The sequence below is a fragment of the Actinoplanes sp. CA-051413 genome, assembly GCF_050955795.1.
Classification (GTDB): Bacteria; Actinomycetota; Actinomycetes; order Mycobacteriales; family Micromonosporaceae; genus Actinoplanes.
Genome location: NZ_CP192100.1, coordinates 4,427,966 through 4,855,965 on the forward strand (window position 1 = coordinate 4,427,966; position 428,000 = coordinate 4,855,965).

Here is a 428,000-nt window from a genome sequence, read left to right on the forward strand (position 1 = left end):
AGATCGTCGGGGAGCGGCGGCTGCGCCTGCTGCGGGACCTGTCGCTGCCGGCCGGCACGGATCCCGTGGACGTCGCCGAGACCTGCGCCCGGCTGTCGGCGGTGATCGGCGAGCAGCCGCTGGATGTGCCGTTCGCCGCGATCTATCTGCGGGACGGACGGATGCTGCGGCTGGCGGCGTGCGTCGGTGCCGACGCGGACAACGGTCCGGTGCAGGCGGCGCTGCCCGGGTCACTGAGCCTGGCGGAGGCGACCGCTGATTCCGCGTACCCGGAAGGCGACGATCCCTGGGGCCTGCGGGCCGCCGCCGCGGGCCGCACCGCCCGGACCGACGACGTGGTGAAGCGGGTCGCCGTGACCGGTGGTCCCTGGGGCGACCCGGTCCGGGCCGCCGTCGCCCAGCCCTTGCCGTCGGCCGACCGTGAGCAGCCCGTCGGGGTCATCCTCACCGGGATCAGCCCCAGCCGCGGCCTCGACGAGACCTACCGCTCCTTCCTGCAGCTGCTCGCCCAGCAGGTCGCCGTCGCGGTCCGCAACGCCCAGGCGTACCAGCAGGAACGGGAGCGCGCGGAGGCGCTGGCCGAGCTCGACCGGGTCAAGACCGGCTTCTTCACCAACGTCAGCCACGAGTTCCGCACCCCGCTGACGCTGATGCTCGGCCCGCTCGCCGACGCCCTGGCCGACCGGCAGGAGCCGCTTCCGGCCGGGCAGCGCGAGCGGGTGGACACCGCCTGGCGCAACGCCAACCGGCTGCTGGGCCTGGTCAACGATCTGCTGACGTTCTCCAGCCTGGAGGCCGGCCGGGCCGGGCACGCGCCCCGCTCGCTCGACCTGGCCACCTGGACCGCGGAGCTCGCCGGGGTCTTCCGGTCCGCCGTGGAACGCGCCGGGCTGCGCCTGGTCGTGGACTGCCCGCCGCTGCCCCGGCCGGTCGCCGTCGACCCGGGCAACTGGGAGAAGATCGTCACCAACCTGATCTCCAACGCCCTCAAGTTCACCTTCGTCGGCGAGATCCGGGTGACGCTGGCGGCGGACGACGAGCGGATCCGGCTGCGGGTCACGGATACCGGCATCGGCATCGATGCCGCGGAGCTGCCGCGGCTGTTCGACCGGTTCCACCGGGTCCAGGGTGTGCGCTCGCGCAGCCACGAGGGCACCGGCATCGGCCTGGCGATGGTCCGCGAGCTGAGCCGGCTGCAGGGCGGCGACGTGCAGGCCGAGAGCACGCCGGGGGAGGGCACCACCTTCACGGTGGCCCTGCCGTGGACCGCGGTCGAGCCGGTCGCGGAGCGCGCGGCCACGCCGGCGTTCTCCACTGCCGAGGCGGCGGTCCGCGAGGTCACCGGCTGGCTCGACGACGACGCCGGCGCCGAGGCGCCGCCCGCCGCGCCCGCCGGCCCGGCGGAGGAGCTGTCCGCGGCCCGGATCCTGGTGGCCGACGACAACAGCGACATGCGGGCCTATCTCGTACGGCTGCTCGGCGCGCAGGGCTGGCAGGTCGACACGGTCGCGGACGGGCAGGCCGCGCTGGAGACGATCGCCCGCAACCCGCCCGACCTGCTGCTGACCGACGTGATGATGCCCAGGCTGGACGGCTTCGGCCTGGTCCGGGCGCTGCGCCGGGAGCCGGCCACCGAGGCGTTGCCGGTCGTGATGCTGTCCGCCCGCGCCGGTCAGGAGGCCGGCGTCGAGGGCCTGCAGGTCGGCGCGGACGACTATGTCGTGAAGCCGTTCACCGCCGCCGAGCTGATCGCCCGGGTCCGCACCACTCTGCGGCTCGCCCGGCTGCGCGGCACCCACACCCGGCAGCTGCGGGTCCTCGCCGACACCGCCGCGGTGATCGCCTCCGGCCGGGCGCTGGAGGAGGCGTTCCAGGCCGCCACCGAGCAGGCCCGCGCACTGCTGGGCGGCGTACGGGCGGTGACCGAGCTGGACGGCGACGAGCACCACCCCCCGTTGCGCTTCACCGCGCCGCCGGCGGGCATCGCGGACGCCGTCGCCGACACCCGCACGCTGACCGCGGTCCTCCAAGGGGCCGACGGGAGGCGGCTCGGCAGCATCGCCGTACGGGTCGGCGCCGCCGGCCCACCGGCCGATGACGGCCGGGCCCTGCTCGACTCGATGGCCACCATGCTGGCCTCGCTGGCGCAGAGCACCTGGCAGCTCGAACACGAACGGCAGCTCACCCTCACCCTGCAACAGAGCCTGCTGCCGGAGAGCCTGCCCGCGCCGGAGGGCTGGGACCTGCAGGCGCAGTACCGCCCGGCCACCGGCGAGGCCGGCGGCAACTGGTACGACGTCGTCGCGCTGCCCGGCGGCGACCTGGTGCTCAGCATCGGTGACGTGGCCGGGCACGGGCTGGGCGCGGCGGTGACCAGCGGGCAGGTCCGCAACGCGGTCCGCGCGTACGCGGTCGAGGACCCGGCCCCCGCACCCGTCCTGACCCGCGTCGCGCGGCTGCTGTCCCGCCTGGGCACGCCGTTCTCGGCCAGTCTGCTCGTGGCCCGGTTGAAGCCGGCCACCGGCGAGCTCTCCTGGTGCAGCGCGGGTCATCCCGCGCCGGTGCGCAGCGCCCCGGGCGAGGACACCCGGCTGCTGACCGGCACGGTGGGACCGCCGCTCGGCGCCGCCGCGGCGACCTACGAGCAGAACGAGGACTCCCTGCCGCCCGGTGCGCAGCTGGTGCTGTTCACCGACGGGCTGGTCGCCACGGAGGGCCCGGAGCGGCTGCTGCAACGCGCCGGCGTCTCGTACGCGAACGGCGCCCCGGCGGCCACGGTCGTCGAAGCGGTCCTGGCCGGTGTCGCCGAGCCGTTGCGGGACGACGTCGCGGTCGTCGCCGTGCGCCGGCGGGGACCGGTGGTGCCGGCCGCCGTCGCCGAGCTGCCGGAGGTCGACGCCACCTGGGTCTATCCGCTGGCGCCGCCGGCCGCCGCGGCGATGCGACGCGATCTGCGCGCGGCGCTGTCCGGCGACCGGATCGATCCCGACCTGCTCGACGACCTGCAGGTGGCGGCGACCGAGGCGGTCAACAACGCCGTCGAGCACGCCCAGCGGCCCAGCCGCCCCGAGGTCGAGGTGCGGCTCCAGGTCGCGGACGGGCTGGTCCGGGTGGTGGTGCAGGACTTCGGCGGCTGGCGGGAACGGCCACCGGCCCGCGACCGCGGCCGCGGGGCGCTGCTGATGAACGCGTACGGCGACGTGCGGGTCACCTCGACGGCGACCGGCACGACGGTGACCATCGAACGCCGCTGGGCCGAGCCTCCGCGCTAGTACGGACGGCACCGGTCACCATGGTGCGGTGATGATGCTGATTCCCGCTGATGTGCTGCGACCGCGCCGGCCCGACGAGCACTTCGCGCCCGAGGCCGCGGCCGCCCGCGAGGCCGGGTGGACGGTCGCGCTGGTCGATCACGACGGGCTGGCCGCGGGCGCGGCGGACGCCGCGGTGGCCCGCGTGCCCGCCGGTGACGGCGCCGTCTACCGGGGTTGGATGCTGGGGGCCGACCGGTACGCGGCGATGGCCGACGCCCTGGCCGGACGTGGTGTGACGCTGCGGACCGATCCCGAGCAGTACCGCCGCGCCCACGAGCTGCCGGGCTGGGCCGGTCAGCTGGCCGGCTTCACTCCGGACACCACGTGGACAACCGGTGCTGATCGCGCTGCCTTCGACGTGGCCCGGGCCGGGCTCGGCGCGGGGCCGGCGGTGCTGCGGGACTGGACCAAATCGATGAAGCACTACTGGGACGAGGCGGTCTACGTCCCGGAGCTCGCGGACGCCGCGGCGGCCTGGCGGGTGGCGAGCCGGTTGCGGGAGCTGCGTGGTGACGAGTTCACCGGGGGGTTCGTGCTGCGCCGGTTCGAGGAGTTCACCGGGGCGGAGGTTCGTACCTGGTGGGTGCGCGGGGAGTGCCGGCTGGTCAGCGCCCATCCGGACAGCCCGGACGAGCTGCCGCCGGACGGGCTCGACCTGGCCGCGGTCACCCCGGTGGTCGCGGGGCTGGGGCTGCCGTTCGTGACGGTGGACCTCGCGTTGCGCGCCGACGGGGTGTGGCGGGTCATCGAGGTGGGTGACGGTCAGGTGAGCGACCGTCCGGTGTCGACGACCGCCGATGCCTTCGTCGCCGCGGTCGGCTCTTGACCCGGTTGTTGTGACCGTTAACACTGGCCCGCATGACCGTCTCCGCGAGTCCCCCCGCCCGGCGCGGCCGGTGGCGCCCAGCCCTGATCGCCGTCGCCGCGATCCTCAGTCTCGTCGCGGCGACGTTGACGGGCGCCACTCCCGCGGCCGCCTCACCCGCGGTGCAGTACACCAATCCGCTGGTCAACCAGCGGGCCGACGCCCACATCGTCAAGCACACCGACGGCTACTACTACTTCACCGCGACGGTGCCCGAGTACGACCGCATCGTGCTGCGCCGGGCCACCACCATCCAGGGCCTGTCCACCGCGCCAGAGACGGTGATCTGGCGCCGGCACACCAGCGGCATCATGGGCGCGCACATCTGGGCCCCGGAGATCCACTTCATCGACGGCAAGTGGTACGTCTACTTCGCCGCCGGCGCGACCAACGACATCTGGGCCATCCGGATGTACGTGCTGGAAGGCACCGGCGCCAACCCCCTTACTGCCTCCTGGGCCGAGAAGGGTCAGATCCGTACGTCCTGGGAGACCTTCGCGCTGGACGCCTCGACCTTCGTCACCAACGGCGTGCGCTATCTGGTCTGGGCGCAAGCGGAGCCCGGCATCGACACCAATTCCAACCTCTACATCGCCCGGATGAGCAACCCGTGGACCATCACCGGCACCCCGACGCGGATCGCGGTGCCGACGCTGGCCTGGGAACGCCGGGGCGGGGTCGAGGTGAACGAGGGACCCGCGGTGATCCAGCGCAACGGCCGGGTGTTCCTGACGTACTCGGCCAGCGCGACCGACGCCAACTACTGCCTGGGGCTGCTGACCGCCTCCGCCACCAGCAACCTGCTCAGTGCGTCGTCCTGGACCAAGACCCCCGACCCGGTCTTCGTCAGCAACGCCGGCACCGGCCAGTACGGCCCGGGCCACAACTCCTTCACCATCTCGGAGGACGGCCAGAGCGACATCCTCGTCTACCACGACCGCAACTACCCGACGATCAACGGCGACCCGCTCAAGGACCCGAACCGCCGTACCCGGGTGCAGAAGCTCTACTGGAACGCCGACGGCACCCCGGACTTCGGCATCCCGGTGCCGGACGGCGCCACCCCGGTACGCCTGAAGTCGGCCAACTACCCGGACCGCTTCGTCCGCCACTGGGAGTACCGGGCGCGCACCGAGGCCGCGGTCAAGCCGCTCGCCGACTCCCAGTTCCGCCTGGTCCCGGGCCTGGCCGGCGGCGGGACGGTGTCCCTGGAGTCCACCAACTTCCCGGGCTACTACCTGCGGCACAGCAACTTCGAGGGCTGGGTACGCCGCGACGACGGCACGGCGGCCTTCCGCTCCGACGCCAGCTTCACCCGGCGACCGGGCCTGACCGGCAGCGGGACCGTGTCGTTCGAGTCGGTCAACTTCCCCGGCCGGTACCTGCGCCACTACGACAACCTGATCTACGTACAGGCCGTCCCGACCGCAACCGACCGCGCGGACGCCACCTTCATCCTCGATTGACGATCTCTCCGCCCTAAAGTTGAAGGACGGAGTATCCCTCCACGCTGCGTATGGAACACGCGGCGTCCGAGCGGATTACCGCTTCGCCGCGCGGTGCCACCATCGCTAGTGGTCTGATCCGCGCTCCACGGTCGTTTAGGCTCTCGGCGCGTCCCGCCGCGAGCACGTTCATGGCCGCGTTAACGTCCCGGTCGTGGGCCGACCCGCATGGGCAGGTCCACGACCGAACGTCCAGGGCCATCTTGTCGTTGATCCGCCCGCAGTCCGAGCACATCCGGGTGGACGGGAAGAAACGGTCCACCCGGGCGAACGTGCGCCCGTACCGGGCGGCCTTGTACTCCACCATGCTCGTGAACGACGCCCAGCTGGCGTCGTGCACGGACTTGGCGAGCCGGGTCCGGCCGAGACCGACAACGCACAGGTCCTCGACGTACACCGCTTGGTTGTCGCGGATGATCCGTGTCGAGAGCTTGTGCTGCCAGTCCCGCCGGGTGTCAGCCACCCGCGCGTGCGCGCGAGCGACCTTGACGACGGCCTTCTTGCGGCGGTTGCTGCCCCTTTGCTTGCGGGAGAGATCCTGTTGCAGGCGCTTGAGCTGGCGGTCGGCCCGGCGCAGGAATTTCGGCGCGGCCACCTTCGTGCCGTCGGACATGACCGCGAAGCGGGTCAAGCCCAGATCGATCCCGATCTCGGACTCGACCGGCGGTAACTTCTCGCCCTCGCCGGTTTGCACGACCAACGACGCGAAGTACCGTCCCGCCGCGTCCCGGATCACCGTGACCGAGCTGGCCTCGGACGGCAGCTCCCTCGACCAGCGGACCGGTACGTCGCCGATCTTCGGCAGCCTTAGCCGGCCGTTGTCCAGCACCTTGAATCGAGCGTTTCTGGTGAACCGGATCGCCTGCCGGTTGTCCTTTCGGGAGCGGCACCGCGGCGGGGCCACTTTGGGGCCCTTGCGCTTGCCCGTGACCGAGGCGAAGAAGTTGCGGTACGCGGTGTTGAGATCCGCCAGTGCCTGCTGCAACACCACGGCCGACACCTCGCCCAGCCACGCCCGCTCCGGGGTCGCCTTCGCCTCGGTGATGATCCGGCGCGACAGCTCGCCATCCGAGACGTACTTCCGGCCCGCCTCGCGTGCCTGCTGACGCAGACGCAGCCCGTCGTTGAACACCACCCGCGCACACCCGAACGCCTTCGCCAGCTCGATCTGCTGGCCGGGCGTCGGGTAGACGCGATAGTTGTATCGGAGCTGCACAAGCGGAAGAGTACACAAGGGTTACCATGTCGTCATGGCCGACACCCCGAATGAGATCAGCGTCCGCGAACTGAGGCTGGCGCTCGCAGGCACTCTCAACAGCGTCACCGTGCGCGGCCGGATCATCTACGTGACCAATCACGGCCGGCGCATCGCCGCCATCGTGCCGGTACCGGTGGCCGAGCAGATCGAACAGGCGCGAGGTTAGGCACCGCTCGGGCCCTGGCGGCCCTCCCAGCGTCGGCCTTCACCCCGGGCTTGAAGGCCGGAGCACTGGCCCGCATTCCGGTAGCCGGGGACGGGGCAGCGGACACGGCGATCACTCAGTAACCTGACGCGGCCCCGCCGTCGTCGGAGTTCCCGAGGAGAGCCGTGTCCCACCCCCAGCAGCAGTCCGCCGCCGCCCCGGCCCAGGCCGTCCCTGGCCAGGGCCAGTTTCTGGTCGTCGCCTGCCGGATGTGCGGCAGCGTGCCGGCCGCGCCGGTGACCTTCCGCGGTCACCAGGGCTTCGTCATCGTGATGCGGTTCCTGAGCCAGCCCGGCCCGTTCTGCCGCGACTGCGGACTGGCCACGTTCCGCGCGATGACCGCCCGCACCCTGGTCCAGGGCTGGTACGGCTGGGCGTCGCTGATCATCACGCCGATCACGGTGCTGATCAACCTGGTCAAGCGGGGCCAGGTGGCCCACCTCGGCGCGCCGCAGCCCAACCCGTACGGGCCGAGCCGGCCGCCGATGAACCCCGGCCCGCGGCTGCTGCAGCGGCCGATGGCCGTCATCGGGCTGGCGATCCCGCTCGTCCTGATCGCACTCATCGCCTTCGCGATCAGCCAGGACTCCTGACCGGCGCCGCGCGGTCGGTTGCTGATGGCCGGTGCCGCCTGGGTCGTAGGCTCGGGGTTCGCCGCCGCACGGGAGGTAGGGATGCCGGACATCGTCGTGGTGCCGATCGGGGTGGTGCGGTCCCCGCTCACCGACCCGCGCGAGGCGCCGCGCCAGCCCGACGAGGGCGCACCGCAAGCGCGGATCGAGTTGACTCCCGAGGCAGCCCCGGCTGCGGCCGACCTGCGTGCCGGCGATCGGATCGTCGTGCTGACCTGGTTGGACCGGGCCGACCGCGCGACGCTGCGGGTACGCCCCCGCGACGATCCCGAACGCGCCGAGACGGGCGTGTTCAGCACGCGGTCGCAGGACCGGCCGAATCCGATCGGCCTGCACGAGGTGACCGTTGCCGAGGTCACGGCGGGGGTGGTCACGGTCGCCGCCCTCGAAGCGCTCGACGGGACGCCGGTCCTCGACATCAAGCCTGTGCTGACGGAGGTCAAGCAGCGGTAGACAGGACAGCATGACCATCGCCGACAGGTACGCCGAGTTCGCCGCTCGCGAGGCCCACGGGATCTCGCCCACCTACGAACGCCTCTCGTACGCGGTCGCCGCCGACGCCGGGCTGCTGGCCCTCATCGGCACGCTGCCACCGGAGAAGCAGCAGCCGAACCTGCTGTTCGGGGTGGTGCGCTCGCTCGGCGGGCCGGTGCGGGAGCCGGACGAGTTCCGGGCCTGGGCGCGGGCGAACTGGCCGGCGATCGAGCCGCGGATGCGTACCCGGGCCACGCAGACCAACGAGCCCGGCCGGTGCGCCGTCCTGCTGCCGGTCCTGGCGGCGCTGCCGCAGCCCCTGGCGTTGATCGAGGTCGGTGCTTCGGCCGGGCTGTGTCTCTATCCGGACCGGTACGCCTACCGCTACGGCGACCACACCGTCGGCACCGGAACGCCGCTCCTCGAATGCGCCGCGACCGGGCTCGTCCGCCCGGACACGCTCCCGCAGGTGGTGTGGCGTGCGGGCCTCGACCTGAACCCGCTGGACGTCACCGACCCGGCGGACGTCGCCTGGCTCGACGCCCTGATCTGGCCCGAGCACGAGCACCGCCGTACCCGGCTGCGGGAAGCCGCCGCTGTCGCCGCCGCCGACCCGCCGCTGCTGATCCGCGGCGACCTGGTCGACGACCTGGCGGCCCTGGCCGCCCGGGCCCCGGCCGGCGCGACGCTCGTGGTGCTGCACACCTCGGTGCTCTACCAGGTGCCGGAGCCGCGCCGGAGGGCGTTCGCCGAGCTGGTGACGGCCCTGCCCGGACACTGGGTTTCCAACGAGGCCGAAGACATCCTGGCCCACGACTGGCTGCCGGCCCCGCCGGACGACGCGCTCTACAACGTGCTGTCCCTCGACGGCAAGCCGCTGGCCTGGACCCGCTCCCACGGCCAGGCCCTGACCTGGTTCGGCTGACCAGCGCCTACTTCACCGCTATCGGGTTGACCGGGGCGCCCACCGCGCCGGTCACCGGCAGGGGTGCGGCGGTCAGCCAGCAGTCGTAGACGCCGTCCGTGGCGCAGTCCGCCGCCAGTTCGTCCAGGTCCCACATCTCGCCCAGGAACAGGCCGATGTGCGGGATCGCCACCTGGTGCAGGGGCTGGAACGCGTCGTCGAACTCGTTCGGGCGTACCTCGAAACCCCACGTGTCGGTCGCGACCGCCGCGATCTCCGTGTCGTGCAGCCAGTCCGCGGTCGTGAACGACAGGCCCGGGGACGGGCCGCCGGCGTAGTCGCCCCAGCCCTCGCGGCGGGCCCGGGCGAGCCGGCCGGTCCGCACCAGCACGATGTCCCCGCGGCCGACCGCCGCCGACGGGCCCTGCCGGTCGATGGTCGTGGCCAGGTGTTCCTGCGTGATGGCGAAGCCGTCGGGCAATTCGCCGTCGGTGCCGATCGCGCGGCCCACGTCCAGCAGCACCGCGCGCCCGGCGATGACGTCGGCGACCGTCTCGATGCCGGTGACGGCGTCGCCCAGGCTGGTCACCACCTCGCCCGCGGGCCGGCCGTTCCAGGCCACCCCGTGGTCGAAGATGTGCCCGAGCCCGTCCCACTGGGTCGAGCACTGCAGCGGCATGGCGATGACGTCGTCGGCGCCGCCGAGCCCGTGCGGGAAGCCCTGGATGCCGGCGGCCGCGTCGGTGCCGGTGTCCAACATGGTGTGCACCGGGTTGGTCCGGCGCCGCCAGCCCTTCTGCGGGCCGTCCATCTCGAAGCGCTGCGACAGCGAGAACGAGCGGCCGCGCCGGATCAGCGCCGCCGCCGCGGCCCGCTTGGCGTCGGTCAGGAAGTTCATGGTGCCGCGCACATCGTCGGCCCCCCAGCGGCCCCAATTGGAGCAGCGCTTGGCCGCCGCGGCGATGGCCCCCTCGGGATCGGTCCGGTCGATCATGCGAACTCCCCGGCGATCCAGTCGGCGATGAACACGCTGACGTGCGGCAGGTGGTCCAGGCCGATGTGCTCGGCGCCGCCTTCGGCGGGGGTGAAGATGCGCAGCTCGCGGCGGGGGCTGTTGACCGCCTGCTCGTACGACCGGTGGGCGTAGGCCAGGGGGATCTGCCGGTCGTTCTCCCCGTGCGCGATCAGGAACGGCACGGTGATCTGCTCGACCACCCCGTCGAGGTGTACGGCCTCGGCCTTCTTGATGAACGTCCGCACGTCGGTCTCGCCCCAGACCCAGAGCACGTGGTCCCAGTAGTGCGGGACCGGGTTCTCACCCTCGCGGTCGAGCCGGCGCTTCTGCACCGCGCCCCAGTTGTGGTTGGCGCCCCAGGCCACGCACAGCGCCAGGCGCTTCTCGAAGGCGGCGGCCCGCGGGGCGAAGTAGCCGCCCAGCGACCAGCCGACCAGCCCGATCCGGGCCGGGTCCACCTCGCCGCCGGCCAGGAGGTGATCGACGCAGGCGGCGGCCCAGTCCTCGCTCTCGACCCGGGCGGTCAGGCCACCGAAGCGCAGGGCCTCGCCGCTGCCCGGGCAGTCGACCATCAGCGTGGAGATGCCCCGGGCGGCCAACTCCCGGGGAAAGCCGGAGACGTACATGTGCTCCTTGGTGGAGTCCAGGCCGTTCCACATGATCACGCAGGGCGCGCCGGGGCCCGCCGAGGTGAAGTACGCCGGCAGGTGAGTGCCCTCGAACGGTACGGCGACCCGCCTGGTCGCCGGGTCCAGCAGGTCGAAGGTCTTCTGCATGAGGTCGAGACAGCGCTGATAGACGGCTCGGCGCTGCGGCGAGCGGGCGCTCTGCATCCGCTCGGCCTGCACCAGATAGTTCGTCGCCCGGTGGTACTTCTGCCCGGCCGCGCGCTTGTGCCCGGCCTTCTCGTCGTCGATCGCCTGCGCCTGGAGGTCGTCGACGACGGCGGTCCAGGCCGCCATGAAGTCCTCGGTGCCCACGTCGGAGCCGCGGGTGGCGGCGTCCCGGATCGGCCGGCAGGCGCGGTCCACCTCGTCGATGAGCCCGCCGCTGTTCAGGGTGGCGACCACGCCGAGATTCCAGACGTAGTTGCCCGGGAAGTATTCGAACATCGCGGATCCTTCTAGGAGTCGGGGGACAGGTAGGCGGGACGCAACGCGTCCGAGACGGGTTTCGCGCCGCCATGCGAGCCGGCACCCCCGTCGACGGGGATCTCGGCGCCGGTCACGTACGACGCGGCGTCGCTGAGCAGGAAGGTGATGACGGCGGCCACCTCGGCGGCCTGCCCGGGGCGCCCGAGGGGTGTGCCGGCCACCGCCGCGTCCCGGAACGCCGGGACCGCCGACGCCGTCATCGGGGTCTCGATGAAGCCGGGGTGCACGATGTTCACCCGGATCCCGCGCGGCCCGAGCTCCAGACAGGCCGCGTGCGTCACGCCGCGCAACGACCATTTGCTGGCCGTGTACGCGACCGGATAGTGCCCCTGCACGGCGGCCAGCGAGCCGACGTTGACGATCGACGCACCTGCCGGCATCAGCGTGGCCAAGCTCTGGATGGCCAGCAGAGGTCCGAGGACGTTGACCGCCTGCACCCGCTCGAACGCGGCCACGCTCACGTCGCCGAGCCGGGCCCGCCAGGTGGTGCCGGCGCAGTTCACCAGCCCGCGTACGGGTTGCCCGGCGGCGCGCAGCCCGGTGGCCAGGGCGGCCCAGGCCTGCTCGTCGCGTACGTCGAAGGCCCGTACGCCGTCACCGGCCTGCTGGTCCAGCGCGACCACCTCGGCGCCGCCGTCGCGCAACGACGCTGTCACGGCGGCCCCGATGCCGGAGGCGGCGCCGGTGACCACGACGGTCACCGGCCGGCCTCGGACAGGCGCGCGCGGGCCGGGTCGCGGCGGCGTACGGCCGGCAGCGCGGCGGCCTTCCGCCCGGTGGCGACCCGGTTGACCAGGCTGCCGATGCCGTCCACGGTCAGCGTGACCACATCACCGTCGCGCAGCGGCGGCGGTGTCCGCTCCCCGCGGCGGCCCCACAGCTCGGCCAGGCAGCCGCCGTTGCCCACGGTGCCGGAGCCCAGCACGTCGCCGGCGACCACCCGGCTGTCGCGGGACGCGTAGGCGATCATCGTCTCGAACGTCCAGCCCATGTTGGCCAGCAGGTCGCGGCCCACCTGGACGCCGTTGACCGTCGCGGTGCACCAGAGCTCGAGGAAGCCCCAGCTGTCCCGGTACGGTTCCAGCTCGTCCGCGGTGACGATCCACGGGCCGAGGGTGCCGGCGAAGTCCTTGCCCTTGGCCGGTCCCAGGTTGACCCGCATCTCGCGGCTCTGGAGGTCGCGGGCCGACCAGTCGTTGAGGATGGTGTAGCCGAAGACGGTGTCCGCCGCCTGCTCGACGGTCAGGTCGGTGCCGCCGCTGCCCAGCACGACCGCCACTTCCAGCTCGAAGTCGCGGGCCGTCGAGGCGGCCGGGAACGGTACGTCGTCGTCGGGGCCGATGATCGTGTGCGGGTTGGTGAAGTAGAAGGTCGGGGCGTCGTACCAGGCCTCGGGGACGCCGCCGGTGCCGTCCACGCTGCGCCGTACGCCCTCGACGTGTTCCTCGAAGGCGACGAAGTCGCGCAGGCTGGCCGGGGTCAGGGGCGCCAGCAGCCGTACCTCGTCGAGCGGGACGCCGGCCGAGGCGCCGACCGCTTCGTGGCCGAGGGCGAGAGCCGCGTCCAGCCCCTGCCCGATGATGTCCCGCATGGACAGCGCCGGGGCGAACGGGTGGACCCGGTCTCCGGCCACGACGCCGGTGCGCTGCTCACCGGCGTACCGGAAGGTCGCGAGCCGCATCAGACCGGGGGAGCGACGAAGACGCCGCGGTCGGGGTCGTTGAACGACTGCCGGGCGACGAACTCGCTCATCGGGTTGGCCGTGCCCCACTGGTCGCTGACCATCGGGTCGGAGAAGTCGTAGAGGTGCGGGTGCCAGGTGTCCTCGTCGAGTTGTTCCAGCTCGGTGGTGTACTCGACGGTGTTGCCGTGCGGGTCGAGGAAGTAGCTGAAGGTGTTGTTGCCCGCCATGTGCCGGCCCGGCCCCCAGACCTTCTCCACGCCCGCGCGCAGCAGCCGGCCGGTGCCGCGCATGTACTCGTCGATGCCGCGCAGCTCGAACGACGCATGGTGCAGCGACGTGTGCGGGCCGCGCGCCACGGCCAGGCTGTGGTGGTAGCGGTTGGTGCGCAGGAACCACATGACCTCGCCCATGTGCGGCGAGTGCAGGGTGTCGGAGAGCGCGAAGCCCAGGTGCCGCTGGTAGAACGCGACGGTCGCCTCCGGATTAGGCGAGTTGATCACCACGTGCGAGAGCTTGACCGGGATGGACTCACCGGCCTCGACCCGGCGGTGCCGGCGGACCTCGACGTCGCAGGACACCTCGACCGTACGGCCGTCCACGTCGAAGAAGCGGAAGCCGTAGCCGCCGCCGGGTGTGCGCAGCTTGTCCGGCTCCTGCACGAGCGTGACCCCGGCGCGGCCCAGCCGTTCGGCGAGGGCGTCGACGTCGGCGTCCGAGGCGGCACCGAAGGCGATCAGGTCCAGGCGCTTCTCGGCCGCCCGGCGCAGCCGCACCGAGTACTGCTCGGGGGAGCCCTCGGCGGCCAGGAACGCGATGCCGTCGTCGGTGGTCTGCGGGCTCAGACCCCAGGTGCCGGTGTAGAAGTCGAGCTGGCGGTCGTAGTCGGGCACGGCCAGGTCGACGTGCCGCAGGTGGGTGATGAGTCGTTCGTCCATCGGAGGCTCCTTGGGGGTCACGCCGGTGCGCTGACGAGGTGGGAGATGCGGGCCATCAGGCCGGGGACGTCGCCGCGCTCCCGGTCGAGCAGCCACCGGCTCAGCTGCAGCGAGGCGTCGACGACGGCGGTGGCGCGCGGGATCCGCCGGTCGGTGAAGGCCTGCCACATCGCGTCGGTCGGTGCGTCGGCGGCCAGCAGCAGCTCGGCGAGGACCTCGGCGTCCTCGAGGGCCTGGGCGGCACCCTGGGCCAGGGTGGGCGGGCAGGCGTGGGCGGCGTCGCCGATGAGCACCACCCGGCCGCGGTGCCACGGCGCGCTCAGCACGTGGCTGGAGAACCACGTGTAGTTGACGGTGGCCGGGTCGGTGAGCTGCTCACGGATTTCGTCCCACGGCCCGTGGTACGCCTGCGACAGCTCCCGCATCACCGCCAGCGACTCCGGTGGGCTGAGCTCACTGCGATCGCGGGCGTCCTCGACCAGGTACGCGTACAGCGAAGCCGGCCCGGTGGGGCAGTAGCCGGCGATGTAGCACGGGCCGCCGTAGTAGAGATCGGTACGCGTCACGCTCGCCGGCCGCGGGGTGAACGCCCGCCAGATGCCCATGCCGGTGGGCGTGGTCGTCAGGTCGATGCCGAGCATCCGGCGCGTCTGGGAGCGGATCCCGTCGGCGCCCACCACCAGGTCGTAGCGGGCGGTGCCGCCGTCGGCGAAGGTCACGTCGACGCCGTCCGCGTCCTGGGTGAACGTCGTGCAGGTGGTCCCGAACCGGATCTTGGCACCCACCGCCGCCGCCCGGTCGAGCAGGATCCGGGCCAGCTCCGGCCGGTACATGCCGGTGGTGGCGGGCAGGTCGGGGCCACCGGTACGGATGTCGTCCAGCTCGGCGATGAGCGTGCCGTGCGGGTCCGGGGCGCGCAGCCCGAGAGTGTCGAACGAGTAGCCGTGGGCCGACACGTCCGCCCAGACACCGAGCCGGCGCAGCACCCGCAAGGCGTTGCCCTGCAACGTGATGCCGGAGCCCGCGGTGTCGGCGGCCGGCTTGGCGTCGATGAGGTCGACCGAGACTCCGCCCTCGGCGAGCAGGATGGCGATCGCCGTACCGGCGGCACCGCCGCCTACGACGAGCACGTTGCGGACTGCGGCCATGGCGGTTTCTCCCGGGTTTCGCGGCTTGTGACTCACACCACTGTCGCGGGCGGCCTGGATATCAGGAAGACCGATTCGTTGATGCCCGCCATCCACCGCGTTTATGGTGACCCGATGGCCGTCGACCGTGTGCTGGTCAATCTGGACCTGAATCTGCTGGTCACGCTGGACGTGCTGCTGCGCGAGCGGAACGTGACCCGGGCGGCCGAGCATCTGGGCTCGAGCCAGCCCGCGGTCAGTGCTGCCCTGGCCCGCCTGCGCCGGCACTTCGGTGACGACCTGCTGCACCGGGTCGGCAACCGGTACGAGCTCACCCCGCTGGCCACCCAGCTCGTCTCCCGTACCGCCCCGGCGCTGGCGGGCATCCGGCGGGTCTTCGACGTCAGCGCCGAGTTCGACCCCTCCGCCGTCGAGCGCGAGTTCACCATCGTCACGTCGGACTACGCCGCGGCGGTGCTGGGCCCGATCGTGACCCGGCTGCTGGCCGAGCGGGCGCCCGGCGTCCGCCTGCGGTTGCAGCAGACCTCCCCGTACGCGGTGGACCACGCGGTCGACACGCTGCGCGCGGTGGACGGCATCGTCCTGCCGCACGGCTTCCTGGCCGACACCCCGTTCACCGACCTGTACGAGGACCGCTGGGTCTGCATCGTGTCCCGGGACAACGACGCCGTCGGGGCCGGGCTGACCCTGGCCCAGCTCGGCGAGCTGCCCTGGGTGGTGCTCTACAACCTGCCGACCGCCTTCGCGCCGGCGGCCCAGCAGCTGCGCATGATCGGCGTCGAGCCGCGGGTGGCGGTCGTCGTCGACGGCTTCCTGCCGATGCCGTTCCTGGTCGCCGGCACCGACCGGGTCGCGCTGTTGCAGGAGCACCTGGCCCGGCGCATCGCCGGGCTTGCCGCCGTCCGCATCCTGCCCTGCCCGTTCGAGGTGGTGCCGCTCGCCGAGGCGTTCTGGTGGCACCCGATGTACCGCGCCGACCCGGCCCACGCCTGGCTGCGCGAGGTGCTCGCCGAGGCGGGCCGGCTGCTCGCGGCCGGCGCCCCGGACCATCCACGGGGCTGATGGCCGCTATCCACGGTTCGCTCTTCCCCCGGTGACGGCTGCCCACCCATAGTCAGCGCACTGGATGTGACCCGCGGCACATCCGCCGTCGTCGTCACAGGGAGAGGCACCCGCATGTCCGAGACCATCCTGCCCGCGCCGACGGGGGCGGGCACCCCGCAGACCGGCCCCCGCCGGGCCGGCCCGGCCCAGCTCGCCCTGCTGCTCGCGGGCAGCTGCCTGTCGGTGCTGGGCGCCGTGCTCATCGCGCCCGTGCTGCCGCAGATGACCGACCACTTCGCCGGGGTCGCGGGCTCCGAGGTGCTGGTGCCGATCGTGCTGACCGTACCGGCGCTGTTCATCGGTCTCGCCGCGCCCTTCGCCGGCTTCGTGGCCGACGCCGTCGACCGCAAGCGGCTGCTCATCGTCGCGATGGTCCTCTACTCGGTCTTCGGGACGGCCCCGCTCTACCTGGAGTCGCTGGGCGCCATCATCGGCAGCCGGGTCCTCGTCGGACTCTGCGAAGCGGCGATCATGACGTGCTGCACCACCCTGATCGCCGATTACTGGTCCGGCTCGCGGCGCAGCCGGTACCTCGGCCTGCAAACTCTGATGGCGTCGGTGTCCGCTGCGGTGTTCCTGGGCGTCGGCGGTGCGCTCGGGGCGGCGGGCTGGCGTACCCCGTTCTGGCTGTACTTGGTGGCTGTGCTGCTCGCGTACCCGATGGCCCGGATGCTGTGGCAGCCCGAGCGGGCACCGGCGGGCGCGGCTGCCGCGGGCCGGCGGCTGCCGAGCGTGCCGTGGCGCGACCTGCTGGTGCCGTGCCTGGTCACGCTGGTCGGCGGCATCATCTTCTACGCGCTGATCGTGCAACTGTCCTTCGTGCTCGACGACGCCGGCGTCGCCTCCACCGCCACCATCGGGGCGCTCAGCGCACTGATGTCCGTGGCGACCGCGGCCGGCTCGCTGGCCTTCGCCCGGCTGTCCGGGCAGAGCCCGCGGCGGCTGCTGCCGGTCGCTTTCGCGGTCTCCGCCGCCGGGCTGCTGGTCGTCGCGGCCACCGGTTCGGTCCCGCTGATCACCCTCGGTGCGGTGCTCACCGGGGCCGGCACCGGCCTGCTGCTGCCCACGCTGCTCACCTGGGCGATCAACCGGCTGAGCTTCGAGCAGCGCGGCCGGGGGACCGGACTGTGGACCGGCGCTCTGTTCATCGGCGAATTCTTCTGCCCGCTGCTGATCGCGGGCATCGGCGCGGCGGTGGGCGGGCTGCGACCCGCGCTCGCGGTGCTGGCCGCCCTGGCCGCGGTCCTGGCTGTCGTGACGCTGATCGTCGTGCCGCGCGACGCCGAACCGCTCGACGTCACCCACGGCTGACTTATTGGAGCGGCTGCTCTGATATAACTGCCGGGTGCCCCGCCGCCGCGTCCACGACCTGGACCACCTGCTCGACACCGCCGAACGCCTCGCCGCCGAGCTGGGCGCCGGCGGTGTCACGGTGCGCGGCCTGGCCGCCGCGGCGGACGTGCCCAACGGCACCATCTACCACGCGTTCGGCTCGCTCAACACGCTGCTCGCCCGGGCCTGGCTGCGGGCGGCGGAGGCCTTCCTGCGGTTGCAGACCGAGCTCATCGACGAGGCCCGGCCGGGTGGGGCCCGCGAGGCGGTGGTCGCCGCCGCGACTGCGCCGGCGATCTTCGCCGAGCAGCACCCGGCGGCGGCCCGCATGCTCTTCACCGTCCGGCGCGAGCAGCTGCTCGGCCCGGAGCTGCCGGAGGCCGACGCCGACGCCCTGCACGGGCTCGACGCCCGGCTGGTGCAGATCCTGATCCGCCTGGCCGAGCTGCTCTGGGACCGCCGCGACCGGTACGCGGTGGAGATCGTCACCACCTGCGTCGTCGACCTGCCCACGGCCCTGTTCCGCCGCGCCCTGACCGGCCCGTCCGCCGACGGCACCGTGCTCATCGACGCCGACCACCGCCGGCGCCTCGCAGCGGCCGTCCGCGCTGTGCTCGACCTCCCGCCGCCCGCACCACCGACCCGGAAGGGCTGACATGCCGACCCTGCACCAGGACCACCCCGTCCACGTCCTCGACCTCGGCGACGACGAGAACCGCTTCTCGCCGTCCTGGATCGCCGGCGTCAACGACCTGCTCGACGTCGTCGTGCAGGGTTCCGAGGCGGCGGCACTGGTCACCACCGGCCAGGGCAAGTTCTTCTCCAACGGCCTGGACCTGGACTGGCTCGGCGAGAACGGGGACCAGGCACCGCAGTACCTCGTCGACGTGCAGCGGTTGCTGGCCCGGCTGCTCACCCTGCCGGTGCCGACCATCGCCGCGATCAACGGGCACGCGTTCGGCGCCGGGGCGATGCTGGCCATGGCCCACGACTTCCGGATCATGCGGGCCGACCGCGGATACTTCTGCTTCCCGGAGGTCGACATCACCATCCCGTTCACGCCCGGGATGGCCGCCCTGATCCAGGCCAAGGTGACCCCGGCCGCGGCGATCGCCGCGATGACCACCGGCCGGCGCTTCGACGCGCCCACGGCGGTCGCGACCGGGCTGGTCGACCGGGCGGCCGACGAAGCCGGCCTGGTCGCCGCGGCCACCGAGGCGGTGCGGCCGCTCGCCGGCAAGGACCGCGGCACCCTGGGCAGCATCAAGTCCACGATGTTCGCCACCGCGGCCGCCGCACTGCTCGCCGCCGCCCCCGCCGTCCCCGCGAGTTGACCTGCGGCGCGGCGCTGAGATCACCGCCGAGTTCGGCACCGTCGCGGGACGCGACGAGCAGGCGGTCACCCCAGGATGCCGACCGGCTGCGGACGACGATCGAGCAGCGGACCACCGCCCTGGCGGCGGACGAGGTGATCACCAAGGGCTGAGCGGACGACCGGCCGGACCGGCCCCTCCGGGCGCCGGTCCGGCCCCCGCAAAACCGTTGTCCCAGGACAACGATGCTTTTGCCGATCTCGGCGCCCGGCGCGGCAGGGCTATGGTTCCTGGGTGGCCACCCCGGAGTCCCCGCTCACCCAGAACACCGGGGCGAGTGCGGGCGCCGGGCCGGTGGGCTCGACGACCGAGGTGTTCACGCGCGACTTCACCACCGACGACATCACGGACCTCCGGCACGACCTGCGGCGTCACGCCGCGGCCGCCGGGCTGCACGACGACGCCCTCGACGACTTCGTGGCAGCGGTGAACGAGCTGGTCACCAACGCCGTGCGGCACGGCGGCGGGCACGGCTCGCTGCGGCTGACTCTGGACGCCGACACCCTGATCGCGGACGTCAGCGACCGGGGCGAGGGCTTCGCGGGGGAGCTGCCGGTGACCGCGGGGCCGCCCGCGGCCGACGTCCCCGGCGGTCGCGGCATCCTGCTGGCCCGCCGGCTGACCGACACCCTGCTGATCAGCGACGGCCCGGACGGCGTCACGGTGACCGTGACCCGATGCCTGACCGCGCCGATGACCACACCACCCAGCGCCTGACCCAGGGCGGTCAGCGCAGGGAGGGCGTGCGGGACGCCGGGCGCCGGTTGCGCTGAGCCACCGGACGGTGCCGCGGACGCCGCCGCACCGGCCGGAGCGCCTTGCGGCAGGCCGGTCTCGGCGTAGGCCGGCCGGGGGTCGCCAGCAGCACCACGCCGACGGCCGAAACGACAGCAGCCAGGGCGGCTGCGAGCACCGCCGGCAGCGTCAACCCGGCACCCAGCCCGAGCAGCACGACCCCGATGCCCGCGGCGGCCACCGGGTTGACGATGGTCAGAGTCGCGAGCGGTCCGCCCAGCCCGTACCGGTAGGCCGCCTGCGACAGCAGCAGTCCCGCCGCGGAGAGCGTGACCAGCGTCAGCACCGTGCCGGCCACCGCCGGCTGTTCCAGCGCGGCGAGCCCGTCGGCGCCGATCCGCAGCAGGGCGGTCTGGGTCAGCGCCGACGCCGCGGCGAAGGCGATCCCGCCGGCCGCGGCCAGCCGCAGCCCCGGCAGCCGGGCCGGACCCGGAACCGCCCGGTACGCCCGCCCGGCGAGCCCCACGATCAGCGCCACCGCCAGGAGCACCAGCGCCAGCACCTGGGCGTCGGTGAGGGCCTGCGTCGGAGCGGCCGTGCCGACGGCGAGCAGCAGCGCCACCAGGCCGGCGACCGTCGCCAGCGCGCCGCGCCACTCGCGGCCGCGGACCCGTCGTCCGGCGACCGTCGCCCCGACCGGCAACGCCACCACGAGGGTCAGCGCACCCAGCGGCTGCACCACCGCGAGCGACCCGTAGGCCAGCGCGCCGACGTGCAGCAGCGCCCCACCGCCGTTCAGGCTGATGATCATCCACCAGCGTGGCGCCGCGGCGAGACGCTCCTGCACCACCGCCGCGAGCGCGTACGCCACGGCTGACAGCAGTGAGAGCAGCACGGTGGCGATCAGGGCCGCGCTCATGCCGGCTGCTCCACGGCGACGGCGGCCGGTTGCGGAACCACGCGGCCGAAGACGGCGTGCGGCTGACGGCCCGGCCACGGGCACACCACCAGCACGGCGACGAGCAGCGCCGCGGCGACGATCCCGTCCATCCAGTAGTGGTTGCCGGTCACCACCACGACCAGCAGCGTCAGCGCGGGATGGGCCAGCCAGGCCCAGCGCCACGGCCCGCGGGTCACCGCGATTAGGGTGACCGCGACCGCCAGGGCCCAGCCGACGTGCAGCGACGGCATCGCGGCGTACTGGTTGGTGAGCGTGTCGGTCGCCGGGTCGCCGTAGACCATCGGCCCGAACAGCCGGCCGGTGTCGAGCATCCCGGTGGCGGTGAGCATCCGGGGCGGCGCCAGCGGCAGCAGCACGTGCACGACCATCGCGGCGGCGGTCAGGCCGGCGAGACTGCGCCGGGCCCAGCGGTAGTACTCCGGCCGGCGCAGGAACATCCAGAGCAGGAACGCGGCGGTCGCCGGGAAGTGCACGTACGCGTAGAAGGTGTTCGCCGCCTCGAGCAGGGCCGGCTGCCCGACCACCGCGTGCTGCACGGCCACCTCGCCGGGCAGGTGCAGGAAGCGTTCCAGGTCCCAGATCCGCCACGCGTTGCCGACGGCGACGTCGTCGCGGCCCTGGATCAGCAGCCGGGCCAGCTTGTACGCGAGGAAGAGCCCCACCACCAGGGCCAGCTCCGGCAGGGCCCGGGGCCGCGCGGCCGGGTCGGCGACCGGCGTTCTCCTAACCTGGCTCATGCCGGTCCCTCCGATGGTTCACGCCGGTGATCGGCAGGTACTTACCGTCGGCGCGGTCGTCGGCGGGGCGTGCGGTGTCGTCCGCCGGCCAGGGCGGCCGGAGGGCGGGGGTGTGGAACGGGGGAGGCTCAGCCGAGCGGCGGGCCGGTATCCGCGGAGTGCGCCGGGGCGGGGATCGGCAGGCCCCGGCTGAGCAGGTCGAGGGCCTCGCCGAAGATGTCGGCGAGACTGCGCCCGGTGGTGCCGGTGGCCCACAGGCCCAGGCTGGTCTTGAGCGCGATGCCCGACGCGTCGGCCAGCAGCCGCGGGTAGACATCGCGCTGCACGTCCGTGCCGGTGCGCTCGGCGATGACCTCGGCCATCCGCCGGCTGAGGTCCTCGAAGCCGGTGAGATGCTCGGCCAGCAGCGCGTGGTGGCAGCGGATGAGCCCGAGCAGGTTCATCAGGTCGTGCCCGGGCATCCCGGTCTCGACCGACGGCAGCAGAACGGCCCGCAGCGAATCCCAGATGGACTCGTCGGCGGGCCGCCCGCGCAGATTGTCGGCGACCTCGTGGGCCCGGTCCCGCAGCCCCGCGACGATTGCCTCCTCCTTGCTGGAGAAGTAGTTGCGGAACGTCCGCGGGGAGACGTGCACTTCCTCAGCGATCCGCTCGGGAGTGAGGGTCGCGACCCCCTCGTCGAGGGCGAGCTTGAGCGCGGCGTCGCAGAGAGCCCGGCGGGTCGCCAGCTTCTTGCGCTCGCGCAACCCGGGCTCGTCCGTCATGACCTTGACGCTACGGCTTTTTTCCGAGCCAGCAAGTTTTCCAAACCGGAAACTTTAGTGCTGTGGATCACTGCCCGGGCTGACGCTCACTTCACCGCGCCGCTGGTGATGCCGGAGATGATCCGGCGCTGGGCGACGGCGAAGACCACCACGAGCGGCAGGCTCATCAGGATCACGTACGTGAAGATGAGGTGCCAGTTGTTCAGGTAGAGCCCCGCGCTCGCCACCCGGAACAGGTTCAGGGGCAGCGTGTCCAGGCGCCCGCCCACCACGAAGAAGGCGTAGAAGACGTCGTTCCAGACGTACAGGCAGACCAGGATCGTGGCGGTGGCCAGCACCGGGCGCAGCATCGGCAGCACGATGCGGCGGAAGACCAGCACCGGGCCGGCGCCGTCCAGTTGCGCCGCCTCCTCCAGTGCGGGCGGGATCGTGCGGACGAAGCCGGTGACGAAGAAGATCACCGTGGACAGGTAGATGCCGAGGTAGACGCCGATCATCCCGGTCGCGGTGCCGGCCAGGCCGAGCTGGCGCAACAGCAGCACCACCGTGACGACCGCGGGCGGCAGCACGATGCCGCTGATGCCGATCGCGTACAGCACGGCGTTGAGGCGGGTGGCGCGCCGGGCCAGCACCCACGCCGCCATCGAGCCGAACGTCAGCACCCCGGCGACCGTCGGCACGACGACGAGGAGGCTGCCCAGGAAGGCCGCGGGCACGTCGCCGTCCACCCAGACCTGCCGGACGTTGGCCAGCAGTTGCCAGTGGCCGGGCGGGGAGAGGTCCGGGTTCAGCGCCTCACCCTGGCTCTTGCCGGCGGTCATCACCACCAGCCAGAGCGGCACGCCGATCACGGCCACCACCAGCACGGTCGTCACCACCGGTTGCAGCCGGCGCCAGAGCGCCGCGTCGCTGAGGCCGGTCACAGGATCTCCTCCCGCTTGCGCAGCAGATAGATGACGGGGAACGCGAGCAGGGCCACCAGCAGGAACAGCATCAAGCTCATCGTGGTGGCCTGGGCGAACAGACCCTGGCCGAAGGTCCGGAAGATGAAGATGTTGAGGATCTCGGTGGTCCGCGCCGGTCCGCCGCCGGTGGTCGCCTGCACGATGTCGAAGCCGTTCATCGAGCCGAGCAGCGCGGTGGCCACGTTGAAGGTGACCGCCGGGGCCAGCAGCGGCGCCCGGACCCGCCAGAAGGCGTACCAGCGGGACGCGCCGTCGATCCGGGCGGCCTCGATGACGTCGTCCGGGATCGTCTTGAGCCCGGCCAGGTAGATGAGCATCGACAGGCCCATCCACTTCCAGCCGTGGATGACCGAGACGACCACGATCGTCCAGGTGGTGTCGCCGAGCCAGGCGTAGTCGAACGGATGGCCCAGCACGCCGCCGATGAGCTGGTTCAGGCTGCCCTCCGGTTTGAGCAGCGCCTGGAAGATGTAGCCGACCGCCAGCGCGGACATCAGCACGGGGATGAGCAGGAAGACCCGGGCGATCCGGTTCAGCAGGGTGTCGCGTTCCAGCAGGACGGCCAGCCCGAAGCCGAAGACGTTCTGGAAGATCGCGACCAGCACGGCGTACAGCAGGGTGATCCGCAGGGCGCGGAACAGGCTGCCGTTGGACGCCAGCTCGGTGAAGTTGTCCAGCCCGACCGGGTTGATCGCGGCCTTGAAACCGGACCAGTCGGTGAAGGCGTAGATGAAGTTGAACAGCGTCGGCAGGAAGAAGAAGACGAGCAGGATCGCGAACGCGGGCAGCAGGAACCACGCCGGGTACGTCCGCCGGTTGACGGTCCCGGCCCGGCGGCGGGTGCGCGCCGCCGGACCGGCGGGTGCCCTGGGCGCCCGCGTTCTTTCGATGGTGGACACGCGGGTCAGAAGCCGGGCGCGCCGGCGGCCTTGGCCAGTTGCGCGAACTGGTCCTGGGTGGTCTTCGCAACCTGTTCCGGGGTCATGGTGCCGCTGATCATGTCAGCCAGGTTGAGGTAGAGATCGGGATTGGCGACCGCCAGCGCCTGCATGGAACCGACCGAGGCGGGCAGCGCCGCGTGCACGTCGAGCAGGGCCTGGGGTACGCCGGGCGGGTTGGGCACCGACGGCTCCAGCGAGACGGTCTTGCGGTCGGCGACGAAGGAGGTGTAGCCGGGGCCCATCCAGTACGTCATCAGCTGCCGCGCCGCGGCCTCCCGCTTGGCGTCACCGGTCTTGAACGCCACCAGCGCGTTGGACTGGTCCGGGATGAAGGTGCCGATGTTGCCGGACGGCGCGATCGGGAAGAACCCGATCTTCGAGTCCAGTTCGGCGGTGCCGGCCTTGGCCTGCAACTGGCCGAAGAACGAGTTGACCTGTACGACCATCGCCGCCTTGCCGCCCAGCAGCGCCGTACCCTGGTCCTCGAACTTGGCGGTCTTGATGTCCGCGTTGAACAGACCCTCCTTGATCAGCGACTGGTATCGCTTGATCGCGTCGAGCACGACCGGGCTGCTGAAGGTCTCCTTGCCGGTGTTCACCTTGTCCCAGAGGCCGGCCTTGGCGGCGTCCGCGAGCTGCACCTGCACCCACCACTGGGTGGCCCAGCGGTCGCCGCCCATCTCATGGAACGGCGTGACGCCCTTGGCCTTGAGCTTGCGGGCCACCTCGACCATCTCGTCGAAGGTCTTCGGCGGGGCGGCGATCCCGTTGGCCGCGAAGACCTCCTTGTTGTAATAGACGCCCTCGACCGCGGGGCTGGTGACCAGCGCGGCGTAGCGGGTGCCGTCCTGGATACCGGTGATGTCCTTCAGATCGGGGGCGAGCTGGGTCAGCCAGGACGCGTCGGTCAGCGGCTGCAGGTTCGCCTTGGCGTTGAGCGCGGTCAGCATGGAGGCGGTCGGCTGCCAGAACGCCAGGTCGGGCTTGTCCCCGGTGGCGACCTTGGTCTGCACCCCCTGCTCGTACGGGTCCGGGATGGTGACCACCTGCACCTTGGCCCCGGTGGCCTGCTGGAATTCCTCGATGACCTTCTTGGGCACGGTGTTGCTGTTCTGCGCCGCCCAGATGGTCAGCTGCACACCGTCCAGCTTGGCCGTGGCCTCGGGCCAGGTGACGGCGGTGTCGGCGGGCGCCTCCGCGGAAGGGTCGCTGCAGGCCGCGAGCCCTAGGGTGAGCACCGCCGCGGCGGCGATGACCGGCAATCTTCGCATCTCATCCTTCTTTCTCAGGGTGGGTGACGCCCGCGCCGGCGACCAGCCGGAAGATGCGGGCGGCGGGCTCGGCCCCGCCGGCGGCGACGGTCAGCGTCGCGGTGCCGGGGGACCAGTCACAGCTCCAGGCCGGTAACCGGCGGGGATAGAGCACGTCGGCCCCCACGGACCGGCCGCGCAGGTGCGGGAGGTCGAGCCGGACACCGGGGTCCGCGCCCGGCCGCCGCCACACCGCGAGGTAGGTGACGTCGCCGGCGCGCAGGGCCAGGCTCAGCCAGGGATCGGCGAAGCCGGGCAGCCCGAGCGGCCACACCGGCACCGCCGTGGTCAGCACCGAGCGGATCTCGGCGTAGTGGCGGACGCCGTCGTGCACCAGCGCGCGCTGCTGGTCGGTCATCGCGTCCAGGCGCCCGGAGAGGTAGAGCCGGCCGAGCATGCCGGTGCACATGGTGAAGGCGATCTGCTCGTCGGTCATGTCCGGCTGCGGGTAGGCCCAGCTCGCCGCCTGTTCCGGCAGCACGGACAGCGGCGCCGCCACCGCGATCGGCGGATATCGCAGGTGGTCCTGCTGGTCGCTGGTCGACTGCAGTTGCATGCGGGCCAGCAGCGCGTAGTCCATCCGCATGGCCCCGGACGCGCAGTTCTCCAGGGTCAGGCCGGGATGGCGGTCCAGCACCCGGTCCAGCCAGGCCAGGTGCGCCCGGTTGTGGTCGAGCAGCCCGGCCCCGGCGCTGGCGGCGGCGAAATCCGTACCGGTGCCTGGGTCGATGTTGTAGTCGAGCTTGAGGTAACCCACGCCGAGCTCGCCGGTCAGCCGGTCGACCACCTCGTCCAGGTGGGCGACCGCGGCGGGATGCCGCAGATCCAGGTGGTACCGGTCGTGCTCGGCCAGCCGCACCCCGCCGCGCTGCAGGAACGCCGCGCCGGGCAGCCGGGCCGCCATCGGGCTGCGCACGCCGATCACCTCGGGCTCCAGCCACAGCCCGGGGACCATCCCGTGGCCGCGGATGCGGTCCAGCACCTCGCCGAGGCCGCGAGGGAAGCGGGTGTGCGACGGCCGCCATTCGCCGACGCTGTCCCACCAGTCAGTGCCGTTGTCGTACCAGCCGGCGTCGATGCAGAACACCTCGGCGCCGGCGGCCGCGGCGGCGTCGACCAGCGGCAGCAGCTTCGCCGTGGTCGGGTCGCCCATCAGCGTGTTCATGTAGTCGTTGAAGACCACCGGCAGGGCCGCGCGGTCCGGGTGCGGGCGCACCAGCGCCCGGCGGTGCTCGGTCAGCGCGGCCACCGCACCGTCCAGGCCGTTTTCGGAGACGGCGATCGACACCGGTACGGTCTCGAACGACTCGCCGGGCGCGAGCCGCTCCTGCCACTGGTGGTCGATGTCCGTCGGACCCAGCAACGCCACGTACGCGCCCTCGCGGCGTTCGCCGACCTCCCAGCGCCACGGCCCGTTGTGCTCGATCTGCCACAGCCAGGCCCGGCCGGTGACCCGGTCGACGAGGCCGGCGGTGGGCAGGTGCGCCCCCGTCGACCAGGTGCCGTCGCTGGTGACCGCGTACCGGCCGCGGCCGTCCTGACCGTGGTCCCGCAGGCCGACGTCGGGCAGGTGGTCGCGGAGGCGTTCGCGCACCCAGCGGCTCTCGCCCAGCCACTCGCTGTCGGCCCGGACCAGATCCAGCTCGTCCACCGGGGAACCGGCGAACCCGGCCGCGAACGACGTCACACCCAGCAGCAGCACCGGTGCCAAGCCCTCGTTGGTGACCCGGGTCGTCACCTGACAGGCCCCGACCCCGTCGGCCGAGCGGAACCGCACCTGGGCGGCCAGGCCGGTCCGCTCGTCCCGCAGGAGAACGAGCAGCTGGTGCCACCGGCCGTCCCGGCTCTCCGAGTTGCCCGTGCACCGCAGCCGTACGCCCACGGCCGTGTCCGAGAACCGGTGCGAGGCCCGCGCCCGGCCCTCCCCGGCGATCAGCAGCTCGACCAGGGGCTGGTTGGCCCGCGGCGCGGCCGGTCGGCCGGTGGTGAGCGTGCGCACCGCCACCGGGGCGTCCGGCTGGGCGTCCACGATGAGCCGCAGAGCGGGGTGGCCCCAGGCCACGCTGGTGCTGAGGTCCGACAAGACCACTGTCACTCCTGCCCGATCGGTGCGGCGATCCGGATCAGGTCGATGTTCGGGGCGTAGCCGGTGGACGCGTTGCCGAAGGTGATGGTGTTGGCCCCGGCGGCCAGGTCGACGTCCGTGACGGTGGTCCGGTAGATCGACCAGCCGAGCGTGTTGCGGAAGTACACGCGCCTGGCGGGGCCGCTGTTCACGCTGATCTCGGCGTACCGGTCGACGATGTTGCTGTTGTAGTTGGTCGCGCCGTCGCCCAGCTCACCGTTGGCGTAGCCGACGACCATCCGGTAGCGCCCGGCGGCCGGGACCGTGACCGTGGTCCGCAGGGTGTTGCCGGCGCCCGCACCGAGGTAGCCGACATACCTGCCCCCGGAGGCGGCGGTGTCCGTGGCGACCACGGCCGTGCCGGACAGGGTGTTGCCGGTGGCCTCGGCCTCGTAGGTGGTGACCGTGCCCGTGGTGGGGGAGACGTCGAGGTGGTCGATGTTGACCGCGTCCCGGTCGTCCGCGGCGTACGCGTTCACGTCGATCCGGTTGATGCCCGCGGTCAGGAACACCTTGCGGGTGACGGTGTTCCAGGTGTTCCAGTCCGTCGTGCCGGGCAACGCCAGGTCGGTCAGGTCGGCGCCGTTGAGCCGCAGCCGCACCGACCTGGTCGCCGGCGCCCCGGTGTACGGCCCGGCGGAGTAGCGCAGGCCCACGTTGTAGTAGCCGTCCGCCGGCGCTGTCACGACGAACTTGGTGCTGGCGGTGGTGCTGCCGCCGTACCCCTCGACGAAGTACGTGCCGGAGTAGCCGGTGTTGCTGCCGTAGGTGATCCGCGCGCTGCCGTCGATGCGGGCGTACTCCGCCTCGTAGCGCGACGCCGACGCCACTGTGGACCGGTCCGTGTTCGGGGTGACGACAACGTGGTAGGCCGATGTGCCCTTGAGGCCGGTCAGCGGCACGGTGATCTGACCACCACTGGCGGCGTAGTCGCCCTCGCGGACCAGGTACGGCCCGGCGGACGGGTTGAGCCCGGAGGTGTCCACCGCCCACACCGACGCGTGCACAGTCGTGCCGAGATACGCCGCCGCCCCGAGCCCGGTGACGACCACGTCGGTGTCGTACGTGCCGGACGCCGGGTTGTTGCCGCCGAAGATGACCCGCGCCTGCTTCTTGGCCGGGTCCAGCGCCGCGACCGCCTGCAGCGAGCCCGTGGCCGAGGGCGGTGTGACGGCGACCGTGCCGCCGGTCAGCTCGCCGTACCACTTGTAGAGCCACCAGGCGCCGGTCGCCTGGTTGTTGCGGGTGACCAGGTCGTTGAGCCCGCCCGCGGTGGTCCAGTACGCGAGGCAGCCGTCGACCTTGCTCTTCTCGAACCGGGCGACGAACTGCACCAGGTTGCCCGGCACGCCGAGGTCGCCGGAGAACCGCCCGTACTCGTTGATGGTGATCGGCCGGGGGCTGATGCCCAGCGTGACCTCCATCGCGCGGTAGTCGTTGTAGTGCGACTCCCACCCGGTGAAGAAGTCGTCGCCGAGCTCGTGCCAGGTCATCACGTCGGGCAGCACGCCGTTGGCCTTGGCGGCGGTCAGGAACGAGCGCAGGTCGGCCGAGCGGTAGGCGGCGAAGTTCGGCCCGGCGATGCGGGCGCCCGGATCGATCGAGCGGATCCGCTGGTACACGGTCTTCCAGTCGGCGTTCAGGCCGGCCATGTCGCCGGCGTACCAGATGCCGTCGGGCTCGTTGAACGGCACGTAGACGTACGAGGCGCGGTACGGGTCGGCGACCACCTTGCGGGCGATGGTGTCCACCTTGGCCAGGTAGTCGGCGAGGCCCAGGTCCTCGTACGGCCACTGCTTGTAGACGTCCTGGAGGTAGATCTGGATGTCGCGGCCGCCGGCGCGCTTGAACATCGGGGCGATCCTGAGCGCGTCGCCGTTGGGGTGCTGCAGGCCGTCCGGTGCCTTCTGAGCGGTCACCTGGGGGCGGAGCGCGGCCAGCATGGTCTCGTTCGGGATGCCCTCGTCGCCGAGGCCGTAGAGGAAGCCGGTCGCGCCGTAGCGCAGCGCCCCGGTGCCGGCGGCGAGGTCGACGACCAACCGCTGCGCGGCGGCGTGTGCGGGAGCAGCGGACTGGGCCGCCACCAGGACGGTCACCGCGGCCAGACAGCCGGCGGCTCGGATCGTCAGGGATCTCAACGCGGACCTCCACGGGGGGATGTGTGACCGGTCACATGCATGGCAGTGATTGTGACCGGTCACATGGCCCACGGGAAGTCCCGTTACCGTTCTGTTACCAGCAGATGTCTACCGGGCGCGCGGGACCGCGGTCGACTCGCGAACGACCAGATGAGGGGCGGGCAGAGCGGGCTCCGGCCCGGACTCACCGGCCACCAGTGCTGCCAGCGAGGCGTGGCCGAGCGCCACAAAATCCATTCGTACGGTGGTGAGCGCGGGCGTCCAGTACGCCGCCCCGGGCACGTCGTCGAAGCCCACGATGCTCACGTCGCCGGGCACGTCCCGGCCCGCCTCGTGCAGCGCCCGCCGGACCCCCAGGGCGGTGTCGTCGTTGCCGCACAGGATCGCTGTGACCCGGGGATCCTCGGCCAGCCGGCGCCCGGCCAGGTACGCCGAGCCGGGATCCCAGCCCCCGGCCACCACCTCCGGCACCGGGGCTCCGGCCGCGACCAGCGTGTCCCGCCAGCCGCTCTGCCGTGCGCTCGTCCCGGTCTCCGACGGGATGGTGACGTGCTGCACCGTCTCGTGGCCCAGCTCCAGCAGGTGCCGGGTGGCGGCCCCGGCGGCCTGCCGCTCGTCCAGGTAGATCATCGTGCGGGCGCTGCCGGAGACCCCGCCGGCCTCGGTCACGCCGACCGCCGGGACGTCGTCCGGCAGGGCGCGCAGCACGTCGGCCCCCACGGCGTCGAAGGCCACCACGATCACGCTGCCCGCGCTGGGATCGCTGACGTACTCGACGGCGTGCCGGACGTCCGCGACCCCGCCCGACTCCACCACCCGGATGCCCACCGCCAGCCCGCGCAGCCGGGCGGCCTCCTCGATGCCCTGCACCGTCGCCGCGTAGCCGTACAGCATGGTGTTGGTGGTGACCACGGTGACCGCGCCGGCCCGGCCCTTGCCCAGCGCCCGGGCCGCCCGGTTGGGCCGGTATCCGAGCCGCCCGATCACCTCGAGCACCGCGCGCCGGGTGTCCGGGCTGACGCTCGGCGACTCGTTGAGCACCCGCGAGACGGTCTGGTAGGACACGCCCGCGGCGGCCGCGACGTCACGGATGCTCAGCGACGGCTCGCGGCGTCGCGGGGCCGGTGGGTCCGAGGAAGCTCTCATCACAGCGTCATGGTGTGCGCCCGCCGGGCCCAGGTCAAAGACGCCGGCCCGGGTCAGCGGCGGGACGCGTCGTGCACGACCCGGTCGCGGCCCGCGTGCTTCGCGGCGTACAGGTTGCGGTCGGCCAGCGAGAGCAGGGTCGACGCGCTGGTCGTGCCGCCGGTGTAGGTCGTCACCCCGATGCTGGCGGTCACCGGCAGGCTGCCGGTCAGCTCCGCCCACGGATGCCCGCGCAGCTTCCGGCGCAGTTGCTCACAGAAGGCCGCCGCGGTGGCCGGATCTGTGCCCGGCAGCACCAGCACGAACTCCTCGCCGCCCAGCCGCGCCGCCAGCGCCGGCTCGGCGACGGCCGTGCCGAGCAGCGCGGCCACCTGCTGCAGCACCTGGTCACCGACCCCGTGCGAGAACGTGTCGTTGACCCGCTTGAAGAAATCCAGGTCGAGCAGCGCCACGGACAGCGTGGTCCCGTCCCGCATGGCCGTCTCCACCAGCCGTTCGAGCTGCTCGTCCACGTGCCGCCGGTTGTACAGGCCGGTCAGCGGGTCGCGCAGGGCCAGCTGGCGGAACTGCTCCGTGGCCCGGCGGGCCTCGGCGGTCTCGAAGACGGCCTGCGCCGCGTGCGCCCGCATCTCCCGCTGGGCGCTGTGCAGCTGCTCGGTCGCGGCATGGAACAGGCGGTACTCCGCGTACGCGGCCGGGAAGTCGCCGGTCGTCGCGAACAGTTCCGCCCGGGCCTCGTGGACCCGGGCCGCGACGCCGGCCAGCGCGCGTTCACCGGCCAGCCGGGCGGCCTCGTCCAGCGCGGCCCGGGCCTGCTCGGGCTGCCCGCCCGACCGGTACGCCTCGGCCGCCGTGAGCAGGCACTCGGGCAGCGCGTCACCCTCGGTCACCAGCGGGCCGGCCGGGTCCTCGAGCACCGGCCGCAGCACCTCCAGCGCCTCGGCGGGCCGGCCGTGCCCCAGGCTGATCCGGGCCATGGTGTCCAGGTACAGCCCGTCGAGCACCAGGGCGTGCCGGGCCGCGATGCTCCGGATCCGGGCCACCAGCGCGTCGGCCTCGGCCAGGTCGTCGTTCTCGTACGCGGTGAACGCCAGGTTGTTCAGGATGGTGATCTCCATGGGGGCCGCGTCGTGCGCGGTGGCGATCTCCAGTGCGGCGGCGAACTGCTCGTGGGCCTGCGCGTACGAGCCGTTGACGTCCAGCACGAGGGCCAGAGTGATCAGGTGGCTCGCGCGGATCAGCGGCGGTGCGGCGTCGGCGTACTCGGCGCCCGGGGCCGCGTGGGTCAGCGCTTCCGCGGCGTCGCCCAGGCACCGGTGGAAGATGGCCAGCAGGCGGTGGCTGCGGGCCAGCAGGTACCGGTCGGCGTGCTCCTCGGCCCACATGTTGACGGACTTGGCGATCCGGCCCTGCTCGGCGACCCGGCCCAGCCGGCCGAGCACGTCACCGGTGACCAGCTCGGCGCGTTTCTCCAGGTCGGTCCAGCCGTGCCGGCGGGCGGTCCGCTCGGCGCGACGGGCCGGCCCGGCCACCGACCGGAAGTCGTCGGCCGTGCGCAGTTCCAGGTCGAGCAGCAGCGCGGCCAGGGACTCCCGGCTCACCCCGGCCGGGCCCCGCGACGGCGCGGCGGTGTCCGGCCCGTGCACCGCGGAAAGCATCGCGCTCATGGCTGACACCTTCGGCCGCCGGCGGGCGTACCTGAGCGATCCGGCCGGCCCCCGCTAGAGCCGGCGCTTGCGCAGGTGCGGGACGGTCCACTCGGTCGGCGGCCAGCCCGGCACGGGCAGCTTGTGACTCAGCGCCGCGATCAGCCAGCCGCGGTCGGGGCTCAGCCGGGTGATGAACGCCTGGCTCGTGGCCGACGGTCCGCGGTCGGGCGCGCCGGAGTGGGCCAGCGTCGGCACCACGGTCAGCTCCATGTCGGCGCCGACGGGCTGCGAGCGGCTGGCCGTGGGCACGCCGGCGGCGAGGAACGCGTAGAACCGCCGCCAGTGGCGGGCGCACACCTGGAGCATGTCGGCGAACCAGGGGTCGGCGGAGTCGCGGGCCGCGAGGGCCGCGGCCCGGTCGTCGTCGGGGGGCTGGTTCATGCCGAGCAGGAAACTCTGGGCGATGGTCGTGCGCAGGTCGGTGTCGAGCGGCACCCACAGCTCCCGGATGTCCCGGGCGCCGTGGACCTTCTCCGCCCACATCGCGATGGCCTGCAGACTGCTCGACGGTTCGCCGTCGGTGGGTGGGGGCATTGCCTCATTCCTCTCCCGTTCGCCGTGCCACGCGAACGGGTGATCAGAGCGGGGGGCGGACGATGAACCGGGTCGCCGTGCCGGTCGTCGCGGGCGTCAGGCCGAGCAGCGAACCGTCCTCGGTGAGGAACCTGTCCGGGTAGTTGTGCGAACGCAGTGCGACGACGCCGGCGCGGCTGCTGGTCACAGGGCAGAACGTGGCGTCCCGGGCGAACAGCCGGGTCCGGTCCGCCCGGTCCAGCCGGATCCGGAAGTCGCGGTGCCGCAGGAACGAGCCGGGATAGTTGCTCGACTCGAACGACACGCAGGAACCGTCGGCCAGGCCGGGCCGGACGACGAACCGGGAGTCGGCCCGCTCCAGGGCGGAGCTGCCCGGCCCGATGCGGTCGGTCCGGCCCCGGAAGTCGCGGTGGCGGACCCGGTAGCCGGGCGCGTCGGCGAGCTCGAGGCTGACCGCGGACCCGGCCCGCAGCGCCGCGACCGGTGCCGTCGCAGGCCGGGATCGCGTGGGCTGCGTCCCCGTGGGTCGGGGCGCCGGCCGGCGGGTGGTTGTGGTGGTGTCCACCGCCGCGACCGGTGGGCGTTGCTGCCGCGCGGTCGCGGTCGGGGTGCTCGTGGTGGGTGGCCGCGAGGCCGACCGGGCCGGCGCGGGGTCGCTGGACGCGGTGCCGGCGGCGGGCACGGGCAGGCCCGCCGGTGGCGGGAAGGCTGGCGCGGCGGGCAGCGGCAGTCCCCGGTGCGCGGGCGCCGCGGGTTTTCCACCGAACTGGGTGAGCGCGACACCGATCAGCAGCAGGCCCGCCACGGCGGCGCAGAACATCGCCAGAGAACGGCGCCGCTCACCCTTTGTCGGGGCACTTAATTCATAAGATGTAGCGACATTGGCCCGAGGATGTGAACGGTAAACAACCGGTGGAGTAAGCGGGCCTGGGTCGGGCGGAAATGCCTGGTACGGGGGTAACCACCCGCCGACCCGCAACCGGGTCCGGGCGTCGTCCTCAGAGGTCATGCGTTTCCGTTCGCCGAGAATCAGGCCGGACCACGGGAAACCGCGACGGCCGACGCGGATATGCTCCGGCCTCTGCGCCAACTTCGCAACCCTTACATCGCCGGACATCCGGGAATGGTGCCCGCGCGCACCGTCCGCACCGCCTCCGACCGGCGGTCCGAGCCGTTGTCCAGCTGTCGCCGATATCGACGACCACCCATTCCGGTGAATGTCGCGACGATTCCGGGGAAGCCGGATCGGTCACGGGCCCGCCGCGGGGACCGTTCCGACGGCCAGCAATGCCGAGGTGGGCAGACACAGCAGGCCCGCGCTGTCGAGATGCGCGCCGGCCAGCCGGTCGTAGGCGGCCTTCATCCGCGCGACGGTGGCCGCGTCCTGCCGGGCGACCACGTGCCCGATGCTCGCCAGCCCCCCGGCCGCCCCCGACCACCACAGCTCCGGATCGACCCGGTGCTCCCAGGCGACGGTCCGCGAGTCCACCTGGGTCAGACCGGCCCGCCACAGCAGGTCCGCGAGACCGTCGCGGGTCCGGGGGAAGTCGTCGGCCGGTGCCGGTGCCGGCGTGGCCGGACGGGTCACACCGGCCGCCGCGATGACCTCGTCCCACAAGCGCTGCAGCGGCGGCGCGGGCTGCGGCCACACCGTGACGCCGACCCGCCCGCCCGGGCGGGCCACCCGGCGCAGCTCGGCGACGGCTGCCGCGGGCCGGGCGACGTGATTGACCACGAAGTTCGCCACCACGGCGTCGAAGCCCGCCGACCGCAGGGGCAGGTCCGGGAGCGCGCCGATCGCCGGCCGCACTCCCGGAAGGCGGGCCGCGGTCGCCCGGACCATGCCGGGCTCGGCGTCGACCGCCGTCACCGCCGCCCCGCGGGCCGCCGCGGCCTCGCTCACCGAACCCGTGCCGCAGCCCACGTCGGCGACACGGGTGCCGGCCGCGGCCCGGACCGCGTCGAGCAGCAGCGGTACGGGGTGGGCGCACAGGCTCGCGAAGCTGCGCCGGTAGGCCTCGGCCTTGTCCCGCCACAGGTCCCGCCGGTACCGGTCGTACGACTCGCTCATGGTTCCCCTTCCGGGCGGGCGCCCCGCCGGCAGACGTCGGATCATCGTGGCTTGTGGACATCGGGTTTCATCGATAGCTTCGGCGGGACACCCCAGACATCTGACGTTCACCGGGGATGAGATGACCAACCCACGCCGCTTCCGGCGCCGCCTGTCGCTCGCCGTCGCCGCCCTGCTCGCCGCCGGTGCCGGCCTGCTCCACGCCGCCGCGGCGCCGGCCGCCCCACCTCGGGCCGCCCCGCCGCAGGCTGCTGCCGCGCACACCATCGGCTACGACCGGTACTCGCTGATCCTCGACGGGCGGCGCACCTTCGTGTGGTCGGGGGAGTTCCACCCGTTCCGGCTGCCGAGCCCGGGCCTGTGGCGCGACGTGCTGCAGAAGATGAAGGCGACCGGCTACAACACGGTCTCCGTCTACTTCGACTGGGGTTACCACTCGCCCGCGCCCGGGGTCTACGACTTCACCGGCGTCCGCGACATGGACCGGCTGCTGGCCATCGCGGCCGAGGTCGGGCTCTACGTCATCGCGCGGCCGGGGCCGTACATCAACGCGGAGGTCGACGCGGGCGGCTATCCGGGCTGGCTGACCACCCAGGCCGGCAAGGCCCGCACCGACGCCCCCGACCATCTCGCCGCGGCCGACGAGTGGCTCACCGCCGTCGACGCCGTCATCAAGCGGCACCAGCTCACCGACGGCACCGGCACGGTGATCCTCTACCAGATCGAGAACGAGCTGGCCAACACCGCGACGACCCAGCGCGCCTACATGACCCACCTGCGGGACAAGGTCCGCGCCGACGGCATCACCGTGCCGATCTTCCACAACGACAAGGGCCGCGAGGGCCGCTGGGTGCCCGCCGGGTCGGGCGTCGCCGGCACTGTGGAGGGACCCGTCGACCTGTACGCCTTCGACGGGTATCCGGGTGGCACCTGCCGTACCGATGCCACCCCGGGCAGCCCCAACACCGCGCCGGACTGGGGCATCCACGGCCCGGGCGGCGCCCGGGGCGGCGCCTCCGCCTCGCCGGACACGCCCGGCTTCACCGCCGAGTTCGGCGGCGGCTGGTTCGACTACTGGGGCAGCAACGGGACCTACCCGTGTACGGCCGTGCGGCAGGGTCCCGGCTACGAGCGGGTGTTCTACGGCACCAACATCGCCAACCGGCTGAGCATCCAGAACTTCTACATGACCTTCGGCGGCACCAGCTGGGGCTGGCTGCCGGCGCCGGTGGTCTACAGCTCCTACGACTACGGCGCCGCGATCAGCGAGGCCCGGCAGCTGCGGCCCAAGGCGCTGGCCATGAAACAGCTCGGCTCCTTCGTGCAGAGCGTCGCGCCACTGACCAAAGTGGACGCCGGCCCACCGGTGACCGCGTCGTCGACCGCGGTGAAGCTCTACCACAACGTCAACCCCGACACCGGTACGCACTTCTACCACGCCGTGCACAACCCCTCGAACGGCACGACGAACGACACCTTCCAGTTCCCGATCGAGACCGGTGACGGCTCTTACACCGTGCCGCAGTCCGGGCAGCTGCGGCTCAACGGGCAGGACGCCAAGATCCTCGTCGCCGGGTACGACGTCGAGGGTCAGCACCTGGTCTACTCCACCTCCGAGATCACCACCCACGCTCCGCACGGCTCCCACGGGCTGCTGGCCCTGCACGGCCGCGACGGCGAGGACGGCGAGACCGTGCTGCGGTACGCGTCCGCACCGACCGTCACGGTAACGGGCGACACCACAGTCACCAGCACCTTCGACGCGACCACCGGCGACCTGCGGCTCAACTACCCCCACACCGGACTGGCCCAGGTACGCATCACCGGTGGTGGCCGCCCACCCCTGCTGCTCCTGCTCGCCGCGGACAGCGTCGCCGACACCATGTGGCGGCTCGACACTGCGGCCGGCCCGGTGCTCGTACGCGGACCGGCGCTGGCCCGTACCGCTGTGGTCCGGGGCCGCACCGTGCACCTGACCGGCGACACCGCCGCCGCGACCGACCTCGAGATCTGGGCGCCGGCCGGCGTGCGCGCCGCGACCTGGAACGGCACCGGCGTCCGCGTCCGGCAGACCGGCACCGGCAGCCTGCGCAGCCGCACCGCCGTGCCCGGGCCGAAGCCTGTCACGCTGCCCGACCTGTCCGCCCAGCCCTGGCACTATGCGAGCGAGTCCCCGGAGAAGGCCCCCGGCTTCGACGACTCGCGGTGGACGGTCGCCGACCGGACGACCACCAACAGCACCACCAAGCCGCCGGCCGGGCAGCCGGTGCTCACCGCCGACGACTACGGCTTCCACCACGGCGACGTCTGGTACCGGGGACGCTTCACCGGCACCGCGCCCGCGAGTGTGGCCCTGACCTACGGCGGTGGCGGCGCGGGCATGGTGCAGGCCTGGCTCGACGGCACCTACCTGGGCCAGCACGTGCTGCCCAGCGCGCTGGCCGCCCCGCCGACCACCGGCACCGCGACGTTCACCGTGCCCGAGGCGCAGCGCACCGACGGCGAGCACGTGCTGTCGGTGATGGTCCGCAACAACGGCCACAACCAGGACGGCGGCGTCAACGACGCGCACAAGGAGGGCCGCGGGCTGATCGCCGCGACCACGACCCTGCCGACGACCTGGCGGATCCAGGGCAACGCGGGCGGGGAGACCCCGGCCGATCCGGTACGCGGCCCGCTCAACGCCGGCGGCCTCTACGGCGAGCGCACCGGCTGGCACCTGCCCGGCTTCCCGGACCGCGGCTGGGCCGACCGGGCGGTGCCGGACACCACGGCGACGCCCGGCACGTCCTGGTACCGCACGTCGTTCCGCCTCGCCGTCCCGCACGGGCACGACGCCTCGCTGGGCCTGACCATCGGCGATCCGGCCGTCCCGCGCTCCGGCGGGCACTACCGCGCGCTGATCTTCCTCAACGGCTGGAACATCGGCCAGTACATCGCGGACGTCGGGCCGCAGCACACCTTCGTGCTACCCGAGGGCCTGCTGAACCCGCGCGGCCGCAACACCCTGGCCCTGGCCGTGACCAGCGACGGCGGCGCCGGGGACACGCTGGAGGCCGTCCGGCTCACCGACCTGGGCACGGTCCGCGGCGGTGTCCCGGTGGCCCCGGTCCGCGCCCCGGGCTACCGCTGAGCGTCGTGGACGGCGTCCCCGCGGTCGGGCAGCAGCGAGCGCAGCCACGACTCGGAGGTGTCGACGTGCACCAGCGCGGTCGCCTGGGCCAGCACCGCGTCGCCGGCCCGCAGAGCCTGGTAGATGCGCTCGTGCTCGGCGATCGTCTGCACCGAGACGTGGCTGTCGGTCATGCCGCGCCACAGCCGGGCCCGCAACGTCCGGCCGTTGAGCCCGTCGAGCAGCGACATCAGCGACTCGTTGCCGGTGGCCGCCGCGATGGCGTGGTGGAACGCGGCGTCGTAGCCGATGAGCAGCTCGGCGTCGGCGCTCGCCGCACGCATCCGGGTCAGCAGCCCGGCCAGCTCGTCGAGCTGCGCCGGCGTGATCCGGCCGGCCGCCAGCCCGGTCGCGGCCGGCTCCAGCAGCCGGCGGACCTCCATGATCTGCGGCAGGCTGTCGTCGCGCAGCAGGTCGACGGCCAGGCCGAAGCCCTCCAGCAGCAGCCGGGGCGCCAGGCTGGTCACGTAGGTGCCGTCGCCGCGGCGCACGTCCACGACGCGGGCCAGCTCCAGCGCCTTGATGGCCTCGCGCAGCCCGCTGCGGGACAGCCCGAGCTGCGCGCTGAGCTGCGGCTCCGGCGGCAGGCGGTCGCCCGGGGCGAGCTGCTCGGACTGGATCAGATCCCTGATCTTGGTGATCGCCTCGTCGGTGAGCGCCACGCGCGACCCCCTTCTGCCCGGACCGGCCGGTCGGCCGCTACCGGGAGGATAAGGCCCGGGCCGGGGGCGGTCGGCTGCCCACAGCGCGGGGAAGGGGGGCCGGTGCCATGGAGGACCGGCTGATCGAGGGTACGGACCTGCGCGTGTCGGCACTCGGCTACGGCGCAGCGCCGCTCGGTGACGTCTACGGCCGGGTGAATCTGCGCACCGGGACCCGGTCGGTGCGGGCCGCCCTGGAGCTGGGGGTCACGGTCTTCGACGTCTCGCCGTACTACGGCCGGACCCGGGCCGAGACCGTCCTGGGCCAGGCGCTGGCCGGGGTCGACCGGGACACGTACACGCTGGCCACCAAGGTGGGCCGCTACGGCACCGACGAGTTCGACTTCAGCGCCGCGCGGGTGCGCCGCAGCGTCGACGAGAGCCTGGCCCGGCTCGGCACCGGCCACCTCGACCTGGTCCAGGTGCACGATCTCGAGTTCGGCGACCTGGGCCAGGTCGTCGAGGAGACCCTGCCCGCGCTCACCGAGCTGCGCGACGCCGGCAAGGTGCGCCACGTCGGGATCACCGGCTACCCGCTGCCCGCGCTCGCCTCGGTGGCCGGCCGGGCGCGTGTCGACACCGTGCTGTCGTACTGCCACTACACCCTGCTGGACCGGTCCCTGGACGACTGGGTGCCGTACTTCGCCGAGCGCGGCATCGCGGTGCTGAACGCCTCACCCCTGGCCATGGGCGCTCTCACCGCCCGGGGTGCCCCGCCGTGGCATCCGGCCCCCGCCGAGGTGCTGCGCTGCTGCGCCGCCGCGGCCGAGCTCTGTGCCCGGCGGGGCGTCGCGCTGGAGCAACTGGCCGTGCGGTTCGCCGTGGCCTACCCCCGGGTGGCGACCACGTTCGTCGGCATGCCCGACGAGGAGCAGGTGCGCCGCAACGTCGGCTGGGCCTTCGGGCCCCTCGACGAGGAACTGCTCGCCGACGTCGACCGCGTCCTCGCGCCGGTCCGCAACCACACGTGGCCCAGCGGCCGCCCGGAGAACAGCGAGCCCCCATGACCGCTCTCATCGACGCCCACCTGCACCTGTGGGATCCACGCCGCTTCACCTATCCCTGGCTGGCGGACGAGCCGGCCCTGAACCGCCCGTTCGGGCCGGCGGCGCTCGACACCGGCGGCCACCGGCTCACCGGGGCGGTCTTCGTCGAGGCGGGCCGGGCCGCGGGCCAGGCCCGCGACGAGCTCCGCTGGGTCGAGGAGGTCGCCGCCGGCTGGCCCGTGCTGCTCGGCGCGGTCGCGCACGCCGATCTCGAACGCGGCCGGGAGATCTCGGCGCACCTGCGGCAGCTGGCCGCGATGCCACTGGTACGCGGCGTGCGGCGCAACTTGCAGGACGAGCCGCCCGGCTTCGCCACAAGTGCCGGTCACATCGACGGCGTGCGGGCGCTGGCCGGGTACGGCTTCACCGCGGACCTGTGCGTCCGGCACTCCCAGCTGCCCGAGATCACCGAACTGGTGGCGCTGGTGCCGCAGGTGACCTTCGTCCTGGACCACCTGGGCAAACCGCCGGTCCGTTCCGGTGAGCGCGACCCGTGGCGGGAACAGCTGCGCCGGCTCGCCGGGCTACCCAACGTGGTCTGCAAGCTGTCCGGCCTCACCACCGAGGCCGACCTGGCCCGCTGGCGGCCGGGTGACGTGCTGCCGTACCTGCGGGACGCGCTGGCCGAGTTCGGCCCCGACCGCTGCCTGTTCGGCGGTGATTGGCCGGTCGCCACCCTGGCCACCACCTACGCCCGCTGGGTGGACGTGGTGCTCGAGGCGCTCGCCGGGTGCTCGGCGGCCGACCGCGGGCAAGTGCTGGCGGGCACAGCCACCGCGGTCTACCGGCTGCCCGCCGGCTGACCCCGGGGCGCAGCACAGTGGACCCGGACCGGATCTGTCCCTCGTCAGCCGTCCCGCGTTCGGTGGGTTCCCTGACCCGCGCCGACCGTTAGGCTGCTGGGCATGGCGACTGACGGCGGCCGGCCCGGCCCAGGGACGAGGTCGCCGGGTCCGCCGGCCGACCTGGTGGCCCTGGTGCGGGAGGTGCTGGCGGTGATCCCGGCCGGCTGCACCTGGATGCTGCCGGTCGCCGACGACGCCGCCCACGTCACCGATTTCCGGATCGCGGCCGTCAGCGGTAACGACGGCGATGTCTACGGTCGCGGCGCCAGCCGGATCGGCGAGCTGCTCAGCGAGCTGTATCCGAGCATGGTCGGCGGACCGTTGTGGCAGCTGTACATGCGGGCGCTGGCCACCGGCCAGGCCGCCGAGCTGCCCGGCTTCCGCTATCAGGAGCAGCAGGCCGGCGTGGTCACCGAGGCGCTGTTCGACATCGGTGTGCACCCGATGCACGGCGGGCTGCTCGTCTGCTGGCAGCGGCTCGACGAGGACCAGCGCCGCCTGGAGCGGACCGAGCTGCTCGGCAACCTCGGCTGGGCCGAGTACGACCTGCGTACCGGGCGCAGCAAGTGGTCCCCGGGCATGTACCGGATCTTCGACCGGGACCCCGCCCTGGGCCCCCTGTCGCGCACAGAGCAGGCGGCGATCCTGGTGCCGGCGGACGCCGGGCAGGCCGAGGCGGCCTGGCAGACCCTGGACAGCGGGGCTACCTCCGACGTGACGGTCCGCTTCCAGCCGGGCGGGACGGAGAAGTATCTGCGGATCCTCTCCGACGTCGCCCGGGACGCGGACGGCACACCGCTGAAGATCTACGCCGTGGTGCAGGACGTCACGGCCCGGGTCGACTCGCGGACCGAGATCGAGCGGCTCGGGGACCGGCTGCGCACCCGGGAGATCACCGCGATCGCCGAGCACCGCCTGGCCGGGCAGCTGCAGCGGCTGATCCAGCCGGTGCCGCGCGATCCCGTCCCGCTGCCGGGCCTGGAAGCCGCGGTCAGCTACCTGCCGGCGGAGAAGGCCGTGCAGGTCGGCGGAGACTGGTACCACGCCCAGGCCCTGCCGGACGGGCACACGCTGCTGGCCATCGGTGACGTCGCCGGGCACGGCCTGGAGGCGGCCAGCGGCATGGCCCACCTGCGGTTCGCCCTGGTGGCCTGGCTGTCCATCGGCATCTGCGACCCGGGCGTGCTGCTGCGCCACCTCAACGGGCTCAGCCGGCAGCTCGGCATCACCGGCACTGCCGCGATCGCCGCCTACGACCCGGCGACCCGGGTGCTGTCCTGGGCCCGGGCCGGCCACATGGCCCCGCTGCTGGCGCGCGCCGCGGACGCCGAGGAGCTGCCCCTGCCGCGCGGCGTGCTGCTCGGCGCGGCCGACAACGCCCGGTATCCGGTGGTCACGGCCCAGCTCCGGCCGGACGACCTGGTGCTGTTCTACACCGACGGGCTGGTCGAGCGGCGCAATCCCGACGGTGGGGACCTGCTCGACCAGGTGATGCGCACGCTGGCCGAGGTGTCGGCCGAGCCGGGGGAGCTGACCCTCAAACGCCTGCGGGACCTGCTGCCGGCGGCCGGCCCGGACGACGACACCTGCACTCTGGCCGTCCGCGTCCTGCCCTGATCGGTCGCCGGACGGCCGCCGATCGACCGCGACAAATCGGCAGGGATGTTTCCACAAGATCCCCAGGGGCAATCAGGCAGCCCATGAGTCTGTTGCGGACGTCGCCGCCGCCCGCGCAGGCCGTGGAGCTGGAGCAGTGGTCACTCTCGCACGGCGACGAACTGCGGCCCCTGCGCCTCGGTCTGCGCGATGCCCTGTCCGCGCACCGGCTGGTCGATCCGGCCGCGACCGACGAGGTCGCCGACCGGGTCGTCCTGGTGGCCACCGAGCTCGCCAGCAACGCCCTGCGTCACGGGCGCCCGCCGGCCGTCGTCCACCTGCTGCGCTGCGACGGCCGGTTTCTCGTCGACGTCGCGGATCACGACGTGGCCGGAGTGCCCCAGCTCGCCGGCATCCACCTGGCCGGGGTGGGCGGGCGGGGGCTGCACATCGTGCGGACCCTGGCCCTGGATCTCTGCTGGTACGCCACCGCGACGACCAAGCACATCTGGGCGTCCTTCCCCGTGACCGACGCGGAGCTCTGAGTCAGCTCGGGTCGTCGACGCAGAGCACTTCGGCCAGGCCGGTGATCTGCAGGACCTGCCGGACCATGCCCTCGGCGTTCGTGACGCCGAACCGCCGCCCGGCCCGCTGCGCCGCCTCGTAGCCGGCCAGCAGCCCGGCGATCCCGTGCGAGTCCAGGAACTCGGTGCGCCGCAGGTCGACCATGACCTCCCGGACACCCGGGGCCCGGGCCGCGCGCACCAGCGCATCGGACAGCTCGGCGGCCACGCTCATGTCGAAGTCGCCGGTCAGGCACACGTGCAGGACGCCGCCGGGCGTGGTCCGGGTGCTGATCTCGTGGATGGGAGTAGTCACAACCAGCATGTCTAGCACGCAGGTATGACATCCCGGGCCGCCGTACACGGCACGATCCGGTCACGGGTAAGTGGCCCAGGAAACCGGGCACCGATTGGCCCCTGTGGCCGGGCCGGTTCCTCCCTGGCGTGGTCGCATGCGATACCGATCTCTGGGTGGGACCGGCCTGGCCGTCAGCGAGCTCTGCCTCGGCGCGATGGGCTTCGGCCGGGAGTCCGACGAGGCCCTGAGCGTACGGATGCTGGATCACTTCGCCGAGGTGGGCGGCACGTTCGTCGACACCTCCGACGCCTACAACGGGGGGCTGTCGGAGGAGATCGTCGGGCGCTGGCTCACGGGCCGGGACCGGCAGTCCGTCGTCGTCTCGACCAAGGTCCGCTGGGGCCCGGCGGCAACCGCGAGGGGCTGGGCCGCAACCTCGTGACCAGCGGCAAGGTCCGCTACCTGGCGGTCAGCAACTGGTCCGTACGGCACGTGCAGCAGGCGCTCGACCTGGCCGGCCGGCACGGGCGCGAGCCGTTCGTGGCGATCCAGGCGCTGTACAACCTGCTCGACCGGGAGGCCGAGTGGGAGTTGCTGCCGCTCGCGGGCGAGCAGCGGCTCGGCTCGGCGCGCGGACCATGGCGCAGTTGGAGGCCAACCTGGGCGCGACCGGGTGGGATCTGGACCCCGCACTGACCGCGTCGCTGACCGCGGCCGGCGAACGGCGGCTGCCGTACCCGTACGAGATCCTGGCCATCAGCGGACGATCGGCCGGTGCCAGAGGCATAGGTGCCGGTAGATGTGGGTAGCCTCCGGCCCGGACAGGGCGAGGAGGCCCCGGGTCGAGGAGGCACGCCGTGACGCAGCCACCGGAGGGACCGGCTACCGCCGGGCTCGAGAAGTACGGGTACCGCCAGGAGCTCAGCCGGTCGCTGACCTTCACCGACCTGCTGATCTACGGGCTCATCTTCATGGTGCCGATCGCGCCCTTCGGCATCTTCGGCAGCGTGTACAGCGGCTCCGGCGGCATGGTCGCGCTGGCCTACGTGGTCGGCATGGTGGCGATGATGTTCACCGCCCTGTCGTACTCCCAGATGGTGCGCGCCTTCCCGATGGCCGGTTCCGTCTACAGCTACGCCGGCCGGGGCATCGCCGCCCCGGTCGGCTTCCTGGCCGGCTGGGTCATCCTGCTCGACTACGTGCTGGTGCCCGGCCTGCTCTACCTGATCGCCGGCGTCGCGATGAACTCGCTGGTCCCGGCCGTGCCGGTGTGGCTCTGGCTGGTCGCGTTCGTGGTCGTCAACACGGTGGTCAACTACCTGGGCATCCAGATGACCGCCAAGGTCAACCGGGTGATGCTCGTCGCCGAGCTGATCGTCCTGGTGATCTTCCTGGTGGTGGGCGTGGCCGCGCTGCTGCGGGGCAAGGGTGCCGGCTTCTCGTTCAGCCCGTTCTTCAACGCCGACACGTTCTCCTGGTCGGTGGTCTTCGGCGCGGTGTCGATCGCGGTGCTGTCGTTCCTGGGCTTCGACGGCATCTCCATGCTCGCCGAGGAGAGCCGGGTCGAGGCGCGCCGGATCGGCCGGGCCATGGTGGGCGCGCTGGTGCTGGCCGGCGCCCTGTTCATCGTGCAGACCTGGGTGGCGTCGCTGCTCGTACCGGATGCGCCCGGTCTGCTGGCCGACGGAGACCCGGAGGGGACCGCCTTCTACGACGCGGCCCGGGCCGCCGGCGGCGGCTGGCTGGCCGGCCTCACCGCGCTGGCCACCGCCATCGCCTGGGGCTTCGCCAACTCGCTGGTCGCGCAGGCGGCGACCAGCCGCCTGCTGTACGCGATGGCCCGCGACCGGCAGATGCCGTCCTTCCTGGCCCGGATCAACCGACGCCACAAGGTGCCGGCCAACGCCACCCTGCTGGTCGCCGCGGTGTCGCTCGCCCTGGGCCTGGCCATGGCCGCCCGCGACGACGGCATCTCGCTGCTGTCCACGCTGGTCAACTTCGGCGCGATGACCGCGTTCCTGGCGCTGCACGTGGCCGTGGTGATCCACTATGTGGTGCGCCGCGGCAGCCGCGACTGGCTGCGCCACCTCGTGGTGCCGGTGATCGGCTTCCTGATCCTGCTGTACGTGGTGATCAACGCCAAGGTGGCGGCCCAGGTGCTCGGGTTCGTCTGGCTCGGCCTCGGCCTGGTGGTGCTGGCCGTCTTCTACGCCACCGGCCGCCGCCCGGTGCTGGCCGGCCTGGCCGAGCCGAGCGAGAAGGAGAATCCATGACCGAGGTGCTCAGCTACCGTCCCCGCCCCGAGGAGCTCGCCTACACCTTCGGCGGGCGCGAGCCCGTACGCCGGGTCCGGCCGGGCACGGTGCTCGAGCTCTATACCGAGGACTGCTTCGGCGGCCGGGTGCGCGAGGTCGGTGACCTGCCGTCGCAGGTGTGCGAGTTCCCCTTCCTCAACCCGGTCACCGGGCCGTTCTTCGTCGAGGGCGCGGAGCCCGGCGACACCCTGGCGGTGCACTTCGCCGAGATCGTGCCGGCCCGCGACTGGGCCGTGTCCACCACGTTCCCGCACTTCGGCGCACTGACCGCCACGCACACCACGGCCATGCTGCACCCGCCGCTGGAGGAACTGGTCTGGCGCTACGACGTCGACGTCGCCGCGGGCACGGTGCGCTACCGGGCCCGGCGCGGCGACTACAGCGTCGAGCTTCCCCTCGACCCCATGCACGGTACGGCCGGAGTCGCGCCCGCCGCCTTCGAGACCCGGATGACGATCGTGCCCGACGTGCACGGCGGCAACATGGACAGTCCGGAGCTGCGCGCGGGCGTGACGGCGTACTTCGGCGTGAACGTGAGCGGCGCGCTGTTCGCCCTCGGCGACGGGCACTGCCGGCAGGGCCACGGTGAGGTCTGCGGCACCGGGGTGGAGTCGGCGATGAACACCACGGTGATCGTCGACGTGATCAAGGGGGCGCAGACCCCGACACCGCGGCTGGAGAGCGACACCGCGCTGATGTCCACCGGCTCGGCGCGGCCGCTGGAGGACGCGTACCGGATCAGCCAGCACGACCTGGTGACCTGGACTGCCGGGCTGGTGGGACTGGACCTGCTGGACGCGTACCAGTTGCTCAGCCAGGCCGGCGAGGCCCCGGTGGGCAACGTCTGCGACCCGAACTACACGATGCTCGCCAAAGTCGACAAGCGGTACCTGGGCCCGGCAACGGCCTACGACGGTGTGCACGCCCGCCTGCGTTCGGCGGCCGAGGGGTATCTGGCCACCCGGTAAATCGGTGGGTGCCGGCGCCGGCGGTCGGCTAGCGTCCCGCCATGATCTATCAGCACCCGCTGGCGTACCTGCTCGGCCTCGAGGGTGTCGCCCTGCTGCGCGCCTTCGCCGGCGACCACGACCGGGCGTTCGCCGAGGCCCGCATCGCCGAGATCCGCAGCCTGCTGGACAACGCCGAGCTGCGCGGCGAGGGCGTCACGGCTCGCCGGGTCGACACCGTGGCGGGATACCGGGTCTGGTCGCGGACGTACGACGAGCCGGGCAACGGCCTGTTCCCCGCCGAGGAGGCCCTCGTGCACGAGATCCTCGACGGGCTCCCGGCGGGCGTCGCCCTGGACGCGGCCTGCGGCACCGGCCGGCACGCCGAGCACCTGGCCGGGCGCGGCCACCGGGTCATCGGCGTGGACAGCTCACCGGACATGCTCGAGCAGGCCCGCGCCCGGGTGCCGGCGGCCGAGTTCCGGCAGGGCGACCTGCACAGCCTGCCGCTGCCGGACGACCACGCCGACGTCATCGTGTGCGCGCTGGCGCTGGTCCACCTCGAGGAGCTGGGGCCGGCCTTCGGCGAGTTCGCCCGGGTGCTGCGCCCGGGCGGTCACCTGGTGATCACGGACGTGCACCAGGAACTGGTCGCGCTGGGCTCGGTGCCACGGGTGCGGTCGGCCGGCGGCGAACCGGGGTTCCTGCCGGCGTACCGGCACCGGGCCGCGGACTATCTCGCGGCCGCCCTGCCGCTGGGCCTGCAGGTGCGCCGGTGCGAAGAACCCGGCCGCGGGACCGGCGAGGCGACCGGGACCGTGCCGGAGACGATAGACCCCGGCCCGTGGGACGACTGGCCGTGGTCGCTGCTCGGCATCGTCCCGGCGGCCGCGGCGGCAGCCTGGCGGGACACACCCGCCCTGATGGTCTGGCACTTCCAGCTGGCCGGATAGCCCGGGGCACTACTGCGCCTGGTCCTCCATCATGGCGGCGCGGACGGCGCCGGGGGAGATGCCGTACTCGCGGGCCAGGTCGGCCACCGACCAGCCGGTCAGGCGGATCGCCTCGGCGCGTTCCCGGCGCAGGGTCGAGCGGGCCGAGCGGGCCAGGTCCGGGGCCAGCCGGCCGCGTTCCACGGCGTCGAGCCGGGTGAAGGCGACCAGGGCGAGCAGCAGCCGGGTCATCCCAGGGGCGTCCGCCAGGCGGTCGGTGTCCGCCGGTGGTGCCGTGCCGGCGCCGAGGCTGGCGTGCACGAGCTGCTCACTCGCGGAGAGCAGCATCTGCGCGGCGTGGTGCAGCCGCAGGGCTTCCTCCGGCGGCAGCGCACCGGTGTACGCCAGGTCCCAGACCGCCGTCTGCAGGTACTCCGTGATGTCCGGCGCGGTCCGCCGCTGCTGCTGGTGCTCGGTTTCCGGGGTGGCCGACACGTGTGACCTCGTCTCCTCGTCGGATTGCCGTTCGCAGGAACTTCGGCGGCCGGCGCCCGGATGGATGCACCCGCCGGCCGATGCATCAACGCGAACCCACCTCGCCCGGGCCCGCAGTCATCAAGGATGAGGTGATGCACCAGCAGGTGGAAGCGGCACAGGAGATCTGATGGCGGCTCTCGCGGTCACGGCCGTGTTCGTGCTGATCTTCGTGCGCGCCGCGGTGGGCTACACGCGCCGGCGGGATCCGCTGCTGCGCGACGTCATGCTGATCTTCGCGTCGGTGGCCATGCTGTTCGTCCTGGGCGTGCTCCGGCTGACCATGGGGGAGCCGCCGCGCGCCGCGGTCGGGCTGATCACCGCGGTCCTGCTGGGGCAGCCGCTCTGCACGTTACGGCTGGTGAGCCGGATGCGCCCGGTGCCGCTGTGGGTCATGTGGGCCGCGTTCGCCGCGTGGCTCGCCTCCGCCGTTCCCGTCCTGGTCGTCCCGCCGCCACTGCCCGAACGCGTGGTGTGGCCCGCGGTGCTGCTGTTCTTCGTGGTGGAGGCGGTCGCCGGGGCGCTGCTGGCGGCGGACGCCCGGCGCCGGGGCGGCGCGGCCCGGATCCGGCTGTGGTGCGCGGCGGTGGGAACCCTGCTGTTCGGGGTGGCACTCCTGTTCGCCGGGGCGGACATCACCGTGGTGGCCCGGTCCGTCGCGGTGGTGTCGGCGCTGATGTACCTGCTGGCCTTCATGCCGCCGCACTGGCTGCGGCGGATCTGGTCGTGGGGTGCGGCGTACGGCCTCATGCGCAGCCTGCTGGCGGCTCCGCCGGCCGAGCCCGCGCCCCGGGTCTGGCAGCGCTACTGCCACAGCGCCCGGCACGTGCTGGGCGCGGACGCCCTGGTGATCCTGCTGCCCGGGCCGGCGGACACGGTGCAGCTGATCAGCGATCCGGAGCTCGACCTGGACGCCCGGCGCTACCGGCCGATCGACGTGAGCGGCCTGTCCACCGGCCCGGTGACCATCGACGCTCTGGCCGGCTGGACCGATCCGCCGCCGGCCGCCGCCGACCTGGCCCGGATCAGCGGCACCCGGTTCGTCAACGCCACACCCCTGCCGGGCACCGGCGGCGCGCTGGTGCTGCTGCACCGCTGCCGGACGTTGTTCGCCGACGACGACGTCGAGCTGTTCGCGGAGCTGGCCGGCCAGGCCGCAGCGCTGGCCGAGCGGGCCGCGGTGCTGGACGACCGGCACCGGCTCGCGGTGATCGTGGAGTCCTCCGCCGACGCCATCATGAGCAAGGACCTCGACGGCGCCATCACCAGCTGGAACGCCGGGGCCGAACGGCTCTACGGCTACACCGTCGCCGAGGTGGTCGGCCGGAACGCTGCCCTGCTGTTCCCGCCCGGGGAGCAGCACCAGGAGACGGAGCTGATGGCCCGGGCGGTCCGCGGCCAGCCCGTCGACCAGGTCGAGGTGCAGAACCTCACCAAGGACGGCGTAGGTGTGACGGTGTCGCTCACCTCGTCGCTGATCACGGACGCGAGCGGGCAGCCGACCGGGGTGGCCTGCATCGCGCGCGACACCAGCGAGCGCCGGCGGGCCGAGGCGATGTTCCGCGGGCTGCTGGAGGCGGCGCCCGACGCGATCGTCGGGATCACCGCCGACGGGCGGATCGCGCTGCTCAACGCCCAGACCGAGCGGCTGTTCGGCTACCGGCGCGACGAGCTGCTCGGGCAGCCCGTGGAGATCCTGGTCCCGGAGCGGATCCGGGAAGCGCATCCGGAGCACCGCCTCAGCTACTTCACCGACCCGCAGCGCCGGCCGATGGGTGCCGGGACGGCGCTGGCCGCGGTGCGCAAGGACGGCACCGAGTTCCCGGCGGAGATCAGCCTGTCCGCCCTGGAGACCGACCAGGGCGTCATCGTCTCGGCCGCGATCCGCGACGTCACCGAGCGGCTGCAGGCGCAGGCCGAGCGGGAACGGCTGGCCGCCCAGGCCGAGCGGGACGCCGCCGAGCGCCGGCTGCAGCACACCCGCCGGCTGGAGAGCCTCGGCCAGCTCGCCGGCGGGGTGGCGCACGACTTCAACAACATCCTCGCGGTCATCGCCAGCTACACCGAGCTGCTCACCGAGACCCTGGCCGACCCCGTACCGGAGCCGGCGGAGCTGACCGCCGCCCGCGCCGACCTGGGCCAGATCAGCCGGGCCACCGAACGCGCCACCCGGCTGACCAAGCAGCTGCTCGCGTTCGGCCGGCGGGAGATCACCCAGACCCAGGTGCTCAGCCTCAACCACGTGGTCGGCGACGTCGAGCAGATGCTGCGCCGTACCCTCGGCGAGCACATCCACCTGATCACCCACCTGGACCGCGACCTGTGGCCGGTGTGCGTCGACCCCAGCCAGTTCGAGCAGATCCTGCTCAACCTGGCGGTGAACGCCCGGGACGCGATGCCCGGCGGCGGCACGCTGTCCATCGACACCGGCAACACCGAGCTGGACGAGGACGACGTCGCGGACTGCACCGAGCTCGCCCCGGGCCGGTACGTGCGGTTCCGGGTCAGCGACACCGGCAACGGGATGCCGGCCGAGGTGGCCGAGCGGGCCTTCGAGCCGTTCTTCACCACCAAGCCGCAGGGCGCCGGCACCGGGCTGGGCCTGGCCACGGTGTACGGCATCGCCACCGCGGCCGGCGGTCACGTCCGGCTCTACTCCGAGCCCGGCATCGGTACGACCGTCACCATCGTCCTGCCGGCGTCCGACGACGCGATGACCGTCCCAGAGGCATCGGAGCAGGACGGCGCACCGGCCGTCCGGTCCGCGCCCGAGGCGACGATCCTGCTGGTCGAGGACGAGGAGGCGCTGCGCGTCGCGACGAGCCGCATCCTGACCCGGGCCGGCTACGAGGTGCTGGTCGCCGACGGTGGCCCCGCCGGCCTGCGGATCGCCCAGCAGCACCCGGCACCGATCCACCTGCTGCTCACCGACGTGATCATGCCGAAGATGCTGGGCAACGAGGTGGCCGCCCGGGTGCAGGCGCTCCGGCCCGGCCTGCCGGTGCTCTACATGTCCGGCTACGCCCAGCCCGTCCTCACCGAGAACGGCACCCTCCCGCCGGGTGTGCTCATCATCGAGAAGCCTTTCACCCGGCGTGACCTGCTCGACTGCGTGCACGCCCGGCTCCGGCACGCCGCGGCCGAAAGCTCCGACCCCTCGCCGGCGTTGAGTCCCTGACCGGTCTCCCGGCGGCAGATCGGGCACGACCGCCCGGCCACGCGTGCCGCCCCGGGCCCAGCCCTCGACCGCGGTGGCCCGCATGCAGTACAACGGGGTTGATCCGGGCCGCCACCGACGCCGGCCCGGCCGGGGAGGCCGTCGTGGAGAAGTCACTGCTGGATCGGATCCGCACCGGTCTGATCGGCGCGGGCGAGGTGCTCGACGGGCCGTACGGCCCCCGGCGGCTCACCTACGCCGACTACACCGCGTCCGGCCAGGCGCTGGACTTCGTCGAGGACTTCATCCGGCGGCAGGTGCTGACCCGCTACGCCAACACCCACACCGAGGCCTCCGCGACCGGGCTGCAGACCGGCGCCCTGCGCGAGGAGGCCCGCCGGATCATCCACCGCGGCGTCGGAGCCGGCCCGGAGCACGTGGTGCTCTTCTGCGGTTCGGGGGCCACGGCGGCGGTCAACAAGCTGGTCGCGATCCTCGGCCTGCGCATGCCGGAAACCCTGGCCGACCGGTACGGCCTGACGACGGTGATCCCAAGCCACGAGCGGCCGGTGGTGTTCGTGGGACCGTACGAGCACCATTCCAACGAGCTGCCGTGGCGCGAGACGATCGCCGACGTGGTCACGATCGGCGCCACCCCCGACAGCCACGTCGATTTGGACGACCTGCGCCGGCACCTGGTCGCGTACGCGGACCGGCCGCTGCGGATCGGCAGCTTCTCCGCCGCCTCGAACGTCACCGGCCTGCTGACCGACACGACCGCGGTGACCCGGCTGCTGCACGAGCACGACGCGCTGTCGGTGTGGGACTACGCGGCGGCCGGCCCGTACGTGCCGATCCGGATGCGCGAGTCCGCACCCGGCAGCGGCGACCACCTGGACGCCGTGTTCCTCTCTCCGCACAAGTTCGTCGGCGGCCCGCAGACCCCCGGTGTCCTGGTCCTGCGCCACGACCTGCTGACCAACCGCGTGCCGACCGTGCCGGGCGGCGGGACGGTGGCCTTCGTCAACCCGGTCACCCACCGCTACCTGGAAGATCCGATCGCCCGGGAGGAGGGCGGCACCCCGGCGATCGTGGAGTCGGTCCGCGCGGGCCTGGTCTTCGCGGTGAAGGAAGCGGTCGGCACCGACACCATCGGCGCCCGCGAACACGTCCTGTGGCGGCGGACCCTGGACCGCTGGGCGGGGGAGAGCCGCATCGAGGTGCTCGGCGACCTGGAGGCGGAACGGCTGTCGATCGTCTCGTTCCAGATCCGCGCCGGCCAGCAACATCTGCACCACAACTTCGTGGTGGCGCTGCTCAACGACCTGTTCGGCATCCAGGCCCGCGGTGGCTGCTCGTGTGCGGGCCCGTACGGCCACCGCCTGCTCGGCATCGACGAGGCGCACTCCCGCGAGTTCCACGCCGAGATCGTCGACGGGTGGGAGGGCATCAAGCCGGGCTGGGCCCGGATCAACCTCAACTACTTCATCTCCGACGAGGTGGCCGACTACCTGGCGGAGGCGGTGGCGCTGATCGCCCGGTACGGCGGCCGGCTGCTGGAGGATTACCGCTTCGACCCGCGTACGGGCCGGTGGCGCCACGTGCGTGCGGCCGGGCAGCCGGTCCGCCTGGCTGACCTGCGGCTCGGCCCGGACGGCAGCGTCTCGATGCCCGGGGCGCGGCCGACGCTGGGGGAGGAGGTGCTCGCGGGCTACCTCGACGAGGCCCGCCGGATCATGCGGGAGCGCGCGGAGCCGATCGACGGGGTGGGACTGGACCTGCCGCCGGCGTTCGAGAAGCTGCGCTGGTTCCTGCTACCGACGGAGTGCCTGGTCAGCGGTCCAAGATGAGCTCCACGAGGGGGCTGCCGGCGAGCCAGCTCTCCAGGCTCTCGGCCCAGTCCAGGGTCGGCACGATCTCGCCGAAGACGCGGGCCCGTTCGTCCGGGTCGGTCACCGCGCGCCCGCGTACCGGAAGATCCAGACCATGCAGATGCAGCGTGAACTCGGGATGCGCCAGCATGTTGGCATACCAGTCGCGTGAGCCCGGGCTGCCGGTCAGCCAGAAACGGCCGTCGGCCCGGTACCGCCAGGTCTCGATCCGGCGGGGTTGCCCGCTGCGCCGCCCGATCGTCGTGATCTCCACGGTCTGCTGCCGTTCGAGCGCCTGCCGGGCCTGATCCGTCACCGTCATGAGCCGATCCTCCGACCTCAAGCCGGGTTCAGGTCAACACTGTGCGGCTTGCGAGCGAGCAGGATCCAGCACCGCGGACTGCCGTCCCGGTACTTGCCGAGGCTGGTCAAGGGGCTCGTCTCGACGGTGAAACCGGCCGCCGTCAGGTCGCTCTCCATGGCGGGTAGTGCGGTGGTGCGGTAGTACATGACGAACGGAGGCCGCAACACGGCGTTGCGGACCCGCATGACCAGGTCGAACCCGGTCAGCGTCCAATGCGACACCGAGGTGGGCGGCGGCAGCACGCCCATCGGAACAGCGAAAAGCCCGCCGGGCCGCAACGCCCGGTAGACGCCGTCAAAAAGCGCCGGTCGTTCCGCCGGAAGGAAATGCCCGAGCGCCCCGAAGGTCACCGCGAGGTCGAACTCACCGGCGAAGGGCAGGGCCCGAACATCGGCCCGTACGAACGTGGCATCGGGATAGGCGGCCCGCGCCTGCTCGAGCATGCCCGCGCTGAAGTCGACGCCGGTGATGCCGTCCTGACACAAGCGCTGGAGGGTCATCAGGCCGGCGCCCGTACCGCAACAGACGTCCAAGCCCCTACCGAACGGCCCACTGCCATCGAGCGCCTGCACGGTCGCCTCAAGAATGCTGTCCGGCGTCCGGAACGGCGTGTGGTCGAACTTCGGCGCCAGCAGGTCATAGCCGCGCTCGACGGAGGAAAGGGCTTGTACGCAAAGCTCGCGCAGGGATGGTCCTTGAGGCGAGAACACGCGCCGAGAGTACCTGCCGGTCGCGTCCGTCCGAATCCTGATCGGGTGGCCGCGGCTGCCTGGCGATGCCGGTACCGAACCTCGAGCCTCGGGAATCGTTTCGTTCTTGATGATCCGTCGGCCTGCCAGCCGCCTGGTTCCCGCAGGCGCCTGATCGGATCGAAGCAACTGCAGCCATCCGTCTCGAGGGCCGCGCCCAGGCCCACAGTGGGGTTATCCCCACCTCCGCTCGCGGGTCTACCGGATGGTTTCGCCGCCCCGGCAGGCGAAGCATGTCCTCATGGTGACGATCCGACCCCCGGCCGTGCCCCCACTCCTCACCGGGCTGTGGACCATCGTGTTCGGCCGCGACCGACCTCCGGCCGCACCCGGAAGGCTGCTCCGCAGTCCGCTACTCACCGCAGTGTTCGTCCTGGCCGGTCTCGGCGCGGCCGCGTTCGTCTACTACGACCTCACCGATCTCACCCTGGCAGGACCAACAACCGCGGTACGGCTGACGCTCGCCACCGCGGTAGCGGCCCCTCTGGCGCTGCTCCCACGCCGCCCACTGTTCGCCTGGCGGCTGGCGGTAATCGCGACCCTGCTCAACCTCCCGCTCACCGTCGCCCCCGAAGGCCTGTCATGGCCGTGGCACCCGGCGCAGACCCTGGTCCTGCCGGTCCTGGTGCTCTTCGTCGCACTCCGCCATCCCGTCACGACGGTGTTCTGGGCCGGCCTGGTGACCTCAGCCGCAGTGGCCGCGCACCTGCCGGCAGCGCAGGCACCGGTGGTCATCGCCTTCGTCGTCCTCTTCGCAGTGGTCGGCGACCAGATCCGCCGCCGAGTCGAAGCGCAGCACAACCTCACCGCCGAACGGAAGCTGACCGAGGCGGAGCAGGCGCGGCGCGTCGTCCTGGAGGAACGGGCCCGGATCGCCCGCGAGATGCACGACGTGGTGGCGCACCACATGTCGCTCATCGCGCTCCGGGCGGAGACCGCGCCGTACCGGCTGATCGACCAGCCCGAGGCGCGGGATGCCGAGTTCGTCGAGATCGCGGGTGCGTCCCGGGCCGCCCTCAACGACATGCGCCGCCTGCTCGGCGTCCTGCGCAGCGACCCGGACACGGCAACGTCCGTGCAGTCGCTCGGCCTGGCCGGAATCCCAGCCATGATCGAAGCCGCCGGCGCCGCGGGGCTCGACGTCTCACTAGAGCCGGCCGGCGCCGTGACGACAACGCCGGTCGTCGAGGCATGCGCCTACCGCATCGTCCAGGAAGGGATCTCCAACGCCACCCGGCACGCATCCGGCGCGGCCATCCGCGTCACCCTGACCACGGACGACCGGACGCTGCAGGTCCGCGTCCACAACACCGACCCCGACCCGACCGGTTCCGCTGCCGTCACCAACCCCGCTGTCGGCGGCCCGGACCCGGCCGGTTCCGCTGCCGTCATCAGCCTCGCCGCCGGCGGCCCCGACCCGGCCGGTTCCGCTGCCGGCAACCGCGCCGCCGTCGGCGGCCACGGCATCGACGGCATGCGGGAACGCGTCGGCGCGCTCGGCGGCACCCTCACGACAGGCCCAAAAGATCGGGGGTACGAGGTCAGCGCAGTCCTACCGCTACAAATCTGATGGCCGCCCAGCCTCCCGGGCTTCGCCGGGGCGCGAACAGGCCGGTCGGCTTCGCGATGTCCAAGCTCCTCGGCAACGTACGCCGCAAGATGCTCACCGAGGGCGTACCGCCGATCCTCGCCGCCCACCACGCGGCACGCTCGGCACGCCGTCCCGAAGCAGGGGGCCGTACGGGCTGAGAAATGTCACCGTCCGTCGCTACCATGTCGGCGTCCCGCATCCCGCGAACCCCGGAGTCGACCTTGCCCGTGCCGTGGCCGGACGGTGGCCCCTGGGTCCTCGCCACCACCTCGGCGTCCGTCGACTGGCAACCGGCCGCGGCTGCCCTGGCCGCGGCGTCGACGGTTCGCGTCGCTGCGCTGGTCTTCGGGGCCGAGTCCCCACCCGGGCAGCTGCTGCTCGGCGAGCTCGCCACCTTCCTGCAAGCCGGCGACGGTGCGGCCGACCCGCTGAGCGTGGACGAGGCTGTCGCCCTGGTACGCACGCTGGCCCGCACCCACGGACTGGTCCTGGTGGTGGGCGTGCCGGGCCTGCTCGTGCCGACCGGGCGAGCCGGCTGGACGCTGATGGACCTCGCCGTGGCTGTGTCCGCCCCGGTCGTGGTGATCACCGGAACAGGACCGGACGCGGCAAACCACACAACACTCGCCCTCGGCGCGGTGGCCGGCCACGGCCTCACCGCCGCAGTCATCACGGTCGACGACCCACTCTCCGACCCGAACCGAACAGACACGGCGGCCGCCGACGCCGCCGGACCAGGCCGCGATCCCGTGGTGGGCGATCGCGCGGAGACGGCCGTCAACGCGCAGCGTGATGACGCCGCGCAAGCCGAGGCGGCGGGACAGAATGGTCGGACTGAGCCGGACAGCGACGCCGAGCAGCCCGCGGCCGCACCGCAGGATGAAGAATCCGATTCAGCGAGCGCCCCCGCCGACCCTCCGCCCGTACCGGATCACGAGGCCGGCATGCCGGTCAGGCCGGCCGGCCGAATCCCCGCCGATTTAACCGACCACACCGACGATTTCCCCACCGCCGCCAAGCAATGGCTCCACCCCCTGCTCCACGCCTCAGCCGGCCGCCCGAAAGCCGAAACCCCACCCCCGCCACCCCAACCCCTCCCACCCCCAGCCACCGCCAGCGGCAAACGAGTCGTCCTCCTCCTCGCCGGCGTCTTCGTCTCCATGTCGCTCGTCGTCTGCGGCCTGGCCTTCTGCCAGCCGACCGCGCGCACCGTGGCCACCCTGGAGCAGGTGACCATCGAACCGGCGCCGCGCACCAAAGAGCCTGAGAGGCCAAGACCAAGACCGAGACCGAGACCGGTCAGTGACGTCTGCCCGCAGAACCAGGGCCGCGTAACCCCGACCACGCCGAACCGGGCCACCACCAAGCGCGTCAACGCCGCCTGGAAGCGCATCGAGATCTGGCTCGCCGCCCACGCCCCGGCCACCCGCCGTTCCCTGCAGCCGCCCGCCGACGCCAAGCGGATCGACGCCGCGCAGCGCCGCATGTCTGTCGCTTTTCCGGCCGATCTGGTCGCCTCGCTGAGACGGCACGACGGCGTGAGCCACAACCGGGGGACCGCTTTCACCCTGCCGTTCTTCTACGGTCCGATGGCCGTCAGCGACATTCCCGCCGAGTGGCTGACGCTCTGCGGTGTGGTGGTCGAGGTCTTCGGTCAGCAGGACAGCACCTGGTGGGACAAGGCTTTCGTGCCGTTCGCGTCCTCCGGTGACGGCGGCAACCTCTTCGTGGACCAGCGCCCCGGCAGTCACAGCCGGGTTGGTGAGTTCTACAACGAGGACGGAGTCTCTTTCGAGGAGTGGCCCGCCTCGGTCACCGAACTACTGGAGAAGACAGCCGATTCGCTGGAGACCGGACGTGCGTTCGGCGGCAGTTACCGGCCCAAGGTCACCAAGCAGGGCGTGCTGGAGTGGGATGTCCACTAGGGAGCGGAGCGGGCCGGCTCGGGCAGCGGCCGCCCCGGCCCGTACGTGGTGCCGGCCCGGTCCCGTTCCAGCCAGCCCGTGTCGACCAGCATCCGGCGCGTCCCGGCCACCTCGTCGGTGACCTCGGCCAGCCGCTTGTTGATCTCGTCCTCGGCGTACAGGCCGTCCAGCGCCAGGTGCCGGGCCAGCAGTTCGCCCATCAGCGCGTACCGGTCGCTGAGGGTCGGCGGCAGGCCGGTCATCCGGCCGTGCGAGAAGTTCGCGCGCAGCTGCGGATAGTCCCGCAGCAGCGCCGTGATCGGCTGCAGCCGGTCCACGGCGTCGGCCGCGTCGCGCAGCCCCTCCAGCTTCGCGCGGTAGAAGCCGTTGCCGGAACCGATCGCCACCCCCAGGCCGACCAGCCGCGCGCAGGCGTCCCCGACCTCCGGCAGCGGCCGGTCGAGGGCGTAGGACAGCTCCCCGAGGGAGGCGCCTTCCTTGCCGCGGCGGGCGAGCTCGGCCAGGGCGAGCAGCCGGATCGGCACGGACAGCTGGGCGAGGACCTCGGCGGCGCGGGCGGCTTCGACGGACATCCCGTCAACGTAGTCACCGCCGGTCGTGGCTCGCACCTGCATTTCCCGTACGGGTGGTCAGGCCCAGGACCGTCAGCACCATGGTCACGTGCGGTTGCAGACCGGTGAAGGTCACCTCCACGCCGGACAGGGAGCCGGCCATGAACGCGTCGCGCAGCACCGCCGCTCCGGCCGCGTCCACCAGCGGGACTCCGGTCAGGTCGACGACCAGTGGGCCGGGCGCGGCCAGTGAGACGGCGGCGTGCAGGCGGTGCCGCAGCCGGTCGGCGGTGTCCCGGTCGAGCTCACCGCGTACCCGGGCGATCAGCGCCGTGTCGCCCTGCCGGATGTCGATCCGCAGGCTGTCCGGGCCGTGGGTGTCGTCCTGGCCCGTCCAGGGCGGTGGGGCGTCGCTGAGCATGGCCGTCCGCAGCCAGGTCAGCGCCTGCTGCATGAGCCGGGAGACCTGCATCTGGGAGATGCCCAGCTGTTCGGCGATCCGGGCCTGGCTCTGGTTGCCGTAGAAGTGCCACGCGATGATTCGCTGGATGCGGTGCGGCAGCATGCGGACCAGCTCGGTGACTGCGAGCCGGTCCGGGAGCCCGTCCATCGTCTCGCCGGCGAGCATGGGCACCCTGGTGCCCGGAAGTACGGCGACCGCTGCCGTGGCCGGGACGCGGGTGCGATCGGGGAAGTGCCGTTTGAGCTCGGCGCAGACGGTGATCACGGCGAAGGCCGTGAACGAGCCGTGCGCCGGGTCGTACTGGTCGACGGCCTTGATCAGACCCAGCCGGGCGACCTGCTCGAGGTCGTCCAGCGGCTCGGGGCGGTCCTGGTGGCCGCGGGCCAGCCGGTCGGCCAGCGGCAGGCCGCGCCGGATCAGGTCGTCGCGCAGCGCTCGGCGCCCCGCCGGGCCGGACCGGGTCCGGTCCTCGGCGTAGGCCGTCGCGGCCGCGTCCAGGTCGCATCGATCGTCATGGTCGGAGCTGAGCATCCGGTACCGACGTTAGTGCTCACGTGGGCGGCTTTCCAAGGTCGCAGGGTTGAAACTCCGCGGAGTGGGGCATACGTGCGCCTGTGCTCCGTAGACGATCTTCGTCGACCGTGCTGTGGCCCGCTCTGCTGGGGCTGGCCGGGCTGGTCCTGAGCGGTTGCGGTGCGGTCGATGACCGCGGCCGCGCCGCCGATGATGTGGCCGTGCGGCTGCTGACCGCGGTTGCCGACCGCGACGGCACGACCGCGTGCGCGCTGCTCGCGCCGGACACCGCCGCTGAGCTGGCCGCCGACGCGGAGAAGCCGTGCGCCGAGGCCGTCCTTGACGAGGAGCTGTCCGAGCCGGGCGCGGTCACCGGCACCGACGTGTACGGCCAGTGGGCCCAGGTCCGGTTCACCGGCGACACGGTCTTCCTGGCGGTGTTCCCCGGTGGCTGGCGGGTCGTCGCGGCCGGCTGCACGCCGCGGCCCGAGCGCCCCTATGACTGTGCGCTGAAGGGGAGCTGAGCGATGCGATTCTTGTTCGTGCTGCTGCTCGTCGTGGTCGGCATCGGGCTGGCGTACTTCATCACGCTGGGGGTGCTGCACCGGTGAAGCGTTTCGTCCGGGAGAACTCCCTCGGTCTGGTCTTCGGGCTGTTGTTCCTCGTGGTGCTGGTCGGGCAGGCCTTCGCCGGGCACGCCGACTTCAATCAGATGCAGCTCAGCGAGGGACTGCCGGAGGTGTCGCTGGGGCGGTACCTGACCTCGGCGAGCTTCGCCACCGACGTGGCGGAGAACTGGCAGTCGGAGTATCTGCAGTTCTTCCTCTACACCTTCCTGACCGTCTGGTTGCTGCAGAAGGGCTCACCCGAGTCCAAGTCCCTGGACGAGGCCGGCCTGGAGTCCGACCGCGACCAGAAGGTGGGCCAGTACGCCACCGACGCCTCGCCGAAGTGGGCTCGGGCCGCGGGCTGGCGTCGCACGCTGCTCTCGAACTCGCTCGGCCTGGTGATGGGTCTGATCTTCCTCGGTTCCTGGCTGGCCCAGTCGGTCGCCGGGGTGGCCGCCTACAACGAGGAGCAGCTCGGCGATCTGCAGGATCCGGTCTCGTGGGGGCAGTATGTGCGGGAGCCTGACTTCTGGAACCGCACGCTGCAGAACTGGCAGTCCGAGCTGCTGGCCGTAGCGTCGATTGCGATCCTGGCCATCTATCTGCGCCAGCGCGGCTCCCCGCAGTCCAAGCCGGTGGGCGCGGCGCACACCGACACCGGCATCGAAGGCTGAGCGCCACCATCGGGTATTTCCGCCGCTGACCCGGTTTGGGACGCTTCGTCACCGGTAATGTCGCTTGCGGTACGGCAACTATTGCAGGGAGATCTCGTGATCACGAAGACCGCTCGGCGTGCGACTGAGGACAACCCGCTGACCAGTACGCGGACCGCGGGGAACGCCGACGATTTGCTGCGCGCGATGGCGGCGATGCCGGCGGCCCACCCGTCCCGGCCGGCGCTGCGTGAGCGGGCCATCGAGGCCTGGCTGCCGCTGGCCCGCCACCTGGCCAACCGTTACGCCGGCCGCGGTGAGCCCGCGGACGATCTGCTGCAGACCGCCACGGTCGGGCTGATCAAGGCCGTCGACAAGTTCGATCCCGGCCTCGGCACCGACTTCGCCGGGTACGCGATCCCCACCGTCATCGGGGAGATCAAGCGGCACTTCCGGGACCGCACCTGGGCGATCCGGGTGCCCCGGCGCCTGCAGGAGCTGCGCCTGGCCATCACGGCCGCCAACAACAGCCTCACCCACACGCTGGGCCGGTCGCCGACGGTGGCCGACATCGCCGAGCACCTGGAGATCACCGAGGAGGAGGTGCTGGAGGGCCTCGAGGGCGCGCGGGCGTACAACGCCACGTCGCTGTCGACCCCGGTGGGCACCGACGGGACGACCGAGCTGGGGGAGACCCTCGGCGGCGAGGACAACGAGTACGCGCTGACCGAGGCCCGGCTCGCGCTCGGCCCGGCCCTGGCGTCGCTCGACGAGCGGGAGCGCCGGATCCTGACGCTGCGCTTCTACGGCAACCTCACCCAGACCGAGATCGCCGAGCAGGTCGGCATCTCGCAGATGCACGTCTCCCGCCTGATCACCCGGGCACTGGCCAAGCTGCGCGGCAAGCTCGGCGACGACACCATCTGACGCGGCGGCGCGCGCCCGGGCGGCCGGGCGCGCTTCCCCGTTCACGACCGGCGGCGGTACGCCCGGCGCAGCAGCAGGTCCACCGCGGCGTAGCAGCCCAGTCCCAGCGCGACGACTGCGAGCTGGCCGTACCAGTGCGCCAGCGGGGTGCCCGCGATCAGGTCGGTCCCGCGCACTCCCCGCAGCACCACGAGCAGGGGGAACGGCACCAGCGCGGCGCCGATCCATCGGCGGCTGCCCGGCTGCTCGCTCATGACTCACGACCGAGGCTGACGAGCGGGCGCTCCAGGACCGGCACCGGGGCCGCGACCGGGCCGGCCGAAAGGGTGGCGAGGCGCCGGCGGCGGGCCAGCAGCACGATCACTGCGGCGTACGCGAAAAGCACCGGCACGTCGATCACCGCGAGCTGCCACGGCATGTCCGCCGCGGTCTCGTCGGCGTAGAGCGTGCCGGACGCCGCGCTCAGCATGCCGGCGATCAGGTTGTTCATCACGTGCAGGGCGATCGCGGCCTCCAGCCCGCCGGTGCGGACGGTCAGCCACCCGGTGACCACGCTGAACAGGATCAGGTCGGCGAACCCCCACGGGGTGCCCCAGCCGTGCAGCGCCGCGAACACCACCGCCTGCACCGCGATCGGCACCCACGGCCCACGGCAGATCGAGCCGAGCGCCTGCAGCAGCCAGCCCCGGGTCAGGTACTCCTCGGCGGCCGCCTGCAGCGGTACCACCGCCACCAGCACCAGGCTGCCCGCGATGAACGGCCCCCAGCCGGCCAGGCCGTCGCCGAGCCCGACGTCCTCGCCGGTCGCCGCGGCCAGCGCGATGCCCCCGCCGAGCAGCACCGCGACGGCGACGGCAGCGACCGGCAGGCAGGTCAGCAGCCAGCGCAGCCGCAGCCGCCCGGTCACCGACGAGAGCGTGCCGGCCGGGCGCCGCTGCACCCACCGGGCGGCCGCGAAGATCGGCGGCAGCAGCGCGGCGATCAGCAGGAACTCCAAGGCCAGGTCGGCCAGCGGGCCGAACGACGGCAGACCGTCGGCGTTCTCCGGCCGGCCGGCGAGCGCCGCGGCCACCGAGGTCAGCCCGAGGCCCAGCATGATCAGCAGGACAGTGCCGGCGAGCACGAGGGCGGTGCCGGCGACGGGACGCCACCAGCGGTGGGCGGTGGTCCGTCCGAGACGGTGGTACGGGCTCAGCGGCGCGATGGTCGACATGGGAAGAAGTCTCGCGAAACCAGGGGGTCCGGCGGATCTGGCCGCAGCCGGATTCCCGCCTCCACCGCTGGATATAGACAGGGCCGGACCCGTGGTGCGGATCCGGCCCTGAGGGTGGTGCGGAATTGCTATGACGCGGGGTAGTCCGTCACGTAGACCGGCACGCCGATCTTGGTGGTGTCCGCCGCAGCGCCCTCGCCGTTGACCACGTGGTCGATGATGCCGGCGCTGAGGTTGACCGTCATGATGTGGTGCAGCTTGACACCCGGGCGCTTGGGCACCTCGAAGCCGTTCTCGGTGTGGATCGCCGGGTTGTTCTGGTTGAAGACGTACACGCCGGCCCCGTACAGCTTGTGGTTGCGGACCTTGGCACCGACCTTGTAGCCGGCGTAGCCCAGCGTGCCGTCCCGCTGCGTCCAGTCCGCCTGCGTCGGCGGGTCGTACGGCAGCTCGTTCTGGTAGAGCACGGTCGTGCCGTTCTCGCCGTTCCAGATGGTGTTGTACTGCTGGAAGTGCTCGACGAACAGACCGGTGGCCGTCACGTTGTCGCCGTTGATGACGGCACCGTTGCGGCCGATGTTGGTACGCCAGCGCTGGGTGTCACCGTTGACGCCCTCGGTGAAGCCCTCGACGCCGTGGTCACCGCGCCACACCCAGGTGTGGTCGATGAGCACGTTGTCGCTGTTGACCTCGAGCGCCACGTCGACCTTGCCGATGTGCGGGCCGCCGACGCGGAAGTACACGTCGGACAGCGTGGTCGGGTTGCTCGCCGAGCTGAGGCCGATGCCGTTCTTGTTGCCGACCTTGAGCAGGTTCTTCGACTCCTTGGTGCCGGCGTCGATGGTCACACCCGCGACCACCACACCGGGTACGTCCGCGACCGTCAGCGGGGTCGCGCCGTTGACCGCGGTCAGGGTGGCGTGGCCGATGCCGAGCACCACCTGGTTGGGACGCCACACCTTGATGCTCTGCGCGACGTTGTAGACGCCCGGGGTGAGCAGCAGGTTCTTGCCCAGGGCCAGGTTGGCGTTGATCAGCCAGACCGGGTCGGAGGGCTTGGCCACGAAGAAGTCACGCAGCGCGATGGTCCGGCCGGGGGTGAGACCGGCCGACCACGACGTGCCACTGGTGTTGCGCTGGGCGGCGGGCACCCGGACGCTGTAGCGGCCGTCCGCGTCGGTGAACAGGTACGGCTTCTCCCGGCTCAGCGGGGTCTTCTCCAGCGTCGTGTACGGCGGGTTCGGGAACGCCGTCTCCGCCGGCGCACCCTGCACGCCGGAGAAGACCTGGTTCCAGACGCCGTTGGACCAGCTCGTCACCTTGCTGTTCCGGGTGAGCCACTGCTGCTGCGAGCCGTTCACCACGTCGGGGAAGTTCGAGTCGGCGATGAAGCCACCACTGGCGTACTGCGGGCCGGCGGTGCAGTAGTCCATCAGCGAGAACGTGCCGCCGCTGACGTTGAGCCGCCGCAGCGACACCGCCTGCGACACGGCCCAGAAGTTCGCCGTCGCGCGGCAACCGTCCTGGCCCTTGCCGTTGACGTTGATGGACAGGTTGGACAGCGTCCGCCAGAAGTTGACCAGCGCCAGGCAGTTGCTGGTGCCGCCGCCCTCGAGGCAGCGGTTGTACACCTCCACCTTGCCGTTGATCACCACGTCGGCCGGGGACGCGCCCAGGCCGGAGATCTCGGTGTAGTAGCCGACCTTGATCTGCAGCGGCTTGTCCGCCGTGCCGTACGTGCCGGGCTTGAAGAGGAAGGCGTACCGCTGGGTGCCCATCTCGTTGTCGACCTGCTGGGCGTAGGTGGCGTCCAGCGTGGCCTGGATCTGCTCGACCGGCGTCGCCGGGTCGAAAACGGTGACGTTGGTCCCCAGATTCGGCGCGGAGTTGCCCGGCCGGGCCGGTGCGGCCGAGGCGGCCGAACCGGTCAGCGTGCCGGTCGCCGTGACGGCGAGAACGAGGGCCAGGGCCCCGGCGAGGTGCCGGCGCCCGATGAGACGGCCACCGCCGGTGGGGCGTGTCGTCATGCGGAAAGGTCCTTTCGTAACAGGGTCGCAATGAAGCTGATCACAGCAAGCGATAGACGGGCCCAACTGTCAAGAGAGCGCTCTCGGTGGTGAGGCCGCAATCCCGTCGGCATCCGGACAACTCGCCGGAGTTCCGGAACCGGTGGCGGCCGAACGGGCCATCTGGGCGGACTGCGCGTACCGGTATCTCCGGGACGCCCTCGCGCCTCTGCTTGGCATGACGGGAATCGACTATGCGGCGGTACGGCGTACCTGTGTGTTCGCCGTCGCCTTGATCCTGCTGTTGTTCTTCGCGCGGTCGGGGGCGTCGTCGCTGACCATCCAGGTGTGGTTCACGCTGTTCGTGATCGCGGCGACGCTCTGGGTCCGCGGCCAGTACATGGACAGCCTCGACGACCGGCAGTGGCTGATCTCCCGGCGCGCCGGGGCGGTCCTGCTGGTGGTGGCGGTCGCGCTGGTCGCCTCGTACGAGTTCCGCCCGCGCGCCGGTGCCGCCCTCGCCGGGGTCCTGCTGGCGTACTTCGTGGCCGGCTCGGCCATTACCTGGCTGCGGCAGGGACTGCGCTCCGACCGGATCCGGCGCAACCTCGCGCTCACCCTGACCACCGCCGGGGCCGGGTGCGCCCTGCTGGGCATCGTGCTGCTCGGCCGCGGCTCCGGCACGGCCGCCGTGATCCTGGAGTACGTCCTGCTCGGCGCGGCCCTGCTGGTGCTGCTGCCGCTCGGCGTGGCCCTGCTCTCCGAGGTCGTCATCCGCTGGATGTGCGGCCTGTCCGGACCGCGGCCGCTGCGCCTGTGGCTCGGGCTCGCCGGTGCGGCGCTGTTCGTGCTCTCGACCGTCCTGCTCTACGCGCTGACCCGTTCGCCGTGGCTGCTCGGTGCCGTCATCGTGCTGGCGCTGCTGGTGATCGCGGTGGTGTCCAGCACGCAGGCCGACATCGCGTTCGTGATGAGCGTGATCGCACTGCTGGGTGTCACGCCGCTGCCCGCCGACGTACCGCTCGACCTGGTGCCGGACCGCACCGCCCGGTCCCTGCTGGTCGCGTTCGGCGACTCCTACATGTCCGGTGAGGGCGCGTCCACGTACTACCAGGGCACGGACGTCGGCGGCGGCAACCAGTGCCGCCGCTCGCCCACCGCCTGGGCCGCCATGGCGGGCCAGCAGCGCCCGTTCGACCAGGTCGAGTTCCTCGCCTGCTCCGGCGCGCGCACCTGGAACGTCGAATCCGCGGTGGCCCCGCCGACCCGGCCCGGCGTGCCGCCGCCCGAGCCGCAGGCCGGTGAGGAGCGCACCCAGCTCGACGCCTACCTGCACGACTACGGCGACGGGTTCACCCCGGCGATGGTGGTCGCCGGGGTCGGCGGCAACGACGCGGGCTTCTCCACGATCGGGCTGATGTGCCTGGCCCCCGGCACCTGCAGCAGCCAGGGCAAGCTCTGGACGGGCGCGCTCGAGCAGGTACGCCAGAACCTGCGCGACACCTACCAGCAGCTCGACAAGGTCTTCCCGGACACCCCGGTGGTCACCATCGGCTACCCGGACCCGATCGACCTCACCGGCCGCTGTGACGACCTGTCGCTGGCGCCCCGCGAACGCCGCTTCCTGCACGAGTTCGTGACCGGCGGCCTCAACCGGGTGGTCGCCGAGACGTCCGCGGAGTTCGGCTTCCACTACCTGGCGGCGATGGAGTCCTCGCTGCGGGTCGCCAACTTGCAGCTGTGCGACGAGCGGAACGAGGGCCGCCCCGGCCTCAACTTCATCGGCGTCCGGTCCGTCGGCGGGGTCGCGGAGCAGCGCTTCCACCCCAAGAACTTCTCGCACAGCAGCCTGCACCCGAACGAGCGCGGCCACGCGGCGATGCTGCGCACCTTCCAGACCTGGCTGCCCGATCTGTCGACCCTGCCTGCGCGGGGCCCGATCACGAAGGCGACGGCCGACGCCCGGGACGCGGGCCTGCGGACGGTCTCGACCGGTCAGGCCGAGCCGCAGTGTGACGTGCTCAGCGCCAGCACCGACGGCTGCCGGACCCAGGGGATGCAGTGGGCCAAGGGCCGGGTCCGGATGCTGCTGCTCACCCAGGGCTGGCTGGGCCTGCTGCCGCTGGCCGGCATCTGGCTGGCGGCGGTCGCCTTCTTCGGCTACCAGCGCCGCCGCCTCGCCGACCAGCGGGAATGACCGTTGCTGGACGCGCCACCGGCCGTCGGACACACTGTCGCGATGCCGACCGTCTACAAGAACCCTCGTGGTCAGGAGGCGGTCCGGCAGTGGTGTACCCAGGCGCTGGCGGGGGCCGGCTTCCCGCTCAGCACCACGACCGTGGACACCAGCGCCGGCGAGGTTGCGCTCACCTCGGCCGGCACCGGAACCACGCGGGTCGTGCTGGTGCCCGGGACCGGCTTCAACGCCGCGGTGGCGCTGCCGTGGCTGCGGGCACTGTCCGGGCGCTGGGCGACCACGGTGGTGGACCTGCCGGGCCAGCCCGGGCTCAGCGATCCGCGTCGGCCGCGCCGGGCCGGGCCGGCCTGGTACGGCCGGGCGATGGACGAGGTGCTGGCCGCCATGGACGCCGAGGACGTCGTGGTGGTGGGCAACTCGCTGGGCGCCGCCGTGGCCCTGGCCGCCGGCTCCGCCCGGATCGCCGCGCGGGCGCTGATCTCACCCGCCGGCTTCATCCGGCTCTCGGTGGACCCACGGCTGGCGCTGGCCTCCACCGTCTGGCTGCTGAGCCCTACCGTCGCGCACACCCGCGGCATGCTGCGGTTGTTCGTCGCTCCCGGTGCGGAGCCGCCCGCGACCGAGGTGGAGTGGATGGCGCTCATGGCCTCGTCGTGCCGGACGACGCTGGCGCCCGCCCCGCTGGCCGCCGAGCTGCTGGCCCGGCGCGCCGAGCAGCCGTGTGTCGTCTCGGTGGGCGCCCATGACCGGTTCCTGCCGCCCCGCCGGCTGGTCCCGGCAGTGCGCCGCACGATGGGCCTCGACGTGCGGGTGTTCCCCGGCGCCGGGCATCTGACGACCGCGGACCACCTCGACGAGATGGTGGCGGTGGTGGCCGAGGTCGCCGGCTGAGCCCGCCGGTGCGCGACGCCCTGATGGGGACGCCGCGCACCGGGGCCGAACGAGGTGCCGGTCAGGCCTTGACGACCTGGAACGAGATCTCGTAGTCGGCGTTCGGCAGGTGGAACTCGCCGCGCTGCGGGCCGTGGCCGGCCTGGCCACCGATGGCGGTGACCACGCCGAGCTGGTCGTCCGAGCCGGCGTCCACCTCCACCAGGGCGATGTGGGCGACCGAGGTGAAGACCGTGGAGCGCGGGCGCAGGTCCACGGTCTCGCCCTTGCCGATGTCACCGGGGCCGTAGATGGAGACGCCGTTGACGAACAGCTGCGGCTCGTCCCGTCCGGTGGTGTCCTGCTTGCGCTTGCAGGTCAGCGAGGTCAGCTGCAGCCGGTATCGCCCCGCCGTGCTGGTCAGGGTGGATGCCGTGCTCGCGGCGGTGCTGTTTCCCGCGTTGCCCTTCATGGGTCCTCCTGGTGGGTGGGGGCCGGCACCTGCTGCCTGCCCTCGCTCCCAAGGTGGGCCGGGTCCGTTGGGCGACTGTTGGATTTCCGTTGAACCGCAGGTCCGTTGGGCGACAGCGGTCACGCCGCGGACGGCGGAGACTGAGCGAGACGGAGGAGGAGCCGATCACAGTGCCAGCGGAATTCCGGTTGCTCGGCGAGATCGACGTGTCCGTCGGTGGCCGGCCGGTCGACATCGGCCACACCAAGCAAAGGTATGTGCTGGCCGCGCTCGCCGTCGAGGCCGGCCGGTGCGTCCCGGCCGACAGCCTGATCGAGCGGGTGTGGGGAGCCGACCCGCCCCGCCGGGCCAGGGACACCACCCGGGCCTACCTGTGCAAGCTCCGGCAGGCCCTCGAGCCCTGGGACGCGATGATCATCCGGCAGGCGGCGGGCTACCTGCTCGCGGTCGATCCGCTGTCGGTCGACGTGCACCGGTTCCGGCATCTTGTCGCGACGGCCCGCTGCGGTGCGGAGGCGACGGCCCAGGACGCGTACGCCGCGGCGCTGCGGTTGTGGCGCGGTCAGCCGCTCGGCCCGCTCGACACGCCCTGGGCGGCGCAGGTGCGCGCGGAGCTGGCCCGGGAACGGCAGGCCGCCGAGCGGGACCACATCGACCTGCTGCTGGCCGGTGGCGGGCACACGGAGCTGCTCGCCCCGCTCAGCGCGCAGGCGGCGGCCGACCCGTTCGACGAGCGGCTGGCCGGCCAGCTCATCCTGGCCCTGTACCGCAGCGACCGGCGGGCCGACGCCCTGGCCCACTACGAGCGGGTACGCCGCCAGCTCGCCGACGAGCTCGGCATCGACCCGGGCCCGTCACTGCAGCGGCTGCACGGGCGGATCCTGCGCACCGACACGTCGCTGGGGGCGCCCCGGGCCGGCGTGATCCGGCAACGATCGACGCCCCAGCAGCTGCCGTCGCTGCCCGCCGCCTTCACCGGTCGTTCCGCCATGCTGTCGCGTCTGGACACCGTGCTGCTGCCCGGGGAGACCGGCCGGGCGGGCCGCGTGGCGGTGATCCACGGACCGGGCGGCGTGGGCAAGACGTGGCTCGCGCTGCGCTGGGCCCACGACAACGCCCATCGCTTCCCGGACGGCCAGCTCTATGTGAACCTGCGCGGGTTCGATCCCGGCCGGGACCCGCTGACCTCCGAGGCCGCGGTACGGGGCCTGCTGTACGGGCTGGGCGTGACCGCGGCAGCCGTGCCCCCTGACCCGGACAGCCAGGTCGCCCTCTACCGCAGCCTGGTGGCCGGGCGCCGGATCCTGCTGGTGCTGGACAACGCCCGTACGTCGGCACAGGTCGAGCCGTTACTGCCCGGCGCGGCGAGCTGCGCGACCCTGATCACCGGCCGCACCGGGCTCGCCGACCTGGTGGCGGGGCACAGTGCTCGTCCCGTACCGCTGGGGGTGATCGACGACGCCGAGTCGGCGCAGGTCCTCGCCGGCCATCTCGGCGCTGCCCGGCTTGCCGGGGAGCCCGGCGCGGCCGCGGAGCTTATCCGCCACTGCGCCGGCCTGCCGCTGGCGCTCGGGATCGTCGCGGGCCGGGCGGCGCTCGCCCCCGAGCTGCCGCTGGCCGCGCTGGCCGACGACCTGCGGGAGTCGTCGGCCCGGCTGGACGGGCTCGACACCGGCGATCTGCGGGGCAACCTGCGGGCCGTGCTCGCCGCCTCGGTCGCGGCGGTCCGGCCGGAGGCGGCCGAGTTGTTCGGCCGGCTCGGCGCCGCCCCGGGCCCGGACATCGCGCTGGCCGCCGTGCGGAGCCTGATCGGGCTGACCCGCGCGGAGCTCATGCCGTCGCTGCGGGAGCTGATCGACGGGCACCTGGTGCAGGAGCACCAGCCGGGCCGGTACCGCATGCACGACCTGGTCCGTCTGTACGCCGTGGAGGCCGGCGGCGATCCGGCGCCGGTCCGCGACCGGATGCTCGACTACTACGCCCGCACCGCCCTGGCCGCGGACCGGGCGCTCGACCCGACCCGCGACCAGCCGGGCCACGTCGGAAGCACGGTCGCCGGGCCGGTCCCGGTGGTGACCGACCAGCTCGACGCGGTGGTCTGGTTCGAGCACGAGCACCAGGTGCTGCTGTCCTGCGTCGCGCAGGCGGCCGAGTGCGGGGCCGATCCGCAGGTCCTGGCGCTGGTCTGGGGTATGACCACCTATCTGGAGCGGCGCGGCCGGTGGCACGACCGGGCGGCGCTCCAGCAGGCGGCGGTCCTCGCGGCGGTCCGGCTGGGTGACCTGGGCGCCGAGGCGGACGCGCGCCGCGGGCTGGCCATGGCGCACATCTGGCTCAGCGCCTACGACCGGGCGGCCGCGGAGCTGGCCACCGCCCGCGAGCTGTTCCACGCGGCCGGCGATCCGATCGGCCTGGCGGCGGCGCACCGCACGACGGCCAGGATGCTGGGCCGGCAGGACAGGCACGCGGACGCTCTCGTGCACGACGAGCACGCCCTGACATTGTTCCGGGACGGGCACCACCTCGTCGGGCAGGCCACCGTCCTCAACGCCATCGGCTGGCACCACGCCCATCTCGGCCGTCCGGAGGCGGCGATCGAGAACTGCCGGCAGGCGCTGGCCATCCACGAGCAGCTCGGCAACAGCTTCGGCCGGGCGCTCACCTGGGACACCCTCGGGATGGCGTACCACGTGCGAGCCGATCACGGTGACGCGCTGACCTATTTCCGGCACGCGGTGGCGGCGTTCCGGTCCTGCGGCGACCGTTACCAGGAGGCCGACACCCTGCGCCGGATCGGCGCCGTCCTGCTGGAGACCGGAGCGGTTCAGGACGGCTGCGCGGCCTGGCGCCGGGCGGCGGTGATCCTCGGCGAGCTCGGGCACCCCGACGCCGACGTGGTCCGCCGGCAACTCGGCGAGATCACCGTCGCGCCCGAGCCGGCGGGTGCCCTCAGCGTCTCGTGAAGACCGGTCCCAGCTTGTCGACCTCCGCCCCGGCCCGCCCGTGGAAGCCGGTCAGCTGCCGGCCCGCGGGCGCGGTCCAGGTCACACAGTCCGCGGTGGTCGTGCCGCCGCTGACGGTCGCGCCGAGGTTGGTGGTCAAGCTGGCCGAGAAGATCCGGGTACGGCCGTCGCGCACGCCCCGGCACACGGTCGCCGAGGCCACGTACTCGCCGGCGGCCAGGGTCAGCGCCCGCGCGGTGCCACCCGTGCCGCCGTGCCGCAGCGTCGTGCCGTCGGCCAGGGTCAGGCTGAGCTGATCGAGGCGGTTGCCGGCGCGCAGCCCGATCGCGGTGACGTGGGCGTCCGGCGCCACGGCCGGCACATCGGTGAAGTGGTCGCCGTGCGGGCCGCCGAACTGGTCGCCCAGCTGATAGTCCGGGTTCGCCGTCCAGGCCAGCCGCACCGAGACGGGATCGTGGTCGGACAGCCGGATCCCGTCGGCGGTACGGAAGGCGGCGCTCTCGTTGTGGTAGGCGGTCGCCCGCAGCGTGACGGACCGGCTGCTCCGGTAGAGCACCTTGTCCACCACCTCGCACGCGTCGCTCACCACGGCCTCGTCGCAGACCAGCGCCGGGCTGCCGGCCGCCGGGGCGTCACCGCCGCGGACGAGCTGCACCCAGGCGTCGGTCAGCCCGTTGGCCGCGACGAACGTCCGGATTGTGTCCGCCGCCCGGGTCCAGCGGGTGTTGGTGTCGCCCATGACCACCACCGCGTTGCCCGCGGAGTGGGTGCCGATGAACGCGGTGAGCTGGCTCAGGTTGGCCGCCCGGGACTGCTGGTCGCCCGCGCTCGTACCCGCGTTGGTGTGCAGGTTGTAGACGTCGACGAAAACGCCGTCCGCCGGCCGGGTCCGCAGGAACGTGAAGCCCTTCGGCGTCAGGCAGTCACCGGAGTCGAGCTGGCAGGAGGTCCAGCGCCCCCGTTCGGCGTCGTCGTACGGGTACGCCGACAGCGTGTTCAGCCCGCTGCCGATGCCCGCCCCGCCACTGGTCGCCGTCCGGTACGGGTGGCTGTCCGCCGCGTACAGGGCCGCGTGGTAGTTGAAGTCCTCCTGGATGTTGACGATGCCGTACCCGGAGAGCCGTTGCCCGATCGCCGTCGTGCTCGGCCCCCGGGGTGCCGGGGCGCTGGACAGGCCCTCCGGCAGCCCGGCGATGTTGTAGGTGAGCACGTCGACGGTGCCGGCGGCAGCCGGGTCCGCGAGGGCGGGCCCGGCCGGGACGACGACCGCGGCGGCGGCGACGAGACAGCTCAGCAGCAGGCGCACCGGTCAGCGCACCACGGGGCTGGTCCAGCCGGTGACCACGTGGCCGATCCGGACCCGCTGCGGATGGTCGCCGACGGCCACCGTGGCCACCCGCTTTCCGGTGGCGAAGCTGATCGCCGAGACCTGGTCCGCGCCGGACTCCGAGATCACGCAGTCCCGGCCGTCACCGCTGACCGTGGCCCAGTACGGCTTGCTCGCCGGGACCAGGGTCGCCTCCTGCAGCGAGCCGCGGTCGACGACGGTCACGTAGTCGTCCATGGTCCCGGCGACGCAGAGCTTGCTGCCGTCCGGGCTCATGGCCAGGCCGTGGTGCCGGGAGTCGTTGACGAAGGTGGTGCGGTCGTCGCTGGTGGCCGGGTTCTTCGGCAGCGTCTTCACCCGGGTCACCTTGTCGGTGGCGACGTCGTACTCGACGAGCCCGTTGAAGTACGACACCTGGAAGTACAGCTTCGTGCCGTCCGGGCTGAACACGGCGGGCCGGATCGCGTTGGACAGGTCCTTGCGGCCGAAGGCGTCCAGCCGGGCGCGCATGTCGATCGTGCGTACCGTCCGGAAGGTCGTGGTGTCCACGACCGTGATCCGCCGGTTGCCCTTGGTCCAGTCCCAGCCGGGGTCGTCGAGGTCGGTGTTGACCTCGCCGATGGACATGTTCCACAGGTAGCGGCCGCCGTCGGTGTAGACGTTCTCGTGCGGCTTGTCGCCGGTGGCGAACGAGCCCAGCTGGCGGCCGGTGTTGATGTCCAGCACGTGCACCGTGTTCGAGGTGGACGCCGAGACCGCGACCTGGGTGCCGTCCGGCGAGACGGCCATGTGGTCGGCGCGGAAGCCGGAGACCGGGAACCGCCACTTCGGCAGCCCGGTGCGCAGGTCGATCGAGATCACGTCGGCCAGGCTGGGCCGGGAGGCGACCAGCGCGGTGCCGTCCGGGGTGGTGTACATGTCGTCGACGAGCTGGTCGTGACCCTCGCCGGGACCGGAGCGGATGCCGAGGAAGTAGGCCAGCTTGATCGGGTTGAGGTAGATGTCCCAGAGCCGGACGTCCAGATCGGGGATCACACTGAGCCCGCCGAGCTTGGTGTAGCCGCCGCCGGGGCGGATGACGTCGACCGTGCCGGCCCAGTTGTTGCCGACGAACATCACCTCCTGCAGACCAGCGGGCGGTGCGGCGGCGGCGGGCAGCGGTGCGGTGGCGAGCAGGGTGGCGGCTAGGGCGGTTAACGCGAACATTTTTCGGGCCACGGGACTCTCCTGGACGCGGGGAGTGATGTTACTTTGCGGTAACGAACAGGAAACAGCGGATCGCCGCCCGTCGATAGGTGCCGGGGACCAACGTCCGGACCCGTCGTTGTACGGCAGCCACAACCGCCCGGGAGCAGCCATGGCACCGACAGCGCGTGGCGACGTGTTCGTCAAGGTGCTGTGGGCCATGGCCGCCGACGAGGACATCGTGGACGACCTGGTCCGGGCGGCGCGGGCGGAGGCGCCGGAAGTCGCGCGGTTGCCGGCGACCGAGACGCGCCGGCACGTCGCCCTGCTGTTCTCCGCCGGGCTGGCGTCCTTCGAGCGGGCCGGCGATCCCAGCGCGAGTGACTTCGCCGAGGCGGCCCGGCTCGGTGCCGACCGGGCGGCGCAGGGCATCTCGATCGGTGGCCTGCTCTGCGCCGTGCAGGCGGGACGCAACCGGGCCCTGGAGATCGCCGTGCAGCGGGCCCGCGACGCCGCCATCCCCGACGGGGTCCTGCTCGAGGTCCTGCTCGAGCTGGACCGCTACCTCGGGATCATGGAACGGCACGTGATCGCCGGTCACCGGGCCGCGGAGCAGGCGCTGGCCAGCACCAGGGTGGAGGCCGGCGACCGGGTCCTGCGCGCGCTGCTGCTGGGCGACGAGCCGGCGCCGTCACCGGCCGAGCTGCTCCGGGCCGGGCTGCGCACCGACGGCCGCTACCACTGCCTGGTCGGCGAGGTGACCGATCCGGGCCGGCTGCGGGCGGTGGGCCGCCGGCTGGCGGCGGGCGGGGGCGTCGCCGGTACGGTGCGGGGCCGGCTCGCCGTGCTCACGCCGCGGATGCCGGCGGAGGACCTCCTCGATCCGGGCGTGCTGATGGTCGCGGCTCCCGCGTGGCCGTTGCCGGGCATCCGCGCGGTGTTCGACCTCTGCCTGGCCGCCCTGCCGATCGCCGCCCGCTCCGGGCGGCCCGGCCCGCATCTGCTCGTCGAGCACGCCGGCGATCTCGCCCTGAGCGCCCAGCCGGTGCTCGCCGGCCTGGTCACCTCGGCCGTGCTGGGCGAACTGCGGGCCGGGGACGACTTCCACCGCGAGCTGGTGTCGACCGCGATGGCCTATCTGGACCACGGTCAGCGGCTGGACCACACGGCCGCGGCGTTGCACGTGCACCCGAACACGGTCCGGTACCGGCTGCGCCGGCTGCACGAGCTCACCGGGGTGCCGCTGGTGCCGGGCGAGCCAGGGGAGGGGCTGACCGTGCTGGCGACCGTGGGCCTGTGGTGGGCGCTGCGGACCTGGCGCGAGTCGCCGGCCGGCGCCGGGCCGGCTCTCAGAGACTTCGATGCTTGACGATGCGTCACGGCCGGAGTCAGCGCGGCCCGCCGGCCGGCGGGCCGGAATGGTCGCGGCGCCGCTGAAGCCAGCCTGACGAATGCGCGACGGTGGTGGGCCGCCGCGACGCGATGGGCGATTCGGGCGGATATCCCCGATCGGAACGGATGCTCCGGATACCTTCTTGTCGGCTGTGGAATGAATGGTGAAGTCTTATGTGAAAGGTGCGTCATGTCTGTTCGCCGCCGTATTTTCTCCGCCGGTTCCCGGGCGCTGGCCGCCGCGACGCTGACTGCCGCGACCATGGCGGCCGCGGCGCTGTTGCCGGCGAGCCCGGCCCAGGCGGCACCCGCGATCCCGTTCCTCACCGGCTTCCAGCTGTTCAACGTGCACAGCGGGAAGTGCCTCGCGCCCGCCGCGAACGACGCCGTCGTGCAGAGCGCCTGCCGCGAGGAGAGCGCGCACCTGTGGCGGATGCGGCTCGTGTCGCTGACCGGCCTGTTCCAGGTGCAGAACGTCCGCAGTGGCCGGTGCTTGAGTGCCGCCGGCGGCGACGGACGCGCGGTGCAGCACCGGTGCGACGACGACCTGGCCCGCAGCTGGCGCCTGTGGGACGCGAAGGGGAAAGGCTTCTACATCCGCAGCGCCATCAGCGCTCGGTGCCTGACCGTCGCCGGCGGCGGCCGGGCCGAGAACGCCGCCGCGGTGCTGTCGACCTGTGGCCCCGCCCGCTCCCGGCGCTGGGACGCGCGCCTGCTGGGCAGCACGGAGCGGGCATGAGAAGGGGGCGCGGGCCACACCGGCCCGCGCCCCCTCGTCAGCCCTTCGTCAGCCTTCGTCAGCGCAGGACGCTGAGGTCAGGCAGCACGCGGTTGGAGCCGCCGCCGGAAGCGGACGCGCTCTTGGCCGCCGCGGCCGTCGGGTCCGGCTGCGGCAGCGGGTCACACTGCTTGTCGGAACGGTTGCCGCGCACCCGGGCCGGCAGCGTGCCGTCGGACAGGTACGCCGCGATCGCGTTGTCGGTGCAGGCGATGCCGTTGAGCGAGCCGGAGTGCGTGGTGCCCCCGACGCCCTCGATCAGTACCGACCTCGGGAAGCGCTTGCGGACCTCGAGGCTGCCCGCGTACGGCGTCGCCGCGTCGTACGTCTCGTTGATCAGCAGGATCGGCGGCGCCTTCTTGCCGTTGACGTTCACCGGCGTGCCGACGTCGCCCTTCCAGAACACGCAGGGCGCGTTGAACCAGGCGTTGCTCCACGTCAGGAACGGGTGCTGGGAGTAGGTCCGCCAGTTGTCGCGCTGCCACTTGCTCCAGTTCTTCGGCCACTGCACGTCGGTGCACTGGGTGGCCAGGTACATGGCGTAGCCGTTGTCGGTGCCCGGCCCCTGCGGGTAGCCACCGTCGTACAGCGCCTTGACCGGGGCGTAGTCGCCGTCGTTGACGTACGCCGCGAACGCCTCGGCGATGGTCGTCCAGTCGAAGATGTAGTACGCCGCCGAGGTGAAGATGTCGGTCCACTCGTCCGGGCCGATGACCCCGCCGGCCGGTGCCTTGCGCAGCTGCTGCAGCGTCGCGTAGTACTTCTTCCTCACCGCGCTGCCGGTCGTGCCCAGGTGGTAGACCGAGTCGTACTTGGCGACCCAGGCGAAGTACGTGTTGATGTTCTTGTCGAACGCCACGTCCTGCGCCAGGTTCGCCTTGTACCAGACGTCGCGGGGGTCGACGTTGCCGTCGAGGACCATCCGGCGGACCCGCTCCGGGTGCAGCGTGCTGTACACCTGGCCGAGGTACGTGCCGTACGAGAAGCCGTAGAAGTTGAGCTGCTTCGCGCCCAGCGCCTTACGGATGCTCTCCATGTCGGCGATCGTGTCCGTGGTCTTGACGTGGTCGAGCAACTCGCCGCCGGCCTTGGCGCAGGCCTGCGCGTACTGCTTCGAGCGGGCCAGCCACTGCTTCTCCAGCGAACGCGTGACCGGCACGTAGTACGGCCGGTTGTACTGGGTGGTCAGGTTGCCGTCGCAGGACAGGGACGGCTCGCTGGAGCCGACGCCGCGCGGGTCGAAACCGATCCAGTCGTACTCACTGCCCACGTTGTCCGGCACGTACTCGCCGAGCACCGACAGGGTCAGCCCGGATCCGCCGGGGCCGCCCGGGTTGGTCAGCATGATGCCCTGGTAGTCCGCCGCCGGTGACTTGTGCAGGATGCGGGAGACGGCCAGTTTGATCTTGGTGCCGCGCGGGCGCCGGTAGTCCAGCGGCACCGTGAGCATGCCGCACTGCGCGCCGCGGCGCTGCAGCCCGGGACTTTCGCACGTGCCCCACGCGATCGGCGCGGGTGTGTAACCGGATTCGCCGCGCGCGGGCGTCGCCTGCGCGGGCGCCGACGCCACCGCGCCACCGGCCGCCAGGCCGATGACGACAGCGGCCGTCAGAAGTCTTCTCATGTCGTGCCTCTCGTCCGACGTGCTCGGCGGGGCGTGGCGATCGGATCGCGATCGAAACGTATGAGCCGGGCGAACGAGAGCCTAGGCCCGATCCGGCCGGGCCGCGAGACCAGGAAGGCGGAAAGCGTACACCTCGGCCCGGCAGTTCGTGGCCTTTGCCCGAGCTGGACGGGAAGCGGACTGAATGGCGGCATGGGCCGCTTTTGAAGCTAGTTTTTTCTGCGGCAGCACTACCCATCCAGCAGTTCCGTCAGAACGGGGAGAACCATGCACATCAACCGGCGTCTATTGGCACTCGCAGCGGTCACCGCCGTCACGATGACCGCGCAGATCCCGGCCTTTCCGGCGGCCGCGGCACCGCCCGCCGGCGGCGGCTTCAGCGGCGTGGCCGGCGATTTCAACGGCGACGGCCGGGACGACATCGTCACCTTCACCCGCGGCCCGGCCGCCGACGTCTACGTGGCGTTGTCGACGGGGTCGTCCTTCTCCGGCACGGGCGTGAAATGGCATGACTTTTTCGCGGTGGGCACCGAGACGCCATTGGTCGGCGATTTCAACGGCGACGGCAAGGACGACATCGCGACGTTCACCCGGGGTGCGGCGGCGGATGTGTATGTCGCATTGTCGACGGGCTCGTCGTTCACGGGTACGGGCGTGAAATGGCATGACTTTTTCGCGGTGGGTTCGGAGACGCCGGCGGTCGGCGACTTCAATGGCGACGGCAAGGACGACATCGCGACGTTCACCCGGGGTGCGGCGGCGGATGTGTATGTCGCATTGTCGACGGGCTCGTCGTTCACGGGTACGGGCGTGAAATGGCATGACTTTTTCGCGGTGGGTTCGGAGACGCCGGCGGTCGGCGACTTCAACGGTGACGGCAAGGACGACATCGTCACGTTCACCCGGGGCGCGGCGGCCGACGTGTACGTGGCCTTGTCGACGGGCTCGTCGTTCTCCGGTACGGGCTGGAAGTGGCACGACTTCTTCGCCGTGGGCTCGGAGCTGCCCTCGGTCGGCGACTTCAACCGCGACGGCAAGGACGACATCGTGACCTTCACCCGAGGTGCGGCGGCCGACGTCTACGTCGCGCTCTCCCGCGGCTCGTCGTTCGTCGGCACCGGTGTGCGCTGGCACAACTTCTTCGCCGTCGGCACCGAGATCCCCGGCACGGGCGACTTCACCGGCGACGGCCGCGACGACATCGTGACCTTCACCCGCGGCCCGGCGGCCGACGTCTATGTCGCCCGGTCCACCGGCCGCACCTTCACCGGTACGGGCGTGAAGTGGCACGACTTCTTCGCCGTCGGTGCCGAGATCCCGCAGCCGGGCATCCTGTGGTGAACCGTCTCGCCCAGTAGCGGGTGGAGCCGGGCCAGGTGTCTCCTGGTCCGGCTCTCGCCCGTCCAGGCATTGACGGACGTGGCTGCGGCTTCTACGGTCGGCGGGAAAGCGCTTACCTGGAGCGCTCCTGCCGCAGGAGTCCGTATGGATCGCCGCACCCTGATCAGGCTCGCCGCCACCTCCGGCGCGGCGATCGCCGCCGGTTCCGTCGCCGGCGGGCACCCCGCGCAGGCCCGGCTCGCGCAGGTTGGGCCCGCGCAGGCCCGGCCCGCCCAGGCCCGCCCGGGCCTGCGGAGCACAGTGGCCGCGGATGGCAGCGGTGACTTCACCACGATCCAGGCGGCCGTGGATGCCGTGCCGGCGGGCAACGCCACCCGCTTCACCATCGACGTCGCCCCGGGCACCTACCACGGCCAGGTGATCATCCCCGCCGACCGGCCCAACATCCTGCTGCGCGGCCGCGGCCGGCGCCCGGAGCAGGTGGTGATCACCGACGACCGGGCCAACGGCACGCCGCGCCCCGAGGGCGGCACCTGGGGCACCTCGGGCAGCGCCTCCGTCACGGTGGACGGAGCCGGTTTCGCCGCCCGCAACCTGACCTTCTCGAACTCCTTCGACGAGGCCGCCCACCCGGAGATCACCGGACGCCAGGCGGTGGCCGTTCTGACCCGGGCCGACCGCCTCGAGTTCGACAACGTCCGCTTCCTCGGCAACCAGGACACGCTCTACCTGAACAGCCCGGCCGCCGACGTGCCCGCCCGGATCTACCTGCGGAGCTGCTACGTCGAGGGCGATGTGGACTTCATCTTCGGCCGCGGGACGGCCGCCTTCGACCGGTGCCGGATCCACTCGCTGGACCGCGGCTCGGCCACCAACAACGGCTACGTGACCGCGCCCAGCACGAGCGTGACCAACCCGTACGGCCTGCTCTTCGCGGGCTGCGCGTTCACCTCCGACGCCCCGCCGGCCAGCGTCTACCTGGGCCGGCCGTGGCACCCGAGCCAGGACCCGAACGCCATCGGCCAGACCGTCATCCGCGACTCCTGGCTGGGCGCGCACATCGGCGCGACCCCGTGGAGCGACTTCGGCACCTGGCCGTGGCGCGACGCCCGCTTCGCCGAGTACCACAACCGCGGGCCGGGCGCGCTGGTCACGCCGGACCGCCCGCAGCTGACCCGCGCCGAGGCGGCCGGCCTGACCATCGCGGCGTTCCTCGCCGGCACCGACGGCTGGTCCCCGAACTGCTGACCGGCACCGGCGAACCTGCGACGATCACGCCGGCGCCGGCGGCTGGTCTCCGCACTGCTGACCGGCACCGGCGGATCTGCGGCCATTACGCCGGCGCCGAAACGGGGGGATGGCGGCTGTGATAGCGGTCGAGGAGTTCATCGAGGCCTTGGTGACGCGATTTCCGGCGTTCCGCCCGTGGTACGAGGAGCACCTGCGGGATCTCGGTGAGCTGCTGCCGCACGTGGTCTTCGGCATCGGTGAGGGGCTCACCGATCAGATCGTGGACGCCTACCGGCGCGGCGAGGACGCCGCGCTGGACTGGCGCGGCGTGCTGGAGTTCCTCGACGCCCACTTCGGCCGCGGCGACCGGAGGATCGACGAGGTGCTGGTGACGGACTTCCTGCTGGGGCTGCCCGGGCCAGGCCGACCGGGCCACGAACTGATCGGGGAACTGCCCGAACGCCTGCGCGAGAGGTTCGACCTCATCCGTCCCTCAGGTTGAGCAACCTCAGGTCAGCCTCCTCAGCCCCAGGTCAGGATCCGCTCGTTCACGCCAGGGCAGCCCACCCATCCGTGCGGCCACCGCGGGGATTTCCCGCGGCGGCCGCGCTCACCTAGCGGCCGGACCGCTCACCCCACCGGACTGAACCGCACCCCGCTCAGCCGGGCCCCGGCGCTCGGGAAGACGAGATAGAGGTCGCGCCGCCCGGTCGCCCCGGCCAGCGGCGCGGCCACCTCGATCCAGTCGTGCCGGCCGGCCGTCGCGGGCACGTCCAGCACGGCGGCGACCGGCCCGGACAGCGGTTCGTCGAGCCGCACCTCGATCCGGGCGCCCGGGCCGGCCGCCGCCGTCGCCGCGGTGATCCGGTGTCCGCCCGCGCCGAAGTCGACGCGGTCGAAGGCCAGCCAGGCGCCGTCGCGCAGGGCCACCACCGCGTCGCCGCGCTGCGGGCCCTCGTCGGTCAGGGCCGTGCCGAACTCGCCGTCGCGGCTCGCCGCCCGCAGCGCGTCGCCGCCGGCCCGTCGTTCGGGCAGGACCTCGCCGTGCACGGTCAGGGTCGCGGTCGCCGTGATGTCGGTGCAGGAGCGGCCGGCGAGGATCGAGTGCCGGGCCGCCTCGACCACCGGCCGTTCCCCGACCACGTCGTAGAACGCCAGGTCGTCCACGCGCAGCGGCATCGTCACGGTGGCGCGCTCACCGGGCGCCAGCCGGACCCGCCGGAAGCCCCGCAACTGGCGCAGCGGCTGCTTGTCCCGGGACCGGCGTTGCCGGGTGTAGAACTGCACGACCTCGGTGCCGGGCCGCTCGCCCACGTTGACGACGTCGACGCTGACCTCCACCTGCTCACCCGGCGCCGCCTGCTCGGCACTCAGCCGCAGGTCGTGGTGCTCAAAACGGGTGTAGCCCAGCCCGTGCCCGAACGGGTACAGCGGCCGGCCCCGGAAGTACAGGTACGTCGCGTCGCTGCCGATGATGTCGTAGTCGAGCAGGTCCGGCAGTTCGTCGGCGCCGCGGTACCAGGTCTGCGGCAGCCGGCCGGTCGGCTCCACCGGCTCACCGTCCGGCGTCTCGCCGAGCAGCACGTCGGCCAGCGCGGCCCCGAACTCCTGACCGCCGTGCGCCGACCACACCAGCGCCGGCAGGTGCTCCTGCGCCCAGCCCACCGCGTACGGGTAACTGCTCGTCAGCACCAGCACGGTCCGCGGGTTGGCCGCCCGTACGGCCCGCAGCAACGCCTCCTGCCGCGGGGGCAGCGCCAGGTCGATCCGGTCCTCGGTCTCGCGCCCGGCCACCATCGGATGGTTGCCCAGCAGCACCAGCGCCACGTCCGCGTCCCGGGCCAGCGCCGCGGCGGCCGCCACCCCGTCCTCGGCGAGCTCCAGCGTGAAGGCGGTGGCGGTGTCCTCGGTGGCGGCGTCCGCGCGCAGCACGCCGTCGGGGCCGGCCGCGACGTACCGGTTGCTCGCCAGGTGCCGCAGCACCACCGCGTCCCGGTGCCGGATCGGCTCGAAGGTCTCCCGGACCACCCACTCGCCCGGTTCCGGCCGGTCGTTGACCAGCACGCCGTTCTCGTCGGCCCGCACGTACCGCCGGTTGGCGGCGGCGCGCAGCGTGATGGTGCCGCCGCCCCAGTCGAGAAGGTCGAATCCGGCCGCCAGGCCCGTGGTCGTCTCACCGACCCGCAGCGGGGCGCCGTCCGGACCGTCGCCCGCGAGCACCGTCCCGGTGGCGGTCCGCAGCCGTACCCGGTCGACGCCCTCCGCGGTGCGCACGTTCTGCTCGCCGAGGCGGTCGGCCAGGCCGGCGCGGGCCGTCACCGCGTACGGCAGGGTGCCGCTGTACCAGTCCGCCAGCACGGTGTCGGCCAGTGGCCCGAGCACCGCGATCGTCCCGTCCTGCGCCAGCGGCAGCACCGCGTCGCTGTTCTTGAGCAGCACGACACTGCTCCGGGCCGCCTCCCGGGCGAGCCGCTGGTGCTCGACACAGTTGACCACTTCGGCGGTCGTGGCCGCGTACGGGTTGGGCCCCTCCGGGTCGAACTCGCCCAGCCGGAACCGGACCGCCAGGATGTGCCCGGCCGCCGCGTCCACGTCGGACCCGGTGAGCAGGCCTCGCTCCAGCGCCTCGTGCAGCCGTTCCAGGGTCGCCGTGGCGTCCTCGGTGAAGCAGTCGACCCCGGCGCGCAACGCGGCGGCGAACGCGGCCGCGTGGTCGCTCAGGTAGCCCTGCTCACCGGCGAGATTGCTGCACGCGTACGCGTCACCCACGACCAGCACGTCGTCGGCCGTCCAGGTGCGCAGCTCGTCGGCCAGCAACGGGCTCAGATGCGTCGGCCGCCCGTTGACCAGGTTGTACGACGCCATGACAGCGACCGCCGCGCCGCTGGCGATGGGCTCGCGGAAGGCCGGCAGCTCGTACTCGTGCAGCACGCGCGGAGGCAGGTCGCTCGACGTGAGGTGCCGCTCGGTCTCGTTGTTGTAGCCCAGGAAGTGCTTGAGCGTCGGCGCGGTCCGCAGGTAGCGCGGGTCGTCGCCGCGCAGCCCCCGGGCGTACGCGCCGCCCAGTACGCCGGTGAGCCAGGGGTCCTCGGCGTACCCCTCCTCGTTGCGGCCCCAGCGCGGGTCCCGCAGCGGGTTGACCACCGGGGCCCAGACGTTGAGGCCCACGCCCGCCGGGTCCTTGTGGTGCAGTCCGCGCACCTCGTCGCCGACCGCCGCGCCGACCCGGCGCACCAGCTCCGGGTCCCAGCTGCTGCCCAGCCCGACGGACTGCGGGAAGACGGTGGCCTCGCCGAGCCAGGCGACCCCGTGCAGGGCCTCGGTCCCGGTGCGGAACGGGCCGACGCCGAGGCGGGGGACCGGGGCCTGGTGCTGGTGCAGCAGCGCCACCTTCTCCGGCAGGGTCAGCCGGCTGAGCAGGTCGGTGACCCGGTCGGCCAGCGGCCGCCCCGGGTCCTGAAACGTGCCGCGGACCGAGTCGGCCATAGCTGGGCCTCTTTTTGCCATGCCCTCGTGGCCCTCGCCTGCGAGGCCGCGGCGCGGTGCGGCTGGTTGCCGCTCGGTGCAGTCGGTCATGGCGGTAGTTCTCCTCGGCGTGGGATCGAGGCGTTGCCGGCCAGGCCGTGGCTGCGGCCTGGCCGTCGAAGCGCTTCGATGAGGATCCGGAAAAGGCTCCGCCGGGACCAGGGATTACATCCGTGTTACGGCGGAGCCTTCTGAGGTTGGCACCAGGCATCGACGCCGGTCAAGAGGTACGGCGAGATCTGTCGATGCCCGGCGGGCGCTCACGCCGCCGGGGCCGGCAGCTTCCCCGCCTCGAGCCGGTCCAGCGCGAGCATCGCGCCGCCCAGCGCCGCCCCGTCCGGGTGCAGTGTGGACGCGGTGACCCGGCAGCCGATCTCGCCCGGCGCGCGGGACGCCAGCTCGGTCTCCACCGCCGGCAGCAGCCACGGCGCGAGCGTGGCGAAGCTGCCGCCGAGCACCACGACCTGCGGATCGAGCAGCTCGGCCAGCATCGCCACGCCGCGGCCGAGCAGCGTGCCGATCTCGGTCAGGGCCTTGACGACGTGGGCGTCGCCGTTGCCGGCCAGCGCCGTGATCCGTTCCAGCTCCGGGGCGAAGTCGACGATCGGGCCGTCCTGCGCGGTGTCCGGCAGTGCGTGGCGGACCAGCGCCGGCAATCCCGCGACGGCCTCCAGGCACCCCTGCCGCCCGCACCGGCAGATCGGGCCGGTGCAGTCGACCTGGAGGTGACCGGCCTGCCCGGCGAAACCGCGCGAGCCCCGCAGCGCCCGGCCGTCGGCGACGATGCCGGCGCCGATCTCGACACCGCCGATCAGGGCCAGCAGATTCGGGGTGTCGGCGTCGGCACCGCCCCGATACTCCGCCAGCGCCGCCAGGTTGGCCGCGCTGTCGATGACCACCTCGAACTCGGGGTGGCGCAGGCCGCGCTCCAGGGCCGCGCCCAGGTCCAGCTCCGCGCGGCCGAGATGCGGCGCGAACCGGACCCCGCCGCCGGGCGCGACCATCCCGGGCGCGGCGACGGTCAGCCCCAGCACCCTGCGCTCCTGGGCTGCCATCTTCGCCACCACCCGGCCGGCCAGCGCCGCGACGGCGGCCTCGGCCCGCCCGGGTGTGCCGTCCAGCCCGGGGTACGCCCGCCGCCACGTCAGCAGCCGCTCGCCGGTGAGATCGACCGCGATCGCCACCAGATGGTCCGCGGCCACCTCGATGCCGATGGCCGCGTACGGCCGGCTCTGCAGGGTCAGCATCGACGCCGGCCGGCCGATCCTGTTCTCGGTCAGGCCGGTCTCGCGCAGCAGGCGCCGTTCCAGCAGGTCGGTGACCAGGCTGGAGACGGTCGCCTTGTTGAGGCCCGTGGACGCGGCGATGTCCGCCCGCGAACAGGGCGCATGGGTCCGGACGAACCGCAGCACGACGGCCAGGTTCGTCGTTCTCACGTCGGACAGGTCCGCCGGCCGCGTCATGCCGTGCGTACTGATCACGTCTGTCCTGCCTCTCGCCGCCGGCCTTCCCCGGCCGGCCCGTTCATCATGCCGCACCGCCCCGGCACCGGGCGCGGGCAGCTCTTGTGGGTCCATCGACGGTCGGCTAATTTGTTTGGCTACAAGCTAAACAAACTCTAGCGGGAGGCCGTCGCTCCCGTCGACCGTTTATCGAGGAGCACGTCGTGACACCACCCACGGGTCCCTCCGCCGACCGCCGGGGCTTCCTGAGCCTGCTCGGCCTCGGCGCCGTCGCCGTCGCGAGCGGGGGCACGCTGGCCGGCTGCGGCGACAAAGCCACCCGCGGTGGCGCCACGCAGAACCTGGACAAGCTGGCCGCCCTGATCCCGGAGCAGAAGGCGTTCCCCGGGATGCCCCAGCCCGACATCAAGGGCACCCGGCCGGTCCCGGACGGCTTCACCAAGTACCCGGCCGAGCTGGTCGACGCCATTGCCGAGAAGCCCGGCACCGGGGGACCGGCGATCCGGGCGATGGTCCCGGTCTGGGGGCCCGCGCCGCCGTCGGGCAAGAGCAACTCCTACCTGACCGCGATCAACGCCGAGCTCGGCGCGACCGTCGACTTCAGCGCGCAGGACGGCCTGGCCTACGCCGACAAGCTGGGCGCGATCCTGGGCGCCCGGGACGTGCCCGACCTGCTCTGCGTGCCGAACTGGGAGGTCGAGAAGCTTGCCCGGTTCAGTGACGCGGTCGGCGCGCTCTTCGAGGACCTCACGCCGTACCTGCAGGGCAGCGCGGTGCAGGCGTATCCCATGCTGGCCACGTTCCCGGCCGGGGCCTGGCGCGAGTCGTGCTGGAACGGGCGGCTGATGGCCGTGCCGAACCCGACCGACGGCCCGTTCCCGTGGGCCCTCTTCCAGCGCAAGGACCTGCTGGACAAGGCCGGGCTGACCGCGCCGAAGAGCATCGACGAGCTGTTCGCCGTCGGCAAGGAGGTGACCAACCCGGGCAAGGGCGTCTGGGCGTACTCCGACATCTTCGCCATGGTGCAGATGTTCCACAAAGCCCCGGGCACCGAGGAGGGCTGGCGGCTCAAGGCCGACGGCACGCCCGAGTTCAAGTACGAGACGCCCGAGTTCCGGCAGGCCGCCGAGGTCATGGCCCGGCTCTACAAGGCCGGCTACGTGCACCCTGACATCGTGGCCAGCAAGGGCGCCGACGCCAAGCAGCTGCTGCAGAGCGGCAAGATCCTGTTCCACCAGGACGGCCCGGGCATGTGGCAGCCGATGCAGGCCGAGCAGCAGAAGATCACGCCGGGCTTCAACATCCAGCCGGTCCCGCTCTTCTCCGCCACCGGCGGCGACCCGCTGGCGTGGGGCGACGACGAGCCGATCTCGTACCTGTTCATCAAGAAGGGCCTCGGCAAGGCGCGGGTCGAGGAGCTGCTGCGCATCATCAACTGGTGCTCCGCCCCGTTCGGCACCAAGGAGTTCGACCTGCGGGAGTTCGGCGTCGCCGGCAAGCACCACACCCGCGACGCGGCCGGCCCGGTGAAGACCGAGCTGGGCTTCAAGGAGATCCAGAACCAGTACTTCTTCATCAGCGGCCGCAGCCCGGTGCTGCCGCCGTACCCGCAGACCCCGCAGTTCGTGCCGCAGGTGCTGGAGTACTCCAACGAGACGGTCAAGTACCTGGAGAAGGACCCGTGGGACGGCCTCAAGTTCGAGTTCCCGGCCAAGTTCAAGGCGGCCAACGTGCCCACCCAGGACAAGATCACCGACATCGTCCGGGGCCGGCGCCCGCTGAGCGACCTCGACACGGTGGTCAAGGAGTGGCGCGCGGCCGGTGGTGACGAGGCCCGCCAGATGCTCGCCACGGCCCTGGCCGACGCCGGTAAATGAGCGCCGATCAGGCCAGCCGGCCGGCTCCCGCACTGCCACCGGAGCCGGCCGGGTCACCCCGGCCACCGCGCGACCGTCCGGCTGCCCGGCCGCGGCGCTCACCATTGCGCGCCCGGCTGCGCCGCGACTGGCCGCTGCTGGCCATGGTCGCGCCGGGCGCCGTGGTCCTGCTGCTCTTCCACTACCTGCCCGTGCTCGGCAACATCGTGGCGTTCCAGGACTACAACCCGTACCTGGGCGACGATGCGCTGCAGGCGCTGATCTCGAGCCCGTTCGTCGGCCTGGACAACTTCCGCGACCTGTTCGCCGAACCGGCGTTCTGGGACGCGCTGTGGAACACGCTGTCCATCACCGCGTTCCAGCTGGTCTTCTTCTTCCCGCTGCCGATCGCCCTGGCGATCCTGCTCAACAGCATCCTGTCGCGGCGGCTGCGCGGCTTCGTGCAGACCGTGGTCTACCTGCCGCACTTCTTCAGCTGGGTGCTGGTGGTGACCTTCTTCGTGCAGATGCTCGGCGGCGCCGGGCTGCTGTCGCAGGAGCTGCGCGACGCGGGCATCAATCCGCCGGAGATCATGTCGAACCCGGACACCTTCATCGTGCTGGTGACCGCCGAGGCGGTCTGGAAGGACCTGGGCTGGGGCACGATCGTCTTTCTGGCCGCGCTGGCCGCGGTCGACCCCAACCTGTACGAGGCGTCGGCCGTGGACGGCGCCGGCCGCTGGCGCCGGCTGTGGCACATCACCCTGCCCAGCCTGCGACCGGTGATCGTGCTGCTGCTCATCCTGCGGCTGGGTGACGCCCTGTCGGTCGGCTTCGAACAGTTCATGCTGCAGCGGGACGCGGTCGGCCGGCAGGCCGCCGAGGTGCTCGACACCTTCGTCTACCACCAGTCCATCGCCACCGGAGACTACGGCTTCGGCGCCGCCGCCGGCCTGTTCAAGGCGATGGTCGGGCTGGTGCTGATCCTGGCCGCCAACAAGGTCGCCCACATGCTCGGCGAACGGGGGGTGTACTCGCGATCATGACCGCGACCACGAATCTGCGCGCGTCCCGCCGCCGGCATCCCGAACGGCCGGCCTGGGAGGAGGATCCCGGGATCGCCGGCCAGACCGCCAAGGGGGTGGTGCTGACGGCTGTCGTGCTGGCCGTGCTGGTGCCGCTGTGGGTGGTGCTGGTGACCAGTCTGTCGTCGCGAGAGACCATCAACGCTGCCGGTGGCCTGGTGGTGGTGCCACGCGGGCTCGACTTCTCGGCGTACCGGATCATCTTCTCCGGTGGGCAGATCAGCAAGGCGCTGCTGATCAGCACCCTGGTCACCGTGGTCGGCACGGCGTTCAGCCTGGTCCTGACCGTGCTGGCCGCCTACGGCCTGTCCCGGCCCGGCTCGGTGCTGCACCGCGGCCTGCTCTTCTACTTCCTGCTGACCTTCCTGATCTATCCCGGGCTGGTGCCGAGCTATCTCGTGGTCACCGGACTCGGCCTCAAGGACAGCCTGTGGTCGCTGATCCTGCCGGGGGCGGTCAGCGTGTTCAATCTCGTGGTGGTCCGGGCGTTCTTCCAGAACATCCCGGGTGAGCTGCTCGACAGCGCCCGGATCGACGGAGCGGGGGAGTTCCGCATCCTGGTCCGGATCGTGCTGCCGCTGTCGCGGGCGGTGGTCGCGGTGGTGGGCCTGTTCTACGCGGTCGGCTACTGGAACATCTGGTTCAACGCGCTGCTCTATATCGACGACAACGAGAAGTTCCCGATCCAGCGGATCCTGCAGAGCTACATCCTGGCCGGGCAGGCCCCGCAGACCTCGGGTGCGGTGGGGGTCGCCCTGCCACCCACCCTGGCGATCAAGATGGCCGTGGTGGTGGTGACCGTGGCCCCGATCGCCCTGGTCTACCCGTTCGTGCAGCGGCACTTCACCCGGGGCGTGATCGTCGGAGCGGTCAAGGGCTGAGCAGGACCGTCACCGGCTGCCCGGGCGGCAGCGACAGCGTCACCTGCGGCGCCCCGCCGATCGTCATCCCCGGCGGGGCGCCCACGACGACCCGGGTGCGCTCGGCCGCCCACAGCACCGCCCGCGCCCGGCCCGGCGCCCAGCTCAGCTCCCGGACCCGGATCGCGTCGCGGGCGGCGAGCCCGGTGACCCGGCCCCGCGGCCAGGCCCCGGGCAGCGCCGGCAGCAGGTCCAGCCGGCCGTGCGCCGAACGGACGAGCATCGCGCCGACGACCGCGGGCAGGCCACCGGCGATGTCCACGTTGAACAGGGCGTCCCGGTTGTGGGTGGGCACCAGGTTTTCCCGCCAGTAGCGGCCGGCCATCGTCACCACCGTGTCGTAGGCCTCCTCGGCCAGCCCCAGCGCGGCCGCTGCCAGTCCGAGCTGCGCCAGCCCGTACCCCATCTCGTCGGACTCCGCGCCGGCCCACCAGGCCAGCCGGCTCCGCACGGTGGCCACCGCGGCCGCGCGCAACACCGGATCCTCGGTGATCAGCGGATCCGGCTCGTACCAGAGCGGCCACAGGTGCGACGCGTGCCGGTGCGCGGGCTGATCGTCGAGCCCGTCGTGGCACCACTCGGCCAGCAACCCGTCCGCGACGCGATAGCCGGGCAGCGCCGCGAGCAGCGATCGCCACGCCGGCGCGGCCGGGTCGTCGGCGGCGTAACGCAACAGGTTGCCCAGCAGGTCGCGGACCACCGCGACGTCCATGGTGGCGTTGACGCAGGCCTGCGAACCGGTCGAGGCGGGCGCGTTCTCCGGCGAGTACGACGGGCTGAACAGCGCGGTGCCGTCGCGCACCGGCACGAAGTCGAGGTAGAAGTCGGCGGCCTCGCGCAGGAACGGCAGCGCCCGATCCCGCAGGAACTCGCGGTCGCCGGTGTAACGCCAGTAGTCGACGTAGAGCCGGCTCATCCAGGCCGCGCCGGCGGTCCAGAACGTCTGGCACCACACCGGGCCGAAATGGTTCTGCCGCCCGTGGGTGGACAGGTGCACCGGGGTCAGCAGGCCGCGGGCGCCGTACAGCCGGCGGGCGTTGTGGCGCAGGTCGTCGCGGTGGGCCTCGAGCAGGTCGAAAACCGGAAGCAGCAGCTCGGGGGTCGCGGTGGGCAGCAATGCGGCGACCGCGGCGGGCAGGTTGCCGTCCAGCGTGTACCCGCTGGACCACGGTGGCGTCCAGCTGCCGCTCCACACGCCCTGCAGCGTCGGGGGCAGCTCGCCGGTGCTGCTGACAACGGCGTACCGGCCGGCCTCGAACAGTCGCTCCACCAGGGCCGGACCCACCGGCTGGGCCAGCAGCCGGGCCGCGGGGGCGGCCCGGTCGGCGGGATCCCCGGCCAGATCGAGGTGTACGCGGCCCATCAGCTCGCCGTGCACGGCCCGGTGCGCGTCGAGCAACGTGTCGAAGTCACCCCGCACGTCCGGGTCGGGCCTGCCCGGCAGCAGCGTCCGGATGACCAGGGTGGCGTCCGACCGCACCACCGAGCCGTCGACGTCGCCCGCCAGCGTCCGGCAGCGCACCCGGTAGCCGGTCAGGGCGCCGGGCCACGTCGCGTCGAACTCGGCCGTCAGCAGGATGCCGTCCGCGCCGGAGTCGGTGCGGGCCCGGACCGGGCGCGGTGGCGCGCCTTCGATCAGGCCCAGCGCCAGGCTGCCGGAGAAGCCGCCGGTCGCCGACAGCCGGACCACGATCGCGTCAGCCGGGCGCGAGGCGAAGACCTCCACCCGCGTCTCGCCGAGCTCGTCCCAGCAGCGCAGGACGACCAGGCCGGTGGCTGGATCGACGCTGCGCTCGAGGTTCGCGGCCGGGTGGTGGGGGCGCACGGTGAGCGTCGCGGCGCCGACCAGGGGATCGATCCAGACCGTGTCCGTGTACGCGGGTTCGCCGGCCGCCGCGCGCTCGCACACCTCCTGGGCTGCCCGCGCGTACTGACCCTGGTCGAGAAGGTCCCGCAGGTGCGGCAGGATCGTCGCGGTGTCCGGGGCCGGCAGGGGTGCCCGCAGCGGCAGGAACAGCCGTTCGTGCGAGACGGTCAGCCGGATCTCGGCCGGGGTGCCCCAGCAGAGCGCGCCCTGCCGCCCGTTGCCGGTCACCAGCGCGTGCTCCCAATTGACAGCCTCCCGCACCGGCCCTAGTTTGGCGTGAATCCCAACAAACGACAAGCGGGGAGCGGCATGCCGGGGCTGCTGTACGGCGGGGACTACAACCCCGAGCAATGGCCGGCCGGCGTGCAGGCGGAGGACGCCGAGCTGATGCGCCGGGCCCGGGTGACCACCGCGACCGTGGGCGTCTTCGCCTGGTCGAAACTGGAGCCGGCGCCGGGCCGCTACGACTTCGGCTGGCTCGACGAGGTGCTCGACCGCCTGGCCGCCCACGGCGTCGGCGTGGCCCTGGCCACTCCCACCGCGTCCCCACCACCGTGGTTCAGTCTCGCCCACCCCGAGGCGCTGCCGGTCAATGCCGACGCGGTACGGCTCAGCCACAGCAGCCGCGACACGTACTGCGCGAGCGCACCGGCGTACCGCACGGCCGCCCGCCGCATCGCCGCCGCGCTGGGCGAGCACTACCGCGGCCACCCCGCGCTGGCGATGTGGCACGTGCACAACGAGTACGGCACCACCTGCCACTGCGACCTGACAGCCGAAGCTTTCCGGGTCTGGCTGCGGGGGCGCTACGAAGGACTGGACCAGCTCAACGACGCCTGGACGACGGCGTTCTGGGGCCAGCACTACACCGACTGGGCGCAGATCCGGCCGCCCCGGCGCACCCAGTACCTGCCCAACCCGGCCCAGGTGCTGGACTTCCGCCGCTTCACCTCCGACGAGCTGCTGGCCGCGTACACCGAGCAGCGCGACTTGCTGCGCGCCGCGACGCCCGGCGTGCCGGTGACGACAAACTTCGTCCTCGGCGGATGGGTGCCGGTCAACCACGCCCGCTGGGCCCGCGAGGTGGACCTGGTCGCCATCGACCACTACCCGTCGGAGCCCGGGATGGCCGCGGAGGAACAGGCGGCGTTCGCGGCCGACCTGGCCCGCGGCTGGGCCCGGCAGAGCCCGGGCGGACCGCACTGGCTGCTGATGGAGACAGCGCCGAACCTCATCTACACCGCGGACCGGATGCATACCAAGGAACCGGGACGGATGGCCCGGCAGAGCCTGGCCGCCGTGGCCCGGGGATCGCGGGGCGCGCTGTTCTTCCAGTGGCGAGCGCCGCGCGGCGGGGCCGAGCTGTTCCATTCCGCGCTGGTGCCGCACGCGGGACCGGACAGCCGGGTGTACCGCGAGGCGGTCGCGCTGGGCGAGGCCCTGGACCGGATCGGCGAGACGGCCGAGGGAACGGTGGAAGCACGGGTGGCGATCGGGTACGACGAGCCGTCGGCGTGGGCGCTGCAGGGGGCGGGGTTGCCCTCCAACCGGCTGGACCACGCCGAGGAGGCGCAGCGCGCGCACCGGGCTTTGTGGCGGCGGCGGATCGTCTGTGACGTGATCGGTGTGTGGGAGGGGCTGTCGGCGTACCGGATGCTGGTCCTGCCCGGGCACTACCTGATGACCGACGGCCAGGCGGCGGAGCTGCGGGCCTGGGTCGAGGCGGGTGGGCATCTGGTGGTCACCTACCTGACCGGGATCGCCGATGAGCATGCGCGGGTGCGGACCGGCGGCTATCCGGGGGCGCTGCGGGAGCTGCTCGGGGTCCGGGTGGAGGAGTTCCATCCACTCGGCCCGGACGACCGCGTAGCGCTCACCCCGGCGACCTCCGGCGACCTCTGGCCGGCGGCGACCGGGGATCTGTGGAGTGAAACCGTGCACCTCGCCGGGGCGCACGCCCTTCTCCGGTACGCGGGTGGTGTCCTCGACGGCCTGCCCGCCGTCACGCGGCACGCGGCCGGGGACGGCATGGCCTACTACGTCTCCACCCGCCTCGATCCGGAGGCGTATGGGCACCTGCTGGCCACGGTGGCCGCGTCGGCCGGCGCCGGGCCCGAGCAGTCCGGCCTGCCGTCCGGGGTGGAGGCGGTGCGCCGGCAGGCCGGTGACCGATCGTGGTTGTTCCTGCTGAATCACACCGGCGACGAGCACGAGGTGCCCGCCACCGGCGTCGATCTGCTGACCGGCACGGCCGTGACCGACGCGATCCGGCTGCCGGCCGGCGGGGCCGCGCTCATCCGCCAGGCCCGACCCGATGTCGGGCCCCTGCCCGCTGGCTGATCGCGCCGGGCCGCGGCCGGATCCGCTATCCGGTGACCGAGAAGGAGTTGGTGACGAAGTCCTTGCCGCCGGCCGCCGAGGTGATCTCGTAGCCGAGCTGCACGTTGCCGATCGTCACGTCGCCGAACCAGCCGCGCGCCCGGATCCACTGGGCGATCGCCCGGATGTCCACGGTGCCCGCGCTGGTGTTGCTGGTCCGCACGAACGAGTACACCTGGTTCGCCCCGTTCGAGCCGCGGTAGATGGCCCACGTGTGGCCGCCGACCGACGTGGTCGTCTGCAGGCTGCCCAGCGGGCCGACCGCGCCGTACTTGTTCATCCACAGCATGATCTCGTGCGCGTTGTCCGACGACCAGATGTCGTACGCCGTGGTGAACGCGACGCCGCTGGTCGGCACGGTGACGTTGAAGCTGCTGGTGGTCGTGCCCAGCGCGCTGACCCGCTTGCCGAGGTAGCGGGTGGCGTTCGGGTACGACTTGATGCCGCCGGTGTTGGGGTGGTTGGCCCACACGCCCCAGTTCGAGGCGGAGTTGGCCCAGATGGTCTGCGGGCCGTAGCCGGATCCCCAGACGTTGTTGTAGAGCGTGTAGCCGTTGCTCGACCAGGTGCCCCACCGGTCCGTCGACGACCACACGGCCGCCTGGGCCGGCGCCGCGACCAGGGTGGCGGCCGCGGTCAGCAGCCCGGCGACGAGCACGCCGGTGAGCAGGCGCAGCGTACGTCTCATGATCACTCCGTCCTTAGTATGGAACGACAACTAACTAGAACGATACATGTCGATGGTTTTACGAGCGAGCGTTGTGAGCGCTCCCAAGCAGGCTGGCAACGTATTTACAACATGCTCGTAGCCGGATTACTGTGAGCGCTCCCAGTATTGAACGGCATCGATCGACAGGCGGTCGCGCATGTTTCTCCGTGAAGTCCGGAAGCGGATCGGCGTCCTCGGCGCCTTCCTCGCCGTCACCCTGCCCGCCGCGGCTCTCGGAGCGCCCGCCGAGGCGCAGGCCGCGACGCTGTCGATGCGCGGCGCCGACGTCTCCACCCTGCAACGCGCCGTGGACCTGGGCGCGAAGTACTACACGGCGGCCGGCGCGGAGGCCGATCCGCTCGACATCCTCAAGGGCGCGGGCGTCAACTACGTCCGGCTGCGGGTGTGGAACAACCCGGCCAGCGGCTACAACAACGCCGCCAAGGTGCTGGCGTACGCGCGGACGGTCAAGGCCAAGGGTTTCAAGCTGCTGGTCGACTTCCACTACTCCGACACGTGGGCCGATCCCGGCGTGCAGACCAAGCCGGCGGCCTGGTCGAGCCACGGCATCAGCACGCTGACCAAGGACGTCTACGACTACACGTACGGGCTGTGCACCAGTCTCAAGGCGCAGGGCACCACCCCGGACAGTGTGCAGATCGGCAACGAGATCAACGTCGGCATGCTGTGGAACGACGGCAAGGTGGTCAACAACGACTTCACCAACCTGAGCCTGCTGCTGAAGTCGGGCTACAACGCGACCAAGGCCTGCAACTCCTCGACCCAGGTGATCATCCACACCGCCAACTCGGACAGTGACGCGCACGCCCGCTGGTTCTACGACGGCATCAGGGCCAAGGGCGTCGCCTGGGACATCACCGCCCTGTCGTACTACTGCAACTGGCACGGCACGATGGCCAACATGACCAGCGTCGTCGCCGACATGATCTCCCGGTACGGCAAGCCGGCGATCCTGGCCGAGACCGCGGCCCCGTTCACGAACAACAACGCGGACAGCACGGGCAACAGCATCACCACCGCCTGCCCGGGCTACCCGGCGACCTGGGCCGGCCAGGCGGCGGCGTTCACGGCGGTGCAGAACGCGGCCAAGGCGGGCGGCGCGATCGGCGTCTTCTACTGGGAGCCGACCTGGACGGCGGTGCCCGGCAACGGCTGGAACCCGGCGAACATCGCGACCTCCGGCGACGGCTGGGACAACATGGCCGTGTTCAACTGGACCAACGTCTTCAACGGCTCCGTGAAGTGGATCAGCTGACCGGTCACGTCACCGGGCCAGGAAGTGCCAACCCAGCCAGAGCCAGGCCCCGAACACGACGACCCGTCCGCCGCGTGACCGCATCGCCGCGGTCAGCGCGGCGGACAACGGCCGTACGCCGGAATCCTGCCGCCGTGCCGCCAGCTCGACGGCGACGGCCACCGCCAGCAAGGCGGCGAAGCCGACGATGACGGCGGCGCGCGGCGTCACCGGCTCACCAGCCACACGCCGGAGCCGGCCCACAGGCCGTAGCCGAGCACCCGGCCGGGATACGTGCTCAGCACCGGATCGGCCAGCGTGCTCAGCGTGGGATGGGCGAGGTCGTCCGGCCCCAGCCACAGGCCGAGCTCGAAGGCCACGCCCAGCGCGAGCAGACCCAGCCACACGGCCGCCGACCACGCCCCGACCGGCGCCGCCCGCCGCGGCCGGTGACGCACGCCGAGCCAGCACAGCGGTGCGCCGACGGCCAGCACGGCGACCAGGGCGGGACCGGTCAGGGGCCGGCACGCCGCCGCGAGCAACGCGTACGCCACCACCAGGCCGACGACCGCCGCCCGCCGGCGCCGCGGGCTCAATGGGCGCGCTGCCCGGCGCGCAGGGCGGTCAGGTAGCGGCGTGACACCCGGTCGCCCAGGTCCGTGCGAATACGCTCGGCGATGGCGTCCAGCAACGGTTCCCGGACGTGTGGATCGAGCTTGCGGCACAGCGACTGCGACCGGAGGAGGTCGGCGAATCCCGCCCCGTCGAACCACTGCACGGTCGGATACCAGCGCACGATCGGTGCACCGAACAAGGCGCCGGGTCCCTCGACCGCACCCCACCCCGTGTCGGTGGCCCGCACCTCGTCCTCCAGCGGCGGGTGGCCCCAGTCCGGATTGCCGGGGGAGAACCGCTCGTGCAGATCGGCGGTCTCGGCGTACACCTCGGGCTCTCCCGGCCGGCGGACGACCACGTGGCCGAGCAGCGCCATCCACCCGCCGGGGCGCAACAGGTCGTACGCCCGCGGCCAGCCGATCGACGGGTCCACCCAGTGCCACGACGATGCGGCCACGAGGGCGTCGAAGCGCTCACCACGGGCGTCCCACTGCTCGAACGAGGACGTCTGCACCTCGACGTTGCCGAAGGGAGCAAGCCGTTGCCGGGCGATCGCGGCCAGCTCCGCGCCCGGCTCCACGGCGGTCACCGAGTAGCCGAGCGCGGCCAGCGAGCGGGTCGCCTGCCCGGTGCCGCAGCCGACCTCGAGCACCGCGGACCCGTCGTGGACGCCGGTGAGGCCGGCCAGGTCCGCGAACAGCTCGTCGGGATATCCCGGCCGCACCCGGTCGTAGAGGTCGGCCACGTCGTTGAACACCCGGCCGAGCTGCCGGCGATCCGCGTCAGTCATCCCACCATCCTGACGGGTGCCCGGTTGCCTGCTGTCAGTAGTCTCAGGGTCATGGCTGAGCCACGTTGGACGATGGGGGTCCCGGTTTGAATTCGGGTCTGGCCGTCAATCTTCTCGCCGTGTTGATCTCCGTATCCGCCATCGCCGCCTCGAGTCTGTTCGCCCTGCGCCAGCTGCGGTCGATGCGCCGGTCGGACGACATGGTGGTGACGATCGAGCTGCTCACCCGCGAGTGCCGGACCACCGAGTTCCTGCAGAGCGAGGACTACGTCCTCCACGAGCTGCCGAAGACGCCGCCCGACGGCGGGATCTCCGCGCTGCCCGCGGAGGCCCGGCAGCACGTCAGCCGGGTCGGCCTGTACTACAGCAGCCTGGGTTTCCTCGCCGTCTTCGGTGGACTCCAGGAGAAGATGGTCGTCAGCCTGATGCCGTGGCGGGTGCGCCGGGCGTGGTTCGCGCTGGAGCCGTACGTCATGGCCGAGCGGGCGGTCCGCTCGCCCACCCATTTCGCCTTCTTCGAACACCTGGTCTGTTTGGTCGCCGAGGCCGACCTGGCCGAGGTCCACCAGAGCCTGCGGCTCCGCAAGATCGGGGCCAGGTCGGCCGAGTTCAAACGGGCGATCCAGCCGCGGCCGGCCCTGGCGAGCGCGCCGGAGGTCAGCCGCCCTCGTACTTCTTGATGTCCTGGCGGAACGCGGTGCGCTGGCACTCCTGCTCGTCGTCGTAGGCCTTGTTGGCGCTGGTGTTGTCGCCGTACATCAGGGCCACCGGATCGCCGCCGACGGTGACCTCGTGGCCCTTCTTCTTCAGGCACTTCGCCGTGTCGCGCAGCCGGTCGGTGTACTCCGGGTTGGTCCGCGCCTCCCGTTCCATCCAGTTCTCCGGATACAGGTGCTCGCACTCGGCGGTCGCCGCCTCGTGCTCGGCGATCGCCGGCTTGCTGCCTTTCGGCACGCGGGGGACGCCGTGGCTGAAGAGGCACTCCTGCCAGACCGCCACGTACCGCTCGAACTCCTCCTTGCCCTCGTCGGGGCGGACCACCGGCCGTTCCCGGACGGCCGTCGACGGGGGAGCGGCCGACGCGGGATCGGCGGTCCGCAGCGTGGCGATGTCAGGGCGTTTCTCGTCGGTCGCGGGCCCGCTGCAGCCGGCCAGCGCGGCCACAGTCAGCACGGACCCGGCAACAGCGTGGAAGATCGTTGTACGCATGCGCCGACTCTCGACCACAACTGTGTGGATCCTGTCAGGTGGCGGCGAGCCCGCACCTACCGCGAGCGCCACCGGCAGGCCGGGTGACGCTCGCGGTCGGGGTGCGTCAGACGTACGGGGTCTGCGTCAGCAGGTGAGCCTTGAAGCCCTCACCGACCCCGGGCTCCGGGGTGCCGGCCCAGTCCTTGATGAGCACGGCGCCGCCGGTGCAGCCCCACGGGTTCCAGGTCCAGGCCAGGTAGCCCAGGCCGTGCGTGTCGGCCCAGTCCACCAGCCGCTGCATGTACTCGAACGTGCACGTGTCCTGGCCGAACTCGCCGAGGACCACCGGCACCTGCGCGGCCACCGGCGCGATCTGGCTGTCCCAGCAGGCCTCGGTCACGCAGGCGTTGAAGCTGTAGGCGTGCCACGACGCCGCGATGTTGTCCAGCGGGTCGTTCGGCTGGTACGCCAGCCACTCGCGCAGGTCGTTGGTCCATTCGAGCCCGCCGACCATCAGCATGTTGGTGGCGCCGGTGGCCCGTACCGCGTCGACCAGGTCCTGCATGCCCGCCACCTCGTACGCGATGCCGGTGCAGGTGCCGCCGTCCCGCAGGCACTGCCAGCCCGGCGTCTTGTTCCAGTCGCTGGCGATCTCCGGGTACGGCTCGTTGAACAGGTCGAAGACGACCGCGTCGTTGCCCTTGAACGTGTTGGCCACGCCGGTCCAGAACTGGGGGGCGAAGCGCGCGTCCGGCACCGGCTTCTGGCAGGTCGCGTGCTCGTCCTTGCAGTGCCAGTCCGGGCCCGTGGTGTACGCACCCCAGGTCCAGTGCAGGTCGAGGATCACGTTGATGCCGTTGGCGACCAGCAGGTCCACGTACTCCTTGACGCCCTGCTGGTAGGCGGGGCCGCTGGGCTCGCCGTTGACGCCGAGCCAGCACTCCTCGTTCAGCGGGATGCGGACGGCGTGGATGTTCCAGGTCTTCATCGCGTCGACGGACGCCTGGTCGACCGGTCCGGAGTCCCAGAGGCCCTTGCCCTGCACGCAGCCGAACTCGGCGCTGGAGCGGCTGACCCCCAGCAGCCGGTAGGTCCGGCCGTCCGTGGTGACGATCTTGTTGCCGGACACCTTGAGCTCGGGGGCGGGCCCGCTCGGCGGCGGCGTGACGGGCGGGGTGACCGGCGGGGTGGTGGCCGGCAGAGTGCTCGGCGGGACGGAGGTGGGGACGATGGAACCCGTGCACGTGACGCCGTTGAGCAAGAAGGACGCCGGTTTCGGGTTCGTGCCGCTCCACGCGCCGGTGAAGCCGATCGAGGTCGACGCACCGGTGCCGAGCGAGCCGTTCCAGCTCATGCTGGCCGCGGTGACCCGGGCACCCGATTGTGTCCAGGCGGCGCTCCAGCCCTGGTTGACCTTCTGGGCGGGGCTCGCGAAGTCGAACGCCAGTGTCCAGCTGGTGACGGCCGAGCCGAGATTGGTGATGGCCACGTCGGCGGCGAACCCACCGGACCATTGGCTCTGCACCGTATAGGTGACCGAGCATCCGGTGGCCGCCGCCGTGGCCGGCAGCGTGACCGTGGCCAGGGTGCCGGCGGTCAGCGCTGCAACAGCGCCGGCGGCCAGCACGGTACGACGAATTGTCATCTGATCTTCCGAATCCGTAGGCGGGTGAGTTTGGGAGCGCTCCCAGCAGCCTATTTACGCGATTGATCAGAGTCAATGAATGGCTCCCGGCCCCGCCGCTGGGCGGGGCCGGGATCAGGCGGTCACGCCGTGAGGCGCAGATAGTCCAGGTTGAACCCGCCGGTCTCGCAGTACAGCGTCACGAGCTGGTCGCCCGCGGCCAGATCGACCGGCACGTGCACCGACTGGTACGCCGCCCAGCCGCCCGTGTCCGGCACCGACGCCTTGGCCAGCACCGTCCCGGCCGCGTCACGCAGGGACACCGCGTCGGGCGCCACCGCACCGGTGCCGTTGGCCACCCGCAGCTCCAGGTCGTAGCGGCCGGCCTGCGCCACGTCCACCCGGTAGGTGAGCCAGTTGCCCGGCGCCGTCCAGCCGATGTTCTTCCCGCCGCTGGCCGCCGGGTTGTTCTCGACGAACGACGCGCCGCCCTCGGTCCAGCCGTGCTGCGAGGTGTACGACTCCGCCTCGACGCGGGCGCCGACCGGAGCGCCGTGCGGGCGTACGGTCACGTGCACGGTGACCCGGTCGGACGCCGCGCCGTCGGTGACAAAGAACGTCAGCTCCTGCTCACTGGCCACCGTCGGTTGCAGGGTCACCAGGCCGGTGCTCGCGTCCACGATGACGCCGTCGGGCAGGTCGGTCGCGTAGTAGCCGAGCCGGTCGCGGTCCCGGTCACTCGCCGAGAGCTGGATCCGCGTGGTGCCGTACTGGTCGGCGACCACGGCGGGGAGGTCGCGCAGCACCGGCGCGTGGTTGCGGTGCGCGGACGGGACGTGGCCGGTCCAGCGGTACGTCGCGTACGAGTTCGCCGGCACGGTCGCGGTGAACGACTCGCCGCCGAGCACGACGCGTACGGTGCGGTCGGCTGCCGTGCTGTTACCCAGGACAGCCACGAAGCCGTCACCGCGGTCGCGGAAGACCACGTTGCTGACGCCGCCGGCGGTGGCGCTCGACTCGACCCGGACGTGCTGCGGGCCGAGGTAGCGGGCGAACTGGCCGAGGGCGTAGAGCTCGTCGCGCACGGTGAACGTACGGGCCGTGGTGTCCACCTTGACCAGCCGGTTCGGCCACTTGGTGGTGCGGCCGATCTCGTCCCAGTCGACGTTGTTGTCGCGCGACGGCGTCCAGTGCAGCGTCCCGCCGTCCTGATCGGTCGTCTGCGCCCACAGCACGTACGACGAGGCGTCCAGCCGCAGGTAGCTCAGCACGGTGGCGGGCGACAGGTCGCTGGTCTCGGTCATGTGCACCGGCTTGCCGGTCTGCTCGTACGCGTCCCGCATCACTGCCGGATCACCCCAGTACGGGTGGAACGCGATGGCGTCACTGGCCGCCCGTACCCGGGGGTCGTCGAAGATCCGGTGATAGTTCTTGGTCCCGGTGCTGTTCGGGTCCTTCCAGTCCCAGAAGTTGAAGTCGTGGACGTACAGCTCGGTGCGCAGCCGGTGCGCGGCCAGCTCCCGCTTGATGGCCAGGGCGAGCCGCTGCTGCTGGGCGATGCTGATGTCCATCGCCGGGTAGACCACGTCGATGCCGGGCTCGTTGAGCAGCGTCAGCGCGTCGATGCGGATGCCGTGCCGCGCGTACGCCTGCAGGTACTTCACGTAGTAGCGGGCGAAGACGTCGATCGCGTCGTCGCGCAGCTTGCCCACCTGGTAGTACTCGGTGGTGCTGCCCGGCTTGAGGGCGACCTCGCCGGTGAAGCGGTTGTTGGTCTTCATCCACGCCGGCGCGCTCCACGCGGAGGCGAAGAAGGTGGCCTTCGGGTTGTAACGCTGGATCAGCTTGACGGTGTCGATGATGTGCGCGTCGACGTCGCGCCTGATCGAGAAGTGCTGGAGACCGAAGTCCTCGCTGACCCCGGCGGGCAGCTCGTCGTAGGACCAGAACGGCAGGTGCTCGATGAGGTCCGGGCTGCCGATGGTGAGCCGGAACCGGTCCAGGCCCGCGCCGGTCCGGGGATCGACCAGCAGGCGTACGGCCCGCTCGCGTTCGGCCGGGGTCAGCTTCCACAGGTTGGAGACGCTCGTCTCGTCCAGGGAGAAGCCGACCCCGGTGTAGCGCTGCCGCTCCCGGCTCGGGTCGATCACGACGGTCGCGTCGGTGATCCCGCCGCGGTCGGGTCCGGTGCGGACACTGGGTAACGCCTGCCAGGCGTGCGCCGCGCCGGCCGAGTAGGTGCCGGTCACGACGCTGCCGCGCACGGGCCGGCCGGCCGCGGCGGGCTGGCCCGCGGCAAGCACGGTGCCCGCTGTCGTCACGACGGCGAGCGCCGCGCTGATGGATCGCCTCACGAGGCCTCCTGGGGATTGGGGGGAGGGCTTTTATTACAAGGTGACTTTACTGTGCCGGGATCCAGCCGCGTCTATGCAGTCGCTCGATGCCCTCCAGCAGCAGGTCCAGCGCGAACTCGAACTCGAACTGGTCGTCGCAGCCCCCGCCGACGACCGAGTCCGCCGTGTGGGCGGCTGCCGTGGCGAGCTCGGCGACGTACGGGAATGCGCTCGCCAGCTGCGCCGCCATGGCCGCCGGGGGTGGCTCGGCGGCGGGCGCGGCGGTGAACAGCTCCTGGCTGAAGCCGATGATCCGGCTGCCCATCGCGTGCATGACGTGATGGGTGAGGTCCAGGGAGAGGCCGCCCTCGCGGAACAGGCCGATCATCGAGTTCAGGTAGGCCAGCACGGCCGGGGTCGGCGTGGTGCGGGACTCGATCACCTGCGCCGCCCAGGAGTGTCGCTGCAGGGCGCTGCGGGCCGAGAGGATCCGCTGCCGGACGGCGGCCTTCCAGTCGGTGCCGGCGACGGGCGGATCGATCTCGCCGACGACGACGTCGACCATGCCGTCGAGCAGCTCGTCCTTGTTGGCCACGTGCTTGTAGAGCGCCATCGGCACGACACCCAGTTCCAAAGCGAGTTTGCGCATGCTGAGCGATTCGAGGCCGGCGTCGTCGGCGAGTGCGACGGCTGCCCGCAGCACGCGCTCCCTGCTCAGCGGGGTGCGTCTCTCCGCGGGCGGGGTCATCGGCTACCTCCGGGGCTTGACAGGTGTACGGCGTACACCCTACCGTCCGGCCTGTGGTGTACGCCGTACACCTGAACTGAGGAGGCCTCATGAAGGCGATCGTCCACGACCGGTACGGCCCACCCGACGTGCTGCGGTTCCAGGAGGTCGACAAGCCGGTTCCGGCCGGGAACGAGGTGCTGGTCCGGGTCCGTGCCGCCGCCGTCAACGCCCGTGACTGGCACTTCATGCGCGGCGATCCGTACCTCGCCCGGGCCGCGTTCGGCCTGCGCGCTCCCAAGGTGCGGATTCGCGGCACGGACTTCGCGGGAGTGGTGGAGGCGGTGGGCGGCGACGTGACCCGGTTCCGCGCCGGCGACGAGGTGTACGGCGAGGCGGAGGCGGCGTTCGCCGAGTACGTGAGCGTCCCGGACGACCTGGTGGAGCGGAAACCGGCCAACCTGAGCTACGAGCAGGCCGCGGCCATCCCGCTGGCCGGCAACACCGCCCTGATGGGTCTGCGTGACGTGGCCCGCGTTCAGCCGGGGCAGCGGGTCCTCATCAACGGCGCCTCCGGCGGCGTCGGTACGTTCGCCGTGCAGCTCGCCAAGTCCTTCGGCGCGCAGGTGACCGCCGTCTGCAGCACCCGCAACGCCGAACTGGTCCGGTCGCTAGGGGCGGACCACGTTGTCGACTACACCCGGGAGGACTTCACCCGGGCCGGACAGCGCTACGACGTCGTGTTCGACCTGGTGGGCAACCGTTCCCTGGCCGACCTGCGCCGCGCCCTCACGCCCACCGGCACGCTCGTGCTGTCCGGCGGCGGCGTGTCCGAGGGCGGCAGCCTGGTCGGGCCGATCGGCCTCGTGGTCAGGGGCCGGCTGCTGGCCCGCTTCGTCCGCCACCGGGTGACCACACTGGAGGCGGTGCCCAGCGGGGCGAATCTCGCGACCCTGCGGGAAGTCGCCGAGGCCGGCACGCTCACCCCGGTCATCGACCGCTCCCACCCGCTGAGCGAGACGGCCGAGGCCATCCGGTACGTCGAGGAGGAGCACGCCCGCGCGAAGGTCGTCCTGACCGTGTGAAGACGCCGGAAGCTACCATGGGCCATGATCTTGGAACCGTCGGCGATCAGGTTGCTCGAGGTCCCCTACGACTCGGGCCACCATGGGCAGCGGATGGGCGCGGGACCGTCGGCCCTGGTGGAAGCCGGTGCCGCGCAACGGCTTCGCGATCGCGGCCACCCGGTGCAGCACCAGCGCCTGACGGTGTCCTCGTCGTGGCAGGCCGAGCTGACCACCGCGTTCGAACTGCACCGGATGATCGCCGCCGAGACGGCTGCGGCCCGCTCGGCCGGCCAGGTGCCCCTGCTGATGTCCGGCAACTGCAACGCGACCCTGGGCGTCCTGGCCGGGTCGGCGCCGGAGACCGGGCTGGTGTGGTTCGACGCGCACGGCGACTTCAACACCCCCGAGACGGACCCGGGCGGGTTCCTCGACGGGCAGGGCCTCGCCATGATCACCGGGCATTGCTGGACGGCGGCGACCGCGAGGGTGCCTGGCTTCCGCCCCCTGGCCGACGACCGGGTGCTGCTGGTCGGCGCCCGCAGCCTGGACGACCGGGAGGCCGGCGCGCTGCGCGACAGCGGGATCGCATGGCTGCCGCCGGCCCGGGCCAGAGAGGGCAGCGCCGTGACAGCGGCCGTGACGGCACTGGCCGGCCGGGTGCAGCGGGTGCACGTCCACATCGACCTCGACGTGCACGACCCGTCGACCGCGCCGGCCAACAGCTACGCGGCGCCGGACGGCCTGCTGCCCGGCGATGTCCACAGCATCCTGTTGCACCTCGCCGGGCGGATCCCGGTCGGCTCGGCGACGCTGGCGGCGTGGGATCCCGGCTACGACGTCGAAGATCGCATGCGGGACATCGCCCTCGACCTGGTCGAGCTGCTGGCCGGCCTGAGCTCGGCGCCGTAGCGGACCGCGGTCAGCTCTGCTGCTGCATGGACCACATCTGCCAGACCGTCGTGCGCACCGAGCGGGGCTGCTCCAGCACGACCCGGATGGCGTGGGCCACGTCCTCCGGGCGCAGGTAGTCGTCCAGCTCCGGCGAGCCCTCCGTGCGGCCCGCGCCGATGGCGAACTCCGTGGCGGTGCCGGCCGGGCAGATCAGCGTCACCCGGGTGCCCTCCGCGCGCAGCTCCCGGTCCAGCGAACCGGCCAGGCCCACCTGGGCGTGCTTGGTGCCCGCGTAGACGGCCTCGTCGGCGCCGCCGCGGAAGCCCGCCACCGAGCTGACGATCACCACGTCACCGCCGTCGCCCTGCTCCCGGAAGCGGCGCACCGCCGACCGTACGCTCCACACCGTGCCCAGGTAGTTGGTCTCCACCATCTCGGTGAGCTGGTCGTCGCCCAGGTCGAGGATGCCGCCGTACGCGCCGATCCCGGCGTTGGCCACCATCGTGTCCAGCCGGCCCCAGCGCTCGACCGCGGCCGCCACCAGCGCGTCGTTGTGCGCCGGGTCGCGCACGTCGCCGACCACCGGCACCACGTTGTCCTTGCCCAGCTCCTCGACGAGCTGCTCCAGCCGTTCCTCCCGGCGGGCACTCACCGCGACCCGGGCACCCGCGCCGACCAGCGCGTGGGCGGTGGCGGCACCGATGCCGGCGCTCGCGCCGGTGACGGCAACGACCGTGTCGGCGAGGGAACGGGTGGGGGAGTACGGCATGGCTTCCTCCGAGCGAGTCACGGGCACGACCCCTCACGCTACGCCGGGATCACGCACTCCACGCGGCGTCGGTGCCGAACAGCTCCGTGAGCGCGGGCCCGCCGGACGGAGTCACGCGTACGGCGCGGCCGCTACCGACCCGCGCGACCCAGCCCTGTCCCAGCAGGTACGCGCAGACCGTCGCTCCGGCGGCCCCGGCGACGTGCTCGCGCCGCTCGGTCCAGTCCAGGCACCCCCGGACCAGCGGGCGCCGCGAGGCCCGGACCGTCGGCAGCCCCTCCAGCCACCGCAGCCCGGCGGGAGTGAGGGCGAACCCGGCGGCGCGCGTGAGCCATCCCGTCCGTTCCAGAGCGTCGGTGACCGCCACACCGAGGGCGCCGGCCAGGTGGTCGTAGCAGGTGCGGCCCCGGGACAGGGCAGCCGAGGCGGTGGCCGCGCGCAGGGTCCGGGCCGGTACGGGTGCCGGTGGCAGGTGGGCGGCGAGGTCCTCGATGAGGTGGGCCACCTGCGGGTCGGCCAGGCGCACGTACCGGTGGCGGCCCTGTCGTTGCTCGCTCAGCAGGCCCGCCGCGACCAGCTTGTGCAGATGCCCGGTCGCGGTGGCCGGGGCCACCCCGGCGTGCGCGGCGAGCTCGCCGGCGGTCCAGGCCCGGCCGTCGAGCAGGGCCAGGCAGAACGCGGCGCGGGTGTCGTCGGCCAGCAGGGCGGCGAAGCGGGCCAGCGCGGGAGCGGTCATGCCGCCATTGTGCGGCGCTCGCGCTTCGGCACGAACCGAAGTGTCACGCCCGGGCCGCAGGCTAATGCTTTACGGTGTGCAGAGACAAGGTCGAGGGGGTCTGGTGACGGATACCGGCCGGCGCAGACCGGGCCCGCGACGGGCGCTCACCGAGGACACGATCCTCGAGGCGGGCCTGGCCCTGCTCGACATCGGTGGCACCGGCGCGGCATCGATCCGGCGCATCGCGGCAGCCGTCGGCGTGGCCCCGAACGCCGTCTACACGTACTTCCCGGACAAGAGCGCGGTCGTCGCCGCGCTGGTGGAACGGCTGCTCGGGGAGGTCGACCACAGTGTGCTCACCGATCAGCGCCGGCCCTGGCCCGACCGGATCGAGGCGCTGGCTCTCGACCTGCGGTCCCGGCTGCTGGCCCACCCCGGCGCCGTGCCGCTGCTGCTCAGCGGTCCGATGGACGGCCCGCACGCGCTGACGCTGGGCGAACGGCTGCTCGACGCCCTCGCCGACGGTGGCCTCGGCCCGGCCGCCGCCGCCCGCGGCTCGTACGCGATCATCACCTACGTCCTGGGCGCGATCGCCCTGGAGGTGGCCGACGTGCCGCAGCCCGGCCCGCTGGCCCCGGAGCAGGACCGGATCGCCGGTCGCCGGGCCGCCTTCGCCGCGGTCCCGGCCGAGGCGTTCCCCCGCACCGCGGCCGCCGCCGACGTCATGGCCGGCTACGTCGGCACCGGGCAGTACGTGTGGGGCCTGCGCCGCCTGCTCGCCGGTCTCGGCGCCGCCGACCTAGACTGAGAATCATGGCGAGCTGGTACGAGTCGCACATCGACCGCAAGATCCGCGAGGCCCAGGAGCAGGGCCAGTTCGACAACCTCCCGGGCGCCGGCAAGCCGCTCAGCGACCACGGCCGGGAGTACGACGAGGACTGGTGGGTCAAGGAGTTGTTGTAATGTGCGCGCCAGGTACGTTCCCCCAGCCAAACGGGGGTTTATAGCCTCGGTCCGAGACTCGACGATCGGAACCTTGGGGCAGCCTTGGGGAAAACAGGCCGGCGATATCGGCGAGTCCAAGACCCAGTGGGGACCCACGGAACCGCCCCGCGGTCAGCCCATCGGTGGCGGCACACGCGCCGATCCGGGGCCGCCAACACCACGAACGCGGATATACGCTGCGTCACGAACTTGGCCAGCGCAGCCGCCACCGGTGCGCCGGGTACACCTCAACCCCGCCATCCGGAGCAACAACAGCGATCACCGGAACACCCTCCGGGACCTCGAGCTCGGCCCGTTCGTCAGCGGTCGGCATGCGGGCCGTGATGGTGGACCCGGAGGTGGGGGTCAGGTCTTGGATGGTCGGTTGTTCTCTCACTACCACACCATGGCCTCTGACAACACCGACGATGCCTTCGGCCCGCAGGACAGCCACCGCGCGCCGGGCGGTTTCCCTGGCGATGCCGTACCGCTGGACGAGGGTCGTTTCGGAGGGGAGTTTCTGGCCGGGTTGTAGCCGGCCGGACAAGATCTCCTGCCGCAGCAGCTCAGCCAGTTGCCGGTAGACGGCGCCGCCGGGCTGCGGGGTGATCACCGCCGAACCTTATGGGTGGCGGTGTCCTTGTCCGGCGGGGTGGTTGTCTAGCCCACTTTGGGCATGCGCCGGGTCGGTCAGTCGTGGTCGGAGCCAAGGGCGTCGGTGCGGAGCTGCACACCGTGGATGACGCCTTCGGTGTAGCCGGGCACTTTCTCGATGGCTTTCTCGAGGGTGTCCATGCGGTCGGGGATGGCTCCGAGTGTGGCGATGAGTGTGTCGAGGCGTTGGTGGGCGCGGCGTGTTTCGGCGAGAACGAGGCGGGCCATGGTCCGCTGCGGGCGTTGAAGGCGCTCAACGCCGGAGACGACGACAAGGCTGGCGCCGGAGACGATCAGGGCGATGAGGGTGAACACGCCGAACATTTGCGCGGTGGGGTTGACGACGGTGGGGCCTTCGGTGCTGAGGGTGAGGAAGAGGGAGCCGACGACCGCGGCGATGTCGATGCCGGCGCCGGCGAAGAAGCAGCGGTGTCCGAATTTGCGGGTGCGGGTTTCGCGTTCGTCGTCGGTGAGTTGGTGTTCGGCGGGGTGTTGGTGGCCGAGGGCGAGGATATCTCGGGTGTTCGCGCCGAGGGTGTCTTTCACAGGTTGTCCTCCCCAGGTGGCCTGTCAGTTGCTCTTCGGCATGGGCAACCTGGGGTGTTGGTTGAAGGTTACGGCCGGGTTTCACACTGGGGGCTGATTTGTCCGGTGCTGCGACCGGGTGTCCGCTTCCGACCATCCCTTGGGTCGTTGGAATGCATTCTTCGGTCCTCGGTGGGGGGCTGTTCGGTCACCCCTGTGGGCGTGTTATCCCTGCTCACGAGGGCTAGTTGACGGTCTGACAATTACGACATCTGCGCGCGGGCCAAGCCCTCGATTGGCGCCGTGGGGCTGTCGTCGGCGACTGGTGTGTGCAGACCTGCGAGTACGCGTGCGGCCTGGGCGCCGGTCGCGACGGCGTCCTCAAGCTCACCCAGGGCGGCCTGCCACAGCTCGTCAAAGTCCGGCGCGTCCGGGTCGAGGGGGACGAACAGGGTGCGGCCGGCGAGTTCGGCGTGGCCGGGCCACAGCAGCCGCACGTACTGCCCGATGCGTTGCCCGGCCACGGTCCAGCCGGCCTTTGACGAGTTCGTCGACGAGGCGCTGAGGGTCTGTCATGTCCTGTCTCCGGTCGGCTCGGGCCGCTGGTCGGACGCGACCATCCACACGTCGTAGCGGGTGGTCACTTCCTGCTTCACCAGCTGCGGGTTCGCCTCGGGGTGCCGGTCCAGCCACCATGACAACCGCCGGCGGGCGTGTGTCTCGCCTTGTTCGCAGGGGATCAGGTGGGGTCCGGGCGCGCCGTTGGCGAGGCAGTCGACGACGATCGCCCAGTCGGTGTTGGTTTCCTCGCGGGGCCCGCACGGCTCGCCCATGATGCCAGTGTCGATCAAGGCGCCTCTCCGGTCAGGACGGCCCGAGCCTTGGCGTACTTGCGGGTGAACCACGCCTGCTCTTCCTCGGACAGCAGGGCGAGCCGCTCCGGGTCACTGTTCGTGGCGTTGTCCGCGAGCTTCACCCACTTGCCGATCGGGTCCGCAGCGGCCCGGCGGACCATGTCCATGTACGTCTCGCCGGGGCGCTTCGTCACCGAGTCAACGGCCCGGACGACTTCCTCGGGGTAGCCGAGGCGCCGCAGCTGGCCGAGGGTGACATCGGTGTCCTCAACGACGTCATGGAGAAGCCCGGCCATGATGGTGCGCTGGTCGTGGCCCTGTTCGGTGAGGATGCGGGCGACGGTCCGCGGATGGTCGATGTACGGCTTGCCGGCCTTGTCGACCTGGCCTTCGTGGGCACGCTCGGCGAGGGCGTCAGCGTCTGCAACGGTGGGATTCATCGTTGTTCACCTCCGTGGTGAAGGATCGCCTGCGCCAGCACCACCGCGGCGTCAACGTGCACGCCGCGGTCGCGGACGACGGTCAGCAGCCCGATCAGAGCGTTGGCGGTGATCGGGTTGAGGGTGGCGATGAACTCGGCGTCAGCCCGGCCGGCGTCGCTGTCGGCGGTCTCGATCGACAACAGGCCGTCGCGGAAGTTGGTGGTCTCGGTGTGGACGGTCCAGCCGAAGTCTCCGTAGCCGCCGCGGACCCACGGGCCGGGGGAACAGGTGTCGACGAGCCGGACCAGCTTGGCGATGGCCTGGTCGATCAGGTCCAGGTCGGTGGTCATGGTCGACCTCCTCAGCCGTAGAAGGGGAAGACGAGCCAACGCGGCCCAGCCTGGGTGGGGGTGATGCCCAGCGACGCCAGGGCGGCCGTGAGCTTGGCGTCCCAACCGGGCCGGGGCGCCATGAGCTCGTTCGGGTCGAGGGTCATCGTCTGGGCCCAGTCCACCGACTGCTTCGAACCGGTGGCGTACAGGACGAAGGCGGGGTAGTCGTGGCTGCCGGCGTAGTCGAAGTCGACGCCGATCTGCTGCTCGGCGGCCTTCTTACGGTCGTAGTAGCCGTTGTCCTTGCTGGCCGGTGTCCACTCCTCGGTGAAGCCGACGGATGCGAACAGGACCTTCTCGGCCTCGTCGGGGAAGCTGGCGTCTTCGTCGTCCGGGTCGAACCAGGGAAGGTCGGGGCTGTCGTACTCGCCGCGCTGGACAGCCCTGAAGTCCTCCATCGAGCCCAGGTCGTAGCCGTAGGCGAGAGTCGCTTCCACGTTCATGCCCATCAGGCGTTCTCCTTGCTGGGTTCGCATTTGCCAGGCCCGTGCCCGGTGAGCTGGTCTTCGGGGTCGGTGTCCTGGTGCTCGCAGCCCTCTTCCTCGCACCAGTAGCCGGCGATCGCGTGCTCTCCGCAGTGGGTGCAGCGCTTCATGACGGTCGAGGTCTGGTGGGTGCGTTCGGGGCCTTGCTCGTCTTCCATGGCGCACACGAACGCCAGGTTGCGGCTCATGCGGTCACCTCGCCGGCGGCGGTCAGCGCGTACTCGATGCCAGCGTCGATGGTGTCGAACCCCGTGCGTTCATCGCTCTCAGAGGTCGAGTTCGCCGGGATGACCTTGAATCCGCCTTGGCCGTCGACGCCGATGAAGAACGACTCGGTCGCGGAAACGTAGTCAACGTAGGCAACGGTTCCGTCGACGCCGAACCAGGTGATGCGCGGGTGGTTTGCGTAGCGGCTTCCCTCGCGGTGCATCAGGCGGTCACCTCGGTAGTGGTTGAGCGGTACCACGCGAGAAACCCGTCCGGGTTGTCCTTGATCGCGCGGGCCATCTTCACGCCGAGGTCCGAGGCGGTACGCCAGTCGTTCTCGTCAGCGAACACGCCGTCCTCGTCCATGTCGTCCTCGGCGACGCTCTCGGCGCCCTCACCGACGAGGTTGACGGCGTACTTCTCGATGTCGTTCATCGCTTCGCCCAGCCGATGCCGTGAACGACCCAGGCGATCTCGCCGTCGAGGTTGGCCCGGTCGGTGTCGTCCTCCTCGGCCGTCTGCGCGATGGCGAGTTTCGCGGAGCCCTGCGCGAGCGGGGTGATGCGCCAGTTGCCGGAGCCGTCCGGGTCGAACGCGATCCGGAGGACGGTGCCGTCGGAGAACGCGAGGATGCCGGACTCCTCGTCGCTTCGGTAGGGGAACTCTTCGCGGATGTCGCCGTCGACCTCGATCAGGTCGTCACTGGCGCCGTAGACGGTGATGCTCATGTGTGCTCCTAGCTGTGACATTGACGGGATGGTGGCCAGCCACCAGTCTACCGAAACACCGTCATGATCGGTGCGCGCTGTCATCCGTATGCGCTGTTCGATAGCCCGATGTGGCCAGCCACCGTGCCAGAATCAGCACATGCCACAGGACCGCTCCAAGGACCGTCACAACCCCCGCGTCTCGATCGTCAACGAGAACGGTCTGTGGGAGGAGTTGGGTCGGGTGGTCGGGGACAAGGAGCGCTCCGAGGTGACCCGGCGACTGTGGGCCGCGTTCCTCAAGCGGCCCGGGGCGAGAATCCCACGACGGTCGGACTACGAACCACCGAAGCAGCCCTAAGGCACTACTTGGGGCCCTACAGTCGATCTATGGATGCCCGGTTCGAGGACGCGTGGGATGCGCTCGACGACGACCAGCGCTGCCTGCTGCTCACCAACCGCGACACCGACCACCCCACGGCTGAGGTGACCGCGCTGCTGGTCAAGGCTGGGCTGCTCATGTTCGGTACCGGGTTAGGACCTACCGCAGCGCCCGCGCACTGGCCGGGCGGGCTGCGGGAGTTCCTCGACGCGAAAGCCGCCCTGGTCGAGGACCTCGAATGCGAGTGAGCTGTCAGCTGTACGCGGCGTGACGCACAAGGCGGTACTCGACCCGGTGCGGCGGTGCCGGAGCGCCGCCCGGAACAGCCTCGATCAGATGGTCGTCGGCGAGTTGCCGCAACGCCGAGTAGACGGTGGTCTCGGACAGGCCGGTCACCTCGACGATGCGGTAGCCCCATCCGTGACCTGCGCGGACAGCCTCAAGGACGGGCCCGGTTTGCAAGGTGGGTGTTCTGCCGCGTACCGGTCGGGCGGTGCAGGTGCATCCGCAGACGGTGTTGGTGTCGGTGGGGACGACGCAGCGGCCGGTCACGGTGAACGGTTCGTGGCGGCAGGTGGGGCAACGTCGGGCCATCTACCGATCGTGGCAGCGGAACGGCCCTGAGGCATCGGCGGTCCAGGCCGAGCGGCCGAGGGATCGGGCTAACCCGATCGGGTCAGCATCAGTTCCGCCCGCTCGCTTGACGCGTTGCCGCTCTCGCCTGCAGGTCTGCGCGGCCGGCCGCGTACGTGCGTGCTGCGTCCATCGCTTCGGTCAGCGTTCGTTCGTGGCGGTAAACGCCGTGGAGACGTCGACGTCGCGTCGGGCGATGAGCCAGGGGGTGGTGGCCCCGTGGAAGTAGAAACTGAGCGGTCCGTCGGCTGTCCCCACTTGCCATTGCAGGTCGAGGTGCTCGGCGTAGGCCTGCACGAGTGGGACGAGGGTTTCGTGGCTGGCGTAGGGCCAGCCGAGGATGACGCTGGGCTGACGGCCGCGTCCGAAGCCGTGCGTGTGGTCCCACCAGCGGGTGCCGGCCGACTGGTGGCAGTCGCTGCCGTGGTTGGGGCGTTTCCCGAGGAGGTGATGGCCGCACCATCGGCGTCCCTTTTCGCGTTCGACGAGGTTGTGGAGGGTTCCGAACGCTTCGAGGCCCTGCTCGAATGTGGCGACACGGTTGCGTTCGATGCGGCGGAGTTCGTTGTCGGACTTCATGGGATCACAGTGGCAGAGTCGCCGGCTCGGGCGACAACACCTTGTACGGCAGCCCAGCCTTCTTGATCTGCGTCAGGCAGTGGGCGGTGCCCTTGCTGGTGGGATCCCAGACGAGGAACTCCTGGGCTTGCTGGACCATCCAGTCGTTCCGCCAGAAGTTCGCGTGTTTCCCGTTCAGCTTCAGCTCGGTGGTGCCGTGGACCTCCTCCATCACGTGCGTGACCCGTCCGGCGCCGTTCATGATCTCGGCGAAGTCGCCACGGCGGTCCCGTCCGGTGACGCTCGCCCGGCCCCAGTAGTGGCCGACGTACGTCCGGTTCGGCAGAGCCAGCCACAGGAAGATTCCCAGCTTGAGGGCGCAGCGGGCGATGAGCTCGTCGAACCCTTCAGTGCCGCCACTCATCACGACCAGGAACGGACCCTTCTCGGCCTGGCGCTGCTCGAGGATGGCGGTGCAGCGTTCCATCGCGTCGATCTGCGCGGCTCGGTCGGCCATGCGCAGGCTGCGGGATCCTGTGCCGGCCACCACGTAGTCGGTCACGGGATGTCGCACCTCAGATCGACGTTGAGGACCGCGCCGTCCGTCTCCAGGCACCCGCAGCCCTCCACATGCCACCCCGGCCTCGACCGGGGGATCTCTTCCGGTACGAGCCCTGCCGCTTCCAGCGCCACCCCGTACGCCTCTCTGAGCTTCTCGTAGCCCGGGTCGGTGTGCGGGGTAGCCCTCACCAGGTTCGCGATCGCGCCGGCCACGTCAGCGGCACGACCGGTGGACTCGTGCGCGACTCGGGCGTCGATGTGCCGGCGGATCTTGTCCTGCTGCTCGGGTGGCATCGGGTACAGCTGCCACGGGTCAGGCAGGTCGTTCATCGGGATTTCTCCAGCATCGTGTAGATCCGTTCCCGCCAGGCGGTGTCGGCCCGAGACTGGGCGATCCGCTGATCAATGTTGGCGACGACGGGCGCGACGGACTGGACACCGCGGACCATCCGCAGCGCGGTCAGGATCTCCTCAGCGTCATCGTCGCGGAGATCCTCAGCCAGGACGACCAGGTAGCCGGCGTGTCGGTCAGTCACCGGGTCGGCTCCGGCATCCCGGCGCAGCAATCCGGGTTACCGGCCTGGTGGCGGTGCCAGATCGGCAGGACAGTCTGCGCCCACGTCTCGGCGTTCGCGCCGTAGTAGATGTTCGGCGCCCAGTCCTCGTTGGCCGGGTGCTCGCCGGCAGACCGGTCGTCGAGCTCGGACCGTAGCGAGTCCAGGCTGTCGGTGAGCCGCCCGGCGAGGGTCCCGGCCTTCGACGATTTCGCGTAGCCACTGCGGACCGTCTGGGCGGCTTCCATGAGTAGTTCGCGGGCTTGGAGGAGTTGCAGCCCCAGCAGGATGTGCTGGCAGACGGGTAGGCCGGTCTTGGGTGCGGGCATGCGGGTCTCCTCGGGAAGCGGGTCAGTCGGTTGTAGCAGAGCCGACGTGCAGGTAGGTGATCTGACGGACCGGGATGTACGCGACGCCGCCGTTGCGGGGCGTGAACGTGATGACCTTGTTCGGGTCGTTCAAGGCGTTGACGTACGACTCGACGGCGTACGGCTGAGCATCGAAAATGACAGGGTTTTCGGACTCGGTGGTAACGACGGTGATCGTGACCATGTCCATGACGGTCTCCTGGGTGTCAGGGCGGTAGGTGTTGGTCATTGTCTGACCTCCTGCACCGACCGCCGCAGCGAGAAAGTCTGCAACCGGCAGTTTGTTGGACGCCGGCTGGATCACGAACCAGTCGCAGGGGATGCACTGGTACCCGAGCGCAAGGTCATGGGCGAGGATCATCTCCGGCGACTTCGGGTCCTTACGGATACCGCCCGCCTGCATGGGGGCCACGTACACGGTGCCGCCGCAGCGTGGGCATTTCTCCGCGATCTCGGTGTTCAAGGTGCTTTTCCTTCGAGCTGTTGGCGGAGGGGAGGAGTCAGGCGGTGTCGTTGCGACATTGCGGGCAGTGATCAGTCATCGGCTCGCCAGGTTCATTGGTCCAAGACCAGCCCTGTACGGCCAGATGGCTGCGCAGCCCACCGACGTCCGGGTAGGTGCTGAACTCGACGGCGCCGACGAGGCAGGGGACACCTTGGAGGGGCCCGTCGCAGCGGATCACGGTGACGTTCTCGAACGCGGTCATCGGGCCACCTCGCCGACGTCAACACGCAACACGCCCTTGTCCATGTAGGCAGGCAAGCGGCGGGGTTCACTGAAGGCCAGCCCGTAATGCCGGAGGAACTCTTCGGCGTTGACACGTGCCCCGCCCTCGGGGAGGAAGTCGACATCGAAAGCGTCAGGGCTCTGGTCGGGGTGAACTGAGCGCAGGGCGATGGCGGGTACTTCCGGGTCAAACTGGAGTTCCACCGCGTGGGGTGTGCGCAGGGCTCTGATGCTGGCTTCGTTCAGGCGCAGGGTGTCGCCGTCCCCGACGGTGATTTCGGGGCGGTCGGATTCCGGTGCGGGGCGGCGGAACGTTTCGAAGCCGGTCATGTGGGTCTCCTGTCGTGAAGGTCGAAGGGCCGAGAAGGTCAGACGCGGTTGCGAATGAACGCGCGGAGTCCATCGGCGGTCGCGCCCAGATTGGGCTGGTCGTGCCGGGTGCTGATCTCGCAGGCGATTACGTGGAGCAGGCCCGGGTCGGTGATGTCGTCGAGGAACGCCGACGTGGTGTCGCGGCTGGCCGGGTCGCGGAGACCTGCAACAACGTGGTTGATCCCGGCGGAGGACAGACTGGTGTCGGCGGGCGGGGTCCAGGCGGTCATGAGGCCACCGCCTCAGCCGGGCTGTCGGCCATCACGAGGATGACGGTGCTGCCGTCTGCCTCAACGGTGACGGGATACGTCCCGGAGCCGAGGTGTCGCTCCTCGGCGAACTCCTCCGCTGCCGCCTCCCCGTGGTTCTGCGCGTAGCAGTCACCGGACCGGACCGCCCAGTAGCCGGTGGGTGTGTCCTCGTCGAAGTAGCGGTGCTGCTCGCCGTGGGCCGTCGCATCAGTCGAGTCGTCGTCGGTAGCGCGGGCCGAGCAGACGGTGCGCTTGCATTCGACCCACTCGGCGCAGGTCTCAGTAACGCCGGGGCAGGTGATGTCAGCTGCGGGGCCGTACTCGTCGTCAGCGTCGCGGGTCACGGTGAGGATGTGGTGATCGATGGTCATGGTGGATCTCCTTCAGTCACAGGTCGCCGGGGTAGGCGCTGATGTCGGGCGGGTTGCGGAACGGGACATGCTTGCCGGCCAACTCCTGTCGGCGGTACTTCTCGTAGAGGGGTTGAGCATCCTCAACGACCCGGTCAGCGGAGGAGCGGACCTGACCGGAGAACAGACGGGCTGGTCAGCGCAGTCGGCTGCGGTAGCCGATGCGTTCGCACTTGAGACAGCCGTCGGACATGGAGATCAGGTGCGGGCAGCACGGCGACAGGAGGCCGGCGGAAACCACGACGGCGGACTCCGGGTCGGACTCGAACGCAACCCACGCGGACAACCCTGACGGGTCCTCCTGGTCGGCGCCTCGGTAGCGGCCGTACTCACGGCGGGTGCGGTGGTAGACGACATCGTCCGACAGGAGATCGGAGCGGGGTTGGGTGAAGTCGGCCATCAGGCCACCCCCGGCTGCTGCTCGCGGGAGAACACGACCGAGCCGTGGATGCGGCGCAGGACTCCGACGAACTCGGGAGAACCGCCGGCCAGGATCCGAACGACAGACGCCGCGTCGCGGCGGTCCATGGAAGTCGCGTACACGCCGGGAGTGTCGAGGAGGCCAGCACCGCGCAGCGCTTCTGCGGTGCTGCTGGTCGTCACCCGGAACTCGGGGTCGCTGAGCGCACGAACAGGCGGCGGGATTCCAGGAGGGCGTGCGCGGATGCCTTGTTCCGATCGGCGGCGATGATGTCGACCTGGCGAATCCAGGAGGACAGGCCGAGGGCGGCGATGACCTCTCGGCGGGGCATCCCGTTGATGCCGAGGGTGTAGGCCTTGAGGGTTGCCATCAGGCCGTGTCTCCCAAGATCCGACGCGCATGCTGCACTCGGGAGTCGGCGGCGAAGTAGGTGTCGGGCATCGCCTGCTCGGCAATCTCCAGCAGGCCCTTGGCCAGCGCGGCGACGTCGGCGCGCAACTGACGAATCTCGGACTCGACCTCGGCGTACTGGACGGCAACGTCGACGGGCTGGTCGCCGTAGACGTAGATCTCGGTGCCGATGTCGTCGAGGGGCGTCCACTCACCGGCAGTGAGGGTCATCGTGTCGCCGAGCTGTGCCGGACTCGGCTCAAGGCTGTCGTCCATCAGGCCACCGCCGTCCGGGCGTACGTGCCGAACAGGGCCAGCATGTCCGCGAGGGCGTGGCTGGAGATGAACGCAGCGCGGTTCTTGGCGGCATTGCGGATGGTCTTGCTGCGGGCGACCTCGAACTCTCCACCGTCGCCCCGCAGCACGCGAGTGCCGTCGGTGAAGGTGATCAGCCGCTCGGCCCACGGGGTGGGCTTGGTGACCGTGGCGACCTCGCGGAAGGCGTGGAGCGGGGTGCCGGCGAGGGAGCCGGGGCCGCGGACGACCATGCCGGGCTTGAGCTGGGTGGTGGTGCGGGTCTTGGTACGCATCATGTCCTCCTAGAGCCGCCTGCTGTAGCTATCACTGTAGCTACAGCAAGAGATCAAATCCAGTGCAGGCGAGCAGGTGCACCCAGACGTGGCACGGACTTCTCTCGCAGTTCTCTCGCAAGTTCTTTCGCAGCGACGAGGAGCTGGGTCCGTGGTCCTGGCCTGCGGGTTCCCTTGCGGCGAGGGACTTCTTTCGCTTCTTTCGCTTCCCTCGCATGGTGAGCCGCGACGGTGCGACCCCGGTTGGCCCTGGAGTGGTCCTGGCCTGCGCATATATAAGTAGATAGATATTTACTAAATAGGGCTATTCGTGGAGAGAACCCCTGATCCACGGGCTGACCTGCGCGAAAGAAGCGAAAGAAGCGAAAGAAGTCGCCCCGGCCGAACGTTTCCGCAGGCCAGGGCGACTATTGGTATGTGGATCTCCGTGCGAGAGAACTGCGAGAGAACTGCGAGAGAAGTCCTCAGGCGGCCCGGCGCCGCACGATGACCGGCGGCCGGCCCTTCTCCGACTCACCCTTCGCCAGCTCCCACTTGCCCGTACCGACGAGCTCCTTCAGGTAGGCGGTGATCTGACTCTGGCCGGCGTGACCGTGGAACACGTTCGCCACCAGCTCCGAGCGGGCAGCGAACCGCAGCGGCTTGTTGTCGACGTACTCGGCGATCCGGTCGGCCCCCTCCGAAAGGCCGACGACATTCCCGGCGTGGAGGAAATGCTCGGTGTACCAGCGGGACAGGCAGATCGCGCTGTCCATCGTCTCCTCCGATGCCCGCTCGTCGGTGGTGAACCCGGCCCCGAGGTGCAGGGCAGCGGCGATCCGCAGGGTGCGGGCGGCTTCCTTCATCGCCCACGACTTCACGTCCCGCAGGTCGCCGCCGTGCCGCACCCGCCGTTCGAGTTCCTCGGCGTACTCGACGTGCAGCTTGAACGCCTCACGGGTCAGGTCGATCGTCGCCGCATCGTCCTCGTCTTCCAGGTCGGCGATGATGTCGTACTGGGCGATCGACTTCAGCAGGTCCGACCACCAGCGGCGGTAGGCACGCCCGTGGTCCACCTCCGGCACGTCATCCACGAAGGTCGCCGGCCGATTGGTCCGCTCGCCGATGAGGTCGCCGGGCACGCACACGATGAACCGGTTGATGAAGCCGAGCTCGTTCATCGTGTGGTTGTTCTTCATCGCCGCAATGATCGACGGTTGCGGGCTCAGAACCAGGGACAGCGCCGCCCGCTTGATCGGCTTCGTGGCTCGGTTGATGCGGCGAGGCTTGTAATAGCGGCAGTCGTAGGCGGTCAGGACCAAGCCGAGGTTGCCGGTCTGACCCGAGTACTGCCCGGACAGGTTCCGCAGGAAGGTGCCCTCGTCGTCGATGACAGGCCCGGAGCCGCCGTTGTCTGCCATGGCCGAGCCGAGCGCTTCCACGGTGAGGTCGCCGTCATAGACGAGTTCCGGGTTCGGCGGCGGATGCTTGGACATCTCCTCCGCTTCGGCTTCAATGCGTTTCGCCCGCTCGCGGAGGATCTCCTTCTCGTCGACGTGAGTGCCCGGCTGGTTCGCCAGCTTGCGCTTGTCCTCGACTTCCTGCCGCATCCGGGCGAGTTGGGCGGCGACCTTGTCCTGGTGCTTTTCGATGAGGTCGTACTCGGCGGCCTGCACACCCCGGCGTAACTCCTCGAACACAGGGGACTTGCCGGCGGACGAGTCCAGGGCGCAGGCGATGTACAGGTTGGTGGGCTGAATCCAGTCCCGGTCGCGGCGGATGAGTACCCGCGGTGCGGCGACCGAGCTGATGATGCCGAGCATCACGAGCGCGGGCAGGTCCACAGGGACCTGCTTGCGGACCGCGAGGTCGCAGGCGTACTCCCGCATCCGCTGGGGGAGCGCGTTGAACGGCAGGCGTCGTGCGTAGCCGTGCCCGGCCTTGAACGGGGTGGCTCCGGCGCCGAGGTGTGGGGTGGTCATGCGGCCACCCGGTCGACGCTGCGCTGGGTGCGGCGCAGCCACCCGCAGGCCGACCCCGCGGGCATCCCGGTCACCCAGTCGACAGGCCCACCGCGGTAGTCGTAACCGGCGGGCAGGCCGCGCTGCTGGTACTGCCGCCGCGCGCACGCTTTCATTCGAGCGGTGTCGGCGGCGATCCGCTGAGCACGCAACCTGGCGTGCAGCTCAGGGTCGTTCCACTGGTCGCGTCCAGCCTGCGACAGTGCCACCAGTAGGCCGTGCTCGTACGCCGCGAGGGCGACCTCAAGCAGCTGCGCGGGGGTGTAACTTTGCGTTTCGTCGGTCAGGCGGCCTGCGGGCACGCTGACGCTGACGGTAGCCTCCGTCATGGGTTCCTGATCCTTCTGTCGTCTTAGCCGGCGCGTGAAGTTCTGGAATCAAGGCCTCGGGCTCGGTGGTAGGACACCGGCCTGGGGCCGTCTTTTTGTTATGCGGATGCGGCTGGTGGCGTGTCGGGCCGCTTCGGCAGCTTTGCGCCAGGGTGGCGCGCCATCCAGCGCATGAACTCAAGGATCAGAGCGGTGCGGTTGCTGCCGAGCTGCTTCGCCACGTTGCCGAACTCAGCCCACAGGTCCAGTGGGACCCGGATCGGGCGAGTGGGCGTGTTGTTGCTCGTTTCAGCCGGTGTAGTGGTCATTTCACCTCCTTCCGCGTCGTCTGTCTGTAGCTACAGTACATGACCAAGCGCAGATACGGCGATAGCTACACGCGGCGCGTAATCAGTCAGGGTGAATGGCTTGCCTGTAGCTATTGCTGTAGCTACAGTTGGAGCTACGCAGGACAGCAAAACGGCCCGCCCGGTGCGTCAACACCGAACGGGCCTACGGCAACACGGAGCGCGTTAACGCTCCGGTACCTGAACCGACTGCCTGACTCGACCAGGAGCCGATCTACATGAAGCTTATGACTCAGCCCGGCGACACCCTCACCGAGGGCTTCGGCCCCGACCTCGCCACCCCGGCCCTGTTGGTGACCATGACCCGCGAGCACAACGGCATCGCCTTCCAGGTGTCGAACGGCGCCGGCCCGATCAACGAGCTGTGCAAGCCGTTCACGAACCGGGAGCACGCCATCGGCTACTACCGCCTTCTGCGCGATGCCGCGATGGCGGGCAAGCGCATCCACCAGATCGTTGCTGAGGCTGCCGCCCTGGTCGAGATGATGGACATCGACACCGCCCGGACCGAGCAGGAGATCGCTGAGGCAATCAACGCCGAGGTGGACGCGCACCACGCGCAGGTCGTCGCCACCCATAACCAGGTCGTGGAGACGGTGGCTGAGGTCATGGCCGGCACCGCACAGACCGGCGGCTGGTACGGGGCCCGCAAGGCCGCCCAGCAGACCGCAGCCCCCGCCAGCGACGCCATGGTGCGGATCCTCGCCCAGGCCGAACGCGACGACGGCCGCATCATCCGCTCCCGCGAAGCCACCTCCTCGCAGCTGGTCGCGCTTCACAGGCGCGGGCTGGTGGAGCTCACCTACCAGTGGCGCGGCAACCAGCGGGTCATCGCCGGCGCGACGCTGGTCCGGAACCTGAGCGAGGTAGCGGCGTGAGCAACGTCAAGGTCGAGACCGCCTGCCTCGTCGAGTCCGACGGCTACCACGCCCACGAGTACAGGATCTGCTTCGGCATCTGGTACCACGCCAGCATCACCGAGCACCTGCACTCCTGGAACGCTGAACACCAGGCGAACTGGCCCGATTCCAAGCTGGTCGACGCATGGCGAGGACAGCAGTTCCTCTCGGCCCACGACGCACTCGCCGATGCATGGGCCGAGTACGGCGACGGCGACATTCCGGCCGTGAACTGCAAACTTCCCTGACTTTCTTCCCGGGCCGCCGTCCTCCTGCCCTTGGGCGGCGGCCCACTCCCGCAGACTTCGAAAGCGAGACACCATGACCCAGCTCCCCGACACCATCCGGACCACCGTCAACGGTCAGGCGTGGCGGTTCAACCCCACCCGCGTCAACCCGGCCCTCACCAACGCCGCCATGCCGTTGACCTGCGGTCACAGGTTCGTCCCGGGCGACATCATCTGGATGGGCCGCCCGTCCGACGAAACCGCCCCCGCTGATACGAAGGCTGTGTGCAGCCGCTGCGTCGAGCAGGCGACGGCGTGAACCTGCTCATCGACCCGGAGCTGCTCAACGCCGACGCGAACACCCACGACCGGCCGAACGCCTACATCAACCGGCATGCCTTCATCCGGGCTGCGTTCGGCTACTACTCCGCCGACCCGCTGACGGGACCGCGGTGCGGTCGCTGCAACGACCTGCTCCACGTGCACCTGTGGCAGCTGGTCGACGACGGCGACGTCATCGACTGCGGGAGGCGCCAGTGATCCGCCGTGCCCGCCGGCAGTGGCAGCAGATCGACGCCAACACCCCGCCGCACACTGAGGTCCGCACCCCGTACTCGACGGAGCTCGCGACCTTCTTCGGCCTGGTCAACGGGCAGGCGCAGGTCCGCTACGAAACCGACCGGCCCGGCGTGTTCGACCTCATCGACCCGGCGATGGTGTTGGAGGAAAATCGATGACCGGCCTTCAGTCCATGCCCTACGACGAGCTGCACACCCGCTGGGCGGCCCTCGCGGCGTACGTGAGCGACATCCACCAGCCGCAGTACAACCTCGGCGCGGATTGCTGGAAACTCGCGGAACGAGCCTTCTGGCCGATGAACGACCGCGAGCAGTTGAGCACCGAGGACCGCATCCTGTTCAACGCCCTCGGCGCCATGCTGGAGCAGTTCGACTACCAGGACATGAGCGACGACGATTGGGCTGTCGCTGAGCGGATGCTCGCCGAGTACACGGCCGCGGTGGACGCGAGGGCTGGCGCGTGAGCTTCTCGGAGATCGCGTACCTGCTCGGAACCGCCCAAGACTCCCTCGCCGCAGCCAAGCTCGTGTCTGGTGGGACCGCGGCCCGGCTCCGCAAAGACGCACGGCTGCTCCTCGACCAAGCCGGCACCCTCGCTCAGGCCCAGCCCGAGCTGCTCCATCCGGTTCACGGCTTGGGCGTGATCGTCGGCGTCACCCGCGACTGCCAGCTGCTGGTCACGTTCGGCCGGGACCCGTTCACCGAGCAGTACAGCATCGACGAGGCCAAGCAGTGGGCGCTGTGAGACGCGTTGCTCGCCGGCTCGGGCTGCGACGCCGGCTCTGCTACGTCACCTGGCTTGGTGATAGCCCGAACCCGTTCTGTCCGTTCGACTGGGAACCCGACCCGCGAGGAGAGCTGCGTTGATGAAGACCTACGACGATTACTTCCCGTCCTGCGCACCCTGCGGGAACGACTACTACGACGACGAACCCGCCGAGCCTGATCCGACGCCCGCTCAGCTCGCCGCCGAGGGGCAGGCTGCCGTGCTCCGCATCCACGCCCTCGCCGCCGAGTCGCTGACCACCGAGGAGTCCTGATGGCCGACATCGACGCCATGACCCAGGCCTGGGGGTCAACCCGCCGCCGGACGACTGAGGTCGTGGACAAGAAGGTCAAGCTGACCGACGCTCCCGAGATCAGCATCGGCAGGAAGGCGGTCACTCCAGCCTCGATCACGTTCAGGTTCACCCGCATCGACGGCGGGACGTGGGACGCGGACGTCCTGGTCTATGCCGATCTGCCTGGAAGCCTGATCCGGACGTACTTCCGCCCCGCCGATTACGCGCTGCCGCAGTGGCTCACCGAGCTGATCGACAGCGCCACCCCCACTGACTAATTTGTCCGCCGGCCGGGTGGGGTCGCCACCCGGCCTGACCACTGAGGAGAACCGCAATGCCTGAAACCCGCACCGAATGGGCCGCTGCCCTCAACGGCTACGACGGCGGAGTGAAGTACCAGTCCGGGGACCGCGAGTACGCGGAACTGGTCGCGGATAGTGTCGCCACCCACCTGGCGTCCCTGAGCGAGGCGACTCGCGAGCTCGGCAAGGTCCGATCGGTGGACCTCGTGTCGCGGCTTGTGACCGTCGAGGACGACGGCACGCAGATCATCCGGCCCTGGCAGGTCGAGCGCGAAGGTCGGGTTGTCCAGTGACCACCCCCGTGAACCCACCCAGGCGTGCCGACGAGCTCGAACCCGGCTGGACCGTGGCGGTGTCAGGCACCAGCACCCTGACCGTCGCAGCGACCCGGCGAGAGGAGAACGGCGACATCGACATCCGCTGGGAAGGCTCCACGCTGTGGGCGACCGTGCCCGCAGGCCGGGAGTTCACCGTGATCGAGGAGGAAGTGCCGTGATCAACCCCATCACTTGGATAGCCGACCGGCTCGCCGCTCACATCACCGACTACCCCCGGGTCACCGCCACCCGCGACTGCGAAGGCTGCGGCGCCCAGAAAGGCAACCAGCATCGACTCGCAGGCTGCGAAGGCAACGAGCGGGACGTCAGGCGCGGGTACCTCGTCAACTACCCGGGCGAGAAGCTATCGGACGCCGAAGTCGACCGCCGGCAGGCCGAGGCTCTGGAACAGCACCGTCGGAACATGAAGGGGGAGGCGTGACGACACCCAGCCGCTGCTGCGACCAGGCCGGTATCGGCGGTCACGACAGCACCGAACACCCGCTGTGGCGGGTCACGTATGCCCTGCCGGCTGAGCCGAGGGTCATCGGCGTGGTTCGAGCCGAGACTGGCCTGGCCGCGATCGAGCGGATCAACGAGGACGAAGTCCGCCTCGGTCGGGGTCCGATCATCCGGGAAGCCACCGACGTTGAACGAGTCTGGGAGGCGGCGTGAAGTACCGGGGCTTCATGCTGTTCGCCGACGGCCGGATCGAAGAGGTCGACGCCGGCGGCGACACCTTCGACTACCCGCCCGAGCCAGGGCTCTACGGTGACCTTCTCCAGGCCGGCTACCCCCTGCACGGCGACCAGGAGATCGGCCGCTGGGACGGCATCATCGACCTACGCGTCGAGAACGACCGAGTCATCGTGCACACCAGCGGGGCGCCGCCCCGGGAGCACGACATGGGGGACGCCGGAGCCCAGTTCCTCTCCTGGTACCACCAGAACGCGGAAGGGCCGTTGTGACCGCCCCGCTGACTGCCGCCCAGGCGAACGCCGTCTACGACCTGCTCGTCCAGCACGCCGGCGCCAGCGAAGACGGCCGCGACGACTTCGTGTCAACGCAGACCAAGGGATATGTCCGCGAGTGCCCGCTTGGAGGTGCGCTATCGGCCTTCCAAGTCATTCTTCATCGGTTTGATGGCTGGCCATACGTAACGGCTGGGCGTGAACACACGAGGACGTCAAGCAAGCTGCGACAGCAACTTGAGGACGCCAATGAGGCGTTGCGATCGGTTCTGCAACGAAAGAATGAAGTGCGCCGTGATGCAGCGACTTCTAGCGATCTTGCGGTGGCGCGCTTCTTTTCGCAGGTTGATGCTGATGGACCTTGCTGGGAGTGGACAGGGCGAACCAAGCCCAGCGGGTACGGCGTGTTCAGGATCAACCCCATGGGTGGGGACCGGCTGGCGCACCGTACTTCGTACGAGATGCTCGTTGGCCCCATCCCGGATGGCCTGGAACTCGATCATCTCTGTCGAGTGCGACGCTGTGTGAACCCTGATCATCTAGAGCCGGTTACCCACCAAGAAAACGTCAGAAGAAGCGCCGCGCCGGCAGCGCTGAACGCCCGGAAGAGAAGGTGCCTGAAGGGCCACGAGTTCGACCGTGTGATCACGCTTGGTAGCGGCAAGCGTGTGCGGAAATGCAGCCAGTGCGTGCGGGAGATCCGCGACTACCCGACAAGGTCAACCCCTCTGACGGCTGAGGACAAAGCTGCGATCTGTGCGAAATATGCCGCAGGCGGGGTCACGCAGATCGAGCTCGGGCGCCAGTACCTGATTCACCAGTCTCAAATCAGCAGGATCTTGAGAATGGGGCTCGCTGAAGCGCCTTAGCGTGGGCTTCTCTGCCGGCATACAAGCTTTCGCAATTGGTCGCCGTCAGTCAGAATCAGGCCATGAGCAGCGAGATCGCCGAGGCGGTAGCGTCCATCATCACTGAGCGCGGTGTAGCTGACCGCGCGGAATGGCAGCGCCGCCGTGACGCGAAAGCCGCCGACCGTGCCGCCCGGAAACGAGCCCGTGACGCCGGGCTGCTCAGGCGCCACGCCACCAAGCTGGCCCGCCTACGAACCGCCCCGGACCCGATCCGATAGGCTCACCGGCGCAGAGTCCACGGGAATGGCTGTGCACGCGGGGAAACAATGATCGGGCTCGTGCCCTGGCAGAGGATGCCAGCACGAGCCCGATCTGTATGTTGGCTGCTGAACCACGGGGGCGCCCAGCAACCGGCACGCATCATCACCCGCTAATTGCTCCCTGGCAAGGACTTTCCGTCGGATGTGGCGGTCAGCGCAACACCGCGAAAAGGACGACACCCGACAGCATCCCGATCGTTACCGCCAGACCCGTCCAGAACGCCTCACCGGACTCGTCTTTGCGGCGTCGGCCAACCATTCCCTCATGGTCCGCTCTGATCGTTGCTGGACAGCAACTGACGCGCCGAGTGGGCCAGTCGTACCCTGCGCTGATGAGCACGCGCACACCGCGGCAGCGGGCCTGGGACGAAGCCCAGACGATGCGTGTCCGCGGGCAGCGCAACGACCACTGTGTCCTCGTCGGCGACCACCAACCGCACGTCCTACGGATCCGCCGCGGTGGGCCGGGACGGCTCTACCGGGACGCCCCGTGCGGCGGTCGTGGCACACCGGTGGACAAGGAAGACGACCGCAGCCGGTGGGACCAGCCCGGCACCTGACGTCTCAGCCCGCGCCGAGCTCACCCTCCTGGACCGGCTCGAGCGTGGCCATCGCATCACCGAGGATCCGCTGCACCGTCGCCAACGGCACCCGGTCGGCGACCTGGGTCGTGGCGTGGATGACCCGATACCAGCGCTGCCCTGGGCCGTACCTGACGACTTGGACACGCCAATATCCGTCCGGGGTGCGCAGCTCACTCTCGACGACCGGGTCCATGATCGGACCGTACCTGCAGGTCAACGCGGTATCCATGCCCGCAGCGAACTACACCAGTGGTATTCGGACCCGCAGGTCTGCCGGTCCAGTTGACATCTTGACGACTGGACCGGCAGACCTGCTAGGTTTTGTCTAGCTGGCTATAACATCACCAGCAGCCAGAGCACCCCGAACAGGGTGACGAGCATTGCGAGGCGAGCGGTCCGTTCATTGCTTCCGAGGGCGTAGCGGACCGTCTTGCCGGCTTCCTCAAACGCAGCATCCATGGGCTTCCTCCTTCCTTCCGTCAGGACTGTCGAGAGCCTAGAGCGCTGCGGACGTCGATGCACGCGCGTGCCGGTGCCCGAATCCTGATCTGTGACCTGCTTTACAGATCAGCGAAGTCTGTGCTCATGGCATGACGGTTCGCGCGCTCCATCAACGACACTTGGTCGGTGGACCAGCGCTCGTTGCTGTCAGTCACGATACTGATCGCCGGTATAGCACACCAAGCCCGCGGCGGAGAGTTGGCAGATCTTGGTCCTGAGCTGCGACAACGCCGGTTTCTTAGGAGAAACCAGCAGCCCGGCTAGATCGACAGCCGTGCTATAGCACGACACAGCGTTAAACGCCGCCTCTTCCGAAGCGATCAGTCTCGCTTGACACGCTAGGAAGGGTTGACGCCCGGTCCGGGAGCACCTCGATGTACAGGAAACGGTGCTAGGCGGTTCCGCTGGAGACGAGGAAAACCCCCGCAGCCTGCACAGGCAATACGGGGGCTGCTGACTCCATCAAGGTCAAGGCACGGCGGGCCTGCACGACATGCGGACGATCTCACCGCGGCCACGTTCGACGTCGGATCGGAAACCGTCCGGGGACTGAATGCGGAAGAAGCCCTCGTGAGACTGGACCATTACCGGCCTGGCAGCGTCAGCAGGCAGCCAACCCCAGTAGGCGCCGTCTGGGTCCTCGACCAGCACGACAGGGGTCGGCTCCTGCCCACGGAACCGGACGTACCGTTCGTCGCCGAAGCCGTGGAACTCCCGGCCGCCGATAGCACGGCTCGGGCGTCCGGCGAACATCCGCCACGAGCGGGTCACCGCTGAACCTCCTGCCCTGCGGAAGCCAACGCCTGCACGCCGGCGTCGGTCAGCCACAACAACCCCGGCTCCGCCACCTCCGACGGCCCGCACACCAACGCGTCAAGCCACAGGCCCGACATCGCCGTACGCAACACACCACCAAGGAACCGACCATCAACCATGAACCCCCGGGCACTGACCGTCGCCCGCCGTTCGGCGACGTAACGCAGACAGATCAGATGCGACGGACGCAGGAACGAACGCGGGCACATCAGGCCACCTCCCTGGTCAGCGCCTGCCGGCCCTTGTCGGTCAGCTCCAGCACTGCCGGCGCATCCCGGCCGCGGATGTCCGCGTCGATGTAGTCCTCCATCCACAGTTGGTCCAGCCGGTCCCGGGCTACGCCGTCAACCGGGAGATCGTCGAACTCGAACCCGGCCGACGACAGGAACAACTCGCCACGGCCGACAGCGCGGAGGTCCTTGAAGTGGAACGACGACAGCCTCATGCCGCGTCCCCGCCCGACAGCCGCCGGGCGGGCTCAACCATCTCTGGCTGTCCGCCCCAATGCACTGGGCATGCGTTGTAGTGCCAGTCCCGGCAAACGCCACAGGGGGGAATCATTGGCAGCGCCGGCCGTGATGGGATGAACATGATGTGGGCGCCCTCGTCGAGAAGGCGATTCATCGCGCCGTCGCTGATGTGCGCGCCGTCGCTCTTGCGGGTCCACGGTTCCTGATGACCGGGGCGATCCTTCAGCCACTCGGCGTGGACCCCAGAGACCTCTGAGCCAGCAGGCAGGTCCTTCGCTGTCTTTACGGTCACCACTGCACTCCGTTCTGTTCGTTGTAGGCCCGGCCGACCTCGGTGAACTGGCAGCCCACCTGCACCGCCGCACCCTTAACCGCCCCGTCAACGGTGAAGGCGGTACGCCCGCATTGGCCGCACTCGTAGTGGCGCTCCCGAGCCGGGTCTGATCCACAGTTGCAGGCCCGCATGCGATGCCCGAACACGTCATCAGCCAGCCGGCGCGGCTCGTCAGCCCACGCGTCGTCGTTCAGCAGCTCGAGCGGATGCTGGTCACCGACAGGCATCAGGCCACCTCGCCCGAGCCCAGCGAGATCGGCAACTGGCCGCCGCCCCGCAACTCCTCCGCAGCGGCCTGCGCGTCGTCCGCCCCGACCTCCGCGGCCAACGCAGCAACCGCGTCCGCGACATACCGTCCGACCAGACCCCGCAGCTCCGGATCCGGGATCGTCACCCAGCGGCCGTTTTCGACGACCCCGTGCATCGTCTCGACCAGGTCGGTGAGGTGTCGCTTGAGCGTCGCCAACTCGGCCTCGACGTCGAGGGGTCGCTGATCGCAGGCCATGGTCAGATCTCCTGGTCGAGGCGGAAGTGCTTCACCAGCGCGTCAGCGAGGTCCGCCGGGCTGTACATGTCCACGCCGGTCAGCCACTCGACGACGAACTTCTGCACCTCGCCGGCGTACAGGTCCTCGAACTGCGGTGCGAGCCGCTGCCCCAGCACCGCACCGAAGGTGTCGAGGTCGAGGGTGCCGTCGGGGTCGACCTCACGGATCAGGTCAACGACAGAGTCACGGATGTCAGTCATGTCAGTTCTCCTCAAGCTTGAAGCGGTCCACGATCGCGTCGGCCAGAGCGGCGGCGCCCATCGTCTTGTTGCGGTCAGCCTGGAAGACAAAGTCCTTGATCTCTTCGAGGCGGGCCACGATGCCTACAAGAGGGAGACGCGGTATCAGGAATTCGCCTACGTCCGACGCCAGGTCGGCAGGATGCGCACGGTTGTCGCCGTCGACGTGACGGATATGCGCGGCCAGGTCATCACGGACGCTCGCCACGATCACGCCGCCAGCACGGTCGTGGCGGTCAGGTCCCGCACCTCGGCACGGGCAGCCTTCGCCCGTTCCAACTCGTCGGTCAGCTCAGCGAGGTAGCCGGCGTACCGACCCGAACGGATCATCTCCTGCAACTCGGCCACACGAGCCGACTCAGGCGAGGCAGTCGGCTCAGCGGTCAGGTGGGGACGGATGTCAGTGACGGTCATGGTCAGGCTCCTTCAGGCTGAACGGTCGAGGTCTCGAAGTCGGTGAGCGCGTCCCGGTGGTACGGCACCGCATAGCCGCCGTCGAACGCGAGAGCCACCATCCAGCGCGGCCACCCGACCGGCGCCGGATCGGCGGACAGGCGCCGCCACTTCGCCAACGGCGCATGGGCAGGGGCGTGCGGCAGGCGAATCCACACGCCTTCCTTCAGATCGGACATGGCGGTTCCTTTCAGGAAGTGGGGGAGTGGGCGTCGTCGCAGGTGCAGACCATGTCGCCGGGCCGCAGATCAAGGGCGTCCCAACGCTTCAGGCCGCACCGCGAGCAGGGCGGAGGCTCGGGCTGGTCGGTGAACTCCACGCTGATGCAGGTCACGACGCACCGGCGAGTCGAGCGGTCACGGAGCCACGTCCGCGTCCTCGTTGGGCGGCAGCTCGGCGAGCTTGGTCAGCTTCGCCTCGACCTGCTCCGTGGTCAGGCCCGCAGCGATACGGCCCGCGCCGATGTCGTCCGGGTCTGTGGACTCGACCTCGAACCGGAACGGGTACTCCGGGCGCGGGTCGGGGATGACGGAAGCGTCATGACCGTTCGGGAAGCGGTACTCCCACCACAGGGACGGGTAGCGCTGTGAGTCATGCAAGTGCTGGGAGAAGTCCATGAGCACTCCTAGTGCTGATCATTAGTGGCTTGCCACTTAAGTATGGCGGAGTTTGTTGGGAAGTGGCAAGCCACCATGCGATGATTCACCCGTGACCAGCCAGCACCGGTATACCAACCGGAACTACCGACCCGCCGACGACGAGTACGACCCAGCGAAAGCGGCATTCGAGGCTGCCGGTCACAACATGAACGTCGCCGTTCGGGCATTCCTGCGCTGGATCAACGAAGATCCCCGGCGGGTGGCTGAGTTCTCGGACCTGATGCAGGCAATCGATGACGAGACGCCGCGCGGTCGGCCCAAGAAAAAGGCCCCGCCGGCCGAGTAATCCTCAGCAAGCGGGGCTCCGTCCTTGCACTGCCTCAACCGGCCCGCCTGATCACCGCGCCGACCCTGCCCTGCGGCGGGTACGCCTCGTTCGCGACCGCCGTCTTTATCCGTTCGATGTCCGCCGGGGTGAAGCCGCGGCGGTTCCTGTCATTCACCTGCGCTACATTCGTCACGCTGACTCTCCTGCCTTGGGGTTGAAGCGAAGGGGCGCCGTAGCCTGCACGCACACGGCGCCCCGGTTCCGTTCTCAGGCCAGCCGCACGGTCCAGCCCGTCGTGCCATCGGTGGACGCGCACACCAGCCCTTCCGGGTCCCGCTCGATCAGGTCCAGATCGGCCGGATTGAGCACCACCGAAGGCTGCAACGCCGGGACACGCGCCGACGGCCACACCCGCTGCGGGAACACGGCAACCCTGCGGCCCCCACTGTCAGCCAGCCGGATTGTGATGCGACCCTCGCGGAGCTTGTCGAACGCGGCGCGGGACAGGGTGATCGTTCGCTCGCTCACCGGGGGTCCCCGATCAGCGAGTAGATCGCCTCGTCGGCGGTGGCGAAGCCTGGAACATCCCGGGTCGAGGGCGACTCAATTCGCCAGCCGCCGCGCCAGTCAGGACAAACCGCGACAACCGTCTTTACCTCCCAGCCAGAGGGGACGTACGAGACTTGGAAGCCTTCAGGCACATCCGTCACCCGCGGGTCGTTGTCGTAGGCGCTCATCGCAGCACCGCCTCGATCGCCTCTTCAGCTGAGTACGCCGACGTACCGCCGATGGCGTCCGACAAAGGCGCCTCGCCCGGCTCGTACCACTCCACGAACCCAGCCCACATCCCTGTCGCCGTCCGCTGAACGCGGACGAGTCCCCATCTCGGGCTCATAACTGCATAGCCGGATGCCATCGGTCGCACTCGTTCGTCGTCCACGGCGGTCACTTCCACACCTCCGTCAGCGCGGCCTTGTCCTCAGCCGGCACATCCGCCGCAGCGAGGAGATCGGCCAGGTCGGCGCCCGTCTCGGCGGACTGGCGCAGCAGATCCCGGGCCAAGTCCTGCTGATGCTGCGGGAGGCCGTTCAGGTAGCTGGTGTCAGCCGGGTACGTGTACTGGTATCCGCTCACGACGACGCCTCTGCCTCGTTGCGGTACGCCGCCAGAACCTCAGCGACAGTCACGTCCGTAGACACCGCGAAAGCGTCGAGAACCGTGTCACCGCCGATCTCCCAAATGCCGCCAGTGGACAGCGTCACCGGGACCGGTGCGCTCGCATCCGGCCGTACCGCGAGCTCGCGGAGGTGTTCGATGAGGTAGCGGTCACCGTGGTCGGTGATGAGGACGCCGGGCTCGCCGTCTGTGCGGCGGTGAATGATGGCTACGTTCACGCCGGCACCTCCGCGATCGACGCGACCGCAGCCGCGTACACGACCCGGCGCGGAACCTGCACGTGGTCGTCGACGGCGAAGTCATCCGGGATCCCGCCGAGCTCGATCTGTCCGGCAGCGACAGCCTGTTCGGCCTGTGCGGTGGTGTACTGCGAGGTCTGGATGATCTCGCCGTCCAACAGTTTGATCTCAATCATGGGTGTCTCCAAGTCTCGGCCGTACTGAACGGCCGCCACAGGACCCAGATGTCAGGGAAGAACCCCTGGGCCCCGGAGCGGCCGGTCAGCGCTCAAGCCTTTCGCGGACCGCCGCAGGTAGGCGGTCGTACTGGTCCTGGTAGGCCTGGCGCTGCTCCGGCGACATGTTGCTCATCACCTGATCGAACTCGGGCGTACCGGGGGTGAACTCGGGCGACGAAACGAAGTCCGGGTCCGCGATGTCGTCGAACTGCATAGCTGTTCCTTCCTGGCTCGACGCGTCTGGTCGGCCGCCACGACCACCACCGCCGGGGAAGAACGCTGGTGGCCAGAGCGGCCAGTCAGCTCCGAGCACAAGCGTGCGAGTGCATGCCCTGGTGATTGCTGTTGGCGTGGTCGAAGACCACCCTGTCGGCGTCGGAGCTGGTCGCGAATGTGCCGACCGTTCCGTGGGCTTCACACCTGGCCAGATAGTTCGAGTAATCCGGGGCGGCCTTCTCGAGGTAGATGCGAGTGCCGTCGTTGCACAGTGCGTAGGTCATCGGATCTCCTTCTCGGCTCGACACCCCTGGTCGGCCACCACGGGCCCCAGGCGTGCTGGGAGCCATGGCGGCCGGTCAGGAACGGGCGAACGCTTCACGGACCGCCTGACGCGCCCAGCGCATCCGCTGCGCGGCACAGTCAGGATGATGGCCGAACTCCTCCGCCACGACGGCGGCGCAGCCAGCCTCGTGCAGACGGTCCAGGGTGGCGGTCACCGCCTCCCGCACCTTGTCAGCGGACGGCTCGTCGGAACGCTGCACATCCGAGGCGAAAAGCGCCTCACAGCAGACCGTGGTGTTCACGACGGCGGTCACGGCGACACCAGATCCGACAACTCGCCATGGGTACGCTGACACGTCCCACACGACAAACGCCCCGCGGCGGCCGGTTCCAGCAGCACCCCGTCGACCGGGCACACCGGCACCCAGCAGGCACCTGTCCATTCCAGGTCCAGCCGGCCCACCGATGTGTGCCGGTCGCCGACCTCATGGACGGCGTCGTCGCACAGGTCGTCGAAGTAGCGGTGCCCACCGGCGGTCTTGAACACGGTCATGACCCCAGCCCCCGCAGCAGTCGGTCCATGTCCCGCCGGCTGCCCTGGAAGTGGAAGCTGGTCACGTTCCCGTTTCGCATCTCGTTCAACGACACCGAACCCAGCAACTCCACCAGACGCTGCCGGTCGGCGGGCCGGACGTGCAGGTGGAACGACACCCGACCGGACTGCTCATCGCGGTGAGCGACCACGTGCACGCCCGGCCAGGCACGCCGCACTCTGGCCACGTCGGCAGTCATCGCCGCGAACACCGGATCCTCACGCAGCCTCCGCTGCACCGACGCGCTCACGACCGGATCCAATCCGCGTCCGCGAGCAGCGGATCCGTCAACTGGTCGGCGTCGACGCCCTGACGGGCCGCGCACGCCCGGTCGGCGTACAACACGGGGCCGCGGGATGTGATCACACCGACCGGCTTGGTGACGACGTGGTCCTGGTGGTTGTCGTGCTCGAGCTGACACAGCCGGCCGGCGTCCATCACTGGCCCCGCTCGCGTTGGTGGGAGAGGCGCCGAACCTCGTCCACGCGAGCCGAGGCATTCTGTGCGCTCTCGGCACGGGTCATGACCCGCTGCACCCACTCGGCGTAGCCGCCTTCCTCGGCACGCGGAATGATCCGGTCAGCAACCCAATCCCGGACCTCCTCGCCCGGAACATCATCCGGAATCGACAGGTAACGAGTAGTGGTCAGGCTGCCGTCAGCACGGATCAGCTCATACTCGGCGATAAGGCTGTCGTCGCTCACCGGGCTCACACCTCCCGCTCGCGGGTGCGGTGCCGGCGGCGACCCATCGAGACGCTGATCGCGTCCTGGACGGTCATGACCTCGGTGCGGGACTTCACGAACCGCGGTCGGCCCTCGTCGTAGCGGGCGGTGATCCGGTCGAACTCGTCGTCGAAGTCACCCGCAGCAGCCGGGATCGTCGCAGTGGACATCACGAATCTCCTTCCAGATAGATGGCGTACAAGGCCTCCGCGATCCGGGACGGCACGACCACGCCGAGACGGTGCGTCAACTCCAGCCGCAGGCGGCGAACGTCGAACTCACCCGTGCGGCACCGCTGGCCCATTTCGGCGGCAACATCCGCTGGCACGGTCACTTCGAAACCGGTGGGGTTGGCGGTCATCGGGCGCCGCCGGGCACGATCAGCGACAGGTCGGCGCTCGGGTCCACAACCAACAGGACACCGTCACGGAGCAGTGCGACCAGGAGGGGACGCACGTCCGGGCACTCCCGGCCGTTGAGGAGGTACACATCCCAGCGGGTTTCTCGCCGCACCTGAATGTCACCGCGCTTGGCGGCCTCAACGAGCAGGACCGTTTCGCGGTTGACGCTGCGACGGCCCGTCGTCGGACGAGACTGAATCGCCGCGGTCATCGGGTGCTCCCGACGAGGCGCTGCAGGTATGCGGCCGTGTCGCCGTCGACGTGCACGCCGGCCGCTGCGGCGACATCACCGTCATGCGCGGCGAGACCCGCCTCCACATCGGCGAGCTCCTGCGCGGTCAGGTCACGGGCCAGGTGGTGCTCGAAGTCCGGGCCCAGAACCACGACCAGGGCAGCGCGGGTGTCGACGTGCGTGTCGACGCTCATCGGGCCACCCCACAGCCATGAAACTCGCGGTGCAGATCCCAAGCAGTCGTCACGTTGTCGGCCTCGACCGCGGCTCCCTGATCAGCGAAGTCCGCCACCCACACCGAGTGACCCCGCCTGACCGGCCGGGTCAACGAGCCAACCTCATGACCCGGACGGCCGAGCATGACCTTCTGAGCGTCGGTGACGGCCTGGTCGTCGCTGTCAGCAACGATGGTGATCCGCTCAACGTCGTCGCAGACCTTGACGCCGTCACAGAACATCAGGTCGTAGGCGGTGCCCGGTCTCGCCGGGTAGAACGCTCGCGTTTCGGCAGGGGTCCTCATCGGTTCGCCTCCTCGGCGAGCAGCCGGTCGGCGCGGGCGTAGCAGTCAGCTACGTCCTCAGCCTTGGCCTGGCCGGTGTCCCACTCCTCGGCGCCGGCGTTCTGCTCGGCGAGCGTCAGCGGCACGTCCGGGCCGAGCGGCTCAACCGCGTACAGGTGCCGGGCGAGCTCGTCACGGGTCATCTGCTGGCCCATCAGTTCCGCCCCTCGAGGTGCGCGAGCAGCTCGTCCATTGACTCGCACAGCAGCCCGTCGTGGACGGGGTGACCTTCGGTCTTCCAACCTGCCGTGGTCTCGCGGATGACGAACGTGTCGTAGCCGTCCTGGTAGGCCTGGAAGCTGTGATTGGAGCGCCGGACCGTCTGGACCGGCGGGGCCGGAGTGCTCATCGGGCGGACACCGCCTCGACGCGGATGGTGCTGCCCGCGTACACGCCACCGACCGTCACCCGCCTGCCGGAACCGATCGGGGGCACACCCGCGGGGATGACCAGCCGTACCTGGGCTTCGGGGTGGGCGAGGGTGGCGGTGACACCACCGTCGGCGTGAGGGCGAAGGTTTGACAGGGTTCCGGTGATGACCACCTCGTGGTCGCCGGAACAGATCGCGGTGATGGACACGCGGAGTGCCTCCAAGGCTTGGCGTTCCGGCCGGGGCTGGGCTTGAGCTCTCCAACCCCGACCGGGAGACGAACGGCTGAATGCCTGCCTCCACACTCTCCCCACGCCTGACAATTGTCAAGCGTTTGTCGCTACCCGTACGATGGACGATGCCAGGTCCGCCACAGAAAGAGCCCCAGACCACGAGCGTGGCTGGGGCTACCTGTGTATGTAAGGATCTAGCACTGACCGAACAATTGTCGGCGACCTGGTGAGACCATCAACGGAGAGCCACCCCAGGCTCACCCCCACAGTCAGGAAGGTGGCACCCATGCTCGACATAACAACCATCCAGTTCCTCTGGAAGGACCGCGGCTCCGCCAACGGCGAATGCCCGTCACTGTTCAAGGTCAACGGCGGCTACATCGGTGTCGGCAAGGCACTTACCGCCGAAGAGGCCGCCCAAGTCCGCGCGCTGGGCGCGTCACACGGATCCGGGATCGCCGCCGACGAGGTCGCGGTGTTCTTCCCCGCCAACGTTCTCGACCGGCTCAACCCGAACGGCTGACCAATGAGGCTCGTGCTCGTAGGTGACCAGTTCAGCCAGATGCTAGCGACGTTCAGCCGCTCAGCGTTCCGGTTTGAACAGCAGCCCGTCTACACGGTTGCCTACGAGCGCGAGATCTTCGAACGATACAAAGCGGGTCACCGAGACCCGTCACCAGAGGTTCCTGTACTCGCAGGATGGTTGGACCAGATCAGGCGCCAAGTCGCTCAAGGCAAGACCATCGAACGCGTACGGATCTTCGACGAGCCGCCCACGCTCTACCAACAGTGGGAAGCCCACGCCAGCCAATGGAACGAAGAGGCCGGCGAAGTCATGCACTACCTCACCCGCAGCCAAGCCTACGAAGTAGGGCTCCTGCCAGCAGCGGGCGACAACGACTGGTGGCTGTTCGACGACACCCTCCTCATGGAGATGTCCTACGACGAGCAGGGCCGCCGCATCCATACCGAACTCACCGACGAGGAGGCATCAGTGCAGCAAGCGCGTTCGTGGCGTGACCTGGCAGTCCACACGGCGCGAAAGGTGACAGCCCAGTGACCAACGACTTCGTCAGCGATGGCTGGCTGACCGCCGAGGACGGCCTCGCCCGCAAGCTCCGTGAGGCGCGCGAAGCGGCCCGGCTCAGCGGTAATGAACTCGCCGCCGCAACCGGGATCCAGCCTGCGCGCGTATCCCGGCTCCAATCAGGTAAGCGTGTCCCGACCGTCGAGGAAATCCGGGCGTGGGCCGCCGCTACCGCACTGAGTGAAGCCGAGACCAACCATCTCCTCGGCATGCTCGACGAGTACCACTCGCAGCGCATCGACTACGAAACCCGCAACAAGTACGGGCTCACCGGCGCGCAGCTCGAGTACAACAAGCTCTTCGAGGACACCAAGCACTTCCGGACCTTCGCCACAGCTCAGGTGCCCGGTTACCTGCAGGTCGCTGACTACGCCCGGCAGATCCTTACGGAGATGCAGTCGCTGAACAAAGCACCCGACGACGTTGAGCGGGCTGTGTCAGTGCGGCTCAAGCGGGCCGAGCACCTGAACAACGTGAACAAGAAGTTCGAGATCATCCTGGCCGAGTCGTCGCTGCGGATCTTGCTGTGTGCGCCTGACGTGATGCGCGCACAGATCGGCAGTCTCTACACGCTGATCGGCCGGCCGAACGTTCGGTTCGGGATCATCCCTCAGGGTGTGCGGCTGACGACTACACCGCAGAACGCTTTCGGCGTGTACGACGAGGATCTGGTCGTGGTGGAGACCTTCGCCGTGGACGAGAAGTACCGCGGCAAGGTTCCTGAGAAGTACATCCAGGTCATGGACCTGCTGTGGGAGAACGCGATCGAGGGCGACGGCGCCCGGGACATCCTCTCGGATGCGATGGCTGACCTGCCTCGCCGATAGCGCCTCCATGACACCGCCCCCGGCCAGTAGGCACGGGGGCGGTTTTCCGTCTTGGCTTGCCTACTTCAGCGGGATCTTGATGCCGGCGGTGAACATGCTCTCGTGCAGCACCACCGACGTCAGTTTCGTACCCTCCGGCACGTCGAAGACGAGCTTGCCTCTGACCGTGTTCCCCGGGTTGATCTGCTCCAGGAACGTCGACGAGTCTTCATTCGCATACACGGCGGCACCCGAATCGACCGAGTACACGTTCCCAGCGGCGTCTGTGGCCTGCTGCGACGAGTCGTTGAACACCTCCGCTGTCGTACCCACGTTCTTGATGGACACGTCGACGAGGCAGAACGCGCCCTGTGCCTTCTCGCCGAAGTCAGCCGGCCCGACCGAGGCCACACCGCACTTCATCTTCGTCACCGTGAACTCGAACTTGCCGTCCTTGGCCGGCTTGCCCATCTGCCCGGCGACGGCGTTCTTGCCCTGCTGGTTCTGGTCGGCCTCGTCGAGGCTCTTCGCGACCTCGTTCGCGCCCGCACCGAGCAACGCGAACGCGCCGACACAGCCGACGATCATCAACAGGACGATCCCGCCGACGATGAACGGCCACTTCTTGCGCTTCTTCGCCGGCTGCTGCGGGGCATATCCGTAAGGCTGCTGACCGGGCGGGCCGCTTACAGGGGGCTGCTGACCGTATTGCGGTGGGGGAGGGGGCTGGTAAGACATGGGAGCTCCGTGAGGACCGGTGCGTGGACTGGTGACGGTCGGGCCCCAGTCCACGAAGCCCGACCGCATACCGACCAACGACCCACGAAGATCCTCGATGTGGGCTGCGCTCACGCAGGACCGAACGGCGGAGCTTGGTAGGCGTAGTAGCTGCACTTGGCGACTCTGGTTCGCTCGTCGGCCTGGAAGATGCAGGTGACCATGTCAACGCCGTTGTGGGTGCCGGGGATGACGGCGAACCGCCAGCCCGGGAAACCCGACATACGCTGCCCGACCAAGGCATTGTCGAGCAGATCCAGCAGCCACGAGTTGACAATGATCAGTAGGTCGGGTGGCGGCTGCTCCAACGCCTCCCATACGTCCAGGGCCGTGTCGAAGCCCAGCAACGTCCACTGCGACTCAGGGGGCACTGGTGCGCTCTCTCGCCGCGGCGATCCGCGCCTCGATAACGTCCCGCGTCAGCGGCTCACCGGACCTGAGAGGCTCCGTGAGGGCGCGCTCGGCCAGCTGGGTCATCTGCTGACGGGACAGCCGCGGCTCGTCCACCTCGAGGGCGGCGGCCTGACGCTCGAACCAGTCCTGCAACCACAGCCACTCGATGCGCGGATCCTCGGGCCTGGCTGCGGCCAACTTCCACGGGTCGGCAGCCCGGACCAGGGTGCGCAGGTCCCCGGCGGACAGGTTGCCGTAGCGGGCGATGACGTAGCCGATGGTGTTGAGATGTTCGTCGGCGAGTTCATCCGGGTTGCCGCCGGCGTAGTCCTCGACGACAGCACCTCCCGCGACGGCGAACAGCGGTTCGGCGAACAGGGGTTCGCCGAGGTCTCCGAGGTGATGTCCTTGGCACAGGTACAGGAGGCTGTTGAGCCTGCTCGCTCCGAGGCCGGTGCGGCGTTGGTGCAGGGCTGCAGTGACGGCGTGGGCGCTGGTGGTCATCGGGGCAAGGTAGCGCCGGAGGTCGGCGGCGTCAGGCCACCGTTCGGCGGATGGTGAACCGCCGATCATCGACGGGGCCGCTGTGGTCATTTCCACCTCCCCGTCTGAACTGTGGTCATCACGAAAGGTATCGATGGGGTTGCTCTGAGTGTGTCGGATCGAGGACTCATCGGGGCTGATCATCTTTGCTCCTTCTGGAAACGGACGGGTTGCGGACGAATCTTTGCCTCTGCCGGCCGACCTGTTCCCTGTTCCCTCCCTAGAGGGAGCGGGAGGGAACAGGTCGGCAGCGATGGTTGTGGGAACAGGAGCAGAACAGGCCCGGAACAGGTCCCACCAGCGCAAATGCAAGATCGCGGAACAGGTGGGAACAATCTTGGGAACAGATCTTGCGGGAACAGGTCCGGGAACAGGTTTTGATCTTCACGACTCACGCGCTTTCAGCTCCCGGACAACGTCCGCCATCAGCGACGCCCTGAACGTCGGCAGACCCTTCAAGGTCATCCAGCTCTTGAGCTTGTCGCGACCCAGACCAGGCGGAACGCTCGCCGCGAGCAAGTCGTCGACGATCCGGTCCACCTCACCCCGGATCACCTCCAAGACGCCCGAATCCGCGAGCTCGTGCCCCGTCCGGCCGTCCAGCCACATCCCGCCCCGAAGACGCTCACCGCGACGAACGATCGTGAACTCGTCCTCACCGAGACCCGACCGGGTGTGAGTGCGCCGCAGCGTGATCGTGGTCGCGATGCGTTCCATGTCGCCCAGCAGCTGCTTGCGCTCGTCGACCCGCCGCATCTCCCATACGTGGTCAACATCCTGGGTTTTCGCCGACGACCCTCGAGACCCGCGATCGGAGTCCTTGCCGAAGTGATCCAGTCGCACACCACCAATGCCCGCGGCCTTCATCGGGGCATGAACGAGCTGGTACAACTGCAGCCACGTGTCGGAGTCGTTCTCCTTGCCCGCGATGAAGCGTGATGCCGTGTCGAGCGTGGTCACGTCCGCCTTCGCGTCATCGACCATGTTCAGGACCTGCTGAGCGGCCTGCGCCGATTCATCTAGCGAACCCGACAGCCGCGGGAACTGCCGGTACGACAAGCGACCCCGCAGGTCCTCGGGGGTAGCTCCGAGAGCCTTCGCCCGGGTGATGATGTCCCGGAGGCTGTTCTCCCGATCCAGATACAAGACCTTGATCGGTTCGCGGCGGTCGTCGCCAATGAAGGACCTGCCGGTAACGGCCCGGATCACCCAGTCCAGCATGAACAGGGACTTGCCGACCTTGCCGTCTCCAACGACAGCTACCTGCTGGCCACGTTCCATGAACCGGCCGGCAAGCCAGTCCATTTCCGAGAAGTCTTTGCCGAAGGCCTCGTCCCAGTCGATTTGAGGGAACCGGTCGTCAGCGTCATCGGTCTCTGGTACGCCTTCGAGGTTGAGGATCCTGGCGTGTGCACCCCGGTAGGCGTCCAGGTCGTCGCGCTCGAGCGCGACTGTTGCCTCGGCGTGGATCTCGAAGCGTTGCCGACGCACGTACGACTCACGAACCCGGCCGACGTGGTACGCCAGCTGCCGCTCGCCGAGAAGATCGGCGTATTCCTTGCACTCGGCCAGGTAGCCGAGCAGCCCTGACGGGAGAGCTCGCACCGACCGGTGCGCCGTTTCGGCAGAGAGATCGGCGGCGACCAGGGCCAGGATGTTCGGGGCGCCCGCATGAAGCATGACGGCGCCGTAGATCTCCTGGTGTGCTGGCGTGAAGAAGTGCTTGACCTGGATGTCGCCGAGACGGTCGACGGTCTCGCTGTGGTTGGCGGCGCAGAGGAACCAGCCGAGAACGGTCTGCTCGTCGATGCGTAGACCGGCGGGGTTGTCCACTCCTGGGATTGCGCCGTGAGCTGCGGCCGGCGGGCTGTTACGTGGTTTGGCCCGTTGGTCTTGTCGCGGAACTGTCACCCGGCACCCGCCGTCTGGTTCAGGCCGTCAGCCTGGGTTACCGTCAAGGTGTCTTGCCTCTCGTATGTAGGTACGTGGGCATGACGAATCAGCCGGGGTGTCTTCAGCACCTCGGCTGTCGTCATTTCTGGGTTCGTGCGGGTGTGTGCTTGACCGCTTGCGCCCGGAGATGGTCAAGCAGGTCGAGGTATGCGGGGATGTACCTCGGCCGCGGCTCGTGAAGTCCGCGCTCCCAGCGGCTGAGGGTCATCGTGTCGACGCCGAGCCGCGAGGCGGCGTGGCTGAGGCTCATGTGAGCGGCTTGCCGAATCGCCCGACGCTGGGGCGGCGGGGGCAGGCGGCAAGCGCATAGATGGCTGTCCCAGTCATCAGGCTGGGAGTGCGTAGAGGCCAGGGTCATGGTCATGACAGTACGGGATCGCTCGACAATTGACTAGCAATAGTCGCTACGCCATGCAATACTCGACCCATGCCCAACACGATCACTGCGACGCCAGCGCGCCCCGACGGCGCCGGACTGTCCACAGTCCCGGCGACGGACGACGCTGCCCGGACGCACCACACGTGGGCATGGATCACCGACCACATCAACACCGGTGTCCTCACCATCGCCGGGCTCATCGCCACCGTCGCGATCCTCTGGTACCTCGCCCGCAAAGCGAAAACCCTCGCCACCGGCGAGCGGCCCGACGACAAACTCGCCACCCTCGGCATGGTCATCGGCCTCGGCTGGTCCGGCGAAGCCATGTGGGTCATCGGCACCAAACTCCTGAACGTCCCCTGGCCCGTCATGGTCGTCCTGCTGTTCGCCCTCGAGGTCAACCTGTCCGTCGCGATGATCCGCGCCGTCCGGCACTACCGGGAACACCAGCACCCCGGCCGGTACGGGCAGACCGCATGGCTCATCGCCCTGTCCATCGCCACGATCGCCTCGTTCGCGTCGCACTCCCTCGCCGAGGTCGCCCTCCGCGTCGCTGTCCCCCTGCTCGTCACCAAAACGTGGTGGGACGGCCTCACCGGCAACGAGACCGCCCGGCGACTTGCCGGCATCAGCTCCTGGCGGTGGACCCCGCGCCGGCTGCTGCTGTGGCTCGGCGCGATCGAACCCGGCGAGCGTGACGTCGAGACCATCAACCGGGAACGCGTGACGCAGCAGATGACCCGGCTGTACTACCTCAGCCTGTACGGCTGGAAGCGTCTCCAGACGCGTCGCCGGGCCCGCCTGGCGCGCCTCACCCTCACCGCCGACGACGCAATGATCCGCGAGGTGATGCGTCGCGTGACGCGCACATCGTGGACCACGGCGCAGCCCCTGCCGTACGACGTGACGCAGCCCGGCACGCGCGCCGACGACGGCAGTGACGCGCCGGTGGCGCAGCCCGCTGACGCGATCACCGGCGCGTCAGACCGGACCCTGCGCAGCCGCGTCACCGTCCCGCCGGCACGCCGCGCCAAGACTGCGTCAGCCACTGTGACCAGCGGTGACGCACGTGACGCAGACCCGGCGACGCACGCTGCGCAGCGCTACCTCGCGGGTGACTTCGACTCGATCCGCAAGGCCGCTGACGCAGTCCCTGGCGCGAAGGAAGCCACCGTGCGTCGGCGGCTGAAGGAGTGGGGCGACGCACCTGCTGACGCAGTTGACGCACCCCCGACCGTCCGCGTCACGGACGTCCCGGTGACGCACATCTCCGAGCCTGCGCCGCGCGTCACCGCAGGCGTCAACGGCCACCCCCACAGCCCTCTGGGAGACCCCTCATGACCGTCCTGCTGATCGTCGGTGTACTCGCCGCCGGCGCAGTCCTCACCGACTTCCTCATCATCCAGCCCATGCACAGGAAGAGCTGACATGACCACCGTCGACCACCGCACCCCGGCCGTTCTGGAGAACGTCGAGTTCGTCGAGACCACGACCGGGCCTGTTGGGCCGCCGCCGTTGCCCGCCCCGGGGAAGAACCCGCACACCATGTCGACGATCGCCGGTGGTGTGTGCACCGGGATCGGCCTGGCCGGGCTCGTCACGACCGTCCTGAACAGCCCGGACATGGTGGCGTGGCCGATCGGGGCGACCCTCGCCGCGGTCGCTGCCACCGCCGTGCAGGTGCTGCGGCACGAGCGGTGGCAGTCCGACAACGCCGGTGTGTGCGAGTTCGTCCGCGCCCATAACCCCGCCTGACCTGCACAAACACCCCTTGAAAGAGGTTGATCGTGAACGACATCGCCACCGCTGAGGCCCGCAGGCCGAGCCCGCGGCCCCGCCCGGCCGGCGCACCGTCGCGCCCGGTCGACCGCCCCGAACTTCGGATCGTGCCGCCGCCGCCGGACGACATGTTCGTCGACGACCCGGCAGCACCGGTGCAGGCTGAAGCCTGCACCCTGCAGCCTGAAGCCGACGAGACCACCACCCCCACCGCAGAGTTTCCGCAGGTCAACGTCAACACAGATGGTGCACACCCGGACCCGGCCCGCAGCAGGGTTCAGGCTCTCTGGGCCTCCACGAGGGCCGTAGCGGGCCGAACCGGCGCCTACTGGACGCCGCCGGCCCTGTTCACCGACCAGCCCGCCAGCCTCGCCGAGCTCGCCGACTACGCCCGTCACGCCCCGTGGACAGCCCAGAACCGCAGTGTGATCCGCAAGGCGGGCGTCGTGTACCACGGCGGCGCCTACGCCTACACCGTCGTGTCGCGCTACCGCGAATGGGTCGTCCAGCGGCCCGGCCGCCTCGCCGTCCACCTCGGCGCCATCAAAATCCTCGCCCTGACCACGCCCGGCATCTGGGTCGTGGACCACCTCGTCTACCCGGTCGCGCAGTTCGCCGGCCACCTCTTCCTCTGAAAGGAACCCACCGTCATGGCCGGTCGTAACCTCCTCGCCTCCAACCAGTCCGTGAAACGCCAGCAGGAAGCCGGCGTGTACATCCTCGGCTGGATCGCCCAGATCATGTCCATCACCGCCGGGTCGTACGCCGCCGGTGCCTGGCCCGGACGGACCATCCGCTGGGTGTTCGAACTGTTCCCCGCCTGGGTCATCCCGCTGGCCCTGTTCATCGGCGCCGCCGCCTGGGCCATCGACATCATCTCCGACCTCACCCCGAACCAGGTCGCGATCACCTACGGCTTCCTCGGGCCGGTCCTCGCCGCCTCGGACAACGCCAACGGCACCCTCGCCGCGCGGATCCGGGACTGGTCGCAGACGCTGCAGGACAGCTTCGGCGGGCAGATCGCCGGGTGGGTCGGCAACGTCGGTGCCGGCGCCCTCGGCGTCGCGTTGATGGGGGTCGCGGTGATCGTCGGTAAGCGGGTCCTGGCTAAGCAGGCCGCCGCCGCGGGTGGGGGTGGTCGCTGATGTGGGTCGTATCAGCGTTCGTGTTCCTGGCGAACCCCCTGCTCGGCGCTGTCCTGCTGATGTCTGCAGCCGTCACCACCGGCCTGAAGATCGCCAAGGTTGACACGGAGTACGCCAAGCACGGCAAGACCCCACCGTCGTACGCCCTGGTCGAGAAGTGGCTCGACCGGCGCAAGGCGGCAGGGAAAGCGCCGAAGTCGGCGAAGGTCGCCAAGCCCGGCATGTGGTCGTATGCGTGGCAGCGGTGGCAGGCCATGTGGGAAGACCTAACCGAGCAGCACAACGAGGTCCGCGACCAGTACAAGACTGCGGTCGCCGGCGCGAAAGCGAACGGGAAGCCGTTGCCACCGAAGCCGACTGTGAAGGAAACCCTGACGGGCTGGCAGTGGCAGATCGGCCAGCTAACCGCACCCTTGCCTGCGGCCGAGTCAGCGACGCCCCCGGCGGCCGGTGACGGCCTGGGCACCGACCAGCCCGACCCGGCAGCCCCTCGACCCTCGACGAGCTCGGACGATTCGCCGATGCCCGAAGTGCCGCGCTTCTACCCGGACGCCCCGGAAGACATCGGCAAGACCCTCGATGAGCGTCCGACACGCGACCCCCGCGAGCAGCACCCGGGCGGCCAGCCCGGCAGCACCGGCTGGCGATGCGGCGCGTGCGGAGCCGCGAGCACCGGAGGCTTCGCCGACCCGAGAACCGCCGCGGCCGACTACGGCCGCCACGTACCGATTTGCCCCGCAACAGCAGCAACACCGAACGAAGGAGACCCCATGACCCAGACGCAGTCCGGTGAGGTCACCGGTATTCCGTCCGCCGTGCACTACATGAACCAGGTTGCCGCCACCCACAGCCAGCACGGCGGCAACGAGCAGATCCTCACCGCCATGAACACCATGAAGATCGGCCCCGGCGACATCAGCCTCGTCCAGCAGGCCCAGGAAGCGTCCCGCAACGCCGCCGAACTGTGGACCACCGCCGGCGACACCATCGAGCGGCACAACGCCGGGGTCCGCGAAGGCTACGGCTCCGCGCCGGACGCCGCCGACAAGCAAGCCCAGATGGCCGAATGACCACCGCGACCGGAGAGAAGCCGACCATGAGTCAGACCACGACTGCCCCTGCTCCGACCGGACCCGCCAATGAGGTCACCGGCATCCCGACGCTGGTCAACTACCTGGACGGGGTCGCCGAACGGCACGCCCAGATCGGCAACGGTGAGGCGTTCCTCGGCTCCCTGAAACGGATGGAGGTCGGCGCCGACGACAGGCAGCTCGTCGCTGACGCGCAGGAAGCGTCGCAGCTGGCGGCCGCGCTGTGGGCCGCTGCCGCCCAGGCCGTCAAGCAGCACAACATGCCGCTGCGGGAGCAGTACTCCCTGAACCCGTCCGCCGGGAACAAGGCCGCCAACACCAACGAGTAACACCCGCCCTTGGCGGCCCGGCACCGACGACCGGGCCGCCCACCACGTACGGAAAACGGAAAGGGGACGGCGATGCCGACCACCACCAAGCAGCCGAGCGCGCCGGCCCCGGCGAAACCACTCACCACCCGCGAGAGGATCGAACTGCAGAAGCGGCGGGCCCGTCTCGCCCAACAGCACGCCCGCAACGCGCACTCCCACGTCAAAGGCGTCCAGAAGCAGGCCGCCCCGTTCGTCGGCATGGGCCTGCTCGTTCTCGCCTCCGCCGCCTTGAACGCGGCGAAGGACGCCACCGACGCCGACGCTGCGATCCTCGGCTCCACCGCCGCGACGTGCATCGTCGTAGCGGTGGTCGCCGCGAAGCAGATGCGGAAGCGCCTCGACGACAGGAAAGATCTCAGCCGCGGCATCGGGTTCGTCGCCGTCGCCGGCGGCTGGCTCACCACTACCGTCGCGACCGGGCTGAGCCTTGACGCCATCGGCATCCTCGTCGTTCTCGGCTCCGCGTTGTCGCTGCACTGGTGGGCCAAGCACCGCATCCCGAACCGGCAGCCACACGTGGCGCCCGTGTCGGTGCCGGTACCTGCCGGGCAGAACCCGTACGCGGCCCGCTGGGCCGAATACGTCGGCTGCCCCGGCGGGCAGCTCCCCGGATCCGCCCTCGAGTCACCGGAGGAAGTCAAAGCCGGCTGGCGGTTCGTGTTGCGACTCGTCCCCGGCAAGCAGTCCATTGCGACGCTGCTGTCGGCGATGGTCCTCGTCCGCGGCGGCCTCGGCCTGACGATCGACCAGGACGTCATCGCCGAGAAACATCCTGTTCTCGCCGAACCGGCGGTGCTGCTGACGGTGGTGACCAAGCCGCAGGTCCGCGACGACCAGGAGTGGCCCGGCCCGTTGACGTTCCGCGACGGCTACGTCGACATGGGCCCGTTCATCGACGGTGAGGGCCATGCCCGGTGGAAGGTGTACACCAAGGACCGCATGGTCGGCGGCTACATTCAGGGCGGCTCCGGTGCGGGTAAGTCCCGGCTGATCGAGTCGATCGTGATGCCGATCGCCGACTCCGAAACCCATCCGACGGTGGTGTGGTTCGGTGACGGGCAGGGCAACTCGAGCTCGCCGATGCTGATGAAGCACGCGGACTACTCGGCGCGTACTCATGAGCAGATCGTGCAGATGGTCACCTGCGCCATGCTGATCATGGAGTTGCGGCAGGACGAGAACGGCCTCGAGGAAGAAGTCGGCTTCACCCCGACCGCGGACCGCCCCGGCCTGCTGATCGTCATCGACGAATGCCACAAGCCGCTGTCGAAGTTCCTGAACCCCGAGCACGCCGAGAAGTTGCAGTTCATGGAAGCGACCATCGCCCGCGAAGGGCAGAAGGTCGGCGTGCAGCTGCTCCTCGCGTCGCAGGAGTCGACGCTGGGCGCGTTCGGCGGGGCCGGGAACGCTGCGGAGATGCTGCGGTCGAACCTGCTCATGGGTAACGGGGTGATGATGCGGTCGAAGGACGCCAACGCCCGCCAGGTTTTCAAGGTCGACGAGGACCCGTCGCAGTTTCCCGCCCTACCCGGCTATGCCCTGCTGATCGACCCGGAGGAGGGTGCCCGGTCGGCGCCTTTCCGCGCCTACTACCTGACTGACACCCTGCGCGATTTCTGGCCGGACCGGATCCGGTGGCGTTCCCTCGATGTGGGCTCAGCCAACGCTGCCGGCACCTGGTACCTCATGCGTCACCAGCTCGCCGAAATGGCGAAGGAGGAGATCCGCCGCCGGGTCGAGGCGCGCCGGAACGGGACCCACCTCGGCGGGGACACCGACCGGGTCGCTGAGACCGCGGCACGGGCTGTCGCGGTGCACGGCGGCGACGGCGCCTCGGCGCTGGCTGACCTGCCAGACATCGCCGCGTTCCCGGTGTGGAACCCGGTCACGGAGAAGGTGCAGGGCCGCAAGATGCACGACGGGCACCTGAAGGTGTTGGATGCGTTGAAGGTCGGCATTTGCAAGCCGACCCCGATCGCCGACGCGGTCGGCCTGTCCACCCGCCGGGTCCATGACCTGCTGGATGAGCTCATGGACGAGTTCGGGAAGGTCGAGCGAGTCCTGAACGCTGACGGCCGGCCGCGGCTGGGCGAGTACCAGCTGATCGAGGAGCGGCGGTGAGGTCAGTCGATGGGCCGGGCGAGGAGCACGATCCCGGACTCCTCCGGCGCCTCCTCGACGATCTCGTACTGCAGCACGCCCGTGATCAGGTAGCCGCGGTTCTTGGTGTCCTTGTACCGGCGCCGGACGTAGATCGGCCGGTTCTCTCGGGGCTCGAACGACAGGTGCAGGGTCTGCACAAGGACCTTGTCCGGGTTGCTGGCGTCGCGGATCTGCACGTTCGGCATGGGCTCATAGTGACTGATCAGTCGCCGTCAGCCAAGCCGCAGGTGATCCGGACATGATGGGGCGCTCGCATGCCCTGTCAGCCGCGGTTGGTTGGCTCGGCGGCTGTGCAGCCCTAACCGGCGCCGGCGCCGACATATCGCCGACGGTGATCGGTGCTGGCGTAATCGTTGCGACCGGGTTCGCACTCCTTCCCGATCTCGACCATCCCGGCTCCACCGTGTCCCGCACTCTCGGACCCCTTACCCGAGGTCTGTCCACGCTGACATCGTTCACCTCGCGCAGCGTCCGCGCCGGATCCTGCAGTCACTGCGCTGGCGATAACAGCGGGCACCGCGGCCTCACCCACACCGCTGCCGGGGCTATCACTGCCGGCATGCTCGCTACCGTCGCCGGACACCAATGGGGTCAGGCGACGGCCATGGCGCTGATCGGGTTCGCAGCGTGGCTGGCCTCGCACACCGCCCTCACGTCGACGACCAGAGCGAAGATCGGGGACTGGCTGCTGCCCGGGAAATTCCGCCGACACGGGAAACGCTCCTTCCGGTTCACCGCCGGCGTCGGCGCCGTCCTCGTCGGAGCGCTCGCAGCGATCGCCTTCACCGACCCTGCCATCACATCTTGGTGGTGGCTTGGGATCCCCGTCGCCTGGGGCTGCCTCGCCCACAGCCTCGGTGACGCGCTCACCTACTCGGCGGTACCGCTGTGGTGGCCGCTCGAGATCCGCGGCTGTCGCTGGGCGCCGGTTGGTACTCCGCGCTGGATGCGCTTCAGGACCGGGTCCCGCGTCGAAACGTGCGTTGTCGCCGTCATGGCTGTAGCCGGCGCGATATCGATGTATGTACTCAGTAACGCCCCCTGACGAAGGAGTCACATGAGCAGCACCGCCCCGGCCTGGTCCCGCACCGATGACCGCTGTTACCACGGGACCGACAACTCGCGGATCTCCGTGGAACTGTTCACGGCGAAACGCTCCGACCCGGAAGTGCTCGGCCAACTGGCACCGAACGGCCCCGCCGGCGAGTTCAGCTGGGGCTACATCGGGACCGGGACAAACACCTCCGCGAAAGCGATCCTGTCCGACGCTCTCGGCTACGAACCCACCCAGCAGCTGTGGCAGGACTTCGCCGATGACGTCTTGTCGCAGTGTCCCGCCGAGTTTCGGCTGCGCCGTGGGGCGGTGTTGCGGTGGGTACGCGGGTGGGCTGACGGCTACGGCATAGCTAACCTTCCGGAGCCGCTGCGGGCGCTGCCGCCGATTGACCACACCGCCTATCGCCGCTGACTGGCTGCGGGGTGGGATGCGTACCAATCGACGCCGGCATGGAAGGCTCTCAAACGATCAATACGCAGGAGAATTCGTGATCTTTTCTGACCTGTCGCCACTGCCGTCCCGGATCGCGACCAAGATCCAGGTTGCAGAGTCCGGTTGCTGGGTGTGGACCGGCTACGTCAAGAAGAGCGGCTATGGCGCGGCGTCTTACCCGAAACCGGGCGGTGGACACGAGGCAACTGGTGTCCACCGTATCGTCTGGACTGTCTTAGTTGGGACAATTCCCGACGGCATGACGCTGGATCACCTCTGCCACACGCGCGATTCAACATGCGAAGCTGCCAACGATTGCCGGCATCGGCGTTGCGTGAACCCTGCACATCTTGAGATTGTGACCCGCCGAGAGAATCTGGCCCGCGGTCGAGGGATGGCGTACTTCAACCGCCTGAAGACACACTGCCCGAAGGGTCACGAACTCGCGGGAGACAACCTTGCGGCTGTCTCGAATGGAACGGACCGAGTTTGCAGGACCTGCGCTCGCATTCGCCGCCGCGTCTCGGCACGTGCAAGAAGGCTTCGCGAGGCGGCTATGTCGGAGGTCGATCGTTCGACGGCCTGGAGCAAGCGGTAAAGCCGCCGCCGATCCAGTTGATCACCGCGGTACGTTGCTGCCTGACTGTTTGGCCAGGTTTGGACTACCCGTTAGTGGTCTGCGGGCTCTATCGACCCGTGCCTATTGTGGGTGATGGGCACTAACAGCGGTCGCCATCTGGGGGTTCCTCGACAAGTACGCCGTCATGCAGACGTGGAGTCAGCGGGCGCCGTCTGGGCTGGTCTGCGCGCCGGTCCTGATCTGCTGGCTGTGGGCGGGAGCGCCGGTCACGAGACGCCAGTGGCGGAAACTGTGGCGGCGGGTGAAGGCCAACCGGAAACGGTCGAGGACACGGAGATCACGCAGGCGATAGAGGCGTGGCAGGTGTGGGAGAACGCCATCAACCGGACGAGCCCGCCGAACACTCCGGCGTGGATGAAAGTCAACGGCCGCAGGTGGGCAACCGAGCCGGGGGAGTGACCGGGTTGCTGTGTTAGCGACATAGCAACATCGGGTTGTAGCCCTGGAGCGGTCGTGCGTTCGACCGACGCAACAGGAAGGCTTCGCGGTCTAGCCTTGGCGGCAGGTGGATGATTCGAGTACGGCCAGCACGGTGCACGCGGAGGCCGCTCCCCCTCACCCGGGGTGCGGCTTTCGCCGTTCCCGGGGTCAGGCGGCGCGGCGTCGCAGGATCACGCCCACCAGCAAAAGGCCCGCCCCCACCGCCAGAAGCAGTGGAGACGGGCCTGAAAGTGCCAGTGGGCGGGTCAGTTTCCCGCGGCGCTCTGTGTGCCCGTGATCTTGATCGCGATAGTGAAGCCGCAACCCTTCTCCGCCGACAGATCCAGCTTGACGGCCTTCGGGATCGTCACGACGGCGTCACCACCACCCGGAACCGTCTGCTGCGCCGCGACCGGGATCGAGTAGGCCGGGTTCGCGCCGACCGGGCCGGACACCTTCGACAGGTCGCAGCCGGCCGTGACGTTCGTCGGGTTGCCCGTCGGCTCGATTTGGGTGACCTTCACCGGGAACGGGTTGGGGTTGGTGACCTTCATGACCAGGTCGGCCTCGGCGCCGGGGAACAGCTTCTTCGACAGGTGCTCCTCGGAGACCGTCAGCCCCTGCGACTGGTACGCCTCGGCGGTCAGGGAGCCGTTCCCGAAGATGGTCATCGCGGCGTAGGCGCCGGTGGGGATGATGAGGACCGCGGCGAGGGTGCTGCCGATGGCGACCTTGCGGTTGCGGCGCTTGCGCTTGGTGGCCTGATCCTGGAAGACCGTCTCGCTCTGGTGCAGCATGAGGAAATCTCGTTTCGTCGGTGGGTTGTTCGAGGTGAACCGGGGTGCGTGAAAGACCATATGGGCCCCATGTCTATTTCAGCCATCAAGTCCTGCGCACGGGGTAGTCCAGACGGTTGTGCGATGAACCGATGATCGGCGTAAATGCAGAAAGCGCCCCCCGCTCACCAGCCGAAACTGGGAGCAGGGGGCGCTATCGCGCCGGCAGGGACCTGGGGAGGCCCGTCCTGCCGACAAATCTTCGGGATCGGGACGATCAGGCATCCGACCCGGCAGTCACGACCACATCCGGGCCGTTCGGGGCCTCCGTGACGGCTGGCGCCGCGTACACGCCAGCGGCGCCGACCGCGGTGATGAACATCAGCAGCAGTTCGTCGGCGCCGATCCCGCCCAGGATCGCGGTGGTCGCGATCTGCAGCACGGCGAGGATGACAGCGACGGCGGTCTTGGCCCATTTCGCGTACGGCGACATCGGTACGACGTACACCCCGACGGCGGTAACGAACGCGATAGAGATCGACACCCACTCGGCCGGTTCGATGTTCTGGTCGCCGGACAGCGCCTGGTAGGCGACGACGACAGCTGCGGTGAGGGCGGCGACGATCGACTTCCCGTATTTCATGACGGCTCCTAGCTGGGCTTTTGAAGTTTGTGCCGATGCGCATGAGAAGTGCGGCCAAGATTGCAAGTCCGGAAAGCGTCGTACCTGTGCCCTAAGGTCCCGGCATGGAGCGCATTGAGCTCGCCGACCACCCGCACCGGCGGCACCGAGCTTGGGAATCAGGGGAGCGCGGGCACTGGCGGCACGCCCGTGTCGAGTTCGGCGCCCTGGCCGACGGCCTTTGGTACGCGGCTCAGACGACTCGTCGCGGGACTTTCGCATGGTCAGCTCACACGGAACGACAGGTCTGCACGGCTGTTGAACGGTGGATGCGCCGCCTCGCGACGGGCTGGCGTGAAACGACCGGCCTGGACGCTTAGGCTGCGACCATGCGGCACCCGGCACTATCCGACAGCAGGCAGCGGCTGAAAGCCGCCGAAGTGTATGGCGAGGTCGAGCGGTTGGCGTTCGGGCCGGGCGGGCCACCGCCAGTCGAGTGGTGCGTCGCCCGACTGCGGGAGATCACCACGGATGCGGTGGTGCTGGGGCACATCCTCGGCTCATACCTGGCGTACGCAGACCGCTCGGACCGGTACCAGCCCGCGGTCGACATGCTGCGGGCGGCAGGCGCCGACGAAGGCCAGGCCGAGCGGAAGGCGGCATGGCTGCGGCAGGAATCCGTGAAGGTCGGCACCTGTTCTAGGCGTTCGCTGCATCCCTAGCTGCGTGTCGTGCTGCTTTTGCTCGCTTGGCGCGGGCGCTGCTGACTGCAGTCATGCATTTCCTGCACTGACCTCTGTTCCGCCCAGGCCGGGTGTACAGATTCTCCTCGGACAGCAAGTGGCCCTTGCCGCAATGTGTCCTCGGCGCGACCTTCTGGTACGGGTTCTTCTCCTGGTAGGCGTTGGTTCGACGACGGTCACATGCCTTGCACCGACGTTTTCCGCGGCCGGTGGTCGGGATTGCGGTGTTCTCGTCATCGAACGGATGGCCCCACCTGCAGGTCGGGCGGCGCCCGGTGTCGCCGAGGCTGGCGTTCTGCCCGATCGGCATCGGATCTAAGTGTGCGGGGTTCACGCATCGCCGGTGCAGGCAGGATGGCCCGCCGCGGCAGGTCGTGTCACGGGTGTGGCATCCATGATCGATGCTCATGCCTTGGGGGATGGGGCCGACCAGCAACTCGTATGCCGCTCGATGGGCGGGCGTCTTGCGTCCGCCGACTGAAGTGTGCCCGTAACCGTACGCGTCGATGTAGGCGAGCCAGGTCCAACACCCGCCAGGGCTGGCTTGGGAGACCTTGGTCCAGAACCGTTCAGCCAGCGGGATAGTCTTCCCCATTGCGGGCTCCTTCGAAGTGGGACAGTCCGTCAGGTCCCGGGGTGTTGACGCACCGCCGGGACCACCTAATTATCGCAGTTTGCGCAGGTCAAAGCCACTTCACAGCCGACCCGAATGGGCGGCTTACGAGTCTTCCCAGTGACTACCGTGAGAGATCAACAGCCGTAGGTTCTCGACCGTGGCATTCGGGTGCAGGATCGCCGCCCGCAGCTCCTTCAGCATCTCCGCCAACGCCCGGGCCTCCTTCGCCATCGCATCCATCTGAACCTGCAACTCCCGGGCCTGCCGCTGCGCCCGATCGGCCTGCTCCTGCGCCGCCTCAGCCTGCCGCTCGAACTTGTCGATCCACTCCATCGCCGTGTTCGTGATGACCGTCGACGCCTCAGCGTTGGCCTTTCCCACGTCGGCTTTGTTCTTGTCCCGGCCGAACACCGCCTGCAGTAGCGCACCAAGGCCGCTGAGCCCGCCGAGGGTGCCGACGATGATGACGCCCCACTCGGCGCCGGTCACGGGATCTCCTCCTCGACCAGAACCGGTAGGCGGGCCACGCCGGCGTGGGCGAGTTTCCGCACATCGCGGACTAGTTGGTAGGCGCGCCACCAGCAGCCGAAGGCAATCGCGGTGGTGTAGCCGCCCGCGATCAGCGCCGCCCATCCGGACACGGAGAACACGGCAACGGCGTACATGGAGGAGCCGCCGGCGAGCATCAGCACCCCGGCGGTTTCCAACCGGAGTGCGGTGCGGAACGCGCCGGACCAGAACACCCCGACAAGGGCGAGAGTTCCGGCTAGGAGAAGCATTCCAACCCATGCGTTCAGGACGGCAGGGTGCATGGTCTTCGCCGCGGAGTTGGGGACCCGGTCGGTGATGGTGAGGGCGAGGCCGAGGAACACGGACGCGACCATGATCGCCACTTGGAAGGGTTGGCGCCCGGAGGCGATCTGTAGCGGGCGCTGTTCCATTCTCAGCTCACCTTCGCGGTCCATGCGGCGGCGAACGACCGGGGGCCGAGTCGCCCGTCGACGGTCAGGCCCTTCTCCTTCTGGAACGCCCGGAGGATCTTCTCGTCAGCCGGGGACAGCCGGCCGTCGACTGTGATGTTCCAGCCGCGCTGCCGCATCCGCGCTTCCCACTTGCGGACGGTCGCGTACACGGGTGCGTTGTCACGGGCCCCGAAGTAGGTGGCTCCCTTCGGCCACGCCGGAGCGACAAGCTTGACCCCGGCAGCGGTCTTCGCGGGCGGCTTCGGCGGGACAGCGCGGGGCACCCACAAGGCTGGCTGGTCGACGGAGTCGGACCGCCACACGGAGATGTGCGACCAACGGTCATGTCCGACGCCACTGTATTTCTTGAGCTTGTCGCCTTTGAACCAGTACAGGACCGGCTTGTTCTCGAACGGCTGGCCGATGAACTCGCACACGTTCGCCAGGTCGTCGTCGCCGTCGAGGAGGCGGGTGAGGAGGGCGGCGTGGCGAGCGCGGAGGGTTCTGTTGCCGCCGTGGAAGTAGTCCCCGGCGCACGCGTAGCCCCAGCCCTTGTACGGCCCGTCAGCGCCTTTGGGGTCGCGACGGCGGGAGTAGTCGGAGGCGGGGACGAAGCTGGCGCCGCGGTGGAATCCCTTCGTGTGGGCTCGGTTGCCGACCACGCCGGAGTTGCCGCCGCCGAGGGCCTGCCACACCTTCATCTGCCCCACATGCGCGGGTGCTGCCGACTCGACTGCCATCAGACTGCCCCCTCATCGGTGCCGTGTTCCGGGTCGTACAGGGTCCCGGCGAGGGACGCGGTGACGAGGTTGTCGGGGTTGTCGAACATGCCGCACAGGTCGGCGAGTTCGGCGTCGGACAGTTCCTCGGTCCAGGCGTCGGGGTTGGCGTTGCCGGGGTCAGCCGTGGGTGTTTCGGGCATGAGGTCTCCTCCCCAGAAGGGCATGCGGAATTGATCAAGAATGAGCGCTGATCCGGGCTCGCATTCGCCGCCATGAAAGCGGGTCGCACTCGATCAAACGGTGCGTAAATGAGATACTTACCCGGACATAAAAAGCGGGCCCGGCAGGTGCTACCAACACCTGTGATCCGGGCCCTTGATCGCCGCTAGGAGGCGACCCACGATGCACCCTATTCTGCCATGCCTGGGGAACGTCTGTGCGACTCTCAGGCAGGTGTCTGCGTGAAGCGCATGTTCCGCCCCGACGACGAGGACAAGCCGTTCATCGCCCGCTGGAACATGCTGGCCCGGATCATCCTCGTCGAGACCTCAGTCAAGATGGTCGCCCGCGCCGCCATGGACTACGCCGACTTCGAGGACGGCTCGTCCTGCTACCCGAGCAACGAGCGGATCGCCCGCGAGACGGGCTACAACGAGCGGACCGTCCGCACAGCGTGGGCCGCGATGCGCGGCATGGGGATGGCCGTCCGCGTCAGCCACGGCAGTGCGTACGCCCGCATGGCTGACGAGTACCAGCTTCAGATCCCGAACCACTGGGAGTCGCTCCCCGTCCTCGGGCCTCACGGGCGCAAGTTCACCTGCATCGGCTGCGGGAAGGTCTTCAACCCCAAGGGCAACTGCGCTGTCTTGAAGGGCGACGACATCAGGTACAACGTCGCCGAGCTGAGCTTCTGCGCACCGCCGCGAGCTAAGAAGGGCCGCGATGAGGCCAACTGCCTGACGGAGTGGAACATCCGTGAGGTCAAGAAGGGAGAGAAGCGCTTCCACGACCGGGGGCAACGCGGTGTGGGCCTGCTTCCGGGAGGCTCGGTCCGACGACTGGTGACAGCCGGATCTGAGATCCGGTACCGGAAGTGAGATCCGTGTATACCGGAAGTCAGATCCGGGCTAGCGGAAGTGACTTCCGAGGATGCCGGATCTCAGATCCACCCACCTACTCATGTAACCAACTCATAAGAACTACTCATTCAAACCGTCTCCCGCGCTCACTTTGTTCGACGCGGGCGTCACGAGGATCGAAAGGGCAGCGATGACGATCAGCCGAGCAGACGGCATCCCGCTCGCGCCGTACCCAAGGCACGCTGAAATGCGCGCCTACCTCGCCGAGATCCGCAAGCGCCGAGGCTTAAGCCAGGCCGCCCTCGCGGAGCTACTGGACACTCAGCAGTCGGCCATCTCGGAGTTGGAGAACGGCACGAGCGGTGTCCCGAACCTCAACACCCTCGCCCGGTGGGCCGCTGCGCTCGATCTGGACCTCGCCGTGCAGTTCACTGAGCGGGTGCAGCACAGCTTCGGCGTTACCGCTGTCGGCGAGTAGTTGAACTTCAAGAGCGCTACGAAGGAGAGAGACATGGGTTGGTGTCCTGATGGACGTTGTGCCTGCACGCCGGATGATGAGCCATGTGCCGACCACTGCGCGTGCTGGGCGGAGATGGGCGACGAGCGACCTGCGCCGCCAGCGATGGCACCCGAGGAGAAGCCGTGAGTGAAGGCCCGACGATCACGAGTCACCCGTACATCGACAACAACGGCCCGACCTACATGTACGGGGTGTGCGCCCACGACGGGTGCGGGAAGCCGGTCTCCGACCACGAGCAGATGATCCGAGCCGATCGGCCGGGCGGTCGGCGCCGCACTGTTCGCGTATCGGGCGCGCCGCCGGAGCCGGAGCCTCGCACGACGTGGTGAGCCTGCCGGGGTGCGGTGTTCGGGTGTGCGGCCCGCCGGTCGAGCCCTGATGGGGGCACCAAGGCTCGGACCGCACCCGCACCCCGGCAGGAGTAAGGGGGTTAGGCGACTTCGATGACCAGCAGCTTGATCGCCGTGTACACGTTGACCGTCGTGTTCGCCGGGGTCGTCGCGATCATCTTGATCGTGTGTGCCCCCGCCGACGCGACCGTGAACTGCCAGAACTGCGCCGCAGTGACCCGGTCGTTGGCGCCGCCCGCGTTCTCCTGGTTGATCGTGAAAACGTCAGAACCGGTAGCACCGTCCAGCATCAGCCGCGACGACGCCAGGGTCGTGGACGCGCCGGTCAGGTCGTAGTCGGTCGACCACGAACACTGCACGACCGCGTTCGCCGCCTCGGTCGTGAAAGCGATGCTGCAGCCCGGCACGTCAGCGTTGGTGCTGCCGGCGGCGAGGCTGCCCGAGGCTTTGACGATGTACGGCTTCGGCTGAAGCCGATTAAGCCGGCCCGCCGTGATGTTTTCTCCTGCGAGGAACACCGTCAGCCACCCCTTGTCATAGCGCGGCCGTTTGGCGTTTGGTCAGGCGGAACGGTGTCGAGGCTGGGATCGCGGCTTGAATGCCATTCAGGGAGCGCACGCAGGTCGCGGTCTGCGGGTTCGACGTCCCCGAGATCGCCGTGATCTGAATGTCCTCACCGGTCGCCAAAGTGACGTAGATCGGCATCTGGGCCGGGTCCGTCGTCCACCGCGGCCCCGCCAGGACATCAATCAGCAGTGACGTGGCAGTGGAGGTGTTCACTCGGAACGTGCTCGAGTCCGTGTCGGCCTTGCCGAGCACCTGGTCGGTGACGGCGACGTCCCACACCTCAGCCGGCGCCCCCGTGATCTCCACATTCCAGGTCCGCGGCCCGAGCGTCTCGCTCACACCCTCGATGACCTGGTCGATCGTGGCGATCCCGGCGAGGGTCGGCTGGTTGATGCGTTGCACCCGGGAACCGATGTCACATTCCAGCCAGTCGTCGATCAGGTCCGGGTTCGCTGCCAGGTCCACCGGGGTCGACGGGTAGTAGGCGCCCGTGTAGTCCACATTCCGGTGGACGCGCCACGCCGCGTGCGAGTCCAGAACGTCATCAGAGAGGGCGTCGATGGTGACTTCCTCGTTGATGGTGCCCCGCCGTGCCCGGAACGCCGCGCTGGCCGCGTACGAGCCGGACGAGCCGTTCGCCCTGCTGACGGTCCAGTAGTTCGCCAACCGGGACTCGAGCTGCGGCACCAGCACATCCGCCTGGTCGGTGTCGCTCGAGCGGCGGTAGCTGTCCAGGTCGACGGTCAACGCCGGGGCCTGGTTGTAGCGGGCGGTGCGGGGCAGGACTTTGTACCCGAAGCCGCCCTCGTAGACGACCGCCCCGGACTCCGACTCCGCCGCCTGCGTGACCAGGGTGGTGAACGTGCCGTCCTGCTGCGCGTTGAGCTGCGTGTACCCCGTCGACGCCGGATCCCCGAGCACTTCACACGGGACGCGTTCCTCCGCGCACAAACGCTTGATGCGCTCGTGGGCGGTCTCCAAATACCAGGCGTTGCCCGCGTACACGGTGTTCCCGGTGATCGGGTCGGCGTAGAACGGCAGATCCGCCACCGACGTCTCATCGGTGACCCGGACATGCCCGATGATGAACTTCAGGCCGCGAGGGGTTACCGACGCGGTGGTGTTGGTCCGGTCAGGGTTGACCGTAATCTGTGAGATCGGCGCCAAAGTGCCGGCGATGGAGAACGCCCCGGCGAACGAGTTGTCGTTGTAGAACAACTGGGTGGAGATGTTCCCACCGACCTGCGACGCTTCGATCGTGTACGACAGTTGCGCCGCGTACGAGCCGAACGCATCCGAGTTGGCGACGGTGGTGGTGCCGGCGACGTCGTTGTACGCGCGGAGCTGATAGCCGGTGGCGGTCGCGACGAACGCCCACCGCGTGTACGTGCCACCAGGGGTTTCCCACTGCAGGATCCGGACCTCGGTCACCGCGGGAACGTCCGGGGCGTAGAACTGCCCGACGAACGACACTGCCCATTCGGTTTGCACCGTCGACATCGGCACCGACGCCGACAGTTTCGCTCCGGCGGCGACCGACACCATGGGTTTGGTGCCGTACCGGGACTGGTAGATGTCGTCGGGGACGCCCTGGCCGAACCCGAACACCGCCGGGCCGGTCACGACCATCTTCGGGCCGCCCGGGAACGCCGACGTGCCGGACACCGACCCTTCAGCATCCTCCAGCGGCCAATAGGCGATCGGGGGGATCGCCGCCAACTGCACCGACCGCCTGAGTGGCGAGAACGACGGGGCCTGCTGCTTCTCCAGCCGCGAACCGACCCCGCCCACATCCACCAACACCGTCGACCACGTCGTGCCGTCCGGTTGGGGCAGGAACTGGGGGCGGATGTCGGTGATGTAGCCCTCGAGCGGGTACGTCGGGATCTGGCTGATCGAGATGTTGTCGAGGGTGAACTGGGCGGGCAGGGTGTTGGTGTTGCCGGTGAACACACTCGTGGCCATGGCGATCTGTTCGCCGGTGTCCACCACGGGGGTGTCCGAGAACGTCACATGCCACGTCGATGGTTCTGCGCCGGCGGCGAGCCAGGCCCGCATCCGCACCGTCGTTCCCTCGACTTGGACCCGGCACCGGATGAGGGTGCCCGCGCTGTAGGTCAGGGCGGGGACGGTGAACGTGCCGACGGACGCGAACGACGAGTTCAGATACCGGTACAGGCGCAGCTGCACCACCCCGGACAGGCCGAACACGATGTGCGGCCACAGCATCGTCGTGCCAGCAGTGTTGCGCCGCAGCTGCGGCCCGGCAATGGACCCGATGCCAGTCTGGACGGCGCTCATCGCGGCGTCGAACACCACATCAACGTCGCGGATGGCCCGGTTGAGCGTGATGACCCGGGACGTGTTGATCGCGGTGTGGCCGATGCGGGCCTGGGTGCCGGTGGTGCTGTACGCCGACACAGTGCCCGTGGGAGTCCACTGGTCGCCGGAGTCGGAGGTGCCCCAGCCGTTGGTTTCGGCGGTGCGGGTGAACGTGTCGGTGATGGTGGTCTGGTTCCGGCGTTGCAGCCGGACAGGGGTGCCGGCGTCGACGTTCGGGTAGTACGGGCTGGTCGGCAGGAACGGCGTCAGCGCGCCGTCGTGGTTGAACATGTGCAGGGTGGCGGTAGTGCCGGCTTTTGAGGCGGCGCCAACGACGACACCACGCTTGATGGTGATGGGGGTGGGCAGGAGCCGGCTGATGGTCTGCGCCGGGATCGACGGATGCGCGCACGTCAGATCGCTCCACGTCCAGGTCGACGGCGCAGCGGTGACATCAGCACCCCACGCGGTCTGGACGGCGAGTTCCATGTCGGACTCTGGAAACGCCGGCATGACTCACCCCCGCCCCTGGCCGAAACGGATACGGTCACGGCATGCAGTCGCCCAGTGGTCAGCCCTGCGGGAAGCTCGTCTACTGGTGGGACGGCGAGTACGAAAGCAACTGCGAGCTAGCTGCTAGCCACGAAGGGCCGCACTTCGACGGCCTGTCCTGGTACGACGACGACATGAACGAGGTCGACGCCCCGGCAACGCCCGACAACGACGGCGGCCCACCGAAGTAGGCCGCCGTCTATCCGCTGCCGAGTGCTGCTTGGACGTCGCCGCGATGGCTGAACTTGATCGAACCGCGGAGTGCGTCGAGGATTTTGTCGCCGGTCATACCCGGAGCCCACGACGCCTGCAAGCTGTTCGCGCTTGCCACCTGCAACGACCGTGAGATCGCCGCATCAGCGGCCCCGGACACGTCGAAGCCGATCCCACCCACATCCGGCAGGGCGGCCGCGGCGATCGCCTGGGCGGCCTTCGCTACCCGGGCCTCCTCCGACTCGATACCGAGCGCCAAACCCTGGGAGACGAATTCACCCATCGCGAACGTCAACCGTGACGGCGACCCCAGGTTCAGGGCCCGGCTGAACGCGGCCTTCACGTTCGACGACACGAAGTTGGTGACCTTGTTGTACAGCCAGCCACCCAAACTGGCGATGCCGTTCCACAAGCCGATCACGGTGTTCCGGCCCGCGTTGACCAGCCAACTTCCGGCGTTCGACAGGGCGTTCGTGATCGTCGTCCGTAGCCCTGCCGCCCGGGTCCGCAGCGAGCCGTACATCGCCACGATCCCGTTCGCCAGGCCCGCAGCCGTGTTCCGGCCGGCGTTCGACAGGAACGCCCCCGCACCGGAGAACACGTTCACGATCGTCGACTTCAGCCCGTTCGCGCGGGTCTTGAGCGCCCCGTACTGGGCGACGATCCCGTTCGCCAAACCAGCCACGACGTTCCGGCCCGCAGTGGTCAGGATCTTCGCGGCGTCACCGACACCCTCACGGATCTTCCCCGGCAGTTCCTGCACCTTCGCCAGCAGCGCACCGAACTTGTCCCCGATGCCCTGGATCAGGCCATCGATGAGGAACCCGCCGAGCTCCGCCGTCACCGTCGACGGCGACTTGATTCCCAGGAGGGCCTTGATCGCACCGATCAGGGAGAACGGGCCCTGGGCGAAGAAGTTCGCCAGTGGGCCCATCGACGCAAACGACGCTTTCGCTGCCGCTCCGATACCGGAGATGATCCCCGCGACGAGGGCCTTACCGATCTCGGTGCCGAAGCCGTTAGCGCTGCTGCTGGATCCGTCGCCGGATGGGAACAAGCCATCCAGGACCCGTTTGGCGGTGGCCGCGGCGTCCTTGAGGTCGCGCAGGAACACCTTGACGTCGTCGACGAACTTGGCGATCTTCGCCTGGTTCGCCGGGTCCGCCAGATACGCGTTGATGGACTTGAGGCCGTCGTTGAAGCTGTCGATGGCGGACTTGTCCTGCTTGCCGTTACCGTTGGTCAGGATCCGGAAGATGTTCCCGATCAGCTTCCCGACCTCTTTGCCGGTCGTGAAAATGTCATGCAAGGCTTCAGACGCCGTCTCGAAGAACGACTTCAGGCCGCCGGTCTTCTCACCCTCCAAGACCCAGTTCGAGAACTCGGTGACGATGTCGGCGATCTCTTTGCCGAGGGTCTCGATGAACGGCCCGGCCGCCTTCGACAGGGCACCGAACGCCGGCACCAGACTCGTGGTGACCGACTGGCCGATGTCAGCCAGTGCCTGACGGGACGACTCCGCCCCGGCCTGCAGGTCGGTGATGAACTTCGGCTGCGAGATGCTGGTGCCGAGGTTCCGGAAGAACTGGTTGAACGTGTCCGCGTAGCTGCCGAGGGTGGTCCGCAGGGCGGGCAGCCAGGCGGCGCCGACCTGCCGGACCGTGTCGTCCAAGTTCTTGAACAGCCGGTTCTGCACATCCAGCCGCAGCGACTCGAACGCCGGCTTCAACGCCTTGATCGCGTTGACGAACTTCTGCGCCTCCGGGGCCAACTTGACGATGTCCTTCAACCCGCCGCCGCCACCCCCGGCCGCGGCGGCCTTCTTCTGCGCCTCCGCCAAAGCATCCTGCGCCGATGCCAACCCGTCATAGCTGGACTTCAGGGCGTCGTTGGCGCTCAAGACGCCGTTCTGCGCCTCGAGCACCGCGACTTGCGCGTCCGCGACCCCGCGGATTGCGTCCTTGACCGCCTGGTTCGCCTCGACCTGGTCCTGCAGGGCGTCCTGAACCTTGTCGGAGCCCTCAACGCCTTTCTTGTTGGCGTCGGCGGCGGCCTCACCGAGATCCTCGGTGGTGTCCTTCGCCTCTTCGAGGGCCTGCTGAGCCTGCCGGTACTCCAGGTCGGCGCGCTGGATGTCCGGCAGGACACCCTTCTCCTTCGCCTCGTTCAGCTCCCGCAGGGCTTCGGTGACGCGCAGGGCGGCGTCTTCCTCGTTCAGCGACGCACCCTTGAGGGACCGGTTCAGGTCCTCGATGTCTTCCTTGGCTTCCTTACGGGCCCGGTTGACGGCCTGCTGCGCCTGCAGAGCGCGGCGTTGGGCGTCCGCGACGCGGGCCTGCGCGTCCGCGACACCCTGCTCGGCCTTCTCCAGGTTCCGGTTCGCCGACTGCAACGCACGGGTCGCCCCGGCGATCCCACGTCGGGCCGCCTCGACGCCACGTTCGGCGCCGGCGATACGACGGGCCCGCGACGCCGGGTCCTCCCCGCCGCCACCTCCGCCCCCGCCGCCGGCCTTGGGCTTGAACGCATCTGAGATGCCCTTGAACCCCAGCGACAGGGCACCGAACCCGGCGCCGGCCCCGGCCAAAATCCCCGGCAGGGCGGCAACCGCCCCGGCTAGCGCCGAAATGGCAGGGATCGCCACCGCAGCAGCCGCCGCGACCGCGCCGATACCCCCGACGAGGATCCCGAACCCGGCCGCGACCGTCCCGATCGGACCCGCCGCAGTCGACAGGGCGCCGACGACGCTGCCGCCGAACTGCACCACCTGACTACCGGACTGGGCCATCGCCGACGACAGGGTGTCGAACGCCGACTTCAGCAGACCCACACCGGAGGTCGGCAGCGACCGCAGCGCCGAGTTGAGCCCGGCGACACCCTTCTTGTCGACGTCCGCGTCGACCTTGACGGTCTGCTTGACGCGGGCGGACACCTGCGCCAGCTGCGCTTTCAGCTTCGCCTCGTAGGTGGCCTTGTCACCCGGCTCCGTCGGAACCTGAATCTTCGTCTGCGCCTGAATCGCCGCGAGTTCGGCACCCAACGTCGTCCGCAGGCCCGTCGTGTCGCCATCGACCGGCACGTTCACGTTGACCTGGCGGGCCAGGGCGGCGGTCTGCCGGCGCACTTCCTGCTGGAACGCCTGCATCAGCGGGTCCAACGGCACCGACACCTTCGGCACCCGGGTCTGCTTGACCTTCTCCGGGATGTCGCCAGTGTCCGGATCCAACGGGACCTTGACCTTCGGCACCCGCGTCTTGCGGACCTTCTCCTGCAAACCGTCGGTGTCGGGCTCGACCGGAACCTTGACCGACGCGGACGCCTGCCGGATCTTCTCGGCGAGCCCGTCCAGGTCGATGTCGGCCTTCAGCTTGACGGTGGTGTCACCGACCGAGTCCTTGATCGCCCTACCGACGTCGAGACCCTTGAAAGCCTTCTCGACTTCGGCCTTCAGCGACTTCGCCAGCTTGGCCGCCTCGGCGACTACTTCAACGCTTACGGTGCCGACGCTCACAGGGGAGGTCATTGGACCTCCCCCGTCTTGCTTGTCAGGCCACGAATAGAAGGGGCTGCCGAAGCCGCTTCTCCACCAGTTCGGGATACGTGCTCACGACGAAGTCGACGAGATCTTCTACTCGCTGACCTTTGCCGTGTGCAGAAACCCAGAGTTCAAGGTTTTCAGGACGGTTGTCGAGCTTGTGTCCGTTGATGTGATGCACTGTTTCGCGGCGCAAGAGCGGCCTGCCGATCAACTTCTCCATTACTGCCCGATGCTCAGGTGTGTTCCGGTTGTTGACGGCAATGATCCGGTAACCGCTGGTTGAGATGTGCCCACCCGAGCTTCGCCCCGAGTGGATCGGCCTCAGCTCTTGGCCAGATCGCTTCTGATGCAGGTGCCCCGAGCACAGCGTGCCCCTAGGGCCGTTGCTTCGTGCTGTCTTCTCGCATCCTTCAAATGCGCACAGGGGCTTATCCAGCTTACGACGCCCACACCCCTTGATCGGGGTTAGCTCTTTGCCGTCACGTCGCTGGCGGTCATGCGACGAGCACAACCCTTGAGTGCGGACTTCCCTGCCACAGTCTGGATACTCGCATACGGGCGACGTGTGCTTTCGCCGTAGCGGACGCAGTACCTGCCCCTTCTTCTGCTGCTGCCTGTGCGGACCACAGTATCCCTTGGCCAACGCGACACGGTCGCACGAACTAAAGCCGCAGATCTTGTAATACACCGAGGTCGGCCGAAGGTGGATGTGCTTGCCGCAGTAGGTGTCACCCTTGCGTGAGAGAAGATCGCAGGAATCAACCACACACCTATCGCGGAGCGCATGGTGTTCGGCGCAATTCGAAGAGTTCCTGTAGCCGCGGGGCATGTCGCATCCGATTGCCGTACATTTCACATGTTAATTCTAGGCTTGACCTGCAGGTTTATCAAATGCAAAAACGGTTAGCGGCTGTCAGGAAGTACATTTGACAATCGCTAACGTTCACCCCCGGGCTCTACTCAGTCGCGCCGGCGGGGATCAGACCTAGGTTCTTCAGCCTTGCCGCGATGTCATCACCCGATGGCTTCGACGGAGCAGGCTTACTGCCGCGACCCTTGCCGTCCGGCAGGTCGATCGGTTTCGGCTTCTGGCCCTTGCCGCCGGCCCGCTGCCAGTTCGCACCCGCCAGCAGCAGATCGATCCGGCGTAGCAGCAGCGCCTGCAAATCCCAGTCCGCCATCGGGCCCCGCAGTTTGCGGAACAACCGCGAATCACGGGGCAGCTGATGGATCAGGTTGAGGATCTCGCGCGCGGGGAGGCGGCCTTCCGAGGTGCCCGCTTGGCCGAAGAGGGCTTCGGCGAGGCGGAGTCCGTTGTACTCGCCGCGGAAGTCGGCCTCGATTTCGCGCCAGTGCTCTTGGAGGAGCGCTTCGAGGCCCGAGATTCCCCCGGCTGGGCGCCGGAGTGCTTCATCAGCCGGTCGAACAACATGAACACGACCGGCAGGGGCACCTCGGTCTGTGCCCACGCCTCCCGCTGGTCTTCGCTGAACATTTCCGCGAACAGGGCGACGAGTTCCTGCACCCCGAGCTCGTCCCGCTGCTCGATCTTCAGCATGGTGCGGTAGTCCAGGTCCGACAGATGCGGCAGGGACCATTCACGGCCGGCCCAAGAGAATACGTATGGGTCCCGACGGATCTCCGCGTAGGCAGCGTCGAGGTCGTCGACGGCGGCCTTGCCAGCCTCGGTGGTGGTGGCAGCGTCGCTCATGCCTGGATCACCCGCAGGTCGATGTTGCCGGTCTTCGCCGCAGCGTCCTGGATGCCGAGCAGCACGGGATCGCAGCCGCACGTCCACCGCTTCAGTGTGTGGTCGTGCCCGTCAGCGGCGGCCTGAGCGGAGGCCGGCGGGCCGCCGAACGGAGCGGCGGTACCTGACGCCCATGCCGTTGGGGTCGGCTCCGGCTTCCAGCCCGGAATGCTCTCGCGCGGGTCCGGCTTGCCGGACGAACCCCACACGTGCACCGTCGGCTTCTCCTCCACGGCAGGACGAGCCTGCGGGGGAGTCGTACCGGTCGACGGGTCACCGACCTGGACACTGTCGGCGGGAATCAGCAGCGACACCAGCACCGGCAGACCCGCCTGCACCGGCTCAAGGCTGAACGTGACCGCGGGGACGTCGACGCCGTTGATCCGGGCCGTCCAGCCCGCGGTGACCGTGTCGCCGGGGCGGCCGTTGTTGGTGGAGTCGAGCAGCCCCAGGTTGACGAGCCGTTCGGCGGCGTCGGTGCGGTCCTCGCGGGTCTGGTCGTCGGCGTCGACCGTGCGGGGCACGAGTTCGATCCGGACAGGGTTGGACATGGTTCTCCTCAGCGGGTTAGCGGGTTGGCGGGTAAAAAGGGGACGACGCCGGCCACCCGCTTAGGGACCGGCGTCGTCGTCCAGGGATCAGAGCGTCAGCGTCACGTCGCCGTACCACCGGTACGCCACGTTGCCCGAGGCGTCGACGAAACACTTGACCGTGTACTCGTACGCGGTGGCGTCCTGCGACGACCAGACGACGTCACCACGCTCGACAAGCTGACCCAGCGGGACCACGATTCGCTGGATGCGGGTGCCGTCGAGGCCGTGCAGGATCCACGTACGGATGTCACGCGCCGGCGGCTTTTCCGCGATGGACACGCCGTACGCGGTCTGCGTCAGGGTCGAACCGGCGAACGTCAACCCCAGGGTCTGGGCGTTCGTCTCCAGAGCCGCGAACGTGAACTGCTTGGTGTACTCGCCGGGCAGGGACGCGGCCAGGGTGTTGCCCTGCCACATGAAAATGTCGTTGTAGTCCTGCGACGTCGACTCGGTCAGACCGTCGTCGGTGAGGGCCCCGAGCTCCTTGTAGATGGTGCTGTTGAGGGCCACCGAAGGGTCTCCGGTCGGCAGGGTCGGATTGACAACGCCGTAGCCGCTGACAGCGACCAGGCCCTGCTGATAGGCGCGGATCTTTGTGGTATCGACCGGCATTTTTGTCAGGCTCCTTCAGGCATAAAAAAGACCCGACCGCCGGCCGGGTTGGACGTCTGGGAATGAGGCCGGTTTAGCCCGGCATCTGGATGATCTGGAACTTCACGTCGGTGGCGTTGTCGCCGCTGATCTGCAGGCTGGTGCCGTAGTTGCCGATGTCCCACGGGCCGAGCAGGATGCTGGAGACCGCCGGGATGGGGCTGGTGCGCGCGGCGGCGGCGAGGCCATCAACGGTGGCGGTGGGTGTGACCGTCACGTTGCGAACGAGAGAGGCGTTCGCGTTCGAGGCGATCACGATCACGCGGCCGTCGTTGACGATCGAGTTTCCGTTGGCCACGTCGACGGCGGTTCCAGCCGGGAAGGCTGTACCTGCCTTTGACGGGGAAATGATGTTGGTCATGGCGGTACGGGGCATAACAACCTCCGGGCATGGCGATAAGCCCGGCAGGAAAAGGCCGGGTCGGACAAACGACAAACACGATCGGGGTAAGCGTTTCCGCGGGTCAAGCGGTAGAATTGGTGAATGACTTCACCCGCCGCTAGTCGCTATTCCTGCGGAGATTGTGGCCGCGAAATGAGCAGTCAGGAATGCGGCACTGAAACCGTCAACATCAAGGGCGTGGTTTACAAAAGGTTGGCCTATCCGCCGAACTACGACTGGATGCCTGCCGCCGAGTTCCCCGACAACTGTCGGGACTGCGGCACACCGAAGGGTGGCCTACACCATCAGTTCTGCTGCATGGAGGAATGCCCGGTCGGGGACGGACAGTGGCTGAGCTGCGCCCACGGCCCGCACGCCTAGCTTCCGACCAGCCCGTGCATCACGAGCCGGTAGGCGGCGGCGCGCCGGAACTTCGGGTCCGGCGCCCAGGCCGGCGCGGACTCGGTGGTGACCTGCTTGACGAACAGCCCGTCGGTGAACGTCGTCAGCGGTAGCTGCAGCACCATGGCGTCGCGGACCCGCTGCCCAAGCTCGCGGGCGTGGTCGGCTTCGGCGGAGTAGGCGTCGCAGTCGAGGAGGACGTCGTCGAGGGTGAGCGCGAGGCCGTTGGGTGTCTGCCCGCGTTGGACCCACAGCCAGGGGGCGTTGGCCCACCGGTCGGACGGTGGTTTCGGGTCGGCCCAAACCTTCACGTTCAGGGTGTCGCGGAGCCATTCAGCGACGGCGAGTTCGGGGTCGGCGTATCCGCTCACCGGCCGGCCGCCCGTAGCCCGTTGCGCATCAAATGCAAAGCAGGTGCGCCGGGGTGGTTGACCCGTTTGACGGGGTGTCGGCCGCCGGGCCAGGCGAGGGCTTGCTTGTCTTTGGGTTCGATGACGTGGGGCCGAGAGCCCAGTTCAAGGATCAGCGCGTGGCCGGAGTTGTTGACGAGCCGGACAGCGGCCTGTCCGCGAATCCGGACCCGTTCGGTGTGGAAGCCCCGCCCGTACTCGCCGGTTTTGCGGTGGGCCTCGTACAGGGCCAGGGTGAGCCGTTCGGCTTTCGCGGCCCGACGTTCAAGCTCCCGGTAGACGCCCTCGGACCGGCCGGCAGCGGCGACCGAGGCCCGGTTCGGTCGGAACGTAGCTTTGACCGTCATCAGCGTCTCCTCACCAGTAGGTGGGGTAGTCCAGGCGGGTGTCGGCGGGCGGGAAGGACCAGTACGGCATCACCGCGGACGGGATGGTGGTGCCGTCCTCGTCGTTAGCTGAACCGTTCGCGGCGATCAGATCCGCCATGAGCAGGTCGAGGCGTTTCTCCATGTCGTTGGCCCGTTGCAGCGACTGGTCATCGTTCGGCCAGCTGCGCTCAACAGCCGCAGCGCAGTACAGAGCGACGATCACAGAGGCCGCGTCCTGAACCCGTTCGTTGAGGGGGTACACCCGCGACGTGACCCAGGCGACGCCGTCTGCGATGAGCCGGTCGACCATCAGCCCGGAGGGTCTCGTGGTCTGGTCGAACGTCAACGCGTACTCGTCTTGGCTGTCGACGATGCTCGCCGTGGACCGGGCCAGCGTGCGATGCGGGACGTAGTTCGCGACTCTTGACCTGCCGGGAGTCCATGTCGGCCCACCCGCGACTGGCGACGGAACAACGAACACTTCGAGGTCTTCGGCGCCTTCACCAGTACCGGTGACCTCGTAGTGAAGCACCCAACGGCCAGCCTGGTCGTAGACGACCGGGGAGTCAGCGGTCCACACCTGGCTGTACTGCGTCGGCGTCGTGTCCGGGATGGCTACCAGCGCTGCGCCGGTCATGACCACGGGTGTGCTGGTGCCGTCCGGCTTGGACACGATCAGCGTCACAGCGGTGCCTGCGTCGGTGGGCTCAACCCTCAGGAAGGGGACTTCCGCGTCGCCGACCCCAACATCCGAGCTCATCAGCTAACCGCCCGTCGTGTAGGTGGGTCCGCGGGTGGTGCCCGCCGTCAGCCGTGACCTTGTGGTTCCGGCGGTGAACACGCCGGGGGTGCGCTGCTTCGGCACGTCGTTACCGTCCACACCCACCTCGGCGGTGCTGGCCATGGCCAGCACCGCGACGAGGGCGTTGAATGCCTGCATGTCGGCCTGGGCGGTCAGGGCGCCGGCGTCCGTGGACGCGGCGGTGGAGACTGTCGCACCGAACGCGTCCGCATCCACCGTGGCCGCGCCCGCAGGTGCGAGGACAACCGCGATGATCTGCGCGCCGTGCCCGGCCGCACCCACATCGGCGACACCAGCGGTGACGGTCGTGGATGCTTCGGTGCTGACCGTCGGGTTGTCCGCCGTGGTCGCAACTTGGGCTGTGCCTGCGGTGGCCCCAAGCGCAGGCGCCGCCGTGGCGGTGGGGGCGTCGACGGTGACATCAGCAGTGCCGGCTGCTGCGGTGCCTGCCGCAACAGTGACAGCAGTCGCCGCGTACCCGTCCGCTGTGACCGCGGCGTACCCGACGTTGACGGTGACAGCCTGCGACGGATTGTCGGCGGCGGCCCCGACGTTGGCGACGTCAGCTGGCGCGGACACCGACGAAGACGTGGAGACGATCGGGTTGTATGCATCCGAGACGACAAGGGCGACGTCCGCGGCAGCGTTCGACGCTGCGCCGACGGTCGCGTTGTGACCAGCTGCGGTGACGTCCGCCTGACCCACATTGGGCCCGAGGGCTGCTGCCGGGCTGAATCCGTCTGCGGCGACCGACGCCAATCCGGCGGCGGCGTTGACCGTGGGGACGGTGATCACGATCGGGCCGTAGGCGTCGCTGACTACGAGCGTCACACCTGCGGCTGCCGTGAACTCGGTCGCAGGGGTCGCGTTGTGCGCGCCAGCGTCGGCGTTGGCCGTGTCGGCGTTCGCGGTGGTTGCCGCAACCGTCGAAACGGTCGCGTTGTCCGCCGAGACGCTGACATCAGCGACGCCTGCTGCTGCGTTGCTTACGGCGCCAACCGTCGGATCCTGGCCGGCGGCCGAGACCGTAGCGAGAACCGCCGACGCGGTCGCGGTGAGGTCCGTGCCCGCGGTCTGCCCATCGGCAGACGCCGTCGCCAGACCGGCAGTAACGGTGACGGATGTGGCTGGGGTGGCGTTGAGCGCGTCTGCCGCGACGGCGCCGTGGCCGGCGTCGACCTGCGCTGACGACACCGCAACAACCGTCGCGTTGAACGCGGACACGTCCACGGCGGCGGCAACGGCTGGTGCGTCAGCTGTCGGCGCGCCACCACCGGCACCACCCTGTGACGAAAACAGAACCGGGTGGCCGTAGCTCGGGAACGGAGCACTGTTCGTTGAAACAGTCGTACCGGTAATCGCGGTCTGGTTCGCTCCGCCGCCGGTCCAGTCACGCACGGACTGGCTGGTGGTTTGCTGGTCGAGGACCCACATGGAAGTTGGAGCGAGTGACGTCCACACGTTAAGCGAGTAGGCCATGGACTCGATCTGGGCGTCCGACAACACGCGGTCTTTGAAAACCGCCACCGCCGCAATGTCACCGTCGAAGCCGTAAAACGAGCCAGCACTGAAAGAGCCGATGATGGTAGATGTTGCAGAACCTGTGGTGTCGTTGGCGAGAGTCACCGAAGCGTCGCCATGATTCCACGTGTCGGAGGAGTAGGTGTACTTGTGCAATCTGGGGGCGACGGTGCCTGTGGCTTTGCAGCCCGCTACCAGAACATACCCGTCAGTGGAGGAGCCGACGATACCTGCGTTACCCACGCCAAGCCCGTCAACGAGCATGGACAACATGCCGCTTGGTGTTTCGAAGTACATGCCGATGCCCCGGGTCGGCATGTTGAAAATCGTTCGGCCGCTCGAGAAGTCACCTGCTACCCGAACGATCGCAACGACCGTGCCGTAGGAGACATTCGTGAGTGCCCCAACAGCGGTAGTGATCCACGAGGCGCTGAAAGTGCGGGCCATCAACTACCTCCTGCATCACGGGCCGCGCTCACGGCGTCCCTCAGGAAGTGGTGTATGTGACGACGACGTTCACTACCTCGGCGTCGCCAGTCGCCGTGTCGGATCCGTCAGCGGCAACCCGGGCCAAGCGGACAACCACGAAGTCCCCAGCGGCGAGCGAGTCGGCATTCGTCAACGTCACCGACGTGTCGAGCATGTAGCCAGCGGTCGCTGGTGCCGTTCCGGTGGCGGTGTTCGCGGAGCCGAAACCCTTCGCGTCGACATCGACGCTGTCACCCGTCGTGACAGCGCTGACGCGCACGTCCCAGACAACACCGCCCGACGTAGCGCTCGCCGCCTTCCACTGCACCACAGCCACGGGCGCGGAAGCGTAGTCGGCGGGCATCCGGAACTGCCACGTGCACCACTCCTCCGACGTCGCATCGAACGCGAGTTGCAACGCGTAGATGCCTGGTGCGGTCGCGGAAGACTTCACCCGTTGCATCGCCGGGGCCAGGTTGCTCGTGGTGCCGTCCGGCAGGATCGCCGCCCCGGGCGTCAGATTGATCGTTCCGGTCGCTATCGCTCGGCCCTCCCGTGATTGGACCGGCCGGAACCGGCAGTGGAGCTATGTGCGGGAGCCGCCAAACCGACCCCCTACGAACATCAAGCGGCTTGCTGGTTCGCCCTGCCTAGATACTCGATCCCGAGACGAATGAGCAGCGGATCATCCTTGAAGTAGCCAATGGCGATGTTGCAGTGATGGCATAGCAGCCCCCGGACCACTCCGGTCTCGTGGCAGTGGTCAACATGCCAGCCACCTTTACCGCCGGGATCGCCCGTGCGGCAGATCGCGCAGCGATCACCTTGGGCGTCAACCAGTGCCTCGTACTGCTCGGCAGTCAAGCCGTAGCGGTACAGGCGCTGGTAGAGCGGGTTTCGTTCCCGGTACCTGTCGCTTGTTGCCCGCCGCTTGCACAAGACGGAACAGAACTTCGAACCCCGAGGGCGGTGAGCGGGAATTTCAGAGCCGCACTTGTTGCACGGCGGCTTGGTGGCTTCCCAGGCGGCTCGCTTGGCAAGCTGCCTGCGCTGGTTTTGATGGGTCACCCCGCAGGCGCGTGAGCACGTCTTGGTTCGCGCGCTCGCCGCTACCGGGATCGGACCATCGCACTGCACGCAAGTACGGCCGGTCTTCGCGGCGGCGATCTTCCGCGACTTCTCGGCCGAATGGAAGGACTCGTTGCACTCCCGCGAACAGAACTTGGTCTGCGGCCTGCCGCGAGTCTTGCCTGCAAGGGGCTTCTCGCAAACTTGGCAAGACCTGGTTGCATCGCTCACGCCGACACCGTTACCTGTGCGGCACGCTCAAGGTAGTTGATTGCGGCCCGCATGTTGGCCACGTTGTCCTTGAAGTTCCCGAGCGCCAGATTGCAGTCATGGCAGAGCAGTCCGCGAACGACCTGCGAAGCATGACAATGATCCACATGCCAACTGCCGCTGCCGCCGGGGGTGGCGGTCCGGCAGATCGCGCACATGCCGTCTTGTTCGGCGAGCAGTTCGGCGAACCGTACGGCAGTCACGCCGTACTTCCGTTTCCGCTCCGAGATCACCGCGCCCGGAAGGAGCGCCTTGCGACGGCATTCCTTCGAGCAGTACCGGGTCGCCGCGTGCGACCCGACGGGGATGACGCCCCCGCAGAACCGGCAAGGAGGGATTGCCGCCTGCCGTGCCGCCTTCTTGCGGGCTGCGGCCCGCTTGCCCTGCACCTTGAGCCGGCACGCCTCCGAGCACATGGTGGCGTTAACGGCGACCGTTTCGGGGATTGGCCCGCCGCAGAACTCGCAGGTCCGCCCGACGCGTTTGAGGCGTCGCGCCTCTGCGCGTGCCGCATTGCTAGCAGCCCAGTTGCATTTCTTGGAGCAGAACCGCGTCTTGGGCCGACTCGGGTTTTCCGACTGGACTAGCTCAGATCCACATTGCTCGCACTTACGCATGCGGTCAACACTATCGGACGCTGAAGGGCCCGTACATGCAGGTCGCCCGTTTGACGTCCTACGACGAGGACCACCTTGCGATCCCGCTAGCCGACCAAACGATCGTGAAAGTACCTGCCGTCACGGATGCTGCCCCGCCAAAACTGTTGAAGCACACGCCCTGGTCCGCGACCGTGCCCGCAGTGATCGTGTCGTCGTAGACGAGGCACCCGTAGGCGTTGGAGATGGTGACGTTGCCGCCGCCGGCGAGGTCCGCCGCGTCGAACATGCACACGCCAGTCGCCGGGGTGGTGAACGTCTTCGACGCGAGCGCCCGGCCGCCGGACACCCAGTTGGTGGCGTCGGTGACTTCGTTCGTGGTCGTCCACGTGCCGGTGTTGAACCCGGTCGACGCGACTGCGGCGTCCTTGTCGGGCGTGATCGAGTTGTTGTGCAGCGACACCTTCACGGTGTCGGAGTCCAGGCCGGTGTAGCCGGTGCCGGACACCTGAAGCATCTGGATGTTCCACTCGCGGAACACGGAGCTGCTCGCGCCGAACGCCATGGTCAGTTCCCCTCAGTCTGCGCGTCAGCGCGGGCCTGCTTCGCGGCTGCCTTCGCCGCCTTAAGCGACTCCTGCATCCCGGCGAGCTTCTCTTCGATGGTCGTCACGGCCTTCTCGGCGTCGTCAGCGACCGCGTCCAGGTAGGCCTGCTGCTCGCTGGTACGCGGCGTGGGCATGACCACGTCCTTGCCGTTGACCTGCACGCCCGCGTTGTACGCGGCGGCGCCAGCATCGCTGCTGCTCACGACGGTTCTCCTTGATGGGTTAGCTGATGCGGGCGTGCGCGGTCGGGGCGAACACGATGACGTCGTTGCTGCCGTCGGGCCGCTCGGTGACCACCTGGGCCACGGGCCGGCCGTTCGCGTCGTACCGGACGTCCTCGGCGCCGATGTAGTCCTCGCGTTCCCGGGCGGTGACCTTCAGCCGTTCGCCTTCGCGCACCATCGGTGCGGTCAGTCCGGCGAGCCCTTTGCAGGCGTGGAAACGGGTATGCAGTTGCGTCTCACGCGTCGTGTCGCGCAGGTCGCAGTTGGGGCATTCCCAGCGGGTCACCGCGGGTTCGAGCAGGGGGACGCGCATGGGGGCCTCCTCGGGCGAAGGGCCGCGAGGGGCGGCGGGTCAGGTGGTGCGGAAGCAGACGATCGACAGGGACGCTCCGGCGGCGACGGCGAGTTTGTCGGCCCGGACGAGGACGGTCACCGACGTGGGTGTCTTCGCGGTGATCCCGGCGATGCCGAGCCCACCGATCAGCGATGTGGTGCCGTACAGGCTGGGCACGGGCACGTACCCGCCGCTGATCGCCGGGGCGAACGGGACCACCACCGCCACGCTGCCACCCACAGACAACGCTGGGACCGTCACCGGGCCACCCACCGACGGGGTGACCTGCGTGATGGTGGTGCCGGCGGTGTTCGCCAGCCGCAACGCTTCCATCGCCAGCTGCCGGGCGTACGAGTCCATCGCATACGCCCGGTCCCCGCCGGTGTACGGGCTGGTCACGGCTAGAACACTTCGGTCAGCGACGCCCACTGCGCCTGCATCGTGTACGACACGGACGCGATCGCCGGTGTCGCGACGAACTCGACGACCCCGCCGGCGGTGAGGTCCACGGTTGAGCTGGACGTGCCGACCGCGCCGGCGGAGTACGCACCCCAGTTCTCGGTGCCGGACAGGGTGTACAGCCAGTCCGCGGCGGTCCGCTGCGACGCCGTGGTGATGATGTTGATGGTGGCCCGGAGGTGCCACTTGCGGGGGTCGGCGGCGGTGCCCATGGTGAACGCTGTGGAGGTCAGCACCGCCGTCCCAGCAAGTTTGACCTTGACAAGGGTGGACAGGTTCCCACCCGTATTGTTCAGCACGGTCCCGGCGGTCTCGAACACCAACTGCCGGCCCGCGACGACCGACGTTGCGGGCAGAGTGAGCCCGGCGACCTGCGTTTCGACAGCCACGTTCGACACCGCCGTGAACGGCGTCATCTGCATGGCGAGAACCCGGGACTGGGTGACGGAGACCGCGGGTTGGTAGCCCCAGTTCATGAGCCGTACACCTGCACAGTCGGGGTGCCCGTCGAGCGGATCCGGACCCGGGAATTCTGCCCGCCGGTCAAATCGGGGACGATCTTCGTCGGGAGGGTAGCGCCGAGGTAGTGGTTGCCGTCCTGGGCGCCCGCGACCGCACCGACGGCGGTGTTGGCGGTGTTGAACCAGGTGTTCGCGGCGTTCGCGGTCAGGGTCACTTCGATCTGGCCGTAGTTGGTGTCGAGGTCGACGATGGCCTCGGTGTCAGCTACGAGGGTGACGAACTTCGGGTTGGCCATGGTCGACTCCCATCGAGCAGAAGGTGGGGTGTGGCGCCGGCTCACTGCTGAACCGGCGCCACCCGCTCATGTCAGGCCTGCTGCTTGGCGAGCTTCTGCAGGTCAGCCTTCTCAGCCTTGGCGAGGTCGTCGTAGTTCCCGCCGCGCTTGACGAGGTATTCGACCCACACCGCCTGCGACGCCCGGCCGTCAGGCTCGGAACCGTCCTCGGGCAGCTTGGCCTGCGCAGCGGCACGCTTGTCGGCGAGCTCCGCGTCGGCCTTGGCCTTGTCCGCGGCGTCGGCGTCGGCGTCGGCCTGGCGCTGCTCCTCGGACTTCTCGACCGGGGTCGTCGTCAGGTTCTCCGGCACATCCGCGGCGTATGCGCCCGCGGGGCGGCCGTACGAGTCGAGACCGCCGGTGTCGTCGTCGCTGACCTCGGCGACGAACTTGTCGGCCAGCAGCCGCTTCAGCTCCGGGGCGTCCGCCGGTACGTGGGCGCCCTTCATGAGCAGCTGCACGGCCCGACCGGTCGGCCCGTCGACGGTGACGTGGGCGCACTCAGCGACCACTTGGTAGACGCTCATCAGCCGAGGCTCCCCGTGCCGGTGATCTTCACGCCCGCGGCCGGCTCCAGCACGACGGGGACGGTGATGCGGCGGCACTGGATGTCCCACGCGTCGCGGGACTCCTTGCGGATCACCTTGAACTGCAGGTTGTTGTCCATGGTGGCGTAGCCGGGGTCGACCTCGTTCTCGTCGGCCATGCCGCCGAGCTCGTTGTCGTCGAAGATCCACACGTCGTCGGAGGGCAGGTTCGCCAGGGCCGTCGCGACGATGGTGTACTTACCGAGCTTCTCGATCTCCCCGCCGTAGATCGGGTTGGTCGAGTCCTCCCGCTTACGCAGGGCGGCGATCGCCGGGTCGGTGACGAGCATCGCGTACTTCGTCGTCGACATCATGATCGTATTGGGGCGGTAGCCCTGGTTCGCGTCGACGATCTTCGCCGCGGCCTTCTCCACGTCACGGAACAGCAGCGCCGACGCGTTGTCCCACGTCTGCGCCGCCGCCGACGTCGCCGTGATCGCCGACGCGGCGGCGGTCGTGGTCAGCCGGTCGACCTTCGTGATGATCGTGTTCGCGGCCTTGCGGAGGGTCCGGTTGACCTCGTCACCCATGTACACCGACCGCTTGAGCTTCTCGTCGGTCAGCGGGACAGCCTCGCCCCACTTCGACACCTTCGCCAGGGCGGCGGTGCCATCGGCCGGGCTGTCACGCGGGTACTCCGCACCCGGCGACACGGCCCGGATCGCCCGCGAGTTCACGATCGGCTCGCCGATCTCGTACGCGACCGCACCGCCGGAGGTTCGCAGCCGCTGGGTCAGGACCTTGTCGGCGATGAACCGCAGATCCGGGATGCCCCGCAGGCGCCGCTGCAGGTAGGTGGGGTTCTGCAGGAGACGGTGAACGGAGAGCAGGTCACCCGACAGGGACGGGCCGCTCGGGGGGTAGGCACCGGGCACGGTGATAGTCCTTTCTGGCGCCCGGTATCCGGGCATGACGAAAAGACCCACACGCGGTGCGTGGGGCCTTCGAAGACGGTGTGGTTGAACAGGTGCGGCGCCCGCCGCTCAAGTGGGTGGGCGCCGCAGGGTGGTGCGGGTCAGATCTCCATCCACGTCACGAGCGCCGTGTCGGCGGCCGTGGTCAGGGCGATCCCGATGTTGTTCACCGACGCGGCACCCGACGCGACGGTGCCGGCGGCGCCGGAGTCGACCCGGGCGGCAGCCGTGATCGCGCCGGACGCGGTCGAGATGTGGACCTTCCCGCGGGGGAAATACGACACGTCCTCACCGTTCGCGGCGTCGTACGCGGCGACACCGATCACGGCCGGCGAGGTGGCGGTGGCCGGGCCGACGGTGCCGTTGCCGGACACGATCAGGATCTGACCGCCGACGATGGTCGCCGAGGCGGTACCGGTGATGACATCGCCGTACAGGAACTGCGGTTCGTACGCGCCCATGGTCAGACTCCCTTCGGGCTGTCGATGCGGGCCACGATCGCGTCCCAGTCGTCGTCGCTGGTCGCGGGCTCGGCCGGTCCGGTGGTGCCGGACGCCATGACCGGGACGGCCGTGCCGGGGGCGATCGACGCGAGGACGCGGGTGATCGCCCCCGGGGCCTCGTCGTAGTCCTTCTCCCACTGCTCACGGTCGGCCGGCTTGAGCTTGCCGTCCTTGACCGCCGCGTCGAACACGGACGCCTTGACGGTGGCGGCCTGGGCGGCCCTCGCCGCGGCGAGCTCGGTGCTGATCTCCGTCATCTGCTCCTCGAGCTTGCTGACGGTGGTCTGCAGCTCGGACTTCTCGGCCTCGGCGGCGACGGAAGCGGCGACCATCTCGGGGGTGGGGGCCGGGGTCTCAGCCTTGACCTTCAGCGCGTCCACAGCCGCCGTGATGGCGTCCAGGTCGGCGTCGTCGGACAGGCCGAGCCGCGAGCGCACAGCACTCAGTTCGGTGGACACAAGGTCCTCCTTCGGTTCGGGGTTATCTGGCTCCGGCTCGGCGGCCGGGAGTATGGGGGCCGACGGTTCGGCCGGCGGGGTGCCTTCGGTGGGCGCGGCGGGGTCGGCGGAAGGCGCAGAATCTGCTTCGCCTCCGGACGCCTTGACCTTCTGGTTGGGCATGTGACCGAAGTGCTCGCGGTACCAGTCCGAGGCGATCCGGCGGGCCTTATCGGCGTTACCGACGTGCTTCTTGATCAGCCGGTAGAGGGCGGTCCACGGATGCGCGGCGGTCGCCCAGCGTTTGAGGCCCGCACCGTGCAGCCAGTAGTCCTTCAGCTCGTCGTCGCCGGCCGCCGCAGCGACCGCCTCGGACGGTTCCTCGGCGAGCTCGGCGACCTCACCAATCAGAGGGATATCGACGTGCTGGCCGCCGAACGCCAGCCGTAGCCGGTCGAACCGGACAGGCCCCATCCGCCCGGCAAGGTCGGCAATCTTCCCCAGGTCGTCGGTGTAGACGGCGGTGAGGTGCGCCACCCACGGGCGGTGCTGCACCGGTATAGGAGCGCCCCACAGCGCCTCGTCGATGAGGTCGTGGACGGCGTCGAGCATGTCGCCGGACAGCCCGTAGACGAGGCAGGTATCGCGGTCGGGTTCGGCTTCACCGGGATTGAATGCGTTGACGCTGAACACGTCCGCGGGGATCACGGGCAGGCCGTTAGCTGCGCTCGAGACCTTGTCGATGATGTCCTGCTGGCCCGTTGACCCGAGGTCCGCGGCCTCGCCGAAATAGGCGAGGGTGACGTGCAGCTGATCGGCTGGTTCACCGCCGTCGACGGCGAGACGTTCGGCGTCCTCGACGGTGGGGATGAGCGCGACCATCGCGCCGGTGTGGATCTCAGCAGCTGCCAGGACGATCGCGTAGACGCTGTCGCCGGAGTGGTCCTCGGATGCCGCGATCTCAACGCCATACAGCTCAGCCACGTCATTCAAGGACCGCAGCGTGGGGATGGCAGGCGGCGTAGTGCCGAGCAGCGAAACCGCGTCGAGGGCGAAGTCGTGGGTGTGGGACAGCGCGCAGCGGTAGTTGTACTTGCCCTCGATGGAACGCTTCGGCCAAGCCGACGCCATGATCTGGTCGATCCAGGCCGGCACTCCGACGTAGTCGCCGATCAGCAGCTCGCCGTCTTCGCCGGCCCGGAGGTTGTCGACCCAGCCGATGCCGGGCTCACCATCGTGGCCGGAAGCCCGGGGGGTGAAACGCTTGTCGACGTGCCCGATGGTCAGGATCGGCTTGCCGACCGCAGGGCACTTCATGGCCTCGACGGCGGCGAGAATGTCCTTCTTGGTTGGCGTCCAGGAGCCGGTGGATGCGCCCCAGGTTCCGGTGCGGATCAGCTCTACGCCATCACGGCGGGCCAGTTCGACATCAGGCATCCACTGGCCTCCTTTCGGAAGGTCAGTGGCGGATCGGGCGGGTCAGGCCCAGACCGGGCGAAGGTGCCCGTGGCAACGGGCCCGGCCTTCGCAGGCGCGGAAGGTTCCGCCGGAGTTCGGATAGTCAGCCAAGCCCTCGGCGAGGGTGGCGTACGACGTGTGCTCGACGGTGCGGCAGGGCTCGCACTTGCTGGGCCCGTCGTTGGCCTCGACCGCCACGTAGGAGTCGGCCGGGTGTTCCTCGAGGACAGCGAGCCGTCCGGCGAACTGCGCGGCGGACAGCAGCGCGCCGATGTTCTCCCCGACGAGGCCGTTGACGGATTCGCCGAGCTCGGTGAGGTGCCGTTCGACTTCGGCCCGGACATCGGCAGGGCCGGCACCTGCGAGTTGCAGGGCGGTTTTGGCGGCGCCGGATGCGTAGCCGTTGGCGATGATCCGGGCGACGGCGTCGGCGTGCTGCACGACCCGGTCCCGGCCCGGTGTGTCCGGGGCGGTGATGTTCGTGCCCTGGGCTGCGGCTTCCTCCACGACACCCGCAGCAGCCTGCACGGCCAGGTCAGTGCCGGAGTTCCGCAGCGGAACCGCGACTGCGGCGATGACACCGGCGGACACTTGCAGGTCACCCAGCGAGGCGAGGTCACCAGCCTGGACGGCGGCTTCGGCCTGGTCTGCGAGTTCCTCGACCATCGGCCCGGCCAGCTTCGGCCAGCGTCGCAGCAGCCGCGCTTTCGCCTGATCCCACTGGTCTTGGATCCGCTGCGCATCCGGGTCGGCAGCGGCAGCATGCACCTCGCCGTCGGTGCGGGTAGGGATCGGCCCGCCCTGCGGCTCGACGAGGATCGGCGGCTCGTAGTCGCCGTCCATCCGAGCCGCAAGCCCTGAACGCTGGTCACTCATGCGGGCGTGACCTCCACATCGAGGTCACGGATACCGTCCGCGTCGAAGCCGCGGTCAGCGACAACCCGCAACGTCCGGCCCCGTTCGAGGAGGATTTCCGCCTCGTCGACGTGCCCGGCAGCATCAACGGTGTCGGACACCTGCACGGCGCCGACACCCGCCGGGACGAGTAGCCGCATGCGGACGCCGTCGGTGCCGCGGACGAATCCGTCGGTGACATCCTGGCTGGTGGAGGTGGACAGGTAGGCGTCTTCGCGCCATTGCATGCCGGTCAGGTCCGCGTCGAGGCGGTCGCCGAACATGCGGCGGGCGTTGCGTACACCCCGGTAGGCGACCACATCACGGGGTAGCGGGGAGGCGTTCATGGCTTTGTCGAGGTCAGCGATCCACTCGTCGACGAACGGATGGTTCTGTGCGGGCCCTGGTGTGCCCCGCAACGAGCCGTTGATGATCGAATAGGTGTGGCCCTGATAGTCCAGCAGGGCGTTACGGGCCTCGACCGACAGGCCGGTACGGGATCCGGCTCGGGCGTGGGTATCGGTCCGGGTCAGCGACAGCGGCACAGAGATGAGGGCGGCATCGCCAGTGACCGCGGCAGCCACTTGGTCCGCGTAAGGACGCTCCGGGCCGGGAGCCGCAACGTCCGTGCTGGGTGCAGGCTCCGTGCCGGTTTCGTCCCCGACGAGCGCATCAACGAGTTGGGACTTGCGTAGCCTGCCGGGCTTCAGGCCCCGTTCCCGCATCCGAGCCTGGAGCTCGGGAACCTTAAGCTTCATCAGGTCGGCGCGGACCGTGTCGCCACCCTCAGGGGTGTCGTCTGCGGCTTCGTCGGACTTCACACCAAACTTGGCGGACTTCGCACCATCCGGCTCCGGGGTGTCAAGCTTCGACACCTTCGGCAGGACCGTCAGGTACATGTCGACGCCGCCGGCCGGGTTGGCCTCGACCCGGGCGACGACCATTTCGGTGTCGCGGTCCAGGACGACCTCACCGGTGTCCGGATTGACCGCTGCTTTGGTGCCGCCGGGGGCGGCGATCCGCATCCGGACCTGACCCTCGGCGGGCCGAACGGTGCCGTACTGGGTGGGGGCGAAACCCGCGTCGCGGACTTTCATCCCGGCCAGCGACGCCGGGTCGGTGCTGCCGAATGCGGTCAGTGGGACCCGGCGGGACAGCAGCACGTCGTCGGGCAGGGCCACCATCGACTGCTCGAGGCCCTCGACGCCTGGGGCGTCCTTGTCGGCCCGGAGCGCCTTGTTCGTCGCGGTGACGTTGGTGAAGCTCTGCCCGGCGGTATCACGGCCTGCAATCTTCCGCAGGTACGCCTGCCGGTCACCGGCCTGCTTCGGTGCGAAACCCTCCGCTACCGCCTTCGCCGCAGCCTTGTCCTTCGGGGACGCTTTAACGGTGCGGGACTTCGTGAACCGGCCATTCTTGTCCCGCGGGTGCGCGGCCGGGTTGAACTTCCTGCCCGCCACATCAACCCCCGAGGGCTTATGGTGCGAACAGGCTCAGGTCCACGTCGTCGGAGTCGTCGAACAGGTCCAGTTGGCCCGGCTCGGGTGCTTGGGTGCCGCCGAACAGGCCCCAGTCCAGATCTGCCTGACGGGCCGCCACCTCAGCTGGAAGGTCCGCCGGATCGGCTGGACCGGATGGCGGCTTGGCCGGTCGGCCTTGCTCGTCCAGATCCACACCCGGGACCACGACAGGCTGGGCCGACTCCTCACGTTCCGGAAGCCGGTACTCGCGGCGCACCCACGCCTCAAGGCCAGGCTCCGCGGCGAGCGCACCCGAGGACAGGAGCAGGTTCAGCGACTCAGCCGTCACCTCGCGGCGGGAGCCGACACCCGAAACCACCACGCGGGGGACTGGTTCGTCCTCGCCGTGGTTCCAGTCGACGATCCGGGCGGCGATCTGCCGGGTCGCGACATCCGCCACGAGTTCGGCCTCGGACTCGAGGGCTAGCAACAGGGCGTCCATGAAGACGGTGCCGAGCGCCCGCGACCCGTTCGGTGTCTCTCCCAGGTCGAACGCGTTCATCAAGGCGCTCGATGCGCACTGCTGGTCCAGCCAACGCAGGAACTCCTGCGAGTTCGGCAGCGACCCCGTGATGCCGAGGATCTTCATGGTGAAGCCCGGCGGAGTCGAACCACCGGCGGTAACACCAGCGCGGGCGGCCTGCGCCATCTGCGCGGCCTCGGCCATCTGCGCCGAGGTCGGGTTCGTACCGGGCAGTGCCTCCATCACGGGCACGCCTGCCGACCAGCGGACGTTCGCCACGGCGTAGGCCCGGCGGACCTCCTCCTTGATCAGCCACGAGGCGTACGACGGGCGCAGAAGAGACGCGCCGGCCCAGTTGCTGCCTTCGCGCTCCCTGGCGTACCAGACCATGTTCTTGGCCAGCATTTGCGGAGCGCCGGCTTTGGCAGCCTGGTCCTGGGTGGCGCCGTTCAACAAACCGGTCTTGCCGTCCACGTGAATGTGGGAGATCGTCCACTGCGGGCGTTCCCACAAGCCGCTGAGCCGTGCCTGCCCGGAACTAGTGTCAGCTTCCATCTCGAACGCCGAGAAGCCGAACGCGACCATCCGCAGGGCGGCGCTGAGGTGATCACCCCAGGACACGCCCCGCAGCCGTGCGGCGCCCGGCTCGTCGTTGCCCTTGACGGCCAGGCCCATGCCGTCGGCGACCTGCTGCACAACCTCAGGCCGGCAACCGGCCGGGTCCAGCTGCCACTGCGCGCGGCGCAGGTTCAGGTTCCAGCCCTGAAGAATGCTGGACAGCTTCGGGTCTCGGCGCATCTTCGCGTAGATCGGCACCGACATCGGAAAGCTCAGGTCCGGGACGTGCTCGAGGATGTCGGTGTACAGCGACGCGAACGTGTCGTTGCCCAGCGTGTACGGGTCGACGTACCCCTGAGTGCGGGTCGGGGCGGTCATCGGAGGCCACCTCGCCGTCCGGCTACATCACAGCGGTCATCAGGTCCAGTTCGGTGGAGTGCTGAACTCGAGGCGCCTGCAAGCCGTTCGGCCGGCGCCACGTGCCCTCAGTAGTACGTACGAGATAGCGGAGAGCGTCAGCGGAATGATCAGCTTCCTTGATCGGGGCGTCCACGCCGCGTTTGGCGGCCTTGGGATCCCACGAGTACGACGGCAACTCATTGATCAAGCCCGTACAGGAACGGTGCACCTTCAGCCGGCCGGCAGCCATCACCGAGGAGACGGTGCGGATGCCGTCAAGGACCGCGTTGTCGGCCGGCGTGGGGGAGATCCCGTCGCGCTGCAGCTGCTGCATGAACGACGCGGCGGACGGGTCCACCACCACCGATTCCGGCTGGACTCCATAGTTGGCGAGCCAGGCGCGGACCTGCAGCGAATACTCGACGTCGGTCAACTGGCGGCGCGTGGTCTTTGAGTCGTGCCGGTATTCCGACACCACGTACAGCGTCTGCGACGCGTCCATGCCGACGAGCAGCGCCGAGAAGGCGTTCGTGGTGCCGTAGTCGATGCCGACGCCGAGCCACCGCCAGATCGGCGGGATCTCATCGACGACGCACTTGTCGGCGTCCCACATGTCGTAGATGGCGCCCTCGGCCATGCACCACTCGCCGAGCACGAACCGGCGGTAGAAGACGCCGACGTTTTCGGCCTTGATCGCGGCGACGTACTCGTCGGACAGTGTCGGGTTGTCGTCGAGGGTGAAGTGGAAGTGCGCCATGTCGAGGTCGGCGGCACGCAGGATGAAGTTCTTCCGCAGCCAATGCCCGGGCCCGTCGGGGTTCGTCGTGAGCAGCGCACGGGCGCCGGGAACCGACAGACGGGCGAGCATCTGCGAGAAGAAGCCCTCAGGCACCAGGGTTGCTTCATCCAGTAGAGCCAGGCAGGCAGTCAAGCCACGGAGCCGGCCCTCGGCGCGGGCGTCGGACGCCCCGATGAGGTGCACTGTTCGACCCAGGATGGTCGCCGTCGGAGCACCCCGCGTGTGGTGCACGAAGTCGGCGATCGGCCCGAATAGTGCCGGGTCCTGCATCGGCTCGAGGATGTTCCGCTCGATCGTCTGCAGGGTCCGCCCGCAGATCAACACCAGACCCGTCTGCGGTGCCCGGGACAGGTGGATGAGGAACGCCACTAACGAGCCGATGGTCTTTCCGCTGCGGACCGCACCGGACCAGCAGGTGATCCGGGCGTCGAACGACGCCGCGATCGACAGCACCTGCTTGCGGGACATCGGCAGGTGGTCGAGGTTCACTTGCCGGCTTCCCGTGCCGCCTGCCCGATCGCCTCGGCCAGGTCTCCGAGCATGGACCGGGCACCTTCGTCGCCGCGGTCCGCGTCGAGCTTCTCGAGCTCGGCATGACGCTGCAGCGAGATCCCGATGGCGACGTACGCCTCTTTGGCCTCCTTGAGGGGAGGCTGATCGAGGGTGACGAGTTCCGGGCCGTCGACGCCGCGCTCGTAATAGGTGTACGGCGACCAAGCGCGCTGACGGAACCGTTCGACGTCGTCGAGGAGCTCCGAGGCGATCCGGGCCCGGCGGGAGCGGTTGTCCTCCACTGCTGCGCGCGTAGCTTTTACCGTTCCTGACCGGTCAAAGGCGGTGGTCAAATCGGCGCTTTTGGCGAGGTTGGTTACTGAGCCGACGGAGACGTTGTGGTCTCGGGCGATCTGGTTGCGGCTTTTGGTGCCAGCGGTGATGTCGGCGAGGATCGCGTTGCGCTTGTCGTCTGGGATGCGGGGCGGCACACGCTCTCACCCCAACCGTCAGTGATAGTTACCGGCGCGTACTGCTGAACGGCGCTGCAGCGCAAGCAAAGTCTTCAATGTATTGGTAACGCTCTGTAGATCTAACGGTGCGGGCCGCGGCATATCGCAGCAGCACGGCCCGCACGCTCGTCAGCGCTTGCGGCTGGTCGGGGCCTCGTCGGTGACGGGCTGGCCCTCGACCGGTACGGTCGGGGTCTCGTCAGCGGGCACGCCACCCGGAACCGGCTCGGCCGGGACCTCCGGGTTGGCCGGCTCGGCACCGGGCTCGACCGCGACGGGCTCCTCGACCGGCTCGAAGCCGTCGTCGGCGGTGTCGGCGGCCTTGCGCATGTCCTCGACGTTGGAGGCGACCTGCGTGACGAGAGTCTGGAGTTCCTCGGACACCTCGCCGTCGCGGACGAGCTGCTCGAGGCGGGCGACGTTGGCCTGGAGCTTCCCGACGGCGTTGTGCAGGTTGAGGAAGCTGGCCTGCTGGGCGGCCGAGGCTTCGGTGGTCTTCGCGACGAGGCCGTTCAGAAGCTCGAGCATGGTGGTCATCTGTGACTCCAAGACGGGTAGAAGGTCCGTGCCGAGGTAGGCGCGGAGGCTGGTGCGGAGGTTCATGGGCGCGGCGCCTCCCGGTTCACGGCGTCGCAGTGCTCGACCATGCGGCAGTGCAGCGCACCCAGATCATCGGAGAAGCCGAGCGGTGACCAGCAGGTTCGTCCGGTGATGAGCAAATGACCGTTAGGGCACACGGACACGTCGGGCTTCTTCGCGCCGGCTGCCGCGAGCCATTCGAGCTTGAACGGCAGCTCATGCTGGAGCATTGGGCGCTCCGTCCGGACTAGAACGGGTCGTCAGGGTCGGCTTTGCGGGCGCCGAGCGCGGCGCCGTAAGCGGCCAAGGAGCCAGTCAGGGCGGTGTCCAGAGACACGTACATGAGGAACGGCACTGACTCGCGCCACAGCAGCAGGCCAGGCGGAAACAAGATGATCCATTTGATGGCCTGGACGGCATGGAAGACCTGCCAGAACGAGGGCTGGATGAGAAGCTTCCGCGCTTTGGTGATCAGACCACGAGTGCGGTTCAGCGGGGCCCGCCCTCGTACAAGACGGCGTGCCCAGCGTCGATGAGCCGGGCGCCGTAATCGCGGCCGTCGGCAAGCGTGATCTCGGCGAGGGGGCGCTGCCATTTGTCCATGCCGCGGCTGGTGAGCTCGACGGTCATGCCCGAAGGAAGTGCTTGTTCGGCCCAGACGGTCGCGGCTTGGCCTTCGGCGGTGCCGGTTTCGGGGGCGTTGACGTGAGCCACCCTGACGTTGACCTGCAGGTGGGTGGGGACGCCCATGTCGATGTCGCAGGTGATCGTGTCGGCGTCGCAGGCTCTGAGGACGGTGGCGGGCCAGCGCCACATCCATTTGCCGTTCCAGCGTCCGCCGTAGCGGGCCGCGGGCAGCTCGGGCTGCTTTTCGCGGATCAGGGACGCGACGTCGGCGCCGCCGGGCAGGATCACATGCGCGCGGAGCTCGGCGTCGTGGCCGATGGGCTGGGCCAGGGCGAGGAACTTCGCGCCCTCAGGCAGGAGTTCGGCGATACGCCGGGCGTGGGGGCTGCCGCGGTGCGGTGACAGACCCGCGATGCGAACCGCGGTGGGGTGCCGCCAGCGAAGGCCGAGGTCGAGCTCAGCGGAAAACGTGGCCCGGTCGCAGGGGCCGGTTACGGTGCCGGGGTAGGTCCACAGCAGCACCGTGCACCGCCCGCCGTGCAGGTCTCGGACGTGCAAAAAGCCCGCCGAACCGTGAGGTCCAGGCGGGCGTTGGATGCTCATCACCGGCGGTGAAGCCAGTGGTGCCACTGGCACCGAACGTAACTGTTACGCCTACCTGGGTCAACTCGCCGCGCGGGTTCTTTTCTCGGAGAGTTGCCGCAGGTCGCTGAACCGGTAGTGCCAAGTGCCGTCGATCGACACGCCGGTAAGCCGGCCGCGAGAACGGAGGACGCGGAGACTGTCGGTGCTCACGCACAGGTAGGCGGCGGCGTCCGCCGGTGGCAGCAGGTCGCTGTCCTGGTGGACTACCAGCTGCTCGATCACCCAGGTCTCACCGAAGGCGACCGCCGTGTCATCGAGCGCGTCGCCGGTCGCCGGATTCAGGGCTCTGAGTTGGGCGCGGTACATGTGGGCGATGCGGCGGGCGCGGACCAAGGGGCTGTCGCCCGGGTACGGCCATTGCCCACGGCGCGGCTGCTTGTCCTTGTCGACGTTCATGCGGCGACCGCGGGTTGCACCTGCTCGGGCCACTCCAGGTGGACCATGAAGTGTTCGTAGTCGGAGTAGGCCCGCGATGCCTTGCAGGTGTCACACCAGACGGGCGGGTCCTCTCCGAAGCTGCCCGGCTCGAGCCGATACAGGGCTTGGGCCGTGCACGCGTCGTTGGGGCAGGTGCCGTGCAGGGACAGGATCCGGCGGGTCCGGCCGAGGTTGGCGCGGGCACGTTGGTGAAGGGCCTGCAGTTGGTGGATGGCCTGCCAGCCGGTGACCTCGGTGTGTTCGTCCTCAACGCCAGTGGCGCAGACGGTGGTCGCGGGCAGGCGGGACAGCATCCGCACCCTGGGGGTGATGATCCCGACAGCGCGCTGCACCGCCGTCCCGGCCCGGACCTTCAGCTTCGGCGGCGGGTTGCTGATGGTGGTGTGCCAGTCCGGGATGACCGCTGGGGCTTCCAGGTCCGACAGGCGGGCCGCGACCCGCAGCTCGTACTCCCACGTCGTCAACACGTGCACCATCTCGGCCTGGAGCGCTTCAACGTGGGCGACGATCAGCATCTGTTTCTCTTTGCTGCCGGCGGTCTTCTCCGTGATCGCCTGTGACATCGACGCCTCGTGAAGCTGGGCCAGGTCGAGGTAGTCGTAGACGAGGGCTTGGATGTCGCGTTGGCCGGCGTCGAGGCAGGCGTCGCAGAGGGGCTGGTCGGTGGGCCAGGCGTGCCCGGCGGTCCGGTCGTACTGCTTGCAGGTGATGTCGCTGTTGCAGGTCCGCGTGTCGTTCATGACCGTGCCCCCTTGCCGCTCGCCGTGTTGTACCTTGCGGGCGGGAAACGGACCTTGGACCGGTCTTGCGGAGTGAGTGGTTGACGGCGTCGGGCTGCGAACCCGGCGCCGTTTCGACTAGAAGACGCTGATGAGCAGGCCCTTTGCCGTGTCTACCAGCGGGACGCGGTGCACCGGAATGATGACGGGGATGTATCCCGGCGTGGACGCATAAGCGTGTCCGGCAAACAAGGCCCCTTCGCGCTGCGCTCTCCACGTCGCGGTGATCTCGCGCTCAACCCGGCGGAATAGTTCGTCTTGTCGGCCCGTCATGCAGAGACCTCCCCAATCCCGATCAGTATATCCGCAGCTCAACGCCACTATGGAATGCCTCGCCGTCCGCTATCGGCGGTCGAATACGCCGACGCGGATCCCGGCAATGAACTGCCGCCAGCCGGCGGGTCCGAACGCTAGGACCGGCCCGGCGGTGTCCTTCGAATCCCGCACCATGATCACACCCGTGCTGTGGGCGACCTCGACGCAGTTACCCGACGACGAACGTGACGACTTCCGCCAGTCCAGGGTGTCCATGAGGCCTCGTCTCGGGTGATCGGTTCCGGTCAACTGTGCCATGTGGGTGACCGGCTGGTGTCTGTCGTCAACCGTGGGACGTACAGCACGCCCTCAGGGCGCTTGTGAGGCTTCGGGTACAGCGGTGCGCGCGAAGGGCCCCGTTCGGCGCACAGCGGCGCTCTCGGACCGCCCAGCGACGGGCCTGCGTCAACGGTCCCAGCCGTCACAGCAGTCCTCCGGCTCCTCGTCCAGTACGTCCAGTAGATCGGGGCCGACCTGCACGCTGGCCCGCAGCCGACTCGACAGAGCGATCAGGCCGAGCTTCGCGGCGCAGTCACTGCCGTAACCCTGGATCGCCCGATCTACGCGAGTGGCGACCCCGCAACGGGCACACGGCTGCCGCAGGACCGCCAAAGGCCGAGGGAACATCTCAGGCCGCCCAGGGATGTGAAATGGGGAGCCGCCGCCGGTGGGTGAGTTTGACCTTCAGTGACTCATTGCTTCCGCCGCGGGGCTCCCCGATGTGATCAACGCTGCCAGCGGAAAAGACGCCGGACAAGATCTCCGCACGAAGTACACCGCTGTAGTTTCCGCAGGTCACGGTGGTTGATGCCCGCATGTCGGCGGTGTCCGGACCTGGCCGCGTCAACGCCAGCCGCCCTCGTGAACGGTCAGAACTGGCCGGGCGGCATCTTCGACAGGCTCGAACTCGTCGTTGGTCACCACGGTCAGCGTCGGCTTACGCGTCGAGGCACCCTCGGCCGGCGGTTCCCACCGGGTGTCCAGCAGCTTGTAGAACTTCGCCCAGCCGATCCTGCGGATGTGCCGCTGCAATGCGCCTCCCGTGTTCGCTGGCGGCTTCGGTACCCGATCGCCGAGCTCAGCAAGCAGTGCCCGCTGCTCGCGGTCCTGCTCGCGCCACCACTGCTGGTGGTCCTTCCGCCCGCACACCGCGAACGGGACCATCCGGCCGGTGTCGGGGTCGGTGCGGAACCCGCTGATCGTGACGCTGCGGCGGCAGAACGGGGCGCGCGGCATCGGTGCACCGCACTGGGCTTCACCCGGGTTGTCGTTGAACGGGTCATAGCGGGGCAAGTCTTTGCGCAGAGCCTCCCGGATCAGGAACGTCCCGGACTGCCGCCGGCCGTAGACGGCTGCGGCGATCGCCTTGGTGGACCAGCGGCCCTCGCCGGGCTCAGGGTCGTTCAGAACGGTGGCTCGGGCCAGCCACAAGCCGATGAGAAGAAGGTCACCGGTGATGTCCGGGTCGGCGATGAGAGCGGCGCAGGTCTTGTCGTAGAGCCTCAGATCACTGAAGCTGCGCTCGGTCGTCATGCTGCCGACTCCCAGGTGCACTCGAACGCCTCGTGGCCGTACGCGCCACCACGGATGTCGCCGCAGTTCGAGCAGTGCGGGTTCGCGCGCCGGCCCATCGCGCCTGGCAACGCCTTCCGATGCGGCGGAAGGTCCTCCGGGCAGGTCCACTCCCCGTCCACGACCTGCCAGCCACGGTCCCGGAGTAGCAGCACCGTCGGGTCATCACCGTCCGATGTCCGACCGATTGTTGCCATCGTCGTGCCGCAGCCTGCCGCGCAGCGGACCGCGTCCGGCAGCGCCGAGTCGAGCACCCGGTCGATGTTGATCGTCATGTGGGTTCCTTGATCTCAAGTGGTGCAGGATGGGGCAGGGGAGCGGAGCGATAGCAGCGTTCCGCTCCCCGTCTACGTCAGGAACCGCCGCCTTGGACAAGCCACTTGCCCTTGGCCTGCTCTTTGGTTGCCTGAGGACTTCCCAGCGCGATCTTCCAGGGCCAGCGGCCGGGATCGCCGTAGGTCAGCCAGCGGGGCCAGTCCCGCTTGTCGCGCTGCCCTCGCCAATGCTTGACCTCGACCGTCGAGTTCACGCCGCCGGTCTCCGTGGTGCCGCACGGGGTGATACCGATGCCGAACTCCGGCCAGCGCATCAACAGCGACGATCCGATCGGGCGCACCGACCGCTTGGACGGATCCTCCCCGCCGTGGCCGGCGTGAGCCTCGATGAGCAGGCAGCAGTTGACCTCAGCCCGGATCTTGTCCAGCACTGAGATAACCCTGCGGGCGGCTTTCTCGTCGTTCATGTCGGCGTCGTGCAGCTTGTAGAACGGGCCGATGATCAGCATCGCGGGGTCGTGGGCCGTCACCCGTTCCATCAGCCACTCGGTGTCCGCAGCCTTCGTCAGGTCGAGACCGTCAACGCGGTGGATGATCCGCCACATGCCCTTGTCGACCTGGTTGCCCTCGGCGTTGGCGGCCGAGCGCATCTCCCGGTACTTGCGACGGTTCTGCCGTTCGGTGTTCTCGCAGTCGATGACCAGGACCCGCTGTGCGGGGATCTTGATGTGGTGCAGGAATGGATGGGCTCCGGCTGCGATGGCGATGCCGACCTGACGGCTGATCATTGTTTTGCCGAGGCCCTCGAACCCGGTGAACAGCACCCGGTCCCCCCGCTCCAGCAGGTCGGGGATCAGCCAGTCGTACGGCTCGTCCTCGATCGCCAGGAACTCGTCAAGGTCCGGCGCCAGGTCAACCTTCGCGGGCTTGCGGTAGGGCCAGGTGGTTTCCATCTCGTCGAGCCCGAGCCCCGCCGCGAGATGATCCGAGACGTCCTTGCCGACCTTCGCCTCGTGAATCTCGACGGTCGCACCGACCTCAAGCAACGCATCGCGGACCTGCCGTGCGTGTGCCTGCCCCGGTTCGTCCTTGTCGGCGCAGATGATGACCACGGCCTCACGGAGGAACTCGGTGTACTCCGGGCGCCACTTGCCCGCCCCGCCGGAGTTGCAGCTGGCAGCGAAGCCCTGCTTGCGAAGGTTCTCAACGTCCTTCTCGCCCTCGGCCAGGTAGACAACTTCGCCGTTCCGTACCGCCTCGATCAGTTCGGGCAGCCGATACAGAACGCGGCGGGTGTCTCCGAGGGACCAGACGTAGTTGCCGGGCTTAGCCAGGTCAGGCTTGCGCTGTCGGAACTTCTTGTCCGCGGTGCGGCACACCTCGAACAGCAACTCGCCCTGCTCATCGCGGTACTCGTAGCGGGCCACGAAACCACCAGCGCCGAACGGCTGACTGTTGCGACGCGGCTGAGAGAACCTGTCATCGACCTGATCGCGTGGCTTGGTCAGGTCGTCCCAGGACAGGTTCAGCGCGGACAGGATGTCGTCGGGACGGCAGCCGGCGTGGCAGTGGAACACCACGGGGTGCTCCTGGCCGACGCCGAGCGACAGGCTTGCGGAACCGTCGTCGTGGACGGGGCAGCGGGCCATGTATCCGGCGCCGGACTTTTTGATCCCGTCGAGCTTGGGCAGGACGACCTCAGTGAGCGCACTCATCAGTTGTTCCACCACTCGTCGGGGTCACGCTCGGGCTCGACCGTCTCGGACTTGTAGTTGTTCCAGGACTCGGCGTTCAGCCACGTTGCCGCGTTCTTGGTGTAGCCCTTGCTGCGGCGCGGGTCGTCCCGGTACAGCTGGGCCCCAATGACAAGTTCTTCGGCAGTGACCCCCTTTTCTCGAAGCGCCTTGATCCAGGCGCGCCGGGCGGGCGGCTTGTCGTCCGACTTGGGGTACGCGGCCCAGAACGCGACCCATGCCGGGTCAACATCGATCTGCTTGTCCGACCAAGTGAGCTTCGGGTGCGTGGAGGGAAGCTTGACTTCTTCCAGCTTGGCGTCCTCGGGCACAGTCACGGGCAAGAGTTCTTGAACTCCGGGTCGGGTCGGGTCGGGTCGGGTCGGGCGATTCGCCTCCGATTCGGACCTCTGATCGGTAGTGCGATCGGTACTCCGATCAGACCTCCGATCGGTATGCGATTCAGAGGAAGGGTCAACCCGGCAGTACGGGCACTTCGCATCGACCTTGCCGGCTTCGACATGCCAGCGCCGATGATTCCCGAGCCTGCCACCGGAGGACTTCTTCGCCTCGACCGCCTTCACCTCTTCGCGAGTCGGCTGCTGATCGACCCACTGGTGGAACTGCCACCCCTGTTCGCCGTCGTGCTCCGTCCGGACCCACAACCGTGCCGACTCAAGCCTCTTCGCCAGATTCTGTCCAACCCCAGGGGCCAGATAGTCCACGACGTCGTCGGGCACGAATCCGTCGGTGAGTTCGTCGCCCGCCCATGAGCCGGCTGCGGCCCAAAGTCCTTGGGCTGCCATTCCCTCCAGGTCAAGGCCGGAGCGGATGCGCTTGCGGTGCTTGTGCCATCCGTCGTCTACACGGAACCACACCATCGGACCCCTCCCCTACATCTCGTTGGTGCTAGCTGTTGACGTCGAGGTCGGGCCACTGCCCTGCATCGAACTGAGCCATGAAGATTGCCGCCGGGTCAGGCAGCGGTACCGATACGTCTTGTTCGTAAGCCCCGGACCGGGCCATGTACCCCCGTCCGTTCCAGGCGACCTCCAGATTGCGCACCCCGAACCGGCTCAGGAAGCTCGTGATCGGGTTGTCGCACGGATCGTTGGCGATGCCGCAGCAGCCGTACGTTCTCAGCACCTCGGCGACCGCCTCCGCGGTGTCGCCGACCGTCAGCAGTGCGCCGGCGATGGTGTGCGTAGCCCCTGTTGCGTCTTCGGGTTGCCTCAAGCCGCTTGCGTCTCCTCATTCAGGCAGCCCACTCCGTGTCCCACTGCGCTCGCCAGCGGCAGGACCACTGGTGCCCACAGCGCCGGTGCCGATAGAACGCGGTGAGGGTTTCGCCTTCGGTCGTGGTCGCGTACGGCACGACGACGCCGTCCCAGTCAGTGCAAGCTGGGCAGCCATCCACGAAGGGTGGCCAGTTCGTTTGGTGCTCTTTGCTGATCTCAAACGAGTACGTCACGGCCACTCCAATCCATCGTGCCGTCCGGTAGAGTATGGCACATGCAGGTGCCAATCTGGAGATCGCGACATGGACTTTCCATCAAGGTGAGAGGTGCTGATCGCGACACGCTGATCTGTGATACTTGGGATGTGACCGACCCCGTACAGCAGGCGCGAGCAGCGCTGAAGCGCGCCGAGAAGACGGTCGAGCGCCGACGCGAAGAACTCGCGAAGGCCGTTGCCGAGGCCGTTGCTCGGGGCGAAAAGCTGTCCCACGTCGGCGCGAAGGCGGGCTATACCCCTGAACACGTTCGCCGGATCGCCCGCGCTCACGGTGTCGAGGACACCACCGGCAGGAAGCCACCGCCGGCGCGGGTCCGCGAGTCCCAGGACTGACACCGTCACTGCGGGTCCGTGAAGTACGGGCACTGGCACGGCGGATGCGCCCCGGTCGGCGTCCACTCCTCAGCTGCCGCCTCCAGCCGAACCAGCGCCGCCTCGCAGGTTTCGCCCGGCTCCAGCACTGCCGTGAACGTCTTGGTGCGCCGCAGCTTCTTCCCGCGCCCGCAGCAACCACATGACACCTGCTTGACGGCCTTGTGCGTGACGGTCTCAGCGGTCATCAGCTGAACTCTCCGACGTCGAACCGGAAACCCTCGGCGTCACGCCACGACCGGGCGCCGGGGGAGTACCCGTCGACCCACCACGCGATCGACGTCATCCCCTCTTCCTTGCGGATCTGGGCATCGTCGGGAGCCTCGTGCTGGTCGAGCCACACCGCCGGTTCGTCGACGCGGCGCCCGTACTCGTCCCATAGCTCGCCCGGGGTGTCAGCGAACACCTTCCGCCAGTCGGCCCGGGACAGCACGGGAAAGCCGAACGGCGACTCGGTGTCGTAGCCCCACTCGGGATGCTCGACGTCGAACAAGGTGTGCGGGTAGCCGCGGAACCCGAACGACCAGCCAGCGGACCGCTTCCCGACGTGGACTTCCTGGTAGCGGTCGCAGTGACCGCAGACGTTCGTGCGGTAGAAGAAATTCGTTCCCACCAGGTTCTCCTGCTCTACGTGTTGGTCCGGGGGAGGGTGAAGCAGCTCAGGTCAAGGCAGCTCGGGCCCGTCGCAGTCGATATCGCAGTACGACTTGTCGGCCGCCTGCTCGCGGGTCGGGATGTGCCGGCCGACGGCAAGTTCGACGTCGTTGTCCGAGCCGTCTCGGAGCCCGTTGCGGGTGACGATCCAGTCCCATCCCACGGCTTCGACCTTTCGGCAGGCGTACGAGTCGCGGCCGAAGGAGCCGCCGCAGAAGCCGTGGATGATGTCGCCGGGCTTGAAGTCGTGGATCACCAGGACCTCCAGATGATTTCGGCGAGGACGAACGCGGCGAGGATCGACAGGCCGAGAATGGTCAGGGCGACGAGGGCCGGGTGCAGGTTGTCGCCCCACAGGATCAGTGCGGTCATCCCGGCGGCGTAGACGAGGACGCCGGTGACGATGGGCCATTTCGGGGGTCTGCCCGGGCCGCCGGAGCCGCGGCCGGTCTTGGCGCTGTGGAGCAGGACGATCGGCGGGACCATGCTCATGACGGCCACGCGCACAGATCGGCCGAGCAGCCCTTGAGGCAGAACCGGCAGTCGAGGCAGGTGTCACTGACCTCGCCCGGCACGCACCGTCCCGGCTCACAAGAGCAATCCGGGCAGCCGCCGACGATGTGCGCCAACGCCTCATGCCGACCAGGCAACCGGAGGGCCCTTTTGCCGGTGCGGCGGGCGTACCAGTCCCCGTCCGGTGCGCCTTTGACCCAGGGGGAGGCGCGGCCGACGAGGATGGTGCCGTCGAAGGCGTACAGGCTGCCCGGGTGCCGGTCGAGGGGGACGACGTCGAGGCCGTGGGTACGGGAACGGTCGGTCATGACAGGCCGCCGAGCAGCACATCACGGGCGGCACCGATGAGCCGGAACACGTCGGCGTTGCCACCGGCGTCGGGATGGGTCTTCCGCGCTGCCGCCTTGTATGCCCGGTTGATCGCGTCAGTGGTGCTCAGGTCGGCCGGCTGGAGTCCAGCGGCGTCGGCCAGAACCCGGCGGGCTTCGTCGACCGTCATGGAGGTCTCGGCGGCGGTAGCGGCGATCGCGGACCATCCGGTGTACTGCTCGCCGGAGTGGGTGACGCCGTACCGGTCGACGGCGCGGAGCGCTTCGAGGGCCAGCCCGATGGCGCGGACGTTGGCCTGCCAGGTGCGGTACTGGTCGGTGGCGTAGGTCAGCGGCCCGTGGCGGGAGTCAAAGGACACCTTCACGCCGGGGCTGTTCACCTTGGCCTTGGCGTAAAGCATCCCGTCACGGCGAATCGATCCCATGGGGGCGTCGACCTGAACGACAATCACCTTCCCGTCGAGGTATCCGACCTCACGGACGAGCAGCTCGACAGTGTCAGCCCATCCGGCCTTGAAGGGGCTGGAACGCTGGTCTCTGGCCGGCGTGGCAGGGCCGTCCCAGAGCAGCATCGGGCGGATCTCAAACCGCGGGGGAGTCATCGGTTCTCACCGCTCTGCTCAACTTCGACGATGGGCAGTCCGACGGACCAGCTGGTGCGGGTGCCGTCGTCATGCTCGACCGTCAGCGTGGGCGTGGAGCAGTAGGCGATCACCTTGCCCTCAGCCATGACCAGCTCCTCGCAGCCGATAGCGCCGGAGTGGACCCGGATGCGGGCGCCGCGCTGGACCAAGTCGTGCGCCTTCTCCGGTGGGACGTGCCTGCCGCGGCTCATCGGGCTTCCTCCACTCGGTCGGTCGGGGCGGGTGGGACAACAACCCCGTCGTGGTGGCACCAGTCGAGGTGTTCTTCGCCCTCGACGGCGCAGCAGGTGGCGCAGAACCAGTACGGGCTACGGCGGGTCTGGAGGAGGTGTCCGGACATCTTCACGAGGCCACCGCCGTCTGCAGGTTCGTGACGGTGAACTGGTCCCGGACTGTCCCGCCGGCGTGGACGGTGTCGTGGCAGTCGTCGACGGCGCGGCGCATCTGCCCGCGGTTGAACCGGTCGTGAAGGTCCGTCATGTCGAGTTCGATCCGGCAGGCCCAGTCGCACGGATACTCGGCGGAGTACGCCTCAGTGGAGCCGGTCATGAGGTGGCCACCTTCGTGGCGTCCTCGTCGCGCCACTCTGCAACGACGCTGACGCTGTCCTGCCCCCGGTGCGTACCCGAGTGACCCTCCGGCAGGCAGCAAAGCCAAGGCGTCTCACCGGGCTGGTCGGTGGGACCGACCCACTCCGACTTACAGCAGGTGCCGTCGTCGTGGGTCGACCCGGCCGGCAGGCCGTCGAGGTCCCCGCCGTTGGCGGTGTAGAGGTCCCAGGGAAGGTCATGGAAGCCGGTCGTGTCGCTCATCGTGTTGCCTCCTCGCGGGCGCGTTCGCGCCGGTCCATGCGGTTGACGTCTTCGACCAGCCGGCGCATCAACTCCGGGGCATACCGGAGTTCCTCGTCGGTCAGCGGCGGACGGCCACTCTCCGGCGCCATGACGGCGATCTCGGTGGAGGGTTTGCCGGGCTGCTGGGTGCGGATCTGGCAGGCGTGCTCGGCGTCCAGGAGGGTGTAGCGCTGCGCCTCCCACAGGTTCTGGGTGTAATAGCGCCCGCCGGGGCCCCACCAGGCGTTCTGCTTGTTCGACCAGACCAGATACATCGGCTCGGTCACCGGATGGGCTCCTTCGCGCATGTGCCGACGCGATGCTCGTGCGCCACAACCTGAGCCTCAGTGAGCTCGGTGACCCTCCCGAGCAGCTCCAGCGCCTTACTTGTCCGGTAACCGGCGTGCTGGTCGTGGAGGTGTTCGTACATCTCGGAAGAGCTGGCATCGGGATCTTCGGCGGACACCGTGACGTAATGGCAGCAGGACGGGCAGCCGAGGGCGTAGGGCAGGGTCATCGGCCTGCCGCCTCAGCAAGCGCCCGTCGGATTTCCCCGACCGGGATCTCCGCGTCACCGTCAACGTCGTTGCCGTCAGTGTCTTTCGTCAGCGACTCCACCTCGGCGACCACACGTCGCAGGTTCTCGATCTCGCCGATGAGCTGCGGCACCTGCGCGCCGACATTCGCCCAAGCGGCGGTGAGGCGCTGATTGGCGAGAGATCCGGTGGAGTACTCGGCTGCATCGGCGATGCTCACGATGTCGATGAGCTGCGCTTTGATCGAGTTCAGGTCAGTAGTAGTCATCGTGCGGTCGCCTCCTCGGCGATAGTCGTGTCGTAGTTGATGTCGTGAGCGTCGTGAACGGCCTGAGCCAGCACCCCGAGGGAGTTGTGGTTGTACCGGTACTCCCGGATGCCGATAGTCAGGGCTTCGAGCTGGAGGTCGTTGAACTCCTCGCGCAGGGCTGCGACGAGAGCCACATACGACGGGCGGTGATTGGCGCTCACCGGGTGGCTTCTTCGTTGGCAGCCCACACGACGTCGTTGCACCATGAGCACTGCCGGTGTGCGGCAATCTCCGCGTCACCCTCGTACGCCTTCCAGTGGTGCTCGCACGTCTCGCCCAGATAGAACTGCAGGTCGGACGCCATCTGCCGGTGGTGTTCGTTCGTGCCGTTGACGGCCAGGAACATCTCCAAACGCCAGAGCCAGCGTCGATCCGTGGTGGTCGGATCGGGGTCGCCGTTGGAGTCGAGGCCCTCGTCGCGGATCGACAGGGGCAGGCGGGAGCGGTAGTCCGCGCCAGGGTGGACGTACTCGGAAGTGGTCATCGCGTGGCCACCTCTGCTGCCGCATTCAGTCCTGAGGCCATTGCTTGCGCCTGCGCCCATCTGGCGACAGCGCCCTCTTCGATGTAGTCCTCGAAGATCTCGATCAAGTCATCGCCCCGGTAGGAACCGGGCAGGTGACCCTCGTCGTCCGGAAGGGCAGTGCCTCGCCGGATCGAGATCTCGACCTCGCCGGACTCGGCATCAGCGAGAGAGTCGATGACGTATCCGTCGGGTTCGGATAGGAACGCTGTCCACGGGCCGGTCAGGTAGTCGTTCATCGTGCAGTCTCCTTGGTCAGGCTGGTGGGGTAGGGGCGCAGATTGTGGGGGCCGGAGTCTGCGACCAGTTCTTGCCAGGTGATGTGGCTTGGTCGGTTCCAGGCGTACTTGTGCATGGCTTCCCAGCCGCTGACGGTCCTTCGCCAGCCTCGGTAGGCGTAGTCCAGGACTGATGCACCGATGGGAGGCTCGGGCGGCGTCTCGCTGGTGACGCCATGTCGGGCGAGGACCGTGCGGTAGAACGCGGCGGCGGTGTATGCAGACAAGAGGCGGGCCTTCTCCGGTCGCCCGATGGTGGTGTTACAGGGGCCGCAGAGCATCCCCCGTACAGCCCAAGCGCCTAAGCCGTGGTCGTGATCGATTTGCAGACGGCCAGCGATGTGGCCCTTGGTCCGCCATTTCGAGAGCAGGTGGCCGGGCTTGGAGCACGATTCACATGTGTCTTGAGAGCGGTCGAGCAGAGATTCGAACTGCGCGCACGTGAGCCGGTACTTGCGGTGTAGACCGCAAGTGGCATGGACCGGGAAGGTTCGGATGCCGGTGTCGCCGATGAGCCACCACGCGTACTGCCCGTTTGGTAAACGGGGCGGAAGGACCAGCATGCGGGCTCCTAGCGATTGACGATGCTACAGCTTGACCGTACCGTGAACCTTAAGGATAAGCAAAGGCCAAACTCTAGGGATGGACATGACGATCACTGCTGTAGCTCCGCCTACCGGTAGCCCGTACGCCGACCTGTACGATCCGGCTATGCCGAAGACCAAGCCCATGGGTGTAGAAGCGCTGCGCAAGGTGCTTGGTCCCGAGATCGAAAAGGCCGCGACTGACGGGACGCACATCATCGTCAGGAAGCGCGGCGACGCCCTCGTGGTCGTCGTTCCTCTGGACTGGTACCGCAAGGCGCGCGAGGCCACCGGCGAGCCAACGGACCTGTAGCCACCCCGCGTTCACCCGTCCACCTCGGGCAGCTCACCCTCACCCGAACACGGCGTCTTCGTCAGCACCAGCGTCCCGTCGGACCACGACCACTGCCGGTGCGCACCCACCAGCCCGGCCTCGTCCAGCGGGGCCCGGCCAACACACACCGGGCACGTCCCCTCAGCCTGCTCATCCTCAACCGGCCGCAACTCCGGGCCGCCCTTCAAAATCCGGGCGCAGTCCGGGCACAAGTTCGGCGGCGTGAACGGATGGGGTACCGGCGGCATCCACCCTTTGCGCCGGCCGCACAGCATGTGATTGCCGGTCGTCACCCGCTTCGCGCACCACACGGTGTGCTCACCGGCGGCATAACCGAACTCGACTTTGTCCCGACTGCTCACGTCAGCCCGCCCAGGTCGACACCGACCAGCTGCGCGTAGCGGCGGGCCAACCCGACCGTGAACGGCTGCCGGCCCGTCTCCCGATGCCGAAGCACCGCAGCGGTCACACCCAGCAGGCCGGCCATAGTGCCGCGTGTCCAGCCCTTGCCCAGGCGGGCCTCGACCAGCCGGTCGACGGGCACGTCAGCGGCGGGCAGCCAGTCCAGGTCCAGCGGCTTAAAGTCCAGGACCCCGGCCTGCATCGCCAACGCGACAAGGTGGGCCCGGTCCCGCGCACCGAACATGCCGATCATCGTGGTGCGGCGGGCCTTGACCGCCGCGACACTCAGATGCAGCATCTCGGCCTGCTCGATGCTGCTGTAGCCGGCGGCAGTGAGCCCCAGAACGTCCAGCAGAGGCCGGGACAGGGTCGGCTTCATGCGTTCCTCCCGTCGTCCGGGTTGAGCACGACCAGAGCGCGGGCAACGCCAGGCGCGCGGCGAATCCAGCCCATGCGTTCGAGCTCCCGGACCTGGTAGGCGACCGCGGACGGGGTGGACAGGCCGACGTGGGCGCCGATGTCCCGCAGGCTCGGCGCGTAGCCGTGCTGAGCGTGATGGGCGCGAATGTAGGCGAGGATGCGGGACTGCCGGCGGCTGAGCAGCGGAGCCACGGCGGCGGTCACGACATCACCCGCCGGTTCAGGTCGTAGCCAGCGGCGGTGAGCCCGTCGAGGACTTCGACCGCTTTGCGCTGGTCCCGCATCCGGTGCGCCTCCGACCAAGCTGTGGCTGGCGAGGCGCCGGGCAGGCAGTAAGCGCGGTGCAGCTGGGCGGTCAACGCCTGCACGGCGCCGGTATCGAGCTTGGTCATCGGGGGATCCGTTCAGGTGGAGGGTGGGGCGCAACCCCGAGGAAGAAGCCGCGCCCACAGCGGCAGCTACTTCTTGGGGGTCAAGTCCGGGACCGGCTTCGCCAGCGTCAGCGGCGCATCGGACTGCAGGAACTGGCCGGTGAACGTCACCATCACGTCCGTGGCGGTGAACCCGTACCAGAAGTCCCCGTTGTCGCCGTACGTGTTGTCATCGCCGGCGGCCTGGACCTGCATCGGGCAGTACTCGGTGCTGTTGCAACCGTCGATGATCGCGTCGGTCGGGTTCAGCTGGGCGTCGCCGTACGTCAGCTGCCCCTTGATGACCATGTAGTTGATCGGTTCGCCGGTGTACGACAGCTGGTAGACGTAGCTCAGGTGGTTCGGGTCGTTCATCCGGACCAGCCGCTTGGCGATGTTCTTGCGGGTCAGCGGGTAGGCCAGCTCCTTCGCCGGGTACGGGACCTGCTTCTCGGCTTGGACCTGGCTGTCTTCCATCTGGACGGCCTTCTTGCCCTGCGCCGAGTCCTCGTCGGGCCCGTCGCTGGTGCAGCCGGCCAGGACCAGACTGACGACGGCGAGCGCGGCGAGGGCGGTACGGCGGGCGTTCCTGTTCACGGTGGATCTCCTAAGCGGGTTAAGTGGGTAGGTCAGCGGGCCGGGACGGCAGACGGTGGGTTGTTCGGTGCGCAGTCGGTCAGTGGGTCGTCGCCGATCGACGCAGGCAGGTCCGCGGGCAGCCACCGGGCGGCCAGGGTTTCCTGGACCTTCGCGTTGTAGTCGGCGACCTGATCCAGGCAGATCATTTGCGTGCCGTCGAAGTCGGTCTGCGCCTTCGTGTCGGCGGGGTTCTTCGCGGCGGTGTTGGCGAGGGTCTGCAGCTTCTTGTCGTTGGCCTTGACGCCCTCGTACATGTTCACGAAGGCGCGTTGTTGCGCGATCCGGTTGTTCGAGTCCTGGTCTTTGAGGATCGTGTCGCCGGCGCCCTTGGTGGGTGCGGTGGCGACGCGGATGCCCCAGATGGCAGCGCTGATGGCAAGCCCGGCAAGGACGATCGCGATGATCCAGACCAGCAGCGATGGGACGGTTCTACGGCCGGCGTAGTTGGCGTCGCGGACGTCCTGGCGGAACTGGTCCCGGTCGAGGTTGTTGGGCACGTGCTCTCCTAGATCGATTTTGCAGGGTCGAATGCGTCCCTCAGGACGCGAGTTGTTCCTGGCGTCTGGCCAGCCGAGCACGGGCCCGAGTGACCGTCTGGTGATGCACACCCAGTAGGGCTCCGATAGCCGAGTCCGTCAGATGGCCCATCTCGGTCAGGGCCGCCTCAACGCGCTGCTGCTGAGCACGCCGCGGCGTCAAATCACCAGCGAGCAGCTTCCGGGCGCCGAAGTAGTTGATGCCCAAGTGCGCCGCCGCCCTCGACAACGGCTCACCCTTAGCGACCGCGAGACGCAAAGCAGCGGTCTGCTCTTCCGTCGACAGCTCCACTCCGGTCTCCTCAAGGGCGCGCTGCACGGCGACGTCGTCCACCACCGCAGGCTGCTTGCGGGGACTCCCGGCCGGATCGGGCTTGGCGTTCGGGTCGTCGATGTCGGCACCCCAGCGCATCGGTGACGGGAACCCTGCGGCGACCGCACGCCTTCGGGTCGTCGACGACGTTCCCGGCTTCCCGGACAGCCGGCGGTAGGCGTCGAAGATCGCGTCGCGTGTGCTGGCCACCACCGCCGACCGTTTCGTGATCAGGTGTATGTTGTCGGCGCTCAACCGTCCACCGGTCGCCGCCGAGATCGCCTGAGAGTTGTGGCCGATGGCCCACAGGGCTTGGATGCGCCGGCGGACGCCGGTGGCGTCGAAGCGGCGTGGCTCGGCCCTGCCCTCACGGTGGCGTTTCTGGTAGATACGCCACGCATCCCGGGCGTGGGGGCAGCGACAGCCGTCCCGGAAAGCGGTGTAGGTGCCGTGCCGACCTGCGGTACAGGCCGGGTTGAGGCGGCCGAGGTCCGTGCCGTACGGCAGGGGCTTGGTGTAGTCGACCTGACCGTTCACGCCGACACCGCCACATTCACCGGGACGACCTCGAGGGCCAACGAGCCACCCAGGCCGCGGGCGTACCGCTGCAACGTCTTCAGATAACAGGCGTGCGGCTTCTCCGCCCACCGCGCGATCGCCCGGTTCGACCCGCCAATCTTCTTCGCCAACGCCTGGTTCGACAGGCCCTGAGCCCAATGAATCCGCCGCAGATCATTCACGACGGCCCGCACATGCAGGTGGTCTGCATCAGCGCCACCGAACGGCGTCGCCAGGCGCAGCAGTTCCGCTTCGAAGTCGTCATCATCGGGCAGCGACAACCCGACGATCGTCATCGTGAAGCGACGATCGAGGGCCCGCGCCCACCGCTGAACCCGTGCGACGCTCCACTGCAGCGTCGACTCAGCCTCGTGGATCGCCCGATGGTTGAGCCCGGCGGCGAACGACACAGCCCGGCAGGACAGGCCAGCGCTGCGGCGCAGGTCCCGCAGGTCGTCACGAAGCCGCAGCCGGTTGATGAAGTCCTGCTCGTCCAGGTCAGGGCGGTCGATCATGCCGCCACCTCAAACGGGTCCAGCAGGCCGACTTGGATCGCACGCCACACCAGATGGGCGCGGTTGCGGGCGTCCAACGCCCACCGGATGTCCTCCACATGCCGCTTCACCGTCGCCGGCCCGATCCCGAGCTCGGCGGCGATCTCGTCGTTGGTGCGGCCTACTGCGACCAGTCGGGCCACCTCTTCCTGCCGCACCGTCAGGAACTTCGTCGTGGTCATGCCGCCGCCTCAAGCAGCCCGTGCTCGAAAGCAAGCACAGCGGCGTGGGTGCGGGTGTGGAACCCGAGCGTTTGGCCGGCCCGGTACAGGTGGTTTCGGGCGGTGCCTTCCGCGATACCGAGTCGTTCACCGACCTGACGATCGGTCAGGCCCTCCGCGACGAGGCGCAGCACCTGCTGCTGCCGGGCGGGCAGATCCGTCGCGGCGATCACAACGCCACCGCCCGCGACTTCCGAACGGCACGGATCTCCGCCTCGATACGACCTGACTGCAGGTCGACGGGACGCCACACGCCCATGTCGGCCCCGGCTTCCTCAAGGGCGGCAAGCCACACCTTCTGCTCCCGCGACAGCGAACCCCGTGCAGCTTTGAGCTCCCGGAACAGCACGCCGCCCTTACCGACGAGGGTCACGTCGGGGTAGCCCTTTCCGTCACCCTGCACGGCGGTCAGCCACCGACCGGTCTGCGACTGCGCTGGCCGGAAGTGCGCGGCCAGGACACCCATCCGCTTCGCCATCTCCAGGATGGTCCGCAGCAGCGCGTCCTCGGACACCGCGGGCGCTGTCACGGCTCGTCCGTCCGGTACTCGTCGTCCTCGGACCAACCCCATGCGGGCTGCTCGTCAGCCGGCACGGGCACGAGGATGTCGCCGTCGGGGTCGATGTGCTCGAACGGCGACGCCCATCCCCCGGTGGCAGCCAACGGCTGCAGGTCCAGGCTCATCGGACGGCCGCCAGCGGCTCAACGGTGCACACCGAGCGGTTGAGCCAGGCGGCGTGCTTAGCGCAGCGGCCACCCCAGTAACCGTCGACCATGCCCGGCGTCCGGTAGCGGTGAGTCGGCATCCCTGCGCACATCTCGCGGTAGGTGGCCGGCCGGTCAAAGTGTTCGATGTAGTCGCCGCCCACATCGCAGCGGGCGGGGAACGAGTCGTTGAGATTCACAGCGCCTCCTCGGCGGTCGGGGGAGTGGTCAGGACGAGCCCGTCGTCGGTCAGCCAGCGGGACTGGCCCCGATACAGGGCAGGCTCGGTGAGCGGGTTGTTGCCTTCTCGGAGCATCCAGCCGTGCGCGTACGACGCCGCTGGGTTGGAATGGCAGTAGGAGTGGCACCTGCGGCAGGCGTGGAGCAGGTTCGACAGGACGTCATGCGCGGTCTTCGCGTCGCCCTTACGGCCGCCCATGCCCTGCTTCAGGCGGTGCGCCGGATCCGTCGCCACCCGGTTGCAGCCGGGCAGCAGGATCTCGCACACCCCACCCGACCGGGCCACCAACGCGACCAGGATCCGCGCGGGTACGGCCGGCTTCACTCGGCCACGTGGCTTCGGGACACGCTGGTGGTGGCTGCCCTGGTTCGCGGCGAGGTTCGAACGAGGCAGGGGAGTCGACGAGGTCAGCAGTGTCCGGCGCTCGAGCGGGGATCGCTTCATCGGTTCACGCCCGCAACGGCGTGGATCTGCTGCGTCGTCTTCGCCAGCGCCGAGATCAGCACCGACTGGGCGCGTAGCGTGTCCATGTGGTCCTTCGCCGCCTGCGTCGCAGCCTTGGCGAGCTTCCACTTCGTCTCGACGTCCTCAACCTGCTGGTCCACCCAGGCGTCTCTTTCGGCGGTGGTCACGCCACCACGGACGACGACAGGGCAGTTCGGGTCGAAGAACGCCCGCCGGCGGGCCGATTGATAGACAGCCTCGGCGGTGACTTCCTCGTCGCGGACCGCGGCCAGCCGGTTCTTCGCGTCCCACATCGCCCGCAGCGCCCACCGCTGCTGACGTTGCGACTCCATCAGGCTCAACGCGTCGACGTACTGGGTGGGGTCGTCCCACTCCATGACGTCGGCTTGGTCGGTGACGGTCACTGCACTTCACCCGCAGGCTTGTCCTCGGCGACCGGCGCGATGTCGGCCCGGTTCGCAGCGTCGGCCCGCAGGGCGTCGATCACCTTTCCGGCCTCGTCCTGTGTCAGCTCCGTCGCGGAGTTGATCGGCCGCTTCACGACCTTGATCGCGTACTTCAGCTTGTCGGTCTTCTCGACCGTCCCGACACCCTGGAACAGGGTCTGCATGTCGCGCTGCTGCCCCGCGGTGATCCGCGGCTCCGACGGTGCCTGAGCAGCGGCGATCTTCTCCTCCACCCGCTCCACCCGCTGCTTACGCGCGGCGGTCTCGGCGAGCACGGCGTCCTCGTCGTCGTTGTCGGGCGCCAGCCCGGACACCGCGCACAGGCAGTACCGGCGGGCGTAGGTGATCGCCGAACCGACTTCCTGCGGGGTGCCCCGGCCCGGCAGCGGGTAGACGCCGTCGATCTGCTCGCCGGAAACGTGCCGCAGCTCGTACACCAGCACCAGCTGCTCGCCGAGCATCGTCGGCCGGGACGTGAACGACAGGCCGAGCTTGCCGAGCAGCGGCAGCAACTGCCGGGTGATCTCCGCCAGGTCGGCGTACTGGTAGGTGTATTTCCCGCCGGTCTTGGTGGGCACCTCCGCCTTGTTGTTCTTGGCGATGTGCGGCAACTGGGTCTGAAGGTCAGCGAGAGCCGCATTGATGTCGGAGGCAGTCTTCGGCGTGGTCATCGTGGTGTCGGTCATGCGAAGATCCCCTCGTGATGCCGGCGCCGCGCGTACGCGGGCAGCGAGATACGGACGATGTCGTTGGAGTAGGCGGGCCAGATGTTGGCCTCGGTGCAGTCCCGGTAGATCTCACGGGCCAGCCGGTTACGTTCCCGACCGATCTGCAGGTCCTCTTCGTGCAGGTCGACGACGGTCACTAGGTAGGGCGGGTTCTTGTCCTGGAAGACGAACAGGAACTCGGCGTCCTCAGCGATCAGGTCCAGGTGGATGGCGCCGTCGAGATACCAGGCGGCCTGCGAGTGGTAGAAGAACTTCTCCACGGTCCGGGAGATCGCCGGCGGCGACACGTCAGTGGTCGTCTTGTAGTCGACGACGTTGCGGGACAGCCAGTCGGTGCGTGCCCGGCACGGGACTCCCGTCGCCGGGTCGGTCCAGAACAGTGACTGCTCCGCCAACCCTTCGTCGGTGAACAGGTCCGCGGCACGGGGGTGCTCACGCAAAGCACTGGCCATGGCCTGCACCGTGTCGAACTCAGCCGGCAGGAGCGGCACAGCACCGCGGGCGTACGCCTCGTCACGTTCGGTCTTGGCGGCCTTGGTGAGGTAGTTGTCCGCACCGACGACGTGCAGTTCCGGGCCCGCACCAAGAACAACCATGTGGGCGGCGTGACCGAAGTCGAACGTCCGCTTGTGCGGTGCCTTGTTGTCCTGGTCGTGGCGGAACAGGCGGGGGCAGGACGGCGGGAGGAGCTTCTTCGCGGCGGTTACTGACAGGGCCGGGTGTGCGTGGTACTCCTCTTCGGCCATGTCGTAGATGCCCTCGAGCGTCGCCGGCGTGGTCACCGCAGTCACTGGTCTGCCGTCCGCTTGGCTTCGACCTCGGCGGCGATGACGCACGACAGGCACTCCGGGCCGCCCTCAGCGCCGCAGATCAGGCACGGCCTGGCACCCCACTGGCAGTGCCGGTCGAAGATGTCGGCCAAGGTGTGGTCACCGGGGTGGGTGTCGCCGTCGTCGAGGCGGGCCAAGGCGTCAGTTGCGGCGGTCATGAGGACGCCTCCCACAGGTCGCAGTGCACGATCGGGCCCGACTTGACCTCGGCACCGTCACCGCCGCACTCATGGCACTCGCTGACGCCGAGCGTGCCGCGGTCGAACGTCTCGCCTACGCCGTTGCAGGTGCCACACGCGGGACGGCCGGTCAGGTCCACACCGGCGCCGCAGAACTCCCCGCCGACCAGGCCAACCTCTGCGTCGCCCGGGTCTTGGTCGAAGTGCTTGCAGGTTTTGCAGCCACGGGCGGCCGGGTTGTACCAGCAGCGGTTCATGTGTTCGCGGACACGGACCGGGCGGGACGCGGTGCGGGGGCAGTGCGGGCACTTGTGGCGGCGGACCAGCACCGGGATCGGGGCGGTCACGGGCGCTCACCGGCCAGGATCAGCCGTAGCCGAACAGCGGTCGCGGTCATGATGGCGGCCCACGTGTGGCCTTCGGGGAACGCTTCGCAGTCCTTGGCAAGGTCTTCGAGGGTGTCGCGGTAGCGTTCCACCTCCCGTACGAGGGTGATCATCGTCGGCCGGTAGTCTCGCCCCGCGCAGGTGCAAATCACCGAGACGCCGGCGTCGCAGGAACCGCACTGGGTCAGGAACTCCGCGCTGATGGCGTCGAGGTCCAGTGGGGCGGTCATCGAACGCCTCCATCACTGGCAGAACGGCGCTCGCGGACGACCTTCACGATCAGGGCGGCGGCTTCCTTGTCGGTTGCACCACGACTGACGAGCCACTTGCGAGCTTCCGCGCCGGGCATCGAGATGGCCTCGTCGAGTCGGATGCCGACCTCTCGCAGCTCCTGGATTGCGCGCTGATGGTGGGCGATCTGCGCCTCGATGTCGGCGAGAGTGATGTAGTCGCTCATGCCGCACCCAACTCAAGGACCATTGGGGTGGCGTACTTCTCGGCGTAGTAGGTGTCCCAGACCATCTCGAACAGCGGCAGGTGCTCCCGCCGCCACGCCCGCGTCTCCCGGATCGACCCGTTCGTCTGCTCCGTCGGGCGCAACGCCGGCACGTCGAGGCCGTTCGCCTCGCCCATCTCGACGGCCCGCCGGCCGAACCACGACTGGACCGAGTTGATTTCCCGAGCGGTCAAGCCCTTCGACTTCAGGTAGTCGGGGATGTAGAGCGGGGTCAGCTCGGCGGGCAGTTCGGGTGCTTCACCCATGACGCGGGCAACCCGCAGCTGAGCCTTGCCGGCCGCCCAGGACCGGTCGAGCAGGCCAACCTCAACACCGGTGCCGAGCATGCGGATGATCGCGGCGGTCTCTTCGGCTTGGACCGCGACCGGGGAGGAGGTCAGCTCCAGCGGTGCCGGGTGAGCAGTGCGGGGGTTGGCGGCTTCGCCGTCGACGAAGTACGACTCGATGACGTCAGCGATCTCGTTCTGGTAGGCGATGAGGACGTCGCGGACGCCATCGGCGACCTGCTTCTCGTTGATCGTCGCCATGAGCATCAGGAAGGTGCGGACGTCGACTGCGGCGTGATCCCGGCTTTGGGTGTCGCCCGGGAGCTGCATAGTCAAATTGACTACGCAGGCCCACGACTTGGCCTTGAGCTTCCGGAGCTGACTGGAGTAGTCCAGGCCGAGCATCTCGATGGCGGGCCGCAAGACGACGTGGGTCTTGTCGTCAATCTGCGCAGCTAGGACATCCCCGCCGTGGAACGGAATTGAGGCCACCTCGACGGGTGTGCCGTTTGGGAGCGTCAAGGCTTAACCTTCCTCAAAGCGATCATGAGTTTCGCAAGTAAAAACGGCTTGCGCTTACGTAAGACCGTAGCGCACCAACTCTGTAAATCGCAATGGCGTTGCGCTAGGGTGGCGCCATGACCGAGAAGGACGACACGAAAGAGGCTCTTGAGCGCCTGACGGCAGCACGGGAGACATACAAAGCCACCGAAGCTGCCCACGAACGCGCCCGAGAAGAAGCCCTCATCGCTGTCGTTGTCGCCCTCAAGGCTGGTGCCACGCCCGGCGCCGTCACCGCTGCAGGCCCGTTCACCGACGCGTACGTCCGGAAGATTGCGCGGGACAACGACATCGGCCCCGCCAAGCGCGGCATCAAGAGCAAGGGCGGGTCGACGCTGCGGGTTGAGCTACCGGAGTAGCCGCTCATCGCCGCCTCCGCAGACACAACTTGCAGTCCGGCAGCGACGCCAACAGGTCCCGCTCCACCCGCGAACCCGTCCCGTGCCACAGCGAGTACTTCCACGGGGCGAGCCCGCACACCGCAGCATCGGCCAGGGCGTCGACCAGCAGATGCCGGACAACACCGCCGGCCAGATACCGGTACTCGTAAGCGGTCACGACTCCACGTCCTGCCGCTGCAGGGGAATCGCGACGGTCACGGCCGCCGCTTCCTCAACCGCGGACAGGACGTTCGCCCGGCGCTGCGCCTGCCGGCCGTGACCGCGCCCCATCAGGTAGACGGCCGCGTACGAGGCCAGCACGATCCCGCACGCGAACAGCCATCCCAGCCACTCCCACAGGAGCTTCTGCACTGCGGTCACGGTCGCGCCCTGTGCCGTGCGACGTTGCCCTGCAACCGCCGGCCGGCCGTGTTCAAGCCGACCTCGCGGACCTCGAGGGGCGCCGGTACGGCGTCGTTCACGCCCAGCCGCACACCCAGATCCCGCTCCAGCACCTCAAGACGGAACGCCACATGCAGCAACGCGTCCCGCACGTCACGCCGGTCGTCACCGCTGGCCGTGTGGACCATCTCGGTGACCTCGTCACGGGCCTGCCGGAACAGGCCCAGCACCAGCCCGGCATCAACGGGTCGGATCTGCTCACTCACCGGGGTCACCGCGCCTCACGCGGGTTCGCTGCTGCTCCTCGGCCAGGAACGCGTCCAGGTCGGCGATGAGCCGCAACGTGGCCTGCTCGTACCGGTCCAGACCGAACCGCATCTCCGCGGGCAGGTTGATGACCTTCCGCTGGCGGTAGTGGCCGAAGCCGTTGTTCACTGGGTCGTTGCGCCGCTGCGTCATGAACGCCTCCGCAACCCGCGGACACCGTCAGCGAGGATCCGCACCGACGCGAACAACAGGACGACACCACCGACAGCCAGCAACACAGCGCCGGCCCTCACGGCAGGCGCTCCTGGCTCGGGCTGAACACGGCGTCGATGCCGGCCATCGGGTCTTCGGGTCCCCGACCCAACGCCCGGTCACGCCAGTACCTCACCGCCAGCAGGCAGATCAGCACCGCCGCGACGAGGACAGCAGCCCAAATCAGCGACACCTTGAACACCAAGTCGAACTCGCGGCCGGTCAACACCGGCAACCCCGCGGTCACTCCACACCCGCCGGGGCCGACTCGTCCGCAGCCGCCTGCCGGGCGTGCGAGATCCGCGACCAGACGATCCCGACCGCCCCCACCACCAGCAGACACACGCCGAGGACGAACGCGAACGTCAGGCTCGCCAGCAGCCAATCCAGAACCCCGAACAACTGCAACGCCGCCGCGACGTCCTCCACAGAAACACCGTCGAAAGTCACGCCGCCTCCATCTCGTCGAAGAGGGAGGGCTGCACACCCAGCGGACGGTTCGACCACAACACCTCAGTGCGGTTACCCCACTGCTTGTCGCCCTGGCCCGTACCCGTGGCCATCGTGTGGCGATCCCAGCCCGCGTACAGCTCCCGGTCGTACAGATCCGACGGATAGCCGGACAACACCACCGCAGCTCGAGCAGAGTGAAGAGCCTCCGCGAGTGCTCGATGGTCGTCCTCGGCGAGCATCTCGTGCTTGTAGCCGTCTACAGACTCGGCCCGGGTGGTACCCAGGTACGGAGGATCGACGTAGAGCAGCACCTCCGGATCGGCGCCGTACTTCGCGATCAGATCGAGAGCCGGCATCGACTCAAGCGAGACGCCCGCCAGTCGTTCAACAGCTGGCGCCATGCGGTCTACGTAGCCCGCGAGGTAGGCAGGCATGCCCACCGACGACCCGCCGGGCTTGACGAAGTGACGCCATCCGGTCTTGCGGAGCTTCCCCGAACGGCCCTGGGTGAGTCGCACGAACACCCGTCGTGCAGTCTCGAGGTCGTCCTCGGTGGGCTCGTAGGCGGCCTGGTGCTCGGCGCGGGAGTGCGGGGTGAGTGCGCACACTCGGGCGAGGTCGTCGGGTCGTTCCCGCAGGACTCGCCAGAAGGTCATCAACTCGCCGTCGAGGTCGTTGACGGTTTCGTGGGCTGCCGGCGTCTTCGCGAACAGCACGGCGAGGCTTCCGCAGTACGGCTCGACGTAGTGCTTGTGCGCCGGGAGCAGGGATGCGATGACGGGACCCAGAGTGATCTTGCCGCCGAAGTACGGCATCGGGGGCTTCACGGCTTGCCCCGCAGGGAACGAAGGCCACGCAGGACCCGCTCCAGCATCCCAACCGTCACCGCAGCAGGCGGCTCGATCGCAGGCACCGACACCGCAGCGGCCGGCACCCCCGCCGGCGGGATAGCGGGCCGCTGCGGAAGCGGCACGACCGCCTGCAGCATCACCGCCGGGATCAGCTCAGTCTTCTCATGCGCAGGCAGGTAGTCCGACACCCGCGCCTTCGCCGCGCTCTCCGCAGCAGGGCCGGGCTTGTGCGCGTGCCGGGCCCGGTACGACGTCGACGCGTCGTTTCGGTTCTTCTCCAGGCGGGCCAGGACATCGTCGGTGGGGCGTTCGATTCGGGTATCTGTATGCATGTCGGACCTTCGTTCGGGCGCAGATGTGGCAAAGGAAAAAGGGCAGGTGGTGGTCAGCGGGACCGGGCGTGCGGGGCGGCTTCCTTGGTCGGCGTGATGTGCCGCTCGACCAGCCCGGGAGGCTCCGGAACCTTGCGGTTCACCAGCGACCAGCGCCGCCTGTGGATCCCCGGGACCAGCACCGGCACCCAGCCGTGCTCCATCTCCGTCAGCCGGCGGCCCTTGTTCATGCCGCGAACAAACGACGTGCGCCGACCGAGGAAGAACCCTGCAACCAGGCAGACCAGACCCACCCAGACGGCGGTCACGACTGGGTCTGCTTCAACAGCCGGCGGCCCTCACGCTTCTGCAAACGCCACCACCCACGCCGGTCACGCTTCGCCAACGCCCTCGCCGCGACACCAATCCGGGGCAGTTCGCCCTCAGCCCACGGCGGCTCATGCTTCGCCCGGGCAGCGGCCTTCGCGCGTTCGATGAGGCTCACGCCGCGACCGCCGTCTCGTACCGGCAGCCCGGGCAGTCGGCCATGACCGCGGGGTGGGCGATGTTGTGCGCCGGCCGGAACACCCGCGTGGACCAGTACCGCGACGTCGCCGTGTCCGCCTTGGCGACCTGCTGGAACTCTTCCCACGGCCCCCATGACAGACGGGCCGGGTCGATGACAGGGGTGACACCGGGTTCCGGTGATCGATGGGTGGCGATACAGTCAGTGCTCATAAAGCCGTCACTCCCTACTCGGGTGATGGTTGGGCAGTGCGGGCTCCTGGCTGGTTGCGTCAGTCAGGAGCCGCTTTCGTTCAGACCGCGGCAAGGACCACCACAGGCGGTCGGCTGTTCTCGGGCTCCAGCACCAGGTGCTCCATCCCGCAGGACTCCGCCTCCGCGACAGCGCGACGCCAATCCGCGAACCAGTGCGGCGTCACCCTCGGCAGCTCGAACACGGCGCCGCCGGAACGGAGCTTGCGGATCACGGCGACCGTCATGCGGCACCGACCGCGGCGGCCAAGGCACTGAAGTCGTCGTCGAGGACCGCCAGCGCAACATCACCGTCAAGGCCGGCGAAGCGCAGCGACGAAAGCGCGCCCTCGAGGTCTCCGGCGTCACGGCGACTGAACGCACCGCCGATCCGCTCACGCCGCTGACTCAGGACGAAGTAGGTGTTGAAGAAGACGACCGAGCCGGGGAACGACTTGAAACGGTCGCCGCCCCACAAGGCGTCGGTGGCCTGCTGCCACCACGAAGGGCATGACGAGTGGCCCTGCGCCTTCACCCAGGCCAGCGCAGCGGCGCGGGAATCCGGGAAGTCCGGCATGCCGCGGTGGCAGATGGCGCACAGCGGCACGATGTTCTCCGCCGTGTCGGGTCCACCGCCGACGTGGTCCTGCAGGTGGGCTTTCTCGAGCCAGCTATCCATCCGCCGCCACGGGTTGTCGTCGTCGTCCGGTGTTGGCGCGAGCCAGCCGCATCGGAAGCAGAATGGCTCGTTCCAGCCGATGGATCCAGCCGGCAGGTCGGGGAGGACGCTGGTGTAGTTCTCGGCCCAGTATTGGACGAGGGCGTTGAATCGGACGTAGCTGCGGCGCGGCTTCTCGCTCATGCGGCTCTCCGGCGAGCGTTCCCGGGTCGCACGCCGGAGTTGCGGCTGGCGAGCGCGGCGATCTGATCGGCGAGAGGAACGCCGACAGTGTGCTGGTGGATCGCGTCCGCGATCTGCGACGACGTCATGCCGCGCTTGCGGCCACGCTTGGTGTGCTGCAGGCGCCCGGCGCGGCAGTCCTCCTCGAGAGTGTCGAGGGCCCAGCCGGTGCGGGCGGCGACCTCTTCGAGGGTGAAGACGCGGTCCTCGACGCTGCCGGTTCGGATGCCGGACACGACGGTGTTCAAGAGCGCGCCGACCTCTTCGAGGGTGAAGGTCTCGGCCATCACGCGGCCTGTTCGGCGCGGCGCTGCGTGGGCACGGTGTAGGTGATCTGGGTGAGGTCGACGCCGAGCGCCTGAGCGATCTTCAGCCGGGTTGCCGGCGAGCCGTCCTGCAGGCCGTTCTCGATCTTGTTGAGGAACCTGCGGTCAATGCCCACTTTGTCGGCGAGTTGGGGGCATCCGACGCCCTGGGCTTCGCGCAGTCGACGGATCTCCGCCCCGTTGGACTTCGTTCGGGTCATGTGGATGAGCGTAGGCGACAAGTGGCGATGTCGCCAGTAAGCGCCTACGGCGAATGGCGAGATCACCTGTTGGGGTTAGAGTGATCGGCTAGAGGGATCGACGTCTATGAGATCCACTGTGCGCACTGGGGAGTGATCGGCGTGTCAAACCACTCGCAAACTTGGCTGTCGCCACTTGTCGCCACCACAATGAGCGGCATGGCCGACTGGACACGACTAGGCACCTACGTCACCGCACGACGCGACGAACTCGGCTACCGCACCCGCCAACAACTCGCCGACGCCAGCAACATCAGCACCCGCATCCTCGGCGACATCGAAACCGGCCGCCGCGACGGACGCTTCGACCGCACCACCATCGCCCGTCTCGAACGCACCCTCAAATGGGCCACCGGCAGCGCCCAGCAGATCGCCGACGGCGGCGAACCCACACTCCTGGCCGGCCCAGACCTGACCACGGACCGAACCAGCGCCAACCGCAGCGACACCCTCAGCGCCCTCGTCACCAAAATCATGCGCGATGACCGGATCACCGAAGCTCAGAAAACCCGCATCGTGCAGATCCTCATCAAGACCGCCGAAGACGAACGGCGACGCGCGGAGCAACGCCTCAACGAGCGCGCCGACGAACTCATTGAGCTCCTCAGCGAGGACTAACCCGCCAGCTTGAGCAACGGCGCTTCGGTCAGGAAACGCTCCAGTGCGTCGAGCTCCTCACGCCGGCCGTTGTCCAGCACATGCGCATAGATCCGCATGGTGATCTGGTAGCTGGAATGCCCGAGCCGCAGCTGCACCTTCTTCGGCGACATCCCCGACTCCAGCAACGCACTCGCATGCGTATGCCGAAGATCATGAATGCGTGGTCTGCGTCGCAGCACCCCCTCACAGCCGCAGAACGACACCTCGTCCGGCCGCAAGCCCCGCACGACACCGTGCGCCGGCTTCACCGGGGCTGGCGGCATATGGTCCGGGCAGCGCATCGCCGCGGCGACCGCCCGGTGCCAGTGCGACTCCCGCAATGAACCCACATGCCACGCCACGCCTCGCGCCGTACGGAACACCCGCTGACCCGGCCGGTGACCTCTCACCAGCCGCGCCAGAATCGCTGCGGCCTCCCCGGCCACCGTGATGTCACGGCTGCTGAGTTTCGTCTTCGGCGACCCGATCGTGCCGTCGTGCTTCACCGTCCGGCGCACCTGAACCACGGCGCCGCCCGTGCGGGGAAACAGCACGTCCTTGCACTCCAACGCCACGAGCTCACCCACACGCGCCCCCGTGCGCAACGCCACGAACACCACATCGCGCAGCTCGGGCGAACACTGCGCCAGGATCGCGTCGGCCTCCCACGGCTCCAGGAACATGCCGTCGAAGTCGCTCTCCGGCGGCAGACCCACATAGTTCTTGCGTTCCCCGGGCAGCGCCAACGCCGGGTTGACGGGCAACCACAACGGCACCGCCGTGGCCAGGCACGCCGACAGCGTCTCGTAGTAGTTCCGCACGGTGCTACCCGCCAGCGGTGGCGCCTCCCGCCGGTTCTTCTTGCCGTAGGTCGCTGGGCGTTTCTTCAGCCACGACACCCAGGCCCGTAGCTGGTCCCGGTCGATGTCGGTGAGCCGCAGGTGACCGAGGAACGGCAGGGCGTGCGCTACCAGGGTCCGCTCATTGCACAGCAACGTGTGCTCGAGTACGTCGCCGGCCTCGAGGCGCATCCGGCGCCACTCCGGCAGCCACTGCTTCAGCGTCGGGACTCGGCTGGGTGTTTCCTCGCCCTTGTTCTGCAGCGCGGCGTACACCTCATCACGGGTGATGCAGTGGTTCTTCGCCTCGGCGAGGGCCTTTGCTGCGAGGATGAGGTTCATGCGGGCCTTGGGGTCGCCGCCACTGAATGTGACTGACTGCTTGGGTCCGCTGCCGCCTAACAGCCAGGTCGTACGGACGGCGTTGCCACGTACTTCCGGGGTCGATGCCATGCCCCGGAACAGTAGTGGCCGACTCTTCCCCAAGGGGAAGTTCCACCCCATCGGGGAACCCCTGAACCCTCCTGAACCCGCCCGGCATAGATGCGTTGACCTGCGCGGCATCAAAAGCACACAGGTCAGGGCATAGAGACGGCGTTACGTGGGTCAAGGACTGGCTGCGCCGCGAGGGTGCGACCGCCGGGGCGCTGCCACCCACCCTGGCGCTGCGCCGCGAGGCCCAGGATCTGCGCGACAGCGTCGACCGGCGCACCTCGGAGGCCGACGTCCGCGCCTACGTCGCCGGGCTCAATGAGCAGCTGCGCAAGGCGCGGGCCGGCCTGCTCGACGGTCCGCCGGTGCTGCTGCCGCCGATCGACGCCGACAAGGCGGTCCAGGGCTGGCGCGAGCGCCGCGCCCGCAAGGCCTCCTGAACCTCAGGGGCGGCCCAGGCGGGGCATGACCGGCCGAACCGCCACCGGTGCGCCGGGTGCGCCGCCGGCCCGCGAGGCGTACTGCGGCACGCCGACGCAGGTGAAGATCAGGGTGGCCAGGTCGGTGCTCTCGCCGAGCAGGGCCGGGAGCTCCGAGTCGAGGAAGGTCATGCCGCTGGCGCCGGCCCCGAGCGCGTACGCCGCCAGGTGCAACCGCCCCTCGACCAGTCCGGCCTCCAGCTGCGCCTCGCGGTAGCCCCGATCGTCCAGGCCGGACAGTGCGGTGGCGGCGATCGCCACGTACGCCGCGTCGCCGGCCAGCCCCTGGTCCAGGGCGATGCGCAGCAGTTCGTCGCGCAGATCGCCTGCGTGCAGCGGCCGGGTGAGGTCCGGCCAGCGGTAGAGGCCCGGTGCCACGTCGTCGACGCCGTGCACGGCCACCCAGTGCGGCACCCGTACCCCGCGCAGCGCCGCCGCCATGGGCCATTCCAGCGCCGTCCGGGGCAAGGTGCGGGAGCGGTCCATCCGGCGCTGGGAGCCGCGCCGGCGGATCACCTCGTCGAGCGAATCCGACGGTGGCGGCCCGGGCAGCTCGGACCCGCGCGGCCAGGGCTTGCCGAGCTCGTCCCGGTCCCCGGCGCGCTGGGCCGCGGTGCACAACGGCAGCTCGACCTTGGGAAGCTCGCCCGGCACCGTCGGTCCGCCCGGCCCGATGGCCGGCTCGCCGTCGCCGAAGGTGAGCAGAGCCAGCGGATATTCATGCACGCCGTCCGCGCCGACCAGGGTGCTGACCGTGGTGTCCGGGAACAGCGAGCGCAGCCGGGGCGCCAGACCGGCGCTGTCGGCGGCGGCGGAGAGCTGGGCGAGCACGGTGCCGGCGTCCCAGTAGAGGTGGCGCCACCCGCGTTCGGCGTAGCGCCAGCCGGTGCGCCACGGGACGCCCGTGATGATCAGCGTGGTGGCGGTGCCGGTGGCGGCCGGGCCGACTGTGACGAGGGCGTGCTGCTCCGGGTCGTACCAGTGCACGCCGTCCGGGATGCCCGCGACGCCGCGCGTGCTCGCATAGAGCTCCAGCGGGAAGCGGGCGCCGGCCGAGCCGGCGGCGCGGAACAGGATCCGGCGCCCGGCCCGTTCAGCCGTGCGCACGACGCCGGCGCCGAGGAAGAGCACCCGGCCCAGCTGGCCGGCATCCAGCGGCCGGGCCGGAGCCGGTACGCCGGCCAGTACGGCCGTCGCGCTCACACCCGGATCGTCGAGCTCCCGCGGCAGCGCGATGCGGTCCGAGGTGCCCGGAAAGGCCTTGACCGGCGGCGGCAGCGTCGCCGGGTCGTTGGGAACGAGATCGTGGCGTACGCGGGGATCGTCGACGGGCACGTCCCATTCGCGGCCCGGCTCGTAGGAGGTCAGCCGGTGCAGCAGCCCGGCCCCGCTGTCGAGGTTCACGGGGCCATCCTGCCGGTTACCTCTTCTCGCTCACCTTCAGGGGCTCGCCCGTCAGAGTGTCGCACCGCACGAACGCCAGGTTGATCTGCACGTCGGTGAACCACAGCACCGGCAGCATCAGCGGTGGCGGCGACTCGGGGGTGAACGTCACCGGGATGATGCCGAACAGCTTGCCCTTGAACGACGGGGTGTAGAAGCGCACGTTGCCGTCGGTGGTGAGCTTGTTGCTCTCGATCAGCGTGGTGTGGTCGCCGACCTCCGGGATGGTCAGCTTGAACGGCTCGTTCACCGCCTTGCTCATGCTGAACTTCAGCGCGGCCAGCTTGCCCTTGGCCGTGTCCAGCTGCACCACGCCGTCGTAGGTGGAGTTGTACATGGTCAGCGAGGCGGTCTCCAGGGTGCCGCCCTTGGTGGAGACCATCGGGACGTCGTCCGGGCCGGCCACCTTGAAGACGCGCGGTCCCAGGCACGGGATGTCGCTGGAGCTCGGCGTCGGCGACGCCGAGCTCGGCGAGGTGCTCGGGGTCCCGGACCCGTCGGGCTGGCCGGACGGGCCGGGGTCGGGCGAGGACGGCTCGCCCGACGGGGTCGCGGTGCCGGTCGGATCCGGGGTGGCCGGCGGTTCGGTGGTCGTGCTCGGCTCCGGCTCGGGTTCGGCCTGCTCGTTGTCGCCGATGCCGAGCAGGTCCCCGACGCCGTCCACGAGCCCGTTCCAGCCGTCGACGATCGGGTTGCCGGTCCCGTCGCCGTCACCCTCCTCGCCGGCCTCGGCATCACCGGAGGCGGAAGGGCTGGCCGACGCGGAGGGCTTGGCCGTCGGCGTCTTCTTCGCGGCCGTACGGCTCGGCGAGGGCTTGGCCGACGACTGGCGCGCCGCCTCCTTCTTGGCCGCGGCGGCCGGGCGCGACGGCAGGCCCTCGGGGCACTCGGGCTCGGCGCGGGCCGGAGTGTTGCTGCCCGCGATCAGCAGAGCGGCAGTCATCGCCAGCGGGACCAGCGTGATCACGAAGGTCTTGCGGTGCACGCCGTTGGACGGCCGGGGCGGCTCGGCCTGCGAGGGCTCGCCACCGGGGTAGCCGGGCTCAGCGGGGAACTGCTGGGTGGGCTCCGCCGGGCGCAGGGGAGCGGGTGCGCTCCGGTGGTCGTCCGGACCGCCGGTGAACCCCGGCACGATCATGGTGGCCGCGGGGTCGTGCTGATGCTGGTCCTGCTCCTGCGGCGCCGGGTCCTCGTCGGTGTCGTGCGCCGCCGGGTCCTCGTCGGACGCGGCCGGGGCGGGTGCCTGCGGCTTGGGCCGGGTGGGCGCCCAGGCGAGCACGAGCGCGCCGCCGAAGATGCCGAGCAGCATGCCGAGCCCGAAGCCGCCGAGGTTCAGCCCGACCAGCGAGTACACCGCGGTGAGCAGGCCGAGCACGCCGTAGAACAGGCGCTGTCCCGGGGTCACCCAGCTCAGCACGCCGGCCAGCACGAGCAGCAGCGGGAGCAGGTAGGACAGGAAACCCTCCGGGCCCATGTGGACCTCGAGATCGCCGAGGGTCAGGTTGGCGCTGAGGAACAGCTCCAGCCCGGCGATCAGGAGCAGCAGGCCGCCCCAGAAAGGCCTGCTTCGCCGCCAGCGGCGGAAACCGCCGTCCGACGCGTTGGTTGTTGCCACGTACTCCTCCAGAAAATCGTGCTGGGCCCCCCGGCATGGTGGAGGCCCGCGGCCGGTGATCTCCGCGGGCCTCGGGAACTACCTCAGAAGCATTCCGGTGGGTTGCCGTCCTTACCCGGGAAGTTGATCTTCAGGTTGAGCCCGGTCAGCGTGAACGTGCCGGCCGTGGTGGAGACCGCGGTCTGCTTCAGGTCGGTGATCACGACGCGGGAGGCCTCCTGGCCGAAGGAGCCCAGCGGGCCCTTGGCCTCAGGGCCGCCCTGACCCAGCGTCGACGCGTCCTGGCCGATGTTGATGTCGGTGAACTCCGCGTTGCCGTTGAGCTCGGACATGCCGATCAGCAGGTTCGTCGCCTTCGCCGGGTTGTTGGCCTCACGACCGGCCCGGATGGTGAGGCTGATCGGCGAGCCCGGCGCCCGTACCGACTGGCACAGGTTGTAGAGCTTCGCCGAAGCGATGCCCGACATGGCCACCGGGACCGCCTGGCCCTTGGCAGTCTCCTGCTGGGCGCCGTACTGCGCGAAGCCGACGCCGTCGAGCTTGTCGGCCGAGATCTTGAACGGCTGGCCGGAGATGGCGAACGAGGCGGCGAACGCCCCGTTGGCCAGGCCGAAGACCAAGGCACCGGCGGCCGCGGTGGGGACCGCCACCGCTACGGCGAAACGGCGCCAGTTGGTGCGACCGTAGGCCGGATCGCCTTGCGCATCCTTCACGGATCCTCCTTGTGGGAACTACAACGGCTGCGACCGCACCGCCATGCGGCTCGCATCGCGGGCGACTCTAGGTCAACCATTGCTATGCAGGCCCGTCGATGCGGCCGTCTTAACGTGCGGGAAATGTTGCCTCTACCTGCGGATCAGGACAAGAGCCCTGGCTACCGGCCAGTAACAGGACTGCAACAAGATCGATTACTGTGGGTCACTGCAATCGGGGTACGCCTCCGTGAGATGCGTCGCTAATGGACACATCGGTCGGCCGACGGGCCTGTGATCGTCACCACACGTACGCAGGAGCCTCAAGTTACGGATCGGTAACAACTTTCAGGAAGCTCTCAGGTCTGTGCACTCAGCGTGCGCGCAACACCGGTTCAAGTCGCGGCAATACCTGCCGAACTAGGTCACGAGGGCTGATGCCACCGTGCGGAGAGGAACGGGCGTTGAGTCGAGACGAGCAGCAGCGCCTGGCCGCGTTGCACGAGTACCGCGTGCTCGACGCGCCCGCCGACGACGAACTGGAGGCGGTCGTCCGGGTTGCCGCGATGGTCGCCGGGGTGCCCACCGCGACCCTGAACCTGATCGACGAGCACCGCCAGTGCCAGCTCACCACCGCGGGTTTCACCGGCGGTGACTCCGCGCGCGCCGACTCGATGTGCGCCCTGCGGTTCCAGGCCGGGCAGTTCGTGCACGTCCGGGACGCCCGCACCGACCCCACCTACCGCGACAACCCGTGGGTCACCGGGGTCCTCGCCGACGTGCGGTTCTACGCCTCGGCGCCGCTGGTCACACCGCAGGGACACGCGCTGGGCACCCTGTGTGTCTTCGACTCGGTGCCCCGGGAGCTGACCGGCGAGCAGATCGAGCGCCTGGAGGACCTGGCCGGGGTGATCCTCGCGCTGTTCGAGCGGCGCCGGCAGGCCCGCGTCATGGCCGAGCTGGCCGCCGAGGCCGAGGCCCGCCAGCAGTTCACCGACACCGTGCTGGACACCATCGACGTCGCGGTGGTCGCCGCCGACCGGTCCGGGCACCTCACCGTCTTCAACCGGGCCGCGCGTGACTGGCACGGCCTCGACGCCGACCCCTCGATCGAGCCGGCCGACTTCGCCGAGCACTACCGGCTGTTCCGCGCCGACGGGGTCACTCCACTGCCCAGCGAGGAGATCCCCCTGCTGCAGGTCCTGCACGGCGGCGCGGTCAGCGACGCCGAGCTGGTCATCCGCCCCGACGACCGGCCGGCGCGGCACGTCGTCGTGGGCGGCCGCGCCCTCACCGCCGCCGACGGCACGCCGCTCGGGGCGGTCGTGGCGATGACCGACGTCACCGCGGACCGGGCCCAGCAGCAGGCCCTGCGGGACGCCCATGCCGAGCTGCTGCGCTCCAACACCGAACTCGAACAGTTCGCCGCGGTGGTGAGCCATGACCTCGCGGCGCCGCTGGCGGTCGTCAACGGCTACCTGGAACTGCTCGGCGACCATTACGCCACGGAGATCGACGCCCAGGGCCAGAAGTGGATCGGGGCCACCGTGCGGGCGGTCGGCCGGATGCAGGCGCTCATCGAGTCGCTGCTGATGTACGCCCGGGCCGGCAGCGGCCCCTGCCGGCGCGCGGACGCCGACCTCGGTGAGCTGGTCGACCAGGCCCTGACGGACCTGCGGGAGACCATCCGCGGCGGCGGTGCCACCGTCCGGGTCACGCCCCCGCGGATCACCCTGCCCTGCGACCCCACCCTGGTGCGCCAGCTGCTGCAGAACCTCCTCGGCAACGCGGTCAAGTACCGCGATCCGGCCCGGGACTGCCAGGTCGAGGTGTGCGCCCGGCGGGAGGAGGACGAGTACGTCGTCACGGTCCGCGACAACGGCATCGGCATCCCCGCCGACCAGCTCCGCCGGGTCTTCGAGATGTTCGCGCGCGCCGAGGCGGGCAGCACCGCCGGGCACGGTGTCGGGCTCTCCACCTGCGAGCGGATTGTCACCCGCCACGGCGGCCGGATCTGGGCCGACGCCGCACCCGGCGGCGGCACCGCGATCTCCTTCACGCTGCCGGTCTCCCGCACCCCCGCGGACGCCTGAGGTGGCCTCGGTGCGGGCCCGCGTCGACGCGGGCGTCCTCGCGGTCCTGGTGCTGTTCATCGGCGTCGTGGTGACCCAGTTCGTGGTCAGCGACAACCTGCAGAGCCGGCACGAACGGCGGGTGGCCCGGGTCGAGGCCGCCCGCGACGCCAACACCGCGGTGCTGCAGCACATGACGGACGCCGAGACCGGCGTACGGGGCTTCCAGCTCACCGGCGACAAGAGCTTCCTGCAGCCGTACGACCAGGGACGGATCGGCGCGTTCACCTCGTTCGACGAGATCGCCGGCCGGACCACCGACCCGACTGTGCTGCGGCTGCTCACCGCCGAGCGGGCCGCCGCGTCCCGCTGGCTGTACGCGTTCGCGTACCCGGTCGTCAACGCCGGGGTGGCCGATCCCGGCTACTCGCAGACCGGCCGGGGCAAGGAGCTGTTCGACGACGTCCGTACCGCCAACGCGGCCGTGGCCGAGGCGCTGCAGGCCGACATGCGCCGGGTCAACGCGGCGGACCGGCGCGCCGCGCGGCTGGCCCAGATGCTGTTCGCACTGCTGGCCATCGGCTTCCTGGCCGTCACCGTGGCCCTCGCCGCGGTCGCGCGCCGGCTGCTGCTGGCCCCGCTGGAGCACATGCGGATGACACTGCAGCGGCTGTCCGCCGGGGAGCTGTCCGCCCGGGCGGTGCCGGCCGGACCGGCGGAGATGCGCGCCGTCATCGGCACGCTGAACCGGCTCGCGGCCGAGACCCAGCGGCTGCTCGCCGAGGACGACGCCCGGGTCGCCAGCACCGAACTGCGCCAGGCGGTGGCGCTCGCCCTGCGGGAGACCTGTGAGCCCGCCGCGACCGCCTGCCGGGTCGCCGAGCTCGTCGGCCGCGCGCTCGGCGCCGACGCGGTCCACAGCCGGATCCCCGTCGGCGGCACCGACGAGGTCGACGTGCGCTGGCCCGACAACGCGCCGCCGCTGCCGGAGTGGACCGTGCGGGAGGTCCTGGCCGGGGAGGCCGGCACTGTGCGGGTGGTGCCGGACGTCGCGGGCGGCGTGGCCGTGCCCATCGGCGGCGACGCCGACTGCCCGCCCGGCTTCATCCACGTCGTACGCCCCGACCAGCCGGACTGGACCGCCGACGAGCGGCGCCTGCTCGCCGCGGTGGCGCGCGAGGTCGACCACACCGTGCGCCAGCAGCGCCTGCAACGCCGCCAGGCCCGGCTGATCACCGAGCTGCGGGTGCTCGACGAACGTAAGGACGCCTTCGTCGCCACCGTCACCCACGAGCTGCGTACCCCGCTGACCAGCATCCTGGGCTACACCGAGATGCTCGCCGACGGCGACGGCGGGGACCTGTCCCCGCTGCAGCAGCGTGGTGTCACCGCGATCCTGCGCAACGCCCACCGGCTGCAGGAGACGGTCGCCGACCTGCTGCTGCTGGACCGGGCCAACAACACGGTCGGCGCGACCACGGCCCGGGTGGACCTGGCCGAGGTGATGACGGCGCTGCGGACCGAGTTCGAGCCGTTGGCCCGCGGCCGCGATCTCAGCGTGACCGGGGAGGCGGAACAGGTCTTCGTCGACGGGGACGCCCGGCAGCTCGAGCGGGCGCTGCGCAACCTGCTGGACAACGCGGTGAAGTTCACCGGGCCCGGCGGTGCGGTCGCCTACCGGCTACGGGCCGTGGACGGCGCGGCGGTGCTGACCGTGACCGACACCGGGATCGGCATCCCCGAGGGCGACCTGGCCGGCCTGTTCACCCCGTTCCACCGGGCCGCCAACGCGATGGACCAGGCAGTGCAGGGCTCCGGCCTGGGCCTGGCCATCGTGCGCAACATCGTCGCCGAGCACGGCGGCTCGGTCACCGCCGAGTCCCGGCTGGGCCAGGGCAGCACCTTCACCGTCAAGCTCCCGGCCGCCGAAGCGCCGCACCCGGCCTGAGCCGTCATCGGGGCCGGCCGAACGCCGCCCAGAGCTGACCACCGACGATCAGCACCAGAGCCACCAGCCAGAACACCACGAAGACCGGGTCGCTGCCGCCGAACGTGACCACGCCGAAGACCGCCAGGCCCAGGCCCAGGCCCCAGCGTCATGGCTGCCCGTTACCCGACTCCCGGCTCGGACACGCCTGCCGCGGCAGCGCCCGCCGGGCACGGCAACCCGCCCGCAACCGGGCCGGGCACCCGTTCGCACCCCGGCGGGCCGACGCTGATCTCACCCCCGAAACAAGGAGATCTCCCGATGCGTCTGCGTCGTACTGCTGTCGCCGCCCTGCTGGCCGCCGGGATCGTCGTTCCCGCCGTCGGTACGGCCGCCACCGCCTTCGCCCAGCCGGGCGGTAAGCCGGTCTCCGCGCAGAAGGCGAACCCGAAGCCGAGCAAGACCAAGAAGCCCGTCCGGACGCCGTTCGCCGCGTCCGGCAAGGTCACCGCCGTCGACGCCGCCGCGGGCACTGTGACGCTGCTGGCCAGCGGCGGCACCAAGGACATCCGCAAGAAGACCGTGACCGTCACCGTCCCGGGCAGCCTGCGCGTGGTCGTCAACGGCAAGCGCACCGCCCTCAAGACGGTCGCGGTGGGGGCCAGGATCACCGTCAACGGCACCCGGGTCGGCGGCGCCTACACCGCCACCAAGGTCTCGGTGACGCAGAAGAGGAGTGCGGTGGTCAAGCCGACCCCCACGCCCACCGTGTCGCCCACGCCGCAGCCGACCCCGCCGGCCGAGGACAACCCGGCCGAGGACACCCCGACTGACGACACCCCCTCGGCGGAGCCCACGCCGACCACCAGCCCGGAGCCGGACGAGGACCCCACCGAGGACCCCGAGGACGAAATCTCCGACGACTTGTCCGCCTAACGCCGCGAAACGCCCCGTTCCGCACCCCGGAGCGGGGCGTTTCCGTCGAGCGTTGATACTCCCCGTGAGACCGTCGAGGGACGGATCACCGTCGGGAGGGACCAGCCGTGACCTACGTGACGTCGCCGCATTCCGGCGACACGCCCGGCGACTTCGGGCGCGACCTGCTCAGCAACCTGTACTACCAGCGCGGCACGACCCTGGAGTCGGCGAGTGCGCAGGACGCCTACCACTCGCTCGCCCTGACCGTGCGGAACCGGCTCGTCGACCGCTATATCCGCACGGCGGCCGCGCACTATCGGGCCAACCCCCGGTTCATCTACTACCTGTCGGCCGAGTACATGCTCGGCAAGCAGCTCGACCAGAACCTGCTCTACTCCGGCACCGAGGACAGCGCCCGCCGCGCGCTGGCGGGCCTCGGGCTGTCGAACTCGGATCTGGACGCCCTGGACGTTGAGCCCGGCCTGGGCAACGGCGGCCTGGGCCGGCTCGCCGCCTGCCTGCTGGACGCCATGGCGACCCAGGACATCCCCGCGGTCGGGTACGGCATCCGCTACGACTTCGGCATCTTCAAGCAGGCCTTCCATGACGGCGGCCAGGTCGAGCGGCCCGACGACTGGACCTTCTACGGCAACCCGTGGGAGTTCCACGCATCTGACGACCAGCAGACGGTCGGCTTCTACGGCCACGTCGAGCCCCTGGAGGGCCTGCGCAAGAGCTGGGTGCCGGGCGAGGTCGTGCTGGGCGAGCCCAGCCACATGCTGGTGCCCGGGTACGGGACGACCACGGTCAACATCATCCGGCTGTGGCGCGCCCGGGCCGCCCGGGAGTCCTTCGACCTGTCCCGTTTCGGCGCCGGCCAGTACGGCGAGGCGGTCGAGGAGATCGTCCGCTCGGAGAACATCAGCAAGGTCCTCTACCCCGACGACAGCACCGAGCTCGGCCGCGAGCTGCGCCTCAAGCAGCAGCACTTCCTGGTCACCTGCGCGCTGCGGGACATCGTGCGGCGGTTCCGGCTGCGCAACAACGACTGGGACGACTTCGCCGGCAAGGTGGTCATCCAGCTCAACGACACCCACCCGGTGATGGCCATCGCCGAGCTCATGCGGATGCTGGTCGACGAGGAGGGCCTGGAGTGGGACCGGGCCTGGTCGATCACCCGGCGGGTGTTCGCGTACACGTGTCACACGCTGCTGCCCGAGGCGCTGGAGACGTGGCCGGTGGCGCTGGTGCAGCGGCTGCTGCCCCGGCACATGGAGATCATCTTCCTGATCAACCACCTGTTCCTGCAGGAGGTGGCCGCCCGCTACCCGGGTGACGACGCCAAGCTGCGGGAGCTGTCGATCATCCAGGAGGGCGGCGAGCAGCGGGTCCGGATGGCGCACCTGGCCGTGGTGGGCAGCTCGGCGGTCAACGGCGTCGCGGAGCTGCATTCGCGCCTGCTGGCCGCCACCACCCTGCGCGGTTTCGCCGAGCTGTGGCCGGGACGCTTCCACAACGTCACCAACGGCATCTCGCCCCGCCGCTTCGTCCGGCTGGCCAACCCGCGGCTGTCCGACCTGATCAGCGGGCGGATCGGCGGCCGGGAGTGGCTGACCGACCTGGACCGGCTGGTCGAGCTGGAGCCGGCCGCCGACGATCCCGGCTTCCGCGAGCAGTGGCGCGAGGTCAAGCGGCGCAACCGCGAGGAACTGGCCCGGCACGCGCTGGCGGCGACCGGCGTGGCGATCGACCCGGACGCGCTCTGCGACGTGATGATCAAGCGGTTCCACGAGTACAAGCGGCAGCTGCTGCGGGTGCTGCACGTCGTCGCGCAGTACCACCGGATCCGCCGGGACCAGGTCCACGACGTGGTGCCCCGCACGATCGTGTTCGGCGGCAAGGCGGCGCCGGGCTACTACGCGGCCAAGCGGATCATGCGCCTGGCCAACACGGTGGCTGACCTGGTCAACGAGGACCCGGTCGTCTCGCCGTACCTGAAAATGATCTTCCTGCCGGACTACAACGTCTCCCGGGCCCAGCTGATCATCCCGGCCGCGGACCTGTCCGAGCAGATCTCGCTGGCCGGCAAGGAGGCCTCCGGCACCAGCAACATGAAACTGGCCCTCAACGGCGCCCTCACCATCGGCACCCTGGACGGCGCCAACGTGGAGATCCGCGACCGGGTCGGCGCGGACAACTTCTTCCTGTTCGGCCTGGACACCACCGAGGTGGACGCGGTCCGGGCCCGGGGTTACGAACCGCGCGCCTACTACGACCGGGACGCGGAACTGCGCGAGGTGCTCGACACGGTGGCCCACTACGACAAGGAGATCGTGGACGACCTGCTGAACCGCGACGAATACCTGACGCTGGCCGACTACCGCGCCTACGTGGACTGCCAGGACCGGGTGGCCCGCGCCTGGCGCGACCGGGAGGGCTGGACCCGTACGTCCATCCTGAACACGGCCCGCAGCGGCTTCTTCTCCTCGGACCGCACGGTCCGCGACTACTGCCGCGACATCTGGCACGTGACCCCGCTGCACATCGACGGCTGAGCCCTGACAGCTCACGCCGGCAGCACGAGGTCCAGACCGAGCCAGTCGGCCAGGTCTGAGATCTCGTGCTGCACGGCAGCGGTCATCGCGTGGGTGAAGGGGACGTCCTGGTGGATCGCGTGCACCCGGAACACTCCGGCCCGGCGGTCCGCGGCGGCGTCCAGCTTGCCCACCAGCCGGTCGCCGTCCAGGATCGGCATCGCCCAGTAGCCCCAGCGGCGCTTGGCGGCCGGTTTGAACATCTCCAGCTGGTAGTCGTACTCGAACAGCTCGGTCAGGCGCCGGCGGTCGTAGACCAGGCGGTCGAGCGGCGACAGCAGGGCGACCCGGCCGGTGAAGCTCTGATCCAGGTGCCGCGGGTCGACCCGCCACTGGCCCTTCACGCCCTCGACGGTCGCCGGCTCACCCGCGGCGCCCACGTCGTCGGGCTCGCTGGGACTCTTCGGCGCCTTCGCCCGGGCGATGCCGAGCGCGCTGAGGCGGCGTTCGTCGCGGCGGCGCAGCGCCTCCTCGTAGGGCACCACGTCGTCCGGGTAGACGCGCTCGGCCAGGTCCCACAGGCGGTCGGGGCCACGCCGGCCGGCCGCGGCCACCTCGCCGCGCTGGACCAGGAAGCCGAGCAGCTTCGTGACGTTGCGGTTGTCCGTCCAGCCCGAGGAACGCCACGGGATCTCGCAGGTGTCCGGCAGCTCGCGGGTGGTCAGCGGGCCGTCGGCGCGCAGCCGGTGCAGGATGTCGAGCCGGCAGCCGTTGTTGGCGTCGACCCACTCCCGCAGGTCCTCCTGCCACTCACGCAGCGGTGGCCGTCCGGGCCACTCGGCCATCTCGGCCCGGTACAGCGCGATGTCCTCCGGCGGGCGGACCATGCCGTGCAGCTCCAGCAGGGCCTGCTCGTCGAGGGCGTCGCGCAGCTGCCCGGGCCGGTACGCCGAGCCGAGCCGGCTCCACAGCACCAGGTCGGCGCTGGGCGCGACGGCGGTGGCCGGGTCGTTCTGCAGCAGCGTCAACCGCCGCACCACGTCGAGCATCCCGCCGGGCGCCCGGGCGTCGAGCAACTGCGCCCGCACGGCGACGCGGCGCGCATCGGCCCGCGACAGCTTGTGCACGGTCATCGCCCGACCCTAGGTGCCGGGTACGACAAAAGGGCCCGGAACCGCCGCAGCGGTCCCGGGCCCTTTGCGCGCCTCGGGTCAGCCCTTGACGCTGCCCGCGAGCAGCCCGCGGACGAAGTACCGCTGGAGCAGCAGGAAGATCGTCACCGGCACCAGGATCGACACGAAGGCGCCCGCCGACAGCAGGTGCCAGGCCGTGCCGCGGGTGCCGCTGAGGTTGGCCAGCGCCACGGTGATCGGGGCGACCGCGTCGCCGCCGCCCGCGAAGGTGAGGGCGACCAGCAGGTCGTTCCACACCCAGAGGAACTGGAAGATGCCGAACGCGGCCAGGGCCGGTCGCAGCAGCGGCAGCAGCACCCGGAAGAAGATCGACACGTGTCCGGCGCCGTCCACCCGGGCCGCTTCCAGCAGGGTGGCCGGGATCTCCCGCATGAAGTTGTGCAGCAGGTAGATCGCCAGCGGCAGGCCAAAGATGGCGTGCGAGATCCAGATCGTCCAGAAGGTGTTCGCCAGGCCCGCGTCCACGTACAGCGTGAGCAGCGGGATCAGCGTCACCTGCAGGGGCACGATCTGCAGGGCGAAGATCGCCAGGAACAGGATGTTGCGCCCGGGGAACTTGATCCAGGCGAACGCGTACGCGGCCAGGCAGGCCAGGCACAGCGGGATGATCACCGAGGGGATGGTGATCACCAGCGAGTTGACGAAGAACGAGCCGAGACCGGCGCCGCTCTCCGCGTCCAGCACGGCTTTGTAGTTGTCCATGGTGAACTTCGGGTCGGAGAAGAAGGTCCACCACCCGGTCGTCTTGATCGCCCGCTCGGGGCGGAACGACGACACCAGCAATCCGAACGTCGGCAGCGTCCAGAGCACCGCGATGACCAGGGCCGCGAGTGAGGCCCACGGCGAGGTCAGCTTCTTCTTGGCGACCGCCGCCGCGTTCGGCTTGTCCGGGGTCAGCGGTGGCGTCGTGGTGACCGGCGTGACGGTGGTCATAGCGCCTCCGAACTGCGGATCTGCCGGATGTTGTAGGCGACGATCGGGATGACCAGCAGGAACAGCAGCACCGCGAGGGCCGAGCCGAGACCCTGGTTGTCGCTGCGGAAGCTCTGGCTGTAGAACTCGTTGGCGATGACGCTGGTGTTGAACTGGCCGCCGGTCATCGTGCGCACGATGTCGAAAACCTTCAGCGTGCCGATGCCGATGGTGGTCAGCACGACCACCACCGCCGGGCGGATGGCCGGCAGGGTCACGAAGCGGAACATGCCCCACGGGCCGACGCCGTCGAGGCGGGCGGCCTCGATGATGTCGTCCGGGATGGCCTTGATGGCCGCGGACAGCACGGTCATCGCGAAGCCGGCCTGGATCCAGATCATGACCACGATCAGCAGGAACGTGTTCAGCGGCGAGTCCACCAGCCACTGCTGCGGGCTGCCGCCGAGCCAGACCAGGACCTGGTTGAGCAGCCCGATCTGCTTGACGTTGCCCTGGTCGGGGCGGAACTCGTAGACGAACTTCCAGATGATCGACGCGCCCACGAACGAGATCGCCATGGGCAGGAAGACCAGCGCCTTGGCGAAGGACTCCATCTTCGCCTTGTCGACCAGGATGGCGTAGAGCAGGCCGACCGCGGTGGCTACGAACGGCGTCACCACGACCCAGAACACGGTGTTGCGCAGCACCGTCAGCTGGTCGTTGTCGGTGAAGATCGTCTTGTAGTTGTCCATGCCGATGAAGGCGCTGCCGGCCGCGTCGAAGAACGACTGGTAGATGGTGCGGATGCCCGGATAGACGAGCCCGACGAGCAGCATGATCAGCGTCGGGGCGAGATAGGAATAGGCGACGATTTTGTCACCGCGGCGGCCGCCGAAGCGCCCCGCGATGAACAGGATGATGCCCACGACCGCGGCGAAGAGAAGGATCGCAGCGAACATCTGCGTGAACTTCTCGGCGGTGGTGTCGGCGGTGTCGAACACGCGACCCGTACCTCCTCTGGAGAGCGGCGGGGCCGGTCGCCTTGCGGCGACCGGCCCCGGGTGAAGATTCAGATCACTTGGGCCAGGCCTTCTCGATGTTGTCCACCGTCGTCTTGGTGTCCTGTCCGGTGATCCAGCTCGTCGTCTGCTTCCAGTAGGCGTTGGAGCCCACGGCGGCCGGCATCTGGTCCGAGCCGTCGAAGCGGAAGACCGTGTTCGGGTCGAGCAGGATCGTCGCGGCCAGCTTGTCGATCGGGTTGCTCAGGTTGTTCGGGTCGAGCTTCTTGTTGGCGCTGACCCAGCCCTGGGAGGCCTTGGCCTTGATGTTCGCCCAGGTGTCGGTCGACAGGTACGTCTGGAAGGCCTTGACCTCCGGACGGTCCGCGAACGCCACGTTGAACTCGCCACCACCGAGGACCGGCTTGTCCGTGGCGGTCTTGCCCGGCAGGTAGAACGCGAAGACGTCGCCGTCCTCGGCCACCTTGGTGCCCTTGGGGAAGTTCGCCGCGTAGAAGCTCGCCTGGCGGTGCAGCGAGCACTGGCCTTCCAGGATCGGCAGGCCGGCGTCCTGGAAGGTGGTCGTGGCGATGCTCTTGACGTCGCCCAGGCCACCGTTGACGTACGCCGGGTTCTTCAGGTACGCGCCGACCGCGTCCAGCGCCGCCGAGGACTCGGGGCCGTTGAACGGGATCTCGTGCTTGACCCACTTGTCGAAGGTCTCCGGGCCGCTGAGCCGCAGCATCATGTCCTCGTGCCAGTCGGTGAGCGGCCAGCCGGTCGCCTCACCGCTGCTGATGCCCGCGCACCACGGCTTCTTCTTGTCCGCGACCATCTTGTCGGTCAGCGTCTTGAGCTCGTCGAGCGTCGTCGGCACCGTGTAACCGGCGTCCTTGAACTCGCTCGGCGAGTACCAGACCAGCGACTTGACGCTGGCACCGGAAGGAGCGCCGTAGAACTTGCCGTTGACGGTCGCGTACTCCTTCCAGTTCTTGTCCCAGAACTTGTCGACGTTGGCGGCGACCTCGGCCGGCGCCTCGACGGCCTTGCCGGTGGCCACGAGCTGCTGGAGCAGGCCGGGCTGCGGCACGATCGCCAGGTCCGGCGGGTTGCCCGCCTTGGCGCGGACCAGGATCTGGGTCTCGAAGGACTTGTCGCCCTCGTACTTGATCGTCACGCCGGTGCACTGCTCGAAAGGCTTGTACGAGTCCTTGTACGCCTTGTCCTCGGGCGTCACGATGCCCGTGTAGACCGAGACCGTCTTGCCCTTGAGGTCTCCGAACGAGCTGAACTGCGCGCAGTCGATCGACTGCGCGGCCGTGTTGGAATCGTCGTCCGAGTCGTCACTGCCGCCGCAAGCGGCCAGGCCGAACACCAGGCCGATGCCCAGCGTGCCGGCGAGCGCGCTCCTGAAGCGCGGGCTATTGGATTGACCGAACATACCTCTCCCTATCTCACATCACGCCGGGGCGTGACATCACCGTCACCGTCTCCGGTTCCCCCGGTTGCCAGTCAAGAGGTGGAAACGGTGTTTCGCAATGTTTCCGCTTGATCAACCGAGTAACGATTCGGCACCGGGCCAGCGGAGACCTTAAACGGTTAAGAAAGCTAACCGTAAAAGAGCCGCACCGCTGTCACCCCGGGTGTGCACCCGCACCGCTACCCCGTACCGGTGTAGTAAGTGGGCGCGGCGTGGCCGTGCCGAGCCCGAACGCCCGCAGGAGGATCGCGATGCCACCCGAGCGATCGGGCTCGTTGCCCCGTACGGTCGCGACCGACCCGATGGTGCTCGCCCTGGCCGGGGTGTCCCTGGCGGCGATCGGCTGGCTGCTCTGGGGCCCCGGCGGCATCGCGTTCCACGTGCTGCTGCGCGCCTGGCTGGGTCCGGCGCTCAACCTGGTCCTGCTGGCCGGCGCGGTGCGGCTGGCCCGGCGGTCCGGGCGTGACGCCGCGGACCGGCGGTTCTGGCGGGCGATGACCGCCATGGGTGCCCTGCTGCTGACCGGCCACCTCGGCCGGCTCGCCGGCGCGTTGCGGAGCCCCGACGCCGGTGCGGTGCCGACCGGCCAGTTCCAGAGCATCTGCGTGCTGGCGGGTGTCACCGTGCTGGTGGTCGCCGCGCTCACCCATCCGCGCCCGGCGGCGCCCAGCCGGGTCCGGCTGCGCTACCTGCTCGACACCACCGCGGTCGGGACCGCCGCCGTCGTGGCCATCTGGTTCATGGCCGACCGCTCGGCCGCCCTGGGTGTCAGCTCGGGCGCGTCCATGGCCGCGGTCGCCATCGCCGTCGTGACCACCTTCGCTGTCATCCGGCTCGTCATGGGCGGGCACAGCCCGATCAGCTCGGCCACGGCTGCGCCGCTCGTCGCCGCCGCGGTGGTCCAGTGCGTCAACGGCGGCGTGCTGCCGGGCAGCGCCGGGTGGCGCGCGCAGCTGGCCCTGCAGATCACCGCTGTCGCCCTGGTCAGCGTGGCCCCCAGGGTGCAGGAACTCGCCGACCGGGCGGCCGCGGGCCGGCCCGCGCGGCGCCGCCGGACCTACAGCGTGCTGCCGTACGCGATGCTCGGGCTCGTCTTCGCCGTCCTGCCCGCCGTCCTGCCGTCCGGGCTGAGCGCCACCGCCCATGTCGCGCTCGGTGGCCTGCTGGTGATCACCGCCGTCGTGGTGGCCCGGCAGCTGCTCACCTTCGCCGAGAACGAGTCGCTGGTCCGGCGCTCCGACGCCGGCCTGGAGACGCTGCGCCGGCAGGAGGAGCGGGTCCGGATGCTGCTGGAGTACTCGACCGACATCACCTCGCTGATCGACCACACCGGCGCGATGGTCTACCTGACCCCGGCCACCCGGATGCTCGGCTACGAACCGGGCGAGATGCTCGGCGTCCGGGTGATCACGCTGATCCACCCTGACGACCTGCCCGCGTTGCTGGGCGACCTGCAGCAGCTGATGGCCACGCCCGGCGCGACCTTCACCTACCAGGCCCGGTACCGGCACAAGGAGGGCTCCTGGCGCTGGCTGGAGGTCACCAGCCGCAACCTGACGCACGAGCCCAGCGTGGCCGCCGTGGTGAGCAACGCCCGCGACGTCACCGACGCCCGCGAACTGCAGGACCGGCTGCGGCACGAGGCCACCCACGACGCGCTCACCGGGCTGGCCAACCGGGTGCTGTTCGGCCGCCGGCTGGCCGCGGCGGTCGGCGGCGGGGTCGCGCTGCTGCACATCGACCTGGACGGTTTCAAGCCCATCAACGACACGTACGGGCACCACGCCGGGGACGCCGTGCTGGTGCGGGTGGCCGAGTGCCTGCGCGCGGCTCTGCCGGACACCGCTGTTGCGGCCCGCCTGGGCGGCGACGAGTTCGCGGTGCTGCTGCCCGGTGCCGGCACGGACACTGCCGATCTGGTCGCCCAGCGGTTCCGGGCCGCACTGGCCGAGCCCGTCGAGGTGGACGGGCACCGGCTGACCATCGGCGCCAGCGTCGGCGCGGTGGCCGGCACCGGGGTCGACCCGGAGGCCCTGCTGCGCCGCGCCGACGAGGCCATGTACCGCATCAAGCACGCCACCCGGCGCTGACCGGCGCGCCGCCTCAGGGCAGCCGGGCCCGCAACGCGTACCCGAAGCCGCGGTGCGTCGCGATCAGCGGCGGGCCGGCCCGCTCCAGCTTGCGGCGCAGCGAGGCGACATGGGCCTTGACCAGCTCGTGCCCGCTGCCCGGGACGTCCGGCCAGACCCCGTCCCGGATCTCGTCGTGCGACAGCACCCGGCCCGGGTCGCGCAGCAGCAGGCGCAGCAGTTCGCGCTCGGACGGTGACAGCGCGATCGGCTCCCCGGCCCGGCGCACCTCGCCGGTGTCCTGGTCCAGCTCCACGTCGGCGTAGCGCAGGACCCGGTTGCCCGGCGCGTCGGCCAGGCGCCGCAGGGCGGCGTGCACCCGGGCCAGCAGCACCTCGACGTCGAAGGGTTTGGTGATCCAGTCCTCGTCGCCGTAGGCCAGCTCGGCCACCAGGTCGTCCCGGGTGTCCCGGGCGGACAGGAACACCACGCCGGTCTCCGCGCCCTCGGCCCGCAGCCGCCGGCGCACGTCGATGCCGTCGCCGTCGGGCAGCGACACGTCGAGCAGGACCAGGTCAGGCCGCTGCTCCACGGCCTTCTCGACGGCCTGCGCCGCCGTCCCCGCGGTGTCGACCGCGAAGCCGTGGCCGGTCAGCACCGTGGACAGCAGGTCCACGATGGTCGGCTGGTCGTCGACGACCAGGATCCGTGCGTTTCCCGTCATGTCGCCCCCATGAGACACAGCGTGAGCACCCGGCGGGTACACCCCCGACAGTCCTCCCGGTCGGGACATGGAGGAAAGACCCTGCCCACATGGCAGGAAGCCGGCAGCGGCGGATCACGCTCTTCCGGCCGTGCCGCGCCGGCGAATCCACCACACCGCGACGCCCAGCGCGAAGACCGCCAGCCCCGCGACGACCGACGGCAGGGGGAGCGTCGCCGCCAGCAGCAGGCAGCCCGCCAGCCCCAGGACGGGCAGCGGCCGCCACGGGGCACCCTCGTCGCGGCGCAGGGTCATCGCCGAGGCGTTGGCGATCGCGTAGTAGCCGAGCACGCCGAACGAGGAGAAGCCGATCGCGCCGCGCAGGTCCACCAGCAGCACCAGGACGGCCACGGCGACGCCGACGGCGGCCTCCGCGCGGTGCGGCACCCCGGTCCGCTCGCTGACGGCGTCCAGCACCCCGGGCAGGTTGCGGTCACGGGCCATCGCGAACGTCGTCCGGGAGACGCCCAGGATCAGCGCGAGCAGCGACCCGAGCGCCGCTACTGCGGCCCCGACCCGTACGACGGGGGCCAGCCAGCCCGGCCCGACCTCGGCCAGCGGTGCGGTCACGATGGCGAGCCGGGCCGGGCCCAGGCTGCCGAGCAGGGTGAGGGCGACCGCGGCGTACAGGACGAGGGTGATGGTGAGCGCGATCGGGATGGCCCGGGGGATGGTGCGGGCCGGGTCGCGGACCTCCTCGCCCAGGGTGGCGATGCGGGCGTACCCGGCGAAGGCGAAGAAGAGCAGGCCGGCGCCCTGCAGCACACCCCAGAACGAGACCCGCGGGCCGCTGCCGAGGTGGGCCAGGCCGTCCGTGGAGCCCGCGGCGACGACCGCCAGCAGCACGACGATCACAATCGCCACCAGGATCCGGGCGGCCAGCGCCGACTTCTGCACCCCGGCCAGGTTCAGCCCGGTCAGGGCCGCGACGGCGAGCACGGCCAGCAGGCGTTCGTGGCCGGGCGCCACATACGCGCCGAAGGTCAGCGCCATCGCCGCGCAGGAGGCGGTCTTGCCGATGACGAAGCCCCAGCCCGCGAGGAACCCCCACAGGTCGCCCAGCCGCTTGCGCCCGTAGACGTAGGTCCCGCCCGACGAGGGGTAGACCGCCGCCAGCCGCGCCGACGAGACCGCGTTGCAGTACGCAACGACAGCCGCCACGGCCAGCGCGAGCAGCAGCCAACCACCCGCCACCGCCGCGGCCGGGGCGAAGGCCGCGAAGACGCCCGCGCCGATCATCGCGCTGAGGCCGACCACCACCGCATCGGTGACACCCAGCCGCCGAGTCAATTCCACCCCATCACCCTTTCCCAGCGAGATGAACGCCCGGCGGCCGGGCAGTCACAGCTCGGTCCAGCCGGCGGTCGTCCGCAGGGCCTGTTCCCAGCGCTGGTAACCGGGGTCGGCGAGGCCCAGCGTGCGGCGCAGAGCCAGCATGTCCCGGCACTTGGCCAGCATGGCCGCCTGCCGCCGGGGCCAGGGCGGGCGGCTGCCGTACCCGGCGAACAGCTCGGTCAGCGCGCCGGCCTCACCCGGATGATGGGTGCGCACGATCCACTCGCACCAGGCCAGGTCCTCCACCGGGTCGGCGCCGGACCGGGCCCATTCCCAGTCCAGGATCCCGGTGATCTCGTGAGTGCCGGGGTCCAGCAGAACGTTGTTGGGACCGTAGTCACCGTGCGTCACGTCGGCCGCGACCAGCCGGCGCACCATCGCGCCGCACGAGCGCAGCACCGGCCCGGCGTGCCCGGCGTCGATCAGCTCCTGGCCGTGCACCCCGCCGAGGTGGGTCAGGTGCAGCTCCCCGGTCGGCGCGGACAGCAGCACCGGCACCGGCAGCCGGCCGGCCAGCAGCTGGAGCATGTCGCGTTCGGTGGCCCAACGGGTGCGGTCGTCCGGGCCGGTGAAGCGCTTGACCACGACGGCGCCGTCACCCCGGGTGTCGTTGGTGTACCCGTGTCGCAGAGGCTGCATCCGTCCCGCCGTCGCTGGAGCGTATGACGGGTGAGGATAACCGTCCACGCGCCGGAAACACACCGCGCGTACCGTAACGTTCCAGGTCAAGCAGGGTGCGTCGAAACAGGGGGACCGCACGTGGATCTGCACACGGTCGTCGAGGTCGTCAGTCCGGCCGCCGTCGGGCAGTGGCGGCCCGGGGACGCCTGGCTGGCCGGCGGGACGGCGTTGTTCGCCGAGCCGCAGACCGACGTGACCCGGCTGCTCGACCTGGTGGCCGCGGGCTGGACCCCGATCACCGTGCACGGGCACGGCCTGGAGATCGCCGCGACCTGCACGGTCGCCGACCTCGCCGGGTACGCGGGCGCCGAGCACTTCACCGCCTTCCACGAGCTGGCCACCGCCTGCTGCCGGGCCTTCCTCGCCTCCTTCAAGATCTGGAACGTGGCCACCGTCGGCGGCAACCTGTGCGCCGCCCTGCCCGCCGGGCCGATGATCGCGCTGACCGCGGCGCTGGACGGCGAATGCCTGATCTTCGGCCCGGACGGCGAGCGGCGGCTGAGCGTTACCCGATTCGTCACCGGTGACGGCGCGACCGCCCTGGCCGCCGGTGAGCTGCTGCGCTCGATCACCCTGCCGGCCGCCGCGCTGACCGGGCGGACGGCGTTCCGCCAGGGCTCACTGTTCGCCCACGGCCGGTCCGCCGTGCTGCTGATCGGCCGCCGCGACGGCGCCGGGCTGGTCCTGACCGTCACCGCCGCGACCGTGCGCCCGTTCCAGCTGAGCTTCGCCGAGGTCCCGGACGCCGGCGAGCTGGCCGCCGCCGTGCGGGCGACCATTCCGGACGACGCCTATGTGGACGACGTGCACGGCCTGCCCGCCTGGCGCCGCCACCTGACCGCCCGGTACGCCGAGGAGATCCGCGCGGAGCTGGCCGGATGAGCGTACGGATCAACGGCACCGACCACGAGCAGCCGCCGCGGCCCGGGCAGTGCCTGCGCACGTACCTGCGCCAGGAGGGCTGCTTCGGCGTCAAGAAGGGCTGCGACACCGGCGACTGCGGGGCTTGCACAGTGCATGTCGACGGCCGCCCCGTGCACAGCTGCGTCTACCCGGCGTTCCGGGCTCAAGGCCGGCAGGTCACCACCATCGAGGGCCTCGCGCCGCCGGACGGCCTGCACCCGGTGCAGCAGCGCTTCCTGGACGCGCAGGGCTTCCAGTGCGGCTTCTGCACCGCCGGCATGATCATGACGACGGCCGCGCTGGACGAGACCAAGCTCGCCGACCTGCCGCGCGCGCTCAAGGGCAATCTGTGCCGCTGCACCGGATACCGGGCCGTCGCCGACGCGATCAACGGTGTCCGGACGGTCGAGGAGCCCGGCGCCGGGCCGGCGATCGGGGCCAATCTCGGCGCGCCCGCCGGCCCGCAGATCGTCACCGGTACGGCCCGCTACACCTTCGACGTGGAGGTGCCCGGCCTGACGCACCTCAAAGTGCTGCGCTCACCGCACGCGCACGCCCGGATCACCGCCGTCGACACCGCCGAGGCCCTGGCCGTGCCGGGGGTGCTGGCCGTGCTGACCCACGAGGACGCTCCGCGGCGGTACTTCTCCACCGCCCGCCACGAGCACCCGACCGAGGACCCGGCCGACACCCGGGTGCTCGACGACGTCGTCCGGCACGTCGGCCAGCGGGTCGCCGCCGTGGTCGCGGAAACCGAGGCCGCCGCGGAGGAGGGGTGCCGGCGGTTGCGGGTCGCGTACGAGATCCGGCCGGCCGTCCTCGACCCGGAGGCCGCGATGCGGCCCGGCGCCCCCGCCGTGCACGGCGACAAGGTCACCGGGCACCGGATCGCCCGCGCGGCCGACAACGTGGTGGGGGAGCTGCACGCCGAGCTGGGCGATGTCGAGGAGGGGTTCGCCGGCGCGGACGTCGTCTACGAGATGACCTTCCGCACGCCCCGGGTGCAGCACGCCGCACTGGAGACACACGGCGCGATCGGCTGGCTCGACGACGCCGGGCGGCTCACGCTGCGCACCAGCTCGCAGACCCCGTTCCTGACCCGGCGGGCCCTGGCCGAGCTGTTCGAACTGCGGCTGGACCAGGTGCGGGTGCTGACCGGCCGGGTCGGCGGCGGCTTCGGCGGCAAGCAGGAGATGCTGGTCGAGGACCTGGTGGCGCTGGCCGTACGGCGCACCGGCCGGCCGGTGAAGCTGGAGTACACCCGCGCCGAGCAGTTCACCTCGGCGACCACCAGGCACCCCTTCACCGTACGGATGAAGGCCGGCGCCCGCCGCGACGGCACCCTGACCGCCCTGTCCCTGCGGGTCGTCTCCGACACCGGCGCGTACGGCAACCACGGCCCGGCGGTGATGTACCACGCCTGCCACGAGTCGATCGCCGTCTACCGCTGCGCGAACAAGAAGGTCGACGCGTACGCGGTCTACACCAACACTGTCCCCTCCGGAGCGTTCCGCGGCTACGGCCTGGGCCAGGTGTCGTTCGCCGTCGAGTCGGTGCTCGACGAGCTGGCCCGGCGGCTCGGGCTGGATCCGGTGCTGGTGCGGGAACGCAACATCGTGCGTCCCGGGGAGCCGCTGGCCGCGCCCGGTGACCACGCCGACGACCTGATCATCGCCAGCTACGGCCTGGACCAGTGCCTGGACGCCGTACGGTCGGCGGCCGCCGAGCCGATCACGCAGCCGGTGCCCGACGGCTGGCAGGTCGGGGAAGGCATGGCCCTGGCCATGATCGCCGCCGGGCCGCCCGGCGGGCACTTCGCCGACGCCGCGATAACCCTGCTGCCCGACGGCCGCTACGAGATCGCCGTCGGCACGACCGAGTTCGGCAACGGCAGCACCACCGTGCACACCCAGCTGGCCGCGGACACGCTCGGCACGACCCCGGACCGGATCCTGGTCCGCCAGTCCGACACCGACGTGGTCGCTCACGACACCGGCGCGTTCGCCTCGACGGGCGTGGTGGTGGCCGGTCAGGCCGTCCTGCACGCGGCCCGGGCCCTGCGCGAGCGGCTGCTGGTGCTGGCCGGGCCGGGCGCGGTCCGCCTGGGCGTCGACGCCGTGACCCTGCAGCACGGCCGGCTCAGCCTCAAGGACCTGGCCGCGTCGGCCCCCGCACCGGTACGGGCCGAGGGGCACTGGACCGGCACCCCGCGCTCGGTGGCGTTCAACGTGCAGTGGTTCCGCGTCGCCGTCGATCCGGGCACCGGTGAGCTGCGGATCCTGCGCAGCGTGCACAGCGCCGACGCGGGCACCGTGCTCAACCCGCTGCAGACCCGCGGCCAGATCGAGGGCGGCGTCGCCCAGGCGCTGGGCGCCACGCTGGCCGAGCACGTGGACATCGACGCCGAGGGCCGGGTCACCACGGCCGGGTTCCGGCAGTACCACCTGCCGACCCTGGCCGACGTGCCGCCGACCGAGGTGGTGTTCGCCCGGACCGAGGACGCGATCGGCCCGCTCGGCGCCAAGTCGATGAGCGAGAGCCCGTTCAACCCGGTGGCGCCGGCCCTGGCCAACGCCCTGCGCGACGCCACCGGGGTGCGCTTCACCGAGCTGCCGTTCACCCGCGACCGCATCTGGCAGCGCCTGCAAGCCGGCTGAGCAGGGCCGGCTGAGCTCGGGGTCAGCTGCGCAGGAAGAGCAGCACAGCCAGGACCCGGCGGCTCTCGCTGCCCGTGGCGGGCAGGCCGAGCTTGCCGAAGATGCTGGACACGTACTTCTCCACCGCGCGCAGGGTGATCACCAGGCGGTCGGCGATCCCCTGGTTGGACGTGCCGGCCGCCATCAGCTCCAGGACCTCCCGCTCGCGAGGGGTCAGCCGGGCCAGCGGGTCGTCGCGGCGCCGGCGGGACAGCAGCGTCGACACGATCGTCGGGTCGACCGCCGAGCCGCCGGCCGCCACCCGGCGGACCGCGCCGATGAAGTCCGGGACGTCGCTGATCCTGTCCTTGAGCAGGTACCCCACGCCGTCGGCCGAGTCGGCCAGCAGGCGCATGGCCAGGCCGATCTCGACGTACTGCGACAGCACGAGGACCGCGAGACCGGGGTGGGCCGCGCGGAGCTCGATCGCGGCCCGCAGACCCTCGTCGGTGTGCGTCGGCGGCAGCCGGATGTCCACGATCACCACGTCCGGGACCTCGACCCGTACCTGCGCGCGGAGCTCGTCGGCGTCACCGCACCGGGCCAGCACCTCGAAGCCCGCGTCGGCCAGCAGCCGGGCGATGCCCTCGCGGAGCAGGACGCTGTCCTCGGCGATCGCTACCCGCACGGCAGGTCCGCCCGTACCCGGGTGCCGCCGCCGCTGGGGGTCCACACCCGCAGCATCCCGTCGAGGGCCTCCACCCGGTCGGCGAGACCGCGCAGGCCGGTGCCGCGTTCGGTGTCGGCCCCGCCGACGCCGTCGTCGACGACCTCCACCACCAGGTCGTCGCCGGTCCGGGACACCTCGACCGTCGCCGCGGTCGCCTGCGCGTGCTTGCCGATGTTGGCCAGGCTCTCGCACACGACGTAGTACGCGGCCACCTCGATCGCCTCACCGACGCGGCCGGGCAGGTCGACGGTCAGCCGTACCGGCACCGGGGCCCGGGCCGCCAGCGACTCCACCGCCACGGCCAGGCCGTGGTCGCTGACCACCGCCGGGTGCAGGCCGCGGGCCAGGTCGCGCAGCTCGGCCAGGGACACCGCGATCTCCGTACGGGCCTCGGTCAGCAGCGCCGCCGCTTCGGGGTCGGCGCCGAGCCGGGTCTGCAGCACGCCCAGGCTCAGCGACAGCGCGACCAGACGCTGCTGGGCGCCGTCGTGCAGATCGCGTTCCAGCCGCTGCCGTTCCCGCTGCTCGGCCGCGACGACCCGGGCCCGGGAACCGCGCAGCTCCTCCAGGTTGGCCCGCAGCTGCGCCTGCAACCGGCCGGTGCGCAGGGCGATCGCCGCGGCGGCCGTGACCGCGGCCAGCAACGCCGGCTCGTCGCGCAGGGCCGGGTCGTGCACGAGCGCGGCCAGGGGCGAACCCTCGTCGTCGATGGGGGTGATCCGGGCCGGGTCCGCGGGCGGGGTGACCCGGCGTCCCTGCTGGTCGGCCCACGTGCCGAAGCGCGGCAGCCAGTAGAGCAGGTCGAGGGACGGGTCGCGCAGCGCCAGGGCGATCGGGGTGCGCAGATCGGCCGGGTCGCCGCGCAACGCGACGACCAGGTCGCCGACCGCGCTGCGGGCCAGCCGGGCCTGCAACAGGCCGGCCAGGAAGGCGATCGGGGCGACACCCAGCAGAGCCAGGCTGATCCGCTGCACCACCGGGAACGCCGGCCCACCGAGGACCCCGACCACGAGCAGCACGGCGATCATCACCAGGCCGACGGCGAACGAGTCGACCAGCAGCGACAACGAGCGGCGCAACGGCCGGCCCGAAGTCCGGCGCCGGACCACCAGCAGCACGACGCCGGCCAGAGCCACGGCGCTGACGACGGCCAGCTCGGCGTTGTAGACGGCCACGGCCAGCCCCGGCCGATCCAGCACGGTCATCCGGTGCGGTTGCAGCCCGCCGAGCAGCATCGCGGCGAGCTGACCGCCGAGAGCCGCGACCCAGCCGGTGACGACGATCAGCCGCTCCGGGCGGCCCCGCAGCCGGCCGCTGGGATAGGTCAGGAACACGTGCACGAACAGCACCAGCGGCAGCACGTCCACCGCCTGGCCGACGGTGTGCGCGACACCGTCGCCGCCGATCCAGCTCAGCGCGCCGACCAGAGCGCCGGCTCCGGCGAGGACCATCAGCGGGCCCAGCCGGCTCGCGGGCCGCAGGCGCCAGGCGATCAGGCCGCTGATCCCGTACGCCAGGATCAGCCAGCTGATGATCGCGATGTGCGCCGGGTGGACGCCGGCGGACACACCCAGCGCGACGATCCCGGCCAGGGCCACCACCAGGGTGGCGCCGATCGTCAGCAGCAGCACGGAGGAGGGACGGCTCGGCATCACGGTTCCTGTCCCGGACGGTCGTTCCTGGACGGCGGACGGCTCGCGCTCAGGCTACGCCGTCCACCGCCCGGAATCGGGGGCTCATCGCGCCGGCTGGTCCACCCGGACGGGAACGCGCCAGGCGGCCCGGTCCAGCACGATCAGCAGGGCGGCCACGACGGTCCACGCGGCGAACTCGATCAGCTGCTGGCGGGCCAGGTCCGTACCGGTGTAACCCAGGTCGCCCATGGTCACGAATCCCTGGGCGTTGTGGAACAGCAGCACGAGCAACACGCTGCCACCGGTCCGGTGGAACAGCCAGACGTAGACGATCGTGATGACGAAGGTGGTCACGATGCCGATCCAGCCGGTGTCACCGACGAGCGGCAGATGCCAGAGCGCCACCAGCACGCCGAGGATGACGGCCGACATGAGCGGCGAACGGCGTTCCTGCAACCGCGGCACCGCGAAGCCCCGCCAGGCCGGCTCCTCGGCCAGCGGCCCGTCCATCGGATTGACCAGCCGGACCAGGAACATCAACGCGAAACTGCTCCAGGCCAGATTGCTCCACTGTGGCGCCGATCCGCTGTTGACCAGCACCGCCGCGAGACGGACCACCAGCGGCAGGCCGAGCGCGAACGCGTAGAAATACCACGGCACGCGCCAGCGGATCATCCGCCGGCCCAGGTCCCGGAACCCCGGCCGGCCCTCGGCGACCGCGATGACGATGAGGGCGGCCAGCAGCGCGCCGATGGCGTTGAACGCCTGCCGCGGCCAGATGTCGAACTGGTACAGCGGCCACGACCACCAGGCGAGCACGAACGCCAGCACGAAGAAGGTGGTGAGCCGGTGGCCGCGGACCCACGCCGCGACCCCCGGCCGTTGCTCGGTGGTGACGGGCCGGAGCTCCGGCTCGTCCTGAATGACTCGGGATCTCATGGCGTTGACGCTGCCAGCGGACGCGACCGCCGGTAAGCCGGGCGACTGGCGAACCGGGGGGCCGGTTTTCTGGTGTCTTCGCGTTGTGCGGGCCGAGGGCCGGATGCCGCAGACACGGTCGGGTTACGACGTTCGGCTCCGGTGCGGATCCGGCCGGCTGGAAACGATCCGGCGCCCCCGATCGGGGCGACGGAACCGTGCGATCGTGGGTGGCCTTGCTCCGGCTTCCGGATTGTCCGGGACACGACAGCGCTTCGTTCGACCTGTCGGGTCCTGCCGGCCGTGACTTGGGAGGGATCGTTCAGGCCGCCGTTGGGAGTCGAGTCAGTGGATCAGGCAAGTGTCACGGGTGCGTCGGTCGAGGTCGTGGAGATGGCGCGGGCCGGTGTCGCCCGTATCGCGCCCGAGGAGCTACCGCTGTTCGACAGCGTGGCCCAGGCGTGGCTGGCCGGGAGGATCGGTCGCCGGGCCGACCGCCGACGGCCGCCCGGCGGCACAGCCCGCATCGGGATTCCGTCCGAGCTCGACATCCAACTGGTGTTCGACGTCGTTGCCGGCACCCTCGCCACCGTCCTGGGCGAGGCGACCTATGCGAGGGTGCGGGACCGGCGGTGGCCCCGGCGCCGATCGAAACCGCAGGCGCGGGTCTCGATCGATCCCGGACAGCAGACGGCGTTGCACGCGACGTGTGTGGCTCACGCGCAGGAACTCGGGCTCAGCAAGAAGAAGGCCGTGCTGCTCGCTGACTCGGTCTTCGGCCCGCGAGCCGGAGACGCTTCGTGACCGGTGGCGCCCGGGCGCCACGTGATGCCGGACAGGCATGGTGGCTCTATCTCGTCGCGGCATTCATCCTGACATCCGCCGGCCTGGCGGCCGGCTGGGCGGCCGGCGCCGGCTATCACCTCGTCGACGACTCCGTGGCCGTGGTGTGCGAGCTGAACCTGGGACTGAACGGGATCACGGACGGCATCATCCCGGCCGGCCGGCCGGCCGGACGCACTCGCCGAATTCGACGAGTGCGTCGCACCCTTCCGGCGTGCCACGGCGATCGTCGTCCTGGCCGGGGTGACCGCTGCCTGGCTGCTGACCGTCCTGTTGATGATCGGACAGCATCTCTGGGTGCGGTGGCGGCTGCGCCGCGCCGGCCGGGAGACCGGGGACAGTTTCGCGGCAGCGGCAGTACGGTTCGCCGAGCTCTGTGTCGCGCACGAGCTGTCCGGGCGCCGAAGGCCTGAGCTCCGGGTCGCCGGCGCCGTGTCGGGTCTTTCCGAGGCGTTCACGCTCAGCCTGCCGCTCACCAGACCGTTGGTCGTCGTGCCGGCCGCGCTCGCGTTGCCCGGGAAGGCCGACTTCGAGCCGATCGTGCACCATGAACTCGCCCACGTCCGGGCACGTGACCTCACGCTGGCGTCGTGGGTGTCGTGGTCCTCCTGGGCCGGGTCGGCGGTCCTGATCGCCGCGGTGTTCCCCCTGCTGTTCCGGGGCGGGTCCAGTGTCACCTTCTGGTACGGAACCGCGACCCTGGCCGTGCTGGGATGCACGCTCGCGGTGATCCGTGCCCGCGTTCTCCGGCTTCGTGAGCACGTCGCGGACCGCGTCGCCACGGTCCGCATGAACGACCCTGCACCGATGGCGAACCTCCTCGGCCGAGACACCGAGGCGGTTTCCCGCAGAGCGTTGACGACGGCGATCGGGCAGGTCTTTCGCGTTCACCCGGACCGGTCCCTGCGGCGAGAGGTGGCCGACGGCGCGCCGATTCCCGACGGCGGAGCGTTTCTGCTGGTGGCAGCCGTCACCTACGTGAGTGTGACTCTCATTTCGCCGCTCTACGTCCTGGTGAGCAACCTGTGGGGGTGGACCAGTTACACGGTCCCGCCACTGTGCGGCGCGGTCGGTGCGCTGCTGGGGATCGTGCTGACGGCATTGTGGCAAGGGCAGGCCGCTACCGGCCGCAATCGGCTCGCTTTCGTCGCGGCCGCTGTCGTAGGACTGACCTCCGGGACGCTGGCCAACGTTCCCGGCCTTTCCGTCAACATTGTTCGAAGCGCGTCGCAGGCGCGGTGGTGGCTCGTGATAATTCTGCTCGCGTTCGCCGGCGCGGTCTGGTTGCTCACGGTCCTCGCTCCGAGGGAGCCCGCAAGCCGCGGCCGGCGAACTCTCTTCGCCCTCATCGGCGCCTCGCTCATCGGATACGTTCTGGCCCGCGGCATCGAGGCGGCGATCCTGGCCTCCGCGCCGAGTGCCGTAGTGGAGGCGCAGCGCACTGCCCTACGGCACGGCGGCGTGACCGACACCGTCCATCCGAGCCTGCTGGTGCTCGCTCTCATCGGTGCCCTGGCGGTGTCCACCGGACGGCCGCCGCGATCGCTCGTCCGGGAGTTCGCCGTGCCGCTCGCGGCCGGGGCAGCGGTCGCTGTACCGATCTTCTACCTGCAGTACCGGCACCAGGTCGACGCTGATCTGGCGGAATCACTGCTCGGGCAGCGATGGTGGGCGTGCGCAGCAGCCGGCTGGCTGGTGATCGCCGTCATCGGTGTCCTGCGCGGACGGTCCGGGGATCGGCCCGGGCTGGCCTGGGCGGTGCCGGCAGGGTGGGCCACAGCCATGACACTGGGTGTGGTGCTGTTCGTGGCCGATGTCGTCATCACGGAGCTACCGGCCCACGCCTGGCTCGGGAACCTCGCCGACTATCTGGTCAATCCCACCCGCCTGCTCCTTGTCCTCACCCTCGTTCTCACCCCGGTACTGGTCGCAGGAAGAAGCGTGATCCGATACATCCTGGACGGCAGAACAGGCGTGCATCGGGCCCCCGGCACCGTCCGGTTCGGCGCGCGCGCAACAGCAGTGCTCGCCGCCACGGTGGCTGCGGTCATCCTCACCAGTTCGGCGAGAGCCGTCACCGGTCGGCCGGGCGACAACGACCGCGTCGAGATTGTTCTCGACAAGTGGCAACCCCCACCGTCCGCACCGCCGCGGGAAACGAGCGGTCCGCTCGACCCCGAGCGAGATCTTTCCCGGGCGGCGGCACACCGGGCTCTGAAGGTCGCCGGGGCCGCACTACCCGGCTGGTCCGCCGTCAAGCTCGAGCCGGGAAGCAACGTGAGAGTTTCCCCGGCGGTGTGTGAGCGGGCGTCGGTGAACTTCGACGCGAAATGGAAGGCGGTGCGGACATCCCCGGAACAGATCGCCTTCAGGACCACTGACAAGGCGGTCGCGCCGTTCACCGCGGACCTGACACTCACGCTGGTGGCGTACCCGCATGCTGCGGCCTTGGCGGAGAACTGGGCGGACGTCGCTGCGCTGGCCAACCGTTGTCCGGAACTGACCTTCCCGGATTCCCGGGACTCGGGCGGCATCGCCCATCGCAGCATGCGGATCGTGTCGGTCACGTACGGCGCCGCGATCGTCAGAGAGATCCGGACAGTCATCCGAGGGACCGACCGATCGGTGGTGGAGGTCTGGCATGAGAGGTGTATCGCTGCAGGCCGTAACGAGGTCTGCGGCGTGTGGGCCGCAGTAGCCATCGACTCCCTTCCCCGGCAGCGGATCGCCGGCCTCGACAGACTGCTCAGCGACGCACTGTCTGCGACTGTCGCCGATCTCAGGAAGAGATAGTCAGCCGAGGCGGCAATCCTGCGCCTGCCGGGTCAGCGGCGCGCCTCGTACACGTTGTTGAACGGGGTTTCGCTGGCCCGGCGGAAGCGGGTGAAGCCCGCGTCGGTCACCAGTTGCCGCACCGCCGCCTCGCCCGCCTGCGCCCCCAGCGCATACCCGCCCGGCTGGGACATCGCGTTCGGCACGCACAGGAACGTGGAGAACCCGTAGTAGACCCGCCCGACCGGGTTCATGTTGTCCGCGACCGTGTCACCCGCGGCCGGTTCGACGATCATCCAGGTGCCTTCCGGGGCCAGGGCGTCGCGGATGTGCCGGGCCGCGCCCAGCGGGTCGCCCATGTCGTGCAGGCAGTCGAACGTCGTGACCAGGTCGTAGTGGTCGCCGCCGAACTGCTGGGCGCCGGCCGCCTCGAAGCTGACCCGGTCCGCGACGCCGGCGTCCGCCGCGCGCTTGTGGGCCAGGTCGATCGAGCCCTGGTGGTAGTCGGAGGCGTGCACGGTCGAGCGCGGGTACGCGGTGGCCATCAGCACCGACGACGCGCCGAGGCCGCAGCCCACGTCGGCGATGCGGGCGCCGGAGCGCAGTTTGGCCTCGACGCCGTCCAGCGCCGGGATCCAGCTCGGTACCAGGTTGGCGATGTAGCCGGGGCGGAAGAACTGCTCGCAGCCGACGAACACGTCCGCGTCCTGTTCGTTCCAGCCCAGCCCGGCGCCGCTGCGGAAGGCCTCGGTGATTCGCGGCTCGGCGCGCAGGGCACCCAGGGCGAGCAGGAACGCTCCGGGTGCGTACAGCGGGCCGTCGGGGTTGGCCAGCGCGAACGCCTGCTCCTCGCTCAGGACGTACCGGTCGTCGCCGTCGCGGTCGACGTAGCCGCCCGCCGCCTGGCCGCGCAGCCATTCGGTGACGTACCGCGGGTCGGTCTCGGTACGCTCGGCCAGCTCCCCGGGCGTGAGCGGACCGTGGGTCAGCGCCTTGTAGAGGCCGAGGCGGTGCCCGATGACCACGTTCCCGGCCGCGACGGTGGCGCCCAGGTCGCCGACGAAACGGCCGATGAACTCGTTCAGCTTGTTCTCGTTGATAGCCATGCCGCCACGGTGCTGCCGGGCGTTGCGCCGCCGTTGCAACCGGGCTGCAATGGCGGGGGAGAGGGTGGCGCGATGAGGGCACGGGAACCCGACGCCGAGGGCTGGGTCGACCACGACGGCGTCAAGGTGGGCTACGCGGTGTACGGCAGCGGCGACCGCACGGTCCTGCTCGCGCCGAGCTGGCTGGTCGTCGACTCGCGGATCTGGAAGTTGCAGGTGGCGTACCTGTCCCGCTACTTCCGGGTCATCACGGTCGATCCGCGGGGCAACGGGCGTTCCGACCGGCCGGCCGATCCGGCGGCGTACACCGACCGGGCGTACGCGAGGGATCTCGTCGCGGTGCTGGACGCGGCCGGGGTGGACCGGGCGACGGTGGTCGGGCTCAGCCGGGGTGCGTGGCGGGCGGCGCTGGCCGTGTCGGAGCATCCGGAGCGGTTCACCGGCCTGGTCGCGATCGCGCCGCGGGTGGCCGGTCTCGCCCCGCCGCTGCCGGAACGCGCGGTGTTCGACTTCGAGGCCGACCGCGAGCACTACGAGGGCTGGCAGAAGTACAACCGGCACTCGTGGCGCCGCGACTACCGGGGCTTCGTCGAGTGGTTCTTCGCCACGCTGCTGCCCGAACCGCACTCCACCAAGCAGATCGAGGACTGCGTGTCGTGGGCGCTGGAGACCGGGCCGGAGGCGCTGATCGCCGGCGAGGACGCGCCCGAGTCGGTGCCCGGCCTGCCCGCTGTCGAGGCCCTTCTGCGCGGCCTGGACTGCCCGGTACTGGTCATCCACGGCGAGGACGACCGGTGCGTACCCGTCGGCGTGGGGGAGCGCTTCGCCGAGCTGACCGGTGGGCGGCTGATCCGGATGGCCGGGGCCGGCCACCTGCCGCCGGCGCGGCATCCGGTGCCGGTCAACCGCTGGCTGCGCGACTTCGTGACCGGCTCGAGCCCGGCGCCGCGGCGGTGGACCCGCGCCCTGGACCGACCGCGCCGGGTCCTTTACCTGTCCTCGCCGATCGGGCTCGGGCACGCCCGCCGCGACCTGGCCATCGTGGCCGAGCTGCGCCGGCTGCGGCCCGGCGTCCAGGTCGACTGGCTGGCCCAGCATCCGGTGACCGCGCTGCTGAGCGCCCGCGGCGAACACGTCCACCCGGCCTCGCGGTGGCTGGCGTCCGAGTCGCGGCACATGGAGGCCGAGGCCCACGGGCACGACCTGCCCGCCTTTGCGGCGATCCGGCGGATGGACGAGATCCTCGCGGCCAACTTCATGGTCTTCGCCGACCTGGCCGAGGAACGGCGCTACGACCTGTGGGTCGGCGACGAGGCCTGGGACGTCGACCACTTCCTGCACGAGAATCCCGAGCTGAAGACCGCGGCGTACGCCTGGCTGACCGATTTCGTCGGCTGGCTGCCGACCGCCGCCGGCGGGCCGGCCGAGGCCGCCCTGACCGCCGATCACAACGCGGAGATGATCGAGCACATCGAGCGCTTTCCCCGGGTACGCGACCGCGCGCTGTTCGTCGGCGACCCCGAGGACATCGTCGCGGGCGTGTTCGGCCCCGGCCTGCCCGCCATCGCCGGCTGGACCGAGCGGCACTACGACTTCACCGGCTACGTCACCGGGTTTCCACCGGCGGACATCGCCGACCGGCCGGCGGTACGGGCCGAGCTCGGCTGGGGGCCGCACGATCGAATCTGTGTCGTCGCCGTGGGCGGCACGGCCGTCGGCGTGCACCTGCTGCGGCGGGCGCTGGCGGCGTACCCGTCGGCGGCCCGGCAGGTCCCCGGCCTGCGCATGGTCGTGGTCACCGGCCCGCGGCTGGACCCGGCCGAGCTGGCCGCCCCGCCCGGCGTCGAGGTGCACGGCTACCTGCCCGACCTGCACCGCCACCTGGCCGCCGCCGACCTCGCGGTGGTGCAGGGCGGACTGAGCACCACCATGGAACTGACCGCCGCCGGCCGCCCGTTCCTCTACGTGCCGCTGGAGAACCACTTCGAGCAGCAGTCCCACGTCCCGCACCGGCTCGCCCGCTACGGCGCCGGACGCCGGATCGCGTTCGCCGACACCGGCCCCGAGCAGCTCGCCCGGGCCATCGCCGAGGAGATCGGCCGGACCGTGCACTACCGGCCGGTCGCCACCGACGGCGCCGCCCGTGCCGCCCGGCGGCTCGCCGAACTGTTCTAACCCAGCAGGTGCGCCAGGCCGTAGCGGTGGGCCAGCTCCTCGGCCCGGGCCAGCTGCGGCGCGGACTCCGCTCCGGCGGCGGCCGCCGCCTCGGCGTCGAGCAGCAGCGTGGAGACCTGCACGGACCGCCACGGCACGCGGTCGGCCGCGGCCAGCAGCGGAGCGATCACGGTACGGGCCCGAGCCGCCTCGCCCCGGGCCAGCCAGCCCCGCCCGACCGACAGGTACGCGTCCGCCCCGAACAGCCACGCGGTGCCCGGGGGCGTGTCGATGGCGGCGACCAGCGCGTCCGCCTCCTCGAGCAAACTGAGGGAACCGGTCGCCGCAGCCAGCGGACCGAGGCACCGCACCAGATAGGCCTCGCCGCCCTCGCCGCGCCCGCGCTCGCAGCCCTCTTCCAGCAGCGCCACCGCTTCCGCCCGAGCGCCCGTGGCGAGCAGCGTTCCGGCCAGCTGGGCGCAGGCGGCCACCCGCCACCACGGGTGGTCGGTGTCGCTGGTCAGCGCGTACGCCTGGCGCCCGTACCCGATCGCCCGCCGGTGGTCACCGCGCAGCTGGTGCACCCAGCCCAGGTTGCCGGCGAACCAGCCGGCGTACGCGCCGTAGCCGCTGCGCCGGTTGGTCTCCCGCGCCGCCTCGATCCGGTCCAGGGCCTCGCCCCACCGGCCCGCGGCGATCGCCGGGAAGGCGCCCTCGAACAGCGTCCACTGCAGGCGCCACAGGTCGTTCTGCTTGTGCAGCAACGGTTCCAGCTCGTCGAGCACCGGCACCAGCCGGCCGATCTCGCCCAGGTAGGCCCAGCTGGTCTTGAGCCCGTCCAGGGCCACCGCCAGGGCCCGCTCGTCATGGCCGGGCCGGGTGGTCCGCACGGCCCGCTCGGCGTAGGCCAGCGACTCGGCCAGCCGGAGCCGGTTGCTGGAGATCACCGCGAGCCGGCTCAGCAGGTCGGCCTCCATCGTGCGGTCGGCCAGCGACTCGGCGATGGCCAGGCCGTCGCGCAGGTGCCGCACGCACCGCACGATCGACTGCCCGAGCGCGATCGGCACGTCGCCGCCCAGCTCGCGCAGCCCGATCATCTCCAGCCGCCGGTCGCCGACGCGCCGGGCGGTGCGTACCGCCGCGTGGAAGTCGGCCATCGCCGCCGGGTACGCCGCCAGTACCTCCCGCACCCGCCCCCGGGCCTGGTACGCCCGCCCGCTTACCTCCAGCGCACCGGCCCGGTCCGCCGCGTCCAGGGCACTGGTCAGCAGGGCCTCGGCGTCCGCGGCGGCGAACCGGTGACTGGCCTGCTCCCCGGCCACCAGGTACGCCCGGGCGGCCCGGTCCCAGTCCCCGGCGGCGTGCGCGTGCGCGGCGACCTGCTCGGGATGGTCACTGAGCAGCTCGCCGGCCCGCCGGTGGTACGCGACCCGGGCCGGGGCGGGCGTCGTCGTGTAGAGCACCTCACGGATCAGGTCGTTGGCGAACTCGTACGCCCGGCCGGCGACCACCAGCAGCCGGGCGGCGAGCGCCTGTTCGCAGCGCCGTACGGCTTCAGCGGCCGGCACCGCGAGCAGGTCGGCCAGCAGATCGGGCTCCATCGTGGCGTCCAGGATCGCCGCCGCGCGCAGCAGCTCCTCGACCGCCGTACCCGTGCGCGCCACCCGGGCCAGCACCGCCGCCTGCAGCGATTCCGGGATCCCGTCGTGGCCGGCGGCCAGGGCCCGCAGCGTCTCGACGACGAACAGCGCGTGCCCGCCGGTGCGGTGCAGGATGCGCGGGGCGAGCTGGGCCTGGCCGGCACTGGTGGCCAGGCTGGTCACCGCGTCGGCCGGGAGCGGGCCCAGCTCCAGCGCAGTGGCGACCTCGGCCAGGGCGCGCAGGGCCGCGGCGCCCTCTTCCGCCCGGACCGTGGCCAGGATGAGCAGCCGTCCCCGGGCGTGCCGGGCGAGGTAGTGCAGCAGTTCCACGGTGGCCAGCCCGGCGTTGTGCAGGTCGTCGAGCAGCAGCAGGGCCGGTTGCCGGGTGGCGATCCCGCTCAGGTACCGGGCGACGGCCTGGTAGGCGCGGGCCCGGGCGAGATCGGGGGCGAGCACCGGCCCCGGTGCGTCGCCGAGCAACGCACCGACCTGCGGCACCAGCTCGGCCAGGGCGGGGGAGGCCAGCGACCGCACCAGCGCGGCGGACGAGCGGGCGGCGTGCGCACCCAGCGCGTCCACGAAGGGCTGCAGGAACAGCGAGCTCTCCGCGGCGTAGCAGCGCACCGACAGCACGACCCCACCGGTACGCCCGGCCAGCTTCACGATCTCACCGGCGAGGGTGGTCTTGCCGATCCCGGCCTCCCCGCTGATCAGCACCAGCGCGGGCCGGCCGCCCGCCGCCTCCCGCCAGGCCCGAGCCAGCCGGGTGATCTCGTCCGCGCGGCCGGTCAGCGTCGACTCTGCCGCGGCTGGCTCCGCGGTGGTGACGGCGGCCGGCCGTTCCTCCCGCAGGACGTTCAGGTGGATCGCGCGGGTCTCGGCGGCCGGATCGGTGCCGAAGTCCTCGGCCAGCGCCCGGCGCAGCCGTTCATAGGCCGACAGTGCCCGGGCCGGCTGGGCCAGCGCGGCCTCCGCGCGCATCAGCAGCCGGTACGCGGCCTCGTCGTACCCGTCCGCCGTGATCGCCGCCGTCGCCAGCTCGCGTGCCGCCGCCGCCTCGCCGGTGGCCAGCGCCGCCTCCGCGGCCAGCTCCCGGGCCCGGCGCAGCAGCTCACCCGCCTCCGTACGGGCGGGCCGGGCCCACTCCGCGTCCCGGTCCTCGGGCAGCGCCGGCCCGGCGCCGAGCAGGTCGAGCACCCGTCCCGCCACCGCCGCCGCCAGCCCGGGCTCGCCGGCCGCAGCGCGCCGGGCCGCGTCGGCGAGGTCGGCGGCGGCCAGGTCCAGGTCGACGAGCACGGCGGGTGGGCGGCCCAGCCGGTAGCCGTCGCGCGCGCCGGTGACGAGCTCCGGGCCGAACCGGGACCGCAGCCGGCTGACCAGCGTGGCGACGTTGTCGGCGGCCCGGCGGGGCGGCGTGTCGCCCCAGAGCACGTCGACGATGCGGTCCATCGGCACCGGACCGGCGCGCTCGACGGCGAGCAGCTTGAGCAGCGTGCGGGCCTTGCGGCTGCCGGTCACGGGCACGTCGGTGGCGTCACCGCTCCAGCGGATCGCGAACGCTCCGGCCAGGCGCAGGCACACCGCGCCGGCCGCCTCGGTGGCCACGCCGCCAGCGTACGAGCGTCGCCACCGGCCGGAACCCCCCGTGCGGGGCAAGATTCCCGACAGGTTGACGCAACCAGTCGATTGCTATACGTTGAGTGGCAACCAAGCGGTTGCTATATTGGAGCGGACATGACATTCCCTGACCGGATCGAACGCACCCTTCAGCTCGGCCAGCCACCCGAGCGCGTCTGGGCCGCCCTGACCACCGCCGAGGGGCTGGGCACCTGGTTCGGCAACCGCGCCGAGGTCGACCTGCGCGTCGGTGGCCGGGCCACGCTCACCTGGGACAGCGGCGACACCGCCGTGCTCACCATCGAGCGTCTCGAGCCCCCGCGCGTCTTCGGCTACACCTGGCCGGTCAGCGGGCTGCCCGCCGACGACCCGCGCCGCACCTACGTCGAGTTCACGCTGGAGCCGCACGGCGACGGCACCACCCTCACGATGGTCGAGAGCGGCTTCGCGCAGCTCCCGGACGACGGCGAGCACAAGACGGCCTACTCGGGCAACACCGAGGGCTGGACGCATGAGCTGGGCGAGCTGGTCGCGTACCTCGATGCCCGGTCCTGAGCCCGCCGATCTCGAGCTGGTGGCGCAGGAGGTCTTCACCGCGCTGGCCGACCCCAGCCGGCGGGTGATCCTGGCCGCGCTCGCCACCGGCGGGCCGGCCACCGCCACCGACCTGGCCGCCCAGCTGCCGATCACCCGCCAGGCCATCGCCAAGCACCTCGCCCTGCTGGCCGAGGCTGGACTGGTGGTGGCCGAGCCGGGCGAGCGGCGCCGGGTCCGCTACCGGGTGGACTCCGCGCCGATGAAGGTGGCCCAGCAGTTCCTGGGCGCCCTCGCCCGCGACTGGGACGGCCCGCTGGCCGCCCTCCGGGACCACATGAAATGACCTGACCAACTCTGACAGGAGCTCCCGATGTTGCTGCCCAATTGCCTCACCCCCTCCGGACGCGCGTCATGAGCGCGCCGGCCGGGAATCTGCCCGAGGTGGTCTCCCGCGAGCAGTGGCTCGCCGCCCGCCGCGAGCTGCTGGCGCAGGAGAAGGAGCTCACCCGGGCCCGGGACCGGGTCAACGCCGCCCGCCGCCGGCTGCCGATGGTCCGTGTCGACGAGCCGTACACCTTCGAGGGCCCGGACGGGACGGTGAGCCTGCTCGACCTCTTCGAGGGCCGGCCGCAGCTGGTGCTGCACCACTTCATGTTCGCCCCGGAGTGGGATCAGGCCTGCGCGAGCTGTTCGTCGGCCGCCGACGGGATCGGCCGGCTACGGCAGCTGCACGTGCGCAACACCACGCTCGTGGCGGTGTCCCGCGCCCCCTATCCCAAGCTCGCCGCCTTCCGCGAGCGGATGGGCTGGGAGTTCCCGTGGTACTCGTCGTACGGCACCAGTTTCAACTTCGACTTCCACGCCACGCTGGACGACCGGGTCGCGCCGGTGCTGCTGCACTTCCGCACCGAGGACGAGCTGGCCGAGGCCGGCACCCCGTGGACGAGCGGACCGTGGACGCCGGGCATGCGCGGCTCGGAGCTGCCCGGCATCAGCGCGTTCCTGCTGGTCGGTGACGAGGTCTTCCACACCTACTCCACGTACGGCCGGGGGATCGAGGACTTCCACAACGGCTACCACTACCTCGACCTCACCGCGCTCGGCCGGCAGGAGGTGTGGGAGGAGCCGAAAGGCCGGGCCACCCCGCTCGGCCTGCACGTCGGCGGCCCCGCGATGCGCGTGCCGGACGAGTACGAGACCTGACGCGCCGGGCGGAGGCCGGCAACCGAACGGCGACGCAGGGGCATCCGTCCTGCGATCAAAGCCCCCGGAGCAGGGCCGAAGGGAACGGTGAACCTGGCGATCGGCCAGGCGCCGTACTCCGAGAGGAACCTCCTTGCGCTCGCTCCTTCGCCGTTTCGCCCTGGCCGCCCTCATCGCCCCCGCCGCCGTCGGCGTCTCGATGTTCGCGTCGCCGGCCGAAGCCGCCCCGGCGAGCGCCGAGACCGTGCAGGCTGACGTCGTGCGCCTCACCAACGCTCAGCGCACCGCGTCCGGCTGTTCCGCCGTCACCGTCAACGCGCAGCTCACCGCCGCCGCCGTCGGCCACAGCACCTGGATGGCCCGTACCGGCACCTTCTCGCACACCGGCAGCGCCGGCTCCACCTTCGTCGTCCGGGCCAAGGCTGCCGGCTTCGCCCGCCCGTCCAGCGAGAACATCGCCTGGGGCTACCGGTCCGCCACCGACCTCGTCAACGCCTGGATGAAGAGCCCCGGCCACCGCGCCAACATCCTCAACTGCAAGTCGCGGACCGTCGGCGTGGGCGTCGCGTACACCGCCAACGGCACCCCGTACTACACCCAGGACTTCGGCTACTGAGCCCTCGCGTGGTTGCGTTCCGCGCGCCGGGGAATGACGTGCGGCACGGGTACCGGGTGATGGGCAGGGGAACATGGGTGGAGCTCGGCTGCGGGTGCTGGTGACCAACGATGACGGCGTACAGGCTCCCGGGATCCACCGGCTCGCGCGGGCTGCTCACGACGCCGGCCACGACGTCACCGTCGCGGCACCGCACGAAGAGGCCAGCGGGATGGGCGCGGCGCTGACCGCCGTCACCGACGAGGGCCGGGTGAAGTTCTCCCGGGTGTCGCTGACCGGGCTCGACGGCGTCCCGGCCTTCGCGGTCGCGGCCTCGCCCGCCTACATCGCCCTGCTGGCCGGCCTCGACGTGTTCGGACCGGCGCCGGACCTGGTGCTGTCCGGGATCAACCGGGGCGCCAACGCCGGACGGGCGATCCTGCACTCGGGCACCGTCGGCGCGGCCGTGACCGCGGCCGCCGGCGGGGCCCGGGCTTTGGCTGTCTCCCTGGACGTCCTGTCACCGGCGGACGGCAGCGGAGCCAGTGGCGGCGCCGCGATCGCCGCGCTGGACACGGCCCACGACGACCAACGGCACTGGGAAACCGCCGCCACGCTGGCCCGCCGCCTGCTGCCGTGGCTGGCCGACGCCCCGGCCGGTACGGTGCTCAACCTCAACGTCCCCGACCGTCCGGCCGAGAAGGTCGCCGGATTGCGCCGGGCGACGCTCGCCCCGTTCGGTCAGGTGCAGATGGCCGTCGCGGAGTCCGGTGCGGACTTCGTACGGATGACCATCGAGCAGGGCGCCGGCCGGGTGCCCGGCAGCGACATCGATCTGCTGACCGAGGGGTACGCGACGCTCACCGCCGTACGGCCCCTGGGTGAGGCGGGCGAACTCGTGCTGCCCGTGGACGCCGGGATCGTGCGGCCCCGTACCCCGGCCGAGGACACCGCCCGGCGGCCGTGAGCCGTCAGGCCTCGGCCGCCTTGCTCAGGTCGTTGCCGTAGTACGCCCCGGCGCCGTGCTTGCGGGTGAAGTGCCGGTCCAGCAGCCACTGCGGGGCCGCGGCGGCCGGGTTGAGGGCGAGGGTCTTGAGCGCCATCTCGGCCACGGCCTCGCAGACGATGGCGTGCTCGACCGACTTGCCGGCGTCCTTGCCCCAGGTGAACGGGCCGTGGTTGGCCGCCAGTGCCGCCGGGGTGGCCCGGGCCGCGTCGTCGTCACCGATCAGTTCGATGACCGCCCGCGCGGTGTTGAACTCGTACTCCTCGGCGCACTCCTGCGGGGTCAGGTCCCGGGTGACCCGGACCGGCCCGCTGAAGGTGTCGGCGTGCGTCGTGCCGAGCACCGGCACGTCCCGACCGGCCTGCGCGAACGCGACGGCGTGGGTGGAGTGGGTATGGGTGATCCCGCCGATCGACGGCCACTGGAGGTAGAACGCCCGGTGGGTCTCGCTGTCCACTGACGGCTTGAGCCGCCCGGAGACGACCCGGCCGGTCTCCAGGTCGACCGGCACCAGCAGGTCGGCGGTCAGGTCGTCGTAGGCGACACCGGAGGGCTTGATCAGGTAGATGCCCGCGGCGCGGTCCACGCCGCTGACGTTTCCCCAGGTCAGTGCGGCCAGGCCGACCTTCGGAATGAGCCGGTTGGCCTGCAGCACGGCCTCACGCAGATCCTGGTCCTTCGTCATGCGGGTCTTCCTCCACGTCCGGGGCGGTCAACCGCAGATGTTAACGTTCACAAGCCGTCCCCGTCGACCGGAACGGCCATTTCGGCCCCGCCGGACCCGGCCGGCGATCCTTCAGGTCCGCCCCGACGAGGTCGATAGGGGAGAGGGGACCGGCGAGGGGACGTTCGGATGAGGGCAGTGCGGCGCTGGACGGTCCGCAAGCGGCTCTTCGCCATCGCGGCCATCGGTGCCCTGCTCGCCGCCCTCGTCGGGATGGTCGGACTGTCCGGGTACGCCCGCCTCACCGCGGCCAGCCGCGCCGAGTCCCGCCTCGGCACGATCCAGGCCCTCACGCTGACCGCCCAGTCGCTGCAGCATCAGGTACGCGCGCAGGCCTGGTTCGCAGTCGCGGTCAGCAAGGGCGACACCGGACGGTCGACGGCCGAGGTACGCACCGAGTTCGACGCCGCCCGTACCGCGCTGAACGCCGGCAACACCACCCTGTCCGCCCTGGCCGACGGCACCCGCTACGAGGACGAGCTGCGCGACATCGGCACCGCCCACGACAGCCTGGTCAGCCGGGTCGACTCGATCATCTACCTCAGTGCCACCGACCGTGCCGCCGCCCTCGCCGGTATCAACACCCTCGAAAGCGACGCCGACGCCCTCGACGCGCACATCTCCGGCCTCATCGCGAGACTCTCCACCGACCGGGCCGCGCAGCTCGCCGCCGCGGACCGGATCAAGCAGGTGGACAGCGGGCGCCTGCTCGCGGCGGCGCTGCTGGCCGCGTTGCTGGTGCTCGGCCTGTCCGCCCGGCTCACCCGGTCGATCCTGCGTGACCTGCGGGCCGTCGACGACGTCGCCCACCGGGTCGGCGCCGGTGACCTGGAGGCCCGCGTCGAGCAGCCCCGCGACGACGAGATCGGTGCCCTGGCCCGGTCGTTCAACGACACCGCGGACCGGCTGCGCGAGACGGTACGGCAGCTCACCGCCGAGGCCCGGCGCGAGAAGCTCGGCAGTCAGCTGGCCGACGCCTTCGACATGGCCGAGACCGAGCACGACGCGTACGGGGTCATCACGAACAGCCTGACCGTCCTGGACCCGGACCGGCCCGCCGAGCTGTTGCTGGCCGACAACTCGGAGGCCCGGCTCACCAGCCGCGCCACCGGGGTGCCGGTGAGCCGCCGTGCTGCCCGGTCACGTCACCGTTCCACTGCGTCGCGGTCCGCCGCGGCCACCTGGTCTCCTTCGACGACAGCGAGGCGCTCGACGCCTGCCCCAAGCTCAGGAACCGCCCGCAGGGCCGGGTCTCGGCGGTCTGCGTGCCGGTCACCTTCATGGGCCGCTCGCTGGGCGTCCTGCACACCACGGGGGCCGCGGGCCGGCCGCCGCCGGCTGAGACTCTGTCCGGGCTGGCCCTGCTCGGCGCGCAGGCCGGCAACCGGATCGGCACGCTGCGCTCGTTCGAGCTGGCCCAGATGCAGGCCAGCACCGACGCGCTGACCGGGCTGCCGAACCGCCGCGCGTTCGAGGCCGCGGTCCGCGAGCGGCTGGGCGCCGGCGGCCGGTTCGCGTTCGTGATGGCCGATCTCGACAAGTTCAAGCTGCTCAACGACACCCACGGTCATGAGGCGGGGGACCGGGCGCTGCGCCTGTTCGGACAGGTCCTGCGGGCCGGGCTGGGCAAGGACGACCTGGTCGGCCGGCTCGGCGGGGAGGAGTTCGGCATCCTGCTCGACGGCGTGACGCTGGAGCGGGCGGTGCTGGTCCTGGACCGGCTGCGGGCCGCGCTGAGCGAGGCGATCGACGGCGCTACGCCCCGGTTCACCGCCAGCTTCGGCGTGTGCGTCAGCGTCGGGCACGCCGGCTTCGACGATCTGCTCCGGATCGCCGACAAGGCCCTCTACCGGGCCAAGCACGAGGGGCGGGACCGGGTGGTCGCCGCCGGCGCCCCGGACCGCAGCCGCCAGTCCCCGGCCGCGGCCATGTCACCTGCCGGCTGACCCGGGCCGCGCCGGCGTGCCCCTTTCGGCGGGCCGGCCGAGTCTGGGGCTGCCGTCTCGACGAGCCGGCCGAAGCCCGGCCGTCCTTCGCGCGCGGGCCGGTCCAAGCCCGGCCGTCCTTCCCGCGGCGTGCCGGCCGAAGCCCGGGCCGTCAGAACGGGCGTTGCCTGCGGGTGCGCAGCGTGGCCCAGACCATCTTGCCGTCGCTGGTGGCCATCGCTCCCCAGGCCGTGGACTTGCCGTCCACGGTGTGCAGCCCGTGGACGGGCTCGCCGGCCTGGCGGTGCAGCAGCCGCGGCAGCCGCGGATCGCGGTCGCGTACCGAGAGGTGCAGTCCGGCCCCGCGCCGCCACACCGCCGCGCCGATGTCCGTGCCCGCGTGCTCGACAGCGTTGCCCACGAGCGCGGACATGATCGCGCGGCTGGGCGCCACCAGCTCCGGCATGCGCCACGAGTCGCAGGCGATGTCGACGAGTTCGCTTGCCACCTCGACCGACGAGGCCTCCGGCGGCAGGTGGCTCAGGCACAGGCGTTCCGTCAGCGGCGCCGTACCGGCCAGTGCGGCCCGCGCCTGGTCGAGGCTGGGATAGACGGGGAAGAAGTGTGCGGCCCCGAGCCGCCGCAACCGGCCCGCGAGTGGTGCCACGGGCGACATGACCAGGGCCAGCTGCACCGGTGGGTACATGGTCGCGGCGGTCCGGTTGATCGACAGCCACATCGCCGCGCTGACGGCGTACGGGTCGTCGAACTCGGCCAGGTCGGCGATGATCGCCGTGGGATGCTCGGCCAGGCATTTCCGCAGCCCGCCGTAGAGCTCCATGCTCAGGCGCAGGCTGAACCGGCCGCGGACCGTAATCTCCAGCAGGCCGCTCTCCGCGTCGCAGGTGACCGAGAAGCACGCGCCGCGATCGTCGCCGCCGAACAGGTAAGGAGGGCCGGCCTCCGTCATGGAATCACTCCCGATAAAGGCCGCCCTCGTTGCACGGCCACCTGGGAGTCTGTCCCCGTCGTCACGGACGGTCAACGGCGGCCGGGGGTCACCACCCTAACGAGCGACGCAGCGCACGCCATCGATGCGGTAGGCATGATGCATTTCGAGGCTGGCAGCGGTCAGCCGCCCAGCGCCGCCAGCAGCCGGTCTACCTCGCCGAGGGTGTTGTAGTGGTAGATACTGGCCCGCACAGCGCCGCCGCTGTCGCGCAGTCCCGTCACGGTGAAGTACTCGTACGCGTAGTAGTCGCCGGAGAAGACGCAGATCCCTTGCTCGCCCAGCCGCCCGGCGGTCTCGGCGGGGGACTGCCCGTGGACCCGGAACGACACCGTCGGGCACCGCTGCGCCGGAGCCGGGAGAACCGTCACTGCCGGATTCGCCGCCAGCCCGGTCAACAGCCGGTCCAGCAACTCCGCCTCGTACGCGGCAGCCACGGTCAGCCCGGCCACCACGCGGTCCCGGCGCGTCGTTCCCGCGCCGGCCGGGCCGCCACCGGAGAGCTCGGGCAGGGCCGCCAGGTGCTCGACCGCGGCCGTGACCCCGGCGAGCAGCTCGAAGCTCGGCGTGCCGAACTCGAAACGCTCCGGCACCGCGTCCGACGACGGGATCAGCTTGGCCGGCCGCAGCCGTTCCCACCGCGCCGGGTCGGCGATCACCGCGGCGAGATGCGGACCGGACCACTTGTACGCGCTGGTCACGTAGAAGTCGGCGGCCAGCTCCCGGACATCGGTCGGCACGTGCGCGGTGGCGTGCACACCGTCGACGTAGACCAGCGCGCCGGCCGCGTGGGCCAGGTCGGCGATCTCCCGGACCCGGGGCATCGCGCCGGTCACGTTGCTGGCCGCGGTCACCGCCACCACCCGGGTACGCGGGCCGACCAGGTCGGCGTACTGCTTCGCGGGCAGGTCCCCGCTGTCGGCGTCGAACTCCGCCCAGCGCACGGTCGCCCCGGCAGCCTCGGCGGCCTGGACCCACGGCCGCACGTTCGCGTCATGGTCGAGCCGCGACACGACCACCTCGTCACCGGGCTGCCATGACGTCGCCAGGGTGCGCGCCACCACGTACGTCAATGCGGTCGCGCTGGGCCCGAAGACGACCCCGCCCGGGTCGCCACCGACCAGGTCGGCCACCGCCGCGCGGGCGGCGGCGACGATCTCCCCGGCCCGGCGGCCCGGCTCGAAGGCCACGCTGCGGTTGGAGACCGCCCGGCGCAGGGTGCCGGCGATGGCGTCGACGACCGGCCCGGCGGCCTGGGTGCCGGCCGCCCCGTCCAGGTGGGCGAAGCCTTCGGCCAGTGCGGGGTAGGTGGCCCGGACGCGGGCGACGTCGTACGTCATGGGCCGACCTTAACGCAGCCTCAGGCGAGGCCCGCGCGCCGTTCCGCCGTACGGTCGGAGGGTTGATGATGGGACCATGACTTCTCCCTCCGGAGCCGCGCCGTTCGACCCTCGCACGCTGCTCGCCGAGAGCCGGCTCGGCATCCTCGCGACGATCAAGGCCGACGGCCGCCCCCAGCTGTCCCCGGTGACACCCTTCTACGATCCGGGGACGGGCCTGATCCACGTCTCGATGACCGAGGGCCGGGCCAAGACCGTGAACCTGCGCCGCGACCCGCGCGCCACGCTGGAGGTCACCCGCGCGGACGGCTGGGCCTGGGCGACCGCCGAGGGCGTGGCCACCCTCGTCGGCCCGGGCTCCGACCCCGAGGGCCCGGAGGTGGAGGCCCTGGTGGACTACTACCGCCGCGCGGCCGGCGAGCATCCGGACTGGGCCGAGTACCGGTCCGTCATGGTGGCCGACCGCCGGGTCCTGATGACCATGACGGTCGACCACGTGTACGGCGCCAGGATCCGCTGAGTCCGCTCAGAATCAGCGGAACAGGCCCAGGTCGATCGCTTCGGCCATGGCTCGCTGCCCGGCGATGTTCGGGTGCAGCGGGTCGGCCTGGTACGCCGGCAGCACCCGGCTCGGCTCCTGCGGATCACGGATCGCGGCGTCGAAGTCGGCCACCCCGTCGAACACGGCGCTGGTCCGAACCCACGCGTTGACCTGCTGACGGGTTGCCTCCTGCTCGGGGCCGAAACAGCCCGACTCACACCCGTACGGGGTGATCGTCGCCCCGATGACCTTGATCCCGGCCCGGTGCGCCCGACCGGCGATGGTCGTCATCCCGGCGATCAGGCTCGCCGCGTCCGCGTGGTAGCCGATGTCGTTGATGCCCTCGGCGAGGATCAGGTAGCGGGCGCGCGTCTGCAGCCGGACGTCCTGCCGTTCCCGCTTCAGCGCCGAGACGCTCGTGCCCGCACCGCAGCAGTCCGTGCGGTCGGTCAGGATCTGGTTGCCGCCGATCCCCTCGTTGAGCACCCCGAACTGCCGCCGGGCCGGGAGTGCCTGCAGCCGGGCGGCGAGGACGTCGGTCCAGCGGTCGTTGCCGTTCCAGGTCGTGTACGCGCCGTCGGTGATCGAGTCGCCGAGCGCCACGATGCTGCCGGGCACCGCGCGGGCCGCCCGCACGTCGACCCCGTTCAGCCAGAACCACGAGTTGACGGTGCCGGTGAACGACGCACCCGAGCCGCCGGCCTGGTTGCCGGCCGCCACGAACTGGGTGCCCTGAGCGGCGTCGTGCCCGGTGATCCCGGCCGCGTCGCCGCCGGCGGTCACGTAGAGGTCGACCGCGAGGTCCTGGCCGTACGCGACGCCGAGGGGGACCGGATCGCTGAAGACGTGCGTGCCGGTCCGTACGGTGACCGAGCCGCGGCCCCGGAAGGTGACCGGCCGGCCGGTGCCGCTGACCAGGTCCGGCGCGCCGGAGGCCACCGCGCGGGCCACGCTCACCGCGCCGAAGGTGACGTCCTCGTCGCCGTACTCGTTGCTCAGCCGGATCCGCACCGCCGAGCCGCCGAGGGTGGGATGCACCAGCATGCGCAGGGTCTGCTCGGCGAACGCCGGGCCGCTCTCGCGCTGCGGGCTGGTAGCCCAGGCGCCGGTCCACGGTGTCGGGGCTGCGGCGGCCGGACTGGCGACGAGCAGCGAGGCCAGCACCACCACGGCGAGCAGGATCCGGCGAACGATAACATCCACAGTGCTCGATATATTGGGCATGCCGTCGATGCTGGGCGAAGACGTGCGGAAAGGCAACCTCGGCAGTCTTGTCGGACCCTCGTGCGATGCTCCGGGACGTGAAAGTGGACTTCGCGGCCGAGTTGTGGAACTGGGATGCCCGCCGGCTCGACAGCTGGACCTTCGTCAGCCTGCCGGTCGAGGCCTCCGAGGAGATCCGCGAGCTGTCCGCCGGGCAGGCGCGTGGCTTCGGATCGGTGCGGGTCCGGGTCACGATCGGCGGGAGCATCTGGACCACGTCGATCTTCCCGGACGGCAAACGCGACGCGTACGTGCTGCCGGTCAAGCGGGCCGTCCGCAAGGCCGAGGGCCTCGACGAGGGCGACACCGCACAGATACGCGTCGAGCTCCTCGACTTCTAGCGGCGACTTCCAGTGGCGGCTTTGGTCACGACTTGTGGTGGCGGCGCAGCACCAGGGTGGCGAAGCCGAGCACCTTGCGGTAGCCGCGCAGCCACTGCTCGCGGTGCTCCCGGGCCAGGGCGAGGGCGGCCGCCGCGTCGGGGTGGCCGGGATTGTCGAGCGCCCACTCGGTGAGCGAACCGGTCCACGACCACTCGTAGTCGTCCCACTCGGCGGTGTCGCTGATGTGGGCGTACACGGGCGCCCAGCCCGCCTGCTCAGCGGCGTCGACCAGGCCGGCCAGGTCGGTGTAGTCCTCGGCTTTGACCCCGAGCGCGGCCGGCGTCCCGGGCGGCGGTGGCACCTCCCAGAAGCCCTCGCCGACCAGCAGCACGCCATCGGGGTGCACGTGCCGCCCGGCCAGCTCGAGCGTCTCGGCGAAGCCCCCGAAGGCGTGGGTCGACCCGACGCACAGCACCAGGTCGTAGTCGCCGTCGGGCACATAGGTGCGGGCGTCGCGCTCGTGCAGGGTCAGGCGGTCGGCCAGGCCACGCTCAGCTGCGGCGGTGGCGGCGCGCTCCAGGGCGTACCGGTCGATGTCGACGCCGTCCGCGTGACCGTCCGGGTAGTGGGCCAGGGCCTGCAGGGCCCACGCGCCCTCACCGCAGCCGAGATCGAGAACCCGGGCCGCCGGCTGCCGGCCGGCCCGGCGCAGCAACCGATTGACATTGACCCCGAGAATCGGCGCCGCAATCGGATGATGTGAATGCGCGATGCTGCTGAGTCGGCGATCCATCCGCCGAGTCAACACCAGTGCTCCCGCAGCACTCACACGGGCTGGTCGTCGTCGTCAACCACCGTGGCCCCCAGCGCAACCGCGAGTTCCACCATGCGCCGCTCGGTAAGCGGGTCGGCGTCCCGCACCTCGATGATGTCCTCGTCGAAGAAGAACGGAACGGCCCGCCCGGAAGGATGCCCACTCCAACAGGCAACGGCCGGACACGGAATCATCCGGGTCCCGGACGGCAGAACCGCTTCCACGCTCGTAGCCATGATGAAATCCGGCTGCGCAGCAACCACGGCCGCCCACTCATCGGCCCGGATCGGGGCGTGGCTGTTCAAGCCACCCAACCACGTGCCCCGGGTGATGAACCGCCGTCGCCCGGCAAACGCCTCCGGACCGCGTTGCCGCGCCACGACCCGCTCACCATCCCACTCGCAAACCTCGGCATCATCCCCGATGACCCACGCGTCCAGCCGCGCCGCCCAGCCGATCATGCGCCGCAGGAACGCCACCTCCGGATTCTTGACACTGAGCCGACCATGCTGAAACAGCAGATAATGCCCCCGCTCAGAAGGATCAGCCGCCCACACCACATAACAAAAATCGTCCCGCCGCGGAGCATCCACCGGAATCACCAACTCCGGCTCCTCCCGCACCAACGCCTCCACCTCACCGCCAAGAATCGGAAAGCGCTCACTCTCGTACGCCTGAAAAGCCCGAGTGATGTGCAGGTCATAACCCATCCCATGATGATCGCAGGGCCCACCGCGCGTGGCCGTCCCTTGCGGTCACATGAGACAGCTGCGAAGTGATCTAATGCCGCGGTGCAGAACGCCTGTCCCGAATGCGCGGGAGACCTGATCGTCGTCGAAAAAGCCGCGCCGTGGTGCGGACGTTGCGAGTGGAACCTCGACGCGTTCCCGCCGGTCGACGGCGGCTGGGCCGCACGTGCGGTTGCCCGCCTCGACCGGCGCGCCGGCTTCCGGGCCGGGCGGGCCCTGGCCGCCCGCGGTGAAAACGAGATCTCGCGCCGCGTGACCAAAGGCTTCGTGGTGCTCGTCGCCGTGTCCGTGCTGCTGACGGCGGCCCTGCTGGCCGCGGCCGGCCTCGGCGTCTGGCTGATCGTCACCGGCAGGCTGTTACCGCCGCTCCTGCTCGGTGCCGCGCTGATCGGATTCGCCGTCATGCTGCGGCCGCGGCTCGGCAGCCTCAAACACGCCGTCGACGGCGGCTGGACGTTGCGCGAGGACTCGCCCGTTTCCGCACTTGTCGGCCGGATCGCGGACGCCACCGGCGCACCGCGACCACACGTGATCGTCGCGGATCTGCACTGGAACGCCTCAGCCGCTGTCGTCGGCCTCCGGCGCACCCGCGTACTGCGCCTCGGCGTACCGTTGTTGCTCGCGTTGGACGAGCGCATCAGGTCGCCGTGATCGGCCACGAGCTCGGCCACCTCAAGCACGACGACTCACTGCGCAGCCTGGCGACAATGCCCGCGCGGACCGTCTTCGGCCGGCTGGCCCGGTACACCACACTCCCGCCCGGCGACGCCGTGGACCGCGGCCTCGAGGGCTTCCCGGCACTGCTCTACTCCGCGCTGCAGCTCGTCATGGGAACGCTGTCCTGGCTGTTCTGGACGCTGCACCTCGGCCTGCACCTGGTCGGCGCCGCCGAGGAACGCCGCGCCGAAACGCACGCCGATGCGGTCGCCGCGCGCGCGGCCGGCCATCGAGCCGCGCTCGAGTCGCTCGACGTCCTGGCCCTGACGTCCCGCCTGAGCGGACTGCTGCACCCCAACGTCACCGACGGCCGCGCCGCCGAAGAATGGCGCAACCTGCTGGCCGGCGCCCGCGAACGCGCCGCCGGAGAGGTCGAAGCGCTGCGTCAGCTGACCATCCGCGAGCACGCCTCCCTGCTCGCCAGCCACCCGGCACCGGGCCGCCGTCACCAGTGGCTGCGCGCGCGACCATATCTCGATCCGGCGGTCACGGTGACACCGCTGGAGGCGGAGAAGCTGGCTGCGGAGCTGGCCCCCTACGCGGAGCTGTTGTGCAAACGCGTCCGCGAGTCGCACGGCCTATAGCCCTGCGCTCGCGCCATCTGACCGGCATCGTGGTGAGGAATAGCCATCCAGGCGGTTTCAGGCAGGATGCGCGGCAAGCACCCGGCTGAACATCGCGAGGTAGCTGTCATGAGCCAATGCCAAATCTCCGAGTGCGTCTGCCGTGAACCACTCGATGGCATCGTGCTCCTCCGGCGCAGCGTTGACCGGAGACCCTGTCCACGCTTCGATCACCCAGATCTGCATGTCGGCTGTGTCGGAATGAACTTCGTGCGCGGGCGGATCCGACGGCGTCGCGATGGCGATGCCCAATTCCTCTTGAAGTTCTCGGGCCAGTGCCGCGCCAGGCAGTTCTCCGGGCTCCACGTGGCCGCCGGGCAGATCCCAGACATCGGGATACCAACGGCGGTGGGGAGATCGGTGACAAAGCAGGACCCGGTTGCCGTCCCGCAGCAACGCTGCAACGACGCGGGCCTTGGGCGATTCTTCCGCGGAGATCGACACGGGCGCATCCTGCCACCCCTCGAACCCGCGCAATCAACGAACGAGGGCCGTCGCGGCGGTTTGATGCTCGACCGCCCAGTTCGCGACCTCTGAAAGCGGGCCGAGCAGCGCCTGTCCAGGCGTCGTCAACGCGTACTCCACAGAGGGCGGCACGGTCGGGTAAACCGTGCGACGCACGAGTCCGTCGGACTCCAGCGCCCGCAATGTTCGGGTCAGCATTCGCTGGCTCACGCCCTCTATCCGCTGGTGCAGTTCGTTGAAGCGGTGCGGTCGCTCGCCGAGGAGCACCAGGGTCAACAGCGACCACTTGTCGCCGAGGCGGTGAAAGAGCCCGGTGACCGGGCACGCCGCGTATTCCGCGCTCGGCACCTGCTCGGCCAGGGGCGTCTCGACCAGCAAAGGAACAGCGGTGTTCCTATCAGACATTTAAGTGCCTTCTTTCGTACGGATCACGGAGCCGCGACAGTGACACCTGTCCACCATGACAGAGGAGGCGTACGTGCCCGCAGCACAGATTTCCAGCATGCTCATCGCCGGAGTGGGGCCGGGGCTCGGTCTTGCCGTCGCCCGGCGGTTCGGCCGTGAGGGGTACCCGGTCGCCCTGCTGTCGCGCCACCCGGACCGGCACGAGTCCTACCTGGCCTCGCTGCGTCAGGACGGCATCACCGCGATCGCCGTCGCCGCCGACATCACCCAGCCCGATCAGCTACGCGCCGCCGTCACCACCACGAGTGAGCAGCTCGGCCCGATCGGCGCCGTGTACTACGGACCGGGCGCCGCTGACCCGACCGCGCGACCGGCGCCGATCCTGCAAGCGGCGCCGGAGGACGTGTCCGCGGCAGTGCACACCTTCGTCCGTCCCGCCGTCGACCTCACCGCGATGGTGCTGCCCGGCATGCTCGAGCGCCGCAGCGGCACACTGCTGTATGTCGCGGGTCTCGGCGCCGTCGTTCCGCTGCCGGGCATGGGCGCCCTCGCGGTCGCGTCGGCGGCGCTGCGCACGTACGCCCTGACCGTGAACGCCGCTCTGACCGACACCGGGGTTTACGCCGGGGCGCTGGTCATCGGCGGGCTCGTCGAACGCGGCGACATCCACCGGCACGCCGTCGCCGCGGTCGGCCCGGCCGTAGCCGCCGGCCTGCCCACCCTCGATCCTGACACGATCGCCGACACCGCCTGGGAGCTGTCGGCACGCCAGAACGATTCAGAGGCGACCTTCAACGCCCTCGGTGTCGACTCTGTGCACGCCTAGGTGGTCAGGCCGAACCGTTCGACGATCCCCGGCAGCCAGTCCGGCTCGCCGAACTGCAGGCCGTACCGCTCCGCGAGATCGCCGCCCTCCTCCGCCGCGGCGGGTCCGGCCGCGATCAGCTCTGCCACCTCGCGGAAGAAGTGCTCGAAGCCGGCCGGGGTGATGATCTCGATCATCCGGGCCGGGACGGGGCCGGCGTTCCACATTGCGTGCAGTTCGCCGCGGGGTTTGGTGATGTAGCCGCCGGGGCCGAGCACCACCTCCCGGTCGCCTGAGCGGAAGCCGATCTCGCCTTCGGTGACGATCGAGTACTCGTCCTCGCGGGTGTGCAGGTGGGGTGCAACCAGCGCGCCTACCGGGAACGGGTGCTCGACGATCGCCAGGGCGCCGCCGGTGTCTTCGCCCCACAGCTTGAAATGCACGCCGATGTCGCCTAGTTCGCCTTTGCGTCCGGCGCCTGGTTGGACCACGGTCAATGGCTTTGCTGTCGTCATCCGACGTGCTTACCGCATCCTGCTGGTGGCGGCGAGCGTATTCAGCGCTTCTCTTGCGGGTAGACGGTTGGGGCCGGGCTGACCGAGATCGGCTGAAGAGCAGCCATGCCATGTAGGTCGCCCCGGCCTCAACCTTGCATGGTTTTTTCCGGCCAGGTGTTCGTTTGCTCGCTGCTGGTTGCAGCGCTTCGTGGGTGATCCCCTTGCAGTGCGGGGTCCGGCTGCCGCGCTGTGGTCTTGGTGGGGGATTTCTGTCGGGCAGGCCGGCCTGAGTGGTGAGCCCTGCGTACGCACCTCGTCGGTTGCGGTCAGCGGCGGTAGCGGTTGCGGTCACAGACTCGTGATGCGGCGCATCGTCGGCTTTGGCGGCTGACGAGTCAAACGCCGAAGGCATGTACAACGCGGGTACGGCCGGCTTGCGCTACCGGCGATCTGGTGGCCGGCATCCTGCCGATGCATTCCTGGTCAACGATTACGTAGGTGCGTGATGAGCGAAGCCAGAAGGATGGTCAGCGAAGCCCAGATCGCTGTGCTGAGCAGATTGTTCGACATGCTTGCCCGGTCGATTCCGAGCGTATGGCCAATGCTGGCGATGATGTGCAATGCCCCCGGCAGAACTTCCTTGGCGACGAGGAATCCTAAAACGATCGCGATAGCGTTTCTTCGAAGGGTCCCAGCGGCGCCCGCGAGTCCGTCACCGATGCTGCGCATTCGATAGCGCTGGTCATGGTTGAGCCAATTTCGCCGCCATTCGTGTAGTGCGACCACAATCTGTCCCGTCAACCAGACGTGGCGCGTGTCTTCGTATTCCTCGAAGCGCCAGGCACCTTCAGGTGACTGCGTTTCGACAAGGTACTTGACTGCGGATCTGCAGGCCCGGCGCGTATCAGAGTCCACGGTCACTGAATGCATGAGTGCCAGTAACGCCCACCAGGAGGAATAATTGAGGCACCGATGAGGGCGACGCGGGCTCCTGATCGTGAACCATTCATCATAACTGTTCGGCCAGCTGCCATTGCTGTCCTGTCTTCCGATGACGAACTTGTTCGCTCCCTGAATGACATCGTCGCGGGCTGGTACTCCGGCTTCGCAAAGCGCGTGGATCACCTGCGCTGTGGTCGCCACGTTGGGTACGGCGCCATGAGAAACACCCCATGCCTGGCTCTCTCTGTCCTGGACGAGCCGAAGGCGCTGGACGATGCTGTCAATCACTCCTTCCTTGCCGCGGCGGCGCAGCTCCTCGCGATACTTCGCAAACGCCCAGACGGCCAATGCCATCGGCATTATCCGTTGATCCTGGAGATCGTTCGGAGTCGTTGTCACCCCACCGCCGGGTGCGACGCACTCAAGGAGGTAGGTAATGGCACCACCAACGGTCGCGTCGGTCGCCTCCAGTCCGATCTCACCGAACGCTATGAGTGCCCACGCAGTGGTCTCCGCAGCCGGGTATTCCACTTCGCATGAGTCGAAGCCCCCGCACTCCAACTGTTGTTTTCGTACCCAGGTGAGGGCATCGCGAAGGCGTTCGTTCATCGGCCCTCCCCTGCGCTCAAGATTCTGCGCGCGCAGTCCATCCAACGTGCCGCCCCACACGGTCAACTCTGTGGAGCCGGGAAATTGCGGCCATCCTGCGCCACTGCCGCCGCGGGGCTCGGGAATGTATGAGTTCCACAGCCAGGCATGCCCGCGCGTGATCGCAATATCTACATGGCTTGCCAGTTGCGTCGGAGTTCTTCGCATGAAGTCCACCATATGTTTGAGCCGACGTCCCAACACTGATCTAAGGAGGCGATGAGACGGACTGTCAACACTACACGGAGCAGTGGTGCCGCATTCGATTGCCCGACTGAGTGAAACTTTCACTCGTATGATTCACGAGGGCGTCCGCTTATAACAAGATCGTGGATCTTGCATTCTTGCCGACAGTTCACGACCTGCGGACGACCGTCAGTGCACCTGCTGGTCACAGTCGTCCCCATGATCGACCTGAATGCGTCGGGCGGCCCCACCCAGAGCGTTGTCAGGGCTGGGAGTACATCCGGGTACGGCGAAAATCCTTGAGTCCGATGCTGCGCCGCCGATGAAGTGCCGTCGGGTACATCGGGGGTGACGGTGATCGGTACTGACCGCGCGCGGACGAGGTTCAGTGCGCCGGTTGCGCTCACCGCTCTGGTGATCGTGCTCGCCGCAGCCGGTTCGGTGACCGTGCCGCCCGGGCCCGTCGACGACGACCGGGCCCTCTATGCACTGTGCCGCAAGACGCTGCACAAGCTGCTCGACGGGTACCGCAACGCTGAGAACACCTCGTTCATGATGGGTTGTGATCGGCCTGACGGTACCTTTGTTGATCCGAAGCTGTGGATGCCGCCCGCCCCGAGCCGCCCGGCCCCGATGCGGGCGGTCACCACGGGCCGGCCGGGCTGCGTCACCGGTGCAGGGCGTCCGGTGGTCGAGACGACGCTGCTCGATGTCCGCGACGGGCTGGCCTGGCCCGGGGACGAGATCGTCTACGAGTACGGCCCGGTCGACGGCAGCCGTACGGTCGCCAAGTTCGGTTACCGGTCGCTTGACTTCGGTCCGGGCGAACTGGCGCCGGGCGCAAGCTACCGCTGGCGGGCCCGGTTCGACGACCCTGCTGAGCGCGACCGTAACCAGGCGGCATTGACGAGCCCGGACGAGGAAGAGGACTGGTCACCCTGGTGTGAGTTCACGGTGTCCGCGAATGCCGTCGACTACCGCGGGCTGGGCGACGTCAGCCTGGAGACGTTGAACGAGCTCGGACTGCGACCCGACCGTAGTTACGCGGTGAACTTGACTCGCCGTCAGCAGCGCCTGTTGCGCGCCGGCACGGACGTGGCCCGGACCAACGTCCGGATGACGCTGACCGGCCCTCGCTGGACGGACCTCCTGCTCCAGCTGTCCGGATCAGCCTTCCTCGCAGACGAGGCCGCGATCGACGGCGACGACGCCGATCGGTCGCCGCCGGAAAGCGCGGCCTACCGCGCACTGGTCGACGCCATCTCCGTCAAACTGGGCGGCCCCCGGCATCCCGACCTCGGGTTCTCCTAGCGTGCGGACGCGACGATTCAGGGTTGCCGCTGTTCAGGAGGCCCGCTGGTGCCGTCCGACTTCAGTAGGACTCGGGCGCCGATGTACGACTCAAGTCGTACGCGAAGTCCATCATCAAGTCGGACGCGCGTCCCCCCGCCCTGCTCCTAGCGTCATGGATGTCCCCGGTCCACGATCCACCAGGAGCTCCCCGTGCCCTCGTCACCCCTGCTCGTCGCCGACGGTGTGAGTAAGTCGTTCGGCATCACCCGGGCTTTGAACGGCGCGTCGCTCCAGGTCCGCCCCGGCGAGGTGCTCGCACTGACGGGACCGTCCGGCTCCGGCAAGTCCACGCTGCTGCACTGTCTCTCCGGCATCCTCCCCCCGGATTCCGGCCGGGTCAGCTTCGAGGGCCGCGACCTGACCGCCATGAGCGACCGGGAGCGCAGCGCACTCCGGCGGGGCGCGTTCGGGTTCGTCTTCCAATTCGGTCAGCTGGTGCCCGAGCTCACCTGCCTGGAGAACGTGGCGTTGCCGCTGCGGCTCGCCGGCGTACGGCGGACCCAGGCCGAGCGGCGCGCAGCCGAGCTGCTCGTGCGCCTGGAGGTTGTCGAGGTGGCGGGCAAACGACCCGGGCAGGCGTCCGGCGGGCAGGGCCAGCGTGTTGCGGTGGCCCGCGCGCTGGTCACCGACCCGCAGGTGATCTTCGCCGATGAGCCGACCGGTGCCCTCGACTCCCGCAACGGTGAGCAGGTCATGCGGTTGCTGGTCGCTGCCACGAAGGAGCGGGGGAGCGCGGTCGTGCTGGTCACCCATGAGGCGCGGATTGCCTCGTACGCCGATCGCGAAGTCACCTTCCGTGACGGCGCCGCTGTCGTCGCTGAGGGTGTCCGATGAGCGCCGCCTGGCTGCGTGAGCTGGTTCTGGGTGTGCGGCTGAGCGTCTCGGGCGGCCGCTCGGGCTGGCTGCGGCTCGCCCTGATCGCGGCCGGGGTGGGCCTCGGCGTGGGGATGCTACTCGTGCTGGCCGCCGCGCCGACGGCTGTTGCGTCGCGGGAGCAGCGCCGGGCCGATCGTGCGCTGGGTGCGAGCGTCGAGCAGGCCGGGCCCGGCACGCTGCTGGCGCTGACCACGGAGACGCGGTTCCGGGATGAGCCCGTACGAGGCAGGATCGTGCGCCCGGAGGGCGACCGCGCGCCGGCACCGCCCGGGGTGGCCCGGATGCCGGCGGCGGGGGAGCTGTACGTCTCGCCGGCTCTCGCCGCTCTCATCGCCGGTCCCGGTGGTGAGCTGCTGGCCGAACGCTGGTCCGCGCACGTGGCCGGCACGATCGCGCCACAGGGACTCTCCGGGCCCGACGAGGTGTACTTCTACGTGGGGGCCGGCACGCTGACCACGGACGACGGGGCGGCACGCATCGCCTCGTTCGGTGGCGGTGGCCCGCCCACGACCGACCCGACGATCGTGGTGCTGGCGGTCATCGGGGCGGCCATCCTGTTGCTGCCGGTCCTGGTGTTCGTGACGACGGCCGTACGTTTCGGCAGTGAGAGCCGGGAGCGGCAGCTCGCCGCGATCCGGCTCGTCGGCGCCGACAGCAGGATGACGCGCCGTATCGCGACCGGCGACGCGCTGATCGGGGCGGTGCTGGGGCTCGCCGTCGGGGGTCTCGTCTTCCTCGGTCTGCGCCGGGGCGTCGGGGCGCTGCTGCCGGCCGACTTCAGCCCGTACCCGTCGGATCTACGCCCGGTGCCGCCGCTGCTCGCCGCGATCCTGGTGCTGGTGCCGGCCGGCGCTGTGCTGGTGACCCTGTCGGCGCTGCGGCGTGTCGTCATCGAGCCGCTCGGCGTGGTGCGGCAGAGCGGCGTCCGGCGCCGGCGGCTCTGGTGGCGGCTGATTCCGCCGGGCGCCGGCTTGGCACTGCTCTACCCCTTGCTCGGCGGGTTGCCCGGCGACGTCGGGCCGGGCACCCGGGTCCAGCTCGCCGCGGGCGCGATCCTGCTGCTCACCGGCGTGGTCGTGCTGCTGCCCTGGCTCGTGCAAGCGGTGGTACGGCACCTCGGCGGCGGCAGCGTCGCGTGGCAGCTCGGCATCCGGCGCCTGCAGCTGGACAGCGACACCGCCGTACGGTTCGTCTCGGGCATCGCGGTGTCGGTCGCCGGCATCATCGCCATCCAGGGGCTGCTCAGCACCTCGATAGCCGCGACCAGTGGGACCCAGCCGCCGGCCGACCGCCTCCAGGCCGTCGTCTACACCAACGGCGCCGACGGCACCGGCTGGAAGGCCGCTCTGGCCGGCACCCCGGGCGTCGAGGCGGTGCGGACCTCCGGCTACGGCTACCTGCGCACGGACCCGGACCAGGCAGGCGCGACCGTCCGGGTCGGCGACTGCGACGTGCTCCGGCAGTACGCGCCGCTGCCGTCCTGCGCCGACGGCGACAGCTTCCAGGCCGTGCACCCGGGCTGGGAGAGCCCCACCCTGCCTGCGGGAGCCACCACCCCCGTCTTCGGCACCGACGACGTGGCACCGCTCTCGCACTGGCAGGTGCCCGCCGGTCTTCCGGTCGTGACGCTCTACACCAGCGAAGCCGCCCCGATGTCGTACCTGGCCACCCCGGCAGCGCTGAAACTCCGTCCCGACCTGCGCGGCATGTTCACCGACGCGTACCTGCTGGGGCTGGACCCGGCCCGCCCGGACGCCATCGAGCGGGTGCGCAACACGATGACCCGGCTGGCCCCGGCCGCACCGCTGCAACTGTTCGGCGACGATCGGATCGGCAACCAGTTCGCCGGGGGCCGGCAGGTGGCCCAGGGCTGCGCCGTCCTGTTCCTGCTGTTCATCGGCGCCAGCATGCTCGTCGGCGTCACCGAGCAGCTGCGCGAGCGGCGCAGGCTGCTAGCCGTGCTCGCCGCCTTCGGCACACAACGGCGGACGCTGTCAGCGTCATTGCTCTATCAAGTGGCCATCCCGGCCTCCATCGGACTGCTCCTGGCCGTCCTCATCGGCAGCAGCCTGTCGGCGGTCCTGCTCGCGGCCACCAAGGCCCCGGTCGAGCTGGACTGGCCCGCGATCGCCGCGATGACGGCCACGGTGGCCGCTATGGTCGTGGCCGTCACAGCTGCCGGCCTGCCGCTGCTGTTCCGTCTGCTGAAGGTTCAGGAGTTGCGCAGTGAGTGAGACCCATACGCTGAGCAGCATGGTGTCGCCTGCCCTGACCCGCGGCAGCGGTCTGCTGGGCGACCTGGTGGTGTCCATCTCGGTGGCCGCCCTGTCCACGTGGTGGTGGCACCAGTACAGGCTGGGCGGCTTGCTCTTCGGCGTGCTGGCCGGGCTGATGTTGATGTGGCGGCGCCACCGCCCGATCACCGTCCTCGTCCTCGTGGCGGTGCTGACCGCGGTCACGGCGACGATCGAGGTCAACGGCACGAAGCTGCACGACGGCATGCTGCTGATCACGGTCGCCACTGCGATGTACGCGGTCATCGTCCACTCCTCGACGCTGCTCCGGGCGGCGGTGGGCGGCCTCGGCGGCTGGTTGTTCGCCTCGCTGCTGCTGCCGCTGCAGAACAACTCCCGTGCCGAGTGGTCGACCTTCTCGATCGAGGAGCTCACGCGCGGCTCCGGGCTCCTGCTGGGCTACGGGGCCGTGGTGTGGGCGATGGCCCTCAGCGTGCGGTACTTCGGCCAGCTGAATCTCAACACGTCCGAGCGCCGGCAGAGTGCGGAGCGGGAACGCCGGCACGTGGCGCAGATCGCCGTCGCCGAGGAACGGGCGCGCATCGCCCGGGAGCTGCACGACATCGTCGCGCATTCGCTGTCGGTGATCATCCTGCAGGCCAACGGGGCCGCGTACGCGTTCGACCACGACCAGCAGCGGGCCCGCGAGGCGCTGCGGACGATCGGCACGACCGGCAGCGACGCCCTGGAGGAGATCCGGCAGCTCGTCGAGCTGCTCCGGAGCGCCGGCGACAGCCCGCCTGACCGCACCCCGGTCGCCCTGGACCAGATCGAAGCCGTGGTGCAGCGGGCCCGCGACTCGGGCCTGACCGCCGACCTCACCGTGCATGGCACGCCGCCCGAGGTGCCCGGCGGCGTGGCGCTGGCGGTCTACCGGATCGTGCAGGAATCCCTGACCAACACGTTGAAACACGCCGGCCCGGCGCCGGCTGCCACCGTGACTGTCAGCTACCGGCCGGACGTCATCGACATCGAGGTGACGGATTCCGGCGCCGGCCCGAAACCCACGAACCCCGGTGGGCACGGCCTGGTCGGCATGCGCGAGCGGGTTGCCCTGTACGGCGGGACGTTCGAAGCCGGCCCGAAACCGGACGGCGGCTGGCGGGTGCACGCCGGCATCCCCCTCACCGGCGCCGCGGCCCGGGCGGTGGTTGCGTGATCCGGGTCGTGCTCGTCGACGACCAGCACCTGGTCCGGGCCGGATTCCGGATGGTCCTCGATTACCAGAGCGACATGACCGTGGTCGGCGAGGCGAGCGACGGCGCCGAGGCGTTACGTCTGCTGCGCACGACCCCGGCCGATGTCGTCGTGATGGACCTGCGGATGCCCGTGCTCGACGGGGTGACCGCCACCAGGCGGATCTGCGCCGCCGGCCCGCTTCCCCGGGTGCTGGTGCTGACCACGTTCGACACCGACGAGGACGCGTTCGCCGCCCTCCAGGCCGGGGCGAGCGGTTTCCTGCTCAAGAGCGTGCCGCCCGACGACCTGCTGAGCGCGATCCGGGTGGTCGCCGGCGGTGACGCCGTCGTGGCGCCCCGGGTGACCCGGCGGCTGCTGGACCGCTTCGCCGGCCGGCTCGTCGCGAAGGACGCGGCCGGCCTGCCGGAGATGACCGACCGGGAACGCGAGGTGCTGCTGCTCGTGGCGCAGGGACTGTCGAACCTCGAGATCGGCAGCCGGCTGCAGGTCGCCGAGGCGACCGTCAAGACCCACATCGGCCGGATCCTGGCCAAGCTCGGCCTGCGCGACCGCGTGCAGGCCGTCGTCTTCGCGTACGAGTCAGGGCTGGTGCGGCCCGGCAGCGAGTCCGGGTCCGTGGTCAGTCCGTCGCGGCCGGAGGCGCGAGGTGACGCTGGAGTGTCTCCATGATCTCGGCCAGCGCCTCGAGCTGCGGCACGGTGAGCACGTCGGCGAAGTGCTCCCGGACGCCCCGCGAGTGTCCCTTGGCCGCGTTCAGGAAGACGGCGCGACCTTCGTCGGTCAGGTGGACCTCGGCGACGCGGTTGTCGGCATGGTGACGGCCGCGGCGGATCAGGCCGCGGCGTTCCATCCGGGCGAGGTGGTGCGACAGCCGGGACTGCTCCCAGCCGATCAGGTCGGCCAGCTCGGTCGAACGGCACGGCCGCTCACCGCGCTCGTGCAGGGTCACCAGCACGGGATAGTCGCTGCCGGTGAGCCCGGAGTCCGCCGTCAGCAGCTGGTCGAGGCGCCGCCGCAGCAGGGGCGTGGTCTCGATGAGGCCGCGCCAGGCCCTCAGCTCGACCGGGTCCAGGCTGCCGGCTCCCGCCGCCTCGTCCACCACCGCACAAACCTACCGCAGCCACCCTACCGATTACATGACGCGTCATATATCGTCGGCACCGGTACGCGCCCGAGCCGGGCGCGCCGGCCGGAGGGAAGTGCACGATGGCGACGATCGAGCAGCTCATGCAGGCGAACCTGCTGGAGGTCTTCAACGAGCGGGACGGCGAGCGCCGCCGGGCCGCGATCGCCCGCACGTACGCTCCCGGCGTGCGCTTCGCCGACCCCGAGGAGACGGTGCAGGGCCACGACGCGCTCGACGCGAAGGCGCAGAAGATCCTGGACGACGCGCCGGGCTTCGTCTTCGCCGCCGACGGCCCGGTGCGCGTTACCCAGGACCTCGGCTACCTCGCGTGGAGCTTCGGCCCCGAGGGCGCCGCCCCCGTGGTCCGGGGCGCCGACATCGCGCTGGTCGCCGACGGCCTGATCACCTCGGTCCACACCCTGCTGCTCATGGACTGAGATCGCCGCCGGCGATCCGGTGCTTCAGGACCAGACGATCTCACCGGTACGGTCGACGAAGCGCCCGGAACCGTGGCCCGGCCCCTCGGTGGCGAGGCCGACCACGGCGTCGGTCCCCTCGGTGACGGTCTGCGGGCCGGTGTTGCCGTTGAGATCGGTCGCCGTGTAACCCGGGTCGGCCGCGTTGATGCGGATGTCGGTCAGCGACTTGGCGTACTGGGTCGTGAGCATGGTGAGCGCCGCCTTGGACGCCGTGTAAGCAGGCGCGATCGCCTTGGACTCGGCGCGGGACGGATCATGCGTGGCCGCCAGCGAGCCCATCGAGCTGCTGACGTTGACGATGACCGGATCGGCCGAGCGTCGCAGCAGCGGCAGGAACGCCGTGGTGGTCCGCACCACGCCGACGACGTTGACATCGAGCACGCTCAGGATGTCGGCGCCCGTCAGGCCGCTCGGGTCACCGTGCGCGCCGTGAATGCCGGCGTTGTTGATCAACACGTCGACGGAGCCTTCGTGCTGCTCGACGTCGGCGGCGGCCGCCGCCACCGACTCGTCGTCCGTGACGTCGATCTGGACAAAGCGGGCACCGAGTTCCGCGGCCGCCGCGGTCCCGGCCTTCGCGTCGCGGGCGCCGAGCAGCACGGTGTGGCCGTGGGCGATGAGCCGGCGGGCGGTCTCGTAGCCGAGGCCCTTGTTGGCCCCGGTGATGAAAGTGATCGTCATGCGCCCATGGTTTGCCGGCGCCGCGACGTGCGCCAGGGAAGGCCTGACGGTAGGAAAACGGCTACCACCCCTGGGCGCCGGGCAGCGAGGCACAATCGGTGCCATGACCACTCACGGCACGGAGTTCGGCGCCACTGTGCGCGCCTGGCGCGACCGGCTGACGCCGTCCGCGGTGGGCCTGCCGAGTGGCCGCGCGCGCCGCGCGAGCGGACTGCGTCGCGAGGAACTTGCCGAACTGGCCGGGATCTCGGTCGACTACGTAGTGCGCCTGGAACAGGGCCGGTTCACCACACCCTCGGCGCAGGTGGTCGCCGCGCTCGCCCGGGCCCTGCAACTCACCAACGCGGAACGCGACCACCTCTACCGGCTGGCCGGGCTCGTCCCGCCCGCCGACGGCGAGATCTCCGACCACATCCCACCGGGCGTCCAGCGCGTCCTGAACCGCCTCGGCGACGCGGCCGTCGGAGTCTTCGCCGCCGACTGGCAGCTGATCTGGTGGAACCGTGGCTGGGCGGCACTGCTCGGCGACCCGTCGTCGGCACCGCGGGAGCGTCGCAACTTCGCCCGCGACACCTTCCCGCTCAACGGCGACCGGCCCAGCTTGTCGCAATGGCCGGTGATCTCGTACGCCCCCGACGCGGTCGACGCCGCCATCGTGTCCGACCTCCGCCGCGCCACCGGCCGCTTCCCGAACAACCCCAGGCTGACCAACCTGATCCGCTCACTCACCGAGGGCAACAAACGCTTCGCCGAACTGTGGGCGGCCGGCGCGGTGGGCACCCACCGCGAGGACCACAAAATCGTCAAGCACCCAACGGTCGGCCCCATCGAAGTCGACTGCGACGTCATGACCGACGGCGACGCCGAACTGAAAATCGTGATCCTGACCGCAGCCCCCGAAACCACCGACGAAACCAAACTCCGCCTGGCCCTGATCTCCGGCGTCCCCGACCCCGCGCACAACCCCCGCGAACAAGCAGCCACAGAATCAGACGCCCAACTGAGGTCCGAGACTGTTCACTCGCTGGCGTCGGGCGACGGCAATGCGGCGAGCGCCCACGGCTAGAAGCCGAACAGATCCTTGCATGCCGAGATGATGCCGCGCCGCGCCCAACTGTCGCAGGCTAGGCGCCATCTCCGCAGCGCTCGCCTTCTGCACGACCAAGAGGCCGAGGGCCTGCTCGCCGATCAGAACCAGGCGCCGACCAACCTCCTGAAGCACCGGATCCGCTGACAGGACGGCGCGCTGCGCCGCGCCATGCTCCCGAAAACGCTGAAATGCAGGTCGCCGGCGACCTCTACCTCAACGGCACCGACCGCCTGGCTGCAGGCCGCAACGGCCGCCTTGTCCGACGCCGCGGTCGGGCTGTCCCTAGCGACAGGAGACGCGCCGGTGGACGTGCACCCCGCGACCAGCACGCTGACCAGGACCACGGTCCGAACAACGCGGAGGGTCCCGGTCGCGGCGGGGGTCACAACGGTCGATTGCCGACCACGGCACAGCAGGCTCGCGGTCGCGGTCGCGGTCGCGGTCGTGGTCGTGGTGGGGGTCGTGGTGGGGATGGGGGCGGTTGCTTTCCGGCCGCGGCGCGGCCGGTCGCGGTCGCGGTCGCGGTCGCGGTCGTGGTCGTGGTGGGGGTCGTGGTGGGGATGGGGGCGGTTGCTTTCCGGCCGCGGCGCGGCCGGCTCGCCGGTCGCAGTCGCAGTCGCAGTCGCAGTCGGGGTCGTGGTGGGGATGGGGCGGTTGCTTTCCGGCCGCGGCACGGGGAGGCTGGTCGGTCGCGGCACGGGAGGACTGCTGGTGCTGCTGGTTGATGGTTGGTGTCGATGGTGGCGTGGGTAGTTGATTGGTGGCCGCGGCATGCCGCAGCCACTACCAACCCCTGACCGCAACCGGCGAGGTGCGTACGCAAGACCCACCACTCAGGCCGGCCTGCCCAACAAAAATCCCCTACAAAGACCACAGCGCGGCAGCCAGACCACCAGCCGCAAGGGGATCACCCACGAAACTTCGCAACCAGCAGCGAGCAACCAAAAACAAAGCCGGAACAGGAAACCATGCAAGGTTGGGGGCCGGGGTGACCAAGAACGGCATAAATGCTCCTCAAGCCGATCTTGGTCACCCCGGCCCCCAACCGTCCAACAGCAAGCCAGCAAAAGAAGATCAGATACCGATATCCCCCTGAGGCCCGGCATACTGCCCAAGCAAAGCAGGCAAATCAGCAGCATTGTCCAACGTGTACGAGTAATAGCTCCCAGGACTGAACGCCGACCCCAACGTCGACTGCTTACCCGTGGAGTTCACAACCACACTCCCGCTCTGCCTGAGCTGAGCGGTAGCGTCCGGGTAGTAAGGGTCCTTCACATTGGAGAAGTAGCTGTTCTCCAGCACCATCTTGGTCGCCCCACGGGCATAGTTCCCGTAAGAGGAGATGTTCTGCAGATAGTTGTTGTACAGATGAGCCAACGCCACATTGTCGGTACTCGGATTGCGCTGGTTGGTGTCGTGGATCCAGTTGTGGTGGATCGTCATGCGCGCGGTCACGTTCTCCGTCCAGCCGATCCCGAAGGTCTTGTTGTTGCTGGCCAGCACGTTCCACGACACGGTCAGATAGCTGGTGTCCTTGCGGCTGTCGATCAGCCCGTCGTTCATCCGGGTCAGCGTGTTGTGGTCGATCCAGATGTGGTCGGCCGTGTCCATCTGGATGGCGTCGTAGTCGTAGAGCTTGTCGTCCGGGTCGTCGTCCGCCATCAGCGTGTCGCGGATCGTCAGGTTGCGGATGATGACGTTCCTGACCCCGGTGCCGAGGAAGAAGCCACCGCCGACGATGTGGCCGCTCGTGCCGACGCCGATGATGGTTTTGTTCGACTGGACCTTCAGCTCGGTCCCCTTGGGCGTGAACGTGATCGCCGCCGCCACCTTGATGACGTACGGGGTCGTCGCCGTGACGTACTTCTGCAGGTCGGCCTGGTTGGTCACGGTGACCGTGGGCCCGGCCGCCCCGCCCGTGGTGCCTCCGCCGGTCGACGCGAAACCGTCCGCCGTGTTCGACCACGTCCGGCCACCCGTCGACGCGGTACGGAACGCCCACTGCTTGTTGCTGTTCGCCGTACACGTCTCTTGGATGACCGCGGCGCCGGACGCGGTGGATGCGTCCTTGTCGCTGATGCACAGCCCGCTGTTGACGTTGATGATCTGGAACGTGTCCGTGCCGCTGGCGACGAGCCGCCACTGCTGGTTGGTCTGGCTGGCCACGCAGGTGTACTGCTGGAGCTGGACGCCGCTGGCGAGGGACGAGCCCGGTACGTCGATGCACTTGCCGCTGTTGACGTTGACCAGCTGGTAGTTGGCTCCGGCTGAGGTGAGCTTGAACTGCTGCCAGGCCGCGCCGGAGGTGCAGCCCCATTGCTGCAACGCGGCGCCGTTGGCCGTCGACGCCGCGGGCACGTCGAGGCACATGCCGCTCTTGGCCACCGCCACCTGATAGGTGCCGCCGGTCGCCGGCAGTGCCGCCGCCTGTGACGGCATGATCGAGTAGCCGACGAACGCGGCGGGGACCGCCAGCACCGCCGCCACCAGGGCAGCGCGTTTCCTGAGTCTCATGAGCTCTCCAAGGGGATCTTGCGGAAACGGGGATCGTGGGGAGGGTCAGCCGACCGGGTTCCAGCCGTCGCCGCCGGCCAGATACTTCTGCGGGGTGTAGGCAGCCGCGCTCGCGTCGCTGAGCTGGGGCCGGTTGCTGTTGACGCCGGCGCCCGAGCCGGTGTTCTTGTATTCGAGGAACCGAGCGTTCTGCCAGGTGTTGCCGGACATGTCGGTCCACGGCTGCGCGGTACGCATGGTGGCGCTCAGATTCGACTCGCGGAACAGGACTTGCGCGTCGGGCCCCCACGGGCGGCCGAGCTGGGTGACGTTGTTCGCGGCGCCGGTGATCGTGCACTTGTAGAACAGGAATCCGTAGGTCTTGGCCGGGTCGGTGCGGGCGGCGGTGATCGGCCCGCCGCTGGTGCGTCGCTCGTGGATGGTGCTGGCCTGGAACACTGCGGTCCCGGCGCCGAAGATGAAGTCGACGGTGCCCTCGACGTACGAGTTCTTGACGTACGAGCGGTTGTTGTTGATCAGCAGGGTGTCCTGGTTACCGAGGAACCGCACGTTGTCGAAGACGGCCCGGTCGCCGTTGAGGTTGGCCGCGACGGCCTGGCTGCCTTCGCCGTAGTCGTTGGCGATGCTCAGGTTGGCGGCGGCGAAGTCGGGGCCGTTGACAAAGACGGTCGCGCTGCCCGAGGTGCCGTAACCGCCCGCGGAGCTGTGGTTGTTCACGATGACCGTCTGCGCTGCGGACGTGCCCAGCCCCTGCAGCGTCACGTACGGCTTGTTCGCGGGAATGGTGACGATCTCGCGGTAGGTGCCCGCCTTGATGGTGATGACCCGGCGGGTGGTGTTGTTCGCCGGTACCGCGTCGATCGCGGCCTGGACACTGGCGTACTGGCCGGTGCCGTCGGCGGCGACCGTTGCCGTGCCCGCCGAGGTGGCTCGGAACGCCCACTGCTTGTTGCTGTTCGCCGTACAGGTCTCTTGAATGACCGCGGCGCCGGACGCGGTGGATGCGTCCTTGTCGCTGATGCACAGCCCGCTGTTGACGTTGATGATCTGGAACGTGTCCGTGCCGCTGGCGACGAGTTTCCACTGCTGGTTGGTCTGGCTGGCCACGCAGGTGTACTGCTGGAGCTGGACACCGCTGGCGAGGGAGAAGCCCGGTACGTCGATGCACTTGCCGCTGTTGACGTTGACCAGCTGGTAGTTGGCTCCGGCTGAGGTGAGCTTGAACTGCTGCCAGGCCGCGCCGGAGGTGCAGCCCCATTGCTGCAACGCGGCGCCGTTGGCCGTCGACGCCGCCGGAACGTCGAGGCACATGCCGCTTTTGGTCACGGCCAACTGGTGGGCGACGCCCGTCGCGGGCAGGGTGGCGGCCTGCGACGGCAGGACGGTGTAGGCGATGGCGGCTCCGGGGATGACGACGGCCAGTGCGGCCACCAGGAGACGTCTCGCCAGCCTTGATCCAGACACTTCCGGTCCTCTCGTACGGGTCCGGCAGGCAGCGGGAGCGCTCCCAGTCGGTCACGTTGAGTCATCGCCGCCCGGGGGTGGAGCGGCACCTTGGTAGATGCGCGAGCGGCCGGCGGACAACAGAAATCCGCGAGAAAAAGCGGCGGGCCCTTGCTTTACAGCTTCCGCGTGCTGTGTCACGATACGGCGCGACATCGATCGGTTTCACATTCTCGCAGCTCACATCGGCCGCGCGGAACTCAGCGCGAGATGTCGGTCAATGAGAGCCATCTATGTCTTCTGTGTCGCCCGCCGCCCGGCTGTCCGGGGTCGGCGAGCCGGAGAAGAAGGAGGTCCCCGGTGACGCAGAGTCAGGCCGTCGGACATGACGTGGCCCGGCTCGTCCGCGACGCGCAAGGCGGCAGCGCCGGCGCCCTCGACGAACTCGTCGCCGAGCACCTCCCGCTCGTCTACAACATCATCGGCCGCGCCCTGGACGGCCATCCGGACGTGGACGACGTGGTCCAGGAGACCATGCTGCGCTCGATCCGCGCCCTGCCCTCGCTGCGCGAGCCCGACCGCTACCGGTCCTGGCTGGTGACCATCGCGTACCGGCAGATCCAGCTGCACCTGCGCTCGCGCAGCGTCACCCGGCTGCGCCGCGCCGCCGCGCCGGCCGAGCTGCCCGACCCGGAAGGTGACTTCGCCGAGCGCGCCACGGCCGAGATCGTCGTCGCCGACCAGCGCCGCGAGCTGGTCCAGGCCGTGCACTGGCTCGACGACGCGGACCGTACGCTGCTCGGGCTCTGGTGGCAGGAGGCGGCCGGCGAGTTGACCCGCGGTGAGCTGGCCTCGGCCCTCAAGGTCAAGCCCAAGCACGCCGCGGTCCGGGTGCAGCGCATGAAGGCCCAGCTGGACGCGGCCCGCGGCGTGGTGCGGGCGTTGCAGGTCAGGCCGCGCTGCCCCGAGCTGAACAGCCGGCTGCGCGGCTGGGACGGCGCCGCGGATCCCTTGTGGCGCAAGCGCCTGGTCCGGCACGTGCGGGAATGCCCGCAGTGCGGCCCGCGCGCCCAGGGCCTGCTCGCCCCGGAGGAGCTGCTGCTCGGCACAGCCGCGCTGCCGGTGCCGGTGCTGCTGCTCGGCGCGCTGAAGTCCGGACTGATCGCCAAGGCCGGGCTCTCCGCGGGGACCTCGGTCCTGGCCCAGGTCCAGGGCTTTCTGCACCACAAGGCCCTGGCCGTGGGCACCGCGGCGACGCTGGCGGTCAGCGGCGGGCTGGTCTACGCGGTCCACCAGACGGACACGCCGCCCGGCGCCGCCGGCAGCGTAATCGCGTTGCCCACGCTCACCACGCGGCCGCTCACCCCCGAGACGGTACGGCCGGCAGCATCCGCTCCGCCGTCCCCGAGCGCCACCCCGACCGCACGTCCGGCGGCCGGCCTCGGGGTGCGGACGGCGGACATCTACGTCGCGCCCGGCGGCAAGGACTCCGGCGACGGCAGTCTGCGCCGGCCGTACGCCACCCTGCAAAAGGCGGTGGCGGCCGTCCGGCCGGGACAGACGATCGCCCTGCGTGGCGGGACCTATCGGCCGGCTGCGGGCATCACCATCACGACCAGCGGTACGGCGGCGCGGCCGATCGTGCTCAGCAACTACCGCGACGAGCGCCCGGTCATCGACGCGTCCGGCATCCCGGCTGACCAGTGGGCGGTGACGCAGCGTACGGCGTACTGGACGGTGCAGGGGCTGGAGGTGCGCGGGTCGAGGAGTCACGCGTACGTCTGCCGGGCCTGTCGTCACACCGTCTTCCGCCGGCTGTCGATGCACGACAACGTCCGGTCCGGGCTGATGCTGCGCGACCCCGGCACCACCGGCAACCAGGTGCTGGACAGCGACTTCTTCGCCAACCGCGACCCGGCCGGCAGCGACAAGGTAGGCATCGGCCTGGGCGTGCAGTTCGGGTCCGGCGCCGGCAACGTGATCCGCGGCAACCGCGCCTACGGCAACGCCAGCACGGGCATCGACCTGGGCTCGTTCGGCAATCCGGTCACGGTGGAGTACACGTGGTCCTACGGTAACGGGGCCAGCGGCTTCGCCCTCGGCGGCGGCGACCCGGCGGTCCCGGCAGCGCACCGGCTGCGGCACAGCGCGGCCTGGGACAACGCGGGCCACGGCTTCACCGACGAGGGCAACACCGCGGCGCTGCAGCTGACCAACAACACGGCATTCCGCAACAGGGGTACGGGTTTCGCCATGCCGGACGCCGCAGCGGTGCTGCGCGCCAACGCGGCGGTCGACAACGCCGTCCCGCAAAGCCTGTCCCCGTCGGCGACCGAGGTCCGCAACAGCTGGCAGCAGGACGGCTGGAGCGCGGCCACGTTCCGCTCGACCGACCCGGCCGCCGCCGAAGGTCCCCGTACGGCGGCGGGCACGCTCCCGAGCACGGACTTCATCACCACCGGCAACGGCACCGGAGCGTCGATGGCCGGCCGCTGACCGGGCGGGTCTACCATCGCCGGCGTGGCGACGCGGCTGGTGCAGATCACCATGAAGGCCAAGGACGACTCCGCACTGGGTCGTTTCTGGGCCGAAGCGCTCGGCTGGGGACTCTCCAGCGAAGGGCCCGGCAGAGCTGGTCAAGCGCCTGATGGATCTCGGCGCGACACCGGCCGACATCGGCCAGGGCGACGTCCCGTGGACGGTTCTGGCCGACCCGGAGGGCAACGAGTTCTGCGTGCTGGACTCGCTCTACGCCGAGACCGGACCGATCGCCTCGGTGGTGGTCGACTGCGTGGATCCGCGAGCCATGGCCGGCTTCTGGGGCAGCGCCATGGACTGGACCGTGCACGAGGTGACCGACCACAAGGCGGTTCTGCGTTCCGCCGCGGGAGTGGGCCCCTATCTGCTGTTCCTGCCGACACCCGACAAGAAGACCGGGTGGAACCGGGTCCATCTCGACGTCCGCCCCTATCCGGGTGACGACCTGGACGCTGAAGCGGCGAGGCTGCGCAGTCTCGGCGCCACCGCCGTCGACCTGGGCGGCAACGATGTCCCGTGGGTCGTCCTCGCCGACCCGGAGAGCAACGAGTTCTGCCTCCTCACCCCCGCCTGACCCGCCCGCCGAGCTGCCCCGCGACGTGCTTCTCGATGGCCGCGAGGGCGTTGTCGTCGAGCTGGTGGTCGGTGCGCATCCGGTCGGCCAGGATCCGGATGGGGTCGTGCCGGGGACTGTCCGCCAGGGCGTACGTGCGGAAGTGCAGCAGCCGCGGGCCTGCTCCGGCCCGTACCGGATGCACCGCCGTCAGGGCCGCCCGGGTGACCGCCTCGATGTCCGCGCCGTCCACCGTGCCGGCCGGCAGGCCGTCCGGATCGGTGCCGTGCCGGCCGGCGCAGCAGAACAGCACGGGCAGCCGGTCGTCGATCGCCTGGCCCAGGCTGGTGGTCAGCCCGGGCGCCGCCTCGTCGCCGACGAAGCACACCGTCACCGCCGGCCGGTGCCGCCGGACGTCGTCGTGCGCGAGCTCCACGGCCAGGACCGGGCCGTCGGCCACAGTGTCGCCCGGGCCCAGCGTGGACCGCAGGCCCACCGTGATCGCCTCCTCGCCGCGGTGGGCGGGGTCCTGGTCGCCGCCGCGCAGCAGCAGCATCCGGTGCAGGAGTTCGGTGCGCTGGGCCGCTGTCGCCGGATGTCTTCCGGTCATCGTGGACACCTCCGTCGGTGCGTCCCCCTGAGTGTCGTCGCCCGGCCGGGCGCGGAACAGGGGCGCAGGGCCCGCGAAAGTGACGGAGCCGGGCCCGGCGGGGGAGACCGCCGGACCCGGCCGCTGGTCACGGCGTCACGGGCCGGCCGCCGAGGGTCACCGCGAGGCGGCCGTCGGAGGCGAAGGACCAGGCCAGCGCGCCGCTCAGCGCGGCGCACCGGGATCCGTTGGTGCCCGACCAGAACTGGTTCGAGCTGTCGGCGTCGCCGATGATCCGGTCGTTGGTCCCGCTGCCGCTGCGGCACGAGACGTTGTTGCGGAACACCGAGGTGCCCGCGTCGAAGTTGAAGTTGCGCTCGGTGTTGTCGATGCTGATGTTGTTGCTGATCGTCATCGCGCCCGGGTTGCTGTTGTACGTGAACCCGTGCTTGCCGTTGCGGAACGCGATGCTGCGCCGCACGATGTGGTTGACCTTGATGTCCTCGCCGCCGAGCTTGTAGCCGTTGCGGTCGCCGTTGCCGGCCTGGCCGCCGTTGCTCAGCGTGCCGTTGTTGTAGGCCAGCGAGTCCTCGATGGTGACCACGCCGATGGGCCCGGTGTCGGTCTTGGTGTAGAGGTCCCAGCCGTCGTCGATGTTGTTGTGCGACACGGCGTAGCGGAAGACGTTGCCGGAGCCGACGGTGAGCTTCGCGGCGAAACCGTCGGCGTCCTCCCCGTCGGAGTCAGCGTTGTCGTGCGACTCCGCGCTCAGGATCAGGTTGTTGGCCGGCCACTGGCTGTTCGGGGTGTCCGAGGCGATCCGGGACAGCTGCAGCCCGGTGTCGCGGTTGAACCGGGTGATCGTGCGTTCGAGGATGTTGTTGCTGCCTCCGACGAAGATGCCGTTGTCCCCGGCCCGCTCCACGATGATGCCCGACACGTGCCAGAACGAGCCGTTGACGGCCAGCCCGCGGTTCGCCGGGTCCTCGACCATGGCCGAGAAGTTCAGCACCGGCGTCTCACCCGGGTACGCCGACAGCTTCTTGCGGGCGCTCGCGGTGCCGTTGTTGCCCGGCGCGATGGTGACCGTCTGCGAGAAGGCGTAGTTGCCGCCGCGCAGGTAGATCGTCCCGCCGGCCGCGACCCGGGTGATCGCCGAGACCAGGGTGGTCGGGCTCGCCTGGGTGCCGGCCGCGCTCGCGCTGCCGTTGGGCGCCACGTAGAGCACGTCGCTGGTGGTCGGCGGCGGAGTGGTCGGCGGCGGGGTGGTGGGCGTCGGGGTGGTCGGCGTCGGGCTCGACGGCGGCGGGGTGGTCGGGCCGGTCGGTGACGGCGTGCCGCCGCCTCCGGTGGTGACCGCGACGTCGTCGAAGCCCGCCGAGGCGGAACCGGTCTGCAGGCCGATGCGGCCCGAGCCCGAGACGGAGCTGGTGCCGGTCCCGACCGTCGCGCCGTCGACGCTGCCGGTGATGGTCGAGCCGGTCACGCTCAGGCTCAGGGAATACCAGGTGCCGGTGCTCACCGTCCGGGACGAGGAGCCGAGCACCGTGACGCTGCCGCTGTTGACCGCCTGCAGCTGCGCCTGGCCGGGCAGCAACGCCAGCCGGTAGAACGTGGTCGAGCTCTTGGCCCGGGCCAGCAGGCCGACGAAACCGCCCGAGCCGAACGACAGCGGCTTGACCTTCGCGGACACCGCATAGTCGGTCCACCCGGCCTCGCCGGCGAGCTCACGGGCGTTCTCACTGCCGGCGTTGCTCTGCCGCAGCGTCTGCGAGCCGTCCGCGACGACCGACCAGGTGCCGCCGGACTTGGACCAGCCGCTGGTGCTGCCCGACTCGAAGTCGGCGGTGAAGACGGTGGCCGCCTGGGCGCTGGTCACGGTGAGGGCGAGTCCCGCCGTCACCAGGGCGACGAGAGCGCCGCCGCCGGCCAGCCGGCGCAGCCGGCGGGCCCGGGGTGAGGGTGCCATTCAGTGTTTCTCCTTGTCACAAATGGACACCGCCGGTAGGTGCGCAGGGTGCGGCGACAAAGGGTCGTCGAGGTGCACTGAATATGGCCTCAATATGGCCGTCACCGCAGCGTGCGGCCCGTCCTAAGGAGTGGATCCGGCGGTCTCCGGGGACGGTTGTTTCCGTAAGGGAGTCTTCACCCGCCGATATATGAGAGTCAATAAATATGATGTGCAGGTTTGTTGCATAGCGATGCGGCAGAATGGCTTTCAGTCCGCGACGAGCACATCTTCGACGGGGCGGCGGCGGCTCGGGCTGCCGGGCCGGCCGTAGCCGATCCGCAGAGCCATCTGCGGCATCCCGGAGCGGCCGAGCGACCGGCGCAGCTGATCGCGGGCGGCCGGCACCTCGATCGGTTGCGAGATCATCGAGCAGGCCAGGCCGGCGTCGGTGACCGTCAGCAGCACCCGCTGCAGAGCCTGGCCGGCGATGAGCTGATCGTGCGGGCGGTCGCCCGCCGTGCCGAGGATCGCCACCAGCGGTTCCGGCTCGAAGTCACGTCCGGGAGCCCGCCGGCGGTCGGAGAACGCACGCTGGGGCAGCAGGTCCTGCGGTTCCGGCACCGGAGCGCCGGCCGGCACGGCAACACCGTCGGGAGCCTCGTCGGCATGCGTCCAGGTCGACATCTCGGCCTGGTAGGTCAGGTCGCGCCGCAGCACCCGGTCCGCGCTCTGCGCGATCTCCGCGAAGCCGCTCAGCGCGGTCATCCCGACCAGCAGATCCAGCCAGCCGGACTCCTCGCCGGCGGCGTCCACCAGCCGCTGCCGCACGTCGGGCGGCACGGGGTCGGGCCAGAACGGCCGGCGGTTGCTGTAGCGGCGGGGGATGGCCGCGGCGAGGTCGGTCTCGGTGTACGTGGCCGGGCGGCGGGGACCGGGGGTCAGCCGGGCGAGCAGGTCCGGTTCGGCGCGGTCGGAGCAGAGCACGACCTCGGCCGGGGTCCCCGCGACGGCCAGCGCCAGCCGGGCGTTGGTGATGGCGGCACCGCAGGCGATCCGTACGGCCCAGCCGGTGCTGTCCGCCACCGCGAGCTGCCGTTGCTGGTCCGCCAGCACCTCGACGGCGCCGGCCCGCAGCCGGAAGCGCCACGGCTGGCTGTTGTGCAGCGAGGGCGCCCGGACCGCCGCAGCGGCGGCGCGCCGCAGATCGGCGTGGTCGTAGGTCATCACGGCAGGTCCCTTCCCGGACGTCGGTGCGGTTACTGCTCGATGCGGATGATCTCCGCCGGGGTGCGGCGGGCCTGCGGCGGCAGCGGTTCCCGGTCGATCGGGTAGCCGAGCCGGACGGCGATGTAGGGCTCGCCGACGTCCGACAGCAGGCTGGTGAGCAGGTGCCGCGTCCAGGCGACCTCGACCGCCTCGCTCAGCGGCGCGGTGGCCAGCCCGTCCGCCGTGGCCAGCAGCAGCAGCGCCGACAAGGCCTCACCGGCGCGCAGCAGGTCGGCGGGCCGGTCCGTCATCCCGAAAACGATCACGTAGGCGGCGCCCTTGTCGACGCCCGTGCCGGCGCTCAGGCCCGGGTTGCCCGCGGGGGCGAAATCGCGCACCGGCACCCGCCGCAGAGCCGGCTCCACCGCCGTCTCGGGCGACACGCCGTCGCCGCGCCACTGCGGCCGGTTCGTCCAGCGGTCCAGCTCCTCGCGGTAGGCCGGGTCGTCCTGCTGGACCCCGGCGGCCCGCTCGGTCGAGATGGCCAGCGCCGGCACCTGATCGGCCGGCACGACGTGCAGGTAGGCACCCTCGGCCTCGACGAACCGGCGCAGCTTGGTCAGCGTCTGCTCGGAGACCGGCTGGTCACCGAAGGGGCGCCGGTCGGTGCGGCGGCGGCTGACGGCCGCCGCCATCCGCTGGGCCTCCGGGTCGGCCGGGACGGCATGCCCCAGCCGTACGCGGGCCAGCAACGTCGGCTGCGCCCCGTCGGGTAGCCGGTCCACCGTGCTGGTCCAGCCGGCCGCCGCCAGGGCCGTACGGGCGTGGTGCAACGCGGTGCCGCAACTGAGCAGCAGGAGCCGCCCGTCGGGGTCGGTGGCGGCGAGCTGCCGGTCCGGGTCCGCGTGGAGCTCCATGGTGTCGCCGGCGATCCGCCACTGCCACGGCTGGGTGTTGAACACCGAGGGAGCGTGCAGGGACGCCTCGGCGGCCGAAGCGAGGTGCCGGGTGGCCTGGGGCGAGTGCGCGGTCATGGTGGACCTCCTGGTCGGTTCCCCTCCACGATCGCGCCCACCGGTCCGCCCCGATCAGGGCCGAAAGACCCGAACCGCCCGGACTTCCGATCCCCTGAGGCCAGGCCCGGGCGGTCAGCCGCCGAGCGGGACGCGCCAGGTCACCACCGTGCCGCCCTCGTCGGCCGGGGTCACGGTGCAGCTGCCGCCCAGGTCGCCGGCGCGTTCGCTCATGTTGACCAGACCGCCGCGGGCCAGCGCCGGGTCGGTGCCGACGCCGTTGTCCTCGATCTGGAGGATCACCTCGCCGTCGGCCGCGCGTACCGAGACCCGGGCCGTGCCGGCCTGGGCGTGCCGGGCCACGTTCGACAGGGCCTCGCGCAGCACGGCCAGCAGCTCCGGCACCACGTCGTCGGGCACCGCGCTGTCCACCGGCCCCGACACGTCCAGCGTCGGGCGGAAACCCAGGGCCGCGGTGGCCGCCTCGACCGCGTCGCGCAGCTCCGTGCGCAGCGAGCTGCCCACCGGGGCACGCAGTTCGAAGATCGACCGGCGGATGTCGCGGATCGTGGCGTCCAGGTCGTCGACAGCCGCGTTGATCCGCTTGGCCGCCTCCGGGCGCAGCGCGTGCGGGGCGACGCCCTGCAACTGCATGCCGGTGGCGAACAGCCGCTGGATCACGACGTCGTGCAGGTCCCGGGCGATGCGCTCACGGTCTTCCAGCACGACCAGCAGCTCGCGTTCCTCCTGCGCCCGGGCCCGTTCCAGAGCCAGGGCCGCCTGACCCGCGAAGCTGGCCAGCAGCGTGGCGTCGTCCTCGCCGCCGGCGGCGGCACCGGCGACGATCAGCACACCCTGCGGCATGTCGGCGCCGGCCAGCGGCGCGGCCAGTACCGGACCCGGCGGTACGGGCCCCGGCCAGTCAGCGACGCCGCCCAGCTCGGCATCGTCGGCATGCAACGCGTCCACGTCCACCGACAGCACCTTGCCGACCATCTCGTCCGCGCCGTCGGCGACCTCGATGGTGTAGCGGGAGCCGCCCTCGCCGGCCAGCAGCACCAGCACGAGCCCGGCCTCGGTGATCTCGCGGGCGCGGCGGGCGATGAGCCGCAGCGCCTCGGTGCGCCGGACCGTGCCGAGCAGCACCCCGGTGATCTCGGCGGCGGCCGACAGCCAGCGCTCGCGCCGCTGGGCCAGCGTGAACAGCCGCGCGTTGTCGATGGCGACCCCGGCCGCGGCGGCGAGGGCGACCATGATCTCCTCGTCGTCCTCGGTGAACTCGTCGGCGCCCCGCTTCTCGGCCAGGTACAGGTTGCCGAAGATCTGGTCACGGGTGCGGACCGGGACGCCGAGGAAGCTGTGCATCGGCGGGTGGTTCGGCGGGAAACCGTACGAGCGCGGGTGTTTGGTGATGTCGGGCAGCCGGACCGGCTGCGGGTCGGTGATCAGCAGGCCGAGGACGCCGCGGCCGTGCGGGAGGTCGCCGATCTTGGCGTGCGCGGCCGGGTCGATGCCGTGGGTAATGAAGTCGGAGAGCTGCCGGTCGGCGCCGATGATGCCCAGCGCGCCGTAGCGGGCGCCGGCCAGCGCGCAAGCCGACTTCACGATGCGCTCCAGGGTGCTGCGCAGGTCCAGGTCGGTGCCGATGCCGACCACGGCGTCCAGCAGAGCGCGCAGCCGTTCCCGGCTGGTGACCACCTCGCCGACCCGGACCAGCATCTCCTGCAGCAGCTCGTCGAGCCGGACCCGGGACAGCGGGGTCAGTCCCAGCGACGGCTGCTCGTTACCCTTGGGCGCGACCATTCGCTGATGCTATCGAGGCGACGGCGGCCGGAGGCGTGACCAGCACCGGGCAACCGGCGTGGTGCAGCAGATGCAGACCGGTCGATCCGATCAGGGTGTTGACCACCGCGCTGTGGGTGGGGCGCCCGAGGATCACCAGGCGGGCGTTGTGCGACACCGCGACCAGCACGGCGCCGGCGTCGTCCGGCGACACCACCGCCTCCGCGTCCACCTGCGGATATTCGGCGCGCCAGGGAGCCAGCTGCTGCTCGAGACGTTCGCGGGCGGCCGCGTTGAGGGTGGCGATGCCGTCCTCGGCGGTCGGGATGTCACCGACCCACAGCGGGGTCGGCGGGGCGTAGGTGCGCAGCACGGCGAGCGGGGCTCCGTGCCGGGCGGCCGTCGCGAAGGCTTCGTCCAGGACCGCGTCGTCGGTCGCCGAGCCGCAGACCCCGGCCACGATCGTCCCGCGGGCCGCGTCGGCCCGGCCGCGGACGATCACCGCGGGCACCCGCGCCTGCGTGGCGACCTGCTGACCGACGGAACCGAGCAGCAGGCTGGTGAAGCCGCCGCGGCCCCGGTGCCCGAGCACGACGAGGTCCACGTCCTCGAGGCCCAGCAGCGCCGGCACCGGCTCACCGCGCAACGCCTCGGCGCCGATGATGACACCGGCCGCGGCGGACCGGGCGTGACGGACGGCGGCGTCGAGCACCGAGCCGGCCAGCATCCGTTCGGCGGTCTCCTCGGTCTGGCCGTACGCGTACACGATGCGCAGGGGCACGCCCCGGCTCGCGGCCTCCACGGCGGCCCACCGTACGGCGGCCTCGCTCGTCGAGGTGCCGTCGGTGCCCACGGCAATCGTCGATGTCGTCATGGCGGGTCTCCCTTCACCCGCCCTGATCGTGCGCGCGGCGGGCACCGGGCCGGCAGGGCTTGAGGTCCCGTCCGGGCCGGGACCTTCGGCCCCGGGGCGGCGACGGCCGGTGAGCCGGCGCCCGACGGGGTGCAGGCGGCGTGCGCTGCCGAGACGGCGGCGGTGGAATTCATGCGGCTGTGATGAACGCCGTGTCGCCGGGCACGGATAGTTTGTGCGGCTAGACTCCCGGGCAGGTGCGCCGGGAAGTCTGGTCGGCAACGTCCGACCCGACCCCGCAAACAGGAGCGCCCATGACGCAGGAACCGCGCCGCGGCCCGCATCTTCTCGGCCGGGGGTCCTGGCCCGAGGCCCGCCGCATCGCCGACATCCTGCGCAAGGAGACCATCGGCGGGATGCTGTTGCTGGCCGGGGCCGTGGCCGCGCTGATCTGGGCGAACTCCCCGTGGGGCGACAGCTACGAAGCCCTGCGCGCTTTTACGGCCGGGCCCGAGGCGCTGCACCTCGACCTGTCGATGGCGACGTGGGCCGCCGACGGCCTGCTGGCGATCTTCTTCTTCGTCGCCGGTCTGGAGCTCAAGCGCGAGTTCGTCGCCGGTGACCTGCGCGACCCCCGGCGCGCGGCGGTGCCGATCGCCGCTGCCGTCGGTGGGGTGGTCGTGCCCGCGGTCATCTACGCCCTGGTCAACCTCTCCTCGGGTCAGGGGAAGGGCTGGGCGATCCCGACCGCGACCGACATCGCCTTCGCGCTCGCCGTGCTGGCGGTGATCGGCCGCTGCCTGCCGCAGGCGATGCGGACCTTCCTGCTGACCCTGGCGGTGGTCGACGACCTGCTCGCCATCGTCATCATCGCCGTCTTCTACACCTCGGACCTGTCCGTGCTGCCGCTGCTCGCCATGCTGGTGCCGCTGGCCGCGTTCACCGTGCTGGTGCAGCGGCGGGTGCGCTCGTGGTGGCTGCTGCTGCCGCTGGCGTTCGCCACGTGGACGCTGATGCACGCCTCCGGGGTGCACGCCACGGTCGCGGGGGTGCTGCTCGGCTTCGCCGTACCGGTGCTGCGCAGCCGCAAAGCCGGCGGTCCCGAGGCCGGGCCGGGCCTGGCCGAGCACTTCGAGCACCGGTTCCGGCCGCTGTCCGCCGGCATCGCCGTACCGATCTTCGCGCTCATGTCGGCCGGCGTCGCGGTCGGCGGGCTCAGCGGCCTGGGCGCGGCCCTCAGCGATCCCGTCGCCGTGGGCATCGTGGCCGGGCTGGTGCTGGGCAAGCCGCTGGGCATCACCGGGGCGACCTGGCTGGTCACCCGGTTCACCCGGGCCCGGCTGGACGCCAGTTTCGCCTGGGTGGACGTGGTCGGGCTGGCCGTGCTCGGCGGCATCGGCTTCACCGTGTCGCTGCTCATCGGGGAGCTGGCGTTCGGCATCGGCAGTGACCTCGACGACCACGTCAAGGTGGCCGTGCTGACCGGCTCGCTGGCCGCCGCACTGTTCGCCACGGTCATCCTGCGGATCCGCAACCGCACCTACCGGGGCATCTACGACGAGGAGAACGTCGACGCCGACCGTGACGACATCCCCGACGTGTACCAGCGCGACGAGGACGCGACACCGGCGTGACAGACTGCTGCAGTTGTGGATCTGATCGAACGGTGGCTTGCGGGTGCGTGAGGTCGTCACCGGCTTCGCCGTCGTCTGGGCGCTCGTCCTCGTCGGCTACCTGATCGGCCGGTTCGGGCTGCTGGGGGCGGCCGGGCTGGACACGCTGACCCGGCTCGCGTTCTTCGTCACCGCGCCGGCGCTGCTGTTCGTCACCCTGGCCACGTCCACGATCGGCCGGATCTTCACCGGGGCGCTCGCCGCGTTCGTGCTCAGCACCCTCATCGTCGCCGCGCTGTACGTCACGCTGGCCCGGCTGCTGTGGCGGCGCAGCGTCGCCGAACTGACCATCGGCGCGCTCGCCGCCAGCTACGTCAACGCGGGCAACCTGGGGATCCCGATCGCCGCCTACGTGCTCGGTGACGTGGCGTTCATCGCGCCGGTGCTGATGTTCCAGGTGCTGCTGGCCAGCCCGACGGCGCTGGCCGTGCTGGAGGTGGCGACCGGGGAGCAACGGCCGTCACTGGGCCGGCTGGCGGCGATGCCGGCCCGCAACCCGCTGATGATCGCGTCCGCGGCCGGCATCGCGGTGGCCGTGTCGGGCTGGGACATGCCCCAACCGTTGCTGCAGCCGTTCGTGCTGCTGGGCGGGGCTGCGGTGCCGATGACGCTGCTGGCGCTGGGTATGTCGCTGCGCGGGAGCCGGCCGCTGCGCCCGGGACCGGACGCGCCGGATCGACTGGCGGCGGTCGTGCTGAAGGCGCTGGTTCATCCGCTGCTGGCGTACGGGATCGGGCACTATGCCCTGGGACTGACCGGCCCGGCGCTGCTCGCGGCCGTGGTGACCGCGGCCCTGCCGACCGCGCAGAACATCTTCGTCTTCGCCAGCCGTTACGGTCGCGGTGAGGGTTTCGCCCGGGACACCATCGTGCTGTCCACGGCGGCCGCGGCGGTGACGCTCATCGCGGTGGTCGCCTGGCTGGGCTGAGATCGGTCAGCTCACTTCTGGGGCGGACGGACCAGGAAGGAACTGTCGGCGCGGAAGCCCGCGCTGCCGTCGAGCTGGTCGACCCACAGCTCGCCGTCCACGTGGCGCAGGAACCAGCCGGGGTAGTTGGCCGACTCCAGCGACACCGAACCGGCGGCCAGGCCGGCCCGCGGGCAGAACGTGGCGTCGCCGTGGAACAGCGCGGTGCCGTCGTCGAAGCCGGCCACCAGCCGCCAGGACGCATGGCGCAGGTGCATCCCGTCGGCAGTGCGCAGCGAGAAACAGCCCCGGCCGGCGAGGCCGGGGACGACCTCCAGGGTGGCCCCGGCCGGCGTGAGCACGCCCCGGCCGGCGGACAGCGCGACGAACTGCCCCTTGGCGTTGGCCGATTCCAGCGACACCTTCCCGACCTTCAGCAGCGGCGCGGGTGACGGCGAACCGGCGAGCACGGCGCGGGCCACCGGGGGCAGGCTCGACCAGCCGGCCATGGTGACGACCAGACCGGCGGCCAGCGCGCCGGCGGTCAGGGCGGCGCCGACCGGATGAGCCCGCAGCGCCGCGCCCCAGCGGCCGAGCAGGGAGGCCCGGGAGAACGCCTCGACCGGCACGTGCTCGCTGGTGAGCGTCGGGGGAACGGGCAGCAGGGCGAATCCGGCGAGCAGCCGCTCGGTGGGCAGCAGGCCCTCGCGGGCGGGCGCGCAGGTGGGACAGGAGCGCAGGTGCCGCTCGATGCGCTTGCGCCAGAACGGGCTCGGCACCCCGTCCCAGCCGGCCACGACGGCACTGAGCCGGCCGCAGCCGGGCACGGCGTCGAGTGCGGCGACGATCGAGCGGGCCGTCTCGAGGTGGTCGCGCATGCGCTGCAGCCGTACGCCGGCATGCGCGATCTTGACGCCCAGAGCCACCGCCACGTCGGCCCGGGTCAGCTCACCCACCGTCTCCAGCCACCACAGCGCGAGCACCGTCCGCTCCTCGGCGGACAGCCACCGCCCGGCATGCATCACCTGCCGCCGCTGCACCGACAGCTCCACCCGCAGCAGCGTGGCCCCCTCGGGCTCCGCGCCCGCGTCGGGCAGCCCGGCCAGCTCGTCGAGGTCCGCGGTGCGGGCCGCGGCGACCCGGCCGCGGGCCAGCTGGGTGCCGATCTGGTGCACCGTGATGGCCGTCAGCCAGGGCCGGAAACTCTTGGCGGAGCGCAGCGCCGGCAGCTGCCGCACCATGCGCAGCATGACCTCCTGCACGACGTCGTCGACGTCGGGATGCCCGCCCAGCGCCTGCCGGGCCAGGTTGTACACCAGCGGCAGGTGGGTCCGGACGAGCTCGTCCAGGGCGCCACGATCACCCGCGCGCGCCGCGAGGACCAGCGCCGTGTCGTTCGTGCGGGACAGCCGGGTCTGCATCGCTCCCTCCCTGGCGGCGAAGTCCCAGCATCTGGCCGCGATCGCGGCAAGTCAATGTCCGCTGCGGCCGGTGACGGCTCAGGCACGCAGAAAGGTCAGCACGGCCAGGACCCGCCGGTGCTCGCGATCGGCGGGGATCAGGCCCAGCTCGGTGAAGATGGCGGTGCCGTGGGCCTCGACCGTCTTGACGGCCAGATGCAGGTCAGCGGCCACGGCGGCGTTCGACAGCCCCTGGGCCATCAGCGCCAGCACGGCCCGCTCGCGGTCGGTCACGGCCTCCAGCGGGTCCCGTTCGCGGCGGCGGGCGACCAGGCGGGTCACCAGCTCCGGGTCGATGACGGTCTCGCCCGCGCCAGGGCCCGGACGGCGGCGGCTGTGTCGATAGGCCTGCTCGTGGAAACGCTCGAACCGTACGGACTCCGCATAGCTGATCCGGCCGATCGCGGTAGCGGGCCAGCGCGAGCGTGCACAGCGGCGACCGGACGTTGCAACCCCGTCAGTAGCGGAAGACGGCGACCATCGTGTTCAGCCGGCCGGAGATGTCGGCGAGCTCGGCCGCCGTCGTCTCGGTGGCCTGGGCGGCGTCGCGGGTCGCCGTGGTCACCTGGACCACCTCGGCGAGCTGCCCGCTGATCTCCGCCGTGCCGCCGGCGGCCCGGTTCAGGTCGCCGGTCATGCCGTTGGTCGTGGCGCTCTGTTCCTCCACCGCCGAAGCAATGGTGTTCTGGTAGTCGTTGATCTTCTCGATCACGTCACCGATGCCGGCGATCGCCTCCACCGCGGCGCGGGTGTCGGCCTGGATGACCTCGGTCCGCCGGCTGATCTCCTCGGTGGCCTTCGCCGTCTCCTGGGCCAGATCCTTGACCTCGCCGGCCACCACCGCGAACCCCTTGCCGGTCTCCCCGGCCCGGGCGGCCTCGATGGTGGCGTTGAGGGCGAGCAGGTTGGTCTGCTCGGCGATGGCGGTGATCGCCTTGACCACGCTGTCGATCTCGGCCGACGAGGCGTCCAGCTTGGACATGATCTGCTGGGCGTGCGAGGCCGTGGCCACCGCGCCGGCCGCCACCTGGGCCGCGTCGGTGGCGCTCATCGCGATCTCGCGGATCGCGGCGCCCATCTCCTCGGCGCCGCTCGCCACGGCCTGCACGCCGGCGCTGACCTCGCCGGCCGCCGTGTCGATCGCGCCGACCCGTACGGACGCCTGGTCGGTGCTGCCGCTGAGGCTGCGGCTGGCCTGCTGCAGCTCGGTGGAGCGCTCGGACAGGCCGGAGCTCATGCCCGCGAGCGTCTGCATCGTGGTCCGCAGCTGACCGGACGCGCGGTGCACCGCGCGCGACATCTCGCCGATCTCGTTGGCGCCGGTGTCCGGCTGCCGTTCCGTGAGGTCGCCGTCCGCCATCGCCGTCACCACCTCGCGCAGCGCGTGCAGGCGCCGGTTGAGGGCCCGGGCCACGAGCAGTGCGAACGCCGCGGCGAGGAGGACACCGACGGCGAGGACGACGCTGATGGTGAGGCGGGCCTGGTCGGCCGCGGACCGGGCGGCGGCGGCGCTGGCGGTGGCCTCCCGCTGGGAGATGGCCACCAGGGCGTCGAGGTCCTTGAGCGCCTGGGCGGTGGCGGGGTTCAACGTGGTGCTGCGGAACTGCTCCCACTCCTGGACCTTGCCGGCGTTCTTCAGGGTGCTGGACTGCTTGCGCAGGTCGAGGTAGTTCGTCCAGGTGGCCTGGAACGTCGCCATCGCGGCGCGTTCCTCGGCGGAGACGGTGAGGCCCTCGTACTCCTGCAGCCTGGTGGTGACCAGGTCGTAGTAGGTCGTGGCCTCCTGCCCGTACGCGGTGGCCTTGGTGGGGTCCGTGGCCGTCAGGTTCGACAGGCTCGCCCACCGCGCGTGCCAGATGATCTGCTGGATGTCCTTGACCGTGGCCAGCGGCACCAGGGCCTCGGTGTAGATGGCCTCGGCCCGGCCGGCGGTGGTGTTGGTGCGCAGGATCCCGACGGCCCCGACGACCAGGGCCACCAGCAGAGCGACGGCCGCGGCGGCCAGCAGGCTGGTCCGCATGCTCAGAGAACGCACGTCTTTCCCCTCGGTCAGTAACGGAAGCGCGACACCAGGTCCTGCAGCTGCCGGGACATCACGGCCAGCTCGGCGGCGGCCTGGCTGGTCTCGTCGATGGTGTCGGTGGTGCGCCGGGTGGCGTCCGAGACCCCGGCGATGGTCGCCGCGATGTTGCCGGCGCCGTCGGCGGCCTCCGAGAGGGTCCGGTTCATCTCCTGGGTGGTGGCCGTCTGTTCCTCGACGGCGGACGCGATCGTCACCTGGATGCCGTTGATCTGCTCGATGATCGCGCTGATCTCGCCGATCGCCGCCACCGCGCCGGAGGTGTCCGACTGGATCGTCTCCACCCGGCGCACGATGTCCTCGGTGGCCTTGGCCGTCTCCTGGGCCAGGTCCTTGACCTCGCTCGCGACCACCGCGAAGCCCTTGCCGGCGTCGCCCGCGCGGGCGGCCTCGATCGTCGCGTTCAGCGCCAGCAGGTTCGTCTGCTCGGCGATCGCGGTGATGACCTTGACGACGGTGGCGATCTCGGTGGACGACTCGCCCAGGCGCGCGACGGTGGCGTTGGTGGCGGCGGCGACCGCCACGGCCTTGGCCGCCACGCCGGTCGCCTCCGAGGTCGACGCGCTGATCTCCCGGATCGAGGCGCCCACCTCCTGCGAGCCGGTGGAGACTATCTGCAGGTTGTTCGAGACCACGTCCGCCGCCGTGGCGACCGAGCCGGCCTGCACGGACGCCTCGGTGGCGGCCGAGCCCACCGCGCCGGAGACCGCGGTCAGCTGCTCGGCCGAGTTCTGCAGGGTGGTCGCGTTCCCGGCCAGCTGGACGATGTCCTGCCGCAGCCGGCCGATGCCGCGGTCCAGCAGGGCGGCCATCCGGCCGACCTCGTCGCGCTCCCGCACCTCACAGGTACGGGTCAGGTCACCGTCGGCCAGCCCCTCCGCGGCGTGCGATACACCGGCGACCGCGCGACGGACCCGGTTGGCCACCCGCATCCCCAGGTACAGGCTGATCACCACGCCCACCACGAGCAGGATCACGACCGTGCGAACCGCATCGCTCTTGCGCTGTTCGGCCGCCGCGATCTGCGCGGACACCCGGTCGGAGACGTACTTCTCCACCTGGGCCTGGTCGGCCAGCAGCGCGTCGTGCAGTTCGGTGAACTTGGCGAGCCCGGCGGCCTGCTCGGCCGGCGTGGAGACGGTGGAGACGCCGGTGATGAAGGTCTTGAACGTGTCCCAGTCGGTCTGCATGCGGGTGATCACGGCCCGGCCGGGCGCGTCGCTGAGGTTGGCCGCCAGCACCTGCAACCCGGAATCGATGGCCTGCTGCTGCTCGGCCATCCCCTTGCCGATCTCGGCCGCGATCGCCGGGTACGCCTTCATCGCGCTGGTCGAACCGACGAAGCTCTCCAGGTTCTGCCCCACGGCCGAGGACGCCTTCAGCACGGTTAGGTTCTCGCGCTGCGCGGCGATCGAGGTGTCGCTCATCTGGTCGAGCGTCTGCAGCGAGATCGCCGCGATCATCACGCCCATGGCCGTCGCGACCAGCACGGCCGCCCCGATCTTGGTCCGCAGCGATCGATTGTCGAACGCCGAGCCCCACCCGCCGCCACGCGCCACGTTCACTCCTCGGTCGGCTGCCGCACTGTCCGGTCACCTTCAGCTTCGGCCAACCTTCCGCGGGCCGTGGGGTTATCGCCGATTCGGCCGGGTGCCGGGGGATCGGGAGCAATCTCGTCGAGTCCCGGACCGGTACGCGGGCGAGCGGTAATGTCGCTCTCGTCGTTCGGCGGTTCCGGTGCCGCCGTCGTGGGCCGGGAAGTCGCGGGCCGGGAAGTCGAGGCAGCGGTGCCCCGGATGCTGACGAAGAGCCCGATGCCGCTGCGGTCGTACCTCGGCGCGCTGCTGGCGCTGTTCGTGCTGGCCGCCACCGTCGCCCTGGGCTTCGGGTGGGAGAGCGCCGAACGCGACGGCCTGTCCGCCGCCCGGGCCGACGCCGAGTTCGGTGCGGGCAAGGCCGCCGAGCAGCTCGGGCGCAGCGTGGCCAGCGTCCGGTCGAGCGTCGACGCGGTCGCCACCAGCCCGGGCGCCGCCGCCGTGTTCGACGAGCCCGAGGATTGCCGGCTCTCGTTCTCGCTGGGCGGGCCGCAGGACGGCCACCTCGACGTGCTGCGCAGCGACGGCTCGGTGGTGTGCTCCTCGCAACCGCCGGGGGAGGACGAGGCGGTCGCGTACCGGGGTGCCTCGTGGGTCGCCGCCGCGTCCCGTACGCCCGGCACCGTCGGTCCGGTGACCGACGACCGCACCGGCCGGCCGGCGGTGCTGCTGTCCGCGCCCATGGCCGGACGCGGCATGGTGGTCGCGTTCGTCGACCTGATCGGGCTGGCCGCCGCGGCCGGCGGCACCTTCGGCGGGGCCCGTGGCCTGGAGTTCCTGCTCACCTCCGGTGACGGCGCCACCATCGTCACCCGGTGGCCCGACGCCGGCCGGTGGGCCGGCACCGCCGTGCGGGCCAGCCGCTTCACCGGCGGATCCGGCGCCGGCACCGACGTGGCCGGCCTGCGCCGGGTGTACGGGTCCAGCACCGTCCCCGGCCTCGGCTGGCGGGTGTACGCGGGCGCCGACCGGTCCGCCGCCCTGGCCGCCGCGCACCGGCTCGCCCGCCGCCAGGCCGGGATCACCGCCGTGGGGCTGCTCGCCGGCCTGCTGGCGACGCTGCTGGTGTACCGCCGGATCACCAGGCCCATCGGCCGGCTGCGCACCGCCGTCCGGGCCGCCGCGACCAGTGGTCACCTGGAGCCGGCGGTGACTGTCACCGGCCCGCGGGAGGTCAGTGATCTCGGCGCCGAGTTCGCCGGCCTGCTCGCCGCGGTCGACCGGGAGCTGGGGGAGCGGCGCCGGGCCGAGGAGCTGGCCCGCGAGCACGAACGCAACTACCGGCAGCTGTTCGACGCCAACCCCTATCCGATCTACCTGTTCGACGTCGAGACGCTGGCCGTGATGGCGGTGAACGACGCCGCCGTGCACTACTTCGGCCTGGACCGGGAAGCCCTGCTCAGCGCCGTGGTCACCGACCTCTGCCCGGCTGATGACGCTGCCGCCGTACGGGAAGAACTGGCCGCGGCCGCGCCGGTCGAACGCTGCCGGGCCCGCCGGCACCGCAAGCACGACGGCCGGGTGACCGAGGTCGAGGTGACCTCGCACCTGACCACCTTCGCCGGGCGCACCGTGCGGTGCGCCGTCGTCGACGACGTCACCGAGCGGCACCACCTGCGCCAGCGGCTGCGCCAGTCGGAACGGCTGGAGAGCCTCGGGCAGCTGGCCGGCGGCATCGCGCACGACTTCAACAACCTGCTGGGCATCATCAACGGCTACGCGGGCATGTCCGCCGCCGACGTCGAGGAGCTGGCGGCCCGCGACCCCACGTGGGCCCGGCTGCACGACGACCTGCTGCAGATCGTCGCGGCGGGCGACCGGGCCGCCGGTCTCACCCGCCAGCTGCTGGCGTTCGCCCGGGCCGACACGGTCGCCGAACTGACCGCCCTTGACCTCAACGGTGTGGTGGCGGACGTGGAGAAGCTGCTGCGCCGCACCCTCGGCGAGGACATCACGCTGATCACCCGGCTCACCGAGGACTCGGCGCCGGTGCTGGCCGACGTCGGCCGGCTGGAACAGGTGCTGGTCAACGTGGCCGTCAACGCCCGCGACGCGATGCCCAACGGCGGCACCCTGACCATCGACACCGACGCCGTCACGGTCGACGAGCACTACGCGGCGCAGCACCCGGGCGTCCGCACCGGGCAGTACATGCGGCTGGCGGTCAGCGACACCGGCACCGGCATGGACCAGGAGACGCTGGAACGGGCCTTCGAACCGTTCTTCACCACCAAACCGAAGGGCCAGGGCACCGGGCTCGGCCTGGCCACGATCTACGGCATCATCGCCCAGGCCGGCGGGCACGCCCAGCTCTACTCGGAGCTGGGCCACGGCACGACCATCGCCGCGCTGCTCCCGGTCACCGAGCAGAACGCGGGCCCGGCGGCCCGCACGTCGACGCGGGTACGCCCGGGCGCCGGCGAGACGATCCTGCTGGTCGAGGACGACGAGGGGCTGCGCGCCCTGACCGAACGCGTCCTGGACCGCAACGGGTACCGGGTCCGGTCGGCGCGCACCGCCGCCGAAGCGCTGACGCTGGCCGCGACGGCCGACGTCCTGGACCTGCTGCTGACCGATGTGGTGCTGCCCGACATGCACGGGCCGGACATGGTCACCGCTGTGCACCGGGAACTGCCGGGACTGCGGGTGGTGTACATGTCGGGCTACGCGGAGAGCATCCTGGCGGCGCGCGGCACCCTGCCGACCGGGGCGATCCTGCTGCAGAAGCCGGTCAGCGCCCAGCACCTGCTGACGGTCATCGCCCGCGAACTGAGGACCGGCCGGGCCACGCCGTCCGCGGTGGCTGACGGGCGTTAGGGCGTACGGGTCGGCAGGCTGACCGTCACGCTCAGGCCGCCGCCGGGACGGGCCCCGGCCACCGCCTCGCCGCCGTGCGCGCCCGCGATCGACGCCACGATCGCCAGCCCCAGCCCGAAGCCGCCGTCCCCGGTCCGCTCCCGCAGCCGCCGGAACGGTTCGAACAGCGTCTCTACCGCCTCCGGGGCGATCACCGGCCCGGTGTTGTCCACGGTGAGCACCACCCGGCCGCCGGCGCTGGCCGTGCTCACCCACACCGCGCCGCCCGGAACGTTGTAGCGCACAGCGTTGTCCACCAGGTTCGCCGCGAGATGTTCCAACAGGATCGGATCGCCGCTGGTCGGAGCCGGGGCCAGTGAGGTGTGCAGCCTCGCCGAGCCGGGTGTCGGTGCCGCGGCGTCGATCGCGTCCTCGGTGACCGTCGCCAGGTCGACCGGCTCCCGGCCGATCTGGCCGCGGTCGGTACGGGCCAGGGTGAGCAGCGCGTCGATCAGGGCCTGGGCGTGGGTCACGGCGGTCCGGACGTCGCGGCCCATGCCGATCAGCTCGTCGCGGGTCGGTTCCGGTTTGGCCAGCACCACGTCGACGGCGGTCCGCATGACGGTCAGCGGGGTGCGCAGCTCGTGGCCGGCGTTGGCGATGAAGCGGCGCTGGCCCTCGAACGCGGTCTGCAGCCGGTCCAGCATGGCGTCGAAGGTGTCGGCCAGTTCGCGCAGCTCGTCGTGCGGGCCGGTCAGCCCCACCCGGGCCGCGAGGTGGTCCTCGGAGGCGTCGCGGGCCGCCGCGGTGATCCGGTGCACCGGGCGCAGCACCCGGCCGGCGACGAGCCACCCGGCCGCCGCCGCCAGGAGGGTGACCGCCGCGAGCGTGCCGAGTGAGTACCGCAACAGCTGGTCGAGTGTCGCCTGCCGCTGGGTGGTCGCCCCTTCGAGGATGCCCTCCTGGTACGCCGCCTTGCACTTGGTCAGCAGGCCCGGCTGGGCTGCGGGGTCGGTCGTCGCCTTCGCGCACGCCTCGGCGAGCTCGGACCCGGGCATCAATTTCCCGTCGGTCGTGCTCGTTCCGATCTTGGGCTGGGACGGCTCGGGCAGGTTGCCGGCGAGCAGGCCGTAGGTGATCGCCACCAGGATCATTCCGCAGGCGGCGAAGAGCCCGGTGTACAGCAGGGTGAGCCGGACCCGGACGGTCAGCCGGGGCCGGATCGCACGCCAGGTGGTCGTCACAGGCGGTAGCCCCGGCCGACCACGGTCTCGATCAGCGGCGGGGCGCCGAGCTTGCGCCGCAACCGGGCCAGCGTCACCGACACCACGTTGCTGAACGGGTCCGCGTGGGCGTCCCAGACGTGCTCCAGCAGCTCCTCGGCGCTGACCACCGAGCCGTCGGCGGCCGCCAGCATCTCCAGCACGCCGAACTCCTTGCGGGTCAGCGACAGGGCCCGCCCGGCCCGGTCGGCACGGTGCCGGGCCCGGTCCACGGTCAGGTCGCCCCGGCGGACCAGCGGCGGCGCCGACGGGGTACGGCGGGCCAGCGCCCGTACCCGCGCGACGAGCTCGGGAAAGGCGAACGGCTTGCCGAGATAGTCGTCGGCGCCGAGCTCCAGACCGTCGACCCGGTCGCCTACCGTGGTGGCCGCAGTCAGCAGCAGGATCCGGGCGCCGCCGCCGGTGGCCAGCGACCGGCACACCTGGTCGCCGTGCACCACGGGCAGGTCCCGGTCCAGCACGATCACGTCGTAGTCCGTGCCGGCGGCACCACCGAGCGCCGCGGCACCGTCGTGCACCACGTCGACCGCCATCCCCGCGTCGCGCAGCCCCTCGCCGATCCGGGCGGCCAGCGTGACGTGGTCCTCGACCACCAGCACGCGCATGGCGACATTGTGCTCCCCGGGACATGACATCGGTCCGACAGCGCGCGTAGCGCTGGTGTCATCACCGGGCCGGTAGACCTGTCGGCGTCCTGCGGAACCGACGAACGGGGTTTGTGATGAAGCGCTACCGGGTGGCCGCCGCGGTCAGTGCCGCGCTGGTCTTTCTCGGCACGGCCGGCGCGTGTACCGATGAGCCGGCCACGCCCACCGTGCCGCGGCTGGCTGTCAGCGGCAGTGCCGGCACCGGTGAGGGAACGGGTGACGAGGAGAATCCCAACGCGGTCGGCGGTGACAGCAGCGCCGAACGCCGGGCCGAGCTGCACGCCGCCGCGCAGTGCATCCGTGCGCACGGCGCGCCGCGCTACCAGGATCCGCTGCTGACCGCGGACGGCTACGTCTACACCGACGACGTGGCCCTGCGGGACGTGGAGCAGCAGCAGATGACCGCGATCGAGGCGGCGTGCGGTGAGCTGATCCGGGCGGCGAAGTTCTCGATGCGGGACCAGGGCCCGCCGCCGCCCAGGCTGATCCAGGCGGGCGTCAAGTCGGCGCAGTGCCTGCGCGCGAACGGCCTGCCCAACGTCAAGGATCCGACGGTCGACAGCCGGTTCGCGCCGGGCAAGGGATTCGGGCTCGATCCGACCGGCATCCCGGCCGGGGGCAAGCAGGATCCGACTGTACGGCGGGCGCTGGAGGCGTGTCGCAGCGTCCTGGACGAGGAGGCGGCGATGTCGAGTCTCGGGAACCTCGGCAATGCGTAGGCGGGCCGTTCTCAGCGGGGCCGTGCTGGTGGTGGCCGGTACCGCCGGAGCCGGCTGGTGGTTGCGCGACGCTCCGCCGCCGTCCGCCGCTGCCGGGGTGCCGACCGGCACCGCGACGGTGACCCGTACCGACCTGTCCACGACGACCCGGGTCTCCGGGACGCTCGGCTACACCGGCGCGTACGCCGTCTACCGGCAGGGAGCCGATGGCACGGTGACGTGGTTGCCGCAGCCGGGCCAGGTGATCACCCGAGGCGGGCGGGTGTTCGCGGTCGACAACCGGCCGGTCCGGCTCTTCTACTGCGACCGGCCCGCCTGGCGGTCGCTGAGCCTCGGCGTCACTCCCGGGCCGGACGTGCGCGCGGTGGAACGGAACCTCGTGGCGCTCGGACACGCCACCACGGCCCGGCTGACCGTCGACGGCACCTTCACCCGGGCCACCGCCGCCGCGCTGCGCCGCTGGCAGCGGGCGACCCACCAGCCGGTCACCGGCCGGCTGGCGCTGGGCGCGGTCACCTTCCAGCCCGGGCGGTTGCGGGTCACGACCGTCACCGCTCAGGTCGGCGGTCCGGCGGCCGGCGAGGCCGGGGGCGCGGTGCTCTCCGGTACGTCGCCGACGGTGGCGGTGACCCTGGCGGTGCCGGTGACCGACAGCCATCTCGTCCGCCTGCGCGACGCCGTCACCGTCACCCTCCCCGACGGCGACACAGTGCCCGGCCGGGTCAGCGAGCTGTCCACTGTGGCGTCGTCGCCGAGCGAGCAGGAGCTCGGCCGCGGCAACGAGATGCCGTCGGTGGCGGCCACGGTCACGCTCGGCCGCCAGGTGGCCGGGGCCCGGTTCGACCAGGCGCCGGTCGAGGTCGGCGTGGTCACCGACTCCGCCGAGGGGGTGCTGGCCGTACCGGTCACCGCGCTGGTCGCGCTGGCCGGCGGCGGGTACGGCCTCTATCTGCTCGACGGCGGCACCCGGCAGCTGATCGGGGTCACCCCGGGCCTGTTCTCCGACACCCTGGTCCAGGTCGAGGGCGCCGGCCTGCGCGAGGGCGCCACCGTGGAGGTGCCGGCGACATGACCGCCGCCCTGGAACTCTCCGCGGTGAGCAAGGTCTATCCGCCACCGTCCACCGTCACCGCGCTCGCCGACATCAACCTGGTGATCGGCGCGGGCGAGACGGTGGCCATCACCGGCGCCTCCGGTGCCGGCAAGTCGACGCTGCTGAGCATCCTCGGCACCCTGGAACGCCCCACCAACGGTACGGTCCGGATCGCCGGGACCGACACCTCGGCCCTGTCCGACCCGGGGCTGTCCGACGTCCGCGCCACCAGCCTCGGCTTCGTCTTCCAGCAGTTCTTCCTCCTGGAGCACCTCAGCGTGCTCGACAACGTGGCGACCGGGCTGCTGTACCGCGGCATGCCGGCCGCCGCCCGCCGTACGCACGCCGCCGAGGCGCTGGCCCAGGTCGGACTCACCGGCCGGATCCGGCACCGCGCCGGGCAGCTCTCCGGCGGCGAACGGCAACGGGTCGCGATCGCCCGCGCGGTCGTGGGCCGGCCGGCGGTGCTGCTGGCCGACGAACCGACCGGCAACCTCGACTCGGTCACCGGCGCGGGCATCACCGAGCTGCTCGCCGGACTCGCCGGCGACGCCACCACCGTCGTCCTGATCACCCACAACGCCGACGTCGCCGCGGCCATGCGCCGCCAGGTGCACCTGCGCGACGGCCGGATCGTCGCCGACAGCAGGCCCCGGCCGGCGTCCGGAGAGGACTCCTGATGGCCTCGCGCCTGCGGCTACCCGACGCGATCACCCTGGCCACCGTCGGTCTACGGGCCCGGCGGGTGCGCTCGGCGCTGTCCGCGCTCGGCATCGCCATCGCGATCGCCGCGGTGGTCGCGGTGCTCGGCATCGCCGAGTCGGCCAAGGCCGACCTGGTCACCCAGCTCGGCGAGCAGGGCAACCTGCTGACCGTGGCGTCCGGACAGTCGGTCAACGGCCGCGAGGTGCCGCTGCCCGTCACCGCCGAACCGATGATCGCGCGCATCCCGCCGGTCCGGACGGTCACGGCCGTGGGCAGCGTCCGCAATGTCACCGTACGGCGCAGCGCTGCGATCCCGGCGGCGCAGACCGGCGGCATGAACGTGCTCGCCGCACAGCCCTCACTGCCGGCCGCCGTGTCGGCGCGACTGCTGCTCGGCCGCTACCTCGATCCGGCGGCGGACCGGTACCCGCTGACCGTGCTCGGCCACGAGGCGGCCCGGATCCTGGGCATCGGCTCCCTGGCCACGCCGACGCAGGTCTACCTCGGCGAACACTATTTCACCGTGGTCGGTGTGCTCGCGCCGGTGGAGGTCGCGCCGGAGCTCGACGTCGCGGCGCTGATCAGCTTCCGCAACGCCGAGGAGCTGTTCGGGCGTACCGGCGGGCCGAGCCGCATCTATCTGCGCTCCGATCCGGACCAGGTGGCCGCGGTGGCGTCCGTGCTCACCGCCACCACCGTCCCGGACGGGGAGCAGGACGTCCAGGTACGCCGCCCGTCGGACCTGCTGGTCGCCCGGATCGCGGCCAAGGGCACCTTCGTCGGGCTCTTCCTCGGGCTGGGCAGCATCGCCCTGCTGATCGCCGGGGTCGGCATCGCCAACATCATGGTGATCTCGGTGCTGGAACGCCGCGGCGAGATCGGTCTGCGCCGCGCGCTGGGCGCCCGCCGCCGGCACGTCGCCGCGCAGTTCCTGCTGGAGTCGACGCTGCTGGCGGCCATCGGGGGAGTGCTGGGGATCGCGCTGGGGGTGCTGGCGACCGCGGTGGCCGCGCGGCTCGGCGGTGATCCGGTCGCGATACCACCGGCCGGGCTGGCGGCCGGCCTCGGCGCGGCGCTGCTGGTCGGAGCGCTCGCCGGGCTCTACCCGGCGGCCCGGGCGGCCCGCCTGTCCCCGGCGGAGGCCCTGCGCACTCTGTGACCCTCAGGGCTTGCGGCCGACCCCGCACAGCACGTCGAGCGGCCGGGCAACGCCGGAATCCGGCCGCCACAACGGCGCGGAGGTCACTCCCGGGTCGATCAGCTCCAGCCCGGCGAAGAACCGGGCGAACTGGTCGGGGCCGCGCAGCACGTACGGCGGGTTGGCCTGCTCGTTCCAGATCTTCTCGGCGGTGCCGTGCCGCTCGCTGCGGGATCCGTCGAGGGCGATGAAATAGCTGCCCGGGGCCAGGGCCGCGAGGTAGTCGTCGACCATCGTGGCTGCCTCGTCGTCGTCGACGATGTGGCCCAGGATGCCCGACATGATCAGCGCGACGGGCCGGTCCAGGTCCACTGTGCGGGTGGCTTCGGCCAGCACCTCCGCGGACTGCCGGGCGTCGGCGTGGAGGTATCGGGTGGCGCCCTGCGGGGTGCTTGTCAGCAGCGCTTGGGCGTGCGTCTGCACCAGGGGGTCGACGTCGACGTAGACGACCCGGGACTCCGGCGCCAGCCGCTGCGCCACCTGGTGGACGTTGTCGGCGGCCGGCAGGCCGGAGCCGACGTCGAGGAACTGGCGGATCCCGGCCTCGGCGGTGACGTGGCTGACCGCGCGCACCAGGAAGGCCCGCGACGCGCGGGCGTTCTCGACGATCTGCGGGAACGCCTCGCGGATCTGGTCGCCCACCTGCCGGTCGACGGCGAAGTTCTCCGTCCCGCCCAGCCAGTAGTTCCAGATCCGCGCGGTCTGCGGTTCGTTCGGTTCATCGGCCATCGTCACTGATTCTGGCGGCTGACGGCGGGCACGGACAACCCCGCGGCGGGGCGGGGTCCAAGCGCTTTTGTGGGGTTCCCACAAAAGCCGGGCTCCGGCGTGCGTGATCCCGGCATTGTTGTACCCACCGGTAATCAAGGAAGGTAGAGATCAGGTGGAGGCGGCGCTCCGGGACCCGGACGTCGCCTTCTGTGCGTTGCGCTTGGGAGGCTCAGCCGGTGTTCAGTCGTGTCGCCATCGTCAACCGTGGAGAGGCCGCGATGCGGCTCATTCACGCTGTCCGGGATCTTTCGGCCGAAACCGGGACACGGATCGAGACGATCGCCCTCTACACCGATTCCGATCGCACCGCGACCTTCGTCCGCGAGGCCGACCACGCGTACCTGCTGGGCCCGGCCGCCGCGCGCCCCTATCTCGACCTCGCCGTGCTGGAGCGGGCGCTGGTGGAGACCCGGGCCGACGCGGCCTGGGTCGGCTGGGGCTTCGTCGCCGAGGACCCGGCGTTCGCCGAGCTCTGCGAGAAGGTCGGGGTCACCTTCGTGGGGCCCAGCGCGGACGCGATGCGCAAGCTCGGCGACAAGATCGGCGCCAAGCTGATCGCCGAGGAGGTCGGCGTCCCGGTCGCGCCGTGGAGCCGCGGCGAGGTCGCCACGCTCGAGGACGCCCTGCGCGCCGGTGACCGGATCGGTTACCCGCTGATGCTCAAGGCCACCGCGGGCGGCGGCGGGCGCGGCATCCGGATGGTCGCCTCGGGCGAGGATCTGGCCGACGCGTACGAGCGCACCAGCCAGGAGGCGCTGCGGGCGTTCGGCTCCGGTGTCGTCTTCCTGGAGCGCCTGGTCACCGGGGCCCGCCACGTCGAGGTGCAGGTCATCGCCGACGGGCAGGGCACCGCGTGGGCGCTGGGGGTGCGCGACTGCTCGGTGCAGCGGCGCAACCAGAAGGTCATCGAGGAGTCGGCCTCCCCGGTGCTCTCGCCGGAGCAGACCGCCGAGCTCAAGACGTCGGCCGAGCGGCTCGCCGTCGCCGTCGGTTACCGCGGCGCCTGCACCGTCGAGTTCCTCTACCACCCGGGCGAGAAGCTGTTCGCCTTCCTGGAGGTCAACACCCGGCTCCAGGTCGAGCACCCGATCACCGAGATCACCACCGGCACCGACCTGGTCCGGCTCCAGCTGCACGTGGCCGGGGGCGGGCGGCTGACCGGCCCGCAGCCGGCCGAGTCCGGCCATGCCGTCGAGGCCCGGCTGAACGCCGAGGACCCGGACCGCGACTTCGCCCCGTCGCCCGGCCGCATCACCCGGCTGGTGCTGCCGGCCGGGCCCGGCATCCGGGTGGACACCGGGGTCAGCGAGGGCGACACCATCCCGGCCGACTTCGACTCGATGATTGCCAAGATCATCGCGTACGGCCGGGACCGGGACGAGGCGCTGGGCCGGCTGCGCCGCGCGATGGCCGAGACCACCGTGATCATCGAGGGCGGCACCACCAACAAGAGCTTCGTGCTCGACCTGCTCGACCAGCCCGAGGTGATCGACGCCAGCGCCGACACCGGCTGGATCGACCGGGTCCGCGGCGAGGGCCGCCTGGTCAGCCACCGGCACTCGGCGATCGCCCTGGCCGTGGCCGCGATCGAGGCGTACCAGGACGAGGAGGAGGTCAGCCGGCAGCGCCTGCTGGCCACCGCGCACGGCGGCCGGCCCCAGGTACAGCACGAGATCGCCCGCCCGCTCGACCTCAAGCTGCGCGGCGCCTCCTACCGGGTGAGCGTCGCCCGGGTCGGCGGGCAGCGTTTCCGGGTCGGCATCTCCGGCGGCGGCGACATGCACCCGGCCGACGTCGAGGTGGAACGCTTCGACGCGCACAGCGGCCGGGTCGTGGTCAACGGCCACCGGTTCCGGCTGGTGTCGGCCACCCACGGCCCGATCCACCTGGTCGAGGTCGACGGGGTCACCCACCGGGTCAGCCGCGACGAGGGCGGCGTCGTGCGTTCCCCCGCGCCCGCGCTGGTGGTGGCCACGCCGCTGGCCGTCGGGGACGAGGTCGAGGCCGGCGCGCCGATCCTGGTGCTGGAGAGCATGAAGATGGAGACGGTGCTGCGGGCGCCGTTCCGGGCCCGGGTGCGGGAGTGCCCGGTGTCGGTGGGCAGCCAGGTCGAGACCGGTACGCCGCTGATGCGCCTGGAGCCGCTGGCCGAGGAGGGCACCGAGGTGCAGGCCGCGGGGGCCGGCGAGACCGTCGAGGTGGACCTGCCCGGCGAGCCCGCGGACGTGTCCGCCGCCGACCGCGTCGAGCGTGGCCTGCAGGATCTGCGCAGTCTGCTGCTGGGCTTCGACGCCGACCCGCGCGACCGCAAGCGCCTGCTGACCGGCTATCTGGCCGCCCGGGCCGAGCTCGGCGGCCAGCCGCTGGCCGGTGAGCTGACCGTGCTGACCGTCTTCGCCGATCTGTCCGAGCTGAGCCGCAACAAGCCGGCCGGTGACGTGGAGGTCGAGCCGGGCAGCCCGGTGCACAGCCCGCGTGAGTACTTCCACAGCTACCTGCAGAGCCTCGACGTCGAGCGCGCCGGGGTCACCGAGGCGTTCCAGGTCAAGCTCCGGCAGATGCTGGCCCACTACGGCGTCAACGACCTGGACCGGACGCCGGAGCTCGAGGCCGCGGTCTTCCGCATCTTCCTGGCCCAGCAGCGCATGTCCACCGACGTCGCCGTGGTCTCGGAACTGCTGCGGCAGTGGCTGGCCGGGCCGCCGCCGGCCGAGTCGCTGAGCGAGCGGGCCGGGCTCACCCTCGAACATCTCGTGGAGGCGACCCAGGTGCGCTTCCCCGCGGTGGCCGACCTGGCCCGTGGGGTGGTGTTCCGCTGGTTCGTCCAGCCGCTGCTGCGCCGCAACCGCGCCAAGGTCTACGCCGCGGTCCGGGAGGAGCTGCGCTACCTGGACAACAACCCGGACGCCGCCGACCGCGCCGAGCGCATCCAGGCCATGGTGGCCAGCGCCGAACCGCTGGTCCGGCTGATCGGGCAGCGGATGGGCCGGCCCGGCCGCGACCACGCCGCCCTGCTGGAGGTGCTGACCCGCCGCTACTACGGCAACCGCGGGCTGTCCGAGGTGACCGCGCGCGACATCGCGGGCTGCCGGTTCGTCACCGCCGTGCACACCGGCTCGGAACGGGTGACCCGCGTGGTGACCACCGCCGTGGACATCGCCACGCTGCCGGACGCCCTCGACGCGGTCGGCACGCTCGCCGCCGACGTCGCCGAGCGCGGCCTGGTCGCCGACCTCTACGTCACCTGGGAGGACCAGCCCGACGCCGACGCGATGGCGGTCCGGCTCGGTGAGCTGCTCGCGGTGTGCAGCCTGCCCGCCGGTGTCCGCCGGATCACCACGACCGTCGCCGGCACCAGCGGCGCGGTCATGCACCACCACTTCACCTTCCGGCCCGACGGCGCGGGCTTTGCCGAGGACAGGCTGATCCGGGGCCTGCACCCGCAGATCGCGCGGCGCCTCCAGCTGCAGCGGCTGCGCGAGTTCGACCTCACCCGGCTGCCGTCGGCGGACGAGGAGATCTACCTGTTCAAGGCGGTGGCCAAGAGCAACCCGGCCGACGAGCGGCTGTTCGCGATGGGCCAGGTCCGCGACCTGACGCCGCTGCGCGAGGCCGACGGCCGGCTGGTCGCGCTGCCCGCGGTGGAGGACGCGATCACGGCCGGCCTGGACGCGATCCGCAACATCCAGGCCCAGCGCCCGCCGAACAAGCGGTTCGACACCAACCGGATCATGATGTACGTCTGGCCGGCCACCGAACTCACCAGCGACGAGCTGAACGCCCTGGTCCAGCGCATCCTGCCGACCTCGGCCGGGGCCGGGCTGGAGGAGGTCCAGTTCGTGGCCCGCCAGCGCAACGCCGCGGGCGAGCTGACCGAGGTGGCCGTCCGCATCACCCTGGACCCGGGCAACGGCGCGCAGCTGCACGTGGACAAGCCGTCGACCGAGCCGGTGCAGCCGCTGGACGACTACCGGCAGAAGGTGCTGCGCGCGGCCCGGCGCGGCAACGTGTACCCGTACGAGCTGACCGGGCTGCTCGCCGGGCCGCAGGGCAGTTTCGTCGAGCACGACCTCGACGAGAACGGCGTGCTCGTACCGGTGGACCGGCCCCGGGGCCGCAACTCCGCGGCGATCGTGGCGGGCGTCGTCACCACCCCGACCGAGCGGTACGCCGAGGGCGTCACCCGGGTCGTGCTGCTCGGCGACCCGACCAAGGCGCTGGGCGCGCTGTCCGAGCCGGAGTGCTCGCGGGTGATCGCCGCGCTGGACCTGGCCGAGCGGATGCGGGTGCCGCTGGAGTGGTTCGCGCTGTCGGCGGGCGCGCGCATCTCGATGACCTCGGGCACCGAGAACATGGACTGGGTCGCGGCCGCGCTCAAGCGGATCGTCACGTTCACCCAGCAGGGCGGCGAGATCAACATCATCGTCGCGGGCATCAACGTGGGCGCCCAGCCGTACTGGAACGCCGAGGCGACGATGCTCATGCACACCAAGGGCATCCTGGTGATGACGCCGGACTCGGCGATGGTGCTCACCGGCAAGCAGTCGCTGGACTTCTCCGGCGGCGTGTCGGCCGAGGACAACTTCGGCATCGGCGGCTACGACCGGGTGATGGGCCCGAACGGCCAGGCGCAGTACTGGGCGCCCAACCTGCCGGCGGCCCGCGACGTGCTGATGGCGCACTACGACCACACGTACGTCCTGCCCGGCGAGAGCGCTCCGCGCAAGGCGCGCACGGACGACCCGGTGGACCGTGACGTGTCGTCGTTCCCGCACACCTTCCCCGGCAGTGACTTCGCGACCGTCGGGCAGATCTTCTCCACCGAGCACAACCCGGACCGCAAGAAGCCGTTCGACATCCGTACGGTGATGCGCGCCCTGGCCGACCAGGACCACCCGGTGCTGGAACGCTGGGCGGGCATGGCCGACGCGGAGACGTCCGCGGTGCAGGACGTGCACCTCGGCGGGTGGCCGGTCTGCCTGATCGGCATCGAGTCGCGGTCGGTGCCGCGGCGCGGTTTCCCGCCCACCGACGGCCCGGACACCTACACGGCGGGCACGCTGTTCCCGCGCTCGTCGAAGAAGACCGCCCGGGCGATCAACGCGGCGTCCGGCAACCGGCCGGTGGTCGTGCTGGCCAACCTGTCCGGCTTCGACGGCTCGCCGGAGTCGATGCGCAAGCTGCAGCTGGAGTACGGCGCCGAGATCGGCCGGGCGATCGTCAACTTCGAGGGCCCGATCGTGTTCTGCGTGATCTCCCGCTACCACGGCGGCGCGTTCGTGGTGTTCTCCAAGGCGCTGAACCCGACGATGACCGTGCTGGCGCTGGAGGGCTCATTCGCCTCGGTGCTCGGCGGCGCCCCGGCGGCGGCCGTGGTGTTCTCCGGTGAGGTCAACACCCGTACGGCGAACGACCCGCGGGTGACCGAGTTGCAGGCGCGGATCGCGGCGGCCAGCGGCGCCGAGCGGGCGGCGCTGAACGCGCAGCTGGGCGAGGTGCAGTCGGCGGTGCGCTCGGAGAAGCTCGGTCAGGTGGCGGCCGAGTTCGACCGGGTGCACAGCATCCAGCGCGCGGTCGAGGTCGGCTCGGTGGACGCCATCATCAAGGCGGCCGAGCTGCGGCCCCGCATCATCGAGGCGATCGAGCACGGCCTGAAGCACTGAGGCGTACGGCCGGCCGCGGCGCCCCCGACCGCGGCCGGCCCGTCAGGTGCCGAAGGTGTCCAGGACGGTGGTGAGCCGGCCCGCTCCCTCCGCGTCGGCGTTCGCCGCGTCGCCGGCCGAGACGGTCAGCGCCTCGCCCAGCTCGGCCGTGGCGTCCACAGTCTCCCGCATGCGTTGCTCCCAGACCGTGCGGCAGTTGGTCAGTGACGCCGAGGCCAGCCAGCCGGGGTTGGCCTGCGCCGCCACGTCGCTGAGGTGGAACAGCGAGCGCAGCTTCTGCTTGGCCTCGTCGGCCAGCGTCCGCACGTCGTCACCGGCGGTCGCCACCTGCGCCGGTCGCATCTCGATGCTCATGGCGGCCTACCAGCCCTGCCGGGGCCGGACGATGACCACGCGCTGGTCACCCTCGACCACCTCGTTGGTCGGCAGCCGACCGTCCAGGCTGGCGTCCAGGCGGGAGGCGGTGTGCTGGGTGTAGTGCACGTCGCCGTCCGGGGTCACCGACGTGACGACCGCGGCGTGGTGCACGCCGCCCTCGGCGATGGGGCCGCCGGGCGCCGCCTGCTCCCAGTAGATGACGTCGCCGGGCTGGGCGCCGGAGAGCGGGATCTCGCTGCCGCCGTTCTCCAGGAAGAAGTCGCGTTGCCGGTCCGACACCGTCCAGGCCGGGGTGTGGGTGTAGTCCCGGGCGTCGAGTGCGTCCCAGCCGGTCTGCACGCCCTGGCTCCAGCCGTCCTGGTACGCGCCGCCGAAGTCGTCCAGCTTCGGCGCCAGCCCGGCGTTGGACAGCGCGTACGAGACGAAGTTGGCGCAGTTGTTGTCGAAGATGTCGATGTCGGGGTTGAACGCGTTCTGCTGCGCCCAGCGCACCGCCTCGACCCGGTTGTAGCCGCCGTCGCCCTCCAGCCGGCTTCTGACGTCCTCCGGCAGGCCTGGCAGGTCGTAGAGCTCGACCGGGACGGCCCGCTCGAACGCGGCCCGGTCCTGCGGTGGCAGGGCGTTCCACCAGGCGGCCACGGTCGCCGGGTCCCGGCCGATCGGCAGGGCCTCGGCCAGCAGCTCCACCTGGGAGCGGGAGGCGTCGGCCTGGACGTGGTCGACGGCCCAGTCCCGGTCGGTGTTGAACACCGCGGCGGCGAGTTCGTCGAGCTGGTTGCGGGCTTCGACGTCGATCCGGGTCGCCGAGTCGAGCGCCTCCCGGATCAGCGCGTCGGCCTCGCGGAGTGCCTCGGGCGGAGCTGTGCTGCCGGCCGGGGCGGTGACCCGCCCGTCGGCGTCGACGGTGAAGCCGTTGCGGCGCGCGTAGTCCACGGCGGACTCCAGCGAACGGCGGATCGGGCCGATCGAGTCATCGAGGCCGTACAAGATGGACACCACGCCGTGCATCGTGCCGGCGGCGGTCAGGTAGGAGTTGGCCAGGGCGTCGAGCTTCGCGCCGGCCTCGGCGCCCACCTGGTCCGTCCAGTTCTCGGCGACCTTGGCCGAGCCCCGCTCGAAGATGCCGTTCGCGGCGTCCTCGGACTCGCGGGCGAGGGCGGCCCAGGTGTCGGCGGCCCGGCCCCACTCGTCCGGCCGGGCGGCGAGAAGATTCTCGAAACTCACCATGACGGCACCGTAGGCCGGTGGCGACCACGGACCCGGAGCCTGGCAGCAACCGGCCAGCAGGCCCGCCCGGCGGATCACGCCGGACAGGCCTGCCGGAACGCTCAGCGCTTGAGCGTGAAGGTGAAGTCGCCCGAGAGCCTGCCGGTGAGGCGGACCGCCGAGACGAGACATCCCTCGGCGAGCAGTCTCGCGACCTCGGCCCGGGAGAACCCGAAGCCGTCAGCGATCAGGCGCACCGGCCGGACCGGGATCGGCGCCGCGAAACGCACCACCACCTCGATCGCCTCGCCGTCCGGCTGGTCCGGTTCGCCGGTGTCGAGGCGCCAGGCGCCGTCCCAGTCGAGGGCGACGCGGTTGCGGCGCCACACGAGCGGATCCCGGAGCAGCTCGGCGGTCAGGCCGAGGTCGTTGGCGTGCAGCCGGTCCAGGATCTCCGGCCGGACGGAACGCACCGTCACGCGTTCGAAGAGGGTGAGTTTGGTGGTCTCCCCGCAGCCGGTGCACAGCGCGAGGAGCCAGGCGTCGATGAGCTTGTGGTTGGCGTTGACCCGGAACTTGCCGCTCGCCCGGAAGCGCTGCGAGGCGCACCCGTGGCAGCGGCGGATGACGAGGGGCAGGCGGGTGGGCACGACCACCCAGTTTCTGGACATGGAGATACACCGGTCCCAGTGAGAAGTCCGCAGCGAAAAGGCGCACGTCGCCCAGCGGCGACGCGCGATGAATCAGCGCTCAGGAGGTCTCACAGGACGTACAACGGCATGTCCTCACCGAGGAGACAGGGCGCGAGCACGGTAACGGCGTACGGAACCGCGCGGCCACCGGTTTTCCGGCGACCGCTTCAGTACGCCGCCGGCAGGGTGACGGTCACGACCAGGCCGCCCTCGTCGCGCGGCACGGCGTGCACGTCACCGTCGTGGGCCCGGGCCACCGCGCGCACGATCGACAGGCCCAGCCCGACGCCCGGCCCGGCCAGCCGGTCGGTACCGAGCCGGCGGAACGGCTCGAACAAGCCCTCCACCTCGTACCGCGGCACCATCGGTCCGGTGTTGCTGACCTCCAGCGTGGCCCGCCCGTCCTTGGCGTACGTGGCCACCCGCACCCAGCCGCCGGGCACGTTGTGCCGTGCCCCGTTCTCGACGAGGTTCTGCACCAGCCGTTCCAGCAGCACCGGGTCTCCGACCGTGGTGGCCTCCGCGAGCTCGAGCTGGATGTCGGTCCCGCAGACATGCGAGGCGATGTCCGCCAGGTCCACGTAGGCGCGCTCGGTCAGCTCACGCTCCGAGCGGGCCAGCAGCAGCAGCCCGTCGATGAGCCGGCCGTGCCGGTCGTTGATCGCCAGCAGGGTCGTGCCGAGCTGCCGTACCTCCGGTGACGCCTGCTCCTGGCGCAGGGCGACCTCCAGCAGGGTCCGGTTGAGGGTCAGCGGGGTACGCAGCTCGTGCGACGCGTTGGCGATGAACCGCCGCTGGCCGTCGAACGAGCGGTCCAGCCGGGTCAGCATCAGGTCGAAGGTGTCCGCCAGCTGCTTGATCTCGTCGTCCGGTCCGGCCAGCGCGATGCGCTCGTGCAGGCCGCGGTCGGCCGCCGGCGACTCGGCGATGCGCCGGGCGGCGTCGGTGATCCGGTGCAGCGGTTGCAGCATCCGCCCGGCGATCAGCCAGCCCAGCGCGATCGCGGCGGCCCCGACCACCAGCAGCGCGATGCCGCCCTGGGTGATGAGCGCGGACAGCGCGTCGTCGCGGGTGTCCTCGACGACCCGCTGGAAGATGACGTCGGGTCTCGCCGCGTCCGGCGGTGGCTGCCCGGCCATGCCACCGCCGGTGATGAGGGCCTTGGCGGGCAGCTGCTGCTTCACCAGGACGTAGGTGAAGCCCAGCAGGACGACGCCGGCGGCGAGGAACAGGCCGCCGTACACCAGGGTCAGCCGGCCCCGCACGGTGAGCTTCATCCGATCCGATACCCCACTCCTGGCTCGGTGAGCAGCACCGGCGGGTTGCCGAGCTTGCGGCGCAACTTCAGGATCGTCATCCGTACGGCGTGGGTGAACGGATCCGCGTTCTCGTCCCAGGCCTTCTCCAGCAGCTGTTCGGCCGAGACCGACGTACCGTCGGCGCGCAGCAGCTCGGCCAGCACGGCGAACTCCTTGCGGGACAGCGGCACGTACCGTCCGTCGCGGAAGACCTCGCGCCGGTGCGGATCCAGGCTGATCCCGGCCCGGCGCAGCACCGGCGGCGCGGCCGGCCGCGACCGGCGGCCCAGCGCCGCGACCCGGGCGGCCAGCTCGCGGAAGGCGAACGGCTTGGGCAGGTAGTCGTCGGCGCCCAGGGCCAGCCCCTCGACCCGGTCGTCGATGTCCGCCGCCGCGGTCAGCATGATGATCCGGGCGGTGGTGTCGCGCCCGGCGAGCTGCCGGCACACCTCGTCGCCGTGCACGCCGGGCAGGTCCCGGTCCAGGATCACCACGTCGTAGTCGTTGACCCCGGCCCGTTCCAGCGCGGCGGCGCCGTCGTAGACCACGTCCACCGCGTGGGTGTCGTGGCGCAGACCCGCCGCGACGGTGTCGGCCAGCAGCGGCTCGTCCTCGACCACCAGGATGCGCATGCCTCCATGGTGGCCCAAGGTCACGTCACCTGGGCGTCACGGTTTGGCGTGACGGCCGGGAAACCCGCCGGGGACTTCACTGCTTCCCGTGGCGGCCGCCCGGCCGCCGACGAGGAGACGACGATGCGGACCACCAGGATCTTGGCGCTCGGCCTGCTGCTGACCATGGCGGCGGCCGGGTGCGGGAAGGCGGCGGAGGGCGACCAGGTCGCCTCGGCGGGCGGTGCGCCCACGGCGAGCGCCAGCGCCGCGGCCGCCCAGGACGATGACGCGCCCCTGAAGTTCTCCCAGTGCATGCGCGAGCAGGGCATGAGCTGGTTCCCCGACCCCCAGCCGGGCGGCGGGCTGCAGATCAAGATCCCCAAGGGTACGGACAAAGCGAAGGTCGACGCGGCGATGGCGGCTTGCAAACAGTGGGCGCCCGACGGGGGCGACCGGGGCCAGGCCGACCCGCAACAGCTCGAACAGGCCCGGCGGATGGCCCAGTGCATGCGCGACAACGGGGTGCCGAACTTCCCCGACCCGCAGGCCGACGGCAGCGTCCGGCTCGACGGGGACAAGATCGGCACGGGCCCCGGCGACCCCACCTTCGACAAGGCCGACGAGGCCTGCTCGAAGTTCCGGCCGAGCGGCCCCGGCGGCGCCAAGACCCAGGAAAAGAGCGCGGGATGAGCCGGCGGACGGTCTACGCCGCGGCGGCTGTGGCGCTGACGGCGGGTGCCGCGGCCGCGGTCGTGGTCGCCCTGCCGGACGCGCAGGAGCAGGCGCAGGCGTCCGCTCCGACGGCCACGGCGGTGGTGAAGAAGGAGACGCTGGTCGACACCGAGACCACCGACGGCGAGCTGGGGTACGGCGACCCGACCGCGCACGCCTCCCGGCTCTCGGGCACCGTCACCGCACTCGCCGCCGAGGGCTCGACGGTGACCCGGGGCCAGGCCCTGTACCGGATCGACGACGACCCGGTCGTGCTGCTGTACGGCTCCTTGCCCGCGTATAGGACGTTGTCATCGGGGGACACGGGCAGGGACGTCAAGCAGTTCGAGCGGAACCTGTGGGCGCTGGGCTACCGCGGCTTCACCGTGGACCGGACGTACTCGTCGGCGACCGCCTCGGCCGTCCGGGACTGGCAGGACGACCTCGGGCTGGCCGAGACCGGGACGGTCGACCCGGCGCAGATTGTCTATGCGAGCGGCGCGGTCCGGGTCGACAGCCGCGCGGCCGAGCCGGGTGATGTCGTGCAACCCGGCACCGACCTGCTGGAGACGACCGGCACCGGCCGGGTCGCCACCGTGGAGCTGGAGATCTCGGATCAGCGGCTCGCCCGCAAGGGCGCGGCCGTGCGGGTGACCCTGCCCGACGGCAAGGAGGTCGCCGGGACGATCAAGGGTGTCGAGACCGTGGTCACGCCGGCCGAGGGCCAGCAGGAGGCGTCGACCAGCCTGTCGGTGACCATCGGCTTCGCCAAGGCGCCGGCCGGCCTGGACCAGGCGTCGGTCAGTGTCGAGTTCACCGCGGCGAAGCGGCCCGGCGTGCTGACCGTCCCGGTCGCGGCGCTGCTCGCGCTGGCCGAGGGCGGGTACGGCCTGGAGGTCGTCGACGGCGGCCGCAGCAGCATCTCCGCGGTGGAGACCGGCCTGTTCGCCGACGGCCGGGTCGAGGTCTCCGGCGGCGGCATCGCGGCCGGCACGACGGTGGGCATGCCGTCATGACAGTGATCGAACTGGCCGGCGCGACGAAGTCCTACCCCGGCGGCGTCACCGCACTGGACCGGGTGGACCTGAGCGTCGAGTACGGCGAACTGGCCGCGGTCGTCGGCCCGTCCGGCTCCGGCAAGTCGACGATGCTGCACCTCATCGGCACCCTCGACCGGCCGTCGGCGGGCACGGTCCGGATCGACGGGCACGACGTGTCCCGGCTCTCCGACCGGCAACTGTCGGCGTTGCGGGCGCGCCGGATCGGCTTCGTGTTCCAGCAGTTCCACCTGGCTTCCGGCCGTACCGCGGTGGCCAACGTCGCGGACGGCCTGCTGTATGCGGGCGTACCCCGCAAGGAGCGGGAGCGGCGCGCCGAGGCCGCGCTGCACCGGGTCGGTCTCGGGGCCCGGCTCGGGCACCGGCCGCACCAGCTCTCCGGCGGGGAACGCCAGCGGGTCGCGATGGCCCGCGCGGTCGCCGGGGATCCGGCCCTGCTGCTGGCCGACGAGCCGACCGGCAACCTGGACTCGGTCGCCGGGGCCGGGGTGGTCGAGCTGCTGCGCGAGCTGCACGCGGCCGGCACGACGGTCGTGGTGATCACTCACGACCGGGAGCTGGCCGCCGGCCTGCCGCGGCAGATCTCGATGCGCGACGGGCGGGTGAGCTGACCGTGACTGTCCTTACACCGGCCCGGTTGCGGGTCACCGACCTGATGCGAGTCGGGTTGTCGGGCCTGCGGGCCCGGCCGTTGCGCGCGGTGCTGTCCTCGCTGGGCATCGCGATCGGCATCGCGGCGATGACCGCGGTGGTGGGCATCTCGTCGTCCAGCCGGGCCGACCTGGACCGGGCCCTGGCGGCGCTGGGCACCAACCTGCTCACGGTGGGCCCGGGCAACACCATGTTCGGCGACGACGCGACGCTGCCGGACGAGTCCGTGTCGATGATCGAGCGGATCGGGCCGGTGCGCGCGGTGGCCGCGACCGGCACGGTCCCGGACACGGCGGTGTACCGGACCGACCGGATCCCGCAAGCGCAGACGGGCGGCATCTCGGTGGCCGCGGCCCAGCTGGACCTGCCGTCCACGGTGGGCGCCACGGTCGCGTCCGGGTCGTGGCTCAACGCGGCGACCGCGCGATATCCGGCGGTCGTGCTGGGCGCCACGGCGGCGCGGCGGCTGGGGTCCGTGCCGGCGGTCTACCTGGGCGGACGGTGGTTCACCGTCACCGGGGTGCTGGCGCCGGTGCCGCTGGCGCCGGAACTCGACTCGGCGGTCCTGGTCGGCTGGCCCGCGGCGGCGTCGTACCTGGGCTTCGACGGGCACCCGACCACCGTCTACACCCGGTCCGACGACGCCCAGGTCACGGCCGTGCGCGACGTGCTCGCGGCGACGGCGAACCCGGAGAACCCGGACGAGGTCAAGGTCTCCCGGCCCTCCGACGCGCTCCAGGCCCGGCAGGCCACCAACCGCACCTTCACCCAGCTGCTGCTCGGGCTCGGGGCGGTGGCGCTGCTGGTCGGCGGGATCGGGGTGGCCAACACGATGGTGATCTCGGTGCTGGAACGCCGGGCGGAGATCGGCCTGCGCCGCTCGCTCGGGGCCACCCGCGGCCAGATCCGGGTGCAGTTCGTGGCGGAGTCGCTGCTGCTGTCGCTGGCCGGCGGGGCCGGGGGAGTGCTGCTGGGATTCGCGGTGACCGCGCTCTACGCGACGACGCAGGCGTGGCCGACGGTGGTCCCGGTGTGGGTGCTGCTGGGCGGCGTGGCCGCGACCGTGGTGATCGGGGCGGTGGCCGGTCTGTATCCGGCGATCCGGGCCGCCCGGCTGGCGCCGACGGAGGCACTGGCCGCCGCCTGAGCTCAGCCGCCCGCCGGCCGCGGACGCCGCGAGCGTTCGTAGTGCCGGCGGGCCTTCATCTTGTTGCCGCAGGTGGCCATCGAGCACCAGCGGGCGTTGTTGGCCTTGCTCCGGTCGATGAGGAACAGCGCGCACTCGTCGTTGGTGCACGGCCGCAGCCGCCCCGGACTGGTCCTGACCAGCGCATCCCAGGTCAGGACGGCGCGCACCACGACGGCTCGCCCGCCGTCGACGTCCAGCGCCCAGCTGAGGCCGGTGCCGGAGATCTCCGGGCGGGGCCGTACGCCGTCCAGCAACGGGGTCAGGGATTCGGGCGGCTGCTCACCGCGGACGACCGCCCGGAGCACATCGCGAGCCGCACGCAGGAGCTGTCGATCGGTCACCGGCACATCCGGGGCGTACGCCCGCAGCCAGGCACGGGCGGCCTTGTCGTCGCCGAGCGCGTCCCGGACAGTGCCGTCGACGATCGGAGCGCTGTTGAGCAGCGCCAACAGGGCCGCGTCGTCGGCGCCGGTGCCGAGCTCGATCATGCCTAACCTCCATAAGTCCCTTGACAGGTTATAGCATCGCCTGCTTGTGTCTAACCATCAAAAGCTCTCATGGAGGTTAGTCATGGCTGCGATCCATCACCGCTACGCGACCGTCGACGGGCACCGGCTCTTCTACCGGGAGGCCGGAACCCCCGGTAAGCCGGTGCTCGTGCTGCTGCACGGCTTCCCGACCAGCTCGTTCATGTTCCGCAACCTCATCCCGCTGCTGGCCGAGGACTACCACCTCATCGCCCCGGACCACCTCGGGTACGGCCTGTCCGACGCGCCCCCGGCCGACGAGTTCGGCTACACCTTCGACGCGCTGACCGCGCTGACGGCCGGCCTGCTGAAGCAGCTCGGCGTCACCCGCTACGCGATCTACGTGCAGGACTACGGCGCCCCGATCGGCTGGCGGCTCGCCCTGCGCGACCCGGCCGCGATCACCGCGATCATCACCCAGAACGGCAACGGGTACGAGGCCGGCTTCGTCGAGAGCTTCTGGACGACCGTGTGGGACTTCCACCGGGAACGGACCCCGCAGTCCGAGGCCGCCGTCCGCGGGGCGCTGACGTGCGAGGCGATCCGCTGGCAGTACCTCACGGGCGTCGCGGATCCCACCCTCGTCGACCCGGAGACCTGGCTGCACGACTTCGCCCTGGTGTCGCGTCCCGGCAACGACGCCGTCCAGGTGAGCCTGTTCGCCGACTACGCGACCAACCCGCCGCTGTATCCGCGCCTGCACGAGTACCTGCGTGCCAGCCAGGTGCCGCTGCTGGCGGTGTGGGGTCGCGGTGACGAGATCTTCGGCCCGGCCGGTGCCCAGGCGTTCGCCACCGACCTGCCCGGCGCTCAGATCCACCTGCTCGACGGCGGCCACTTCCTGCTGGAGTCCGCCGTGGACGAGGTGGCCGCGCTCATCCGTCCGTTCCTGGCCAAGCTGTAGCCCCGGCCGGGTGACATGGGGCGGAGCGGCCGTGGTGATGAGCGCGTTCCTGGGGGATAGTCACCGGCATGGACGCAGACTCCCGGCAGGCGGCGGCCCGCGCTGCTCGCCTCGACGACCGCGAGCGCCGGCTGGACCGCCTCGAGGAGCAACGCAACGCGAGCCACGGGGCCCGGGATCGCGCCGCCGACGAGAGGGAGCGGCGGGCGGACCTGCGGGAGGTGTCGGCCATGGAGGACCTCGTGCAGTCCGGGGCCGGGGAGGCGCCGCCCCGCACCGACCCCGGCGACTGACCCGGGCTCACTCCTTCTGGTCGAGGAAGGCCAGGGTGACCGCGGCGAACAGCGGCGACAGGAACAGGTTGTAGTGGGTTAGGCCCGGCAGCAGGGCCAGCGCGTGCCCGCCCTTGGGCCGGGACTCGCCCATCCAGCCGCCGTCGCGCAGGCCGCCGTCGAGCAGGCCGAAGACCTCGACGAAGTGGCTCGGCGGGGCCATGTCGGCGTCGGCCGCCACCACCAGCGTCGGCACCCGCAGGCCGCGGACCTCCTCGGTGAAGTCGAAGTCCCGGGCCATCGCCACGCCGATCTTGTCGAGCAGCCGCGGGAAGTCCTCCGGGCGCGGGGCCACCCGCTGGTAGAGCTCGTACATCGGGGTCTCCTTCATGAACTCCGCCGCTGCGGCGCTCACCTGGCCCTGCTGTTGCAGCATCTCGGGGTAGATCGCGTCGCGGCGGATGTTGGCCGACGCCGCGACCAGGCGCCCGACCTTCTCCGGGAACTGGAACGCGACCTGGAAGGCCACCCCGCCGCCGAGCGAGTAGCCGACCACGTCGGGCCGTTCCAGGCCGAGGTGGTCGATGAGGGCGGCGACGTCGCCGGCCATCAGGCGTACGTCGAGCGGCCGGTCGATGTCGGCGGTCCGGCCGTGGCCCTGCAGGTCGACGGTGATGACCCGGTGGTGGTCGGCGAGCACGGGCAGGATCGGCCCGAACATCTCACCCGAGCCGAGGCCGCCGTGCAGCAGGATCAGCGGTGCGCCGGTCCCGTGCGACTCGTAGTAGAGGTTGATGCCGTTGACGTCGGCGTACTGGCCGGTGCCGGTCATGGTGACTCCCTGGTGTCCGGTTGCTGAGGTGACGGGGGGTAGACCGGGCGGGCGGCGCGAACTAATCGGTCACCGGCCCGCTAAGTTGAGCCGGTGGAGGATGTGGCGATCGAGCAGCGGCTGGAGGCCTACCGGCCCGAGCTGACCGGCTACTGCTACCGGATGCTCGGGTCCGCGTTCGAGGCCGAGGACGCCGTGCAGGACACGCTGGTCCGGGCCTGGCGCGGCTTCGACCGTTTCGAGGGCCGGGCGGCCCTGCGGTCCTGGCTGTACCGGATCGCGACGAACGTCTGCCTGACGATGCTGGACAGCGCCCAGCGCCGGGTGCGCCCGATGGATCTCGGCCCGGCCGGGTCGGGGCGGGCCACCGATCCCGGCGAGCCGCGTCCGGACGAGATCTGGGTCGGGCCGGTGCCGGACAGCCGGTTGCTGCCCGAGGGCGCCGACCCGGCCGCCGTGGTCGCCGAGCGCGAGTCGGTCCGGCTGGCGTTCATCGCCGCGTTGCAGCACCTCCCGCCGCGGCAGCGGGCCGTGCTGATCCTGCGTGAGGTGCTGGCCTGGTCGGCGCAGGAGGTGGCCGAGCTGCTCGACACGTCGGTGGCCAGTGTCACCAGTGCGCTGCAACGGGCCCGGGCCACCATCGCGGCCGCGGACACCACCTCCGACCCGCGCACCCCGCTCGACGACGAGCAGAAGGCGCTGCTCGCGCGGTACGTGAGCGCGTTCGAGGCGTACGACCTGACGGCGCTGACGGCTCTGCTGCACGACGACGCGACCCTGTCCATGCCGCCGCTGCCGTTGTGGTTCCGCGGCACCGCCGACATCACCGCCTGGATGGCCGGCACGGGCAGCGGTTGCCGCGGCTCCCGCCTGGTGCCGGTGACGGCCAACGGCATGCCCGCCTTCGGTCAGTACCGCCGCAGCACCGGCGGCACGGGCCACGACCCCTGGGCGCTGATCGTGCTGGAGATCTCAGCCGGGCGGATCACGGCCGTCACCAACTTCCTCGACACCGCCCGCCTGTTCCCGCTGTTCGGCCTCCCGCCCCACCTGGGGCAGGACGTCGGTCAGGCCGACCAGCCGCAACAGCCGGGACAGCTCCGGGCCGGCGCCACCGACGACGAGCTCGCAGCCGTGCCGCCGGGCGGTCAGGCGTAGCCGGGCCAGCGCGTCGACCGTCACCACGTCGGGCCGGGCCACGCCGGCCACGTCGCAGATCACGACGCTGCCGGTACGCCCCCGCAGCAGGTCGGCGAGGCCGGCGCAGAGGACGGGCACGTCCGCGCGGGTGACCGTCATGCCGACGGAGAAATGGGCGGCCATGGTGATAAGACCGGCGCCGGCCCGGGAACTCATCGCTGCCCGGGCCCCGGATCGCCCGCCGTGCCGCACCATGGGTGGGTGAGATTCGCCTGGCCGGCCCTGCGCCGTGAGATCACCGTCGAGGGCCCGCGCGCCACGGACGACGTCTGGGACCGCTACGTGCGCCCGCAACGATGGCCGGAGTGGTCACCCCAGATCCGTTCGGTCGACTACCCGGGGGAGCTGCTCGCCCCCGGCACCACCGGCGTCGTGCGCGGGCCCGTCGGTCTGCCGGTGACCTTCCAGGTCATCGGCGTCGACGCCGCGGGTCCGGTGCGGACCTGGTCGTGGACGGCGTCGGCGGCCGGGGTGAAGCTCACCCTGCTGCACACCGTCGAGGCCACCGCCACGGGTACGCGGACCGGCCTCACCGTGGTCGGCTTCGCGCCCGCAGTCGCGGGTTATCTGCCGATGGCGTGGTGGGCGCTGCGCCGTCTGGTGCACTGACCGCTGGGCGCCGGGCGGCGCGTCTATGCTCCGTCCCGTGACCACCAGGGAGACGAGCGGTATGGATCTCAACGATGTACTGCTCGCCGTCGAGAAGGCACCTCCGGTCGACGCCGTCCGGGCGGTGACCCGCAAGATCGGGATGCGCCTCGACGCGGTGTGGGTGTCGTTCCTCGTGGCCGACATGAGCGGCCGCGCCCTGGTGCGCCTGGTCCACCTGCCGGTCGGTGCCGTGTCGGGCGAGCGCCGCCAGGACGAGGACGTCGCGCTGGTCCTGCCGTTCGACGGTGGCCCGCAGGAGCAGGCGCTGCGCGCTCAGCGGGCCCTCGTCGAGCAGTCCGGCGACCTGTGCGTGGTGCGGGCGCCCGTCACCCAGCGCGGGGAGGCGATCGGCCTGCTGGAGATCGCCCTGTCCACCGCGCCGTCCGAGGAGATCGTGCAGCGGGTGTCGCGGGCCGCGCACACCCTGGCCTTCGTGGTGATCGCCAATCGCCGGCACACCGACCTGTTCGAATGGGGCCAGCGCACGACACCGTTCACCCTCGCCGCGGAGATCCAGCGGCGCCTGCTGCCGTCCTCGTTCACCTGTGAGGCCGACTCGTTCACCCTGGCGGCCTGGCTGGAGCCCGCCGCGAGCATCGGCGGGGACACGTTCGACTACAGCCTGGCCCGCGACCTGCTGCACCTGAGCATCACCGACGCCGTGGGGCACGGCGTGCACAGTGCGCTGACGGCCACCCTCTGTGTGGGCGGGCTGCGTAACGCCCGCCGCCGCGGCAGCACCCTGCTCGAGCAGGCCGAGGCCGCGAACCAGGCGCTGGTCGGGAACGCCTCCGACCGGTCGCTCTTCGTCACCGGCATTCTCGGCCGGCTGGACCTGCGGACCGGCTCCCTCGCCGTCGTGAACGCCGGGCACCCGGCTCCGCTGCTGGTCCGCGACGGTGTCGCGCAGCCTGTCGCGTTGCCCGTCAACCGGCCGTTCGGCGTGCGGGGCCGGCGGCCCTTCGAGGCCACCCAGCTCGAGCTGCAACCCGGAGACCGCTTGGTCCTGCTCACCGACGGGATGCTGGAACGCGGCGCCGCGGCGCTGGACCTGCCCGGGAAGTTGCACGACCTCGGCGAGCTGCACCCCAGGGAACTCGTCCGGGTGCTGGCCGATGAGGTCCTGGCGGTCGCCGGCTCCAGCGGCACGCTGCCCGACGACGCCTGCATGCTGATCCTCGACTGGCACGGCGGCCACGGCGACACCCGCAGCACCGAGGCCGGCGCCGACCCTCGGCGCGCCAGCAGCCCCGCGTCCGACACCTCACCCTTCGGGTGAGGCACCAGAAAATCTCGGTGCAGCCACCTAGACTTCCTCGGAGCCTTCGGTTAACGTTTCTCTGGTCAACAGCGAGGAACGACAAAGACGCAGACGACAAAGACGCGAACGCCCCGGCTCGGCGGCACCGCCGGCAGCTGGTGTTCTGATCCGTAGCCTCCTGGGCCCCGGTGCGCGAGTGCCGGGGCCCCCGTCATCGCCGCGATGAAAAAGCCGGATCAGGCGGGCAGGGTGACCGCAAAGCGGACCACGGTTGTGGCGTCGCGCCGGATGACCGTGAGCGCATCGCACAGCTGCTGGGCGATCCACAGTCCCCGGCCACCGGCCAGGTCCTGCGCGGGTGGGCGGTAGCCGATCAGCGGATCGGCGACACCGGCGCCCTCGTCGCTGACCTCGCAGGTGACCGTGCTGCCGTGCGCCCATACCCGCAGCTCCCGCCGGCCCCGGCCGTGGCGGACGCTGTTGGTGACGATCTCGCACATCGCCAGGATCAGATCGTCGCCGCGGTCGAGGCCCGCCCAGCCGGCCGCCGCGAGCAGGGCGGACACAGCGTGACGGGCGGCCGCCACCCCCTCGGCCACGTCCAGGCTCAGCGCCGGCGGCCCGGTGATCGGCGGCATCGGCTCGGCGACGCTGCGCAGGAACTGCTCGGGCTCCAGGTAGTGCTCGCTGGGGCAGCGCCGCGGGTGGAAGGTCGCCGGGTGGGTCCGGCGGGCGTCGTCCAGCAGCGCCGGCGGCAGTGTCCGGGTGTCGTACGGGCAGACGATCCACGCCGGCGCCTGCGCGAACACGTCGTTGAGAGCCGCCTCGTACCGCGTCCACGTGGGGTGCTGACGGCGGGGGCCGAAGCCGACCTCGCCGATCAGACGCATGCCCTTGTGCCCACGGGCGAGGGCGTCGGTGAGCAGCCGCTGCCAGCCGGCCACCGTGGTCGCGGGCCGCCGGTACCACTCGTTGCGATCGATGAACGAGACCGCGGCGGCGTCCGCGCCGAGCGCGTCCCGCAGGAGGGCGATGTTGGCCGGGGTCACCGCTGCTACCAGCGCCTCGTCGTGCTCCAGCCCCTCGCGGACGTACGGCACGAGCGCCGAGACGAACTCGTCGTCACTGCCGTACAACATCGCGTCATGGGTCAGTGTGGCGGAGAGGGGCATCGGTCACTTCACCATGATCAAGGGGCAGGTCGGAGGTGGTACCAGGACGCAACGGTACACCCGCATGTGAAGGGTTCTCCGGCCGTGAGCCGGCCGTGTCGGGTGTGCGTCACCGCGGTGTCACGTGGAGCGGCCGGCAACAGTCTGGGAAAAAACTGGGAGATCACTGATTGGGCGGCCAGGCGCGGGGTACCCCGGTCCGGCCGCCACCTGGCGGCCCGACATATGACCCCCTGGAGTGATATTCATGGCTACCACGACCCACGCGCACGACGGTCTCGACGTCAAGCACACCCGCGTCCGCGGCGAGGAGACCAAGCCGTCGTACAAGACCACCGAGCTGTTCGTCTACCTCGCCGCCGTCGCCGGCGTCCTGATCGCCTCGTACACCGTGGGCGACGGAGCGGCCAACGACGGCAGCGACTACTTCGCCGCCGACAAGGCGTGGTGGTACATCACCCTGCTCACCATCGGATACCTCGTGAGCCGGGGCCTGGCCAAGGCCGGCAGCCGCAGCAACGACGCCGACCCGCGGACCCACTGATCCGACGAACATCAGCCGGCGGTGGGCGTGCTGGTCGCGCCCACCGCCGCGGTGTCTCCGGTCCGGTGTCCGCCCGGCGCTCGCTTCCTGACCGGGCAGGACACCGTGCTGCGGCGCAGAGCCGACGTCCCGCGGGACGCGGCGGGCGTGGTGGAGGGTGCTGCGGTGCGTAATCAACGACACTTCGTTGCCCGCGGCCGGTGCCGGGTCCAGGCTGGTCACGGGCCGGAATCCGGACGGTCGTGGTGTCGCCCGACGGGGCTGGACGCCGCTCGGTCACCCGCGGTGAGTGCCCACGTCATCCCACGCCTGCTGCCTTCCGAGGGGACATCCATGTCTGTCGACAACCACAAATCCACGCCGCAGGTCCACGCTCCGCGTACCGCCGAGCAGCTCGTCGCCGGCGCGACCTCCGGTCACGGTCTCGGCTACGGACGCCGTTCCGCGCGCGGCCACGGCTACGAGTTACGCGGCCTGTCCTATGTCCCGGTGTCCCGGCTGCACGAGGGCAGGTTCGGGCGGATGTTCCGGCTGCCGCCGTTCGTGCCGAGCGACGAGCGGATCGCCCAGATCGCCGAGCTGATGAAGGAGAACGCGACCGGGCCGAGCCCCGAGTCCGACAACCCCGACATCCCGGCCGGCTACACCTACCTGGGCCAGTTCATCGACCACGACCTCACCTTCGACCCGGTGTCCAGCCTCGACCGGCAGAACGACCCGGACGCGCTGACCAACTTCCGCAGCCCGCGCTTCGACCTCGACTGCGTCTACGGGCGCGGGCCGGTCGACGACCCGTTCCTCTACGACAAGGACTCCGGCGGTGAGAAGCTGCTGATCGGTCACCACGACGACGAGGACGACCTGCCCCGCAACGCGCAGGAGACCGCCCTGCTCGGTGATCCCCGCAACGACGAGAACACCTTCGTCAGTCAGTTGCAGCTCACCATGCTCAAGTTCCACAACGCGGTGGTCGACCGCGTGCACGATGACCCGACGCTGCGGCGGGGCAGCGAGACCGCGTTCGAGGCGGCCCAGCGGATCGTGCGGTGGCATTACCAGTGGATGGTGGTGCACGACTTCCTGCGGCGCTCGGTCGGTGCCGACATGCTCGGCAGTGTGCTGGACGAGAGCGGCCGGTATCCGCGGGTCGACCGGCAGTTCTACCTGTGGCAGCAGGACCCGTACATGCCGGTCGAGTTCTCCGTGGCGGCGTACCGGTTCGGGCACTCCATGATCCGCGGCCGGTACAAGCTCAACACCCTGGTCGGGCCGCTGCCGACGTTCACGGCCAAGCCGATCTCCGAGGAGAACCCGCTCGGGCACTTCGGCGGCTTCCGCATCCTGCCCCGGTTCTGGACCATCGAGTGGGCCCGCTTCTTCGAGATCGACGGGGCCGGTAAGGAGGCGCTGCAGAAGTCCCGGCTGATCGACACCAAGCTCGCCGACCCGCTGGCCGCGCTCCCGCCGGAGATCGCCGCGAACCGGCCGTCGCTGATCGACCGCAACCTGACCCGCGGCGCCCGCCTGCTGCTGCCGTCCGGGCAGGACGTGGCCCACCACATGGCGGCCGACGTGCTGTCCGACGACGACCTCGGTCTGCCCGGTGGCGGCCCCGCCCCGCTGTGGTACTACATCCTGCGCGAGGCCCAGGTGCAGGCCGGTGGCCGGCATCTCGGGCAGGTCGGCGGCCGCATCGTCGCCGAGGTGTTCCTCGGGCTGCTGGCCAAGGACGCCTCCTCGTACCTGCGCAACCAGCCCGACTGGAAGCCGTTCCTGCCGTCGGCGACCCCCGGCGACTTCACCATGCCCGACCTGATCACCTTCGCCGGGCACGGCCTGGGGGTGACGAACATCCCGGCCTGACCGGCACGCCACCGGGTGCCGCGGTCCTGCCGCGGCACCCGGTCCGCTCGCGCGGGGCAGCGTTGACAGCGGTGCGGCGCCGCTTCTACGGTCGACATCCATCGACAAAGGGGAATGGATGAAGCGCCGCGCGTTCGTCACTCTGCCGACGCTGGCCCTGGCCTCGGGCCACCTGCCGGCCCCGGATCTCGCGGCAGCGGCCGGCCCGGCTGGGTTCGCCGCCCCGGAATTCGAGGGGCCTGCGGTGGTCGACGGCGGCCTGCCCGTCTTCGCCGAGCAGCTCAAGGCCGAGCTGGACTTCCCGCTGGCCTGGAGCCGCAACCGCCGGCTCGGCTTCCGGACCTGGCAGCGGCGGGCCCGCGCCAAGGTCGAGGAGCTGCTGTGGCAGCCCGAGGACAGCTCGCCCTTCGACGTCGAGATCGTCGACGAGCAGGCTCACGACGGCTACCGGCGGCGCCTGGTGCTCTTCAACGTCACCCGGCACAGCCGGGTCCGGGCGTCGATGCTGGTCCCGGACGGGCCGGGGCCGTTCCCGGCGGCGCTGCTGCTGCACGACCACGGCGCGAAGTTCGACATCGGCAAGGAGAAGCTGATCGAACCCTGGTACGACGACACCCGCCGGGCGTCGGCGCAGGCCTGGGCGCAGCGGTACTTCTCCGGCCGGTTCATCGGCGACGAACTGGCCCGCCGGGGGTACGCGGTCCTGGCCGTCGACGCCCTCGGCTGGGGCGACCGCGGCGGCCTGACCTACGAGGGGCAGCAGGCACTGGCCAGCAACCTCTTCAACCTGGGGTCGTCGCTGTCCGGGCTGATGGCACGGGAGGACGTCCGCGCCGCCGCCATGCTGGCCACGCTGCCCGAGATCGACCGGCGCCGGATCGCCGCCGTCGGCTTCTCCCTCGGCGGCTACCGGGCGTGGCAGGTCGCGGCCCTGTCGGACCACATCGCGGCCACCGTCTCGGCCTGCTGGATGACCGGGCTCAAGGAGATGATGGTCCCGGGCAACAACACGCTGCGCGGGCAGTCGGCGTTCTTCATGCTGCATCCCGGACTGCCCCGCTACCTCGACATCCCGGACGTGGCCAGCATCGCCGCGCCCCGGCCGATGATGGTGCTCGACGGGGAGACCGATCCGCTCTTCACCGCGGCCGGCGTCGAGGTCGCGTACGCCAAAATGCAGGCGGTGTGGGCCTCCCAGCGGGCGCGGCACCGCCTGAGCACCAAGGTGTGGCCGGGTCTCGGCCACGTTTTCGTCCGTGAGATGCAGGACGAGGCCTTCGCCTGGCTGGACCACTGGCTCAAGCGCGGCTGACGCCGCGGGCGTCAGGCCCGGCCGAGGGGGCGTTCGGCCTCGCGGGCCATCGAGCGCAGCACCTGGGCGAAGCCGACCTTGCCGACCACGGACAGCAGGGGAGCGGTCAGCCTGGTCAGCCGGTGCGGGCTGACCGTGATGTCCTCGCTCCACACCACCCGGCTGCGGCCGCCCGGCAGCGGGGTGACCACGAACCAGGCCCGGCCGTGCACGACCCGGCCGTGCTTCTCCACGTCACAGCGGCCGGGTGCGTCGTCCGGGGCGTCACCGGCGGGCGGCTCCCAGCGCACCACGGTCATCGGATCGTCGAAGCCGAGCGGGCCGATCCCGGTGCGGGCGACGAAGACGGCGCCCACCCCGTCGGGGCGGGCGCTGGTGATGCGGACGCTCGTCAGCGGCGCCCAGTCGGCGTGCTTGCGCCAGTCCACCAGCTCCGCCCACACGCGGGAAGCCGGCGCGCGCACGTCGAGGGACACGTCGAAGCGGGCCATCAGGGGAGACCTTTCTGCGTCGCCGGCCGGACCGTCGCACGCTCTTCCACGGTACGCCGGGCGGCGGTCACGCCTGACGGATTCATGAGGCATGATGTACGGACTAGTTCGTATACAAGGAGCGTGATGAGCCGGGCAGCGGCACCAGAACCCGAGGCCGACCGCCGGCGCGACGCCGGGCGTACCCGTACGGACATTCTCGACGTCGCCACCCGGGAGTTCGCCGACCAGGGCTACAGCGGTGCCCGGGTGGACGAGATCGCGGCGCGGACGCGCACCACCAAGCGGATGATCTACTACTACTTCGGCGGCAAGGAGCAGCTCTACCTGGCGGTGCTGGAGCGCGCGTACGCGGAGATCCGGGCGGCCGAACGCACCGTCGACGTCGAGCACCTGACGCCGGTGGCGGCGATCCGCCGCATCGCCGAGGTCACCTTCGACCACCACGAGGCGCACCCCACGTTCATCAAGCTGGTCGGGGTGGAGAACTCCCAGCAGGCGAGGAACATGTCCAAGGTCGCGCGGCTGGTCGACCTCAACAGCTCGGCGATCGGCGTCCTGCAGGAGGCGCTCTCCCGGGGCCAGCGCGACGGCACCTTCCGCGCGGACGTGGACGCGCTGGACGTGCACATGATGATCAGCGCGTTCTGCTTCTTCCGGGTGGCCAACCGGCACACCTTCGGCGCCCTGTTCGGCCGCGACCTGCTCGACCCGGCCGCCCGCGACCGTTACCGGACCATGCTGGCCGACATGGTCGTCGGCTACCTCGGCCGGTCCGGGGACTGAGCCATGACCGCGAGCCGTCTGCGCCGGTCGATCGCGACGGTGTGTGTCTCCGGGACGCTGGACGACAAGATCGCCGCAGCCGCCGCGGCCGGCTTCGACGGCATCGAGCTGTTCGAGAACGACCTGGTGGTGGCCCCCTGGTCGCCGGCCGAGGTACGGGCCCGGTGCGCCGACCTCGGGCTCGGCATCGAGCTGTACCAGCCGTTGCGTGACTTCGAGGCGGTCCCCGCGCCGCTGCTGGCGGCCAACCTGGCCCGCGCCGAGCACAAGTTCGACGTCATGGCCGAGCTGGGCGCCGACACCGTCCTGGTCTGCTCGTCGGTCTCCCCGGCCGCGATCGACGACGACGCTCTCGCCGCCGAGCAGCTCGCTCTGCTGGCCGACCGGGCCCAGGCCCGGGGGATGCGCATCGCCTACGAGGCGCTGGCCTGGGGCCGGCACGTGTCCACCTGGGACCACTCGTGGCGGATCGTGCGGGACGCCGATCACCCCGCGCTCGGCCTGTGCCTGGATTCCTTCCACGTCCTGTCGCGTGAGGCCGGCACCGACGACATCGCGCGGATCACGCCGGGCAAGATCTTCTTCCTCCAGCTGGCGGACGCGCCGCACCTGCGCATGGACGTCCTGCAGTGGAGCCGGCATCACCGGCTGTTCCCCGGCCAGGGCACGTTCGACCTCACCGGCTTCGTCCAGCGGGTGCTGGCCGCCGGCTACGCCGGGCCGCTGTCGCTGGAGGTGTTCAACGACGTCTTCCGGCAGGCCGACCCCCGGCGTACGGCCATCGACGCGATGCGCTCGCTGATCAGCCTGGAGGACAGCCTCCCGGCGCAGCCCCCGGCGATCGAGGTACGCCGGTTGCCGGCCGCGCCGGCGCTGTCGGTGCACGCGTTCAGTGAGTTCACGGTGGACGGCCGTTCCGGGCCGGTGCTGCAAGAGGCGTTGCGGGGGCTCGGCTTCGCCCACACCGGCCAGCACCGCTCCAAGCCGGTCGAGCTGTGGGAGCAGGGAACGTGCCGCGTCATCCTCAACAGCGCGGTCACCCGCCCGCAGGATCCGGGCACCGCCGCCCTCAGCGCCTTCGCGCTCACCAGCGCCGACCCGCAACGGTCCCGGGCGCGGGCCGAGGCACTGCTGGCCCCGGCGCTGCCCCGGGCCCGAGGCCTCCGGGAGGCGGACCTGGCCGCGGTGGCCGCCCCGGACGGGACCTCGGTGTTCTTCAGTGCCGACGACAACGACTGGCGGGCCGACTTCCTGGCCACCGGGGAGCAGCCCACCGTGGACGCCGGGCTGCGGGGCACCGATCACCTCGGGCTGGCCCAGCCGTTCGACCACTTCGACGAGGCAGGGCTGTTCTACCACTCGGTGCTCGGGCTGACCCAGCTGACCACCGAGGAGTACGCGGCCCCGTTCGGGCTCATGCGCTCGCGGGCGTTCAGCACCGCGCACCGGACGATCCGGCTGGCCCTGACCGTGGCCCTGCTGCGCCGCGGCGAGTGGGCGCCGGCCGTGGTGGATCCGCAGCACGTCGCCTTCACCACGGCCGACATCTTCGCCACCGCCGCGGCCGTGGAGCGGCTGGGCGGCCCGGCGATGCCGGTGCCGGACAACTACTACGCCGACCTGGTCGCCCGTTTCGCGCTGCCCGGGGACCTCGTCGAGCGGCTGCGCCGCCACGGCATCCTCTACGACCGGGACTTCCGCGGCGGTGAGCTGTTCCACCTGTACACCCCGGTCTACGGCGGGCGGGTCTTCTTCGAGATCCTCCAGCGCCAGGGCGGTTACGACGGCTTCGGCGAAGCCAACGCACCCGTACGGATGGCCGCCCACCGCCACCTGCGGCTGTCGGCGAGCTGATCGGGGTCCTCAGAGTTTCTGCAGCTGGGTCACCACCATGGCCACGGCGAAGAAGCCGTAGAAGCCGATCGCCACCAGCAGCCCACCCAGCCGCCAGCCGCCGATCCGGATGGCCTCGGGCAGGTCCTTACGGTTGAGCCGCACGAGCAGCGCCGAGTACAGCAGGGTCACCACCGAGGCGGCGCAGGTCGACACGATCAGCAGGCCGAGCGGCTGGGTGAAGCCGGCCAGCAGGATCAGCGAGCCCAGCACGATCTCGCCCCAGACGACGGCCAGGTAGAGCCGGGCCTCGGTCCAGCGGGCCGAGCCGGCCAGGTAGTTGCGGCGGACGAAGTCGCTGGCCACCCGGCCGATGACGTCGAGCAGTCCCATCGCGGCGGCCCACAGCGAGACGGCGGCGATCGCGAAGAACAGCAGCTTCAGCCAGCCGCCGACCTCCGAGGCGAGCACGTCACCCTCGATCCGCAGGAACGACGGGTCGGACTTGAGGTCGTCGCGGCCGAACAGGGTCTCGTAGGCCAGCAGGCTCATGATCGTGATGGTCAGGAAGCAGACCAGCAGGAACGCGAAGAAGTGCTCGATGTTGGCGCGTTTCCACCAGACCCGCCAGCGGGCGAGGTTTTCGTCGTCCTGGGGGAACGTGTACCGGTCGCCGCCGGCGGCCTCCTCCTGGCCGGTGATGGGGGAGATGAGCCGGGGGACGTGCGCGCCCATGCCGTACCGCTTGTCGCGGATCCAGTTGCTGAGCACCAGGTTGTGCACGCCGCCGGCGCCCGCGGCGCCGATGGCGCTGAGCAGCAGGGTGAAGGTGATGCCCTCGGGGATCTGCCCGAAGCCGGTGACGCTCTCCCGCGCGCCCTCACCCCAGGTGGGCAGGGAGATGACGAAGACCACGACGACGGCGAGGAAGAACAGCGTCAGGCCGACCTTGACGATCTCGACCCGCTCGACGGTCTTGTAGATGACCTTCGACAGCGACAGCAGGACGCCGATGGCGGCCAGCACGCCCACGGTGATCCAGACCGGATCGCCCCCGCCGACCAGGTAGGTGAACACCGTGGAGCCGCTGGTGGCCCAGCCCGGCCACACGTACTGGAAGGCACCGGCCAGGCAGATGATGATGCCCCAGCCCTTCCACCACCGGGAGAAACCGGCGACGGCGGTCTGCCCGGTGGCCAGGGTGTAGCGCTCGATCTCCATGTTGATGACGAACTGCACGGCCAGCGTGGCGAAGGCCAGCCAGAGCAGGCCCAGCCCGCCGATCGCGGTGAGGTACGGCCACAGGATGATCTCCCCGGCCGCCATGCCGATGCCGACCGCCACGACGCCCGGACCGACCATGCGGCGCAACGACATCGGCTCGGGAAGGTTCCGGGTGGTGAGGTGCCCGTCGGGAGGCACGGTGCGGTCTGCTCGTTGCGTCGGTCGGCTCATCGGTCACTCCAACGGTGTGGGGGCGGGGCGGGGGACGGGTCAGGCGTGGATGTGGCGCCCGCTGCCTTGCAGCAGCCGGTTGAGGTGGGCGAGCATCCGCCCGGTGTCGGGGGTGCACCCGGTGAAGAGCTCGAACGCGGCGGCGGCCTGGAACACGCACATGGCGGCGCCCCCGATGGCGCGCAGACCCTTGGCCCGGGCGGCGCGCAGCAGCTGTGTCTCGACGGGCAGATAGATGATGTCGACCACCCACAGGCCCGGGCGCAGCAGCGTGACCGGCAGCGGCAGCCCGGGGCTGGCCGCCATACCGACCGGGCTCGCGTTGACCAGGCCGTCGGCCGCGGCCAGCACCGCGGGCAGCTCGTCGGGTGCCGCCACCGCGATCCGCTCGACCTCGAAGCGCATGCTCAGCGCCTCGGCCAGCAGCCCCCGCTGATCGGCGTCCGGATCGACCACCGTCAGCTGCTCGACGCCGCCGCTGAGCTGGGCGAACGCGCAGGCCGCGCCGGCGCCGCCGGCACCGAGCTGCACCACCCGGCCGACCGCCGCGCCCGGCAGCCCCCGGCGGAACGACTCGGCGAAGCCGTACGCGTCGGTGTTGTGGCCCAGCCGCCGGCCGTGCCGGAAGACGACCGTGTTGACCGCGCCGATGTCGCGCGCCTGCGGGGAGAGCTCGTCCAGCAGCCCGACGACCCGCTGCTTGAACGGGTGGGTGATGTTGACCCCGGCGAACCCGTCGGCCTGCGCGCGGGTGAGGAGGTGGCCGAGGTCGTCCGGCGTACCGGGCTCGGCGATGTCGATCAGCTCGTACGACAGGTTCAGCCCGTGGTGCCGGCCCTCGGTCTCGTGCAGCGACGGGGACAGCGAGGCGCCGATGCCCGCACCGATGAGGCCGTACCGGCAAGGTTTCATGGGTGTGAAGCTCCCGTCGTGCTGATCAACGGCACTCGATGTACGAACTGGTACGTTAGTAAGCGACGAGGGTGCGGGCCTGTCAAGGGAGCTGCGATGGAACGTCCCGCTGAGCGGAACATCCCCGACGTGGCCGTGGCCCGGGTGTCGGCGGTGCTCGGCGCGTTCGACCCGGAGCACCGCGAGCTGCGGCTCGGCGAGATCAGCCGGCGCTGCGGCCTGCCCAAGTCGACGACCTCCCGGCTGGTGACCGAGCTGGTGGCGTACGGCTTCCTGGAACGCAGCGGCCCGCACCTGCACCTGGGCCCGCGACTGGCCGAGCTCGGCCAGCTCACCATGCGCCGCCGGGACCTGCGCGCGGTCGCGTTGCCGTACCTGGTGGACCTGCGGGAGGCGACGCGGCAGTCGGTGCAGCTTGCGGTTCTGGACGGGGCTGACGTCGTACACCTCGAGGTCTTGCGCGGCCGGGACACTCCGGAGCCGCCGCCGTCCGGTGGCCGGATGCCGGCGCACGCCTGTGCGGCCGGCAAGGCGCTGCTGGCGTGCAGCGACGACGCGGCCGTTGACCTGGTCTGTGCCCAGCCGCTGGCGGCGCTCGGGCCGCGCACGGTGTCGACCCCGGCGTCGCTGCGACGGCAGTTGAGGCTGGTACGCGAGTCGGGCCTGGCCTACGAGAGCGAGGAGTCCGGCCCGGGAGTCGGCGGCGTGGCCTGCGCGATCCTGCACGCCGATGGGCACCCGGTGGCGGCCGTCGCGGTCTCGGGCTGGTCGGGCCGGCTCGATCCCCGCGCGATCGGCCCGGCCGTCCGCACGGTGGCCCTGGCCGTGGGCCGGGAGTTCTGCCCGTCGACGAGCGCCCACTGCCGCCAGTGCCGGTGATCGGTGCGGTACCGTGCACGCCACGTCCAAGGGACTCGGCATCATGGCGGACGGATCAGCGGGCAGCGTCACCTACGACGACACCGTCGAACGCACGGCCGCCGGCTGGCGCATCACCCACCGGGTGGTCCGGCCCCGCCGCAAGCCCCTGCAGCCCTGAGACAGGCGAGCGGTTAATCGCTTGGCGGCCGTGGCGGCGGGCGTTAACTTGCCGCCATGTCCCTTCGCAGTGAGCAGGCGCGTGACCATGCTGCGGTGGCCGACGTCCATCGCAGTGGGTTCGGCCCCGGGCACGGAGACACGGTCGCCCAGCTGGTCGACGCCCTGCGGCGCGACGACCCCTCCGCACTCTCCCTGGTGGCCGAGGAAGCCGAGGAGGTCGTCGGGCACGTCATGGTCAGCCGGGCCTGGGTCGACGCCCCGCAGCGGCTGGTCGAGGTGAAGACGTTGAGCCCACTCGCGGTCACGCCGCAGTGGCAGCGCCGCGGGATCGGCTCGGCCCTCGTCCGCGCGGCGCTGGGGCAGCTCGACGAGCGTGGCGTTCCGCTGGTCTTCCTCGAAGGCGATCCGCGTTACTACTCCCGTCACGGGTTCGTCCGCGCCGGGGAGCTCGGCTTCGTCAAGCCCTCGCCGCGCGTCCCCGACGCCGGCTTTCAGGTCGCGCGGTTGTCCGCCTACGAATCCTGGATGACCGGGACGTTCGTCTACCCGTCCACGTTCTGGGAGTACGACTGCGTCGGCCTGCGCGACGAGGTGCCGGCCGCCTCAGAGCTCGGGTAGGCGCCCACGAGCTTCCCTCAGGCGGGCGACGAGGTCCGGGCCGGTCCGCATCCGGTCAGGGAAGCCCGGTGCCGCCAGGCGTTCGTCGATCGCCGCCATCGTCCCACTCGACACCGGGTAATGGGCGCGTCCCAGCGCAATCAGCAGGCGCAGGCAGTCCTCCGGTGACATCTCGCCCACCAGCGCCGTCGTTTCGGCCAAGACGTCGATGATCAGTCCTTGGCGCTCGCCGACGATCGGAGCCGGGTCCGCCAGGAGGCACTCCACCAGCGGCAGCAGGTGCTCGGCCGGATCGAACCTGGCGGCCACCCGGATCTGCCTGGCCAGGCGCAGCACGTCGGCGGAGGGCAGCCGGTGCGCGTCCGTGGCGAGGCTGTGCAGCACCATGCGGATGACGAGATCCGGCGAGCTGGTCGAAGCCTCGGCCGGTCCCCAGGCATTGCCCACCAGGGCGGCGGCCACCCTGTCGTAGGCGGCCAGCAAGCGGGACGGTTCGTCGCCCAGGGCCGAGTCCACCCACAGGCGGACCAGCATGCGGGCGAAGGACTCCGCGTCGTCGGGCCCGTGCAGGGTGAAGGTCGTCACCGTTTCCGGCAGCCGGTCGATCAATGGCTCCACCGCGTGCCGCAGGGCATCGTCGCTGAGCGCACTGCTCAGCTGCATCGACGTCAGCGCGGGACCCAGCGGGAAGTAGTCGCTGAAGCCGCTGCCGGGATCCGCGTCGCGGAAGTCCCAGTCCGGGCCGAAACCGTGGGACCAGAACGGATCGACGTGATCGACGCCGGCTCCCGGGGAGTGCTCCAGAATCAGGTCGCGGCGGCCGTCGGCGGCCCAGGCCCGGGTCACGGCCAGCGGCTCCAGCGCGTCGAGGAACATGTCCCCGGGTACGGCCGCCCGCCACTGCAGGGCCGTGTCGCGCAGCCAGTGCGCCGGGTCCCTGGCGTTGCGGAAGAGCTCCGACGCCCGCACGGTGCCGCCGCAGGCCAGGGTGAGCAGCATCAGGTTGAACGAATAGGTCGCCATCCAGTGGTCGATGCGCTTGTCGACCGGCTGATATCCGCGCGGGACATAATGCGGCCGGGTGACCGCCGTGCGCAGCCGCTCCACCAGCCACTCCCGGACCTCCGCCGTGTCCGGGCCGCTCAGCAGGGCGGTGGCGAACGGCAGGACCGTGGTGCGGGCACTCAACGGAGTGAAGCCGAGCAACGACTGCAGCAGGTCGTCCTCCTCGGCCCGGCCGAGCTGCAGGGTACGGGCCCGAGCCCGCGCGGCCGCGTCCCGCAACGCCTGCACGACCAACCGGGCCACGAGGTATTCGCCGAACGTGGCGTGCAGGAACTCGTACGTCTGCCGGGTCCGGTCGTCCTGGTGGGCCTGGGCCCGCTGGATGAAGAAGAACCGCCCGACCATCTCCTGCCCGGCCGTGATCGGCGCCCGGAAGCCCTCGCTGCCCGCCTCCCGCGACGCCCGCAGACCCAGGCCGGCCAGGTCCGCGTCGAGCTCCTCGGTGGTGGCCCAGAGCCGCAGGCGGTGGAACATCGCGAACGCGACCACGGACAGCCGCAACAGCTCCGCCTCGATCAGGTCCGGCATCGCCGACTCGGGACGGCCGGCGTGCACCCGGCGTACCTCCCGGTCGGCGAACTCGCTCAGCAGCCGCTCGTAGAGCTGGCCGATGTCGAAGGTCTCGTCGTCGCTCTGCAGGGCGTTGCCCGTGGCGTCGTAGAGCGCCAGCATCAACAGCAGCAGCGGCTGCTCGGCCAGGTCGGGGAAGCGCCGCAGCACCGCCGCCGACAGCGGGCGCCGGCCGGCCGCGGCCAGCCGCTCGCCGTTCGCGCCGTTCCAGACCGCCAGCCACCGTTCGAGCTGCTCGTCGGCGAACGGCTCCAGCCGGACGACCAGGCCCCCGGCCGGCAGCCGGGCCCGGTCGGCGACCGCCTCACGGGTCGTCACCAGCACCGCCACCGGCCGGCCGAGCACCGCGTCACGCTGCTGGAACGCCGCCACCCGCTGCAGGTAGTCGGACTGGTGGATGCCGGTGGCCTGGAGCAGCTCGTCGAAGCCGTCGAGCAGGATGACCGGCATCGCCCCGCCGGCCGAGCGGGCCAGCTCCGCCCAGGCCACGGTCTCGCCGACGGTGTCCCGCAGCGCCTGCTCCACCTGGTCCTGGATCTCCGCCTCGGCGCGCACGTCGCGCAGGGCGACCCGGACGACCAGGAAATCCGCGGCCGGCAGCCGGGCGGCCAGGATCCGGGTCAGCGAGGACTTGCCGGCGCCGGGCTGGCCCAGCAGCAGCATCGGGACGTCCGCCGCCTGCGGGGTGGTCACGTAGGTGGCCAGGAAGCCGGCCAGGTCGTCGCGCGGCTCCGCCTGCCACCAGTCCTGTTCGGCCGGCCGGGATCCGACGCCGGCCACCTGGACCCGGAAACGCGGATCGATGTAGGCCGCGCCCAGGGCGGGCATGATCAGGTCGCCGGCGTCGCCGCCGAGGATGGGACGGTCCAGGTCCGCCCGGTACGCGGCGGCGATGGCGGCGCGCAGCCGTACCGGGTCACGGCCGGAGGTGGCCCGCAGCAGCGCCTCTTCCAGAGCCTGGAGACCGCGCGTCGCTGCCCGGTCCTCCAGTCGGCGCATCCAGATCGCGAACTCGGGCAGCTCGGCGGACATCCGCCGAGCCGCCTCCTCGTAGCGCTCGACGGCCCGGTCCGGCAGCACGGTGCGCAGCAGGCTGTCGGCCAGGCGCTGGGTGCGCACGTCGGAGCTGTCCCAGACGTCGAGGCCGGCGAGGTGGTCGACGGTCTTCGCCGCCAACGCGGTGAACCATTGCCGCAGGTCGCCCAGAAGCTCGTCGTAGCCGCGGTCCGGTGACGGCACCGGAATGGGTGCGGCGAGCAGCCGGCCGGGCCAGTCACCGGTCACTTTGGTGCCCACGGCCAGCATGATCTGCTCGTCGCGGGTGAAGCCGGGCGAGGCCATGCCGGACGTGCCGAGGCAGTCGTCGAGCGCTTCGAAGAACGCGGTCACCACCAGGACCCCGTGCGCTGCTTGCAGCCGCATGCTGCGGTCGTAGCGGCTCAGTCCGCGTACCGTCTCGGTCAGCTTGCCGGCCACCAGGTGGCCGAGCCGGATCGCCTCGGCCTTGGCGTCGAAGAGGCTGAGCGCGACCTCGCTGCCGCCGGCCGTGGCCAGGCTCAGCGCCCCGCCCAGCAGGTTGTCCGCGACCGTGACCAGCGGGCTCGACCCACCGAGCAGCTTGACCGCGCTGGCGTACGTCAGACCCTGCGGCATCCGAACACTATGGACCATCGCGCAGGGCGGCGGCCAGTTCCCGGCGGGAGCCGAGGCCGAGCTTGCCGAAGACCTTGCGCAGGTGCCACTCGACGGTGCGCGGGCTGAGGAACAGGACGGTGCCGATCTCCGGGTTGGTGCGTCCCGCCGCGGCCAGGCGGGCGATCTGGGCCTCCTGCGCGGTCAGCTCGGCGCGGGCGCCCGGGACACGCTTGTGGACGGTCTCGCCGGTGGCGACCAGCTCGCGGCCGGCCCGGTCGGCGAAGCCCTCCGCCCCCATCGCGGTGAACGCCTCGTGGGCCGTGCGCAGTTGGGCGCGGGCGTCGGTGCGCCTGTTCTCCCGGCGCAGCCACTCGCCGTAGAGCAGGCGGGCCCGGGCCACCTGCACCTCCTGCCGGGTGGTGGCGGTCAGGCGTTCGATCGCCTCGCGGTAGCGGTCCTCGGTCTTGGTCGCCGGTCCCGCGAGCGCGTCGGCGACGGCCTGCGCACCGAGCGCCCAGTCCGTACCGGCGGCGCTGGTCCGCTCCGCGAGACGCTCGCGTGCTTCCGCGGCGACCGCGGTCTCCCCGGCGCGGGTCGCGGCCTCGACCAGCTCGGCCAGGGCCCAGGCGTGGACGCCGGGATCCTCGTACTCGACCACCTGGCGGGCGGCCCGCGTCGCGTCCTGATATCGGCCGATCCCGTTGCGCAGCACCGCTTCGGCGAGACCGGCCAGGCCGTGCAACGCGCCCTCACCACGCGCGTCGGCGTCCCGGGCGGTCGCGTTGATCAGTTCCAGGGCGGGGGCCTCGTGGCCGCGGTAGGCCGCCAGGGTGAGCGCGGCCGAGGGCGGCGTGGGCAGCCCGGTGGCCTGCCCGATGGCGGCGGCCTCGTCGAGCACGTCCGACGCGTCGGTGAACCGGCCCGCCGGCAGCAGCGCGCCGGCCCGGAAGACCAGCGCGGTGGGCAGCAGCGACATCGCGCCAGTCGCGCGGGCGACGCGGACTGCCTGCTCGGTGAGCCGGTGCCAGGCCGCGTCGTCCCAGAGCAGCTGCGCTACCGGTACGGCCAGCCACAGCAGACCGAGGTCCTCGTCGGCGGTCAGCGTCCCCAGGGCCCGGCGCAATTCCGGTACGGCGGCCGCGTACCCGTCCAATGTCCAGGTCGTGAGGCCGGTCAGCAGCAGGCCGGCGGCGTCCGTACCGGCCGGCACCTCACGGGCGGCCTCGGCCGCGTGGCGCAGGTCGTCGCCGCCGAGCCGTCCCGCGTGCACGGCCGCGCCCAGCGCCGACAGGTACGTCTCACGAGCCGCGGCCAGGTCGAGCTCCTCGAGGCGGCGGGCGGCGGCCAGCAGCGGTGGCCCGGCGGCCCGCCCGCGGTTGAGGGAGAACGCGACCTGGGCCCGCAACCGCTCCACCCGGGCCCGCTGCAACGGACCGAGCGGACCCAGCTCGGCGGCAGCCAGCAGGCCGGGCACCCGGGCCGGCGCCCCGGCTTCGAACCGGGCCTGCGCGGCGGCGAGCGCCCGGGCGGCGCGGGGCTTCGGGTCCGGGCTCAGCTCCGCCGCGCGTTCGAGGAACGTCGCCGCCGCGGAGCGACCGCCGCGGGACAGCGCCCGGTCGGCCGACCGTTCCAGCTCGCCGGCGACCTGCTCGTCCGGTCCCACCGCGGCATGGGCCCGGTGCCAGGCCCGGCGGTCGGGCTCCTGCGCCGGGTCGGTAACCTCGGCCAGGGCCCGGTGCACGTCCCGCAGCTCGGCGGCGTCGGCGGACCGCCAGCAGGCCGAGCGCACCAGCGGATGCCGGAAACGCGTACGGGCGGCGAACTCGACCAGCCCGGCAGCCTCGGCCGGGGCCGCCGCCTCCGGACCGACGCCCAGCCGCTTGAGGGCGCGCCACAGCAGCGTGACGTCGCCGACCGGCTCGACGGCGGCGGTGAGCAGCAGCCGGCGGGTGTCCGGTGGCAACGCAGCGATGCGCCGCTGGAAGCCTTCCTCCACCCGGCTCGGCAACGGCATCGCGGTCTGCGCACCGAACCCGAACGCCAGCTCCGCCGGGGTGAGATCGCGCGGCAGTTCGAGCAGGGCCAGCGGGTTGCCGCGCGTCTCGGCGACGATCCGTTCGCGGATCCGGGCGTCGACCGGGCCCGGCAGCACCGAGTCCAGCAGATCGTGGGCGTCCGCGTCGGGCAGTCCGGTGACACTCAGCTCCGGCAGGCCAGGAAGGAGCTGCTCGTCGCCGGGACTGCGGGCGGCGAAGACCAGGGCGACGGACTCGGCCTCCAGCCGGCGGGCGACGAAGGTGAGCACCACCTCGGACATCCGGTCCAGCCACTGCACGTCGTCCACCACGCAGACCAGCGGCTGCTCGGCGGCGGCCTCGGCGAACAGCCCCAGCACGGCCAGCCCGACCAGCAGGGCCTGCGGCGGGCTGCCGGAGCTGAGCCCGAAGGCGGTGGCCAGCGCGGCCCGCTGCGGCTCGGCGAGCCGGTCGAGGTGGTCCAGCAGGGGAGCGCACAACTGCTGGAGCGCGGAGTACGCGATCTCCGACTCGGGCTCGACCCCGGCCGCGCGGACGACCCGGCCCCCGGGGGAATGCCCGCTCAGGTAGTCCAGCAGAGCGGTCTTGCCGGCTCCGGCTTCCCCGCGCAGCACCAGGACCCGGCTGTGCCCGGCCCGGATGTCGCGCAGCAGCCCGTCGAGCAGCTCCCGCTCACGTCGGCGCCCCCGTAGCGCGGGGCTCTCAGCGTTCCTCGGCACGTTGTCCTCCCGGCCGGAGGCTACACCGGGCCGGATCACCAGCCCCGCATTGGATTCTTTTCCCTTTCCTGTCGCCCGCCGGTGCTCGGTCCGGCGTCTAGGGGGACAGCGGGGCGATCAGGAATGACGCGCCGCGAAACAGCGGTCGCGGACTACGCGCGACCGCTGATCGTCATGCTCAATCACGGGGATCGAGTCAATACGTGGAAACGGTTGTTGCTGATCGGGCCGGGTCGCGCCCGTCGAGGTCCCGCGCCCGACGGGGCCTGATCGAGACGGCCTGGGTGCTGCTCGTCATCGTGATCGCCAGCCTGCTCTTCTTCGCGCGCTACGAGGATCCGCGGCGGGTCGCCTCCGGGGACAGCTTCTGGTACATGCGCCAGGCGTTGATCTTCAGCGGTACGGATCCCGAGGTGGCCCGCATCGAGGCGGGCACGCAGGTGTGCCGGGACCTGAACCGCTCGTCACGGGCGCGCGGCGAGACGCCGACCTGCAAGAATTACGTGACCGCCGGATTCTCGCCCCGATACGCCGCGATCTTCCACAGCCGGCCCGGTTATCCGCTGTTCGCCGCGCCATTCGTCGCGACGCTGGGATTGTGGACCGGCATGATGGCGGCGACGTTGATATTGGCGCTGCTCGCGGCCGTACTGGCGTATCTGGCCGTCTGGCTGGCCAGCGGTCTGCGACTGGCCGGAGTGCTGGCCGCGACCGTTCTGTTCGTCCTGCCGACGGGTTTCGCCATGACCCGGATGCTCACCGAAAGCGGCGTCTTCGCCGGATACCTCGCGGTCCTGCTCGGTGCCACTCTGGTGGTGCGGGGCCGCCGGGCCGGGCTGTTGCTCGTGGCTGCGGCGCTGGCCTGGCTGTTCGCGGTTCGCTCGGCCAGCGGGATGGCGATGGCCCTGACCCTGCTCGCCGCCGGGGCCCTCACGGCACTCGGCCGGCGGCAGCGGTGGCCCGGGGTGATGCTCGGCGCGACCGGGCTGCTGGCCGCGCTGGCCTGGCAGCTGCTCAGCCGGGTGCTGCACCTGCCGGGCCTGAACGACACGATCCAGGACTTCGCTACCCGCCACTTCAAGGCCCGCCCGGACGTGGCGGACCCGATCGGGTGGCTGGTCGAGCGCAACCTCGGCTTCTGGCCGGACCAGCTCGGCCTGGAGCTGGCCGTGCCGGGCACCCTGGCCGCGTTCCTGTTCGCGGTCGTCGTGCTCGTGCTGCGGATGCGCGCCGTGGCGGCACTGTGGATCTTCACCGGGCTGACCGGAGTGCTGATGCTCCTGGCCCATCCGGTCGACACCGAGTACAACCGGCTGATGGCGCCGATCTGGCTGCCGGTCGCCTGCGCCTTCGGGTATGCGGCGGCCCTCGCGATCGGGCACCGTCGGGAGCTGCCGGCCGAGCCGCAGCCCGCTGGATTGCCTCCGGCCGCGCCGCAGGCCGCCGGGTTGTCGTCGGCTGGGCCAGAGTGGGCCGGATCGGAACCGGCCGAATCAGAGCGGGCCGGATCGGAGCCGGCCGGCGAACCGCCCATGTTGATTCCTCGGCAGCGTAAATCGGAGCCCGGCCCGCGGCAGACCACCGCTGACCGGGTCGCGGTGACCGCCGGTGGATGACGCGCGAGACGGCCATTGTCGCGGCCCCGACAGAACAACCGCCGGGCGGCGGGTCACTAAGGGTGGCGTGCACCAGAGAAGATGCCTATGTGCACACCCGCGAGATACCTGAGCACATTCTCGATCAGCTGCTGGTCAGTGTCGTGTTCTACGAGGCCGAGCTGACTCTGGAGCACTCGGAGCCGGGCACCACGGCGGTGCTCGGCGACTCGTTCGGTTCGGTGTTCACCTGGCTGTGGCGGGAGAACCCGGCCAAGGCCACGGTGATGATGGCCGACTTCGTGGCTGAGCTGCGGTTCTACCACCACAACGCCAACCGGGCGCTCGGCCTGGAGGAGGTGCTGCGCGGCCTGCCGGCCTGCCTGCGCGGCGTCTCCGCCGACGAGGTACGGGCAATGCAGGAGCAGCTGCGCAACGACGTGCCCCAGTACGTCAGCCTCGACGAGACAGGAAAAATGACCTAGGCGAAGCTGCGAACAAAAGCCGGCGCCGACGTGACTGACTGGGTGACAGACCTTCACGTCGACGAAAGAGAGATCCGAAATGCGTCACTCCACGTTCCGTCATGGTGCGGCCGCCGGTACGGTCGCCGCGATCGCGACCCTCACGCTGGCCGCCTGTGGCGACTCCTCGGTGTCACCGCGGCCCGCGCAGGCAGCCGAGAACCAGGTGTCCGCCGCCCCGGTCCGGATCCCGAGTACGGCGCCCAGTGCGCCGGCTCGGGCCGAGAGCCCCGAGCTCGGTCTCGCGAGACAGCCGACCGGGCAGAGACCGGTGCGGACCAGGACCGTCAGACCGGCCCACTCAGCCGAACCGATCTCCACCAAGCCGACCGCCACCTGCTACGGCGCCGTCCGGCACGACCTGGACCTGCACAACACCGTGCTGGACCTGATCAAGTCCATGTGTTTCCACACCGGTGGGGTCCTGCGGCTGCAGGGAATCGGGCCGGGTCTCGTGACCGCGGTTCCGGGGTCGCTGGTGTCCCAGAACTACGAGGCCGGCGTGGTCGACCTGCGGTTCGTCAGGCCGGGAACGGTCACCGTGCGCATCCCGCAGGGTGAGCAGACCTACACGATCACGGTCGTGGTCGTCAGCTAGCTCATGGTGAGCACGGACAGATCCGGTCACCCGCCGGTCGCCGGCAACGGCCCGGCGGGTGGTCCGGTCCCCGGGAGCTACCTCGTCCCGGACGCCGGCCGGGGCGGCCGGCCCTTCTCCCAGCGGGCCCGGACCAGGCTCTCGACCGGGCCGGCCAGGAACATCAGGAGAAACGCCCAGTAGTTGACGCGGTCGTGGAACACCGCGCCGAGCAGGGTGCTCAGCAGTTGCACGCCGAGGACCGTCACGGTGGTCAGCATCTGCTCGCGGGTGACCGGCGGGCGGCCTCCGCTGAGGTCCGGGTGGCGATGGATGATCACCGCCAGCGCGGTCATCGCCCCGCTGGCCAGGATCAGCGTGCCACCGTACAGCGCGACGCTGCCCGCTGTCGGCGGGAAGGCGATGATCACCGCGGTCGAGATCGGCAGCATCACGATCGCGAGCGTCCAGATCACGTTCGCCCGTAGCAGGGCCGGGTGGAGCGTTTCGACGTGCTCGAACATCCGGTGATGGGACCACCACAGCCGGAAGATCACGGCGAAGCTGAGCAGGAACGAGCCGAACTCGCCGAGTTGCTCGTGAACCAGCTGGTCGAGGGTTCGGTGGCCGGTACCCGCGCCGGTGACGAGGTCGAGGAGCGGCAGGATCAGCAGCGTGAGCGCGATCGCGGTGATCGCGTCGGTGAAGAAGACGAGGCGTTCGGCGTTCGGCGCGGAGTCCGGTGGGGGGTGCGTCACCGCGACAGTGTCCCTCGCGGCCTGCGGTCGGCTAGGAAAGGCGGTCGGATTCGTGCCGCACGACCGCCAGTAGCAGCACGGTCACGCCGAGCGCGGCCACGGCCGCGAACTGGTTGACGACAAAGGTGAAGACCTGCCCGACCAGCAGGTTCACGAGCAATGACAGGGAGAGCAGCCGGAACGCCGCCGCCCGGTCGCGGCCCAGCCGCAGCAGCGCCCCGACGGCGAGTACGGACGACACCACAGCCGAGGCCGCCACCGCCAGGGTGGCCCCGAGTTCCGGATCACGGACGAGGTCGCCGGTCAGGGCCTCGCCGGTGGCGCCGATCATCGTGACCAACGGCAGCGCGATGACCGCGCCGACGCTCACCGCCACCAGCCGGGCCCGGCGCACCGGGGTCAGCGTGGCCCGGATCAGGTCCACGGCCGCCTCCCGGCGCTCGTCCCACACGTCACGCCGGGGTGGCACCGCGGCGAGCAGTCGGGCCACCGCCCGGTCGGCCTCCCGGTCGGAGCCCTCGACCAGCCGTGACGCGGCGGCGTGCTGGCGGGCGGTCAGCCCCGAGGTGACCCCGGTGACGGCCAACTGCGCGGCCTCGGCGGTGCGCCGGTCCGGCGGTGCCGGGCTGCGGCGGACCCGTCCGGTGAGCACGGCCAGCGCCGCGAAGGCGAGGTAGATGAGGCCGGCGGCCGGCCGGTAGAAGTAGTCGGTCCGTTCGGTGACGAACTTGCCGACCTCGTCGATGAACAGCCCGAAGCCGACGCCGCCCAGCACGGCCGCGCCCAGCTGGGCCACCCGCCCGGCCAGGGCCAGTGCGGCGCCCAGGCCGGCCAGCATGAGCAGGCCGCCCCAGAGCACGTGGGCGATGTGCAGGCCCCCGCCGCCCAGCTTGGGATAGCCGGTGGCCGCGAGGAAGCCGCGGGTGATCAGGACCGTCGCGATGCCCGAGAGCAGCAGCACCCGCAGATGCAGCACGGCGGCGTCGGATCGCACGAGCGAGGCTCGGACACTTCCCATGTCTGCGAGCCTCGCGTGCGGCGCGCCGGCGGCCTATCCGGCCATACCCGGAGACGACCCCGGTATGACCCCGAGGGCCCGGCCGGGCCGGCCTCAGAAAGGTGCGGGCCCGCGACCGACCAGCGACATCAGCACCTGGGTGGCCAGCAGCTTGCGGACGCCGGTCACGGCGACCTCACCGATCTGGTCGTAGGGCAGCTCCAGCTGCAGTCCCTCGGTCGCGTTACGGATGTCCGTGCTGACCTCGTTGGGCCGGAACGTGCCGCTCCAGCCGTTGAGGTTCCCCCGGTTGTTGGTGCCGAGCGAGGCCATGCCGGTGACGCGTGCGCCGTCGACGAGGATCAGCGTTGCCGGACCCGAGTAGGTCGTCATGTCGTAAACCGTAGCGGCTCGCCGCATTTCCGGTACCCACGGGTTGGTCCTGAACGAGCGTTAGAGGTGGACCAGGCCGGTGTCGGTGGTGTTGAGCCGCCGTACGCCGACCGTGGTGCAGACGACGATGTCCTCGATCCGGGCCCCGTGCGCGCCGGCCCGGTAGATGCCCGGCTCGACGGAGAACGCCATGCCCGCCACCAGGGGATCAGTGTTGCCCGCGACGATGTACGGGTCCTCGTGCGTCTCAAGCCCGATCCCGTGACCGGTGCGGTGCAGGAACAGCTCCCCGTAGCCGGCCTGCTCGATGGGGCTGCGCGCGGCGGCGTCCACCGCCTCGGCGCTTACGTCCGGCCGGACGGCGGCCACCGCGGCCCGCTGGGCGGCCTGGAGCACGGCGTAGTAGTCGGTGAAGTCCGCGGGAGCCGACGGCCCGATGACGTACGTACGGGTGCAGTCGGAGCAGTAGCCGCTCGGCATCGTGCCGCCGATGTCGACGACCACCGGGTCGCCGCGTTCGATGATCCTCGGCCCGCTGCTGTGGTGCGGGCTGGCGGCGTTCGGGCCGGCCGCGACGATGACGAAGTCCGTTCGGGCGTGCCCGGCGTCGCGGATGGCCACGTCGATGTCGGCGGCGACCTCGGCCTCGGTGCGGCCCGGGCGCAGCCAGCGGTGCAGCTGGCGGTGCACCTCGTCGATGGCGGCCCCGGCCTCGGCCAGCGCGGCTATCTCCGCCGGTGACTTCACCGCGCGCAGCGATCCGGTCGCCCGGCCGGCCTCCACCCAGCGCAGGCCGGGCAGCAGGCGTTGCAGGGGGAGCAGGTGGGCGGCGGGCATCGCGTCCACGACCCCGACCACCCCGGTCGTGTCCGGCAGCGTGCCGGCCAGCAGCCCCGCGGCGTCACCGCCGTCGGGGTGGTCGGCCAGCCGGAGCCGCAGGTCACCGAGCGCGGCCTCGGCGGCGGCCCGTTCCAGCCGGGGGACGATCAGGGTCGCCTCGCCGGTGGCCGGCAGCACCAGGCAGGTGAGCCGTTCCAGCGGCAGCGCCTCGTAGCCGGTCAGATAGCGCAGGTCGGGGCCGGGCGTGACCAGCAGGGCCGTCCAGCCCTGCCGGGCCACCTCCTGCTGGGCTCGGTCCAGCCGGCGGCGCAGTTCCTCAGCTGTCCACAGCACCCGCCCACGGTAGCCCTGTGGGCCCGAGCTGCGGTGTCAGCGCCTGGTCGGACAGGCTGCCGTCAGCGTGGTCGATGAGCTCGGCCGTGCTCCGCGCCCAGGCGGTCAGCGCCACCACCGGTACGCCGTACGGCGGGGCCGCGGCGTAGTCCTCGATCCGGTCCGCCGCCCGCCTTAGCAGCCGGGCCGCGCCCTCGGTGTTGCCCCGCCGCGCGTGGGTCAGGCCGACCGCGAGCTGGGCCAGGCCCCGCCAGAACTCGCGTTCCGGCTGGCCGGACGCCTTCCAGGCCGCTTCGAGCACCTCGTGGGCGTGGAACGGCCGCCCGCCGTCGAGCAGGCGCTGGGCCTCGCGCAGCGCCTCGACGGGCGGCAGGACCAGGTCGTCGGGCGTGGTCGGCACGCCGGGCATCCCCTTGGGCAGCGGCCGGCCCAGCCCGTCGCGGGGGCGGGCGTTGCGGGGCCGCCCGGCGGCGTCTCGATCACGTGCCTGAGGCTCGGTGGCCGGTTCGCTCGATTCCATGCTGCGATTCTCCCGCAACCGCCGGGCCGGCGCGGCGCTGGTCGAGCCCGGAGAGCCGGTACGCCAGGCGGCGGCGGAACGCCGGGATCCGCGCGAGCGTGGACAGCAGCGCGTTGCGGACCGGGCGCAGCGGTGCCGGCACGGTCGCCAAGCGGGTCAGCTGCGAGGCGAAGCCGACCACGGCCTGGGCCACGGGACGGCGCTCTGCGGCGTACCGGTCGAGGGGTGCCTCGGAGCCGGACCGCAACGTCTCGGTGAGGGCGTCGGCCAGCGCGAGGCCGTCCTTGAGGCCGAGGTTCATGCCCTGGCCGCCGGCCGGGCTGTGCACGTGGCCGGCGTCGCCGGCCAGCAGGACCGGCCCGGCGCGGAAGGTGTCCGCGACGCGGTGGTGGACGCGGAACCGCGAACCCCAGACCACCTCGGCGACCTGGGCGGGGGAGCGGGCCGGTCCGCGGTGGTCCAGCAGGGACTGGACGTACGCGGTGTCGGGATGCTCGGGGGCGTCGTCGACGGCGGCCACCAGGCGGACTGTGCCGTCGGGCAGCGGTGCCCAGACGAGCAGGCCGGCGCCGGAGAAGTACAGCACCACCTCGTCGCGGGGCGGGCCGCCGTCGACCTTCACGTCGGCCAGGGTGAACGACTCGCCGCCGGACGACGGGTCGCCGAAGCGGATGCCGGCCAGCTCTCGGATCGTGCTGTGCATGCCGTCGGCGGCGACCACGTAGCGGGCGGTCACGCTCTCACCGTTGGCGAAGGTCACCGTGCCGCCGGACAGGCCGACAGCCTCGTAGCCGCGCAGGACCCGGCCACCGGCGGCCACCAGCCGGTCGTGCAGCACGGCCTCGGTGGTCGACTGCGGCACCATCAGCGCGTACGGGAAACGGGTGGGCAGGTCGACGAACGAGATCGGGACCAGGGTGCGGTCGCGGTCGCGGATGGTGAAGCGCGGCGCCGGGATGCCGGCCGCCGCCAGGGGGTCGGCCGCGCCGATCCGGTCGAGCACCTCGAGGGTGTGTGCGTGCACCACGGCGGCCCGGCTGGTGTGCGCGGCGGTCGCGGCGCGGTCGACGACCGTGACGTCGACCCCCGCGCCGGTAAGGGCAGCGGCCGTGGCCAGGCCGACGGGACCAGCGCCGACGATCAGGACATCGGTGGTTGCGGGGAGCATCGGAGTCACCTGCCAACGTTTGTTTGCCAACATCTGTTGACTCGAAGGTAGTCCTCCTCGGCGCGCGGGTCAACATGTGTTGGCATACACTTGTTGGCATGAGCGAAGAACGACCACGGCGGTCCGACGGCACCCGGGCGGCGATCCTGCGCGCGGCCCGGGAACGGTTCGCCGCCGACGGGTACGAGCGGGCCACCATCCGGGCCATCGCGGCGGACGCGGCCATCGACCCGTCGATGGTGATGCGCTACTACGGCAACAAGGAACGCCTGTTCGCCGCGGCGGCCGAGTTCGACCTGCGGTTGCCGGAGCTGTCCGGCGTACCGGTGGACGAGATCGCCGCCCTGCTCGTCGGCCACTTCCTGGACCGCTGGGAGGGCGACGAGACGCTGATGGCGCTGCTGCGGGCCGGCGTGACCAACCCGGCCGCCGCCGAGCGCATGCGGGAGATCTTCGCGGCCCAGCTGGGCCCGCTGGCCGAGCGGGTGGCCCCGGACCAGCCGCACACCCGGGCCGGGCTGGTGTCCAGCCAGGTGCTCGGGCTGGCGCTGTGCCGGTACGTGCTCAAGCTGCCCCCGGTGGTCGCGATGGAACGGGCCGACCTGATCGCCTGGCTCACCCCGACCGTGCGGCAGTACCTGCTGGGCCCGGCACCCGAGGGGCCGAAGGTCCCGGCAGGTACGGCAGTGCGGCACTGATCACCGGCGTCGACGGCGGCTGGAATAGGGGTGTACACAACGAACCCAGAAAGGACGTGGACGCCATGACCGCCGTCCAGAACCCCACCACCCGGGTCTCGCTCAAGACCGGTGGCACGACCGTCACGGAGTCCCGTCGCAGCAAGGCCACTCGTTTCACCCTCGCCGGGTTGCGTCTGGCGCTGGGCTGGGTGTTCCTGTGGGCGTTCATCGACAAGCTGTTCGGCCTCGGCCTGGCCACCCCGGAGAAGGGTGCCTGGATCAACGGTGGCAGCCCGACCAACGGTTTCCTGGGCAAGGCGGTCGCGGGTCCGTTCGAGGGCGTCTACCACAGCATCGCCGGTGCGGCCTGGGCTGACTGGCTGTTCATGCTGGGTCTGGCCGGCATCGGCATCGCCCTGATCGCCGGTATCGGTATGCGCTTGGCCGCGGCTGCCGGTGGTGTGCTGCTGGTTCTGATGTGGACCGCGGTGCTGCCTCCGGAGAACAACCCCTTCATGGACGACCACCTGATCTACGCCGGTGTCCTGGCTGTCCTCGCTCTGACCGCCGCCGGTGACACCCTCGGTCTGGGCAAGATGTGGGCCCGCCTGCCGGTGGTGCAGCGCCTGCCCTGGCTGAAGTAACCCACGACCACGCACGACCGGGCGGCACCCACCACGGGTGCCGCCCATTAGGCTGCCGCGGATGGAAGCTCCCGGCGCCGCGCCCCATCTCCTGCTGCCGGGTCCGCTCGACGGGACCCGGGCCGCGACGATGGTGACGGCCGGGGGACGCCCGGTGCTGGTGGTGCCGGCCCCGGGCGACGGTGAGGCCGGCTTCGTCAGGGCGGTCGACCTGGCCACCGGCGCGGTGCTGCCGGACCACTCGGGACTGCGCCGTGAGCAGCACGACGCCCTGGCGCTCGGCGCGGGCGGCCTGGTCGCGACTGCGGGCCGGCCCAGCGGAACCGTCGTCGTCCGGGACGCGGTGACGGGTTCACCGGTCGGCGTACCGCTGCCGCTGAAACCCCGCGGCATCTCCCTCACCGTGCTCGACGGGCGGCCGGTCGTGATCGCCGCCGGATCCGGCCTGGTGGTCCACGATGTACAGACCGGCGCGCCGATCGCCAAGCACGGCCGCCGCAACGGCTGGTGTCTCACGGAGTTCCAGGGTCGGCACCTCCTCGTGGCGCAGGAGTCGGCCACCTCGCTACGGCTGTACGACGCGCTGACCGGGGAGCCGTACGGGCAGCCGTTCAGCTGTGACTTCTCCGGTTCGGTCTTCCGGATGGCGGCGGTGGACCACGACGGCCGGCTGCTGGTCGCCTTCCTCGATCACCACGCCGCCTGCAAGGTCTCGCTGTGGGACGTGACCACCGGCGCCGCGCTCCCGACGGCGCCACCCTTCGACGACGTCCAGGAGATCGACGTCGCGACGGTGCACGGACGGCCGCTGCTGCTCGCCGCCCGCTCCGGCAAGGTGGCATCGCCGCTGACACTGTGGGATCTGACCACCGGGCAGCCGGTCTTCCCGGACGCCTTCGCCGGATACGACGGCGAATGCGCGCGAGTGGCGCTGGGCAGCGTGGCCAACGGCTTCTTCGCGGTGACAGTCGACCGGGACGGCTCGTCCGCGCTGTGGGTGTGCTCGTCGCAGGGGACCCAGCGCATCCCGCTGACGGACGGCGGTATGTCGCGGACAGCGCTGGGCGAGGTCGACGGCTCACCCACGGTTGCCCTCGGCGGCGCCGGGGGAGCACTGCGCCTGTTCGACGCGCGGACCGGGCGGGAGTTCAGCAGCCCGTTCTACGGCGGATCACCGGACGACAGCGTCATCGGTGCCACGGGCGACGCCGGTCGTGCCGTCGTCCTGCAGCGCGGGCGACCCATGCGCCTGTGGGACGTCGAAGCCGGCATTCCGGTGGCCCGGCTGGACCGGTCCGCCGACCGGATCGCGGCCGGTGAGGTGGCCGGCCGCAGGATGTTCGCCCTCGTCACCGGCGGCCGGGACAGCGGTGTCGGCCTCAGCCTGTGGGATCCCGATGCCGGCGCGCTGGTCGCCGAGGTCTCGCTGGCGCACACCACGGCCGACGACCGCCCGGCCGACGTGGTGTTCACCCGGATCGACGACCGTGCGGCGGTGGCGGTGGCGGTCGGCCGTACGGTCCGATCGTGGGACGCCGTCACCGGTGAGCCGCTGGGCCGGCCGTACCGCGGACTTTCCAGCTCCGTGTCGACGATCGCCGCCGGCCGGATCGGCGACCGTGCGATGCTCGCCGCCGGCGGCAAGGACCACGCGGTGCACGTGTTCGACCCGGCCAGCGGCGCGGCCGTCGTGCCGCCCATGGCCGGTCACTCCCAGGGCCTGACCGCGCTGGCCTTCGGCACCGTGGACGGCCGGACCGTGGTGGCCTCGGGGAGCTGGGACAAGACCGTACGCGTCTGGGACGCCGCCACTGGCGCCTGCGTCGGCGGGCCCTGGACCGGTCACGGCGATCGGATCGTCGCCGTACACGTGACCGAGCGGGACGGCGAACCAGTTGTGGTGTCCCACGCGGCGAGCGGCCCACCGCGCCTGTGGCGACTGCGCGCACCGGCCGCGAGCAGCGGACACACCGACGCCGTCCACACCGTCGCCGCCGGCCGGTGGCAGGGCCGCCCGGTGTTCGCCTCCGGTGGCGCCGACCGGACCGTGCGCCTGTGGGATGCGGCCACCGGGCAGGCCCTCGGCCCGGCCCTCACCGACCATGCCGCTGAGGTCACGCACGTCGCCTTCACCGGCCCCGACCGCGACATCCTCGTCACCGGCGACGGGAGCGGGGTGGTGTTGCGCTGGCAGGTCCACGCCGGTGTCCCTCGCGGCGAGCCGCTGGCCCGGCTGGACAAGCGGATCGCCGGGATCAGCCCGGCCGAGGTGGGCGGTCGCGCGGTGGTGGCGATCGGAACGGCGGACGGCGTCCTGCGAATCTGGGACGCCGTGACGAGTGAGCTCGTCGCCGAGCTGCGTACCGGCGCGGACCTGCGGGTGAGCCGCACGGACCTGGGCGTGCTGGACGGGCGGCTCGTCGCCCTGACGATCGGGGGCGACAGCCCGACGCTGACTCTGTGGGACGTGGCCGCCGGCAAACCGTTGTACGAGCCCATGGCCGTGCCGGAGGAGTGCGAGGTCGGGACACTGGCGACGCTGGACGGACGGCTCGTGGTCGTCCAGGGGATCGACGCCTTCGGCGGCGGCACGGGGTACCACCCGGAGGAGGCCACCGACGTCCAGGTGATCGACGTCGCCACCCGTACGGTGCTCAGCCGGCACCGGTCGAAACGGGGATGGAGCCACCGGGCGGCCGTCCAGGGCGCCGTCGTGCTGATCACGGCCGAGGACTGGATCGTCGGGGTGAACGCGCACGGGACCGGCGGACCCGGGGAGTTCCGGTACGACGGGCACCACGAGTTCGTGAGCTGCGTGGCCACCGCCGACGTCGCCGGGCGCACGATCGTGGCCTCCGGCGACCGCGGCAACGCCCTGCACTTCTGGGACCTGAACACCCGCGAACGCCTCCGCTGAGGCCGCGTCCCTCAGAGCTCGCCGGCCGCCCGGCGGATCAGGCAGAACTCGTTGCCTTCCGGATCGCGCAGCACGACGAGCGAATCGTCGCCCGGATCGTCGAGGTCGTCGGCGGGCGAGGCGCCGAGCGCCACCGCGTGGCGGCGTGCCGCGTCCAGGTCGTGCACGCCGATGTCGAGGTGCAGGCGGACCTTGCCGGCCTTCTCCTCCGGTACAGGCTGGAAGACGAGCTCCGGTGTCCCGGAGGCAGGACGGGTCAGCGCGACGTACCGGCTCTCCCGGGGCCTGACCTGCAGCCCGAGCAGGTCGGCCCAGAACCGGGCCAGCCGCACCGGATCGGCGCAGTCGATCGTCACGGACGTCACCCAGGCTTCTCCGGACATGGTCGGCCCTCCGCACGGTTCGCTGTTGCCTCCGTCTTCGTCCCCGCCCGGCCGTCGCGCTGATCGGGCCCGCGCGGTCGCACGAGTATCCGGGACCGGGACGGGGTAGATCGGTTTCATCAGGAGGTGGACCATGGTTGACCGGATCGCTGAGCCGTGGGGGCCGCGCACGCCGTACGGGCCGGGGGAGGCCTGGCCGGTGCGCGTCGACACCTTCCTCGACGGTGAGCTCACCGAGGCCGACGTCGACGCCTGGTGGCAGAGTGCCTCGGTGCTGCACGCCAACGGTGATGCCATGGACATCGCCGTCAAGGACGGGCGGATCGCCGGGGTTCGCGGCCGGGCGGTCGACCGGATCAACCACGGTCGTCTCGACCCGAAGGACCTGTACGGCTGGCAGGCCAACAACAGCACCGACCGGCTGACCCGGCCCCTGGTCCGCGAGGGTGGCCGGCTCGTCGAGAGTGACTGGGACACCGCCATGGGCCGCATCGTCGAGCGGTCGCGGCAGCTGCTCGACGGCCCGGGCGGGTGGGGGCACTTCGGCTTCTACACCTCCGGCCAGCTGTTCCTGGAGGAGTACTACACGCTCGCGGTGATCGGCAAGGCCGGCCTCGGCACCCCGCACATGGACGGCAACACCCGCCTGTGCACCGCCACCGCCGCCGCGGCGCTGAAGGCCAGTTTCGGCGCCGACGGCCAGCCCGGCTCGTACACCGATGTCGACTCCTGCGACGCGATCGCCCTGTGGGGGCACAACGTCGCCGAGACGCAGACCGTGTTGTGGAGCCGCATGCTCGATCGCCGCCGCGGGCCCAACCCGCCCGCGATGCTGGCGGTCGACCCCCGGGCCACCCCGGTCGCCCGGGAGGCCGACGTGCACCTGGCGGTGCGGGCCGGCACGAACGTGGCCCTGGTCAACGGCCTGCTGCGCGAGATCATCCACCGCGGCTGGTACGACCGGGCGTACGTCGCCGCGCACACCATCGGCTTCGACGAGCTCTGCGCGACCGTCGACAGATATCCGCTGGACCGCGTCGCCCGGATCTGCGATGTGCCCGTGGCGCGGCTGGAACGCGCCGCGGAGCTGCTGGGCACGTCGCAGCGGCTGCTGTCGACCGTGCTGCAGGGCTTCTACCAGTCCAACCAGGCGACCGCCGCCGCGTGCGGGGTCAACAACCTGCACCTGATCCGCGGCATGATCGGCCGGCCGGGCGCCGGGCTCTACCAGATGAACGGCCAGCCCACCGCGCAGAACACCCGCGAGACCGGCGCCGACGGCGACCTGCCCGGGCTGCGCAACTGGAACAACGAGGAGCACATCGAGCAGCTCGCGCAGCTGTGGAACGTCGAGCCCGGCATGATTCCGCACTGGGCCCCGCCCACCCACGCCATGCAGATTTTCCGGTACGCCGAACAGGGCTCCGTCAAGCTGCTGTGGATCTCGGCCACGAACCCGGCGGTGTCACTGCCCGAACTGGCCCGGATCCGGCGCATCCTGGCCGCCCCGGAGCTGTTCGTCGTGGTGCAGGATCTGTTCCTGACCGAGACCGCCGAGCTGGCCGACGTGGTCCTGCCCGCCGCCACCTGGGGCGAGAAGCTGGGCACGTTCACCAACGCCGACCGCACCGTGCACCTGAGCGAGAAGGCCGTGGACCCGCCCGGGGAGGCGCGGGCCGACCTGGACATCTTCCTCGACTACGCCCGCCGGATGGACTTCCGGGACCGTGACGGCAATCCGCTGATCACGTGGCAGGGCCCCGAGGACGTGTTCGAGGCCTGGAAGAAGTGCTCGGCCGGACGGCCGTGCGACTACACCGGCATCACCTACGACAAGCTGCGCGGCGGCAGCGGCATCCAGTGGCCGTGCGACGACGCCCGCCCGGAGGGCACCGAGCGACTCTACACCGACGGCGTCTTCGCCACCGATCCCGCGTACTGCGAGACCTACGGCCAGGACCTGGCCACCGGCGCCGAGTTCACCGAGGACGAGTACCGGGCCCGGGAGCCGGCCGGGCGGGCGTTCCTGCATGCCGTCGACCACCAGCCGTCACCCGAGGTCACCAGCGACGACTACCCGCTGCTGCTGACCACCGGCCGTACGGTGTACCAGTTCCACACCCGCACCAAGACCGGCCGTACCCCGCAGCTCGACGCGGCCGCGCCCGACGCCTGGGTGGAGCTGAACGCCGGCGACGCCGCCCGGCTGGGCATCGCCGAAGGCGACGTCGTCGGCATCGCGTCGCCGCGCGGCGCGATCCAGGTCCGGGCCCGGATCGGCCGGGTACGGCCCGGCGTGGTCTTCGTGCCGTTCCACTACGGCTACTTCGACGTCGACCCCGCCGACCGGACGCCCCGGGCCGCGAACGAGCTGACCCTCACCGCCTGGGACCCGGTCTCCAAACAACCGATCTTCAAGGTCGCCGCGGTACGCGTGGCCAAGCTCGCGGACGGCGGCGGCATCCCGGCCCCGGCCCCGACCGTCGGCGGCAGCGCACCACTCGACAGCACCGTGCCCGCCACGACCGGCGGTCCCGCGGCCGAGGCGACCTCACGGTACGAGGGGGACTGACCGATGCACCTGGCCCACTACCTCGGACTCCTGCACCGCGCCCAGACCAACCTGGCCGACGCCTTCCGGCAGGTGGCCACGGCGCACGCCGCCGAGCCCGACATCTTCCACCTGTGCCGGCAACAGGCCCTCGTCTGCGACGGCCACGCCGAGAAGCTGCAACCGTTCGCCCGGCGCTACTCCGAGGAGGCGCCGGACGAACCCGACCGGCTGCACTCGGAGCTGTTCGGGGGCACCCGTACCGGGGGCATCGGCCTGCTGCGCGACCTGCAGGACCTGTACCTGATGGCCGCCGAGTGCGACATCTGCTGGACGGTCGTCGGCCAAGCGGCCCGCGGCGCCCGCGACGACGACCTGCGTCAGGTGGTGCAGGACTGCGAGGGCGAGACCGCGATGCAGCTCAAATGGCTGCGGACGCGCATGAAGGCCGCCGCGCCGCAGGCTCTGGTGGTGGCCGACTGAACGCGGCTCAGCTCGCGTGGTGGCGTTGCCGCCGGGCGGCCACCGCCGGACGGTCGGCCGGTTCTTCGTCGAGACGGACCGGGGCTCCCAGGCTGAGGTTGGTGACCGCCGAACTCAGCCTCCGCACCAGATACCGGTGCCGGAGGGCCGGATCCTCGGCCCGGGCCGACATCAGCGGACGCAGGTCGGCGGGAAGCGACGCGGCCAGCCCGGCCGGGGTGGTGCCGCGGCAGTAGGCGTTGAGCTGCTCGAGGGTCACGCGGGTGTAGAAGGCGGCGTCCGGCTCACTGACGTGCAGCTCGTCGGCGACATCCCGGATGAGCTGCTGAGCTGAGCCGGTGTGGTGCCGGCGATCGGTCACGACAAGACCGACCTCGGCCGGCAGCTGCCCGGCCAGGCCCAGGTACGCCGGGTCGGGAAGAACGTTCCGCAGCGCAGCACGCCGGAACAGACGATCGAGGCCATCGACGACCGGACCGCGGGTTCGGGCGTCTCCGACTGGGTCGCCGACCTGCTGCCGCACCTGACGTACGGAGCCGTCACGTGGAGCGTGCTGGCGGCCCTCCAGGACGATTGAAGTTGGCTTGGTAGAGGCGTACCAGGCGGCCGGCTTCGCGATCGCGGCCGGCCTTGCGCAGCATCATGTGCAGCTGGCGACAGGCCACCGCCACCGCCGGCGTCACAGCCTGTCGCGCCACGGGATGCAGCCCGGGGAGCACGTCCAGGCCCTCATGGACCGCGGACACGGCCTCGGTGAGACCCGACGCGCCCCGGTCCAGGTTCACGAGGGCGTAGTTGCACAGCAGCTGCACCAGCTGGTGGGCGTCCGCCGGTGACCCCTGCCGGGCCGCGGCCACCGCCTCGCGCATGACCGGCAGGGCCGCGCCGGCCCGGCCGAGGCCGATGAGGCACACGGCCAGCGAGTTGAGGCAGATGGCCAGCTCGACACTGTGCACGCTGGTTCCCTGAGCCGCGATCCGGCGCCTGATCACCACCGCCTGTTCCAGCAGCGGCAGGCTCTCCTCGTTACGGCCGGCCTCCCCGAGCGACGTGCCCAGGTTGGTCAGGGCCTCGGCCATCAGCCGTTCATGAGCGGCCGCGACGTCCGGTGGCAGGTTCCGCAGGACGGCCAGCGCCTCGGTGGCTGCCACCAGCGACTGGTCGAGCATGTCGTTCTCGACGTAGCGCAGCCCCAGGTTGTTGAGCGCCTGCGCGAGGTGGGGCAGGTGCGCCTGCGGGCGGCGGGCCGCCAGCGAGCGGAAGATCGAGACGGCGATCCGGCTGTGGCCGAGGGCCTGCGGGTGCCGGCCGAGCTGGGCCAGGCGCAGGCCGACGCTGTCGCTGAGGACGGCGTACCGGAACTCGTACGCGTCCGGGTCCCGCGCCGCGAGCTCGCGCAGGTGGCCGACGCCCTCCTCGGCGGCTCGCAACGCGTCCTCGACCCGCCCGAGGTCCGAGAGGACCGCGGCGTAGGTGTTGAGGGTGGTGGCCAGGTCGCCCCGGTAGCGGTCCGGGTGTTTCGCGGCGAGGTCGCGGTAGAGGACCAGTGCCTGCTCCACGAGGGTCAGGCCGTCGGTGAGCCGGCCGAGTCCGGTGACGGCCGCTCCCAGATTGGCAGCCGTCATGGCCAGGCCGTCCGCTGCACCGTCGGGGTTGGTCCGCCATCGTCGTTGCAGGATCTCGTGGGCCTCGACCAGGAAGTGCATCCCGTCGGCGGGCCGGCCGTGGTCGCGGTACCGCATGGACAGGTTGTTCAGGGCCGTGGCGAGCGCGCCCTCGTACCGTTCGGGGTTGTCCCGGGCGAGGTCCCGCAGCAACGCCACATGGTGTTCACCGGCCACGATGGCCTCCTCGTGGCGACCCAGCTCGGACAGGGCGAGGCCCTGCACGGCGACCGCTGCGACGTAGCCCACCAGGTGGATGTCCCGGTCCTGTTCGACCAGGTGCTCGAAGACGCTCACCGCCGCCTCGGCGTCGGCCAGGGCCTCCTCGTGCCGGCCCATCTCCCGCAGGACGGCCGCCCGGCGGGCCAGCGAGTCGCCGAGGGCCGGCCGGTGGGCGCCGGGGTCCGCCTCGGCCAGCAGCCGCCGGAGCCGAAGAGCCTCGCTGACCGTGGCCAACGCCTCCGCGTGCCGTCCCGTGCCCTGCAGATGCGTCGCGACCACCTGCAACGCGCCGGCGAACTGCGGGAGGTGCTCCCCCTGGTCGCCGACCAGATCCTGCATCAGCTCCAGGGCCCGCCGGGCGAACGCGACGGCCTCGTCGATCCGGCCGAGGGCGCCGGCGAAGGTGGCCGCGTTGCTGAGCGACGTGGCCAGCAACGGCTGGATCTTCGGCGCGTTGACCCGGACCAGGTCTTCCCGGATCTCGATCGCCTCCAGCGTGTGGGCGAGCGCCTCGGGGTAGCGGCCGGTGTCGCCGAGGCAGGCGCCGAAGTTGTGCAGCGCCACGGCCAGGGCCGGCCGGTGGGCCGCGGGATTGCTCCGGACGAGTTCCCGCGTGACGGCGAGGGCCTCGGCGGCGGGCTCGTGGGCGGCCGGCCGTCGGCCGGTGCTCCTGCGGGTCGCGGTCAGGTTTCCCAGTGCGTTCGCGAGGTCCGGGAGATGCCGGTGCCGGTCCTCCTCGACCAGCCCACGGTAGATCGCCGTGGCCTCTTCGGCGGCTTGCGACGCCTCGTCGCGACGGCCGACGGCGAGGTACCGGCCGCTCAGATTGATCAGACTCCCGGCCAGGTCGGCCAGGTAGCGCTCCGGGTAGACCTCGGCGACGCGTCGCAGCAGGACGGCCGCGTCTTCGGTGGGGGCGACCGCCTCCTCGTCCCGGCCCAGCTCGGCGAGCACGGTGCCGATGTTCATCAGCGAGGTGGCCAGGTCCGGCAGATACCCGACATGTTCAACGGCGAGACGATGGTGCAGTTGCGCGGCCTGGCCGGCATCCTTCAGCGCCCGCTGATGGTCGCCGGTGAACGCGAACGCCGCGCCCCGGATGCTCAGCGAGTTCGCGTAGTCGCCGAGGTGGCGGTCCGGACCGGCGGCAGCCAGCAGCTCCACGGCCTCTGATGCGGTTGCCACTGCCGCCTTGTGACGGCCCGCGTGGTGCAGCCGGATGGTGTGGTCGATGAGCACCCGCGCGCGTTCGGCCGGATCGGCCAGGCCGGCCAGGCGACCGGCGAGCAGGCGGGCGCTGACGGCCGCGATCCCGTCGTCGAGATCGACGTGGCGACCGCGTGGCAGGACGTCGGCGATTCCCGCCAGCATGGTCAGGTCCACCTCGGCGATCGCGGCCAGTCCCGCCAGCGCCTCGCTGCCCGCCTGCACCGCGAGCGTGGGACGGCTCCGCAGCAGTGGGTACAGATGGGCCGGCCCGACGTGCGGCCACCGGGCCGCGGCCGCGATGAGGAAGGTCAACGGCCGCCGCGGGTCGACAGCCGTCAGCACCGCGGCCAGCCGCGACCCGGACCAGGGCCGGCCCTCGGGGCCGCCGGTCAGAGTGAGCGCGAGATAGTCCTCGGCGAGCCGGTCGGGCAGCAACGGCTGCAACACCCGGGACGACGGGTAGCAGACGCCGTGGTCTTGCAGGATCCGCACGGCCGGCATCTCCTGCTCGACCCCGGTCAGGAGAGCGTGTCCCTCGTCGTCCGGCAGCGCCCCGGTGAGAGCCGCCGTGAAGACCGTCCGGGCCATGACGCTGGGCGGGGTCGCGAAGTCGAGGCCGCGGACGGCGCCCTCGTGGAGCCGGGTCCACTGCAGATGCTCGCGGTCGAGCAGGTACTGGGTGTGCTTGGCCGGATCGGTCTCCGGTCGCGCGTCGTTGGCCCGCGCGTCCACCTCGACCAGGGCGGCCAGGTGCACGGCCAGGGTCAGCCCGAAGCGTTCACCGTCGAGATTCACGCCGGGGTCCGGCGGGGGAGCGACGTCGTGCACGCGGGTGAAGGCGGTGCGGGCGGCGGCGTACATGGCCGGCCGGTCGGAGGCCGGGAGTGCCGCAAGCTCCATGCAGGAGGTGGCGGCCGCGACTGCCGGTCGCCCGAGCTCGCTGCGCAGGGCCTGCCAGTTGGTCGCGCCGCGCCCAGCCAGCAGAATCCGGGTACGGACCCCGGGACGGTGCAGCAGCGCGTTGCGGGAGAGCCAGAGCAGCGAGGTCAGCGGCCAGCGGTCGGCGTAGTCGACCAGCACGAGGACGCCCTCGGTCTCCTCCGTACGCAGGTCCTGGCTGCCCGGCGACGGCATGATCGCCCCGACGCCCTGGCCGGCGACGACCACCTTCCAGCCCGTTGCCCGGGCCTGTTCGGCGACGTCCTCGATCAGCCTGGTCTTGCCCTGGCCGCCGGGCCCGGAGAGCCAGCGCACCGCCAGCCGGCCGGGCGACCCGAGCCACTCCCGCAGGTCGGCCCGCTCGGTCTCGCGCCCGGTGAACGGGACCAGGCCGGAGCGGGCGTCCAGCATGCGGCTGGGCAGCTCGCGCAGCCATCCCGGGTCCGGCGGCGGCGTCGGCCGGAACTCCTCCAGCAGGTAGAGCGGGGACGCGTCGCCGAAGACGTGCAGGTCAGCGCCGACCACGCCGTACGCGAAGCCGGCCGAGGCGACGACCATCTGTTCGGGTGCACTCACCATCGACCCTCCGGGTCCGGCCACCCACGACAGTCCCCTATGGGTCTACCGAATCTCTTCCGGCGCCCGCCGGGCAGGATCGTGCCACGGGACACCGGGGACGGGCACGGGATCGATAGGCTGCAGTGACCGCCTGTTGATGTCCGGGCCGGTGACCGGGGAGGTGTTGGGCGATTCTCGACGTGGTTGAGCTGGTCGTCGTGGTGTCCGGTGGGGCCCGCGCCGCCGTCTCGTTCTCCGCCCGCGAGGCCGAGCCCACCGCGGTGATCGCCGACGCGCCGGCCGCCACGGCGCTGGCCCGGACGGTGGCCGGCCTGGCCCAGCCGCTCTCCGGGCGGGTCCTGGTCGGCGACCGCGACGTCACCGACCTGCCGCCCGGCCGCCGGCAGATCGGGTACGTGCCCCGCGGCGGAGCCCTCCTGCCGCATCTGACCGTCCGGCAGAACATCGAGTATCTGGTCTGGCGGCAGGAGTCGGTGCGCGAGATCGTCCGCGGCTGGGCGTCCACCCTGATCTACCAGCTCGAGCTCGGGCCGGTGCTGGAGCAGCGGCCGCACGAGATCACCGCGCAGCAGCGGATGCGCGGCGCCCTGGCCCGGGCGGTGGTCTCGATGCCCGAGGCGCTGGTCCTCGAACGCCCCGATCCCGCCGTGTGCGGCCCGCTGGACGACCTGCTGGCCCGGATCGAGTCGCCGGTCTCCGCCGCCCCGGCCACGGTGGTCTTCGGTGATCGGCAGGCAGCTCCCGAGGGTGCCCTGACCGTGGCGGTGACGGCGTGACCAGCCGGCGCACCGTCCTGGGTGGAGCGCTCGGCGCCGTCGTCGCCGGGGCCACCGGCTGTGGCCGGTCCGAGCGGCCGGTGCAGGTCGCCGTGGTCTGGAGCGGCGGGGAGCTGGTCCGGTTCCGCGAGGTCGTCCGGCAGTATCCGCAGCCGGTCGACGTGATCAGCACCCGCAACGACATCGACGCCTTCCTCAGCGCCCGCTACCGGGCCGGCAACCAGCCCGACGTGGCGATCGTGCCGCAGATCAGCCTGATCGCCGACTACGCCCGCCGGGGCTGGCTGCAACCGGTGCCGCCGCAGGTGACGCAGCGCTTCGCCGACCAGTGGCGGGCCATGGTCACCGTGGACGGCCGGCAGTACGGCGCCTGGGTGAAGGCCGCGCACAAGTCGCTGGTCTGGTACCACCCCGACCGCCTGCCCGCACCGCCCGCCACCTGGGCCGAGTTCGTGTCGCTGGTCCGCGACCTCGCCGCCGCCGGCCGGCCGGCACCGCTGGCCCTCGGTGCGGCGGACGGCTGGGTCCTCACCGACTGGCTGGAGAATCTGCTCATCGGCTTCGCCGCGGACGGCGAATACCAGGGCCTCGTGGACGGCACCGTGCCATGGGACGGCCCGCTGGTGCGCACCGCGCTCACCCAGCTCGCCACCGTCTGGTCGGTCCCCGGCGCGTTCCCGGACGGGATCGGCCGCGCCCTCATCACCCAGAACGAGGAGTCGGTCATCCAGGTGGCCGAGGGCCGCGCCGCGATGATGGTCGAGGGGGACTTCGTCGCCGCCGTCGCGGACAGGTTCCGCCCGGCCGGGGCGCCGGCCCTGTCGGCCGCGCGGTTCCCGGCCGGGCCCCGGGCGCTACCGCTGCTGGTGGCCGGGGACGCCGCGATGGTGTTCGCCGGATCGAGCGCCGGTGGTGAGCTGGTGGAGTGGCTGACCCGGCGGGATTCGTTCCGGCCGTGGATCACCGCCGGCGGCTACCTGTCGCCGAACACCCTGATCCTGCCGGACGCGTACGGGCCGGCGGCGGCCCGGGCGGCCGAGCTGCGCGATCCCGCGGGTGCGCTCCAGTTCGACCTGTCCGATCAGCTGCGCGGCTCGCTCGGCGGTCCGGACGGGCTGGGCAGCTGGAAGATCCTGCAGGACTTCCTCACCGAGGTGACCAGGCCCGACGCCGTCGACCGGGCCTGCCGGCGACTGGTCCGGGCGGCCGCGCAGGCCCGGCGGGAGGCCGGCTCGTGACGGAACCGGTACGCACCCGAACGGCCGCGCCCCGGCTGCTCGGCGAGACCGTGGTCATCGACGACGTCGGTCCGGGCCGGCGCAGCCGGGCATACCCGAGCGGCGGATTCGCATCGATGCTGCTCACCCCGATCGCCCTGCTGCTGGGCGGCATCCTGCTGTGGCCGGTCTCCCGCACGGTGCAGGCGAGCCTGACCGGGCCGGACGGCCAGTGGGTGGGCCTGGAGAACTTCCGCACCGCCCTGGCCGCGGAGGGCACCTGGGAGGTGCTGGGCCGTACGGTGCTGTGGGCCGCGGTGGTCCCGGTCGTGGTGATCACCCTGGGCTATCTGCTGGCCGCCTCGCGCCGCACCGGCACGCTGCTGCTGCTCGCGCCGATGGCGTTGCCGCTGGTCGTCACGGGGGTGATGTTCAGGCTGTTCTACGACCCCGACCCGGCCCGGGGCGCCGGCACCGCGGTGCTGACTTCATTGGCCGGCCTGTTCGGGGTGCCCGCCGACGAGGCGCCGTCCTGGCTGGGCTCCGGCCTGATCACGGTCGCGCTGATGTCGGCGTTCGTGTGGGCCTGGATCGGCCTGCCCGTGGTGGTCTTCCGGGCGGCGCTGGACGCGCTGCCGGCCGACCTCTCCGACGCGGTCCGGGCCGGTGGTGGCGGACGGCTCGACGTCTTCCGCGACGCGTTGTGGCGGCCGCTGCTGCGGCGCACCGCGGCCATCGTGTTCGCGCTGGTGGCGCTGGGCACGGCCCGGGCGTTCGACCTGATCCTGGTGATGGCGCCGGGCTCCAGTCTGGACGAGGCGGCCAACCTCGCGGTCCGGGTGTGGCAGACCTCGGGCAGCTCCACCACCGGACCGGCCGCCGCCCTCAACACTCTGTGGCTGGTCGCGCTGGGCATCGGCGTCGTGGCCGCGGCGATCGGCGGGCGGCAGGCGTGGCCACCGCCCACGCTGGAGGACGCGCCCGTCCGTACGGTGGCCGAAGGCACCCGGTCGCCGGTCCGCCGCGCCCTGCCGGTCCTCATCGCCCTGCTCTGGGCCGTGCCGGTGCTCGCGCTGGTGGCCACCTCGCTGCACTCACCGCGCGAAGCCGCCACCCGGGGCTGGTCCGCCGCGTCGCTGCGGCTCAGCTCGTACGCCGACGTCCTCACCCAGCCGGAGGTCATCCGCTCGTTCGGCTTCACCGCCCTGCTCGCCGTGTCGGTGACGGTGCTGGTGATCATCGTGGCCCTGCCGGCCGGGTACGCCCTGGCCCGGCTGCGCCCACCCGGCACGTCCGCCGCCGGGGCGCTGCTGGTTGCCGCGTCGGCGGTGCCGGTGCAGGTCGTGGCCGGTCCGATCAACGAGGTGCTGGAGCGTGTCGGGCTGGCCGGCACCGGTGTCGGCCTGGGGCTGGTGCACGTGGCGCTCGGTGCGCCGTTCGCCGTCCTGGTGCTGCGCAACGCGCTCGCCGACGTGCCCGGCGCCCGGATCCGCGCGGCCCGCACCGCCGGCCGGCGCGAGTGGGGCGTGCTGTGGCGCACGGTGCCCGCCGCGGTGCCGGCCATCATCGCGGTGGCCGTGCTGGAGTTCGTCCAGGTGTGGAACGACTTCGTGGTCGGTCTGCTGTTCGGCGGCTCGGGCACGCCGCTCGGGCTGATGCTGTTCGGCCAGACCCGGCAGTTCGTCTCCAACAGCGGCACCCTGGCCGCGTTCGCGCTGCTCGCCTCGGTGCCGCCGCTGGTGGTCATCGTGCTCGCCCGCCGTCAGGTGATCGCCGGCCTGGTGTCCGGGGCGGTGCGATGAGCCCGCGGACCGATGCGCCCCGGCCGACCCGGCCCTGGCAGTGGGTGCTGACCCTGTCCATCGCCGTCGGCTCGGTGGTGGGTGGCATCGCCAGCAACATCCTGGCCGACATGATCGACCCCAACCTGGGCGCGATCACCTGGATCATCGCCGGGGGCGGCGTCCTGATCGCCGGGGTGCTCGCCACGCTCGAGGTGCGCAGCCGCCGTGCGCTGCAGGCCGACGCTGCGGTCGAGCCGGCTCCCGCGGTGCCGGTCCAGGAGGCCGGGGTACCCACCGACCTGCCCGACACCACCGGCTTCGTGGGCCGCCGCACGGTGGTGGACTGGCTGGCCGGGACCATCCGCGCCGAGCACGCCGTGGCGCTGCTGGGCCGGCGGGCCGTCGGCACGTCCGCCTGCGTGGTCCAGGCGGCCAACGCGGTCCGCAGCCATTACCCCGACGGCCAGCTCTACCTGGACCTCCGCAAGGTCGACCGGCGTGGCCCGGCCCGGGCGTTGCGGCCCCGGGAGGTCGTCGACGCGCTGTGCCGCAAGGTCGGCATCGACGAGACCGCCCTGGGCCAGGCCGCCGACCTCGACGCGGCCGCCACGCTGCTGCGCACCGCGCTCGGCGACCGCAAGATCCTGCTGGTGCTGGACAACGTCGACTCGCCGGAGCAGGTCAAGCCGCTGCTGCCGCCGGCCCGTCGCTGCCGCCTGCTGATCGCCGGCAGTCCCACGCTGAACGGGCTCGAGGGCGTCCGGGTCCGGCGGCTGGCCGAGCCGTCCGCCGACGACGCGGTGGAGCTGTTCGTGGCGGCCGCCCGGGACGCCGGGTCCGTGCGCCGCGGCCTGCCGGCCGAGCCGAGCGTGCGGCACATCGTGGAGCTGGCCGGCCGGCAGCCGCACGCGGTCCGGGTGCTCGGCTCGTGGCTGGCCGCCCAGGGCTGGTCGCCGCAGGATCTGCTGACCGCCCTGCGGCACGGGCTGGACAACGGCCGCGCCGACGCCACGCTGACGTTGCTGGCCAGCCGCGACCGGGCGTACGCCGGGCTCGCCGCCGACACCCGGCGCCTGGTCCGGCTGCTCGCGCTCGTGCCCCAGCCGGTCAGCCGCAACGCCGTGGCCGCGCTGGCCGGCACCAACCGCGGGCACACCGACCGGATGCTCGACCAGGCGGCCGACGGCGCCTTCGTCACGGTGACCCCGGACGGCCGCTACCGGCTGCGGCCCCTGCTGGTCCCGTACGCCCGGGTGCATCTGCTGTGCGACGAGCCGCCGCGGCGGCGGGTGGCCGCGCAGGCCCGGCTGGTGCGGTATCTGGCCCGGCAGGCCGAGCGCTACGCCGACTCCGTGTTGCCCGATGAGCCGCCCGGCACCGAGCCCGGCAGCGACTGGTTCGGCCGGCACGAGGCGTTGCTGCGGACGCTGATCTGCGAGCCGTGGGGCCGGCCGGGCGCACTGCCGGCCAACCCGCCGCGCCGGATGCGCCGCTGGTGGCTGCGGCTCGCTGTCGCCCTGTGCACCTGGTACGCGTCCGCCGGCCGGCTCGACGACTGGGCCGCGGTCTGCCGGGCGGTGCTGCAGAGCCCGGTGGCCCACCACTCGGCCGCGGTCGCGGGCTGGGCGCACAACGAGCTCGGCGCGGTCTACCGGTGGCAGGGCGACCCGCACCGGGCCGCCGTCGAGCTGACCGCGGCGGTGGCGCTGCGGCACCGCCGGGGCGCCGCCCAGTCCCGGACCAACCTGGGGCTCGCGCTGCTCGACCAGGGCGACGTCGACGGCGCGGTCGACCAGCTCCAGCGGGCCCGCCAGCAGCGCTCCCCGAGTGACCGGGCCGGCCAGGCGCTCACCGAGCTGGGTCTGGGCGTGGCGTTCCTGTCCCGCGAGGAGCCACGGTTCGCCAGCCGTCACCTGATCCGCGCGGCCAACCAGTTCGAGGTCGTCGGCGACCGGCGCGGGTACGCCGCCGCCCTGACCAACCTCGCGCTGGCCCAGTGGTGGCTCGGCGAACGCCTGGACGCCGCCCAGGCCTGGAGCGCGGCGCTCGAGTGCCACCCGGCCGTCAAGGACCGGCAGGGCCAGGCCGCGGCGCTGCTCAACGCCGGGGCCATCGTGGCCGCCGGGGCCGGCATCACCGGCGCGGGCGAGCCCGGCAGCCGGCGGCGGGCCACCCAGGCCCAGCAGCTGCTGCAGGAGAGCCTGCGCATCCGCCAGGCCGACGGCCGGCCGACCGGCCGCACGCGCCTCTACCTCGGGGACGTCGCGCGGATCCTCGACGACCCCGACGACGCCCGGCAGCACTGGGAGGCGGCGGTCGAGGCCTGCGAGAAGGCCGGCGACGCGGACGGCGCCGCGGCCGCCCGGGACCGGCTGTCGGAGGCCTGAGGCGTTCCTCGGCGATTCTCTTGAACAAATGTCCGGCGGTGGTGTCGGATCGCTGTAGCGGTGTTCGTAGCAGAGGTGAGCGGCCGCCCACGTGAGGCGCCCGGACCACAGGAGATGATCGTCAGATGCAGTACCTGGTTTCCGTGATCGACGACCGGACCGGCTCCGCCACCCCGGAGGAGATGGTCGCCATCGACGCCTTCAACGACCGCCTGCAGGCCGACGGCCACTGGGTCTTCGCCGGCGGCCTCAACGCGCCCAGCACGGCCACCACCATCGACAACCGCGGGGCCGAGCCGGTCTTCACCGACGGGCCCTTCCTGGAGTCCAAGGAACACCTCGCCGGTTTCTGGGTGCTCGAGGCCGCCGACCTCGACGTGGCGCTCAAGCTCGCCGCCGAGGGGTCGAAGCACTGCAACCGCAAGGTCGAGGTACGGCCGTTCCTGTGACCCTGCTCGACGCCGGCGAGGCGGTCACCCGGGCCCACCGCGCGGAGTGGGCGCGGGTGGTCGCCGCCCTGACCAGACGGTTCGGTGATCTCGACATCGCCGAGGAGGCGGCGGCCGAGGCGTTTGCGACCGCCGTCGAGCGGTGGCCGGCCGAGGGCGTGCCCCCGAATCCCGGCGCCTGGCTGACCACCACCGCCAACCGCAAGGCCATCGACCGGATCCGGCGTGAGAGCAGGCGCGACGACAAGCACAAGGAGGCGCAGCGGGTGTTCGACGACGAACCGCCGGAGCCTCTCGGTGCCATCGAGGACGAACGGCTCCGGCTGATCTTCACCTGCTGCCACCCGGCGCTGGCGATGGAGACCCGGATGGCGCTGACGCTGCGGATGGTCGGCGGCCTGACCATGCCCGAGATCGCCCGCGCGTTCCTGGTGCAGGAGGCCGCCATGGGGCAGCGGATAACCCGGGCCAAGGCCAAGATCAAGGCGGCCCGGATCCCGTACCGGGTGCCGTCGGCGGAGGATCTCCCGGCCCGCGTGTCCGGCGTGCTCGCGGTCCTGTTCCTGGTCTTCAACGAGGGCTATCTGGCCACCGGGCCCGACACCGATCCGGTGCGGCACGACCTGACCGCCGAGGCGATCCGGCTCACCCGGCTGATCCGGGCGTTGCTGCCGGACGACGGTGAGGTGGCCGGGTTGCTGGCGCTGATGCTGCTCACCGAGGCCCGCCGCACCGCCCGGGTCTCAGGGAGCGGCGAGCTGGTGACCCTGGGCGAGCAGGACCGGGGCGCCTGGGACCGGACGCTGATCGCTGAGGGCCACCGGCTGGTCCGCGAGCGCCTGGCCGCCGGGGTGGCCCCGGGCCGCTACCAGATCCTCGCGGCGATCAACGCCGTGCACACCTCGGCCCGCGACGTCCGCGACACCGACTGGTCGCAGGTCGTCGCCCTCTACGACCAGCTCGTCCGGCTCGACCACTCGCCGATCGTCGCGCTCAACCGGGCCATCGCGGTCGCCGAGCTCGACGGGCCCGAGGTGGCGCTGGCGGCGGTCGACCGCCTGGACGACAAGCTGGCCGGGTATCACGCCTACCACGCGACCCGCGCCGACCTGCTGCGGCGGCTGGGGCGCGGCCCGGAGGCGAGCGAGGCGTACGGGAAAGCGATCGAGCTCGCCGGCAACACGGCCGAGATCGCCTACCTGACCCGCCGCCGCGACCAGCTGGGACAGCGCCACTGACCTACCGCTGGTCGGCGAGTGTCGACCGGGCCGCGGAGGACTCCTCGACGCCGGGACGCCCGGTCAGCACGCGGGGGCCGGCCTCGGTGATCGCCACGGTGTGCTCCGAGTGCGCCGTACGGGATCCGTCGGCCGACCGGATCGTCCAGCCGTCCTCGTCGGTGCGGATCTTGTCGGTGCTGCGGCAGAACCACGGCTCGATCGCGATGGTCAGGCCCGGTTCCAGCCGCATGCCCCGGCGGGCGCGGCCGCTGTTGGCCACGTGCGGGGCCTCGTGCATGGTGCGCCCGATGCCGTGGCCGCCGAACTCGCCGTTGACGCCGTACCCGTAGCGCCCGGCGACCTCGCCGATCGCGGCCGAGACATCGCCCAGGTGGCCGCCGGGCCGGGCGGCCGCGACCCCGGCGGCGAGCGCGACCTCGGTGGCCTCGATCAGCTTGAGGTCGGCCGGGTCGGGGGTGCCGGCGACGACCGACAGCGCGGAGTCGGCGGCCCAGCCGTCGATGGTGACCGCCATGTCGATGCTGAGCAGGTCACCGTCACGCAGCACGTAGTCGTGCGGCAGGCCGTGCAGCACCGCGTCGTTGACGGACAGGCACAGCACGTGGCGGAACGGGCCCCGGCCGAACGAGGGCGCGTAGTCCCAGTAGCAGGACGTGGCGCCGCGCTCCTTGATCCGCCGGCGGGCGAGGTGCTCGAGGTCCATCAGGTTGACCCCGACGGCGGTGGCCGCGCCGAGCTCGGCCAGCAACTCGCCGACGAACCGGCCGGTCACGGCCATCTGTTCCACCTCTGCGGGGGATTTGAGCTCGATCACGACAGCCTCCCTCTCCGAATGCGGTATTTTTATACCACGCTCGGCCGGGGGCGCCCCGGGGGACTATCCTGCTGGCATGGTTCGCCAACCGCTCACCGCCGAACAGATCGCCGCCGGCCGGCGACTCGGCGCCGCCCTCCGGGCCGCGCGAACGGGCCGCAGCCTCGTCGAGGTGGCCCTGGCGGCCGGCATCTCACCCGAGACGCTGCGCAAGATCGAGGTGGGCCGGCTCCCGGCACCGGCGTTCGGCACCGTGGTCAGCCTGAGCGAGGTCCTCGACATCCCGCTGAGCGAGCTCGCCGAGGTGTGGCTGGCCGGCACCCCCGTCAGCCAGGCGTCCTGACCCGGATGGGCACCCCGAGCTTCCGCCACGGCGGCGAGGACCGGGTCACCTTCCGCCTGCAACCCCGCGGCCGGCTCCAGCTGATCTTCCACCGCGGGGCCAAGGTCCGGGCCGACTCCGCCGGCTTCACCTTCGACGATCCCACCGGCCTGATGACCTGGCCGGCGCCCGACCGCGCGGTCATCGACTTCCCCGACCTGACGGCCGTCTCCGCGCGGCAGGCGCAGGTCACAACGCTGGTCAAGCGCTGGGTGCAGACCTGACCACGATCGGACGGGGGCCGGCGTGACGGAGGACCTGCGGGACGCGACGGCCGTCTTCCAGGAGGTGCGGCCACGGCTGTTCGGCATCGCGTACAGGATGCTCAGCAGCGCCACCGAGGCCGAGGATCTGGTGCAGGAGGTCTGGCTGCGCTGGCAGACGACCGACCGCAGCGTGGTCGTCAACCCGGGCGCGTTCCTCGCGACGACCGCCACCCGGCTGGCCATCAACGCCCTGCAGTCGGCGCGGGTGCGGCGCGAGACCTACATCGGGCCGTGGCTGCCCGAGCCCGTCGACACCAGCGCGGACCCGTACCTGGGCGCCGAGCGCGGTGAGGCGCTTGAACTCGCGACCCTGCTGCTGATGGAGAAGCTCACCCCGAGCGAACGCGCGGCCTATGTCCTGCGCGAGGCCTTCGATTACCCGTACGCCCAGATCGCCGACATTCTTCAGTCGTCCGAGCCCGCGGTGCGTCAACTGGTCAGCCGTGCCCGTAAGCACGTGACGGGGGAGCGGCGTACGCCGGTGAGCGCGGACGCGCAGAAGGCACTGCTGACGACGTTCATCGCGGCCGCCCGTTCCGGGAACCTGAGCGCGCTGGAGAAACTCTTGGCGGCGGACGTCACCAGCGTGTCCGACGGCAACGGGGCGTACCGGGTCGCCCGCCAGCCGGTGGTGGGCGCGGTGCGGGTGGCGAAGTTCCTCGCCGCGATCTCCACGTGGTTCTGGGACGACATCGACGTGCAGTGGGCGACCACCAACGGGCAGACCGCCGCGGTCTTCCGCCGCGGCGGTGCCGTCTACGGCCTGCTCACCATCAGCGCCTCGGCCGAGGGCATCGACCAGCTGCTGTGGATGGTCAACCCCGACAAGATCGCCGCGGTGTCCTGACCGGCGCCGGGCCCGCGCGATGCTGCCGTGCGGGCCCGGCCGGGATCAGCGGGCGAGCCACTCCCGGTACGACGTCTTGGCGATGACGGCGTTCTGCCCGGCGGTCAACGCGTCACCCGGGGCGGCGGCGAACATGCCGGCGCTGCTGTCGGTGACCACATCGCGCTGGTCGCCGTGGGCGGCGAGAGTGATCCGGCCCAGCTCATCGAGGGCGAAGACCTCGGGGCCGGCGACGTTGCGGGTGCCGTTCAGCGGCGAGCCTACGGCCACCTCGGCCACGGCCTGGGCGACCTCGGCCGCGGCCATGGGTTGCACGGGCGTGGCCGGCAGCCGGACCGTGTGCTCGTCGGAGGTCCAGGACAGCACCGCGTCGATGAACTCGAAGAACTGCGTGGCCCGGACGATCGAGTACGGCACCGGGCCGGCCTTGAGGATGTCCTCCTGCAGCACCTTCGCGCGGTAGTAGGCCAGGTCCGGCACCCGCTCGGCGCCCACGATGGACAGGATGACCGCGTGGCCGACCCCGGCGCGCCGGGCCGCGGCGAGCAGGTTGTCCATGGTCGTGCGGAAGAACGCGGGGGAGGCGTCGTCGAAGGTCAGCGAGTTCGTCAGGTTGACGACGACGTCGGCCCCTCGCAGCGCCTCGTCCAGGCCCTTCCCGCTGAGCAGGTCGAGACCGGTGGACGGCGAGTGCGGCACCGCCTCGTGCCCGCCCGCGTTCAGCATCCGGACCACCTGTGAGCCGATGAGCCCGGTGCCACCGATGACGGCGATCTTCATGTGCGTGACCTTTCTGGTCGGAGAGTTCGTTCGCCTGCTCAGACCGGACAGCCCTCGCCGTTGTGACAGCCCCGCGGAGATTAGTGCCGGGGTGGCCCGGGCATGGTGGGGTGATGACGACAAGATCTGCGGGCCCGGCCGGCGGAGAACAGAGCCTGCTCGTGCTCGGCGCCAGCGGCGACCTCACGGCCCGGTTGCTGTTACCCGGACTGGGCGGGCTGCTGGCCGCTGTTCCCGGCCAGCCCCTGTTCCTGCTGGGCAGCGGCATGGACGACTGGGACGAGGACCGCTGGCGCAAGCGCGTCGACGACTCCTTCTCGTCGGTGTCCGCGACCGGCCCCCAGGTGACCGCCACGGTCGAGGGCACCCGCTACCTGCAGGCTGATGTCACCAAGGCAGAGGACCTGCGCCGGTTGCTCGACGCCTGCCGCGGACAGATCGTGATCTTCTTCGCCCTGCCGCCGGCCGTCACGGCGAAGGCCTGCCAGGCCCTGGCCGGCCTCGACCTGCCGGCGGGCACCCGGCTGGTGCTGGAGAAGCCCTTCGGCACCGACACCGCCGGCGCCGAGCGGCTCAACCAGCTGCTGGCCACGCTGGTGCCCGAGGAGCAGATCCACCGGGTCGACCACTTCCTGGGCAAGTCCACGGTGCTCAACATCCTCGGCCTGCGGTTCGCGAACCGGCTGTTCGAACCCATGCTGAACGCCCAGCACGTCGCCAGTGTCGACATCATCTTCGACGAGAGCCTCGCCCTGGAGGGCCGGGCAGGCTACTACGACGCCGCGGGCGCCCTCGTCGACATGGTGCAGAGTCACCTGCTGCAGGTGCTGGCCCTGCTCGCCATGGACGCGCCGCCCACCATCGACGCCCGCGAGGTGCGCGACCGCAAGGCCCAGGTCCTGCGGGCCACCCGGCTGTGGGACGACGACGCCCGGACCTGCACCCGCCGCGCCCGGTACACCGCGGGCGAGATCGACGGGCGGCGGCTGCCCGCGTACGCCGACGAGCCGGGCGTCGACCCGGGCCGGAGCACCGAGACGCTGGCCGAGGTGGTCCTCACGGTGGACACCTGGCGGTGGGCCGGGGTGCCGTTCCGGCTGCGGTCCGGCAAGGCGATGAGCGCCACCCGCAAGGAAGCGGTCATCACGTTCAAGCAGCCGGCCCGGGTGCCCGACGGGCTGACCGGCTACGACCGGCCCGATCGGCTGCGGATCGGCTTCGGCCCGGACCGGCTCGCCGTCGATCTCAACATCAACGGCCCCGGCGACCCGTTCGAGATCGATCCGGTCACCCTCGATGCCGACTTCGGGCCGGGAGAACTGCCCGCGTACGGCGAAGTGCTGCGCGGCGTCCTGGACGACGACCCGCTGCTGTCGGTGCGGGATGACACCGCCGAGCAGTGCTGGCGGATCGTGGAGCCGGTGCTGAGCGCCTGGCGGGACGGGACTGTCCCGCTGCTGGAGTACCCGGCGGGCAGCGACGGCCCGGAGGACTCTTTGCTGGCGACGGACTAGGAAGTTCCGGCGCGCTCGGGGGCGTAGCCCGAGGGCTGGTGGGGCGGCGGGAGCAGCGGTTCCAGGGCGGCGACGGGACGCTCGACGGAACCACCGGCGGTGAGCTCGATCGGCTCCCCGTAGAGCTTGATCGTCAGGCGGGCGTCGGTGCCGTCGCGCAGGCTCACCCGTACCGTTGTGGGGTCGGCCTCGACCAGCAGGCGCAGGCCGCTGTGCCGCAGCCGGAAGCGCAGCCCGGTGATGCCCGCGGGCAGCCGCGGCGCCAGCGCGAGCACGTCGTCGTGCTCGCGCAGACCGCCGAAGCCCTCGACGATCGCCGACCACGCCCCGGCCAGCGAGGCCAGGTGCAGCCCGTCGCGGGTGTTGGCGTGCAGGTCACGCAGGTCGACCAGGGCGGCCTCCCAGGCGTAGTCGTGGGCCAGCTCCACGTGGCCGACCTCGGCGCACATCACCGCCTGGGTGCACGCCGACAGCGACGAGTCGCGCACGGTGATGCGCTCGTAGTAGTCGACGTTGCGGGCCTTCTGCTCGGGGGTGAAGGCCTCCGGGCACCAGTGCAGCGCCAGCACCAGATCCGCCTGCTTGATCACCTGCCGGCGGTACAGCTGGAAGTACGGCGCGTGCAGCATCAGCGGCTCGCCGGGATGCTCGGGGGCGAAGTCCCACGGGGCATACCGGGTGAAGCCGGCCGACTGCTCGTGCACGCCGAGCCGTTCGTCGTAGGGCACGTGCACCGCGTCGGCGGCCGCCTGCCAGACCTGCGGCTCGTCCGGGCGGACACCGAGCCGCTCGGCGGCCTCGGGCCGGCGGGCGCACGCGGCGACGGCGGCCCGCAGATTGCGGGCGGCCATCAGGTTGGTGAAGACGTTGTCGTCGGCGACGGCGCTGTACTCGTCCGGGCCGGTGACCCCGTCGACGTGCCAGTGCCCGGCGGCGTCGTGATGGCCGTGGGAGACCCACAGCCGGGCCGTCTCCACGAGGATCTCCAGGCCGCACTCGACCTCCAGCGAGTCGTCGCCGGTGACCTGGCGGTAGCGTTCGACGGCGCGGGCGATCACGGCGTTCAGGTGCAGCGCGGCGGTGCCGGCCGGCCAGTACGCCGAGCACTCCTCGCCGTGGATGGTGCGCCACGGGAACGCTGCACCGGCCAGGCCGAGCGTACGGGCGCGCTGCCGGGCCTGGTCGAGGATGCTGTGCCGCCACCGCAGCGCGTCGGCCGTCGCGTGCGGGGCGATGTAGGTCAGCAGCGGCAGGACGTAACCCTCGGTGTCCCAGAAGGCGTGCCCGTCGTACCCAGGCCCGGTCAGTCCCTTGGCGCCGATGGCCCGCCGCTCGGCCCGGGCGCCGGCCTGCAGCACGTGGAACAGGCTGAAGCGGACCGCCTGCTGCAACACCGGGTCGCCCTCGACCTCGACGTCGGCGGCGTCCCAGAAGTCGTCGAGGTACGAGCGCTGCTCGGCGGCGAGACCGTCCCAGCCGGCGTACTGCGCCCCGGTCAGCGCCGCGGCCACCTGGTCACGCAAGGCCTGCGGCGACCGCTGGCTGCTCCACGCGTACCCGAGGAACTTGGTGATCCGCAGCCGCTCGCCGGGCCGCAGCACGGTGACCACCGTCGTGCGGGCCCAGTCGTCGCGGACGTCGGTCTCCTCGTCGTACGCGCCGGGCGCGGTGACGGCGTGGTCCATGCCGGCCGCCATCAGCAGGCCGCTGGTGCGGGTGCGGTGCAGCAGCACCGCGCCGTGCTGCTCGGTGTCCTGGGCCACCGCGACCAGCGGGCGGTCCAGCGCGGCGGCGACGCGCGGATCCTTGGACTTCTGCGGCTGCTCCTCGTTGGCCACCAGCCCCGACTGCAGGGTGATCCGCACCTCGTGGCCGACCGCCTCGACCTCGTAGTCGACGGCGGCGACCGCGCGCTGGGTGAACGAGACGAGCCGGCAGCTGCGGATCCGCACCCGGCGCCCGGCCGGTGACTCCCAGTCGACCTCGCGGCGCAGCACACCGGCCCGCAGGTCCAGGACGCGTTCGTGGGCGTGCAGCCGGCCGTGCGCCACGTGGAACGGCTCGTCGTCGACCATCAGCCGGATCAGCTTGCCGTCGGTGACGTTGACGACGGTCTGTCCCTGCTCCGGATAGCCGTAGCCGCCCTCCGGGTACGGCAGCGGCCGCTGCTCGTAGTACGAGTTCAGATAGGTGCCGGCGATGACGTGCGGCTCGCCCTCGTCCAGGTTGCCGCGCAGCCCGATGTGGCCGTTGGCCAGCGCCAGCACGGACTCGGTCTGCCCTAGCCGCTCCAGCTCCAGGGCGGCCTCGCGGACCTGCCACGCCTCTACCGGGAACCGGGCCTCGCCGATCATGTCGCCTCCGCTGCTGGTCCGGGCCGGGTCGGTCAGCAGTCGCCGAACGCGGCGCCGAGCCCGGTCAGATCGATGGAGCGCCGGGCGTTCTCCGGGACGAGGTCGACCAGCGTGCTCATGCTCTCCAGGGCGGTGAGCACCTGGTGCGCGACCTGGGCGACCGGGCGCATGGCGTCCACGGACACGAGGATCCCGCGGCTGCTGTACCACTCCACGATCGGGTACGTCACCTCGTGGTACAGGGCCAGCCGCCGGCGGATGATCTCCTCGGTGTCGTCGGAGCGGTGCTCCAGCGCGGCGCGGGCCAGCAGCCGGCGGATCAGCTCGTCGTCGTCGGCTTTGAGGTGCAGCGCGACGTTCGCGGTCATCTCGAGGCTTTTCCCGACCTGGTACAGCGCCCGGGCCTGGGCCATGTTGCGGGGCATCCCGTCCAGGACGTATCCGCCCTGGTCCCTGGCCTCCAGAAAGGCGTCGCGGACCATGTCCAGGACGATGTCGTCCGGGACCAGCTCACCGCGGTCCAGGTGGGCCCGGACGGCCAGGCCGAGCGGGGTCTGCCGGGCGACGTGGTCGCGGAGCAGGTCACCGGTGGCGATGTGCGGCACGTTGAAATGGGTGGCGATCAGCGCACCCTGGGTCCCTTTTCCCGCTCCGGGAGGGGCGACGAGCAGCACCCGCATGGCTGTCCTCTCACCGGTCGGAGCACGTCCGTCTCACGATCACCTGGCTGTCCCGACGATCGTAGACGTACGCGGGCTCAGGACGTCCGGCGCCGCTCGCAGCGGGTGCAGTGGGTGGCGTGCGGCAGGGCGTGCAGCCGGCCGAGGGGCAGCGGCTTGTGACAGTCCAGGCACAGCCCGTAGGTGCCTTCGGACATCCGCCTGAGTGCCTGCGCCGTCTCGGCGATCCGCTCCCGGGTGGACGCGATGAGTGCCTCGAGGGTGTGGGGGTCGTGACCGGCGTGCCGGGCGTGCACGGTGAGCTGGGTCAGGCGGGCGGTGTGCACGGCGAACTGCTCCTCCAGCATGCCGCGGAGCAACTCCTGGTGGTCGGCGGACGAACGGGTCGGGCCGTGCAGCGTGGCGGTCATGATGCCTCCGAAGTCCTCATGCGGCCCGCCCGCCGGGACGGAACGGGTCGGCGCTGAACGGATGGGTGCGGTCGACCCTGGAACGGGCCAGGGCGGCGTCGTCGAAGTCGTAGCCGATGCGGTCGACCACCTCGGTCACTCCGGGCACCGCGGTGGCCAGCCTGGTGACGATGCCGGCGGTCGAGCGCCGCCCCACCGCCCCGGTCAGCGTCGCCGTGCCCTCGTTGACGCGGACGGCCACCTGTTCCGGGCGGATCCAGAGGCGGCCGCGCAGCACCGCCTCGACCTCGCGCCGGATCGCCGCGTCCTGCCGGGCGTACGGGCGCAGCAGGTCACCCCGGGTCACCACGCCGAGCAGGCGGCCCTGCGGCCCGGTGACGAACAGCCGGCGGACGTTGCGGGACTGCATGGTCCTCGCCGCCTGCTTCAGGGAGGCCTCGGCGCCGACGGACAACGCCGGGGTGGTCATCACATCGCCGGCGCGGGCGGCCGAGGCGCTGGTCAGGTGCTTGCCTCGCGGCTTGCGCCGCTTGCCGTCGGTGACTCCGGCCAGCAGGTCGGCCTGGGAGACGACGCCCAGGACGTCGCCGGCCGGGGTGGTCACCGGTACGGCGCTGATGCCCTCGCGGTCGAGCAGACCGGCGATCTGACCCACGGGGGTGTCGACCCCCACGGTGATCACCTCACGCGTCATGACGTCGTCCACCTGCCACTGCATGTCGGCCCCTCTCCGGACCGGGCGTGCCGCGGTCCTGATCCGGCGGTCGGCGTTGCGGATGTCAAGCATTACGGTGTTCCTTTCCGCCCACCATGGCCGGCGACGGCGACGAATGGACTCGTTGTTTGCCGGGCGTCGGCAAGGAAGCGTCCACGGCGACCCGTGTGCGCGGGCCCGGCCGCCGGCCGGGCCGGGTCGCCACGACGGTGTCGTCGAGGTCGAACGTGAGCTGGTCGACCACGCCGGTGACGCCGGGGACCGCCGCAGTCAGCTGTGCGGCGGCGAGGGCGGTCGTCCTGCGGGCGGTACGCCCGCTGAGCGTGACGACTCCTTCGTCGACATCGGCCCGGACCGCGCCGGGCCGGATCATCAGCGTGCGGCGCAGGACCTGCTGCATGACCTCGTCGCGGATGACAGCGTCCAGCCGGGCGTGCACCTTCAGCAGGTCCGACCGGGTGACGATGCCCCGCAGTCCGCCGTCACGGTCGACGACGAGCAACCGGCCGACGCCGCGGCGGTACATCATCCGGGCCGCGGCCGGCAGCGACGCGTCGGCTCCGATGGTCAGCGCCGGGCCGCTCATCACCTCCACGGCCGTACCCTCGGGCCACCGCAACCGGCGGGGCACCCGGCGGCGCCACCAGCCGGCCGGGGAACTGTCGGCCGCGCCGATGTCGATCTTGCGTCGCAGGTCGGTCCACGAGACCAGGCCGAGCACGACGTCGAAGCGGTCGGTGATCGGCACGGCGGTGATCTGCCGGGCGGTGAGCAGGGCGACCAGGTCCGCGACCGACGCGTCGTCGGGTGCGGTGATCACCTCGGTGGTCATCACATCCTGGACCCGCCAGGTCGTCATGATGCTCCCTTCCCGGTGCTGACGGTCTCGCTGCGAGGTTCGGTCGGCTGTGGTTCGGCGTGGCGGTGGTACAGGGTCTGGGCGCGCGCGTGGCGGCGCAGCAGGTAGAGGCCGGTCAGCACGGCGACGAGGGCGGTCAGCAGCAGCGCGTCGAGGAGACCGTGGGTCAGGAACACCGTGACGGCCAGGACCAGGACGCTCGTGACGGCGACCGCGGGCACCACGTGTGAGCTGCGGACTTGCATGTCGTTCTCTCCTTTCCTGGGGCTGCCTCCATCGTCGCCGGGGCCGGTGGGTTCCCGGCAGGGCCACGGTCCCCAGACAAGGCGGGTCTAGACTGCCGACTGTCGGCAACGAACGGCGCGGCGCGGGTCTGGAGGCGGCGGTGACCGGCAAAGCTCAGCGGCACTCGGAGGACGCGTGGCTCATCGACGTCGCCGAAGGGGCCAGCCGCGACGCCGGCGGCGTACCGGTGGAACTGCTCGGTGACTATCTGCCGCTGCTCGCCGACGCGGCCACCCACGGCCGCCGCGCGAAGCGCCGCGAGCTCGACGCGGTCGGCCTGCTCGGCCGGCGTGCGGCCGAGCAGGGCATCTCCGCGGGACGGGTGGTGCAGCTGTATCTGTCCGCGGCGCGGCGGCTGTGGCAGGACCTGCCGGTGGTGGTGCGTTCGCGCGACCGGGAGGCGGTGCGGGCCGCGGCGACGGCCGTCCTGCAGGTCGTCGACGACGCGGTCGCCACGCTCGCCGAGGGTTACGCGGTCGCCCGCCGTGACCTGGTGCGCCGGGAGGAATCGCTGCGCCGGGAGCTGATCGACGACCTGCTGCGCGGCGACTCCGACCTCGGGACACTGGTGGAACGGGCCGAACCGTTCGGGCTCGACCTGGCCCGGGTCCACCAGGTGGCGCTGGCCGCACCGAGCCGGCGGCTGCCGGACGCCGACGCGGCCATCAGCGCCCTCGAAGCGGTCATCTTCGACCGGCTCGGTGACCGGGACGTCCTGGTCGCGACCAAGGACGGCCTGCTCGTGGTGCTGGCCCCGGCCGACGCCGGGACGGCGGGCCGGCTCCCGCCGACGCTGGGCGCGAGCAACGAGCTGGGCGGGCTGATGCACCGCGAGCTGAGCCGGCTGCGCCGCGGGCGCCCCTGGCGGGTCGCCGTCGGAAGACCCCACCCCGGCCTGTACGGCATCGCCCGCTCCTATGAGGAGGCCCGCGAAGCGCTCACCATGGCCGGCCGGCTGCACACCGAAACCCCGGTCATCAACGCCCACGACCTGCTCGTGTACCGGGTCCTGCTGCGCGACCAACCGGCCATCGTGGACCTGGTGCAGGCCGTCCTGAGCCCGCTCACCGCGGCCCGGGGCGGGGCCGGGCCGCTGCTCGACACCCTGCACGCCTACTTCGAGACGGGCGCGGTGGCCACCGAGTCGGCCAAGCGGCTGCACGTGTCGGTCCGTACGGTCACCTACCGCCTGGCCCGGGTCAAGACGCTGACCGGCTACGACCCGGGCGACCCCGCGCACCGCTTCACGTTGCAGGCGGCGGTGCTCGGGGCGAAGGTCCTCAACTGGCCGCAGGAGCCGCTGCCCGCTCCCGCGTGACCCGGCGTCAGGCGTCGGTGAAGGCGTCGTACTTGATCCGGGTGGACGGGATCCGCATCTCGGTGAGCCGGCGCAAGGTCGCGTTGACCATGGCGCCGGAGCCGGCGACGTAGAAGTCGTGGTCCCGCCACGGCCCGTGCCGGGAGACGACGTCCGGGATGGCGCCGCGCTCGCCCGGATAGCCCTGCTCGTCGCTGACCGCGCGGACGATCGTGAGCCAGGGACAGCTCTCGGCGATCTCGTCGAGGTGCCGGCGGTCGTAGAAGTCGTCGTCCTGCCGCTCGCCGCGGAACAGGTGGATGAACCGGGTGCGGTTGTAGCGGGTCAGCTCGTCCAGCAGGGCCTTGACCGGGGCGAGGCCGGTGCCCCCGGTGACGAAGACGATGTCGCGGCGCGACTGCGGGTCGAGGGTCATCGACCCCATCGGCGCGGCGATGCGCAGCATGTCCCCGGCTTTGAGCCGGCGTACCAGGGCGCTGGACACCCAGCCGCCGCCGGCGGCGCGGACGTGGAACTCCAGGGTGCCGTCCTCGCGGGGGGCGTTGGCGATGGAGTACGTACGCCACAACCGGGGCTGGTAATGGCACTCGAGGCTGACGTACTGACCGGCGCGGAACTTGAGCGGTTGCAGGGGCCGGCAGGTGAACACGGCGATGTCGGCGCCGCGCCGCTCGTGGTGGATGACCTCGGCATGCCGGTACGGCGGTTCCGTGTCCTCGGCCGCACCGGCGATCATCTGCGCGGCGATATGGTCGTAGACGTCGTTCCAGGCCTGCTCGTACACGGCGTTCCACCGTTCGCCGGCGTGCGCCCGGATGGCGTCGATCAGCGCGACTTTGACCTGGCTGTAGTGCTCGGGAGTGACATGGAACTTGCGGTGGTCGCGGCCCAGCGAGCGCAGGTAGCCGTCGATGTCCTCCGGACTGTCGAAGTTCTGCACGGCGGAGACGATCGCGCCCAGCAGCCGGCCGCGCTGGACGTCCATCTGCACCGGGAAGAGGTCACGCAGCTGCGGGTCGGACAGGAACAGCCGGGCGTAGAAGTGCTGGGCCACCCGGTCCTGACGGTCCTCGACCAGGCCCCAGCTCTCCTTGAGGACGGTCGACAGGCTGGTCATCACTACTCCTCCGACGTGGTGGTCCGGTACTGCGAGGATCAGCGTCGCCGAGCCCCCCGGGGCAGCCGTCGCACACGCGGTGCGATCCCGTCCCGCCCCCGAGGAGGCGCGTCATGAGTGCTGAGCTGAGACTTCGCCGGGTGTACGAGGCGCCGGCGCCCGACGACGGCCGGCGGGTCCTGGTCGACCGGCTCTGGCCACGCGGGCTCACCCGGGACGCAGCCCGACTCGACGAGTGGCTCAAGGACGTGGCCCCGTCCACCGCGCTGCGCCACTGGTACGGCCACCGGCCGGAAGCCTTCGACGAGTTCCGGGACCGCTACCTCGCCGAGCTCGCCGAGCCGGAGCCCGCCGCGGCGCTCGGCCGGCTCCGTGAGCTCTCCGGGGCGGGAACGCTCACCCTGCTCACCGCGACCAAGGACGTCGGTCTCAGCCACCTGACGGTGCTCGCCGAGCTGCTGCGCGGCTGACCTTTACCTGTACCTACCACCGATTCCTGGTCCTGTTTCGCAGATCCGGGAAACGCCTCGTCGCGCCGCTTTCGCTCGTACGTTGTGAGTGACCCCCAGGCGTTCGGGAAAGGCACGGTCATGAAGCTCGGTGGAGCGTTCGACAACGGTTCACTGCGTACCAAGATCGGGGCTGTGGTCCTGACAGCGGCCGTCAGCGGCCTCATCGTCGGGGCAGTGGCGATCACCACGGTGCGCGGCCTGAACACCGAGGCCGCCGCCGCGCAGCGGCAGACCCTGGCGGTGCAGGCCGCCGCCGGGTCCTTCGGCAAGAACATCGAGGCGTTCAGCGGCAACACGTCGACAATGCAGCTCTATCCGAGCCTCAAGGACCGCATCGGCGACGCGATGACGGCCAACAAGCAGGCCATCGCCGACGCGCTGAGCGTGTTGGGCACGAATCTGTCCCAGGAGAACGGCGGAGCCCAGGCCGTCGCCAAGGCCAAGCAGGACTGGGAGGCCTATCTGGCCTTCAACGGCGGCGGCTCCGCCTCGGCGTCGACACCGCCCGCGCCCTTGACCGCCGAGCAACTGGCCGAGGCCGTCAAGCAGTACGACGCCCTCTACAAAGCCGTCGGTGACGACCAGGTGGCCCTGGAGGAGCGGGCGAAGGCCATGTCGGCGGCGAACATCGAGGACTCGGCCGCCCGGGCCCGCAAAGCGGTCTCCACCATCGCGATCGTGCTCGCTGCCGGGGTCCTGCTGAGCGTCCTGCTCGCGGTCCGGGTGGGCAACCGGCTGCGCCGCGCCATGACCGGGGTCTCGCGGCTCGCCGACGGGCTCGCCGACGGTGACCTCACCCGGGAGTCGGGGGTCGACGGCAAGGACGAGGTCGGCCGAATGGCCGCCTCTCTGGACCGGGCGATCAGCCGGTTGCGGGCGGACGTCGTGCAGCTGGCGGGGAACGCGGGCACCCTGAACGAGGCAGCCCAGCAGCTCACCACCGTGTCCGGCACGGTCGACGCGGCCGCGGCGGACGCGGCCGCCCAGGCCGGCTCGGTCGCCTCGGCCGCCGATGTGGTGTCGAACAACCTGCAGGTGGTGTCCTCGGGCTCGCAGGAGATGGGTTCCTCGATCCGCGACATCAGCGTCTCCACCACCGAGGCGTCCGAGGTGGCGGCCCAGGCCGTCGAGGTCGCCACCGCCACCAACGCGATCGTCGCCCGGCTGGGGGAGTCCTCGGCCGAGATCGCCACCGTGATCAAGGTGATCACCTCGATCGCCGAGCAGACCAACCTGCTCGCCCTGAACGCCACCATCGAGGCCGCCCGCGCCGGCGAGCTGGGCAAGGGCTTCGCCGTCGTGGCCGGGGAGGTCAAGGACCTGGCCCAGGAGACGGCCAAGGCCACCGAGGACATCTCCCAGCGGGTCCGCACGATCCAGACCGACACCGACGGCGCGGTCACCGCGATCGGCGAGATCTCGGCGATCATCGAACGGATCAACGGCATCCAGCTCACCATCGCCTCGGCCGTCGAGGAGCAGACCGCGACCACGCAGGAGATGAACCGCACGCTGTCGGACGCGGCGACCGGCGCCAGCAACATCGCCGTGACGATCACCGGGATGTCCGACGCGACCCGGCGTACGACGGACACCGTCTCGGCGACCCGGCACGCCGCCGGTGAGCTCGCCACGACGGCCGGTCAGCTGCAGACCCTGGTGTCCCGCTTCCGCTACTGACCTGGTCCGGGCGGTCAGGCGGTCTGGCCGCCATCGACGACCATGGCGTGCCCGACGGCGAAGGACGCCTCGTCGGAGCACAGCCACAGGACCGCCGCGGCGATCTCCTCGGGCCGGCCCATCCGGCCGATCGGCTCCTGATCGAGCACGGCCTGCCGGCCCTCCGGGGTGTCGCCGAAGACCCGTTCGATCATGGCGGTGTCGACGATGCCGGGACAGACGGCGTTGATCCGGATGCCGGCGCCCGCATAGTCCAGGGCGGCGCACTTGGTCGCGCCGATGACGCCGAACTTGGCCGCGCCGTACGCGGCCCCGCCGGCGAAGCCCCGGACCCCGGCGCCCGAGGACGTGTTGACGATGGCGCCGCCGCCGCGCCGCAGCATCGCGGGGATCTCGTATTTCATGGACAGGAAGACCCCGCGCAGGCTCACCGCCACCACCCGGTCCCACTCCTGCTCGGTGATCTCGGCCGCCGGCGAGGTCGGCTGCTCGATCCCGGCGTTGTTGAAGGCGACGTCGAGCCCGCCGAAGGTCCGTACCGCCGAGTCCACCGCAGCCTCGACGTCCTCGGCGCGGGACACGTCACAGCGCAGGGCGAGCGCCCTGCCGCCGGCGGCCTCGATCAGCCGCGCCGTCTCGGCGTTGGCCTGCTCGTCGACGTCGGCGACCACCACCTCGGCGCCGGCGTGCGCGAAAGCCAGGGCGGTGGCCCGGCCGATACCACCGGCGGCCCCGGTGACCAGCGCGACCTGGCCGGCGAAACGGTCCGTACGGGTGCTGGTCATGGTGATGTCCTCCGCGGTCGACGTCGTCGGAGCTCAGCCAATCCGATGCCGCGGCGGCGGAGGAGTCCCTGACGAGGGGTGTACCGGCAGGGCATCCCAGCCGGCCGCCGGCCGTCGTAGCGTGGTCGGCATGGACAACCGCGCCGAGGTCCGCGAGTTCCTGCTCTCGCGGCGGGCCAAGATCACGACGCGGCAGGCCGGGTTGCCGGACGCCGGCACCCGGCGCGTGCCCGGGCTGCGCCGCAGCGAGGTCGCCCTGCTGGCCGGGGTCAGCGTCGAGTACTACGCGAAGCTGGAACGCGGCGCGATCGCCGGGGTGTCGGCCTCGGTCCTCAACGCGCTGGCCCGGGCGCTGCAGCTCGACGACGCCGAACGCGCCCACCTGTTCCACCTCGCGCACGCCGCCGACGGCACCAGCGCCGGGATGCGCCCCCGCCGCCGCCCGGCGCGACAGTGGACACCGCCGCCCAGCCTGCAGTGGGTCCTCGACAGGTTCAGCGCGCCGGCGATCGTGCGTAACGGCCGGATGGATCTGCTCGCCACCAACCATCTGGGCCGGGCCATGCACGCCGCGCTCTACGAGCGGACGCCGGGCGAGGGACCGCCGAACTTCGCGCGCTACACGTTCCTCGACGACGACTCCCACCATTTCTACCCGGACTGGGACGGTGCCGCCGACACCTGCGTCGCCATCCTGCACACCGAGGCCGGGCGGGATCCCCATGACAAGGCCCTGCACGACCTCGTCGGCGAGCTCTCCACCCGCAGCGAGAGCTTCCGCCGGCGGTGGAGCGCCCACGACGTGCGCTATCACGGGGCCGGCACCAAACACTTCCGGCACCGCGAGGTCGGCGGTCTGGAGCTCGCCTACGAGAGCGTCGACATGATCTCCGAGCCGGGGCTCACCCTCACGCTCTACGCCGCCGAACCGGCCTCACCCACGGCCCACGCCCTCGACCTGCTGGCCTCCTGGACGGCCGGCCAGCAGCACGCCCCCGACTCGCTGACCAGCTGAACGCAGCGACGCTACATCCCTGAGCTGCCGGCGCGCAGGCCGTCGAGCACGATGCCGAGCAGGTGCCGGGCCCGGGCGTCGAACTCCGCCGCGTCGAGGCGGGACAGGTAGCCGATCAGGATGATCACGTCGCGGGCGTCGACGTCGGGCCGGATCTCGCCGGCCGCCCGGCCGGCATCGAGCAGCAGCGTGATGGCGTCGCCGATCGGGCCCAGGCTGTGCGCCGAGAGGTCCTCCGAGGTCGCGACCTCCAGCGCCGCGAACACCCCGCGCTTGACCTGGGCGTACTCCGCGACCCGGTCGAACCAGGCCCGCAGGGCGGTCAGCGGGTCGTGCCGCTCCAGCAGGGTGGCCGCGGCGGCGACCAGGTCGTCGACGTCGGCGCGATAGACCTCCGCGAGCAGGTCGGCCCGGGTCGGGAAGTGCCGGTAGAGGGTGCCCTGGCCGACGCCCGCCCGCTGGGCGACCGCGTTCAGCCGGATGTCGGTATCGCCGGCGATCTCGGCCCGGGCGGCCTCGATGATGCGGGCGCGGTTCTCGGTGGCGTCGGCCCGGCGACGTGCAGGTGTCACCGGTACGTCGTACCACACGCTGGTCAACCGGACACGTGTCCGCTACCGTTGGCACCGAGCGGACACGTGTCCGCATAGAGGGGGCAGCACATGTCAGGCATCACGGGAAAGGTCGTGGCCATCACCGGCGCGAGCAGCGGCATCGGCGAGGCGACCGCTCGGCTGCTGGCGGAACGCGGCGCGCTCGTGTCCCTGGGCGCCCGGCGCACCGAGCGGCTGGACGCCATCGCAGGTGAGCTCCGCGAGAACGGCGCGGCGGTGATCACCTGCCGGGTCGACGTGACCCGGCGCGCCGACGTGGAGGCGTTCGTGGCCCGCACGGTAGAGGAGTTCGGCCGGATCGACGTCCTGGTCGGCAATGCCGGCATCGCCAAGATCGGCCCGATGGCCGACCTGGACGTCGACGGCTGGACGGCGATGATCGACGTCAACCTGCGCGGCGTGCTGAACGGCATCGCCGCGGCGATGCCCGCGTTCCGGCGGCAGGGCCGGGGACACTTCGTCACCACGGTGTCGACCGCCGGCCTGAAGATCACGCCGACGATGGCGGTCTACGGCGGCGTCAAGAACGCCGTCCGGACCGTGCTGGAGGGGCTGCGCCAGGAATCAACCGACGGTGTCATCCGGACCACGGCAGTCTCCCCGGGCTACGTGCGCACGGAGCTGGCCGATTCCATCGACGATCCGGCGGTACGCGAGCTGACCCGCCGCACCATGGCCGAGTTCGCGATCGCGCCGGAGGCGGTGGCCCGGACGATCGCCTTCGCCGTCGAGCAGCCGGACGACGTCGAGATCGGCGAGATCGTCGTGCGCCCGACCCGGCAGGGATGACCGCTGACGCCGTACCTTCGCGGCGTCGTCCGTGCGCTGCTGCCACTGGGCGCGTACGGCGGCGATCTCACCGCGGTGCCGGGCCGCCCAGTCGTCGATCCGCTCGGCGATGACTTTCAGGCCGGCCTCGTACGCCGGGCGCCGGCAGTCCGCGTCGGCGGCGAACCGTCTCTCCAACTCGGCGACTGCCTGACGCCAGGCCGCCGACGCCGGTGCCCCGTCGACGGGGGCGTCCCGGCGGTCGAGTCTGGACACAAAGATGAAGTTGCGGCGCTCGTCGACGACGTACCCGTAGCGGTCGTGCATGCAGGAGCGGTAGTGCCGCATGCCGCGGACGACGGCGGGATCGCGATTGACGGCCATCAGCAGCTCGCTGAAGGCGAGGCCGATCCGGTCCAGCCCGCGCGGCATCTCGACCTGGTGGTACGCGTGACGGCCGGCCTTCCTCCGGCACACGTCCAGGGCGGTCGCCTCTTGCGGGGGAATGGCCGGTTCGTCGGCGGACTCCCGAGCCAGCCGGGCGTAGGCGGCCTCGTTGAGAATGAGGATCCGGGGGCCCGCGGTCAGGGAATCGATGACCGTCGCATGGCCGATGCCGTAGCCGATGGTCATCCGCACGAAGTCCGCACAGGACTCGGCGACGTGGCCGGCGGCGTGCATGCAGGTCGCGATCGCGGTTTCGACCCGGTCGTGCTTGACGATCTCCGACGCCAGTGCCTCCTGGAGGCTGCCGGTGGTCGCGATGGCCAGGGCATCCAGGCGTGCAGCGGTGGACGAGCCGGCCCGCGAGGGCGGGGACACCCCGATGACGAGCACGGTGAGCCAGGTCGACACCGCCAGCAGCCGTCGGTCCACGCCCTGCCAACGAGGTGCGGCGGTGCGGGTGACGCCGGCGGTCAGGTGGTTGCTGACCGGCTCGTGGCCGTTCGCGTCCGGAAGCCCGGGCCCGGCTCGACCTCGATGAACGAGGACGACGTGGCCGCCCGGCCGGCCATCCTCACCACGGAGGAGGCCGCCTCACTCCCGCTGGTCGGCCTCACGGACTGGCAGGCCCTGGTCGAACGGGCGAACCTGCGGCCGGGCCAGAAGGTCCTCATCCACGCCGGGGCCGGCGGCGTCGGCACCATCGCGATCCAGCTGGCGAAACACCTCGGCGCCAACCCCGTCGTCCGGCTGGCCATGGCCGCGCTGAGCTTCCGGGTCCGGCGACGCGCCCGGCGGCACCACGTGCGGTACTCGCTTCTGTTCATGAAGGCCGACGATGACCAGCTGCGCCGGCTCGGCGCCCTCGTCGACGCCGGGACGATCCGGCCGGTGGTGGACCGGGTCTTCGACTTCGGGTCGACCCGTGAGGCCTTGGCGTACGTCGAGGACGGGCGGGCCAAGGCGGGCAAGGTCGTCGTCCGGATGACAGCGTAGCGGCGTACCGGAATCTCTCAGGCCTGTTGCAGGGGGCCGGGGCAGGCCGGGCTGATCCGGTCGGCCAGCCGGTGCAGCGCGCCGGCGGTCCGGATGCGCAAGGCCGCGGGCCGGGGTGGCCGCTCCGGGATCACCGGCGCGTCCGGCAGAGCGGACTGTGCAGCCTCGCGCGCCTGCTGCACGCCCAGTCGTCCGACGGCGTAGTAGATGAGCATCGCTCCTCCTCGTGCTACCGGCTAAACTTGCTTCAGTGGAAGCATACCGGAGATGCTTCCAGCAAAACAGCCTTTGGCAGTAGGTTGGATGCGATGAACGACGTGACCTCGACCGGCGGCGTGGCGGACCTCGTCCGCAACGGCGGCTCGTTGTGCCTGGACTACATCAACACGGTGGAGCCGCGGACCGGTCCCGTGGACCGCGACTGGCTGACCGGATATGCCGACCTGGTGGTGTGGGCCCGGCACGGCGACCTCCTCGGCGAAGCGGCGGCGGACGCCCTCCTGCGCACGGCCGCGGATCGGCCGGCGGAGGCCCGGGCCGCCTTCCGGGCCGCCATCGACCTGCGCGAGGGACTGTTCCGGCTGTTCGCCGCGATCGTCGACGGCACCACACCGGCCGACGGGGACCTCGAGGTGCTGCGGCGGGCCTACGCGGCCGCGACCGAGAACGGCCGGTTGGTGCCCAGCGGCGGCGGTTTCGGCTGGGCCTGGGACGCCGCCGAGTCGCTCGACCGGCCGTGGTGGCCGGTCGCCGTCTCGGCGATGGAGCTGCTCAGTCACGGGCCGCTCGACCGGATCAAGCAGTGCCCCACCGACGAGGGCTGCTCCTGGCTCTTCATCGACGCCACCAAGAACCGCAGCCGCCGGTGGTGCAGCATGGAGGACTGCGGCAGCCAGATCAAAGCACGCCGGCAGACCGACCGGCGCCGCGCCGCCCGCCGCGGCCCCGGCGTCAAGAACGCGTCAGGAAACGGCGTCCCTGGCCGAGGCGGGCTCGGGGAGCCGTCGTAACGTGGTCCGGGCGGTAAGGCACCGCCGTGCGGGCACGGGGAGAGAACTGATGGACACCACCGACGACGTGGCGTCATCCGGCGAGCAGGGCCCGGAGATCCGGTACGCGGTCCCGGCGGTGGTCGACACCCCCACCACGCAGGCAGGCCCCGCCGCCGGACTGCCGCGGTGGCTGCTCAAGCACCAGGTGCAACCCGTGGGCCCGGCGGCCGGGGAGTCCCATGCCGAGCAGCACGCCTGGTGGAAGGTGATGTGCCTGACCGGCGTGGACTACTTCTCCAGCCTCGCCTACGTGCCCGCGATCGCCGCGGCCGCCGCCGGAGCCGTGTCACCGCTGGCCACGCTGTTGATCGTGGCGCTGACCCTGCTGGGGATGCTGCCGATGTATAGGCGCGTCGCCAAGGAGAGCCCGCACGGTGCCGGCTCGGTGGCCATGCTCGAGGAACTGCTGCCGTTCTGGAAGGGCAAGATCTTCGTCCTGGTCCTGCTCGGTTTCGTCGCCACCTCGTGGATCATCACCATCACCCTGTCCGCCGCCGACGCCAGCCTGCACCTGCTGGAGAACCCGCACGCTCCCGGCTTCCTGCACGGCCATGCGGTCGCGGTGACGGTGATCCTGCTGCTGATCCTGGGCGGGGTGTTCCTGCTCGGTTTCAGCGAGGCCGTCAGCGTCGCGATCCCCCTGGTCGCCGTGTTCCTGGGCCTGAACGCGGTGGTCATCGTGGTCGGCCTGATCGAGGTCGTCACCTTGCCGGGAGCCTTCTCGGCCTGGACGACCGCGCTTACCGCGGACGGCGGCGGGTTGGGTGACCTCGTCGTCCCCGCGATCGTGGCGTTCCCGCTGCTGGTGCTGGGCCTGTCCGGCTTCGAGACCGGCGTCAGCATGATGCCCCTGGTGGCCACCGAGGGCGCCGACGCGCAGCAGCGGCTCGCCAACCGGATCCGCAACGCCCGCAAACTGCTCACCGTGGCCGCGGTCATCATGAGCGTCTACCTGCTGGCCAGCAGCTTCGTCACCACCGTGCTCATCCCCGCCGCCGAGTTCGCCGAGGGCGGCGGTGCCAACGGCCGGGCGCTGGCCTGGCTGGCCCACGAACAACTGGGCGAGGCCTTCGGCACCGTGTACGACATCAGCACCGTACTGATCCTGTGGTTCGCCGGCGCGTCGGCGATGGCCGGGCTGATCAACATCGTGCCGCGCTATCTGCCCGGCTACGGCATGGCGCCGGAATGGGGTCGCGCCGTGCGGCCCGTGGTGCTGGTCTACACCGCGATCAGCATCGTCATCACCATCGCGTTCGGCGCCGACGTCGACGCGCAGGCCGGCGCCTACGCCACCGGCATCCTGGCCATGATGGTCTCCGGGGCGTTCGCGGTCACGGTGTCGACCGTACGGCGGCGCAGGCGGCTGCCGGCCATCGGCTTCGGCCTGTTGACGGCCGTGCTGTTCTACGCCCTCGTCGACAACGTGATCGACAAACCCGACGGCATCGCCATCTCCGGACTGTTCATCCTCGGCATCATCGCCGTCTCGCTGGTCTCCCGCATCTCGCGCACCACCGAACTGCGCGCCGACCGGATCGAGTTCGACGAGAACGCCCGGCGGTTCATCACCGACACGATCGCCTTCGACGGCGAGATCAACCTCATCGCCAAGCGCCGCCGGCCCGGCGGAGACAGCGACGGAGCGGAGTATGCCGCCAAGGAACGCGAGCAACGGGGTGACAACCCCGTTCCCGGCGGTGCCGACGTGATCTTCCTGGAGGTCGACGTGGTCGACCCGTCGGACTTCAGCGAGGTTCTCACGGTACGCGGCGTCGAGGTCGACGGTCACCGCGTGCTCCGCGCCGAGGCCCCGGCCGCTCCGAACGCCATCGCCGCGATCCTGCTGGCCCTGCGTGACTCGACCGGAGTCCGCCCGCACTGCTACTTCGCCTGGGCCGAGGGCAGCCCGCTGGTGCACATGATCCGGTACTTCCTGCTGGGTCGCGGCGACACGGCCCCCGTGACCCGCGAGATCATCCGCGAGCACGAACCCGACCAGCAGCGTCGCCCCGGCATCCACGTCGGCGCCTGAGGCAGCCATCATGGTCGGTGTGACCGATCCACAGCTTCGCGAGAGTACGACCCAGCGCCTCATCCTGCGGGTGCCCGAGCCGGAAGATCTGGGGCGGCTGTTCGACCTCTACGCCGATCCGCGGGTGTGGGGGCCGGATCCGCTGAGCCGGCACGAGGATCCGGCGCAGACCGAACGGATGATCGGGAACTGGCGGGCCGCGTGGGAGCGTGACGGCCTCGGCATGTGGACGGCCTGGGACGGCGGCGAGTTCGTCGGCATCGGCGGCTGCTTCGTCCGGTACGGCGTCGCCTGGAATCTCGGGTTCCGGCTGAACCCGCCGTGCTGGGGGCGGGGCTACGCGCAGGAGATCAGCGCGGCGGCGATCGGGGCTGCTGGGCGGCGGCGGCCGGAGCTTCCGGTCACCGCGTACCTGCTGGAAGGCAACGACCAGTCGTTGCGCGCGGTCGAGCGGACCGGACTCGGCCGGGTCTGGCGGGGCCCGGACGCCGGCAACCCCGACCCGAGCGCGATCCGGCTGCTCTACAGTGACCGGCCGTTGACACCGGCGGCGCTGAAGGCCCTCACCGAGAACTGATCGGCCGCTACCGGTCGCCGCGCAGGTAGCGGGTCACCATGTCCACCAGCTCTTTCTCGAACGTCTCGACCGGGATGGTGCGCGGGTCGGCCATGAGCTTGTGCGTGTTCAGCTCCACGGTGAACATGATCAGCTCGGCTGCGGTGTCGATGTCGCGGACGTGCACGTCCGGGTGCCGGGCCAGCAGGTCGCGCACCTGAGCGCCGCGTTCCCTGCTGTGGCGGTCGATCGTCTCGAGCAGCTCCTTGGACATCGGGGCCTCCTCGATCATGATCCGGAGCAGCTGCGGGTCGTCGCCGTGGTTGTCGATCGCGTCGCGGACCAGGGCCCGTACCGTCGCCTCCAGGGTGCCGGGGGAGAGGTCGAGCTGGTCGGCCTGCGTCCAGGCGCCGCGGTCCAGGTGCCGCATGAGCAGCTGGGCGAGGATGGCGTCCTTGTTCGGGAAGTACTGGTACAGCGAGCCGATCGAGATGCGGGCGCGTTCGGCGATGCGGTTGGTGGTGCCGGCGGCGTAGCCGTGCTCGGCGAAAACGTGAGCAGCGGCGGTGAGGATCCGCTCCCGGGTGAGCTCGGCCCGGACCTGGCGGGGCGTGCGACGTGGCTGAAGGCGACGGTCGGCTGACGGCATCGGGGGGCCTCCTGGGGGCGCGGAAAGCGAGTAGCCAAAGACCTGAGCTATTGTTCACAATAGTGTGGTGAGCTGCAAAAACAAGGCCGACACGTGATCCCCCGAGTCCAGCTGCCGGCGTCCCGCTCGATGATCACCCTGGCGGTGCGCGGACGACGAGATCGACATCGAGTTCGCCGTGCACGGTGACTCGCCCCTGTCGTCCTGGGTGCGCCGGGCCGAGCCGGGTGACCCGGCCGGGATCTTCGACATCGGCACCACCTACCGGCGGCCGGAGCACGCGCGGGGCCAGCTGCTCATCGGCGACGAGACGGCGCTGCCGGCGATCCTGTCGATCCTCGAGGGAACACCGCCCGGCCTGGCCACGGAGGTCTACCTGGAGGTGGCCGCCCGGGCCGACATCCGGCCGATGCGGACGCCGGCCGGCGTCCGCATCCAATGGCTGAGCCGCGACGACCAGGACCTACGGCCGGGCACCCTGGCCCTGGCGGCGGTACGCGACGCGCACCTATCGCCCGGCCCCTTCTACACCTGGGTCGCGGGCGAGTCCCGGCTGGCCACCACGGTACGGCGACACCTGGTCAACGACCGCGGAGTGCCCAAGCGGGACATCTCCTTCATCGGCTACTGGCGCCTCGGCCGGTCCGCCCCAGGCTGAGAGGAATCCCTTGTGCAGCACCATGTCCTGACCACGGTCGACGAGATCGAGACAGCCATCGGCCGCCCGGCCCCGATGATCATGCTCAAGCAGATCAGTGCCCTCGACGCGGGCTGCCGGACCATCCTGGCCCGGTGCCCGATCGCGGCGTTCGGCTACCGCACCACCGACGGCACCAGCAGGACGACCTACGTCGGCGGCGCACCGGGATTCGCGCGTGTCCACTCGCCCACGCGGATCTCGTTCTCCCTGGCCGAGCCCGGTGACCCGTACGGTCCGGTCTCGTTGTTCTTCCTCCTGCCGGGCGTCGGCGAGCTCCTGCGGGTCAACGGCACGGTCACCGCACGCCAGGGCTCCGAGACGAGCGTCGAGATCCAAGAGGCGTACGTGCACTGCGCTCAGGCCGTACTCCGGTCCGGTCTTTGGCAGCCACCCGCCCAGCCGCAGCCGGCCGCGGAGATCGCGGGGGACGGGCCTCTGAGCCGGCCCGGCGTCGCCGATTTCCTGGCCGGTGCGCCGTTTCTCGCGTTGTCCACGTGGGACTCGTCCGGCGGCAGTGACACGAGCCCGCGCGGTGATCAGCAGACGGTGGCGCGAATTCTCGACGGCCGCACGCTCGTCATCCCGGATCGCCGCGGCAACAAACGCGCCGACACGCTGCACAACCTGCTGCAGGACGACCGGCTCTCGTTCGCCGCGCTGGTCCCGGGCCGCAGCGGTGTCCTGCACGTCCGTGGCCGCGGCGCGATCACCGGCGACCCGGCGCTGCTGGAGACGATGGCGTTGCGCGGGACGCCCCCGCACGCGGCGCTGCTCATCGACGTCGAGCACGCCGAGGTGACGGGCAACGACGCCGTGGCCCGGTCCCGGCTGTGGTCGCCCGGCGCGCACCTCGACCGCGGCACGGTGCCGGACCTGATGGCGCTGGCGGGGGAGCACCTCGCCGCCAACGCTGACGGTGGCCCGGCCACGTACCTGATGAAGGTTGTCGGGGTGATCCCCGGGATGACGCGGTTGCTGCGGCTGGTGATGAACCGCGCCTACCGCTTCGGCCTGCGCAAGGAGGGCTACGGGGAGATTGCGCCCGCCCCGGGCGGCCGCCGCCGGCGTCGGGCCGAGGTGGGTGATCCGCTGCGGCAGGTGCGGATCACGGAGGTACGCCGGGAGACGCCGAGCGCGGTCACTCTCGTCCTGGAGGACGCGGGCGAGCGCCGCAACGCGTTCGACTTCCGGCCCGGGCAGTTCTTCACGCTGGTCGCCGACATCAACGGCCGGCCGGTGCGGCGGGCGTACTCCGCGTCCTCGGTGCCGGGGTCGTCCCGGCTGGAGGTCACCGTCAAGCGGGTCGAGCTGGGGCGGTTCTCCACCCACGCGCACGGCGGCCTCCGCGCCGGGGACCGGCTCGCGGTGCTCGGCCCCTGCGGGTCCTTCCACACCGAGCCGCAGGCTCCGGAGCAGCTCGTGCTCGTCGCGGCGGGCAGCGGCGTGACACCGATGATGAGCATGATCCGTACGCGGCTCGCGGCTGAATCGGCCGGCGACCGGATCGCGCTGCTCTACAGCAGCCGCGACGCGGTCGAGGTCATCTTCGCTGACGAGCTGGCCCGGCTGGTGAAGGACCACCCCGGCCGGCTGACGGTCACCCATGTCCTGACCCGCCGGGACGGCCGGCTCGACGCCGAGGGCGTGCGGCGGTGGGTTGCCGGTGTGGCCCCGGTTGCGGAGGCTCACTACTACGTGTGCGGGCCGGAGCCGTTGATGGATGTCGTCCAGGGGGTGCTGGCCGGGCTGGGGGTGCCGGACGCGCAGGTGCATCAGGAGCGCTACACCAGCGGGGCTGACACCGGGAACGCGACGACTGTGCCGCAGGAGCTGATCGTCGAGGAGCACGGGCGGCCGGTGGGGACGGTGGTGGTCGAGCCGGGGCAGACGCTGCTCGACGCGGGGCTGGCTGCGGGGTTGCCGATGCCGTACTCGTGCACGGTGGGCAACTGCGGTGACTGCATGGTGCGGTTGCGCAGCGGCGAGGTGAGCCAGAACGAGCCGAACTGCCTGACGCCGGGGCAGTGGGCGGACGGCTTCGTGCTGACCTGCACGGCCTGCCCCCTGTCGAAGGTGACCGTCGACATCGCTTGACGGTCCTCCGTACCGTGTCGACCATGGCTTTCCCGAAAGGACGCGTCCGTAGCGTCCTCCCTGGTCTCCCGGGCCGCGGGCCCGCGGTCATTCTTGTCGCTCTGGTGGCCCTGGTCGGGGCCTGGTACGGCGGCGCCGCGGGCCATCGCGTGGGCCTGGAGCTGGCCCCCGAGCTGCCCAGCGGTGCGGCCGCGGCGCAGATCACCGGGACGGTGCTGCCCGGGCTCAAGGTGTGGGGCGGCGGCGATCCCGATCCGGTCGTCTCGCAGCCGGACGGGGAGGGCATCGAGTACGGCTACGCGACCTACTGGGTGCGCCACAACGACGCGACCCGCGACGTCGGCGGTTACAGCGCCGCGGCGCGGGACCGGCTCGTCGCCGCCGGATGGGACGTGCACGACTTCACGCTCACCGGCCCCGAGAACTACGTCGACGGCGGTCAGGGCACCGGGGCGACGTTCTGGGCGGACCGCTCCGGCCTGGTGCTCGGGTACGACAATTCGCTGCTGACGGGGTTTCCGGCGTACGACTCCGACGGTGGTGTCCAGGTGACGCTGCGCCGCGGCGGTTCGCCCGGGGCGGCGACGGCCGGGTGGGCCGGTGCGGTGCTGGGCGCGCTTCTCGCCTGGTTCCTGGGCGCCTGGGTGAGCCGGACCCTCTCCGGGGTCGCGGGCGGCGCGGCCGTATCGGGCGTGCTGACCGTCGGCATGCTGGTCATGTCGTTGCCGGCCATGGTGATCAGTACCCCGCCGGACCCGCCGGGCGCGTCGCCCTGGTGGGGCGGCGTCGCCTATCTCGGACTCTTCACGACCGTGCTGGCCGCCCTCGCGGCCGCGTTGCTGCTGTTCCTCGCCGGGGCCGTGGCCCTGAGCCGGAGCGTGATCTGGCGCCGGGCGCGCGGGTCGGCCACCGCCGCGCTGCGCCGTCGTCCCCGGGCCGTCCTCGCCGGCCTGGCGGTGGTGGTCGCCGCCCTGGTCACCGCGATCGTCCTGCCGTCGTCGCCGGCCGCGTTGCCCGCGGTCAGGGCGGCGTGCCGGCCGGCGCCCGGCGTGCCGGCCGAGGCCCCGGCGGAGGAGACCCGGGACAGCCTGCTGGCCCACGTGTACGTGGATCCGGCCTCCACGCCCGACGAGCGCAACCTGATCACCGCGGCGATCCGCCGGAGCTGGGCGGGCGACACCCAGGGGATGATCTGGGAGCCGAACGCCGCCGAGTTCCGCGACACCTACTGCGACGGCGGGCCGGTACAGGCAGACGCCGTCGCCGGGCTGCCGTACTTCTTCCCCGTCGACCTGGACGTGGCGAGCGACTTCCCCGCGCTGGTGCGGGAGGTCCAGGGCATGCCGGGTGTCGTCGCCGTCCAGCACAAACCAGCCTGAGCCGGAGGTCAGTCGCGCGTCAGTGGCTGCACCGACGGGAACGCGGCGCTAAGCATGCCGGCGCTGGTCTGCACCTGGTAGCGGCTGCGTCCCCGCTTGACGATCGTGCCGGCCAGCCCGGCGTACCGTCCTGCGCCGGTCAGCCGGACCCGGTCGCCCACCCTGAGCTCGACGGGCACCGGCTCGGGCCGGGGTGCGCGCAGGCGCGCAAGCTCGGCCGTGTAGCGAGGATGCATCGGAGCCGGCTCTCCCCGGTAGGTCCAGGTGTAGAGCGCGGCCAGGTCGAAGGCCGCGGAGCAGACGGCACACGAGCGCACCCGGACCGGCCGGCGATGAGCCGTCGTACGGTGACCCGCCGCGCAGACTCCCTCCCACGCCCCGTCAACCTTCGGTGCGTCGGCCGGCATGCACCGCTGCCCCGAACAACCGATCCGCCGCGCCGCCGCCCGCCACACCCGGTCATGACCGTGCCGCGGACCGACGAGGGCGTGCGCGATCTCGTGCAGCACGGTCTCGGTGACCTGTTCCGGGGAGTACAGGCTCATGAGGTGCCGCGAGAGGCCGATCACCTTACGGTCGGAGTGGCAGACCCCGGCCCGCGTCCTGGCGTTGTCGAGCACCAGCCGCCAGCCGGTGAGCCCGTGCTGGTGCATCAGCCGGGCCGCGAGCTCCCGTGTCTGCGTGTGGTTCAACCGCGATACTCCTCGTCGTGGGTCCTGGCCGCCCGTCGATGGTGCCACGACCGCTTGCGCTCGTCGCGGCTGGCACCATGCTGTCGTGGGCTCGGACTGGACGTGGGAATTACAGGTGCCGGCGGCCGGCGAACCTGCTCTTCGCGAGCTGTATGCGCTGGCCGCCGAGCGGCAGCTGCGCCCGCAGCGTCCGGACGGATTGATCAACCTCTTCAGCAAACCCGAGGCGCATCTCCGAACGGTCGAGGACCCGGAGGTCGCACTGGCCGCCCAGGTAGCGGGTGGAGAGCACGGGCAGCTCTGGGCCGACGGTGCGGTCGACATCTACCTGAGCTGGGACGACGGCACACTGGTGTGGACGTTGGACTCTGTCTTCTGCCATCGCAGCCCGGTGCCGGAGGCCGACACCTTCCGCGAGTTGCACGCTCGCCTGACCAACCTGTGGCTCGCTGCCGCCCAACGACTCGACGCCCACGCCGGCCGCATCCTTGACGAGTGGTCCAGTGAGCAGGTCTGGCAGCTCAGAGGTCCCGGCCGGCCACCAGAGCTCGGCTGGTGGGCCTATCTCGGTCCGGGCCAGCACCTGACAGCACCACCACCGCCGGAAGTGACCGCCAGGTCGCGTCGGCTTCCGAACGGCGCCTTGCTGATCGAACTCCTCGACGACCCGGCCGCGGTCGACCCGCTGCGCTACGAGGAAATCCACTCCAGGTGGCTCGACGACGGCTGAACGCCGGCGCGGAGGCCCTGCGGGCCGATGACGAGGTCGTCGTCCCCGAAGCGCAGCACCAGCCCGGCGCAGCCCGGCTCGCCGTCCGGCGCGGGGATCACAGCCCCGGCGTTGAACCGCTGCCCGACGAACCTGGACAGGACACCGTCGGTCGGGCCGTCCGAGGGGAACGGATCATCCCGCACCAGCCGGAGCTGATCGCCCCGGCCGTGCAGCCCGATCGGCAAGTCGTTCGCGAGCAGCAACCACGCAGCCAGCCCGGACGACTGCTGGGCCTCCGTCGCCGCGTCGAGCCGCAGGCCGATCCTGCTGGTCAGCCACGCGGAGATCATCTGCGGATCACCGAAACCGGCGTACGGCACCGAGCGGTCAACGCCCAGCGCCTGCCCCACAGCGCGGGCCGTCGCCTCGTGGACGTCGCCCGTACCGGTGTCCATGTCAGTGGTGAACACCTCGGTCACCGTCACCCGGGCCGGCTGATCCTGCAGAGCGCACCGAGCGCCCAGCTCAGCCTCCCTGCGGTGGTGCTCGTCGACGTCCACGATCACCTCGACCGAAGCCGTCTCCGACGGCGCCACCTCGACACTGACCCGGGCGAAGCGCGCCGATCGCCCGGTCTGGCGCAGCAGCCGGAAGGTGGTCATCGGGCTTCCCGGGCCCGCAGCCGCGCCACCGCGGCCAGGATGTCCGCACGGTTGCGGCGCGACTTGAGCCACGCCGGCAACTTCTCGATCAACGACATCGAGCATCCTCCGTACGGGCCGCGCTCACGCAGGTCAGCGGCGACGAACTCGGCCAGCAGGTCCAGATGGGCCCGGTTGTACGCCCACAGCCGATGCCCCCGCACGGTCGCCGTGAGCCACAGCGGCTGCCGGAAGAACGGGTCGACGGTGGCACCCCAGCACGACGAGCGGTTCCGGGGCGACCAGGTCGCCGTGTGCCCGCACGCGCGGCACACCAGCCGCCGCGGCCGGGTCGTCGGCAGCTCATCGGCGGCCGGATCCGCGATCACTTGGGCGTGCGCGGCACAGCGCGGGCACACCACGTCGATCGGGTGCCCGGCCAGGTTGTACAGGGAGTAGTCCGACGTCGGATCGCGGAAGCGTGACGCCCGGGCGGCCTTCATGCGGTGGACGGTACCGCCAGGACCGGTCCCGCCACCGCTGCATTTCCCGCCACCCCATCCCATCACTTTTGGTGACCTCGACTGGACCGGAACGTGACCTTGTGCCATCGTCGACGGGTGTCATTGTTGATGCGCGCTGAGTTGCTCGATCAAACCGTCGTGCTGGCTCTGTCCGGCGCGGTGGTCTATCAGAATCCGGAGCAGATCCCCGGGGCGGTGCGGGCGGCGATCGTCCGGTGGGCGCCCGAGGCGATCCTGCTCGATCTTGCCGACGTCCGAGTGCTCGACGCCGCCGGGATCGCGGCGCTGCTGGACGGCCACCGCGCGGTCAGCTGGGCCGGTATCTCCTTCGCGCTGGTCAACGTCGATGCGTTCGTGATGGGTCAGCTGCGCGACGTCGGCGTGGCCAGTCTCATCCGGGCCCAGCAACCGGCGGAGGAGGATCGGGCCACCGTCGACGTCTGACCTCGGCCCGTCACAGCGCCCGGACCAGCCCGGCCACCGCCTTTTCGACCGCGGCCCGGCGGTCCCTGGTCGATTGCCCGTGCAGGAGGATCACCGGCACGTCCTCGGGCTTCGGCCGCCGCCGGACCGAGCAACTGCTCGAACTCAGGGTCAGTTCGAGGGTGGCAGGCGGTGCTGCAGGAGGTGGCTGCGGGCGTACGCGATAGCACTGGGCGTGTCGGCGAACACGTACCCGTCGCGGCGCAGGTGCTCGGCGACGCCGAGCGTGCTCAGCACCTCCTCGTGGCTGGTCGCTATGCCCGAGAGCAGCACGGTGATGCCGCGTCGTTGCAGCCGGGCGATGGCATCGCCGAGCACGTGCGCCCCGGTGGCGTCCACGGTCGACACCCGCGACATGCGCAGGATCACCACCTGGGCGTCGGTGATCTCGGACAGTTGCAGCAGGAACGTGTGGGCCGCGCCGAAGAACAGCGGTCCGTCGAGGCGGTAGGCCACGATGTGCTCGGCCAGCAGGGCGTGTTCCTCGGAGCTGTGATCGCCCTGCTCCAGGGGGATCTGTTCGATGCGGGCGGTGCGGGCCACCGCGCGCAGGGCCAGGACGATCGCGACGGCGATACCGACCACCACGGCGGTGACCAGGTCGAAGGCCACGGTCACGGTGAAGGTCAGCACCAGCACCAACGCGTCGCGGCGGGTGGACCGGGCCAGCGCGAGCAGCGACGCCGCCTCCACCATGCGGACGGTGGTGGCCAGCAGCACCCCGGCCAGCGCGGCCAGCGGGATGTGCTCCACCAGCGGGGCCGCCGCGAGCACGATGACGGCCAGCGTGGCGGCATGGGTCAGTGACGCGAGTTTCGAGCGGGCGCCGGCGCGGACGTTGACCGCGGTGCGGGCGATCGCCGCGGTCGCGGGGATCCCGCCGAACACGGGGGAGACCAGATTGGCCAGCCCCTGACCGAAGAGTTCGCGGTCGGGGTCGTGGCGTTCGTTGACCGTCATGGCGTCGGCGACCGTGGCCGACAGCAGGCTCTCCAGCGCGGCCAGCGCCGCCACCGCCACCGCGGCGGGCAGCAGCGTTCGCACGGCGCCGAGGTCGAGGAAGTCCAGCGACGGAGCCGGTACGCCCGCGGGCAGGCGACCGATGCTGGGCAGTGCGATGGGCGTGACCTCGACCAGGATCGTGGCGGCGGCCACTCCGACGAGGGAGAACGGGACGCCGGGGCGTACCCGGGCCCCGAGGAGCATCAAGGCCGCGACGCCTAGAGCCACCGCGACGGCGGCCGGGTGCGGGTGGCGGGCGAAGCGGGTCACCGCGTCGGCGGCGACCGCCCACACCTTGTCGCCGTGCGCGCCGGAGACGCCGAGGGCAGCCGGCACCTGCTGGAGGGCGATGACCACGGCGATGCCCGCGGTGAAGCCTTCGATCACCGGGGTGGGCAGGTACCGCACGTAGCGGCCGAGCCGCGCCACCGCCAGCCCGATCAGGATCACCCCGGCCATCGCGCCGACCATCAGCACCCCGGCCGCGCCGACCTGCGCGACGACCGGCACCAGGACCACCGTCATCGCCCCGGTGGGCCCCGACACCTGCAGGTTCGAGCCGCCGAACACGGCGGCGACCGCGCCGGCGACGATGGCGGTGACCAGCCCGGCCTGCGCTCCCAGTCCCGACGTGACGCCGAAGGCCAGTGCCAGCGGCAACGCCACCACGGCCACCGTCAGCCCGGCGACCAGGTCGGCGCGCGGCGCGCGGCGCACCGCCACCCAGTCGGCGCGCTGCGGAAGCAGCCGGACGAAAGGCACGGACCCGCCCACGGCACCCTCATCTCACGCCGGCCACTGCCACGTCATCTCGCGACTTGCCAACATTAGCAATTACGCAAGACGATAGTCACAGGGCACCGGTGGACCCGCGGTCGCCCGCGCGGTGACCGTCGTGGAAGCATCAGCACAGCGCAGGCCGCGACCGCGACCCGCCGCGTGCCGGCGGGGGACTGAGGACCGAGGTGGTGACGGTGAGCCGACCGCTGTACCAGTTGAAGGCCGAGTTCTTCAAGACGCTCGGTCATCCCGCGCGCATCCGGGTGCTGGAGCTGCTCAGCGAACGCGAGCGCTGCGTGGCGGAGATGCTCCCCGAGGTGGGCATCGAGCCCGCCCACCTGTCCCAGCAGCTGGCCGTGCTGCGGCGGGCCAACCTGGTAGTCACCCGCCGGGAGGGATCCACCGTGTACTACGCCCTGACCAGCCCGCACGTCGCCGAGCTGCTGGCCGTGGCGCGGCAGATCCTGTCCGGTGTCCTCAGTGGCCAGGCCGAGCTGCTGCGCGACCTGCACGCCGACCCGGCGTAGGCGCCCCGGTCAGAGTTCGAGGGTCCGCTCGATGGACCGGAGCCGGTGCCGGGCCATGGCCAGGTTCGCGCGGTCCCGGTTCAGCGCCAGGTACATGAACAGGCCCTTGCCGGACCCACCCGTGACCGGCCGGATCAGGTGGTACGAGCTGCTGCAGGCGGGCCCGCTCCCGGTGCGTGACCTGCTCGCCGAGATCGACGTCGAATCGTCCACCCTGTCGCAACACCTCGCGGTCCTGCGCCGGGCCGGCGTCGTCGCTTCCTTCCGCGACGACGGTCTCGTCCTGTACGCGCTCAGCACGCCCGCCGTCGCGGATCTGCTCGCCGCCGGCCGGCGCATCCTCGGCGCGGTCCTGGCCGACCGGGACGGCTTGCTGGCCGAGCTGCGGGCCACCACATCGCCGACCGCAGGCGCGAACGCACCAAGGTTCCGATGACCCGGCGAGCAACCTGACACGTTCCTGACTTCGGCTTGCCAGGCTCCTTGCGCCCGGGACCGTCCCGGGCGCGGGAGAGAGAGGCAACCCGATGCGGAGAAGTCACCCGCTGCTGGTGACGGTCGTGGCGCTGGCGGCTTTGTCGGCCTGTGGATCGTCCGAGCCGGCCGCCGACAAGTCGTCCAAGGTGGCCACGTTGGCCAGCCCCGAGGCCAAGGCGTCCGCCTCGGCCAAACCGGAACGCCCGCGGGAACGGCTGGACGGCACGTCCGAGGAGTTCGAGGCCATGCTCGGGCCGTACGAGAAGTGCCTCAAGGAGCACGGCGCGCTGCCCAAGCGGGAGTGGTACAAGGACAACGAGCAGCCGGACCCCAAGACGATCACCAAGCTGGCCGACAAGGCCGAGGCGGCCGACCGGATCTGCAATCCGCTGTACTACCCGCTGCCGCCGTGGGAGAAGGACCCGGCCAACCCGGAGGCCCGGGACTTCGCCCGCGACGTGGTCAAGTGCCTGAAGGGCAAGGGCGTGAAGTTCGTCGCGACCGGCGACAACGGCATCGACATCGCGCTCGGCGGCGACCAGAACGACAGCCGCTCGATCAGCAAGGGCCTGGATCTGATGCCCGAGTGCGAGCGTGAGGTCGCGGCCAAGGCGAAGAAGTAGCGTGCCGGGCGACGGCCGGATCCCCGGCCGCCGCCCGCCCGTTCAGACGGTGGCGAGCGCTTGCGTCGGGGTCAGGCGCGACGCCCGTACGCAGGGATAGACGCCCGCCAGCACTCCCACGACGATCGCCCCGCCGATCCCGAGCACCGCCGAGCGGGCCGGGACCACCAGCGGCCAGTCCTGCCAGGCCGCGTACCCCATGGTGGCGAGCAGGCCCAGGACCGTGCCGGCCAGTCCGCCCACCGTGGCCAGCACCACTGACTCGGTGAGGAACTGGCCGCGGATCTGGCCGCGGGTCGCGCCCAGCGCGCGGCGCAGGCCGATCTCGGAGCGCCGTTCCAGCACCGAGACGACCATCGTGTTGGCCACGCCGATGCCGCCGACCACCAGCGCCACCCCGGCCAGGGCCAGGAACAGCACCGAGAAGCTGCGTTCGGTGGCCCGTTTGGCGGCCAGCGCGTCGGACGGCCGGGTGATCATCACCGCGCCGGGCCGTTCCGCCGAGATGGTCTCGGGCAGGACGTCGCGTACGGCCTCGATCTGGGACTCGTCGCTGCGCACGTAGAGCACGGTCGGGTGGCCGTCGAAGGCGAGCTCGGTTTTCGCCGACGGCCAGCCGACCAGCACCGAGCGGTCGATGTCGGGGGTCAGCGGCGTGGTGGCCAGGATGCCGACCACGGTGAACCTCCGGTCGGCGATCATCACCTGGGGCGACGGCGCACCGGCCGGCAGCCCGGTGATGCCCAGCCGGTCGGCGGCGACCGAGCCGAGCACCACGGCCGGGAACTTCTCGGTGACCGCGGTCAGCCAGGCACCCGACCGGATCCGCGCGTTGATGATGGGCAGCAGGTCGGTCCGGGTGGCCAGCACGGTCAGGCCGGAGCCGTCCCTCGGGTCGGTGCGGTCGTTGCGGCGTACCACGGTGTGGGTGTTGGCGACCGCGCTCGCGCCGGTGACCGGGCCGATCCGGCGGACCATGGCCACCGCCGACTCCGGCAACCGGGCCGGCGGGTCGACGTCGGGCAGCGCCATCGCCTGCAGCGTGTTGGTGCCCAGGGCGCTGAGCTCGTCGACCAGCGCGGCCTGGCTGGACGCCGGGATGCCGGTCACCACGATCATCGTGGCGATGCCGATCGCGATGCCCAGCCCGGACAGGGCGGCCCGGGCCGGCCGGGTCCGCAGGCCGATCATCCCCAGCGCGAGCAGATCCATCGGGGCCAGCCGGGCCGGGCGGACCGAAGCACGGCTCATCGGTGCACCGCCCCGGCGTCGCGGACCAGGCGCCCGTCGCGGATCTCGATCTGCCGTGGCAGCGAGGCCGCGATATCCCGGTCGTGGGTGATCAGCGCGATGGTGGTGCCCTCCTCGTTCAGCCGGTGCAGCAGGCTCAGCACGGCCTGGCCGTTGGTGGTGTCCAGGGCGCCGGTCGGTTCGTCGGCCAGTACCAGCGACGGCTGGTTGACCAGCGCTCGGGCGATCGCCACGCGCTGCCGTTCGCCGCCGGAGAGCTCGTGCGGGCGGTGCCCGGCGCGGTGGGCCAGGCCGACCCGGGCCAGCGCGTGCCGGGCCCGCTGCCCGCGGTGGCGGCGGGGCACCCCGGCGTAGAGCAGGCCGGTGGCGACGTTCTCGGCCGCGCTGAGGCCGTCGGTGAGGTGGAACTGCTGGAAGACGAAGCCGATCTCGCGGGCCCGCAGCGCCGACAGGTGCCGGTCGCTGAGGGTGGCCACGTCCTGCCCGGAGATCCGGACCGTGCCCGAGGTGGGGCGGTCGAGCGTACCGATGATGTTCAGCAGGGTCGATTTGCCCGACCCGGACGGGCCGACGATGGCCACCATCTCGCCCCGGGCGATGTCCAGGCTCACCCCGTCCAGGGCGGTGACGCCGCCGGGATAGCGCATGCTCGCGTCGCGGACGCGCAGCACGGGTTCGTCCGTCACGACGCGACCACCACGTCCGTGCCCGGGGCCAGACCGTCGCCGCTGATCTCGACCCAGCCGTCGGCGAACATCCCGGTCTCGACCGCGACCAGTCCCTGCGGGCCCTGCACCGCGTAACCGCCCTCGGTCAGCGCGATCAGCGCCTCGACCGGCGCGGCCAGCACGTCCTCGACGGTCCGGCCGGCCACGTTCACCTGGACGTCCGCCGAGTCCAGGCCGGCGATGGCCTTCGGGTCGTCGACGGTCACCGACACGGTCATGGTCGGTGCGCTGTCGGCCACGCCACCCTCGGGGGCGGCGAGGGTGCGGCCGACCGAGGAGATCTTGGCTTTGACCGTACGCTCGTCGGGCAGGCTCACGGTCACGCGCTTGCCCCGTTCCAGGACGGCGGCGTCGCCGAGCTCGGCCGGCACGGTGATCACCTTGCGGGTGGAGGTGACCGACATCAGCGGGGCGTTCGCCGGGGACCCGGGCTGCACGGCGAGCGAGTCGACCCGGACCGCGCCGGGCAGCACCTCGACGTCGCCGACCGCCACCTGCCCGGTGACCGGCCGGCCGAGGTCCTGCTGCCACTTCTTGATCGCCGCGGCCAGCCCGGTGGTGAGGACGCTTTCGCCCGACTTGACCTGGACCTTCGTGCCGGCTTGCGGGGCCTTGCCGGCGGCGGGCGTGGGGGATGACGGTGCCGGCCGGGTCACCCGCTCGCCCGGCGCCGGTTGGTGGCCGATGCCGTACCCGAGCGCCCGCAGGTTGTCCGCGATGATCCGCACGTCCCGGCCGACCAGGTTGCGCCCGGCGATCGGCCGGTAGAGCGGCATCTTGCCGTAGAACAGCGTCACCGGCTTGTCGTCGGCCCGGAACAGCTGCTTGCCCCGCTTGATCGTGGCGCCCACGGCCGGCAGCCAGGTCACCGTCGCCTCGGTGTGTCCGGAGAGCGGGCGGGGCGCCCCGAAACCGATGCTGCCGTTCAGCTGCTTGGTGGTGGACAGGTCCCGGCGCTCCAGCTTGACCGTCTCGACCGCCGAGGGCGCCTGCGCCGCGGGCTTCCCGGACGCCCGGTGCCGGGTCAGCACGACCCCGGCGACGACCGCGAGGACCGCGACGACGAGGCCTCCGGCCAGCCATTTCACCGCACCGCGGCGCCGCCGGGGCGGGTCCGGGACGAGGGGGATCACCTCGGTCGGGGAGTCGAGCTTCGGATGCATGCCGACGAGCGTCGCCGGAGATCGTTAGGAAGCTGTCAGGTATCGCCGAGGATCCCGCCGCGCGTGCCCGGCGGGCCTATCATCGCCGCCATGCGTGCCCGTGTCCTGGTTGCCGACGACGATCCCCGCCAGGCCGAGGTCGTGCGCCGCTACCTGACCGCGGCCGGCCACGACGCGCACGTCGTGCACGACGGCCGGGCCGCGCTGGACGAGGCCCGGCGCCGGCGACCCGACCTGGTGGTGCTCGACGTCATGATGCCCGGCCTCGACGGGCTGCACGTGTGCCGCACGCTGCGCGAGGAGTCGGACGTGCTGGTGCTGATGCTGACCGCCCGCACGGCCGAGGAGGACCTGCTGCTCGGGCTGGAGCTGGGCGCCGACGACTACCTCACCAAGCCGTACAGCCCGCGGGAGCTGATGGCCCGGGTGCGGACGCTGCTGCGGCGGGCGTCGCGGGGCGCCCCGGCGCCGGCCGGTCCGGGGCTGCGCCGGATCGGCCGGATCGGCGTCGACCCGGCCCTGCACCAGGTCACCGTCGGCGACGAGCCGGTCGAGTGCACCCGCGGCGAGTTCGCCATCCTGGCCGCCATGGCCGAACAGCCGGACCGGGTGTTCACCCGGGCCCAGCTGCTGCACCACACCCGCGGGATCGACCGCAGCTCCACCGAGCGGACCATCGACGTGCACGTGATGAACCTGCGCCGCAAGATCGAGACCGACCCGCAGCGGCCCAGCCAGCTGATCACCGTCTACGGCGTCGGCTACCGGCTGTCCGCCGGCGCGGCGGAGACCGGATGAGCCGCGGCCGGGTGCCGCTGCGGCACAGCCTGGTGACCCGGCTGCTGGTCACCTCCGTGCTGATCGCGATCGCCGCGACCGCGGCGACGGCCTGGCTGGCCGCCAGCACCGCCACCCGCGCCATCCGGCAGGAGCAGGGCCGCTCGCTCACCGAGGACAAGGGCGTGTACGACATGCTCGTCGGCTACGCGGCGACCCACGCCGACTGGTCCGGGGCGCCGGCGCTGATCCGGGCCCGCTCGGCCAAGCTGGGCCGCCGCATCACGCTGATGACCGCGGACCGGGTGGTGATCGCCGACTCCGGCCCGGGGCCGTCGCTGGTGGCCGCCCGGCCGTCGGCCACCGTCGACCCGCTCAACCTCGACCTGGCCCTGACCGGGGGCACCGAGCGCATCGACGAGCGGGCGGTCGGCCCGTTCCGGCTCCCGGCCGGCGAACGGGCCGAGCTGCGGAAGATCGCCGAGGATCAGCTCAGCTGCGTGCGCCGGATCGGTTCGGACGGCCGGATCAACGAGCTGCCGAACGGCCGGCCGGCGCTCACGGTGAACGGCCCCGACAAGGTCACGGCGGCCTGCGCCACCAAGATGCCCGCGTTGACCAGGGCCGAGGCCAAGCCGCTGGGCAAGCTGGGTGCGCTGGTCACCCGCTGCGCCGGCCCGCCGCCGGGTTACGAGCTCGGCGTGTGGCCCGACTTCTCGACGTACGTGCAGAAGGTCGACCCCGCCGACCTGAAGGACCCGGAGGTCGCGCCCGCGCTCAGCCCGCGGGAGCTGTTCGACCTCGGCAACAAACGGGCCACCGCCCGCATCCGCGGCTGCGTCGAGAAGTCGCGGCGGGCCGTGCTGCAGCCGTACGTCGCACCGCCCGCCCTGCTGTTCGTCACCGACCCGGACACCGGCTCCGACCAGACCCGCTTCACGCTGTCCCGGCAGAACACGATCCGGATCGTGACGACCACCGGCGGCGTGCTGCTCGCCACCATCCTCATCACCGTGCTGGTCGGCCGCCGCCTGATCCGCCCGCTGCGCGCCCTCACCGACGCCGCCGACCGGCAGACCCCGGCCCGGGTGTCCACCCAGGACGAGATCGGCCGGCTGGCCCGCGCGCTGAACGACTCGGCCGAGCGCCGCGACCGGGCCGAGGCCCAGCGCCGGGCCATGGTCAGCGACGTGGCCCACGAGCTGCGGACCCCGCTGACCAACATCCGCAGCTGGCTCGAGGCCGCCCAGGACGACCTGGCCCCGACCGACGGGCAGCTGCTCGAGCTGCTGCACGAGGAGGCGGTGCTGCTGCAGCACATCATCGACGACCTGAGCGACCTGTCCGCGGCCGACGCCGGCACGCTGCGCATCCACCCCGAACCGACCTACGTCCGGGACGTGCTGGTCCAGGCGGTGGACAGCCAGCGCGCGCCCGCGCACGCGGCCGGCGTGGGGCTGGCGATGGAGGTCGACGGCGACCCGGTGGTGTCGGCTGATCCGGTACGGCTGCGTCAGATGGTCGGCAACCTGGTGTCCAACGGCATCCGCTACACCCCGCGCGGCGGCTCGGTCACGGTGGGCGCGCAGGGCTCGACGATCACCGTACGGGACACCGGCGTGGGCATCGCCGCGGAGAACCTGCCGAAGGTCTTCGACCGCTTCTGGCGCGCCGACGAGTCCCGCAGCCGGGCGACCGGCGGCAGCGGCCTGGGGCTGGCCATCGTGCGCAAGCTGGCCGACGCGCACGGCGGCACCGTCGAGGTGGACAGCACCCCGGGCAGCGGTACGACCTTCACCATCAGACTGCCCTGAACCGGTCACAGCGGGTCACCTATCCGACTGTCCGGCCCGGCGTCGCCGGCCGGCCCGAGACGTATTCTGACGCTGCAGCAGCGCACACCTGGCCCAGGCAGGTGCCACCATGCCCGACTCCACACCCACCGTGTCAGCGGCCTCGTTGCCGATCAGCGACCCTGCTGCCCGCCCCGAGCCCACCAGCGGCACCGCCCTGTGCCTGTCCGGTGGCGGCTACCGCGCGATGCTCTTCCACGCCGGGGCGCTGATCCGGCTCAACGAGACCGGCCTGCTGCGCACCCTCGACCGGGTGTCGAGCGTGTCCGGCGGGTCGATCACCGCGGCCGTGCTCGCCCTGGCCTGGCGTGACCTCGACTTCGGGCCCGGCGGCGTGGCCCGTGAGTTCACCGACCGGGTCGTCACCCCGTTGCGCGCGATGGCCGGCCGGTCGATCGACAAGAAGTCCGTGCTGACCGGCGTGCTGCTGCCCGGCCGGACCGTGGCCGAGACGGTCGCCAAGGCCTACGACCGATATCTGTTCCACGGCGCGACGCTGCGGTCGCTGCCCGAGGACGGTGCCGGACCGCGGTTCGTCATCAACGCGACCAACGTGCAGACCGGGAAACTGTTCCGCTTCTCCCGCCCGTACGCGGGGGACTGGACCGTCGGCCTGTGGCGGGATCCGACCATCCCGCTGGCCGACGCGGTCGCCGCCTCCAGCGCGTTCCCGCCGGTGCTGTCCCCGCACCGGATCACGCCGTCCGGACAGTTCGAAGCCGTGCCGGGCGGGGTCAATCAGGCGGCCGCGTTCCGTGAATCCGTCTGGCTCTCCGACGGCGGGGTGTACGACAACCTCGGACTCCAGACCGCCTGGTACCGCTGCCGGCGCCTGCTGGTCAGCGACGGCGGCGGAAAGTTCGACGCCGAACCGGCCCCGGGACGCGACTGGGCGCGGCACGGCATCCGCGTCCTGGAGATCGTCGACAGCCAGGTACGGGCCCTGCGCAAGATCCAGCTCATCTCCGCGTACCAGCGGGACCTCCGGGACGGGGCCTACTGGGGGCTCCGGACGAACCCGGCCGACTATCCCCTGGCCGACCCCGTGGCGATCGCCGAGGCGGACGTGCAACGGGCCCGGACGGTCCCCACCGGGCTGTCGCGCCTCGACGAGCCGACCCAGCGTGCCCTCATCAACTGGGGTTACGCGATCACCGACACCGCCCTGCGTAGCCGGGTCGACCCCACCCTCGCCAAGCCGAGCCGACTACCGATCTCCTGAGGCAGGTGCGTCATGCGGGTGAGCGTTCCCGTGATCGTCAAGGACCCCGTCGTCATCCGGTACAAGGACATCCAGCCGACCGAGCAGATCACCGTCGACGCCGACCTGTTCCTCGACGGCCCGATCTCACCGCGGGTCGCCGTGCTCGACTTCGAGCCCGCGAGCGGAGCCCTGGCGCCGGCCGCCCGGTTCGTCCCGCCCAAGGGACGGGCCAAGCGCGGCTCCTACGAGGTGCCGCGCCCGGTGAGCCTGGACGCCGAGGACGTCGACACCATCGCCACCGCGGTGTCGGTGTTCGGCGCGGTGCACAAGACGATCACCATGTTCGAGGAGCGGGACGCGCTCGGCCGCACCGTCGACTGGGCCTTCGACGGCCCGCAGCTGCTGGTCGTGCCCCGCGCCGGCGAGATGGCCAACGCCTACTACGAGCGTGACTCGCACAGCCTGCAGTTCTTCCAGTTCACCGTCGTGCACCGGCCCGGCACCTGGGTCCGTACCGCGAACTCGCAGGACATCGTCGCCCACGAGACCGCGCACGCCCTGCTCGACGGCATCGCCCCGGACCTGTACTCCGCGATCTCACCGCAGTCGCTGGCGATCCACGAGGCGGTCGCCGACCTCGCGTCGCTGCTCGTCTCGTTGCGCTGCAAGGAACTGACCGAACGCGTCCTCGCCGATTCCCAGGGGCGGATCGACGACACGAACGTCTTCAGCGGTCTGGCCGAGGAGTTCGCCATGGCGCTGGACCTCCAACACCACCACCTGCGCAACCTGAACAGCGGCGCCTCCATGAAGAGCGTTCCGGATCACGACCCGCACCTGCTCTCCACCGTGCTGTCGGGCGCTTTCTACCGGGTGCTGGTCCACACGTACGAGGAGCTCCGCAGGCATGCCGTGGCGCCGAAGGCGCTGTTCGAGGCGGCCGAACAGATCAAGCGGATGCTGATCCGCGGCCTGGACTACCTGCCGCCCGGCGACGTCAGTTTCGCCGACCTCGTGCGGGCTGTGCTCGCCGCGGACGAGGCCTCGCACCCGGACCACCCCCAGGTCCGCACGCGCTTCGTGAAGGAGTGCCTCACCCGGGGCATCGTGCCCACGCCGAAGGCTCTCGACGTCCGGACCGACTTCACCCACCGGGCCGTCCGGGAGGCCGACATCCCCGGGCTCATCGCCTCCGACTTCGCCGCCTACCGGTTCGCCCAGCGCAACCGCCGGTGGCTCGGGATCCCGCCGGACACCCCGTTCGAGGTGCGTCCCCGCCTCGACGTGACCAAGAAGTACTACCACCGCGACGGCGACAGCATGGTCCGCGAGGTGCTGTTCAAGGTCTCGTGGTCCGGCACCGAGGACAACGGTTCCGCGGGCGGCCTGCCCGGCCGGCGCCGGTACCGCGCCGGCACCACCCTGGCCATCGGCCTCGACCGCCCGGCCGGACCGTACGTGCGCGCACTGCTGACCTCCACCCGTTCGCAGCCCGACCGCGACGCCACCGACGCGATGCTCAAGGACCTGATCGAACGGGAGCAGCTGCACGTGTCCGCCGCGCCGGTCAGCCGCCCGTCGCCGCTGCACGGTGCGATCGAGGCGGACGTCTCCTCCGGCGTCCTGCGCGTGCACGGGATGGCCCGGATGCTGCACATCACGGCCGGAGAACGCTGATGTCCGAGGACCTGGTCGTCCGCATGTACAACGTCCGCTTCGGTGACGCCATCCTGGTGACCGTCCCGGACCGGAACCCGGCCACCGGGCGTACCGTCACCCGGCGGATCCTGATCGACGTCGGCAACGCCCCCAAGGTCGCGGGCACCGGCCGCGGCGGCGAGGACGATGTCTTCGAGGCCGTCGTCGGCGACATCCTGGACCAGCTCGACGGTCACCCGCTCGACCTGTACGTGATGACCCACGAGCACCTCGATCACGTCCAGGGCCTGTTCTACGCCGCCGAACGGCTGCCGGCCCTGAAACTCGCGGAGCGGCTCAAGATCCGGCACCTGTGGCTGACCGCCTCGGCCGCGCCCGACTACTACGACAACGGCAAGCACCCGAAAGCCAAGGAGCAGCGCCTGGCCTTCGACGCCATGTACCGCCGGGTGGCAGCGATGATGACCTCCCGTACGGCCGCGGCGGCAGCGCCGGGAGTGCTCGACATGCTCGCCAACAACGACCCGACCAAGACCAAGCAATGCGTGGCGTACCTGCAGACTCTCAACCTGGCCCGGACCCACTACGTGCACCGCGAGGCGAAGTTGCGGGGCCTGCATCCGTTCCGCGAGGCCGAGCTGTCGGTCTGGGCGCCGGAGGAGGACACCTCCGACTACTACGGACGGATGCTGCCGCTCGACTCCGGTGCCGTACCGGAGCGGCCGCAGGAACGCCGCGCCCGGCCGGCGCCGGATCCGCTGCCGCCCGCGGGTGTCGACGCGGGTGCCTTCCTCGGACTCGTCGCGGCCCGCCGGGCCGGCGCCGTCGACAACCTCTTCGCGATCGACAAGGCGGCCAACAACACCAGCATCGTCTTCGCGCTGGAATGGCGCGGCTGGCGGCTGCTCTTCTCCGGCGACGCGGAGATCCGGAGCTGGCGGACGATGGCCGGGCAGAACGTGCTCAAGCCCGTCCACTTCCTCAAGGTCTCGCATCACGGCAGCCACAACGGCACGCCCACCGACGAGGTCTTCGAGGCGATCATGCCGGCGGTGCCACCCGACGACCGCCCGCGCCGGGCGGCGATCTCGACCTGGGACCACACGTACGCCGGCATCCCGCACGAGCTGACCAACAGCCGCCTCGCCGAACGGGCGACCCTGCTGTCCACCCTCGACCAGCGCGACAAGCTGTTCTACGACGTGATTTTCGCGGGCTGAGCCGCGGGCCCCGGCCCGGTCACCAGGGCAGCACCCCGTTCTCGTCCTGGTAGGTGCCGGTCGGGCCGTCCGCGCCCAGCGTGGCGAAGCGCACCACGAAGGCGGCGCTCTCCGCCACCGGACGGCCGATGCCGAAGTCCGCGGTCATGTCGGTCGCGGTGGTCCCGGGCTCGATCGCGTTGAACTTGATGCCCGGCTGCGCCTTCGCGTACTGGACGGTGAGCATGGTGGCTGCCGTCTTGGACGCGGAGTAGAGCGCGAGCGGCAGGTGGTACTCGGGCCGCTCGGGGTTGTTCACCGCCCAGAACGAACCGGCGCTGCTCGACACGGTGACCACCGTGGGATTCGACGACTTGCGCAGCAGCGGCAGGGCTGCCTCGGTGACCCGGACGATTCCCACGGCATTGGTGTCGAACGCCCGCAGCGCCGCCGGTCCGTCCAGATCGCCGTTGGCGAGAATGCCCGCGTTGTGCACGAGAACGTCGAGCCGGCCCTCGGCCGCGCCGATCGTCGCCAGCGCGTTCTGCACCGAGGTGTCGTCGGTCACGTCGAGTTGCACGAATCGCGCGCCGAGTGTCGCCGCGGCCTTCTCACCCCGCTCGGCGTCACGCGCGCCGACATAAACGACGTGACCCAGGTCCAGCAGCTGCCTGGCCGTCTCGAAACCGATGCCCTTGTTGGCCCCGGTGATCAGTGTGATGGTCATTCGTCGGTTTCTCCTGTCGCGATGGCTGCCCGATCGGGGCTGTCAGCGACGGTATGCACGGCTGCCCGGGCGAGCCAGAGCCCTCTCGTGCCAGGGGAATGACAGGACCCCCTCTGCCGGCCGGGCCGAGTTCTAAGCTGGCCCGGTGAGCGAGACGACAAATCCCCTGGGTGCTTACCTGCGGGCCCGGCGCGAGCTGGTGACACCCGAGCAGGCGGGGATCCCCGAGGTGGGCGTACGGCGGGTGCCGGGGCTGCGGCGCGAGGAGGTCGCGATGCTGGCCGGCATCAGCGCCGACTACTACCTGCGGCTGGAGCGGGGACGCAATCGCCACCCCTCGATGCAGGTGCTCGAATCGATCGCCCGTGTCCTGCACCTCGACGAGGACCATTTCGCTCACCTGCTGACGCTGGTCGCCGAGGTCTCCCGGCAGCGCCGGCGCCGGCCGCGCAAGGAGACCCCGCCGCCCGGCGTGCTCAAGCTCGTCGACTCCCTCATCCAGCCCGCTTTCATCGAGGACCGGTATTTCGACATCCTGGCCTCGAACAGCCTCGCCCGGGCGCTTTCTCCCGGCCTGGCGGTGGGCGGCAATCAGCTCAGAGATCTGTTCCTGAATCCGGCCGAGCAGGCCCTGCACCCGGAATGGGAATCCGTCACGGAATGCTTCGTCGCCAACCTGCGGCAGGCCGTGGGAAACGACGTCGGCGATCCCCGTTTCATCGAGCTCACCGGGGAGCTGTCCCTGGCCAGCCCGCGATTCCGCCAGCTCTGGGCCCGGCACGAGGTACGCGGGCAGCGCGGCACCCCGATCCGGATGAACCACCCCCAGCTCGGCGAGCTGACCCTCAACCGGGAACGGCTGGGCATCGGCGGCACCGACGCGCTGATGCTCGTCGTCTACCACCCGGACGCCGGTTCCAGCGACGCCGACAAGCTGGCCCTGCTGGCGTCCGCGGACCTGCCCACCTCGAACGCCCAGCGGGCCGGACGGGCCAGAAGTCAGTTCTGACGGCCGACGACATAGGCCACCACCTGCGGGTCCACCCCGTCCCGGGTGGCGAGGTCACGGAACAGGGCCGAGGCGACCCCGTACTTGCGCTCCACCGCCTGAGCCAGGCCGAGCTGGGCGCCGGCCGGGAAGTCGCCGACCACTCCGGCCAGGGACTCGAGAGCTCCGGGCACTCGCAGGTCGAGGATGGCGCAGAGGGTGCGGACCGGCTCCTCGCTGCGGCGTACCTGATCGAGCGGCAGATCCCGCAGCAGCAGCCGGATCCGGTCGACGGCCCCGTCGTCGAGTCCCGCCCGTAGCGCGTCGGCCAGCAAGGCCAGGGCTCCGCGTACCAGTGCGGCCAGCAGATCCTGCTGATCCCGGCGGGGCAGCTCGCGGGCTCGCGCCGCCATCAGGTCAACGGTCTCCGGCAGCGACGCGGCGTCGGCCGGGCCGTCGGTGGCGGGGTCGAGCCGCAGCATGGACACGATCTGGCCGCACACCGGGGACGAGTTCGTCGCGGCCAGCGCTTTCCGCAGTGCCGCGCGGACCTCCGGGCCCAGCGGCTCCCCGCGTTCCCGGCCCGCGGCGAGCACCTCCACGGCGCTTTCGACCACGCCGTCGGTGGGGGCGGTGAGCAGGTGAGCGAGGTAGGCGTTGTCGTACCAGTCCCAGGCGGTTGCCGCGGCGGCCATCCGCCGGGCTGCGGCCCGGGCGTGGGCGGCGTCCGGACCGAGCATGAACCGGGTGGCTTCCTCGCGGGCCTGCTCGTCGACCGGGGCGAGCAGGCCCGCCAGCCGGGCTTGCAGCTCCAGCGAGCCGCCGGGGACGAGGGCGGCGCGCAATGCCGGGGCCAGCGCGGGTATCTCACGCGGCGGGGCGTTCAGCACCGCGGCCAGGACCCGGTCCCGCCGTTTTCCGGGCGGCACCTGCCCGACCCGGCCCAGGACGGAGGCCAGCAGCGGGATCTCCTTCCGGGCGAAGTTCGCCGCTCCCTGCAGCACCTGCTCGACAGCCGGCGCGTCCGCCGCCGCCGGCTCCGTGCTGTCCCCGGGCTCCGGGCCGTCCTCGGGCTCGTCGGGGTCGAGGGCGGCAAGTAGCCAGTGGACAAGGCGGCGGGCCTGGGGCTCGCGCAGGTCGCCCAGCCGTTTGGCGAGGGACCGGGCGGCCTCCACGACAGCGCGCGTCCGCGGAGCCGGCAGCGCCGCGAGGGCGTCCGCGACGTCGACCGGCCGCTGCTCCGCCAGGGTGCCGCAGACGTAGACGGCCCGCTGCCGGGTTTGCTGGTCGTCGTCCCACAGCAGCGGCAGCAGGTCACCGATGCGCGGCGCGCCGTCCGGCTCCACGGTGCCGGTCAGCGTCACGACCGCGGCGCACTGGATGTCGTCCCAGCCCCGGTGGTAGCTCCGGACCATCATCTCGCGCCATCCCGGCCAGCCCAGGACCGCCCGTGCGGCCGGGTCGCCGAGCACCTGGACGACCGCGTCGACCAGCTGGTCCCGCGCGGGTGAGACCTTGGGCGCCGGCATCGTGCGGTACAGGGCCGCGCCGAGCAGCTGTGCCAGCTCCACCGGCCCGGCGCCCTGGTGAAGACGGACGATCTCGATGCGGCCCAGGTGGCCGACGCCACGGTACGCGGCCCGCAGCACCTCCAGCCCGGCCGTGTCCAGGTCGCCTGGTCGCAACCGCACGAGCAGGTGCCGGCCGAGGTTCTCGCGCTGCGCGGCGTCCAGCCCACTGCCCACCTGAGCCACGACGTCCAGCAGACGGCTGAGCACCCGGGTCCGCTCGGTGGACGGTATCCGGGCCAGCAGGGCGCCGGCCGTGTTCGAGGCGAGGTTGAGCACGCTCGTCGCGCACCCGGCCATGAGGTCGGCCGCCACCTCCACGCAGGTCAGAGCCAGGCGTTCGTCGATGGTCGCGAGCCCCGCCAGGAACAGCTCCTGGTGGGTGGCCGGCAGATCCTTCGCGGTGGCGGCCAGCCGGCGTACGGCATCACTGTCCCCGCGGGCCAGGCACGCCGTCACGGCCGCGTGCCAGCCGCGCAGCACCTGCGGGTCGAGCCGGTCCAGCAGCTCCGAGAAGCTGGCGCTGTCGCCGTCGCGGCCGGTGGCGTAAAGCAACTGGGTCATGACGGGCCACAGGTGACTGTCGGCGCCGGCGCGGTCCAGCGTGGCCAGGAACGCTTCCCGGGCGGCGAGGTCGCGCAGCAGGTAGCGGGCCATGACGAACTCGGCGCAGGTCTGGTGGAAGAAGCGCAGCCGGTCGTCGCCGGACCCGCCGACGATCACGCCGGAGCTGCGCAGGCCGTCGAGGGCGGCCCGGTGGCGGTCGTCGCCGACCACGTCGGCATCCTCGAACTCCTCCACGAAGGTCGTGGTCGCGGCGGCGATGAGGTACCGGGCCGCGTTCAGGCACACCTCGACCCGCGCGGGCGCGGCGCCCGGATCCGCGGCCGGCCGGGCCCGATCCACCTTGATCTTGCGTTCCCAGTAGGCCCGGTAGAGCCGCGAGACGGTCAGGTCCTCGGGCGGCTCACCCGCCGGGGCGAACAACTCGCACACCAGCGACAGCAGCAGCGGGTTGCTGCAGATCTCCAGGACCGCGCTGCGCCGCGCGCCCAGGTACAGCAGCCGGTCCACGAACGCTTCCGGATCGTCGGCGGCGGGACCGTGCCGGAGGAACTCGCGGGCGAACGAGCGGACCTCCGCGCGGTTCAGGGGGTCCAGGCGTACGGATCGGAGGAGTCCCGCCAGCAGCGGCGCCCGCCCGTCCACACCCTGCAGGAAGGTCTCGAACTCGAACTGACGGCAGGTGCATACGACGGCGACCCCGGCGTCCACGACCCGCCGGAGGAACTGGGACAGGATCGGCACGGTCGACGAATCCAGGATCAGATCCACCGTGTCGATCAGCAGCACCACCCGCCCGTACGCGTCGCGCAGGCCGGCCAGGGCGGCGAGCAGCGAGTCACCGCAGCCGGTGGCCTGTCCGGCGGCCCGGTCGAGCTCCGGGACATCGGCCGGGCGGCCGCCGACGAGGGCCGCGCAACTGAGCAGGACGACCCCGAGGTCCTCGCGCTCGGCGGCACTGTCGTACAGCTGCCCGAGCAGCACGCTCTTGCCCATGCCGGCGTCGGCGACCACGGCGACGACCGCGGGCCGGTCGATCACCTCGGCCATCCGCGGCAGGAACACGCCGTCGACGATCGACCGGCGCTGCGGCGGCACGATCCCCGCCCCGTCGAGCGCCGCCCTGGTCGGCGCGTAGTGCCGTGGCGCGGGTGGGTCCGGCGCGAGATCGTCGAGCCGGATCAGCTCGACCAGGTCGGCCCGGCCCGCCTCGGGCAGCGCATCGCGCAGGTCGGGCAGCCGGCGCCGGGATTCGGCCCACTCCCACAGCTCGCGGGGCTCGTCGCGGTCCTTGAAGCTTCGGCGTTCGTGCGCGGGGACGCCGATCAGATCGGCGACGTCCCGCCAGCTGTCGCCGAGCCGCCGGCAGAACTCCACCTTCGCCCCGGGGTCGGCGCGGTCGCCGGCGGTCGCCATCGGTCCAGATTGGCACATCCGCCGGACCCACCGGCCGACGCCTCCCGCGCGCTGACCAAGTCTCAATCGGCGGTTCAACGATACGATTCATGGACATGGCACTGAGCACCGACACTGTGTCCGGGGACTTCGACCTGGCGATGGACGAGCTGCGCGTCGTGGCGCGTTACGTGGTCCAGCACGCCGAGGACGTCCTGCCGGTCTTCGAGAACGCTGTCCCCGGCGATCCGCGCCCGCGGGGGGCCATCGAGGCCAGCTGGGCGTTCATCAACGGCGCCCGCCGGACGAAATGGCAGCGCGTCGCTTCCCTTGACGCCCATCGAGCCGCCCGTACCGCGCCCTCCGAAGAGGCGCGGCTGGCCGCACGATGCGCGGGTGACGCCGCGTCGGCCGCGTATCTGCACCCCATCGCCCAAGCCGGCCAGGTCGGCCACATCCTGCGCGCGGCCGCCAGTGCCGCGCGCATCGGGGAGCTGGCGGCCGGCGACGACCCCGCGGCCGGGAATGCGCTGCTGGAACGGTCTCTGCACCGGGCGACACCGGCGCTGATCGACGTTCTGCGCCGCTACCCACCCGCGACCGCCGGCCGTAGCCGGGTCGCGCAGCTGATGAGCGCCCTGGACCGGGCCCTGCGCCAGGGCGGACAGACCTCATGATTCTGCCGAAGATCCGTGACCCCCGGTTCATGACGATCCGCCGGGGCGGAACCCTCACCGACGCCGACCACCGGCTCCTCGCGCTGTGGGCCGCCTCGTGCGCGGAGCACGTCCTGCCGTTCTTCGAGGCGGCCCGGCCCGCAGACCCGCGACCGCGCCAGGCGATCGAGCACGCCCGGGCCTGGGTCCGCGGCGAGGTCAAGATGATGCAGGCCCGCGCGGCGGGCGGGCACGCGATGGGAGCCGCCCGAGACCTGGCGGGTGCGGCCCGACACGCCGCGTACGCCGCCGGTCAGGCCGCGGTCGTCGCCCACGTCGCCGCGCACGAGCTCGGCGCGGCCGCGTACGCGATCAAGGCCGCGCGGGCGGCCGAGGGGGAAGCCGCCGGGCGACTGGAGTGCCGGTGGCAACGCGACCAGCTCCCGGACGCGATCCGCGACCTGGTCCTCGACGACCAGCGCCTGCGCAACGACATCTGCTGGTCGGTCTTCGACTGCTGACTCGCAGGGGCCTGAGTACACTCTGTCCGTCATCGCGTCCCGATCTGGAGTGCCCGTGGATATCGCGTCGGAAAGCACCGGCCACACCTCCACCACCGATCGCAAGATCCCGATCGGGGTGGACACCACGGTGCCGAGTGTGGCTCGTGTCTACGACGCGCTGCTGGGCGGCAAGGACAATTTCGCGGTCGACCGGGCGGTCCGCGACAAGCTCATGCAACTCACACCTGGCGGGGCGGATGTGCCGCTCTACAACCGGGCCGTGCTGGGCCGCGCCGTGCGGTACATGGTCAGCCAGGGCATCGACCAGTTCATCGACCTGGGTGCAGGCCTGCCGACGGTGCAGAACACCCACGAGGTGGCGCAACGACTGAACCCGCGGGCCGGCGTCGTCTACGTCGACAACGATCCGATGGTCCTGACCCACGGCCGCGCCTTGCTGGACGCGAACCCGAACACCACGGTGATCACCGCTGACTTCTGCGAGCCGGACGAGGTGCTGAGCCACCTCGACCTGCGCGCCCTGATCGAGCTCGAGCGACCGGTCGGACTGTTGATGGTCGCCGTGCTGCACCACCTCGACGACACCCAGCGCCCCGCTGAGCTCGTCGCCCGCTATCGCGATGCCGTCGCCCCGGGCAGTCACCTGTTC

The 428,000-nt window shown here is 71.0% G+C and carries 491 protein-coding genes and 3 pseudogenes (2 of these 494 running past the window's edge); 190 read left to right on the plus strand and 304 right to left on the minus strand.

The features are described 5' to 3' along the window. The 3 genes in view from ACQP2Y_RS20465 to ACQP2Y_RS20475 are tightly spaced (at most 32 nt apart) and all read left to right on the plus strand, a layout consistent with a single transcriptional unit that may run on beyond the window. Positions 1–3,272 carry the 3' portion of a SpoIIE family protein phosphatase gene (locus ACQP2Y_RS20465; protein ID WP_433730577.1) on the plus strand. The gene continues 463 nt to the left of window position 1, outside the view, so only the last 3,272 of its 3,735 coding nucleotides appear in the window; the start codon falls outside the window, past its left edge; the stop codon is at positions 3,270–3,272. A gap of 31 nt (positions 3,273–3,303) precedes the next feature. Beyond that, complete coding sequence (locus tag ACQP2Y_RS20470; protein WP_433730579.1) at positions 3,304–4,140, plus strand: ATP-grasp domain-containing protein; 837 nt, start codon at positions 3,304–3,306, stop codon at positions 4,138–4,140. Between the two features lie 32 nt (positions 4,141–4,172). Continuing rightward, positions 4,173–5,645, plus strand: a complete 1,473-nt coding sequence (locus ACQP2Y_RS20475; protein WP_433730581.1) for a family 43 glycosylhydrolase — start codon at positions 4,173–4,175, stop codon at positions 5,643–5,645. A 13-nt stretch (positions 5,646–5,658) separates the two neighbouring features. Here ACQP2Y_RS20475 and ACQP2Y_RS20480 read toward each other — a convergent pair whose 3' ends face one another. After that, positions 5,659–6,900: an RNA-guided endonuclease InsQ/TnpB family protein gene (locus ACQP2Y_RS20480; protein ID WP_433730583.1), complete on the minus strand. Its 1,242-nt coding sequence runs from the start codon at positions 6,898–6,900 to the stop codon at positions 5,659–5,661. A gap of 34 nt (positions 6,901–6,934) precedes the next feature. Here ACQP2Y_RS20480 and ACQP2Y_RS20485 point away from each other — a divergent pair, with 34 nt between their 5' ends. From ACQP2Y_RS20485 to ACQP2Y_RS20500, 4 genes are all read left to right on the plus strand, one after another. Then, positions 6,935–7,108: a hypothetical protein gene (locus ACQP2Y_RS20485; protein ID WP_433730585.1), complete on the plus strand. Its 174-nt coding sequence runs from the start codon at positions 6,935–6,937 to the stop codon at positions 7,106–7,108. Positions 7,109–7,272: 164 nt separating this feature from the next. Continuing rightward, entirely contained in the window at positions 7,273–7,740 is a 468-nt protein-coding gene (locus ACQP2Y_RS20490) for a hypothetical protein (protein WP_433730587.1), read from the plus strand. 81 nt (positions 7,741–7,821) lie between these two features. Next, positions 7,822–8,232 carry a tRNA (N6-threonylcarbamoyladenosine(37)-N6)-methyltransferase TrmO gene (gene tsaA, locus ACQP2Y_RS20495; RefSeq protein WP_433730589.1) on the plus strand — a complete coding sequence of 137 codons (411 nt, stop codon included), beginning with the start codon at positions 7,822–7,824 and terminating at the stop codon, positions 8,230–8,232. A gap of 10 nt (positions 8,233–8,242) precedes the next feature. Beyond that, positions 8,243–9,178 carry a DUF2332 domain-containing protein gene (locus ACQP2Y_RS20500; protein ID WP_433730591.1) on the plus strand — a complete coding sequence of 312 codons (936 nt, stop codon included), beginning with the start codon at positions 8,243–8,245 and terminating at the stop codon, positions 9,176–9,178. A gap of 7 nt (positions 9,179–9,185) precedes the next feature. Here ACQP2Y_RS20500 and ACQP2Y_RS20505 read toward each other — a convergent pair whose 3' ends face one another. The 6 genes from ACQP2Y_RS20505 to ACQP2Y_RS20530 are packed head-to-tail and all read right to left on the minus strand — an operon-like array spanning position 9,186 to position 15,093. Further along, positions 9,186–10,151, minus strand: coding sequence for a cyclase family protein (locus ACQP2Y_RS20505; RefSeq protein WP_433730593.1), 966 nt, complete (start codon positions 10,149–10,151; stop codon positions 9,186–9,188). Then, positions 10,148–11,284 (minus strand): alpha/beta hydrolase family protein, encoded by a 1,137-nt coding sequence (locus ACQP2Y_RS20510; RefSeq protein WP_433730595.1) that lies wholly within the window; start codon positions 11,282–11,284, stop codon positions 10,148–10,150. The genes ACQP2Y_RS20505 and ACQP2Y_RS20510 overlap by 4 nt, the downstream gene beginning before the upstream one ends. 11 nt (positions 11,285–11,295) lie before the next feature. Next, complete coding sequence (locus ACQP2Y_RS20515; protein WP_433730597.1) at positions 11,296–12,027, minus strand: SDR family NAD(P)-dependent oxidoreductase; 732 nt, start codon at positions 12,025–12,027, stop codon at positions 11,296–11,298. Beyond that, positions 12,024–13,007, minus strand: coding sequence for a fumarylacetoacetate hydrolase family protein (locus ACQP2Y_RS20520; protein WP_433730599.1), 984 nt, complete (start codon positions 13,005–13,007; stop codon positions 12,024–12,026). The genes ACQP2Y_RS20515 and ACQP2Y_RS20520 overlap by 4 nt, the downstream gene beginning before the upstream one ends. Beyond that, a complete protein-coding gene (locus ACQP2Y_RS20525) occupies positions 13,007–13,945 on the minus strand; it encodes a VOC family protein (protein ID WP_433730601.1) in 939 nt (312 codons plus the stop codon). Before ACQP2Y_RS20525 ends, ACQP2Y_RS20520 begins: the two co-directional genes overlap by 1 nt. Before the next feature lie 17 nt (positions 13,946–13,962). Next, positions 13,963–15,093 carry an FAD-dependent monooxygenase gene (locus ACQP2Y_RS20530; RefSeq protein ID WP_433730603.1) on the minus strand — a complete coding sequence of 377 codons (1,131 nt, stop codon included), beginning with the start codon at positions 15,091–15,093 and terminating at the stop codon, positions 13,963–13,965. 114 nt (positions 15,094–15,207) lie between these two features. Here ACQP2Y_RS20530 and ACQP2Y_RS20535 point away from each other — a divergent pair, with 114 nt between their 5' ends. The 5 genes from ACQP2Y_RS20535 to ACQP2Y_RS20555 all read left to right on the plus strand — a co-directional run bounded on the left by ACQP2Y_RS20535 (position 15,208) and on the right by ACQP2Y_RS20555 (position 19,619). Next, positions 15,208–16,155 carry a LysR family transcriptional regulator gene (locus ACQP2Y_RS20535; protein WP_360827277.1) on the plus strand — a complete coding sequence of 316 codons (948 nt, stop codon included), beginning with the start codon at positions 15,208–15,210 and terminating at the stop codon, positions 16,153–16,155. Positions 16,156–16,269: 114 nt separating this feature from the next. Next, a complete protein-coding gene (locus ACQP2Y_RS20540; RefSeq protein ID WP_433730605.1) occupies positions 16,270–17,508 on the plus strand; it encodes an MFS transporter in 1,239 nt (412 codons plus the stop codon). A gap of 34 nt (positions 17,509–17,542) precedes the next feature. Further along, a complete protein-coding gene (locus ACQP2Y_RS20545) occupies positions 17,543–18,184 on the plus strand; it encodes a TetR/AcrR family transcriptional regulator (RefSeq protein WP_433730607.1) in 642 nt (213 codons plus the stop codon). Between the two features lies 1 nt (position 18,185). Continuing rightward, positions 18,186–18,863, plus strand: a complete 678-nt coding sequence (locus ACQP2Y_RS20550; protein WP_433730609.1) for an enoyl-CoA hydratase-related protein — start codon at positions 18,186–18,188, stop codon at positions 18,861–18,863. Between the two features lie 273 nt (positions 18,864–19,136). Further along, on the plus strand, positions 19,137–19,619 hold the full coding sequence (locus ACQP2Y_RS20555) for an ATP-binding protein (protein WP_433730611.1): 483 nt from the start codon (positions 19,137–19,139) through the stop codon (positions 19,617–19,619). Between the two features lie 10 nt (positions 19,620–19,629). On the opposite strand, the gene ACQP2Y_RS20560 is transcribed toward ACQP2Y_RS20555, so the two are convergent. From ACQP2Y_RS20560 to ACQP2Y_RS20620, 13 genes are all read right to left on the minus strand, one after another. After that, a complete protein-coding gene (locus ACQP2Y_RS20560) occupies positions 19,630–20,556 on the minus strand; it encodes a DMT family transporter (protein ID WP_433730613.1) in 927 nt (308 codons plus the stop codon). Next, positions 20,553–21,335 (minus strand): phosphatase PAP2 family protein, encoded by a 783-nt coding sequence (locus ACQP2Y_RS20565; protein WP_433730615.1) that lies wholly within the window; start codon positions 21,333–21,335, stop codon positions 20,553–20,555. The genes ACQP2Y_RS20560 and ACQP2Y_RS20565 overlap by 4 nt, the downstream gene beginning before the upstream one ends. A 128-nt stretch (positions 21,336–21,463) precedes the next feature. Next, positions 21,464–22,099 carry a TetR/AcrR family transcriptional regulator gene (locus ACQP2Y_RS20570; RefSeq protein WP_433730617.1) on the minus strand — a complete coding sequence of 212 codons (636 nt, stop codon included), beginning with the start codon at positions 22,097–22,099 and terminating at the stop codon, positions 21,464–21,466. An 86-nt stretch (positions 22,100–22,185) separates the two neighbouring features. Next, positions 22,186–23,022, minus strand: coding sequence for a carbohydrate ABC transporter permease (locus ACQP2Y_RS20575; protein ID WP_433730619.1), 837 nt, complete (start codon positions 23,020–23,022; stop codon positions 22,186–22,188). Then, on the minus strand, positions 23,019–23,963 hold the full coding sequence (locus tag ACQP2Y_RS20580) for a carbohydrate ABC transporter permease (protein ID WP_433730621.1): 945 nt from the start codon (positions 23,961–23,963) through the stop codon (positions 23,019–23,021). The genes ACQP2Y_RS20575 and ACQP2Y_RS20580 overlap by 4 nt, the downstream gene beginning before the upstream one ends. Positions 23,964–23,968: 5 nt before the next feature. Then, positions 23,969–25,276, minus strand: coding sequence for an ABC transporter substrate-binding protein (locus ACQP2Y_RS20585; RefSeq protein WP_433730623.1), 1,308 nt, complete (start codon positions 25,274–25,276; stop codon positions 23,969–23,971). A gap of 1 nt (position 25,277) precedes the next feature. Next, a complete protein-coding gene (locus ACQP2Y_RS20590; RefSeq protein WP_433730625.1) occupies positions 25,278–27,404 on the minus strand; it encodes a glycoside hydrolase family 36 protein in 2,127 nt (708 codons plus the stop codon). 2 nt (positions 27,405–27,406) lie between these two features. Then, positions 27,407–29,578 carry a CBM35 domain-containing protein gene (locus ACQP2Y_RS20595; protein ID WP_433730627.1) on the minus strand — a complete coding sequence of 724 codons (2,172 nt, stop codon included), beginning with the start codon at positions 29,576–29,578 and terminating at the stop codon, positions 27,407–27,409. 108 nt (positions 29,579–29,686) lie between these two features. After that, on the minus strand, positions 29,687–30,724 hold the full coding sequence (locus ACQP2Y_RS20600; RefSeq protein ID WP_433730629.1) for a LacI family DNA-binding transcriptional regulator: 1,038 nt from the start codon (positions 30,722–30,724) through the stop codon (positions 29,687–29,689). A 53-nt stretch (positions 30,725–30,777) separates the two neighbouring features. Next, complete coding sequence (locus tag ACQP2Y_RS20605; RefSeq protein ID WP_433730631.1) at positions 30,778–32,391, minus strand: diguanylate cyclase; 1,614 nt, start codon at positions 32,389–32,391, stop codon at positions 30,778–30,780. Between the two features lie 54 nt (positions 32,392–32,445). Further along, the gene (locus ACQP2Y_RS20610; RefSeq protein ID WP_433730633.1) at positions 32,446–32,967 is read right to left on the minus strand and encodes a hypothetical protein; all 522 of its coding nucleotides are present in this window, start codon (positions 32,965–32,967) and stop codon (positions 32,446–32,448) included. A 43-nt stretch (positions 32,968–33,010) separates the two neighbouring features. After that, on the minus strand, positions 33,011–33,787 hold the full coding sequence (locus ACQP2Y_RS20615; protein WP_433730635.1) for an AbfB domain-containing protein: 777 nt from the start codon (positions 33,785–33,787) through the stop codon (positions 33,011–33,013). A gap of 429 nt (positions 33,788–34,216) precedes the next feature. Next, the gene (locus ACQP2Y_RS20620; RefSeq protein ID WP_433730637.1) at positions 34,217–35,038 is read right to left on the minus strand and encodes a class I SAM-dependent methyltransferase; all 822 of its coding nucleotides are present in this window, start codon (positions 35,036–35,038) and stop codon (positions 34,217–34,219) included. A gap of 121 nt (positions 35,039–35,159) precedes the next feature. Between ACQP2Y_RS20620 and ACQP2Y_RS20625 the strand changes: the two genes are divergently transcribed. Continuing rightward, entirely contained in the window at positions 35,160–38,171 is a 3,012-nt protein-coding gene (locus tag ACQP2Y_RS20625; protein WP_433730639.1) for a beta-galactosidase, read from the plus strand. Here the strand turns inward: ACQP2Y_RS20625 and ACQP2Y_RS20630 are convergent. Beyond that, positions 38,162–38,872 (minus strand): FadR/GntR family transcriptional regulator, encoded by a 711-nt coding sequence (locus tag ACQP2Y_RS20630; RefSeq protein ID WP_433730641.1) that lies wholly within the window; start codon positions 38,870–38,872, stop codon positions 38,162–38,164. The genes ACQP2Y_RS20625 and ACQP2Y_RS20630 overlap by 10 nt on opposite strands. A gap of 107 nt (positions 38,873–38,979) precedes the next feature. Between ACQP2Y_RS20630 and ACQP2Y_RS20635 the strand changes: the two genes are divergently transcribed. The 4 genes from ACQP2Y_RS20635 (at position 38,980) to ACQP2Y_RS20650 (ending at position 42,943) form a co-directional block, all read left to right on the plus strand. After that, entirely contained in the window at positions 38,980–39,918 is a 939-nt protein-coding gene (locus ACQP2Y_RS20635; protein ID WP_433730643.1) for an aldo/keto reductase, read from the plus strand. Continuing rightward, on the plus strand, positions 39,915–40,760 hold the full coding sequence (locus tag ACQP2Y_RS20640; RefSeq protein ID WP_433730645.1) for an amidohydrolase family protein: 846 nt from the start codon (positions 39,915–39,917) through the stop codon (positions 40,758–40,760). The genes ACQP2Y_RS20635 and ACQP2Y_RS20640 overlap by 4 nt, the downstream gene beginning before the upstream one ends. Before the next feature lie 102 nt (positions 40,761–40,862). Further along, positions 40,863–42,419 carry a PP2C family protein-serine/threonine phosphatase gene (locus ACQP2Y_RS20645; protein WP_433730647.1) on the plus strand — a complete coding sequence of 519 codons (1,557 nt, stop codon included), beginning with the start codon at positions 40,863–40,865 and terminating at the stop codon, positions 42,417–42,419. 83 nt (positions 42,420–42,502) lie between these two features. Then, positions 42,503–42,943 carry an ATP-binding protein gene (locus ACQP2Y_RS20650; protein ID WP_433730649.1) on the plus strand — a complete coding sequence of 147 codons (441 nt, stop codon included), beginning with the start codon at positions 42,503–42,505 and terminating at the stop codon, positions 42,941–42,943. 1 nt (position 42,944) lies between these two features. Here ACQP2Y_RS20650 and ACQP2Y_RS20655 read toward each other — a convergent pair whose 3' ends face one another. After that, on the minus strand, positions 42,945–43,277 hold the full coding sequence (locus ACQP2Y_RS20655) for an STAS domain-containing protein (protein ID WP_433730651.1): 333 nt from the start codon (positions 43,275–43,277) through the stop codon (positions 42,945–42,947). A 136-nt stretch (positions 43,278–43,413) separates the two neighbouring features. Here ACQP2Y_RS20655 and ACQP2Y_RS20660 point away from each other — a divergent pair, with 136 nt between their 5' ends. From ACQP2Y_RS20660 to ACQP2Y_RS20680, 5 genes are all read left to right on the plus strand, one after another. After that, positions 43,414–43,701, plus strand: a complete 288-nt coding sequence (locus ACQP2Y_RS20660) for an aldo/keto reductase (protein WP_433730653.1) — start codon at positions 43,414–43,416, stop codon at positions 43,699–43,701. After that, on the plus strand, positions 43,698–43,955 hold the full coding sequence (locus ACQP2Y_RS20665) for an aldo/keto reductase (RefSeq protein ID WP_433730655.1): 258 nt from the start codon (positions 43,698–43,700) through the stop codon (positions 43,953–43,955). The genes ACQP2Y_RS20660 and ACQP2Y_RS20665 overlap by 4 nt, the downstream gene beginning before the upstream one ends. Before the next feature lie 161 nt (positions 43,956–44,116). Further along, on the plus strand, positions 44,117–45,532 hold the full coding sequence (locus ACQP2Y_RS20670) for an APC family permease (RefSeq protein ID WP_433730657.1): 1,416 nt from the start codon (positions 44,117–44,119) through the stop codon (positions 45,530–45,532). Beyond that, complete coding sequence (locus ACQP2Y_RS20675) at positions 45,529–46,542, plus strand: acetamidase/formamidase family protein (RefSeq protein ID WP_433730659.1); 1,014 nt, start codon at positions 45,529–45,531, stop codon at positions 46,540–46,542. The genes ACQP2Y_RS20670 and ACQP2Y_RS20675 overlap by 4 nt, the downstream gene beginning before the upstream one ends. 41 nt (positions 46,543–46,583) lie before the next feature. Next, positions 46,584–47,474, plus strand: a complete 891-nt coding sequence (locus tag ACQP2Y_RS20680) for a methyltransferase domain-containing protein (RefSeq protein ID WP_433730661.1) — start codon at positions 46,584–46,586, stop codon at positions 47,472–47,474. A gap of 9 nt (positions 47,475–47,483) precedes the next feature. On the opposite strand, the gene ACQP2Y_RS20685 is transcribed toward ACQP2Y_RS20680, so the two are convergent. Then, on the minus strand, positions 47,484–47,948 hold the full coding sequence (locus ACQP2Y_RS20685) for a hypothetical protein (protein WP_433730663.1): 465 nt from the start codon (positions 47,946–47,948) through the stop codon (positions 47,484–47,486). Between the two features lie 169 nt (positions 47,949–48,117). On the opposite strand from ACQP2Y_RS20685, the gene ACQP2Y_RS20690 reads away from it, so the two are divergent. Both ACQP2Y_RS20690 and ACQP2Y_RS20695 read left to right on the plus strand, forming a co-directional pair. Continuing rightward, complete coding sequence (locus tag ACQP2Y_RS20690) at positions 48,118–51,165, plus strand: PAS domain S-box protein (RefSeq protein ID WP_433730665.1); 3,048 nt, start codon at positions 48,118–48,120, stop codon at positions 51,163–51,165. A 143-nt stretch (positions 51,166–51,308) separates the two neighbouring features. Next, positions 51,309–52,994 carry an aminotransferase class V-fold PLP-dependent enzyme gene (locus ACQP2Y_RS20695; protein ID WP_433730667.1) on the plus strand — a complete coding sequence of 562 codons (1,686 nt, stop codon included), beginning with the start codon at positions 51,309–51,311 and terminating at the stop codon, positions 52,992–52,994. On the opposite strand, the gene ACQP2Y_RS20700 is transcribed toward ACQP2Y_RS20695, so the two are convergent. Then, positions 52,978–53,337, minus strand: a complete 360-nt coding sequence (locus ACQP2Y_RS20700) for a nitroreductase/quinone reductase family protein (protein WP_433730669.1) — start codon at positions 53,335–53,337, stop codon at positions 52,978–52,980. The two genes, ACQP2Y_RS20695 and ACQP2Y_RS20700, sit on opposite strands and share 17 nt — an antisense overlap. A 17-nt stretch (positions 53,338–53,354) precedes the next feature. After that, the gene (locus ACQP2Y_RS20705; RefSeq protein ID WP_433730671.1) at positions 53,355–54,089 is read right to left on the minus strand and encodes a class I SAM-dependent methyltransferase; all 735 of its coding nucleotides are present in this window, start codon (positions 54,087–54,089) and stop codon (positions 53,355–53,357) included. 280 nt (positions 54,090–54,369) lie between these two features. On the opposite strand from ACQP2Y_RS20705, the gene ACQP2Y_RS20710 reads away from it, so the two are divergent. The 3 genes from ACQP2Y_RS20710 (at position 54,370) to ACQP2Y_RS20720 (ending at position 57,644) form a co-directional block, all read left to right on the plus strand. Then, on the plus strand, positions 54,370–55,698 hold the full coding sequence (locus ACQP2Y_RS20710; protein ID WP_433730673.1) for a sensor histidine kinase: 1,329 nt from the start codon (positions 54,370–54,372) through the stop codon (positions 55,696–55,698). Between the two features lie 56 nt (positions 55,699–55,754). Then, a complete protein-coding gene (locus tag ACQP2Y_RS20715) occupies positions 55,755–55,877 on the plus strand; it encodes a hypothetical protein (protein WP_433730675.1) in 123 nt (40 codons plus the stop codon). A 69-nt stretch (positions 55,878–55,946) separates the two neighbouring features. Then, entirely contained in the window at positions 55,947–57,644 is a 1,698-nt protein-coding gene (locus ACQP2Y_RS20720) for an SMI1/KNR4 family protein (RefSeq protein WP_433732009.1), read from the plus strand. Here ACQP2Y_RS20720 and ACQP2Y_RS20725 read toward each other — a convergent pair. Continuing rightward, the gene (locus ACQP2Y_RS20725; RefSeq protein WP_433730677.1) at positions 57,641–58,216 is read right to left on the minus strand and encodes a DUF2087 domain-containing protein; all 576 of its coding nucleotides are present in this window, start codon (positions 58,214–58,216) and stop codon (positions 57,641–57,643) included. The genes ACQP2Y_RS20720 and ACQP2Y_RS20725 overlap by 4 nt on opposite strands. 13 nt (positions 58,217–58,229) lie before the next feature. Further along, the gene (locus ACQP2Y_RS20730; protein ID WP_433730679.1) at positions 58,230–59,189 is read right to left on the minus strand and encodes a sigma-70 family RNA polymerase sigma factor; all 960 of its coding nucleotides are present in this window, start codon (positions 59,187–59,189) and stop codon (positions 58,230–58,232) included. Positions 59,190–59,299: 110 nt separating this feature from the next. Here ACQP2Y_RS20730 and ACQP2Y_RS20735 point away from each other — a divergent pair, with 110 nt between their 5' ends. The 3 genes from ACQP2Y_RS20735 to ACQP2Y_RS20745 all read left to right on the plus strand — a co-directional run bounded on the left by ACQP2Y_RS20735 (position 59,300) and on the right by ACQP2Y_RS20745 (position 61,359). Next, positions 59,300–59,695 carry a hypothetical protein gene (locus ACQP2Y_RS20735; RefSeq protein ID WP_433730681.1) on the plus strand — a complete coding sequence of 132 codons (396 nt, stop codon included), beginning with the start codon at positions 59,300–59,302 and terminating at the stop codon, positions 59,693–59,695. Between the two features lie 83 nt (positions 59,696–59,778). Then, on the plus strand, positions 59,779–60,453 hold the full coding sequence (locus tag ACQP2Y_RS20740; protein WP_433730682.1) for a DUF6766 family protein: 675 nt from the start codon (positions 59,779–59,781) through the stop codon (positions 60,451–60,453). A 186-nt stretch (positions 60,454–60,639) separates the two neighbouring features. Beyond that, entirely contained in the window at positions 60,640–61,359 is a 720-nt protein-coding gene (locus ACQP2Y_RS20745) for a SigB/SigF/SigG family RNA polymerase sigma factor (protein ID WP_360823991.1), read from the plus strand. A gap of 41 nt (positions 61,360–61,400) precedes the next feature. Here the strand turns inward: ACQP2Y_RS20745 and ACQP2Y_RS20750 are convergent, their stop codons facing one another. The 3 genes from ACQP2Y_RS20750 to ACQP2Y_RS20760 all read right to left on the minus strand — a co-directional run bounded on the left by ACQP2Y_RS20750 (position 61,401) and on the right by ACQP2Y_RS20760 (position 64,599). Beyond that, positions 61,401–61,613 carry a hypothetical protein gene (locus ACQP2Y_RS20750; RefSeq protein ID WP_433730684.1) on the minus strand — a complete coding sequence of 71 codons (213 nt, stop codon included), beginning with the start codon at positions 61,611–61,613 and terminating at the stop codon, positions 61,401–61,403. Continuing rightward, the gene (locus tag ACQP2Y_RS20755) at positions 61,610–62,572 is read right to left on the minus strand and encodes a lysostaphin resistance A-like protein (protein ID WP_433730686.1); all 963 of its coding nucleotides are present in this window, start codon (positions 62,570–62,572) and stop codon (positions 61,610–61,612) included. The genes ACQP2Y_RS20750 and ACQP2Y_RS20755 overlap by 4 nt, the downstream gene beginning before the upstream one ends. Positions 62,573–62,700: 128 nt before the next feature. Then, positions 62,701–64,599 (minus strand): adenylyl cyclase, encoded by a 1,899-nt coding sequence (locus ACQP2Y_RS20760; protein WP_433730688.1) that lies wholly within the window; start codon positions 64,597–64,599, stop codon positions 62,701–62,703. 217 nt (positions 64,600–64,816) lie between these two features. Between ACQP2Y_RS20760 and ACQP2Y_RS20765 the strand changes: the two genes are divergently transcribed. Both ACQP2Y_RS20765 and ACQP2Y_RS20770 read left to right on the plus strand, forming a co-directional pair. Continuing rightward, positions 64,817–66,775, plus strand: a complete 1,959-nt coding sequence (locus ACQP2Y_RS20765) for an SGNH/GDSL hydrolase family protein (RefSeq protein WP_433730690.1) — start codon at positions 64,817–64,819, stop codon at positions 66,773–66,775. A 42-nt stretch (positions 66,776–66,817) separates the two neighbouring features. Next, positions 66,818–67,666, plus strand: a complete 849-nt coding sequence (locus ACQP2Y_RS20770; protein ID WP_433730692.1) for an alpha/beta fold hydrolase — start codon at positions 66,818–66,820, stop codon at positions 67,664–67,666. Positions 67,667–67,727: 61 nt separating this feature from the next. On the opposite strand, the gene ACQP2Y_RS20775 is transcribed toward ACQP2Y_RS20770, so the two are convergent. Next, the gene (locus ACQP2Y_RS20775) at positions 67,728–68,117 is read right to left on the minus strand and encodes a hypothetical protein (RefSeq protein ID WP_433730694.1); all 390 of its coding nucleotides are present in this window, start codon (positions 68,115–68,117) and stop codon (positions 67,728–67,730) included. Between the two features lie 170 nt (positions 68,118–68,287). Here ACQP2Y_RS20775 and ACQP2Y_RS20780 point away from each other — a divergent pair, with 170 nt between their 5' ends. Beyond that, complete coding sequence (locus ACQP2Y_RS20780; RefSeq protein WP_433730696.1) at positions 68,288–71,080, plus strand: AfsR/SARP family transcriptional regulator; 2,793 nt, start codon at positions 68,288–68,290, stop codon at positions 71,078–71,080. Here ACQP2Y_RS20780 and ACQP2Y_RS20785 read toward each other — a convergent pair. After that, positions 71,067–72,386: a jacalin-like lectin gene (locus ACQP2Y_RS20785; protein ID WP_433730698.1), complete on the minus strand. Its 1,320-nt coding sequence runs from the start codon at positions 72,384–72,386 to the stop codon at positions 71,067–71,069. The two genes, ACQP2Y_RS20780 and ACQP2Y_RS20785, sit on opposite strands and share 14 nt — an antisense overlap. A 3-nt stretch (positions 72,387–72,389) precedes the next feature. Next, positions 72,390–73,613, minus strand: a complete 1,224-nt coding sequence (locus ACQP2Y_RS20790) for a YncE family protein (RefSeq protein ID WP_433732011.1) — start codon at positions 73,611–73,613, stop codon at positions 72,390–72,392. Positions 73,614–73,764: 151 nt separating this feature from the next. On the opposite strand from ACQP2Y_RS20790, the gene ACQP2Y_RS20795 reads away from it, so the two are divergent. Both ACQP2Y_RS20795 and ACQP2Y_RS20800 read left to right on the plus strand, forming a co-directional pair. After that, positions 73,765–74,961 (plus strand): PucR family transcriptional regulator, encoded by a 1,197-nt coding sequence (locus tag ACQP2Y_RS20795; RefSeq protein WP_433730700.1) that lies wholly within the window; start codon positions 73,765–73,767, stop codon positions 74,959–74,961. Between the two features lie 213 nt (positions 74,962–75,174). Next, entirely contained in the window at positions 75,175–75,723 is a 549-nt protein-coding gene (locus ACQP2Y_RS20800) for an RICIN domain-containing protein (RefSeq protein ID WP_433730702.1), read from the plus strand. A gap of 58 nt (positions 75,724–75,781) precedes the next feature. Here ACQP2Y_RS20800 and ACQP2Y_RS20805 read toward each other — a convergent pair whose 3' ends face one another. Then, positions 75,782–77,386: an alpha/beta hydrolase gene (locus tag ACQP2Y_RS20805; RefSeq protein WP_433730704.1), complete on the minus strand. Its 1,605-nt coding sequence runs from the start codon at positions 77,384–77,386 to the stop codon at positions 75,782–75,784. Positions 77,387–77,653: 267 nt separating this feature from the next. Here ACQP2Y_RS20805 and ACQP2Y_RS20810 point away from each other — a divergent pair, with 267 nt between their 5' ends. From ACQP2Y_RS20810 to ACQP2Y_RS20820, 3 genes are all read left to right on the plus strand, one after another. Beyond that, positions 77,654–78,727: an FG-GAP repeat domain-containing protein gene (locus ACQP2Y_RS20810; protein ID WP_433730706.1), complete on the plus strand. Its 1,074-nt coding sequence runs from the start codon at positions 77,654–77,656 to the stop codon at positions 78,725–78,727. Between the two features lie 144 nt (positions 78,728–78,871). Then, positions 78,872–79,975 carry a pectinesterase family protein gene (locus ACQP2Y_RS20815; protein WP_433730708.1) on the plus strand — a complete coding sequence of 368 codons (1,104 nt, stop codon included), beginning with the start codon at positions 78,872–78,874 and terminating at the stop codon, positions 79,973–79,975. A gap of 151 nt (positions 79,976–80,126) precedes the next feature. Further along, positions 80,127–80,459 (plus strand): DUF7674 family protein, encoded by a 333-nt coding sequence (locus tag ACQP2Y_RS20820; protein WP_433730710.1) that lies wholly within the window; start codon positions 80,127–80,129, stop codon positions 80,457–80,459. 128 nt (positions 80,460–80,587) lie between these two features. Here ACQP2Y_RS20820 and ACQP2Y_RS20825 read toward each other — a convergent pair whose 3' ends face one another. Beyond that, positions 80,588–83,443: a glycoside hydrolase family 3 C-terminal domain-containing protein gene (locus ACQP2Y_RS20825; protein ID WP_433730712.1), complete on the minus strand. Its 2,856-nt coding sequence runs from the start codon at positions 83,441–83,443 to the stop codon at positions 80,588–80,590. A 299-nt stretch (positions 83,444–83,742) separates the two neighbouring features. Further along, positions 83,743–84,963, minus strand: coding sequence for an ROK family transcriptional regulator (locus ACQP2Y_RS20830; RefSeq protein ID WP_433730714.1), 1,221 nt, complete (start codon positions 84,961–84,963; stop codon positions 83,743–83,745). Positions 84,964–85,148: 185 nt separating this feature from the next. Between ACQP2Y_RS20830 and ACQP2Y_RS20835 the strand changes: the two genes are divergently transcribed. The 3 genes from ACQP2Y_RS20835 to ACQP2Y_RS20845 are packed head-to-tail and all read left to right on the plus strand — an operon-like array spanning position 85,149 to position 88,767. Next, a complete protein-coding gene (locus ACQP2Y_RS20835) occupies positions 85,149–86,822 on the plus strand; it encodes an extracellular solute-binding protein (RefSeq protein WP_433730716.1) in 1,674 nt (557 codons plus the stop codon). Continuing rightward, on the plus strand, positions 86,819–87,847 hold the full coding sequence (locus tag ACQP2Y_RS20840) for an ABC transporter permease (RefSeq protein ID WP_433730718.1): 1,029 nt from the start codon (positions 86,819–86,821) through the stop codon (positions 87,845–87,847). Before ACQP2Y_RS20835 ends, ACQP2Y_RS20840 begins: the two co-directional genes overlap by 4 nt. Further along, complete coding sequence (locus ACQP2Y_RS20845) at positions 87,844–88,767, plus strand: carbohydrate ABC transporter permease (protein WP_433730720.1); 924 nt, start codon at positions 87,844–87,846, stop codon at positions 88,765–88,767. The genes ACQP2Y_RS20840 and ACQP2Y_RS20845 overlap by 4 nt, the downstream gene beginning before the upstream one ends. On the opposite strand, the gene ACQP2Y_RS20850 is transcribed toward ACQP2Y_RS20845, so the two are convergent. Continuing rightward, complete coding sequence (locus ACQP2Y_RS20850; protein ID WP_433730722.1) at positions 88,757–90,934, minus strand: glycosyl hydrolase family 95 catalytic domain-containing protein; 2,178 nt, start codon at positions 90,932–90,934, stop codon at positions 88,757–88,759. The two genes, ACQP2Y_RS20845 and ACQP2Y_RS20850, sit on opposite strands and share 11 nt — an antisense overlap. 48 nt (positions 90,935–90,982) lie before the next feature. On the opposite strand from ACQP2Y_RS20850, the gene ACQP2Y_RS20855 reads away from it, so the two are divergent. After that, a complete protein-coding gene (locus ACQP2Y_RS20855) occupies positions 90,983–93,013 on the plus strand; it encodes a beta-galactosidase (protein WP_433730724.1) in 2,031 nt (676 codons plus the stop codon). Positions 93,014–93,038: 25 nt separating this feature from the next. On the opposite strand, the gene ACQP2Y_RS20860 is transcribed toward ACQP2Y_RS20855, so the two are convergent. Beyond that, positions 93,039–93,740: a GH12 family glycosyl hydrolase domain-containing protein gene (locus ACQP2Y_RS20860; RefSeq protein WP_433730726.1), complete on the minus strand. Its 702-nt coding sequence runs from the start codon at positions 93,738–93,740 to the stop codon at positions 93,039–93,041. Positions 93,741–93,918: 178 nt separating this feature from the next. Here ACQP2Y_RS20860 and ACQP2Y_RS20865 point away from each other — a divergent pair, with 178 nt between their 5' ends. Next, positions 93,919–95,037 carry a glycoside hydrolase family 53 protein gene (locus tag ACQP2Y_RS20865; protein ID WP_433730728.1) on the plus strand — a complete coding sequence of 373 codons (1,119 nt, stop codon included), beginning with the start codon at positions 93,919–93,921 and terminating at the stop codon, positions 95,035–95,037. A gap of 9 nt (positions 95,038–95,046) precedes the next feature. On the opposite strand, the gene ACQP2Y_RS20870 is transcribed toward ACQP2Y_RS20865, so the two are convergent. From ACQP2Y_RS20870 to ACQP2Y_RS20880, 3 genes are read right to left on the minus strand one after another with little or no spacing between them, the layout of a single operon-like run. Beyond that, positions 95,047–95,247 carry a DUF6186 family protein gene (locus tag ACQP2Y_RS20870; RefSeq protein WP_433730730.1) on the minus strand — a complete coding sequence of 67 codons (201 nt, stop codon included), beginning with the start codon at positions 95,245–95,247 and terminating at the stop codon, positions 95,047–95,049. Further along, complete coding sequence (locus ACQP2Y_RS20875) at positions 95,244–95,612, minus strand: hypothetical protein (RefSeq protein WP_433730732.1); 369 nt, start codon at positions 95,610–95,612, stop codon at positions 95,244–95,246. Before ACQP2Y_RS20875 ends, ACQP2Y_RS20870 begins: the two co-directional genes overlap by 4 nt. Further along, a complete protein-coding gene (locus ACQP2Y_RS20880; RefSeq protein ID WP_433730734.1) occupies positions 95,609–96,421 on the minus strand; it encodes a class I SAM-dependent methyltransferase in 813 nt (270 codons plus the stop codon). Before ACQP2Y_RS20880 ends, ACQP2Y_RS20875 begins: the two co-directional genes overlap by 4 nt. 119 nt (positions 96,422–96,540) lie before the next feature. On the opposite strand from ACQP2Y_RS20880, the gene ACQP2Y_RS20885 reads away from it, so the two are divergent. Further along, positions 96,541–97,101, plus strand: coding sequence for a DUF4760 domain-containing protein (locus ACQP2Y_RS20885; protein WP_433730736.1), 561 nt, complete (start codon positions 96,541–96,543; stop codon positions 97,099–97,101). Here the strand turns inward: ACQP2Y_RS20885 and ACQP2Y_RS20890 are convergent. The 4 genes from ACQP2Y_RS20890 to ACQP2Y_RS20905 form a co-directional block, all read right to left on the minus strand. Next, positions 97,079–97,630, minus strand: a complete 552-nt coding sequence (locus tag ACQP2Y_RS20890; protein WP_433730738.1) for a hypothetical protein — start codon at positions 97,628–97,630, stop codon at positions 97,079–97,081. The genes ACQP2Y_RS20885 and ACQP2Y_RS20890 overlap by 23 nt on opposite strands. 106 nt (positions 97,631–97,736) lie before the next feature. Then, positions 97,737–99,257, minus strand: coding sequence for a cellulase family glycosylhydrolase (locus ACQP2Y_RS20895; protein WP_433730740.1), 1,521 nt, complete (start codon positions 99,255–99,257; stop codon positions 97,737–97,739). 122 nt (positions 99,258–99,379) lie between these two features. Then, positions 99,380–101,590 carry a carbohydrate-binding protein gene (locus ACQP2Y_RS20900; RefSeq protein ID WP_433730742.1) on the minus strand — a complete coding sequence of 737 codons (2,211 nt, stop codon included), beginning with the start codon at positions 101,588–101,590 and terminating at the stop codon, positions 99,380–99,382. A gap of 46 nt (positions 101,591–101,636) precedes the next feature. Continuing rightward, entirely contained in the window at positions 101,637–102,317 is a 681-nt protein-coding gene (locus ACQP2Y_RS20905; RefSeq protein WP_433730744.1) for a TetR/AcrR family transcriptional regulator, read from the minus strand. A gap of 89 nt (positions 102,318–102,406) precedes the next feature. Here ACQP2Y_RS20905 and ACQP2Y_RS20910 point away from each other — a divergent pair, with 89 nt between their 5' ends. Both ACQP2Y_RS20910 and ACQP2Y_RS20915 read left to right on the plus strand, forming a co-directional pair. Beyond that, complete coding sequence (locus tag ACQP2Y_RS20910) at positions 102,407–103,381, plus strand: NAD(P)-dependent alcohol dehydrogenase (RefSeq protein ID WP_433730746.1); 975 nt, start codon at positions 102,407–102,409, stop codon at positions 103,379–103,381. A gap of 24 nt (positions 103,382–103,405) precedes the next feature. Further along, entirely contained in the window at positions 103,406–104,272 is an 867-nt protein-coding gene (locus tag ACQP2Y_RS20915; RefSeq protein WP_433730748.1) for an arginase family protein, read from the plus strand. 10 nt (positions 104,273–104,282) lie between these two features. On the opposite strand, the gene ACQP2Y_RS20920 is transcribed toward ACQP2Y_RS20915, so the two are convergent. Both ACQP2Y_RS20920 and ACQP2Y_RS20925 read right to left on the minus strand, forming a co-directional pair. Then, positions 104,283–105,050, minus strand: coding sequence for an SDR family oxidoreductase (locus tag ACQP2Y_RS20920; protein ID WP_433730750.1), 768 nt, complete (start codon positions 105,048–105,050; stop codon positions 104,283–104,285). Positions 105,051–105,072: 22 nt separating this feature from the next. Continuing rightward, a complete protein-coding gene (locus tag ACQP2Y_RS20925; protein ID WP_433730752.1) occupies positions 105,073–105,759 on the minus strand; it encodes an ArsR/SmtB family transcription factor in 687 nt (228 codons plus the stop codon). Positions 105,760–105,862: 103 nt separating this feature from the next. Here ACQP2Y_RS20925 and ACQP2Y_RS20930 point away from each other — a divergent pair, with 103 nt between their 5' ends. Further along, the gene (locus ACQP2Y_RS20930; protein WP_433730754.1) at positions 105,863–106,549 is read left to right on the plus strand and encodes a TetR/AcrR family transcriptional regulator; all 687 of its coding nucleotides are present in this window, start codon (positions 105,863–105,865) and stop codon (positions 106,547–106,549) included. Between the two features lie 5 nt (positions 106,550–106,554). Next, positions 106,555–106,704 (plus strand): DUF1992 domain-containing protein, encoded by a 150-nt coding sequence (locus ACQP2Y_RS20935; protein WP_433730756.1) that lies wholly within the window; start codon positions 106,555–106,557, stop codon positions 106,702–106,704. A gap of 223 nt (positions 106,705–106,927) precedes the next feature. Here the strand turns inward: ACQP2Y_RS20935 and ACQP2Y_RS20940 are convergent, their stop codons facing one another. The 11 genes from ACQP2Y_RS20940 to ACQP2Y_RS20990 form a co-directional block, all read right to left on the minus strand. Continuing rightward, on the minus strand, positions 106,928–107,338 hold the full coding sequence (locus tag ACQP2Y_RS20940; RefSeq protein WP_433730758.1) for a winged helix-turn-helix domain-containing protein: 411 nt from the start codon (positions 107,336–107,338) through the stop codon (positions 106,928–106,930). Positions 107,339–107,415: 77 nt separating this feature from the next. After that, on the minus strand, positions 107,416–107,925 hold the full coding sequence (locus ACQP2Y_RS20945; RefSeq protein ID WP_433730760.1) for a hypothetical protein: 510 nt from the start codon (positions 107,923–107,925) through the stop codon (positions 107,416–107,418). 242 nt (positions 107,926–108,167) lie between these two features. Further along, positions 108,168–108,428, minus strand: coding sequence for a hypothetical protein (locus ACQP2Y_RS20950; RefSeq protein WP_433730762.1), 261 nt, complete (start codon positions 108,426–108,428; stop codon positions 108,168–108,170). A gap of 48 nt (positions 108,429–108,476) precedes the next feature. Further along, a complete protein-coding gene (locus ACQP2Y_RS20955; RefSeq protein WP_433730764.1) occupies positions 108,477–108,737 on the minus strand; it encodes a hypothetical protein in 261 nt (86 codons plus the stop codon). 14 nt (positions 108,738–108,751) lie between these two features. Beyond that, a complete protein-coding gene (locus tag ACQP2Y_RS20960) occupies positions 108,752–109,198 on the minus strand; it encodes an HD domain-containing protein (RefSeq protein WP_433730766.1) in 447 nt (148 codons plus the stop codon). Further along, the gene (locus tag ACQP2Y_RS20965; protein ID WP_433730768.1) at positions 109,195–109,530 is read right to left on the minus strand and encodes a hypothetical protein; all 336 of its coding nucleotides are present in this window, start codon (positions 109,528–109,530) and stop codon (positions 109,195–109,197) included. The genes ACQP2Y_RS20960 and ACQP2Y_RS20965 overlap by 4 nt, the downstream gene beginning before the upstream one ends. An 11-nt stretch (positions 109,531–109,541) precedes the next feature. Next, complete coding sequence (locus tag ACQP2Y_RS20970; protein WP_433730770.1) at positions 109,542–110,021, minus strand: hypothetical protein; 480 nt, start codon at positions 110,019–110,021, stop codon at positions 109,542–109,544. Further along, complete coding sequence (locus ACQP2Y_RS20975; RefSeq protein WP_433730772.1) at positions 110,021–110,245, minus strand: hypothetical protein; 225 nt, start codon at positions 110,243–110,245, stop codon at positions 110,021–110,023. Before ACQP2Y_RS20975 ends, ACQP2Y_RS20970 begins: the two co-directional genes overlap by 1 nt. Beyond that, on the minus strand, positions 110,242–110,487 hold the full coding sequence (locus ACQP2Y_RS20980) for a hypothetical protein (protein ID WP_433730774.1): 246 nt from the start codon (positions 110,485–110,487) through the stop codon (positions 110,242–110,244). Before ACQP2Y_RS20980 ends, ACQP2Y_RS20975 begins: the two co-directional genes overlap by 4 nt. Continuing rightward, a complete protein-coding gene (locus ACQP2Y_RS20985) occupies positions 110,487–110,699 on the minus strand; it encodes a hypothetical protein (protein WP_433730776.1) in 213 nt (70 codons plus the stop codon). The genes ACQP2Y_RS20980 and ACQP2Y_RS20985 overlap by 1 nt, the downstream gene beginning before the upstream one ends. Beyond that, positions 110,696–110,992 carry a hypothetical protein gene (locus tag ACQP2Y_RS20990; protein WP_433730778.1) on the minus strand — a complete coding sequence of 99 codons (297 nt, stop codon included), beginning with the start codon at positions 110,990–110,992 and terminating at the stop codon, positions 110,696–110,698. Before ACQP2Y_RS20990 ends, ACQP2Y_RS20985 begins: the two co-directional genes overlap by 4 nt. Positions 110,993–111,131: 139 nt before the next feature. Here ACQP2Y_RS20990 and ACQP2Y_RS20995 point away from each other — a divergent pair, with 139 nt between their 5' ends. After that, entirely contained in the window at positions 111,132–111,332 is a 201-nt protein-coding gene (locus ACQP2Y_RS20995) for a hypothetical protein (RefSeq protein WP_433730780.1), read from the plus strand. Positions 111,333–111,361: 29 nt separating this feature from the next. Further along, positions 111,362–111,601 (plus strand): hypothetical protein, encoded by a 240-nt coding sequence (locus tag ACQP2Y_RS21000; RefSeq protein ID WP_433730782.1) that lies wholly within the window; start codon positions 111,362–111,364, stop codon positions 111,599–111,601. A 4-nt stretch (positions 111,602–111,605) separates the two neighbouring features. Here ACQP2Y_RS21000 and ACQP2Y_RS21005 read toward each other — a convergent pair whose 3' ends face one another. The 19 genes from ACQP2Y_RS21005 to ACQP2Y_RS21095 form a co-directional block, all read right to left on the minus strand. Continuing rightward, positions 111,606–111,749, minus strand: a complete 144-nt coding sequence (locus ACQP2Y_RS21005; RefSeq protein WP_433730784.1) for a hypothetical protein — start codon at positions 111,747–111,749, stop codon at positions 111,606–111,608. 378 nt (positions 111,750–112,127) lie between these two features. Continuing rightward, a complete protein-coding gene (locus tag ACQP2Y_RS21010; RefSeq protein ID WP_433730786.1) occupies positions 112,128–112,565 on the minus strand; it encodes a hypothetical protein in 438 nt (145 codons plus the stop codon). A gap of 4 nt (positions 112,566–112,569) precedes the next feature. Further along, the gene (locus ACQP2Y_RS21015; RefSeq protein WP_433730787.1) at positions 112,570–113,106 is read right to left on the minus strand and encodes a hypothetical protein; all 537 of its coding nucleotides are present in this window, start codon (positions 113,104–113,106) and stop codon (positions 112,570–112,572) included. Then, complete coding sequence (locus ACQP2Y_RS21020) at positions 113,103–113,435, minus strand: hypothetical protein (RefSeq protein WP_433730789.1); 333 nt, start codon at positions 113,433–113,435, stop codon at positions 113,103–113,105. The genes ACQP2Y_RS21015 and ACQP2Y_RS21020 overlap by 4 nt, the downstream gene beginning before the upstream one ends. After that, positions 113,432–113,641 (minus strand): hypothetical protein, encoded by a 210-nt coding sequence (locus ACQP2Y_RS21025; RefSeq protein ID WP_433730791.1) that lies wholly within the window; start codon positions 113,639–113,641, stop codon positions 113,432–113,434. Before ACQP2Y_RS21025 ends, ACQP2Y_RS21020 begins: the two co-directional genes overlap by 4 nt. Further along, a complete protein-coding gene (locus tag ACQP2Y_RS21030) occupies positions 113,638–113,988 on the minus strand; it encodes a hypothetical protein (RefSeq protein ID WP_433730793.1) in 351 nt (116 codons plus the stop codon). The genes ACQP2Y_RS21025 and ACQP2Y_RS21030 overlap by 4 nt, the downstream gene beginning before the upstream one ends. 22 nt (positions 113,989–114,010) lie before the next feature. Then, entirely contained in the window at positions 114,011–114,490 is a 480-nt protein-coding gene (locus tag ACQP2Y_RS21035; RefSeq protein ID WP_433730795.1) for a hypothetical protein, read from the minus strand. Positions 114,491–114,527: 37 nt separating this feature from the next. Then, positions 114,528–114,734, minus strand: a complete 207-nt coding sequence (locus ACQP2Y_RS21040) for a hypothetical protein (protein ID WP_433730797.1) — start codon at positions 114,732–114,734, stop codon at positions 114,528–114,530. Next, positions 114,731–115,084, minus strand: coding sequence for a hypothetical protein (locus ACQP2Y_RS21045; protein ID WP_433730799.1), 354 nt, complete (start codon positions 115,082–115,084; stop codon positions 114,731–114,733). The genes ACQP2Y_RS21040 and ACQP2Y_RS21045 overlap by 4 nt, the downstream gene beginning before the upstream one ends. A 38-nt stretch (positions 115,085–115,122) precedes the next feature. Then, positions 115,123–115,356: a hypothetical protein gene (locus tag ACQP2Y_RS21050; protein WP_433730801.1), complete on the minus strand. Its 234-nt coding sequence runs from the start codon at positions 115,354–115,356 to the stop codon at positions 115,123–115,125. After that, positions 115,353–115,748, minus strand: a complete 396-nt coding sequence (locus tag ACQP2Y_RS21055; RefSeq protein ID WP_433730803.1) for a hypothetical protein — start codon at positions 115,746–115,748, stop codon at positions 115,353–115,355. The genes ACQP2Y_RS21050 and ACQP2Y_RS21055 overlap by 4 nt, the downstream gene beginning before the upstream one ends. A gap of 175 nt (positions 115,749–115,923) precedes the next feature. Next, positions 115,924–116,187: a hypothetical protein gene (locus tag ACQP2Y_RS21060; RefSeq protein WP_433730805.1), complete on the minus strand. Its 264-nt coding sequence runs from the start codon at positions 116,185–116,187 to the stop codon at positions 115,924–115,926. Then, positions 116,187–116,330 carry a hypothetical protein gene (locus ACQP2Y_RS21065; RefSeq protein WP_433730807.1) on the minus strand — a complete coding sequence of 48 codons (144 nt, stop codon included), beginning with the start codon at positions 116,328–116,330 and terminating at the stop codon, positions 116,187–116,189. The genes ACQP2Y_RS21060 and ACQP2Y_RS21065 overlap by 1 nt, the downstream gene beginning before the upstream one ends. A 56-nt stretch (positions 116,331–116,386) precedes the next feature. Beyond that, on the minus strand, positions 116,387–116,578 hold the full coding sequence (locus ACQP2Y_RS21070) for a hypothetical protein (RefSeq protein ID WP_433730809.1): 192 nt from the start codon (positions 116,576–116,578) through the stop codon (positions 116,387–116,389). Next, positions 116,578–116,874, minus strand: coding sequence for a hypothetical protein (locus ACQP2Y_RS21075; RefSeq protein WP_433730811.1), 297 nt, complete (start codon positions 116,872–116,874; stop codon positions 116,578–116,580). Before ACQP2Y_RS21075 ends, ACQP2Y_RS21070 begins: the two co-directional genes overlap by 1 nt. Then, complete coding sequence (locus ACQP2Y_RS21080) at positions 116,874–117,188, minus strand: hypothetical protein (RefSeq protein WP_433730813.1); 315 nt, start codon at positions 117,186–117,188, stop codon at positions 116,874–116,876. Before ACQP2Y_RS21080 ends, ACQP2Y_RS21075 begins: the two co-directional genes overlap by 1 nt. Positions 117,189–117,652: 464 nt before the next feature. Further along, positions 117,653–119,149, minus strand: coding sequence for a YfjI family protein (locus ACQP2Y_RS21085; RefSeq protein ID WP_433730815.1), 1,497 nt, complete (start codon positions 119,147–119,149; stop codon positions 117,653–117,655). Continuing rightward, positions 119,146–119,517 carry a hypothetical protein gene (locus tag ACQP2Y_RS21090; RefSeq protein WP_433730817.1) on the minus strand — a complete coding sequence of 124 codons (372 nt, stop codon included), beginning with the start codon at positions 119,515–119,517 and terminating at the stop codon, positions 119,146–119,148. Before ACQP2Y_RS21090 ends, ACQP2Y_RS21085 begins: the two co-directional genes overlap by 4 nt. 98 nt (positions 119,518–119,615) lie before the next feature. After that, positions 119,616–119,825, minus strand: a complete 210-nt coding sequence (locus ACQP2Y_RS21095; protein WP_433730819.1) for a hypothetical protein — start codon at positions 119,823–119,825, stop codon at positions 119,616–119,618. Between the two features lie 257 nt (positions 119,826–120,082). Here ACQP2Y_RS21095 and ACQP2Y_RS21100 point away from each other — a divergent pair, with 257 nt between their 5' ends. From ACQP2Y_RS21100 to ACQP2Y_RS21170, 15 genes are all read left to right on the plus strand, one after another. Further along, positions 120,083–120,742: a hypothetical protein gene (locus ACQP2Y_RS21100; protein WP_433730821.1), complete on the plus strand. Its 660-nt coding sequence runs from the start codon at positions 120,083–120,085 to the stop codon at positions 120,740–120,742. Continuing rightward, positions 120,739–121,011: a hypothetical protein gene (locus tag ACQP2Y_RS21105; protein ID WP_433730823.1), complete on the plus strand. Its 273-nt coding sequence runs from the start codon at positions 120,739–120,741 to the stop codon at positions 121,009–121,011. The genes ACQP2Y_RS21100 and ACQP2Y_RS21105 overlap by 4 nt, the downstream gene beginning before the upstream one ends. 73 nt (positions 121,012–121,084) lie before the next feature. Next, the gene (locus tag ACQP2Y_RS21110) at positions 121,085–121,309 is read left to right on the plus strand and encodes a hypothetical protein (RefSeq protein ID WP_433730825.1); all 225 of its coding nucleotides are present in this window, start codon (positions 121,085–121,087) and stop codon (positions 121,307–121,309) included. Continuing rightward, the gene (locus tag ACQP2Y_RS21115) at positions 121,306–121,530 is read left to right on the plus strand and encodes a hypothetical protein (protein WP_433730827.1); all 225 of its coding nucleotides are present in this window, start codon (positions 121,306–121,308) and stop codon (positions 121,528–121,530) included. Before ACQP2Y_RS21110 ends, ACQP2Y_RS21115 begins: the two co-directional genes overlap by 4 nt. After that, entirely contained in the window at positions 121,527–121,727 is a 201-nt protein-coding gene (locus ACQP2Y_RS21120) for a hypothetical protein (RefSeq protein WP_433730829.1), read from the plus strand. Before ACQP2Y_RS21115 ends, ACQP2Y_RS21120 begins: the two co-directional genes overlap by 4 nt. Beyond that, positions 121,724–122,032: a hypothetical protein gene (locus ACQP2Y_RS21125; protein WP_433730831.1), complete on the plus strand. Its 309-nt coding sequence runs from the start codon at positions 121,724–121,726 to the stop codon at positions 122,030–122,032. Before ACQP2Y_RS21120 ends, ACQP2Y_RS21125 begins: the two co-directional genes overlap by 4 nt. Further along, the gene (locus tag ACQP2Y_RS21130) at positions 122,029–122,313 is read left to right on the plus strand and encodes a hypothetical protein (RefSeq protein ID WP_433730833.1); all 285 of its coding nucleotides are present in this window, start codon (positions 122,029–122,031) and stop codon (positions 122,311–122,313) included. Before ACQP2Y_RS21125 ends, ACQP2Y_RS21130 begins: the two co-directional genes overlap by 4 nt. A gap of 121 nt (positions 122,314–122,434) precedes the next feature. Next, positions 122,435–122,608 carry a hypothetical protein gene (locus ACQP2Y_RS21135; RefSeq protein ID WP_433730835.1) on the plus strand — a complete coding sequence of 58 codons (174 nt, stop codon included), beginning with the start codon at positions 122,435–122,437 and terminating at the stop codon, positions 122,606–122,608. Beyond that, a complete protein-coding gene (locus tag ACQP2Y_RS21140; RefSeq protein ID WP_433730837.1) occupies positions 122,608–122,907 on the plus strand; it encodes a hypothetical protein in 300 nt (99 codons plus the stop codon). Before ACQP2Y_RS21135 ends, ACQP2Y_RS21140 begins: the two co-directional genes overlap by 1 nt. Positions 122,908–122,963: 56 nt before the next feature. Beyond that, positions 122,964–123,224, plus strand: a complete 261-nt coding sequence (locus ACQP2Y_RS21145; RefSeq protein WP_433730839.1) for a hypothetical protein — start codon at positions 122,964–122,966, stop codon at positions 123,222–123,224. Beyond that, positions 123,221–123,427, plus strand: coding sequence for a hypothetical protein (locus ACQP2Y_RS21150; RefSeq protein WP_433730841.1), 207 nt, complete (start codon positions 123,221–123,223; stop codon positions 123,425–123,427). The genes ACQP2Y_RS21145 and ACQP2Y_RS21150 overlap by 4 nt, the downstream gene beginning before the upstream one ends. Beyond that, a complete protein-coding gene (locus ACQP2Y_RS21155) occupies positions 123,424–123,690 on the plus strand; it encodes a hypothetical protein (protein ID WP_433730843.1) in 267 nt (88 codons plus the stop codon). The genes ACQP2Y_RS21150 and ACQP2Y_RS21155 overlap by 4 nt, the downstream gene beginning before the upstream one ends. Then, the gene (locus ACQP2Y_RS21160; protein WP_433730845.1) at positions 123,687–123,923 is read left to right on the plus strand and encodes a hypothetical protein; all 237 of its coding nucleotides are present in this window, start codon (positions 123,687–123,689) and stop codon (positions 123,921–123,923) included. The genes ACQP2Y_RS21155 and ACQP2Y_RS21160 overlap by 4 nt, the downstream gene beginning before the upstream one ends. Then, complete coding sequence (locus tag ACQP2Y_RS21165; RefSeq protein WP_433730847.1) at positions 123,920–124,216, plus strand: hypothetical protein; 297 nt, start codon at positions 123,920–123,922, stop codon at positions 124,214–124,216. The genes ACQP2Y_RS21160 and ACQP2Y_RS21165 overlap by 4 nt, the downstream gene beginning before the upstream one ends. Beyond that, positions 124,213–125,088 carry an HNH endonuclease signature motif containing protein gene (locus tag ACQP2Y_RS21170; RefSeq protein ID WP_433730849.1) on the plus strand — a complete coding sequence of 292 codons (876 nt, stop codon included), beginning with the start codon at positions 124,213–124,215 and terminating at the stop codon, positions 125,086–125,088. The genes ACQP2Y_RS21165 and ACQP2Y_RS21170 overlap by 4 nt, the downstream gene beginning before the upstream one ends. On the opposite strand, the gene ACQP2Y_RS21175 is transcribed toward ACQP2Y_RS21170, so the two are convergent. After that, positions 125,085–125,300 carry a hypothetical protein gene (locus ACQP2Y_RS21175; RefSeq protein ID WP_433730851.1) on the minus strand — a complete coding sequence of 72 codons (216 nt, stop codon included), beginning with the start codon at positions 125,298–125,300 and terminating at the stop codon, positions 125,085–125,087. The two genes, ACQP2Y_RS21170 and ACQP2Y_RS21175, sit on opposite strands and share 4 nt — an antisense overlap. Positions 125,301–125,722: 422 nt before the next feature. Between ACQP2Y_RS21175 and ACQP2Y_RS21180 the strand changes: the two genes are divergently transcribed. After that, on the plus strand, positions 125,723–125,950 hold the full coding sequence (locus ACQP2Y_RS21180) for a hypothetical protein (protein ID WP_433730853.1): 228 nt from the start codon (positions 125,723–125,725) through the stop codon (positions 125,948–125,950). 4 nt (positions 125,951–125,954) lie between these two features. Here ACQP2Y_RS21180 and ACQP2Y_RS21185 read toward each other — a convergent pair whose 3' ends face one another. From ACQP2Y_RS21185 to ACQP2Y_RS21235, 11 genes are all read right to left on the minus strand, one after another. Beyond that, entirely contained in the window at positions 125,955–126,167 is a 213-nt protein-coding gene (locus ACQP2Y_RS21185; RefSeq protein ID WP_433730855.1) for a hypothetical protein, read from the minus strand. A 140-nt stretch (positions 126,168–126,307) separates the two neighbouring features. Then, complete coding sequence (locus tag ACQP2Y_RS21190; RefSeq protein WP_433730857.1) at positions 126,308–126,433, minus strand: hypothetical protein; 126 nt, start codon at positions 126,431–126,433, stop codon at positions 126,308–126,310. 809 nt (positions 126,434–127,242) lie between these two features. Next, positions 127,243–127,500 carry a hypothetical protein gene (locus ACQP2Y_RS21195; RefSeq protein WP_433730859.1) on the minus strand — a complete coding sequence of 86 codons (258 nt, stop codon included), beginning with the start codon at positions 127,498–127,500 and terminating at the stop codon, positions 127,243–127,245. Next, the gene (locus tag ACQP2Y_RS21200) at positions 127,500–127,736 is read right to left on the minus strand and encodes a hypothetical protein (protein ID WP_433730861.1); all 237 of its coding nucleotides are present in this window, start codon (positions 127,734–127,736) and stop codon (positions 127,500–127,502) included. The genes ACQP2Y_RS21195 and ACQP2Y_RS21200 overlap by 1 nt, the downstream gene beginning before the upstream one ends. Positions 127,737–128,049: 313 nt before the next feature. After that, a complete protein-coding gene (locus ACQP2Y_RS21205; protein ID WP_433730863.1) occupies positions 128,050–128,322 on the minus strand; it encodes a hypothetical protein in 273 nt (90 codons plus the stop codon). Further along, the gene (locus ACQP2Y_RS21210) at positions 128,322–128,600 is read right to left on the minus strand and encodes a hypothetical protein (RefSeq protein WP_433730865.1); all 279 of its coding nucleotides are present in this window, start codon (positions 128,598–128,600) and stop codon (positions 128,322–128,324) included. The genes ACQP2Y_RS21205 and ACQP2Y_RS21210 overlap by 1 nt, the downstream gene beginning before the upstream one ends. Before the next feature lie 2 nt (positions 128,601–128,602). Continuing rightward, positions 128,603–128,842 carry a hypothetical protein gene (locus ACQP2Y_RS21215; RefSeq protein ID WP_433730867.1) on the minus strand — a complete coding sequence of 80 codons (240 nt, stop codon included), beginning with the start codon at positions 128,840–128,842 and terminating at the stop codon, positions 128,603–128,605. Position 128,843: 1 nt separating this feature from the next. Further along, entirely contained in the window at positions 128,844–129,095 is a 252-nt protein-coding gene (locus tag ACQP2Y_RS21220) for a hypothetical protein (RefSeq protein WP_433730869.1), read from the minus strand. Further along, a complete protein-coding gene (locus tag ACQP2Y_RS21225) occupies positions 129,092–129,295 on the minus strand; it encodes a hypothetical protein (RefSeq protein ID WP_433730871.1) in 204 nt (67 codons plus the stop codon). Before ACQP2Y_RS21225 ends, ACQP2Y_RS21220 begins: the two co-directional genes overlap by 4 nt. 2 nt (positions 129,296–129,297) lie before the next feature. After that, a complete protein-coding gene (locus ACQP2Y_RS21230) occupies positions 129,298–129,513 on the minus strand; it encodes a hypothetical protein (RefSeq protein WP_433730873.1) in 216 nt (71 codons plus the stop codon). Positions 129,514–129,690: 177 nt separating this feature from the next. Beyond that, entirely contained in the window at positions 129,691–129,951 is a 261-nt protein-coding gene (locus ACQP2Y_RS21235) for a hypothetical protein (RefSeq protein WP_433730875.1), read from the minus strand. Between the two features lie 91 nt (positions 129,952–130,042). Here ACQP2Y_RS21235 and ACQP2Y_RS21240 point away from each other — a divergent pair, with 91 nt between their 5' ends. Further along, complete coding sequence (locus ACQP2Y_RS21240; RefSeq protein WP_433730877.1) at positions 130,043–130,279, plus strand: hypothetical protein; 237 nt, start codon at positions 130,043–130,045, stop codon at positions 130,277–130,279. 34 nt (positions 130,280–130,313) lie between these two features. Here ACQP2Y_RS21240 and ACQP2Y_RS21245 read toward each other — a convergent pair whose 3' ends face one another. From ACQP2Y_RS21245 to ACQP2Y_RS21345, 21 genes are all read right to left on the minus strand, one after another. Continuing rightward, positions 130,314–130,436: a hypothetical protein gene (locus tag ACQP2Y_RS21245; RefSeq protein WP_433730879.1), complete on the minus strand. Its 123-nt coding sequence runs from the start codon at positions 130,434–130,436 to the stop codon at positions 130,314–130,316. A 92-nt stretch (positions 130,437–130,528) separates the two neighbouring features. After that, positions 130,529–130,789, minus strand: a complete 261-nt coding sequence (locus ACQP2Y_RS21250; RefSeq protein ID WP_433730881.1) for a hypothetical protein — start codon at positions 130,787–130,789, stop codon at positions 130,529–130,531. Next, on the minus strand, positions 130,786–130,998 hold the full coding sequence (locus ACQP2Y_RS21255) for a hypothetical protein (protein ID WP_433730883.1): 213 nt from the start codon (positions 130,996–130,998) through the stop codon (positions 130,786–130,788). Before ACQP2Y_RS21255 ends, ACQP2Y_RS21250 begins: the two co-directional genes overlap by 4 nt. A gap of 208 nt (positions 130,999–131,206) precedes the next feature. Beyond that, positions 131,207–131,395 (minus strand): hypothetical protein, encoded by a 189-nt coding sequence (locus ACQP2Y_RS21260; RefSeq protein ID WP_433730885.1) that lies wholly within the window; start codon positions 131,393–131,395, stop codon positions 131,207–131,209. Then, positions 131,392–131,655: a hypothetical protein gene (locus tag ACQP2Y_RS21265; RefSeq protein ID WP_433730887.1), complete on the minus strand. Its 264-nt coding sequence runs from the start codon at positions 131,653–131,655 to the stop codon at positions 131,392–131,394. The genes ACQP2Y_RS21260 and ACQP2Y_RS21265 overlap by 4 nt, the downstream gene beginning before the upstream one ends. Next, positions 131,652–131,852, minus strand: coding sequence for a hypothetical protein (locus ACQP2Y_RS21270; protein ID WP_433730889.1), 201 nt, complete (start codon positions 131,850–131,852; stop codon positions 131,652–131,654). The genes ACQP2Y_RS21265 and ACQP2Y_RS21270 overlap by 4 nt, the downstream gene beginning before the upstream one ends. An 85-nt stretch (positions 131,853–131,937) precedes the next feature. Then, positions 131,938–132,108 carry a hypothetical protein gene (locus ACQP2Y_RS21275; RefSeq protein ID WP_433730891.1) on the minus strand — a complete coding sequence of 57 codons (171 nt, stop codon included), beginning with the start codon at positions 132,106–132,108 and terminating at the stop codon, positions 131,938–131,940. An 85-nt stretch (positions 132,109–132,193) separates the two neighbouring features. Further along, positions 132,194–132,394, minus strand: coding sequence for a hypothetical protein (locus tag ACQP2Y_RS21280; protein ID WP_433730893.1), 201 nt, complete (start codon positions 132,392–132,394; stop codon positions 132,194–132,196). Positions 132,395–132,469: 75 nt separating this feature from the next. Beyond that, complete coding sequence (locus ACQP2Y_RS21285) at positions 132,470–132,709, minus strand: hypothetical protein (protein ID WP_433730895.1); 240 nt, start codon at positions 132,707–132,709, stop codon at positions 132,470–132,472. After that, positions 132,706–132,948 (minus strand): hypothetical protein, encoded by a 243-nt coding sequence (locus tag ACQP2Y_RS21290; RefSeq protein ID WP_433730897.1) that lies wholly within the window; start codon positions 132,946–132,948, stop codon positions 132,706–132,708. The genes ACQP2Y_RS21285 and ACQP2Y_RS21290 overlap by 4 nt, the downstream gene beginning before the upstream one ends. Further along, a complete protein-coding gene (locus ACQP2Y_RS21295) occupies positions 132,945–133,238 on the minus strand; it encodes a hypothetical protein (RefSeq protein WP_433730899.1) in 294 nt (97 codons plus the stop codon). The genes ACQP2Y_RS21290 and ACQP2Y_RS21295 overlap by 4 nt, the downstream gene beginning before the upstream one ends. Next, entirely contained in the window at positions 133,235–133,426 is a 192-nt protein-coding gene (locus ACQP2Y_RS21300; RefSeq protein ID WP_433730901.1) for a hypothetical protein, read from the minus strand. The genes ACQP2Y_RS21295 and ACQP2Y_RS21300 overlap by 4 nt, the downstream gene beginning before the upstream one ends. Beyond that, on the minus strand, positions 133,426–133,692 hold the full coding sequence (locus ACQP2Y_RS21305) for a hypothetical protein (RefSeq protein ID WP_433730903.1): 267 nt from the start codon (positions 133,690–133,692) through the stop codon (positions 133,426–133,428). The genes ACQP2Y_RS21300 and ACQP2Y_RS21305 overlap by 1 nt, the downstream gene beginning before the upstream one ends. Before the next feature lie 5 nt (positions 133,693–133,697). Beyond that, a complete protein-coding gene (locus ACQP2Y_RS21310; RefSeq protein ID WP_433730905.1) occupies positions 133,698–133,883 on the minus strand; it encodes a hypothetical protein in 186 nt (61 codons plus the stop codon). Continuing rightward, complete coding sequence (locus ACQP2Y_RS21315) at positions 133,883–134,074, minus strand: hypothetical protein (RefSeq protein ID WP_433730907.1); 192 nt, start codon at positions 134,072–134,074, stop codon at positions 133,883–133,885. Before ACQP2Y_RS21315 ends, ACQP2Y_RS21310 begins: the two co-directional genes overlap by 1 nt. Next, the gene (locus ACQP2Y_RS21320) at positions 134,071–134,325 is read right to left on the minus strand and encodes a hypothetical protein (RefSeq protein WP_433730909.1); all 255 of its coding nucleotides are present in this window, start codon (positions 134,323–134,325) and stop codon (positions 134,071–134,073) included. The genes ACQP2Y_RS21315 and ACQP2Y_RS21320 overlap by 4 nt, the downstream gene beginning before the upstream one ends. Beyond that, positions 134,322–134,540, minus strand: a complete 219-nt coding sequence (locus tag ACQP2Y_RS21325; RefSeq protein ID WP_433730911.1) for a hypothetical protein — start codon at positions 134,538–134,540, stop codon at positions 134,322–134,324. The genes ACQP2Y_RS21320 and ACQP2Y_RS21325 overlap by 4 nt, the downstream gene beginning before the upstream one ends. After that, positions 134,537–134,866, minus strand: coding sequence for a hypothetical protein (locus ACQP2Y_RS21330; protein WP_433730913.1), 330 nt, complete (start codon positions 134,864–134,866; stop codon positions 134,537–134,539). The genes ACQP2Y_RS21325 and ACQP2Y_RS21330 overlap by 4 nt, the downstream gene beginning before the upstream one ends. Beyond that, the gene (locus ACQP2Y_RS21335; RefSeq protein ID WP_433730915.1) at positions 134,863–135,060 is read right to left on the minus strand and encodes a hypothetical protein; all 198 of its coding nucleotides are present in this window, start codon (positions 135,058–135,060) and stop codon (positions 134,863–134,865) included. Before ACQP2Y_RS21335 ends, ACQP2Y_RS21330 begins: the two co-directional genes overlap by 4 nt. Then, entirely contained in the window at positions 135,060–135,254 is a 195-nt protein-coding gene (locus tag ACQP2Y_RS21340; protein ID WP_433730917.1) for a hypothetical protein, read from the minus strand. Before ACQP2Y_RS21340 ends, ACQP2Y_RS21335 begins: the two co-directional genes overlap by 1 nt. Further along, positions 135,251–135,484: a hypothetical protein gene (locus ACQP2Y_RS21345; RefSeq protein ID WP_433730919.1), complete on the minus strand. Its 234-nt coding sequence runs from the start codon at positions 135,482–135,484 to the stop codon at positions 135,251–135,253. Before ACQP2Y_RS21345 ends, ACQP2Y_RS21340 begins: the two co-directional genes overlap by 4 nt. A 310-nt stretch (positions 135,485–135,794) precedes the next feature. Between ACQP2Y_RS21345 and ACQP2Y_RS21350 the strand changes: the two genes are divergently transcribed. From ACQP2Y_RS21350 to ACQP2Y_RS21360, 3 genes are read left to right on the plus strand one after another with little or no spacing between them, the layout of a single operon-like run. Next, positions 135,795–136,031: a hypothetical protein gene (locus ACQP2Y_RS21350; protein WP_433730921.1), complete on the plus strand. Its 237-nt coding sequence runs from the start codon at positions 135,795–135,797 to the stop codon at positions 136,029–136,031. Between the two features lie 3 nt (positions 136,032–136,034). Continuing rightward, a complete protein-coding gene (locus ACQP2Y_RS21355; protein ID WP_433730923.1) occupies positions 136,035–136,568 on the plus strand; it encodes a DUF6879 family protein in 534 nt (177 codons plus the stop codon). Then, entirely contained in the window at positions 136,565–137,422 is an 858-nt protein-coding gene (locus ACQP2Y_RS21360) for a Scr1 family TA system antitoxin-like transcriptional regulator (RefSeq protein ID WP_433730925.1), read from the plus strand. Before ACQP2Y_RS21355 ends, ACQP2Y_RS21360 begins: the two co-directional genes overlap by 4 nt. Before the next feature lie 60 nt (positions 137,423–137,482). Here the strand turns inward: ACQP2Y_RS21360 and ACQP2Y_RS21365 are convergent, their stop codons facing one another. From ACQP2Y_RS21365 to ACQP2Y_RS21385, 5 genes are all read right to left on the minus strand, one after another. Beyond that, a complete protein-coding gene (locus tag ACQP2Y_RS21365; protein ID WP_433730927.1) occupies positions 137,483–138,139 on the minus strand; it encodes a DUF4352 domain-containing protein in 657 nt (218 codons plus the stop codon). Between the two features lie 110 nt (positions 138,140–138,249). Beyond that, on the minus strand, positions 138,250–138,549 hold the full coding sequence (locus tag ACQP2Y_RS21370) for a hypothetical protein (protein ID WP_433730929.1): 300 nt from the start codon (positions 138,547–138,549) through the stop codon (positions 138,250–138,252). Next, positions 138,539–139,258: a Panacea domain-containing protein gene (locus ACQP2Y_RS21375; RefSeq protein ID WP_433730931.1), complete on the minus strand. Its 720-nt coding sequence runs from the start codon at positions 139,256–139,258 to the stop codon at positions 138,539–138,541. Before ACQP2Y_RS21375 ends, ACQP2Y_RS21370 begins: the two co-directional genes overlap by 11 nt. Before the next feature lie 240 nt (positions 139,259–139,498). Further along, positions 139,499–140,947, minus strand: a complete 1,449-nt coding sequence (locus tag ACQP2Y_RS21380; protein ID WP_433730933.1) for an AAA family ATPase — start codon at positions 140,945–140,947, stop codon at positions 139,499–139,501. A gap of 199 nt (positions 140,948–141,146) precedes the next feature. Beyond that, complete coding sequence (locus ACQP2Y_RS21385; protein ID WP_433730935.1) at positions 141,147–141,431, minus strand: helix-turn-helix domain-containing protein; 285 nt, start codon at positions 141,429–141,431, stop codon at positions 141,147–141,149. 63 nt (positions 141,432–141,494) lie between these two features. On the opposite strand from ACQP2Y_RS21385, the gene ACQP2Y_RS21390 reads away from it, so the two are divergent. The 7 genes from ACQP2Y_RS21390 (at position 141,495) to ACQP2Y_RS21420 (ending at position 147,953) form a co-directional block, all read left to right on the plus strand. Next, positions 141,495–142,787 carry a hypothetical protein gene (locus tag ACQP2Y_RS21390; RefSeq protein WP_433730937.1) on the plus strand — a complete coding sequence of 431 codons (1,293 nt, stop codon included), beginning with the start codon at positions 141,495–141,497 and terminating at the stop codon, positions 142,785–142,787. 87 nt (positions 142,788–142,874) lie between these two features. Next, positions 142,875–143,201, plus strand: coding sequence for a hypothetical protein (locus ACQP2Y_RS21395; protein ID WP_433730939.1), 327 nt, complete (start codon positions 142,875–142,877; stop codon positions 143,199–143,201). A 32-nt stretch (positions 143,202–143,233) separates the two neighbouring features. Further along, entirely contained in the window at positions 143,234–143,860 is a 627-nt protein-coding gene (locus ACQP2Y_RS21400; RefSeq protein WP_433730941.1) for a hypothetical protein, read from the plus strand. A 15-nt stretch (positions 143,861–143,875) separates the two neighbouring features. After that, on the plus strand, positions 143,876–144,370 hold the full coding sequence (locus ACQP2Y_RS21405; protein WP_433730943.1) for a hypothetical protein: 495 nt from the start codon (positions 143,876–143,878) through the stop codon (positions 144,368–144,370). Between the two features lie 20 nt (positions 144,371–144,390). Then, a complete protein-coding gene (locus ACQP2Y_RS21410; RefSeq protein ID WP_433730945.1) occupies positions 144,391–145,440 on the plus strand; it encodes a hypothetical protein in 1,050 nt (349 codons plus the stop codon). 26 nt (positions 145,441–145,466) lie between these two features. After that, positions 145,467–145,790, plus strand: coding sequence for a hypothetical protein (locus ACQP2Y_RS21415; protein WP_433730947.1), 324 nt, complete (start codon positions 145,467–145,469; stop codon positions 145,788–145,790). 72 nt (positions 145,791–145,862) lie between these two features. Further along, positions 145,863–147,953, plus strand: a complete 2,091-nt coding sequence (locus ACQP2Y_RS21420) for a hypothetical protein (protein WP_433730949.1) — start codon at positions 145,863–145,865, stop codon at positions 147,951–147,953. Between the two features lie 2 nt (positions 147,954–147,955). Here ACQP2Y_RS21420 and ACQP2Y_RS21425 read toward each other — a convergent pair whose 3' ends face one another. Next, the gene (locus ACQP2Y_RS21425) at positions 147,956–148,180 is read right to left on the minus strand and encodes a hypothetical protein (protein ID WP_433730951.1); all 225 of its coding nucleotides are present in this window, start codon (positions 148,178–148,180) and stop codon (positions 147,956–147,958) included. Between the two features lie 56 nt (positions 148,181–148,236). On the opposite strand from ACQP2Y_RS21425, the pseudogene ACQP2Y_RS21430 reads away from it, so the two are divergent. From ACQP2Y_RS21430 to ACQP2Y_RS21440, 3 genes and pseudogenes are all read left to right on the plus strand, one after another. Beyond that, positions 148,237–148,410, plus strand: a pseudogene (locus tag ACQP2Y_RS21430) (metal-dependent hydrolase); the annotation flags it as partial. A 144-nt stretch (positions 148,411–148,554) separates the two neighbouring features. Next, positions 148,555–149,040, plus strand: a complete 486-nt coding sequence (locus tag ACQP2Y_RS21435) for a metal-dependent hydrolase (RefSeq protein ID WP_433732013.1) — start codon at positions 148,555–148,557, stop codon at positions 149,038–149,040. Between the two features lie 12 nt (positions 149,041–149,052). After that, entirely contained in the window at positions 149,053–149,463 is a 411-nt protein-coding gene (locus tag ACQP2Y_RS21440; RefSeq protein ID WP_433730953.1) for a DUF6166 domain-containing protein, read from the plus strand. 1,347 nt (positions 149,464–150,810) lie between these two features. On the opposite strand, the gene ACQP2Y_RS21445 is transcribed toward ACQP2Y_RS21440, so the two are convergent. Both ACQP2Y_RS21445 and ACQP2Y_RS21450 read right to left on the minus strand, forming a co-directional pair. After that, the gene (locus ACQP2Y_RS21445; RefSeq protein ID WP_433730955.1) at positions 150,811–151,341 is read right to left on the minus strand and encodes a hypothetical protein; all 531 of its coding nucleotides are present in this window, start codon (positions 151,339–151,341) and stop codon (positions 150,811–150,813) included. A gap of 256 nt (positions 151,342–151,597) precedes the next feature. Beyond that, positions 151,598–151,963: a hypothetical protein gene (locus ACQP2Y_RS21450; protein WP_433730957.1), complete on the minus strand. Its 366-nt coding sequence runs from the start codon at positions 151,961–151,963 to the stop codon at positions 151,598–151,600. A gap of 368 nt (positions 151,964–152,331) precedes the next feature. Between ACQP2Y_RS21450 and ACQP2Y_RS21455 the strand changes: the two genes are divergently transcribed. Continuing rightward, on the plus strand, positions 152,332–152,664 hold the full coding sequence (locus ACQP2Y_RS21455) for a hypothetical protein (RefSeq protein ID WP_433730959.1): 333 nt from the start codon (positions 152,332–152,334) through the stop codon (positions 152,662–152,664). A 739-nt stretch (positions 152,665–153,403) separates the two neighbouring features. Here the strand turns inward: ACQP2Y_RS21455 and ACQP2Y_RS21460 are convergent. From ACQP2Y_RS21460 to ACQP2Y_RS21475, 4 genes are read right to left on the minus strand one after another with little or no spacing between them, the layout of a single operon-like run. After that, positions 153,404–153,790, minus strand: a complete 387-nt coding sequence (locus tag ACQP2Y_RS21460) for a hypothetical protein (protein ID WP_433730961.1) — start codon at positions 153,788–153,790, stop codon at positions 153,404–153,406. Further along, entirely contained in the window at positions 153,787–154,242 is a 456-nt protein-coding gene (locus ACQP2Y_RS21465; RefSeq protein WP_433730963.1) for a hypothetical protein, read from the minus strand. The genes ACQP2Y_RS21460 and ACQP2Y_RS21465 overlap by 4 nt, the downstream gene beginning before the upstream one ends. A 2-nt stretch (positions 154,243–154,244) precedes the next feature. Continuing rightward, a complete protein-coding gene (locus ACQP2Y_RS21470; protein WP_433730965.1) occupies positions 154,245–155,003 on the minus strand; it encodes a peptidoglycan-binding domain-containing protein in 759 nt (252 codons plus the stop codon). Continuing rightward, a complete protein-coding gene (locus tag ACQP2Y_RS21475) occupies positions 155,003–155,185 on the minus strand; it encodes a hypothetical protein (protein ID WP_433730967.1) in 183 nt (60 codons plus the stop codon). The genes ACQP2Y_RS21470 and ACQP2Y_RS21475 overlap by 1 nt, the downstream gene beginning before the upstream one ends. Before the next feature lie 270 nt (positions 155,186–155,455). On the opposite strand from ACQP2Y_RS21475, the gene ACQP2Y_RS21480 reads away from it, so the two are divergent. Together ACQP2Y_RS21480 and ACQP2Y_RS21485 are read left to right on the plus strand one after the other, a co-directional pair. Beyond that, positions 155,456–156,082, plus strand: coding sequence for a helix-turn-helix domain-containing protein (locus ACQP2Y_RS21480; RefSeq protein ID WP_433732015.1), 627 nt, complete (start codon positions 155,456–155,458; stop codon positions 156,080–156,082). Positions 156,083–156,254: 172 nt separating this feature from the next. Then, positions 156,255–156,542, plus strand: a complete 288-nt coding sequence (locus ACQP2Y_RS21485) for a helix-turn-helix domain-containing protein (RefSeq protein ID WP_433730969.1) — start codon at positions 156,255–156,257, stop codon at positions 156,540–156,542. A gap of 472 nt (positions 156,543–157,014) precedes the next feature. Here ACQP2Y_RS21485 and ACQP2Y_RS21490 read toward each other — a convergent pair whose 3' ends face one another. Both ACQP2Y_RS21490 and ACQP2Y_RS21495 read right to left on the minus strand, forming a co-directional pair. After that, positions 157,015–157,452, minus strand: a complete 438-nt coding sequence (locus ACQP2Y_RS21490) for a hypothetical protein (protein WP_433730971.1) — start codon at positions 157,450–157,452, stop codon at positions 157,015–157,017. Between the two features lie 16 nt (positions 157,453–157,468). Continuing rightward, the gene (locus tag ACQP2Y_RS21495; RefSeq protein WP_433730973.1) at positions 157,469–160,336 is read right to left on the minus strand and encodes a hypothetical protein; all 2,868 of its coding nucleotides are present in this window, start codon (positions 160,334–160,336) and stop codon (positions 157,469–157,471) included. 41 nt (positions 160,337–160,377) lie between these two features. Here ACQP2Y_RS21495 and ACQP2Y_RS21500 point away from each other — a divergent pair, with 41 nt between their 5' ends. Continuing rightward, positions 160,378–160,566, plus strand: a complete 189-nt coding sequence (locus ACQP2Y_RS21500; protein ID WP_433730975.1) for a hypothetical protein — start codon at positions 160,378–160,380, stop codon at positions 160,564–160,566. Between the two features lie 8 nt (positions 160,567–160,574). On the opposite strand, the gene ACQP2Y_RS21505 is transcribed toward ACQP2Y_RS21500, so the two are convergent. The 7 genes from ACQP2Y_RS21505 to ACQP2Y_RS21535 all read right to left on the minus strand — a co-directional run bounded on the left by ACQP2Y_RS21505 (position 160,575) and on the right by ACQP2Y_RS21535 (position 167,481). Beyond that, positions 160,575–164,111: a hypothetical protein gene (locus ACQP2Y_RS21505; protein ID WP_433730977.1), complete on the minus strand. Its 3,537-nt coding sequence runs from the start codon at positions 164,109–164,111 to the stop codon at positions 160,575–160,577. Between the two features lie 22 nt (positions 164,112–164,133). Further along, a complete protein-coding gene (locus tag ACQP2Y_RS21510; RefSeq protein WP_433730979.1) occupies positions 164,134–164,346 on the minus strand; it encodes an HNH endonuclease in 213 nt (70 codons plus the stop codon). Positions 164,347–165,082: 736 nt separating this feature from the next. Then, positions 165,083–165,307 (minus strand): hypothetical protein, encoded by a 225-nt coding sequence (locus tag ACQP2Y_RS21515; protein ID WP_433730981.1) that lies wholly within the window; start codon positions 165,305–165,307, stop codon positions 165,083–165,085. Between the two features lie 50 nt (positions 165,308–165,357). Then, complete coding sequence (locus tag ACQP2Y_RS21520; protein ID WP_433730983.1) at positions 165,358–165,837, minus strand: hypothetical protein; 480 nt, start codon at positions 165,835–165,837, stop codon at positions 165,358–165,360. Beyond that, on the minus strand, positions 165,834–166,427 hold the full coding sequence (locus ACQP2Y_RS21525; RefSeq protein WP_433730985.1) for a hypothetical protein: 594 nt from the start codon (positions 166,425–166,427) through the stop codon (positions 165,834–165,836). Before ACQP2Y_RS21525 ends, ACQP2Y_RS21520 begins: the two co-directional genes overlap by 4 nt. 87 nt (positions 166,428–166,514) lie before the next feature. Then, complete coding sequence (locus ACQP2Y_RS21530; protein ID WP_433730987.1) at positions 166,515–167,081, minus strand: hypothetical protein; 567 nt, start codon at positions 167,079–167,081, stop codon at positions 166,515–166,517. Positions 167,082–167,154: 73 nt separating this feature from the next. Then, positions 167,155–167,481 (minus strand): hypothetical protein, encoded by a 327-nt coding sequence (locus ACQP2Y_RS21535; RefSeq protein ID WP_433730989.1) that lies wholly within the window; start codon positions 167,479–167,481, stop codon positions 167,155–167,157. Positions 167,482–167,604: 123 nt separating this feature from the next. Here ACQP2Y_RS21535 and ACQP2Y_RS21540 point away from each other — a divergent pair, with 123 nt between their 5' ends. After that, entirely contained in the window at positions 167,605–167,883 is a 279-nt protein-coding gene (locus tag ACQP2Y_RS21540; protein WP_433730991.1) for a hypothetical protein, read from the plus strand. Here ACQP2Y_RS21540 and ACQP2Y_RS21545 read toward each other — a convergent pair. The 33 genes from ACQP2Y_RS21545 to ACQP2Y_RS21705 all read right to left on the minus strand — a co-directional run bounded on the left by ACQP2Y_RS21545 (position 167,880) and on the right by ACQP2Y_RS21705 (position 193,562). Further along, complete coding sequence (locus ACQP2Y_RS21545; RefSeq protein WP_433730993.1) at positions 167,880–168,275, minus strand: hypothetical protein; 396 nt, start codon at positions 168,273–168,275, stop codon at positions 167,880–167,882. The genes ACQP2Y_RS21540 and ACQP2Y_RS21545 overlap by 4 nt on opposite strands. Beyond that, a complete protein-coding gene (locus ACQP2Y_RS21550) occupies positions 168,272–168,661 on the minus strand; it encodes a hypothetical protein (RefSeq protein ID WP_433730995.1) in 390 nt (129 codons plus the stop codon). Before ACQP2Y_RS21550 ends, ACQP2Y_RS21545 begins: the two co-directional genes overlap by 4 nt. Positions 168,662–168,671: 10 nt before the next feature. Then, positions 168,672–169,367, minus strand: a complete 696-nt coding sequence (locus ACQP2Y_RS21555) for a hypothetical protein (protein ID WP_433730997.1) — start codon at positions 169,365–169,367, stop codon at positions 168,672–168,674. A 78-nt stretch (positions 169,368–169,445) separates the two neighbouring features. Beyond that, on the minus strand, positions 169,446–171,452 hold the full coding sequence (locus ACQP2Y_RS21560) for a hypothetical protein (protein WP_433730999.1): 2,007 nt from the start codon (positions 171,450–171,452) through the stop codon (positions 169,446–169,448). 40 nt (positions 171,453–171,492) lie between these two features. Further along, the gene (locus ACQP2Y_RS21565; protein WP_433731001.1) at positions 171,493–171,927 is read right to left on the minus strand and encodes a hypothetical protein; all 435 of its coding nucleotides are present in this window, start codon (positions 171,925–171,927) and stop codon (positions 171,493–171,495) included. A gap of 170 nt (positions 171,928–172,097) precedes the next feature. Then, positions 172,098–172,772 carry an endonuclease VII domain-containing protein gene (locus ACQP2Y_RS21570; RefSeq protein WP_433731003.1) on the minus strand — a complete coding sequence of 225 codons (675 nt, stop codon included), beginning with the start codon at positions 172,770–172,772 and terminating at the stop codon, positions 172,098–172,100. Continuing rightward, on the minus strand, positions 172,769–173,428 hold the full coding sequence (locus ACQP2Y_RS21575) for an endonuclease VII domain-containing protein (protein WP_433731005.1): 660 nt from the start codon (positions 173,426–173,428) through the stop codon (positions 172,769–172,771). The genes ACQP2Y_RS21570 and ACQP2Y_RS21575 overlap by 4 nt, the downstream gene beginning before the upstream one ends. 58 nt (positions 173,429–173,486) lie before the next feature. After that, positions 173,487–173,972, minus strand: coding sequence for a hypothetical protein (locus ACQP2Y_RS21580; RefSeq protein ID WP_433731007.1), 486 nt, complete (start codon positions 173,970–173,972; stop codon positions 173,487–173,489). A 2-nt stretch (positions 173,973–173,974) separates the two neighbouring features. Then, positions 173,975–174,217, minus strand: a complete 243-nt coding sequence (locus ACQP2Y_RS21585; RefSeq protein ID WP_433731009.1) for a hypothetical protein — start codon at positions 174,215–174,217, stop codon at positions 173,975–173,977. Positions 174,218–174,236: 19 nt separating this feature from the next. Then, positions 174,237–174,551, minus strand: a complete 315-nt coding sequence (locus tag ACQP2Y_RS21590) for a hypothetical protein (RefSeq protein WP_433731011.1) — start codon at positions 174,549–174,551, stop codon at positions 174,237–174,239. 39 nt (positions 174,552–174,590) lie between these two features. Further along, complete coding sequence (locus ACQP2Y_RS21595) at positions 174,591–174,971, minus strand: hypothetical protein (protein ID WP_433731013.1); 381 nt, start codon at positions 174,969–174,971, stop codon at positions 174,591–174,593. A gap of 2 nt (positions 174,972–174,973) precedes the next feature. After that, the gene (locus tag ACQP2Y_RS21600; protein ID WP_433731015.1) at positions 174,974–175,507 is read right to left on the minus strand and encodes a hypothetical protein; all 534 of its coding nucleotides are present in this window, start codon (positions 175,505–175,507) and stop codon (positions 174,974–174,976) included. After that, the gene (locus ACQP2Y_RS21605; protein WP_433731017.1) at positions 175,504–175,788 is read right to left on the minus strand and encodes a hypothetical protein; all 285 of its coding nucleotides are present in this window, start codon (positions 175,786–175,788) and stop codon (positions 175,504–175,506) included. Before ACQP2Y_RS21605 ends, ACQP2Y_RS21600 begins: the two co-directional genes overlap by 4 nt. A 71-nt stretch (positions 175,789–175,859) precedes the next feature. After that, a complete protein-coding gene (locus ACQP2Y_RS21610; RefSeq protein ID WP_433731019.1) occupies positions 175,860–176,354 on the minus strand; it encodes a hypothetical protein in 495 nt (164 codons plus the stop codon). Further along, positions 176,354–177,289, minus strand: coding sequence for a hypothetical protein (locus ACQP2Y_RS21615; protein WP_433731021.1), 936 nt, complete (start codon positions 177,287–177,289; stop codon positions 176,354–176,356). The genes ACQP2Y_RS21610 and ACQP2Y_RS21615 overlap by 1 nt, the downstream gene beginning before the upstream one ends. Before the next feature lie 140 nt (positions 177,290–177,429). Then, positions 177,430–177,789 carry a capsid cement protein gene (locus ACQP2Y_RS21620; RefSeq protein ID WP_433731023.1) on the minus strand — a complete coding sequence of 120 codons (360 nt, stop codon included), beginning with the start codon at positions 177,787–177,789 and terminating at the stop codon, positions 177,430–177,432. 2 nt (positions 177,790–177,791) lie between these two features. Further along, positions 177,792–179,705 (minus strand): phage protease, encoded by a 1,914-nt coding sequence (locus ACQP2Y_RS21625; protein ID WP_433731025.1) that lies wholly within the window; start codon positions 179,703–179,705, stop codon positions 177,792–177,794. Positions 179,706–179,747: 42 nt separating this feature from the next. Next, positions 179,748–180,602: a hypothetical protein gene (locus ACQP2Y_RS21630; protein ID WP_433731027.1), complete on the minus strand. Its 855-nt coding sequence runs from the start codon at positions 180,600–180,602 to the stop codon at positions 179,748–179,750. Next, the gene (locus tag ACQP2Y_RS21635) at positions 180,599–181,801 is read right to left on the minus strand and encodes an ADP-ribosyltransferase (RefSeq protein ID WP_433731029.1); all 1,203 of its coding nucleotides are present in this window, start codon (positions 181,799–181,801) and stop codon (positions 180,599–180,601) included. Before ACQP2Y_RS21635 ends, ACQP2Y_RS21630 begins: the two co-directional genes overlap by 4 nt. A gap of 295 nt (positions 181,802–182,096) precedes the next feature. Next, a complete protein-coding gene (locus ACQP2Y_RS21640; protein ID WP_433731031.1) occupies positions 182,097–183,425 on the minus strand; it encodes a phage portal protein family protein in 1,329 nt (442 codons plus the stop codon). Between the two features lie 136 nt (positions 183,426–183,561). Further along, on the minus strand, positions 183,562–184,848 hold the full coding sequence (locus ACQP2Y_RS21645) for a PBSX family phage terminase large subunit (RefSeq protein ID WP_433731033.1): 1,287 nt from the start codon (positions 184,846–184,848) through the stop codon (positions 183,562–183,564). After that, positions 184,845–185,342 (minus strand): hypothetical protein, encoded by a 498-nt coding sequence (locus ACQP2Y_RS21650; protein WP_433731035.1) that lies wholly within the window; start codon positions 185,340–185,342, stop codon positions 184,845–184,847. The genes ACQP2Y_RS21645 and ACQP2Y_RS21650 overlap by 4 nt, the downstream gene beginning before the upstream one ends. A 150-nt stretch (positions 185,343–185,492) precedes the next feature. After that, a complete protein-coding gene (locus tag ACQP2Y_RS21655; RefSeq protein WP_433731036.1) occupies positions 185,493–185,900 on the minus strand; it encodes a hypothetical protein in 408 nt (135 codons plus the stop codon). A 62-nt stretch (positions 185,901–185,962) separates the two neighbouring features. Beyond that, on the minus strand, positions 185,963–186,172 hold the full coding sequence (locus ACQP2Y_RS21660; RefSeq protein ID WP_433731038.1) for a hypothetical protein: 210 nt from the start codon (positions 186,170–186,172) through the stop codon (positions 185,963–185,965). Between the two features lie 259 nt (positions 186,173–186,431). Then, positions 186,432–187,091, minus strand: a complete 660-nt coding sequence (locus ACQP2Y_RS21665; protein ID WP_433731040.1) for a thermonuclease family protein — start codon at positions 187,089–187,091, stop codon at positions 186,432–186,434. A gap of 141 nt (positions 187,092–187,232) precedes the next feature. Then, on the minus strand, positions 187,233–187,610 hold the full coding sequence (locus ACQP2Y_RS21670; RefSeq protein ID WP_433731042.1) for a helix-turn-helix domain-containing protein: 378 nt from the start codon (positions 187,608–187,610) through the stop codon (positions 187,233–187,235). After that, positions 187,607–188,392 (minus strand): hypothetical protein, encoded by a 786-nt coding sequence (locus tag ACQP2Y_RS21675; protein WP_433731044.1) that lies wholly within the window; start codon positions 188,390–188,392, stop codon positions 187,607–187,609. The genes ACQP2Y_RS21670 and ACQP2Y_RS21675 overlap by 4 nt, the downstream gene beginning before the upstream one ends. Before the next feature lie 381 nt (positions 188,393–188,773). After that, complete coding sequence (locus ACQP2Y_RS21680) at positions 188,774–188,962, minus strand: DUF397 domain-containing protein (protein ID WP_433731046.1); 189 nt, start codon at positions 188,960–188,962, stop codon at positions 188,774–188,776. Positions 188,963–189,589: 627 nt separating this feature from the next. Then, positions 189,590–190,279 (minus strand): hypothetical protein, encoded by a 690-nt coding sequence (locus ACQP2Y_RS21685; RefSeq protein WP_433731048.1) that lies wholly within the window; start codon positions 190,277–190,279, stop codon positions 189,590–189,592. Beyond that, the gene (locus ACQP2Y_RS21690; protein ID WP_433731050.1) at positions 190,276–190,593 is read right to left on the minus strand and encodes a hypothetical protein; all 318 of its coding nucleotides are present in this window, start codon (positions 190,591–190,593) and stop codon (positions 190,276–190,278) included. Before ACQP2Y_RS21690 ends, ACQP2Y_RS21685 begins: the two co-directional genes overlap by 4 nt. A gap of 77 nt (positions 190,594–190,670) precedes the next feature. Next, on the minus strand, positions 190,671–192,320 hold the full coding sequence (locus ACQP2Y_RS21695) for an AAA family ATPase (protein ID WP_433731052.1): 1,650 nt from the start codon (positions 192,318–192,320) through the stop codon (positions 190,671–190,673). Continuing rightward, positions 192,308–193,207 carry a hypothetical protein gene (locus ACQP2Y_RS21700; protein ID WP_433731054.1) on the minus strand — a complete coding sequence of 300 codons (900 nt, stop codon included), beginning with the start codon at positions 193,205–193,207 and terminating at the stop codon, positions 192,308–192,310. The genes ACQP2Y_RS21695 and ACQP2Y_RS21700 overlap by 13 nt, the downstream gene beginning before the upstream one ends. Positions 193,208–193,235: 28 nt before the next feature. Further along, positions 193,236–193,562, minus strand: coding sequence for a hypothetical protein (locus ACQP2Y_RS21705; RefSeq protein WP_433731056.1), 327 nt, complete (start codon positions 193,560–193,562; stop codon positions 193,236–193,238). Positions 193,563–193,838: 276 nt separating this feature from the next. Here ACQP2Y_RS21705 and ACQP2Y_RS21710 point away from each other — a divergent pair, with 276 nt between their 5' ends. Beyond that, positions 193,839–194,174, plus strand: coding sequence for a hypothetical protein (locus tag ACQP2Y_RS21710; RefSeq protein WP_433731058.1), 336 nt, complete (start codon positions 193,839–193,841; stop codon positions 194,172–194,174). A gap of 5 nt (positions 194,175–194,179) precedes the next feature. Here the strand turns inward: ACQP2Y_RS21710 and ACQP2Y_RS21715 are convergent, their stop codons facing one another. The 16 genes from ACQP2Y_RS21715 to ACQP2Y_RS21790 all read right to left on the minus strand — a co-directional run bounded on the left by ACQP2Y_RS21715 (position 194,180) and on the right by ACQP2Y_RS21790 (position 199,396). After that, positions 194,180–194,401, minus strand: a complete 222-nt coding sequence (locus ACQP2Y_RS21715; protein WP_433731060.1) for a hypothetical protein — start codon at positions 194,399–194,401, stop codon at positions 194,180–194,182. Further along, positions 194,401–194,826 carry a hypothetical protein gene (locus ACQP2Y_RS21720; protein WP_433731062.1) on the minus strand — a complete coding sequence of 142 codons (426 nt, stop codon included), beginning with the start codon at positions 194,824–194,826 and terminating at the stop codon, positions 194,401–194,403. Before ACQP2Y_RS21720 ends, ACQP2Y_RS21715 begins: the two co-directional genes overlap by 1 nt. 51 nt (positions 194,827–194,877) lie before the next feature. Then, complete coding sequence (locus tag ACQP2Y_RS21725) at positions 194,878–195,123, minus strand: hypothetical protein (RefSeq protein ID WP_433731064.1); 246 nt, start codon at positions 195,121–195,123, stop codon at positions 194,878–194,880. Further along, entirely contained in the window at positions 195,120–195,359 is a 240-nt protein-coding gene (locus ACQP2Y_RS21730) for a hypothetical protein (RefSeq protein ID WP_433731066.1), read from the minus strand. The genes ACQP2Y_RS21725 and ACQP2Y_RS21730 overlap by 4 nt, the downstream gene beginning before the upstream one ends. Then, positions 195,356–195,688, minus strand: a complete 333-nt coding sequence (locus ACQP2Y_RS21735) for a hypothetical protein (protein WP_433731068.1) — start codon at positions 195,686–195,688, stop codon at positions 195,356–195,358. The genes ACQP2Y_RS21730 and ACQP2Y_RS21735 overlap by 4 nt, the downstream gene beginning before the upstream one ends. Next, positions 195,685–196,311, minus strand: a complete 627-nt coding sequence (locus tag ACQP2Y_RS21740; protein WP_433731070.1) for a hypothetical protein — start codon at positions 196,309–196,311, stop codon at positions 195,685–195,687. Before ACQP2Y_RS21740 ends, ACQP2Y_RS21735 begins: the two co-directional genes overlap by 4 nt. After that, a complete protein-coding gene (locus ACQP2Y_RS21745) occupies positions 196,308–196,544 on the minus strand; it encodes a hypothetical protein (protein WP_433731072.1) in 237 nt (78 codons plus the stop codon). The genes ACQP2Y_RS21740 and ACQP2Y_RS21745 overlap by 4 nt, the downstream gene beginning before the upstream one ends. Before the next feature lie 151 nt (positions 196,545–196,695). Then, positions 196,696–196,902 (minus strand): hypothetical protein, encoded by a 207-nt coding sequence (locus tag ACQP2Y_RS21750; RefSeq protein WP_433731073.1) that lies wholly within the window; start codon positions 196,900–196,902, stop codon positions 196,696–196,698. Continuing rightward, positions 196,899–197,165, minus strand: coding sequence for a hypothetical protein (locus ACQP2Y_RS21755; RefSeq protein ID WP_433731075.1), 267 nt, complete (start codon positions 197,163–197,165; stop codon positions 196,899–196,901). Before ACQP2Y_RS21755 ends, ACQP2Y_RS21750 begins: the two co-directional genes overlap by 4 nt. Then, complete coding sequence (locus ACQP2Y_RS21760) at positions 197,162–197,473, minus strand: hypothetical protein (RefSeq protein WP_433731077.1); 312 nt, start codon at positions 197,471–197,473, stop codon at positions 197,162–197,164. The genes ACQP2Y_RS21755 and ACQP2Y_RS21760 overlap by 4 nt, the downstream gene beginning before the upstream one ends. Next, on the minus strand, positions 197,470–197,703 hold the full coding sequence (locus ACQP2Y_RS21765; RefSeq protein WP_433731079.1) for a hypothetical protein: 234 nt from the start codon (positions 197,701–197,703) through the stop codon (positions 197,470–197,472). The genes ACQP2Y_RS21760 and ACQP2Y_RS21765 overlap by 4 nt, the downstream gene beginning before the upstream one ends. Continuing rightward, positions 197,700–197,990, minus strand: a complete 291-nt coding sequence (locus tag ACQP2Y_RS21770; protein ID WP_433731081.1) for a hypothetical protein — start codon at positions 197,988–197,990, stop codon at positions 197,700–197,702. The genes ACQP2Y_RS21765 and ACQP2Y_RS21770 overlap by 4 nt, the downstream gene beginning before the upstream one ends. Further along, positions 197,987–198,193 carry a hypothetical protein gene (locus ACQP2Y_RS21775; protein WP_433731083.1) on the minus strand — a complete coding sequence of 69 codons (207 nt, stop codon included), beginning with the start codon at positions 198,191–198,193 and terminating at the stop codon, positions 197,987–197,989. Before ACQP2Y_RS21775 ends, ACQP2Y_RS21770 begins: the two co-directional genes overlap by 4 nt. Beyond that, positions 198,190–198,516 (minus strand): hypothetical protein, encoded by a 327-nt coding sequence (locus ACQP2Y_RS21780; protein ID WP_433731085.1) that lies wholly within the window; start codon positions 198,514–198,516, stop codon positions 198,190–198,192. The genes ACQP2Y_RS21775 and ACQP2Y_RS21780 overlap by 4 nt, the downstream gene beginning before the upstream one ends. Beyond that, positions 198,513–198,794 carry a hypothetical protein gene (locus ACQP2Y_RS21785; RefSeq protein ID WP_433731087.1) on the minus strand — a complete coding sequence of 94 codons (282 nt, stop codon included), beginning with the start codon at positions 198,792–198,794 and terminating at the stop codon, positions 198,513–198,515. The genes ACQP2Y_RS21780 and ACQP2Y_RS21785 overlap by 4 nt, the downstream gene beginning before the upstream one ends. Further along, on the minus strand, positions 198,791–199,396 hold the full coding sequence (locus ACQP2Y_RS21790; protein ID WP_433731089.1) for an endonuclease domain-containing protein: 606 nt from the start codon (positions 199,394–199,396) through the stop codon (positions 198,791–198,793). Before ACQP2Y_RS21790 ends, ACQP2Y_RS21785 begins: the two co-directional genes overlap by 4 nt. A 148-nt stretch (positions 199,397–199,544) precedes the next feature. On the opposite strand from ACQP2Y_RS21790, the gene ACQP2Y_RS21795 reads away from it, so the two are divergent. Then, on the plus strand, positions 199,545–199,730 hold the full coding sequence (locus tag ACQP2Y_RS21795; RefSeq protein ID WP_433731091.1) for a hypothetical protein: 186 nt from the start codon (positions 199,545–199,547) through the stop codon (positions 199,728–199,730). A gap of 11 nt (positions 199,731–199,741) precedes the next feature. Here the strand turns inward: ACQP2Y_RS21795 and ACQP2Y_RS21800 are convergent, their stop codons facing one another. The 22 genes from ACQP2Y_RS21800 to ACQP2Y_RS21905 all read right to left on the minus strand — a co-directional run bounded on the left by ACQP2Y_RS21800 (position 199,742) and on the right by ACQP2Y_RS21905 (position 209,089). Beyond that, positions 199,742–199,879, minus strand: coding sequence for a hypothetical protein (locus tag ACQP2Y_RS21800; RefSeq protein ID WP_433731093.1), 138 nt, complete (start codon positions 199,877–199,879; stop codon positions 199,742–199,744). A 230-nt stretch (positions 199,880–200,109) separates the two neighbouring features. Then, entirely contained in the window at positions 200,110–200,532 is a 423-nt protein-coding gene (locus ACQP2Y_RS21805) for a helix-turn-helix domain-containing protein (protein WP_433731095.1), read from the minus strand. Beyond that, positions 200,529–200,777, minus strand: a complete 249-nt coding sequence (locus tag ACQP2Y_RS21810) for a LexA family protein (protein ID WP_433731097.1) — start codon at positions 200,775–200,777, stop codon at positions 200,529–200,531. Before ACQP2Y_RS21810 ends, ACQP2Y_RS21805 begins: the two co-directional genes overlap by 4 nt. Beyond that, positions 200,774–200,965, minus strand: coding sequence for a hypothetical protein (locus tag ACQP2Y_RS21815; RefSeq protein WP_433731099.1), 192 nt, complete (start codon positions 200,963–200,965; stop codon positions 200,774–200,776). The genes ACQP2Y_RS21810 and ACQP2Y_RS21815 overlap by 4 nt, the downstream gene beginning before the upstream one ends. Before the next feature lie 66 nt (positions 200,966–201,031). After that, positions 201,032–201,580, minus strand: coding sequence for a hypothetical protein (locus tag ACQP2Y_RS21820; protein WP_433731101.1), 549 nt, complete (start codon positions 201,578–201,580; stop codon positions 201,032–201,034). Positions 201,581–201,612: 32 nt separating this feature from the next. After that, the gene (locus tag ACQP2Y_RS21825) at positions 201,613–202,119 is read right to left on the minus strand and encodes a hypothetical protein (RefSeq protein WP_433731103.1); all 507 of its coding nucleotides are present in this window, start codon (positions 202,117–202,119) and stop codon (positions 201,613–201,615) included. 40 nt (positions 202,120–202,159) lie between these two features. Further along, on the minus strand, positions 202,160–203,008 hold the full coding sequence (locus ACQP2Y_RS21830) for a hypothetical protein (protein ID WP_433731105.1): 849 nt from the start codon (positions 203,006–203,008) through the stop codon (positions 202,160–202,162). Next, complete coding sequence (locus ACQP2Y_RS21835; RefSeq protein ID WP_433731107.1) at positions 203,005–203,544, minus strand: hypothetical protein; 540 nt, start codon at positions 203,542–203,544, stop codon at positions 203,005–203,007. The genes ACQP2Y_RS21830 and ACQP2Y_RS21835 overlap by 4 nt, the downstream gene beginning before the upstream one ends. Next, positions 203,541–203,765: a response regulator transcription factor gene (locus ACQP2Y_RS21840; protein WP_433731109.1), complete on the minus strand. Its 225-nt coding sequence runs from the start codon at positions 203,763–203,765 to the stop codon at positions 203,541–203,543. Before ACQP2Y_RS21840 ends, ACQP2Y_RS21835 begins: the two co-directional genes overlap by 4 nt. After that, positions 203,762–203,977 (minus strand): response regulator transcription factor, encoded by a 216-nt coding sequence (locus ACQP2Y_RS21845; RefSeq protein ID WP_433731111.1) that lies wholly within the window; start codon positions 203,975–203,977, stop codon positions 203,762–203,764. The genes ACQP2Y_RS21840 and ACQP2Y_RS21845 overlap by 4 nt, the downstream gene beginning before the upstream one ends. Then, positions 203,974–204,333, minus strand: a complete 360-nt coding sequence (locus ACQP2Y_RS21850; RefSeq protein ID WP_433731113.1) for a VRR-NUC domain-containing protein — start codon at positions 204,331–204,333, stop codon at positions 203,974–203,976. The genes ACQP2Y_RS21845 and ACQP2Y_RS21850 overlap by 4 nt, the downstream gene beginning before the upstream one ends. Next, entirely contained in the window at positions 204,330–204,488 is a 159-nt protein-coding gene (locus tag ACQP2Y_RS21855; protein WP_433731115.1) for a hypothetical protein, read from the minus strand. Before ACQP2Y_RS21855 ends, ACQP2Y_RS21850 begins: the two co-directional genes overlap by 4 nt. Then, complete coding sequence (locus tag ACQP2Y_RS21860) at positions 204,485–204,709, minus strand: hypothetical protein (RefSeq protein WP_433731117.1); 225 nt, start codon at positions 204,707–204,709, stop codon at positions 204,485–204,487. Before ACQP2Y_RS21860 ends, ACQP2Y_RS21855 begins: the two co-directional genes overlap by 4 nt. After that, positions 204,706–205,194, minus strand: a complete 489-nt coding sequence (locus ACQP2Y_RS21865; protein ID WP_433731119.1) for a hypothetical protein — start codon at positions 205,192–205,194, stop codon at positions 204,706–204,708. The genes ACQP2Y_RS21860 and ACQP2Y_RS21865 overlap by 4 nt, the downstream gene beginning before the upstream one ends. Then, entirely contained in the window at positions 205,191–205,619 is a 429-nt protein-coding gene (locus ACQP2Y_RS21870; RefSeq protein ID WP_433731121.1) for a hypothetical protein, read from the minus strand. The genes ACQP2Y_RS21865 and ACQP2Y_RS21870 overlap by 4 nt, the downstream gene beginning before the upstream one ends. Then, entirely contained in the window at positions 205,616–206,347 is a 732-nt protein-coding gene (locus ACQP2Y_RS21875; protein ID WP_433731123.1) for an ERF family protein, read from the minus strand. Before ACQP2Y_RS21875 ends, ACQP2Y_RS21870 begins: the two co-directional genes overlap by 4 nt. Next, the gene (locus ACQP2Y_RS21880; RefSeq protein ID WP_433731125.1) at positions 206,344–207,171 is read right to left on the minus strand and encodes a PD-(D/E)XK nuclease-like domain-containing protein; all 828 of its coding nucleotides are present in this window, start codon (positions 207,169–207,171) and stop codon (positions 206,344–206,346) included. The genes ACQP2Y_RS21875 and ACQP2Y_RS21880 overlap by 4 nt, the downstream gene beginning before the upstream one ends. Before the next feature lie 5 nt (positions 207,172–207,176). Next, positions 207,177–207,377: a hypothetical protein gene (locus tag ACQP2Y_RS21885; RefSeq protein WP_433731127.1), complete on the minus strand. Its 201-nt coding sequence runs from the start codon at positions 207,375–207,377 to the stop codon at positions 207,177–207,179. Beyond that, positions 207,374–207,745, minus strand: coding sequence for a hypothetical protein (locus ACQP2Y_RS21890; protein ID WP_433731128.1), 372 nt, complete (start codon positions 207,743–207,745; stop codon positions 207,374–207,376). The genes ACQP2Y_RS21885 and ACQP2Y_RS21890 overlap by 4 nt, the downstream gene beginning before the upstream one ends. After that, the gene (locus ACQP2Y_RS21895; protein WP_433731130.1) at positions 207,742–208,014 is read right to left on the minus strand and encodes a hypothetical protein; all 273 of its coding nucleotides are present in this window, start codon (positions 208,012–208,014) and stop codon (positions 207,742–207,744) included. The genes ACQP2Y_RS21890 and ACQP2Y_RS21895 overlap by 4 nt, the downstream gene beginning before the upstream one ends. Further along, positions 208,011–208,241, minus strand: a complete 231-nt coding sequence (locus ACQP2Y_RS21900) for a hypothetical protein (RefSeq protein ID WP_433731132.1) — start codon at positions 208,239–208,241, stop codon at positions 208,011–208,013. The genes ACQP2Y_RS21895 and ACQP2Y_RS21900 overlap by 4 nt, the downstream gene beginning before the upstream one ends. After that, the gene (locus ACQP2Y_RS21905) at positions 208,238–209,089 is read right to left on the minus strand and encodes a phage antirepressor N-terminal domain-containing protein (protein ID WP_433731134.1); all 852 of its coding nucleotides are present in this window, start codon (positions 209,087–209,089) and stop codon (positions 208,238–208,240) included. Before ACQP2Y_RS21905 ends, ACQP2Y_RS21900 begins: the two co-directional genes overlap by 4 nt. Before the next feature lie 116 nt (positions 209,090–209,205). Here ACQP2Y_RS21905 and ACQP2Y_RS21910 point away from each other — a divergent pair, with 116 nt between their 5' ends. Continuing rightward, positions 209,206–209,487: a hypothetical protein gene (locus ACQP2Y_RS21910; protein ID WP_433731136.1), complete on the plus strand. Its 282-nt coding sequence runs from the start codon at positions 209,206–209,208 to the stop codon at positions 209,485–209,487. A 4-nt stretch (positions 209,488–209,491) separates the two neighbouring features. On the opposite strand, the gene ACQP2Y_RS21915 is transcribed toward ACQP2Y_RS21910, so the two are convergent. From ACQP2Y_RS21915 to ACQP2Y_RS21980, 14 genes are all read right to left on the minus strand, one after another. After that, positions 209,492–209,686: a hypothetical protein gene (locus ACQP2Y_RS21915; protein WP_433731137.1), complete on the minus strand. Its 195-nt coding sequence runs from the start codon at positions 209,684–209,686 to the stop codon at positions 209,492–209,494. Beyond that, entirely contained in the window at positions 209,683–209,889 is a 207-nt protein-coding gene (locus ACQP2Y_RS21920; protein ID WP_433731139.1) for a hypothetical protein, read from the minus strand. The genes ACQP2Y_RS21915 and ACQP2Y_RS21920 overlap by 4 nt, the downstream gene beginning before the upstream one ends. Beyond that, positions 209,886–210,176, minus strand: coding sequence for a hypothetical protein (locus ACQP2Y_RS21925; RefSeq protein WP_433731141.1), 291 nt, complete (start codon positions 210,174–210,176; stop codon positions 209,886–209,888). Before ACQP2Y_RS21925 ends, ACQP2Y_RS21920 begins: the two co-directional genes overlap by 4 nt. Further along, entirely contained in the window at positions 210,169–210,369 is a 201-nt protein-coding gene (locus ACQP2Y_RS21930) for a hypothetical protein (protein ID WP_433731143.1), read from the minus strand. The genes ACQP2Y_RS21925 and ACQP2Y_RS21930 overlap by 8 nt, the downstream gene beginning before the upstream one ends. Before the next feature lie 97 nt (positions 210,370–210,466). Beyond that, positions 210,467–210,676, minus strand: coding sequence for a hypothetical protein (locus ACQP2Y_RS21935; protein WP_433731145.1), 210 nt, complete (start codon positions 210,674–210,676; stop codon positions 210,467–210,469). Then, complete coding sequence (locus tag ACQP2Y_RS21940; protein ID WP_433731147.1) at positions 210,673–210,879, minus strand: hypothetical protein; 207 nt, start codon at positions 210,877–210,879, stop codon at positions 210,673–210,675. Before ACQP2Y_RS21940 ends, ACQP2Y_RS21935 begins: the two co-directional genes overlap by 4 nt. Further along, positions 210,876–211,697 carry a DNA adenine methylase gene (locus ACQP2Y_RS21945; protein WP_433731149.1) on the minus strand — a complete coding sequence of 274 codons (822 nt, stop codon included), beginning with the start codon at positions 211,695–211,697 and terminating at the stop codon, positions 210,876–210,878. The genes ACQP2Y_RS21940 and ACQP2Y_RS21945 overlap by 4 nt, the downstream gene beginning before the upstream one ends. Positions 211,698–211,705: 8 nt before the next feature. After that, the gene (locus ACQP2Y_RS21950) at positions 211,706–212,065 is read right to left on the minus strand and encodes a hypothetical protein (RefSeq protein WP_433731151.1); all 360 of its coding nucleotides are present in this window, start codon (positions 212,063–212,065) and stop codon (positions 211,706–211,708) included. 53 nt (positions 212,066–212,118) lie between these two features. Next, a complete protein-coding gene (locus ACQP2Y_RS21955; RefSeq protein WP_433731153.1) occupies positions 212,119–212,373 on the minus strand; it encodes a hypothetical protein in 255 nt (84 codons plus the stop codon). A gap of 172 nt (positions 212,374–212,545) precedes the next feature. Beyond that, on the minus strand, positions 212,546–212,782 hold the full coding sequence (locus tag ACQP2Y_RS21960) for a hypothetical protein (RefSeq protein ID WP_433731155.1): 237 nt from the start codon (positions 212,780–212,782) through the stop codon (positions 212,546–212,548). Positions 212,783–212,862: 80 nt separating this feature from the next. Then, positions 212,863–213,048, minus strand: coding sequence for a hypothetical protein (locus tag ACQP2Y_RS21965; protein ID WP_433731157.1), 186 nt, complete (start codon positions 213,046–213,048; stop codon positions 212,863–212,865). Beyond that, entirely contained in the window at positions 213,045–213,662 is a 618-nt protein-coding gene (locus ACQP2Y_RS21970) for a hypothetical protein (RefSeq protein ID WP_433731159.1), read from the minus strand. Before ACQP2Y_RS21970 ends, ACQP2Y_RS21965 begins: the two co-directional genes overlap by 4 nt. After that, positions 213,659–213,988, minus strand: coding sequence for a hypothetical protein (locus tag ACQP2Y_RS21975; RefSeq protein ID WP_433731161.1), 330 nt, complete (start codon positions 213,986–213,988; stop codon positions 213,659–213,661). The genes ACQP2Y_RS21970 and ACQP2Y_RS21975 overlap by 4 nt, the downstream gene beginning before the upstream one ends. Next, positions 213,988–214,227, minus strand: coding sequence for a helix-turn-helix domain-containing protein (locus ACQP2Y_RS21980; RefSeq protein ID WP_433731163.1), 240 nt, complete (start codon positions 214,225–214,227; stop codon positions 213,988–213,990). The genes ACQP2Y_RS21975 and ACQP2Y_RS21980 overlap by 1 nt, the downstream gene beginning before the upstream one ends. 198 nt (positions 214,228–214,425) lie before the next feature. On the opposite strand from ACQP2Y_RS21980, the gene ACQP2Y_RS21985 reads away from it, so the two are divergent. After that, entirely contained in the window at positions 214,426–214,884 is a 459-nt protein-coding gene (locus ACQP2Y_RS21985) for a hypothetical protein (RefSeq protein WP_433731165.1), read from the plus strand. Here ACQP2Y_RS21985 and ACQP2Y_RS21990 read toward each other — a convergent pair. Beyond that, positions 214,881–216,197 carry a tyrosine-type recombinase/integrase gene (locus ACQP2Y_RS21990; RefSeq protein ID WP_433731167.1) on the minus strand — a complete coding sequence of 439 codons (1,317 nt, stop codon included), beginning with the start codon at positions 216,195–216,197 and terminating at the stop codon, positions 214,881–214,883. The genes ACQP2Y_RS21985 and ACQP2Y_RS21990 overlap by 4 nt on opposite strands. A 95-nt stretch (positions 216,198–216,292) precedes the next feature. Between ACQP2Y_RS21990 and ACQP2Y_RS21995 the strand changes: the two genes are divergently transcribed. After that, on the plus strand, positions 216,293–216,616 hold the full coding sequence (locus tag ACQP2Y_RS21995; protein ID WP_433731169.1) for a hypothetical protein: 324 nt from the start codon (positions 216,293–216,295) through the stop codon (positions 216,614–216,616). Positions 216,617–216,619: 3 nt separating this feature from the next. Here ACQP2Y_RS21995 and ACQP2Y_RS22000 read toward each other — a convergent pair whose 3' ends face one another. From ACQP2Y_RS22000 to ACQP2Y_RS22010, 3 genes are all read right to left on the minus strand, one after another. Next, positions 216,620–218,059, minus strand: a complete 1,440-nt coding sequence (locus tag ACQP2Y_RS22000) for a SagB/ThcOx family dehydrogenase (protein WP_433731171.1) — start codon at positions 218,057–218,059, stop codon at positions 216,620–216,622. Between the two features lie 16 nt (positions 218,060–218,075). Next, positions 218,076–219,713, minus strand: a complete 1,638-nt coding sequence (locus ACQP2Y_RS22005) for a DUF6114 domain-containing protein (protein WP_433731173.1) — start codon at positions 219,711–219,713, stop codon at positions 218,076–218,078. Between the two features lie 83 nt (positions 219,714–219,796). After that, on the minus strand, positions 219,797–220,426 hold the full coding sequence (locus tag ACQP2Y_RS22010; protein ID WP_433731175.1) for a DUF6230 family protein: 630 nt from the start codon (positions 220,424–220,426) through the stop codon (positions 219,797–219,799). Between the two features lie 443 nt (positions 220,427–220,869). On the opposite strand from ACQP2Y_RS22010, the gene ACQP2Y_RS22015 reads away from it, so the two are divergent. The 4 genes from ACQP2Y_RS22015 (at position 220,870) to ACQP2Y_RS22030 (ending at position 227,877) form a co-directional block, all read left to right on the plus strand. Continuing rightward, entirely contained in the window at positions 220,870–222,498 is a 1,629-nt protein-coding gene (locus tag ACQP2Y_RS22015) for a sensor histidine kinase (protein ID WP_433731177.1), read from the plus strand. Between the two features lie 10 nt (positions 222,499–222,508). Continuing rightward, positions 222,509–224,425: an ATP-binding protein gene (locus ACQP2Y_RS22020; protein ID WP_433731179.1), complete on the plus strand. Its 1,917-nt coding sequence runs from the start codon at positions 222,509–222,511 to the stop codon at positions 224,423–224,425. Between the two features lie 300 nt (positions 224,426–224,725). Continuing rightward, positions 224,726–225,340: a hypothetical protein gene (locus tag ACQP2Y_RS22025; RefSeq protein ID WP_433731181.1), complete on the plus strand. Its 615-nt coding sequence runs from the start codon at positions 224,726–224,728 to the stop codon at positions 225,338–225,340. A gap of 107 nt (positions 225,341–225,447) precedes the next feature. Next, the gene (locus tag ACQP2Y_RS22030; protein WP_433731183.1) at positions 225,448–227,877 is read left to right on the plus strand and encodes a glycogen/starch/alpha-glucan phosphorylase; all 2,430 of its coding nucleotides are present in this window, start codon (positions 225,448–225,450) and stop codon (positions 227,875–227,877) included. Between the two features lie 11 nt (positions 227,878–227,888). On the opposite strand, the gene ACQP2Y_RS22035 is transcribed toward ACQP2Y_RS22030, so the two are convergent. The 4 genes from ACQP2Y_RS22035 to ACQP2Y_RS22050 all read right to left on the minus strand — a co-directional run bounded on the left by ACQP2Y_RS22035 (position 227,889) and on the right by ACQP2Y_RS22050 (position 232,400). Beyond that, positions 227,889–228,989 carry a DNA glycosylase AlkZ-like family protein gene (locus tag ACQP2Y_RS22035; protein ID WP_433731185.1) on the minus strand — a complete coding sequence of 367 codons (1,101 nt, stop codon included), beginning with the start codon at positions 228,987–228,989 and terminating at the stop codon, positions 227,889–227,891. 78 nt (positions 228,990–229,067) lie between these two features. After that, on the minus strand, positions 229,068–229,982 hold the full coding sequence (locus ACQP2Y_RS22040; RefSeq protein ID WP_433731187.1) for a carbohydrate ABC transporter permease: 915 nt from the start codon (positions 229,980–229,982) through the stop codon (positions 229,068–229,070). Further along, positions 229,979–230,920 carry a carbohydrate ABC transporter permease gene (locus ACQP2Y_RS22045; protein ID WP_433732017.1) on the minus strand — a complete coding sequence of 314 codons (942 nt, stop codon included), beginning with the start codon at positions 230,918–230,920 and terminating at the stop codon, positions 229,979–229,981. Before ACQP2Y_RS22045 ends, ACQP2Y_RS22040 begins: the two co-directional genes overlap by 4 nt. Before the next feature lie 115 nt (positions 230,921–231,035). Beyond that, positions 231,036–232,400 carry an ABC transporter substrate-binding protein gene (locus ACQP2Y_RS22050; protein WP_433731189.1) on the minus strand — a complete coding sequence of 455 codons (1,365 nt, stop codon included), beginning with the start codon at positions 232,398–232,400 and terminating at the stop codon, positions 231,036–231,038. Between the two features lie 290 nt (positions 232,401–232,690). Between ACQP2Y_RS22050 and ACQP2Y_RS22055 the strand changes: the two genes are divergently transcribed. Then, positions 232,691–234,529: a diguanylate cyclase domain-containing protein gene (locus ACQP2Y_RS22055; RefSeq protein ID WP_433731191.1), complete on the plus strand. Its 1,839-nt coding sequence runs from the start codon at positions 232,691–232,693 to the stop codon at positions 234,527–234,529. A gap of 13 nt (positions 234,530–234,542) precedes the next feature. Here the strand turns inward: ACQP2Y_RS22055 and ACQP2Y_RS22060 are convergent, their stop codons facing one another. The 3 genes from ACQP2Y_RS22060 to ACQP2Y_RS22070 all read right to left on the minus strand — a co-directional run bounded on the left by ACQP2Y_RS22060 (position 234,543) and on the right by ACQP2Y_RS22070 (position 237,245). After that, on the minus strand, positions 234,543–235,232 hold the full coding sequence (locus ACQP2Y_RS22060; RefSeq protein ID WP_433731193.1) for a response regulator transcription factor: 690 nt from the start codon (positions 235,230–235,232) through the stop codon (positions 234,543–234,545). 114 nt (positions 235,233–235,346) lie between these two features. Next, on the minus strand, positions 235,347–236,510 hold the full coding sequence (locus ACQP2Y_RS22065; protein ID WP_433732019.1) for an APC family permease: 1,164 nt from the start codon (positions 236,508–236,510) through the stop codon (positions 235,347–235,349). A 102-nt stretch (positions 236,511–236,612) separates the two neighbouring features. Continuing rightward, complete coding sequence (locus tag ACQP2Y_RS22070) at positions 236,613–237,245, minus strand: phosphotransferase (protein WP_433731195.1); 633 nt, start codon at positions 237,243–237,245, stop codon at positions 236,613–236,615. A gap of 120 nt (positions 237,246–237,365) precedes the next feature. Here ACQP2Y_RS22070 and ACQP2Y_RS22075 point away from each other — a divergent pair, with 120 nt between their 5' ends. Both ACQP2Y_RS22075 and ACQP2Y_RS22080 read left to right on the plus strand, forming a co-directional pair. Then, complete coding sequence (locus ACQP2Y_RS22075) at positions 237,366–238,169, plus strand: FAD binding domain-containing protein (RefSeq protein WP_433731197.1); 804 nt, start codon at positions 237,366–237,368, stop codon at positions 238,167–238,169. Continuing rightward, positions 238,166–240,847, plus strand: coding sequence for a molybdopterin-dependent oxidoreductase (locus ACQP2Y_RS22080; RefSeq protein ID WP_433731199.1), 2,682 nt, complete (start codon positions 238,166–238,168; stop codon positions 240,845–240,847). Before ACQP2Y_RS22075 ends, ACQP2Y_RS22080 begins: the two co-directional genes overlap by 4 nt. A 22-nt stretch (positions 240,848–240,869) precedes the next feature. Here the strand turns inward: ACQP2Y_RS22080 and ACQP2Y_RS22085 are convergent, their stop codons facing one another. The 3 genes from ACQP2Y_RS22085 to ACQP2Y_RS22095 all read right to left on the minus strand — a co-directional run bounded on the left by ACQP2Y_RS22085 (position 240,870) and on the right by ACQP2Y_RS22095 (position 244,129). Further along, positions 240,870–241,514: a response regulator gene (locus ACQP2Y_RS22085; protein ID WP_433731201.1), complete on the minus strand. Its 645-nt coding sequence runs from the start codon at positions 241,512–241,514 to the stop codon at positions 240,870–240,872. Next, positions 241,505–243,208, minus strand: coding sequence for a sensor histidine kinase (locus ACQP2Y_RS22090; RefSeq protein WP_433731203.1), 1,704 nt, complete (start codon positions 243,206–243,208; stop codon positions 241,505–241,507). The genes ACQP2Y_RS22085 and ACQP2Y_RS22090 overlap by 10 nt, the downstream gene beginning before the upstream one ends. 84 nt (positions 243,209–243,292) lie before the next feature. Then, positions 243,293–244,129 carry a CPBP family glutamic-type intramembrane protease gene (locus ACQP2Y_RS22095; RefSeq protein WP_433731205.1) on the minus strand — a complete coding sequence of 279 codons (837 nt, stop codon included), beginning with the start codon at positions 244,127–244,129 and terminating at the stop codon, positions 243,293–243,295. Positions 244,130–244,456: 327 nt separating this feature from the next. Here ACQP2Y_RS22095 and ACQP2Y_RS22100 point away from each other — a divergent pair, with 327 nt between their 5' ends. Together ACQP2Y_RS22100 and ACQP2Y_RS22105 are read left to right on the plus strand one after the other, a co-directional pair. Beyond that, positions 244,457–244,912 carry a hypothetical protein gene (locus ACQP2Y_RS22100; RefSeq protein WP_433731207.1) on the plus strand — a complete coding sequence of 152 codons (456 nt, stop codon included), beginning with the start codon at positions 244,457–244,459 and terminating at the stop codon, positions 244,910–244,912. A 471-nt stretch (positions 244,913–245,383) separates the two neighbouring features. Then, on the plus strand, positions 245,384–247,744 hold the full coding sequence (locus ACQP2Y_RS22105) for a hypothetical protein (protein ID WP_433731209.1): 2,361 nt from the start codon (positions 245,384–245,386) through the stop codon (positions 247,742–247,744). A gap of 32 nt (positions 247,745–247,776) precedes the next feature. On the opposite strand, the gene ACQP2Y_RS22110 is transcribed toward ACQP2Y_RS22105, so the two are convergent. Next, complete coding sequence (locus ACQP2Y_RS22110; RefSeq protein ID WP_433731211.1) at positions 247,777–248,829, minus strand: class I SAM-dependent methyltransferase; 1,053 nt, start codon at positions 248,827–248,829, stop codon at positions 247,777–247,779. A 72-nt stretch (positions 248,830–248,901) separates the two neighbouring features. On the opposite strand from ACQP2Y_RS22110, the gene ACQP2Y_RS22115 reads away from it, so the two are divergent. Continuing rightward, positions 248,902–251,004, plus strand: a complete 2,103-nt coding sequence (locus ACQP2Y_RS22115) for an alpha/beta fold hydrolase (RefSeq protein WP_433731213.1) — start codon at positions 248,902–248,904, stop codon at positions 251,002–251,004. Here ACQP2Y_RS22115 and ACQP2Y_RS22120 read toward each other — a convergent pair. Continuing rightward, positions 251,001–254,228, minus strand: coding sequence for an ATP-binding protein (locus ACQP2Y_RS22120; RefSeq protein WP_433731215.1), 3,228 nt, complete (start codon positions 254,226–254,228; stop codon positions 251,001–251,003). The two genes, ACQP2Y_RS22115 and ACQP2Y_RS22120, sit on opposite strands and share 4 nt — an antisense overlap. 129 nt (positions 254,229–254,357) lie before the next feature. Here ACQP2Y_RS22120 and ACQP2Y_RS22125 point away from each other — a divergent pair, with 129 nt between their 5' ends. The 5 genes from ACQP2Y_RS22125 (at position 254,358) to surE (ending at position 257,542) form a co-directional block, all read left to right on the plus strand. Further along, complete coding sequence (locus tag ACQP2Y_RS22125) at positions 254,358–254,795, plus strand: SRPBCC domain-containing protein (RefSeq protein ID WP_433731217.1); 438 nt, start codon at positions 254,358–254,360, stop codon at positions 254,793–254,795. Further along, complete coding sequence (locus tag ACQP2Y_RS22130; protein ID WP_433731219.1) at positions 254,782–255,120, plus strand: ArsR/SmtB family transcription factor; 339 nt, start codon at positions 254,782–254,784, stop codon at positions 255,118–255,120. The genes ACQP2Y_RS22125 and ACQP2Y_RS22130 overlap by 14 nt, the downstream gene beginning before the upstream one ends. Positions 255,121–255,188: 68 nt before the next feature. Continuing rightward, positions 255,189–255,980: a DUF899 domain-containing protein gene (locus tag ACQP2Y_RS22135; RefSeq protein WP_433731221.1), complete on the plus strand. Its 792-nt coding sequence runs from the start codon at positions 255,189–255,191 to the stop codon at positions 255,978–255,980. A gap of 133 nt (positions 255,981–256,113) precedes the next feature. Beyond that, positions 256,114–256,596 (plus strand): CAP domain-containing protein, encoded by a 483-nt coding sequence (locus tag ACQP2Y_RS22140; RefSeq protein WP_360832354.1) that lies wholly within the window; start codon positions 256,114–256,116, stop codon positions 256,594–256,596. Positions 256,597–256,669: 73 nt separating this feature from the next. Beyond that, positions 256,670–257,542, plus strand: coding sequence for a 5'/3'-nucleotidase SurE (gene surE, locus ACQP2Y_RS22145; protein WP_433731223.1), 873 nt, complete (start codon positions 256,670–256,672; stop codon positions 257,540–257,542). Between the two features lie 4 nt (positions 257,543–257,546). On the opposite strand, the gene araD is transcribed toward surE, so the two are convergent. Beyond that, positions 257,547–258,266 (minus strand): L-ribulose-5-phosphate 4-epimerase AraD, encoded by a 720-nt coding sequence (gene araD, locus ACQP2Y_RS22150; RefSeq protein ID WP_433731225.1) that lies wholly within the window; start codon positions 258,264–258,266, stop codon positions 257,547–257,549. 168 nt (positions 258,267–258,434) lie between these two features. On the opposite strand from araD, the gene ACQP2Y_RS22155 reads away from it, so the two are divergent. Together ACQP2Y_RS22155 and ACQP2Y_RS22160 are read left to right on the plus strand one after the other, a co-directional pair. Then, a complete protein-coding gene (locus tag ACQP2Y_RS22155) occupies positions 258,435–259,751 on the plus strand; it encodes a HAMP domain-containing protein (protein ID WP_433731227.1) in 1,317 nt (438 codons plus the stop codon). Beyond that, complete coding sequence (locus tag ACQP2Y_RS22160; RefSeq protein WP_433731229.1) at positions 259,727–260,251, plus strand: GGDEF domain-containing protein; 525 nt, start codon at positions 259,727–259,729, stop codon at positions 260,249–260,251. The genes ACQP2Y_RS22155 and ACQP2Y_RS22160 overlap by 25 nt, the downstream gene beginning before the upstream one ends. 151 nt (positions 260,252–260,402) lie before the next feature. On the opposite strand, the gene ACQP2Y_RS22165 is transcribed toward ACQP2Y_RS22160, so the two are convergent. Both ACQP2Y_RS22165 and ACQP2Y_RS22170 read right to left on the minus strand, forming a co-directional pair. Next, positions 260,403–261,200, minus strand: a complete 798-nt coding sequence (locus ACQP2Y_RS22165) for an ATP-binding protein (RefSeq protein WP_433731231.1) — start codon at positions 261,198–261,200, stop codon at positions 260,403–260,405. A 161-nt stretch (positions 261,201–261,361) separates the two neighbouring features. Beyond that, positions 261,362–262,579, minus strand: coding sequence for a cysteine desulfurase-like protein (locus ACQP2Y_RS22170; protein WP_433731233.1), 1,218 nt, complete (start codon positions 262,577–262,579; stop codon positions 261,362–261,364). Positions 262,580–262,655: 76 nt separating this feature from the next. Between ACQP2Y_RS22170 and ACQP2Y_RS22175 the strand changes: the two genes are divergently transcribed. Beyond that, positions 262,656–263,099 (plus strand): PPOX class F420-dependent oxidoreductase, encoded by a 444-nt coding sequence (locus tag ACQP2Y_RS22175; RefSeq protein WP_433731235.1) that lies wholly within the window; start codon positions 262,656–262,658, stop codon positions 263,097–263,099. Between the two features lie 12 nt (positions 263,100–263,111). Here ACQP2Y_RS22175 and ACQP2Y_RS22180 read toward each other — a convergent pair whose 3' ends face one another. Then, positions 263,112–264,323: an SGNH/GDSL hydrolase family protein gene (locus ACQP2Y_RS22180; RefSeq protein ID WP_433731237.1), complete on the minus strand. Its 1,212-nt coding sequence runs from the start codon at positions 264,321–264,323 to the stop codon at positions 263,112–263,114. 86 nt (positions 264,324–264,409) lie between these two features. Here ACQP2Y_RS22180 and ACQP2Y_RS22185 point away from each other — a divergent pair, with 86 nt between their 5' ends. Continuing rightward, positions 264,410–264,724: a DUF1905 domain-containing protein gene (locus ACQP2Y_RS22185; protein ID WP_433731239.1), complete on the plus strand. Its 315-nt coding sequence runs from the start codon at positions 264,410–264,412 to the stop codon at positions 264,722–264,724. Positions 264,725–264,749: 25 nt separating this feature from the next. On the opposite strand, the gene ACQP2Y_RS22190 is transcribed toward ACQP2Y_RS22185, so the two are convergent. Further along, entirely contained in the window at positions 264,750–265,421 is a 672-nt protein-coding gene (locus ACQP2Y_RS22190) for an SAM-dependent methyltransferase (protein WP_433731241.1), read from the minus strand. Between the two features lie 110 nt (positions 265,422–265,531). Next, positions 265,532–266,230 carry a hypothetical protein gene (locus tag ACQP2Y_RS22195; protein WP_433731243.1) on the minus strand — a complete coding sequence of 233 codons (699 nt, stop codon included), beginning with the start codon at positions 266,228–266,230 and terminating at the stop codon, positions 265,532–265,534. A gap of 81 nt (positions 266,231–266,311) precedes the next feature. On the opposite strand from ACQP2Y_RS22195, the gene ACQP2Y_RS22200 reads away from it, so the two are divergent. Beyond that, the gene (locus ACQP2Y_RS22200) at positions 266,312–266,920 is read left to right on the plus strand and encodes a hypothetical protein (protein WP_433731245.1); all 609 of its coding nucleotides are present in this window, start codon (positions 266,312–266,314) and stop codon (positions 266,918–266,920) included. Continuing rightward, the gene (locus ACQP2Y_RS22205; RefSeq protein WP_433731247.1) at positions 266,917–267,570 is read left to right on the plus strand and encodes a M48 family metalloprotease; all 654 of its coding nucleotides are present in this window, start codon (positions 266,917–266,919) and stop codon (positions 267,568–267,570) included. Before ACQP2Y_RS22200 ends, ACQP2Y_RS22205 begins: the two co-directional genes overlap by 4 nt. A 57-nt stretch (positions 267,571–267,627) precedes the next feature. Here ACQP2Y_RS22205 and ACQP2Y_RS22210 read toward each other — a convergent pair whose 3' ends face one another. Together ACQP2Y_RS22210 and ACQP2Y_RS22215 are read right to left on the minus strand one after the other, a co-directional pair. Next, positions 267,628–268,053 carry an NUDIX domain-containing protein gene (locus ACQP2Y_RS22210; RefSeq protein ID WP_433731249.1) on the minus strand — a complete coding sequence of 142 codons (426 nt, stop codon included), beginning with the start codon at positions 268,051–268,053 and terminating at the stop codon, positions 267,628–267,630. Positions 268,054–268,086: 33 nt separating this feature from the next. Continuing rightward, positions 268,087–268,479 carry a winged helix-turn-helix transcriptional regulator gene (locus tag ACQP2Y_RS22215; protein ID WP_433731251.1) on the minus strand — a complete coding sequence of 131 codons (393 nt, stop codon included), beginning with the start codon at positions 268,477–268,479 and terminating at the stop codon, positions 268,087–268,089. A gap of 73 nt (positions 268,480–268,552) precedes the next feature. Here ACQP2Y_RS22215 and ACQP2Y_RS22220 point away from each other — a divergent pair, with 73 nt between their 5' ends. Next, positions 268,553–269,305 carry an SDR family NAD(P)-dependent oxidoreductase gene (locus ACQP2Y_RS22220; protein ID WP_433731253.1) on the plus strand — a complete coding sequence of 251 codons (753 nt, stop codon included), beginning with the start codon at positions 268,553–268,555 and terminating at the stop codon, positions 269,303–269,305. On the opposite strand, the gene ACQP2Y_RS22225 is transcribed toward ACQP2Y_RS22220, so the two are convergent. Both ACQP2Y_RS22225 and ACQP2Y_RS22230 read right to left on the minus strand, forming a co-directional pair. Continuing rightward, on the minus strand, positions 269,302–269,799 hold the full coding sequence (locus ACQP2Y_RS22225) for a cupin domain-containing protein (RefSeq protein WP_433731255.1): 498 nt from the start codon (positions 269,797–269,799) through the stop codon (positions 269,302–269,304). The two genes, ACQP2Y_RS22220 and ACQP2Y_RS22225, sit on opposite strands and share 4 nt — an antisense overlap. A gap of 465 nt (positions 269,800–270,264) precedes the next feature. Beyond that, entirely contained in the window at positions 270,265–271,539 is a 1,275-nt protein-coding gene (locus tag ACQP2Y_RS22230) for a prenyltransferase/squalene oxidase repeat-containing protein (RefSeq protein WP_433731257.1), read from the minus strand. Positions 271,540–271,911: 372 nt separating this feature from the next. Here ACQP2Y_RS22230 and ACQP2Y_RS22235 point away from each other — a divergent pair, with 372 nt between their 5' ends. The 5 genes from ACQP2Y_RS22235 to ACQP2Y_RS22255 all read left to right on the plus strand — a co-directional run bounded on the left by ACQP2Y_RS22235 (position 271,912) and on the right by ACQP2Y_RS22255 (position 277,949). Next, complete coding sequence (locus ACQP2Y_RS22235) at positions 271,912–272,868, plus strand: hypothetical protein (RefSeq protein ID WP_433731259.1); 957 nt, start codon at positions 271,912–271,914, stop codon at positions 272,866–272,868. A gap of 192 nt (positions 272,869–273,060) precedes the next feature. Beyond that, positions 273,061–273,744: an ABC transporter ATP-binding protein gene (locus ACQP2Y_RS22240; protein ID WP_433731261.1), complete on the plus strand. Its 684-nt coding sequence runs from the start codon at positions 273,061–273,063 to the stop codon at positions 273,742–273,744. Next, complete coding sequence (locus ACQP2Y_RS22245) at positions 273,741–276,020, plus strand: FtsX-like permease family protein (protein ID WP_433731263.1); 2,280 nt, start codon at positions 273,741–273,743, stop codon at positions 276,018–276,020. Before ACQP2Y_RS22240 ends, ACQP2Y_RS22245 begins: the two co-directional genes overlap by 4 nt. Further along, positions 276,013–277,239: a sensor histidine kinase gene (locus tag ACQP2Y_RS22250; protein ID WP_433731265.1), complete on the plus strand. Its 1,227-nt coding sequence runs from the start codon at positions 276,013–276,015 to the stop codon at positions 277,237–277,239. Before ACQP2Y_RS22245 ends, ACQP2Y_RS22250 begins: the two co-directional genes overlap by 8 nt. A gap of 50 nt (positions 277,240–277,289) precedes the next feature. Continuing rightward, positions 277,290–277,949 carry a response regulator gene (locus tag ACQP2Y_RS22255; RefSeq protein WP_433732021.1) on the plus strand — a complete coding sequence of 220 codons (660 nt, stop codon included), beginning with the start codon at positions 277,290–277,292 and terminating at the stop codon, positions 277,947–277,949. Here ACQP2Y_RS22255 and ACQP2Y_RS22260 read toward each other — a convergent pair. Beyond that, a complete protein-coding gene (locus ACQP2Y_RS22260) occupies positions 277,900–278,382 on the minus strand; it encodes a MarR family winged helix-turn-helix transcriptional regulator (protein ID WP_433731267.1) in 483 nt (160 codons plus the stop codon). The two genes, ACQP2Y_RS22255 and ACQP2Y_RS22260, sit on opposite strands and share 50 nt — an antisense overlap. Positions 278,383–278,486: 104 nt before the next feature. Here ACQP2Y_RS22260 and ACQP2Y_RS22265 point away from each other — a divergent pair, with 104 nt between their 5' ends. After that, on the plus strand, positions 278,487–278,843 hold the full coding sequence (locus ACQP2Y_RS22265) for a nuclear transport factor 2 family protein (RefSeq protein WP_433731269.1): 357 nt from the start codon (positions 278,487–278,489) through the stop codon (positions 278,841–278,843). Between the two features lie 24 nt (positions 278,844–278,867). On the opposite strand, the gene ACQP2Y_RS22270 is transcribed toward ACQP2Y_RS22265, so the two are convergent. After that, positions 278,868–279,566 (minus strand): SDR family NAD(P)-dependent oxidoreductase, encoded by a 699-nt coding sequence (locus tag ACQP2Y_RS22270; RefSeq protein WP_433731271.1) that lies wholly within the window; start codon positions 279,564–279,566, stop codon positions 278,868–278,870. Here ACQP2Y_RS22270 and ACQP2Y_RS22275 point away from each other — a divergent pair. Continuing rightward, positions 279,565–280,632, plus strand: a complete 1,068-nt coding sequence (locus ACQP2Y_RS22275; RefSeq protein ID WP_433732023.1) for a helix-turn-helix transcriptional regulator — start codon at positions 279,565–279,567, stop codon at positions 280,630–280,632. The genes ACQP2Y_RS22270 and ACQP2Y_RS22275 overlap by 2 nt on opposite strands. A 1,098-nt stretch (positions 280,633–281,730) precedes the next feature. Here the strand turns inward: ACQP2Y_RS22275 and ACQP2Y_RS22280 are convergent. Beyond that, positions 281,731–283,170: an RICIN domain-containing protein gene (locus tag ACQP2Y_RS22280; protein WP_433731273.1), complete on the minus strand. Its 1,440-nt coding sequence runs from the start codon at positions 283,168–283,170 to the stop codon at positions 281,731–281,733. A 45-nt stretch (positions 283,171–283,215) separates the two neighbouring features. After that, positions 283,216–284,601: a pectinesterase family protein gene (locus tag ACQP2Y_RS22285; RefSeq protein WP_433731275.1), complete on the minus strand. Its 1,386-nt coding sequence runs from the start codon at positions 284,599–284,601 to the stop codon at positions 283,216–283,218. Positions 284,602–284,973: 372 nt separating this feature from the next. On the opposite strand from ACQP2Y_RS22285, the gene ACQP2Y_RS22290 reads away from it, so the two are divergent. Beyond that, the gene (locus ACQP2Y_RS22290) at positions 284,974–287,109 is read left to right on the plus strand and encodes a sigma-70 family RNA polymerase sigma factor (RefSeq protein ID WP_433731277.1); all 2,136 of its coding nucleotides are present in this window, start codon (positions 284,974–284,976) and stop codon (positions 287,107–287,109) included. Between the two features lie 24 nt (positions 287,110–287,133). Further along, positions 287,134–287,725 (plus strand): annotated as a pseudogene (locus ACQP2Y_RS22295) (VOC family protein). Here the strand turns inward: ACQP2Y_RS22295 and ACQP2Y_RS22300 are convergent. The 6 genes from ACQP2Y_RS22300 to ACQP2Y_RS22325 form a co-directional block, all read right to left on the minus strand. Then, positions 287,712–288,314, minus strand: coding sequence for a hypothetical protein (locus ACQP2Y_RS22300; protein ID WP_433731279.1), 603 nt, complete (start codon positions 288,312–288,314; stop codon positions 287,712–287,714). The pseudogene ACQP2Y_RS22295 and the gene ACQP2Y_RS22300 sit on opposite strands and share 14 nt — an antisense overlap. Before the next feature lie 127 nt (positions 288,315–288,441). Further along, complete coding sequence (locus ACQP2Y_RS22305; RefSeq protein WP_433731281.1) at positions 288,442–290,262, minus strand: family 16 glycoside hydrolase; 1,821 nt, start codon at positions 290,260–290,262, stop codon at positions 288,442–288,444. A gap of 249 nt (positions 290,263–290,511) precedes the next feature. Continuing rightward, positions 290,512–291,468 (minus strand): Acg family FMN-binding oxidoreductase, encoded by a 957-nt coding sequence (locus ACQP2Y_RS22310; protein WP_433731283.1) that lies wholly within the window; start codon positions 291,466–291,468, stop codon positions 290,512–290,514. 32 nt (positions 291,469–291,500) lie between these two features. Then, positions 291,501–292,484, minus strand: a complete 984-nt coding sequence (locus tag ACQP2Y_RS22315; protein WP_433731285.1) for an Acg family FMN-binding oxidoreductase — start codon at positions 292,482–292,484, stop codon at positions 291,501–291,503. Positions 292,485–292,598: 114 nt separating this feature from the next. Further along, positions 292,599–294,266 carry a GAF domain-containing protein gene (locus ACQP2Y_RS22320; RefSeq protein WP_433731287.1) on the minus strand — a complete coding sequence of 556 codons (1,668 nt, stop codon included), beginning with the start codon at positions 294,264–294,266 and terminating at the stop codon, positions 292,599–292,601. Beyond that, the gene (locus tag ACQP2Y_RS22325) at positions 294,247–295,119 is read right to left on the minus strand and encodes a universal stress protein (protein WP_433731289.1); all 873 of its coding nucleotides are present in this window, start codon (positions 295,117–295,119) and stop codon (positions 294,247–294,249) included. Before ACQP2Y_RS22325 ends, ACQP2Y_RS22320 begins: the two co-directional genes overlap by 20 nt. Before the next feature lie 293 nt (positions 295,120–295,412). Here ACQP2Y_RS22325 and nhaA point away from each other — a divergent pair, with 293 nt between their 5' ends. Together nhaA and ACQP2Y_RS22335 are read left to right on the plus strand one after the other, a co-directional pair. Continuing rightward, positions 295,413–296,732 carry a Na+/H+ antiporter NhaA gene (gene nhaA, locus ACQP2Y_RS22330; protein WP_433731291.1) on the plus strand — a complete coding sequence of 440 codons (1,320 nt, stop codon included), beginning with the start codon at positions 295,413–295,415 and terminating at the stop codon, positions 296,730–296,732. Between the two features lie 43 nt (positions 296,733–296,775). Beyond that, positions 296,776–297,699: an AEC family transporter gene (locus ACQP2Y_RS22335; RefSeq protein WP_433731293.1), complete on the plus strand. Its 924-nt coding sequence runs from the start codon at positions 296,776–296,778 to the stop codon at positions 297,697–297,699. Between the two features lie 11 nt (positions 297,700–297,710). On the opposite strand, the gene ACQP2Y_RS22340 is transcribed toward ACQP2Y_RS22335, so the two are convergent. From ACQP2Y_RS22340 to ACQP2Y_RS22355, 4 genes are all read right to left on the minus strand, one after another. Next, positions 297,711–299,099, minus strand: coding sequence for a sigma-70 family RNA polymerase sigma factor (locus ACQP2Y_RS22340; protein ID WP_433731295.1), 1,389 nt, complete (start codon positions 299,097–299,099; stop codon positions 297,711–297,713). A gap of 78 nt (positions 299,100–299,177) precedes the next feature. Then, positions 299,178–299,420 (minus strand): helix-turn-helix domain-containing protein, encoded by a 243-nt coding sequence (locus ACQP2Y_RS22345; RefSeq protein ID WP_433731297.1) that lies wholly within the window; start codon positions 299,418–299,420, stop codon positions 299,178–299,180. A gap of 175 nt (positions 299,421–299,595) precedes the next feature. Beyond that, positions 299,596–301,173 carry a methyl-accepting chemotaxis protein gene (locus tag ACQP2Y_RS22350; protein ID WP_433731299.1) on the minus strand — a complete coding sequence of 526 codons (1,578 nt, stop codon included), beginning with the start codon at positions 301,171–301,173 and terminating at the stop codon, positions 299,596–299,598. A 14-nt stretch (positions 301,174–301,187) separates the two neighbouring features. Then, positions 301,188–302,777 (minus strand): methyl-accepting chemotaxis protein, encoded by a 1,590-nt coding sequence (locus tag ACQP2Y_RS22355; protein WP_433731301.1) that lies wholly within the window; start codon positions 302,775–302,777, stop codon positions 301,188–301,190. A gap of 150 nt (positions 302,778–302,927) precedes the next feature. On the opposite strand from ACQP2Y_RS22355, the gene ACQP2Y_RS22360 reads away from it, so the two are divergent. After that, positions 302,928–305,630: an ATP-binding protein gene (locus ACQP2Y_RS22360; RefSeq protein WP_433731303.1), complete on the plus strand. Its 2,703-nt coding sequence runs from the start codon at positions 302,928–302,930 to the stop codon at positions 305,628–305,630. Here the strand turns inward: ACQP2Y_RS22360 and ACQP2Y_RS22365 are convergent. After that, entirely contained in the window at positions 305,627–306,853 is a 1,227-nt protein-coding gene (locus ACQP2Y_RS22365; protein ID WP_433731305.1) for a sensor histidine kinase, read from the minus strand. The genes ACQP2Y_RS22360 and ACQP2Y_RS22365 overlap by 4 nt on opposite strands. Beyond that, complete coding sequence (locus tag ACQP2Y_RS22370; RefSeq protein ID WP_433731307.1) at positions 306,850–307,497, minus strand: response regulator transcription factor; 648 nt, start codon at positions 307,495–307,497, stop codon at positions 306,850–306,852. The genes ACQP2Y_RS22365 and ACQP2Y_RS22370 overlap by 4 nt, the downstream gene beginning before the upstream one ends. 116 nt (positions 307,498–307,613) lie before the next feature. On the opposite strand from ACQP2Y_RS22370, the gene ACQP2Y_RS22375 reads away from it, so the two are divergent. Genes ACQP2Y_RS22375 through ACQP2Y_RS22390 form a run of 4 tightly spaced genes read left to right on the plus strand, consistent with a single transcriptional unit; the run spans position 307,614 to position 311,215 of the window. Then, positions 307,614–308,258, plus strand: a complete 645-nt coding sequence (locus ACQP2Y_RS22375) for a hypothetical protein (RefSeq protein WP_433731309.1) — start codon at positions 307,614–307,616, stop codon at positions 308,256–308,258. Then, positions 308,251–309,330, plus strand: a complete 1,080-nt coding sequence (locus ACQP2Y_RS22380; RefSeq protein ID WP_433731311.1) for a peptidoglycan-binding protein — start codon at positions 308,251–308,253, stop codon at positions 309,328–309,330. Before ACQP2Y_RS22375 ends, ACQP2Y_RS22380 begins: the two co-directional genes overlap by 8 nt. After that, the gene (locus tag ACQP2Y_RS22385; protein ID WP_433731313.1) at positions 309,327–310,031 is read left to right on the plus strand and encodes an ABC transporter ATP-binding protein; all 705 of its coding nucleotides are present in this window, start codon (positions 309,327–309,329) and stop codon (positions 310,029–310,031) included. The genes ACQP2Y_RS22380 and ACQP2Y_RS22385 overlap by 4 nt, the downstream gene beginning before the upstream one ends. Beyond that, on the plus strand, positions 310,031–311,215 hold the full coding sequence (locus tag ACQP2Y_RS22390; protein ID WP_433731315.1) for an ABC transporter permease: 1,185 nt from the start codon (positions 310,031–310,033) through the stop codon (positions 311,213–311,215). Before ACQP2Y_RS22385 ends, ACQP2Y_RS22390 begins: the two co-directional genes overlap by 1 nt. Before the next feature lie 3 nt (positions 311,216–311,218). Here ACQP2Y_RS22390 and ACQP2Y_RS22395 read toward each other — a convergent pair whose 3' ends face one another. Then, positions 311,219–311,983, minus strand: a complete 765-nt coding sequence (locus ACQP2Y_RS22395; RefSeq protein ID WP_433731317.1) for an SAM-dependent methyltransferase — start codon at positions 311,981–311,983, stop codon at positions 311,219–311,221. 218 nt (positions 311,984–312,201) lie between these two features. Between ACQP2Y_RS22395 and ACQP2Y_RS22400 the strand changes: the two genes are divergently transcribed. Then, on the plus strand, positions 312,202–317,688 hold the full coding sequence (locus ACQP2Y_RS22400; protein WP_433731319.1) for a biotin carboxylase N-terminal domain-containing protein: 5,487 nt from the start codon (positions 312,202–312,204) through the stop codon (positions 317,686–317,688). Positions 317,689–317,730: 42 nt separating this feature from the next. On the opposite strand, the gene ACQP2Y_RS22405 is transcribed toward ACQP2Y_RS22400, so the two are convergent. The 5 genes from ACQP2Y_RS22405 to ACQP2Y_RS22425 form a co-directional block, all read right to left on the minus strand. Next, positions 317,731–318,042 carry a hypothetical protein gene (locus tag ACQP2Y_RS22405; RefSeq protein WP_433731321.1) on the minus strand — a complete coding sequence of 104 codons (312 nt, stop codon included), beginning with the start codon at positions 318,040–318,042 and terminating at the stop codon, positions 317,731–317,733. Positions 318,043–318,048: 6 nt separating this feature from the next. After that, positions 318,049–319,293, minus strand: coding sequence for an amidase domain-containing protein (locus ACQP2Y_RS22410; protein WP_433731323.1), 1,245 nt, complete (start codon positions 319,291–319,293; stop codon positions 318,049–318,051). A 101-nt stretch (positions 319,294–319,394) separates the two neighbouring features. Next, the gene (locus ACQP2Y_RS22415; RefSeq protein WP_433731325.1) at positions 319,395–319,943 is read right to left on the minus strand and encodes a DUF1062 domain-containing protein; all 549 of its coding nucleotides are present in this window, start codon (positions 319,941–319,943) and stop codon (positions 319,395–319,397) included. Positions 319,944–320,131: 188 nt separating this feature from the next. Then, on the minus strand, positions 320,132–321,241 hold the full coding sequence (locus ACQP2Y_RS22420) for a sensor histidine kinase (protein ID WP_433731327.1): 1,110 nt from the start codon (positions 321,239–321,241) through the stop codon (positions 320,132–320,134). Continuing rightward, the gene (locus ACQP2Y_RS22425; RefSeq protein ID WP_433731329.1) at positions 321,238–321,894 is read right to left on the minus strand and encodes a response regulator transcription factor; all 657 of its coding nucleotides are present in this window, start codon (positions 321,892–321,894) and stop codon (positions 321,238–321,240) included. The genes ACQP2Y_RS22420 and ACQP2Y_RS22425 overlap by 4 nt, the downstream gene beginning before the upstream one ends. Positions 321,895–322,017: 123 nt before the next feature. On the opposite strand from ACQP2Y_RS22425, the gene ACQP2Y_RS22430 reads away from it, so the two are divergent. From ACQP2Y_RS22430 to ACQP2Y_RS22445, 4 genes are read left to right on the plus strand one after another with little or no spacing between them, the layout of a single operon-like run. Then, positions 322,018–322,566 (plus strand): hypothetical protein, encoded by a 549-nt coding sequence (locus ACQP2Y_RS22430; RefSeq protein WP_433731331.1) that lies wholly within the window; start codon positions 322,018–322,020, stop codon positions 322,564–322,566. Continuing rightward, positions 322,563–323,603 (plus strand): efflux RND transporter periplasmic adaptor subunit, encoded by a 1,041-nt coding sequence (locus ACQP2Y_RS22435; protein ID WP_433731333.1) that lies wholly within the window; start codon positions 322,563–322,565, stop codon positions 323,601–323,603. The genes ACQP2Y_RS22430 and ACQP2Y_RS22435 overlap by 4 nt, the downstream gene beginning before the upstream one ends. Further along, a complete protein-coding gene (locus tag ACQP2Y_RS22440) occupies positions 323,600–324,256 on the plus strand; it encodes an ABC transporter ATP-binding protein (protein WP_433731335.1) in 657 nt (218 codons plus the stop codon). The genes ACQP2Y_RS22435 and ACQP2Y_RS22440 overlap by 4 nt, the downstream gene beginning before the upstream one ends. 44 nt (positions 324,257–324,300) lie before the next feature. Then, a complete protein-coding gene (locus tag ACQP2Y_RS22445; protein WP_433732025.1) occupies positions 324,301–325,443 on the plus strand; it encodes an ABC transporter permease in 1,143 nt (380 codons plus the stop codon). A 2-nt stretch (positions 325,444–325,445) separates the two neighbouring features. Here the strand turns inward: ACQP2Y_RS22445 and ACQP2Y_RS22450 are convergent, their stop codons facing one another. Further along, positions 325,446–325,973, minus strand: a complete 528-nt coding sequence (locus tag ACQP2Y_RS22450) for a CGNR zinc finger domain-containing protein (protein WP_433731337.1) — start codon at positions 325,971–325,973, stop codon at positions 325,446–325,448. A gap of 82 nt (positions 325,974–326,055) precedes the next feature. Here ACQP2Y_RS22450 and ACQP2Y_RS22455 point away from each other — a divergent pair, with 82 nt between their 5' ends. Together ACQP2Y_RS22455 and ACQP2Y_RS22460 are read left to right on the plus strand one after the other, a co-directional pair. Then, complete coding sequence (locus ACQP2Y_RS22455; protein WP_433731339.1) at positions 326,056–326,916, plus strand: alpha/beta fold hydrolase; 861 nt, start codon at positions 326,056–326,058, stop codon at positions 326,914–326,916. A gap of 68 nt (positions 326,917–326,984) precedes the next feature. Further along, positions 326,985–327,209, plus strand: coding sequence for a hypothetical protein (locus ACQP2Y_RS22460; RefSeq protein ID WP_433731341.1), 225 nt, complete (start codon positions 326,985–326,987; stop codon positions 327,207–327,209). A 7-nt stretch (positions 327,210–327,216) separates the two neighbouring features. Here the strand turns inward: ACQP2Y_RS22460 and ACQP2Y_RS22465 are convergent, their stop codons facing one another. Next, positions 327,217–328,020 carry an alpha/beta fold hydrolase gene (locus tag ACQP2Y_RS22465; protein ID WP_433731344.1) on the minus strand — a complete coding sequence of 268 codons (804 nt, stop codon included), beginning with the start codon at positions 328,018–328,020 and terminating at the stop codon, positions 327,217–327,219. Positions 328,021–328,113: 93 nt separating this feature from the next. Here ACQP2Y_RS22465 and ACQP2Y_RS22470 point away from each other — a divergent pair, with 93 nt between their 5' ends. Then, positions 328,114–329,178: a sigma-70 family RNA polymerase sigma factor gene (locus ACQP2Y_RS22470; protein ID WP_433731346.1), complete on the plus strand. Its 1,065-nt coding sequence runs from the start codon at positions 328,114–328,116 to the stop codon at positions 329,176–329,178. Here ACQP2Y_RS22470 and ACQP2Y_RS22475 read toward each other — a convergent pair. Further along, positions 329,137–329,415, minus strand: a pseudogene (locus ACQP2Y_RS22475) (STAS domain-containing protein); the annotation flags it as partial. The gene ACQP2Y_RS22470 and the pseudogene ACQP2Y_RS22475 overlap by 42 nt on opposite strands. A gap of 6 nt (positions 329,416–329,421) precedes the next feature. On the opposite strand from ACQP2Y_RS22475, the gene ACQP2Y_RS22480 reads away from it, so the two are divergent. Together ACQP2Y_RS22480 and ACQP2Y_RS22485 are read left to right on the plus strand one after the other, a co-directional pair. Next, positions 329,422–329,829: an SRPBCC family protein gene (locus ACQP2Y_RS22480; RefSeq protein WP_433731348.1), complete on the plus strand. Its 408-nt coding sequence runs from the start codon at positions 329,422–329,424 to the stop codon at positions 329,827–329,829. Positions 329,830–329,866: 37 nt separating this feature from the next. Further along, a complete protein-coding gene (locus ACQP2Y_RS22485; RefSeq protein WP_433731350.1) occupies positions 329,867–331,150 on the plus strand; it encodes a PP2C family protein-serine/threonine phosphatase in 1,284 nt (427 codons plus the stop codon). A 218-nt stretch (positions 331,151–331,368) separates the two neighbouring features. Here the strand turns inward: ACQP2Y_RS22485 and ACQP2Y_RS22490 are convergent, their stop codons facing one another. After that, positions 331,369–332,304 (minus strand): anti-sigma factor RsbA family regulatory protein, encoded by a 936-nt coding sequence (locus ACQP2Y_RS22490; protein ID WP_433731352.1) that lies wholly within the window; start codon positions 332,302–332,304, stop codon positions 331,369–331,371. Between the two features lie 247 nt (positions 332,305–332,551). On the opposite strand from ACQP2Y_RS22490, the gene ACQP2Y_RS22495 reads away from it, so the two are divergent. The 3 genes from ACQP2Y_RS22495 (at position 332,552) to ACQP2Y_RS22505 (ending at position 336,023) form a co-directional block, all read left to right on the plus strand. Further along, positions 332,552–332,848 carry a hypothetical protein gene (locus ACQP2Y_RS22495; protein WP_433731354.1) on the plus strand — a complete coding sequence of 99 codons (297 nt, stop codon included), beginning with the start codon at positions 332,552–332,554 and terminating at the stop codon, positions 332,846–332,848. A 333-nt stretch (positions 332,849–333,181) separates the two neighbouring features. After that, complete coding sequence (locus ACQP2Y_RS22500) at positions 333,182–334,711, plus strand: peroxidase family protein (RefSeq protein ID WP_433731356.1); 1,530 nt, start codon at positions 333,182–333,184, stop codon at positions 334,709–334,711. A 118-nt stretch (positions 334,712–334,829) separates the two neighbouring features. Next, positions 334,830–336,023 (plus strand): dienelactone hydrolase family protein, encoded by a 1,194-nt coding sequence (locus ACQP2Y_RS22505; RefSeq protein WP_433731358.1) that lies wholly within the window; start codon positions 334,830–334,832, stop codon positions 336,021–336,023. An 11-nt stretch (positions 336,024–336,034) separates the two neighbouring features. Here the strand turns inward: ACQP2Y_RS22505 and ACQP2Y_RS22510 are convergent, their stop codons facing one another. After that, positions 336,035–336,514 carry an SRPBCC family protein gene (locus ACQP2Y_RS22510; protein ID WP_433731360.1) on the minus strand — a complete coding sequence of 160 codons (480 nt, stop codon included), beginning with the start codon at positions 336,512–336,514 and terminating at the stop codon, positions 336,035–336,037. Positions 336,515–336,640: 126 nt separating this feature from the next. On the opposite strand from ACQP2Y_RS22510, the gene ACQP2Y_RS22515 reads away from it, so the two are divergent. After that, entirely contained in the window at positions 336,641–337,300 is a 660-nt protein-coding gene (locus tag ACQP2Y_RS22515) for a TetR/AcrR family transcriptional regulator (protein ID WP_433731362.1), read from the plus strand. Between the two features lie 3 nt (positions 337,301–337,303). Next, complete coding sequence (locus ACQP2Y_RS22520) at positions 337,304–339,154, plus strand: bifunctional sugar phosphate isomerase/epimerase/4-hydroxyphenylpyruvate dioxygenase family protein (RefSeq protein ID WP_433731364.1); 1,851 nt, start codon at positions 337,304–337,306, stop codon at positions 339,152–339,154. Positions 339,155–339,163: 9 nt separating this feature from the next. Here the strand turns inward: ACQP2Y_RS22520 and ACQP2Y_RS22525 are convergent, their stop codons facing one another. Together ACQP2Y_RS22525 and ACQP2Y_RS22530 are read right to left on the minus strand one after the other, a co-directional pair. Continuing rightward, entirely contained in the window at positions 339,164–340,588 is a 1,425-nt protein-coding gene (locus tag ACQP2Y_RS22525; RefSeq protein WP_433731366.1) for an Nramp family divalent metal transporter, read from the minus strand. A 39-nt stretch (positions 340,589–340,627) separates the two neighbouring features. Next, positions 340,628–341,500 (minus strand): shikimate dehydrogenase, encoded by an 873-nt coding sequence (locus tag ACQP2Y_RS22530; protein WP_433731368.1) that lies wholly within the window; start codon positions 341,498–341,500, stop codon positions 340,628–340,630. Positions 341,501–341,596: 96 nt separating this feature from the next. On the opposite strand from ACQP2Y_RS22530, the gene ACQP2Y_RS22535 reads away from it, so the two are divergent. Then, entirely contained in the window at positions 341,597–342,379 is a 783-nt protein-coding gene (locus tag ACQP2Y_RS22535; protein WP_433731370.1) for an IclR family transcriptional regulator, read from the plus strand. Positions 342,380–342,595: 216 nt separating this feature from the next. Next, positions 342,596–343,159, plus strand: coding sequence for a GNAT family N-acetyltransferase (locus ACQP2Y_RS22540; RefSeq protein WP_433731373.1), 564 nt, complete (start codon positions 342,596–342,598; stop codon positions 343,157–343,159). Here the strand turns inward: ACQP2Y_RS22540 and ACQP2Y_RS22545 are convergent. Both ACQP2Y_RS22545 and ACQP2Y_RS22550 read right to left on the minus strand, forming a co-directional pair. Then, entirely contained in the window at positions 343,145–346,447 is a 3,303-nt protein-coding gene (locus ACQP2Y_RS22545) for an NACHT domain-containing protein (protein ID WP_433731375.1), read from the minus strand. The genes ACQP2Y_RS22540 and ACQP2Y_RS22545 overlap by 15 nt on opposite strands. 7 nt (positions 346,448–346,454) lie before the next feature. Continuing rightward, complete coding sequence (locus tag ACQP2Y_RS22550) at positions 346,455–349,184, minus strand: ATP-binding protein (RefSeq protein ID WP_433731377.1); 2,730 nt, start codon at positions 349,182–349,184, stop codon at positions 346,455–346,457. A 203-nt stretch (positions 349,185–349,387) separates the two neighbouring features. On the opposite strand from ACQP2Y_RS22550, the gene ACQP2Y_RS22555 reads away from it, so the two are divergent. The 3 genes from ACQP2Y_RS22555 (at position 349,388) to ACQP2Y_RS22565 (ending at position 351,901) form a co-directional block, all read left to right on the plus strand. Next, the gene (locus ACQP2Y_RS22555; protein ID WP_433731379.1) at positions 349,388–350,800 is read left to right on the plus strand and encodes a hypothetical protein; all 1,413 of its coding nucleotides are present in this window, start codon (positions 349,388–349,390) and stop codon (positions 350,798–350,800) included. An 89-nt stretch (positions 350,801–350,889) separates the two neighbouring features. Further along, positions 350,890–351,264, plus strand: coding sequence for a hypothetical protein (locus ACQP2Y_RS22560; protein ID WP_433731381.1), 375 nt, complete (start codon positions 350,890–350,892; stop codon positions 351,262–351,264). A 79-nt stretch (positions 351,265–351,343) separates the two neighbouring features. After that, on the plus strand, positions 351,344–351,901 hold the full coding sequence (locus ACQP2Y_RS22565; protein WP_433731383.1) for a hypothetical protein: 558 nt from the start codon (positions 351,344–351,346) through the stop codon (positions 351,899–351,901). A gap of 77 nt (positions 351,902–351,978) precedes the next feature. Here ACQP2Y_RS22565 and ACQP2Y_RS22570 read toward each other — a convergent pair whose 3' ends face one another. The 6 genes from ACQP2Y_RS22570 to ACQP2Y_RS22595 all read right to left on the minus strand — a co-directional run bounded on the left by ACQP2Y_RS22570 (position 351,979) and on the right by ACQP2Y_RS22595 (position 356,889). Beyond that, positions 351,979–352,638: a TMEM175 family protein gene (locus ACQP2Y_RS22570; RefSeq protein ID WP_433731385.1), complete on the minus strand. Its 660-nt coding sequence runs from the start codon at positions 352,636–352,638 to the stop codon at positions 351,979–351,981. A gap of 31 nt (positions 352,639–352,669) precedes the next feature. Further along, a complete protein-coding gene (locus ACQP2Y_RS22575; protein WP_433731387.1) occupies positions 352,670–353,656 on the minus strand; it encodes a hypothetical protein in 987 nt (328 codons plus the stop codon). A 93-nt stretch (positions 353,657–353,749) separates the two neighbouring features. Further along, entirely contained in the window at positions 353,750–354,028 is a 279-nt protein-coding gene (locus ACQP2Y_RS22580) for a hypothetical protein (RefSeq protein ID WP_360552794.1), read from the minus strand. Between the two features lie 60 nt (positions 354,029–354,088). Further along, positions 354,089–355,198 (minus strand): M24 family metallopeptidase, encoded by a 1,110-nt coding sequence (locus tag ACQP2Y_RS22585; RefSeq protein WP_433732027.1) that lies wholly within the window; start codon positions 355,196–355,198, stop codon positions 354,089–354,091. Then, positions 355,185–355,721, minus strand: a complete 537-nt coding sequence (locus tag ACQP2Y_RS22590; protein ID WP_433731389.1) for a DUF309 domain-containing protein — start codon at positions 355,719–355,721, stop codon at positions 355,185–355,187. Before ACQP2Y_RS22590 ends, ACQP2Y_RS22585 begins: the two co-directional genes overlap by 14 nt. After that, a complete protein-coding gene (locus tag ACQP2Y_RS22595; RefSeq protein WP_433731391.1) occupies positions 355,681–356,889 on the minus strand; it encodes an FAD-dependent oxidoreductase in 1,209 nt (402 codons plus the stop codon). The genes ACQP2Y_RS22590 and ACQP2Y_RS22595 overlap by 41 nt, the downstream gene beginning before the upstream one ends. A gap of 98 nt (positions 356,890–356,987) precedes the next feature. Here ACQP2Y_RS22595 and ACQP2Y_RS22600 point away from each other — a divergent pair, with 98 nt between their 5' ends. From ACQP2Y_RS22600 to ACQP2Y_RS22610, 3 genes are all read left to right on the plus strand, one after another. Further along, complete coding sequence (locus ACQP2Y_RS22600) at positions 356,988–357,587, plus strand: TetR family transcriptional regulator (protein ID WP_433731393.1); 600 nt, start codon at positions 356,988–356,990, stop codon at positions 357,585–357,587. Between the two features lie 65 nt (positions 357,588–357,652). Beyond that, complete coding sequence (locus ACQP2Y_RS22605; RefSeq protein WP_433731395.1) at positions 357,653–358,213, plus strand: hypothetical protein; 561 nt, start codon at positions 357,653–357,655, stop codon at positions 358,211–358,213. Between the two features lie 61 nt (positions 358,214–358,274). Then, the gene (locus ACQP2Y_RS22610; protein WP_433731397.1) at positions 358,275–361,130 is read left to right on the plus strand and encodes a WD40 repeat domain-containing protein; all 2,856 of its coding nucleotides are present in this window, start codon (positions 358,275–358,277) and stop codon (positions 361,128–361,130) included. Positions 361,131–361,141: 11 nt separating this feature from the next. On the opposite strand, the gene ACQP2Y_RS22615 is transcribed toward ACQP2Y_RS22610, so the two are convergent. Then, positions 361,142–361,495, minus strand: coding sequence for a VOC family protein (locus tag ACQP2Y_RS22615; protein WP_433731399.1), 354 nt, complete (start codon positions 361,493–361,495; stop codon positions 361,142–361,144). Positions 361,496–361,646: 151 nt separating this feature from the next. Between ACQP2Y_RS22615 and ACQP2Y_RS22620 the strand changes: the two genes are divergently transcribed. Both ACQP2Y_RS22620 and ACQP2Y_RS22625 read left to right on the plus strand, forming a co-directional pair. Then, entirely contained in the window at positions 361,647–364,085 is a 2,439-nt protein-coding gene (locus ACQP2Y_RS22620; RefSeq protein WP_433731402.1) for a molybdopterin oxidoreductase family protein, read from the plus strand. A gap of 3 nt (positions 364,086–364,088) precedes the next feature. Beyond that, positions 364,089–364,547 (plus strand): hypothetical protein, encoded by a 459-nt coding sequence (locus ACQP2Y_RS22625; protein ID WP_433731404.1) that lies wholly within the window; start codon positions 364,089–364,091, stop codon positions 364,545–364,547. Positions 364,548–364,554: 7 nt separating this feature from the next. On the opposite strand, the gene ACQP2Y_RS22630 is transcribed toward ACQP2Y_RS22625, so the two are convergent. Then, a complete protein-coding gene (locus ACQP2Y_RS22630; RefSeq protein ID WP_433732029.1) occupies positions 364,555–364,998 on the minus strand; it encodes a DUF2267 domain-containing protein in 444 nt (147 codons plus the stop codon). Here ACQP2Y_RS22630 and ACQP2Y_RS22635 point away from each other — a divergent pair. Then, positions 364,891–365,124 (plus strand): hypothetical protein, encoded by a 234-nt coding sequence (locus ACQP2Y_RS22635; RefSeq protein ID WP_433732443.1) that lies wholly within the window; start codon positions 364,891–364,893, stop codon positions 365,122–365,124. The two genes, ACQP2Y_RS22630 and ACQP2Y_RS22635, sit on opposite strands and share 108 nt — an antisense overlap. On the opposite strand, the gene ACQP2Y_RS22640 is transcribed toward ACQP2Y_RS22635, so the two are convergent. Then, positions 365,087–369,160, minus strand: a complete 4,074-nt coding sequence (locus ACQP2Y_RS22640; protein ID WP_433731406.1) for a tetratricopeptide repeat protein — start codon at positions 369,158–369,160, stop codon at positions 365,087–365,089. The two genes, ACQP2Y_RS22635 and ACQP2Y_RS22640, sit on opposite strands and share 38 nt — an antisense overlap. A gap of 179 nt (positions 369,161–369,339) precedes the next feature. Here ACQP2Y_RS22640 and ACQP2Y_RS22645 point away from each other — a divergent pair, with 179 nt between their 5' ends. From ACQP2Y_RS22645 to ACQP2Y_RS22670, 6 genes are all read left to right on the plus strand, one after another. Further along, a complete protein-coding gene (locus ACQP2Y_RS22645; protein WP_433731408.1) occupies positions 369,340–369,936 on the plus strand; it encodes an ATP-binding cassette domain-containing protein in 597 nt (198 codons plus the stop codon). Further along, complete coding sequence (locus ACQP2Y_RS22650) at positions 369,933–371,174, plus strand: ABC transporter substrate-binding protein (RefSeq protein ID WP_433731410.1); 1,242 nt, start codon at positions 369,933–369,935, stop codon at positions 371,172–371,174. Before ACQP2Y_RS22645 ends, ACQP2Y_RS22650 begins: the two co-directional genes overlap by 4 nt. Next, positions 371,171–372,955, plus strand: a complete 1,785-nt coding sequence (locus ACQP2Y_RS22655; protein WP_433731412.1) for an ABC transporter permease subunit — start codon at positions 371,171–371,173, stop codon at positions 372,953–372,955. The genes ACQP2Y_RS22650 and ACQP2Y_RS22655 overlap by 4 nt, the downstream gene beginning before the upstream one ends. Next, entirely contained in the window at positions 372,952–375,324 is a 2,373-nt protein-coding gene (locus ACQP2Y_RS22660) for a hypothetical protein (RefSeq protein ID WP_433731414.1), read from the plus strand. The genes ACQP2Y_RS22655 and ACQP2Y_RS22660 overlap by 4 nt, the downstream gene beginning before the upstream one ends. 125 nt (positions 375,325–375,449) lie before the next feature. Continuing rightward, positions 375,450–375,773, plus strand: a complete 324-nt coding sequence (locus tag ACQP2Y_RS22665; RefSeq protein ID WP_433731416.1) for a YciI family protein — start codon at positions 375,450–375,452, stop codon at positions 375,771–375,773. A gap of 2 nt (positions 375,774–375,775) precedes the next feature. Next, positions 375,776–377,011 carry an RNA polymerase sigma factor gene (locus ACQP2Y_RS22670; RefSeq protein WP_433732031.1) on the plus strand — a complete coding sequence of 412 codons (1,236 nt, stop codon included), beginning with the start codon at positions 375,776–375,778 and terminating at the stop codon, positions 377,009–377,011. A 1-nt stretch (position 377,012) separates the two neighbouring features. Here the strand turns inward: ACQP2Y_RS22670 and map are convergent, their stop codons facing one another. Beyond that, a complete protein-coding gene (gene map / locus ACQP2Y_RS22675) occupies positions 377,013–377,828 on the minus strand; it encodes a type I methionyl aminopeptidase (RefSeq protein ID WP_433731418.1) in 816 nt (271 codons plus the stop codon). Between the two features lie 76 nt (positions 377,829–377,904). On the opposite strand from map, the gene ACQP2Y_RS22680 reads away from it, so the two are divergent. From ACQP2Y_RS22680 to ACQP2Y_RS22690, 3 genes are read left to right on the plus strand one after another with little or no spacing between them, the layout of a single operon-like run. Beyond that, complete coding sequence (locus tag ACQP2Y_RS22680) at positions 377,905–378,171, plus strand: helix-turn-helix domain-containing protein (RefSeq protein WP_360833978.1); 267 nt, start codon at positions 377,905–377,907, stop codon at positions 378,169–378,171. Between the two features lie 5 nt (positions 378,172–378,176). Further along, entirely contained in the window at positions 378,177–378,434 is a 258-nt protein-coding gene (locus ACQP2Y_RS22685; protein ID WP_433731421.1) for a hypothetical protein, read from the plus strand. A gap of 22 nt (positions 378,435–378,456) precedes the next feature. Then, positions 378,457–379,323: an RNA polymerase sigma-70 factor gene (locus ACQP2Y_RS22690; RefSeq protein WP_433731423.1), complete on the plus strand. Its 867-nt coding sequence runs from the start codon at positions 378,457–378,459 to the stop codon at positions 379,321–379,323. A 45-nt stretch (positions 379,324–379,368) separates the two neighbouring features. On the opposite strand, the gene ACQP2Y_RS22695 is transcribed toward ACQP2Y_RS22690, so the two are convergent. Beyond that, entirely contained in the window at positions 379,369–380,103 is a 735-nt protein-coding gene (locus tag ACQP2Y_RS22695) for an SDR family oxidoreductase (RefSeq protein ID WP_433731425.1), read from the minus strand. A 113-nt stretch (positions 380,104–380,216) separates the two neighbouring features. Between ACQP2Y_RS22695 and ACQP2Y_RS22700 the strand changes: the two genes are divergently transcribed. Further along, entirely contained in the window at positions 380,217–381,617 is a 1,401-nt protein-coding gene (locus ACQP2Y_RS22700; protein ID WP_433731427.1) for a glucose-6-phosphate dehydrogenase, read from the plus strand. Here the strand turns inward: ACQP2Y_RS22700 and ACQP2Y_RS22705 are convergent. The 6 genes from ACQP2Y_RS22705 to ACQP2Y_RS22730 form a co-directional block, all read right to left on the minus strand. After that, entirely contained in the window at positions 381,614–383,971 is a 2,358-nt protein-coding gene (locus tag ACQP2Y_RS22705) for a glycoside hydrolase family 65 protein (RefSeq protein ID WP_433731429.1), read from the minus strand. The genes ACQP2Y_RS22700 and ACQP2Y_RS22705 overlap by 4 nt on opposite strands. Before the next feature lie 32 nt (positions 383,972–384,003). Then, positions 384,004–384,651 carry an adenylate kinase gene (locus ACQP2Y_RS22710; RefSeq protein ID WP_433731431.1) on the minus strand — a complete coding sequence of 216 codons (648 nt, stop codon included), beginning with the start codon at positions 384,649–384,651 and terminating at the stop codon, positions 384,004–384,006. A 77-nt stretch (positions 384,652–384,728) separates the two neighbouring features. After that, a complete protein-coding gene (locus tag ACQP2Y_RS22715; protein WP_433731433.1) occupies positions 384,729–385,061 on the minus strand; it encodes a TraR/DksA family transcriptional regulator in 333 nt (110 codons plus the stop codon). Between the two features lie 16 nt (positions 385,062–385,077). Continuing rightward, on the minus strand, positions 385,078–385,779 hold the full coding sequence (locus ACQP2Y_RS22720; protein WP_433731435.1) for a CBS domain-containing protein: 702 nt from the start codon (positions 385,777–385,779) through the stop codon (positions 385,078–385,080). Positions 385,780–385,840: 61 nt separating this feature from the next. Further along, a complete protein-coding gene (locus ACQP2Y_RS22725; RefSeq protein WP_433731437.1) occupies positions 385,841–386,635 on the minus strand; it encodes a CBS domain-containing protein in 795 nt (264 codons plus the stop codon). Continuing rightward, entirely contained in the window at positions 386,632–386,880 is a 249-nt protein-coding gene (locus ACQP2Y_RS22730) for a hypothetical protein (RefSeq protein ID WP_433731439.1), read from the minus strand. Before ACQP2Y_RS22730 ends, ACQP2Y_RS22725 begins: the two co-directional genes overlap by 4 nt. A gap of 140 nt (positions 386,881–387,020) precedes the next feature. Between ACQP2Y_RS22730 and ACQP2Y_RS22735 the strand changes: the two genes are divergently transcribed. Beyond that, entirely contained in the window at positions 387,021–388,238 is a 1,218-nt protein-coding gene (locus tag ACQP2Y_RS22735; protein WP_433731441.1) for a PucR family transcriptional regulator, read from the plus strand. Between the two features lie 7 nt (positions 388,239–388,245). On the opposite strand, the gene ACQP2Y_RS22740 is transcribed toward ACQP2Y_RS22735, so the two are convergent. Beyond that, a complete protein-coding gene (locus tag ACQP2Y_RS22740; RefSeq protein ID WP_433731443.1) occupies positions 388,246–389,355 on the minus strand; it encodes a globin domain-containing protein in 1,110 nt (369 codons plus the stop codon). 113 nt (positions 389,356–389,468) lie between these two features. Between ACQP2Y_RS22740 and ACQP2Y_RS22745 the strand changes: the two genes are divergently transcribed. Next, positions 389,469–389,825 (plus strand): DUF488 domain-containing protein, encoded by a 357-nt coding sequence (locus ACQP2Y_RS22745; RefSeq protein WP_433731445.1) that lies wholly within the window; start codon positions 389,469–389,471, stop codon positions 389,823–389,825. 84 nt (positions 389,826–389,909) lie between these two features. Beyond that, on the plus strand, positions 389,910–391,547 hold the full coding sequence (locus ACQP2Y_RS22750; protein WP_433731447.1) for a methyl-accepting chemotaxis protein: 1,638 nt from the start codon (positions 389,910–389,912) through the stop codon (positions 391,545–391,547). A gap of 14 nt (positions 391,548–391,561) precedes the next feature. On the opposite strand, the gene ACQP2Y_RS22755 is transcribed toward ACQP2Y_RS22750, so the two are convergent. Beyond that, entirely contained in the window at positions 391,562–392,332 is a 771-nt protein-coding gene (locus tag ACQP2Y_RS22755) for a glucose 1-dehydrogenase (RefSeq protein WP_433731449.1), read from the minus strand. Positions 392,333–392,462: 130 nt separating this feature from the next. Here ACQP2Y_RS22755 and ACQP2Y_RS22760 point away from each other — a divergent pair, with 130 nt between their 5' ends. Then, positions 392,463–393,347, plus strand: coding sequence for a helix-turn-helix domain-containing protein (locus ACQP2Y_RS22760; protein WP_433731451.1), 885 nt, complete (start codon positions 392,463–392,465; stop codon positions 393,345–393,347). An 11-nt stretch (positions 393,348–393,358) separates the two neighbouring features. On the opposite strand, the gene ACQP2Y_RS22765 is transcribed toward ACQP2Y_RS22760, so the two are convergent. Beyond that, positions 393,359–393,919, minus strand: a complete 561-nt coding sequence (locus ACQP2Y_RS22765) for a TetR/AcrR family transcriptional regulator (RefSeq protein WP_433731453.1) — start codon at positions 393,917–393,919, stop codon at positions 393,359–393,361. 90 nt (positions 393,920–394,009) lie between these two features. On the opposite strand from ACQP2Y_RS22765, the gene ACQP2Y_RS22770 reads away from it, so the two are divergent. Further along, positions 394,010–394,750 carry an SDR family oxidoreductase gene (locus ACQP2Y_RS22770; RefSeq protein WP_433731455.1) on the plus strand — a complete coding sequence of 247 codons (741 nt, stop codon included), beginning with the start codon at positions 394,010–394,012 and terminating at the stop codon, positions 394,748–394,750. A gap of 960 nt (positions 394,751–395,710) precedes the next feature. After that, complete coding sequence (locus ACQP2Y_RS22775; RefSeq protein WP_433731457.1) at positions 395,711–396,169, plus strand: zinc-binding dehydrogenase; 459 nt, start codon at positions 395,711–395,713, stop codon at positions 396,167–396,169. A gap of 17 nt (positions 396,170–396,186) precedes the next feature. Here ACQP2Y_RS22775 and ACQP2Y_RS22780 read toward each other — a convergent pair whose 3' ends face one another. Then, positions 396,187–396,384: a hypothetical protein gene (locus ACQP2Y_RS22780; protein ID WP_433731459.1), complete on the minus strand. Its 198-nt coding sequence runs from the start codon at positions 396,382–396,384 to the stop codon at positions 396,187–396,189. 93 nt (positions 396,385–396,477) lie between these two features. Here ACQP2Y_RS22780 and ACQP2Y_RS22785 point away from each other — a divergent pair, with 93 nt between their 5' ends. Genes ACQP2Y_RS22785 through ACQP2Y_RS22795 form a run of 3 tightly spaced genes read left to right on the plus strand, consistent with a single transcriptional unit; the run spans position 396,478 to position 399,833 of the window. Continuing rightward, the gene (locus ACQP2Y_RS22785; RefSeq protein ID WP_433731461.1) at positions 396,478–397,179 is read left to right on the plus strand and encodes a CGNR zinc finger domain-containing protein; all 702 of its coding nucleotides are present in this window, start codon (positions 396,478–396,480) and stop codon (positions 397,177–397,179) included. A gap of 49 nt (positions 397,180–397,228) precedes the next feature. After that, entirely contained in the window at positions 397,229–399,256 is a 2,028-nt protein-coding gene (locus tag ACQP2Y_RS22790) for an amino acid transporter (RefSeq protein ID WP_433731463.1), read from the plus strand. Positions 399,257–399,275: 19 nt separating this feature from the next. Further along, complete coding sequence (locus tag ACQP2Y_RS22795) at positions 399,276–399,833, plus strand: GNAT family N-acetyltransferase (protein ID WP_433731465.1); 558 nt, start codon at positions 399,276–399,278, stop codon at positions 399,831–399,833. A 7-nt stretch (positions 399,834–399,840) separates the two neighbouring features. On the opposite strand, the gene ACQP2Y_RS22800 is transcribed toward ACQP2Y_RS22795, so the two are convergent. After that, positions 399,841–400,461, minus strand: coding sequence for a TetR/AcrR family transcriptional regulator (locus ACQP2Y_RS22800; protein WP_433731467.1), 621 nt, complete (start codon positions 400,459–400,461; stop codon positions 399,841–399,843). Positions 400,462–400,639: 178 nt separating this feature from the next. On the opposite strand from ACQP2Y_RS22800, the gene ACQP2Y_RS22805 reads away from it, so the two are divergent. The 3 genes from ACQP2Y_RS22805 to ACQP2Y_RS22815 are packed head-to-tail and all read left to right on the plus strand — an operon-like array spanning position 400,640 to position 404,634. Then, on the plus strand, positions 400,640–401,119 hold the full coding sequence (locus ACQP2Y_RS22805; protein ID WP_433731469.1) for a siderophore-interacting protein: 480 nt from the start codon (positions 400,640–400,642) through the stop codon (positions 401,117–401,119). 12 nt (positions 401,120–401,131) lie between these two features. Beyond that, positions 401,132–403,255, plus strand: a complete 2,124-nt coding sequence (locus ACQP2Y_RS22810; protein WP_433731471.1) for a 2Fe-2S iron-sulfur cluster-binding protein — start codon at positions 401,132–401,134, stop codon at positions 403,253–403,255. A 23-nt stretch (positions 403,256–403,278) separates the two neighbouring features. Beyond that, positions 403,279–404,634: a hypothetical protein gene (locus tag ACQP2Y_RS22815; RefSeq protein ID WP_433731473.1), complete on the plus strand. Its 1,356-nt coding sequence runs from the start codon at positions 403,279–403,281 to the stop codon at positions 404,632–404,634. Between the two features lie 8 nt (positions 404,635–404,642). On the opposite strand, the gene ACQP2Y_RS22820 is transcribed toward ACQP2Y_RS22815, so the two are convergent. After that, a complete protein-coding gene (locus ACQP2Y_RS22820; protein ID WP_433731475.1) occupies positions 404,643–405,326 on the minus strand; it encodes a SprT-like domain-containing protein in 684 nt (227 codons plus the stop codon). 85 nt (positions 405,327–405,411) lie between these two features. Here ACQP2Y_RS22820 and ACQP2Y_RS22825 point away from each other — a divergent pair, with 85 nt between their 5' ends. After that, the gene (locus ACQP2Y_RS22825; RefSeq protein ID WP_433731477.1) at positions 405,412–406,056 is read left to right on the plus strand and encodes a hypothetical protein; all 645 of its coding nucleotides are present in this window, start codon (positions 405,412–405,414) and stop codon (positions 406,054–406,056) included. Here the strand turns inward: ACQP2Y_RS22825 and ACQP2Y_RS22830 are convergent. Continuing rightward, entirely contained in the window at positions 406,017–406,700 is a 684-nt protein-coding gene (locus ACQP2Y_RS22830; protein ID WP_433731479.1) for a hypothetical protein, read from the minus strand. The two genes, ACQP2Y_RS22825 and ACQP2Y_RS22830, sit on opposite strands and share 40 nt — an antisense overlap. Beyond that, on the minus strand, positions 406,697–407,182 hold the full coding sequence (locus ACQP2Y_RS22835; RefSeq protein ID WP_433731481.1) for a hypothetical protein: 486 nt from the start codon (positions 407,180–407,182) through the stop codon (positions 406,697–406,699). The genes ACQP2Y_RS22830 and ACQP2Y_RS22835 overlap by 4 nt, the downstream gene beginning before the upstream one ends. A gap of 129 nt (positions 407,183–407,311) precedes the next feature. Between ACQP2Y_RS22835 and ACQP2Y_RS22840 the strand changes: the two genes are divergently transcribed. Next, positions 407,312–407,647, plus strand: coding sequence for an STAS domain-containing protein (locus tag ACQP2Y_RS22840; protein WP_433731483.1), 336 nt, complete (start codon positions 407,312–407,314; stop codon positions 407,645–407,647). 150 nt (positions 407,648–407,797) lie between these two features. Here the strand turns inward: ACQP2Y_RS22840 and ACQP2Y_RS22845 are convergent, their stop codons facing one another. After that, complete coding sequence (locus ACQP2Y_RS22845) at positions 407,798–409,450, minus strand: SulP family inorganic anion transporter (protein ID WP_433731486.1); 1,653 nt, start codon at positions 409,448–409,450, stop codon at positions 407,798–407,800. 212 nt (positions 409,451–409,662) lie between these two features. Here ACQP2Y_RS22845 and ACQP2Y_RS22850 point away from each other — a divergent pair, with 212 nt between their 5' ends. From ACQP2Y_RS22850 to ACQP2Y_RS22860, 3 genes are all read left to right on the plus strand, one after another. Next, positions 409,663–409,995: an ArsR/SmtB family transcription factor gene (locus ACQP2Y_RS22850; RefSeq protein WP_360552734.1), complete on the plus strand. Its 333-nt coding sequence runs from the start codon at positions 409,663–409,665 to the stop codon at positions 409,993–409,995. A gap of 94 nt (positions 409,996–410,089) precedes the next feature. Then, on the plus strand, positions 410,090–410,431 hold the full coding sequence (locus tag ACQP2Y_RS22855) for an ArsR family transcriptional regulator (RefSeq protein ID WP_433731489.1): 342 nt from the start codon (positions 410,090–410,092) through the stop codon (positions 410,429–410,431). 91 nt (positions 410,432–410,522) lie between these two features. After that, positions 410,523–411,095 carry a hypothetical protein gene (locus ACQP2Y_RS22860; protein ID WP_433731491.1) on the plus strand — a complete coding sequence of 191 codons (573 nt, stop codon included), beginning with the start codon at positions 410,523–410,525 and terminating at the stop codon, positions 411,093–411,095. Between the two features lie 42 nt (positions 411,096–411,137). Here the strand turns inward: ACQP2Y_RS22860 and ACQP2Y_RS22865 are convergent, their stop codons facing one another. From ACQP2Y_RS22865 to ACQP2Y_RS22875, 3 genes are read right to left on the minus strand one after another with little or no spacing between them, the layout of a single operon-like run. Beyond that, positions 411,138–412,346: an ABC transporter permease gene (locus ACQP2Y_RS22865; RefSeq protein ID WP_433731494.1), complete on the minus strand. Its 1,209-nt coding sequence runs from the start codon at positions 412,344–412,346 to the stop codon at positions 411,138–411,140. Next, the gene (locus tag ACQP2Y_RS22870; RefSeq protein WP_433732033.1) at positions 412,343–412,993 is read right to left on the minus strand and encodes an ABC transporter ATP-binding protein; all 651 of its coding nucleotides are present in this window, start codon (positions 412,991–412,993) and stop codon (positions 412,343–412,345) included. Before ACQP2Y_RS22870 ends, ACQP2Y_RS22865 begins: the two co-directional genes overlap by 4 nt. Positions 412,994–413,028: 35 nt before the next feature. Beyond that, a complete protein-coding gene (locus tag ACQP2Y_RS22875; protein ID WP_433731496.1) occupies positions 413,029–414,237 on the minus strand; it encodes an efflux RND transporter periplasmic adaptor subunit in 1,209 nt (402 codons plus the stop codon). A 90-nt stretch (positions 414,238–414,327) separates the two neighbouring features. On the opposite strand from ACQP2Y_RS22875, the gene ACQP2Y_RS22880 reads away from it, so the two are divergent. From ACQP2Y_RS22880 to ACQP2Y_RS22900, 5 genes are all read left to right on the plus strand, one after another. Next, positions 414,328–415,035 carry a response regulator gene (locus tag ACQP2Y_RS22880; protein ID WP_433731498.1) on the plus strand — a complete coding sequence of 236 codons (708 nt, stop codon included), beginning with the start codon at positions 414,328–414,330 and terminating at the stop codon, positions 415,033–415,035. Continuing rightward, positions 415,032–416,828 (plus strand): sensor histidine kinase, encoded by a 1,797-nt coding sequence (locus tag ACQP2Y_RS22885; RefSeq protein ID WP_433731500.1) that lies wholly within the window; start codon positions 415,032–415,034, stop codon positions 416,826–416,828. Before ACQP2Y_RS22880 ends, ACQP2Y_RS22885 begins: the two co-directional genes overlap by 4 nt. Before the next feature lie 109 nt (positions 416,829–416,937). Further along, positions 416,938–418,089, plus strand: a complete 1,152-nt coding sequence (locus ACQP2Y_RS22890) for a patatin-like phospholipase family protein (protein ID WP_433731502.1) — start codon at positions 416,938–416,940, stop codon at positions 418,087–418,089. An 18-nt stretch (positions 418,090–418,107) separates the two neighbouring features. Further along, a complete protein-coding gene (locus tag ACQP2Y_RS22895) occupies positions 418,108–419,748 on the plus strand; it encodes a hypothetical protein (protein WP_433731504.1) in 1,641 nt (546 codons plus the stop codon). Then, a complete protein-coding gene (locus ACQP2Y_RS22900) occupies positions 419,748–420,950 on the plus strand; it encodes a hypothetical protein (RefSeq protein WP_433731506.1) in 1,203 nt (400 codons plus the stop codon). Before ACQP2Y_RS22895 ends, ACQP2Y_RS22900 begins: the two co-directional genes overlap by 1 nt. Positions 420,951–420,969: 19 nt before the next feature. On the opposite strand, the gene ACQP2Y_RS22905 is transcribed toward ACQP2Y_RS22900, so the two are convergent. Beyond that, the gene (locus ACQP2Y_RS22905; RefSeq protein ID WP_433731508.1) at positions 420,970–421,656 is read right to left on the minus strand and encodes an SDR family NAD(P)-dependent oxidoreductase; all 687 of its coding nucleotides are present in this window, start codon (positions 421,654–421,656) and stop codon (positions 420,970–420,972) included. Positions 421,657–421,801: 145 nt separating this feature from the next. On the opposite strand from ACQP2Y_RS22905, the gene ACQP2Y_RS22910 reads away from it, so the two are divergent. Further along, positions 421,802–422,665, plus strand: a complete 864-nt coding sequence (locus ACQP2Y_RS22910; RefSeq protein ID WP_433731510.1) for a helix-turn-helix domain-containing protein — start codon at positions 421,802–421,804, stop codon at positions 422,663–422,665. On the opposite strand, the gene ACQP2Y_RS22915 is transcribed toward ACQP2Y_RS22910, so the two are convergent. After that, a complete protein-coding gene (locus tag ACQP2Y_RS22915) occupies positions 422,656–426,192 on the minus strand; it encodes a hypothetical protein (RefSeq protein WP_433731512.1) in 3,537 nt (1,178 codons plus the stop codon). The genes ACQP2Y_RS22910 and ACQP2Y_RS22915 overlap by 10 nt on opposite strands. An 89-nt stretch (positions 426,193–426,281) precedes the next feature. On the opposite strand from ACQP2Y_RS22915, the gene ACQP2Y_RS22920 reads away from it, so the two are divergent. The 3 genes in view from ACQP2Y_RS22920 to ACQP2Y_RS22930 are tightly spaced (at most 55 nt apart) and all read left to right on the plus strand, a layout consistent with a single transcriptional unit that may run on beyond the window. Continuing rightward, entirely contained in the window at positions 426,282–426,848 is a 567-nt protein-coding gene (locus ACQP2Y_RS22920) for a putative immunity protein (RefSeq protein ID WP_433731514.1), read from the plus strand. Further along, the gene (locus ACQP2Y_RS22925; protein WP_433731516.1) at positions 426,845–427,348 is read left to right on the plus strand and encodes a putative immunity protein; all 504 of its coding nucleotides are present in this window, start codon (positions 426,845–426,847) and stop codon (positions 427,346–427,348) included. The genes ACQP2Y_RS22920 and ACQP2Y_RS22925 overlap by 4 nt, the downstream gene beginning before the upstream one ends. 55 nt (positions 427,349–427,403) lie before the next feature. Further along, positions 427,404–428,000 carry the 5' portion of an SAM-dependent methyltransferase gene (locus ACQP2Y_RS22930; RefSeq protein WP_433731518.1) on the plus strand. 243 nt of this gene lie beyond the right edge of the window, so 597 of the gene's 840 nt are visible here — the first part of the coding sequence; its start codon is at positions 427,404–427,406; its stop codon lies beyond the right edge, outside the window.

What these genes read in the sequence shown, in the direction of transcription:
- ACQP2Y_RS20470 (WP_433730579.1), top strand. Translation starts at nt 3,304, where the DNA reads ATGATGCTGATTCCCGCTGATGTGCTGCGACCGCGCCGGCCCGACGAG.
- ACQP2Y_RS20475 (WP_433730581.1), top strand. Translation starts at nt 4,173, where the DNA reads ATGACCGTCTCCGCGAGTCCCCCCGCCCGGCGCGGCCGGTGGCGCCCA.
- ACQP2Y_RS20485 (WP_433730585.1), top strand. Translation starts at nt 6,935, where the DNA reads ATGGCCGACACCCCGAATGAGATCAGCGTCCGCGAACTGAGGCTGGCG.
- tsaA (WP_433730589.1), top strand. Translation starts at nt 7,822, where the DNA reads ATGCCGGACATCGTCGTGGTGCCGATCGGGGTGGTGCGGTCCCCGCTC.
- ACQP2Y_RS20500 (WP_433730591.1), top strand. Translation starts at nt 8,243, where the DNA reads ATGACCATCGCCGACAGGTACGCCGAGTTCGCCGCTCGCGAGGCCCAC.
- ACQP2Y_RS20505 (WP_433730593.1), bottom strand. Translation starts at nt 10,151, where the DNA reads ATGATCGACCGGACCGATCCCGAGGGGGCCATCGCCGCGGCGGCCAAG.
- ACQP2Y_RS20510 (WP_433730595.1), bottom strand. Translation starts at nt 11,284, where the DNA reads ATGTTCGAATACTTCCCGGGCAACTACGTCTGGAATCTCGGCGTGGTC.
- ACQP2Y_RS20520 (WP_433730599.1), bottom strand. Translation starts at nt 13,007, where the DNA reads ATGCGGCTCGCGACCTTCCGGTACGCCGGTGAGCAGCGCACCGGCGTC.
- ACQP2Y_RS20525 (WP_433730601.1), bottom strand. Translation starts at nt 13,945, where the DNA reads ATGGACGAACGACTCATCACCCACCTGCGGCACGTCGACCTGGCCGTG.
- ACQP2Y_RS20530 (WP_433730603.1), bottom strand. Translation starts at nt 15,093, where the DNA reads ATGGCCGCAGTCCGCAACGTGCTCGTCGTAGGCGGCGGTGCCGCCGGT.
- ACQP2Y_RS20535 (WP_360827277.1), top strand. Translation starts at nt 15,208, where the DNA reads ATGGCCGTCGACCGTGTGCTGGTCAATCTGGACCTGAATCTGCTGGTC.
- ACQP2Y_RS20540 (WP_433730605.1), top strand. Translation starts at nt 16,270, where the DNA reads ATGTCCGAGACCATCCTGCCCGCGCCGACGGGGGCGGGCACCCCGCAG.
- ACQP2Y_RS20550 (WP_433730609.1), top strand. Translation starts at nt 18,186, where the DNA reads ATGCCGACCCTGCACCAGGACCACCCCGTCCACGTCCTCGACCTCGGC.
- ACQP2Y_RS20560 (WP_433730613.1), bottom strand. Translation starts at nt 20,556, where the DNA reads ATGAGCGCGGCCCTGATCGCCACCGTGCTGCTCTCACTGCTGTCAGCC.
- ACQP2Y_RS20565 (WP_433730615.1), bottom strand. Translation starts at nt 21,335, where the DNA reads ATGAGCCAGGTTAGGAGAACGCCGGTCGCCGACCCGGCCGCGCGGCCC.
- ACQP2Y_RS20570 (WP_433730617.1), bottom strand. Translation starts at nt 22,099, where the DNA reads ATGACGGACGAGCCCGGGTTGCGCGAGCGCAAGAAGCTGGCGACCCGC.
- ACQP2Y_RS20585 (WP_433730623.1), bottom strand. Translation starts at nt 25,276, where the DNA reads ATGCGAAGATTGCCGGTCATCGCCGCCGCGGCGGTGCTCACCCTAGGG.
- ACQP2Y_RS20600 (WP_433730629.1), bottom strand. Translation starts at nt 30,724, where the DNA reads ATGAGAGCTTCCTCGGACCCACCGGCCCCGCGACGCCGCGAGCCGTCG.
- ACQP2Y_RS20605 (WP_433730631.1), bottom strand. Translation starts at nt 32,391, where the DNA reads ATGAGCGCGATGCTTTCCGCGGTGCACGGGCCGGACACCGCCGCGCCG.
- ACQP2Y_RS20610 (WP_433730633.1), bottom strand. Translation starts at nt 32,967, where the DNA reads ATGCCCCCACCCACCGACGGCGAACCGTCGAGCAGTCTGCAGGCCATC.
- ACQP2Y_RS20615 (WP_433730635.1), bottom strand. Translation starts at nt 33,787, where the DNA reads ATGTTCTGCGCCGCCGTGGCGGGCCTGCTGCTGATCGGTGTCGCGCTC.
- ACQP2Y_RS20620 (WP_433730637.1), bottom strand. Translation starts at nt 35,038, where the DNA reads ATGAGCGAGTCGTACGACCGGTACCGGCGGGACCTGTGGCGGGACAAG.
- ACQP2Y_RS20625 (WP_433730639.1), top strand. Translation starts at nt 35,160, where the DNA reads ATGACCAACCCACGCCGCTTCCGGCGCCGCCTGTCGCTCGCCGTCGCC.
- ACQP2Y_RS20635 (WP_433730643.1), top strand. Translation starts at nt 38,980, where the DNA reads ATGGAGGACCGGCTGATCGAGGGTACGGACCTGCGCGTGTCGGCACTC.
- ACQP2Y_RS20640 (WP_433730645.1), top strand. Translation starts at nt 39,915, where the DNA reads ATGACCGCTCTCATCGACGCCCACCTGCACCTGTGGGATCCACGCCGC.
- ACQP2Y_RS20645 (WP_433730647.1), top strand. Translation starts at nt 40,863, where the DNA reads ATGGCGACTGACGGCGGCCGGCCCGGCCCAGGGACGAGGTCGCCGGGT.
- ACQP2Y_RS20650 (WP_433730649.1), top strand. Translation starts at nt 42,503, where the DNA reads ATGAGTCTGTTGCGGACGTCGCCGCCGCCCGCGCAGGCCGTGGAGCTG.
- ACQP2Y_RS20660 (WP_433730653.1), top strand. Translation starts at nt 43,414, where the DNA reads ATGCGATACCGATCTCTGGGTGGGACCGGCCTGGCCGTCAGCGAGCTC.
- ACQP2Y_RS20675 (WP_433730659.1), top strand. Translation starts at nt 45,529, where the DNA reads ATGACCGAGGTGCTCAGCTACCGTCCCCGCCCCGAGGAGCTCGCCTAC.
- ACQP2Y_RS20680 (WP_433730661.1), top strand. Translation starts at nt 46,584, where the DNA reads ATGATCTATCAGCACCCGCTGGCGTACCTGCTCGGCCTCGAGGGTGTC.
- ACQP2Y_RS20690 (WP_433730665.1), top strand. Translation starts at nt 48,118, where the DNA reads ATGGCGGCTCTCGCGGTCACGGCCGTGTTCGTGCTGATCTTCGTGCGC.
- ACQP2Y_RS20700 (WP_433730669.1), bottom strand. Translation starts at nt 53,337, where the DNA reads ATGACGGTGACGGATCAGGCCCGGCAGGCGCTCGAACGGCAGCAGACC.
- ACQP2Y_RS20710 (WP_433730673.1), top strand. Translation starts at nt 54,370, where the DNA reads ATGGTGACGATCCGACCCCCGGCCGTGCCCCCACTCCTCACCGGGCTG.
- ACQP2Y_RS20715 (WP_433730675.1), top strand. Translation starts at nt 55,755, where the DNA reads ATGTCCAAGCTCCTCGGCAACGTACGCCGCAAGATGCTCACCGAGGGC.
- ACQP2Y_RS20725 (WP_433730677.1), bottom strand. Translation starts at nt 58,216, where the DNA reads ATGTCCGTCGAAGCCGCCCGCGCCGCCGAGGTCCTCGCCCAGCTGTCC.
- ACQP2Y_RS20730 (WP_433730679.1), bottom strand. Translation starts at nt 59,189, where the DNA reads ATGCTCAGCTCCGACCATGACGATCGATGCGACCTGGACGCGGCCGCG.
- ACQP2Y_RS20745 (WP_360823991.1), top strand. Translation starts at nt 60,640, where the DNA reads ATGGCGGCGATGCCGGCGGCCCACCCGTCCCGGCCGGCGCTGCGTGAG.
- ACQP2Y_RS20750 (WP_433730684.1), bottom strand. Translation starts at nt 61,613, where the DNA reads ATGAGCGAGCAGCCGGGCAGCCGCCGATGGATCGGCGCCGCGCTGGTG.
- ACQP2Y_RS20755 (WP_433730686.1), bottom strand. Translation starts at nt 62,572, where the DNA reads ATGTCGACCATCGCGCCGCTGAGCCCGTACCACCGTCTCGGACGGACC.
- ACQP2Y_RS20760 (WP_433730688.1), bottom strand. Translation starts at nt 64,599, where the DNA reads ATGACGACACGCCCCACCGGCGGTGGCCGTCTCATCGGGCGCCGGCAC.
- ACQP2Y_RS20765 (WP_433730690.1), top strand. Translation starts at nt 64,817, where the DNA reads ATGACGGGAATCGACTATGCGGCGGTACGGCGTACCTGTGTGTTCGCC.
- ACQP2Y_RS20770 (WP_433730692.1), top strand. Translation starts at nt 66,818, where the DNA reads ATGCCGACCGTCTACAAGAACCCTCGTGGTCAGGAGGCGGTCCGGCAG.
- ACQP2Y_RS20775 (WP_433730694.1), bottom strand. Translation starts at nt 68,117, where the DNA reads ATGAAGGGCAACGCGGGAAACAGCACCGCCGCGAGCACGGCATCCACC.
- ACQP2Y_RS20790 (WP_433732011.1), bottom strand. Translation starts at nt 73,613, where the DNA reads ATGTTCGCGTTAACCGCCCTAGCCGCCACCCTGCTCGCCACCGCACCG.
- ACQP2Y_RS20795 (WP_433730700.1), top strand. Translation starts at nt 73,765, where the DNA reads ATGGCACCGACAGCGCGTGGCGACGTGTTCGTCAAGGTGCTGTGGGCC.
- ACQP2Y_RS20800 (WP_433730702.1), top strand. Translation starts at nt 75,175, where the DNA reads ATGTCTGTTCGCCGCCGTATTTTCTCCGCCGGTTCCCGGGCGCTGGCC.
- ACQP2Y_RS20805 (WP_433730704.1), bottom strand. Translation starts at nt 77,386, where the DNA reads ATGAGAAGACTTCTGACGGCCGCTGTCGTCATCGGCCTGGCGGCCGGT.
- ACQP2Y_RS20810 (WP_433730706.1), top strand. Translation starts at nt 77,654, where the DNA reads ATGCACATCAACCGGCGTCTATTGGCACTCGCAGCGGTCACCGCCGTC.
- ACQP2Y_RS20815 (WP_433730708.1), top strand. Translation starts at nt 78,872, where the DNA reads ATGGATCGCCGCACCCTGATCAGGCTCGCCGCCACCTCCGGCGCGGCG.
- ACQP2Y_RS20825 (WP_433730712.1), bottom strand. Translation starts at nt 83,443, where the DNA reads ATGGCCGACTCGGTCCGCGGCACGTTTCAGGACCCGGGGCGGCCGCTG.
- ACQP2Y_RS20840 (WP_433730718.1), top strand. Translation starts at nt 86,819, where the DNA reads ATGAGCGCCGATCAGGCCAGCCGGCCGGCTCCCGCACTGCCACCGGAG.
- ACQP2Y_RS20845 (WP_433730720.1), top strand. Translation starts at nt 87,844, where the DNA reads ATGACCGCGACCACGAATCTGCGCGCGTCCCGCCGCCGGCATCCCGAA.
- ACQP2Y_RS20855 (WP_433730724.1), top strand. Translation starts at nt 90,983, where the DNA reads ATGCCGGGGCTGCTGTACGGCGGGGACTACAACCCCGAGCAATGGCCG.
- ACQP2Y_RS20860 (WP_433730726.1), bottom strand. Translation starts at nt 93,740, where the DNA reads ATGAGACGTACGCTGCGCCTGCTCACCGGCGTGCTCGTCGCCGGGCTG.
- ACQP2Y_RS20865 (WP_433730728.1), top strand. Translation starts at nt 93,919, where the DNA reads ATGTTTCTCCGTGAAGTCCGGAAGCGGATCGGCGTCCTCGGCGCCTTC.
- ACQP2Y_RS20880 (WP_433730734.1), bottom strand. Translation starts at nt 96,421, where the DNA reads ATGACTGACGCGGATCGCCGGCAGCTCGGCCGGGTGTTCAACGACGTG.
- ACQP2Y_RS20890 (WP_433730738.1), bottom strand. Translation starts at nt 97,630, where the DNA reads ATGCGTACAACGATCTTCCACGCTGTTGCCGGGTCCGTGCTGACTGTG.
- ACQP2Y_RS20895 (WP_433730740.1), bottom strand. Translation starts at nt 99,257, where the DNA reads ATGACAATTCGTCGTACCGTGCTGGCCGCCGGCGCTGTTGCAGCGCTG.
- ACQP2Y_RS20905 (WP_433730744.1), bottom strand. Translation starts at nt 102,317, where the DNA reads ATGACCCCGCCCGCGGAGAGACGCACCCCGCTGAGCAGGGAGCGCGTG.
- ACQP2Y_RS20910 (WP_433730746.1), top strand. Translation starts at nt 102,407, where the DNA reads ATGAAGGCGATCGTCCACGACCGGTACGGCCCACCCGACGTGCTGCGG.
- ACQP2Y_RS20915 (WP_433730748.1), top strand. Translation starts at nt 103,406, where the DNA reads ATGATCTTGGAACCGTCGGCGATCAGGTTGCTCGAGGTCCCCTACGAC.
- ACQP2Y_RS20925 (WP_433730752.1), bottom strand. Translation starts at nt 105,759, where the DNA reads ATGACCGCTCCCGCGCTGGCCCGCTTCGCCGCCCTGCTGGCCGACGAC.
- ACQP2Y_RS20935 (WP_433730756.1), top strand. Translation starts at nt 106,555, where the DNA reads ATGGCGAGCTGGTACGAGTCGCACATCGACCGCAAGATCCGCGAGGCC.
- ACQP2Y_RS20955 (WP_433730764.1), bottom strand. Translation starts at nt 108,737, where the DNA reads ATGGGCGAGCCGTGCGGGCCCCGCGAGGAAACCAACACCGACTGGGCG.
- ACQP2Y_RS20960 (WP_433730766.1), bottom strand. Translation starts at nt 109,198, where the DNA reads ATGAATCCCACCGTTGCAGACGCTGACGCCCTCGCCGAGCGTGCCCAC.
- ACQP2Y_RS20965 (WP_433730768.1), bottom strand. Translation starts at nt 109,530, where the DNA reads ATGACCACCGACCTGGACCTGATCGACCAGGCCATCGCCAAGCTGGTC.
- ACQP2Y_RS20970 (WP_433730770.1), bottom strand. Translation starts at nt 110,021, where the DNA reads ATGGGCATGAACGTGGAAGCGACTCTCGCCTACGGCTACGACCTGGGC.
- ACQP2Y_RS20975 (WP_433730772.1), bottom strand. Translation starts at nt 110,245, where the DNA reads ATGAGCCGCAACCTGGCGTTCGTGTGCGCCATGGAAGACGAGCAAGGC.
- ACQP2Y_RS20980 (WP_433730774.1), bottom strand. Translation starts at nt 110,487, where the DNA reads ATGCACCGCGAGGGAAGCCGCTACGCAAACCACCCGCGCATCACCTGG.
- ACQP2Y_RS20985 (WP_433730776.1), bottom strand. Translation starts at nt 110,699, where the DNA reads ATGAACGACATCGAGAAGTACGCCGTCAACCTCGTCGGTGAGGGCGCC.
- ACQP2Y_RS20990 (WP_433730778.1), bottom strand. Translation starts at nt 110,992, where the DNA reads ATGAGCATCACCGTCTACGGCGCCAGTGACGACCTGATCGAGGTCGAC.
- ACQP2Y_RS20995 (WP_433730780.1), top strand. Translation starts at nt 111,132, where the DNA reads ATGCCACAGGACCGCTCCAAGGACCGTCACAACCCCCGCGTCTCGATC.
- ACQP2Y_RS21000 (WP_433730782.1), top strand. Translation starts at nt 111,362, where the DNA reads ATGGATGCCCGGTTCGAGGACGCGTGGGATGCGCTCGACGACGACCAG.
- ACQP2Y_RS21010 (WP_433730786.1), bottom strand. Translation starts at nt 112,565, where the DNA reads ATGAAGTCCGACAACGAACTCCGCCGCATCGAACGCAACCGTGTCGCC.
- ACQP2Y_RS21020 (WP_433730789.1), bottom strand. Translation starts at nt 113,435, where the DNA reads ATGAACGACCTGCCTGACCCGTGGCAGCTGTACCCGATGCCACCCGAG.
- ACQP2Y_RS21030 (WP_433730793.1), bottom strand. Translation starts at nt 113,988, where the DNA reads ATGCCCGCACCCAAGACCGGCCTACCCGTCTGCCAGCACATCCTGCTG.
- ACQP2Y_RS21040 (WP_433730797.1), bottom strand. Translation starts at nt 114,734, where the DNA reads ATGACCGCGTTCGAGAACGTCACCGTGATCCGCTGCGACGGGCCCCTC.
- ACQP2Y_RS21045 (WP_433730799.1), bottom strand. Translation starts at nt 115,084, where the DNA reads ATGACCGGCTTCGAAACGTTCCGCCGCCCCGCACCGGAATCCGACCGC.
- ACQP2Y_RS21050 (WP_433730801.1), bottom strand. Translation starts at nt 115,356, where the DNA reads ATGACCGCCTGGACCCCGCCCGCCGACACCAGTCTGTCCTCCGCCGGG.
- ACQP2Y_RS21055 (WP_433730803.1), bottom strand. Translation starts at nt 115,748, where the DNA reads ATGACCATCGATCACCACATCCTCACCGTGACCCGCGACGCTGACGAC.
- ACQP2Y_RS21060 (WP_433730805.1), bottom strand. Translation starts at nt 116,187, where the DNA reads ATGGCCGACTTCACCCAACCCCGCTCCGATCTCCTGTCGGACGATGTC.
- ACQP2Y_RS21070 (WP_433730809.1), bottom strand. Translation starts at nt 116,578, where the DNA reads ATGGCAACCCTCAAGGCCTACACCCTCGGCATCAACGGGATGCCCCGC.
- ACQP2Y_RS21075 (WP_433730811.1), bottom strand. Translation starts at nt 116,874, where the DNA reads ATGGACGACAGCCTTGAGCCGAGTCCGGCACAGCTCGGCGACACGATG.
- ACQP2Y_RS21080 (WP_433730813.1), bottom strand. Translation starts at nt 117,188, where the DNA reads ATGCGTACCAAGACCCGCACCACCACCCAGCTCAAGCCCGGCATGGTC.
- ACQP2Y_RS21085 (WP_433730815.1), bottom strand. Translation starts at nt 119,149, where the DNA reads ATGACCACCCCACACCTCGGCGCCGGAGCCACCCCGTTCAAGGCCGGG.
- ACQP2Y_RS21090 (WP_433730817.1), bottom strand. Translation starts at nt 119,517, where the DNA reads ATGACGGAGGCTACCGTCAGCGTCAGCGTGCCCGCAGGCCGCCTGACC.
- ACQP2Y_RS21095 (WP_433730819.1), bottom strand. Translation starts at nt 119,825, where the DNA reads ATGACCACTACACCGGCTGAAACGAGCAACAACACGCCCACTCGCCCG.
- ACQP2Y_RS21100 (WP_433730821.1), top strand. Translation starts at nt 120,083, where the DNA reads ATGAAGCTTATGACTCAGCCCGGCGACACCCTCACCGAGGGCTTCGGC.
- ACQP2Y_RS21110 (WP_433730825.1), top strand. Translation starts at nt 121,085, where the DNA reads ATGACCCAGCTCCCCGACACCATCCGGACCACCGTCAACGGTCAGGCG.
- ACQP2Y_RS21125 (WP_433730831.1), top strand. Translation starts at nt 121,724, where the DNA reads ATGACCGGCCTTCAGTCCATGCCCTACGACGAGCTGCACACCCGCTGG.
- ACQP2Y_RS21135 (WP_433730835.1), top strand. Translation starts at nt 122,435, where the DNA reads ATGAAGACCTACGACGATTACTTCCCGTCCTGCGCACCCTGCGGGAAC.
- ACQP2Y_RS21140 (WP_433730837.1), top strand. Translation starts at nt 122,608, where the DNA reads ATGGCCGACATCGACGCCATGACCCAGGCCTGGGGGTCAACCCGCCGC.
- ACQP2Y_RS21145 (WP_433730839.1), top strand. Translation starts at nt 122,964, where the DNA reads ATGCCTGAAACCCGCACCGAATGGGCCGCTGCCCTCAACGGCTACGAC.
- ACQP2Y_RS21180 (WP_433730853.1), top strand. Translation starts at nt 125,723, where the DNA reads ATGAGCACGCGCACACCGCGGCAGCGGGCCTGGGACGAAGCCCAGACG.
- ACQP2Y_RS21185 (WP_433730855.1), bottom strand. Translation starts at nt 126,167, where the DNA reads ATGGACCCGGTCGTCGAGAGTGAGCTGCGCACCCCGGACGGATATTGG.
- ACQP2Y_RS21190 (WP_433730857.1), bottom strand. Translation starts at nt 126,433, where the DNA reads ATGGATGCTGCGTTTGAGGAAGCCGGCAAGACGGTCCGCTACGCCCTC.
- ACQP2Y_RS21195 (WP_433730859.1), bottom strand. Translation starts at nt 127,500, where the DNA reads ATGTGCCCGCGTTCGTTCCTGCGTCCGTCGCATCTGATCTGTCTGCGT.
- ACQP2Y_RS21200 (WP_433730861.1), bottom strand. Translation starts at nt 127,736, where the DNA reads ATGAGGCTGTCGTCGTTCCACTTCAAGGACCTCCGCGCTGTCGGCCGT.
- ACQP2Y_RS21205 (WP_433730863.1), bottom strand. Translation starts at nt 128,322, where the DNA reads ATGCCTGTCGGTGACCAGCATCCGCTCGAGCTGCTGAACGACGACGCG.
- ACQP2Y_RS21210 (WP_433730865.1), bottom strand. Translation starts at nt 128,600, where the DNA reads ATGGCCTGCGATCAGCGACCCCTCGACGTCGAGGCCGAGTTGGCGACG.
- ACQP2Y_RS21215 (WP_433730867.1), bottom strand. Translation starts at nt 128,842, where the DNA reads ATGACTGACATCCGTGACTCTGTCGTTGACCTGATCCGTGAGGTCGAC.
- ACQP2Y_RS21225 (WP_433730871.1), bottom strand. Translation starts at nt 129,295, where the DNA reads ATGACCGTCACTGACATCCGTCCCCACCTGACCGCTGAGCCGACTGCC.
- ACQP2Y_RS21230 (WP_433730873.1), bottom strand. Translation starts at nt 129,513, where the DNA reads ATGTCCGATCTGAAGGAAGGCGTGTGGATTCGCCTGCCGCACGCCCCT.
- ACQP2Y_RS21235 (WP_433730875.1), bottom strand. Translation starts at nt 129,951, where the DNA reads ATGGACTTCTCCCAGCACTTGCATGACTCACAGCGCTACCCGTCCCTG.
- ACQP2Y_RS21255 (WP_433730883.1), bottom strand. Translation starts at nt 130,998, where the DNA reads ATGAGCGCCTACGACAACGACCCGCGGGTGACGGATGTGCCTGAAGGC.
- ACQP2Y_RS21270 (WP_433730889.1), bottom strand. Translation starts at nt 131,852, where the DNA reads ATGATTGAGATCAAACTGTTGGACGGCGAGATCATCCAGACCTCGCAG.
- ACQP2Y_RS21275 (WP_433730891.1), bottom strand. Translation starts at nt 132,108, where the DNA reads ATGCAGTTCGACGACATCGCGGACCCGGACTTCGTTTCGTCGCCCGAG.
- ACQP2Y_RS21280 (WP_433730893.1), bottom strand. Translation starts at nt 132,394, where the DNA reads ATGACCTACGCACTGTGCAACGACGGCACTCGCATCTACCTCGAGAAG.
- ACQP2Y_RS21290 (WP_433730897.1), bottom strand. Translation starts at nt 132,948, where the DNA reads ATGACCGTGTTCAAGACCGCCGGTGGGCACCGCTACTTCGACGACCTG.
- ACQP2Y_RS21300 (WP_433730901.1), bottom strand. Translation starts at nt 133,426, where the DNA reads ATGGACGCCGGCCGGCTGTGTCAGCTCGAGCACGACAACCACCAGGAC.
- ACQP2Y_RS21310 (WP_433730905.1), bottom strand. Translation starts at nt 133,883, where the DNA reads ATGTCCACTGCGACGATCCCGGCTGCTGCGGGTGACTTCGACGACGAG.
- ACQP2Y_RS21315 (WP_433730907.1), bottom strand. Translation starts at nt 134,074, where the DNA reads ATGACCGCCAACCCCACCGGTTTCGAAGTGACCGTGCCAGCGGATGTT.
- ACQP2Y_RS21320 (WP_433730909.1), bottom strand. Translation starts at nt 134,325, where the DNA reads ATGACCGCGGCGATTCAGTCTCGTCCGACGACGGGCCGTCGCAGCGTC.
- ACQP2Y_RS21325 (WP_433730911.1), bottom strand. Translation starts at nt 134,540, where the DNA reads ATGAGCGTCGACACGCACGTCGACACCCGCGCTGCCCTGGTCGTGGTT.
- ACQP2Y_RS21330 (WP_433730913.1), bottom strand. Translation starts at nt 134,866, where the DNA reads ATGAGGACCCCTGCCGAAACGCGAGCGTTCTACCCGGCGAGACCGGGC.
- ACQP2Y_RS21335 (WP_433730915.1), bottom strand. Translation starts at nt 135,060, where the DNA reads ATGGGCCAGCAGATGACCCGTGACGAGCTCGCCCGGCACCTGTACGCG.
- ACQP2Y_RS21340 (WP_433730917.1), bottom strand. Translation starts at nt 135,254, where the DNA reads ATGAGCACTCCGGCCCCGCCGGTCCAGACGGTCCGGCGCTCCAATCAC.
- ACQP2Y_RS21350 (WP_433730921.1), top strand. Translation starts at nt 135,795, where the DNA reads ATGCTCGACATAACAACCATCCAGTTCCTCTGGAAGGACCGCGGCTCC.
- ACQP2Y_RS21355 (WP_433730923.1), top strand. Translation starts at nt 136,035, where the DNA reads ATGAGGCTCGTGCTCGTAGGTGACCAGTTCAGCCAGATGCTAGCGACG.
- ACQP2Y_RS21365 (WP_433730927.1), bottom strand. Translation starts at nt 138,139, where the DNA reads ATGTCTTACCAGCCCCCTCCCCCACCGCAATACGGTCAGCAGCCCCCT.
- ACQP2Y_RS21375 (WP_433730931.1), bottom strand. Translation starts at nt 139,258, where the DNA reads ATGATCAGCCCCGATGAGTCCTCGATCCGACACACTCAGAGCAACCCC.
- ACQP2Y_RS21385 (WP_433730935.1), bottom strand. Translation starts at nt 141,431, where the DNA reads ATGACCATGACCCTGGCCTCTACGCACTCCCAGCCTGATGACTGGGAC.
- ACQP2Y_RS21390 (WP_433730937.1), top strand. Translation starts at nt 141,495, where the DNA reads ATGCCCAACACGATCACTGCGACGCCAGCGCGCCCCGACGGCGCCGGA.
- ACQP2Y_RS21395 (WP_433730939.1), top strand. Translation starts at nt 142,875, where the DNA reads ATGACCACCGTCGACCACCGCACCCCGGCCGTTCTGGAGAACGTCGAG.
- ACQP2Y_RS21405 (WP_433730943.1), top strand. Translation starts at nt 143,876, where the DNA reads ATGGCCGGTCGTAACCTCCTCGCCTCCAACCAGTCCGTGAAACGCCAG.
- ACQP2Y_RS21415 (WP_433730947.1), top strand. Translation starts at nt 145,467, where the DNA reads ATGAGTCAGACCACGACTGCCCCTGCTCCGACCGGACCCGCCAATGAG.
- ACQP2Y_RS21420 (WP_433730949.1), top strand. Translation starts at nt 145,863, where the DNA reads ATGCCGACCACCACCAAGCAGCCGAGCGCGCCGGCCCCGGCGAAACCA.
- ACQP2Y_RS21425 (WP_433730951.1), bottom strand. Translation starts at nt 148,180, where the DNA reads ATGCCGAACGTGCAGATCCGCGACGCCAGCAACCCGGACAAGGTCCTT.
- ACQP2Y_RS21435 (WP_433732013.1), top strand. Translation starts at nt 148,555, where the DNA reads ATGCTCGCTACCGTCGCCGGACACCAATGGGGTCAGGCGACGGCCATG.
- ACQP2Y_RS21440 (WP_433730953.1), top strand. Translation starts at nt 149,053, where the DNA reads ATGAGCAGCACCGCCCCGGCCTGGTCCCGCACCGATGACCGCTGTTAC.
- ACQP2Y_RS21445 (WP_433730955.1), bottom strand. Translation starts at nt 151,341, where the DNA reads ATGCTGCACCAGAGCGAGACGGTCTTCCAGGATCAGGCCACCAAGCGC.
- ACQP2Y_RS21450 (WP_433730957.1), bottom strand. Translation starts at nt 151,963, where the DNA reads ATGAAATACGGGAAGTCGATCGTCGCCGCCCTCACCGCAGCTGTCGTC.
- ACQP2Y_RS21455 (WP_433730959.1), top strand. Translation starts at nt 152,332, where the DNA reads ATGCGGCACCCGGCACTATCCGACAGCAGGCAGCGGCTGAAAGCCGCC.
- ACQP2Y_RS21465 (WP_433730963.1), bottom strand. Translation starts at nt 154,242, where the DNA reads ATGGAACAGCGCCCGCTACAGATCGCCTCCGGGCGCCAACCCTTCCAA.
- ACQP2Y_RS21470 (WP_433730965.1), bottom strand. Translation starts at nt 155,003, where the DNA reads ATGGCAGTCGAGTCGGCAGCACCCGCGCATGTGGGGCAGATGAAGGTG.
- ACQP2Y_RS21475 (WP_433730967.1), bottom strand. Translation starts at nt 155,185, where the DNA reads ATGCCCGAAACACCCACGGCTGACCCCGGCAACGCCAACCCCGACGCC.
- ACQP2Y_RS21480 (WP_433732015.1), top strand. Translation starts at nt 155,456, where the DNA reads ATGTTCCGCCCCGACGACGAGGACAAGCCGTTCATCGCCCGCTGGAAC.
- ACQP2Y_RS21485 (WP_433730969.1), top strand. Translation starts at nt 156,255, where the DNA reads ATGACGATCAGCCGAGCAGACGGCATCCCGCTCGCGCCGTACCCAAGG.
- ACQP2Y_RS21495 (WP_433730973.1), bottom strand. Translation starts at nt 160,336, where the DNA reads ATGCCGGCGTTTCCAGAGTCCGACATGGAACTCGCCGTCCAGACCGCG.
- ACQP2Y_RS21500 (WP_433730975.1), top strand. Translation starts at nt 160,378, where the DNA reads ATGCAGTCGCCCAGTGGTCAGCCCTGCGGGAAGCTCGTCTACTGGTGG.
- ACQP2Y_RS21505 (WP_433730977.1), bottom strand. Translation starts at nt 164,111, where the DNA reads ATGACCTCCCCTGTGAGCGTCGGCACCGTAAGCGTTGAAGTAGTCGCC.
- ACQP2Y_RS21510 (WP_433730979.1), bottom strand. Translation starts at nt 164,346, where the DNA reads ATGGAGAAGTTGATCGGCAGGCCGCTCTTGCGCCGCGAAACAGTGCAT.
- ACQP2Y_RS21515 (WP_433730981.1), bottom strand. Translation starts at nt 165,307, where the DNA reads ATGGCGGACTGGGATTTGCAGGCGCTGCTGCTACGCCGGATCGATCTG.
- ACQP2Y_RS21520 (WP_433730983.1), bottom strand. Translation starts at nt 165,837, where the DNA reads ATGAGCGACGCTGCCACCACCACCGAGGCTGGCAAGGCCGCCGTCGAC.
- ACQP2Y_RS21525 (WP_433730985.1), bottom strand. Translation starts at nt 166,427, where the DNA reads ATGTCCAACCCTGTCCGGATCGAACTCGTGCCCCGCACGGTCGACGCC.
- ACQP2Y_RS21530 (WP_433730987.1), bottom strand. Translation starts at nt 167,081, where the DNA reads ATGCCGGTCGATACCACAAAGATCCGCGCCTATCAGCAGGGCCTGGTC.
- ACQP2Y_RS21535 (WP_433730989.1), bottom strand. Translation starts at nt 167,481, where the DNA reads ATGACCAACATCATTTCCCCGTCAAAGGCAGGTACAGCCTTCCCGGCT.
- ACQP2Y_RS21540 (WP_433730991.1), top strand. Translation starts at nt 167,605, where the DNA reads ATGACTTCACCCGCCGCTAGTCGCTATTCCTGCGGAGATTGTGGCCGC.
- ACQP2Y_RS21550 (WP_433730995.1), bottom strand. Translation starts at nt 168,661, where the DNA reads ATGACGGTCAAAGCTACGTTCCGACCGAACCGGGCCTCGGTCGCCGCT.
- ACQP2Y_RS21560 (WP_433730999.1), bottom strand. Translation starts at nt 171,452, where the DNA reads ATGGCCCGCACTTTCAGCGCCTCGTGGATCACTACCGCTGTTGGGGCA.
- ACQP2Y_RS21575 (WP_433731005.1), bottom strand. Translation starts at nt 173,428, where the DNA reads ATGCGTAAGTGCGAGCAATGTGGATCTGAGCTAGTCCAGTCGGAAAAC.
- ACQP2Y_RS21580 (WP_433731007.1), bottom strand. Translation starts at nt 173,972, where the DNA reads ATGGCGTTCGGCGCGAGCAGCTCCGTGTTCCGCGAGTGGAACATCCAG.
- ACQP2Y_RS21590 (WP_433731011.1), bottom strand. Translation starts at nt 174,551, where the DNA reads ATGCGCGTCCCCCTGCTCGAACCCGCGGTGACCCGCTGGGAATGCCCC.
- ACQP2Y_RS21600 (WP_433731015.1), bottom strand. Translation starts at nt 175,507, where the DNA reads ATGAACTGGGGCTACCAACCCGCGGTCTCCGTCACCCAGTCCCGGGTT.
- ACQP2Y_RS21605 (WP_433731017.1), bottom strand. Translation starts at nt 175,788, where the DNA reads ATGGCCAACCCGAAGTTCGTCACCCTCGTAGCTGACACCGAGGCCATC.
- ACQP2Y_RS21610 (WP_433731019.1), bottom strand. Translation starts at nt 176,354, where the DNA reads ATGAGCGTCTACCAAGTGGTCGCTGAGTGCGCCCACGTCACCGTCGAC.
- ACQP2Y_RS21620 (WP_433731023.1), bottom strand. Translation starts at nt 177,789, where the DNA reads ATGGGCGCGTACGAACCGCAGTTCCTGTACGGCGATGTCATCACCGGT.
- ACQP2Y_RS21625 (WP_433731025.1), bottom strand. Translation starts at nt 179,705, where the DNA reads ATGCCTGATGTCGAACTGGCCCGCCGTGATGGCGTAGAGCTGATCCGC.
- ACQP2Y_RS21630 (WP_433731027.1), bottom strand. Translation starts at nt 180,602, where the DNA reads ATGAGTGACCAGCGTTCAGGGCTTGCGGCTCGGATGGACGGCGACTAC.
- ACQP2Y_RS21640 (WP_433731031.1), bottom strand. Translation starts at nt 183,425, where the DNA reads ATGTCGGTGCCGATCTACGCGAAGATGCGCCGAGACCCGAAGCTGTCC.
- ACQP2Y_RS21655 (WP_433731036.1), bottom strand. Translation starts at nt 185,900, where the DNA reads ATGACCACCATGCTCGAGCTTCTGAACGGCCTCGTCGCGAAGACCACC.
- ACQP2Y_RS21660 (WP_433731038.1), bottom strand. Translation starts at nt 186,172, where the DNA reads ATGCTCCAGCATGAGCTGCCGTTCAAGCTCGAATGGCTCGCGGCAGCC.
- ACQP2Y_RS21670 (WP_433731042.1), bottom strand. Translation starts at nt 187,610, where the DNA reads ATGAACGTCGACAAGGACAAGCAGCCGCGCCGTGGGCAATGGCCGTAC.
- ACQP2Y_RS21675 (WP_433731044.1), bottom strand. Translation starts at nt 188,392, where the DNA reads ATGAACGACACGCGGACCTGCAACAGCGACATCACCTGCAAGCAGTAC.
- ACQP2Y_RS21680 (WP_433731046.1), bottom strand. Translation starts at nt 188,962, where the DNA reads ATGGACACCCTGGACTGGCGGAAGTCGTCACGTTCGTCGTCGGGTAAC.
- ACQP2Y_RS21685 (WP_433731048.1), bottom strand. Translation starts at nt 190,279, where the DNA reads ATGACGACCGAGCGCAGCTTCAGTGATCTGAGGCTCTACGACAAGACC.
- ACQP2Y_RS21690 (WP_433731050.1), bottom strand. Translation starts at nt 190,593, where the DNA reads ATGACGATCAACATCGACCGGGTGCTCGACTCGGCGCTGCCGGACGCG.
- ACQP2Y_RS21700 (WP_433731054.1), bottom strand. Translation starts at nt 193,207, where the DNA reads ATGGTGTGGTTCCGTGTAGACGACGGATGGCACAAGCACCGCAAGCGC.
- ACQP2Y_RS21710 (WP_433731058.1), top strand. Translation starts at nt 193,839, where the DNA reads ATGCAGGTGCCAATCTGGAGATCGCGACATGGACTTTCCATCAAGGTG.
- ACQP2Y_RS21715 (WP_433731060.1), bottom strand. Translation starts at nt 194,401, where the DNA reads ATGACCGCTGAGACCGTCACGCACAAGGCCGTCAAGCAGGTGTCATGT.
- ACQP2Y_RS21730 (WP_433731066.1), bottom strand. Translation starts at nt 195,359, where the DNA reads ATGAGCATGGTCCCGCCGATCGTCCTGCTCCACAGCGCCAAGACCGGC.
- ACQP2Y_RS21735 (WP_433731068.1), bottom strand. Translation starts at nt 195,688, where the DNA reads ATGACCGACCGTTCCCGTACCCACGGCCTCGACGTCGTCCCCCTCGAC.
- ACQP2Y_RS21740 (WP_433731070.1), bottom strand. Translation starts at nt 196,311, where the DNA reads ATGACTCCCCCGCGGTTTGAGATCCGCCCGATGCTGCTCTGGGACGGC.
- ACQP2Y_RS21745 (WP_433731072.1), bottom strand. Translation starts at nt 196,544, where the DNA reads ATGAGCCGCGGCAGGCACGTCCCACCGGAGAAGGCGCACGACTTGGTC.
- ACQP2Y_RS21750 (WP_433731073.1), bottom strand. Translation starts at nt 196,902, where the DNA reads ATGACCGGCTCCACTGAGGCGTACTCCGCCGAGTATCCGTGCGACTGG.
- ACQP2Y_RS21755 (WP_433731075.1), bottom strand. Translation starts at nt 197,165, where the DNA reads ATGAGCGACACGACCGGCTTCCATGACCTTCCCTGGGACCTCTACACC.
- ACQP2Y_RS21765 (WP_433731079.1), bottom strand. Translation starts at nt 197,703, where the DNA reads ATGACCCTGCCCTACGCCCTCGGCTGCCCGTCCTGCTGCCATTACGTC.
- ACQP2Y_RS21770 (WP_433731081.1), bottom strand. Translation starts at nt 197,990, where the DNA reads ATGACTACTACTGACCTGAACTCGATCAAAGCGCAGCTCATCGACATC.
- ACQP2Y_RS21780 (WP_433731085.1), bottom strand. Translation starts at nt 198,516, where the DNA reads ATGACCACTTCCGAGTACGTCCACCCTGGCGCGGACTACCGCTCCCGC.
- ACQP2Y_RS21785 (WP_433731087.1), bottom strand. Translation starts at nt 198,794, where the DNA reads ATGAACGACTACCTGACCGGCCCGTGGACAGCGTTCCTATCCGAACCC.
- ACQP2Y_RS21790 (WP_433731089.1), bottom strand. Translation starts at nt 199,396, where the DNA reads ATGCTGGTCCTTCCGCCCCGTTTACCAAACGGGCAGTACGCGTGGTGG.
- ACQP2Y_RS21795 (WP_433731091.1), top strand. Translation starts at nt 199,545, where the DNA reads ATGCCGAAGACCAAGCCCATGGGTGTAGAAGCGCTGCGCAAGGTGCTT.
- ACQP2Y_RS21805 (WP_433731095.1), bottom strand. Translation starts at nt 200,532, where the DNA reads ATGAAGCCGACCCTGTCCCGGCCTCTGCTGGACGTTCTGGGGCTCACT.
- ACQP2Y_RS21815 (WP_433731099.1), bottom strand. Translation starts at nt 200,965, where the DNA reads ATGACCAAGCTCGATACCGGCGCCGTGCAGGCGTTGACCGCCCAGCTG.
- ACQP2Y_RS21835 (WP_433731107.1), bottom strand. Translation starts at nt 203,544, where the DNA reads ATGATCGACCGCCCTGACCTGGACGAGCAGGACTTCATCAACCGGCTG.
- ACQP2Y_RS21840 (WP_433731109.1), bottom strand. Translation starts at nt 203,765, where the DNA reads ATGACCACGACGAAGTTCCTGACGGTGCGGCAGGAAGAGGTGGCCCGA.
- ACQP2Y_RS21855 (WP_433731115.1), bottom strand. Translation starts at nt 204,488, where the DNA reads ATGAGCCTGGACCTGCAGCCGTTGGCTGCCACCGGGGGATGGGCGTCG.
- ACQP2Y_RS21865 (WP_433731119.1), bottom strand. Translation starts at nt 205,194, where the DNA reads ATGAAGCGATCCCCGCTCGAGCGCCGGACACTGCTGACCTCGTCGACT.
- ACQP2Y_RS21875 (WP_433731123.1), bottom strand. Translation starts at nt 206,347, where the DNA reads ATGACCGACACCACGATGACCACGCCGAAGACTGCCTCCGACATCAAT.
- ACQP2Y_RS21885 (WP_433731127.1), bottom strand. Translation starts at nt 207,377, where the DNA reads ATGACCGCCGCAACTGACGCCTTGGCCCGCCTCGACGACGGCGACACC.
- ACQP2Y_RS21895 (WP_433731130.1), bottom strand. Translation starts at nt 208,014, where the DNA reads ATGACCGCCCCACTGGACCTCGACGCCATCAGCGCGGAGTTCCTGACC.
- ACQP2Y_RS21900 (WP_433731132.1), bottom strand. Translation starts at nt 208,241, where the DNA reads ATGAGCGACTACATCACTCTCGCCGACATCGAGGCGCAGATCGCCCAC.
- ACQP2Y_RS21910 (WP_433731136.1), top strand. Translation starts at nt 209,206, where the DNA reads ATGACCGAGAAGGACGACACGAAAGAGGCTCTTGAGCGCCTGACGGCA.
- ACQP2Y_RS21930 (WP_433731143.1), bottom strand. Translation starts at nt 210,369, where the DNA reads ATGACGCAGCGGCGCAACGACCCAGTGAACAACGGCTTCGGCCACTAC.
- ACQP2Y_RS21945 (WP_433731149.1), bottom strand. Translation starts at nt 211,697, where the DNA reads ATGCCGTACTTCGGCGGCAAGATCACTCTGGGTCCCGTCATCGCATCC.
- ACQP2Y_RS21950 (WP_433731151.1), bottom strand. Translation starts at nt 212,065, where the DNA reads ATGCATACAGATACCCGAATCGAACGCCCCACCGACGATGTCCTGGCC.
- ACQP2Y_RS21960 (WP_433731155.1), bottom strand. Translation starts at nt 212,782, where the DNA reads ATGAGCACTGACTGTATCGCCACCCATCGATCACCGGAACCCGGTGTC.
- ACQP2Y_RS21965 (WP_433731157.1), bottom strand. Translation starts at nt 213,048, where the DNA reads ATGACGGTCGCCGTGATCCGCAAGCTCCGTTCCGGCGGCGCCGTGTTC.
- ACQP2Y_RS21970 (WP_433731159.1), bottom strand. Translation starts at nt 213,662, where the DNA reads ATGAGCGAGAAGCCGCGCCGCAGCTACGTCCGATTCAACGCCCTCGTC.
- ACQP2Y_RS21975 (WP_433731161.1), bottom strand. Translation starts at nt 213,988, where the DNA reads ATGGCCGAGACCTTCACCCTCGAAGAGGTCGGCGCGCTCTTGAACACC.
- ACQP2Y_RS21980 (WP_433731163.1), bottom strand. Translation starts at nt 214,227, where the DNA reads ATGACCCGAACGAAGTCCAACGGGGCGGAGATCCGTCGACTGCGCGAA.
- ACQP2Y_RS21985 (WP_433731165.1), top strand. Translation starts at nt 214,426, where the DNA reads ATGGCCGACTGGACACGACTAGGCACCTACGTCACCGCACGACGCGAC.
- ACQP2Y_RS21990 (WP_433731167.1), bottom strand. Translation starts at nt 216,197, where the DNA reads ATGGCATCGACCCCGGAAGTACGTGGCAACGCCGTCCGTACGACCTGG.
- ACQP2Y_RS22025 (WP_433731181.1), top strand. Translation starts at nt 224,726, where the DNA reads ATGCGTCTGCGTCGTACTGCTGTCGCCGCCCTGCTGGCCGCCGGGATC.
- ACQP2Y_RS22035 (WP_433731185.1), bottom strand. Translation starts at nt 228,989, where the DNA reads ATGACCGTGCACAAGCTGTCGCGGGCCGATGCGCGCCGCGTCGCCGTG.
- ACQP2Y_RS22040 (WP_433731187.1), bottom strand. Translation starts at nt 229,982, where the DNA reads ATGACCACCGTCACGCCGGTCACCACGACGCCACCGCTGACCCCGGAC.
- ACQP2Y_RS22045 (WP_433732017.1), bottom strand. Translation starts at nt 230,920, where the DNA reads ATGTTCGCTGCGATCCTTCTCTTCGCCGCGGTCGTGGGCATCATCCTG.
- ACQP2Y_RS22050 (WP_433731189.1), bottom strand. Translation starts at nt 232,400, where the DNA reads ATGTTCGGTCAATCCAATAGCCCGCGCTTCAGGAGCGCGCTCGCCGGC.
- ACQP2Y_RS22055 (WP_433731191.1), top strand. Translation starts at nt 232,691, where the DNA reads ATGCCACCCGAGCGATCGGGCTCGTTGCCCCGTACGGTCGCGACCGAC.
- ACQP2Y_RS22060 (WP_433731193.1), bottom strand. Translation starts at nt 235,232, where the DNA reads ATGACGGGAAACGCACGGATCCTGGTCGTCGACGACCAGCCGACCATC.
- ACQP2Y_RS22065 (WP_433732019.1), bottom strand. Translation starts at nt 236,510, where the DNA reads ATGATCGGCGCGGGCGTCTTCGCGGCCTTCGCCCCGGCCGCGGCGGTG.
- ACQP2Y_RS22070 (WP_433731195.1), bottom strand. Translation starts at nt 237,245, where the DNA reads ATGCAGCCTCTGCGACACGGGTACACCAACGACACCCGGGGTGACGGC.
- ACQP2Y_RS22080 (WP_433731199.1), top strand. Translation starts at nt 238,166, where the DNA reads ATGAGCGTACGGATCAACGGCACCGACCACGAGCAGCCGCCGCGGCCC.
- ACQP2Y_RS22090 (WP_433731203.1), bottom strand. Translation starts at nt 243,208, where the DNA reads ATGCCGAGCCGTCCCTCCTCCGTGCTGCTGCTGACGATCGGCGCCACC.
- ACQP2Y_RS22095 (WP_433731205.1), bottom strand. Translation starts at nt 244,129, where the DNA reads ATGAGATCCCGAGTCATTCAGGACGAGCCGGAGCTCCGGCCCGTCACC.
- ACQP2Y_RS22110 (WP_433731211.1), bottom strand. Translation starts at nt 248,829, where the DNA reads ATGGCTATCAACGAGAACAAGCTGAACGAGTTCATCGGCCGTTTCGTC.
- ACQP2Y_RS22115 (WP_433731213.1), top strand. Translation starts at nt 248,902, where the DNA reads ATGAGGGCACGGGAACCCGACGCCGAGGGCTGGGTCGACCACGACGGC.
- ACQP2Y_RS22125 (WP_433731217.1), top strand. Translation starts at nt 254,358, where the DNA reads ATGACATTCCCTGACCGGATCGAACGCACCCTTCAGCTCGGCCAGCCA.
- ACQP2Y_RS22130 (WP_433731219.1), top strand. Translation starts at nt 254,782, where the DNA reads ATGCCCGGTCCTGAGCCCGCCGATCTCGAGCTGGTGGCGCAGGAGGTC.
- ACQP2Y_RS22135 (WP_433731221.1), top strand. Translation starts at nt 255,189, where the DNA reads ATGAGCGCGCCGGCCGGGAATCTGCCCGAGGTGGTCTCCCGCGAGCAG.
- surE (WP_433731223.1), top strand. Translation starts at nt 256,670, where the DNA reads ATGGGTGGAGCTCGGCTGCGGGTGCTGGTGACCAACGATGACGGCGTA.
- araD (WP_433731225.1), bottom strand. Translation starts at nt 258,266, where the DNA reads ATGACGAAGGACCAGGATCTGCGTGAGGCCGTGCTGCAGGCCAACCGG.
- ACQP2Y_RS22155 (WP_433731227.1), top strand. Translation starts at nt 258,435, where the DNA reads ATGAGGGCAGTGCGGCGCTGGACGGTCCGCAAGCGGCTCTTCGCCATC.
- ACQP2Y_RS22160 (WP_433731229.1), top strand. Translation starts at nt 259,727, where the DNA reads ATGCAGGCCAGCACCGACGCGCTGACCGGGCTGCCGAACCGCCGCGCG.
- ACQP2Y_RS22165 (WP_433731231.1), bottom strand. Translation starts at nt 261,200, where the DNA reads ATGACGGAGGCCGGCCCTCCTTACCTGTTCGGCGGCGACGATCGCGGC.
- ACQP2Y_RS22170 (WP_433731233.1), bottom strand. Translation starts at nt 262,579, where the DNA reads ATGACGTACGACGTCGCCCGCGTCCGGGCCACCTACCCCGCACTGGCC.
- ACQP2Y_RS22175 (WP_433731235.1), top strand. Translation starts at nt 262,656, where the DNA reads ATGACTTCTCCCTCCGGAGCCGCGCCGTTCGACCCTCGCACGCTGCTC.
- ACQP2Y_RS22185 (WP_433731239.1), top strand. Translation starts at nt 264,410, where the DNA reads ATGCTCCGGGACGTGAAAGTGGACTTCGCGGCCGAGTTGTGGAACTGG.
- ACQP2Y_RS22195 (WP_433731243.1), bottom strand. Translation starts at nt 266,230, where the DNA reads ATGGGTTATGACCTGCACATCACTCGGGCTTTTCAGGCGTACGAGAGT.
- ACQP2Y_RS22215 (WP_433731251.1), bottom strand. Translation starts at nt 268,479, where the DNA reads ATGTCTGATAGGAACACCGCTGTTCCTTTGCTGGTCGAGACGCCCCTG.
- ACQP2Y_RS22225 (WP_433731255.1), bottom strand. Translation starts at nt 269,799, where the DNA reads ATGACGACAGCAAAGCCATTGACCGTGGTCCAACCAGGCGCCGGACGC.
- ACQP2Y_RS22230 (WP_433731257.1), bottom strand. Translation starts at nt 271,539, where the DNA reads ATGCGAAGAACTCCGACGCAACTGGCAAGCCATGTAGATATTGCGATC.
- ACQP2Y_RS22245 (WP_433731263.1), top strand. Translation starts at nt 273,741, where the DNA reads ATGAGCGCCGCCTGGCTGCGTGAGCTGGTTCTGGGTGTGCGGCTGAGC.
- ACQP2Y_RS22255 (WP_433732021.1), top strand. Translation starts at nt 277,290, where the DNA reads ATGGTCCTCGATTACCAGAGCGACATGACCGTGGTCGGCGAGGCGAGC.
- ACQP2Y_RS22265 (WP_433731269.1), top strand. Translation starts at nt 278,487, where the DNA reads ATGGCGACGATCGAGCAGCTCATGCAGGCGAACCTGCTGGAGGTCTTC.
- ACQP2Y_RS22275 (WP_433732023.1), top strand. Translation starts at nt 279,565, where the DNA reads ATGCGCCCATGGTTTGCCGGCGCCGCGACGTGCGCCAGGGAAGGCCTG.
- ACQP2Y_RS22270 (WP_433731271.1), bottom strand. Translation starts at nt 279,566, where the DNA reads ATGACGATCACTTTCATCACCGGGGCCAACAAGGGCCTCGGCTACGAG.
- ACQP2Y_RS22280 (WP_433731273.1), bottom strand. Translation starts at nt 283,170, where the DNA reads ATGAGACTCAGGAAACGCGCTGCCCTGGTGGCGGCGGTGCTGGCGGTC.
- ACQP2Y_RS22300 (WP_433731279.1), bottom strand. Translation starts at nt 288,314, where the DNA reads ATGACCGGAAGACATCCGGCGACAGCGGCCCAGCGCACCGAACTCCTG.
- ACQP2Y_RS22305 (WP_433731281.1), bottom strand. Translation starts at nt 290,262, where the DNA reads ATGGCACCCTCACCCCGGGCCCGCCGGCTGCGCCGGCTGGCCGGCGGC.
- ACQP2Y_RS22310 (WP_433731283.1), bottom strand. Translation starts at nt 291,468, where the DNA reads ATGACCTACGACCACGCCGATCTGCGGCGCGCCGCCGCTGCGGCGGTC.
- ACQP2Y_RS22315 (WP_433731285.1), bottom strand. Translation starts at nt 292,484, where the DNA reads ATGACCGCGCACTCGCCCCAGGCCACCCGGCACCTCGCTTCGGCCGCC.
- ACQP2Y_RS22320 (WP_433731287.1), bottom strand. Translation starts at nt 294,266, where the DNA reads ATGGTCGCGCCCAAGGGTAACGAGCAGCCGTCGCTGGGACTGACCCCG.
- ACQP2Y_RS22325 (WP_433731289.1), bottom strand. Translation starts at nt 295,119, where the DNA reads ATGACGACATCGACGATTGCCGTGGGCACCGACGGCACCTCGACGAGC.
- nhaA (WP_433731291.1), top strand. Translation starts at nt 295,413, where the DNA reads ATGACGCAGGAACCGCGCCGCGGCCCGCATCTTCTCGGCCGGGGGTCC.
- ACQP2Y_RS22340 (WP_433731295.1), bottom strand. Translation starts at nt 299,099, where the DNA reads ATGCAGACCCGGCTGTCCCGCACGAACGACACGGCGCTGGTCCTCGCG.
- ACQP2Y_RS22360 (WP_433731303.1), top strand. Translation starts at nt 302,928, where the DNA reads ATGTCGCTCTCGTCGTTCGGCGGTTCCGGTGCCGCCGTCGTGGGCCGG.
- ACQP2Y_RS22370 (WP_433731307.1), bottom strand. Translation starts at nt 307,497, where the DNA reads ATGCGCGTGCTGGTGGTCGAGGACCACGTCACGCTGGCCGCCCGGATC.
- ACQP2Y_RS22375 (WP_433731309.1), top strand. Translation starts at nt 307,614, where the DNA reads ATGAAGCGCTACCGGGTGGCCGCCGCGGTCAGTGCCGCGCTGGTCTTT.
- ACQP2Y_RS22380 (WP_433731311.1), top strand. Translation starts at nt 308,251, where the DNA reads ATGCGTAGGCGGGCCGTTCTCAGCGGGGCCGTGCTGGTGGTGGCCGGT.
- ACQP2Y_RS22385 (WP_433731313.1), top strand. Translation starts at nt 309,327, where the DNA reads ATGACCGCCGCCCTGGAACTCTCCGCGGTGAGCAAGGTCTATCCGCCA.
- ACQP2Y_RS22390 (WP_433731315.1), top strand. Translation starts at nt 310,031, where the DNA reads ATGGCCTCGCGCCTGCGGCTACCCGACGCGATCACCCTGGCCACCGTC.
- ACQP2Y_RS22395 (WP_433731317.1), bottom strand. Translation starts at nt 311,983, where the DNA reads ATGGCCGATGAACCGAACGAACCGCAGACCGCGCGGATCTGGAACTAC.
- ACQP2Y_RS22405 (WP_433731321.1), bottom strand. Translation starts at nt 318,042, where the DNA reads ATGAGCATCGAGATGCGACCGGCGCAGGTGGCGACCGCCGGTGACGAC.
- ACQP2Y_RS22410 (WP_433731323.1), bottom strand. Translation starts at nt 319,293, where the DNA reads ATGGTGAGTTTCGAGAATCTTCTCGCCGCCCGGCCGGACGAGTGGGGC.
- ACQP2Y_RS22415 (WP_433731325.1), bottom strand. Translation starts at nt 319,943, where the DNA reads ATGTCCAGAAACTGGGTGGTCGTGCCCACCCGCCTGCCCCTCGTCATC.
- ACQP2Y_RS22420 (WP_433731327.1), bottom strand. Translation starts at nt 321,241, where the DNA reads ATGAAGCTCACCGTGCGGGGCCGGCTGACCCTGGTGTACGGCGGCCTG.
- ACQP2Y_RS22425 (WP_433731329.1), bottom strand. Translation starts at nt 321,894, where the DNA reads ATGCGCATCCTGGTGGTCGAGGACGAGCCGCTGCTGGCCGACACCGTC.
- ACQP2Y_RS22430 (WP_433731331.1), top strand. Translation starts at nt 322,018, where the DNA reads ATGCGGACCACCAGGATCTTGGCGCTCGGCCTGCTGCTGACCATGGCG.
- ACQP2Y_RS22435 (WP_433731333.1), top strand. Translation starts at nt 322,563, where the DNA reads ATGAGCCGGCGGACGGTCTACGCCGCGGCGGCTGTGGCGCTGACGGCG.
- ACQP2Y_RS22440 (WP_433731335.1), top strand. Translation starts at nt 323,600, where the DNA reads ATGACAGTGATCGAACTGGCCGGCGCGACGAAGTCCTACCCCGGCGGC.
- ACQP2Y_RS22445 (WP_433732025.1), top strand. Translation starts at nt 324,301, where the DNA reads ATGCGAGTCGGGTTGTCGGGCCTGCGGGCCCGGCCGTTGCGCGCGGTG.
- ACQP2Y_RS22450 (WP_433731337.1), bottom strand. Translation starts at nt 325,973, where the DNA reads ATGATCGAGCTCGGCACCGGCGCCGACGACGCGGCCCTGTTGGCGCTG.
- ACQP2Y_RS22455 (WP_433731339.1), top strand. Translation starts at nt 326,056, where the DNA reads ATGGCTGCGATCCATCACCGCTACGCGACCGTCGACGGGCACCGGCTC.
- ACQP2Y_RS22460 (WP_433731341.1), top strand. Translation starts at nt 326,985, where the DNA reads ATGGACGCAGACTCCCGGCAGGCGGCGGCCCGCGCTGCTCGCCTCGAC.
- ACQP2Y_RS22465 (WP_433731344.1), bottom strand. Translation starts at nt 328,020, where the DNA reads ATGACCGGCACCGGCCAGTACGCCGACGTCAACGGCATCAACCTCTAC.
- ACQP2Y_RS22490 (WP_433731352.1), bottom strand. Translation starts at nt 332,304, where the DNA reads ATGCCCCTCTCCGCCACACTGACCCATGACGCGATGTTGTACGGCAGT.
- ACQP2Y_RS22495 (WP_433731354.1), top strand. Translation starts at nt 332,552, where the DNA reads ATGGCTACCACGACCCACGCGCACGACGGTCTCGACGTCAAGCACACC.
- ACQP2Y_RS22500 (WP_433731356.1), top strand. Translation starts at nt 333,182, where the DNA reads ATGTCTGTCGACAACCACAAATCCACGCCGCAGGTCCACGCTCCGCGT.
- ACQP2Y_RS22505 (WP_433731358.1), top strand. Translation starts at nt 334,830, where the DNA reads ATGAAGCGCCGCGCGTTCGTCACTCTGCCGACGCTGGCCCTGGCCTCG.
- ACQP2Y_RS22510 (WP_433731360.1), bottom strand. Translation starts at nt 336,514, where the DNA reads ATGGCCCGCTTCGACGTGTCCCTCGACGTGCGCGCGCCGGCTTCCCGC.
- ACQP2Y_RS22515 (WP_433731362.1), top strand. Translation starts at nt 336,641, where the DNA reads ATGAGCCGGGCAGCGGCACCAGAACCCGAGGCCGACCGCCGGCGCGAC.
- ACQP2Y_RS22520 (WP_433731364.1), top strand. Translation starts at nt 337,304, where the DNA reads ATGACCGCGAGCCGTCTGCGCCGGTCGATCGCGACGGTGTGTGTCTCC.
- ACQP2Y_RS22525 (WP_433731366.1), bottom strand. Translation starts at nt 340,588, where the DNA reads ATGAGCCGACCGACGCAACGAGCAGACCGCACCGTGCCTCCCGACGGG.
- ACQP2Y_RS22530 (WP_433731368.1), bottom strand. Translation starts at nt 341,500, where the DNA reads ATGAAACCTTGCCGGTACGGCCTCATCGGTGCGGGCATCGGCGCCTCG.
- ACQP2Y_RS22535 (WP_433731370.1), top strand. Translation starts at nt 341,597, where the DNA reads ATGGAACGTCCCGCTGAGCGGAACATCCCCGACGTGGCCGTGGCCCGG.
- ACQP2Y_RS22540 (WP_433731373.1), top strand. Translation starts at nt 342,596, where the DNA reads ATGTCCCTTCGCAGTGAGCAGGCGCGTGACCATGCTGCGGTGGCCGAC.
- ACQP2Y_RS22545 (WP_433731375.1), bottom strand. Translation starts at nt 346,447, where the DNA reads ATGCCGCAGGGTCTGACGTACGCCAGCGCGGTCAAGCTGCTCGGTGGG.
- ACQP2Y_RS22565 (WP_433731383.1), top strand. Translation starts at nt 351,344, where the DNA reads ATGCGTCACTCCACGTTCCGTCATGGTGCGGCCGCCGGTACGGTCGCC.
- ACQP2Y_RS22575 (WP_433731387.1), bottom strand. Translation starts at nt 353,656, where the DNA reads ATGGGAAGTGTCCGAGCCTCGCTCGTGCGATCCGACGCCGCCGTGCTG.
- ACQP2Y_RS22580 (WP_360552794.1), bottom strand. Translation starts at nt 354,028, where the DNA reads ATGACGACCTACTCGGGTCCGGCAACGCTGATCCTCGTCGACGGCGCA.
- ACQP2Y_RS22590 (WP_433731389.1), bottom strand. Translation starts at nt 355,721, where the DNA reads ATGGAATCGAGCGAACCGGCCACCGAGCCTCAGGCACGTGATCGAGAC.
- ACQP2Y_RS22595 (WP_433731391.1), bottom strand. Translation starts at nt 356,889, where the DNA reads ATGCTCCCCGCAACCACCGATGTCCTGATCGTCGGCGCTGGTCCCGTC.
- ACQP2Y_RS22600 (WP_433731393.1), top strand. Translation starts at nt 356,988, where the DNA reads ATGAGCGAAGAACGACCACGGCGGTCCGACGGCACCCGGGCGGCGATC.
- ACQP2Y_RS22605 (WP_433731395.1), top strand. Translation starts at nt 357,653, where the DNA reads ATGACCGCCGTCCAGAACCCCACCACCCGGGTCTCGCTCAAGACCGGT.
- ACQP2Y_RS22610 (WP_433731397.1), top strand. Translation starts at nt 358,275, where the DNA reads ATGGAAGCTCCCGGCGCCGCGCCCCATCTCCTGCTGCCGGGTCCGCTC.
- ACQP2Y_RS22620 (WP_433731402.1), top strand. Translation starts at nt 361,647, where the DNA reads ATGGTTGACCGGATCGCTGAGCCGTGGGGGCCGCGCACGCCGTACGGG.
- ACQP2Y_RS22625 (WP_433731404.1), top strand. Translation starts at nt 364,089, where the DNA reads ATGCACCTGGCCCACTACCTCGGACTCCTGCACCGCGCCCAGACCAAC.
- ACQP2Y_RS22640 (WP_433731406.1), bottom strand. Translation starts at nt 369,160, where the DNA reads ATGGTGAGTGCACCCGAACAGATGGTCGTCGCCTCGGCCGGCTTCGCG.
- ACQP2Y_RS22660 (WP_433731414.1), top strand. Translation starts at nt 372,952, where the DNA reads ATGAGCCCGCGGACCGATGCGCCCCGGCCGACCCGGCCCTGGCAGTGG.
- ACQP2Y_RS22665 (WP_433731416.1), top strand. Translation starts at nt 375,450, where the DNA reads ATGCAGTACCTGGTTTCCGTGATCGACGACCGGACCGGCTCCGCCACC.
- ACQP2Y_RS22680 (WP_360833978.1), top strand. Translation starts at nt 377,905, where the DNA reads ATGGTTCGCCAACCGCTCACCGCCGAACAGATCGCCGCCGGCCGGCGA.
- ACQP2Y_RS22685 (WP_433731421.1), top strand. Translation starts at nt 378,177, where the DNA reads ATGGGCACCCCGAGCTTCCGCCACGGCGGCGAGGACCGGGTCACCTTC.
- ACQP2Y_RS22695 (WP_433731425.1), bottom strand. Translation starts at nt 380,103, where the DNA reads ATGAAGATCGCCGTCATCGGTGGCACCGGGCTCATCGGCTCACAGGTG.
- ACQP2Y_RS22700 (WP_433731427.1), top strand. Translation starts at nt 380,217, where the DNA reads ATGACGACAAGATCTGCGGGCCCGGCCGGCGGAGAACAGAGCCTGCTC.
- ACQP2Y_RS22705 (WP_433731429.1), bottom strand. Translation starts at nt 383,971, where the DNA reads ATGATCGGCGAGGCCCGGTTCCCGGTAGAGGCGTGGCAGGTCCGCGAG.
- ACQP2Y_RS22710 (WP_433731431.1), bottom strand. Translation starts at nt 384,651, where the DNA reads ATGCGGGTGCTGCTCGTCGCCCCTCCCGGAGCGGGAAAAGGGACCCAG.
- ACQP2Y_RS22715 (WP_433731433.1), bottom strand. Translation starts at nt 385,061, where the DNA reads ATGACCGCCACGCTGCACGGCCCGACCCGTTCGTCCGCCGACCACCAG.
- ACQP2Y_RS22720 (WP_433731435.1), bottom strand. Translation starts at nt 385,779, where the DNA reads ATGCAGTGGCAGGTGGACGACGTCATGACGCGTGAGGTGATCACCGTG.
- ACQP2Y_RS22725 (WP_433731437.1), bottom strand. Translation starts at nt 386,635, where the DNA reads ATGACGACCTGGCGGGTCCAGGATGTGATGACCACCGAGGTGATCACC.
- ACQP2Y_RS22730 (WP_433731439.1), bottom strand. Translation starts at nt 386,880, where the DNA reads ATGCAAGTCCGCAGCTCACACGTGGTGCCCGCGGTCGCCGTCACGAGC.
- ACQP2Y_RS22740 (WP_433731443.1), bottom strand. Translation starts at nt 389,355, where the DNA reads ATGACCAGCCTGTCGACCGTCCTCAAGGAGAGCTGGGGCCTGGTCGAG.
- ACQP2Y_RS22745 (WP_433731445.1), top strand. Translation starts at nt 389,469, where the DNA reads ATGAGTGCTGAGCTGAGACTTCGCCGGGTGTACGAGGCGCCGGCGCCC.
- ACQP2Y_RS22755 (WP_433731449.1), bottom strand. Translation starts at nt 392,332, where the DNA reads ATGACCAGCACCCGTACGGACCGTTTCGCCGGCCAGGTCGCGCTGGTC.
- ACQP2Y_RS22760 (WP_433731451.1), top strand. Translation starts at nt 392,463, where the DNA reads ATGGACAACCGCGCCGAGGTCCGCGAGTTCCTGCTCTCGCGGCGGGCC.
- ACQP2Y_RS22770 (WP_433731455.1), top strand. Translation starts at nt 394,010, where the DNA reads ATGTCAGGCATCACGGGAAAGGTCGTGGCCATCACCGGCGCGAGCAGC.
- ACQP2Y_RS22775 (WP_433731457.1), top strand. Translation starts at nt 395,711, where the DNA reads ATGAACGAGGACGACGTGGCCGCCCGGCCGGCCATCCTCACCACGGAG.
- ACQP2Y_RS22780 (WP_433731459.1), bottom strand. Translation starts at nt 396,384, where the DNA reads ATGCTCATCTACTACGCCGTCGGACGACTGGGCGTGCAGCAGGCGCGC.
- ACQP2Y_RS22785 (WP_433731461.1), top strand. Translation starts at nt 396,478, where the DNA reads ATGAACGACGTGACCTCGACCGGCGGCGTGGCGGACCTCGTCCGCAAC.
- ACQP2Y_RS22790 (WP_433731463.1), top strand. Translation starts at nt 397,229, where the DNA reads ATGGACACCACCGACGACGTGGCGTCATCCGGCGAGCAGGGCCCGGAG.
- ACQP2Y_RS22800 (WP_433731467.1), bottom strand. Translation starts at nt 400,461, where the DNA reads ATGCCGTCAGCCGACCGTCGCCTTCAGCCACGTCGCACGCCCCGCCAG.
- ACQP2Y_RS22815 (WP_433731473.1), top strand. Translation starts at nt 403,279, where the DNA reads ATGGCTTTCCCGAAAGGACGCGTCCGTAGCGTCCTCCCTGGTCTCCCG.
- ACQP2Y_RS22830 (WP_433731479.1), bottom strand. Translation starts at nt 406,700, where the DNA reads ATGACCACCTTCCGGCTGCTGCGCCAGACCGGGCGATCGGCGCGCTTC.
- ACQP2Y_RS22835 (WP_433731481.1), bottom strand. Translation starts at nt 407,182, where the DNA reads ATGAAGGCCGCCCGGGCGTCACGCTTCCGCGATCCGACGTCGGACTAC.
- ACQP2Y_RS22840 (WP_433731483.1), top strand. Translation starts at nt 407,312, where the DNA reads ATGCGCGCTGAGTTGCTCGATCAAACCGTCGTGCTGGCTCTGTCCGGC.
- ACQP2Y_RS22855 (WP_433731489.1), top strand. Translation starts at nt 410,090, where the DNA reads ATGAACAGGCCCTTGCCGGACCCACCCGTGACCGGCCGGATCAGGTGG.
- ACQP2Y_RS22860 (WP_433731491.1), top strand. Translation starts at nt 410,523, where the DNA reads ATGCGGAGAAGTCACCCGCTGCTGGTGACGGTCGTGGCGCTGGCGGCT.
- ACQP2Y_RS22865 (WP_433731494.1), bottom strand. Translation starts at nt 412,346, where the DNA reads ATGAGCCGTGCTTCGGTCCGCCCGGCCCGGCTGGCCCCGATGGATCTG.
- ACQP2Y_RS22870 (WP_433732033.1), bottom strand. Translation starts at nt 412,993, where the DNA reads ATGCGCTATCCCGGCGGCGTCACCGCCCTGGACGGGGTGAGCCTGGAC.
- ACQP2Y_RS22875 (WP_433731496.1), bottom strand. Translation starts at nt 414,237, where the DNA reads ATGCATCCGAAGCTCGACTCCCCGACCGAGGTGATCCCCCTCGTCCCG.
- ACQP2Y_RS22880 (WP_433731498.1), top strand. Translation starts at nt 414,328, where the DNA reads ATGCGTGCCCGTGTCCTGGTTGCCGACGACGATCCCCGCCAGGCCGAG.
- ACQP2Y_RS22885 (WP_433731500.1), top strand. Translation starts at nt 415,032, where the DNA reads ATGAGCCGCGGCCGGGTGCCGCTGCGGCACAGCCTGGTGACCCGGCTG.
- ACQP2Y_RS22890 (WP_433731502.1), top strand. Translation starts at nt 416,938, where the DNA reads ATGCCCGACTCCACACCCACCGTGTCAGCGGCCTCGTTGCCGATCAGC.
- ACQP2Y_RS22900 (WP_433731506.1), top strand. Translation starts at nt 419,748, where the DNA reads ATGTCCGAGGACCTGGTCGTCCGCATGTACAACGTCCGCTTCGGTGAC.
- ACQP2Y_RS22905 (WP_433731508.1), bottom strand. Translation starts at nt 421,656, where the DNA reads ATGACCATCACACTGATCACCGGGGCCAACAAGGGCATCGGTTTCGAG.
- ACQP2Y_RS22915 (WP_433731512.1), bottom strand. Translation starts at nt 426,192, where the DNA reads ATGGCGACCGCCGGCGACCGCGCCGACCCCGGGGCGAAGGTGGAGTTC.
- ACQP2Y_RS22920 (WP_433731514.1), top strand. Translation starts at nt 426,282, where the DNA reads ATGGACATGGCACTGAGCACCGACACTGTGTCCGGGGACTTCGACCTG.
- ACQP2Y_RS22925 (WP_433731516.1), top strand. Translation starts at nt 426,845, where the DNA reads ATGATTCTGCCGAAGATCCGTGACCCCCGGTTCATGACGATCCGCCGG.